Consider the following 365,861-nt stretch of genomic DNA (forward strand, 5'->3'; position numbering starts at 1 on the left):
GTTCTTGCCGCCGAGTTCGAGGGCGACCTTCTTCACGCCGAGCGCGGCGGCCTGGGCGACCTTGGTGCCGGAGACGAGGCCGCCGGTGAAGGAGACCAGGTCGACGTCGGGGTGGTCGGAGAGCCGGGCGCCGACGGTGTGGCCGGGGCCGGTGACGATGTTGGCGACACCGGCGGGCAGCCCGGCCTCGACGAGGAGCTCGATGAGCGCGACGGTCGTCAGCGGCGTGATCTCGCTGGGCTTGATGACGAAGGTGTTGCCGGCGGCGAGCGCGGGCGCGATCTTCCAGCTGGCCTGGAGCAGCGGGTAGTTCCAGGGCGTGATCATCGAGCAGACGCCGACGGGCTCGTGCACGACGACGCTGTGGATGTCCTCGGAGCCGGCGTCGACGACCCGGCCGGCGCCCTCGCCGATCACCAGGTCGGCGAAGTACCGGAAGGCGTCGGCGACGCAGTCGACGTCGACGCGGCCCTCCTCGACGGTCTTGCCCGCGTCGCGGCTCTCCAGGAGCCCGATCTCCTCGCGGTCGCGTACGAGGAGGTCGGCGACCCGGCGCAGCAGCGCGGCGCGCTCGGCGACGGGCGTGCCCGGCCAGGAGCCCTCGTCGAAGGCCTTGCGGGCGGCTGCGACGGCGGCGTCCACGTCCTCCGTGGAGCCCTCGGCGATCACGGCGAACGGCTTGGCGTCCGCGGGGTCGAGGATCTCGCGGGTGGCGCCGGAGGCGGCCGCAAGCCACTCTCCGCCCACATGAATGGTCTTTTGTGCGGACACGTCCCGTTTGCCTTCCGTTCCTGTCATATGCCCCCGCCTGTCACTCGCGGTAGCCGGGTGCACCTGCCCTCCGGCGGAGAAACCATGCACATCATGTGGCCGAAAGTGCGCTGTGTCACTGCGTGTGCGGGACGAGGGCGCCGGTCACCGTGCGTCGGCGGCCCCGGCGAACTCGTCGAGGGCCTCGTCCGCCGGCTCGTCCTCGACCGAGAGGCCGGCCACCCACAGCGGCATCAGCCAGTGGATGACGAAGACGGTGAACAGGACGGGGAAGAGGAATCCTTCGACGTCCACACCCTTCACGGTGGCGGCGCCCGCCGCGACGGTGACGGCGAGAAGCAGCCACAGCATCACCCGCTGGGCCGTGGCCGCGACGCGGCTGCGCTCCGCGCGCTGACGCTCGTCCAGCGCGCGCACCCGCAGATCGAGCAGGCCACGGGTCGAGCTGTTGATGACGCCGGTCACGAAGCACCACGGCAACAGCAGCCCCAGCATGGAGAACGTCGCCCAGCGTTCGTCGCCGACGGCCGAGCACAGCCAGAGGGCGACGGCCACTGCGGTCAGCGCCACGTGGACCGTGACCATGGTCCGCCTGCGGGCGGCGGTGGCGTGGAAGGGGGCCGCCTCCCGGCGGTTCATCAACCGGTGCATCCACCGGTCGTATCCGGTCGGCGGACGCTGCTCGTCGGCCCTCATCAGTGCTTCCTCCCGTAGACCTGATCGGTGAGCGGGCGAAAGGGCTCCAGGGAGAACAGGGCCTCGACGGGCAGCCCGAAGAACCGGGCGATCTTCAGGGCCAGGTCGAGGCTCGGGTTGTACTGCCCCCGCTCGATGTAGCCGATGGTCTGGTAGTGCACCCCGACCGCCTCGGCCAGGCTCTGCCGCGACACCTTCCGCTCGGCGCGCACCATCGCCAGCCTGTTGTGCACTTGCTCGCTCATGTATAAGAAGTACTACATTCGTGAGTACGAGAGCAATGACCCCGGCAGCAAGAGCCACGGGGACCACAAGGACGGGGAGCGGAAGACATGTTCGGCACCAAGCGGGAACTGATGGTGATCGCCCTGCGCGACACGGACGCGGTCGCGGAGGAGCTGCGCGAGGCGCTCGCGACAGCCGACGAGAGGGACCGCCCCGGCCTTGAGCGCGCGGCGGCGCTCCTCGCCCGCACGGCCGCCGTCCCGGACTCCGAGATACGCGGCCGCTGGGCCCTGCGCCAGATCACCGCCGCCGGGCACACGGGCCCCGCCGACTCCGTCCACGCGGTCAAGGTCCTGCGCCGGGCCGAGCCGGGCCTGAGCCTGGCGTCGGCGGTACAGCTGTCCAGGGAGGCGGCGGCGCTCCGGGCGGATGAGGACGTCCCTCCTCGGCCATGAACGCCCGGTCCCGGGCTCTCCGGAGCTCGCCCCTCCACGTCGTACGCCAACAAGACCGCCCTCCGGCGGCCTTGACGGCTGCCGGAGGGCGGTCTACCAGTCGTGCGCCTACGCGTCGGCTCAGATGAGGCCGAGACCGCGGACGGCCTCGCGCTCCTCGGTGAGCTCCTGCACGGACGCGTCGATGCGGGTGCGCGAGAACTCGTTGATGTCCAGACCCTGGACGATCTCGTACGCGCCGTCCTTCGTGGTGACCGGGAAGGAGGAGATGAGCCCCTCCGGCACGCCGTACGAACCGTCCGAGGGGATGCCCATGGAGGTCCAGTCGCCCGCGGCGGTGCCGTTGACCCAGGTGTGGACGTGGTCGATGGCGGCGTTGGCGGCCGAGGCGGCCGAGGAGGCGCCACGGGCCTCGATGATCGCGGCGCCGCGCTTGGCGACGGTCGGGATGAACTCGTCGGCCAGCCACGCCTGGTCGCTCACGACGTCGGCGGCGTTCTTGCCGGCGATCTCCGCGTGGAAGATGTCCGGGTACTGGGTGGCCGAGTGGTTGCCCCAGATGGTGAGCCGCTTGATGTCGGCGACGGACGACCCGGTCTTCTTCGCCAGCTGCGACAGCGCGCGGTTGTGGTCGAGCCGGGTCATGGCGGTGAAGCGCTCGGCCGGTACGTCCGGGGCGGCGGCCTGGGCGATCAGCGCGTTGGTGTTGGCGGGGTTGCCGACCACCAAGACCTTGATGTCGTCCGCGGCGTGGTCGTTGATGGCCTTGCCCTGCGGCTTGAAGATGCCGCCGTTGGCCTCCAGGAGGTCACCGCGCTCCATGCCCTTGGTACGGGGGCGGGCGCCGACGAGCAGCGCGACATTGGCGCCGTCGAACGCGACGTTCGGGTCGTCGCTGATCTCGATCGAGTTCAGCAGCGGGAAGGCGCAGTCGTCGAGCTCCATGGCGGTGCCCTCGGCGGCCTTCAGGGCGGGCGTGATCTCGAGCAGTCGCAGATTGACCGGCACGTCCGCGCCGAGCAGGTGGCCCGAGGCGATGCGGAAGAGCAGCGCGTAGCCGATCTGGCCGGCCGCGCCGGTGACGGTGACATTCACGGGAGTGCGGGTCATGGCGATCTCCGTAAGACAGCTGGCGGTGGGGGTCCCTGTCGTCCGTGGATCCCCTGGTTCCTGGATCCCCGCCGACACCGCTCGATCGCCTCTCGATGATCGATCTCTTGGCATCAAGAGAGATCCGCCGCCAGGCTATCGCGCCCCGCCCACCCCTGACCGCCGGGCCACTGTGTCCCGGCCCACAACCGAGAGGGGGGGGCGGCCGCCACGTAGGGGGGGGAGCGTGGCGGCCGCCGGGGGGGTGTGACCACTCCCGTGGGGGTACGGTCCGCCTGCCCGACGATCCCCCACGTATGCACGCCCACAAAAACTTTCTGCCACGACCACCCATACCCGGGACGAAAGGCGACCACCGCCCCACACGCCCAGTCACACCCGTACCGGGGACGAGAAGCGACCACCGGCCTGCACCCGCGTACGAGACGGAAGGGGACGTGGGGGTATGTGCGCACGGAGCACCGAGCACGCTCTAGCAAAACTGTCAGGGAGGCGTGGCGAACAGTGGATGGCGAGTACGCACATACCCCCGCGGCCCCGCACCCACAAACGAACCCAAGGCGCAGACGCCCACGCCCCCGCACCGCTAGGACCCCGTACACCCCGACTGCCCCGACCCCAACACCGCACACGCCTTGGCCACCGCGCCCGAAGACGCCGCCACCATAGGCGTATACGCGTCGAAGTCCGCGTTGACCGTCCCGTCCTGCTTCGCCCCGGCCCCGCTCCCGGACCCCGTGATCGTCACCTTGTCCCCCACCGCGGCCTGAGTGATCCGCGCCCAAGCGGCCCCGCACGCCGCGCTGTACCGCACCTCGATCACCGCCTTGCCGACCGTGGCCCGCGAGGCCGTCGTCGCCAGGTCACCCCCGCACCCCATCTTCTCGGGGTCCTTGCCCGCGCACTCCCCGCCCTCGCAATCACCCCCGGCCGGCACCTTCACGTCACTGCTGGACGGCGTGACCGACGGCTTGGCGTCGTCCTTCTTGTCCTTGTCGTCCCCGCCGAACCCGGTCATGAAGACCGCGGCAGCGATGACGACCAGCGCACCGACGACACCCACGAGAAACATCGTCAACTTCCGCCGCCGCCGCTGCCCGTCGGCCGAGTCCCCACGGACCCCCGCCCCACCCGGACCCGCACCGGCCGAACCGCCCGAACCGGGCGCCCCGAACACACCGGGAGCGGCGACCGGCGACACCCCGGCCGGCCCGGCCACACCCGTGGCGGGCCCGACACCTGAGTCACGACGCGCCCGACGCGCACCCCCCGTACTCCCCGCGCCGCCGCCACCCTCCGTACCGGACTCACCGGACTCACCGGACTCACCCGACCCGCCCGCCTCCCCCAGCGCGGCCCGCGCCTGCGAGATGCGGATGGCCTGCATGGTCATGTCGTGCCGCATCTCGGACCGGCTCCACGCCCGTTCCGCGAGCTCCCACAGCGTGATGAGGTGCACCGGCGGCGTGCCCGTCACCTCGGCCAGCGCGACGATCGCGCCCTTGGGGGCGAGCAGCCGCCCGTTCAGATAGCGCTCCCACGACGTCTTGCTGTAGCCCGTGCGGTCCGAGACCGCCGCGATGCTCAGACCACTGCGGTCGACGAGCCCGCGCAGCTGGCCGGCGAACTCCTTGACCTGCGGGTCGAGCTCATCCGGTAGCGCCTTCCAACGAGGCATTCCGCTCCCCCTGTTCCCCCCGTACGTGCCTGTCCTGCCCCCGCGCCGCCCCGGCGCCGACCTCGCACCGATCCTCGCGTCGACCTCGCGCAGCCCCCGTTCTGGACTACCCAGAGGGATGCGCGGGGCCAGGATGTCAGTTCCCGGAGTGGGGGCGCACGGGAGCGTTCGGTCCACCGGCAAGCGCCACCGCGCTCCCCGCGGTCGGGCAAGTGTCCCATCGCCACCCCACCGGACGATGCGGAACCCCAAGTACCGGTCGGATAAGCCCCGGAATCTCCCGAACGCGGGAATTGCTCGTTGCAGGCTCCGAACACCGTTGCGGAATGGTCACCTCCGTGCCACAGGGACCAGGCATCCCTTGAACGAAGTTGGCGGGTCCATGACTCTGGATCACGAGCGGAACGCTCCGCTTATATCGGGAGGTTCCGAGAGGAACCGCTCCCGAACCGCGGTGTCCGCCCTCTCACGGGGGTGAGGGCGGACACCGCCTCCTTCCCCCGCGTGGGACGTCCCCGAAAGGGCGACTTCGGCCCTGTCCTGCCGCCTCGCGGCCGAGGGCCTCGGCAGGATCACAGAGCAGCAGACGGTCCCGCCCACGCACCCGAAGGAAACCAGCCATGCAGCACGCCACGTACGGCAAGCGTCTCGCCGGCGGCGTCATCGCCGCGTCCGCCCTCCTCGGCACCGCCCTCGCGGCGCCTCCCGCCGCCTCCGCGGCCACCACGCCCGCCGCATCCAGCGTGTCCAGCGCCGCGGAGTTCCGCGGCACGGCCCCGTCCTGCGTCGTGCGGGACGTCATCAAGCACCGCAAGTACGTGAAGGTGACCAACCACTGCGGGCACGCCATGCACCTGAAGGTCGTCATCGACTGGGGGAGCGACTCGCCGTGCCTGACGTACCAGAACAACGAGCAGTGGGAGTGGAACTGGGGCCGCGGCTCCTACGGCAAGGTGGTCACCTGCTGAACCTCGCCGCCTCAGGCCCCCGCCTCAGGGCCCCGTCTCAGGCCCCCGCCTCCCCCGGCGTGACCAGACCGCTCTCGTACGCCACCACCACCGCCTGCGCCCGGCTGTCCAGGTCGAGTTTGCTCATCGTGCGGTTGAGGTGGGTCTTGACGGTGGCCTCGCTGATGTAGAGCCGCTCGGCGATGTCCGCGTTCGTCAGGCCGCGCGCGATCAGCTTCAGCACCTCCACCTCGCGCCCGGTCAACGCCGCCAGATCGGGCGGGGGCGCACACCCCCCGCCCCCGGACCCCACGCCCTCCCCCGCCCGGGAGGCGAACGCCTCGACCAGGCGGCGCGTCACACTGGGCGCGAAGAGCGCGTCACCGCAGCCGACCGCCGCGACCGCGGCGAGCAGCCGCTCGGGCCCGGAGTCCTTGAGCAGGAAGCCGGACGCTCCGGCGCGCAACGCCCCGTACACGTACTCGTCGAGGTCGAACGTGGTCAGCACCAGGACCCGCGGGGCGGGCTCGGCGGCCTGTTCGAGGATCTTCGCCGTGGCGGTGATGCCGTTCATGCCGGGCATCCTGATGTCCATCAAGATGACGTCGGGCCGGGCCCGCGCGGCGAGCGCCACCGCTTCCTCGCCGTCGCCCGCCTCGCCCACGACCTCGATGCCCGGCGCGGCGCGCAGCAGCCCCACCAGCCCCGCGCGGATGAGGAATTGGTCGTCGACGACGAGCACCCTGATGGTTGCCGCCGTCCGGTCGTCCGGCCATCCGGTCATTCCGTAGCGTCGTCCCCCCGCGCCGCGGCCCGCGCCGAGGTCGGCAGGGTGAGACGCACGGCGAATCCCCCCTCGCTCAGCGGGCCGATGCTGATCGCCCCGCCGTAGAGCTTGGCCCGCTCCCGCATCCCAATCAAGCCGTGCCCGCCGCCCGGCCGCACTCTGTCCAAAATCACCCCCTCTCCGTCGTCGGTGACGGCGACCTCGATGTGCCGTCTCCGGTAGGCGAGTTCGACGGTCGCCGAAGCACCGCGGGCGTGCTTCAGCACATTGGTCAGCGCCTCCTGCACCACGCGGTACGCGCAGAGTTCCACGCCCGGCGCCAGCGGCCGCGGGGTTCCCGTGACGCGCAGTTCCACGGGGACGCCCCCGGCGCGCACCCGCTCCACCATCTCGTCGAGGCGGGCGAGGCCCGGCATCGGCGCCGCGGGGGCGTCGTCGCCGGACTCGCCGTCCCCGGCGCGCAGCACCCGCAGCATGCGGCGCAGCTCTTCGAGCGCCTCGCCGCTGGTCCCCGCTATCGTGCCGAGCGCCGCCCGCGCGGTCGCCGGGTCGGAGCCGAAGACGAACGTCGCGAGGCCCGCCTGCACGGAGATCACCGACATGTGGTGGGCGACGACGTCGTGCAGTTCGCGGGCGATGCGGCCGCGCTCCTCGGCGACCTCGCGCCGGGCCCGCTCGTCCTGCTCCCGCTTCAACTGCCGCGCCAGCTCCGTCGACCGGCGCGCCACGTACCCGAACCGCCACAGCACCAGGGAGAAGCCGACGGCCTGTCCGACGACGGACGGCATCGAGGCGTGCGCGCTGATCGCGCCGGCGTAGATCCACAGCGCGGCCATCAGGGCGGTACAGGGGAGGGAGACGCGCGGGGGCCGCAGGGAGGCGACGGTGTAGACGCTGAGCATCGGTCCGAAGGTGCCGACCACGGGCCAGTAGCCGACGGTGACGTAGGCGAACCACGCCGTGTGCACCAGGAGCAGGACGGCGAGCGGCGCCTTGCTGCGGACGGCGACCGGCAGGCAGACCACGCCGACCAGCGCGTATCCCAGAACGTCGAGCCGGGGCCAGCCCTCGGTGGTGGACTCCCGCCCGAGCAGCACGGCCACCGTGGTCAGGGCGACCGCGATGGCCACGTCGACGGCGAGGGGGCGGATCCGCATCGCCGCAGCGTAACCCGCATATGGGCGGTGGAACGTCAACCGGCGGCGGTACAGCGGTAGTTGCAGGAACCGGAGTCCTACGACCCTGGGCGCACCCGCGGTTCAACCCAGCGCCTGACGACGTCGTGGGCCGCCGCCCGTAGTTTGTGGAACCGGTGCCGCGGCCGCCGGGGGAACGAAAGCGGGCGGCCGGTCGACGCGGCGGTGGCCCGTCTCCTCGGGGGAGGACGGGCCACCGGCGCGGGGCGTTCGCTCAGATCATTCGTTCAGGTCGTTCGCTCAGATCGTTCGCTCAGATCGTGTAGTGCAGGGTGTCGTCCAGGAACGGGATCTCCAGGACGGGATTGGGCTGCGCCATCAGCGCGAGGAGCACGATGGCGACGCCGAGCACCCCGTACGTGACCATGTCCGTGAACCGCGAACGCACCGCCAACATGCCCACGTCGGGCAGCGCCCAGCGCAGCACGGCGCCCCCGACGAGGGCGACGCCGACCAGAATCGTGCCGACGCGGAAGACGTCGAACGCGGTGAGCAGCAGCCCGAGTCCGATCAGGCCGGAGACGCTGAGCAGCGGCCACTGACGGGCCGGTGCGGGGGCGTCGCCGGCCGCGGCACGGCCGCCGCCCTCGGGCCGCGCGGTGTCCCGCGTGAACAGCGGGAAGCGGCGCGACACCTTCCGCGGCCGCCCGTCGGGACCCGGCGCGCTGACCGCGCCCTTGGCCCGGGGGACGTCGTCGGCGGCGGACGCCTCGGCTCCGGAAGCGTCCTCCGCGGGGGAAGCGCCCTCTGCCGGGGAAGCGTGCTCCGCGGGGGAGGCGTGGTGCTCCGCCGAGGAGGCGTCCTCCGTCAGCAAAGCGTCGTCCTCGTCCCGCGAAGCGTCCGTGCCGCCCGTGTCAGGTCCTGCGCTCATGGCCTCGCCCCTTTCCCGTTCAGCGCGCGGAGCGTTCCGCGGCCTCGACGACGTTCACCAGGAGCTGGGCGCGGGTCATCGGGCCGACGCCGCCCGGGTTCGGGGAGATCCAGCCCGCGACCTCGGCGACGCCCGGGTGGACGTCCCCGACGATCTTGCCGTTCTCGTCGCGCGAGACGCCGACGTCGAGCACCGCGACGCCCGGCTTCACGTCCTCCGGCTTGATCAGGTGCGGCACACCGGCCGCGGCCACGATGATGTCGGCCCGCTTCAGGTGCGCGGCGAGGTCACGGGTGCCGGTGTGGCACTGGGTGACCGTGGCGTTCTCCGACTTGCGGGTGAGGAGCAGCGGCATCGGGCGCCCGATGGTCACGCCGCGGCCGACCACGACGACCTCGGCGCCCTTGATCTCCACGTCGTGCTCGCGGAGCAGCCGGATGATGCCGTACGGGGTGCAGGGCAGCGGCGCGGGCTCGTTCAGGACGAGACGGCCGAGGTTCATCGGGTGCAGTCCGTCGGCGTCCTTGTCCGGGTCCATGAGCTCCAGGACGCGGTTCTCGTCGATGCCCTTGGGCAGCGGCAGCTGGACGATGTAGCCGGTGCAGGCGGGGTCCTCGTTGAGCTCGCGGACGACCGCCTCGATCTCCTCCTGGGAGGCGGTGGCGGGCAGTTCGCGCTGGATGGAGGCGATGCCGACCTGCGCGCAGTCGCGGTGCTTGCCGGCGACGTACTTCTGGCTGCCCGGGTCGTCGCCGACCAGGACGGTACCGAGTCCGGGCGTGACGCCCTTCTCCTTCAGGGCCGCCACGCGGGCGGTCAGTTCGGACTTGATCGCGGCTGCGGTGGCCTTGCCATCGAGAATCTGGGCGGTCATGACCCCATCTTCGCGGATGGGACCCGCCCGGTACCAATCAGGGCGGCCCTGGGCGCCCCACGGGTCCCGTGGCTGATCAGCGAGGTTGCACTTGCACAACACATACCGAATGCGGCTGGACAAATAAGCCCATGCTAAAGAACGATGAGCGGCACAGTGCCGCGGGCAGTGTCGGGGGGACGGACCGCATCTGTAGAACATTCCTCCGTGATGTGCCGCGTCGTCCCCGCACCACCCGACGGAGGAAGACCGCCATGAGTTACGGCGACCCGAACAACCCATACGGGCAGCCGCCCCAGCAGCCCCCGGCCGCTCCCGGGTACGGCTATCCCCAGCAGGGCCCGCCCGGCGTGCCGCCGCAGGCGCCCTACGGCTACCCGCAGCAGCCCGCCTACCCCGGTTACCCGGGCGGCAACATGATGCAGCAGTCGATGCCGGGGCTCCTGGTCACCGCGCGCGTCTTCCTGTACCTGATATCCGCGGTGCAGATCCTCTTCGCGGTCATCTACCTGTACGTGGCGGCCGTCGCCAACGACGTCTCCGACAGCGCCGACGACTTCGGCCTCGGCGGCGTGGGCGACGGCGGCGACGCCGTGGCCGGGATCGCCGTGATCGCCGCCCTGGTCGCGGCCGCCCTGGCGACGCTCTCCATCACCCTCGGCGTGAAGTTCGGCCGCGGCGGACAGGGCATCCGGATCACCACCGTGGTCTACGGCGCGCTCGGCGGCGTCGTCGGCCTGATCGCCCTGTTCGTCGGCCTCGACTCCGGCCTGGCCACCATGATCATCTTCCCGCTGATCTGGGTCGTCTTCGCCGTCATCATCACCGTGGCGCCGGTCGTCCCCAGCGGCACCGCCTGGTTCAACCGCCCGCGTTACTGAGCGAGTTCTCCGCGCGCACGCAAGGGCCGCACCACTCCCGGCAAGGAGGGTGCGGCCCTTGTACGTACGGGTCAGGTGTACGTACGGCTCAGGCTCAGGCTCAGTGGAAGAAGTGCCGCGTCCCCGTGAAGTACATCGTCACGCCCGCCTTCTTCGCCGCCTCGACCACCAGCTCGTCGCGGACCGAACCGCCCGGCTGCACCACGGCCTTGACGCCCGCGGCGGTCAGGATCTCCAGGCCGTCGGGGAAGGGGAAGAACGCGTCGGACGCGGCGTAGGAGCCGCGCGCCCGCTCCTCGCCCGCGCGCTCGACCGCGAGCTTCGCGGAGTCGACGCGGTTGACCTGGCCCATGCCGACGCCGACCGAGGCGCCGTCCTTGGCGAGCAGGATCGCGTTGGACTTGACCGCGCGCGACGCCTTCCAGGCGAAGGCGAGTTCGGCGAGCTCGCCCGCGTTGAGCGCGTCACCCGTGGCGAGCGTCCAGTTGGCGGAGTTGTCGCCGTCGGCCTGCAGCCGGTCGGTGACCTGGAGCAGCGCGCCGCCGTCGATCTGCTTGACCTCGACCGCGTTGGACGGCGCCCGGTGGGCGCGCAGCACGCGGATGTTCTTCTTCTTGGTGAGGGCCTCCAGCGCGCCGTCCTCGTACTCGGGGGCGACGATGACCTCGGTGAAGATGTCGGCGACCTGCTCCGCCATCTCCTTGGAGACCGGGCGGTTCACCGCGATGACGCCGCCGAACGCGGAGAGCGGGTCGCAGGCGTGCGCCTTGCGGTGCGCCTCGGCGACGTTCGCGCCGATCGCGATGCCGCACGGGTTGGCGTGCTTGATGATCGCGACGCAGGGCTCGTCGTGGTCGTACGCGGCACGGCGCGCGGCGTCCGTGTCCGTGTAGTTGTTGTACGACATCTCCTTGCCGTGCAGCTGCTCGGCCTCGGCGAGGCCGCCCGTGCCGTCGACGTAGAGGGCCGCGCCCTGGTGCGGGTTCTCGCCGTAGCGGAGCACGTTCTTGCGCTCGTACGTGGCGCCGAGGAAGCCGGGGTGACCGGAGTCGTCGGCCGCCGCGTACCCGTCCGCGAACCAGCTCGCCACCGCCACGTCGTACGCGGCGGTGTGCCGGAACGCTTCTCCCGCGAGCCGCTTGCGCGCCGCCAGGTCGAAGCCGCCCGCCGCGACGGCCGCGAGGACGTCCGCGTACCGCTTCGGGTCGGTGACGACGGCGACCGAGGGGTGGTTCTTGGCGGCGGCGCGGACCATCGAGGGGCCACCGATGTCGATCTGCTCGACGCACTCGTCGGGGGTGGCCTCGGAGGCGACGGTCTCCTTGAAGGGGTACAGGTTCACGACGACCAGCTGGAAGGGCTCGACGCCCAGCTCGTCGAGCTGCCGGCGGTGGTCCTCCAGCCGCAGGTCGGCGAGGATGCCGGCGTGCACCTTCGGGTGGAGGGTCTTGACGCGGCCGTCCAGGCACTCGGGGAAGCCGGTGAGCTCCTCGACCTTGGTGACGGGCACCCCGGCGGCGGCGATCCGCGAGGCGGTGGAGCCGGTGGAGACCAGCTCGACGCCCGCCTCGTACAGCCCGCGCGCGAGCTCTTCCAGGCCGGTCTTGTCGTAGACGCTGACGAGTGCGCGCTTGACGGGGCGCTGCGCCTCGGGGGCGTTCGTAGCTTCGGCGGTCACGGGATAAGAACCTTTCGTCCCTCAATGCGGTAGCCGTGCCGGGCCAGACGCCCCACGACATCGACGAGCAGCGTGCGCTCGACTTCCTTGATGCGCTCGTGCAGAGCGCTCTCGTCGTCCTCGTCCCGGACCTCGACCACGCCCTGGGCGATGATCGGTCCGGTGTCGACGCCGTCGTCGACGAAGTGGACGGTGCAGCCGGTGACCTTCACGCCGTACGCGAGCGCGTCGCGCGCACCGTGGGCCCCCGGGAAACTGGGCAGCAGCGCGGGGTGCGTGTTCACGAACCGCCCGCCGAAGCGCGCGAGGAACTCCTTCCCCACGATCTTCATGAACCCGGCGGAGACCACCAGGTCGGGCTCGTGCGCGGCGGTCGCCTCGGCCAGGGCCGCGTCCCACGCGTCGCGCGTCGCGTGGTCCTTCACGCGGCAGACGAAGGTGGGCAGGCCGGCGCGCTCGGCGCGCTCCAGGCCCGCGATGCCGTCCCGGTCGGCGCCGACGGCGACGATCTCGGCCCCGTAGGCGCCGGTGCCCTCGGCCCCGATCGTGTCGATCAGGGCCTGCAGGTTCGTGCCCGACCCGGAGACCAGCACGACGAGTCGCTTGGGAGGCGCGACCACAGCGCTCTCGGCCACAGCGGGGCCCTTTCTCGGAAGGTGCGTCTTTGTACGGTCGTACGAAGGCTTCGAGCCCCGCGATACGGGGAACCCTACGAAGCGGCCGACCGCCAGCAACGATACCGGCACACGGAACCGCCCCTCACGGGACGGGGGCGCGACCGGAAGGTAGCGTCTGTGGGGAAGCGCCTGAATACCGAAGAACGCCGCGTTGTCGAGCCGCGCAACGGCTCCGCCACGGCCCTGTCACGGCCCCGCGAGGGGCCCTACCAAGGGGAAGACGCACACCTGATGCCGGACCGTAGCCGCCCTTCGTCTCCACCGCAGGACCCGGACGCCCAGGGACCGGAGTCCCGGGACGCGGGTGCCCGGGGCTCGGGCTCCCAGGGGAGCTCGGGCTCCCAGGGGACGGGCAAGGACGACGACAATCCCTTCGCGCCGCCGCCGGAGGGGACGCCGGACCGGCCGTGGCAGCCGCGCCGCCCGTCGGGCGACGCCGGACCGGACGGCGAGGGTTCCGGCTCCGGTTCCGGTTCCGGTTCCGGTGACGGCCATGGGTCTCCCTGGGGGAGCCAGTGGAGCGACCGTCAGCCCGGCCGCTCGCAGGGCGGCTTCGGCGACCGGCCCCGACAGCAGAACGGCCCCGGCAAGGAGGACCCCTCGTCGCCCGGCGGCTCCGGCATGCGCTGGGACCCCGCGGACCCGGCCCAGCGCCGCGCGCGCTACGCCCTGCTCTCCGGCATGTGGGGCTTCTTCTTCGCCCTGTTCGGCTGGCGGTACCTGGCGCTGCTGCTGGGTGCGCTCGCGGTGATGTGGGCGGTGCAGGCGCTGCGCGCGAAGACGCGTGCGCGGGGTGCGGGCGATACGGGCGATGCGGCGGCGCGTGCTGCCGCGTCGGCATCGACATCGGCGTCGGCGTCGGCGTCGCCGGCTGCGGCCACTCCGCCCGCGGCGGGCGACCGGGTCCCGGCCGGCCCGTCTTCGAGCACCCGGCCGCAGACGACGGCCGCGATCAGTGGCCTGGTGACGGGCGGGCTCGCGCTGCTCATGGTGGCGGCGACGTTCACGGCGCAGTTGGTGTACCGCGACTACTACACGTGCGTGGACGACGCGCTCACGAACGCGTCGCAGCAGTCCTGCGAGGACCACCTCCCGAAGCCGCTGCGCCCGCTCCTGGGCGAGCAGGACTGAGCGGAGCCGGCCTCTTTGACGGGGCGGGGGGCAGGCGCGGGTAGCTGGGGCCACGGGTGTTGCCGGAACGGGTACGGGCCCCGTGCCGGGACGGGTACGCGCCGGAACAGGTACGGGCACGGGCCCAGGTCCCGGGTTTGCTACTCCCCCCGTTCCCTGCGCTCCCTCTCCTCCCTCGCCTCCTTCAAGGCCCGCCAACGGGCTTCCCGGACGGCGTCCTCGTGCCAGGAGGGTGGGAGCTCCCCGGACTCCGACCGGGGGTACGCGGAGTCGGACGGCTCTGTCGCCGGGGCCGCGTCGCTCTTGGCGCCCGGGGGTTCCGGGTCGGCCAGCCGACCGAACCACGAGAGCCGGGCACGCTTGTCGCTCCCACTCGTAGCGGGTTCGACCCCGCCCGCCGACTCCGACCGACTGTCTCCGGGTACGTCGGCTCCGGTCGCCTCGGCTCGGGGCGCTTCGGCCCCGGTTCGCCGCTCGGACGGCGGGCGCGGGGCGCCGTGGCCCCCGGGCTCACCGGGTGCGGGGCAGGTCGCGTCGGCCGACTCCGGCCGAACGCCTCCGGCAACGTCGGCTCCGGTCACCTCGGCTCGGAGCGCCTCCTCTCCGGTTCGCCGCCCGGACGACGGGCGCGGGTCAGCGTGACCCCCGGGCTCACCGGGCACTAGGCCGGTCCCGTCCCCCGGCACCGACCGAGCAGCTTCGGGAACGTCGGCTCCGGTCACCTCGGCTCGGGGCGCCTCGTCTCCAGTCCGCCGCCCGGACGACGGGCGCGGGTCAGCGTGACCCCCGGGCTCACCGGGTACGGGGCCGGTCGCGCCGGCCAGCTCTGGCCGAACGGCTCCGGCAACGTCGGTTCCGGTCACCTCGGCTCGGAGCGCCTCCTCTCCGGTCCGCCACACGGACGACGGGCGCGGGTCAGCGTGACCCCCGGGGTTACCGGGTACGGGGCCGGTCGCGCCGGCCGACTCCGGCCGAATGTCTCCGGATGCGTCGGGTCCGGTCGCCTCAGCTCGGGGCGCTTCGGCCCCGGTTCGCCGCTCGGACGACGGGCGCGGGGCGCCGTGACCTCCGGGCTCACCGGGCACGAAGCCGGTCCCATCAGCCGACTCCGGCCGAACGCCTCCGGCAACGTCCGCTCGGGACGCCCCGCCTCCAGTCGGCCGCCCGAACCGCGGGCGCGGGTCAGCGTGATCCCCGGCCTCACCGGGTACAGCCGCCGGGTCGTCCTCGGTTTTCCGCCCCGGCCACGGCCACCCCATCCGCCCACCTGCCGCCGCCACGTCATCCTCTCGGCGGACGTCAGCCGCCGGTTCGGTGGCGGTCCCGGCGTTCGTCGCGCCGGCGTCGCCGGGCGTCGAGGCCGTCTCACCGCTCGGTACGGCGTCCCGAGGCTCGGGACTGGTTACGCCGCCCCCAGGGCCATCCACCAGTGAGGCAGCACCCGTTGCGCCGCCCCCAGGGTCACCCTCCGCCATCCGTCGCCGCCCGGGCCACGGCCTCCGTACGCGCTCACCCGTCACCCCCGGACCGCCCTTCGCAGGCTCCCCGGACCCGGCCCCAGTCTCAGCCCCCGTATCCGACCCGCCCGCTCCACCCGAGCGCCCCGGCCACGGCAGCCGTGCGCGGCCCGTTCCCGCCTGGGGGCGGCGCGGGCGCGGGAGGCGGAGTGTGGGGAGTGCCAGGCGGCGCAGGCGTGGCCACCGTTGTCTGTCGGGCGGCACCCTCAGGCGCCACGCCCGCAGGAGCAGGGCCGCAGGGACACCGATCACCGTCGTCCAGGCCAGCGCCGCCGCCCCCGTCAGCCACCACACCGGGCCGAACTCGGACAGGACCGCCACCCCCATCGGGCCGCCCGCCAGCGCCGCAAGCCCCGCCGTCATCACCCCGCACACCACCGCCGCCATGGCCGCCCCCGCCGCCGTCCGGCCCCGCGACCACGCCCCGCCGCGCTCCCCGAGGGCGGGCGCCGCCGCCCGGGCCGTGCAGCACGCCACCGCGAGTCCCGCCCCCACCGGCACCGCCAGGGTCACCCAGTTCAGCGGCGTTGCCTCGCCCGGCGACGGCAGCGCGGCCAGCAGCGGGAAGGGCGGCAGCGACGGCACCGTCCCCGCGGCCAGCGGGTCGACGACCGCCCCCGTACCGAGCGCGAAACCGGGCCCCAGGCCGTACGACGCACCCCACACCGCGGCGTTCGGCACCAGCGCGAGCGCCAGCATCAGCACCGCGAGCCGCCCCGACCACACGTCCGTGATCTGCGTGAACGACGACTGCAAGGGCCCGACGTGCAGAATCAGCGACACCGCGACGAGCAGTGCCCCGCCGCCGACCAGCGCCATCGCGCCCGCCGCCCCGGCCCGTACGACGGCGATCGCCCCGCGCCGTACGACGAACCCGCCCGCCAGCGTCCCGTTCGGCCCCCGGGGAGGGGCGACCGGCCCACCTCGCGGCGACCCGCCCCGTAGCGGGCCGCCCCGCAAGGAGACGTCCCGCAGGGAGATGTCCCGTAGGGAGACATCCCGCAGAGACGCAGGCAGCGGCCCGTGCGGGCGGCCGTGCGCCGTCCAGACCCCGAACCCGGCCGCCACCGCCGTAAGCGCCGGCACGTGCACGATGACGCCGATCCAGTCGGGCCGCAGCTCACCGCCCGTCGCGTACAGCGCCGCGGCCACGGCGACCAGCAGGTAACCGGCCACCACGCCGGCCCACGCCGTCCGCGCCGCCTCCCCCCGCCCGTCGGGGGCCGCCGCCTCCCGCGCCGCCCGGTGCACCAGCAACCCGGGGACCACGGCCAGGAGCAGCGGGGTCACCCCGATCGGCGCGGCCGCCCCGGAGAGCGTGTCCGTGCGGACGAGTTCCGCACCGTGCGCCAGCAGCCACAGCCCCGCGGCGACGTGCAGCGCACCCTGCGGCCCGCTGTCCGGATACGGCGAACTGATCCACAGCACCATCACCAGGACCGCGAACGCACCGAGCCCGAGGCCCGCGGCGACCACCCCGCCGACCATGCAGCCCGCCAGGCCGGGAGAGCGGTCACGGACCCGTTCGCGCAACGGCTCCACGGGCGGCAACGGGGCGTGGGGATCGGTCGTCTGCGTCACCCGGCCATGCTCCCAACGACACGCGCTTTCGTCCCGTAACAGGCGAATGTCCGATGTGTCGCTCAAGATACGTTTATGTACTTATACGTACGGCGGGAGGGTCGTGCCCGGCCACCCGCCGCACGTCGGCCCACGGTGCGGAGAGTCCGACATGCCCCAGAGCCCTGCCACGCCTCTGCCGTCCCCCAAGGAACGCCGCAGGCTGCGCGAGGCGAAGTCGCTGAGCCAGGCCGACCTCGCGGCGAGGATCGGTGTCACCCGCGAAACGGTGCGCTCCTGGGAGACGGGCCGCACCCAGCCGCGGGGCCGCAAGCTCCAGGCCTACGCGAAGCTTCTGAACGCGCTCGCCGAGCCCACGACGTCCGCGACGTCTGCGACGTCCACCACGCCTACCATGTCCACGACGCCCGCTGAGCCGTCGGTGTCCTCGAAGCCGTCGAAGCCCTCAGACACCGTCCCGGACAAGGCTCCGGACCGTACGGCGGACAGCGCGCCGGAGAAGGTCGTCGCGGGCAGCGGCCGCGCCACCCGCGGCGCCGGGACCACCCTGCTCGAACGCGACCGGGAGCCCGCCCCCGCCGCTGCCGCCGCCACCAAGCGCACGGCCAAGGCCCCCGCCCCGACGCCGGTGCCGGCGCCCGTGCCGGTCACCGTCCCCCAGCCCACCGACCCCGCGGACCTCACGCCCGCCCAGGCCTTCGACGCCCTCTGCGCCGACTGCGCCCCCGGCCTCGTACGGCAGGCGTACGCGCTCACCGGGCGGCGGGACCTCGCCCAGGAGTCGGTGGAGCGCGCCTTCCAGCTGGCGTGGCAGCGCTGGCCCGAGGTGGCCGTCGACCGGGACCCGGCGGGCTGGGTGCGCGCGGCGGCGTACGAGTACGCGATGGCCCCCTGGCACCGTCTGCGCCCCGGCCGCCGCTCGGACGCCCCGCCCGCGACACCGGCCGACCGCGCCTTCCTCAAGGTCCTCATGGACCTGCCACCCGTACAGCGCCGCGCCCTGCTGCTGTACGACGGCGTCGGCCTCGACCTGCCGGAGACCGCCGCCGAGACCGAGGCGAGCACGCCCGCCACCGCGCACCGCCTGATGAACGCGCGCGAGACCGTCGGCGAGCGGCTGCCCGACCTGGCCGACCCCGAGACGCTGCACCGGCGCCTCGACGAGATCGGCAGGGGTGAGCGGCTGCGGCTCCCGAAGGCCGAACGCATCCGTACCGGCGGCGAACACCGCACCCGCTTCTGGACCCGTACCGCCATCGCGTTCACGACCCTGATCGTCGGCGCGACGGGGCTGACCCTGCAGCACGCCCCCACCCGGTACGAGGCCCCGCTGGCGCCGGGCCGGGCCATCAGCGGGGTGCCGCCGCGGATGGGGCCCGGCCCGTTCACGCCGGCGGACCAGGCGCTGCGGAACAAGCTCCACACGGAGCTGACGAGCGGCCCCTACCGGCTGACCCCGCGGACGGAGTAGCGAGGTCCACGGCGCGAAAAAAAGCGGGCCCGCACCTCTGTCGAGGTGCGGGCCCGCTCTCAGCCGTTGTGGCAGGTGCCGAGGCCGCCTTTAGGGCAACCGGTGCGGCACACTCAGCCCGCGAGGATCGCGCGCGCCAGCTTCGCCGTCTCGGTCGGCGTCTTGCCGACCTTGACGCCGGCGGCCTCGAGGGCCTCCTTCTTGGCCTGCGCCGTGCCGGAGGAGCCGGAGACGATGGCACCGGCGTGGCCCATGGTCTTGCCCTCGGGCGCGGTGAAACCGGCGACGTAGCCGACGACCGGCTTCGTCACGTTGGCCTTGATGTAGTCCGCCGCGCGCTCCTCGGCGTCGCCGCCGATCTCGCCGATCATGACGATCAGGTCGGTGTCGGGGTCGGCCTCGAACGCCTCCAGGGCGTCGATGTGCGTCGTGCCGATGACCGGGTCGCCACCGATGCCGACGGCCGAGGAGAAGCCGATGTCACGGAGCTCGTACATCATCTGGTACGTCAGCGTGCCGGACTTCGAGACCAGGCCGATGCGGCCCGGCTTCGTGATGTCGCCCGGGATGATGCCGGCGTTCGACTGGCCCGGGGTGATGAGGCCGGGGCAGTTCGGGCCGATGATGCGGGTCTTGTTGCCCTTCGACTTCGCGTACGCCCAGAAGGCGGCGGAGTCGTGGACGGCGATGCCCTCGGTGATGACGACGGCGAGGGGGATCTCGGCGTCGATCGCCTCGACGACGGCGGCCTTGGAGAAGGCCGGCGGCACGAAGAGGACGGACACGTTGGCGCCCGTCGCCTCCATGGCCTCCTTGACCGTGCCGAAGACCGGGACCTCGGTGCCGTCGAAGTCGACGGACGTGCCGGCCTTGCGCGGGTTCACGCCGCCGACGATGTTCGTGCCGTCACCCAGCATGAGCTTGGTGTGCTTCATGCCCGTGGCACCGGTCATGCCCTGGACGATGACCTTGCTGTCCTTGTTGAGGAAGATAGCCATGGTGGTGTCTTAACCTCTTCCCTTACTTCGCAGCCGCGAGCTCGGCGGCCTTGTCGGCCGCGCCGTCCATGGTGTCCACGCGCTGCACGAGCGGGTGGTTGGCGTCGCTCAGGATCTTGCGACCCAGCTCCGCGTTGTTGCCGTCGAGGCGCACGACCAGCGGCTTCTCGACCTTCTCGCCCTTGGAGGCGAGCAGCTCCAGGGCCTGCACGATGCCGTTGGCGACCTCGTCGCACGCGGTGATGCCACCGAAGACGTTGACGAACACGGACTTGACGTCCGGGTCGCCGAGGATGATCTCCAGGCCGTTCGCCATGACCTCGGCCGAGGCGCCGCCGCCGATGTCGAGGAAGTTGGCCGGCTTGACGTTGCCGTGCGCCTCACCGGCGTACGCGACGACGTCGAGGGTGCTCATGACGAGACCCGCGCCGTTGCCGATGATGCCGACCTCGCCGTCCAGCTTGACGTAGTTGAGGTTCTTGGCCTTGGCGGCAGCCTCGAGCGGGTTGGCTGCGGCCTTGTCCTCAAGAGCCTCGTGGTCGGCCTGGCGGAAGTCGGCGTTCTCGTCGAGCGAGACCTTGCCGTCCAGGGCCAGGATGCGGCCGTCCTTGGTCTTCACCAGCGGGTTGACCTCGACGAGGAGCGCGTCCTCGGCGACGAAGGTGTCCCACAGGGTCACCATCGCCTCGGCGACGTCCTCGGCCACCTCGGCCGGGAACTTCGCCTGGGCCACGATCTCGCGGGCCTTCTCGATGGTCACGCCCTCGACGGCGTTGACCGGGACCTTCGCGAGGGCCTCGGGGGTCTTCTCCGCGACCTCCTCGATGTCCATGCCGCCCTGCACCGACGCCATGGCCAGGAAGGTGCGGTTGGTGCGGTCGAGCAGGTACGAGACGTAGTACTCCGCCTCGATCTCCGGCGACAGCTCGGCGATCATCACCTTGTGGACCGTGTGGCCCTTGATGTCCATGCCGAGGATGTCCGTCGCGCGAGCGACGGCCTCGTCCGGGTTCGCCGCCAGCTTCACGCCGCCGGCCTTGCCGCGGCCACCGACCTTCACCTGCGCCTTGACGACCGACTTGCCGCCCAGTCGCTCGGTGGCCTCGCGCGCCGCCTCAGGCGTGTCGATGACTTCACCGGCCAGCACCGGTACACCGTGCTTGGCGAAGAGGTCCCTCGCCTGGTACTCGAACAGGTCCACGCGCGTCCGTCCCTTATCCGTGATCTCGCTGCGATCTCGCTGCTTTGGTGTCAGCTGTCTGCATGGGCGTGCCGCGGAGGGCAACGTGACTGCGCTGTCACAAGGGAGGCGTAGGACGGAGTCCGGTACGCGGCATGTCCGTCTCGCAGGTTATCGCCGCGGGACGTAGGTCCCTAAATCGCAGATCACATTTGGGCGGTGATGACGGTCACAGATGTCAACCGTCGGCACCGGCCCCGCAACGGGTGCGGCCCCCGGGGCGCCGGGATCGGCCCTTTGCTCCGGTTGCTGCGATTGCTCCCGCAACCGGGTGGGGCGGGGGAGCCGACGAGAGGTACGTCACGTACCGGCGCCCTCCTCAGGCACGGTGCCCCGCCGCGGTGTCCGGTATGGGAAGCGGGCGGCGCTCGATCGCCGCGGCCATCACCTCCGGGAAGAGGTCGGGGGTGCAGGCGAAGGCCGGCGCGTCCAGCGCGGCGAGCGCCGCGGCGTGCTCGCGGTCGTACGCCGGTGTTCCCTCGTCGGAGAGCGCGAGCAGCGTCACGAACTGCACCCCGGACGCCTTCATCGCGGCGACCCGCTTCAGCATCTCGTCGCGTATGCCCCCTTCGTAGAGATCGCTGATGAGCACGACGACGGTGTCGGCGGGCCGGGTGATCTGCGCCTGGCAGTACGCGAGCGCCCTGTTGATGTCCGTGCCGCCGCCCAGCTGGGTGCCGAAGAGGACGTCGACGGGGTCGTCGAGCTGGTCGGTCAGGTCGACGACGTTGGTGTCGAACACGACGAGCCGGGTGTCGAGCGAGCGCATGGACCCGAGCACGGCCCCGAACACCGAGGCGTACACGACGGAGGCGGCCATCGACCCCGACTGGTCGATGCAGAGGATGACCTCCTTCTTCACCGACCGGGACGCCCGCCCGTACCCGACGAGCCGCTCGGGGACGATCGTCCGGTACTCCGGCAGATAGTTCTTGAGGTTGACCGCGATGGTGCGGTTCCAGTCGATGTCGTGGTGGCGCGGCCTGCTGACGCGGGCGCTGCGGTCGAGGGCGCCGGTGAGCGTGGCCCGGGTGCGGGTCGCGAGGCGCTTCTCCAAGTCCTCGACGACCTTGCGCACGACGGCCCGCGCGGTCTCCTTGGTCGTCTCCGGCATGGCCTTGTTGAGCGAGAGCAGCGTGCCCACGAGGTGGACGTCCGCCTCGACGGCCTCCAGCATCTCCGGCTCCAGGAGCAGCGCGGAGAGGCCGAGGCGGTCGATGGCGTCGCGCTGCATGACCTGTACGACGGACGAGGGGAAGTAGGTCCGGATGTCCCCGAGCCACCGCGCCACGGACGGCGCGGACGCGCCGAGCCCCGCGGAACGGTCCCGCCCCCGCCCGTCCTTCTCCCCCGCCCCGCCGTACAGCGCGCTCAGCGCCCCGTCCACCGCCACGTCCCGCCCCTGGAGCGCGCACCCGGTCCCGTCACCCCCGCTTCCCCCCAACACAAGCCGCCACCGCCGCAGCCGGGCTTCGCCGGGGAGACGGTCGGGTACGTCGTCCGTGCGGGGCGCTTCGTCTGTGCCGGGCACTTCATCCGTGCGGGGCACGCCGTCTGTGCCGGGCACTTTTTCGGCGCGGGGCACGCCGTCTGTGCCGGGCACTTTTTCGGCGCGGGGCACGCCGTCTGTGCCGGGTACTTTTTCGGCGCGGGGCACGCCGTCTGTGCCGGGTACTTCTTCCGCGCGGGTCACTTCGTCCGCGCCGCCGACACCGTCCGTGCGGGCCCCTCCGTCCGCGCCGGGCACTCCGTCCGCGCCGGGCACTCCGTCCGTGTCGGGCATTTCGTCCGTGTCGGGTATTTCGTCCGTGCCGCCTGCTTGGTCCGCGCCGCCGACTCTGTCTGCGCGGGTCACCCCGTCCGCGCCCGGCACTCCGTCCACGCCGTCGACCCCGTCCGCGCCGGGCACCTTGGGCAGGTGGGTCACACCGGTCACGTTGCTCACCTCGGTCACGTTGGTCGTCCCCCTCGCCCCGGCCGTCGCCGTCATCCCGTCACCTCCATCAGCTCACTGCCGTAGGTCGTTCCATCTGGGGTCCTCGCGCCGACCGGCGTGGCTCCGTACGGCGCCGCTCCGTACGGCGTGGCTCCGTGCGGCGTGGCTCCGTGCGGCGCGGCTCCGTGCGGCGCGGCCGCGTAGGGCTCGCTCGCCCCCGCCCCGGGCGACAGGCCGAGCAGCAGGTGTACGACGGGCACCACCGCGTCCGCGCGCGCCGCGTCGAGTTCCTCCACGGAGCCGGGCGCCCCCGCGCCGCCGCTCGTCCCTGCCCCGGTACGGGCGGGCCCGCGCCGTATCAGCTCACCCAACGTCCGCCGCACTCCCGGCTCGTACGCCGAGAACGTGCGCCGCAGCAACGGCAGTACGTCGGTGAAGGCGTCGTCCGACACCCCGCACAGCCAGTCGTCGACCAGCCCCAGCAGACGCGTGTCGTGCACCAGCAACATCCCTCCGCCGGTGCCGCCCCCGACGAACCCCTCGATCCACGCGGCGCCTTCGGCCGGCGCGCTCCCCCGGGAGAGCGCGAGCCCCATGAGCCGGGCCACCTCCTCGTCCCCCAGGTCCCCGCCGTCCAGCAACAACCGCACGCACCGCCCCCGCACGACCCCGGCCACGCCCTCCCGCTGACCGAGCGCACGCAGCACGGATGCCCACCGCACCCGCACGCCCCGAGCGGCCACGCCCCCGGCGGGGACCGCCCCCGCGAGGGCCGGCTCGGCGGGCGTCAGTTCTCCCAGCAGGCCCACCGCCCGGTGAACCGCGTCGACATGCCCCCGCATCTCCAGCGCCGCGTCCGCGTCCAGCCCCGCGCAGGCCGGCGGCAGCCCGACGAAGATCCGCTCGGCAAGGCCGAGGGCCACCTCACCCAGCGCCTCCGTACCGGTCCCCCGCACGTCCCCGTACCGGAGCGACCGCACCAGCGCGGGCAGCGCCTGCGCGAGGTGACCGACGTCCGTGTCGAGGGCCGCCCGGTCCGCAAGGACCCGCATCACCACGGGGAGCGCGTCCGGCAGCTCCGCGAGCAGACACCGCTCGGCGAGCGCGGTGACGTCGGCGAGGGCCCGCGCCTCGACCGCGTCGGAGGCGGCTTTCCCGGTGGCCGCGCCAAGGACCGTGGTGCCCCACACCCCCGCCTCCGCGACCCGCACGGACAGCTCCGGCTCCCACCGCAGCCGCCAGGTCTCACGGAACGTCCCCGTACTCCCCCGGGACACCGCGGGCTCGCCCCAGCCGATGCCGAGCAGCCGCAGCCGGTGCAGCAGCCTGCTGCGCGCCGCGTCCGTCTCCTTGCGGAGGTCGAGCTCCAACTCCCGCTCCAGCGCCTCCGGTTTGAGGCGCAGTCTGCGCTGCAACCGGGTCAGGTCCCGCTGCAACGGCACCGCGGGCGCCGCCTCCGGCACCTCGCCCAGCACGTCACCGACGACGAGCTTGTCGTGCACCAGAGCGAGCGGCACGTCGGAGCCTTCGCACATCACCGCCCGCACGGCGTCCGTCGTCTCGGTGAGCCCGGCGAGCGGCCGCCCCCGCATGGCGGCCAACGTGTCGGCGAGCCGCACCGCCTCGATGACGTGCGCGGACGAGACGAGCCGGTCCTCGTCGCGGAGCAGCCCCGCGACCTTCGTCATCCAGCGCTCGATGGGCCGGTCGGGCGCGGCGAACAGGTGGCCGTACCACCCGGGCGAGGCGATCCCCGCCCCGTACCCGCTCGCGCGGGAGAGCCGGCGGTGGGTCCACGGCACCCAGGTCATCTCCGCCTTGACCTTGGGCAACCCCTTGAGCAGGGCCCGGTCCGCGGCCACCGTGGCCGTCCGCCGCAGCGCCGGCACGTGCCATGCCCCGCATACGACGGCGACCCGCCCGGCCCCGAACTCCTTCGCCGCCGCCCGCATTTGGAGCCTCATGTACGCCTCACGCACCAGGTCACGACCGTGCCCACCGTCCCCGTAGACCTCGCGCAGGGCCTCCATCGCCTCGCCCAACACCTCGAACGGCGCGAACACGTCCCCACCGACCCCCTGAAACCCCCCACCCGCCCCGTGCTCCTCCCCCCTCACTCTCAAGTGCTCCCCGCCCGTCCCCCGGCGCTCGCCGCTCGCCCCCAGGTGCCTGCAGTCCGACTCCGCCCGGTGCGGCTCGCCGCTCGTCCCCAGGCGCTCACCGCCCGCCCCCAGGTGCTCGCCCCTCGCCCCTAGGTGCTCGCCGTCAGTCCCCCGGTGCTCGTTGCTCGTCCCCAGGTGCTCGTCCCTCGTCCCTCGGCGCTCGCCACCCGTCCCCCGACGCCCGCCGTCCGCCCCGTGCTGCTCGCCACCCGTCCCCCGGCCACCGCCGGCCATCCCCCGCTGCTCGCCGCTCGCGCCCAGGTGCTCGCCCCTCCTCCCCCCGCGCCCGCCGCCCGTCCCCCGGTGCTCCACGACGTCCTCCCACCACCGCTCGGGGTCGTCGTACCCCGCGGTCTCGGCGAGGACGGCGACGGGATCGATCCGCACGTCCCCCTCACCGCGCCGCCCATCGCGTCCCTCACCTCCCCTGCCCTCACCTCCCCTGCCCTCCTCTGCCCTGCCCTCCTCTTCGAGTTCCTCCTCGGCGCGCAGCGCCAGCGAGTGTGCCGCCGGGAGGTCGATGAACCGCACCGGGACGCCCTCCCCCAGGGCCCACCGGATCGCGACCCACTCCGGGGAGAACTCCGCGAGCGGCCAGAACGCTGAGCGGCCCGGCTCGTCCACCACGTGCGCCAGCAGGGCGACGGGTGGCCGCATCCCCTCGTCGGCGGCGAGCCCCACCAGGGCGTCGGCCTCCGGCGGGCCCTCGACGAGCAGGACGTCGGGCCGCGCCACGTCCAGCGCGGCACTGACGGCGCGCGCGGAGCCCGGACCGTGGTGCCGCACCCCGAGCAGCAACGGTTCCCGCGCGTTCGCCCCGCGCGCACCCGTATTCGTCACGTGCTCACCCGCGTTCGTCATGCGCTCACCTCACGGCACGCGCGGTAGAAGTCCTTCCAGCCGTCGCGCTCCCGCACGACCGCCTCCAGGTACTCCTGCCAGATGACGCGGTCCGCCGCCGGATCGCGCACCACGGCTCCGAGGATGCCGGCGGCGACGTCAGCGGGACGCAGTACGCCGTCTCCGAAGTGGGCCGCCAGCGCGAGCCCGTTGGTCACGACGGAGATCGCCTCGGCCGTGGAGAGCGTGCCGCTGGGCGACTTCACCTTCGTACGGCCGTCCGTCGTGACGCCGTCGCGCAGCTCGCGGAAGACGGTGACGACACGGCGTATCTCGTCGATGCCCTCGGGCCCGGCGGGCAGGTCGAGGGAGCGGCCGATCTGGTCGACGCGGCGCGAGACGATGTCGACCTCGGCGTCGGCGCTCGCGGGCAGCGGCAGGACGACGGTGTTGAAGCGGCGGCGCAGGGCGCTCGACAGGTCGTTGACACCCCGGTCGCGGTCGTTCGCGGTGGCGATGAGGTTGAAGCCGCGGACGGCCTGTACCTCCTGCCCCAACTCCGGTATGGGCAGCGTCTTCTCCGACAGGATCGTGATCAGCGTGTCCTGCACGTCGGCCGGGATGCGGGTCAGTTCCTCGACGCGGGCCGTCATGCCCTCGGCCATCGCCCGCATGACGGGGCTGGGCACGAGCGCGTCGCGGCTGGGGCCGTGGGCGAGCAGCTGGGCGTAGTTCCAGCCGTACCGAATGGCTTCCTCCGGGGTGCCCGCGGTGCCCTGCACGAGCAGCGTCGAGTCGCCGCTGACCGCGGCGGCGAGGTGCTCGGACACCCACGTCTTGGCGGTGCCGGGAACGCCGAGCAGCAGCAGGGCACGGTCGGTGGCGAGGGTGGTGACGGCGACCTCGACGATGCGGCGGGGCCCCACGTACTTCGGTGTGATCACCGTGCCGTCCGGCAGCGTGCCGCCGAGCAGGTACGTCGCGACGGCCCACGGCGAGAGTTTCCACCGGCGCGGCCGAGGCCGGTCGTCCTGCGCGGCGAGCGCGGCCAGTTCGGCGGCGAAGGCGTGCTCGGCGTGCGGCCGCAGGGCCTGATCGAGGGGGGTGGGGGCGGGCGCGGCGGCCGCGGCACCCGGCACGGAGTCAAGGGTGGAGCCGCCCGCGGAACCTCCCCTGGAACCGGGCGTGGGCGTGGCCGCGGGCGTGGGCTGATTCGCGGTCGCGGACGTCGTCGAGTCGACGGAAACGGTCATGGAGCGATCCCCCTCCAGCTCGTCCGGACGCATCTGGCCCGGATGTGTCTCCACCGTGCACCACGCCACTGACAATCGCCCCTCGCACACCGCTGACCTGCAACGATGGGCGCCGCACGGTCGATTGTCAGTGGCGGCGCCTACCTTCGAGACATGACTCAGCAGGGGGTGCGCTGGACGGCGGATCAGGTGCTGGCACTGGCTCCTGATGCCCCGTCACGCAAGGCGGGCAGCAAACTCGGCGTCGCCGGCCCATGGTCGGAGGCGGGCAGTTCTGACGAGGGGACGGTGTGGGGGCTGTGCAAGGGCAGTGGCAGCAAGCCGTATCAGACGGTCGTCGACATCGCGGATCTAACGGGTCCGGCGTACAAGTGCAGTTGTCCGAGCCGTAAGTTCCCGTGCAAACACGCGCTGGGGCTGCTGCTGGTGTGGGCGGGGGCGGACGGCACCGTGCCGGAGGGCGGCGATCCGCCGGAGTGGGCCGAGACATGGCTGGCCGCGCGCCGCAGCAAGGCGGACGTCCGGCGGAGTCCGGCCGCGACCCCGGCCGCCTCCGCGGATTCCGACGACGCGGCGCGCAGACGTGCGGACAAGCGGGCCGAGCGGATCACCGCGGGGGCGACGGAGCTGGAGCAGCGCCTCTGCGACCTGCTCCGTAGCGGCACCGCGACGGCCGAGCAGGCGGGGTACGGACTGTGGGAGGAGACGGCGGCCCGCATGGTCGACGCCCAGGCCCCGGGGCTGGCCGCGCGCGTACGGGAGTTGGGGGCCATCCCCTCGTCGGGCCCCGGCTGGCCGTCCCGGCTGCTCGCGGAGTGCGCGCTGCTGCACCTCCTCGACCAGGGCTGGCTCCACCGCGACCGGCTGCCGGACGAGCTGGCCGCCACGGTGCGCTCCCGCGTCGGCCTGCCGGCCAAGGCGGAGGGCCCGCCGGTACGGGACCGCTGGCTGGTCCTCGCGCAGTACGACACGGCGGACAGCAGACTCACCACCCGCCGCATCTGGCTCCACGGCACGGAAACGGATCGCTACGCGCTCCTGCTCTCGTACGGGGCCGCGGGGCGCGCACCCGAACTCGCCCTGTCGGCCGGCCTCGTGCTCGACGCCGAGGTGAGGCGGTACCCCGGCGCGGGGCAGCTCCGCGTGGACCTGGGCGAACAGTTCGCGGCGCCGACACCGGAGCCGCGCGGGCGGCCGCCGGGCATACGGACGGACGAGGCGGCCGGCCGCTACGGGGAGGCGCTGCGCGGCGACCCCTGGCTGGAGTCCTGGCCGGTGACGCTCACCGAAGTGATACCGACCCAGGACGAGGGTTCCTGGCAACTGGCCGACGCGAACGGCGACTCGGCACTGCCGCTGACGCCGTACGCGGCGTCGAGGCCGGGACTGTGGCGCCTGATAGCCCTGTCGGGCGGCGCCCCCTTGAAGGTGTTCGGCGAGTACGGCCACCAGGGCTTCACCCCCCTGGCGACGTGGTCGACCGACGCGGGAGAGCCGGTGACGCTGTGCTGAGGGATGGGGGTGGGGGTGGCGTGGGAGGTGCGGGGGCACGGGCAAGCGGGGGCGGTCCTGGTGCGCTGGCGGACGGGGGTGGGGCGCGGACGCTGACGGGCGGGGGAAGTTCTGGGGCGCGGACGGACGGGGGCGGTTCCGGTGTGTTGGCGGACGGGCGCGGTGCAGAACCGTCGACGAAAGGCGGCCGTGCCGGGGCGCCGACGAACCGGAACGGTGCCGCTGCGGTGCTGAGTCGACGCCAAGCCGCTGAGCCGACGCCTGCGTGCCCAGACGCTACGTCGGCGAATGCCCACCCCAGCGCCACCGCGCTGACGAACGCCCACCAGGCCGCCGCACGTCAGGAGAGGGACATGCCCACCAAGCACTCCACGCAGCCCACACCCGCCACGCAGTCCGCGCAGCCCGCCCCTCCCACAGAGCCCACGCCCCCCACACCCCTCACACCCCATCCCACCTGGGACGACCTCGTCACAGCCGCCCTACTGGGCACCGACCGGCGTCCCCTGCCCCCCGGCATCAACCCACCGGACACGCACAGCACACCCGCCGTGCCCAGCGCCTACGGTGATCCCTCCGCACCCGGCGAGCACCACCCACCCGCCGCACCCGACGCGCACCCCGCACCCCCCATGCCCAACGCACACAGCGCACACAGCGCACACTGCGCGCCCACCACACCCCACGCACCCAGCGCGCCAACCACCCCCCACCCACCCCAAGTCCCCCCCAAAGACCCCCCCGCCGCCCTCCTGGACGCCGCAGCCGTGCAGGCCCTGCGCCGTAGAGCGGGCCTGCGCCCCGTCCCCGCCGCCACCCGGCCCGAGCCCGCCGCGGAGGACTCCAGGCCACCGCTGCCGCCCGAGGCCCGGCGCCGGCTCGCGACACTTCTCACCGACCAGCCCGGCACCCCCGGCGGCGGCCGCAGGGGCGCGGCGCCGGACCTGATGGAGCTCCTCCCCCAGTGGCTTGCCCTCGCCAACTCCCGGGGCTACGGCGCACCGCCCGAACTGCTGCCCGCACTCCTGAACGCGGCACGCGGTCGCACCGATCTGCGCCCCCAGGCCCTCGCCTTCGCGGGCCCCAGAGCCCTCTGGCTCGCCCGTCTCAACCCGGACTGGAAGTTCGCGCTCCGCTCGGCCCCGGGCGGCGGCATGGCGCTCCCCTCCACCGACGACCCGCACCAGGTCAACCAGCTCTGGGAGGAGGGTCTCTTCGCCGAGCGCGTCGCCCTGCTCACGGCCCTGCGCGCACACGACACGCACACCGCCCGCGCCGCCCGCGCACTGCTCACCGCCACCTGGTCGACGGAGCGGGCGGAGGACCGTCTGATGTTCCTCGGCTCGCTGCGCACCGGCCTGTCCGCCGAGGACGAGCCGTTCCTGGAGCAGGCACTCACCGACCGGAGCCGTAACGTCCGGGCCACGGCCGCCGAGCTCCTCTCCGCGCTCCCCGACTCGGCGCTGGCCGGCCGGATGTCGGCCCGCGCGGCGTCCTGCGTGGCCCTCGACCACACCTCGGACACCCCGACGCTCACCGTCGAGGCGCCGCACGAGTGCGACGCGGCCATGGAACGGGACGGCGTCGTCCCGAAACCACCCAACGGGCGCGGCGAACGCTCCTGGTGGCTGGGTCAATTGGTGGAGTCGGCCCCGCTCACCACCTGGCAGTCCCGTCTCGGCAACCGCACCCCGGCCCAGATCGTGGCCCTCCCGGTGGCCGACGACTGGCGGAGCGAGCTGCACGCCGCGTGGTGCCGTGCGGCCGTACGACAGCGGGACGCCCTCTGGTCCAGGGCGCTGCTCGGCACCCCCGCGTCACCCGACGCGGCAGGCCCGGGCGCCGTCTCACTCGCCGAGCGCGCCAAACTCCTCGCCTCGCTGCCCGCCGCCGAGCGGGCGTACTGGGTCGCCGGGTTCATCGCGGCGCACGGCCTGTCCGAAGCGTTCCAGTTGCTCGGCGTCTGCGCGGTGCCCTGGGCCGAGCCACTGGGACGCGCGGTCGTGGACTCGTTGAACATCGCGCGGGACGCGGGCAGTTACCCGTGGAGCTTCAGCGGAGTGATGGGCCTCGCGGAACGCTGCCTGGACCCTGCGGAGGCCGTACGCCTGGAAGCGCTCACCGCGGTGCCCGACGAAACGGAGGACGCGTCGCCCGGCGCGGGCAGTTACTGGTCCGAGGCGTTCCGGCGCCTGGTGACGACACTCCGTCTCCGCGAGGCGATACGCACCGAACTCCCCCCGCCACCCGTCACGAACGGGCCATCCGCAACCCTTCCGGCCACCGTTCACGGGGAGTTGTCCGCGAACTCTCCCGGAATTGTCCGCGATCTGTAACAGACGGATCCCGGAGCAACCATGTCTCGTCCTGCCAGGTGGTCGTACGGCGACCGGGGACCGGCGAGGGACTGGCGAAAAGGGGCGGACATGGCACGGCACAGCAGCGGACGCGGCTGGTACGGCAAGCTGATCGGGGCGGCGCTCGGCGTGACGATGCTCGCCACGGGTGCCTCCGTGTGGACCGCCCAGGCCGGCACCTCGGACGACGCGTCACCGGAGGCGGGCGCCTCCGCGCGGCCGGGCAGTGCGAAGCACGTCTCGACGTCCATCGCGCACGCCTCGGACAAGGGGAAGGGCGGCGTCAACATCACCATCGACGACGGCCCCGACCCCAAGTGGACCCCCCAAGTCCTCGACCTGCTCCGGCAGTACAAGGTGAAGGCCACGTTCTGCATGGTGGGGACGCAGGCGCAGGCCCACCCGGACCTCGTCAAGAAGGTGGTCGCCGCCGGCCACCGTCTGTGCGACCACACGGTGTCCCACAACACCGCCATGGACAAGGACACGCAGGCCTACCAGTCCCAGCAGATACTCGACGCCGAACGCATGATCACCAAGGCGTCCGGCGGCGTCCGGCCGATGTACTACCGGGCGCCCGGCGGCGCCTTCACCCCGTACAGCCGCAAGCTCGCCGCCTCCCGGGGCATGCGTCCGCTGGGCTGGAACGTGGACACCAAGGACTTCGAGCGGCCGGGTACGGACGCGATCGTCGCCACCGTCGAGCGCGAACTGCCCAACGGCCCGACGCTCCTCTTCCACGACGCGGGCGGCGACCGCACCCAGACCGTAGAGGCCCTCCGCCGCATCCTCCCCCGCCTCAAGCAACAGGGCCACACCTTCGGCTTCCCGGTCCGCTGAGGCACTTCGGCGGCACACACCCACCCGTACCCGGGACGAGAGCCGACCACCGTCCGGCACCCGCGTACGAGACGGAAGGGGACGCGGGGGTATGTGCGCACGGAGCACCGAGCACGCTCTAGCAAAACTGTCCGCGAGGCGTGGCGAACAGTGGATGGCGAGTACGCACATACCCCCGCGGCCCCGCACCCACAAACGAACCCAAGGCGCAACGCACGCCCCGCGCAGACGCCCACGCCCCCGCGCAGACGCCCACGCCCCCGCTCAGGCCCCCGCGGCCTGCCGCACATTCCCCCGTACCCACTCCACGATCGACGCGGTCGTGGCCCCCGGCGTAAAGATCGCCGCGACACCCTTCTCCTTGAGCGGCGCGATATCCGCCTCCGGGATGATGCCGCCGCCGAAGACCTTGATGTCCTCCGCGTCCCGTTCCTTCAGAAGCTCCAGAACCCGCGCGAACAACGTGTTGTGCGCACCGGACAGGATGGACAGACCGATCGCGTCGGCGTCCTCCTGGATCGCGGTGTCCACCACCTGCTCGGGCGTCTGGTGCAGCCCGGTGTAGATGACCTCCATACCGGCGTCACGCAGAGCCCGCGCGATCACCTTGGCCCCACGATCGTGCCCGTCGAGCCCCGGCTTGGCGACGACCACGCGGATCGGCCCGGCTGCCACACCCATCACTGCCTCCATGTACCGATATCCATCCCGATCACTGCGGACGACCGACAACAGTCACCCGATCCGCCCGATCCCTACGGGCGACCGACGACAGTCACAGTCTGCGCCGGGCACGGATACCCCGCACCACACCGGCCGGGGAAGTGAACGAACGTTATCTCCAGCATCGCGCAAGCGGCAGTTTCGCGGTGGAGAGGGAGGGGGAAATCACACGAAGGGACACGATCGCCACGCGCCCGTCCGTCACAAAGGGGCCCACGCTCCGCTTCCGGACCCGCGCGAGGGGAGCCACATCGAGATCGCCGGACCACCGCGCCACCACCGGCAGCCGTAGCCGCAGCCAAGCCGCAGCCGCAGCCGCAGCCGCAGCCGCACGGCGCGATGACACCGCGGATCGGCGACGCAACGGCGGCACGGGGGGACAGAGCCGTCTCCCGCGCGCCGATCGGGAGGTCGACGATGCCGGTCACAGGGGCCCGCCCCTTTCGCCCCCTCGGCACGCTGCTGCCGAAACTCCTCAGCCTCACCCGCACCACGCTCCCACCCCTCTCACTCCCCCGCCTCCCCCGCCCACCCTTCACCCCCTCCACCGCCCTCCTGAAGGCGACGGCCCTGGAGCTGACGATCCTCGCGGGCCACGTCGTCCTCTATCCCTCCGGCATCGCGCAGGAACGCCGCGCCACCCCGGTCGAGCCGCCCCCGGACGCCCCCCGCCTCCCGCCGGACGGCAGGCCCCCGGTCCTCCTCCTGCACGGCTTCATCGACAACCGCTCCGTCTTCGTACTGCTCCGCCGCGCGCTGTCACAGCACGGCGGCCGCCGCGTGGAGTCCCTCAACTACTCCCCGCTCACCTGCGACATCCGCGTCGCGGCGGAACTGCTCGGCCGCCATGTGCAAGAGCTCCGCGAGCGCACGGGACACGACCGGATCGACATCGTCGGCCACAGCCTCGGGGGCCTGATCGCCCGCTACTACGCGCAGCGGCTCGGCGGCGACGCCTACGTCCGTACCCTGGTGACGCTCGGCACCCCGCACTCCGGCACCCGCGTCGCGCCGCTCGCCGACGCCCACCCGATCGTCCGTCAGATGCGGCCGGGCTCGTACGTGATCGAGGAGTTGAAGGAGCCGGCGCCGGGCTGCCGCACCCAGTTCGTGAGCTTCTGGAGCGATCTGGACCAGATCATGGTCCCGCTGGAGACGGCGTGCGTGGACCACCCGGACCTCACCGCGCAGAACGTCCGCGTGGCCGGAATCGGCCATCTCGCCCTGCCAGTGCACCCGGCGGTCGCGACCGGCATACGTCAGGCACTCGACCTGGCGAACCCGGGAGCCGACGCACGCAGCGCGGACGGACTCACGGTCGCCTGACGCCAAAACCCCCGCCCCGAACGACGCGGCCCACTCCAACCCCACCACGAAAACGCAGCCCCGAACCGCCCCGCCACACCCAAACAGCGCAGCCCCGAACCGCCCCGCCGCACCCCGAACAACGTCTCCCTGAACCGGATCCAGAACCGGAAACACGCCCTACTGACGCAAAACAACGGCACGTTGACGCGGACCCCGCCCCCACGGCCCCCGCGCAACACCCCACCGCCCCGAGCCCGCACCTTCACCACCCCCGCACCACCACCGCAGCACGCCCTCACCCCCACACACCCCGCCCCCCCACCGGCACAAAGTCACCCCACCGCACCCCGGGTCACGCGCCACCCCAGCCCGTGCACCCCACCCCACCCGTGTCGAACGGGCCTCGAACGCAGGGCCAAGGCTGTGCCCACAGTCCACCGAAAGACGGCCGAATGCCCGTTTCCTGCGAGCACGAAACCTGCCGAAGATTGTCGCGCCCGTATACCGCCGGGTACAGTCGCCGCACTGCTCTGCCCCTGCTGCCGAGGCGAAAGAGAAGTTGGTGAACGACCGTCACCCGTCGGGGAGCTCCGCTCCCCCGCCCTCGGCTCCCGGCGCCGACTACGCGCACTACGCGACGTACGGCCAACAGGGCGCCGAGCACGGTGGCTACGGCTACGACGCGTACTCCACCGCCGGCGCCGGATTCGACACCGGGGGCTACGAGACCGGCGGCTACGACACCGGCACCTTCGCCACCGACCCGCTCTTCGGCGACATGCCGGGCACCGGCCACGACACCGGCCAGTGGGCGACCGCCACGGGCCCCCAACAGACGCTCACCCACGACGCGTACGCCGCGCAGCACTGCGCCGCCACGTACGACACCGGCGGCTACGACACCACCTCGATGTGGTCGACGGGCGGGCACCAGCAGCTCGCCGACATCCCGTCACAGCCGGGCCCCGACACCACGGCCCAGTGGGACGCCGGCGCCTGGAACCCGGCGCCGCAGCCCGGCCAGTGGGACACGCAGGCCTTCGAGACGGGCGCGTACGACGAGACGGGCACGTACGACGCGACGACCTGGAACGTCGCGGGCGACGAGCCGCACGAGTCCCCGGAGCCGGAGACCCGGCGGTACGAGGTCACGGACCCGTACGAGATCTCCCCGGAGTCCGCCTACGGCACGGACACCGACACCTCCACCGCCACCGCGTACGAAAGCAACGGGACCGACGCCCCCTATGACGCCATAGACGGCTCGGCCACCGCGGACCTCGACAGCGACGGCGCCTCACCCGCCACCGCCGGCACCGCCACCGACTCCCCCACCGGCCCCCCGTCCTCCCGCCGCGCCTCCCGCGGCAAGGGCGCCTCCGGTTCAGGGAGTTCGCGGACCCGCCGCCGCAGCCCCGCCAAGCGTTCGGCCCTGCTCACGGTCGCCGTGCCCTCGGTCTGTGTGATGGGTGTGGCCGGCGTGGCCGCCGCCTCCGTGGGCAGCTTCGGCGGGGACGAGGGCAGCAAGGAGACGACGGCGTCGGCCCCGGACCCCACGTCCGTGCAGCCCTCCGCCGCCAACAACAAGCTCGACACCCAGCTGGCGAACCTCTCCGCCGACGCGGGTGACTTCGCGGACCGCGCGAGCCGCACGCAGGAGCGCATCGACCTCAAGGCCCAGAAGGTGGCCGCGCAGAAGAAGGCCGCGGCCGACGCGGCGCGCAAGGAACGGCTGCGCCCCAAGTTCTCCCTGCCGGTGAAGCAGCGCGGGCTGAGCGCGTACTACGGCCAGGCCGGCGTCAACTGGATGTCCGCGCACTCCGGCATCGACTTCCCGGTGTCGTACGGCACCCAGGTGAGCGCCGCGACCGACGGCACCGTCTCCACGAAGTGGAACAGCGCCTACGGGAACATGGCGATCGTGACCGCGAAGGACGGCACGGAGACGTGGTACTGCCACCTCTCCTCGCACAAGATCTCCTCCGGCCCGGTGAAGGCCGGCGAGGTCATCGCCTTCTCCGGCAACTCCGGCAACTCCACCGGCCCGCACCTGCACTTCGAGGTGCGTCCCGGCGGCGGCTCGGCGATCGACCCGCTGCCGTGGCTGCGCAGCCACGACCTCGACCCGACCTGACGCCGGCGCCGCCGCGACGATCCCGCCGCGGCCACACGGCACCTCCGCCACGCGCGCGGGCGCGCGCTACAACTTCTCGACCGGTGCGTACCGCAGCAGCAGCCGCTTCGGCTTGGGCTCGCCGAAGTCGACCGTCGCCTCCGCGTTCGCTCCCGTGCCCTTCACTCCGACGACCGTGCCGAGGCCGAACTGGTCGTGCGTGACCCGGTCACCGACGGCCAGGGCGACCACCGGCTTCTCCGTGGCGCGGCGGGTGGCGAAGCCCTGTGCGCCGCCGGCCCGCGAGCGCGAGGACGACAGCGACGAGGCGATGCCCCCGGCCGGTCCCGATCCGCCGGAACCGGACGACGCCGGGGCGCCGATGGAGCCCGTCCGCTTCCAGTCCAGGTGGGTGTCCGGGATCTCCTCGAGGAAGCGCGACGGCGGGTTGTACGACGGCTGGCCCCAGGCGCTGCGCATCGAGGACCGCGTCAGATAGAGCCGTTCACGCGCGCGCGTGATGCCCACGTACGCGAGCCGGCGCTCCTCCTCCAGCTCCTTGACCTGCCCGAGGGAGCGCATGTGCGGGAACACGCCGTCCTCCATGCCGGTCAGGAAGACCACGGGGAACTCGAGGCCCTTGGCGGTGTGCAGCGTCATCAGGGTGATGACTCCGGAGCCGTCGTCCTCCTCGTCGGGGATCTGGTCGGAGTCGGCGACCAGGGCGACACGCTCCAGGAAGTCGGAGAGCGTCCCGGCCGGAGCGGCGGCGGCCCCCTCGTCACCCTCGGCCTGGTCACCTTCCGCCGGGCCTGCGCCCTGCGCCTGGCCGTCGCCCTGCGCCTGGGCGTCGCCCTGCTGCCCCGCCTGGCTGTTGTCCTGCTCGAACTCCAGGGCCACCGCGGCAAGTTCCTGGAGGTTCTCGATGCGTGTCTCGTCCTGCGGGTCGGTCGAGGCCTGCAACTCGGCGAGGTAGCCGGTGCGTTCGAGGACGGCCTCCAGGACGACGGCCGGTCCCGCGCCGGACTCGACGACCGTCCGCAGCTCCTCCATGAGCGTGTTGAACCGCTTGACGGCGTTGGCCGAGCGGGCCGCCATGCCGTACGCCTCGTCGACGCGGCGCAGCGCCTGCGGGAAGGAGATCTTCTCGCGCTGCGAGAGCGCGTCGATCATCGCCTCGGCGCGGTCGCCGATGCCCCGCTTGGGCACGTTGAGGATGCGGCGCAGCGGGACCGCGTCCTCGGGGTTGGCGAGAACGCGCAGGTAGGCCAGCACATCGCGGACCTCCTTGCGCTCGTAGAAGCGGACGCCGCCGACGACCTTGTAGGGCAGGCCGACGCGGATGAAGATCTCTTCGAAGACACGGGACTGGGCGTTCGTCCGGTAGAAGATCGCCACGTCGCCGGCCTTGGCGTCGCCCGCGTCCGTGAGGCGGTCGATCTCGTCGGCGACGAACTGTGCCTCGTCGTGCTCCGTGTCGGCGACGTATCCGGTGATGCGCGCGCCCGCGCCCTGGTTGGTCCACAGGTTCTTCGGGCGGCGGCTTTCGTTCCGCTCGATGACCGCGTTCGCGGCGGTGAGGATCGTCTGCGTGGAGCGGTAGTTCTGCTCCAGGAGGATCGTCGTCGCGTCGGTGTAGTCCTCCTCGAACTGGAGGATGTTGCGGATCGTGGCGCCGCGGAAGGCGTAGATCGACTGGTCGGCGTCGCCCACCACGCACAGCTCGGCGGGGTCGTCGCCCTCGCCTCCGGAGGGGCCGACCAGCTCGCGCACCAGCGCGTACTGCGCGTGGTTGGTGTCCTGGTACTCGTCGACCATGACGTGCCGGAAGCGGCGGCGGTAGTGCTCGGCAACGTCCGGGAAGGCGCGGAGCAGGTGGACCGTCGTCATGATCAGGTCGTCGAAGTCCAGCGCGTTCGCCTCGCGGAGGCGCGACTGGTACATCGCGTAGGCCTCGGCGAGGGTCTTGTCGAAGCCGTCGGCCGCCCGGCCCGCGAAGTCCTCCTCGTCGATCAGCTCGTTCTTCAGGTTGGAGATCTTGGCGCTGAAGGACTTCGGCGGGAACTTCTTCGGATCGAGATCCAGGTCACGGCAGACCAGGGCCATCAGCCGCTTGGAGTCCGCGGCGTCGTAGATCGAGAAGGAGGAGGTGAAGCCCAGCTTCTTGTACTCGCGGCGCAGGATGCGGACGCAGGCGCTGTGGAAGGTCGACACCCACATCGCGTTCGCCCGCGGGCCCACGAGCTGCTCGACGCGCTCCTTCATCTCGCCCGCGGCCTTGTTCGTGAAGGTGATCGCGAGGATCTGGCCGGGGTGCACACCGCGCTCGGCGAGCAGGTACGCGATGCGGTGGGTCAGCACGCGGGTCTTGCCGGAGCCGGCGCCGGCGACGATGAGCAGCGGCGCGCCGGCGTGCACGACGGCCGCGCGCTGGTTCTCGTTCAGCCCGTCCAGGAGCGACGCCGGGTCGATGACCGGGCGGGGGGCACCGTCGCGGTAGTGCGTCTCCCGGGTCATGGGCGCGTCGAACTTCCCGTCGAACAGGTCGTCCGGAATGGGCTCCGGAGCGCTGTCCTCGGGCGGCGGCGGGGTCGCTTCGTCCGTGGCCCGGGAGGGCTGCAGGTCCGCCAGGAAGCTGTCATCAAAGAGGCTGCTCATCGCCTCCCGAGTCTAGGCGGCCCCACTGACAACCCGCTGCGGGTTCCGGTCACCTCTCGCCCGGCCACCCGGCCGACCGCCCCGCCCGGCTACCCCACGCCCGCGGACGATCACGCTCCGCATTTGCCGGTGCGTACCATTCCGATGTTCGCACCGGGCCTCGCGCAAAGTCACGAAAATGTATCGGGCATAACGAACATCAACCTTCACACGGGCCACACGAGTTGGCTAGCGTGCTCCGCGGGCCTCTCGTCCCCCACCGGCGAACCCCGCCGGGAACGGGTGGCCTCCGCCGAGTCCGACGTGCTCGGAGCCGGGGACCCACCGTAAAACTTGGGGTGAATCAGTCCCGTACGCAGTACGGGACCGTAGGGCAACCTTCCGGACCAGCCGCCCGAACCCGACAGCTAACCCGGTAGGCGGTCTACGGAAGGAGTCGCCTCCCTTGGCGTCGCACCGCAAGCCGCGGACCCGGGCATCCGCACTCCGCACGACCCCCGCCCTCGGCATCACGACGGCGGCCCTCACCTCCGTCGCCCTCCTCTCGCAGAGCGCGCAGGCAGCGCCCTCCACACCGGCGAAGCCCAGCCTCGAAGAGGTCCAGAAGAAGGTCGACGAGCTCTATCAGCAGGCCGGCGTGGCCACCCAGAAGTACAACGCGGCCAAGGAGCGCTCCGACAAGCAGCGCAAGAAGGTCGACCGCCTGCTCGACGACGTGGCCGCGCGCGCCGACAAGCTGAACGACGCGCGTAAGGAACTCGGCTCGTTCGCCGCCGCGCAGTACCGCACCGGTGCCGTCTCCGAGACGGCGACGATGATGCTCGCCAACGACCCGCAGGGCTACTTCGACCAGAACCACCTCACGGACCGGCTGACCACGCGCCAGAAGAAGGCGGTCGACGCGTACGAGGCGGAGCAGGCGTCGGCGACCAAGCAGCGCACGAAGGCCGCGACGAGCCTCAAGACCCTGAGCGACGCGCGGGACGACCTCAAGACCAGCAAGCAGACCGTCCAGCGGAAGCTGGGCCACGCGCGCGAGCTCCTCTCGAACCTCACCGCCCAGGAGAAGGCGCGGCTGGCGGAGATCGAGCGGAAGAAGAAGCAGGAGGCCAAGCGCAAGGCCGAGAAGCTGGCCCGCGAGCAGGCCGCGGAGGCGGAGCGCAAGCGCAAGGCGGAGGAGGCCGCGCAGCGGGAGAAGGAACAGGGGAAGGGCGACTCCGGTTCCGGTTCGGGGTCCGGATCAGGTTCGGGGCCGGGCACCGGCGCGGGCTCAGATGCCGGTACGGGGTCCGGTACGGGATCCGGGAGCACGGACGGCAGCTACGCCACGAAGGCCGCGAAGGTCATCGACTTCGCGGAGGCACAGATCGGCAAGCCGTACGTGTGGGGCGCCACCGGACCCGACTCCTACGACTGCTCCGGCCTCACCCAGGACGCCTGGAAGGCCGCGGGGATCTCCCTGCCGCGCACCACATGGGACCAGGTGAAGGTCGGCACGACCGTGAAGACCGCCGACGCCAAACCCGGTGACCTGGTGTTCTTCTACGACGACATCAGCCACGTCGGGATCTACATCGGCAACGGCAAGATGATCCACGCCCCGAAGCCGGGCGCGAACGTCCGCGTCGAGTCGATCTACTACATGCCGATCCACAGTGTGGTGCGCCCCGCGTAACCGCACCCCCACGCGCGTGTGGCCCGCATCCCGGGGGGATGCGGGCCACACGTACGCGACGGCTGGAGGGCCAGCCCTCAGGTCCAGAGCCTCGCCTCAGGTCCAGAGCACCGCGATGAAGATGTTCGCCACGGTCAGCAGGCCGACCGCACCGAAGAGCGGCTTCTCGATCTTCTCCTCGTCCCGCTTCACGTAGACCAGCGCGAGGATCACGATCAGCAGGGCCAGCTTGATGCCGATCTTGAGGTTGTTGACCGCGTTGTCGTCCGCCTGGTTGAGGCCCACCAGGACCACACCGGTGACGAGCATCACGAGCGCGCCGTGCAGCATCGCGGGGCTGAAACGGGCGGCACCCTGGCCCATCTGCTTCATCTGGGTGAGGAAACCGCCCAGGAGCGAGGCGATGCCGATGATGTGCAGGCCGACGAAGAGATGGATGAGTAGGTCCATGGGGCCGGAGCCTAGCCCGGTCGCCCACGGCTCCCGGCAGCCACCCCCGTACCACCGCTCCCTCACGGCTGCGGCGCAATCGAGCCATCGGTCACAGCCGCGTTCGAAGCAGGCGCCCGCGGCCGGGCGACCCGGTCACAGTCGGTCGTTCAGGCGCCCACTTCCGTCGGTTCCGCACAATCCGTCACCAACCCGTGACGGTCAGGTTTAGCGTCCTCCACCAGGTGACCGGCTCCCCGTCGCCGTCCGGACCGGACGGCTCGTCGGACACCACCGCCGAGAAACCCGGCGGCGGCCCGCTCCCCCTGTGGCGGGCCGCCGCCGGACAGGTAAGGAGCCCTCTTCGTGGCAGCGCACCGCAAGCCCCGCCCGCGCTCGCTCAGCGGCAGCACGTTCCGCACCGCTCTCACCCTCGCCCTCGCGGGAGCCGCGTCGGCGACCGCGTTCGACGGCGTCGGTCACGCCGATCCACCGCTCGGCCCCACCGAGGTGAAGGCCAAGGTCGACGCGCTCTACCGCGAGGCGGAGACGGCCACCGAGAAGTACAACGGTTCGAAGGAGAAGGCCGAGAAGGCCGAAAAGTCGCTCACCGCGCTGCGCGACGAGGCGGCCCGCAGGACGGAGAAGCTCAACTCCGCCCGCGACGCCCTGGGTTCGTACGCCACCGCGCAGTACCGCGCGGGCGGCATCGACCCCGCCGTACAGCTCGCCCTCTCCTCCGACCCCGAACAGTTCCTGGACCGCGCGGCGCGCGCCGACCGGGCCGGCGGGCGGCAGGCCGTGGCCCTGCGGGACGTCCGCAAGCAGCTCCGCGGAGTGGAACAGCTCCGCGACACGGCCGACGACCGGCTCGCCTCCCTCCGGGCCCGCCAGGCCGAGCTGCGCAAGCACAAGAAGACGGTCACCGAGAAGCTCGGCGAGGCCAAACGGCTGCTGTCCCGGCTCACGGCCCACCAGCGCGCGGAACTCGCCGCCCCCACGGTCGAACGCGCCACGCGCACACAGGTCCGCGACGCCTCCCTGCGCACCGCCAAGACCCCCACCACCAAGGCCCCCACCACCCGTGCCGCGTCCGCTGTCTCCTACGCGTACAAGGCGCTCGGCAGCCCGTACGTGTGGGGCGCCACCGGCCCGAACGCCTTCGACTGCTCGGGCCTCACCCAGGCCGCGTACCGCGCGGCGGGCGTCTCCCTGCCCCGCACCACCTACGCCCAGATCAACGCCGGCCAACGGGTCACCCGCTCCGAACTCCGCCCCGGCGACCTGGTGTTCTTCTACTCCGGCATCAGCCACGTCGGCCTCTACGTGGGCCACGGCCAGATGATCCACGCCCCGAACCCGAGCGCCCCCGTACGGCTCGCACCGATCGACCAAATGCCGTTCGCGGGCGCGACCCGCGTGACGTGAGACGGCTCGGGTGAGGCGGCTCGGGTGTGACGGAGCGGGCGAGCCGAGCCGGTGCACCGGCTCAGGCGGGATCACATGCACCGTCACCCGTACTCAGTCGCACCGTCACCCGTGATCCCGTGCGCCGTCACCCATTACTGTCACGTCCATGCCTAGCCGTACGCTGCCGCCGCCTCCACCTCCCGTGTATCTGCGCACCTGGCCGGACCGTCAGACACTCCTCACCGACCGCGGCATGGCCCTGGAAGAGCTGCACAGGCGCCACTTGGGCGTGGGCCGGCTCCTGCTGCTGTGGCTCTACGGCCTCGGCGGCTCCGTCGGCTGGGCACTGCTGGTCCAGCCACTCCAGATGCTCGCGGACAAGGACTCCTCCGGCTTCCTCCTGGGCCCCGTCCTCGGAGCCCTCGGCCTGGCGGTGCTCGCGCCCTCCGTGATCGGTGTCGTGTACGCCGTCCGGTACGACCGACGCATCCGTCACCTGTCAGCCGCCTGGCTCGCCTTGGACCACCACCCGGCGTCCGACGCCCGACTGCGCTCCCCCGCGCTCAGCCTCCTCTGGCTCCTGTCGTCCCTCGCTGTCTGCACGCTCGGCCTGTGGGCCTCCTTCGCCGCCGCCGCGTACGCCGAACCGGGCCGCGACACCTACGCCGACGTCGTCCAGGGCATGGGCGTCGGCCTCATCGTGTGGCTGACCGGCCTCCTCGGCGCCGCGAAGGCCGTCGGCCACTACCGGTGGGCGGTACGGATGCTGGCCCCGGCCCCGGCCCCGACTCCGGCCACACCCTGACCGCGGCGCCCGACCGACCGTCAGACCAGTCGCCGTGCCGTCGCCCACCGCGTCAGCTCGTGACGGTTGGACAGCTGCAACTTCCGCAGGACCGCCGACACATGCGACTCGACCGTCTTCACGGAGATGAAGAGCTGCTTGGCGATCTCCTTGTACGCGTACCCGCGCGCGATGAGCCGCAGCACCTCCCGCTCGCGCTGGGTGAGGCGGTCCAGGTCCTCGTCGACCGGAGGCGCGTCGGTGGAGGCGAAGGCGTCCAGGACGAAGCCGGCCAGGCGCGGCGAGAACACCGCGTCTCCGTCCTGCACGCGGAAGATGGAGTCGACCAGGTCCGTGCCGGTGATCGTCTTGGTGACGTAACCGCGGGCGCCGCCCCGGATGACGCCGATGACGTCCTCGGCGGCGTCGGAGACGGACAGCGCCAGGAAGCGCACCGGGTTCCCTGCGTCGGCCATCAACGGCGCGCAGCGGCGCAGGACTTCCACCCCTCCTCCGCCCGGAAGGTGCACGTCCAGCAGGACGACCTCCGGTCGGGTGGCCGTGATGACCGTGACCGCCTGGTCGACGTCCGCGGCCTCGCCCACCACCTCGACGCCGGTGATGTCGGTCCGGCCGATCTCGGCCTGCACACCGGTGCGGAACATCCGGTGGTCGTCGACCAGGACGACTCGCACACGACGCCCGTCCGCACCGCCGCCCTCGTCCGATCCGGTCGGCTCCGTGGGCCCGTTGACCCCGGTCGCGTCGCTCATGTCGTCGCCGTCCTCTCCATCTCCAGCTCGACTTCCGTACCGCCGCCGGGCACCGCGCGCAGCCGCGCCGTGCCGCCGTTGCGCTGCATGCGGCCGATGATCGATTCTCGTACGCCCATGCGGTCGTCGGGCACGGAGTCCAGGTCGAAGCCGGGGCCGCGGTCCCGGACGGACACGAACACCGTCTCCCCCTCGACTTCGGCGAAGACCTGCACCGCGCCGCCTTCGCCACCGTACTTGGCGGCGTTCACCATCGCTTCCCTCGCGGCCTGCATCTGCGCGGTCAGCCGCTCGTCGAGCGGGCAGTCGCCGACCACGACGACCTCGATGGGGACGCCGTGCTTGTCCTCGACCTCGGCGGCGCTGCGGCGGACCGCCTCGGCGAGCGTGTCGGGTTCCTCGTCCTCGTCCTTGCCGGTGCCCTCCGGTTTGTAGAGCCAGGCCCGCAGGTCGCGCTCCTGGGCGCGGGCGAGGCGGCGCACCTCGCTCGCGCTCTCCGCGTTGCGCTGGATCAGGGTCAGGGTGTGCAGCACGGAGTCGTGCACATGGGCGGCGACCTCGGCTCGCTCCTGGGCGCGGATGCGCATCAGGCGCTCCTCGGAGAGGTCCTGCATCATGCGGACGAGGTAGGGGCCGGCGAGCAGCGCGACGCCGACGAGCACGGCGAGGGAGGCCTGCAGGACGGCGCCCAGGTGGGCGGCGGAGCCCTGGAGCACGAAGATGCCGGAGACGCCGGCGCCGACGAGCAGCACGCCGGCCGCGGATCGGGCGATCGTGAGGGTGCGACGGCGGCGTCCGACGGCCATCCAGCGGGCCCGGCGGGCGTTGTCGGCCTGCCGCCAGACGAGGGCGACACCGGCGGCGACGAGCAGGGTCGGGACGACGTACGCCTTGGTCGAGCCGTCCAGGTCCACGTTGCCCACGAAGACCATGGCGACGACGACCATCGCGAGGAGCGCGACGAGCTGTCCCTTGTCGGGCTTGCGGGCCACGAGTCTGCGGCGGCCGTCCGGCGCCGTCTCGGCGGTGACGGCGGCGGGCGGGCGCTCGGCGTCCACGCCGCCCATGCCGAGCGGGACGAAGAACCAGAACGCGGCGTACAGCAGGGCGCCGAGGCCGTCCGCCGTGAAGAGTCCGACGAAGATCAGCCGGACCCAGACCACGGGCAGTCCGAGGTGTCCCGCCAGACCGCGCGCGACCCCGCCCAGCCACCGTCCGTCGCCGCTGCGGTAGAGCTTGCGCAGCGGTCGGACGTCGTCGAGGGGCGGTGCAGCGGCTTCCGGCATGTCATTGATGTTCACACGGGGGGACGGGGACGGGCATCAGGGTCGATCCCCGAGACTTCCCTGATCTCGGACCCCGTACCGGCCCTGTCAGGGGTGGGCCCCCGGGCGTCTCAGGGGTGATATCAGGGTTCGTCCAGGGTCGTCCCGACTGCCGCGACGGGCCCGCGGCCGTCACCATGGACGCATGACAGATCAGCAGCCCGCCGACACGGCGACCGAGGCCGCCCTCCGCGATGCCGTGCGCGCCGCGCAGGGCAGGCCTGGCGGTCCCGCGGGCAGTCACGCGGCGGCTCCACCGCCGCCGGAGCGGAAGTTCCGTCGCGACCGCCGGCAGAAGAAGATCGGCGGGGTGTGCGCCGGGCTCGGCCGGCTGTGCGACATGGATCCGGTGATCTTCCGCATCGGCCTCGCCGTGCTCGCGATCACGAGCGGTCTCGGTCTGGTCTTCTACGGCTTCGCGTGGCTCTTCGTGCCGTACGAGGACGAGGAGGAGAACGAGGCGCGCAGGCTTCTCTCCGGCCGGGTCGACGGCCAGGCCCTCACCGCCGTGCTCTTCGCGCTCGTCGGCTGCGGCGTCTTCCTCACCCTGTTGAGGAACGGCGGGGCGCTCACCTTCGCCGCCGTCCTCGCCCTGCTCCTCGCGGGCGCGGGGTATTGGTCGCGGCAGCGCGACACCCTCGACACCGACCCGGTGGCGGCGCAGGCCGCGGCGGACGCCCCGCCCGAGGCGCAGGCCCCGCCGATCGCCGGTGGCCCGTCGTGGTGGCGCGACCCGATCGTCAAGGACGGCACGCACGAGGGCATGACGGGCTATTTCTGGGGTCCCCCCGGCATGGAGGGCCTCGACATCGAGTACCAGGTGGTGGGCCACCGCGGCCCGCTCCGCAGAGCCACCAGGACCGCTCCCGCTCCCCCGCCGAAGCCTCGCGGGCCGCGCTGGATCGGCGGCTGGGTGTTTCTCCTCGCCCTGCTCGCGGGTGGTCTGGGCACCGGTCTGACCTGGCAGGAGCAGCCGCTCGGCACCACGCTGGAGACGGGCCTCGCGTGTGCCCTGGCGGTGCTCGGTCTCGGCATCGCGATCAGCGCCTTCCTCGGGCGCACGGGGGCGGGATCGATCGTGCTCGCGGTGCTCGTCGCCGGCCTGCTTGCGGGCGCGGCGGCCCTGCCGAAGAACATCACCACGCACTACGCCCGCACGGACTGGATACCGGTCGCGGCGGCGGACGTCCGGCCCCGGTACGAGGTGGGGCTCGGCACGGGCACGCTCGATCTGCGCAAGGTCGAGATCGGCAAGGGCAAGTCCCTGTCGACCGGTGCCGAGGTGGGCGTGGGCGACCTTCGGGTGATCGTGCCGAAGGACGCCACGGTGCGGCTGAACGCGGAAGTGGGCCTCGGCGACATCGTGTTGCCGCAGGACGAGGGCAAGGACCTGGACATCGCGCCGGGCCGCGAGAAGAACGTGACGCTGGAGCCGCCCGCGGGCGCCAAGGACGGCGGCACGATCGATCTGCACCTCGAAGTGGGCGTCGGACAAGCGAAGGTGACCCGTGCTACGTCATGAATTCCACCCGGGCAAGCTGGTTGCGGGCCTCGTCCTGCTGACGGTCGCCACCGTGTACGCGGGCGACGCGGGCGGTGCCTGGGACGCACCGTGGTTCGTCGCGCTGCCCCTTGTGATGGCGGGCCTGTTCCTCGCGGGCGTGGCGGCGGCGATCCATGGCATACGCCCGAGAGGTGGCCGTCCGGGCGGGCGCCCCCGGGACGCGTCGGCGGCGCCGGACCGGCCCTAGCTAGGGTCCGTTCCGGCGGCGGGCGGCGAGCAGGGCGTCGACGGACCAGACCGCGGCCCCGGCGAGCACCAGAGGCAGCCAGGCCATCAGGTACGCGAGGTCGTTGCCGTAGTAGTAGGGCTCCTCGTGCCAGCTCACGGTCAGCCAGAGGCTGAGCGAGATGAGGGCGCCGCCGAGCGCGGCGAGGCGGGCGAAGAGGCCGATCAGTGTGCCGATGCCGACGGCCAGTTCACCGAGGGCGATGGCGTAGCCGAACCCGACGGGGCTTTTGAGGGACAGGTCGACGAGCGCGGGGACGGCGGAGATGTCGCGCGCGCCCTCCATCTGGGCGCCGATCGAGCCCGCACCGTCGGCCTGCATGAAGGTGCTGTCGGTGAGCTTGTCCAGGCCGGCGTAGATGAAGGTGACGCCGAGGAAGATCCGTAGGGGCAGCAGGGCGTATCGGGAGGCGGACTGCCGCCAGTCGTCGCGCCTGACGTGGCTGGTGTGGTGGGTGGGGTTGTCGGCCCGGATGCCGTGCGTCATGGCACTCCGCCTCTCGCGTGGTCCCGTCTTTCGACCATACGTACGCGGCAGGGCCGCTGCTCATCTACGGGCGGCGGAATCCTCGGCGACGATCCGGAAAGAAGAGCCCGCGCTCGCGTGCGGGCCCAGCAGCTCGGTGATCCCGGGCTTCAGTGGGGGGGGGAGTCAGTCCATGACGTCGATGGTGACGCGGTTCGTCTCGACGCCCGCGGCCGTGACGACCTGGACCTCGACGCGGCCGGGTTCGACGTCGACCGGGACGGGGACGGTCAGGACGGTGTCGCTGGGGTTGGTGAAGCCGCCGGGGACCGGTACGAGAGGCACATGGACGTGCACGGCGCCGATGCGGACGACGGTGCGGGAGAGCCGATCCGCAGCCCCGGCGCCGGGTGGCACGAAACCGGCGCCGCGGATCTCGATGTCGTCGCCCGTGCGGATGGGTGCGTCGAGGTCACCGGCCTCCCGGGCGCGGACGACGGAGAGGATCACGGGGCGTCCGCCCTCGGCGTACTTCCCCGCCAGATACGTCGCGGCCGACACCAGTACGAGCACGGCGAGGCCCCACGGCAGCTCCGGCAGCTGCTCGGGCCGCCGCGCGAGGCGCACCGCGGCGAAGACGGCGGCGACGGCGCCGACCAGGACGTACTGCGCGTCGGCGAAGCTGCCGCGGCCCGCGTCGTCGGTGAGCGGGTCGGCGGCCCGCGGGCGGTCCGCGCGTACCTTCTGCAGGCGTTGGCCGAGCACCCGCAGGCCGACGACCCTGCGCACCAGCACGGCCACCGCGCACACCACGGCGAGGACGGTCACCGTGGCGGCGGCGCGGGCGAGTTCGAGGCCGTCGATCAGCGCGTCGCGCTCCCGGTGGTCGGAGGCGGCGGCCAGTTCGCCGGCGAGGACGAGCACCGCGAAGACGACGAGGAGCACCCAGCCCGCGGCCACGGTGCGCGAGGTGGAGAGCCGGTTGTCCTCGCCGATCACCGGCGCGAGGACCCCGCCGCGCGCCCGGTGGGCGTACGCCGCGGCGCTCAGCAGTCCGCCCACGACCAGGGCGGCCAGCAGCCCGGCCGTGCGCGCCGGCGTCCAGCCCGCGCCGATCGCGGTGAGCGCCTGGACCAGGAGCAGTACACCGCAGCCGCCCCAGACCACGGCGAGCGTGCGGGGCCACAGCCGGCCCAGCCAGGCCTCGCCCTCCGCTCGGCCGCGCTCGGCGACGTCGTGCGCGGACTGCGTCAGCTCGTCCGACACCCACTGCCGTGAGGCGCCCGCCGAGTGGGCGACAGCCGTAGGGAGTCCCTGTCCGGCCGCGAGTTCCTCGCGTTTGGCGAGGAACGCGGCCACGGCGCGCCGGTGCCCCTCGCGCGCCCCGTGCGGACAATCGCCGCACGTGCAGCCGCCCCCGTGCGCGCCCTGCCCCGCCTCCTGCACCGCCACCGCGTACGCCGCCTTCCCCACCCTCGAAGCCCCTGGGGCTTCCCGCGAACTTCCTTGCAGAGGAGGGGAATTGTGCCGTACTGAAAGGCGAACGAACCCCCGGGGTCAGGTCAGCGGGGGTGAAAGGTGCGGCCCGGCCTTGACGGCCGGGCCCGCCGACCGGCCGCTGGGCGCGGAGAAACGCCGGTCAACCGGGTCAGGCGAGCAGATCGGGTTCGCTGCGGCTGATGTCCTGCCACAGCGACTGGTAGTTGATCCACGCGACCAGATCGCTGCCGAGCTGCTCGCGGGTCTGCACCGCCTGCTTGTGACCGATCAGTACGGGCCGGCCGGCGGCGCGCGCGCTCAGCTGGACCTGGCAGGAGCGTTCCATGGAGATGAACCACCAGGCGGCGGCGTCGACGGAGTCCCCGACCGTGAGCAGGCCGTGGTTGCGCAGGACGACCGCCTTGTGGCCGCCGAGCGCGGTGGCGATCCTGCGGCCCTCCTCGGCGTCCACGACGACGCCCGTGTAGCCGTCGTACAGGGCGTGGCTCTCGTAGAAGGCGCAGGCCTCCTGGGTGATGGGGTCCAGGAGTTCGCCGAGTGTGGAGAGCGCGCGGCCGTGCAGGGAGTGGCAGTGCGCGACGGCGACCACGTCGGGCCGCGCCAGGTGGGCCTGGGCGTGGACGGTGAACGCGGCCTGGTTGACGTGGTGCCGGCCCTCGACGACCTGCCCCTCGGCGTTGGCGAGGACGAGGTCGCCGACGGTGACGTGCTTGAACGGCATCCCGAAGGGGTTCACCCAGAAGCAGTCGGTGTACTCCGGGTCGCGTGCGGTGATGTGGCCCGAGACCCCGTCCTCGTAGCCGAGCCTGCCGAAGATCCGCAGCGCGCCGGCCAGCCGCTCCTTGCGGTGCCGTCGCTCGTCCGCCACGGATGCGTGGACGGGCGGCATGGCGAACTGCAACCGCTCGACGGGTATCGGTGTGGGCGCGTGCATGGTTCCTCCATCCCTGGCTGTACGAGGCGGAAGGTACCGGTGGTACGTACAGGAGAACAGGGGGGCGGCTCACGCAAAGGCGACAGGAGGTGTCGGGTATCGGCGCGAGACTCGGCGCATGTCGTACACCTGGGAAGCCTTCACCACGGCGGAGCCGGAGCTCGCGGAGACCGTCGAGCGCCGCTTCGCCGCGTTCACCCACCACGTCCTCGCGACGCTGCGCAAGGACGGCTCGCCCCGCACCACCGGGATCGAAGTCCGTTTCCTGAACGGGGAGTTGTGGCTCGGCATGATGCCTGGCTCGCTCAAGGCGCTCGACCTGCGCCGCGACCCGCGCTTCGCGTTGCAGGCCAATCCGGGCCCGGGCACGGAGATGGCGGGCGGCGACGTCCGGATCGCGGGTCGCGCGGTCGAGGTGCGGGACCGGGAGACCGTCGCGCGCTACACCCAAGAGGTGCAGCCGCCGGACCCGGACTCCTTCCACCTCTTCCGCACCGAGCTGACGGAGGTGGTGCGCACGTACATCGAGGACGGGAAGTACCTCGCGGTGCAGTGGTGGAAGCCGGGCGCCCCGGTCCGCGTCACCCGGCGGAGCTGACCCGCCGGGTACGCGAACGGCGCCGCCCACAGAGCTGTGGACGGCGCCGCCTCAAGCGTGGCCTCGATCGCGCGGGGAGCGCGGTGAGGTCACTCCCACTCGATGGTGCCCGGCGGCTTCGACGTCACGTCGAGGACGACGCGGTTCACGTCGGCGACCTCGTTGGTGATGCGCGTCGAGATCTTCGCGAGGACGTCGTACGGCATGCGGGTCCAGTCGGCCGTCATGGCGTCCTCGGACGAGACGGGGCGCAGGACGATGGGGTGGCCGTAGGTGCGGCCGTCGCCCTGGACGCCGACGCTGCGGACGTCGGCGAGCAGCACGACCGGGCACTGCCAGATCTCCCGGTCGAGACCGGCCGCCGTCAGCTCCTCGCGGGCGATGGCGTCGGCCTCGCGCAGCAGGTCGAGGCGGTCCTTGGTGACCTCGCCGACGATGCGGATGCCGAGGCCGGGGCCGGGGAAGGGCTGCCGCTGGACGATCTCGTCCGGCAGGCCCAGCTCGGCGCCGACCATGCGGACCTCGTCCTTGAACAGCTTGCGCAGCGGCTCGACGAGCTCGAACTCGATGTCGTCGGGCAGGCCGCCCACGTTGTGGTGGGACTTGATGTTGGCGGTGCCGGCGCCGCCGCCGGACTCGACGACGTCGGGGTAGAGGGTGCCCTGCACGAGGAAGGCGACCTCGGGGCCGTCCTCCTGGAGGATCTCCAGCTGCGCCTGCTCGAAGACGCGGATGAACTCGCGCCCGATGATCTTGCGCTTCTCCTCGGGGTCGGAGACCCCGGCCAGCGCGTCGAGGAACCGCTCCTGCGCGTCGACGACCTTCAGGTTCGCGCCGGTCGCGGCGACGAAGTCCTTCTCGACCTGCTCGGTCTCGCCCTTGCGCATCAGGCCGTGGTCCACGTACACGCAGGTGAGCTGCGAGCCGATGGCCTTCTGGACGAGGGCGGCGGCGACGGCCGAGTCCACGCCGCCGGACAGACCGCAGATCGCGCGCTTGGTGCCGACCTGCTCGCGGATCGCGGCGACCTGCTCGTCGATGACGTTGTCGGTCGTCCAGTTCGGCGTGAGGCCGGCGCCTCGGTAGAGGAAGTGCTCCAGGACCTGCTGGCCGTGCGTGGAGTGCATCACCTCGGGGTGGTACTGCACGCCGTACAGCTTCTTCTCGTCGTCCTCGAAGGCGGCGACCGGCACGACGTCCGTGGACGCGGTGACCGTGAAGCCCTCGGGCGCCGCGCTGCACGCGTCGCCGTGCGACATCCACACGGACTGCTCGGTCGGGGTGCCCTCGAAGAGGGTGGAGCCGGCCTTGGAGACGGCCAGCGGCGTCCGCCCGTACTCCCGCGCGCCCGTGTTGTCGACGGTGCCGCCGAGGGTCGTCGCCATCAGCTGGAAGCCGTAGCACATGCCGAAGACGGGGACGCCGGCCTCGAAGAGCTGGCGGTCGACGCTCGGAGCGTGCTCCGCGTACACCGACGAGGGGCCGCCGGAGAGGATGATCGCCGCGGGCTTCTTGGCGAGCATCTCGGAGACCGGCATCGTGCTCGGCACGATCTCGCTGTAGACGCGGGCCTCACGGACGCGACGGGCGATGAGCTGGGCATACTGCGCTCCGAAGTCGACGACCAGAACGGTGTCGGGAGCGGCGGCAGCGGGGGGCGCTGATGGCACGGCGGCGGCCTTCCGGCGTTGAGCGTGAGCGGTGCGTGAGCAGAGGCTCGTGCGTGAGCAGGGGGTCTGTATTTGTCGATTCTACCGGCCCGGGCGCGGCCCCCCTCGTCGTATCCGACGGCTCCGTTCGTCACATCCGATGACACCGTTCGTCACATCCGACGGCGCACCGTCGCGAGCACGGTCCGGCTGGACGGGCCGTCTCAGCATCCGGTCCGTCTCAGCATCCGGGCCGTACGGGAGGCGGATTGACCGGGTGGGTGCGCGTGGGGGCATACTGGCCTCGTGACCAAGCACCTCAGCTTCCTCTTTACCTATGGCGACCGGCCTGCCGGCTGCCATGGTCGAGCTGCTTGATCCACTGACAAGCGACTTACCGGGCGCCCCGGGCCGACAAGGCCCGGGGCGCTCTGTCGTACGCGGGCCTTGCCGCTCCGGGGCACCTCGGACACCACGGAACACAAGGAGCCCTCCATGACCACCATCACCACCGCCCCGGACGTCGCCGCAGCCGCCGCCGACAAGACCGGTGCCCGTACCGCCGAGGCCGCCGGTGTCATCGAGAACGCGCGCGAGCGGATCGACGCGCTCGACGACCGGATCATCGGCCTCGTCCAGGAACGGATGGCCGTCTCGGCCGTCATCCAGGAGGCCCGCATCACCTCCGGCGGCCGCCGCGTGAACCTCTCCCGTGAGATGGAGGTCCTCGCCCACTACAGGGACGCCCTCGGCAAGCCCGGCACCGCCCTCGCGATGACGCTCCTGGAGCTGTGCCGCGGCCGTGTCTGACCCGGTCACCGGGAGTGTGGGCGCCTGCGGAACTGAGTTCGGATCCGTTCTCACCCGTACGGCGCGTGACCGGGTCCGGGCGGGCTTCGTTGGTCCCGGTGTCCGTGTCAGCCAGGTGCGGGCCCGCAAGAACCACGCGTGGCTCCGCTGGAGCGATGAGGCGTTCGGATCGTGTCCGGGCGCCGTGGGACCTCGCTCCAGTGATGTGACCGGACGGCAGGGGACAGCAGCCCGGTCACCCAAGAGAACGGTCGGCTTCGGGGACGCCCGGAGTCGACCGGCCTCCGTCCCAGGTTCCGCTCCCGCTCCCGTCCCTCCCACTCCCGCACTCCCCCCGGCTCCTCCTCCCCCCCACTTCCCTCACCCCGGATCCGGCCGACACCCCCGATGCGGCCGAACCCAGATGTGGTCCAAACGGTTGCGTAGGCAACAACACATCCAGCACGATGCGTAGGAGGGCGGGCACCCAGCCCCCCGTCCACGGCTTCACCGCCAATGGTCGATACCACGTGAGCGCCCCTCGCGCGCCGGGTCGGCCACCGGCGCCCACGACCACAGCGGCGCACTCCCCCCGGCGCCGTCCCGAGGCACCGACACAGCCCTGACGTCGGTGCCGACAGCCAAGGGCCCCGCGGATCCGTCCCGCGGGGCCCTTCGCTCTGCCCTCGGCCATCGAGCACCGGCCTGCCGGTCACCGGCCCACCGTTCGTCGGGCCACCGGTCACCGCCGCACCGCTCGCCTACCGGCTCTTCAGCTTCTCCACCTGCTTCTCGACCAGCTTCGCCGGTACGCCGAACTTCTTCGGCTGCAGCAGGTTGATCGAGTAGAAGGCCGCGAGCGTCGGACCGCTGCGCACCACCGTGAAGCTCATCGGCGTCTTCTGGCCCTCGATCATGCCCACGACCTTGTACGCGACGGCGTCGTCGCCCGCCTTCGGGGCGGGCAGCGCGGCGACCTCGCGGTACTTGGACCCCGCGTGCTCGTACGCCGTGCACTTCTTCGTGGCCGTGCGCAGCTCGTCCATGGTCTTCTCGGCGTCGGCGCGCTCGTGTGCGAGCAGGGCGACGGAGATGACCGTGGCGTCCAGTTCGTCGACGCCGGTCAGGGTCCGGCCGACGCGGGACTTCGCCGCCGGGTCGGTGGTGAACATGAACATGTTGGCGAGCGGCTGGCAGGCGGCCGGGTCCGCGGGGACGGTCTCCGCGGGCATGTCCTCCGCGGACATCTTCTCGACCTTGTACTCCTTGAGGTCGCCGTTGGCCAGCACCGCCTTCTCCAGGTCGGCGGCGGAGAGCGCGGCCGACCTCGATTCCGCCGCGGGCTTCGACTTCGGCTCCGGCTTCGACTCCGCCTTCGACCCGGCGGAGTGCGACGTCTTCTTGCCGTCGCCGCCCTTGTCACCGCCGTCGTCGTTGTCGCTGCCGCACGCTGCGGTCAGGCCCAGCGCGACCGTGACGGACGCGGCCACAACGGCCCGAGACACAGTTGACTTCACGTTTCCCACCTTCAGGTCACACGCCGCGGACGATGGCCCGGGCCGAGGCGCCACGAACGCGCCGAGGCGTTATGAAAGCGGCAACGGCACGGCTCCCACCAGCGTTTTCCGTAACGATCGGGAACCGCCGAAAAGGTTGTACGCGGCGTGTGTGAGGAAGATCGTCGTCTGGGGTCTGCCGTACGTACGGCACGCCGTCGTCCGTACGGCAGACCCTCGCCCGTGCGGCACGCCGTCGTTCAGCGGGCGAGCTTCGCGAGTTGTGCGTCGACGATCCTCGGGGACACCTTCGGGGCCTCGTCCGCCGTGGGCGTTCCCGCGCCCCCCAGCCCGTCCTTCTCGGCCTCCCGGTCGCTCTGGACGCCTTCGGGGTCGTACAGGTTCGACGCGTCGAAGACCGCGAGCGTCGAGCCGCTGCGCACGACCGTGACGCTGCGCCGTGCCACGTAGTCGCCGGTGCGGTGGGCGATCTTGTACGAGACCGCCTCATCGCCCTCGTCCGGCGCGGGCAAGTGCTCGACGCCGAGGTAGCGCCGGGCGCCGATGTGGAAGCTGCCGCACCTCTTCGACTTCGCCGCCGCGCGCAGCTCCGCCATCGCCCGCTTCGCGTCCGCCTCGGTGGAGCCGGACAGGCCGACCTCGGTGGTCGTGACGTCCTTGTCCGAGGTCGCGGTCAGGGCGCGGGACACGCGGGCCTTCACCGGAGCCTTCACCGCCGGGGCTGCGAGCGGGGCGCATTCGGCGGGCGTCGGCGTCCCGGCCGGCGGCTCGCCTCCGGCCTCGGAGCCCTCCGCCCCGCGCGCCCCACCCGACGACCGCGGCTTTTCGACCTCGAAGCCCTTGACGTCACCCGACGTCAGGGCCGCCTTCTCCAGCCGCGCGGCCGCGCCACCGGACGGCGTCGACCGCCTGCCGCCGTCGTCCCCGCCCCCGTCACCGCTGCACGCGGCGCTCGCCCCGAGGGCCGCCACGACCGAGACCGCCACCACCGCACGCGACACAGCTGACTTCACGTTCTGATCCCCCGGTTGCTTTCCGTCCACGTACGCCCCGCGCGCTGCGGAGTCGGGCGATGCGGAATCACTCGCCGGCCCGCGCCGCCACGACGTACGACGGAGGAAGATCACATCTGGTTCCGGCCCCGGCCTCGCCGGTCCCGGCCGCGCGTGCGAACCGTCCTCATCAGCCCCAGATATAGAAGCGGAACGGGCTGAGCAGCACGATCGCGAGTGCCATGCTACCGATGACGATCACCACGCTCCACACCCGGCGGCCGCCTTCGGACCGCCCGCCGCGCGAGGGCCCCGTGGGCGCCGCACGCCACTCGTCCGGGCTCCACCGCGCCGACTCCGCCGCGCGCCGCGCGCGCCTGCGGCGCAACCGCCCCGCCTGTTCGACCTGTTGGCGCGCGGCCTCCTCGTCGAGGCGCCGCAGCCGCTCGGCCACCATGCGGGCCCGCGCGGACGGCTCCTTCGGCGCGGACGAGCGGATCTCCCGCTCGCTGTCGTTCTCGAACCTCTCCCACACCTCGTCGGGTATGGCCACCCTGAACCCCTCCCCTGGGTCGACTGCTCCGGCGCCTGCGGGCCCTGGAGCGGGGGCAGTTCTAGTGCACCTCGCCACGGCGGCACAAGCGGTGTGAGTCACACCACATAAGGGTTCTGTGAAATGAGGACAACCATTCCCAGGGATCACGGGTCATGCATGCGTAACTACGGCCACACCCGCGTCCTTTCGCGGAGGCCTCCAGCTCCGTACTGCCGAAAGGGCAGTGCGCCGGACTTCCTGAGGTCTTCATGAAGCTTCGTCGTGCCATGGCTGCCGCGGCCGCTACGGCCGCCCTGGCCCCGCTCGCGCTGCTGTCGGCCCCGGCCGCCTTCGCGACCGAGGAAGCTCCGACCCCGTCCGCGACGCCGTCGGACTCGTCCACGCCGACCGGCACGCCGAGCCAGTCCGCGACGCCCGCGGCCGAGACGCCCGGTACCCCCGAGACGCCCGCGGCCGGCACCGCGACCCCGCCCTCGGCACCGTCGACGCCCGCCGATCCCGGCAAGGCCAAGAAGGACGTCGACGTCCCGGAGGACCCGGAGGAGGACGAGCCGCTTCCGGCCGCGTGCTCGCCCGACGACGACGAGGACGTCGACTCCGAGCTGGAGCTCGCTCTCGTCGGCCTGCCCAAGAAGGTCGTCGCGGGCAGCGGTTGGCACCAGTTCAAGCTGACCGCGGAGAACCCCACGGACGAGCCGCTCGGCGAGGTCGACTGGACCACGTTCGTGAACAACCTCGGCGACGACAAGGCCAAGAAGGACGGCCTCCGGTACTTCACGGACGTGCAGTTCATGGACCCGGAGACCAAGGAGTGGACCACGGTCGACAGCAAGCTCAACGACGGCCTCGCCTACGGCACCGTCGATCTCGACGCCGAGGCGAAGACCACCGTGAAGCTGCGGTTCCGCGTCGCCGCCAAGGCTCCGGCCGTCGACGGTTACGCGGTGGGCACCGGCAAGTACGTGGACTCCGTACTGGACTGCACGCACGAGTCGTTCGACTACCACCCGCTGAAGGTCGTCAAGGCCGGCGGCCACAAGACGCCTTCCGAGACGTCGACGCCCACCGCGTCCCCGAGCCCGTCCCGGTCGGCGGCGGCCGTGGCGGACCAGCCGCAGGGCGGCGCCCAGGACGCGCCGGTCGCCGACGGCAGCCTCGCCGAGACCGGCTCGAGCTCGATGCTGCCGGTCGTCGGTCTCGCCGGCGGTGTCGCCGTCGTCGCCGGTGCGGGCGCGGTGTACGCCGTGCGGCGTAGGAAGGCCGACTCCGCCGTCTGACCTGCTGACGGCACCTGATCACGCGGAAGGACCTGCGCTCGGAGGGGGGCGCAGGTCCTTACGTGTATCCGGGTACGGGTCGCGGGGTGCTCGGCGGGCTACTTCTTGGGCGGCACGGCGGGCATCCCCAGGAACGGCAGCCGCAGCGCGCCGAAGGCGTCGGCGGGGACCGCGGGTGTCTTCGGTTCGACGGCCGCGAGGCGCACGTACTCCCGGCCCTGCGCCGGACGCGGGTCCTCGCCGCCCTTGTTGGGCCAGAACGACATCGCGCGCTCGGCCTGCGCGGTGATCGTCAGGGACGGGTTCACGCCCAGGTTGGCGGAGACCGCGGCGCCGTCGACGACCGAGATGCCGGGGTGGCCGTAGAGCCGGTGGTAGGGGTCGATGACGCCGGTCTCCGCCGAGTCGCCGATCGGGCAGCCGCCGAGGAAGTGCGCGGTCAGCGGGGTGCCCATGAGCTCGCCGACGTTCGAGCCCGGGAAGCCGTTGATCTCCTGGGAGAGGATCGTCGCCGCGCGGGTGGCCTCGGGGATCTGGTTCGGGTTGGGCGCGCCGTGGCCCTGCCGGGCGGTGAGCAGCCCCTTCCCGATGCCGCTCTCCTTGCGGTACGTGGTCAGGGAGTTGTCGAGCGACTGCATGACCAGGCCGATGATGGTCCGCTCCGACCAGCGCCGGTTGGAGAGCGAGCGCACCGCGAGCAGCGGGTGGCGCGCCATGTTGCCGAGCCATCCCGCGACCCGGCCCTTGCCGCCCTGCACGCTGTACGGGACCTGCAGCAGCGTCAGGCTGCCCATCGCGTTGGACTTCTTGCCGTAGCGGACGGGCTCGATGTGGGTGTTGGCGTCGGGGTGGATCGACGAGGTGATCGCGACGCCCTTGGTGAAGTCGGCCTTCGGGGCGCCGTGCCGCTTGCGGTAGCGGCGGTCGGTGGTCTGGGCGCCCACCAGGGCCTCGGAGTTGGTGCGGGTGAGCGCGCCGAGCCGCCGGGAGATGTGCGGCAGCAGGCCGGTGTCCTTCATGCGGTGCAGCAGCGTCTGGGTGCCGTACGTGCCGGCGGCGACGACGACCTTGCGGGCCCGGAACGTGCGGCCCGCGCCCTTGCGCTTGTTGTCGGTGGGCAGCGTCACGACGGCGTAACCGCCCCGGGAGTCCTCGGTGACGGCGACGACGGACGTCATCGGGTGGATGACCGCGCCGGCCTTCTCCGCGAGGTGCAGGTAGTTCTCGTTGAGGGTGTTCTTGGCGCCGTGCCGGCAGCCCGTCATGCACTCGCCGCACTCGGTGCAGGCCCTGCGGGAGGGGCCCGCGCCGCCGAAGTAGGGGTCGGGCACCTCGGCGCCGGGCCTGGCCTTCGCCCGGCCGTCCGCGTCCTTCTCGTCGCCGAAGAACACGCCGACGGGCGCCATGTGGAAGGTGTCGCCCACGCCCAACTCCTGTGCGGCGGCCTTCAGATGGACGTCCGAGGGCGTCTCCGTCGGGTTGAGCCGCACCCCGAGCATCCGCTGGGCCTGCTCGTAGTAGGGCCGCAGTTCGTCCTGCCAGTCCGTGATGTCCTTCCACTGCGGGTCCTGGAAGAACGGCGTCGGCGGTACGTAGAGGGTGTTGGCGTAGTTCAGCGAACCGCCGCCGACCCCGGCGCCCGCGAGCACCATCACGTTGCCGAGCAGGTGGATGCGCTGGATGCCGTAGAGGCCGAGCGCGGGCGCCCAGAGGTAGTTCTTCACGTCCCAGGAGTTCTTGGGCAGTGTCGCGCGCGTGAAGCGGCGCCCGGCCTCCAGGACGCCGACGCGGTATCCCTTCTCCGTCAGGCGCAGCGCGGACACGGCGCCGCCGAAGCCGCTGCCGATGACGACGACGTCGTAGTCGTACGCGGCGTCGTCGCCCGCCTGGTTCTGGGCAGAGCTCTCCTGTGACATTGACTCTCCTCGTGAAAACGGGTGCGCGGCCGCGCGGGGCCACGGCTAGCGCAGGCGGAACGCCTTCATGACCTTCAGGCTGGTGCTCATGAACGCCGCGTACTTCTCGTCGTCCAGGCCGAAGGACGGCGCGAGCGGCATGACCCGCTGGGTGGCGACGGTCTGCGCCTCCGTGAACTTGAGGATGCCCTCGGAGCCGTGCCGGCGGCCGAGCCCGGAGTCCTTCATGCCGCCCATCGGGGACTGCACGCTGCCGTAGGCGGGCGCGAAGCCCTCGTTGACGTTGACGGTGCCGGTGCGCAGCCGGGCGGCGACCTTGCGGCCGCGGCCGGTGTCCTTCGTCCAGACCGAGGAGTTCAGGCCGTACGGCGTGGCGTTGGCGAGGTCGACCGCCTCGTTCTCGTCGGTGAAGCGGTAGAGGGAGACGACCGGGCCGAAGGTCTCCTCGGTGCAGAGGGCCATCGGGGCCTCGACGCCGTCCAGGATGGTCGGCTCGTAGAAGTAGGGGCCGATGTCGGGGCGCGCGACGCCGCCCGCGACGAGCGTGGCGCCCTTGGCGACGGCCTCCTCGACGTGCCGCGTGACGGTCTCCAGCTGCCGTTCGCCGACGAGGGAGCCCATGTCGGCGCCGTACGCGAGGGACGTGCCGAGCCGCATCGCCCTGGTGCGCTCGGCGAAGCGCTCCACGAACCGGTCGGCGATGGACTCGTGGACGTACAGCCGCTCGATGGAGATGCACAGCTGGCCCGCGGAGGAGAAGCAGGCGCGCACGGCGCCCGCGGCGGCCTTGTCGACGTCGGCGTCGTGCAGCACCAGCATGGCGTTCTTGCCGCCGAGTTCGAGCGAGACGCCGACGAGGCGGGCCGCGGCGCCCTGGGCGACCTCGCGGCCGGTGCGGGTGGAGCCGGTGAAGGAGACGTAGTCGGCGTGCTTGACGAGCTCCGGGCCGACGACCGGGCCCTCGCCGATGACGACCTGGAAGACCTCGGACGGCAGGCCCGCCTCGATGATCAGGTCACGGGCCCACAGGGCGGTGAGGCAGGTCTCCGTGTCGGGCTTCATCACCAGCGCGTTGCCGGCGACGAGGGCGGGCAGCGCGTCGCCGATGGACAGCTCGAACGGGTAGTTCCAGGGCGCTATCTGCCCGACGACGCCGCGCGGCTGGCGGTTCTCGGTGACCTTGGTGAGGACGGGGACGACGCCGGTGTGCCGCTTGGGGCTCAGATACGCGGGGGCCTTGCGGCCGTAGTGCCGGGCGGCGACCGCGACGGCCTGGATCTCCTCGTGGGCGTGCAGGCGGGCCTTGCCGGTCTCCAGCTGGATCAGGTCGAGGACCTCGGCCTGCCGCTGGAGCACCAGGTCGTGGAAGCGCAGCAGGACGGCGGCGCGCTGCTTGACCGGGGTCCTGGCCCAGGCGGTCTGCGCGGTGCGGGCCCGCTCGAAGGCGGTGGCCACGTCCTCGGGGGTGGACTCCGGCAGGTCGGCCAGCTTCTCGCCGGTGAGCGGCGTGTGGTTGGCCGTGCGCCCGGAGCCGATGACGTCACGGGTGAGCTGGGCGATCAGCTCGGGCGTGACCACGTCGGCGGCGGTGCGGGCGCCGTCGGGGGCCGGGGCGGTCGGGTTCGTTCCGAGGGGCGCTGCGGTGGCCTGCGTGTCCGTCATGCTGGTGAGAGTAGGCGCACGTCCGGGTTTTGGGTACCCATCGGTAACGGGCTTCCCGGCTCTCTCGTACGACGCCAGTGATTGCTGGCGACAAAGCCGCTGATCAGGGCGTTGTTACGTCCGTCAGGGCTCGGGACCGCCCCTTTCAGAGCTTGTCGGGTTCCAGGTCGGCGATCGCCTTCTCGGCGACCTCGCGGCCGCGGGCGGTGAAGTCGCCCTTGCCGGGATAGCTCACGATCAGCTTGTACATGTCGCCGCTCTTCGTCCGGTAGTAGAGCGCCTTGAGCTCGCGGGGGCGGGGGTTCTGACTGTCCGTCGAGGTGTACACGACCGTGTTCTGCGCGGCCTTCTCCCCGTGGAAGGTGGTCTCCTGCGGCTGTGTCCTCGGCGCGGGGTCGGCGGCCATGCCCAGGTTGTAGTCGCCGGACTCCTTGTAGTCCGCGTCGTCGTCGTACATCTCGGCGGCCGCCGTTCCTGCGATGCTGCCGTCGTCCTCCGCCTTCTTGTCGAGGCTGAGGCTGACCGAAACGCTGCCGCTCGGGTCCGTGTACTGCACCCAGTGGACCTTCGCGGTCGCGTTGTCGTCCGCGGACTTCGTGTAGCCCTCGGGCGCGGCGACGGTCGCCGCCAACTCCCGCACGTGGTGCTTCTCCCAGCCCCCCGCGTCCGAGCCGCCGAACGGGTTCACGGCCACCAGCACGCCCGCCGCCACCGCCGCGACGACCACGCCCGCGACGACGGCGAGCGTCGTGCGGCTCAGGAAGATCCCCTTGCCCCGGCGGCCTTCGCCGCCGTCCGCGACCGTGACGACCTGGGTCGGCGCCGGCTGCGGAGGCCGCGCCGCCTCCGTCAGGAGCGCCCGGACCTGCGCCGCGTCGGGGCGCCGCGCCGGGTCCTTGACCAGCAGCCGGTTGATCGCCTCGGCGAGCGGCCCGGACGCGGAGGCGGGCGCCGCCGGTGTCGCGTTCAGGACCGACTGGAGCGTGGCGGGGGTGTTGCTGCGGCGGAACGGCGAGACGCCCTCGGTCGCCGCGTACAGGACGACGCCCAGCGACCAGAGGTCGCAGGCCGGACCGGGCCTTTGGCCCAACACCCGCTCGGGGGCGATGAATTCGGGCGATCCGACGAAGCCGCCGGTGTCCGTCAGATTGGTCTCGCCCTCGATCTGCGCGATGCCGAAGTCGGTGAGGACGACGCGGTCGTGCCGGCCGAGCAGGACGTTGTCCGGTTTCACGTCACGGTGCAGGATGCCCGCGCGGTGCGCGGCGTCGAGGGCGTCCAGGACGTCGAGGCCGATCCGCGCGGCCTCCTGGGCGCTCAGCGTGCCCTCTTGGAGCGTGGCGCCCAGGGACCGGCCCTGGACGAGCTCCATCACGATCCACGGCCGGCCGTCCTCCACCGCCACGTCGTGCACGGTGACCACGGCCGGGTGGTCGAGGCGGGCCGCGGCGCGCGCCTCGCGGCGCATCCGCTCGTGGACGTTGGCCCGTTCGCGCTCCGGCAGGTGGTCGGGGACGCGCGGCTCCTTCACCGCGACCTCGCGGTCCACCGTCTCGTCCTTGGCACGCCATACGGTGCCCATGCCGCCGTGGCCCAGCTTGTCGAGCAGCCGGTAGCGTCCCGCGATCAGCCGCCCCGCGCCCGGCTCGGGCCCGGCGGCCGGGTCCGGCACGGCCTGGGTTTGCGGGGTGGGCGCGGTGTGCGGGGCGGTCGCGGTGTGCGGGACGGTCGGCGGGGCGGGCTCGTGCGGCTGTGCGTACGGATTGTCGGGGTGCGCGCCGCCGGACTGGCCCGGTACACCCGGCCGTTGCGGTGGCCGAATCTCAAAGCTGGTGGGCTCGTACGGCCCGTAGGAGGCTCCCCCGTCATTGCTCATGCCCCATCCCTACCCCGCCGGGCACCCCGGTTTCCAGCCACGTCTCCCACTTGTGACCGGGGTGATGCACGGGCCGGCTCACCGCCGGGGGCCGCGGTACTCACCGCAGTACTCACCGCCGTACTCACCGCCGTACGAACGTGTCGACCGCCGCGTCGAAGTACCGCCGTGCCTGCGCCGCGTCCCCGACCGGCGCCGAGACCCACACGTCCACCATCCGGCCGCCCTCCTGCCAGCACAGGTCGAAGGTGTGCCGGTCGCCCTCCCCCGCGGCGGAGCCGTCCCGGGTGAACTCCCGCAGGGCGGCGGGGCGGCCGTTGCGCGTGGTCTCCGTGACCCGGCCGTCGCGGTAGCCGGGGTTCTCGCGCGGGCCCGCGGCGTCGGCGCGGCGCTGCACCGCGAGGGGGCCGCCCCGCCCGGCGGCCGCCTCCTCGATACCCAGCCGGTACGTGCCGCCGGACGACACGTACAGGACCCGGGACCCCGCCACCTCGCGGCGGAACCCCTCGGGGACGGCGAGCGCGAACCCGGCGGGGTCCCGGGCGATGCGGTAGCCCTGGGGCGCCTGCGGCGACGAGGGCCGCGGGGTACGGGTCGTCACGGTGACCGTGGGCGTCGGCGAGGCCTGCGGCGCGGAGGAGGCGGCCGGCGGTGCGCCGCCCCCGTCGTCGTCCCTGCTCAGCAGGAGCGCCGCGGAGACGCCCGCGCCCGTGATGGCGGCCGCGAGGGCGGCGGCGACGAGGACGACCCGCCCGTGCCTGCCGTAGGGGCTCTGTCTGCCGTAGGGGCTTGCGGGGGCCGTCCCGTAGGGGCTTGTGGGGGCCGTCCCGTAGGGGCTTGTGGGGGCCGCCCCGGAGGGGACTGCGGGGAGCTCCCACGCGGCGGGGCGCCGACCGCCCCGGCGCCGTCCTCCCCGCCGTCGGCCGCCGTCGCGGGCGCCGGGCCGCCCCGCGAGCCCCGGCCGCCCCAGGGCGCCGGTCCGCCGCGGGAGCCCGGCCGGGCCCGGTACCCCGCGGGTCCCCGGCTGCCGGTGCAGTCGGGGTAGCCGGGTCAGCCCGGGCAGCCCGGGCAACCCGGCCCGGGGTCTCTCCGACGTCACCGTCGGCATCCGCCCCGTCTCGACGTACGCCTGGAGCAGCCTCTCCGCCTCGGCGGCGTCGAGCCGGCGTGCCGGGTCGCGGTCGAGGAGGCCGAGCACGACCGGCAGGAGCGGCGCGGCGGCCGGGGGCGGGCGGATCTCGTCGTAGACGACGGCGTGCAGGACCCCGCCGATCGAGTCGCGCCGGAACGGCGACGCACCGGCCAGCGCCGTGACGAGGAGCGCGCCGAGCGACCACAGGTCGGACTCGGGCCCGGTCCGCTCCCCCGCCATCCGCTCCGGCGCGGTGTACTCGGGCGAGCCGACGAACGACCCGACCTCGGTGAGCGTGGTCGCCCCGCTGAGCTGCGCGATCCCGAAGTCGGTGAGCACGACACGGCCGGAGGTGCGCTCCAGGAGTACGTTGGCGGGCTTGAGGTCGCGGTGCAGAATGCCGGCCTCGTGCGCGGTGCTCAGGGCGCCGAGCAGGTCGATGCCCATCCGCGCGACGGCGTACGCGTCCAGCGGCCCGCCGCGCGCGATCCGCCCCGCCAGCGAACCGCCCTCGATCAACTCCATGACGATGTACGGCTGTTCGTCCTGCACGACCACGTCGTGGACGACGATGACGTGCGGGTGCCGCAACTGCGCCACCGCCCGCGCCTCGCGCAGGGTGCGCTCGCGCTGCTGTTCGGCCTCGGCGTCGGAGAGTGTCTCGTCGCGGGCCAGTTCCTTGACGGCGACCTGCCGCTCGAGGAGCAGATCGCTGGCGCGCCACACGAGCCCCATGCCGCCCCGCCCGAGCCGCGCCTCCAGGCGGTAACGCCCTGCGATCACACGGGCGTTGCCCCCACCGGCACCGACACCACCGCCCCCGCCGACACCCGCCCCGCCGGCGCGGCCTCCCAGGCTCCCCATGCGGCCATCATTCCCCAGACGTGCGCGAACGAAATGGACCCTGCCACGCGGCGGACGGGTTCCGGCCGTTGCGGGGGCGGCCGGGGGCGGGTGGAGTTACTTGCCGCGCTTCGGCGGTCGCCCGCCCTTGGGGCAGGTCAGGGCGCACTCCTTGGGCGAGGGCGAGGGAGCGGCCTAGTTGAGGACATCAAGACCCTATGAGCCCATCGCGCCTTGCACGAATCGCCAAAGGTGCGCACGCACAGCATTCGGCTGCTCCAACCAGGGCTCGTGCCCAGCGTCTTCGACGCGCGTCAACGGAAGATCGAGCCTGAGCGCGAGTGATTCAAGAGCCGACACGGGGCGAGGATCGTCGGCCCCACCGAGAAGCTCCGCCCGCGCGGGCAGACATGCGCGCAGCTCGGCAAGATGCTCATCGAGCGGGTCCGCCCGCCCTGCCTTGCCGAGCTCGCTGTTCATGGCCCAGTTGACGGGGCGACGCCGCCGGGCACCCTGCGCGGCCCAGTGCCACCCCCGTTCGGGATCGGCGTGGTCGGTGAACCAGGCCAGTGTGAGCAGCTCGACTTCCTGCTCCTCCGTCCGGTGCGGCAACTCCTCCAATGACTGGAGCCGCTCCAACTGCGCTGCGGACATGCGGCGGCCTCGCTCCGCTCGGTCCCCGGTACGCCAGTCACCGACGAACGGCCCACATATCAGAAGCATCGCGGCAACCCGGTCAGGATGCGTCAAGCAGAACCGGCTCGCCAGGTCAGTGCCGTAGGAGTGCCCGATCAGCACAGCTCTGGGCACGCCCCATGCGTCCAGCAACGCGCGGAGATCGTCGACATGCCGGGCGAAGGAATGGCGCCCCCGCCAGAGGGATTGCCCCGTGCCCCGCTGGTCGTACCGGTACACCGGCGCCAGGTCCGCGACCATGGGGGCGACATCGCCCAGATAATCCGGCAGACCCGGACCGCCATGGAGCATGACCACGGCCGGCCGCCGAGTCATGTCCCCCAGCGCCGTCCAACGTATCCGCGCCTCATCGGACATCGACGTGACGCCCTGCGTCTCCATCAAGGTCACCACGGAGCACCTACCGGCGTCATTGAGGCTCCCCGTGGCGCCCGCGCACCGGCTGTGGCGCAGCCGCGCTGCTGATCACCGCAACGTGACCGACCAGCGCACGAGGCAGTTCACCACGATCAGGCCAGGGCCTGGCAGCTGGAAGGTACCGCGGAAGGGGCCACTGCTGCGATGGAGTTCCGTCTCGACCTCGCCGCCTGGTGATCGGTGCTTGATGTAGACGTACCCATCGCCCACGTCCAGCTTCGCGGTGCCGCGCCCGCCCGTGTATTGCAGGACGTCTGGGTGGCGGCCTTCGGCATTCTTCTTCAACGTCGACAGCGAGTCGGACGAACGAAATCCGAGTCTCCAACGAGGGAACGAGCCAACCTTCGACTTGTCGACAGCGAGGTGGGTGTACTCCCTGGGCACGAGGGCCCGTGCACGGTGTCTGCTGCCGGTGTTGTGCGTCAGCAGCATGTCTCCCTTCTCGAGTTGCTCGGGCGTATCGATCACTCCGTATACATAGAGGCTCGAGAGGACCCCGCTCTTCATCTCCACCACCGTGGCCAAGCCACTCGGGGCATGACTGACAGGAATCTTGCCGTTCCCCAGCCCCCAGTGAGGCAGCCGTATCTTCTCCATGCCGAGCAGTTTGCCAGCTCCGATCTCCGTTGGTGCGATCTTCTTGGGCTGCGGTGAAGGCGGGAATTTGTTCAACTGCCGTCGGCAATACGTCATGTGACGCATTGCCTTACCCCTGCCGGCCGAGGCGCGGCCCCGTGACCGTGTAAGGGGGGAACTCCAGCTCGCCAGGTACTCGCAAGACGTGCGACTACAACGTCAAGCGGGGCAAGAAAGTGGAATTCCGGGTCCATTCGGTGAAGGGCAGAAAACCGCGCAAGCTCAGCGAATTCACGGTGCAGGCTCGCTGATGTGTCCCGGCTCAGACTCGGCGACCAGTCGAGCGACGTCAGCCGCTATGGGAGGGACGGCGCCTCGGCGTCGAGTTTCGCTGTGGTGCAAGGCCAAGGAACAAGCTCAGTGCTCCCGCCACCCCTGGAGCATCGCGTCGAACTGCTCGCGTGTGGCCGGCCAGTTGGCGGCCGGTGCCGACAAGTAGATCGCGTACTCGACACCGTCACGGCTGCGATACGTCTGCTCGATGGCGCGGCGCGGCCCCGCCGTCGTGTCGTTCGCGCCCGCCTTCCAGCTGAACTCCCACAGGGAACCCTGCTGGTCACGGAACGTGTTGGAGTTCATCTGCAGCCTTCGGTACCCGGGCAGCTTGACCCGCAGGCCCTTCTCCAGGGACAGCTGATGGGTGTAGGAGCTCTCGAACTGCGGGTTCCTGTCGACGGCGACGCGCAGGAAGCGGCGGCCGCCGTCCGGCGTGTAGTCGACCTGGTTGCCGTCGACCTCACGCTTCCACGACTTGGGCAGCATGAGGCTGAAGCCCTCGGGGTCCTTCACCCGCTCCCAGTCCTGCGGGATGCCGCCGACCGCCCGGCCGGGCCCGCCGTCGTCCGCCGCGCTCGTGTCGCCGCCGGCGAACTGCAGATAGCCGAAGACACCGCCGCCGCCGAGCAGCGCGGCCACGACGACGGCGACGGCCGCGGGCCAGCGGCGGCGCCGGTGGCCTGCCGTGTCGCCGCCGATGACCGTGACCGAGTCACGCTCCGCGTGGCCTCCCGGTACGGGGGTGTCGGTGCCGCCGAGGGGCGAGGGCGATGCGGTCGTGGAGTGGCCTGTGTGGTTTGGGGGGCCTGGGTGGCCTGTGTGGCCTGAGGCGCCTGTGTGGCCTGCGTGGCCTGACAGGTTGTCCGGCAAGTTGCCCAGCGCGGGAGTGTCGGGGTGCGTGGCGGACGCCCGGTGCGGGGCGGCCGGATGCACCTGCGTGGGCACATACGCCTGCGCCCGCTGCGAGCGCCTGCCCTCGGCCGCCTCGGCCAGCATCTGCTCGGCCTCGTCGGCCGTCGGCCGGGCCTCCGGGTCCTTGCGCAGCAGCGCGCTGATCACCGGACCGAGGACGCCCGCGTGTTCGAGCGCCGCCGGCTCCTCCGTGACCACGGCCTGCATCGTGCCGAGCGGCGAGGTCCGCCGGAACGGCGAGAACCCCTCCACTGCCGTGTACAGCGTGGCGCCGAGCGCCCACAGGTCGGAGGCGGGCCCCGGATTGCCGCCGCTGACCCGCTCGGGCGCCAGATAGTCGACGGAGCCGACGACCTCACCGGTCCGGGTGATCGTGGAGTCGCCCTCGATCGCGGCGATGCCGAAGTCGGTGAGCAGGATGCGCCGGTCGACGGAGAGGAGGACGTTGCCGGGCTTCACGTCGCGGTGCAGGACCCCCGCGGCGTGCGCGGCGCGCAGGGCCCGCAGGGTCCACAGGCCGATGCGGGCGGCCTCCACGGGCTCGACACGGTGGTCGTCCTTGACGGCGTCCGCCAGCGAGCGGCCCTCGACCAGCTCCATCACGATCCAGGGCCGCTCGTCGTACTCGAGGACGTCGTGGACCGTGACGACGGCAGGGTGGTTGATGCGGGCGGCGGCGCGCGCCTCCGTCTGGGTCCGCGCGAACAGGACGGCCCGGTCGGCCTCCTGCACGAACTGGGCAGCCGTCAGTTCCTTCACGGCGACGGCACGGTGCAGCACCTCGTCCTGCGCGCGCCACACCCGTCCCATGCCACCGCGGCCGATGGACTCAGCGAGTCGGTAGCGGCCCGCGAGGAGCAGGCCCTGCATCTGATTCACGTTCCCCCGCAATGGTCTGGACAGGCCCAGGTTAAGGAGCGCGGGGCGGACAGGGAACCACAGGGGGTCCACGGAGACCGCACTGTGACGCATGCCAGGCATGTCCCGAGTGCCGGAATCGGCTCAATCGGTGGCCTGATACGTGGCCGAAGCCTGCTCGTACAGGCGTGTGACCTCATCCCTCTCCGCCTCGGGTCCGCGCACCTGGACCACGTGGTACTTGCCCGCGACGACCATCGCGAGATTGCGTACGAAGACCTCGTGGCCCGCGTCGTCCTGCCAGGTGAACTGGCCCTCCGCCATGGCCCGTCCGCCCACGTCGATGCGGCGCATCCCGCTGGAGGTCGCCCAGGTGGAGTCGCGGAACGGCTGGAGCTCGCGCTCGTGTTCGCGCTGGTACTTCATCGGGTCGCCGCCGTAGCCGTCCGTGGTGTCGCGGCCCGGGACGAGGAGCAGTTCGAAGTCGCCGTGCGTGTAACGGACCTGGTCCCGGCCGTTCTTGGGCTGCCGGTCCCAGCCGCTCGCGACGGCGACGCGGAAGCCGGCGGGGTCCTTGCGGACGGTGAATCCGCGCGGCACTTCGGGTCCGCCGGTCTGCGGTTCCTGGGAGCTGGGGCTCTTGCCGGGCTTGTCTTTGTCTTTGTCTTTGTTCTCGTCCTTGTCGCTATCGTCGCTGTCGTCGCTGCCGCTCGGGGAGTTGCTCCGGTCGGGCTTCCCGCTCGGTGCCGAACTGACCTCGCCCGCCGCGCCGGCGCGATCACCCGACGCACCGTCATCGTTCTTCGGCATGAACACCATCGCGTACACGAAGGCGGCGGCGAGCCCGATCAGGATGGCGATCAGCAGCAGCCGCCCGAGCGAACGGGGGCGGCCGGGGTTGCGGGTGGGGTTGCGTGCGGCCTTGGGCGTACGGGACCCACGAGGCTCGCGGGACCCATGAGGATCGCGGGACTCCCGGGACTCGTGGGGCAGTTCCGACTCATGGGAAAGGCGGGGCTCGCGTAACGGCCGTGGCTCGTGCGGGGGCCGCGCCGACGCGGCCAGAGGCATCTCCCTGCCCTCGCGGCCGTGTCCGCCCTTGTCCTTACCCTTGCCCCTGCCGCGCTTGTGGCGCCCGTGCCCGAACCCCGTACCACCGCCCGAGACGCCGCCGCGCCGCCTGCGTACGACCTCGCCACGCCTGCGTACGACCGGCAGCCGCCCGGCGTCGTACGCGGGCACCGGCACGACGTGCGCCCCCGCCTCCGGCTCCGGCGCGGACCGCACCAACGAGCGCAGCCAGCCGCTCAGCTCCTCGAAGTCGATCCGCTCCGTGGGGTCCTGACGCAGCAACGACTCAACGACGGGACGCAGCGCCCCGCATTCCTCGGCGAAGGCGGGCGGCTCGGCGCACACGAGCTGGACGAGCTCGGCCGTGCTGTCCTCGGGGTACGGGGCGTGTCCCTGCACGGCGCGGAAGAGCAGCGCGCCGAGGGCCCACAGGTCGGTGGCGGGGCCGATCGGCGCGGCGAGCCGCCAGTTCTCGTGCACGGGGCCCGCCTGCTCGGGCGCCCACCGCTCGGTGACGGGGCCGACGACGACCATGCGCGCGTGCCGGGCCCGCTCGGCTGCGAGGGCGGTGGTGGGGCCACGGGAGGCGGCGCCGTCCCCGGGGCCGTCGTCCCACCCACCACGGGCGTCACGGGGCGTGTGAGGGCTCTCGTGACCGCTTTCGGGACCGCTTCCGACCTCGCTCTCGCGACCGCTTCCGGGACCGCCCCCGAACCCGCCCTCGCGACCGCTCCCGGGACCGCCCCCGAACCCGCCCTCGCGACCGCTTCCGGGACTGCTTCCGAAGCCGCCCTCGTGACCGCTCCCGAACCCGCCCTCGTGACCGCGCCCGTCCCCTTGCCCGTGCTCGGCCCCGCCCGCGCTGTCACCCCGAGGCGCATCCGCCCGCCGTGCCGCCGGAACCCGGCCCCGCGGCACCGCGCCGTGCCACGGCTTGGTGACCGCCACGCCGTACGGGTCCGAGATCCGCCCGGCCACCCCGGACGCCCCCTCGCCGGACCCACCGTCATCGGAACCCGAGCTGCCGGTTCCATGAGCGCCGAGCACCTCGGCATCGGATCCACGGGCGCCGATCCCTCCGGCGTCGGATCCACGGGAGCCCGCCTCGCGCCGCCCCCGCTCGTACACCCCTGAAGCCTCACTCACCCGCGCGGCGGCCCGCGCCCCCGCGTGGTACGCCGCGATGGCGCCACCCGCACGCCCGCCCTTCGGATCCCGCCCCGCGGACTCCGGTGCGGGTTCGAGCGCCATGCTCCCGGAGTCGTACCGGGCGCCCTCCAAGGCCGAGGCCCCCGCACGGGCTACCCCACCAACCCCGCCCACCTCACGCGCCCCACGCGGCTCACCCGCCCCGGCAGCCTCCCCGTACCCCGCCACGTTCCCGACCGACCCCGCCGAACCGGCCGCCTCTCCGGCCTCCACCGGCCGGGGGTCATACCCGCAGAGCGCCTCCTCGGCCGCGCCGGCCGCGAGGCCCGTCAGCATCACGCGGCCGTCGTCGCAGATCAGCACGGTCCGCGCGGTGATGTTCCGGTGCACCCAGCCGTACGCGTGCAGCACCCGCAGCGCCGCAAGGACGTCCGCCGCGACCTCAGCCGCGCGGTACGGACTCAGCGGCCGGTCCGCGAGGAGCGCCGCCAGCGGCCGGGCCGCCACCAACTCGCTGACTATCCACAGCGAGCCGCCCTCCGCGAACACGTCGAAGACCTGGTCCAGGCGCGGGTGGTCCGGTATCTGCGCGGCGGTCTGGGCCGCCTCGATCGCACGCCGCACCGCCGGATCCGTGGGCCTGCGCGTCGTGCGCGACGCGGCCCGCCGGATCCCGGCACCGCCGGACCTGGCCCGCGGCACGAAACCGGCGGGCAGGTCGTCGACATCGAGCTCGGCGTCGTACGGCCCCGCGAGCCCCGCGGGCCCCGCGCCCCGCGGCTCGCCCTCGCCGACCACCTCGGCCTCGACGATCTCGGGCAACGGCACCTGCCGGACCAGGACTTCCTGCCCGCTGTACGTGTCGAAGGCACGGGACTCGGCCAGCTCGTACTCGTCCGACGGCGGCAGCGGCAGGCGGTAGCGGTCGGCGAGCACCCGTCCCGCGTAGTCGTCCACGTCGCCTCCCCCGTCCGCCGGGTGGTCAAATCCGTATCTTTAGCGGTCCGTTGCGGCTGCTTACGGTCCGCAACAACTCACGATACGTGCCGGAGGTGAACCACCATGAGGGGATACGAGATCTCGGGGCTCAGGACTTCGGCTCGAACGTCTTGGTGAGCGTCCGCCAGGTGGCGCGCCGCTGCTCGCCGCCCCAGTCGTCGGCCTTGGCCGTGTACATCATCCCGTAGCCCAGGCCGTCGTTGACGACGAAGCCACGGTCTATGGAGCGGTACTTGGTCCCGCCGTCGACATAGGTGAACTCCCAGTCGGCCGTGTTCCAGCCCCGGTAGCCGACCTTCTCTATGCGGATCTTGTGGTACTGCGACCGGACCATGTAGCGCTCCTGGTTCTTCCAGTCGCGCACCGGGTCGTCCTTGGGCGAGGTCGTCCAGCCGACCAGCAGCTTCTGGCCGTCGGGGCCGGTGAACCGCGCGCCCGCCTGGCTCGTCGACCCGTACTTCCAGCCCTTCGGCAGCCCGATCTTGAAGCCCTGGCCGTGCTTGTACGTCGACTCCGCGCCGTCGCCGGGCTTCTTCCCGGCGTCGTCCTTGCCGTTGCCCTTGTCGTCCTGGTCCTTGTCGCCCTGGCCCTTGTCCTCGCCCGAGCCGGAACTCGCGCCCTCGGACGGGTCCTTGGTCTGGTCGCCCCCGGTGCCGGTGCCCTTGTCGGCGTCCTTGCCGCTGCCCTTCCCGGAGTCACCGGCGCTCGACCCGCTGGTCGCGGCCTTGTCGCCGCCCTTGTTGTCCTCGGCGCCGGAACCGTCGCCCCCGAGCGCGAGGGCGAGGACCGTGCCGAGCACCGCGAGGACGACCACCACGGAGAGGATGACCAGCGTCCGGCGCGGCACCACATCGGTGAGCGACGCCTTGACCGGCGGCCGGGGCCGGCCGCCGCCCGGCCCTGACGGTGAGCCGGCGGGCGTCGAGGCCGACGCTCCGGTGCCGCGCCCGGCGGCCGCCTTGCGCACGGACTGCAGCGCGCCCTTGAAACGATCGGCGGCCGCTTCAGCCGTACGCCCGGCGGCGGCACCGACGGCCGACCCCGCTCCGGCACCACCGGCGCCACCAGCGCCTCCGGAGCCCTGAGCCGCACCCGCGGCCCCGGCAGCCCCACCGGCCACACCCGCGGCCTTGGCGGGCTTCGTCAGCCTGGTCGTCTTCGCGGGCCGGGCCGGCTTCTGGGCCCTCGGTGTCTTCGGTGTCCTGGGAGCCTTCGAGGGGGCGGGCGGGACCGGCGGCAGCGGGACGACCTTGGTCGCCTCCACCGGCTCCGGCTCCGCCTTGATCTCCGGGGAGTGGATGACGTCCATGAGGAGCGCCCGCGCCCCGGCGTCGTCGAGCCGCTGCTCGGGGTCCTTGGCGAGCAGGCCGTAGATGACCTTCTCCAACGGACCGGCGTTCTCGGGCTGTTCGACGTCCTCGGTCATCACCGCGGTCAGGGTCGCTATGGCCGACCCCTTGTCGTACGGGGGCACGCCCTCCACGGACGCGTACAGCAGACCGCCCAGCGACCACAGGTCGGCGGCGGGCCCGGGCTTGTGGCCGCGGGCGCGCTCCGGGGAGATGTACGACGGCGCGCCGACGAGCATGCCGGTGGAGGTGATCGACGGGTCGCCCTCGACCTGCGCGATGCCGAAGTCCGTGAGCACGACCCGGCCGTCCTCGGCGATCAGCACGTTCGACGGCTTCACGTCGCGGTGCAGGATCCCCTCGCGGTGCGCGGAGCGCAGCACGTCGAGCACGGCGAGGCCCACCTCGGCCGCGCGCCGCGGCGTGAGCACGCCGTCCTCACGGATCACCTCCGCGAGCGACTTGCCCTCGACCAGCTCCATCACGATCCACGGGCGGTCGTCCTCGTCGACCACGTCGTAGACGGTCACGGCGCTGGTGTTGCGGATCCGCGCGATCGCCTTCGCCTCGCGCAGCGTCCGCGTGATGAGCCGCCGCTTCTCCTCGTCGTCGATGCTTGAGGGGAACCGCAGCTCCTTCACCGCGACCGTACGGCCAAGTGTCTCGTCCTTGGCGCGCCAGACCGTGCCCATGCCACCGCGGCCGAGCACCTCTCCCAGCCGGTACCGGCCGGCGAGGAGACGTTCGCTCTTGTCCCGACGGGCCTCACCCGTCTGCTCCGCGTCCGACATGCGTCCCCTCTGCTGCTACCGCTGCTACCCGAGCAACCCGCCCTGACAGAGCCTTCATTGTCCCTTACTCGGGGACCGGCCGATGCCCAGGGTCCAGGGTCCCTCTTCCCGTCCCTCATGACGGACCGCGTCACAGGAGGGACCACCGCGCCAACACCGCGTCCCCTGACGGCGATCCCCCTCGGGGCGACCTCCGTCAGCCTGGCGATGGGCCGGCCACAACCCGTGGCACCGGCCACGGACGCCACTCTTCCGCTGCTCACCGGCCGAGGCAAGCCCCGGCCCCGGCACCCCTGAGCAGCACCGCACCCCAGGGGCACCGATCGTCCCGGTACGCCCCATCGGGCACCCCCCGCCGGGGCCGACGGATCGTCATTTTCCGTGCCGCCACGGACAAGTCGGCCGAAGGGGGACAGGGGCCGGAGCCGGGCGCCCGAGCCGGATGCCCGGAGCGGCGGGTCAGTTGAGCGGCACGATGTCCGGCGCCCCGAGGCGCGCCGCGTCCGCCGTCAGGTCGTCCGGCTGGCGCTGCGACTCCCGCTCGGCCTCCACCCGCTTCTCGTAGTGCTGCACCTCACGCTCGATCTGGTCCTTGTCCCAGCCGAGGACGGGCGCCATCAGCTCGGCGCACTCCCGGGCGCTGCGGGTGCCCCGGTCGAACGTCTCGATGGAGATGCGGGTGCGCCGGGTCAGCACGTCGTCGAGGTGGCGGGCGCCCTCGTGCGACGCGGCGTAGACGATCTCGGCCTTGAGGTAGTCGTCGGCGCCCGGCAGCGGTTCGCCCAGCTTCGGGTCCGCGGTGATGAGTTCGAGCACCTCTTCTGCCAGCGATCCGAACCGGTTCAACAGGTGCTCGACGCGCACCACATGAAGGCCCGTCCGGGCGGCGATCCTCGCGCGGGCGTTCCACAGCGCCTTGTACCCCTCGGCGCCGACGAGCGGGATGTCCTCCGTGACGCACTCGGCGACCCGCTGGTCGAGGCCGTGCACCGCCTCGTCGACGGCGTCCTTGGCCATCACGCGGTACGTCGTGTACTTGCCGCCGGCGACGACCACCAGGCCGGGCGCCGGGTGGGCGACCGTGTGCTCCCGCGACAGCTTGCTGGTGGCGTCCGACTCGCCGGCGAGCAGCGGGCGCAGGCCCGCGTACACCCCCTGGACGTCGTCCCGGGAGAGCGGGACGGCGAGCACGGAGTTCACGTGCTCCAACAGGTAGTCGATGTCGGCGCTGGAGGCGGCCGGGTGGGCCTTGTCGAGGTCCCAGTCCGTGTCGGTCGTGCCCACGATCCAGTGCCGGCCCCAGGGGATGACGAAGAGGACGCTCTTCTCGGTCCGCAGGATCAGTCCGGTGCTCGCGTTGATCCGGTCCTTCGGTACGACCAGATGGATGCCCTTGGACGCCCTGACGTGGAACTGGCCGCGCTCGCCGACCATCGCCTGGGTGTCGTCCGTCCAGACGCCGGTGGCGTTGACGATCTGCTTGGCGCGGACCTCGTACTCCCCGCCGCCCTCCACGTCCTGCACCCGGGCGCCGACGACGCGCTCGCCCTCGCGCAGGAAGCCGGTGACCTTCGCGCGGTTGGCGACCTTCGCGCCGTACGCCGAAGCGGTGCGGACCAAGGTGGCCACGTAGCGCGCGTCGTCCATCTGGGCGTCGTAGTACTGCATGGCGCCGACCAGGGCGTCCTTCTTCAGGCACGGGGCCACGCGCAGGGCGTGGCGGCGCGTCAGATGACGGTGCATGGGCAGGCCGCGGCCGTGCCCGCGGGACATCGACATCGCGTCGTAGAGGGCGACGCCCGAGCCCGCGTACAACCTCTCCCAGCCCTTGTGCTGCAAGGGGTAGAGGAACGGCACCGGCTTCACGAGATGCGGGGCGAGCCGCTCCAGGAGCAGGCCGCGCTCCTTCAGCGCCTCCCGGACGAGCGCGAAGTCGAGCATCTCCAGATAGCGCAGGCCGCCGTGGATCAGCTTGCTGGACCGGCTGGAGGTGCCCGAGGCCCAGTCCCGCGCCTCGACCAGACCGGTGGACAGACCTCGGGTCACCGCGTCCAGGGCGGTGCCCGCGCCGACCACGCCCGCGCCCACCACCAGGACGTCCAGCTCCCGCTCGGCCATTGCCGCAAGTGACCCGGCGCGCTCCGCCGGCCCCAGTGTCGCTGTCCTCACCGCTGCCTCCCGCATGGATCGGGTGTGGTCGGACTCACATCATGCCCAGATTTCCCCGCCGCCTGCTGATCGCGGCCGCCGCCTGTGGACAACACTCCGGAACCCCACGCCGCGCAATACCGCAAATCGGTCATATTTACTCCTAGTCTGACATTGCGCTGGTCCGCCTTGTCCACAGGACTTGCGCACTCGTCTCACTCCGGCTATTGGGAGGACGGCCCACCGCCATGCCCGCAGATCTCGCCGTCATCGGTCTCGGCCACCTCGGCCTGCCCCTCGCCCAGGCCGCCGTCGCACGCGGCATCGCCACCATCGGCTACGACCCCGTCCGCGCCGCCGACCTGGCCGGCGGCCGGCTGCCCTGCGACGGCGCCGAATCCACCCTCACCGCCGCCGACGTCCGCCGGATGCTCTCGGGGGGCTTCCGGCCGACCGTCAACCCGGCCGAGCTCGGCCGGGTCCGTACCGCCGTCATCTGCGCCCCCACCCCGGCGGCCGCCGACCGCTCGCTCGACCTGAGCCAGGTCGCCGAGGCCGCCCGGGCACTGGCCGCGCGGCTCCGCCCGCACACCACCGTGATCCTGGAGTCACCCGCGTACCCGGGCACCACGGAGGAATTCCTCCGCCCCCTCCTCGAATCGGGCTCCGGCCTGCGCGCGGGGCGCGACTTCCACCTCGCGTACTCCCCCGGCCGCCTCGACCCGGGCAACCGCGCCCACGGCTACGCCGGCACCCCCAAGGTCATCGGCGGCCTCACCCCGGCCTGCACCGAGTCGGCCGCCGCCTTCTACGGCCGCCTCACCGACAAGGTCGTCCGCGCCCGCGGCCCCCGCGAGGCCGAGACCGTGCACCTCCTGGAGACCAACTACCGGCACGTCAACATGGCCCTGGTCAACGAGATGGCGGTGCTCTGCCACGACATGGGCATCGACCTGTGGGACGTCATCCGCTGCGCCGAGACCAAGCCGTTCGGCTTCCAGGCCTTCCGCCCGGGGCCCGGCGTCGGCGGCCACGGCGTCCCCCTGGACATCCCGGGACCGGCCCGCGGCGCCCGCCCCCTGCGCATGGTCGAACTGGCCCAGCAGGTCAACGACCGCATGCCGCAGTACGTCATCCAGCGCTCGGCGACCCTCCTCAACGAGCACGGCAAGTCCGCCCGCGGCGCCCGCGTCCTGCTCCTCGGCGTCACCTACAAGCCCGACCTCGCCGACCAACAGGGCGCCCCCGCACAGGAAGTGGCGACCCGTCTCATGGAGCTCGGCGCGGCCGTCAGCTACCACGACCCCTATGTGCCCACCTGGAGCGTGCTCGGCCGCCCCGTCCCGCGCGCGGACTCGCTCTACGAGGCGGCGGCCGACGCCGACCTGACGATCCTGCTCCAGCACCACCGCACGTACGACCTGCAAGGCCTGGCCGTGAAGGCCCAACTGCTCCTCGACACCCGGGGCGCGACCCCGGCGGGCGCCGCCCACCGCCTGTGACGACGAAAAGGGCCCCGGTACGAAGTACCGGGGCCCTTCTTCAGACGTCATACGTGCAGCGCGAGCGTCACCGCTTGTGCTGCGAGTCCGCGACCGTCACCTCGACGCGCTGGAACTCCTTGAGCTCGCTGTAGCCCGTCGTCGCCATCGCGCGGCGCAGCGCCCCGAAGAAGTTCATCGAGCCGTCCGGGATGTGCGAGGGGCCGGCGAGGATCTCCTCGGTCGTGCCGACCGTGCCCAGGTCGACCTTCTTGCCGCGCGGCACGTCCTCGTGGACGGCCTCCATGCCCCAGTGGTGGCCCTTGCCGGGCGCGTCCGTGGCGCGGGCCAGCGGGGAGCCCATCATCACGGAGTCCGCGCCGCACGCGATGGCCTTGGGCAGGTCGCCGGACCAGCCCACGCCGCCGTCGGCGATGACGTGCACGTACCGGCCGCCGGACTCGTCCATGTAGTCACGGCGGGCGGCCGCGACGTCGGCGACGGCGGTGGCCATCGGCACCTGGATGCCCAGGACGTTGCGCGTGGTGTGCGCGGCGCCACCGCCGAAGCCGACCAGGACGCCCGCGGCGCCGGTGCGCATCAGGTGCAGGGCCGCGGTGTACGTGGCGCAGCCGCCGACGATGACCGGGACGTCCAGCTCGTAGATGAACTGCTTCAGGTTCAGCGGCTCGGCGGCGCCGGAGACGTGCTCGGCGGAGACCGTGGTGCCGCGGATCACGAAGATGTCCACGCCGGCGTCCACGACGGCCTTGGAGAACTCGGCGGTGCGCTGCGGGGAGAGCGCGGCGGCGGTGACGACGCCCGCGTCGCGCACCTCCTTGATGCGCTGCCCGATCAGGTCGGCCTTGATGGGGGCCGCGTAGATCTCCTGGAGGCGCCGGGTCGCGGTCTCCGCGTCCAGCTCGGCGATCTCGTCGAGCAGCGGCTGCGGGTCCTCGTACCGCGTCCAGAGGCCCTCGAGGTTCAGGACGCCGAGGCCGCCCAGCTCACCGATGCGGATGGCGGTCTGCGGGGAGACCACCGAGTCCATGGGGGCCGCCAGGAAGGGCAGCTCGAAGCGGTAGGCGTCGATCTGCCACGCGATCGAGACCTCCTTCGGGTCGCGGGTGCGCCGGCTCGGTACGACGGCGATGTCGTCGAAGGCGTACGCGCGGCGGCCGCGCTTGCCGCGCCCGATCTCGATCTCAGTCACGTTGTGGGGCCTTTCCCTCTTGGTCTGCCCGTCCAGTATCCCCGACGCACACGGAAGGGGCGGTCCCGGTTGATCCGGGGCCGCCCCTGTCAGGCGCGCGTGAGCCGGGAGACTACTTGGTCCGGCTGTAGTTCGGCGCTTCGACCGTCATCTGGATGTCGTGCGGGTGGCTCTCCTTGAGACCCGCGGACGTGATGCGGACGAAACGGCCCTTGCTCTCCATCTGGTCGATGCTCGCCGCGCCGACATAGCCCATCGTCTGGCGCAGTCCGCCGACGAGCTGGTGGAGCACGTTGGCCAGCGGGCCGCGGTAGGGCACCTGGCCCTCGATGCCCTCGGGCACGAGCTTGTCGTCGGAGGAGACCTCGGCCTGGAAGTACCGGTCCTTGGAGTACGACCTGCCCTGGCCACGGGACTGCATGGCGCCGAGCGAGCCCATGCCGCGGTACGACTTGAACTGCTTGCCGTTGATGAACATCAGCTCACCCGGCGACTCCTCGCAGCCCGCGAGGAGCGAGCCGAGCATCACGGTGTCGGCGCCGGCGGCGAGCGCCTTGCCGATGTCGCCGGAGTACTGGAGGCCGCCGTCGCCGATGACCGGCACGCCGGCCGCGCGGGCCGCGACCGCTGCCTCGTAGATCGCGGTGACCTGCGGAACGCCGATGCCCGCGACCACGCGGGTGGTGCAGATCGAGCCCGGCCCGACGCCCACCTTGACGCCGTCGACGCCGGCGTCGATCAGGGCCTGCGCGCCGTCGCGGGTGGCGACGTTGCCGCCGATCACGTCGACGCCCACGCTCGACTTGATCTTCGACATCCAGCTCAGGGCGTTGCTGTTGTGGCCGTGGGAGGTGTCGACGATCAGGAAGTCGACCCCGGCTCCGGCCAGCGCCTGGGCGCGCTCGAGCGCCTCGGGGCTGGCGCCGACGGCGGCACCGACGAGCAGCCTGCCCTCGGCGTCCTTGGCCGCGTTCGGGTACTGCTCGGCCTTCTTGAAGTCCTTGACGGTGATGAGGCCCTTGAGCCGCCCCGCGTCGTCGACCAGCGGCAGCTTCTCGATCTTGTGCCGGCGCAGCAGCTCCATGGCGTCCACGCCGGAGATGCCGACCTTGCCCGTGACCAGCGGCATGGGCGTCATGACCTCGCGGACCTGACGGCTGCGGTCGTTCTCGAAGGCCATGTCGCGGTTGGTGACGATGCCGAGCAGCTTGCCCGCCGCGTCGGTCACCGGGACACCGCTGATGCGGAACTTCGCACAGAGGGCGTCGGCCTCGGCGAGCGTCGCGTCGGGGTGCACCGTGATCGGGTCGGTGACCATGCCGGACTCGGACCGCTTCACGAGGTCGACCTGGTTGACCTGGTCCTCGATGGAGAGGTTGCGGTGCAGCACGCCGACACCGCCCTGGCGGGCCATGGCGATGGCCATGCGGGCCTCGGTGACCTTGTCCATCGCCGCGGAGAGCAGCGGGATGTTCACCCGGACGTTCCTGGAGATGCGGGACGAGGTGTCGACCGCGTTGGGAAGCACTTCCGACGCGCCCGGCAGCAGCAGCACGTCGTCGTAGGTCAGCCCGAGTGTCGCGAATTTTTCGGGCACCTCAGTCGAAGAACCGCCGTTTGCAGTCATGACACCTTCCCCAAATGGCCTTGATCGGTGCGGATGTCCATGCTAACGGCCAGCGCGGGTGTCTCATTCCACGAGCAAGATCATCGGAAAGCTTTGTACGTTCACACGGACGCACCCCACGCGCGCGGCCGGACCCCCGCCGCTGCCGGGCCGGACCGTTTCTACTGCTCGGCGAGCGCCCGCAGCCGGCTCAGCGCCCGGTGCTGCGCGACCCGCACCGCGCCGGGTGACATGCCCAACATCTGGCCCGTCTCCTCGGCCGTGAGCCCGACCGCGATCCGCAGGAGCAGCAGCTCGCGCTGGTTGTCCGGGAGGTTGGCGAGGAGCTTCTTGGCCCACTCCGCGTCGCTGCTGAGCAGCGCGCGCTCCTCCGGGCCGAGCGAGTCGTCGGGCCGCTCGGGCATCTCGTCGGAGGGCACGGCGGTGGAGCCGGGATGGCGCATCGCCGCGCGCTGCAGGTCGGCCACCTTGTGCGCCGCGATCGCGAAGACGAAGGCCTCGAAGGGGCGGCCGGTGTCCTTGTAGCGCGGCAGCGCGAGGAGTACGGCGACGCAGACCTCCTGCGCGAGGTCCTCCACGAAGTGCCGTGCGTCACCCGGCAGTCGGGACAGCCGGGTGCGGCAGTAGCGCAGGGCCAGGGGGTGCACATGGGCGAGAAGGTCGTGCGTGGCCTGCTCGTCGCCTTCGACGGCGCGAAGGACGAGGGCACCGATCACCGTCGTCCTGTCATCGCGCATCGGTCCATGGTGCCTTGGCGGCGACTGGTCCGCGGCACCGCGTCCGTAGTTGTGCACTGAAGCGTTATGAGCAGGTGCGCCGGAACTCATCTCCTGCGCCCTCCCCTCCCGCTCGATCGACTCGTCCCCGAGGAACTCCACATCTCAAGGATGCGGCATCGGCGGCGAAACAAGCAGCGGCGGGCGTCGGTCGCCCCGCCCACCACACGGCGGGCGGGGATCGCGGGCCCCCCGCGGCGGCACATTCAGCGGACCAGACCCCAGCGGAAACCGAGCGCCACCGCGTGGGCGCGGTCCGAGGCGCCGAGCTTCTTGAACAGCCGCCTGGCGTGCGTCTTCACGGTGTCCTCGGAGAGGAAGAGCTCGCGCCCGATCTCCGCGTTCGAACGGCCGTGGCTCATGCCTTCGAGCACCTGGATCTCACGCGCGGTGAGGGTGGGCGCGGCGCCCATCTCGGCCGAGCGCAGTCTGCGCGGGGCGAGCCGCCACGTCGGGTCGGCGAGCGCCTGCGTGACGGTCGCGCGCAGCTCGGCGCGCGAGGCGTCCTTGTGCAGATAGCCGCGGGCGCCGGCGGCGACCGCGAGCGCGACCCCGTCCAGGTCCTCGGCGACGGTGAGCATGATGATGCGCGCACCGGGGTCGGCGGACAGCAGCCGCCGGACCGTCTCGACGCCGCCCAGGCCGGGCATGCGTACGTCCATCAGAATCAGGTCGGAGCGGTCGGCGCCCCAGCGGCGGAGGACTTCCTCGCCGTTGGCCGCTGTCGTCACGCGCTCCACACCGGGCACGGTCGCGACCGCGCGGCGGAGCGCCTCTCGGGCGAGCGGGGAGTCGTCGCAGACGAGGACCGATGTCATGACTGTCCTCCGCGGCTCTCACAGCTGCTGCGCGTCACCTTGAGCCTCCAGGCTGGTACATATTCGTCACCTGTGCGGTTGACGCTCTCGGACACCTGCCCGAGCGCTTCTTCTTTCAACCGCCTCGCACTCTCAACGACGGTCACCCGAAAGAGTTACGGGGCAGTCAGCCACCTTCGGCACTCTACGTGAGGGCGCGGACACAGAGCAGAGCGCGCGGGAGACCCTCAACCTTTCATCACAAGCTATGCCCCATTTAGCGGCTTTTCTTCCCTTTTCCTGGTGTCTGTGGCTAGATTCGCAATGAGTCATATTTTCATCTCCTTAGACAGTAGATGTACGGTCATGGGCACCGTATCCGCGTCAGAACGGCACCAAGGGGACCAGCAATGGCAGATTTCTCCCGCCTTCCCGGACCGAACGCAGATCTGTGGGACTGGCAGCTCCTCGCGGCCTGCCGCGGGGTCGACAGCTCGCTCTTCTTCCACCCGGAGGGCGAGCGGGGAGCGGCGCGCAGTGCTCGTGAGAACTCCGCCAAGGAGGTCTGCATGCGGTGCCCGGTGCGCGCGGAGTGCGCCGCTCACGCGCTCGCGGTGCGCGAGCCGTACGGCGTGTGGGGCGGGCTGACCGAGGACGAGCGCGAGGAGCTCATGGGGCGTGCGCGCAACCGCCTGGTCACGACCTCGCCGGCCACGGCGGGCGGCGGCGTCTCGCACAACGCCGTGTCCCACAACTCCGTGTCCCATCACGCTGTTTCGCACGGCGCCGTTTCGCAGGGCGCCGTTTCGCAGGGTGCCGTGTCCCACAGCGCCGTGTCCCACAGCTGAAGGAACGTTTCTTCGAACGCATGCCCGCGCGGGTCCGCGCAGGGCGTCGATCAGCGGGCGGCGGCCCGCGCGAGATGGTCCAGCGTGGCGGCGACGGCCGGCACCTGTGCCAGATCCGGCAGCGTGAGCGCGACGATCTCCCGCCGCACGGCGGGTTCCACCGTCACAGTGCGGGCGCCCATGGGGCGCACCGACTCGATCGCGAGCTCGGGCAGCACCGCCACTCCCAGGCCGGCGCCGACCAGGCCGATCACCGCCGGATAGTCGTCGGTCGCGAAGTCGATCCGGGGCACGAAGCCCGCGCTCTCGCAGACCTCCACCAGTTGCCTGCGGCAGCGGGGGCAGCCCGCGATCCACGATTCGTCGGCGAACTCCCCGATGGTGACCGACTCCGCGCCGGCGAGCCGGTGCCCCTCGGGCACGAGTCCGACGAGCCGGTCCGCGAGCAGCGGCCGTACGACGAGGTCGCTCCACTCCTCCGGCCCTGCCGCCCCCTCGTACCGGAAGGCGAGCGCGACGTCGCAGTCGCCCTCGCGCAGCATCTCGACGGAGCGCGGCGGCTCGGCCTCCACGAGGGAGACGCGGGTGCCGGGGTGGGCGGCGCGCAGCGCGGCGAGGGCGCAGGGGACGAGGGTGGAACTGCCGCTGGGGAAGGAGACGAGCCGGACCCGGCCGGCGCGCAGGCCGGCGATCGCGGCGACCTCCTCCTCCGCGGCGGTGAGCCCGGCGAGGATGCCCGAGGCGTGCCGGACCAGGGCCTCGCCGGCCTGGGTCAGCCGCATCTCGCGGCCGGTGCGGATCAGCAGCGGCGTGCCGGTGGAGGATTCGAGGGCCTTCATCTGCTGGCTGACGGCGGGCTGGGTGCAGCCGAGCTCGCGGGCGGCGGCGGAGAAGGAGCCGGTGGTGCTCACGGCGCGCAGCACACGGAGATGTCGGGCCTCGATCATGTTTCGAGCATAAGCGAGGCTTGGGCGCAGTGCGAAATGCCGCCGGACAACTTTGAGGGGGGCGGCCACGAAAAGCTCTAGCCTGCTTGCCATGGAGCTTCTTTCGGTAAACGTGGGCCGCCGCACGGCCGTCGACTACACCTCGTCCCCCACCGGCCGCACCGCCATCGACAAGCGGCCGGTGCGCGGCCCCGTCCTGGTGACCGCGCCGGGCGCGAAGGGCGTCGGCGGCAGCGGTATGGCCGGCGACGAGATCGGGGACCTGCGCCACCACGGCGGCACCGACCAGGCGGTGTACGCGTACGCCCGCGAGGATCTCGACGCCTGGGAGCGGACCCTCGGACGGCCGCTGCCCGACGGCACGTTCGGCGAGAACCTCACGACGTCCGGGGTCGACGTGAACGGCGCGCGGATCGGCGAGCGCTGGCGGATCGGCTCCGACCTGGTCCTCGAGGTGACGAGCGGGCGCATTCCGTGCCGTACGTTCCAGGGCCATCTCGGTGAGACGGGGTGGGTGAAGCGGTTCACCGGGGAGCGGGCTCCCGGCGCGTATCTGCGGGTGATCGAGCCGGGTGAGATACGGGCCGGGGACGCGATCGCGATCGTGCACCGGCCGGAGCACGAGGTCACCGTCGCCCTCCAGTTCCGCGCCATCACGACCGAGACGTCGCTGCTGCCGCGGCTGCTCGCTGCGGGTGACGCCCTGCACCCCGAGACGGCCGAGCGTGCCCGCGCGTATGTGGCGCGGCAGGCCGCCCAGGATCTCGTGGGCTGACGCCGCCGCCCGGCGCCACCGGTCCCTGGTCGGTGGGCGCGGCGCGCGTCACTAGCCTTGGGCCATGACTACGGCTCTGATTACGGGATCAACCGCCGGCATCGGCGCCGCCTTCGCGCGGCGCCTCGCCGGTGACGGCCACAACCTCGTCCTGGTGGCGCGCGACACCAAGCGGCTGCGGGAGCAGGCGACCGAGCTGCACGACCGGCACGGCATCGAGGCGGAGGTGCTGACCGCCGACCTCGCGACGGACGCCGGCATCGAGGCGGTCGAGAAGCGCCTCGCGCACCGCAGGGACCCGGTCGACCTGCTGATCAACAACGCCGGGTTCGGCAACAAGGGCCGCTATCTCGAGGTCTCGATGGCCGACGAGCTGACCATGCTCAAGGTGCACTGCGAGGCGGTGCTGCGGCTGACGTCGGCGGCGGCGGAGTCGATGCGGGAGCGCGGCAGGGGCGGGGTGGTGAACGTCGCGTCGGTGGCGGCGTTCGTGCCGCGCGGGACGTACGGCGCCTCGAAGGCGTGGGTCGTGCAGTTCACCCAGGGCGCGGCGAAGGACCTGGCGGGTTCCGGGGTACGGCTGATGGCGCTCTGCCCCGGTTTCGTACGGACCGAGTTCCACGAGCGCGCCGGGATGGGCACGTCCAACATCCCGGGCTGGATGTGGCTCGACGCGGACAAGCTGGTCGCCGCGGCGCTGGCCGACTTGGCGCGGGGCCGGACCGTGTCCATTCCCGACCCGCGCTACAAGGCGCTGATGGGGGTGGTGAAGGTGACGCCGCGGGCGCTGCTGGGTGGGGTGACGTCGCGTACGGGTCGTAAGTACGGGCCCCGGTAGGCGGGGGGCTTGGGGCGGTCCCGGGGCGCGTCTGCCGGGTTCCTCGCCGTCGCCGGGTGCGGGTCGCCTTCGGCTGGTCGCGCAGTTCCCCGCGCCCCTGAGACGACTTCGGTGAGCGCCCCGTAAGGGGCGCGGGGAACTGCGCGAGGACGGACCACGACCCGCACCCGGCAAGGGAGAGCAACCCGGCACACGCACCCCCGAAAAGGCCCGAGGCCCGGCTCCCCGCACAGGGAACCGGGCCTCGGGCAACTCAGGTCAGTGCGAGTGACCGTGGCCGTGGCCGTGACCGGCCTCCGCCTCTTCCTCGGCCGGCTTCTCGACGACCAGGGTCTCGGTCGTGAGGAGCAGCGACGCGATGGACGCGGCGTTCTCGAGCGCGGAGCGGGTGACCTTGACCGGGTCGATGACGCCGGCCTTGACCAGGTCGCCGTACTCGCCGGTCGCGGCGTTGAAGCCGAAGCCCTTGTCGAGCTCGGCGACCTTCGAGGTGATGACGTAGCCCTCGAGGCCGGCGTTCTCGGCGATCCAGCGCAGCGGCTCGACGGCGGCGCGGCGGACGACGGCGACACCGGTGGCCTCGTCGCCCTCCTTGCCGAGCGAGTCGCCGAGCACCTTGGCGGCGTGCACCAGGGCGGAGCCACCACCGGAGACGATGCCCTCCTCGACCGCGGCGCGGGTCGCGGAGATGGCGTCCTCCAGACGGTGCTTCTTCTCCTTCAGCTCCACCTCGGTGGCGGCGCCGACCTTGATGACGCACACGCCGCCGGCCAGCTTCGCGAGGCGCTCCTGGAGCTTCTCGCGGTCCCAGTCGGAGTCCGTGGCGTCGATCTCGGCCTTGATCTGGGCGACGCGGCCCTCGACCTCGGCCTTGTTGCCGCCACCGTCGACGATCGTGGTGTCGTCCTTGGTGATGGTGACGCGGCGGGCGGTGCCGAGCACGTCGAGACCGACCTGGTCGATCTTGAGGCCGACCTCTTCGGCGATGACGGTGCCGCCGGTGAGGGTGGCGATGTCACCGAGCATGGCCTTGCGGCGGTCGCCGAAGCCGGGGGCCTTCACCGCGACGGCGTTGAAGGTGCCGCGGATCTTGTTCACGACCAGGGTCGACAGGGCCTCGCCCTCGACGTCCTCGGCGATGATCAGGAGCGGCTTCGAGGCGTTGGCCTGGATGACCTTCTCGAGCAGCGGCAGGAGGTCCTGGATGGAGGAGATCTTGCCCTGGTGGATCAGAATGTACGGGTCGTCGAGGACGGCCTCCATACGCTCCTGGTCGGACACCATGTACGGCGACAGGTAGCCCTTGTCGAAGGCCATGCCCTCGGTGAAGTCGAGCTCCAGGCCGAAGGTGTTGGACTCCTCGACGGTGATGACACCGTCCTTGCCGACCTTGTCCATCGCCTCGGCGATGAGCTCGCCGACCTGCGGGTCCTGGGCCGACAGACCGGCGACGGCCGCGATGTCGGCCTTGTCGTCGATCGGGCGGGCGGTGGCGAGCAGCTCCTGGGAGACGGCCGCGACGGCGGCGTCGATGCCCTTCTTCAGGGCGGCCGGGGAGGCGCCGGCGGCGACGTTGCGCAGGCCTTCCTTGACCAGGGCCTGGGCGAGCACGGTGGCGGTGGTGGTGCCGTCACCCGCGATGTCGTTGGTCTTGGTCGCCACCTCCTTCACCAGCTGGGCGCCGAGGTTCTCGTACGGGTCGTCGACCTCGACCTCACGGGCGATGGTGACGCCGTCGTTGGTGATGGTCGGGGCGCCGAACTTCTTGTCGATGACGACGTTGCGGCCGCGGGGGCCGATCGTCACCTTGACGGTGTCGGCAAGCTTGTTGACGCCGCGCTCAAGGGCGCGACGGGCGTCCTCGTCGAACTTCAGGATCTTCGCCATGGGAGCGGTTCAGCCCTCTCGAAAACTCAGGGGGGTCCGGGGGGAGCCCCCGGAATGTTCAGCAACGAACTGCGCCCCTCGCCGCCCGGCAGAGAGCGGGGTGACCAGGGGCGCAGCTCGGAAAAGCAATGCTGGGTGAATTACTTCTCGACGATCGCGAGCACGTCGCGAGCCGAGAGGACGAGGTACTCGTCGCCGTTGTACTTCACCTCGGTGCCGCCGTACTTGCTGTACAGCACGACGTCGCCGACCTTCACGTCGAGCGGCAGGCGCTCGCCGTTCTCGAAACGCCCCGGGCCCACGGCGAGGACAGCGCCCTCCTGGGGCTTCTCCTTCGCGGTGTCCGGAATGACCAGGCCGGAGGCCGTGGTCTGCTCGGCGTCGAGCGGCTGGACCACAATGCGGTCCTCGAGCGGCTTGATGGCAACCTTGGAGCTGGCGGTCGTCACGATCCGGTCTCCCCCTTCGGAGATCTCACGGGGTCAAGAGTCTGAGTGTGGCGACCAGGTGGATCCGTCGTCGCGGGTGCCGGACCTGCCCGTCGCTGTTGGCACTCTCCAGTGGGGAGTGCCAGAAGTGAGACTAGGACGGGGATTAGCACTCGGTCAAGCGGAGTGCCAGTCGACTGCGTCTGGCTTTAGCGGGTGTTCGTTGCCCTGGGCCGGGCGGGCGGCGCTTTTTCCCCTTCGGGGCAACGGTTCTCTGCGGCTTCAGGTTCCCCATGTGCGATTCGTGGGGGCCCTGGTTCCTGTGGCCCTGCACCGGGGGCTGTGCCCACCCGTTCCGCCCAGCGGAACGCCTGCCCACAGCGGGGAGCGGCCGGCTCCGGCGTGGGGTGGGCGGGGGTGGCTGGGGCCCACGGCGGGTGGGGGGTTGGGGCCGGGCCCGGGAGCAGGTGGGGTGTCGTCGGTCTGTGGGGGAGTTTTTGGGTTGCTTTTCTGGTCAGGCGTTCGATCGGGTCCACTGATTCCGCGCAGCCCGAGAGGAGTGCGGGCGCGAGCAGGCCGCACAGGAGGGCTCCGGCGAGGAGACGGCGGCGGCGCGCTCGCGCCCGGGGGGTCACAGGTAGTCCTCCAGGCGGGCCACCGCGTAGCCCCGGTCCGTGACCGTCTTCATGACCCGGCGGACCATGTCGGGCATCGTGCCCTTCCAGTCCTCACGCCCCCGGAAGTGCGTGAGGATGATGTCGCCGGGGTGCAGGTCCTTGTCCCACTCGCGCCACTCCATGTGGTCGGTGAAGGCCTCCGACGCCCACAGCGGCACCGCCTTGACGCCGCAGGACTTGGCGGCGCGCAGCGTGTCCCGGTTGTAGTTGCCGTACGGCGGACGGAAGAGCTCGGGCCGCTTGCCGTAGTGCTTCTGGATGATGTTCTGCATGTCGCAGATCTCGTGGCGCTGGTCCTCGTACGAGAGTCCGGGCAGGTAGCGGTGGTGCAGGGTGTGGTTGTTCAGGGTGACGCCGCGGTCCTGCATCTTCTTGAAGTAGCCGTAGTCCTCCTTGACCAGGTAGTCGCTGAGGAAGGCGGTGTACGGCAGGTGCAGCTCGCCCATCATCTTGAGCAGCTTCGGGTCCTTCTCGGCACCGTCGTCGATGGTCAGGAAGACGACCTTGTCCTTGGTGGGGATCGTCGTGAAGACCGGCGGCAGGCTCGCCTGGCCCTTGACCTCGAAACCCTTGCGGGTGGTGAGTCTCGGCTTGGTGCGGGGCGGCGGGGGCGCGGGGAGCGGGACCTTCGCCAGGCCCCAGCGCTTGGTCGCCGCGACGCGGGCGGCCTGGATCGCGCCGAGCTTCTGGGCGTAGGAGTCGAGGGCGCGGGCGGGCGGGGCCTTCAGCGGCTGCTGGCCGGGGGCGCCGCGCGCACCCTCGGAGTCACCGCCGGCGCAGCCCGACGCGATCGCCGACGCGGCCAGGACGGCCACCGCGGCCCGTACCTGGTTCTTCCGTCTTCTGGCGTATTTTCCTTTTTGTCGTACTAGTTGCATGGCGCCGGATCCTCGCAGCTCACGGTCGTCCGAGGGGTCCGACACCGCCGTCGGCCGCGCACCATCCACCGACTGGCCCACAATGGGGCGGGTGAACGACCCGAACACGCCGAGCGGCCACCCGACCGACCTCGGCGACCCCCTCGCCGCCTTCGCCGCCCTGCGCACCGCCGAGGGCCTGGCCCTGCTCGACGAGGTGCGGGACGTCGAGCCCGCGCAGGAGCTCGCCGCCGCCACCCGGCTGCGCCGCACGCACTCCGCGCCCCTGGTCTCGGCCGCCCTCGGGCAGGCGCGGCTGCGGCGGCGGGCCGCGGCGAAGTTCGGCGCCGAGGACGCGGCCCGGATGTTCTTCACGCCGAACGGCGTCGAGCAGTCCACCCGCTCCTCCGTCGCCGCACACCGCGCCGCGCGCTTCCAGGCCCTCGGGGTCCGCTCGCTCGCCGATCTGTGCTGCGGCATCGGCGGCGACGCGCTCGCCCTCGCGCGGGCCGGGATCTCCGTCCTTGCCGTCGACCGTGACCCGCTGACCTGCGCCGTCGCCCGCGCCAACGCGGAGGCGCTGGGGCTCGACGGGCTGATCGAGGTGCGCGAGGCCGACGTCACCGAGGTGGACACCTCCGCGTACGACGCGGTGTTCGTGGACCCGGCACGGCGCTCGTCGGGGCGCGGCCGCATCTTCGACCCGGAGTCCTATTCGCCGCCCCTGTCCTGGGCGGTCGAGACGGCGCTCAAGGCCCCGCGCGCCGCCCTGAAGATCGCCCCCGGCATCCCGCACGAGGCGATCCCCGCCGCGGCCGGCGCCGAGTGGATCTCGGACGGCGGCGACGTGAAGGAGGCCGTGCTGTGGTTCGGCACCGGCGCCGCGGCCTCGCACCGGGCGACGCTCCTGCCCGGCGGCGCCACCCTGTGGTCCCCGCTCGACACGATGCTGCCCGACCCCGGGGTGCGTCCGGTCGGGCGCTATCTGTACGAGCCGGACGGCGCCGTCATCCGCGCCCATCTGGTCGCCGAGGTCGCGGCCCGGGTCGACGGCGGACTGATCGACGAGACCATCGCGTACGTCACCTCCGACGCCCGGCACGACACCCCGTACGCCACCGCCTACGAGATCACCGACCAACTGCCCTTCGGCGTGAAGAAGCTGAAGGCGCTGCTGCGCGAGCGCGAGGTCGGGATCCTCACCGTGAAGAAGCGCGGGTCCGCCGTCGAGCCGGAGGAGCTGCGGCGCAAGGTGAAGCCGCAGGGGAAGAACGCCGCGACGGTCTTCCTGACGCGGGTGGCGGGCGCCCCGACGATGCTGATCGGCCACCCTGCCCCCTAAGGCCCAGCCCTAAGGCCCAGGCCTGGGGGCCCGAAGGCGCCGCCCCGGGCTGACGGCTGCCCACCTGCGACCCGCTGGCCGTGCCGGGGCCGGTCAGAGGCGGCAGGACGCGGCCCGTGCGAGCAGCAGCTCCCGTTCCCGCTCGGTGCCCGCCAGCGCCGCCGCCCGCTCGAACTCCGCGCAGGCCTCGGCCGCCCTGCCGAGCCGTTCGAGCAGGTCGCCGCGGACGCTGGGCAGCAGGTGGTGGTCGCGCAGGGCCGCTTCCGCGGTGAGCGCGTCGACCAGGCAGAGGCCCGGCTCCGGGCCCTGGGCCATCGAGACGGCGACCGCGCGGTTCAGCTCGACGACCGGGGACGGGCTGCGGGCGGCGAGCAGGCCGTACAGGACGGCGATCTGCTGCCAGTCGGTCTCCTCGTACGTGTGCGCCCGCGCGTGGCAGGCGGCGATGGCGGCCTGCAGCGCGTACGGGCCGAGCGCCCTGGACGAGTCGGCCGTGCCGCGGGCCCGCGCGAGGGCCGCGTATCCGCGGTCGATCAGCGTCCGGTTCCAGCGGGCCCGGCTCTGCTCCTGGAGCAGCACCGCCTCGCCGGACGGCCCGGTGCGCGCCGCCGCGCGCGAGGCCCGCAGTTCGAGGAGGGCGGCCAGGCCGTGCGCCTCGGACTCCTCGGGCATCAGGCCGGTGAGCACCCGGGCTAGGCGCAAGCCCTCCTCGCACAGGGAGGGGCGCAGCCAGTCGTCGCCCGCCGTGGCGGCGCACCCCTCGTTGAAGATCAGGTGGACGACTTCGAGGACCGAGGCGAGGCGGGCGGTGCGCTCCGGGCCGCGGGGGACCTCGAAGGGGATGTCCTTGGCGGCGAGGATGCGTTTGGCGCGCACGATGCGCTGGGCCACGGTCGGCTCGGCGGCGAGCACCGCGCGGGCGATCTCCGCGGTGGTCAGCCCGCCGAGCAGGCGCAGGGTGAGCGCCACGCGGGCCGCGGCGGAGAGCAGCGGGTGGCAGGCGGTGAAGACGAGGCGGAGCAGGTCGTCGTCGACGGCGTCGGGGTCGGGGTCGGCCCGCTCGTCCGAGTGGGTCTGCACGGTCTCCGGGTCGCGGCCGGCCTCTGCCAGCTTCTGCGCGTACTGCTCGCGGCGGCGCACCAGGTCGACGGCGCGGTGCTTGGCGGTGGCCATGAGCCAGGCGCCCGGGTTCTCCGGGACGCCCTGTTCGGGCCAGCGCGCGAGGGCCGCCACGAGGGCGTCCTGCGCGAGTTCCTCGGCGATGCCGACGTCTCGTACGATCCGGGTCACCCCGGCGATGATGCGGGGCGACTCCATGCGGAAAACGGTCTCGCAGGCGTGGCGGGGCTGGCGGGGCCGCCGCTCCGGGGACGGATGACGGGGGTGCTCCGGCGGATGGCTCACGGCCACCCATCAGAACACCCCCGCGCACCGGCCGCAAAGGCTGGGAGCCGCCCCCCGACCGGTTCCGGCGGCCGCCGCGGGCCTGCCCTCAGGCCCGGCGGACCGCCCTCGGGGGCGTTGTCCCCCGTCGACGCGGATCATCGGCGGGCAGGGCGGCACGGCGGTCTCCCGGCGCGTGGCGGCGGGGCCTCCGCCCGCGGACTTTCCTCCGGACCGGCACCTCGGCTCATCCACCCGTGCCAGGCTCGCCCGCATGCCCTTCGACCACAACGACCACTACCACCGGCTCCTGCTGCGGAGCCTGCCGCCGGGGGGCCGCACCGCCCTCGACATCGGCTGCGGCACCGGCCGGTTCGCCCGCAGGCTCGTGCGGCGCGGCTATCGGGTCGACGCGCTCGACCCGTCGGGGGAGGTCATCGCCGAGGCCGAGGCGGCCGGCGGCGGGCCCCGGTTCCGCCGGGCCGACGTGACCGCCGAGGAGCTGCCCGCCGGCCACTACGACGCCGTCACCTGTCTGGCGAGCCTGCACCACATGCCCTTCGGCACCGTCACCCGGCTGCGCGACGCCCTCGCCCCCGGCGGCACGCTGCTCGTGCTCGGCTGCCACGCCGGGACGACGGGGTGGGACGTGGTGGCCTCGCCCGTCAACGCGGTGGCCCGGGTCGCGGTCTTCGCGGGCGAGCGCCTGCGCGGTGCGCACCCGCCCCCGCTCAAGGCGCCCGTGCGGCAGCCGGACATGACGCTGCGGCAGATCCGGACCGAGGCGGCCCGTCTCCTGCCCGGCAGCCGCGTGCGCCAACTGCTGTTCTGGCGCTACCTGTTGACGTACCGCAAGCCGGTGGAGCGGACCTAGACCCGCTCGACCGACTCGAAGCGCCACCGGTGCACCGCGCGCGTCACCAACTCCGCCGCGGGCTCCGGGATTTCGGGGAGCCCGGCGTCGAGTTCCGCGTCCCACCAGGTGATGACGAGCACCCGGTCCTGCGGCGCCTGGAAGGTCTCGCGGCGGACGGGGGCACCGTCGAGCCGCTGGGACCGGGCCCAGGCGAGCAGTTCGTCGCCGCGCCCGTCCACCGCCCGGGCCTCCCACATCAGCGCGACCGTCATGAGTAGAGGTTCTCCTTGCTGACCTCGTGCACGTGGTCGTGGTCATGACCGTGGCCGTGCGTGTGCCCCGGCACGTGCGGCTCCGTCACCGGCAGCGAGGAGTCCGCCGACAGGTCCCAGGACGAGGCCGACCGGTTGCGGGCCACCATCTCGGCGCCGAGGGCCGCGACCATCGCGCCGTTGTCCGTGCAGAGCTTGGGGCGCGGCACGCGCAGCCGGATGCCCGCCTTCTCGCACCGCTCCTGGGCGAGGGCGCGAAGGCGCGAGTTGGCGGCCACGCCACCGCCGATCATGAGGTGGTCGACGCCCTCGTCCTTGCAGGCCCGTACGGCCTTGCGGGTCAGCACGTCGACGACCGCCTCCTGGAAGGACGCCGACACGTCCCGTACCGGCACCTCCTCGCCCGCGGCACGCTTCGCCTCGATCCAGCGGGCGACGGACGTCTTCAGACCCGAGAAGGAGAAGTCGTACGCCGCGTCGCGCGGTCCGGTGAGCCCGCGCGGGAAGGCGATGGCCGCCGGGTCGCCCTCGCGCGCGTAGCGGTCGATGACCGGGCCGCCCGGGAAGCCGAGGTTCAGCACCCGCGCGATCTTGTCGAAGGCCTCGCCCGCGGCGTCGTCGATGGTCGAGCCGAGCGGCCGCACGTCCGAGGTGATGTCCGAGGAGAGCAGCAGCGAGGAGTGGCCGCCGGAGACGAGCAGCGCCATGGTCGGCTCGGGCAGCGGCCCGTGCTCCAGCTGGTCGACGCAGATGTGCGAGGCGAGGTGGTTGACGCCGTAGAGCGGCTTGCCGAGCGCGTACGCGTACGCCTTGGCGGCCGAGACGCCGACGAGCAGCGCGCCCGCGAGGCCGGGCCCCGCGGTGACCGCGATGCCGTCGAGGTCCTTCGCGCTCACGCCCGCGTCCTTCAGGGCGCGCTGGATGGTCGGCACCATCGCTTCGAGGTGCGCGCGGGAGGCGACCTCGGGCACGACGCCGCCGAAGCGCGCGTGTTCGTCGACGCTGGAGGCGACGGCGTCGGCGAGCAGAGTGGTGCCGCGGACGATGCCGACGCCGGTCTCGTCGCAGGAGGTCTCGATGCCGAGGACGAGGGGTTCGTCGCGCGAGTCAGCCATGAATCTCGGTTCCTTGTACGCCGGATACGGAGGTGGAGGGATCGGTGCGGCGCATGACCAGGGCGTCCACGTTGCCGGGCTGGTAGTAGCCGCGCCGGAAGCCGATGGGCTCGAAGCCGAAGCGCTCGTACAGCTTCTGCGCCCGGGTGTTGTCGACCCGCACTTCCAGCATGACCTCGGCGCACTCGAAGGCGGTCGCGGCCTGCAGCAGGTCGGTGAGGAGCCGGGCGCCGAGCCCGGTGCCCCAGTGGTCGCGGGCGACGGCGATGGTCTGGACGTCGGCGAGGTCGCCGGACGCGGCGAGGCCCGCGTACCCGACGAGGCGGTCGCCGTCGACGGCCACCACGTAGCGCCGGGTGGCGAGCGGGCCGCGCGCGTGGGCCAGCTCCGACCAGAACATCCCGCGTGACCAGGCGTCGTCCGGGAAGAGCTCCTTCTCCAGGGCGAACACCGCCTCGATGTCCCACCAGCGCATCTCACGGAGCACGGCGGCCTCGGTCGCCCGGGTCGGCTGGGTCACTTGGGGGTGACCACCTTGTAGTTCTTGGGCACCTGCGCGTCGGGCCTGCGCAGATAGAGCGGCCGGGGCTCCAGGAGCTCCTCGCCCGCCGCGAGCCTCTCGGCGGCCAGGGACGCGAGCGCGCCCGCCGAGACGTGCTCGGGCGCGCGGGCGTCGGGGAAGGTGTCGGGGTAGAGCAGCGCGCCCGCGCCGACCGCGGGCAGGCCCGCGACGTCGGCGGCGATGTCGGCGGGCCGGTCGACCGCGGCTTCACCCGTACGGGTGCGCACGTCGTCGTAGCGCGCCCAGTACACCTCCTTGCGGCGGGCGTCGGTGGCCACCACGAAGGGGCCCTCCTCGATGCCCGAGGCGTACGCGAGGCCGTCCAGCGTGCACACGCCGTGCACCGGGACGCCGAGGGCGAGGCCGAAGGTGTCGGCGGTCATCAGGCCGACGCGCAGTCCCGTGTAGGGGCCGGGGCCCACCCCGGCGACGACGCCGGTCACGGCGTCGAGGCGGAGGCCCGCGTCGGCGAGCACCCGGTCGACGGCCGGCAGCAGCAGTTCTCCGTGCCGCCGGGCGTCGACCTGACTCGACTCCGCGATGACGGAGGAGCCGTCGTGGAGGGCGACGGTGACGGCGGGCGTTGCGGTATCCAGAGCGAGCAAGAGCACGCGAACAGCCTACGGCTCCGGCGCGCGCCGCACGGCCGGTCGCCGCTGCCGGGGCAAGGGGTGCGGTGGCTGCTAACGTCACTCCGTAGCCGTACGCAGTACGAAAAGGTGGGTGGCGAAGGTGTCAAGGAGCAGCTCGGGATTTGTGGCCGGGCTCACCGCGGCTGCGCTCGCCGCGGTCGGCTTCCTCGCCTACCAGGCGTCGGCCAGTGTGCCGGACGACCTGGGCAAGCACGCCGGCAAGCCCTCCCCCTCGGCCACCGCGCCGCGCTCCCCCAAGGAGAAGGCGAACCCGGCGGCGGTGCCCGCGCAGTCCGGGACGGGCCAGCGGGTCGTGTACTCCGTGAGCGAGGACCGGGTCTGGCTGGTCGAGGAGTCCGGGAAGCTGCAGCTCACGTACAAGGTCATGCCGGGCACGGTCGACCCGGCGCCGGGCACCTACACGGTCGGCTCCCGCAACGGCTCCGTCAAGGGCACGGACGGTGTGGCGATCGAGCACGTCGTGCGGTTCACCTCCGTCGGGGGGACCACGATCGGCTTCAGCGCGGCGGTGGACGGGGCGACCCCGAAGCCGGACCCGTCGAAGCGGACCGGCGGCATCCGCGAGTCGCGGGCGCACGGCAACACGATGTGGGAGTTCGCGACGCTCGGCCGCAAGGTCGTCGTCATCCCCTGACCGGTGGCCGGGACGACCGGGCCGCCCCTCAGCGGTGGAGCCGTCGCTCCCCGGCCGTGGGGTCCTCGCCGGACGGAGCGCCGGACGGAGCGCGGGGCGGCGTGGAGACCGCCGTGGCCGCGGCGCAGGACGCCAGCAGATCGCTCATCGACAGCTGCGACGGCTCCGGTGCGCCCGAGGGCCCCGGCAGCCGGGGCGACCGCGGCGGTACGTCACGTTCTGAAGCCGGCATGGATGCCTCCTGGGCGCTCCGGGGGCAGACGTGGTTAGGTAGACCTAACCAGTGCTGGCATCCATGTGACCACGCGCGACGCGCGCAACGCAACATTTTGCCGACGCGTTGTCGGAACGTTCGGGCGAACGTACGAGGGCGGGCCGCGCACTGCCCGTACGCGGCCCCGCATACCCGTATCTGCGTGTCCCCGTGTCCCGTATCCCGGCCGCAGGCCGCCGGTGACATCCCCGTTCCCGGCCTCAGGCCGCCAGCGACTCCAGGTCCGCGTCCGCCCAGCGCTGCCCGAGCCCGGTGAGGGTCACCTCGCGCACCTCGTCCGTGGTGTCCCCGGTCGCCCGGTCGATGACGACGTGCAGCCGGTCGTCGGAGAGCTCCTCGACCTTGCCGTCGCCCCACTCCACGACGATCACCGACTCCGGCAGGGAGACGTCGAGGTCGAGGTCCTCCATCTCGTCGAGCCCGCCGCCCAGGCGGTACGCGTCGACGTGCACCAGCGCGGGTCCGGCGCCGAGCGGCGGGTGCACGCGGGCGATGACGAAGGTCGGGGAGGTGACGGCGCCGCGCACGCCGAGGCCCTCGCCCAGGCCGCGGGTGAGCGTCGTCTTGCCTGCGCCGAGCTCGCCGGTGAGCATGACGAGGTCGCCGGGGCGCAGGATCTTGGCCAGCCGGCGGCCCAACTCGCCCATGTGTGCGGGGGAGTTGACCGTGATCTTCAGCGCGCCTGCGGGTGCCTGGTGGTGCGGTGCTTCCATGACGACCACGGTAGCGGCTGCGCGCCGCCGCCCGGTCCCCCTGCCGTCAGCCGCCGGCGCCCTTGGAGCCCGTCCTCGAACCCCCGGCGTCCGCGCGAACGGCCGCCGGGACCGCGCCCGCCCGCACCAGCAGGTCCGCGAGGCGGTCCATGACGACCTCCGGGTGCTCCAGCATGACCATGTGCCCGGCGTCCGGTACCAGGACCAGCTCGGCGTCGGGCAGCCGCTGGGCGATCGCCTCGCTGTGCTCGCTCGGCGTGACCAGATCCTCGTTCCCGGCCAGGACGAGCACCGGCAGGTCGGCGAAGTGCTTGAGCGCCTCCGCCTTGTCGTGCTCGGCGAAGGCCGGGTAGAACTCCGCGACCACGTCGATCGGTGTCGCCTCGATCATCCGCTCCGCGAACCGCGCGATGGCCGGGTCCACGTCCCTGCGCGAGAACGAGTACCGCTTGATGACACCGGCGAAGAGGTCCGCGGTGGCCCGCCGGCCCTTCTCCACCAGCTCCGCCTGCGAGCCGAGCGCCCGCAGCACGCCGGGCAGCACCCGCCGCACCGCGTTCATGCCCGCCACCGGCAGCCCGAAGTTCACCTGACCGAGCTGCCCCGACGACGTGCCGACGAGGGCGACGCCGACGACGCGCTCGCGGATCAGCTCCGGGAACTGGTCGGCAAGGGCCATGGTCGTCATGCCGCCCATCGAGTGCCCGACGAGGACCAGCGGCCCCTCGGGCGCCGCCGCGTCGATGACGGCCTTCAGGTCGCGGCCGAGCTGGTCGATGGAGACCGGCGCGCTCCGCTCCAGCTGGTCGACGCCGCGCGCCGAGCGGGCGTGGCTGCGCTGGTCCCAGTAGACCGCGCGCACGACACCGCGCAGGGCCGCCCGCTGGAAGTGCCAGGAGTCCTGGCTCAGGCAGTAGCCGTGGCTGAAGACGACGGTGACCGGCGCGGGCGCCCGGCGGCCGAAGAGACGGCGCCGCCGCGCGGCCTGGTCGCTGTCGGCCTCGACCTCCTCGACCTCGTAGGAGAGCTCCGTGCCGTCGTCCGCGTACGCCGTGCCGGGCATGCCGCGCAGCGAGCCGTACGGCCCCGAGGCGTCCAGCGCGAGCCGGGCCTTCTTGCGCATGCCGCGGCCCACCGTGAGCCGCTCTATGGCGACGCCGGCCGCCGCGCCCGCGGCGAGCACGCCTATCGCGGCGCCCGCCACCCCGGCCCGGCGCCAGCTTCCCGCCGCGGCGGCGACGTCCGTCACCGCTTGTGCCGCGGCAGCCCCCGTGCTGCTCTCGCTCACGTGCCGCTCCTCGTCCGTTCCTGGTCAGTCGTCGGGCCGCCCGGTTCAGTCGTCGGGCCGTCCGGCTCAGTCGTCGGGCCGTCCGGCTCAGTCGTCGGCCGCTCGGTTCAGTCGTCGGGCCGCTCGTTCACATAGACGCGCGGGACGCGCGATCCGATGCGGGTGACGATCTCGTACGCGATGGTGCCCGCCGCCTGCGCCCAGTCCTCGGCGGTCGGCTCGCCGCGGTCGCCGGGGCCGAACAGGACCGCCTCCGCGCCCACTTCGGGCTCGTCCCCGCCGAGGTCCACCACGAACTGGTCCATCGCGACCCGGCCCGCGACCGTCCGCCACTTGCCGGCGACCAGGACCGGGGCGGTGCCGGAGGCGTGCCGCGGGATGCCGTCGCCGTATCCGGCGGGGACGAGCCCGAGCGTCGTCTCACCGGGGGTGACGTAATGGTGGCCGTAGCTCACGCCGTGACCCGCCGGGGCGTGCTTCACATGGGCCAGCGAGGCGGTGAGCGTCATGACGGGGCGCAGCCCGAAGTCCTCGGGGGTGCCGACCTCGGGGCTCGGCGAGATGCCGTACATCGCGATGCCGGGGCGGACCAGGTCGAAGTGGGTCTCGGGGAGCGTGAGCGTCCCCGGGGAGTTGGCGATGTGCCGCACCTCGGGCCGGATGCCGCGGTCCTCGGCGTGCGCCACCATCTCGCGGAAGACCGTGAGCTGGGCGGCGATCGAGGGGTGGCCCGGCTCATCGGCGCAGGCGAAGTGCGACCAGAGCCCGGTGACCGTGACCAGCCCGTCCACCTCGGCGCGCAGCGCCTGCTCGACGAGCTCGGGCCAGTCGGCCGGCATGCAGCCGTTGCGCCCGAGGCCGGTGTCGGCCTTGAGCTGGATACGGGCGGTCCGCCCCGCCGCACGGGCGGCCTCGCACACCTCGCGCAGCGCCCAGAGCGCGCTCACCGACATGTCGAGGTCGGCCTCGACGCCCTCGCGCCAGGGCCCGCCCGGGGTCCACAGCCAACACATGATCCTGCCGGGCACGCCCGCCGCGCGCACGGCGAGGGCCTCCTCCGGGGTGGCGGTACCGATCCAGCCGGCCCCCGCCTGCCGGGCCGCCTTGGCACAGGCCACCATTCCGTGCCCGTACGCGTCCGCCTTCACCACGGCCATGAACGCGGCGTCCGGAGCGTGGGCGCGCAGGGAACGCACGTTGGCGCGGAGGGCACCGAGGTCGATCTCGGCGCGGACACGGAAAGGCGCTGTCTCGTTCATCGCGGACAAGTGTCTCAGAGCCGACGGAGGGGACCCGCCCGCACGGGGCCTGGCCGGCCGGCGGGACGGGGGGCGCCGGCGCCGTGGCCCGCGGCGGGGCTGGGGCGGTCCGGATTGGCGCGGGTGCCTTGATCGGCCGAACCGGGGGGCTGGGGGTGCGGGCAGGGGTCGTGGCCCTGCGGCTCGGCGCCGTGGTGCGGGCGAGGCAGCGGGGTCGGCTGTCGCCGGGCAGCGGGGCGGATTGACGCGCCGGGCCTTGGTCGGCCGAACCGACGGGCTGGGCGCGCACGGGGCGTGCCCCGCGGACGGCCCCGACTGGCCGGCCGCTCGGCACCAGGGTGTACGAAGGCAGTGGCGTCGACTGCCGCTGGTACCGCGGCGATTGACGCACCGGAGCCGACGACGCACCGCGCCTGAGCGGCCCAGTCGCGCACGACACGTGACTCCGCGGACGCCTCGCCGAGCCGGCGCTCGATGGCGGGGTGGACGAGGACGGCAGGTCGGCCTTCGGCGGAGCCGCCGCGGAGAGCGCGCCCTGACGCCCCGTGCCCTGATCCGCCCAGCCGACGGCCTCGGCGCGCACAGGGCGTGGCCCCGCGGGCCGCCTCGACCGGCCGGCGGCTCGGCTGCAAGGCGTACGAAGGCGGCGGCGTCGACCGTCGCCAGGACCGGGGCGGATGGCGTGCCGGAGCCGACGTGCCGCGGCCTGAGCGGCCGGGGTCCGCTGCCTGGTTCGGCCTGATCCAAGCGGATAGTCCTACGGGCGGCTGACGTCCCGCCACACGGTGGGGATCGCGTCGGCCACGTCCTGGGCGGCCGTGGGGGCGCCGGCCGCCGCGTGGCGGCCTGCTAGGCCGTGCAGGTACGCGGCGACGGACCCGGCGTCCCGGGCGCCGAGCCCCGCCGCCAGCAGGGATCCGGCGAGCCCGGACAGGACGTCGCCGCTGCCCGCCGTGGCGAGCCACGGCGTCCCCGTCGGGTTGACGCGTACGGCTCCCTCCGCCGACGCGACCAACGTGGTGGAACCCTTCAGGAGCACCGTCGCCCCGTACCGCCGCGCGAGCTCCCGCACGGCAGCGAGCCGCCCCGCCTCGACCTCCGTACGGGCCACGCCGAGCAGCGCGGCGGCCTCACCGGCGTGCGGGGTGAGCAGGGTGGGCGCGCGCCGCGCCCGTACGTCCCGCTCCCCCGCGAGCCGCAGCCCGTCCGCGTCGATCAGCACGGGCACGTCGGCGGCGACCACGTCCCGCAGCCGTTCCTCGTCGTCGCCGAGCCCGGGCCCCGCGACCCAGGCCTGCACGCGCCCGGCCTTCGACGGCGGCCCCGCGGACACCAGCGTCTCGGGGAAGCGCGCGAGGACGGCGTCCGCGGCGGGCCCCACGTACCGCACGGCGCCCGCGCCGCCGCGCAGCGCGCCCGCCACGCAGAGCACGGCGGCGCCCGGATACCGCGCGGACCCGGCGACGACCCCGACGACTCCGCGCCGGTACTTGTCGCTCTCGCCGCCCGGCACGGGCAGCAGCCGCGCCACGTCCGCGTACTGCGGCGCCTCCACCTCCCGTTCGTCGGCGGCGAGTTCGAGCCCGATGTCGACGAGTCGTACGACTCCCGCGTACTCCCGGGCCGGATCGATCAGCAGCCCCGGCTTGTACGCGCCAAAGGTCACCGTCACATCGGCGCGGACGGCCTCGCCCCGTACCTCGCCGGTGTCGGCGTCGACGCCGCTGGGCAGGTCGACGGCGACGATGTGCGCGTCGTCGCGTACGGCGGCGACGAGTCGCGCGGCGGGCTCCCGCAGTCCGCCGCGGCCACCGATCCCCACGATCCCGTCGACCACGAGCCTGGCGCCGGCGACCACGTCCCGCGCCCGCTCCTCGATAGCCCGCACGATCGTGCCGCCGGCGGCCCGGAGCGCGGCGAGCCCGCCGGGGTGGGCGCGGTCGGGGTCGAGCAGCACGGCGCTGACGCCGGCGCCTCTGCGGGCCAGCCGCGCGCCCGCGTACAGGGCGTCGCCGCCGTTGTCGCCGCTGCCGACCAGGAGGGTGACGCGGGATCCGTACACCTTGCCGAGCAGCTGCGCGCACTCGACGGCGAGGCCGGCGGCGGCGCGCTGCATCAACATGCCGGGCGGGCCCTGGGCCATGAGCCGCTGCTCGGCGGCCCGCACGTTCTCCACGCTGTACGCATTACGCATCCCCCCAGTCTGCCCCGGCCCGCCGGTCCCGGGCCGCCCGAGTGCCCAGGGGGCCGCTGCTACATCCACCGGCGCCCCCAACCAGCCCCGCCGCTCCGCGGCGGATACCTCCCACCCACCCACCCGTTCACCCCGCACCGTCCTGCGGGAGTAGGGCCGGGCGGACGGCTCCACCCGGCGACGCAGGGCGGGGGTATGGGCGGGTGGGCGGGCCCACCCTGAGCCGCGCGTGGAGATGGGGGCGGGCGGGTGGGTGCACGCCGCGACGTGCGCGGAGGTAGGAGGTGGGCGGGTGGGTGCACCCCGTGACGCACGGCGGGACTCCAGGCAGGTGAGCGGGTCCACCCCGCGTACACACGGCGGGACTCGGGACGGGTGGGTGGGCCCACCCCGCGACGCACAGCGGGAATCGAGGCGGGTGGGTCTACTCCGCGGCACGTGCGGAGATAGGGGGTGAGCGGGTGGGTGCACCCCGCGACGTGCATGGAGGTAGGGGTGGGCGGGTGTACCCCGTGGCGTACGACGAGAGTCGAGCGGACGGGTGGGCCCCGCGACGCACCGCTGCAATCGGGACGGGTGGGTCTACCCTGCGGCACTCCGCAGTAGGCGAGGCGGAAGGGTGCACCCCACGGGGCGGGCGGATGGGTCTACCCCGCCACACACCTCGTATCCGGGACGGGCGGGCCCACCCTGCGACGCACCGAGGCAGTCAGGGCCCCGTGACACACCACATCGCAACAAACAGGTGGCCGCCCGACAGGAGCGGGAAGCGGCCCGTGCCCCACCGGGCCGCACCCGCGTACGAGACGGAAGGGGACGTGGGGGTATGTGCGCACGGAGCACCGAGCACGCAATAGCCCCGCCATTAACCAGGCGTGGCGAACAGTGGATAGCGAGTACGCACATACCCCCGCGGCCCCGCACCCACAAACGGACACCAGGCGCAGACCCCAGCCCCCACGCCCCGCACCCAAAACCCGAACCCAAGGCGCAGACGCCCACGCCCCCGCACCCAAGAACCGGACCGAACGCGCAGACGCCACGCAAGGCGCAGACGCCCACCCAAGGCGCAGACGCCACGCAAGGCGCAGACGCCCACCCAAGGCGCAGGCGCCACGCAAGGCGCAGACGCCACCCAAGGCGCAGACGCCACGCAAGGCGCCCCCGCCAGCCCCCTCACCCCTCCGCCACCACCACCGCAGAAGCAACCCCCGCATCATGGCTCAACGACACATGCCACGCCCGCACCCCCAACACCGACGCCCGCTCAGCCACCGTCCCCCGCACCCGCACCCGCGGCTGCCCGCTCTCCTCCACGTACACCTCCGCATCCGTCCACCGCAGCCCCGACGGCGCCCCCAACGCCTTCGCCAGCGCCTCCTTCGCCGCGAACCGCGCGGCCAGCGAGGCGACGCCGCGCCGCTCCCCGCCCGGCAGCAGCAACTCGCTCTCCAGGAACAGCCGCTCCGCCATCCCGGGCGTCCGCTCCAGCGCCGCCCCGAACCGCTCGATCTCGGCCACATCGATGCCAACCCCGATAATCACGAGAGCACCTTACGAGGACCGCCCGAGCCCCGCAGGGTGACGCACCCCACCCACCACCCCACCCCCCATCCCGTTCAACCAGCCGTAACAATGGACTGTGATCTCTTCGGTCTCTGTGCCAGCGACGGCACCGCGGAGCGCCCACCGGCCCAAGCCGGAGGCGACTCCCTACGTCGACCTCACCCGCACCGAGTGGAGCGCGCTTCGCGAGAAGACGCCCCTCCCCCTCACCGCGGAGGAGGTGGAACGACTGCGCGGCCTCGGCGACGTCATCGACCTGGACGAGGTCCGCGACATCTATCTCCCGCTCTCCCGTCTCCTGAACCTCTACGTCGGCGCGACGGACGGCCTGCGCGGCGCCCTCAACACCTTCCTCGGCGAGAAGGGCTCCCAGTCGGGGACGCCCTTCGTCATAGGAGTCGCCGGCTCCGTCGCGGTCGGCAAGTCCACCGTCGCCCGCCTCCTCCAGGCCCTGCTCTCCCGCTGGCCGGAACACCCCCGCGTGGAGCGCGTCACGACCGACGGCTTCCTGCTGCCCACCAAGGAGCTCCAGGCCCGCGGCCTGATGTCCCGCAAGGGCTTCCCCGAGTCGTACGACCGCCGCGCCCTCACCCGTTTCGTCGCCGACATCAAGGCGGGCAAGGACGAGGTCACCGCGCCCGTCTACTCCCACCTGATCTACGACATCGTGCCCGACCGGCGCCTCACGGTCCGCCGCCCCGACATCCTCATCGTGGAGGGGCTGAACGTCCTGCAGCCCGCCCTCCCCGGCAAGGACGGCCGCACCCGCGTGGGCCTCGCCGACTACTTCGACTTCAGCGTGTACGTGGACGCGCGCGCCGACGACATCGAGCGCTGGTACCTGAACCGGTTCAAGAAGCTGCGCCAGACGGCGTTCCAGGACCCGTCCTCGTACTTCCGCAAGTACACCCAGGTGTCCGAGGAGGAGGCCCTCGACTACGCCCGCACCACCTGGCGCACGATCAACAAGCTCAACCTCGTCGAGAACGTCGCCCCCACCCGCAGCCGCGCCACCCTCGTCGTCCGCAAGGGCCCCGACCACAAGGTGCAGCGCCTGAGCCTGCGCAAGCTGTGACCGCACCCCGTACCCGCACGCTCCGACCGACCGTCGCCCCCTCCCCCGCTAACCTGCGCACATGCTGCACCTGCGCCTGATCACCCCACCCGCCGGGACCGACGCCGTGGTCCGTCTGATCGAGACCACGGTCGGCGCCACCCACCTCGCGGTGCTGCCGGGCGCCGCCCGCACCCCGGCGGGCGACGTGGTCATGTGCGACGTGGCCCGCGAGGCCGCCGACGAGCTGATCGCCGGCCTGCGCGCACTCGGCATCGACGAGTCGGGCTCGATCGCGGTGGAGACCATCGACCTGTCGCTGTCCCACCGCGCGGACCAGGCGGAGGACGACGCCCCGGGAGAGGGCGCGGACGCGGTCCTGTGGGAGCACCTCACCGACGCGACGCACGAGGAGTCGACGCTCTCGGTCACCTACGTCGCGTTCCTCACCATCGCCACGATGATCGCCGCCTGCGGCGTCGTGCTCGACAACGCGATCCTGATCGTCGGCGCGATGGCGGTGGGCCCGGAGTTCGGCCCGCTCGCGGGGTTCTGCACGGCGCTGGTGCGGCGCGCGCCCCGGCTCGCGGCGCGCTCGCTGACCGCGCTGCTCGTGGGCTTCGCCGCCGCGATGGTGGTGACCGTCGGGTTCAGCCACGCGATGGACGCGCTGAACCTGTTCAGCGACACCGCCCTGAAGGCGGAGCGCCCGAACACGAACTTCATCTACCGCCCGGACTGGTTCTCGTTCGTGGTGGCGGTCCTCGCGGGCGCCGCGGGCATGCTCTCGCTCACCTCGGCGAAGTCGGGCGCCCTGGTCGGCGTGGCGATCTCCGTGACGACGGTCCCCGCGGCGGCGAACGCCGCGGTCGCCTTCAGCTACGGCGAGTACAAGCAGGCCTGGGGCTCGACGGAACAGCTCCTGCTGAACCTCCTCGGCATCGTCCTCGCCGGTACGGCGACGCTGCTGGCCCAGAAACTCCTCTGGGCCGAGCAGCGCCGCCGGACGGCCAGAACGTCACACGGAGCTCAGGCCGGCCACGGGGCCTAGCCCCAGCACGGCGCTCAGCCCCACCACGAGGCCTAGCCCAGCGCCGACTTCACCACGTCGGCGAGCCGTCCGGCCACGGACCGCGCCTGCTCGATGTCGGCGGCCTCGACCATGACCCGCACCAGCGGCTCCGTACCGGAGGGGCGCAGCAGCACCCGCCCCGTGGAGCCCAGCTCGCGCTCGGCCTCGGTGACGGCGGCCGACAGCTCCGGCGAGGTCTTCACGCGGGACTTGTCGACGTCGGGGACGTTGATGAGGACCTGCGGAAGCCGCTCCATGACGCTCGCCAGCTCCGCGAGCGAACGCCCGGTCTCGGCGACCCGCGCCGCGAGAAGCAGGCCGGTCAGCGTGCCGTCACCCGTGGTCGCGTGGTCCAGGACGATCACGTGCCCGGACTGCTCGCCGCCGAGGGCGTAACCGTGCTCCTTCATGGACTCAAGGACGTACCGGTCGCCGACGGCGGTCTGCACCATGGAGAGCCCCTGGCCCTCCATCGCGAGCTTGAAGCCGAGGTTGGACATGACCGTGGCGACAACGGTGTCGTGGCGCAGCGTGCCGTGCTCCCGCATGGCGAGGGCGAGCACGGCGAGGATCTGGTCGCCGTCGACCTCTTCACCATTGCCGTCCACCGCGAGGCAGCGGTCCGCGTCCCCGTCGTGCGCGACGCCGAAGTCCGCCTTGTGCTCGACGACGGCCGCCTTGAGCAGCTCCAGGTGCGTGGAGCCGCACCCGTCGTTGATGTTCAGGCCGTCCGGCTGGGCGCCGATCGTGATGACCTCGGCGCCGGCGCGCGCGAAGGCCTCCGGCGAGACGCGGGCGGCGGCGCCGTGCGCCTCGTCGAGGACGATCTTCAGCCCATCGAGACGGTTCGGCAGGACGCCGATGAGGTGCGCGACGTACTGGTCGAGCCCCTGGTCGTACGAGGTCACGCGGCCGACGCCGGAACCGGTGGGCCGCTGCCACGGGGCGCCGGTGCGGTGCTCCTCGTAGACGGACTCGATGCGGTCCTCCAGCTCGTCGGCGAGCTTGTGGCCGCCGCGGGCGAAGAACTTGATGCCGTTGTCCGGCATGGCGTTGTGGCTCGCGGAGAGCATCACGCCGAGGTCGGCGCCCAGCGCACCGGTGAGATGGGCCACCGCGGGGGTGGGCAGCACACCGACGCGCAGGACGTCCACGCCCGCGCTCGCGAGGCCCGCGACCACGGCGGCCTCCAGGAACTCCCCGGACGCGCGCGGGTCACGCCCGACCACCGCCACCGCGCGATGGCCTTCAAAGGTGCCCGCCTCGGCCAGTACGTGCGCCGCCGCCACGGAGAGTCCGAGCGCGAGCTCGGCCGTCAGATCCGCGTTGGCGACACCACGCACGCCGTCCGTGCCGAAGAGTCGTCCCACTGCTGTCCTCCGAACGTTCCAAAAACCAATGGACCCCCGGGAAGAGAGTCCCAGAGTCAAGACAGTTCCGGGGCCACGGGGGTTCCTGATAGACGAACGCCCCGGCAGCACGGTGAGTGCCGCCGGGGCGAACGAGAAGTACTGCAGGCAGCGATTAGCGCTTGCTGTACTGCGGGGCCTTACGGGCCTTCTTGAGACCGGCCTTCTTGCGCTCGACCGCACGGTCGTCACGCTTGAGGTAACCGGCCTTCTTCAGGGCGCCGCGGTTGTTCTCGACGTCGGCCTCGTTCAGCGCACGGGCGACACCGAGACGGAGCGCACCGGCCTGACCGGAGACGCCGCCACCCGAGATGCGGGCGATGACGTCGTAGCGGTTGTCGAGCTCGAGCACCTTGAAGGGCTCGTTGACTTCCTGCTGGTGGACCTTGTTCGGGAAGTAGTCCTCGAGCGTGCGCCCGTTGACCTTCCACTTGCCGGTGCCCGGGACGATCCGGACGCGGGCGATGGCGTTCTTGCGACGGCCCAGGCCGGCGGCCGGCTGCGGGTCGCCGAAGCGCGCGGCGTTCGACTCCGAGGTGTACTCGCCCTCGACGGGCGCGTCGGACTCGGTGGTGTACTGCTCGACGTCAACAACCTCGGTCTCTTCGACCGGCTGCTCAACGGTGGTCTCGGCCACGATTCTCCTCAGATTTCTTTTCGTCTTAGGGGGTGGCCGGAACTACTGCGCGACCTGGGTGATCTCGAACGGGACCGGCTGCTGAGCGCCGTGCGGGTGCTGGTCGCCCGCGTAGACCTTCAGCTTCGAGAGCATCTGACGGCCCAGGGTGTTCTTGGGGAGCATGCCCTTGACGGCCTTCTCGACGGCCTTCTCGGGGTTCTTGTCGAGCAGCTCGTCGTAACGGACGGAGCGCAGACCACCCGGGTAACCGGAGTGGCGGTAGGCCATCTTCTGGGTCTTCTTGTTGCCCGAGAGGTGCACCTTGTCGGCGTTGATGATGATGACGAAGTCACCGGTGTCGACGTGGGGGGCGTAGATCGCCTTGTGCTTGCCCCGCAGGAGGGAGGCGGCGGTGGTCGCCAGACGCCCCAGGACGATGTCCTGGGCGTCGATGACGTGCCACTGACGGGTCACATCGCCGGGCTTAGGGCTGTACGTACGCACTTCGTAGCCTTCGCTTCTTCAGTGGATGGGGTCCAGACACACGGCACCCAGGAAGCGATCATGCAGCTGGGGCTCACAATGCCGGGGACGCTGCCCGTATGCGAGCCACTGGTAACTGCTCCAGGGAACCTACGTATGGGCCCTTCGCGTGAGAACGATGACACCAATACGCATAACAGTCTCCGAGAGTACCCGTGCCGCCCTGTACGGGTCAAAACGCGGTCCCGGAGGCCGCACCTCACCCGCTCGGGGCCGTCTCCTCCGCCCCGGTCCGCCGCCCGCCCGGCACCGTGAGGCCGCCCCGCTCCCCCCGCTCACCGGCGCCTGCGCCCGCCACGCACGCCCACCCGGCCGTGCCCGCCAGCACGCACAGCGTCGCCGCGTCCTTGAAGGCGCGCCTGGTCGCCGGCTCCAGCCACGGCCAGGTGAAACCCGGCACCTGCGGCACCAGCGCCACCCAGAACCACGGGCTCCGCGCCGCCGCCCCCGGCGCGAGCGCACCCGCGAGCAGCAGCGGAACCACGACGAGGAGGTAGTGGTCGTACGAGGGACGGGAGACGAGGAAGGCCGAGAGCATCAGCATGGCGGCGCATTCCACCACCCGCGCCGGCCCCTCGTCCCCTCTCCGCCACCGCTGCCGGGCACACCACAGCCCCGCGAGCGCCGCGCACCCGGCGAGCAGCGCGGCACCCGTCTGCGGCACCCCGAGCCGCGCGAGCACCGCGGCGGGCGATGCCTCGTAGAGACGTACGAAGGCGTCGTCGCCCCGGAGCAGGAAGGGCAGGGTCCGGGTGAAGAACCCGGCGGGGTGGGGCATGGCGAGGGCGGCGGCCGCGGAGACCACCGCGGGCACCCCCACCGCGAGGCCCAGCGCCCGCCACCTGCGGGCCAGGACGAAGAGCAGCACGACGGGCGCGAGCAGCGGCTTCACCGCGACGGCGAGCCCGATGACGAGCCCCGCCGCGGCCCACCGGCCCCGGCACGCGAGCAGCAGGGCGAGCGGCAGCGCGACGGCGGAGCCCGCCGTCCAGTTGCCGAGCTCGACGAGGTGCCCGAAGGGAGCGAAGCCGAGCGCAAGCCCGAGCAGACCGTAGAGGGCAAACCGGCTGCCCCATGCCACCCCGTGGATCCGCAGCGCGCACGCCCACCCGGCGACGAGCGCCGCACTCACCCCGGCGGGCACGAGGTAGCGCACCAGGTCCGCGGGGAGCAGCGCCTGCGGCACCGCGGCCAGCACCGCGCCCGGCAGATAGAGGAAGTGGCGGTCGGCGTAGGGAGAGCGGCCGTCGAGCCAGGCCTCTGCGGCCCGCACCACGATCGCGTTGTCCATCCCGCCGCCGGGGGCCCGCAGCCCCACCCGGACCACCGCGGCGACAAGGACCAGCCCGACGATCCACCGGACCTGCCACTCGGCCGGCCGCGACAGCCATCCCGTAACAGCCGTTTTGCCCGTGTTCATGGGGTTCAGGCTAGGCCGGGATCCCCACGCAACCCCCGCACAACATCCCGGAGTGCCCGTCTAAGATGCGCCCCATGAGCTTTGGGCAAGGGGGACCTCAGTGGGGTCCGGGGGGAGCGGGCGGGCCCGGCGGCGGGCCCACGCCCGACTGGGCGGCGCTCGCCGAGGCCTCCGAGGCGCGCACCCGCAAGCGCAAGTGGCTGCTGATCGGCGGCGGGGCGCTCGCCACCGTGGGCATCGCCGCGGCCGTGGCCATCACGGTCGTCTCCGCGAACAGCGACGAGAACACCTCGTCGAACAAGCCCGCGAGCGAGCTGCCGACCGCCGCGGACATCCCCGGCGCGAGCAAGGACTCCGAGCCGTCCTTCGACGCGACGACGCCGCCGCCCCCGCCGGACCCGAAGGACTTCATCTCCAGCGCCAAGAAGGACAAGGCGCCGCTCACCCCCGAGGGCCTCTTCCCCGGCACGTCCCTGCGCTCGGGCGAGCACGTCTACAAGAAGGGCGCGACCGACTCCACCACGAAGTGCACGTCGGTCACCCAGAGCGCCCTCGGCTCGGTCCTCGCCAAGAACGACTGCACCCGGCTGATCCGCGCCAGCTACCTCAGGGACGGCGTCGCGGTCACGGTCGGCGTCGCCGTCTTCGACACCACGGCCGACGCCACCAAGGTCAAGGACCAGGTGAAGAAGGGCCTCGTCGACTCCCTCGCCGGCAAGGGCGTGCCGTCCTTCTGCCGTACGGGCGTGTGCCGCGGCACCTACAACTCCTACGGCCGCTACGCCTACTTCACCACCACGGGCTACACCAGCGGCAAGAACGTGACGACCGGCGACCGCAAGGCCTACGGCGTCGGCGACGACCTCGCCCGCTTCGCCTTCCAGCGGATCAACCAGCGGGGCGAGGCGCAGGCCTCCGCCGCGGCGCAGGCCCCGCAGTAGCCGTATCCCGTACGGGATATGACCCGCACGGGATGGCGGGCCGGGGCCTCAGCAGCACCCGGCCCCGGGCAGCGTCCGCTTGTTGCGCGCCTCCTTGCTGCGCGCGGCGAGCAACTCGTCGGCGGGGTAGCCCACTTCCTCCAGCGTGAGCCCGTGCGGCCGCACCACGTGCACCGCGGAGTCCCGCACGCCCGCCGCGAGCACCTTCGCCGGCCACTCCACCGGCCGGTGCCCGTCCCCCACGAACAGCATCGCGCCGACCAGCGAGCGCACCATGTTGTGGCAGAAGGCGTCCGCTCGCACGGTGGCCTCGTAGATGCCGTCGAGCCGCCGCTCCCAGCGCAGTTCCTGCAGCGTGCGGATGGTCGTGGCGCCCTCGCGCCGCTTGCAGTACGCCGCGAAGTCGTGCTCCCCGATGAGCCCCTGCGCGGCGGCGTTCATCGCGTCGAGGTCCAACTCCCAGTCGTGCCACAGCACATGGCCGCGCAGCAGCGGGTCGACGCCGCCGGGGTGGTCGGTCACGCGATAGGCGTAGCGTCGCCACACGGCCGAGAACCGCGCGTTGAAGCCGGCCGGCGCCTCGGCGACCTTCCACACCCGCACGTCGTGCGGCAGCCGCCCCGCGAGCCGCCGCAGCAGCTTCTCGCGGTGCTCCTCCCACACGCTCTCGGGCAGATCGACATGGGCGACCTGCCCGCGGGCGTGCACCCCGCTGTCGGTGCGGCCCGCGACGGTCAGCTCGTACGTCTGCTGCGACCGCGTCACGGTCCGCAGCGCGGCCTCGATCTCGCCCTGTACGGTCCGCTGCCCCTGGCGCTGTTTGGCCCAGCCGGAGAAGTCCCTGCCGTCGTACGACAGATCCAACCGCACCCGCACGAACCCGGGCTCTGCTTCGTCACTCACTCGTGGTTCCTCTCCGGCAACGAAAAGCGGGCCCACCCCGGCAAGGGGCGGGCCCGCTACGCCCTGAAGGGCAGAACGCCTAGGCGTCCTTCGACTCCTCGGCAGCCTCGTCGGCCTTGGCCGTGTCGACCTTGGCGTCGGCGGCCTCGGCGTCCTTGGCGGAGCGCTTCGTGGCGGCCTCGGCCTCACCGGTGGCCTCCTGGGCCACGGTCAGGGCCTCGACCAGCTCGATGATCGCCATGGGCGCGTTGTCGCCACGACGGTTACCGATCTTGGTGATGCGGGTGTAACCACCGGGGCGGTTCTCGTAGCGCGGGCCGATCTCCGTGAAGAGCGTGTGCACGATGCTCTTGTCGGTGATGACGGACAGCACCTGGCGGCGGTTGTGAAGGTCGCCCTTCTTCGCCTTGGTGACCAGACGCTCCGCGTAGGGACGCAGGCGACGGGCCTTGGCCTCGGTGGTGGTGATGCGGCCGTACTCGAAGAGCTGCTTGGCGAGGTTCGCCAGCAGAAGCTTCTCGTGCGCGGCGCTGCCGCCCAGACGGGCACCCTTGGTGGGCTTCGGCATGGTGTTTCTCCTCAGTGTCTGCCCCGGCCGTACTAGGTACCGAGGTCAGTGTCCGAGCGGGCGGTCGCCCGTCGGAGATCCGGACGTCGCCCCGAAGGGGCGGGTCCGGAAGGGGCGCGGGGAACTGCGCGACAAGCCACAGCGCACCCGCACCCGAGATCCGGCAAAAAGCGCCGAGCTCTTAGTACTGCTCGGTCTCGACGAAGCCCGCGTCCGCGTCGTCGTCCGCGCCAAACGCGTCGGCCGCAGCGGTCGGGTCGAAGCCGGGAGGCGAGTCCTTGAGCGCAAGACCCATGCCGTTGAGCTTCATCTTGACCTCGTCGATCGACTTCGCACCGAAGTTGCGGATGTCGAGCAGGTCCGCCTCGGAGCGGGCCACGAGCTCACCCACGGAGTGGATGCCCTCGCGCTTGAGGCAGTTGTACGACCGAACGGTGAGCTCGAGCTCCTCGATCGGCAGGGCGAGATCGGCGGCGAGCGCGGCGTCCGTCGGGGACGGGCCCATGTCGATGCCCTCGGCGTCGATGTTGAGCTCGCGGGCCAGACCGAACAGCTCGACCAGGGTCTTGCCGGCGGACGCCATGGCGTCACGCGGGCGCATGGCCTGCTTGGTCTCGACGTCGACGATGAGCTTGTCGAAGTCGGTGCGCTGCTCGACTCGGGTCGCCTCGACCTTGTAGGTGACCTTGAGGACCGGCGAGTAGATCGAGTCGACCGGGATACGGCCGATCTCCTGGCCGACCTGCTTGTTCTGCACCGCGGAGACGTAGCCGCGACCGCGCTCGACGGTCAGCTCCATCTCCAGCTTGCCCTTGCCGTTGAGCGTGGCGAGGACGAGGTCGGGGTTGTGCACCTCGACACCGGCCGGGGGCGCGATGTCGGCGGCGGTGACCAGACCCGGGCCCTGCTTGCGCAGGTACATCACGACCGGCTCGTCGTGCTCCGAGGAGACGACCAGCTGCTTGATGTTGAGGATGAGGTCGGTCACGTCCTCCTTGACGCCCGGCACGGTGGTGAACTCGTGCAGGACACCGTCGATGCGGATGCTGGTGACAGCAGCGCCGGGGATCGACGAGAGGAGGGTGCGGCGGAGGGAGTTGCCGAGGGTGTAACCGAAGCCCGGCTCCAGCGGCTCGATCACGAACCGGGAGCGGAATTCGTCGACGACCTCTTCGGTCAACGAGGGACGCTGAGCGATCAGCATGAAGTGAATCCTTCAGTCATGGGCACCCACTATTTGATGCCCTTGAGTGCTACAAGGGTACGGGCGATACGGCTCCGGAGAGCCGTACCGCCCGAAAACCTCAAGTCAAGCGACGTGCGTCAGACGCGGCGACGCTTGGGCGGACGGCAGCCGTTGTGCGGCGTGGGCGTCACGTCCTGGATCGAGCCGACCTCAAGACCGGTCGCCTGCAGCGAACGGATCGCGGTCTCACGGCCGGAGCCGGGACCCTTGACGAAGACGTCGACCTTGCGCATGCCGTGCTCCTGCGCGCGACGGGCAGCCGACTCGGCGGCCATCTGCGCGGCGAACGGCGTGGACTTGCGCGAGCCCTTGAAGCCGACGTGGCCGGCGGAGGCCCACGAGATCACGTTGCCGGTCGGGTCCGTGATGGACACGATCGTGTTGTTGAACGTGCTCTTGATGTGCGCGTGGCCGTGAGCGACGTTCTTCTTTTCCTTGCGGCGCACCTTCTTGGCAGCGCCCTGACGACCCTTGGGGGGCATCTATAACTCCTACGGGAGGTGGTCGGTCCTGCAGCGTCAGCTGTCGATAGACCGCTGAGCGAGGACTACTTCTTGCCCGGCTTCTTCTTACCGGCGATGGCGCGACGCGGGCCCTTGCGGGTGCGGGCGTTCGTGCTGGTGCGCTGACCGCGGACGGGCAGGCCACGACGGTGGCGGATACCCGCGTAGCAGCCGATCTCGACCTTGCGGCGGATGTCGGCCTGGATCTCGCGACGGAGGTCACCCTCGGTCTTGATGTTGGCGTCCACGTACTCGCGGATCTTGACGAGGTCTTCCTCGGTCAGGTCGCGGACGCGGGTGTTGCGGTCCACCTCGATGGCGTCCAGCGTCTGCTGGGCCAGCGTGCGGCCGATGCCGAACACGTAGGTGAGGGCGACCTCGATGCGCTTTTCGCGCGGGAGGTCAACGCCTTCAACGCGTGCCATTCATGGCTCCTGTTGATTCTTCGGAGGTCTTCAGCAGAACCACTCCCGGTCGCCGTCCCCTTCGCAAAGGATCGGTACGGAACGGGTCCCCGGCCTCCGACCGGGGGTGTCGCCCTCCATGACCGGTGACATCACCGGCGGAACTGAAGAGGGACGGGTCCTGCGTATCTACTTACGTGCGTCGCGCGAAAATCTGCGAACTGCAGTGGTGCGTCAGCCCTGGCGCTGCTTGTGGCGCGGGTTGTCGCAAATGATCATGACCCGGCCGTGACGGCGGATCACCCTGCACTTGTCGCAGATCTTCTTGACGCTCGGCTTGACCTTCATTGGGTGAGGTTCTCCGGGTCAGTGCCACCACCCCGCGCGAGCGGGATGCGGGCAAGATCTACTTGTACCGGTAGACGATCCGGCCACGGGTCAGGTCGTACGGAGACAGCTCCACCACGACCCGGTCGTCAGGGAGGATGCGGATGTAGTGCATGCGCATCTTGCCGCTGATGTGTGCCAGGACCTGGTGGCCGTTCTGGAGCTCCACCTTGAACATGGCGTTCGGGAGAGACTCGACGACAGTGCCTTCGATCTCGATGGCACCTTGCTTCTTGGCCACGCTTCGCCCTTCGAATCGACTACCTTGATCGACTGTCGTTCACCGCATGCAGACACACGGATGCACGAGAGCCGACGCGTCAGTCTACGTCAGTGCACTCGGAAAGACGAATCGGGAAAGTCTGCCCCTTGAGCAAGATCCTTAAGCAAGACCCTGCCCAGCACCGACGCGGCGGCTAGCCCAGCGGGTCCGGCGCGGGGGTCACGCCGTACGCGGCGAGACGCTCCTTGCCGCAGTCCGGAGCCGTCAGCACGAGGGGCCCCTCCTCGGTGAGGGCGATCGAGTGCTCCCAGTGCGAGGACCAAGTACCGTCCGTCGTGATGACGGTCCAGTCGTCCTCCAGGACCTCCGTGCGCGGGGTGCCGAGGGAGACCATCGGCTCGATCGCCAGGCAGAAGCCGGGGACCAGCTTCGGGCCCTTGCCGCGGCGGCGCTCGACGTAGTTCAGGAGGTGCGGGTCCATGTGCATCTCGGTGCCGATGCCGTGGCCGCCGTAGTCCTCGACGATCCCGTACTTGCCGCCGCCCGGCTTCGGCTGGCGGCGGATGTACGTCTCGATCGCGCGCGAGATGTCGATGAGCCGGTTGCCCTGCTTCATCGCCGCGATGCCGGCCCACATCGACTCCTCGGTCACCCGGGAGAGCTCGACGAGCTCCGGAGCGTGACCGGTGCCCACGAACGCGGTGTACGCCGCGTCGCCGTGCCAGCCGTCGATGATCGCGCCGGCGTCGATGGAGATGATGTCGCCGTCCTTCAGGACGGTCTTGTCGTCGGGGATGCCGTGCACGACGACCTCGTTGACCGAGGTGCAGATCGTGGCGGGGAAGCCGCCGTACCCGAGGAAGTTCGACTTCGCGCCGTGCTCGGAGATCACCTTGCGGGCGACCTCGTCCAGGTCCTTGGTGGTGGCGCCCGGCACCGCGGCCGCACGCGTCGCGGCGTGGATCGCGGCGACGACAAGGCCCGCCTCACGCATCTTCGCGATCTGCTCGGGGGTCTTGATCTGCACCATGGGGCTTCCGCTCTCCGTCATCCGTCGACAAACCGGCCACGTACCCGAACCGGTACGTGAACAACAGTACGGCCGCGGTCCCCCTGGGGGCACCGCGGCCGTAACACCGTACTGACTACTTGTCGCCCTTCAGGGCGTCCATCGCGCGCGCGGTGACCTCGTCGACCTTGCCGAGCGCCGAGATCGTCACGACCAGACCCTGCGTCCGGTAGTAGTCGATGATCGGCTCGGTCTGCGTGTGGTAGACCTCGAGGCGCTTGCGGACCGTGTCCTCGCTGTCGTCCTCGCGCTGGTAGAGCTCGCCGCCGCAGACGTCGCAGACGCCGTCCTGCTTCGGCTGCGAGTACGTCACGTGGAAGACGTGGCTGGAGTCCTTGCGGCAGATGCGCCGGCCGGCGATCCGCTTGACGACCTCGTCCTCGGGGACCTCCAGGTCCAGGACGGCGTCGAGCTTCACGTCATCGGCCTTCAGCGCGACGTCCAGCGCCTCCGCCTGCGACACGTTGCGCGGGAACCCGTCGAGCAGGAAGCCGTTCACGGCGTCCGGCTGGGCCATGCGGTCCTTCGCCATGCCGATGGTCACCTCGTCCGGGACGAGGTTTCCGGCGTCCATGTACGCCTTCGCCGCCTTGCCGAGTTCCGTGCCCTGGCTGATGTTGGCGCGGAAGAGGTCGCCCGTGGAGATGTGCGGGATCGACAGGTTCTTGGCGAGGAACGCGGCCTGCGTTCCCTTGCCCGCACCGGGCGGCCCGACGAGGACGATTCGCATCAGCGGAGGAACCCTTCGTAATTGCGCTGCTGGAGCTGGCTCTCGATCTGCTTCACGGTTTCCAGACCCACACCCACGATGATGAGGATGCTCGTCCCGCCGAACGGGAAGTTCTGGTTTGCCCCGAAGCCCACCAACGCCATCGTCGGCACAAGAGCGATCAGACCCAGATACAGCGAACCCGGCCACGTGATCCGGTTGAGTACGTAACTCAGATACTCAGCGGTCGGACGGCCAGCCCGGATGCCCGGGATGAAGCCACCATACTTCTTCATGTTGTCGGCGACTTCCTCGGGGTTGAACGAGATCGCGACGTAGAAGAAGGCGAAGAAGACGATCAGGATGAAGTACGTGGCGATGTAAATCGGGTGGTCACCCTTGGTCAGGTTCGCCTCGATCCACGTCTTCCATCCCGAGTTGCCGCCCGCGAACTGGGCGACCAGCGCCGGAATGTAGAGCAGCGACGAGGCGAAGATCACAGGGATGATGCCCGCCTGATTGACCTTCAGCGGAATGTAGGTCGACGTACCGCCGTAGGACCGGCGGCCGATCATGCGCTTCGCGTACTGGACCGGAATGCGGCGCTGCGCCTGCTCGACGAAGACCACCAGACCGACCATGACCAGACCGACCGCGATGACGGTGCCGAACTCGATCCAGCCGCCCGCCAGGTCACCCTGCTGCTTGATGGCCCACAGGGCGCTCGGGAAGGTCGCGGCGATCGAGATGAACATCAGGATCGACATGCCGTTGCCGATGCCGCGGTCAGTGATGAGCTCACCGAGCCACATCACACAGGCCGTACCCGCGGTCATCGTGATGACCATCGTGATGGTCACGAAGATCGACTGGTCGGGGACGATCTCGCTGGCGACCGGGCAGCTCTGGAAGAGGGTGCCGGTGCGGGCGGTGGCCACCAGGCCGGTGCCCTGCAGGATCGCGAGCGCGATGGTCAGATAGCGCGTGTACTGCGTGATCTTCGCTGTGCCGGCCTGGCCCTCCTTCTTGAGGGCCTCGAGTCGCGGGATCACCACGGTCAGCAGCTGCAGAATGATGCTCGCCGTGATGTACGGCATGATGCCGAGCGCGAAGATCGTGATCTGCAGCAGCGCGCCACCGCTGAACATGTTGACGAGACCGAACAGGCCCTGGTTCGCATTGGCGTTGTCAATGCAGGTCTGCACGTTCTTGTAGTCGACACCGGGAATCGGCACATGCGTGCCCACCCGGTAGATCACGATGATGCCGAGCGTGAAGAGCAGCTTCTTGCGCAGGTCGGGCGTCTTGAACGCCCGGGCGAACGCGGTGAGCACGGTGCCTCCTGCGACCCCCGCGCGCGTGCGTCAGAGGTGGTGGTCTGAGGTTCGACGAATACGTATCAGTCAAGAAAACCGTGCGGCCGGGCCGCACGGAGCTTGGACAGTGCACGCCACCTTACCGGCGACCGTGCCCCCCTTGGAACGACCAACCGGGGATGCCCCTTTTGTGGGGCATCCCCGGCTGGGAATCGCTCATGTCATCGACACGTCTGAGGGAATATCAGACGAGCTCGGTGACGGTACCGCCGGCGGCGGTGATCTTCTCCTTGGCGGAACCGGAGACGGCGTCAACCGTCACCTGCAGCGCCACGGTGACCTCACCCTGGCCGAGGACCTTGACGAGGCTGTTCTTGCGAACCGCACCCTTGGCCACGAGGGCCTCGACGGTGACCTCGCCACCCTCGGGGAACAGCGCGCTCAGCTTGTCGAGGTTCACGACCTGGAACTCGGTCTTGAACGGGTTCCGGAAGCCCTTGAGCTTCGGGAGACGCATGTGGAGGGGCATCTGGCCACCCTCGAAGCGCTCCGGAACCTGGTAACGGGCCTTGGTGCCCTTGGTACCACGACCAGCGGTCTTACCCTTGGACGCCTCACCACGACCCACACGGGTCTTGGCGGTCTTGGCGCCCGGGGCGGGCCGGAGGTTGTGGACCTTCAGCGGGTTCTGCTCCGCCATGTCAGTCGACCTCCTCAACCGTCACGAGGTGGCGGACGGTCTGCACCATGCCGCGGAACTCGGGGCGGTCCTCCTTGACGACCTGCGTGTTGATGCCCTTGAGACCAAGGGAGCGCAGGGTGTCGCGGTGGTTCTGCTTGCTGCCGATGTACGACTTCGTCTGCGTGATCTTGAGCTGTGCCATTACGCACCCGCTCCCGCACGCGCACGAAGCAGAGCCGCGGGGGCGACGTCCTCGAGGGGCAGACCACGGCGAGCCGCGATCTCCTCGGGACGCTGCAGGCCCTTGAGGGCCGCCACGGTCGCGTGCACGATGTTGATCGCGTTGTCGGAGCCCAGGGACTTCGACAGGATGTCGTGCACGCCGGCGCACTCGAGCACGGCACGCACCGGGCCACCGGCGATAACACCGGTACCGGGGGAAGCAGGCTTGAGCAGGACGACGCCCGCGGCCTTCTCGCCCTGGATGGGGTGCGGGATGGTGCCCTGGATACGGGGGACCTTGAAGAAGTGCTTCTTGGCCTCCTCAACACCCTTGGCGATGGCGGCCGGCACCTCCTTGGCCTTGCCGTAACCGACACCCACGGTGCCGTCACCGTCGCCCACTACGACGAGCGCAGTGAAGCTGAAGCGACGACCACCCTTCACAACCTTGGCGACACGGTTGATCGCGACAACGCGCTCAACGTATGCGGTCTTCTCGGCGGCAGCGCCACCGTCGCGACCCTTCCGGTCCCGCCGCTCGCCGCCACCGGCACCGCCACCGCGGCGCTGGGGTCCAGCCATTGGAATTACCTCTCTCTGTTTCCGCTAGCTACGCAGTGACACAGGTCCCTGCGCGACGGACGACTCAGAACTTGAGTCCGGCTTCGCGGGCGGCGTCCGCCAGGGCGGCGATGCGCCCGGCGTACTGGTTACCACCACGGTCGAACACGACAGTCTCGACACCGGCAGCCTTGGCGCGCTCGGCGACCAGGGCGCCGACCGACTTGGCGGCCGCGGACTTGTCGCCCTCGGTACCGCGGATCGTGGTGTCCAGGGTCGACGCCGACGCCAGGGTGTGACCCTTGATGTCGTCGATGACCTGGGCCACGATGTGGCGGTTGGAGCGCGTCACGACCAGGCGCGGACGCTCAGCCGTACCCGAGATGTGCTTACGGATGCGGATGTGACGACGCTTGATGGCAGCACGCTTGTAAGCGTCGCCCTTAGCAATCTTGACACCGTATGCCATGGCTTACTTACCCGCCTTTCCGACCTTGCGGCGGATGACTTCGCCTTCGTACTTGACGCCCTTGGCCTTGTACGGGTCGGGCTTGCGCAGCTTGCGGATGTTGGCCGCAACCTCGCCGACCTTCTGCTTGTCGATGCCCTCGACCGAGAAACGGGTCGCGGACTCCACCTTGAAGGTGATGCCCTCGGGGGCCTCGACCAGGATCGGGTGGCTGTAGCCGAGCGAGAACTCCAGGTTGGAGCCCTTCGCCAGGACGCGGTAACCGACACCGCTGATTTCGAGCTTCTTCACGTAACCCTGGGTCACGCCGGTGATCATGTTCGCCACCAGCGTGCGGGACAGGCCGTGCAGGGCCTTGTTCTGACGCTCGTCGTTCGGACGGGTGACGTTCAGAACGCCGTCCTCGTCCTTAGCGATCTCGATCGGCGCGACAACGGTGTGCGCGAGGGAACCCTTGGGGCCCTTCACAGCGACCGTACGGCCGTCGATGGTGACGTCCACGCCGGCGGGAACCGTGATGGGGAGCTTGCCAATACGCGACATTAGCTATTCCTCCGTTCCCGACTACCAGACGTAGGCGAGGACTTCCCCACCTACGCCCTTCTTGCCTGCCTGCTGGCCGGTCAGGAGACCGTGCGACGTGGAGATGATCGCCACGCCGAGGCCGCCGAGGACCTTCGGCAGGTTGGTGGACTTCGCGTAAACCCGGAGACCGGGCTTGGAGATCCGCTTGATGCCCGCAATGGAGCGCTCACGGTTCGGGCCGAACTTCAGCTCGAGAACGAGGTTCTTGCCAACCTCGGCGTCCTCGACCTTCCAGCCCGTGATGAAGCCCTCCTGCTGGAGGATCTCCGCGATGTGAGACTTGATCTTGCTGTGCGGCATCGCCACGGTGTCGTGGTACGCCGAGTTCGCGTTACGCAGACGAGTCAGCATGTCCGCGATCGGATCAGTCATGGTCATGAATTGGCCTTCGGCCTCTCTCGCCGGGGTTTCCTATCTGCGCCATCCCTCTCCCCACTCAGAGGCAGGACGGGTGCGGCGCGGGGACCTACGGCGTAGTAAGTCGGTCAGGGCGGCAGACGCCCAACCCTCCTAGCCTAAGCCATGTGGAGGAGAGCATCTGCCAACCCTTTACTTACCGAGAGATCCAGACAGTCCCAAAACCTTCGAAAAGGTGGGGACTACCAGGAGCTCTTGGTCACGCCCGGCAGCTCGCCACGGTGAGCCATCTCACGAAGGCACACGCGGCAGAGGCCGAACTTGCGGTAGACGGAGTGCGGGCGGCCGCAGCGCTGGCAGCGGGTGTACGCACGCACACCGAACTTGGGCTTACGAGCAGCCTTGGCAATCAGAGCCTTCTTCGCCATCTCGCTTACGCCTCCTTGAAGGGGAAGCCGAGGTGACGGAGAAGGGCGCGGCCCTCAGCGTCGTTGGTCGCCGTGGTGACCACGGTGATGTCCATACCCCGGACGCGGTCGATCTTGTCCTGGTCGATCTCGTGGAACATGACCTGCTCCGTGAGACCGAAGGTGTAGTTGCCACGGCCGTCGAACTGCTTGGGGGACAGACCACGGAAGTCGCGGATGCGCGGCAGCGCGAGCGACAGGGTGCGGTCCAGGAACTCCCACATGCGGTCGCCACGGAGCGTGACGTGGCAGCCGATCGGCTGACCCTCGCGCAGCTTGAACTGCGCGATGGACTTCCGGGCCTTGGTGATGGCCGGCTTCTGACCCGTGATGGTGGTCAGGTCACGGACGGCACCGTCCATGAGCTTCGAGTCACGGGCGGCGTCGCCGACACCCATGTTGACCACGATCTTGACGAGACCGGGGATCTGCATGACGTTCTCGTAGGAGAACTCTTCCTGCAGCTTGCCCGCGATCTCCTCGCGGTACTTCGTCTTGAGACGCGGAGTGGTGGTGGTCGTCATCAGATGTCCTCACCCGTCCGCTTGGCAACGCGGATCTTGTTGCCCTCGTCGTCGAAGCGGTAACCGACGCGCGTGACGACCTTGTTGCCGTCCTTCTCCACGACCAGCTGGACGTTGGAGACGTGGACGGGGGCCTCGGTGGTCACGATGCCGCCGGCCTGCGAGCCGCTGGCGGTCGGGCCGGCCTTCGTGTGCTTCTTGACCCGGTTGACACCCTCGACCAGGACGCGCTCGTCGCGCGGGTAAGCGGCAATGACCTTGCCCTGCTTGCCCTTGTCCTTACCGGTGATGACCTGGACCAGGTCGCCCTTCTTGATCTTCATGCTTACAGCACCTCCGGCGCGAGCGAGATGATCTTCATGAACTTCTTCTCGCGCAGCTCACGGCCGACGGGGCCGAAGATACGGGTGCCGCGAGGGTCGCCGTCGTTCTTCAGAATGACGGCGGCGTTCTCGTCGAAGCGGATGTACGAGCCGTCCGGACGGCGGCGCTCCTTGACGGTGCGAACGATGACCGCCTTGACGACGTCACCCTTCTTCACGTTGCCACCGGGGATCGCGTCCTTCACGGTGGCGACGATGACGTCACCGATGCCCGCGTAGCGGCGACCCGAGCCACCGAGAACACGGATGGTGAGAATTTCCTTCGCACCCGTGTTGTCGGCGACGCGCAGTCGCGACTCCTGCTGGATCACGTCTATCTCCTGTTTGTCTGCCGGTTCCCCCGGGGCAGTTCAGCTGAACTGCCCCGGGAGCCTGGCGGAACGAACTCTGAGGGATGCCTCAGAGAATTACTTGGCCTTCTCGAGGATCTCGACGATGCGCCAGCGCTTGGTCGCCGACAGCGGACGCGTCTCCATCAGGAGGACGCGGTCGCCGACGCCGGCAGCGTTCTGCTCGTCGTGCGCCTTGAGCTTGTTCGTACGGCGGATGACCTTGCCGTACAGCGCGTGGGTCACGCGGTCCTCGACAGCGACGACGACGGTCTTGTCCATCTTGTCGCTGACGACAAGACCCTGACGGGTCTTGCGGAAGCCGCGGGCGGCCTTCGTCTCTTCAGTCACGTTGCTCTCGCTCATCAGGCGCTCTCCACCGTCTCGATGCCCAGCTCGCGCTCACGCATCAGGGTGTAGATCCGCGCGATGTCCTTACGGACGGCCTTGAGCCGACCGTGGTTCTCGAGCTGACCCGTCGCCGCCTGGAAGCGGAGGTTGAACAGCTCTTCCTTGGCTTCGCGAAGCTTGTTGACAAGCTCCTCGTCGCCCAGTTCGCGCAGCTCGGACGCCTTGGTACCGGCCGACATCACGACTCACCTGCCTCGCGCCGGACGATGCGGCACTTCATCGGAAGCTTGTGAGCAGCGCGGGTGAGCGCCTCACGAGCAATCTTCTCGTTCGGGTACGACAGCTCGAACATCACCCGTCCCGGGTGAACGTTCGCGACCCACCACTCCGGAGAACCCTTACCGGAACCCATGCGGGTCTCGGCAGGCTTCTTGGTGAGGGGGCGGTCCGGGTAGATGTTGATCCAGACCTTGCCGCCACGCTTGATGTGGCGGGTCATCGCGATACGAGCCGCCTCGATCTGGCGGTTGGTCACGTACGCCGGCGTGAGGGCCTGAATGCCGTACTCGCCGAATGCGACCGTCGTACCACCCTTGGCCTGACCGCGGCGCTTGGGGTGGTGCTGCTTGCGGTGCTTGACCCTACGGGGGATCAGCATTTCGGTCAGGCCTCCGTTCCGGTGCTCTCAGCCGGAGCGGCAGCGGCGGCGGGAGCGTCGGCCTTGGGGGCCTCGGCAGGCTGCTGCTGACCGCTCTGGGCCCCCTGCTGCTGCGGCTTGCGGCCGCGGCCGCCACGCTCGCCACCGCGGCCACCACGGGCCGGGCGGTCGTTGCCGCCGCCACGGGCCGGGCGGTTACCCGCACGGGCAGCGGCGTTCTCGGCGCGGACCTCGGCGATGTTCTTGACGTCGCCCTTGTAGATCCAGACCTTCACGCCGATGCGGCCGAAGGTCGTCTTGGCCTCGAAGAAGCCGTAGTCGACGTTGGCGCGGAGCGTGTGCAGGGGCACGCGGCCCTCGCGGTAGAACTCCGAGCGCGACATCTCGGCGCCGCCGAGACGGCCACCACACTGGATCTTGATGCCCTTGGCGCCGGCCTTCATCGCCGACTGCATGCTCTTGCGCATGGCACGACGGAAGGAGACGCGGGAGGACAGCTGCTCCGCCACGGCCTGGGCCACGAGCTGAGCGTCGACCTCGGGGTTCTTGACCTCGAGGATGTTCAGCTGGACCTGCTTGCCCGTGAGCTTCTCGAGGTCACCGCGGATGCGGTCGGCCTCGGCGCCACGGCGGCCGATGACGATGCCGGGACGAGCGGTGTGGATGTCCACACGCACGCGGTCACGGGTGCGCTCGATCTCCACCTTCGAGATGCCGGCGCGCTCCATGCCGGACGTCATCATCCGACGGATGGCGACGTCTTCCTTGACGTAGTCCTTGTACAGCTTGTCGGCGTACCAACGCGACTTGAAGTCGGTCGTGACACCGAGCCGGAACCCGTGCGGGTTTACCTTCTGGCCCATTACCGGGTTCCTTCCTTGCTGCTGACGACCACGGTGATGTGGCTGGTCCGCTTACGGATCCGGTAGGCACGGCCCTGAGCACGCGGACGGAACCGCTTCAGGGTCGGGCCCTCATCCACGTACGCCTCGCTGATGACCAGCGAAGAGGCGTCGGTGTGGTCGTAGTTGTGCGCGGCGTTGGCAATGGCGCTGTCCAGCACCTTGCCGACCGGCACGCTCGCGGCCTGCGGGGCGAAACGCAGGACCGCCTGAGCCTCCGTGGCATCCATGCCACGGATGAGGTCCACCACGCGGCGGGCCTTCATGGGCGTGACGCGGATGTACCGCGCCTGGGCCCTGGCTTCCATGGTTGTCCCTTCGGTGTTAGTCATAGTCGTTCCACCCCGCGCTAGCGGCGCTTCGACTTCCGGTCGTCCTTGACGTGGCCGCGGAAGGTGCGAGTCGGCGAGAACTCGCCGAGCTTGTGGCCGACCATCGACTCGGTGACGAACACCGGGATGTGGGTCTTGCCGTTGTGCACCGCGATCGTGTGACCCAGCATGCTGGGAATGATCATCGAGCGACGGGACCAGGTCTTGATGACGTTCTTGGAACCGGCTTCGTTCTGAGCGTCCACCTTCTTTACGAGGTGGTCGTCGACGAAGGGCCCCTTCTTGAGACTGCGCGGCATCTAAACCCGCTCCTAGCGCTTCTTGTTCGACTTGCGGCGACGGACGATGTACTTGTTGCTCGCCTTGTTGCGATCACGAGTACGACCCTCCTTCTTGCCCCACGGCGAGACCGGGTGGCGACCACCGGAGGTCTTGCCTTCGCCACCACCGTGCGGGTGGTCGACCGGGTTCATCACGACACCACGCACGGTCGGGCGGACGCCCTTCCAGCGCATGCGGCCGGCCTTGCCCCAGTTGATGTTCGACTGCTCGGCGTTGCCGACCTCGCCGATGGTGGCGCGGCAGCGGACGTCGACCAGGCGGATCTCACCGGACGGCATGCGAAGGTGCGCCATGGCGCCTTCCTTCGCGAGCAGCTGCACGGAGGCACCCGCGGAGCGGGCGAACTTCGCGCCGCCGCCGGGCCGCAGCTCGATGGCGTGGAGCGTCGTACCCACCGGGATGTTGCGCAGCGCCATGTTGTTGCCGGGCTTGATGTCGGCACCGGGGCCGCTCTCAATCCGGTCACCCTGCTGCGTGCCGCGCGGGGCGAGGATGTAGCGCTTCTCGCCGTCCGCGTAGTGCAGCAGCGCGATGCGCGCGGTGCGGTTGGGGTCGTACTCGATGTGCGCGACCTTGGCCGGCACACCGTCCTTGTCGTGACGACGGAAGTCGATCACGCGGAAGGCGCGCTTGTGTCCGCCACCCTGGTGGCGAACGGTCACACGACCGGAATTGTTACGGCCGCCCTTGCTGTGCAGCGGGCGAACCAGCGACTTCTCCGGCGTGGACCGCGTTACCTCGACGAAGTCGGCGACGCTGGAGCCACGACGGCCCGGCGTAGTCGGCTTGTACTTGCGGATTCCCATTTCTCAGTCCTCGTCCGATATTCGGACCAGGGCGCTCCGTTAGGAGGCCTGGCCGAAGATGTCGATACGGTCGCCCTCAGCAAGGGTCACAATCGCGCGCTTGGTGTCGGCACGCTTGCCGAAACCAGACTTGGTGCGCTTGCGCTTGCCCTGACGGTTGATCGTGTTGACTCCGGTGACCTTGACCGAGAAGACCGACTCGACGGCCTGCTTGATCTGGGTCTTGTTGGAGCCGGGGGCCACGATGAACGTGTACTTGCCCTCGTCGAGCAGCGCGTAGGACTTCTCGGAGACGACCGGCTTGACGAGGACGTCGCGCGGGTCCGAGAAGGACTTGCTCAGCGGGGTGGGCTCAACGGCGATCTTGCCCTCGGTCGCGATGCGCTTCGCCTTGGCGACGCGCGCGGCCTTGGCGGCCTTCGCAGCCTTGGACGCGATGCTCTGGTGACGGATGGCCATCAGGCTTCGCTCCCTTCGGTGTCAGTGGCCTGCGGGCCGGACACGAAGGACTCGAACGCGGCCTTGGTGAAGACCACGTCGTCCGACACGAGCACGTCGTACGTGTTCAGCTGGCCCGGCTCCAGGATGTGCACCTGGGGCAGGTTGCGGGCGGAGAGCAGCGAAGTCTCGTCCGCGCGGTCGATGACCAGGAGCACGTTCTTGCGCTCGCTGACCTTGCCGAGCAGCGTCTTCGCGGCCTTGGTGGAGATGTCGCCCTCGACCACGTTGGTGACAACGTGGATACGAGCGTTGCGGGCCCGGTCGGTGAGGGCGTGGCGCAGGGCCGCGGCCTTCATCTTCTTCGGGGTCCGCTGCGAGTAGTCACGCGGCTGCGGGCCGTGGACGACGCCACCGCCGGCGAACTGCGGCGCACGGGTCGAACCCTGGCGCGCGCGGCCGGTGCCCTTCTGGCGGTACGGCTTCTTGCCGCCACCGCGGACTTCGCCGCGACGCTTGGTCTTGTGCGTGCCCTGACGGGCCGCGGCCAGCTGTGCGACGACGACCTGGTGGATCAGCGGGATGCTGATCTTCTCGACGTCGAAGATCTCCGCGGGGAGCTCGACCGTCCCGGTCTTGTCGCCTGCCGGCGAAAGGATGTCAATGGTGCTCATGGGTTACCTCAGGCCCCCTTGGCCGCGGTACGGACCAGGACGAGGCCGCCGTTCGGACCAGGAACCGCGCCCTTGATCAGGAGCAGGCCCTTCTCCGCGTCAACGGCGTGGACGGTCAGGTTCTGGGTGGTGACCCGCTCGTTGCCCATGCGACCGGCCATGCGCTGGCCCTTGAAGACACGGCCGGGCGTGGCGCAGCCACCGATGGAGCCGGGCTTGCGGTGCACGCGGTGGGCACCGTGGGAGGCCTTGCCACCGGCGAAGTTGTGACGCTTCATCACACCGGCAAAGCCCTTGCCCTTGCTCTTACCGGTGACGTCGACCTTGATACCGGCCTCGAACGTCTCGGCAGTCAGCTCCTGGCCGAGGGTGTACTCGCTGGCACCAGCGGTACGGATCTCGACGAGGTGGCGACGGGGGGTCACGTCGGCCTTGGCGAAGTGGCCCTTGAGGGGCTTGTTCACCTTGCGCGGGTCGATCTCGCCGAAGGCGATCTGGACCGACTCGTAGCCGTCGCTGTCATTCGTACGGACCTGGGTAACGACGCAGGGTCCGGCCTTGACCACGGTCACCGGGACGATGCGGTTGTTCTCGTCCCAGACCTGGGTCATGCCGAGCTTCTCGCCCAGGATGCCCTTGATCTGCTTGGTCATCTTCTCCGCGCCCTTCAGAGCTTGATCTCGATGTCAACGCCGGCCGGAAGGTCCAGGCGCATCAGCGAGTCAACGGTCTTGGGCGTCGGGTCGAGGATGTCGATCAGGCGCTTGTGCGTGCGCATCTCGAAGTGCTCGCGCGAGTCCTTGTACTTGTGCGGCGACTTGATGACGCAGTACACGTTCTTCTCAGTGGGCAGCGGCACCGGGCCCGCGACCGACGCACCAGTACGCGTCACCGTCTCGACGATCTTCTTCGCCGAGGAGTCGATGACCTCGTGGTCGTAGGCCTTGAGCCGGATGCGGATCTTCTGTCCCGCCATGGCTACTTAGTAGTCCTTCGTCTCGAACGCTCTGGCACCTCGGGGGCCCTTTTTTCTACTTCCTCCGACCCACGCGGTCGGGCGTGTCGCAGTCCCGCCCACACGGTTCTCCCGAAGGAGAATCCCTGCACAGGGGCTGCGGCCCAGATGACCGCGGGTCCGGGGGAAGAAACCCACCGGGCGCCTGGTTGAGCGACCGCACCGCACTTCCCGAAAGATTCCCGTACGTCCGCCTCAGCGCTGCCTGCGGATCCTTGCGGACCCTTCGACAGATGGGGCGACGAGTACTGTGGGACTCGCTTCCGGTCCTCCCGGCGGGAGGCGCGCAGCATCGGCACTCAACCGAGCAACCCCGACAGTCTGCCATACGGGGCATGCCGGGTGCCAATCGAGCCGAGGATCGTACCCGGTGGGTGACGGAGATCAAACCCGGGGTGCGGTGGGCGCGCCGCACCTCCGTTGGGGCAGGGTGGGCGGGATGAGTGATGCGACCCCGCACGGCCCGCGCTTCGTCCCACGGAAGCACATCAATCCGCGCTTCGCGGACGACATGGCGTTCTCGCTGGTCAGCGGCCCAGAAGAGTACGCAGGAAGGACCGCGCGCCCCGTCCGGTACGTCGCCGTGGCCGACGAGCGCGGCACGGTCACCACGTACGTGTGGGCCTGCGACGAGGACGACGCGGCCGGATGGATCGTCCGCAGGGACGCGGATCCGCGGGCCGTCAACGACAGCCGCTGGCTGACCCGGCTACGCGAGGGGAAGGCCCGCGGGGTCCCCCCGACGGCGGTCCTCGCCGAGGTGGCGGCCTCCCCCGCCGCGGTGCCCGGCTCGCTCACCACAGCCCCGGACCTGGCGTCCCTGTACGCCCTGGCGGACCAGCCGTTCCGGGCCCCCCGGTGGCGCTCGGCCCGCGGCGCCCTCTTCGGCCTGGCGATCGGCGACGCGATGGGCCGCCCGCTGTCCACGCTGCCCCTGGACGATGTGAGGGCCGTGTACGGCTCCTGGGAGGCGATGGAGCTCCCCCTGTCCGCCGACGGCACGGTCCGCGTCTCCGACCAGACCCAGCTCTCCCTGGCCGTGGGCGAGGCGTTGGCGGGGGCGGCGGTCGCGGCTCCCCTGCCGGAGGCGGAGGCGCGGCGGGCTCTGACGGTACGGGGCGCCCTGCCGGCCCCGCCCTGGCTGACCCCGGCGGCCGTCACGACGGCGCTGCGCACCCACCTGGTGGCCTGGCGCCACTCCCCCGACAACGACCGCGCCCCCGGCCGTACGACGCTGGACGCGTGCGAGGCGCTGGGCAGGCCGGTGCCGTGGCAGCAGGCGACCGCCGCGGGGTCGAAGGGGTGCGCGGCGGTGGCGCGGGCGGCCGTGGTGGGCCTGGCCCCGTATCTGAGCGCCGACCAGCGCTCGGGAATCGCCCAACTACAGGCGGCCCTCACCCACGGCCACCCCACCGCCCTGGCGGCGAGCGACCTGGCGTCCCACGCGGTGGACCTCCTGAGGCACCGCTGCGCGCCCGCCGACCTGCTGACGGAGCTGCGCGTCCACGCGGAGACGTCACGGTACGTCTACCGCGCCGACTGGCTGGGCGACCTGGCCTCCCGTACCGACGCGGCGGCGTTCATCGCGATGGGGTGGGACGAGTGCGTGTCGGCCCTGTCAGCGGTGGAGACGGCGCTGGGCACGGACGACGTCTCCCGCGACCCCGGCAGGGCCGTGGGCTCGGCGTGGACCGCCGACGACGTCCTGGCCGGCGCCCTCTACGCCTTCCTGGCCACGGACACCCACCCCCGCGACACCCTGCGCCGCGCGGCCCACACCTCCGGCGCCTCAGCGGCGACGGCAGCCCTGGCGGGCGCGCTGGCGGGGGCACACCGGGGCGTGTCGGACTGGCCGCCGGAGTGGACGGGGACGGTGGAGTACGGACACCGTCTGACATGGCTCGGCGAGGCGTGGGACCGAGACCGAGCCTGAGCCGGCATCCGAGAGGGGGGAGGGCCAGCTGTCAGAACGCCGAAAGGTACACCCGAGCCCGATCCCCCTTGAGCCCCCGCACGTAGATCTCGATCCACTGAACCTTCTTGCGCCGCGGATCCGACACACACGGGGGGCAGACTCCTGCCCAGCGCGCTCCCTTCAAGGCGTACGGCTTGGCCAGGCGGAGGCGTTCGAGCAGGACGGACCACGGTTTGATCTCGTTCTTCCGTACCGTGAGGGGCTCCTCGGAGTGCAGAGACGCCGCAACCTCCTCGGCAGCCTTCTCGCTGGTCACGAAGGTCAGGATGTACTGATTCTCCTGCGGGTTGACCTGCACGGCGCCCTTGACCCCGGTAGCCCCCTTGGGCACCGCCACCTCCATGAACCCGGCCGCGTCATCCGCCCCCGCCTCCGGATCCCAGTACCAGTCACGCCCCTCAGTGGCCTGCCCGTCCCCCGCGTCCGGGACGGAGCACCCGGCGACGAGCAGTCCGACGACCAGCGCCACGACGGCACCGGCGCCCCACCTGGTCCTCGCTCTGGTCCGCAACGGCCCTCCCCCTCATCCCCACCGGCACCATATCGGCGCCCTCGGACAGCCCCCGCGCACAGCCGCCGCGCACGCGAAAGAGCCCGTACGACCGAAGTCGTACGGGCTCTCTCAGAGCTCGCAGGAGCTACCAGGCATCAAGCCCAGCAAGTAAGCGGACTTACTTGTTGATCTTGGTGACCTGGCCGGCGCCGACGGTCCGGCCACCCTCACGGATGGCGAACTTCAGGCCCTCCTCCATGGCGACGGGCTGGATGAGCTCCACGGACATCTCCGTGTTGTCACCCGGCATGACCATCTCGGTGCCCTCGGGGAGGGTCACGACGCCGGTCACGTCCGTCGTACGGAAGTAGAACTGCGGGCGGTAGTTGTTGAAGAAGGGGGTGTGACGGCCACCCTCGTCCTTCGACAGGATGTAGGCCTGGGCCTCGAACTCGGTGTGCGGCGTGACCGAACCGGGCTTGATGATGACCTGGCCGCGCTCGACGTCCTCGCGCTTGATGCCACGGAGGAGCAGACCGACGTTCTCACCGGCCTGGCCCTCGTCGAGCAGCTTGCGGAACATCTCGATGCCGGTGACCGTGGTGGTGGTCTTCTCGGTCTTGATGCCGATGATGTCGACGGTCTCGTTGACCTTGAGGACACCACGCTCGATGCGACCGGTGACGACGGTGCCACGACCGGTGATCGTGAAGACGTCCTCGATCGGCATCAGGAACGGCTTGTCGACGTCGCGCTCGGGCTCCGGGATGGACTCGTCCACGGCCTTCATGAGCTCGAGGACGGTGTTGCCCCACTCCTTGTCGCCCTCAAGGGCCTTCAGAGCGGAGACCTTGACGACCGGCAGGTCGTCGCCCGGGAACTCGTACTCGGAGAGGAGCTCACGGACCTCGAGCTCGACGAGCTCCAGGATCTCCTCGTCGTCCACCATGTCGGCCTTGTTCAGGGCGACAACGATGTACGGAACGCCGACCTGGCGGGCCAGGAGCACGTGCTCCTTGGTCTGCGGCATCGGGCCGTCGGTGGCGGCGACCACGAGGATGGCGCCGTCCATCTGCGCCGCACCCGTGATCATGTTCTTGATGTAGTCCGCGTGACCGGGGCAGTCGACGTGGGCGTAGTGACGCGCCTCGGTCTGGTACTCGACGTGCGCGATCGAGATCGTGATACCGCGCTGGCGCTCCTCGGGAGCCTTGTCGATCTGGTCGAAGGCCGAGGCCTCGTTCAGGTCGGGGTACGCGTCGTGCAGCACCTTGGTAATGGCGGCCGTGAGGGTCGTCTTACCGTGGTCAATGTGACCGATGGTGCCGATGTTGACGTGCGGCTTAGTCCGCTCGAACTTCGCCTTCGCCACTGGGTCCTCCTGGGAGTGGTTCTGTACGCCTTGCTTCATCGGCGCCAGGTGATCTTTGCTGGGAAGCCAGCCGCCGGGGTTCTTGCCTTTGGGGTCGAACCCCGACGGATGGTGTCAAGCCTAAAGCGTGAACTCGGGTGAGTTACTCGCCCTTGGCCTTCGCGATGATCTCCTCGGCGACGTTCCGCGGAACCTCGGCGTAGGAGTCGAACTGCATTGAGTAGCTTGCGCGACCCGACGTCTTGCTGCGGAGGTCTCCGACGTAGCCGAACATCTCCGAGAGGGGCACGAGGCCCTTCACGACGCGAGCGCCGCTGCGCTCCTCCATGGCCTGGATCTGGCCACGGCGGGAGTTGATGTCACCGATGACATCGCCCATGTAGTCCTCGGGCGTGGTGACCTCGACGGCCATCATCGGCTCGAGCAGCACGGGCTTGGCCTTACGCGCGGCCTCCTTGAAGGCCTGCGAACCGGCGATCTTGAAGGCGAGCTCGGAGGAGTCGACCTCGTGGTAGGCGCCGTCGAGAAGCGTGATGCGAACACCAGTCATCTCGTAGCCCGCCAGGATGCCGAACTGCATGGCCTCCTGCGCACCGGCGTCCACCGACGGGATGTACTCCCGCGGGATACGGCCACCGGTGACCTTGTTCACGAACTCGTACGACGCCTCGCCGCCCTCGATGGGCTCGATCGCGATCTGCACCTTGGCGAACTGACCGGTACCACCGGTCTGCTTCTTGTGGGTGTAGTCCACGCGCTCGACGGCCTGACGGATCGTCTCGCGGTACGCGACCTGGGGCTTGCCGACGTTCGCCTCGACGCGGAACTCGCGCTTCATGCGGTCGACGAGCACCTCGAGGTGAAGCTCGCCCATACCACCGATGATGGTCTGGCCGGTCTCCTCGTCCGAGTGAACCTGGAAGGAGGGGTCCTCCTCCGAGAGCCGCTGGATGGCTACACCCAGCTTCTCCTGGTCGCCCTTGGACTTCGGCTCGATGGCGACCTGAATGACCGGCGCCGGGAAGTCCATGGACTCCAGGATGACCGGCTTCTTGTCGTCACACAGCGTCTCACCGGTGGTGGTCTGCTTCAGGCCCATGACGGCGACGATGTCACCGGCGCCCACCGACTCGATCTCCTCACGCTTGTTCGCGTGCATACGGTAGATCTTGCCGATGCGCTCCTTCTTGCCCTTGACGGAGTTCAGCACCGCGGTGCCGGAGTCCAGGCGACCGGAGTAGATCCGGACGAAGGTGAGCTTGCCGAGGTGCGGGTCACTCGCGATCTTGAACGCGAGAGCCGAAAGGGGCTCCTCGTCGGACGGCTTGCGCGTGACGACCGTCTCCGGGTCCTTGACGTCGTGGCCCTCGATGGCCTCGACGTCCAGGGGGGACGGCAGGTAGCGCACGACGGCGTCGAGCAGGGGCTGAACGCCCTTGTTCTTGAACGCCGTACCGCAGAAGACGGGGGTGACGGTGGTGTCGCCGCCCTTGCCGGAGGCGATGGTGACGCGACGGATCGCCGCGTACAGCTGCTCCTCGGTGGGCTCCTGGCCCTCGAGGTACAGCTCCATCATCTGCTCGTCGTTCTCCGCGACAGCCTCGAGCAGCTTGCCGCGGTACTCCTCGGCAGCCTCGGTGTGCGTGTCGGGGATGTCGACGATGTCGTAGGCCTCGCCCATCTTGGTCTCTGCGGACCAGACGAAGGCCTTCATCGTGACGAGGTCGACGACGCCCTTGAAGTCAGCCTCTGCGCCGATGGGCAGCTGCATGACGATCGGGGTCGCACCGAGGCGGTCGACGATCATGTCGACACAGCGGTGGAACTCGGCACCGGTGCGGTCGAGCTTGTTGACGAAGCAGATGCGCGGGACGCCGTAGCGGTCCGCCTGACGCCACACGGTCTCGGACTGGGGCTCAACGCCGGCGACGCCGTCGAACACCGTCACGGCACCGTCGAGCACGCGGAGCGAACGCTCCACCTCGACGGTGAAGTCGACGTGGCCCGGGGTGTCGATGATGTTGATGGTGTGATCGACGTCGTTCAGCGGCCAGTGACAGGTGGTGGCAGCAGAGGTGATCGTGATGCCACGCTCCTGCTCCTGCTCCATCCAGTCCATCGTGGCGGCGCCGTCGTGGACCTCACCGATCTTGTACGAGACACCGGTGTAGAACAGGATCCGCTCGGTGGTCGTCGTCTTGCCCGCGTCGATGTGGGCCATGATGCCGATGTTGCGCACCTTGGCCAGGTCAAGTGAAGTGGTAGCCATGTCGGCTCAGTCTTCTCTCGGTCTCGATGTGGGTAGCGACTACCAGCGGTAGTGCGCGAAGGCCTTGTTGGACTCGGCCATCTTGTGGGTGTCCTCGCGCTTCTTCACAGCGGCACCGAGGCCGTTGGAGGCGTCGAGGAGCTCGTTGAGCAGACGCTCGGTCATGGTCTTCTCGCGACGGGCGCGGGAGTAACCGACCAGCCAGCGCAGGGCGAGCGTGTTCGCACGGCCCGGCTTGACCTCGATCGGGACCTGGTAGGTCGCGCCACCGACACGGCGGGACTTGACCTCGAGGGTCGGCTTGATGTTCTCGAGCGCGCGCTTGAGGGTGATGACCGGGTCGTTGCCGGTCTTCTCCTTCAGGCCCTCCATGGCGCCGTACACGATGCGCTCGGCGGTGGAGCGCTTGCCGTTCAGCAGCACCTTGTTGATGAGGGAGGTCACCAGAGGAGAACCGTAGACCGGGTCGATGATGACCGGGCGCTTCGGGGCGGGGCCCTTACGAGGCATTCTTACTTCTCCTTCTTGGCGCCGTAGCGGCTGCGGGCCTGCTTGCGGTTCTTGACACCCTGGGTGTCGAGGGAACCGCGGATGATCTTGTAGCGAACACCAGGCAGGTCCTTCACACGGCCACCACGCACGAGCACGATGGAGTGCTCCTGCAGGTTGTGTCCCTCACCCGGAATGTAGGCCGTGACCTCGATCCCAGAGGTCAGACGCACACGCGCGACCTTACGGAGGGCCGAGTTCGGCTTCTTCGGGGTGGTCGTGAACACACGCGTGCAGACGCCACGGCGCTGGGGCGAACCCTCGAGTGCGGGCGTCTTGTTCTTCTCGACCTTGTCCTGCCGGCCCTTGCGGACCAGCTGCTGGATCGTAGGCACTACTTCTCCGGTTTCTGTGTGCCGAATAGTAAAGCTAACCCGGAACATCGCCGACCCACGCGGTCGGGTGTGTCGAATGCTGCAGACTCCCGCCGCAAGGCGGAAAGGGGCGCAGATTACGGTGGCCGTTGACGGACTCGCGATGCGGTTGAAGACACGCGCACGAGCCCAGGCACACCCCAGGCACAAGGTCTGAGCGTACCTACCTCATCGAGTCTGGTCAAAACAAATGCGATGGGGGGCGACACGCCGGGCATCTGGCCGGATCACGGACGACCGCCCCATAGCCCGTGAGCGGCCGGCACAGGCGCAGCGGCCCTCCGGGGTCGGCGGATGCCCGTACGGCCGTGTACGGGCCGTGCCGTCCCGTACGGCGCACTCCACCCGGCGCCGCACCGCGCCGCAACCGAGGCGAACGCCGAAGGGCGGCCACCCCGTACGAAACGGGGTGACCGCCCTTCAACAGACGTAGGCCTTACTGGTTGTACGGCCCGTAGTCGTAGTCCTCCAGCGGAACGGCCTGGCCGGAGCCCGTGCCGAACGGGGAGTAGTCGATGTCGTCGTAGCCGACGGCCGAGTACATCGCGGCCTTGGCCTCTTCGGTGGGCTCGACCCGGATGTTGCGGTAGCGGGAGAGACCCGTACCGGCCGGGATGAGCTTACCGATGATGACGTTCTCCTTGAGGCCGATGAGGCTGTCGGACTTGGCGTTGATCGCCGCATCCGTCAGGACTCGGGTCGTCTCCTGGAAGGAGGCGGCCGACAGCCAGGATTCCGTCGCCAGCGAGGCCTTGGTGATACCCATCAGCTGCGGACGGCCGGAGGCCGGGTGGCCGCCTTCCGTGACCACACGACGGTTCTCGGTCTCGAACTTCGAGCGCTCGACGAGCTCGCCCGGCAGCAGCTCCGCGTCGCCGGACTCGATGATCGTCACGCGGCGCAGCATCTGCCGGATGATGATCTCGATGTGCTTGTCGTGGATCGACACGCCCTGGCTGTTGTAGACCTTCTGGACTTCGCCGACCAGGTGGACCTGGACCGCGCGCTGACCGAGGATCCGCAGCACGTCGTGCGGGTTGGTGGCACCGAAGGTGAGCTTCTGGCCCACCTCGACGTGGTCACCCTCACGCACGAGGACCTTGGCGCGCTTCGAGATCGGGAAGGGAGTCTCGTCGCTGCCGTCGTCCGGCGTGACGACGATCTTCTTGGTCTTCTCGGTCTCCTCGATACGGATGCGGCCTGCCGCCTCCGAGATCGGGGCGACACCCTTGGGCGTACGAGCCTCGAAGAGCTCGACGACACGGGGCAGACCCTGGGTGATGTCGTCACCGGCCACACCACCGGTGTGGAAGGTACGCATCGTCAGCTGGGTACCGGGCTCACCGATGGACTGGGCGGCGATGATGCCGACCGCCTCACCGATGTCGACCAGCTTGCCGGTGGCGAGCGAGCGGCCGTAGCAGAAGGCACAGGTGCCGACCGCGGACTCACAGGTCAGGACCGAGCGGGTCTTGACCTCCTCGACGCCGTTGGCGACCAGGGCGTCGATGAGGACGTCACCGAGGTCGACGTTGGCCGGCGCGATGACCTTGCCGTCGATGACGACGTCCTCGGCCAGCATGCGGGCGTACACCGAGGTCTCGACGTTCTCCGTCTTGCGGAGGACACCGTCCTCGCCCTTGACCGCGATCTTCAGCTTCAGACCGCGCTCGGTGCCACAGTCCTCCTCGCGAATGATGACGTCCTGCGAGACGTCGACCAGACGACGGGTGAGGTAACCGGAGTCGGCGGTACGCAGAGCCGTGTCCGCCAGACCCTTACGGGCACCGTGGGTGGAGATGAAGTACTCGAGAACGGTCAGGCCCTCACGGAACGAGGCCTTGATCGGACGCGGGATGGTCTCGTTCTTCGCGTTCGACACCAGACCACGCATACCCGCGATCTGACGCATCTGCATCATGTTTCCTCGGGCACCCGAGTCAACCATCATGAAGATGGGGTTCGTCTTCGGGAAGTTCGCGTTCATCGCCTCGGCAACCTCGTTGGTCGCCTTGGTCCAGATCGCGATGAGCTCCTGCGTGCGCTCGTCCTTGGTGATCAGACCGCGCTCGTACTGCTTCTGGACCTTCTCGTCCTGGGCCTCGTAGCCCGCGACGATCTCCTTCTTGGCCTCGGGGACCACGACGTCGGAGATGGCCACGGTGACGCCGGAACGGGTCGCCCAGTAGAAGCCCGCCGCCTTCAGGTTGTCGAGCGTCGCCGCCACGATGACCTTGGGGTAGCGCTCGGCGAGGTCGTTGACGATCTCGGAGAGCTGCTTCTTGCCGACCGAGTAGTCGACGAAGGGGTAGTCCTCGGGCAGCAGCTCGTTGAAGAGCGCGCGGCCCAGGGACGTCCGCAGCCGGAAGCTGTCGCCCTGCTGGTACGGCCGCTCCTCGACGCCCTCGTCGCCCTCCTCGGAGACCGGCGGGGTCCAGCCGCGCGGCGGGATGGTGCCCACCGGGAAGCGGATGTCGACGGTCGACTGGAGCGCGAGTTCGCCGGCGTCGAACGCCATGATCGCCTCGGCCGTGGAGCCGAACGCGCGGCCCTCGCCCTTGGTGTCACGGAGCTCACCGTCGGTGGTCAGGAAGAACAGACCGAGGACCATGTCCTGGGTCGGCATCGTGACCGGACGGCCGTCGGCCGGCTTGAGGATGTTGTTCGAGGACAGCATCAGGATGCGGGCCTCGGCCTGCGCCTCCGCGGAGAGCGGCAGGTGCACGGCCATCTGGTCACCGTCGAAGTCCGCGTTGAACGCGGTGCAGACGAGCGGGTGGATCTGGATGGCCTTGCCCTCGACCAGCTGCGGCTCGAAGGCCTGGATGCCGAGGCGGTGCAGCGTGGGCGCACGGTTCAGCAGAACCGGGTGCTCCGCGATGACCTCTTCGAGGACGTCGTACACGACCGTGCGGCCGCGCTCGACCATCCGCTTGGCGCTCTTGATGTTCTGCGCGTGGTTCAGGTCGACCAGGCGCTTCATCACGAACGGCTTGAAGAGCTCAAGCGCCATGGCCTTCGGCAGACCGCACTGGTGCAGCTTCAGCTGCGGACCGACGACGATCACGGAACGCGCGGAGTAGTCCACACGCTTGCCGAGGAGGTTCTGACGGAAACGACCCTGCTTGCCCTTGAGCATGTCGCTCAGGGACTTCAGCGGGCGGTTGCCGGGACCGGTGACCGGGCGACCACGACGACCGTTGTCGAAGAGGGCGTCCACGGCCTCCTGGAGCATGCGCTTCTCGTTGTTCACGATGATCTCGGGCGCACCGAGGTCGAGAAGGCGCTTCAGGCGGTTGTTGCGGTTGATCACGCGGCGGTACAGGTCGTTCAGGTCGGAGGTCGCGAAGCGGCCACCGTCCAGCTGCACCATCGGACGCAGGTCCGGCGGGATGACCGGCACGCAGTCCAGAACCATGCCCTTGGGGCTGTTGCTGGTCTGCAGGAACGCGGAGACGACCTTGAGGCGCTTGAGCGCACGGGTCTTCTTCTGGCCCTTGCCGGTACGGATGATCTCGCGGAGGCGCTCGGCCTCCTCGTCGAGGTCGAAGGACTCCAGGCGCTTCTGCAGCGCGGCGGCGCCCATCGAGCCGTCGAAGTACGTGCCGAAGCGGTCACGCAGCTCGCGGTAGAGCAGCTCGTCGCCCTCGAGGTCCTGGACCTTGAGGTTCTTGAAGCGGTTCCACACCTCGTCGAGACGGTCGATCTCGCGCTGCGCACGGTCGCGCAGCTGCTTCATCTCGCGCTCGGCACCTTCGCGCACCTTGCGGCGCACGTCGGCCTTGGCGCCCTCGGCCTCGAGCTCGGCCAGGTCGGTCTCGAGCTTCTTGGCGCGGGCCTCCAGGTCGGAGTCGCGACGGTTCTCGATCTGCTGGCGCTCCACGGAGACGTGCGCCTCCAGGGAGGGCAGGTCGCGGGTGCGGCGCTCCTCGTCCACGAACGTGATCATGTACGCCGCGAAGTAGATGACCTTCTCGAGGTCCTTCGGGGCGAGATCGAGGAGGTAGCCGAGGCGCGACGGGACGCCCTTGAAGTACCAGATGTGGGTGACGGGGGCGGCCAGTTCGATGTGGCCCATCCGCTCACGGCGCACCTTGGCGCGCGTGACCTCGACGCCACAGCGCTCACAGATGATGCCCTTGAAGCGGACACGCTTGTACTTGCCGCAGTAGCACTCCCAGTCCCGGGTCGGACCGAAGATCTTCTCGCAGAAGAGTCCGTCCTTTTCGGGCTTCAGGGTGCGGTAGTTGATGGTCTCCGGCTTCTTGACCTCGCCGTGCGACCACTGTCGGATGTCGTCCGCGGTGGCAAGGCCGATCCGCAGCTCGTCGAAGAAGTTGACGTCGAGCACTTTGTCGTCAATCCCTCTTTCGGGGTTGTGCCCCTCGCGTTAGCGAGTAATAAGGCGCTTCATCATGGTCTGTACGGGTCCGGGGCAGGGCCGGGACCTCACGAGGAGGTCCCGGCCAGACCCGTCAGACCTCTTCGACGCTGCTCGGCTCGCGCCGGGACAGGTCGATACCGAGCTCCTCCGCCGCACGGAAGACGTCCTCGTCGGTGTCGCGCATCTCGATGGACATGCCGTCCGAGGACAGCACCTCCACGTTGAGGCAGAGCGACTGCATTTCCTTGATGAGGACCTTGAAGGACTCGGGAATGCCGGGCTCGGGGATGTTCTCGCCCTTGACGATGGCCTCGTAGACCTTCACGCGGCCGGTCACGTCGTCGGACTTGATCGTCAGGAGCTCCTGGAGTGCGTACGCGGCGCCATACGCCTCGAGCGCCCACACCTCCATCTCACCGAAGCGCTGACCACCGAACTGGGCCTTACCACCCAGCGGCTGCTGGGTGATCATGGAGTACGGACCGGTCGACCGCGCGTGCAGCTTGTCGTCGACCAGGTGGTGCAGCTTGAGGATGTACATGTACCCGACCGAGATCGGGTCCGGGAACGGCTCACCGGAGCGGCCGTCGAACAGCTGCGCCTTGCCGGACGGAAGCACCATGCGCTCGCCGTCGCGGTTCGGGATGGTGTGCTGGAGCAGACCGGCGAGCTCGTCCTCACGCGCACCGTCGAAGACGGGGGTGGCGACGTTCGTGCCGGGGTCGACCTGGTCGGCGCCGATGGCCTGCAGGCGCTGGGCCCACTCGTCACCGAGGCCGGAGACGTCCCAGCCGCGGCTGGCGAGCCAGCCGAGGTGGATCTCCAGGACCTGTCCCGGGTTCATTCGGGACGGCACACCCAGCGGGTTGAGGATGATGTCGACCGGAGTTCCGTCCTCGAGGAACGGCATGTCCTCGATGGGCAGGATCTTCGAGATGACGCCCTTGTTGCCGTGCCGGCCGGCCAGCTTGTCGCCGTCCGTGATCTTGCGCTTCTGCGCCACGTAGACACGAACCAGCTGGTTCACGCCCGGCGGCAGCTCGTCGCCCTCTTCACGGTCGAAGACGCGTACGCCGATGACCTTGCCGATCTCACCGTGCGGCACCTTCAGGGAGGTGTCGCGCACCTCGCGCGCCTTCTCACCGAAGATCGCGCGGAGCAGGCGCTCCTCCGGCGTCAGCTCGGTCTCACCCTTGGGCGTGACCTTGCCGACGAGGATGTCGCCGGCGACGACCTCGGCACCGATACGGATGATGCCGCGCTCGTCGAGGTCGGCGAGGACCTCCTCGGAGACGTTCGGGATGTCCCGGGTGATCTCCTCCGGGCCCAGCTTGGTGTCACGGGCGTCGACCTCGTGCTCCTCGATGTGGATCGAGGAGAGGACGTCGTCCTGCACGAGGCGCTGCGACAGGATGATCGCGTCCTCGTAGTTGTGACCCTCCCAGGGCATGAACGCCACGAGCAGGTTCTTGCCGAGGGCCATCTCGCCCTCTTCGGTCGCGGGACCGTCGGCCAGGACCTGGCCCTCGATCACGCGGGCGCCCTCGTCGACGACAACCTTCTGGTTGACGGAGGTGCCCTGGTTCGACCGGGAGAACTTGGCGATGCGGTACGTGGTGTACGTGCCGTCGTCGTTGGTGACGGTGACGTAGTCCGCGGAGACCTCCTGGACCACACCCGCCTTCTCGGCCTTGATCACGTCACCGGCGTCGACCGCGCAGCGGTACTCCATGCCGGTGCCGACGAGGGGGGCCTCGGCGGTGATCAGCGGCACGGCCTGACGCATCATGTTCGCGCCCATGAGGGCACGGTTGGCGTCGTCGTGCTCGAGGAACGGGATCATGGCGGTCGCGACCGACACCATCTGGCGCGGCGAGACGTCCATGTAGTCGACGTCCGTGCCGGGCACGTAGTCGATCTCGCCGCCACGGCGGCGGATCAGGACGCGGGCCTCGGCGAAGTGGAGGTCCTCCGTCAGCGGCGCGTTGGCCTGCGCGATGACGAAGCGGTCCTCCTCGTCGGCCGTCAGGTAGTCGACGTCGTCGGTGACCTGGCCCTCGACGACCTTGCGGTACGGCGTCTCGACGAAGCCGAACGCGTTGACGCGGCCGTACGAGGCGAGCGAACCGATCAGACCGATGTTCGGGCCTTCGGGGGTCTCAATCGGGCACATGCGGCCGTAGTGAGACGGGTGCACGTCACGGACCTCGAAGCCGGCCCGCTCACGGGAGAGACCACCCGGGCCAAGCGCCGACAGACGGCGCTTGTGGGTGAGACCCGACAGCGGGTTGTTCTGGTCCATGAACTGCGACAGCTGCGAGGTGCCGAAGAATTCCTTGATCGACGCCACCACGGGGCGGATGTTGATCAGGGTCTGCGGCGTGATCGCCTCGACGTCCTGGGTCGTCATGCGCTCGCGGACGACGCGCTCCATACGAGCCAGACCCGTGCGGACCTGGTTCTGGATGAGCTCGCCGACGTTGCGCAGACGACGGTTGCCGAAGTGGTCGATGTCGTCGGTCTCGACGACGATCGACGTGCCGCTGTCACCGACGGTCTCGACCTCACCGGCGTGCAGCTTCACCAGGTACTTGATCGAGGCGATGATGTCCTCGACCGTGAGGATGCCCGCGTCGAGCGGAGCGTCCGCACCCAGCTTCTTGTTGACCTTGTAGCGGCCGACCTTCGCGAGGTCGTAGCGCTTGGGGTTGAAGTAGAGGTTCTCGAGCAGCGTCTGAGCGGCCTCACGGGTCGGCGGCTCGCCCGGACGGAGCTTGCGGTAGATGTCGAGCAGCGCGTCGTCCTGGCCCTGGGTGTGGTCCTTCTCCAGGGTGGCGCGCATGGACTCGTACTCGCCGAACTCCTCGAGGATCTGCTCGGTCGTCCAACCGAGAGCCTTGAGCAGAACGGTGACCGACTGCTTGCGCTTGCGGTCGATGCGGACACCGACCATGTCGCGCTTGTCGATCTCCATCTCCAGCCAGGCACCCCGGGACGGGATGATCTTGGCGGAGAAGATGTCCTTGTCGGACGTCTTGTCGATCGAGGAATCGAAGTAGACGCCGGGGGAACGGACCAGCTGCGACACGACGACACGCTCGGTGCCGTTGATGACGAAGGTGCCCTTGTTGGTCATGAGCGGGAAGTCGCCCATGAAGACCGTCTGAGACTTGATCTCACCGGTCTCGTTGTTGGTGAACTCGGCGGTGACGAAGAGCGGGGCGGCGAACGTGAAGTCGCGCTCCTTGCACTCGTCGATCGAGTTCTTCGGAGGCTCGAAACGGTGGTCGCGGAACGTCAGGGACATCGACCCGGAGAAGTCCTCGATCGGGGAGATCTCCTCGAAGATCTCCTCCAGACCGGACTTGGTGGGGACGTCCTGTCCGCTGTCCAGAGCCGCCTCGACACGAGCCTTCCACGCGTCATTGCCGAGCAGCCAGTCAAAGCTTTCGGTCTGCAGCGCAAGAAGGTTCGGAACCTCGAGGGGCTCCTTGATCTTTGCAAAGGAGATGCGCAGCGGGGCGGTGCTTGCGCCGTTGTTCGTATTCGCGGTCGAGGCAGTGCGCGAGGCGGCCAAGAGGGGGTCCTTCCGAGGGCTCGGACTCACTACGCGCGTACCGGTCCCAAGATGGACACGGGGACAGGCTCTCCTGATTTGGCTGAATGGCCAGGTCAGGGAAGTTCCGGTCCGCAGTGCTCAAGCATGGGCATGCCCCTGGTGACGGGCAGGAGGCAGCTAACAGGCAGCGCAAAGGGTCAGTGTAGCCAAACGGCCCACTGATGTCCAGTGCGGGTTCTGGGAGACCCTCGTTGTTCTCAACCCCTGCTGCAAGCCACGTCCTCAACGCACATCGATACTGCCCTCTTCGCCGCCGATCCATGCCTCGGATCCGGATCGGTTGTGACGACGCGTCCTGAGAATTGCGCGCTGCGTGCGGTTCGTCAAGGCCCCCCTGCCCCGACTCGACCCTTGGAACATCATCGTCACGGGCCGTTCCCAGGCACAACGAAGATCACCATACTCGCCGCGAACGACATCGCAAGGCAGCCCTCACGGGTGGCCCAGGAACGCCGAAAGGCGACCACCCACATGGGTGATCGCCCTTGGCGGCCCGTGCGTTACAGCGTTTCCGCCGAAGCACGGGAAAGAGAGTCAGACGACTCGTGAAGTCACTTGACCTCGACGGAGGCGCCGGCGCCCTTGAGGGACTCGGCGGCCTTCTCGGCGGCCTCCTTGGTGACCTTCTCGAGGACCGGCTTCGGGGTGCCGTCGACGAGGTCCTTGGCCTCCTTCAGGCCCAGCGAGGTCAGCTCACGCACGACCTTGATGACCTGGATCTTCTTCTCGCCGGCACCCGTGAGGATGACGTCGAACTCGTCCTGCTCCTCGGCAACCTCGGCGGCGGCGGCCGGGCCGGCCGGGGCAGCGGCGACGGCCGCGGCGGCGGTGACGTCGAACTTCTCCTCGAAGGCCTTCACGAACTCGGAGAGCTCGATGAGGGTCATCTCTTCGAACTGCGCGAGCAGGTCGTCCTGGGACAGCTTCGCCATGGTGGCGTCCTTCCACTAATTCGGCTGGTGCCGTGTGTACATGGAGGCGGGCGTACGTTGGGCCCGCTGTGACCGTCGCCTCAGGCGGCGGTCAATGTGCGAGCCGAATTACTCGGCACCGCCCTGCTCGGCCTGCTTGGCACGAAGCGCTTCCGCGGTGCGGACGAACTTCGACGGCAGAGCCTGGAAGAGCTGCGCAGTCTGCGTCTGCTTGCCCTTCATGGCACCGGCCAGCTTGGCGAGCAGAACCTCGCGGGACTCGAGGTCCGCGAGCTTCTTGAACTCGTCGGCGGACAGCGCCTTGCCGTCAAGGACACCGCCCTTGATGACGAGGTTCGGGTTGTCCTTGGCGAAGTCACGAAGACCCTTCGCCGACTCCACCGGGTCACCGGTGACGAAGGCAACCGCCGTCGGACCCGTGAACAGGTCGTCCAGCGTGTTGATCCCGGCCTCGTTGGCCGCGATCTTGGTCAGCGTGTTCTTCACCACGGCGTACTCGGAGTTTTCACCGAGGGAACGGCGCAGCTGCTTGAGCTGGGCCACGGTGAGACCCCGGTACTCGGTCAGCACGGCGGCGTTCGAGCTGCGGAACTTGTCCGTGAGCTCGGCTACCGCGGCAGCCTTGTCGGGCGTCGGCATAGGGCGTCGGCCTCCTTCCGGGTGATGAGGACCGCTCAGAAGGGGCCGACAAAACAAAACGCCCCGGCGCAGGCGCCGGGGCATGAGCTCGACCAAACGGAATCCCGTCCGGGAGCACTTCCACAGTCACCTGCGCGGGTCGTCCGCAGTTTCAGCGGATCCTTCGGCCGCTGCACTCCTTGCGGGAGCACAGCAACGACCAGCGGTCTTTGGCTTCTGTGGAAGCGTACGCGAACGGGTGCGCGCGGGGCAAATCCGGGCGGACGTCAGCCCTGGGGGCCGCCCAGCTCCTTGCCGAGGTCCATGACCTCGCCCTTCGGCGGAGCCTCGACGTGCACCGGCTTGTTGTAGTCCACGAAGGTGATCGTCAGGTCCAGGGCGCCCTTGTCGCCCTTGCCGCGGGCGCGGAACTGCTTGGTGTGGTCCTCACCGTCGACCCACATGTCCATGGTGAGCTTCTGCAGCCCCATGTCCTCGTACTGCTTTATGCCCTTCTCGCGGCGCTTGCGGGTGGCCGCGTCCTCTTTCTCGGTCAGCTTGCGCATCTGAGCGAGCGAGACGGTGCCGGTGTAGCGGGTGGTCTCGACGCCCTCGACGGTCTCGCTGCCGACCTTCTTGAGGTCCTTGGAGCCGGTCATGAGCGAGGACTGGTCGGCCGGGTTGTTGTCGGCCTGCGCGGAGACGGAGCTCCCGGCGCCCTTGCCGGCCTGCTTCTCCATGGCCTTGGCGTCGAACTTGAGCCAGCTCTTGCCGTCCATCTCCTTGGCGGCCGCCTCGCCGCCGCCGAGGTACATCGCGCCGTCGACGTAACGGATCTCCATCTTGTCCGGGCCCTGGTCGGGCGCGGACATCTTCATCTGCATCGCGAGCGGCTTGGTGCTCATCGACGCGTCGGCCCTGACCTTCCCGCTCTCGGGGACGCTGCCGCGCATCCGGAACGTGAACGACGTGAGGTCCTCGGTCTTCTTCGCGGCCTTCTTCACGGCCGCCACGGGCGACATGTCGTCCCCGGCCTTGTCGGACTTCTCCGACCCACAGCCGACGGCGCCGCCCGCGAGCAGCAGGGCCGCCATCGCGACGGCCGCGGTTCTCCTGCGTCCCCTGCGTACGGAAATACTCATGACCCCACCCCTAGGAACATTTGATCTATATATTGCGGTGCGCCGAGATTACCCGAAGGAAAGCCGCGCCTTCCTCCGGGTTCTTCGGCGGTGGGGTCCGCGGCCGTGCCTAGGCGGCCGGCTGCTGCTGCTTCAGCAGGTCCTTGAAGCTCATGGTGTCCGAGGCCGGGGGCTTCTCCACGGAGAGCGGGGTGCCGTAGTCGCTGTAGTAGGCGGTCTGCGAGAAGGGACCGTTCTTCGTCTCGGCCTTCTCGACCTTCTTGACCAGCAGGTCGTCACCGTTGACCCAGATGTCGATCTTCTCGGTGTCCATGCCGAGCTGATCGAACTGCTTCTTCAGCTCGGACTTCTGGTCCGCGTCCAGGTCCGAGCTCTTGGCGGTGAAGTCCGCCATGTCGACCTTGCCCGAGTAGTGGGTCGCCTTCGTCCCCCGGACGTTCTCCTGGCCGACGCGCTTCACGTCGCCGGAGGCCAGCAGCATCTTCACCGACTGGTTCGGCGTGGTGTTCTGCATCTGGTCCTGGAAGGCCTCGCCCGCGGCGCCGCTCATCTCGGCCAGGGTGTCGTAGTCGTACTCGAGCCAGTGCTTGCCGCCGCCCGCCTCGGCCGCGAACCGGTCGCCCATGTTCGCGTAGAAGCCGTTCTTCAGGTAGCGGTAGTCGAGCTGCGGCTGGCCGAGCTGCTTCATCTGCTGGGCCTGGGTGCCGCCGGTGAAGGTCACCGTGACGTTGCCGGTGATGCCGTCCGACCAGCCCATCACGCCCTTCATGTCCATGGAAGAGAGCGAGCCCATGGTGGTCGAGCCGTCGATCTTGGCGGTGTCCGCCTTGTCGGTGGACTTCTCGACGGTGCGCAGGGCGGCTATCGGACTCATGTTGATGCCGCCCTTGTCCTTGCGCTTGTCCGCCGTGTCCGAAGAGCCGTCCGAGCCGCAGGCCGCGAGCCCCGTCAGCGCGGCCACCACCGCGATCGAGAGACCGGCACGGCGCGTCGTAATGCTGTTCATGTATCCCACCCCTTGGCCTTCATGGAGCCTGCACGCTAACGCAGACCACTGACATGCGTATCCGAAAGGTCCGTACACAAACAGGACGGGCCCCGCACCTCGAAAGGTTGCGGGGCCCGTCCACAGAACGCGTACGCGACGCGGCTGCCGTCAGTTTCAGACGGCGGCCGGGTCCTCCTCGGTGAGGAGGTTGCGGGTGCGGTTCGAGTCCAGCGGGATGCCGGGGCCCATCGTGGTGGTGAGGGCGGCCTTCTTGATGTAGCGACCCTTGGCGGCCGACGGCTTCAGACGGAGGATCTCCTCCAGGGCCGCGGCGTAGTTCTCCACCAGCTTGGTGTCGTCGAAGGACACCTTGCCGATGATGAAGTGCAGGTTCGAGTGCTTGTCGACGCGGAACTCGATCTTGCCGCCCTTGATGTCGTTGACGGCCTTCACGACATCGGGGGTCACGGTGCCGGTCTTCGGGTTCGGCATCAGACCACGCGGACCGAGCACGCGGCCGAGGCGGCCGACCTTGCCCATGAGGTCCGGGGTGGCGACGACGGCGTCGAAGTCCAGGCGGCCCTTCGCGACCTCGTCGATGAGCTCGTCGGCGCCGACGATGTCGGCTCCAGCGGCTTCCGCGGCCGCAGCACGGTCACCGGTCGCGAAGACCAGGACCCGGGCGGTCTTGCCGGTGCCGTGCGGGAGGTTCACGGTGCCGCGGACCATCTGGTCGGCCTTGCGCGGGTCGACACCCAGACGCATGGCGACCTCGACGGTGCCGTCGAACTTGGTCGAGGAGGTCTCCTTGGCGAGACGGACGGCCTCGAGCGGGGCGTACAGCTTCTCCCGGTCGATCTTGGCGTCCGCAGCGCGGAGAGTCTTGCTGCGCTTCACTACTGCTCCTGTGCGGTTACATCGCGCGGCTCGGCCGCGTGACAGGTATGGAGTTGTGGTTCGGACCAGCGCTTGGTCCTACCACGGAGAAAGGTCGGACGGAGAGGAAGCTCAGCCCTCGACCGTGATGCCCATGGAACGGGCGGTGCCGGCGATGATCTTCGACGCGGCGTCCAGGTCGTTGGCGTTGAGGTCTTCCATCTTGGTCGTGGCGATCTCGCGGACCTGCGCCTCGGTGATCTTGGCGACCTTGGTCTTGTGGGGCTCGCCGGAGCCCTTCTCGACACCAGCGGCCTTGAGGATCATCTTGGCGGCCGGCGGCGTCTTGGTGATGAAGGTGAAGGAGCGGTCTTCGTAGACCGTGATCTCCACCGGGATCACCCAGCCACGCTGCGACTCGGTCGCGGCGTTGTAGGCCTTGCAGAACTCCATGATGTTGACGCCGTGCTGGCCCAGCGCGGGGCCGACCGGCGGGGCCGGGTTGGCTGCGCCGGCCTGGATCTGGAGCTTGATGAGCCCCGTGACCTTCTTCTTCTTGGGAGGCATTGCTCTCTCCGGGTCCTAGTGAGAGTTTTCAGCCGGCCATCCGGTCATCCGGATGGAGGCATACCGCACAACGATAACGGGTATAGACGTGCGGCTAAAAACCGAGCAGGTCAGACCGGCTTTCGCAGCCTGTCTGACCTGGTCGGAGGCGTGTGTTCCAGAGGGCGCCCGGGAGGGCTAGTTCTTCTGGATCTGGTCGAAGCTGAGCTCGACCGGGGTCTCGCGGCCGAAGATCTCGACGAGGCCCTTGACCTTCTTCGAGTCGGCGTTGATCTCGTTGATGGTCGCCTGCAGCGTCGCGAACGGGCCGTCGGTGACGGTGACCGAGTCGCCGACCTCGAAGTCCAGGACCTGGACCTCGACCTTGCGCTGCGGAGCGGGCTTGCCCTCGGCCTCGGCGGCCTCACGGGCGGCCTTCTCCTCGGCCTCCGGCGCGAGCATCTTGACGATCTCGTCCAGGGTCAGCGGGTACGGGTCGTAGGCGTTGCCCACGAAGCCGGTGACGCCGGGGGTGTTGCGGACGACGCCCCAGGACTCGTTCGTCAGGTCCATGCGCACCAGCACGTAGCCGGGGAGCTTGTTCTGGCGGATCGTCTTGCGCTCGCCGTTCTTGATCTGGGCGACCTCTTCCTGCGGCACCTCGGCCTGGAAGATGAAGTCCTCGACGTTCAGCGAGACGGCGCGCTGCTCGAGGTTGGTCTTCACGCGGTTCTCGTAACCGGCGTAGGTGTGGATGACGTACCACTCGCCGGGGAGGGTGCGGAGCTCCTCGCGCAGGGCCACGATCGGGTCGACCGGCTCGGCCTCCTCCTCGGGCTCCTCCGCGACGTCGGCAGCGCCCTCGGTGTCCTCGGCGTCCTCGGCGGACTCAAGGGTCTCCTCGTCGGAGAGGTCCTCGTCGGAGGGCTCCTCGTCGGCGACCTCGGCGACGGCGGCCTCGTCCTCGGCGGACTCGGCGACGGCCTCGGCATCGCCCTCCAGGTGGATGGCGGCCTCTTCGGCGGGCTCGCCCGCGGCGGCGTCGGCAGCCTCGGCCTGATCCGGCTCCTCGGCGTCCGCCGCCTCGACGATGTCGAGCTCGTCCTCAACGGACTCGACCGACTCGATGGCGTCGTTCAGGTTCGGGTCAGACACGGTGGCTGCTTCTTCCTGGATGCATGGGGTGGAACACGCGAATAGGGGCGCCGGGTACGGCGCCCTTCGCTCTCGGCTCAGCCGAAGATGTACTTGACAGCGTGGCTGAAGCCATAGTCAATCACGGTCACGAGACCGATCATGATGACGACGAAGACGATCACCACGGTGGTGTAGGTCGTGAGCTGACTGCGCGTCGGCCAGACGACCTTGCGGAGCTCCGCGATGATCTGGCGGTAGAAGAGCGCGAGACGGCCGAAGGGGCCCTTCTTGCCGCGCTTGCCGCCCTTGCGGGCCTTCTTGGACTCCGGCGCCTCGGCATCAGGCTTGTCGATGGAGCCCACGGCGTCCGTCACTCGTCCTCACCTGATTCCGGGTCGTGGCCGTGCCGCGCCCGGTTGAGCCGCACGGCGGTGCAATGCAGTACGTACATGCGCACACATCCTGGCGAAGGAGTGTGTAGCAGGGCCGGAGGGACTTGAACCCCCAACCGCTGGTTTTGGAGACCAGTGCTCTACCAATTGAGCTACGACCCTTTGATTTCCCCCAACCTACCGCATCCGCCCATGTGCACGGAGTGCCTGGAGAGGGTGCGGCCGGTGAGGGCCAACGAGCAGTGAGTGTACGTGCTCCGCGGCCCTCCGTCGAACAGAAAGGGATCCGGCAGTCCCCCCGAGGGCCGGGAAACCCCTGCGCGGGGGCCTTTCCGGGTCTGGAACGATGGGGCCATGAGCGCTGAAACTTCTCCGACCGAGCGCCGGGTGTCCGCGCGCATCGGCGCGATCTCCGAGTCCGCGACCCTCGCTGTCGACGCCAAGGCCAAGGCCCTCAAGGCCGCGGGCCGTCCCGTGATCGGCTTCGGCGCGGGCGAGCCCGACTTCCCCACTCCGGACTACATCGTCGAGGCGGCCGTCGAGGCCTGCAAGAACCCGAAGTTCCACCGCTACACGCCGGCCGGGGGCCTGCCCGAGCTCAAGGCCGCGATCGCCGCGAAGACCCTGCGCGACTCCGGGTACGAGGTCGACGCCTCGCAGATCCTGGTGACCAACGGCGGCAAGCAGGCCATCTACGAGGCGTTCGCCGCGATCCTCGACCCGGGCGACGAGGTCATCGTCCCGGCGCCCTACTGGACGACGTACCCGGAGTCGATCCGTCTGGCCGGCGGCGTCCCGGTCCCGGTCGTCGCCGACGAGACCACGGGCTACCGCGTCTCCGTCGAGCAGTTGGAGGCCGCGCGCACGGAGCGTACGAAGGTCGTGCTCTTCGTGTCGCCCTCCAACCCCACGGGCGCCGTCTACAGCGAGGCCGACGCCGAGGCGATCGGCCGCTGGGCCGTCGGACACGGCCTGTGGGTCATGACCGACGAGATCTACGAACACCTCGTCTACGGAGACGCGGCCTTCACCTCGCTGCCGGCGATCCTGCCCGAGCTGCGCGACAAGTGCGTCGTGGTCAACGGCGTCGCCAAGACGTACGCGATGACCGGCTGGCGGGTGGGCTGGATCATCGGCCCGAAGGACGTCGTGAAGGCCGCGACGAACCTGCAGTCGCACGCCACGTCCAACGTCTCCAACGTCGCCCAGGCCGCAGCGCTCGCGGCCGTCTCCGGCGACCTGGCGGCCGTCGACACGATGCGTGAGGCCTTCGACCGGCGCCGCAGGACCATCGTGCGGATGCTCAACGACATCCAGGGCGTCGTCTGCCCCGAGCCCGAGGGCGCCTTCTACGCGTACCCGTCGGTGAAGGGCCTCATCGGCAAGGAGATCCGCGGCAAGCGCCCGCAGGACTCCGTCGAGCTGGCCGCGCTGATCCTGGAGGAGGCGGAGGTCGCGGTGGTGCCGGGCGAGGCCTTCGGGACGCCGGGCTACCTGCGCCTCTCGTACGCGCTCGGGGACGAGGACCTCGTCGAGGGTGTCTCGCGGATTCAGAAGCTGCTCGCCGAGGCCCGCGACTGAGACCCGGGCCACGGCACCGGGATCGCGGAAACAGCGCTCCACGCGCGCGTGCGGGCCGTCTCTCCTTCGGGAGGGGCGGCCCGTTTCTTCGTTCGGGGAAGGGCCCGAAGGTGGAAAGCGGCTACCGGGACGACAGGTGCGTGCGGCAAGATCCTCCAATGGAGCGCGTACGAGACGTAAGAGAGCTGCCCAAGGCCCATCTGCACCTGCACTTCACCGGGTCGATGCGGCCCGCCACCCTTCTCGAACTCGCCGACAAGTACGGAGTGCGGCTCCCGGAGGCGCTGACCGGCGCCGAGCCGCCGAAGCTGCGGGCCACGGACGAACGCGGATGGTTCCGCTTCCAGCGGCTCTACGACGCCGCGCGCTCCTGTCTGCGTGAGCCGGAGGACATCCAGCGCCTGGTGCGCGAGGCCGCGGAGGAGGATCTGCGGGACGGGTCGGGGTGGCTGGAGATCCAGGTCGACCCGACCTCGTACGCGCCGCGCCTCGGCGGTCTCATCCCCGCCCTGGAAGTCATCCTGGACGCCGTCGGGAGCGCCTCGCGCGAGACCGGCCTCGGGATGCGCGTCCTGGTCGCCGCCAACCGCATGAAGCACCCGCTGGACGCCCGCACGCTGGCCCGCCTCGCGGTGCGGTACGCGGACCGCGGGATCGTCGGCTTCGGGCTCTCCAACGACGAACGGCGCGGCATGGCGCGGGACTTCGACCGGGCCTTCGCCATCGCCCGCGAGGGCGGCCTGCTCGCGGCGCCGCACGGCGGTGAGCTCACCGGCCCGGCGTCGGTGCGGGACTGCCTGGACGACCTGGACGCGGTGCGCATCGGGCACGGGGTGCGGGCCGCCGAGGACCCGCGCCTGCTGAAGCGGCTCGCGGACCGGGGCGTGACGTGCGAGGTGTGCCCGGCGTCCAACGTGGCCCTGGGGGTCTACGAGAAGCCCCAGGACGTGCCGCTGCGGACGCTCTTCGAGGCCGGGGTGCCGATAGCGCTAGGCGCGGACGACCCGCTGCTCTTCGGGTCGCGGCTCGCCGCCCAGTACGAGATCGCGCGCAGGGACCACGCCTTCACCGACGCCGAGCTGGCCGAGCTGGCCCGGCAGTCGATCCGCGGCTCGGCCGCGCCCGTGGACGTGCGCGACAAGCTGCTGGCCGGGGTGGACGAGTGGCTGGCCGGCTGAGGGGCGGGTCGGCCGAGGGTCTTCAGGGCCGTTGCCGGGCGCCGGGCGCTACAGGCTGACGCCCACCGTCACCGGTTCGTTGACGAGGGTCACCCCGAAGGCGTCCCGCACTCCGGCGACGACCTCGCGGGCCAGCTCCAGAAGGTCCTCGGTGCTCGCGCCGCCGCGGTTGGTGAGCGCGAGCGTGTGCTTGGTGGAGATGCGGGCCCGGCCCTCTCCGTAGCCCTTGGTGAAGCCCGCCCGGTCGATGAGCCAGGCGGCGGAGGTCTTCACGCGGCCGTCGCCCGTGGGGAAGGCCGGCGGCGCGACGTCGGGGCCGAGGCGGTCCGTCACGCGCGCGTGGAAGGCGGTGAACTCCTCCTCGGTGAGGATGGGGTTGGTGAAGAAGGACCCGGCCGACCAGCTGTCGTGGTCCTCGGGATCGAGCACCATGCCCTTGCCCGCGCGCAGCTTCAGGACGGTCTCGCGGGCGACCGCGGCGGGGACCCGGTCGCCGGCCTCGACGCCGAGCGTGCGGGCCGTCTCGGGGTACTTGAGGGGGGCGCTCATCCCCTGCGCGTCCTCCAGCTCGAAGCGGACGCGCAGCACCACGAACCGGTCGGGGTCGGCCTTGAAGCGGCTGTGCCGGTACGAGAAGTCGCACTCGGCGTTCGTCAGGGTGACCGTCTCGCGCGTCGTCCGGTCGTACGCGATCACCTCGGTGATCGTCGACGAGACCTCCTGGCCGTACGCCCCCACGTTCTGGATCGGCGTCGCGCCCGCGGAGCCGGGGATTCCGGCGAGGCACTCGATGCCCGCGAGACCGGCGTCGACGGTCCGCGCCACGGCGTCGGTCCAAGTCTCGCCCGCGGCCAGCTCCAGCCGCGTGCCGTCCAGGTCGAAGCCCTGGGTGGCGATGCGCAGGGCGGTGCCGTCGAAGCCCTTGTCGCCGATGACCAGGTTGGAGCCGCCGCCGATGATCAGCAGAGGCGTTCCGGAGTCGTCGGCCGCACGGACGGCGGCGATCACCTCGGCGTCGGTCGTCGCGGTGATCAGACGGGTCGCGGGGCCGCCGAGCCGAAAGGTGGTCAGCGGGGCGAGCGGGGCATCGTGGAGTTCCAGCACGTGCTCAAGAGTACGAGAACGGCCCAGCCGGTCAGGGCGGGGCCGTTCTCGGGTGTGTGCGGGAAGGGCCGGGGCGCTCAGACGGCGGCCAGCTCCTCCTCGGACTTCGCGGCGGGCTCGGCGGGTCCCGCGGCCGGCGCCCGGCGGCCCGGGATGCACAGCGCCGCCACCGCGGCGAGGGCGACCGTCGCGGCGCCCACCCACAGCGCGGGCCGCAGACCGTCCACGAAGTTCTGTCCGGACGCGTAGCCGCCCTGCGCCGAGAAGATCGACGACATCACGGCGATGCCGAGGGCGCCGCCCACCTCGCGCAGCGCGTTGTTGGCGCCGGAGGCGATGCCCTGCTCGTGCGGCAGGACACTGGACATGACCAGGTTGGAGGCGGGCGCGAAGTACAGGGCCATGCCGACGCCGCTGACGATCAGGGCGGGCAGCTGCGCGGTGTACGTGGCGTCGGGCGCCACCACGACGGCGTACCAGGCCAGACCCACGGCCTGCAGGAAGAGCCCGGCGGCGACGACCGGGCGACCGCCGATCCGGTCGGACAGGTAACCCGCGAGGGGCGAGACGAGCATGGGCATGCCGGTCCAGGGGAGCATGCGCAGCCCGGCCTCGGTGGGCGAGTAGCCGAGGACGCCCTGCATGTACTGGCTGAGCAGGAAGATCGAGCCGAACATGCCGAGGAACATCAGCAGGCTCGCGGCGTTGATGCCGGAGAAGGCACGGCTGCGGAAGAGACGCATCGGCAACATGGGCGCCTTGGTGCGGATGCCGTGGCGGACGAATCCGGCGAGCAGCGCGGCGCCGGCGATCAGGCTGGTCAGCACGGCCGCGCTGGCCCATCCGTCGATCGGCCCGCGGATCAGGCCGTACACGATGCCGAAGAGCCCACCGCTGGCGAGCAGGGTGCCCGCGACGTCCAGGCGCGCCCCGGAGCCGTACGACTCGGTGAGGCGGAGGCGGGCCAGCGGCAGCAGGGCCAGGCCGAGCGGGACGTTCAGCCAGAAGATCCACTGCCAGGAGACGTGCTCGGTGAGGCTGCCGCCGATCAGCGGACCGCTGGCGACCGCGAGGCCGTTGACGGCGCCCCATATCCCGTACGCCATACCGCGCTTGGCCGCGGGGACGGCCGCCGTGAGCAGGGTCAGCGTGAGCGGCATCATGATGGCGGCGCCGACACCCTGCACTGCGCGGGCGGCGACGAGTGCTTCGAGGTTCGACGCGAGGGCCGCGCCGGCGGAGGCTCCGGTGAAGACCGTGAGGCCGACGAGGAAGAGCCGCCGGCGGCCGAACCGGTCCCCCAGGGCCGCGCCGAACATCAGCAGCACGGCGAAGGTGAGGGTGTAGGCGCTCACCGTCCACTCGAGGTCGTGCAGCGCACCGCCGAAGTCCTCGCGGATGGAGGGCAGGGCCGTGGTGACGACGAGGTTGTCGAGGGCCGCCATGAATCCGGCGACGCTGGTGATGACGAGGGCCCAGACCATTCCCCCGCGCGGTGCTGTCCGCTGTGACATCGGCCGTGCCAACTGCTGTGACATCGCTTCCCCTGAGGTTAGTTATTGATGACTAACTTTCGTGGGCGCAAAAAAACGCACCCCCCGTGACGGACAGAACCCTGCGCGCACCCCCGTGACACGCAGGACCACCGCCTCATTGCTTGGGCTGAGCCGGCTCGTAGAACCCGGTCCACACCCGGTGGTCGGGCTGGAACCCCAACGACACCAGGACGTTGATCAGCATTCCGTACGCCAGGAACGCGGTCGTCTCGTCGACCCCGGCCCCCCGCGCGAGATGCACCGTGTCGTACATCTCCATCCAGGCGGCCCGCAGCGTCGCGCTGAACTCCGGATCACCGGCCGCCTCCGCGGCGGACGCGGCGACGTACATCTGCATCTGCATGAGCAGCTTGTCCGGGTCGTCCGCGATGAGCGCCTGGTAGGCCCGCCCCATGGCGTGCTCGGCCTCCTCCGCCTCCAGCCCTTCGGCCGCGGCCCGGAAGACCTCCGTGGTCTCCTGGCAACACCGCTCGGCGGCGGCGAGGAAGATGGCCCGCTTGTCCGGGAAGAGCCGGAAGAGATACGGCTGCGAGACACCCACCCGCTTGGCGATCGCCTCGGTGGAGGTGCCCTTGTAGCCGCTGCGGGCGAACTCGACCATCGCCGCGCGGATGACGCTCTCGCGCCGCTCCTCTGCGCTCATCCTGACCATGCGAGTAAGTTAGTGGCCAATCACTAAGTAGTCAAGAGTCGCGAGCCCGACTCGTCCATACGTAAGGGGCGCCCCGCAATAGAGGGCGCCCCTTACGTTAGAACCGGTGGTTCAGGCCAGCTGCACGACCGCGCGCGACATGCCCAGGACCTTCTGTTCCGCGCTCTTCGCGAGGAGGTCGACCCGGACGCGGCCGTCGTCCAGCTTGGCCGCGACCTTGGCGCTGACCTCGATCGTGGCGCCCTTGTCGTCGTTGGGGACGACGACGGGCCGGGTGAAGCGCACGCCGTACTCGACGACCGCTCCGGGGTCGCCCAGCCAGTCGGTCACGACGCGGATCGCCTCGGCCATGGTGAACATGCCGTGCGCGATGACGTCGGGCAGACCGACCTCGACCGCGAACTTCTCGTTCCAGTGGATCGGGTTGAAGTCACCGGAAGCGCCCGCGTACCGCACGAGCGTGTCGCGCGTCACGGGGAAGGACTGGGCCGGCAGCTCGGTGCCGACCTCGACGTCGTCGTAGGAAATCTTCGCCGTCATCGCCTCAGGCCTCCTTCGCCGCGGGCTCCGCCGCACGCGCGACGAGCTTGGTCCAGGCGGTCACGACGTGCTCGCCGGCCTCGTCGTGGACCTCGCCGCGGATGTCCAGGATGTCGTTGCCCGCGAGCGACTTGATGGACTCGATCGTCGAGCTGACGGTGAGCCGGTCACCGGCGCGCACCGGGCGGACGTAGGCGAACTTCTGGTCGCCGTGCACCACCCGGCTGTAGTCGAGACCGAGCTGGGGGTCCTCGATGACCTGACCGGCCGCCTTGAACGTGATCGCGAACACAAAAGTCGGCGGCGCGATCACGTCCGGGTGACCGAGCGTCCTGGCGGCCTCCGGGTCGGTGTACGCGGGATTGGCGTCCCCCACCGCCTCGGCGAACTCGCGGATCTTCTCCCGGCCGACCTCATAAGGATCAGTGGGGGGATAGGACCGCCCCACGAAGGACTGGTCGAGCGCCATGGGCCCGGTACCTCCTGCGGTTGGTTTCGTAACGACATAACGACACGAGGCCGCCCCCAGAAAAAGGGGACGGCCTCGTGTACGAGCCTGTGTTTAGCGCGTTTCGCGGTGCGCAGTGTGCGCGTTGCAGCGCGGGCAGTGCTTCTTCATCTCAAGACGGTCCGGGTCGTTACGCCGGTTCTTCTTGGTGATGTAGTTCCGCTCCTTGCACTCCACGCAGGCCAGCGTGATCTTCGGGCGGACGTCGGTGGCAGCCACGTGAGTGCTCCTTGGACGGACGGATGGACGGATGAACGCATAAAAGAGTAGCCGATCGAAGGACCGACCCCACAATCGGCTACCGTTAGTAGCGGTGACCGGACTTGAACCGGTGACACAGCGATTATGAGCCGCTTGCTCTACCGACTGAGCTACACCGCTGCGATGCCGGATCACCCCGCCCGAAGGCGAGGATCACGCAACATCAGAGCCCCAATGCGGAATCGAACCGCAGACCTTCTCCTTACCATGGAGACGCTCTACCGACTGAGCTATTGGGGCGAGCGATGAAGACATTACACGGTTGCCCGCCGATCGCCCAAATCCGTTTCGCCGGGGCCGTCCGAGGGCATCGGCGGGCCCGTCCCAGGGGTCTCTGAACGCCTCATCCGCGTACGCGGATCGCACCCGCACCACACCGGTACGACTATTCCGCTCCTCCTCGAAGCGGGCCTTTCGCCGTCCTAGGCTCGGCACACGCTGCGTGATCTTGACGCCTCCCCCGACTGCAGCCGCCCCCGAACCCCAGGAGCGCGATGCCCGACAGCCAGCCGCAGCAGCCCCACTCCTCAGGCGCGTCCGGCCCCTCCGATTCCGGCCCCGCGGACGACTCCGGGGCCCTGCTGCTCTGTGGCGCCCGGCTCACCGACGGCCGGACCGTGGACGTCCGTCTGGGTGGCGGGCGCATCGAGGCGGTCGGCACGGCCGGCAGCCTGAGCACACACGCCGCGCGTGTGGACCTCAGCGGCTATCTGCTGCTGCCCGCGGCGGCGGAACCGCACGGACACGGCGACACGGCGCTGTCGGCGGACTCGCCGGGCCCGGTCTCGTACGACGTCCCTGACGTGCAGCGCAGGGCCACGGAGGCCGCGCTGCTGCAGCTCGGGCACGGCGCGACGGCGCTGCGGTCGCACGTGCGGATCGGCGACGTCCACGGGCTCGGCCCGATGGAGGCGGTGCTGCAGGCGCGGCGTTCGCTGCGGGGCCTGGTGGATCTGACGGCCGTCGCCGTGCCGCGGCTGCTGACCGGTGTCGCCGGGGCCGACGGGCTCGCGATGCTGCGGGACGCGGTGAAGATGGGCGCCTCCGTAGTGGGCGGTTGTCCTGATCTCGACCCCGATCCGACGGGGTACGCGGAGGCGGTCCTGGAGATCGCGGCGGAGCACGGCTGCCCGGTGGACCTGCACACGGACGGTGACGATCCGGCGCGGCTCGGGCGCCTCGCGGCGATGGCCGGCGGGATGCGTGCGGGCGTGACGATCGGCCCGTGCGCCGGCCTCGGGCGGCTCCCCTCGGACGTGGCGGCGCGCACCGCCGAGCAGTTGGCCGCGGCCGCGGTGACGGTGGTCTGCCTGCCCCAGGGCGGCTGCGGGGGCGCGGAGCGGCACGGGGTGGCCCCGGTGCGGCTGTTGCGGGCGGCGGGGGTGCGGGTCGCCGCGGGCAGCGGGGCGATGCGGGACGTGTCGAATCCGGTGGGGCGCGGGGATCCGCTGGAGGCCGCGTACCTGCTGGCCTCGCGGTGCAGGCTGCGGCCCGAGGAGGCGTACGGCGCGGTGAGCGGCGCGGCGCGGGCGGCCATGGGGCTGCCGGAGGTGCGGGTGGAGGCGGGCTTCCCGGCCGAGTTGCTGGCCGTGCGCGGCGACCGGCTCTCGGGCGCGCTGTCCCTGGCGTACAGCCGGATCGTGGTGCATCGGGGGCGCGTCGTGGCGCGGACCAGCGCGGTGCGCGAGTACTGCGACTCCGCTGCCGCGGTGGCGCTGGACCTGCCTCGGCAGGGGCGGTCGGCGGGGGCCCCGCCCGGGCGGGGCAAGGGGGAGGAACCGTCGGCGTGACGCCGGCGGCTGCACCCGCGCGCGGGTGGGGTCCGTGGCGGTGGGATGCGTTCGTGCGGGGTTCGTTCCTGCGAGGGGCGGTGGGCCCGGATGGCCCTTCACGCGCGCGTGCGTTGCGGTGGTTTTCCTGGTGCTCACGCGCGTGTTGAGCGCTCCCGTCCGCCCTGTCGTACGGTCGGCAGTATGCGCATTGTCATCGCTGGTGGTCATGGTCAGATCGCGCTGCGGCTCGAGCGTCTGCTCGCCGCGCGTGGTGACGAGGTCGCGGGGCTGATCCGCAACTCCGGGCAGGAGGACGATCTGCGCGAGGCGGGTGCCGAACCGCTGCTGTGCGACCTGGAGTCGGCGTCCGTCGACGAGGTCGCCGGGCACCTGCGCGGCGCCGACGCAGCCGTCTTCGCGGCGGGCGCGGGGCCGGGCAGCGGCGTCGACCGCAAGAGCACCGTGGACCGGGACGCGGCCGTGCTGTTCGCGGATGCGGCGGAGCGGGCCGGGGTGCGGCGCTACGTCGTCGTGTCGTCGATGGGCGCCGATCCGCGGCACCAGGGCGACGAGATCTTCGATGCCTATCTGCGGGCCAAGGGCGAGGCCGACGCGTCCGTACGCGCGCGTACCGCCCTGGACTGGACGATCCTGCGTCCCGGGATGCTGACGGACGACGCGGGCACCGGCCTCGTACGCCTGGAGGCGTCCACCGGCCGCGGCCCGATCCCGCGGGACGACGTCGCCGCGGTGCTCGCGGAGCTCGTGGAGACGTCGGCGACGGCCGGGCTGACGCTGGAACTGGTCAGCGGGTCCGTGCCGGTGTCGGTGGCGGTCAAGTCGGTCGCGGGGAACTGAGGGCGGCGCGGGGGCGCCAGAGGGGCGCCTGAGGGTTCCTGAGGGGCGGTCAGGGCGGCCTGAGGGGCCCTCAGGGGCTCTCCGGAGGGGTGGAGGGCCCCGGGGTGCCCTGGGGCGCCGCCTTGAGCCCTGCGGGGGCCTTGGGCTTCGCTCAGAACAAGGGGAGCTGGCCGGGGAGGTCCGGGACGACGTAGCCGTCCAGGGCGGGCTGTGCCGCGCCCAGTTGGGCATGCGTGCGGGAGCCCGGGCAGGAGACGAGGTCGCCGGTGCCGCGCGGGCCCGGCGGGTCGTGACGGGCGAACCGGCCGCCGACGACAGCGATCTCGCGGCGGCACACCGGACAGTTTCTGCGACGGGACGTCATGCACCCATTTTGCGCGCAGAGGCCCCGAGGTGGCGCTCGCCGACTCTCGCGACGCGCGGTCCCGCAGGGCGACCCCCGCAGCCCACTCCCGCCGCACGTTTCGCTGATCACGTCTTCGCTGAACGGAGCCGGATCCTCCGGCACGATCCGATTCCGTCGCCGTGTGAATGCTCAACTACGTTGCCGTCAGGCGGACTACGGCCTGAATTCCGGGGCACTTGAAGGTGCGTCACGCAATACTGGAATTCGATCTCCAAGGAGTGTGGCCATGTCGGTTTACGGTGGCCGTTCAGCAGCTTCTCCCGGCGCCCGGACAAACGGCCTCGCGGTGGCCGGACTCGTCTGCGGCATCCTCGGCCTGTTCTTCCTGTCCTTCGTCCTCGGGCCGCTCGCGATCATCTTCGGTGCGATCGCCTTGCGCCAGAAGACGGGCAGCCTGGGCATGGCGAAGGCGGGCCTGATCCTGGGCATCGTCGATGTGGTGCTGTTCATCGTGATGCTTGCCCTCGTCGCGTCCGGCGGGTTCAGCTGGTACGTCGGCGGTTGATCGGCGGTCGATCAGAAACGGTGACGGCGGGGCGGACGGCGTGTACGTGAGGACCTGTCAGCGAGACAGGAATCCCCGGGGAACGCCTTCCGCCTCGACCGCTTTCCGTCGAATACCGCGAATCCCATGAACCCGCGAAATCTGCGGAGCCCGCGAACCTGCGGAGTCCACGAAACCGCGGAGTCCACGAAACCTGCGAGATCGTTAATCCGCCGCCGAAGAGGGAACGGAGAGGCGGAGAAACAGCGAGCAGGAAGCCCCTTACTCATTACCGAGAGTAAGTGCGACAGGGCACGGGCCGCCGCTCTCATCCGGCCCTCAGAGGCCGAGGCCCGCCCCGCCGTCCGCGAGCGCGCCCGCACCGGAAGGTGCCGGGGCCCCCAAACCACAAACGAAGAAACCCCCTCCGGTCTGCGTTTCCGCAGATCGGAGGGGGTTTACCTTCATGTGGCGGCGCCAGGATTCGAACCTGGGAAGGCTGAGCCGGCAGATTTACAGTCTGCTCCCTTTGGCCGCTCGGGCACACCGCCGGGTTTGCTGCCTGGCCCCGCTTGCGCGGCGCTCCGTGGCAACGACGTAAACGATACCTGATGCCGGGGGGTGCTTCGCCACCCGATTGATCGGCACCCCGCGCGGAGGCGGTGGCTAGGCTTTGCGGATGCGGCCAGCGTCAGTCGGCCGTGTAACCGCTGAGTACGCATACCCCGATACAAGGAGCCACAGGACATGGCCGACTCCAGTTTCGACATCGTCTCGAAGGTCGAGCGGCAGGAGGTCGACAACGCCCTCAACCAGGCCGCCAAGGAGATCTCCCAGCGCTACGACTTCAAGGGCACGGGCGCCTCGATCTCGTGGTCCGGCGAGAAGATCCTGATGGAGGCGAGCGGCGAGGAGCGGGTCAAGGCGATCCTCGACGTCTTCCAGTCCAAGCTGGTCAAGCGCGGCATCTCGCTGAAGGTGCTGGACGCGGGCGAGCCGCAGCTGTCCGGCAAGGAGTACAAGATCTTCGCCTCGATCGAGGAGGGCATCTCCCAGGAGAACGCGAAGAAGGTCGCCAAGATCATCCGCGACGAGGGCCCCAAGGGCGTCAAGGCGCAGGTCCAGGGCGAGGAGCTGCGGGTCAGCTCGAAGAGCCGTGACGACCTGCAGGCCGTGCAGACGCTGCTCAAGGGGCAGGACTTCGACTTCGCGCTGCAGTTCGTGAACTACCGGTAGCCCGGTAGCCAAATGGGCCGATGAGCCGGTGCGCGGTGGTCCGGTAGTCCGGTGGTTCACCGGCGGCCGGTCCTCACCGTCGTACGACTACGGAGGGCGGGCACCCCACAGGGGGTGCCCGCCTTCTCTGTCGGCGGCGGTCCTGAGCCGCGGCGTCTCAGCGGCGCGAGTGGCCGAACAGGATGCGGTAGGCCACCAGGAGGACGAGTGAGCCGCCGATGGCCGCGGCCCAGGTGGCGCCGTCGTAGAAGTGGTTGGGTATCGGGCGGTCCAGGTAGCGGGCGGAGATCCAGCCGCCGATGAAGGCGCCCGCGATGCCGATGACCGTCGTGCCGATGAAGCCGCCCGGGTCGCGGCCGGGCAGCAGCAGTTTGGCGGCGGCCCCGGCGAGGAGCCCCAGAACGATCCAGCCGATGATGCCCATGCGGTGACCTGCCCTTCTCGCGCGGTGAGCTTGGTGCGCTGTTGCCCTGAAGGACGTCACCTCGTGGGGGCGCGGTTGCGGTGACCGCCAGGGTGCGGCGCAGACCACACGGGGCGTCGGGGACGGGCGGACAAGGGTTACGCGCGCGTGTGGGCGTCCTGCCACTCCGGAAGGTCCGGGTCGTCGTTGTCCTCCCCGTACCACCCCGTGCCGTCGAGCCAGGCCGTGAGCCACGTCGTGAGGTCCGGGGAGTCGACGAACCAGGCGTGGCTCGGGTCGCCGCCGTTCGGCTCGAAGAGGAGGACCTGGGCCTCCTCGGTGCGGCAGTCCACGCACGCGTACATCGCGCAGCCCCAGTGGGATATCGGCACCACGCCCTCGGGCCAGCCCCAGGCTGAGCCGCGCATCGCGTGGTACTCCTCGACGACGGCCGGCTCACCGCCGGAGGACTTCCCTTCGAGGAGCGGCAACAGGCCGTACTCCGGCCCGAACCCGCCGTCGCCCACGCGGGTGTAGAGCGCGGCGAGCAGGGGCGGCAGGCGGAAGCCCAGGGAGACCTCGGCCCGGGCCAGGGTGCCCGCGTCCACGGGGGCGGGCAGGGAGTCCCAGCCCCAGGGACGGGTGGTGCGCGCCGCCGCGGCGACGCGGTCCAGCAACTGCTCGGTCTCGGCCATGAGTTCATGGTGGACCACGGCACTGACAATCCCGGTCGCGAGCCGGCGAAGGGGAGGTGAGCGGGCGTCAGGCCCGGCTCACGCCCGTACTAGTAGCGCGCGGCGAACGGCTGGTCCGTGCGGACGATCTCGCGGCCGAGCGGCAGCAGGGAGACCGGGATCAGCTTGAAGTTGGCGATGCCCAGGGGGATGCCGATGATCGTGACGCAGAGCAGGAAGCCCGTCACGATGTGGCCGATCGCCAGCCACCAGCCGGCGAGGACCAGCCACAGAACGTTGCCGATGCAGGACGGGGCGCCGGAGTCGCGGCGCTCGACCGTCGTGTAGCCGAAGGGCCACAGGGCATAGCGGCCGATGCGGAAGCTGGCGAGGCCGAACGGTATGCCGATGATCGTGACGCACAGCAGCACGCCCGCCAGGAGGTAGGCCAGGAACATCCAGAAGCCGCAGAGGACGAGCCATATGACGTTGAGGATTGTCTTCACTGGTGGCGACCTGCCATCTGCTCGAGTCGGGCAATGCGCTCCGCCATCGGCGGGTGCGTGGAGAACATCTTGGACATCCCCTGCCCCGGACGGAACGGATTAGCGATCATCATGTGGCTCGCGGTCTCGAGCCGGGGCTCGGGGGGCAGCGGCAACTGCTTCGTACCCGCTTCGAGTTTGCGCAACGCACTCGCCAGGGCCAAGGGGTCGCCGGTGAGTTGGGCGCCGGACGCGTCCGCCTCGTACTCCCTGGAGCGGCTGATCGCGAGCTGGATGATGGAGGCCGCGAGCGGGCCGAGCAGCATGATGAGGAGCATCCCGAAGATGCCGGGGCCGTCGTTGTCGTTCGACCTGCCGACCGGGATCAGCCAGGCGAAGTTGACCAGGAACATGATCACGGAGGCCAGGGCACCCGCGACCGAGGAGATCAGGATGTCGCGGTTGTAGACGTGGCTCAGCTCGTGGCCGATGACGCCGCGCAGCTCGCGCTCGTCGAGGAGGCGCAGGATGCCGTCGGTGCAGCACACCGCGGCGTTGCGCGGATTGCGGCCCGTCGCGAAGGCGTTCGGCGCCTCGGTGGGCGAGATGTACAGGCGCGGCATGGGCTGGCGGGCCTGGGTGGAGAGCTCGCGGACCATGCGGTACAGCTCGGGGGCCTCGAATTCGCTCACCGGGCGGGCCCGCATGGCGCGCAGGGCGAGCTTATCGCTGTTCCAGTACGCGTACGCATTGGTGCCGAGCGCCACGAAGAGCGCGACGATCAGGCCCGTACGCCCGAAGAAACTGCCGATGACGAGGATGAGCGCGGACAGTCCCCCGAGGAGTACGGCGGTCTTCAACCCGTTGTGCCGGCGGTGCACGGTACGCCCTCCTGGTGGTGCGTGGGGGAACCCTCTGCTGACTGGTGCTTCCACTGTTCAGTGGACCCTCCCGTACTGGTCAACGCCAGGCGGGGAGCACTAGTTCCCTTGTGCACGTACGAGCGATGTAGGCCGCGCGGGTGAGGGCGGTCCGGTGCCGCTCCGGAACGGACTGGTTCAGAACGGGCCGGTTCGGAGCAGGCCGGTTCAGAACAGGCTGGTGTCCGAGAAGCGCAGGATCAGCTGGGGCGCTCCGGAGAGTGCGACGCCGAGGACCGCCGTCAGGGCGATGGCCGCGGTGAGGGGGGCCGGCGCGCGGTGCTCGACCGGCTCGCCCTCGGGGGCGCGGAACAGGAGCGCGGTCCACTGGAGGTAGTAGTAGAGCGCGATCACGACGTTCGCGGCCATCACCACGGCGAGCCAGCCGAGGCCCGCGTCGACCGCCGCAGAGAAGACCGTGACCTTCGCGAAGAGGCCGACGATGCCGGGCGGCAGGCCCGCGAGGCAGAGCAGGAAGAAGCCCAGGACCAGCGCGGCCAGCGGGCTGCGGGCGTAGAGGCCCCGGTAGTCGCTGACGCGGTTCAGGCGCCGGGTGCGACCGACGAGGGCTGCGACGGCGAACGCTCCGAGGTTCACGGCGGCGTACATCAGGGCGTACGCGACGGTGGCACCGACGGCCTCCTCCGCGGCGGCCTCGTTGTCGGCGTAGCCGGCGGCGGCGATCGGCACCAGGAGGTAGCCGGCCTGTCCCACGGAGGACCAGGCCAGGAGGCGGACCGCGCTGTACGCGCGCGTGGTGACCTGGCGCAGCGCAGCGACGTTGCCCGCGGTCATGGTGAGCGCGGCGAGGACGGCGAGCGCCGGGCCCCAGACGTCCGCGTACGAGGGGAAGGCGACGACGGTGACGAGGATGAGGCCGGAGAAGCCGACGGCCTTCCCGACGACGGAGAGGTACGCGGCGACGGGCAGCGGTGCGCCCACATAGGTGTCGGGCACCCAGAAGTGGAAGGGGACGGCGGCCACCTTGAAGGCGAAGCCGACCAGGGTGAGGGCGACGCCGGTCTGAGCGAGGGTGTGCAGCTGTCCGTCGAGGACCTCGGAGCTCTGCAGCTTGGTGGCGATCTCCGTGAGGTGCAGGGTGCCGGTCGCCGCGTACACGAAGCTGACGCCCATGAGGGTCACCGCGGTCGCGGTGACCGAGGACAGGAAGAACTTCAGGGCCGCTTCGGAGGAGCGCTTGTCGCCCCGCTTGAGGCCGACCAGTGCGAACGCCGGCAGGGAGGCGACCTCCAGGGCGACGACGAGCGTCGCGAGGTCGCGCGATGCGGGCAGCAGGGCGGCGCCGGCCGCCGAGGAGAGCAGCAGGAACCAGTACTCCCCCGCGGGCAGTTCGTCCCCGGAGTCCTTGAGGGTGCTCATCGAGAGCAGGGCGGCGAGCAGCGCGCCGCCGAGGACGAGGAGCTGGATGACGAGGGTGAAGCGGTCGGCGGTGTAGCTGCACGCGTGCGTGCCGCCGCCGGTCAGGCAGAAGGTGGAGCGGTCGTCGTCCAGGAGGGGCAGCAGGCTGAGCGCGGCCGCGGCCAGGCCCGCCACGGAGACCCAGCCGAGCAGCTCCTTCTTGTCGGCTCCCACGAAGAGGTCGGCGACGAGCACGACGAGGGCGACGACCGCCGCGATGGTCGGCGGCGCGATCGCGAGCCAGTCGACGGACTGGACCAGGTTTGCCGCGCTCTCGGCGCTTGCGGCGGCCACGGTCACGACTTGCCTCCAGTGAGGAGCTTCTGCACGGCCGGGTCGGTCAGGCCGAGGAGAGCCGCGGGCCAGAGTCCGGCGAGGACGGTGAGGGCGACGAGCGGGGTCCAGGCGGCGAACTCGTATCCGTGGACGTCGGCGAGCACCCCGCGCGCGGGGGCGTCGGCGGTGGACACCTGGCCGTCGGCGGCGGGCGCCTGGGCTTCGTCGGCGGGTGCCGGGACGGCGGGGGGCGTCGCGGGTGCCGGCTCGTCGGAGAGCGCCGCGGGGGCCGGCTGGTCGGGGGCGGCCGCCGGACGCGCCGTCGGGCCCATGCAGACCCGGCGTACGACGATGAGCATGTACGCGGCGGTGAGCAGGGTGCCGAAGGCGGCGAACGCCATGAAGGTGAGGAACGCGGGGCGGCTCAGGTCGTCGGCGGGCTCGAACGCGCCGAACAGCGCGAGCATTTCGCCCCAGAACCCGGCGAGGCCCGGCAGCCCGAGCGAGGCGACGGCGGCGAAGGCGAGGAGGCCGCCGAGGCGCGGGGCCCTGCCGTAGAGCGCCGCGCCCGATTCCCGCGCGAGGGTGTCGAGGTCGGTCGTGCCGGTGCGGTCCTTGACCCCGCCGACCAGGAAGAACAGCAGGCCGGTGATGAGGCCGTGGGCGATGTTGGCGAACAGTGCGCCGTTCACGCCGGTCGGGCTCATCGTCGAGATGCCGAGGAGCACGAAGCCCATGTGGCCGACCGAGGAGTACGCGATGAGGCGCTTGAGGTCGCCTTTCGCGCCCCGCCTGGCGAGCGCGAGGCAGGCGAGGGAACCGTAGATGATGCCGACGACCGCGAAGGCGGCGAGGTACGGCGCGAACTCCCGCATCCCGTCGGGCGCGATGGGCAGGACGATCCGGACGAACCCATACGTACCCATCTTCAGCATCACGCCGGCCAGCAGGACCGAGCCGACCGTCGGCGCGGCGGTGTGGGCGTCCGGCAGCCAGCTGTGCAGCGGCCACATCGGCGTCTTGACCGCGAGCCCGATCCCGATCGCCAGAACGGCGATGACCTGCACGGATGTGGTCACGCCCCGGCCGTTGTCAGTGGCGAGTGCCACCATGTCGAATGTGCCTGAATCGAGCCCGATGACGAGGAGGCCCAGCAGCATCACGACGGATCCGAGCAGCGTGTAGAGGATGAACTTCCAGGCGGCCCGGGTGCGTTGCTCACCGCCCCAGCGGGCGATGAGGAAGTACATCGGGATGAGCACCATCTCGAACGCCAGGAAGAACAGCAGCAGATCGAGGACGGCGAAGGTCGCGAGGGTGCCGGACTCGAGCACGAGGATCAGTGCCACGAATGCCTTGGGGGACGGGCCCGACGGCATTTTGAAGTAGCTGTGGAGCGCGCAGAGGAAGGTCAGCAGCGCGGTCAGGACCAGAAGGGGGAGCGAGATGCCGTCGATGCCGAGGTGGATGCGCACGTCGAGTGCGGGGATCCAGCTGATATCGGTCGTGGCCTGCATCTTCGACGGCTGGTCGTGGTCGAAGCCGAGCGCGAGGACGATCGCGGCGAGCAGGATCGTGCCGGTCACGACCACGCCGTGGCGCAGCACGGCCTGGTCGGGTGACGTCCCCTTCAGTCCGGGCGGGGCCGGCAGCAGGGCGGCCACGGCGCCGATGAGCGGCCCGACGACGATCAACGCCAGAAGAAACTGCATCACGGACTCACTGATACCGATCACGGCTGCTCACGCTCCGGCGGTGGCGACGAGGACCGCGGCGACGGCCAGGACGACCGTGCCGGCGAGCAGCGCGCTCAGATAGGTCTGGACATTGCCGGTCTGCGCGCGGCGGACGGCCGCGCCGAGCCAGCGGGGAACCGCGCCCGCGCCGCGTACATACGTGTCGACGACCTCGCGGTCGAGGAAGCGGACGAGCGTGGCGGCGGCCCGGACGGGGCGTACGAACAGGGCGGCGTAGACGGCGTCGAGGTGGAAGCCGACGGCGGCGTGCCGGTGCAGCGGGCCGAGCAGCAGCCGGCTCGGGTCCGCCGGGTCGGGGGCCGACGCGACGTCTCCGTACGCGGGGGTGTGGGTGGCGATGGCCTCCGCCTCGACCAGGCCCGCGTCGGTTCCGGTGTCCGCGGCGACCGCGCCCATCGGGACCCGGTCGGCGAGCGCGGTGGTGTGCCGCCAGGCGCCGTAGGTGACCAGGGCGCCGACGAGTGCGAGGCCGGTGCCCAGGACGGAGGTGGTCAGGGTCGGGGTGAGGGCGTGGCCGTCGAACCAGTCCGGCAGGACACCGACGGCGAGACCGAAGGCGAGGGAGGGGACGGCGAGCACCCACAGCACGGCGGTCATCGTGACGGGCTGCCTGCCGTGGTCGGGGGCGTCGGCGCCCCTGCCGTTGAAGACGAGCAGCCACAGACGCGTCGCGTAGGCGGCGGTGAGGAGGGCGGTGAGCAGACCGGCGACGAGGACGATCCAGCCCGCGGCGGCGGGCGCGGACTCGGCGTGGCCCGTGGCCGTGTGCTCGGCGGCGCCGAGCACGGCCTCCTTGGAGAAGAAGCCGCTGAACGGTGGGATCGCGGCGAGCGCGAGGAGCGCCACGGTCATCGTCCAGAACGCGTCGGGGACGCGGTCGCGCAGGCCCTTCATGCGGGACATGGCGGCGAGCGAGTTGGTGCCGACGGCGTGGATGATCACCCCCGCCGCGAGGAACAGGAGCGCCTTGAAGGCGCCGTGGGAGAGGAGGTGGAAGACGGCGGCGCCGCGGTCGCCGACAGCGAGGGCGCCGGTCAGGTAGCCGAGCTGACCGATCGTCGAGTACGCGAGGACGCGCTTGATGTCGTCCTGGGCGAGCGCGGCGAGGGCCGAGCCGGTCATCGTGACGGCGGCCATGACGGCGAGGACGACCAGGGCCGCGGCGGAGGCGGCGAAGACGGGAAGGAGCCGGGCCACGAAGTAGACACCGGCGGCGACCATCGTCGCGGCGTGGATCAGCGCGGAGACGGGCGTGGGGCCGGCCATCGCGTCGGGCAGCCAGGTGTGCAGCGGGAACTGCGCGGACTTGCCCGCCACCCCCGCGAGCAGCAGCAGGGCGATCAGCGTCGGGTGGTCGAGGCCGCCGTCCGCGACCTTCGCGAGGATCGTCGTGATGCGGAAGGAGCCGGTGTCGCCGGCGAGCGCGAACAGGCCGATGAGGAAGGGGACGTCGCCGAGCTTGGTGACCAGGAAGGCCTTCAGGGAGGCGGCGCGCGCCTCGGGCGTCTCCCAGTAGTGGCCGACGAGGAAGTACGAGCAGATGCCCATGACCTCCCAGCCGACCAGGAGCACCATCAGGTCGCCGGAGTAGACGACGAGCAGCATCGCGGAGGTGAAGAGGGAGACGAGCGCGGCGTACGAGGGGTAGCGCGGGTCCTCGCGGAGGTAGCCCGTCGAGTAGATCTGCACGCAGGAGGCGACGACGCCGACCAAGACGGCGACGAGGGCGGCGAAGCCGTCGATGTGCAGGGCGAGTTCGATGGGGACCGAGCCGGTCGGGGTGAGCTCGGTGGCGGCGTCGAGGGACGCCTGCCCGCCACCGGTGCCGCCGCCCTGCCGGACGGCCACGAGCACGGCGAGCACGAGGGCCGTCAGCGTGGGCAGCACCGCGAGGGGGCGGACGAGACCCGGCACGCGGCGGCCGAGGAGCAGGCCCGCGGCCGCGCCGAGGAACGGCAGGAGGGGGACGAGGACGGCGAGGGTGGTCGTGGTCACGGGGTGGCCTCAGCCTTCTGCGCCGCCGTGGCCGAGGGGGCGGTGGCGGTGGCGGTGGCGCCGTCATCGTCGTCGGGGTCGTCGGGCTCGTCCGGGCTCTCGGCGGTGTCGCGGAGGTCGTCGACCGCGGAGCTGCCGCGGTTGCGGTAGACGGCCAGGACGATGGCGAGGCCGATGCCGATCTCGGCGGCGGCGATGGCGATGGTGAAGAGGGTCAGGGCCTGGCCGGCGTGGAGGGAGTCGCGGAGCCAGACGTCGAAGGCGACGAGGTTGAGGTTGACGGCGTTGAGCATCAGCTCGACGGACATCAGGACCAGGATCGCGTTGCGCCGGGCGAGCACGCCGTACAGGCCGACGCAGAAGAGGAGGACGGCGAGGACGGCGGGATAGGCGAGGTGGAGGTGCATCAGCGGTTCTCCTCCCGGTCCTGGGCTGCGTTCTTGTCCCGGACCTGGGCGGTGTTGCTGGCCCGGTCCGTGGCGCGGGCGTCCGATGCGGGCGCGGCGTTCTTGCGGGACAGGGCGATCGCGCCGACGAGGGCGGCGAGGAGGAGGACGGAGAGCGCCTCGAAGGGGAGCACCCAGTGCCGGAAGAGGATCGATCCGGTCACGTCGGTGGAGCCCTGGGCGGCGCCGTCCAGGTCGATCACCGTGGTGCGGAACGCGTCCACGACGACCCAGACCAGGGCGACGGCGGCGACGAGGGCCACCGCGAACGCGACTGGCCGGTTGCCCGAGTCGGCGTCCGGGGAGCGGCCGATGGGCGCCCTGGTGAGCATCAGTCCGAAGAGGAGGAGGACGACGACGGAGCCGACGTAGATGAGGACCTGGACCCAGGCGATGAACTCGGCGGTCAGCAGCAGGTACTCGACGGCGAGTCCGCCGAGCGCCACGACCAGCCACAGAGCGGCGTGCACGAGCTGCTTGGTCGTGACCGTGATGACCGCCGCGCCGAGCGTGAGGAGTCCGACGAGGAGGAAGGCGATCTCGACGCCGGTCGGGGACAGAAAGCCGGTCGTTCCGGCAGCGGTGGTCACGACTCCCCGCCCTCCTTGCCGGAACCGGTGGCCGGCGGCGGCTCGGGGGCAGGCCCGGGTGCCGGTGCCGGTGCCGGTGCCGGTGCGGATGCGGATGCGGATGCCAGCTTCTCCGCCGTCTTGCGGGCGGCGGCGAGTTCCTTGGGGTCCTCGGCGCCGGGTTCCAGGGCGGGCGGGGCCGGGACGGTCCACATCCACTCGCGGAGCTTGTCGCGCTCGTGGGTGAGTTCGTGGATGTCGGTCTCGGCGTACTCGAACTCCGGGGACCAGAAGAGCGCGTCGAAGGGGCAGACCTCGATGCAGATGCCGCAGTACATGCAGAGGGCGAAGTCGATGGCGAAGCGGTCGAGGACGTTGCGGCTGCGCTCGCGGCCGCCGGGCGCGGCGGGCGGGACCGTCTCCTTGTGGGAGTCGATGTAGATGCACCAGTCGGGGCACTCGCGGGCGCACAGCATGCAGACCGTGCAGTTCTCCTCGAAGAGGCCGATGACGCCGCGGGTGCGGGGCGGCAGTTCGGGCTGGTGCTCCGGGTACTGCTCGGTGACGGTTTTCTTCGTCATCGTGCGGAGGGTGACGGCGAGGCCCTTGGCGAGGCCGCTGCCTGGGATCGGGGGCATCAGTTGATCGCCACCTTCACGATGCCGGTGAGCGCGATCTGCGCGAGAGCGAGCGGGACGAGGAGGGTCCAGGCGAGTTTCTGGAGCTGGTCCTCGCGGAGACGGGGGTAGGACACGCGCAGCCAGATGACGACGAAGGCCAGGACGGCGGTCTTGAGCAGGGTCCACACCCAGCCGAGCCCGTCGGCGCCCCACGGGCCGTGCCAGCCGCCCAGGAAGAGGACGGTGGTCAGACCGCACAGGACGACGATTCCGGCGTACTCGGCGAGGAGGAAGAGGGCGAAGCGCAGGCCCGTGTACTCGGTGTACGCGCCGAAGATGATCTCGGAGTCGGCGACCGGCATGTCGAAGGGCGGGCGCTGGAGTTCGGCGAGCCCGGCGACGAAGAAGACCACGGCGCCGACGATCTGCCAGGGCAGCCACCACCACGCGAAGGCGTCGAGGATGCCGGGCAGCGAGACCGTGCCGGCCGCCATCGCGACGGAGGCGGCGGCGAGCAGCATCGGGAGTTCGTACGCGAGGAGCTGGGCGGCGGTGCGGAGGCCGCCGAGGAGGGAGAACTTGTTGGCGCTGGCCCAGCCCGCCATGAGCGAGCCGAGCACGCCGATGCCCATGACCGCGAGGACGAAGAAGACGCCCGCGTCGACGACCTCGCCGACCGCGCCCTCGCCGGGGCCGATCGGGACGGCGATGAGGACGAGGAGGTAGGGCAGGAGGGCGACGGCGGGGGCCAGTTGGAAGACGCGGCGGTCGGCGGCGGCCGGGACGACGTCTTCCTTCTGGGCGAACTTCACGCCGTCGGCGACGAGTTGGGCCCAGCCGTGGAAGCCGCCCGCGTGCATGGGGCCGAGGCGGCCCTGCATGTGGGCCATCACCTTGTGCTCGGTCTGGCCGATCACCAGGGGCAGGACCAGGAACACCGCGAAGACGATGACGAGGCGCAGGGCGACGTCGAGGGCGTCGTTCACTCGGTGCCTCCTTGGCGTTCGCCGTCTTCGGGGTTGGGGTTCTGGGTGGTGCCGGTGGCTCGGGGGGCCTCGCCGTCTTCGGGGGTTTCGGTGGGGGTGGCCTGCGGCTTGCCGGGGTGTTCGGGTTTCGGCTGGGGGTCCGTGGCGGGCTGCGGCGCCGACTCCGGCTCCGGCTCCGTCGGCTTTTCCGTGGCCTCTGTGGTCTCGGTAGCCTCCGTGGCCTCCCCGGCCTCCCCGGCCTCCCCGGCCTCCGTGGTCTCGTCGAACGCCGGGCGGGCGTGGTGCCACGGGGCGTCGGAGCTGCGCGGTGCCGCCGGCTTCGGCTCGGCCTCCGGCGTCGGCTCCGGGGCAACCGGAGTCTTCGGTTCCGACACCGGCCCTGGCCCCGGCCCCGCCTCCGGCGACGCCTCCCGTTGCGACGCCGAGCCCTGGCTCACGCTGCGCGAGCGCCTCGGGGGACGCGCCGGTGCCTCGGGCTGCCCCACCTCAGCCGCCCCCGCCGCCGCGGGACTCGCCGCCGCCTGGCTCGCCGAGCCCTGACCGGCCGTACGGGTACGCCGGGGCGGACGTTCACCGGGCGCCGACGCAGACGCAGGCCCAGAGGCCGACGCCGCCGCGCGGCCCGCCCCCCGCGCCGGGCGGGCCGGGCGCGCCGGGGCCGCCGGGAGCTGGCCCTTGAGCGGGCCCCACTCGTTCGGGTCGGGCACGCCCGGCGGCAGCATCTGGCGGCGCTTGGGGCCGCCGTGCTCCGACTCCCCCGGCTCCTTCGCGCCGGGCCACGCCTTCGCGACGCGGGCCGCCAGCACGAAGTCCTTGCGCAGCGGGTGGCCCTCGAAGCTCTCGGGCAGGAGCAGCGGCGTCAGTCCGGGGTGGCCCTCGAACGTCACGCCGAACATCTCGTGCGTCTCGCGCTCGTGCCAGGCGGCGCCCGCGTAGACGTCGACGGCGGAGGCCAGTACGGGGGCCTCGTGCGCGACCGTCGTACGGAGCAGGAGTCGGCGTACCGGAGCGAGCGCCACGACGTGGGCGCAGATCCGGAAGCCCGTGCCCGGCTCGTCGACCGCGCTCAGCCAGTCGAAGTAGGTGCAGGCGAGGGCCGTGCGGGCGGTGTCGAGGGCCGTGAGCCACGCGGTGGGCGGGACGTCGACGGTGAGGACGTCGTACGACTCGTCGGCCGTCGCCTCCGCGCCGAAGAGCTCCTCGACGGGGCTCGGCAGCCAGCCGGTCACCGGTCCCCCTCCTTCTCGGCCGTCGCGCCCGGAACCGGGGCGGGCGCCGAGGCGGGCGGCTGCACCAACCCACTCCGCAGCACGGCAGTCGACGGCCGCGCCCCGTTCCCGTACCGCTCGCCCAGCGACTCGCGGGCGATCTTCTCCTGGAGCTTGAGGATGCCCTGGAGCAGCGCTTCGGGGCGGGGCGGGCAGCCGGGGACGTACACGTCGACGGGGATGATCTGGTCGACGCCCTTGGTCACCGAGTACGAGTCCCAGTACGGGCCGCCGCAGTTGGAGCAGGCGCCGAAGGAGATGACGTACTTCGGCTCGGGCATCTGCTCGTACAGCCGCTTCACGGCGGGCGCCATCTTGTCCGTGACCGTGCCGGAGACGACCATCAGGTCGGCCTGGCGCGGTCCTGGCGCGAACGGGATGACGCCGAGCCGGATGAAGTCGTGGCGCGCCATGGACGCGGCGATGAACTCGATGGCGCAGCAGGCGAGACCGAAGTTGAAGACCCAGAGGGAGTACCGGCGGCCCCAGTTGAGGACCACCTTCATCGGCTCGGGGGCGAGGCGGGCGAGCGCGCCGAGCCGCTTCGGCTCGGGGAGCGGCACGGCCCGTCCTTCGGAGTGCGCGGTGTCCGGGGTCACGTCCACGTCAGGACGCCCTTCTTGTATGCGTACAGCAGGCCCACGGCGAGGAAGCCGAGGAAGATGAACATCTCCACGAGCGTCGTCGCGCCGTAGCCGGGCGCGGCGAAGACCGTCGCCCAGGGGAAGAGGAAGATCGAGTCGACGGCGAAGACGACGTACAGGAACGCGTAGACGTAGTAGCGGACCTGGGTGTGGGCCCAGCCCTCGCCGACCGGGTCGACGCCGCACTCGTACGTCAGGAGTTTCTCGGGGGTCGGCACCACGGGGCGCAGCAGCCGCCCGGCGCCGAAGGCCACGGCGACGAACAGCACGCCCACGACGGCGAGCAGTCCGACGACGGAGTACGACTGGTAGTAGCTTGCCGCGACGCTCGTCACGTGCACGTCAGCCCCTCACTCCCCGACAGTCCTTGAGCTGGCCGTTCTCGACCTGACCGCCTCGGCCGGGCCGTCCTCGGCCGGACCGTTCGACGATCTGTACGCACGGGAGTCTAGGGCCTGCTAAAGGTTCGGTAAGCAGAGCGTCACGCATCGGTCTAAGCAGAGCGTCACGCATCGGTCAGGGCACGGCGTCGTGTCCCGGCCGGGCCGTGGTCCGCCGCTTCCGCGCCGGTGAGGTGGGGTTATCCCCCGGACACGAGGCCGGTCGCCCTCATGGCGCCGCGGCGCCGGGCCGGGCACCCTGGCGCATATGACCGCACGCACCTCGCCCTCGCACGACGACGACCGGTTGTCGCCCGCGCCCCCGCACGACGACCGGTTGCCGCCCGCGCGCTTCGCGTACGACCGGCGCACCTGGAAGGAGATCGCCCACCTCCTGGTGAATCTGCCGGTGGGGATCGTCGGCTTCGTCTACGCCGTGTTCGTGCTGTCCGTGGGCATCGGCCTGACGGTCACCGTGATCGGCCTGCCGGTCCTCGCGGTGGGGCTGCTCGGCGCGCGTTTCCTCGGCCGGTGCGAGCGGGCGCGGGCCCGCAGGCTGCTGGGCCTGCACGTCGACGAGCCGAGCCCGATGCCGGACCACGGCGGGCAGGGGTTCCTCGGCCGGGTGTGGTGGAGCCTGAAGGATCCGGTGGGCTGGCGCACCATGCTGTACGCGTTCATCCGGCTGCCCTGGGGCGTGTTGTCGTTCGCCGTGACGACGGTCGGGCTCGTCGTGCTCTGGCCGGTGCTGCCGTTCGTCGCCCGCGGCCTCACCCATGTCGACCGGGCGCTGGTGCGGGGACTCCTGTCGCCCTCCGACGAGTTGGAGCGGCGCATCGCCGAACTGGAGTCGGACCGCGGGGTGGTCGTGGACACCGCCGCCGCGGATCTGCGCCGCATCGAACGCGATCTGCACGACGGCGCGCAGGCCCGGCTCGTCGCCCTCGCCATGGGGCTCGGCCTCGCCAAGGAGAAGCTCCTGGAGGACCCCGACGCCGCGGCCGAGATGGTCGACGAGGCGCACGGCGAGGTGAAGCTGGCCCTCCAGGAGCTGCGCGACCTGGCCCGCGGCATCCACCCCGCCGTGCTCACCGACCGCGGCCTCAACGCCGCGCTCTCCTCGGTCGCCTCGCGCTGCACGGTCCCGGTGAAGGTCACCGCCGACCTGCCCGCGCGCCCGGCGGCGGCCATCGAGGGCATCGCGTACTTCACGGTCTCCGAACTCCTGCAGAACATCAGCAAGCACAGCGGCGCGAGGTCCGCGAGCGTCGAGGTCTGGCGGTCGGACGAGCGGCTGCTCATCCAGGTGTGGGACGACGGGCGCGGCGGCGCGCGGCTCGACGGCGGTACGGGCATGGCGGGGCTCGCCGACCGGCTCGGCGCGGTGGACGGGCTCTTCGTGATCGACTCGCCGGAGGGCGGGCCCACCCGGATCACGGCGGAGCTGCCGTGGCGGGACCGTTCGGCGGACGGCGCACCCGGCACGCGGCGCGCCGAAACCCGCACCGAGGCCCGTGGCGGGACCCGGAGCTGAGCCGTCCCGGCAGGTCGACAGGTAGGGAAAACCCCCGGTCGAAGAGGCCGACGTACTCCATGGTCCGCGGCCGCCACGACGGCGAAGCTGGGATCACCCGGCGGGAGAGCGGCTCGGGCGGCGGCGGCACCCGGCCACCGGCACAGACGCAGAGCACACGCAGGGCACACACAGAGCAGACCTAGCGCAGACGCAGCGCAGACGCAGACGCATACGTAGAAACGGACGGCAGCGATGGCCACGGAGTACGGACAGGGGTACGCGCACATGGACCGGCCGGACGTCCGGGGATCGGGATCGGGATCGGTTTCCGGTTCGGGAGCGGGACCGGACGTCGAGGAGCGGCGGCACCGGCTCCCCGCCGGGCTGCGCGCGCCCCTGGAGGCCCGCACCTGGCGGGAGTTCGGCTACACGATGCTGAGCCTGCCCATCGGCATCGCGGCCTTCGTCTTCGCCGTCGTCTCGCTCTCGCTCGGCGCGGGCCTGCTGATCACCTTCATCGGCGTCCCGGTGCTCGCGGCGGGCCTGGCCGGCTGCCGCGGCATCGGCGCCCTGGAGCGGACGCGGGCGCGCGGCCTGCTCGGCCTCGACGTCGCGCCGCCGGAGCCGCTGCGTCCCAAGAACGGCGGCGTGATGGCGCTCATGGGCGCCGTCCTCAAGAGCGGCGCGTCCTGGCGGCACCTGCTGTACTCGCTGCTGATGATGCCGTGGGCGATCTTCTCGTTCACGGTGTCGATCGTCTTCTGGTCGTACGGCTGGACGATGCTCACGTATCCGCTGTGGTTCTGGCTCTTCCGGGTGTACGGCGAGCAGGGCGGCATCCAGCTCTACGGCGACAACAACCACCACATCTATCTCGACAACCCCTTCGAGATCGCTGTCGTCGCCGGCACCGGCCTCCTCGTGACGCTGGCGACGCCGTGGATCCTGCGGGCCCTGACTACGGTGGACCGGGTCATGGTGGCCGGGCTGCTCGGCCCGTCGCGGCTCGCGACCCGCGTCGTCGAGCTGGAGTCGGACCGCGGCGTCGTCGTGGACACCGCCGCCGCCGACCTGCGCCGCATCGAACGCGACCTGCACGACGGCGCGCAGGCCCGCCTGGTCGCCCTCGCCATGGATCTGGGCCTGGCCAAGGAGAAGCTCACCGAGGACCCCCAGGCCGCGGCGCGCATGGTGGACGAGGCGCACGGCGAGGTGAAGGTGGCCCTGCAGGAACTGCGCGACCTGGCCCGCGGCATCCACCCGGCCGTCCTGACCGACCGGGGCCTGGACGCGGCGCTCTCCTCGCTGGCCGCCCGCTGCACGGTGCGGGTCCAGGTGGAGGTGGACCTCGACAGCCGTCCGGCGGCGGCCATCGAGGGCATCGCGTACTTCACCGTCTCCGAACTCCTGCAGAACATCAGCAAGCACAGCGGCGCGAAGTCCGCGAGCGTAGACGTCTGGCGGGCCGAGGACCGGCTGATGCTCCAGGTGTCCGACGACGGCGTCGGCGGCGCCGACATCTCGGCGGGCTCCGGCCTCGCGGGCCTCGCGGAGCGGCTCGACGCGGTCGACGGAATCCTGGTGCTCGACTCGCCCGCGGGCGGTCCGACGACGGTCACCGCGGAGCTGCCGTGGCGCAAGGGCTGACCGGTCCCGGCCGGCCCGATCGGGGCTGACCTGCGCCGTTGCCGTCGCGCCGCCCCCGGTTCGTACGCCGAGCCGGGGCGGCGCGCTGTGTGCCGCCCGAGGGGCGCGGGGGGCGAGGGCGGACGCATCCGGTAAGCGGTCCGGACGATTCCGGTGAGGAGGTCGGACGATTCCGGTGAGCGGACCCGTGGGCCGCCGCGGATCGCGCGATACTGAGGTGCCGGACGCGCGGCCGACACGGCCGCCGCCCGACCGGGCGGGCCGGCGCGTCGGGGGAAGAAAAAGTGCCGGGGGGCCAAAAAGTGGAGGACAGAGTGCGGGTCGTCATCGCCGAGGATTCAGTGCTGCTCAGGGAGGGCCTGACCCGGTTGCTGACCGACCGCGGGCACGACGTGGTGGCCGGTGTGGGGGACGCCGACGCGCTGATCAAGACGATCACCGACCTCGCCGGGCAGGACGCCCTGCCGGACGTGGTCGTCGCCGACGTGCGGATGCCGCCGACCCACACCGACGAGGGCGTGCGCGCCGCGGTGTTCCTGCGTCAGCAGCACCCCGGGCTCGGGGTCCTGGTCCTTTCGCAGTACGTCGAGGAGCAGTACGCCACCGAGCTGCTCGCCGGGTCGAGCCGGGGCGTGGGCTATCTGCTCAAGGACCGGGTCGCGGAGGTGCGGGAGTTCGTCGACGCGGTGGTGCGGGTCGCGGAGGGCGGCACGGCGCTCGACCCGGAGGTCGTGGCGCAGCTGCTGGGCCGCAGCCGCAAGCAGGACGTGCTGGCGGGGCTGACCCCGCGCGAGCGCGAGGTGCTCGGCCTGATGGCGGAGGGGCGGACGAACTCGGCGGTCGCCCGGCAGCTCGTGGTGAGCGACGGCGCCGTCGAGAAGCACGTGAGCAACATCTTCCTGAAGCTCGGCCTGTCCCAGAGTGACGGGGATCACCGTCGCGTGCTCGCGGTCCTCACCTACCTCAACTCGTAATCGACTGACACTCTGTCAGGTGACCTGCGGGCCACCGCGCACTCCAACATGAGCAGGCACGACCACGGAGCGTCACGGACTTCCGTGGTCGGCCGGAGCGGGTCCTAGAACCAAAGGATGAGCGGGGAGCGTCATCCAGGGAGGGTCGGGGGGCGGGGCGAACCATGACAAACCGGTGCGACACGGTGTCTCAGAAGTACATCCACCATGTGATCAAGCCCAGGAAGGCACCCCTCACGGACGTAGGGTGGACCTTGGGAGCGCCGGCCGTCCCGGCGATTCCGCTCAGTCGCCTCGAGGAGGTCCAGTTCAGTGACCAGCCAGGTCAGTAGCCAAGCCGAGCAGGCCGACGGAGCAGTCGTCGGGGAGCAGCGCAAGCCTGCGGGTGACAAAGACGTACGCCGTCTGGACCGGGTGATCATCCGTTTCGCGGGTGACTCCGGTGACGGGATGCAGCTCACGGGTGACCGCTTCACCTCGGAGACGGCGTCCTTCGGCAACGACCTGTCGACGCTGCCGAACTTCCCCGCCGAGATCCGCGCGCCCGCCGGGACGCTCCCGGGCGTGTCCTCCTTTCAGCTGCACTTCGCCGACCACGACATCCTGACGCCGGGCGACGCGCCGAACGTCCTGGTGGCGATGAACCCGGCGGCGCTGAAGGCGAACATCGGCGACGTGCCGCGCGGCGCGGAGGTCATCGTCAACACCGACGAGTTCTCCAAGCGCGCGATGCAGAAGGTCGGTTACGCGACCTCGCCCCTCGATGACGGCTCCCTGGACGGCTACAGCGTGCACCCGGTGCCGCTGACCACGCTGACGGTGGAGGCGCTGAAGGACTTCGACCTCTCGCGCAAGGACGCGGGGCGCTCGAAGAACATGTTCGCGCTCGGCCTGCTCTCCTGGATGTACCACCGGCCGACCGAGGGCACCGAGAGGTTCCTGCGGACCAAGTTCGCCAAGCGCCCGGAGATCGCCGAGGCGAACATCGCGGCGTTCCACGCGGGCTGGAACTTCGGCGAGACCACCGAGGACTTCGCGGTCTCCTACGAAGTGGCCCCGGCCTCCGAGGCGTTCGCGACCGGCACCTACCGCAACATCTCCGGCAACCTCGCCCTGTCGTACGGGCTCATCGCGGCGGGCCGGCAGGCGGATCTGCCGCTGTACCTGGGCAGTTACCCGATCACGCCGGCCTCGGACATCCTGCACGAGCTGTCCCGGCACAAGAACTTCGGCGTGCGCACCTTCCAGGCCGAGGACGAGATCGCGGGCATCGGCGCGGCGCTCGGCGCCGCGTTCGGCGGCTCTCTCGCGGTGACGACGACCTCGGGGCCCGGCGTGGCGCTCAAGTCGGAGACCATCGGCCTGGCCGTCAGCCTCGAACTGCCGCTGCTGGTCGTGGACATCCAGCGCGGCGGCCCGAGCACCGGCCTGCCGACCAAGACCGAGCAGGCCGACCTGCTCCAGGCGATGTACGGACGCAACGGCGAGGCGCCGGTGCCGATCGTGGCGCCGCGGACGCCCGCGGACTGTTTCGACGCGGCGCTGGAGGCGGCCCGCATCGCGGTGACCTACCGGACGCCGGTGTTCCTGCTCTCCGACGGCTACCTGGCCAACGGCTCGGAGCCCTGGCGCATCCCCGAGGTCGACGAACTGCCGGACCTGCGCGTGCAGTTCGCCTCCGGGCCCAACCACACCGAGGCCGACGGCTCCGAGACCTTCTGGCCCTACAAGCGCGATCCGCAGACGCTGGCCCGCCCGTGGGCGATCCCGGGCACGCCGGGCCTCGAACACCGCATCGGCGGCATCGAGAAGCAGGACGGCACGGGCAACATCTCCTACGACCCGGCCAACCACGACTTCATGGTCCGCACCCGGCAGGCCAAGATCGACGGCATCGAGGTGCCCGACCTGGAGGTCGACGACGTGGGCGGGGACGCCGACACCCTGGTGCTCGGCTGGGGTTCGACGTACGGGCCGATCACCGCGGCGGTCCGCCGGCTGCGCACCGCGGGCGAGTCGATCGCGCAGGCCCATCTGCGCCACCTCAACCCGTTCCCGCGGAATCTCGGCGAGGTCCTCGCGCGTTACGACAAGGTGGTGATCCCCGAGATGAACCTCGGTCAGCTCGCCACGCTGATCCGTGCGAAGTACCTGGTGGACGCCGTCTCGTACAACCAGGTCAACGGCATGCCGTTCAAGGCCGAGCAGCTCGCCACGGCTCTCAAGGAGACCATCGATGGCTGACACGAAAACGGCTGGGCCACAAGGGGCCGGGAGCACGATCGAGGCGCTCTCCCTGGTGCCCAAGGCCGAGGCCCAGCAGTCCATGAAGGACTTCAAGTCCGACCAGGAGGTGCGCTGGTGCCCCGGCTGCGGTGACTACGCCGTGCTGGCCGCCGTGCAGGGCTTCATGCCCGAACTGGGCCTGGCGAAGGAGAACATCGTCTTCGTCTCGGGCATCGGGTGCTCCTCCCGCTTCCCGTACTACATGAACACCTACGGGATGCACTCCATCCACGGCCGCGCCCCGGCCATCGCCACCGGCCTCGCCTCCTCGCGCCGCGACCTGAGCGTGTGGGTGGTGACCGGCGACGGCGACGCGCTGTCCATCGGCGGCAACCACCTCATCCACGCCCTGCGCCGCAACGTGAACCTTAAGATCCTGCTGTTCAACAACCGGATCTACGGCCTCACCAAGGGCCAGTACAGCCCCACGTCGGAAGTCGGCAAGATCACCAAGTCGACGCCGATGGGCTCGCTGGACGCGCCCTTCAACCCGGTGTCGCTGGCCATCGGCGCGGAGGCGTCGTTCGTGGCACGAACCGTGGACTCCGACCGCAAGCACCTCACGTCGGTGCTGCGCGCGGCGGCCGAGCACCCCGGCACCGCCCTGGTGGAGATCTACCAGAACTGCAACATCTTCAACGACGGCGCCTTCGAGGTCCTCAAGGACAAGCAGCAGGCCGAGGAAGCGGTGATCCGCCTGGAGCACGGGCAGCCGATCCGCTTCGGCACCGAGGGCTCGAAGGGTGTCGTACGCGACGCGCTGACCGGCGACCTGAAGGTCGTCGCCGTCACCCCGGAGAACGAGGCGGACATCCTGGTCCACGACGCGCACTCCACGTCGCCGACCACGGCCTTCGCGCTCTCCCGGCTCGCCGACCCCGACACCCTGCACCACACCCCGATCGGCGTCCTGCGCGACGTCGAGCGCCCGGTGTACGACACGCTCATGGCCGACCAGCTCGACAGCGCCATCGAACGGGACGGCAAGGGCGACCTCGGCGCGCTGCTCGCGGGCAAGGACACCTGGACGGTCGTCGGCTAGTCCCGGCCACGCCCTTGCGAAGCCCGGTCCCGACGTCTCAGGACCGGGCTTCGTCGTACGCCGTGCGCGCCCGCTCGACGTCGGCCATACGCCGCTGCGTCCACGTCGCGAGGGTCCTGACCTGCTCGGCGGCCTCACGGCCCAGCTCCGTGAGGGAGTAGTCGACGCGGGGCGGGATGACCGGCTTGGCGTCGCGGTGCACCAGGCCGTCGCGCTCCAGGGTCTGCAGGGTCTGGGTGAGCGACTTCTCGCTGACGCGGCCGATGTGGCGGCGCAGCTCGCTGAAGCGGTACGAGCGCTCCTCCAGGGCGATCAGGACGAGGACGCCCCACCGGCTCGTGACGTGCTCCAGGACGAGGCGGTGCGGGCACATCTCCTCGCGCGTGCTCCAGTCACTTACGTCCATGCCCGTACCTTACTTCAAAGTGGGTACTTACGAAAAGTTAGCGCACTCCGTACGGTGGCGTACGTACCGCATTCCGCCCCCACCAGCAGGAGCACCCAGCCATGAGCATCGTCGTCACCGGAGCCACCGGACACCTCGGCCGTCTCGTCATCGAGGGGCTGCTCGCGGCCCACGTCCCGGCCGGTCGGATCGCGGCCGTCGTCCGCGACAAGGAGAAGGCCGCGGACCTCGCCGAGCGCGGCGTCGAGCTGCGGATCGCCGACTACGACGCGCCCGAGACGCTGCGCGGTGTCTTCGCCGCGGGCGACCGCGTCCTGCTGATCTCCGGCAGCGAGGTCGGGCGGCGCGTGCCGCAGCACCGCGCGGTCGTCGACGCGGCGCGCGAGGCGGGCGTCGCGCTCCTCGCGTACACCGGCGTCCTCGGCGGGCCCGACGCCGACTTCGACCTCGCGGCCGAGCACAAGGTGACCGAGCAGCTGATCCTCGACTCCGGTCTGCCGTACACCTTCCTGCGCAACGGCTGGTACCACGAGAACTACACCGAGCACCTCGCCCCGGTCCTGGAGCACGGCGCCGTCGTCGCCTCCGCGGGCGAGGGCCGGGTCGCCTCCGCCGCGCGCGCCGACTACGCCGCGGCCGCCGTCGCCGTGCTGACCGGCGAGGGCCACGAGGGCAAGGTCTACGAACTGAGCGGCGACGTCGCGTGGAGCTTCGCCGAGTACGCGGCGGTGGTGGCGGCGCAGAGCGGCAAGGAGATCTCGTACGCGAACGTCCCGGCCGAGCAGCACCTGGCGGTGCTGACCGGCGCCGGGCTGCCGGAGGCGCTGGCGGCGGTGCTCGTCGACGTCGACGCGGCGATCGCGCGGGGGCGCCTCGCGGGGACGAACGGGGAGCTGGCGCGGCTGATCGGGCGGCCCACGACGCCCATCACGGAGGCGATCATGGCGGCCCTGGAGGGGTGACCCCGGCGGGCGCCGGACGTCATGAGCGTCTCCGTGGAACAGGCATGACAGGCGGCCGTTTCCGGCGCTACCTTCTGGGGAGCAGCATGGGGCTGCCGTGCACCTTGGAGGGGCCGTGGAGAGCTCAGCAGCCGAGAAGTCGGGGAACGAGCAGCGCGTCGGACTGCTGAACGGCTTCGCCGCCTACGGGCTGTGGGGCCTCGTCCCCCTCTTCTGGCCGCTCCTCAAGCCGGCCGGCGCCGTCGAGATCCTCGCGCACCGGATGGTCTGGTCCCTCGTCGTGGTCGGCGTCGCGCTGCTGTTCGTACGGCGCTGGGACTGGGCCCGCGCACTGCTGCGCCAGCCGCGCCGGCTCGGCCTGGTCGCGGTCGCCGCGGCGGTCATCACCGTCAACTGGGGCGTCTACATCTGGTCCGTGAACTCCGGGCACGTCGTCGAGGCCTCCCTCGGCTACTTCATCAACCCGCTGGTCACCATCGCCATGGGCGTCCTGCTCCTCGGCGAGCGGCTGCGCCCCGTGCAGTGGGCGGCGGTCGCCATCGGGGCCGCGGCCGTCCTCGTGCTCGCCTTCGGCTACGGCAGGCCGCCGTGGATCTCGCTCACCCTCGCCTTCTCCTTCGCCACGTACGGCCTGGTCAAGAAGAAGGTCAACCTCGGCGGTCTGGAGTCGCTCGCCGCGGAGACCGCCGTGCAGTTCCTGCCCGCCCTCGGCTATCTGGTGTGGCTCGCCACGCAGGGCGACATCGTCTTCGGCACCCGGGGCACCGGCCACGCGGCGCTGCTCGCGGCCACGGGCGTGGTGACCGCCGCTCCCCTGGTCTGCTTCGGGGCCGCGGCGATCCGGGTGCCGCTGTCCACGCTGGGCCTGCTCCAATACCTCGCGCCGGTCTTCCAGTTCGCGCTCGGCATCCTCTACTTCCATGAGGCGATGCCGCCCGAGCGGTGGGCGGGCTTCGGCCTGGTGTGGCTGGCGCTCACGCTGCTGACCTGGGACGCGCTGCGCACGGCGCGACGGAACGCGGCGCGGCTCGCGGCGGCGCGGGAGGCGGCGGCGGTGTCGCCCGCGGGGTCGCCCGCGACGACGAGGGCCGGGGAGGCGCCGGAGCCGGCGGTCTGAGCCGTCGGGCGGCGGGGCCTAGTGACGAAGTGGTACCGGATTACTGGGTGAGTCGAGCCACACGCGCTCGCCGTCGTTGTCCACAGTGAGTCCGAAGCGGGCGAAACCGGGACGGTCTTGCTGGTGCCACCAGCGCCAGGCGGATTCCAGCTCGTCCCATAGCTTGCGAGGGCCGGACTGGACCACGGGATATGCGCTGCGTCCCTTCGAGTAGTCCGCCGTTGCCCAAGACGTGATGTTCGTGTCCAGCAGCCATAGCCGGTACGCGCCGTCCTGGCCCCAGGCGACTCGGCAGAACAGGTCGGGGGCCTGCACGCCGATGGCGAACATATGGATCCAGTCACCCACGTCGTCCGGTGAAAGCGCGGTCTCGGACCGCACGCCTGCGCCGGGCCACTCGTGCCTCTTCAGAAAAGCCTGTGTGGGCGGCAGTTGCTTACGCTGCACGCTCAGCCGCATGAACGCCGATGATCCGACGAAGGGGCCACTCGCCGAGCCGTCCTCGGCAACCGTGAGGCGGACGACCGCCTCCCCGCCGTACGTCGGCCCCCACGGAGTCACGATGACACCGCCACTCACGGTCTGCTCACGCCACGAAGCGGGCACACTGCCCACGGAACAGGTGGCGATCAGCCGGTCATACGGAGCACGGTTCGCGTAGCCGTGGGCGCCGTTGCCGACATGCACGAGCGGGTGCAGTCCGGCGAGGCTCAGCCGGTTGCGTGCTTCCTCGGCCGTCTGGAGGTCCACCTCCACCGACACCACATGATCGGCACCGACGCGATGCGAGAGCAGAGCGGCATTCCAGCCCGTACCGGTACCGATCTCCAAGACCTCGTGTCCGTCATGCACGTCCAAGGCGGCGAGCATCGTGAACACCATGGTGGGCATCGAGTTGGAACTGGTCGGAGTACGCCCCTTGTTGGGGCCTGTATACGCGCCGCTGTCCCACTGCGTAGTGATCGGCGCGTCCCGGTAGACGGCTTCCCACCACAAGTCCGGCTGCTCGTCCAGCGTGATCCGGTCATCCTGTCGGTTCATGCCCGCGCGACCCGGCCAGATGACGCCCGGCACGAACTGATGCCGCGGGACTGCCTCATAGACGGGGAGCCAATCCGTGGTGAGTGCGCCCGACTCCATGAGCGCGGAGGCGAGCCGTTCGGGGCCCGCCCCCTTCAGTTCATGCTCGGTCACTTGCCATCCGCCGGTTCTTGCCCGTCGTTCGTGTTGCCACCCTCATCGGAGCCCCCTCCGCCGTGTTTGTTCCCGCTGTCGCTGTCGTCCTGGGGGTTGCCGCCGGTCGCCACGGTGAGCCACAACTCACGCATGTTCGGTACCTCCGTCGTGTTGATGGTGCTCGCAACGCTAGGGAGAGCGGGCCCCCAACTCACAGTCGATTGCGTGAGGTTGCACGTGGGTCAGCCGAGAGCTTCCACTGCCGATGTGATCAGTGCGCGAGCCTTGACGCCGTACACAGCGAGATCCGCCAGTTCCGCGAACGTCCGGGCGTACATCGCTACTTCGCTGGGCTGCGTGATCGTGAGGTAGCCCGAGATCAACTCGACGTTGACCTGTGCCGTGTCATAGACCCAAAAACCCTCAGCCGGCCAACGCTCCCGGTCCGGCGTCATGGGCACGACTCCGAAGCTGACGTTGGGGAGTGAGGCAACCGAGATCAGATGGCCGAGCTGCCCGGACATGACCTCGGCGCCGCCGACCCCGGCCCGTAGCACCGACTCTTCCACCAGGAACGCGAACTGCCTGCCACCCTCGGACAGCACTCTCTGACGTTCCATGCGGGCAGTCACCGCGTCGGCCACGTCGTCCACCAGCCCGCGCCTGCGCTGAATCGCTCGCAGGACGGCCGTCGTGTACGGCTGCGTCTGGATCATTCCGGGTACGAGCCACGACGAGTACGAGCGGAAACGGTGCGTTCGCTGGTACAGGGGAAGACGTGCCTCTTGTGCCTGGCGCAGCCCGGCCCGCTCCATACGTCGCCAGTCGACCCACATGCCCTCGGCTGTCCGCAGCGAGGCGATCAAGTCCTCGGTCTGGTCCTGGGCACCGCACGCCCGGCACCAGGCCCGGATGTCGTCAGCGGATGGCGGAGTCTTCGCGTTCATGATCCGGGACGACTTGGACCGGCTCCACCCGCACAGCTCGGCGAGTTCGAGACCGGTGAGCCCGGCATCCCGGCAGAGACCTTCAAGACGTTTCGCGAGAGCCTGCCGGGCATGCTGGGCGCTGGAGGACGCGGAGACTGCCATGCCGTGCGATCAGCTCGGCCGATACTCCGCGTGGGGAATCGCCCGCTTCCACGCTGCCTCGTACGCGCTGACGTACTGCTCGGCCAATGCCGGGTCGTGCGCGACTTCCATGCGCGGGCCGGTCCACTGACCGTCACCGCTGAAGTGGTGCAGGATCACGGTTTCCTCATCCATGACCCAACCGTCCAGTGCGGGGAGCAAAAGATCACGGGCCCGTGATCGCGGCAGCCAACGCACGTCCTCACCCGCTGCGACGTTCGTGAACGCGCCGTCGTACTCGTACCGCACGTAGTCGCTCAGCGGCTCGGAGACCACCCGCAGCCGACGCATGATCACGCCGCGGCCGGTCGTCTCGGCCACCACGTCCAGCCACGAACGCCACCAGGAATCCCGATCGTCGGGGTCGTACCGGTGCCCTTCCTGCCAGCGGATGAACTCCGGATCGTCGCGCATGTAGCTGTCCCGCATCTCAAGGTGTCGCGCTGAGCGCTGTGCCTTCGCGAGGCATTCACGTACCGCTGTTGCCACCGTTGTCCTCACCGTCCGGGCGGGGGATGAACTGGATCATGTTTGCAGGGAGTCGAATCACGCTTTCGTGGTCCGGTACGTCGGACGAGTGGCCCGGCACGGAACCGACCTCCTGTGCCAGGCGAACGGTCTCCGCGTCCGCCGTCCATGACTGGATGATCAAGTCACCGGTCGTGTCGTCAAGCCAGATCGTGGGCGAACCGTCGTCGGGGGTGTTGGGCCAGATTCCCAAGAACGTCAGGGCCATTGGTCACTCCTCTACCGAAGCTCGTGCCCAGGCGTGCACGAGCTTCGCCCCTGGGCCTCATCAGTACAAGAGGGCGAGTGAGCCACGTAGGAGGGGTGGCGTACGCCGGAGCCGGTGGTCTGAGCCGTCGAGTTGCCGCTCCGCCTGAATCCGCGCCTCCGCGCCGGGTAGCCGCTATACCTGGTCACCATGACCACCCTGCACTGGAAGCTCGTCGTCGACGCCGCCGATCCGCATGCCCAAGCCGCCTTCTGGGCCGAGACGTTGGGGTACGAGGTCGAGGACAACAGCATGCTGATCGAGCGTCTCCTGGACGTCGGCGCGGCGCCGGAGGGCGCGACCGTCGAGTTCCGCGGGCGCCGCGCCTGGCGCGACCTCATCGCGGTCCGGCACCCCGACGACCCGTACGACGAGCAGAGCGGCACGGGGCTCGGCCGCCGGATCCTCTTCCAGCGCGTGCCGGAACCCAAGACCGGCAAGAACCGGCTCCACCTCGACGTGCACAGCGAGCCGGGCCGGCGCGCGGACGAGGTGGTCAGGATCGGCGCGCTGGGCGCGGCCGTGCAGCGGCACGTCAAGGAGCCAGGCGGTGAGTGGGCCATCATGACGGACCCTGAGGGGAACGAGTTCTGCGTCCACTGAGGCCTGGGCGCGGGCCGGCTTCAGTCGCCGCCGATGGCCGCTTGCCACCTGCCCCGAGAGAGCCGGACGATTCCGTCCGGCTCGATGTGTACGCGCGCGCCGAGCAGAGGCAGAGCCCCTTCGGCATTGAGCCGGTTCCGGAGGCGTTCCAGAGCCGACCAAAGCCGTTGCGATCCGCCCTGGTGGACTTCCGGCGGGTCGGTCCATTCGGCCTCGGCGCGGGCCCATGACCCGTCGGGGTGCACCAGTAAGGCGGTACGAGTCCGCCCGCTGGTCTCGTATCCGAGTTCCACACCCGGTGTCGTGACTTCCAGCATGGAACGCAACTCCCACGCTTCGGCCACGTTCAACACGGGATAACGGCCCGTACTGCGCTCGTCCCCTTCCTCGTTCCGGGCGAGGGCGAACAGCTCGGCGAGGGCGGGCGGGTAGTCGTCTCCGGAACGGGTGAGCATGAACCCCGCCATGTCCCGTTCCACCTGCCCGTACACGTCCCCATCCCCGTGCTTCCAACCTGTGATGATCAGACAGGTTCGCCCGATGGTGGTGGCGATTCTTCCGCCGGGTTCCAGTGCGGCGAGGACTGGACGGAGCCCCGGGCCTGCGGGGAGCCCCACCGTGGACACAACGCGCTCGTACGTGCCGGGGACGTGCTCGGTCGCATCCGCGGTAACGAACCGAGGGTGGTAGCCCATGGACGCGAGCCGCTCCCCTGCCGCACTGGTCAAGTACACGTCCACGTCCAAGCTCGTCACGTTCGCGGCTCCGAACCGGTTGGACGCGTACGCGGTGAGCCCGCCGGCTCCCGTGCCCAGGTCGAGCAACGGCAACCCCGGCCCGAGCCGTGCATGTCGCAGCATCCGCACCACCAGACTCGGCAGCGTGGCGGACGAGGTGGGCAGCCCCTCGGGGCGGTCATCGGGCTTCGCGTGGTCGGCGTGCAGCCCACCAACCTTGGTGATCAACGACCGGTCCGCATAGGCGGCTTCGGCCCACGCTGCTGGATCGCTTGCCCCGTCGCGGAGCACCCACGTACCCGAGCTGTCCATGTCCCACCAGCGCGGGACCAGCTCGTGACGGGGCACCCGTGCGACAGGGGCGAGCCACCGGGAATCCGGGTCGGTCACCTTGCCCGCAAGGGTGCTTGCCTTGCTCTGCCAGTCCATGCTGCCGAGCCTTTCAGTCATCAGTACGCGGGGTCACACGCTTCGGTGCTCGCGGGGTCACAGTCGCCCGAGTCGTTCGGGGTGCACGCGGCACGCGGGGCGAGGATGCTCGCGGAGAGTTCGGCCCACTGCGGGCCCCCGAGCAGATCGGCGAGCCGGGTGTTCCGAACGTTGCCCGCCGGGAAGTTCCGCGAGAGCACGCAGCCGGCGAGATCACCGTTCGGCAGGATGGCAGCTCGTCCGCGCGTGCACCGCCCGCACATCTCGGCGAGGGAGGGTGACTGCCCCGGCAGTGCCGCACGTCCCACGGCTCGCGCCCGGTCGGTATTGATGTGCTTCACGCCCATGGATTGCAGCTCGGCGCGGGCTTCGGCGACGCGTTGCCCCGGCAGCACGTCCACGATTCCGGCCCGGATCGTGATCCCTCGGCTCACGGCTTCGCGGATGTTGCACCGGGTGCGTACGTAGCTTCCGGTCTTGCCCGTGATCCGGTCGTGTTCCTCGGGGTCGTCGCTGTAATAGCTCGTCCCGAGGGTGAGCCCGTCCCGCTGGAACAGCTCCCACCACGCGGGCTTGACCGTGAACAGGTTGGAGTACACCTCTACGTGCAGCCCGAGCGAGAGCCCGAGTTCGGCGAACTCTCGCCACTGCGGGTGAACGGTCGGCTCGCCCCCGATGAGCTGGACGGTACGGATGCCGAGCCCGGCAGCGTCCACGATGACCCCCCGCCAATCTTCGGGCGACATGATGCCGTGGGACGCTTGCGGGCTGGACTCGGACAGGCAGTGCGTGCACGTGAGTTGACACTTTCCGGTGATCTCCAGTTCAAGGGACTGGATCCCGGCGACCGGTTCACGGGTGGGGGACTCGATGAGCGTCGTCATGTGGTGTTTCCTCCCGGGGCTTCGACGCGTCGGTCAGGTCCGCTCACCCGGAACCACGATCCAGGGGCGTTCGATGATCTCGGCGAAGCTGGTGTGTGCGGGGTTGTCGCGGACGTGCTCGAACACCCACGTCTGCGGATCGGTGGCGTCTTCGCTGCGGCTCGACTCGGCGCCGCACTCGGTGTCGTCCTCTGTGAGGGTCAGGCAGCGAAGCCCGTAGGTGGTCGGGGGCGCGTCGTCGTCCAGATCGGGCCGGAACGTCTTGGTGACGAACCCGAAGCGGCGTACCGCGGCGCTCATAGGCACTCACCCCGACTCCGGGCGTTGGCATGCGCGGTACCAGCGGCAAGTCGTTGTTGCTGACTCGTCGGCCGCACGTCGGTGGGGTCGGTTCGCCACTCCCTGCCCCCGTGCACCGGGCGCAGGAACCAATACCCGGCCCACTCCCCGCAGAACACCCCGAGCCTGTCCAACCTGGTATCCAGCACGAGTGCGTACAGGGCCGGCTGTTCGGGCGGGGCGGGCGGGGGCGGGGGCGGGGCTTCTTGCCGCTCCGCTGAAGCATCACTGCCGGACACGGCCGCTCCTCTCCGTAGCACTTTCACTACCTTGCGTTCAGCGTGGCCACCGAAGGGGAACCCTTCAACTTGTCAGGCGCGAACGAAAGGTCGGTGAACCAGCTGTGAACCGCAAGGAGCTGGACCCGGACAGCTCACCGCAGGCCGCCTTCGGCGCGCGTCTGCGCAGCTCACGGGAGGAGCGAGAGTGGACGCAGGACGAGCTTGCCGACCGGATGGGGTACTCCAGTACGCACATTTCCGCGGTTGAAACTGGTCGCAAACTTCCAACTCTGCGCCTCGCGCGAAGTGCGGACAACGCGTTCGGCGGGGGCGACCGATTCGAACGCGCCTTCCGAAAGGTGCGGCACGCGGGCCTTCTTGAAGGTTTCCCACAGTTCGTCGAGCATGAGGCGCAGGCCGCCGAGATCCGGCTCTATGAGGTGGGCGTGATCCCTGGCCTGCTGCAGACACCGGAGTACGCCGCGGTACTCGCGCAGAGTGCGGTCAAGCGGAGAGCCATCACGGACGAACAGGCGGAGGAGCGCGTCACGCTGATCGCCGAGCGCCAAGCGACGCTAGACCGCACGCCCTCACCCCTGGTGTTCGTGGTGCTCGACGAAAGCTGCCTCAGGCGCCCGATCGGCGAACCCGCCGTGATGAACGCCCAGTTGGACAGGCTGGCGGAGTTCGCCGAGCTTCCCAACACCGTGCTCCAGGTCGCCCCGTTCGACATGGGCGCCCGGCGCCCGTTCGACCTGCCCGTCACCGTCCTCACGCTGCCCGATCGCTCCCTGATGTCCTACGCGGAGTCGGCGCAGCGGGGTCATCTGGAACGGGAAAGTACGTTCGTACTGCCCATACTGACGGCCTACCATCAGCTACAGGCAGAGTCCCGCTCCCAGGCGGAGACGGTGGCCATGATCAGCACGTTACGAAAGGGCACCCAGTGACGACCGAACGCCCGCAGTGGTTCACGTCCTCGTACAGCAACAACGGCGGCCAGTGCATCGAGGTCGCCACGAACCTTGCCGCGTCGCGCGGTGTGGTCCCCGTCCGTGACTCCAAGAACCCGACCGGTCCGGTCCTGGACCTCCCCGCCGACTCGTTCGCCTCCTTCGTGGCAAGCGTCAAGGTCGGGGAGCTCGGGGCCGTCTGACACGTCGGACCGCCTCACCCGTTCAAGACCATTCAAGACTGCCCCACCGTGCCCGGCGCGGTGGGGCAGTTGCGGTGTGGGCCACCCTGGACGCGAGTCAATGCATGTGCATATAGTGCACGCGCAAGCACTTGTCGTACGCAGGCGCTCACGTCTGCGCACGTCCCCGCACGCCCGCGTTCCCAGGGGGGACCCCATGACCCGCTCGTTCCTCTTCGTCCTCGGCAGTGCCCGGCCTGAGGGCAACACCGAGATCCTGGCCCGCAAGGCCGCCGAGCAGCTGCCCCCGGACGTGGAGCAGCGCTGGCTGGACCTCGCCGATCTGTCGCTGCCCGACTTCGAGGACCGGCGGCACGGCGGCGAGGGGCCGCGGGAGCGGACGCGGCCCGTCGGCACCGATGAGGCGGTCCTCCTGGACGCCACGCTCGGCGCGACGGACATCGTCATCGCGTCGCCGCTGTACTGGTACTCGCTCTCGGCCACCGTCAAGCGCTACCTCGATTACTGGGACGCCTGGCTGGAGACGCCGGAGATCTCCTTCAAGGAGACGCTCGCGGGACGCACCCTGTGGGGTGTCACCGCGCTCGCGCACCGCGAGGAGGTGGTGGCGGAGCCGCTCATCGGCACGCTGCGCAACACGGCCGCGTTCTTCCCGATGCGCTTCGGCGGCGTCCTGCTCGGCAACGGCACCCGGCCCGGCCAGGTCCTTGAGGACACCGAGGCCATGGCGCGCGCCAAGACGTTCTTCGCGCGGGAGGCGCCGATCGCCCGCTTCCCGTACGACGAGGCGTAGTTCCCGTACGAGGGGTGGTGGGCCCGTACGGCGAGGCGCAGGCCCGGCCCCGCCCGGCCCGGCGGCTACGCCATGATGTCCTTCGCCCCGAAACGCGCCCACGCCGCCGAGCCGAACACCGCCGCGTACAACCCCTGCATCTGCAGGTTCTTGACGATGTCGGTCCAGTAGACCGGCTCGCGCATCAGGTCGGCGAAGGACAGCCAGTAGTGCGAGAAGAAGTACGGGTGCAGGCCGTGCAACTGCGGGATCTGGTCGAGGATCTGCACCGTGATCAGCAGGCCGACCGTCGTCGCCATCGCCGCGATGCCGCTGCTGGTGAGCGTCGAGACGAACAGGCCGAGCGCCGCAACGCCGGTCAGTGACACGGCGACGACCAGCGCGATCAGCAGGGCCCGCACCAGCCCTTCGCCGAAGCCCATCCGGGTGCCCGAGATCGTGGTGACCTCGCCCAACGGGAAGAGCAGCGCGCCGGTCGCGAGCGCGGAGACGGCCACGACCAGGGTCGCGACCAGGCAGAACGTCAGCGTGGTCGCGTACTTGACGAGGAGCAGCCGGGTCCGTCCCGCGGGCGCGACCAGGAGATAGCGCAGGGTGCCCGCGCTCGCCTCGCCCGCGACCGCGTCCCCGGCGACGACGCCGATCGCCATCGGCAGGAAGAACGGCAGCGTCGCGGCGAGCGCGGTGAAGACCAGGAACAGGCCGTTGTTGGTGATCTGCGCGATGAAGGCGGGCCCGCCCCCGTCACCGCCCCCGCCGATCGTGGAACCGTCGCTGGTCTCGATCTTGACGGCGATGCCGACGAGGACCGGCACGGCGGCGAGCACCGCGAGCAGCGCGAGGGTCCGCCAGCGGCGGAAGGTGATCGTGAGCTCGCTGCGGAAGAGGCCGAGGGTCCAGATCGCCCGTGGCCCCCGCACGCCGCCCTGCCCGGCCGCTTCCCCCACGTCCGCCGCTTCCCCCACGTCAGCCGCTTCCGCCACTTCCGCCATGTCAGCCCGCGACATCGAAGCCCTCCCCCGTCAGCGCCACGAACGCGTCCTCCAGCGAGGCCCGTTCGAGCCCGAAGCCGCGGACGCGGACGCCCGCCCCGACCAGCGCGGCGTTCAGGTCGGCGAGGTCCACGTCCGGACCGCCCGCATCCCCCGCGTCCCGGCCCGGCGGTTCGCCCGTCACCCGGTCCTCCGTCACCACGAGATCCGTCACGCCCTGCTCCTTGAGGACCCGGGCGGCGTCGCCCGGGTCCGGTGTCGTCACGACGAGCCGGCCGCGCGCGCCCGCCGCGAGATCGGCGACCGGGCCCTGGGTGATCAGCCGGCCCCGGGTCATCACGGCCACGTGCGTGCAGACCTGCTCGATCTCGTCGAGCAGGTGCGAGGAGAGGAAGACCGTCGTGCCCTCAGACGCCAACTCCCGTACCAGGGTGCGGATCTCGCGCATGCCCTGCGGGTCGAGGCCGTTCGTCGGCTCGTCGAGGACGAGGAGCCTGCGCGGCTGGAGCAGCGCCGCGGCGAGGCCGAGCCGCTGCTTCATGCCGAGGGAGTACGCCTTCGCCTTCTTGCCGGCGGCCGCGGTGAGCCCGACCCGGTCGAGGGCCGCCTCGGCCCGCGCCCGCCGGGTGCGCGGGTCGGCGTCCGGGTCCGCGGAGTCGTACCGGAGCAGGTTGTCGCGGCCGGAGAGGAAGCCGTACAGGGCGGGGCCCTCGATCAGCGCGCCCACCTGCGGGAGCACGGTGCGGGTGGCGCGCGGCATGGGGTGACCGAGGACGCGCGCGTGGCCGGAGGTCGGCGCGATGAGGCCCATCAGCATGCGGATCGTGGTCGTCTTGCCCGAGCCGTTCGGCCCGAGGAAGCCGAAGACGCTGCCCTGCGGGACGGCGAGGTCGAGCCGGTCGACGGCCAGGTGCTTTCCGTAGCGCTTGGTGAGCGCGTGCGTCTCGATGACGTTCACCGCCGTCGAACCGCCGCTGCTGCCCGGCACGTTGCCCGCCCTTCGTCGTCCCACGAGTCGTCTCACGCGTCGCCCCACGAGTCGCCCCACGCCTCGTCCCACGCCTCGTCCCACGCAACGGATGGAAGGTGCCGCGCCGGCACCTTCCATCCGCCGTACCCCTGAGTCGTCCGGTGAGTCGTCCGGCGCCCGCTAGTGCGCCGCGTCGGCCGCCTTCACCAGCGCGTCCTTGGTGACCGCGCCGACGTAGACCGTGCCGTCGTCGGTGATCAGGGCGTTGACCAGGCGGGTCGAGAAGACCGTGCCCGAGCCGAAGCGGCCCTCGACCTGGTCGCCCAGCGAGTCGAGCAGCTTCTGCGCGTCCTGCGGGACGTCGCCCGAACCGGCCTTCGGCAGGCCCTTGCCGCCCGGCAGCTTCAGCTCCGCGATGGAGCCCCAGCCCTTGCCGATGACGTTCACGCCGTTGAGGTCGCCCTCGCCGAACTCCTTGCCGCCCGGGCCCAATTCCTTGCCGCCCGCGCTGCCCTTGCCGGCCTTCTCCTTGAAGTCGCGGCCCTTCGCGGCGTGTTCGTCGGCCTCGGTGACCTTCGCGCCCTTGGGCGGAGTGAAGTCGAACGTGGACGCGGACGGCTTGCCGAAGTCGACCTTCGTGAAGCCCGCGTCGACGACGGCCGCGCCGCCGGAGGCCGGGGTGAGGGTGAACTTGAGCGGCGTGCCGGTCTTCTCGTCCACCGCGACGGTGATCCTGCCGACCGTCGAACCGGACTGCTTCGGCTTGATCACCAGGCGGTACGCGTCACGGCCCGCGACCTGCGCGGTGCCGTCGACCGTCACGGACGTGGTGTCGTCGACCGCCTTCAGGGCCTGCTCGGCGAACTCCTTCGGGGTGGCCGGCATCCCCTTGGGGACCTCCCGGTCGCCCTTGCCGTGCCGCTCGGCGGCGCCGCCCTTGCCCGCGTCCTTCGCGTGGTACGCCTCGTTCGACGCACTGTCGTACGCCCACATGTCGTCGCCGTTGTGGATCACGCTGTACTCGGCGGCGTCCTCCAGGACCGACACCTTCTGCCGGTCGGGGCCGTCGGCCGCGACGCGCAGCGTGTGGGTGCCGGACGCCAGCTCCATGAGCTTGCCCTTGGGGTCGGCCGCGGAGCCCTTGCCCTCGCCGTCCTCACCCCGGTCCGCCCCGCCGCCGCCACCGCCGAAGCCGCCGGTCATGCCGCCGATCGACGGCAGGCCGAGGTCGGTGCTGATCTTGACGTTGCCGGAGAGCTGCTGTGTGTCCGACGCGGCGATCTTCTCGATGAGTTCCTGTGCGGTGACCTTCGGCAGGTCCGGGTCGCCCGAGGTGGCCAGGGCCGGTACGAGCCCGATCGTCGCCGCGGCCACCCCCGCCACAGCGATCGGGACCGCGTAGCGGGCCGCCTTGCGGCGGCCGACGCGCAGGTCAGCGGCCTCGCTGGTGTCCTTCTCCGGTTCGTACGGTGCCATTGTCTGCCTTACCTCCGTGGTCGGCGGCGGCCTTCCCTGTACGTGCCTACGTCCACCCCGTGCCGCCATTCTCACCCGAACAGGTCAGGAGTGGGGGTTCTCTGTGGACTCCATCCGACCAAATCGGGCGCCGAGAAGCGTCAGACCCCGGGAGCAACTCCACGTACTGCTCTGGGATGAGACGGGGCGGCGTTCTCACCCCCGTCCCGTAGGGGACCGAGGGGGAAGGCGGGAGGAGACACAAAAGAAGACGGCCATGTGACACGAGTCACATGGCCGCGGCGTCCGCACTGCGGGACGGATCAGCCCGCCCGGTGCACCACCAGGTCGCAGAGCTCGATCAGGGACGCCTTCGCGTCACCCTCCGGCAGCGGACCCAGCGCGGCCCGCGCGCTCTCCGCGTAGGAGACGGTGTCCCGGCGGGCGTGCTCCAGGGCGGGGTGCTCGCGCAACCGGGAGAGCGCCTCGGCGTGCCGGGCGTCGTCCGTGAGATCGGTGTCGAGCAGCTCGCACAGGGCGACGTCCTCGGCGAGCCCGAGCCGCGCCGCCCGCTCGCGCAGCCGCAGCACGGGCAGCGTGGGGATGCCCTCGCGCAGGTCGGTTCCCGGCGTCTTGCCCGACTCGTGCGAGTCGGAGGCGATGTCCAGGACGTCGTCGGCGAGCTGGAAGGCGACACCGAGCCGCTCGCCGTACTGCGTCAGGACGTTGACCGCCGACTCGTCGGCGCCCGACATCATCGCGCCGAACCGGCAGGCCACGGCGACCAGCGAGCCGGTCTTGCCGCGCAGCACGTCGAGGTAGTGGTCGACCGGGTCGCGCCCCTCGGCGGGCCCCGCGGTCTCCAGGATCTGGCCGGTGACCAGCCGCTCGAAGGCCTCGGCCTGGATCCGGACGGCCTCCGGGCCGAGGTCGGCCAGGATGTAGGAGGCGCGGGCGAAGAGGAAGTCGCCGGTCAGCACGGCGACGGAGTTGCCCCAGCGCTGGTTGGCGCTCTCGACCCCGCGGCGCACCTCGGCGTCGTCCATCACGTCGTCGTGGTACAGCGTCGCGAGGTGCGTCAGCTCGACGACCACCGCGGAGGGGACGATGCCCGGCGCGTCCGGGTCGCCGAACTGGGCGGCGAGCATCACGAGCAGCGGACGGAAACGCTTGCCCCCGGCACGGACGAGGTGCTGGGCGGCCTCGGTGATGAAGGGGACCTCGCTCTTGGTGGCCTCGAGCAGTCCCTCCTCGACAGCCGCCAACCCGACCTGGACATCGGCTTCGAGAGCCTGGTCCCGCACGCTCAGCCCGAAAGGCCCGACGACGGTCACGAGAGGTTCTCCTGTCTGCTGACGATCACATGGCCAACTCGGTCGATCATTGGATCTCCGTCGATGACACGGGTTTGTCGATGTGTCGCTGCCATCACTCAAGTCAGCGTATCCGGTCGACTTTCGATCACGGCGAGCACCTGCCCGCCCGTCGCTCGCCACCGCCCTGGTCGGCGCGGCGCGCGAGCCCGCCGGAGCGCTCCGGTACACCAGGCCGCGCGGTGCACGGGGCTCACCGGTATGTTCGGGATCAGCCCATAGGACCGGGAAGACCGCTCTGCTCCTATAACAACCGTAACGACCTGGAGAAGCCCCTTTGTCCCGCACCACGGCCGCGTACGAGCCGCCCGCCGAGCCGGAAGGCGAGCCACCGCCGGGCGACGACCATGCCTTCCTCGGGCAGCCCCGCGGCCTGCTCACCCTGTCGGGCCTGGAGGTCTGGGAGCGCTTCTCGTTCCTCGGCATGCAGGCCATCCTGGTCCTCTACTTCGCCGACTCCGTCGCCCACGACGGGATGGGGATGGACGCCGGGACGGCCGCGTCGGTCTCGGCCGCCTACGGCACGCTGGTCTATCTGGTCTCCGTGGCCGGCGGCTGGCTCGCCGACCGTATCCTCGGCTCCTACCGCGCGGTCCTGTGGGGCGGCATCCTCATCGCCTGCGGCCACTACTCGATGGCCGTGCCGACGGCGACGATGACCTGGGTGGGCCTCGGCCTGATCAGCGCCGGCACCGGCCTGCTCAAGCCGAACGTCGCCTCGATGGTCGGCAAGCTCTACCGCACCGACGACGACCGCCGTGACGCCGGCTTCGCGCTCTACTACATGGGCATCAACATCGGCGCCTTCGCGGGCCCGCTGATCACCGGCTGGCTCGGCGACCACAAGGGCTGGCACTGGGGCTTCTCGGCCGCCGCGATCGGCATGACGTTCGGCCTGATCCAGTACGTGCTCGGCCGCCGTCACCTCGCCGGGCGCAAGGCCTCCGCCGAGTTCGCGCTGCCGAGGGAGGCGATGCGCCGCGCGGTCGCCCTGATCGTCGTCGGCCTCGTCGTGTTCGCCGCCCTCGCGGGGCTACTCGCCGGGGTCGGCTGGCTGACCATGGACCGCTTCGTGGACCTGCTCACCCTCGTCTCGGTGATCGCCCCGGTCGTCTACTTCGCGGTGATGTTCCGCAGCCCGCGCGTGAGCACCGAGGAGCGCGGGCGCCTGAAGCCGTACGTGGTGCTCTTCCTGACCTCGGTCGTCTTCAACTTCATCCTCTTCCAGGCCTACTCGACAATGATCCTGCTGGCCTCGACCAACGCCGAGACCTCGATCTTCGGCTACCACTTCCCGGCCAGCTGGTACGCCTCCGCGCTCGGCGCCTTCGAGGTCGCCCTCGCGCCCGTCGTCGCCGCCGTCTGGGCCCGGATGGGCCACCGCCAGCCGCACGCCTCCAACAAGATCGCGTCCGGCGTGATCCTGGGCGGCCTGTCGTTCCTGCTGATGGTCCTGCCCACCTCGGGGCACGGCGACGACACGTACAAGATGGCGGTCTGGTGGATCGTCGGCTCGTACCTGCTCCTCGGCCTCGGCGACATCCTCGTGGAGACCTCCGGCATGTCGGCGACGACCAAGCTCGCCCCGAAGGCCTTCGCCAGCCAGACCATGGCTCTCTGGTTCCTCTCCCTCGCGCTGGCCAACGGCGTCCAGGCGCAGGTCGTGAAGGTGTACGGAGAGGTCTCCAACCCGGCGTACTTCGGCGTGAACGGCGGCATCGCCGTGCTCGCGGGCATCGCCGTGATCACCCTGGCGCCCTGGCTGCGCCGCACCATGCATCCCGTCCACTGAGACCACCCGACCGACCACCGGACACCCCCGTCCACCGAGGTTCCACTCATGCAGATCCGAGACTCCTTCCCGTACGAGACGACCCGCGAGGACATCCACGTGCCCCTCGCCGACGGGACCAGGCTCTACGCGCGCGTGTGGCGCCCGGTCACCGACGAACCCGTCCCCGTGCTCCTCGAATACCTGCCCTACCGCCTCAGCGACTGGACGGCGCCGCGCGACTGGCAGCGCCACCCCTGGTACGCGGGCCACGGCTACGCCTCCGTCCGCGTCGACGTGCGCGGGCACGGCAACAGCGAGGGCCTGCCCACCGACGAGTACTCGGCGCAGGAGCTCGCCGACGGCGTCGAGGTGGTGAACTGGCTGGCCGCGCAGGAGTGGTCGAGCGGCAAGGTCGGCATGTTCGGCATCTCCTGGGGCGGCTTCAACTCCCTGCAGCTCGCGGCGCTCGCCCCCGAGCCGCTCAAGGCCGTCGTCACGGTCTGCTCGGCCGACGACCGCTACGACAACGACGTGCACTACATGGGCGGCTCCGTGCTCGCCGTCGACATGCACGCGTGGGCGGCGACCATGCTGGCGTTCGTCTCGCGGCCGCCCGACCCGTACTTCGTCGGCGACGCGTGGCGCGCCATGTGGCTGACCCGCCTTGAGGCCGTCGAGCCCTTCATCCACACCTGGCTCGACCACCAGACCCGCGACGACTACTGGCGGCACGGCAGCGTCTGCGAGGACTACTCCGCGATCGGCGCCGCGGTCCTCGCGGTGGGCGGCTGGCACGACCCGTACCGCGACACGGTGCTGCGCCTGGTGGAGCATCTCCCGGGCGACGTACGGGGGTTGATCGGCCCGTGGTCGCACCAGTACCCGGACCGCGGCCTGCCGCCCGGGCCCGCGATCGGCTTCCTCCAGGAGACCCTGCGCTGGTGGGACCAGCACCTCAAGGGCGTCGACACCGGGGTGATGGCCGAGCCGAAGCTGCGCTCCTGGATCAGCGACTCGCATCCGCCGGCCACGGTCTACCCGGAGCTGAGCGGCGGCTGGGTGGGCGACCCGTCCTGGCCCTCCCCGAACGTCACCCCCGTCGCGTACGCCCTCCAGGGCACCCCGGTCGTCGTCGACTCCCCGCACCACACCGGCCTGGACGCGGGCCGGTACTTCCCCTTCGGCAACGACGCGGACCTGCCGCCCGACCAGCGGGACGAGGACGCGAAGTCGGCGTGCTTCGAGTTCGAGGTCCCCGCGCAGGTACGGGTCCTCGGGCGCCCCAAGGTGACGCTGCGGCTGCGCATGGACGTGCCGTACGGGCAGGCGATCGCCCGCGTCTGCGACGTCGCGCCGGACGGCTCATCCACCCTCGTCACCCGGGGCGTGCTCAACCTCTCGGCCCGGAACGGCAGGGACCGCGCCGACGCCTGGCCGCTCGGCGCCACCGAGGACGTGACCTTCGAGCTCAACGGCATCGGCCACACCTTCCCGCCGGGCCACCGCATCCGGCTCGCGGTCTCCTCCGCGTACTGGCCGTGGATCTGGCCGCAGGCCGACTCGGTGGGCTTCACGCTCGACCCGGTGGGCAGCACCCTCGAACTGCCGGTGCGCGAGGGCGATCTGGACCCGACGATCACCTTCGAGCCGGCCGAGCAGTCGGCGCCGCTCGGCGTGGTGTACCCGGCCACCCTGGACGAGCAGCGGCCCGAACGCCTGGTGGTACGGGACGTCGCCAAGGGCGAGTGGCGCCTGGAGGTCGACCCGCGCTACGGCGGCACGCGCGTGTACCCGGACGGCCTGGAGTTCACCGAGGACGCCGTGGAGACGTACACGATCCAGGAGGACGACCCGCTCAGCGCCCGCACCCGCTCGGACTGGCGGATCCGGCTGCACCGGCCCGAACTGGGCTGGGACGTCACGGTCGAGACCCGCTCCGAGATCACCTGCGACGCGGCGGACTTCATCACCGCGAACGAGGTGGTGTGCCGGGACGGCGGCGAGGTCGTCTTCCACCGGACCTGGGAGAAGCGGATCCGGCGGACGGCGGGCTAGGGCGGGTTAGGGCCCGCCCTAGGTCTGGCCCAGGAGGCGTTCGAGGACGACGGCCACGCCGTCGTCCTCGTTCGAGAGGGCCAACTCGTCGGACACCGCCTTCAGTTCGCCGTGGGCGTTGGCCATGGCCACCCCGTGCGCCGCCCACAGGAACATGGGGATGTCGTTCGGCATGTCCCCGAAGGCGAGGGTGTCCTCGGCCGTCAGACCGAGCCGTTCGGCGGCCAGGGCGAGGCCGGTCGCCTTGGTCACCCCGCACGGCTGGAGCTCCACCGTGCCGGGCCCCGACATCGTCACCGAGGCGAGCGGGCCGACCGCGTCCCGCGCCACGGCCGCCAACTCGTCGTCCGCCAGCGTCGGATGCCGCAGCAGCACCTTGCTGATGGGCTCCTCCCACAGCACGTCGCGACGGGGCACCCGCACCGCGGGCAGGGTGGGATGCGGCATCTCGTACCCCGGCTCGATGAGCGTGAGGCCGTCCACGCCGTCCTGGTCGACGGCCGCGTAGACCTCCCCGACCTCGGCCTCGATCTTCCCGAGCGCGGTCTCGCCGAGTTCGCGGTCGAGCGTCACCGACCACACCATCCGGTCCGCCCCGGCGTCGTACAGCTGCGCCCCCTGACCGCACACGGCCAGGCCGTCGTAGCCGAGCGCGTCGAAGAGGGGCCGCACCCGCGGCGCGGGCCTGCCGGTCACCACGAGGTGCCGGGCGCCCTGCTCCCCCACGGCGGCCAGCGCCCGCCGCGACCGGTCCGAGACCGTGTCGTCGCCGCGCAGCAGCGTCCCGTCCAGGTCAGTGGCGATGAGTGCATATGCGAGGGGAGCCGACATGATCCAGAGAATACGGATCCTGGGCCCGGCGGGAAGCTGCTTGGCAAGGTGCGTATACGGGCGGGTGAGACCGGACGGGACAGCGGGCCCGCTGGTTCACCGGAAAGTGGAAGATTAGATTCCGGCATGCCTCATTCCGACTATGCGGTACGCGCCGCCGTGATGGGGCGTGCGAATGAGCCGCCGCAGCACGCCCATTCGGACATTGCACACCCTTTGGACACTGCCGCAACGGGGGCCCGTCCACGTAACGTGTGGCACACCCCTATGGAAAGCGAGGCAGGTACGCATGTCCGAGCAGACCCCGCTCGACCCGGCCGCCGGTGACTCCACCGACCTCCCCCGAGGCGGCTCCACCGGTCATCCCGAGGGCGATCCCTTCGGCCTGCCCGAGGGCGACCCCTTCGGTCCGCACAACCTTCCCTACGGCGTGTTCTCCCTGGCCGGCGAGGCGGACAACCGGCGCAGGGTCGGGGTACGGCTCGGCAGTCACGTCCTGGACGCCGGTGCCGCGGCCGCCGCGCTCGGCTCCCCCTACGTCTCGCTGCTCGCCCGGCCCACGCTCAACCCGCTGCTCTCCGCGGGCCGCCGCGCCTGGTCCGACGTACGGCGCGCGCTCACCGCGTGGCTGACGGTGCCCGCCCACCGCGAGGCCGTCCGCCCCCTGCTGCACCACCTCTCCGAGGTGACCCTGCACCTGCCCTTCGAGGTCGCGGACTACGTCGACTTCTACGCCTCCGAGCACCACGCCACCCACCTGGGCCAGATCTTCCGGCCGGACGCACCGTCTCCGCTGACGCCCAACTGGAAGCATCTGCCCATCGGTTACCACGGGCGCTCCGGCACGGTCGTGGTCTCCGGGACCGACGTCGTCCGCCCGTCCGGCCAGCGCAAGGCGCCCGCCGACACGGCCCCCGTCTTCGGCCCCTCGACCCGGCTCGACATCGAGGCGGAGGTCGGCTTCGTGGTCGGCGCCCCCTCGGCGCACGGAACCCCCGTCCCCCTCGCGGACTTCCGCGAGCACGTCTTCGGGCTCACCCTCCTCAACGACTGGTCGGCGCGCGACATCCAGGCCTGGGAGTACGTGCCGCTCGGCCCGTTCCTCGGCAAGTCCTTCGCCACCTCGGTCTCCGCGTGGATCACCCCCCTCGACGCGCTGGACACGGCGCGGATCGCCCCTCCGGAGCGCACCCACCCGCTCCTGCCCTACCTGGACGACTCCGCGGAGTCCGCGGCCGACGAGCCCGGCGGCTACGACCTGCGCATCACGGTGACCCTCAACGGCAAGGTCATCTCCGAGCCGCCGTTCTCCACCGTGTACTGGACGGCCGCGCAGCAGCTCGCCCACATGACGGTCAACGGCGCCTCCCTGCGCACGGGCGACCTCTACGGCTCGGGCACGGTCAGCGGTCCCGAGGCCGGCCAGTACGGCTCCCTGATCGAGATCACCTGGAACGGCCGCGACCCCCTCGAACTCCCCGACGGCAAGCGGACGTTCCTCGAGGACGGCGACGAGGTCACCCTCTCGGCCTGGGCCCCCGGCCCGCACGGCACGAGGGTGGGCCTCGGCGAGGTGACGGGACGGGTCGTGGCGGCCCGATAGCGGGAGGGGGCGGCGGCGCGGCGGGTGACCGAGCAACTGCCCCTGCGGCGCTCACCAGTCCGGCTCCTCCATGTCCCAGTCCAGTCCGCCGTCGTCATGGGCGGCGGACTGGACTGGGGCTGAGGTTGGGGCTGGGGCTGGGGCTGGGGCTGAGGTTGGGGCGGGGGCCGGCTTGGCGGCGGGTGCCGGGGCCGGGGCCGTCGCGGCGGCTCCGGACGCCTCGTCCTGTTCGGCCCCCGCGCCGCCCCGCTCCGCCACGACGCCGACCACGCCCTCGCCGTACGTCGCCCGCTTCTTCTCGCCCACGCCGCTGATGCCGGCCAGGTCCGCCACGGACGTGGGCCGCAGCGTCGCGATCTCGCGCAGCGTCGCGTCGTGGAAGATCACGTACGCCGGGACGCCCTGCTCCTTCGCCTGCGCCGCGCGCCAGGCCCGCAGCGCCTCGAAGAGCGGCACCGCCTCCTGGGGCAGCTCGGCGACCGCCGCCGCCGACTTCGCCTTGCGCTCCCCCTTCGAGGCACGCGCCGCCGGAGCCGGCTTCGGCTCCTTGCGCAGCCGCACCTCCCGCTCCCGCGCCAGGACGGAACCGCTCTCCTCGGTGAGCACCAGCGTGCCGTACTCCCCCTCGACCGCGAGCAGGCCCTGGGCCAGCAACTGCCGCACCACGCCCCGCCATTCGCCCTCCGCCAGCTCCTCGCCGATGCCGAAGACCGAGAGCTGGTCGTGGTCGAACTGGATGACCTTCGCGGTCTTCTTGCCGAGCAGGATGTCGATGATCTGGCCCGTGCCGAACTTCTGGCCGCGCTCGCGCTGCAGGCGCACGACCGCGGACAGCACCTTCTGCGCCGCCACCGTGCCGTCCCACGTCTCGGGCGGGGTAAGGCAGGTGTCGCAGTTCCCGCAGGCATCCGGCGCCGTCGTCTCCTGGCCGAAGTAGGTCAGGAGCTGGGCGCGGCGGCACCGCGCGGTCTCGCACAGCGCCAGCATCGAGTCCAGGTGGGCGGCGGCCCTGCGGCGGAACGCCTCGTCCCCCTCGCCGCCCTGGATCAGCTTGCGCTGCTGGACGACGTCCTGCAGGCCGTACGCCATCCAGGCCGTCGAGGGCAGGCCGTCGCGGCCCGCGCGGCCCGTCTCCTGGTAGTACCCCTCGACGGACTTGGGCAGGTCGAGGTGGGCGACGAAACGGACGTCCGGCTTGTCGATGCCCATGCCGAAGGCGATCGTCGCGCAGACCACGAGGCCTTCCTCGCGCAGGAAGCGGGACTGGTGGGTCGCTCGGGTGCCGGCGTCCAGGCCCGCGTGGTACGGGACCGCCTCGATGCCGTTCTTGCAGAGGAACTCGGCGGTCTTCTCCACCGAATTGCGCGACAGGCAGTAGACGATGCCCGCGTCGCCCGCGTGCTCCTCCTTCAGGAAGGCGAGGAGCTGCTTCTTCGGCTCGGCCTTCGGCACAATGCGGTACTGGATGTTGGGCCGGTCGAAACTCGCCACGAAGTGCTTGGCGTCCGGCATGCCGAGCCGCTCGGTGATCTCCCGGTGCGTGGCGTGGGTGGCCGTGGCCGTCAGGGCGATCCGCGGCACGTCAGGCCAGCGCTCGCCGAGGAGGGAGAGGGCCAGGTAGTCGGGGCGGAAGTCGTGGCCCCACTGGGCGACGCAGTGCGCCTCGTCGATGGCGAAGACGGAGATCTTGGCCCGCGAGAGGAGGTCCAGGGTGGTGTCCAGGCGCAGCCGCTCCGGCGCGAGATAGAGCACGTCGAGCTCGCCCGCGAGGAACTCCGCCTCCATCACGCGCCGCTCGTCGAAGTCCTGCGTGGAGTTGATGAACCCGGCCCGCACACCGAGTGCCCGCAACGCGTCCACCTGGTCCTGCATGAGCGCGATGAGCGGCGAGACCACGACGCCCGTGCCCGGCCTGACCAGGGCGGGGATCTGGTAGCAGAGGGACTTGCCGCCGCCGGTCGGCATCAGGACGACGGCGTCCCCGCCGCCCACCACATGGTCGATGACGGCTTCCTGCTCACCGCGGAACGCGTCGTACCCGAAGACGCGGTGGAGCGTGCGCAGCGCGTCGCTCTCCGTCACGGCGCCGGTCGGCCCACCGCTCGCACCGCCGGTCGCGCCACCTGCCGCACCACCGGTCGTGCCGTCGGCCGCCACGTCCGACGCCGATACCGGCGCCGTCACCTCACTCATGCCTCTGGTCCCATCCATCGCCCTGTCCCCCGCCGTACGCGCCGCCTCAGCCACTGCCTCGACCACTGCCTCCACGATAGGGCTCCGCACCGACACCCCGGACAGTTATCCACAGGCCGCCGCCCGGCACCCCTGCTGGGGATGCCGGGCGGCAACACATGTACGAAAAGGAACCGGGCTACCGGACGAAGACCCCCGCCTGGTTCGCGAGGTCCAGGAAGTACTGCGGGGCCACGCCCAGGACCAGCGTCACCGCGACGCCCACGCCGATCGCCGTCATCGTCAGCGGCGAGGGCACGGCGACCGTGGGGCCGTCCGCCTTCGGCTCGCTGAAGAACATCAGGACGATCACGCGGATGTAGAAGAACGCGGCGACCGCCGACGACAGCACACCGACCACGACGAGGCCGCCCGCGCCGCCCTCCGCCGCCGCCTTGAAGACCGCGAACTTCCCGGCGAAACCGGAGGTCAGCGGGATGCCGGCGAAGGCGAGCAGGAAGACCGCGAAGACCGCCGCGACCAGCGGGGAGCGCCGGCCGAGCCCCGCCCACTTGGACAGGTGCGTGGCCTCGCCGCCCGCGTCCCGCACCAGCGTGACGACGGCGAAGGCGCCGATGGTCACGAAGGAGTAGGCGGCCAGGTAGAAGAGGACGGAGGAGATGCCGTCCGGAGTGGTCGCGATCACACCGGCGAGGATGAAGCCGGCGTGCGCGACGGACGAGTACGCCAGGAGCCGCTTGATGTCGGTCTGGGTGATCGCGATGATCGCGCCGCCCAGCATCGTGATGACCGCGACGCCCCACATCACCGGCCGCCAGTCCCAGCGCAGGCCCGGCAGGACCACGTAGAGGAGGCGCAGGAGCGCGCCGAAGGCGGCCACCTTCGTCGCCGCCGCCATGAAGCCGGTGACCGGCGTCGGGGCGCCCTGGTACACGTCCGGGGTCCACATGTGGAAGGGCACCGCGCCCACCTTGAAGAGCAGCCCCATCACCACCATCGCCACGCCGATCAGGAGCAGCGCGTCGTTGCCCATGGTGTCGGCGAGCGCCGGGTCCACGGTCTTGACGTTGCCCTCGACGACGTCCGCGACCGTCGCGTACGACACCGAGCCCGCGTACCCGTACAGGAGCGCGATGCCGAAGAGCGTGAACGCCGAGGCGAAGGCGCCGAGCAGGAAGTACTTGACGGCGGCTTCCTGCGACATCAGGCGCTTGCGGCGGGCGAGCGCGCAGAGCAGGTACAGCGGCAGGGAGAAGACCTCAAGGGCGATGAAGAGCGTCAGGAGGTCGTTGGCCGCCGGGAAGACGAGCATGCCGCCGATGGCGAAGAGCGCCAGCGGGAACACCTCGGTGGTGGCGAACCCGGCCTTGGTGGCGGCCTGTTCGCTCTCGCTGCCCGGCACCGAGCCGGCCTGCGCGACGAAGGAGTCGACGCGGTTGCCGTGCGCCACCGGGTCGAGGCGGCGCTCCGCGAAGGTGAAGATCACGACGATGCCGGTGAGCAGGATCGTGCCCTGCAGGAAGAGCGCGGGACCGTCGACCGCGATGGCGCCCATCGCGGCGACCTGCGCCTTGGTGGTGCCGAAGCCGCGGGCCGCGAGCCCGACGACCGCGGCGAACGCGGCCGCGAGCGCGACCACGGAGACGAACAGCTGGGCGTAGTAACGGGACTTGCGCGGGATGAAGGCCTCGATGAGCACTCCGATGACGGCCGCGCCGATGACGATCAACGTCGGCGACAGCTGTCCGTACTCGATGTTGGGTGCGTCGATCTTGTCGATGGGATCGGCCGCGGTTGTCCACAGGCTGTGGACGGCTGATGCGCTCACTTGGCCGCCTCCACCTCGGGCTTGGGGTCCTTCTTCTGGACGTCGGACATCGTGTGCTTGACCGCCGGGTTCACCAGGTCGGTCAGCGGCTTCGGGTAGACGCCGAGGCCGATCAGGAGCGCGATCAGCGGGGCGACGACGACCAGTTCACGCACCCGCAGGTCGGGCATGGCCGACACCTCGGCCTTGACCGGGCCCGTCATCGTCCGCTGGTACAGGACCAGCGTGTACAGCGCGGCGAGCACGATGCCCACGGTCGCGATGATCCCGACCACCGGGTAGCGCGCGAACGCGCCGACGAGGACCAGGAACTCGCTCACGAACGGCGCCAGGCCGGGCAGCGACAGGGTGGCGAGGCCGCCGATCAGGAAGGTGCCGGCGAGCACCGGGGCGACCTTCTGCACCCCGCCGTAGTCGGCGATGAGCCGCGAGCCGCGCCGCGAGATCAGGAAGCCGGCCACCAGCATCAGCGCGGCGGTCGAGATGCCGTGGTTGACCATGTAGAGAGTCGCGCCGGACTGGCCCTGCGAGGTCATCGCGAAGATGCCGAGGACGATGAAGCCGAAGTGCGAGATCGACGCGTACGCCACCAGGCGCTTGATGTCGCGCTGGCCGACCGCGAGCAGCGCTCCGTAGATGATGCTGATCAGGGCGAGGACCAGGATGACCGGCGTCGCCCACTTGCTCGCCTCGGGGAAGAGGCCGAGGCAGAACCGCAGCATCGCGAACGTGCCGACCTTGTCGACGACGGCCGTGATCAGTACGGCGACCGGTGCGGTGGACTCACCCATCGCGTTCGGCAGCCAGGTGTGCAGCGGCCACAGCGGCGCCTTCACCGCGAAGGCGAAGAAGAAGCCGAGGAAGAGCCACCGCTCGGTGCTGGTCGCCATGGTCAGCGTCCCGTTGGCGCGGGCCTCGGTGATCTCCTGCAGCGAGAAGTTCCCGGCCACCACGTAGAGCCCGATCACCGCGGCCAGCATGATGAGTCCGCCGACGAGGTTGTAGAGGAGGAACTTCACGGCCGCGTACGAGCGTTGGGCCGAGGCGTTCTCGTCGGTGCCCGCGTGGGCGCGGTCCCCGAAGCCGCCGATGAGGAAGTACATCGGGATGAGCATGGCTTCGAAGAAGATGTAGAAGAGGAAGACGTCGGTGGCCTCGAAGGAGATGATCACCATCGCCTCGACGCCCAGGATCAGGGCGAAGAAGCCCTGAGTGGGCCGCCAGCGCGACGACTTCGTCTCCAGGGGATCGGCGTCGTGCCAGCCCGCCAGGATGATGAAGGGGATCAGGAGCGCGGTGAGCGCGACGAGCGCGACGCCGATGCCGTCGACCCCGAGCTCGTACCGCACCCCGAAGTCCTTGATCCAGGAGTGCGATTCGGTCAGTTGATAGCGGTCGCCGTCCGGGTCGAACCGGACGAGCACGGCGACCGCGAGGCCGAGCGTGGCGAGCGAGACGAGCAGGGCGAGCCACTTGGCGGCGGACCGCCGGGCGGCCGGGACGGCTGCCGTGGCGATCGCGCCGACCGCGGGCAGGACCGCCGTCGCTGTCAGCAGGGGAAAGGACATCGGTATCAGACCGCCCTCATCAGCAGGGTCGCGGCGATGAGTACCGCAGCGCCGCCGAACATCGAGACCGCGTAGGAGCGGGCGTAGCCGTTCTGCAGTTTGCGCAGCCGGCCGGAGAGGCCGCCGACCGAGGCCGCCGTGCCGTTGACGACCCCGTCGACCAGGGTGTGGTCGACGTAGACCAGGGACCGCGTCAGGTGCTCGCCGCCGCGGACCAGGACGACGTGGTTGAAGTCGTCCTGGAGCAGGTCGCGGCGGGCGGCACGGGTGAGCAGCGAGCCGCGCGGGGCGGTGACCGGGACGGGCCGGCGTCCGTACTGGACGTAGGCGAGGGCGACGCCGATGACGAGGACCACCATGGTGGCGCCCGTGACCGTGGCCGCGCTCAGCGGCGAGTCACCGTGGTCGTGCCCGGTGACCGGCTCCAGCCAGTGCAGGAAGCGGTCGCCGATGCTGAAGAACCCGCCCGCGAACACCGAGCCGAAGGCGAGCACGATCATCGGGATGGTCATGGACTTCGGGGACTCGTGCGGGTGCGGCTCCTCGTGCGCACCGCGGTGCTCCGCGGCGGGCTCGACGTCCGGCTGGTCCGGGGAGGCCGTCGCGCGGTTGCGCCACCGCTCCTCGCCGAAGAAGGTCAGGATCATCACGCGCGTCATGTAGTACGCGGTGACGGCCGCGCCCAGGAGCGCCGCGGAGCCGAGGATCCAGCCCTCCGTGCCGCCCTTGGCGAACGCGGCCTCAATGATCTTGTCCTTGGAGAAGAAGCCGGACAGACCGGGGAAGCCGATGATCGCGAGGTAGCCGAGGCCGAACGTCACGAAGGTGACCGGCATGTACTTCCTGAGGCCGCCGTACTTCCGCATGTCGACCTCGTCGTTCATGCCGTGCATGACCGAGCCGGCGCCGAGGAAGAGCCCGGCCTTGAAGAAGCCGTGCGTCACCAGGTGCATGATCGCGAAGACGTAGCCGACGGGGCCGAGGCCCGCGGCCAGGATCATGTAGCCGATCTGCGACATCGTCGACCCGGCGAGGGCCTTCTTGATGTCGTCCTTCGCGCAACCGACGATCGCACCGAAGAGGAGCGTGACCGCTCCGACGACGGTGACGACGAGCTGGGCGTCCGGCGCCGCGTTGAAGATCGCGCCGGAGCGGACGATCAGGTAGACACCGGCGGTCACCATCGTGGCCGCGTGGATCAGGGCCGAGACCGGGGTCGGGCCCTCCATCGCGTCACCGAGCCAGGACTGCAGCGGCACCTGCGCGGACTTGCCGCACGCGGCGAGCAGCAGCATCAGGCCGATGGCGGTGAGCTTGCCCTCGCTGGTGTCACCGGTGGCCTCCAGGACGGGCCCGAAGGCGAAGGTCCCGAAGGTGGTGAACATCAGCATGATGGCGATCGACAGGCCCACGTCGCCGACCCGGTTGACCAGGAAGGCCTTCTTGGCCGCGGTGGCCGCGCTGGGCTTGTGCTGCCAGAAGCCGATCAGGAGGTACGAGGCGAGGCCGACGCCCTCCCACCCGACGTACAGGAGCAGGTAGTTGTCGGCGAGGACCAGCAGGAGCATCGCCGCGAGGAACAGGTTCAGATAGCCGAAGAAGCGGCGGCGCCGCTCGTCGTGCTCCATGTACCCGATGGAGTAGACGTGGATCAGCGTGCCCACTCCGGAGATCAGCAGGACGAACGTCATCGACAGCTGGTCGAGCTGGAAGGCGACGTCCGCCTGGAACCCCTCGACGGGGACCCAGCTGAAGAGGTGCTGGGACAGCGAGCGCTCCTCGGCGCCCTTGCCCAGCATGTCGGTGAACAGCACGGCGGCGACGACGAAGGAGGCGGCGGCGAGGAGCGTGCCGAGCCAGTGGCCCACGCGGTCCAACGCCCGGCCGCCGCACAGCAGTACGGCCGCTCCGAGCAGTGGCGCCGCGACGAGCAGCGCAATCAGGTTCTCCACTTTCAGCCCCTTACAGCTTCATCAGGCTGGCGTCGTCGACCGAGGCCGAGTGGCGGGAACGGAACAGCGACACGATGATCGCGAGCCCGACCACGACCTCCGCGGCGGCGACGACCATCGTGAAGAACGCGATGATCTGGCCGTCGAGATTGCCGTGCAGCCGGGAGAAGGCGACGAACGCGAGGTTGCAGGCGTTGAGCATGAGCTCGATGCACATGAACACCACGATCGCGTTCCGCCTGATGAGCACGCCGGTCGCACCGATCGTGAACAACAGGGCGGCGAGATAGAGGTAGTTGACGGGATTCACTTCGACGCCTCCTCGGTCCGCCCGGCCTCGGGACGCCCGGCGTCGGACCGTCGCAGGTCGGGCCGCTCAAGCCGGTCGGTGGAGCGCTGTTCGAGCGCCCGCAGGTCGTCCAGCGCCTCGTTCGACACATCGCGGATCTGGCCGCGCTCGCGCAGCGTCTTGTTGACGGTGAGCTCCGACGGGGTGCCGTCGGGGAGCAGGCCCGCGATGTCCACGGCGTTGTGCCGTGCGTACACACCCGGGGCGGGCAGCGGCGGCAGGTGCTTGCCCGCGCGCACGCGCTCCTCGGACCGCTCGCGCTGGGTCTTGGCGCGCTCCGTGCGCTCGCGGTGGGTGAGCACCATCGCGCCGACCGTCGCCGTGATGAGCAGGGCGCCGGTGATCTCGAAGGCGAAGACGTACTTGGTGAAGATGAGCTGGGCGAGACCCTCCACGTTGCCACCGGAGTTCGCCTTGCCAAGGCCGTTGAACTCCTTCATCGAGGCGTTGCCGATGCCCGCGAAGAGCAGCACCGCGAAGCCGAGGCCGCAGAGCAGGGCCAGCCAGCGCTGGCCCTTGATGGTCTCGGTGAGGGAGTCCGCCGCGCTGACGCCGACGAGCATGACCACGAAGAGGAAGAGCATCATGATCGCGCCGGTGTAGACGACGATCTGCACGATGCCCAGGAAGTACGCGCCGTTGGCCAGGTAGAACACCGCGAGGATGATCATGGTCCCGGCCAGGCAGAGCGCGCTGTGCACGGCCTTCTTCATGAGGATGGTGCACAGGGCGCCGATCACCGCGACCGTGCCGAGCACCCAGAACTGGAAGGCCTCGCCGGTGGAGGTGGAGTAGGCGGCGAGCTGTGTCATCGACCGATCACCTGCTCCGACGCCGGCTCGCCGTCACCGAAGTCCGAGGCGGCCTCCTGCGGCGTCTCCCCCTTGGAGCGGGCGACCTGGGGCACCGTGCCCGGCGCCGCCTCGGTCACCAGGCCGCGGTAGTAGTCCTGCTCGTCCGTGCCCGGGAAGATCGAGTGCGGGCTGTCGACCATGCCCTCCTCCAGGCCGGCGAGCAGCTGCTCCTTCGTATAGATGAGGTTCGCGCGGCTGGTGTCGGCCAGCTCGAACTCGTTCGTCATCGTCAACGCGCGCGTGGGGCACGCCTCGATGCACAGACCGCACAGGATGCAGCGGGCGTAGTTGATCTGGTAGACGCGGCCGTACCGCTCGCCGGGCGAGTAGCGCTCCTCGTCCGTGTTGTCCGCGCCCTCCACATAGATGGCGTCCGCGGGACAGGCCCAGGCGCAGAGCTCACAGCCGACGCACTTCTCCAGGCCGTCCGGATGGCGGTTCAGCTGGTGCCTGCCGTGGAAGCGGGGAGCGGTGGTCTTCGGCTGCTCCGGATACTGCTCGGTCAGCCGCTTCTTGAACATGGCCTTGAAGGTCACGCCGAAGCCCGCGACAGGGTTCTGGAACCCCTGGTTCGATTGGTTCGACTCGTGGGACTCCTGGTTCGACTCAGCCATCGGACGCCTCCTTTCCCTCACTTCGGGTTCCGTCACTTTGAGTATCCGGCCCACCACTGACAATCAACTCCCGCTCCTGGCGCGAGCGCCGGCGCGGCACGGGTGGCAGGCTCTGGCCGGGCATCGGCGGCACGGGGAATCCGCCGGCCATCGGGTCGAAGGCGGCCGGCTGGTCCTCTTCGGCGGCGGCTTCCTTCTCGCGCTTGTCGCGGAAGATGTCCACGACCACGGAGAGCAGCAGGAGCGCGATGACGCCGCCGCCCCCATAGAGCGCGATCGAGGTGAACTCGTAGTCCTCGTTCCGCATCGCCCTGATGGTGGCCACGAGCATCAGCCAGACGACCGAGGCCGGGATCAGGACCTTCCAGCCGAGCTTCATCAGCTGGTCGTAGCGGACGCGGGGCAGCGAGCCGCGCAGCCAGATGAAGAAGAACAGCAGCAGCTGGACCTTGACGATGAACCAGAGCATCGGCCACCAGCCGTGGTTCGCGCCCTCCCAGAAGGTGCTGACCGGGTACGGGGCCCGCCAGCCGCCGAGGAAGAGCGTGGCCGAGACCGCCGAGACGGTGACCATGTTGACGTACTCGGCGAGCATGAACATCGCGAACTTGATGGAGGAGTACTCGGTGTTGAAGCCACCGACGAGGTCGCCCTCGGACTCCGGCATGTCGAACGGCGCGCGGTTGGTCTCGCCGACCATCGTGATGATGTAGATGATGAACGAGACGGGCAGCAGCAGGATGTACCAGCGGTCCGCCTGCGCCTCCACGATCGCCGACGTCGACATCGACCCGGAGTAGAGGAAGACCGAGGCGAAGGCCGCGCCCATCGCGATCTCGTACGAGATCATCTGCGCGCAGGAGCGCAGGCCGCCCAGGAGCGGGTACGTCGACCCGGAGCTCCAGCCGGCGAGCACGATGCCGTAGATGCCGACGGAGGCGACCGCGAGGATGTAGAGCATCGCGATCGGCAGGTCGGTGAGCTGCATCGTGGTGCGGTGACCGAAGATCGACACCTCGTTGCCCGCGGGCCCGAAGGGGATCACGGCGATCGCCATGAAGGCCGGGATCGCGGCGACGACCGGCGCGAGGACGTAGACCACCTTGTCCGCGCGCTTGACGATCACGTCTTCCTTGAGCATCAGCTTGACGCCGTCCGCGAGGGACTGCAGCAGACCCCAGGGGCCGTTCCTGTTGGGGCCGATGCGCAACTGCATCCAGGCCACGACCTTGCGCTCCCAGACGATGGCGAGCAGGACCGTCACCATCAGGAAGGCGAAGCAGAAGACCGCCTTGACGACGACCAGCCACCAGGGGTCGCGGCCGAACATGGACAGGTCCTCCGCCGCAAGCGGTACCAGCGTGTGCGTCACGACGTCACCTCCGGGGCCTCGATGGGCTCCGGCAGGACCGCCGGGCCGATGCGGACGAGATCGCCGGGGCGCGCGCCGGTGTCCGACGTGACGCCTCCCCCGGTCGAGTTCAGCGGCAGCCAGACCACGCGGTCGGGCATCTCAGTGATCCGGAGCGGGAGTTCACTCGCCCCGGCCGGGCCGGTGACGGCGAGCAGGTCGCCGTCCTGCACGCCCGCCTCGGCCGCGGTGGCCGCCGACACGCGCGCGAGGGCCGCGTGCCGCGTACCGGCAAGGGCCTCGTCGCCGTCCTGGAGGCGGCCCTGGTCGAGCAGCATGCGGTGCCCCGCGAGGACGGCCTCGCCCGCGGCGGGCCGCGGCGGCTGGACCGACGTCTCCAGGGGCTCGCTCGCGTACGGGCCGTCCCAGCCGCCGAGCCGCTCCACCTCGCGGCGCAGGGTGACCAGGTCGGGCAGGCCGAGGTGGATGTCGCCCGCGTCGGCCAGCATGTGCAGGACCCGCGCGTCGGTGGGCGCCAGCCTGCGCGTCATCTGGTCCGGCTTGAGCGCGGCGTCGAACATCCGCACCCGGCCCTCCCAGTTGAGGAAGGTGCCCGGCTTCTCGGCGACCGCGGCGACGGGCAGCACCACGTCGGCCCGCTCCGTCACCTCACTGGGCCGCAGCTCCAGGGAGACCAGGAACCCGACCTCGTCGAGCGCCGCACGCGCGCGCGTGGGGTCCGGCAGGTCGGCCAGCTCCACGCCCGCGACCAGGAGCGCGCCGAGCTCGCCGGTCGCGGCGGCCTCGACGATCTGGCCGGTGTCGCGGCCGTAGCGGTGCGGGAGTTCGGCGACGCCCCAGGCGGCCGCGACCTCGTCCCGCGCGCGCGGGTCGGTGGCCGGACGTCCGCCGGGCAGCAGCGACGGCAGGGCGCCCGCCTCGACGGCGGCTCGCTCGCCCGCCCGGCGCGGGATCCACACCAGCCGGGCGCCGGTCGCCGCGGCGGCCCGTACGGCGGCGGTGAGCCCGCCGGGCACGGCCGCGAGCCGCTCACCGACGACGATGACCGAGCCCTCGGCGCGCAGCGCGTCGGACGCCTCGGTGCCCGGCGCCTGAAGACCCACGCCCGCGGCGAGCGCGTCCAGCCACTCGGTCTCGGTGCCCGGCGCCGCGGGCAGCAGCGTGCCGCCCGCCTTCTCCAGGCCGCGGGTCATGTACGTCGCGAGGGAGAAGGTGCGCTGGCCGTGCTTGCGCCAGGCCTTGCGCAGCCGCAGGAAGACGCCGGGCGCCTCCTCCTCGGACTCGAACCCGGCGAGCAGGACCGCGGGCGCCTTCTCCAGGAGGGCGTACGTGACGCCGCTGCCGTCGAGGTCCCGGCCCCGCCCGGCCACCCGGGCCGCCAGGAAGTCGGCCTCCTCGCTGCTGTGCACGCGCGCGCGGAAGTCGATGTCGTTGGTGTCGAGCGCCACGCGCGCGTACTTGCTGTACGCGTAGGCGTCCTCCACGGTGAGCCGGCCGCCGGTGAGGACACCGGCCCGGCCGCGCGCCGCCGCCAGACCGCGGGCGGCGACGTCCAGGGCCTCGGGCCAGCTGGCGGGCTCCAGTTCACCCGTGGACGCGTTACGCACCAGAGGGGTGGTCAGCCGGTCGGGACGCTGCGCGTACCGGAAGCCGAAGCGCCCCTTGTCGCACAGCCACTCCTCGTTGACCTCGGGGTCGTCCGCCGCGAGCCGCCGCATGACCTTGCCGCGCCGGTGGTCGGTGCGGGTCGCGCAGCCGCCCGCGCAGTGCTCGCACACCGAGGGCGACGACACCAGGTCGAAGGGGCGGGAGCGGAAGCGGTACGCCGCCGAGGTCAGCGCGCCCACCGGGCAGATCTGGATGGTGTTCCCGGAGAAGTACGACTCGAAGGGGTCGCCCTCACCGGTGCCCACCTGCTGGAGCGCGCCGCGCTCGATGAGCTCGATCATCGGGTCGCCGGCGATCTGGTTGGAGAACCGGGTGCAGCGCGCGCAGAGCACGCACCGCTCACGGTCGAGCAGCACCTGGGTGGAGATCGGCACCGGCTTCTCGTACGTCCGCTTCTTGCCCTCGAAGCGGGTGTCCACGTCGCCGACCTGCATCGCCTGGTTCTGCAGCGGGCACTCGCCGCCCTTGTCGCAGACCGGGCAGTCCAGCGGGTGGTTGATGAGCAGCAGCTCCATCACGCCGCGCTGCGCCTTCTCCGCGACGGGCGAGGTCAGCTGCGACTTCACCACCATGCCGTCGGTGCACGTGATGGTGCAGGACGCCATCGGCTTGCGCTGGCCCTCCACCTCGACGATGCACTGGCGGCAGGCGCCGGCCGGGTCGAGCAGCGGGTGGTCGCAGAAGCGCGGGATCTCGATGCCGAGCAGTTCGGCGGCGCGGATCACGAGCGTCCCCTTGGGGACGCTGATCTCGATGCCGTCGATGGTCAGCGAGACCAGGTCCTCCGGCGGGACCGCCGCCTCCCCGCCCCCGGAGGGAGCGCTGTTCGTGGTCACTGTCATGCGTTCACCTGCGCGCTTTCCGCGGGCCTGTCGGCCCAGAGAGTCGACTTGGCCGGGTCGAAGGGGCAGCCCTTGCCGGTGATGTGCTGCTCGTACTCCTCGCGGAAGTACTTCAGTGAGGAGAAGATCGGCGAGGCCGCGCCGTCGCCGAGGGCGCAGAAGGACTTGCCGTTGATGTTGTCGGCAATGTCGTTCAGCTTGTCCAGGTCGGCCATGACGCCCTTGCCGGCCTCGATGTCCCGGAGCAACTGCACCAGCCAGTACGTCCCTTCGCGGCACGGCGTGCACTTGCCGCAGGACTCGTGGGCGTAGAACTCCGTCCAGCGGGTCACCGCCCGCACGACGCACGTCGTCTCGTCGAAGCACTGCAGCGCCTTGGTGCCGAGCATCGATCCGGCGGCGCCGACGCCCTCGTAGTCGAGGGGGACGTCGAGGTGCTCGTCGGTGAACATCGGGGTCGAGGAGCCGCCCGGCGTCCAGAACTTGAGCCGGTGTCCGGCGCGCATCCCGCCGCTCATGTCGAGCAGCTGGCGCAGCGTGATGCCGAGCGGCGCCTCGTACTGGCCGGGGCTGGTGACGTGGCCGCTGAGCGAGTAGAGCGTGAAGCCGGGCGACTTCTCGCTGCCCATCGACTTGAACCAGTCTTTTCCGCGCTGGAGGATCGCGGGAACGGATGCGATGGACTCGACGTTGTTCACCACAGTGGGGCACGCGTAGAGGCCCGCGACCGCAGGGAAGGGGGGACGCAGTCGCGGCTGACCACGGCGGCCCTCGAGCGAGTCGAGCAGCGCGGTCTCCTCACCGCAGATGTACGCGCCCGCGCCCGCGTGCACGGTGAGTTCCAGATCGAGCCCGCTGCCCAGCACGTTCTTGCCGAGGTAGCCCGCCGCGTAGGCCTCGCGGACGGCCTCGTGCAACCGCCGCAGTACGGGGACGACTTCACCCCGCAGATAGATGAAGGCATGCGACGAACGGATCGCGTAGCACGCGATCACGATCCCCTCGATGAGGGAATGCGGGTTCGCGAAGAGGAGCGGGATGTCCTTGCAGGTCCCGGGCTCCGACTCGTCGGCGTTGACAACTAGATAGTGCGGCTTGCCGTCTCCCTGCGGGATGAACTGCCACTTCATCCCGGTGGGGAACCCCGCGCCGCCCCGGCCCCGGAGCCCCGAGTCCTTCACGTACGCGATGAGGTCGTCGGGGTCCATGGCGAGCGCCTTGCGCAGGCCCTCGTACCCCTCGTGCCGCCGGTAGGTCTCCAGCGTCCAGGACTTCTCCTCGTCCCAGAAGGCCGAAAGGACCGGTGCGAGCAGCTTCTCCGGGCTGGTCTCGTTGTTGATCTCGGCTGCCAAGGTCATCACTCCCCCTCCTCGGCGGTGGGTCCTGCCGGGTGCGCCGGGTCGGATGCCGAGGTCTGCTGCGGTGCGTCGTGCGAGCTGAGGTGCTCGGGGGGCGTCTCGTCCTGCGGGCCTCCCGTGCGCGGGTGGACCACGCGCGGCTGGGCGGTCTCGCCCTTGGCCAGGCGCAGGCCGATCAGGGAGGCCGGGCCCGCGCCGCCGGTCGCCTCGACGGCCCCGGGCCGCTCGTCGGGGAAGCCCGCGAGGATCCGGGCGGTCTCCTTGTACGTGCAGATCGGCGCCCCGCGCGTGGGCGCGACCGGGGCTCCCGAGCGCAGGTCGTCCACGAGCCGCTTGGCGGACTCGGGGGTCTGGTTGTCGAAGAACTCCCAGTTGACCATCACCACGGGGGCGAAGTCGCAGGCGGCGTTGCACTCGATGTGCTCAAGGGTGATCTTGCCGTCCGCAGTCGTCATATCGGCCCCGTCGTCTCCGACGCCGAGGTGTTCCTTGAGCTCGTCGAAGATCGCGTCGCCGCCCATGACCGCGCAGAGCGTGTTGGTGCAGACCCCGACCTGGTAGTCGCCGGAGGGCTTGCGCCGGTACATGGTGTAGAAGGTCGCGACGGCCGTGACCTCGGCGGTGGTCAGGCCCAGCATGTCGGCGCAGAACTGCATGCCGGTGCGCGTGACATGGCCCTCCTCGGACTGCACGAGGTGCAGCAGCGGGAGGAGCGCGGAGCGGGAGTCGGGGTAGCGGGCGATGACCTCCTTGGCGTCCGTCTCCAGCCTGGCCCGTACGTCGGCCGGGTAGTCGGGGGCGGGCAGTTGGGGCATGCCCAGGCTGACGCCCGTGCCCTGCTCGGAAGAGGGGGTGCTGGTCACCGGTCGACGCCTCCCATCACGGGGTCGATGGACGCGACGGCGACGATGACGTCGGCGACCTGGCCGCCTTCGCACATCGCCGCCATGGCCTGCAGGTTGGTGAAGGACGGGTCGCGGAAGTGGACCCGGTAGGGGCGGGTGCCGCCGTCGGAGACGACGTGCACGCCGAGCTCGCCCTTGGGCGACTCGACCGCGGTGTACGTCTGGCCCGGCGGGACCCGGAAGCCCTCGGTCACCAGCTTGAAGTGGTGGATGAGGGACTCCATGGAGGTGCCCATGATCTTCTTGATGTGGTCGAGCGAGTTGCCGAGACCGTCGGGGCCGAGGGCCAGTTGGGCGGGCCAGGCGATCTTCTTGTCCTCGACCATGACCGGGCCGGGGGCGAGCCGGTCGATGCACTGCTCGACGATGCGCAGCGACTGCCGCATCTCCTCGACGCGGATCAGGAAGCGCCCGTAGGAGTCGCAGGTGTCTGCGGTCGGGACGTCGAACTCGTAGTTCTCGTAACCGCAGTAGGGCTGCGTCTTGCGCAGGTCGTGCGGGAGTCCCGCGGAGCGCAGGACCGGGCCTGTGGCGCCGAGCGCCATGCATCCCGCGAGGTCGAGGTAGCCGACGTCCTGCATGCGGGCCTTGAAGATGGGGTTCCCGGTGGCGAGCTTGTCGTACTCGGGGATGTTCTTCTTCATCTTCTTCACGAACTCGCGCAGCTGGTCCACCGTGCCGGGCGGCAGGTCCTGGGCGAGCCCGCCGGGGCGGACGTACGCGTGGTTCATGCGCAGGCCGGTGATGAGTTCGAAGAGGTCGAGAACGAGTTCACGATCGCGGAATCCGTAGATCATGATCGTCGTCGCGCCGAGCTCCATGCCGCCGGTGGCGATGCACACCAGGTGCGAGGAGAGGCGGTTGAGCTCCATGAGGAGCACGCGGATGACCGAGGCGCGGTCCGGGATCTGGTCCTCGATGCCGAGGAGCTTCTCGACCCCGAGGCAGTACGCCGTCTCGTTGAAGAACGGCGTCAGGTAGTCCATGCGCGTGACGAACGTCGTGCCCTGCGTCCACGTGCGGTATTCGAGGTTCTTCTCGATCCCGGTGTGCAGATAGCCGATGCCGCAGCGGGCCTCGGAGACGGTCTCGCCCTCGATCTCCAGGATGAGCCGGAGCACGCCGTGCGTGGACGGGTGCTGCGGGCCCATGTTGACGATGATGCGCTCGTCGTCGGCCTTGGCGGCGGAGCGGACGACCTCGTCCCAGTCGCCGCCGGTGACCGTGTAGACGGTCCCTTCGGTCGTCTCGCGAGGCGAAGCGGGGGAAGTCCCCTGTGGAGTGGACATCAGGTGTACGACCTCCGCTGGTCCGGAGCCGGGATCTGGGCGCCCTTGTATTCGACGGGAATGCCGCCGAGGGGGTAGTCCTTGCGCTGCGGGAATCCCTGCCAGTCGTCCGGCATCATGATCCGCGTGAGCGCCGGGTGGCCGTCGAAGACCAGGCCGAAGAAGTCGTACGCCTCGCGCTCGTGCCAGTCGTTGGTCGGGTAGACCTTCACCAGCGAGGGCACGTGCGGATCGGCCTCGGGGGCGGTGACTTCGAGCCGGATCAGCCGGTTGTGGGTGATCGAGCGCAGGTGGTAGACGGCGTGCAGCTCGCGGCCCTTGTCGCCGGGGAGGTGCACCCCGCTGACGCCCGTGCAGAGCTCGAAGCGCAGGGCCGGGTCGTCGCGCAGGGTCTGGGCGACGCGGACGAGGTGCTCGCGCGCGATGTGGAAGGTGATCTCGTCCCGGTCGACGACGGTCTTTTCGATCGCGTTCTCCGGGACGAGGCCCTGCTCCTCCAGGGCGCCCTCCAGTTCGTCCGCGGTCTCGTCGAACCAGCCGCCGTAGGGGCGCGAGGTCGCGCCGGGCAGCGTGATGGTCCGTACGAGTCCGCCGTAGCCGGAGGTGTCGCCGCCGTTGCCGGCACCGAACATGCCCCTGCGGACGCCGATGACCTCGCCGGTCTCGTCGCGCGGGGCCGGTACGCCGTTGCCGTTCGGGTGCTCGTCGTGCGCGTCGCTCACCGCAGCAGCCCCTTCATCTCGATGGTGGGGAGCGCCTTGAGGGCCGCCTCCTCCGCCTCACGGGCCGCTTCTTCCGCGTTCACGCCGAGCTTGGTGTTCTGGATCTTCTCGTGGAGCTTGAGAATCGCGTCCAACAACATCTCGGGGCGCGGCGGGCAGCCCGGCAAATAGATGTCAACCGGGACGACATGGTCCACACCCTGCACAATTGCGTAATTGTTGAACATCCCGCCCGATGATGCGCAAACCCCCATGGAAATCACCCACTTGGGATTGGGCATCTGGTCGTAGACCTGCCGCAGCACCGGCGCCATCTTCTGGCTCACCCGGCCCGCCACGATCATCAGGTCGGCCTGGCGCGGTGAGCCGCGGAAGACCTCCATGCCGAAGCGCGCCATGTCGTACCGTCCCGCGCCGGTCGTCATCATCTCGATGGCGCAGCAGGCGAGGCCGAACGTGGCGGGGAAGACGGAGGACTTCCGCATCCAGCCCGCGGCCTGCTCGACGGTGGTCAGCAGAAATCCGCTCGGCAGTTTCTCTTCGAGTCCCATGCTCTTTGACCCCTCAGACCCTTAGTCCCATTCCAGGCCGCCGCGCCGCCATACGTACGCGTAGGCAACGAAGACGGTGAGCACGAAGAGCAGCATCTCCACGAGCCCGAACATCCCGAGGGCGTCAAAGGTGACGGCCCAGGGATAGAGGAAGACGATCTCGATGTCGAAGACGATGAAGAGCATCGCCGTCAGGTAGTACTTGATGGGGAATCGCCCGCCGCCTGCCGGCGTCGGCGTCGGCTCGATGCCGCACTCATAGGCCTCTAGCTTCGCGCGGTTGTACCGCTTTGGACCGATAAGCGTGGCCATGACCACGGAGAAGATCGCAAAGCCTGCCCCGAGGGCTCCCAGCACGAGGATGGGCGCATAGGCGTTCACGCTCCTCGCTCCTCTCAGTCGGCACTGACTGTTGGCGGTTGCGTCGGACCGAGCCCTGCGTCCCATCGAAGATCGCTTACATGTGAAGCAGGTCACAAGCCCAACTGCCCCGCATCTTATGCCCGCCGGTCTGTGATCTGCGACACGGGGTGCGACAACGGCTTTGTGATCTCCACCACCTGACGAAGGATCATGAAGTCGGATGAGCGGTGATCTTCGTACGCGAAGCGCCTGAGTGATCACCAGTGGTGACATCTCGGCGCGTCACCGCTGGTGAAAGGGGTGTTGCACTATCAAGGGGTGGCGGCTACAGGAAAATTGGCGCTGGACTCGCTCCCTTGATAGGGGAGCCGCGTTCACACTTTGGCGGCACGGGTGGGGACGGATGTGGACGCGTGCGCCGATTCACGAGCGCGTCCGCGTCTCGCGGCCGGGGAACCTCGACCGCGGCGATGACCGCCGGCTCACGCGACCCCCACGACACACACATCTCCGGCACCGGGCCACCGCACCCCGGGCACCCGGCCTCCGCCGAAGGGCGCCGAAAACTGCGGGAGATCTCAGGGATGTCTCAGCGAGATCTCAGGGAGATCCCCAAGAGCACCCCCATGTGACCTGTGCCACACGGGCAACTTCCTCGAATATGCCGGGCTTGGCCAACCGGCTCAACGGGTGGTAGACCATGGGCAATTCGGACGTATCACAGAAAACCCATGATCACAGGCGTGATCAGCGCTGTCCGCATTGCCCGTTACGGCGTCAATAAGAAGCGACACGCCCGGGATTCACGTCCTGAATTCACAACTGTGGCGCAGCACACGTTTCTTGAAGGGAACCGTGTGTCCCTGATAGCGGTTGTTCTCATGTCCCACACCGCTCACATACCCAGCCACCGGAAGCCCCGTCGCAGCGCGTCGAAGATCGCCCTGCGCGCCGGAGTTGCCGGTGGCGTCCTCAGCACCCTGGCAGTGGCCGCGGCGGCCGGTACGGCGAACGCGGCCGAGCCGGTGTCCGAGACCATCGAAATGCCCACCCTGCCCGCCGATCTGTCCGCCCAGATCGCGCAGTCGGCAGACGCCACCCAGCAGGCCGCCGACTCCTACGAGTCGCGCGCCGAGCAGGACGCCGCCGCCGTCAAGGCCGCCAAGCAGGCCAAGGAAGACCAGGCCAAGGCCGAGAAGAAGGCCGCCGCCGAGCGCAAGGCCAAGGCCGCCGCGGCGAAGAAGGCGGAGGAGGAGCGTGCCTCGCGTTCCTCCGAGCGCACGACGCTCTCGACGCAGTCCACGTCCGCCGCCTCGGACACCTCGGACGCGCCCGCTCCGGCCAGCGGCAGCGTCGGCACGGTCATCAGCTTCCTCAAGTCGCAGCTCGGCGACGCCTACGTGATGGGCGCCTCGGGCCCGAACGCCTGGGACTGCTCCAGCCTCGTGCAGGCCGCGTTCAAGCAGGCGGGCGTGGACCTCCCGCGCGTCTCGCAGGACCAGTCGACGATGGGCACCGAGGTCGGCACCTCGAACCTCCAGGTCGGCGACATCCTGTACTGGGGCGGCAAGGGTTCCGCGTACCACGTCGGCGTCTACATCGGTGGCGGCCAGTACCTGGACGCCGCCAACCCCGGCAAGGGCGTTGTCATCCAGGACCTGTCGGGCTACCCGGCCTCGGGCGCCGTGCGCGTCCTCTGACGGCCTCTTAGAGCCACGACCGAGGGCCGGAACTCCCCGTGGGGGGTTCCGGCCCTCGGCATGTCCTGAGAAGGCCGCTCAGGCGTTCTTCGGCGACAGCTCCGCCATCGCGGACCAACCGTCGCCCTCGATCTCGGTGTTCACGATCTGCGGCACGGAGGCGATCAGCTCGCCCATCGTCTCCAGGCCGGCCTTGAAATGCCCGGAATTGACGTGCGCGGCGCCCGCGTCCCCGTCGGCGAAGGCCTCCAGGAGCACGAACTGGTTCGGGTCCTCCACCGACCGGGACCACTCGAAGAAGACGTTGCCCGGCTCCGCGCGCGTGGCGGCGGTGAACTCGGCGGTCCGCGCGATCCAGCTGTCGGTGTGCTCGGGGCGGACGGTGAACTTGACGGCGATGAAAATCATGCGGCCAGCGTGCCCCCGCGTCCGGCGGCGGAGCAAATCGGCTATGACGGCTATGTCCTGAAGGGAGGAATTCCCCTTGGAGGGCCGCGCAGCTCACGGTCTCCGGCTCTAGACTCTGGATCAGGAGGTCCTCATGACCGTCAGTGACGTAACGCCCCCCATCGAGGACATGCCCTCGTGGATGGTCCCGCCCCGCCTCAGCGGCTGGGAGGTGGATGATCTGGACCAGCTGCCCGAGGACGTGCGCAGGCACGTGGAACTACTGGACGGAGCCTTGATCGTGATGCTGGCCCAGCGGTCCTGGCACGATCGCGTCATCCGTCGGCTCGCGGACGCGCTGGAGCGGATCGTTCTCGATGCCTCCTGGACGGTGGAGACCCAGATGTCCGTCGAGCTCGACAGCAAGAGTGCCCCCGAGCCCGATGTCGTCGTCGCTTCGGTCCCTTACGCGCCGGACCGCACGCGGTTCGCTCCCTGCGAGGTCGTCCTCGCCGTGGAAGTCGTGTCGGACGAATCGCAGAAGCGTGACCGCGAGTACAAGCCCTTCAAGTACGCGCGCGCCCGCATCCCCCACTTCTGGCGGGTAGAGGACCAGAACGGTCTGCCCGTGGTGCACACCTATGAGCTCGACGAGACGACCCTGCAGTACGTCGCCACTGGTATCCACGACGGCTCGCTGAGCGTGGCCAGGCCCCTGGACATCCGGATCGACCTGGCCACGCTGGTCCGCTGACGGACTCACAGCAGCATGGCGCTCACGACTTCGGGGCCACCTTGCTCAACCCGTTGATGATCCGGTCCATCGCGTCGCCGCCCGTCGGGTCCGTCAGGTTGGCCAGCATTTTCAGGGTGAACTTCATCAGGATCGGGTGGGTCAGGCCGCGCTGGGTGGCGATCTTCATGACCTTCGGGTTGCCGATGAGCTTCACGAAGGCGCGGCCCAGCGTGTAGTAGCCGCCGTAGACCTCCTTGAGGGTCTTCGGGTAGTTCTGCAGGACCAGTTCGCGCTGGGCGGGCGTCGCACGCGCGTGTGCCTGCACGATGACGTCCGCGGCGATCTGGCCGGACTCCATGGCGTACGCGATGCCCTCGCCGTTGAAGGGGTTCACCAGGCCGCCCGCGTCGCCGACGAGCATCAGGCCCTTGGTGTAGTGCGGCTGACGGTTGAACGCCATCGGCAGGGCGGCCCCGCGGATCGGCATCGTCATGTTCTCCGGGGTGTAGCCCCAGTCCTCCGGCATCGAGGCGCACCACGCCTTGAGGACCTCGCGCCAGTCGAGCTCGCGGAAGGCCTTCGAGGAGTTGAGGATGCCGAGGCCGACGTTGGACGTGCCGTCGCCCATGCCGAAGATCCAGCCGTAGCCGGGCAGCAACCGGTCCTCGCCGGGGCCGCGGCGGTCCCACAGCTCCAGCCACGACTCCAGGTAGTCGTCGTCGTGGCGGGGCGAGGTGAAGTACGTGCGCACCGCCACACCCATCGGGCGGTCCTCGCGGCGGTGCAGGCCCATGGCCAGCGAGATCCGCGAGGAGTTGCCGTCGGCGGCGACGACGAGCGGGGCGTGGAAGGTGACCGGGGTCTTCTCCTCGCCCATCTTGGCGTGCACACCGGTGATGCGGCCGGTCCGGTCGTCGATGATCGGCTCACCGACGTTGCAGCGCTCGTACAGGCGGGCGCCCGCCTTCTGCGCCTGCCGGGCCAGCTGCTCGTCGAAGTCGTCGCGCTTGCGCACGAGGCCGTAGTCGGGGAAGGAGGCGAGTTCCGGCCAGTCCAGCTGGAGCCGTACGCCGCCGCCGATGATGCGCAGGCCCTTGTTCCGCAGCCAGCCCGCCTCTTCGGAGATGTCGATCCCCATCGACACCAGCTGCTTGGTGGCGCGAGGGGTGAGCCCGTCACCGCAGACCTTCTCCCGTGGGAACGCGGTCTTCTCAAGAAGGAGTACGTCCAGTCCGGCCTTCGCCAGGTAGTACGCCGTCGTCGAACCGGCGGGGCCGGCGCCGACGACGATCACGTCCGCGGAATGTTCGGAGAGGGGCTCGGTCACGGCGGGTTCTCCCCAAGGCTCGAAATCTGTGTGCCGACCGGCACGGGATATGGGCAGTCTATGAGGCGGTACTGATCAGCCAGCCGAAGGGCCACACGTGACCGAGCAGACCGATACCCTGCCCGCGCCGCTCCTCCCCGCCGTGGAGCTGCGCGTGCCCACCCACGAGGACGCCTTCGTCTGGCACCGGCTCTTCGACGACCCCGAGGTGATGGAGTTCTTCGGCGGCTCCTCCGCCGAGCTCTCGATGTACGAGGAGCTGACCGCCCGCCAGCGCAGACACGACGCCGAACGGGGCTACTGCCTGTGGACCGTGCTCGACGAGGGCGGCGCGCCCATCGGTTTCGCGGGCGCCCAGCCCTGGCCCCGGGACTGGGGCCCGACCGGCGAGATCGAGATCGGCTGGCGGTTCGCCCGCGCGGCCTGGGGCAAGGGGTACGCGTCGGCGGCCGCGCGGGCCACCGTCGAACGGCTGCGTGCGGCGGGCGTGCCGAGCGTGGTGGCGATGGTCGACGCCGGCAACGAACGCTCCATCGCGGTGACCCGGCGGCTCGGCATGGAGCGCGCCGAGACATTCACCACTCCGCCGCGCATCCCGGGGGACGACGGGTCGCGACGTGTGGCCCACTGCTTCCGGCTGGTGCTGCGGTGAGGCGGTAGCAAGGCCCCTCCCCTACGGGTGCGCCGGACGCCGGATCATGGCTCCGGCGTCCGGCGCGCCCGCGCTCGGTCCGCGTGCTCACCCCGCGCGCTCAGTCCGTGAGCTGCCAGGTGTCGAGCGCGGTTGTATGCGTCTTGGCGCCCTCGCCCGCGGGCCAGAAGTCCTCGCGCCACGACAGCTGGATCGCGTACTCCGTGCCGTTCTCCGCGATGTAACTCTGGTTGCGGGCGTGGATCGTACGGCCCGACGCGTCGGTGTACGTGTACTCCCAGAATGCCCCGTTCTGCCCCTCGAAGGTGTTCTTCTCCAGACTGATCCGCTGATAGTCGGACTTGTCCGGGGCGGACTTGGTGTGCTTCTCGATGTTCTTGAAGTTCTCGTACGAGGTGTAGGGCGCGTCCGTGACGACGCCGACGAGGAACTCCTCCCGCCCGGTCGACCCCGCATAGGTGATCTGTCCGGGTCGCTCGGGGTTGACGGACTGACGGCTCCATCCCTCCGGCACGGCGAAGGAGAAGCCCTCGGGGTCGGTCACCCGCTCGGTTCCCGCGGGGACCGCCGCGTCCCCGCTCGTGTCGGTACCGGTGTCGGTGCTGGCGCTCGGGCTCGCGCTCGGCGCGCCGCTCGGCTCGTCGGTCCGGCTGACCGAGGGTCGGCCGTCCTTGCCCGCGTTGTCCGACGAGTCGTCCTCGGCGTTCTGCCAGAGCAGGATCCCGGCGGTCGCGCCGCCACCGACGACGACCGCCACGGCGATCGTGGCCACCCAGACGCTCGTCCGCCCACGGGACGCGCCGCCGGCCGGCTGCTGTCCGATCTGGACGGTGTGCGGGGTTCCGGGGCTCTGGGGGCTGTACGCGGGGACGGCGCCCTGGGAGTGCGGGTGGGGGTAGGCGTACGCCGGGGTGGGTGAGACGGGGGTGCTGGGCGCGCTGGGCGTGCCGGGTGCGCCGGGCGTACCAGGGGGATTGGGGGCGCTCGGGGTGCTGGTCATGGTGGGCGTGCCCGGGAGGCTCTGGGCCGTCTGCGTGGGGGCGTACGCGACCGGGGTGGCGTCGACCGGAGTGGCCTCGGCGGAGTCCGCGTTCACCTCGCCGTCGGCGTCCGCGTTCGCGGAGTCTGTGGGGGCGGAGTCCGTGTCGGCCGGGGTCGCCTCGGTGCTCTCAACTTCCGCCACGCCGCCGGGTGCGGTCCCCGTACCCGTACCCGTAACAGGCGGCGCGTACAGCGGCGCTGCGGGAACTGCGGGAGCGATCGGACCCGCACCCCGCTGCCCCGCCATCTGCAGCAGGAACGGCCCCACCAGCGCCGCCGGGACGATCCACAGCAGCCCGAACAGCAGCACCTCGGGGACGCTGATCCCCAGGTCCAGGCCGCCCTTGCCACCGGTGCCCGACCCGCCGAACGCCGAACCCCCGCCCAGCGCCTGGCCGGACAGGTCGACCCCGATCCCGCTGAACCCGGCGAGCAGCAGCACCAGAACGAAGAAGACACCGGCCGCGAGCAGCGCCTCGCCCCGGCCCACGCAGCGCCGGGCCGCGTACACGCCGAGAGTCAGCGCGCAGACCAGGCCGAGGGCCAACGCCCCCACGATCGCCCAGTCGTTGGTGACGTCACCCAGTTCGGAGAGGCCGAAGGACCGGCTCTCGTGCGCGCTTCCGTACATCGAGCTGCTGCCGCTCACCGAGGCCTCCGCGCCTGCGCCCCAGCCGATGCCGAGCGCCGTGACGGCGAGGTTCGGCAGGATGAGCAGCGCGACCAGGAGCGGTGAGATGTCGGAGTCGTCGAGGTCGGTGAGTTCGGCCAGGTCGTCGATCTGGGTGAGGCTGATGAAGGCGGCGACCGAGCAGAGCGCGAGGACGACGGCGAGGGCGCGTACCGCGGCGCCGGCAGCGCGCAGGAAGGACTGCACGCCGGGGCGCGCCGCCACCCAGTGTGACCGGTCGGGGCGGTGCAACACCCCGGCGGAGACGGCGAGTCCGAGCAGCAGCGCGCCGAGCGCGGCGAGCACCGGGGACGAGGAGAGCTCGATGCCCTCGATCTCGGGCTGCGCGAACAGCGCGAGGGCGAGGACGCCCGCGGTCACCAGGAGCGAGGTGCGCACGGCCGCTTCGAGTCCGACGGTGCGGCCCTCGTGTCCGCCGGCCCGCGTCACGAGCCGGGTGCGCTGTACGCGGACGCCGATGTAGAGCGCGAGGACCCACAGCACGGTCACCGTGAGCGGGGCGAAGTGCAGGGCGAACGAGCCTTCGAGCGAGGAGTCCGAGGCTCCGGGGAGGCCCGATGAGTCCGCCGCCCCCGGGATGCCCGAGGAGTCCGAGCCCCCCGTACCGAGGCTCAGGCCGTCGGAGCCGCCGAAGCCCGGCCGCTCCTCCCGGCCCGACAACTCGAAGCCGCCGCCGACGGATTGGAGCAGCAGCGCGAGGGCGATCCGCATCCGGGTGCCGAAGCCGACGACCGGGTCGTCGCCCTGCCCATACCCCGGGATCGCCAGCGCGACGGCCCCGATCAGCAGCAGCGCGACCGGCCACAGCGCGGCCTGCGCGGATCCGGCCCAGCCGGTACGGAACGTACGCCCGAAGAAGGCGCCGACGGGTGAGGGCCCCGCGGGGGCGGCCGGGACCGGCGGGAGCGCCGGCGTGTGGGCGGGCGTGTGCGCGGGCGCGGGTGGTGCGGCGGGCGCCGCGGGAACCGCCGCCGCGGGCGCCCCCGTCGGGGTGGGCGGCGCCTGCGGCGGAGCCGTCGGCTCCGGCAGGCGTTCCTTGCCGCACTTCATGCAGAAGCGGGCCTCATCGGGAGCGGGAGCCCCGCAGTGTGGGCAGTACGACGCCATCGAATCGCTCCGTCAGTCCAGGAGTTCACAGTTCACCAGCAACAGAACCGACCCGTAAGAGACGCATAAGGATGTGCTCGGGTCGTTACAACGGACATATCTTGCCCGGCTGCCGGTTCCCGTCGGAGCGGGATCCCTGTTCTCAACTGAAGCGTTACGTGGCGGGGCGCGCGGCGCCGTCCGGTCAGGCCTGCTTGAACCCCCGGTGCAGCGCGACGACGCCGCCCGTGAGGTTGCGCCAGGCCACCTTCGACCAGCCCGCGTCCGTCAGCCGTGCGGCGAGCGCGGGCTGGTCGGGCCAGCTGCGGATCGACTCGGCGAGATAGACGTACGCGTCCGGGTTGGAGGAGACCGCACGGGCCACCGGGGGCAGCGCGCGCATCAGGTACTCCTCGTAGACCGTGCGGAAGGGGCCCCACGTCGCGTGCGAGAACTCGCAGATCACGACGCGGCCGCCGGGCTTCGTCACGCGGTACAGCTCGCTCAGCGCGGCGTCCGTGTCCTGGATGTTGCGCAGCCCGAAGGAGATGGTGACGGCGTCGAAGGTGTCGTCCTTGAACGGCAGCTTCGTGCCGTCGCCGGCCGTGAACGGCATCCAGGGGTGGCGCTGTTTGCCGACGCGGAGCATGCCGAGGGAGAAGTCGCAGGGCACGACGTAGGCGCCGGCCCGCGCGAACGGCTGCGAGGACGTGGCGGTGCCGGCGGCGAGGTCGAGGACCTTCTGCGCGGGGCGCGCGTCGACCGCCTTCGCGACCTCCTTGCGCCAGAGGCGGGCCTGGCCGAGGGAGAGCACGTCGTTGGTGAGGTCGTAGCGTTCCGCCACGTCGTCGAACATGGTGGCGACTTCGTGCGGCTGCTTTTCCAGGGTGGCTCGGGTCACCCCGCCATTGTGGCAGGTGGGTCCTCTCCCTTGGCGGCGGCCTGCCTCGCCCTGGCCCGACAGCGGGTGCGGGTCGTCGTGGCCGTTCGCGCAGTTCCCCGCGCCCCTTGATACGGCCGTCTCTCGTCTGCGGGTATGTCGGGGTTGCTCGCGCAGTTCCCCGCGCCCCTTACGGGGCACCCCTCAGCGGGCCCTGTACACCATGCGGCCCGTGATCACCGTTGCCACGCAGGTGCTCGCGCCCCTGCGGACCAGGTCTGCCCGGTCGGTCACGTCGAAGATCGCGAAGCGGGCCGGGCCGCCCTCCGCCGGCGGGGGCAGGAGGACCAGGGGGGTCGGCGACAGGGAGACGGGGCCCCGCAGCCGGTCCGGGCGTCGGCCGATCGCCAGGCCCGCCCTGCGGACGGTGTCGAGCACGGGGCGGGCGCGGAGTTCACCCGCGATCGCCACCGTGCCGTGCGCGAACAGGCGCTGCACGCCGCGGCGGGCGCTCGCCCCCAGCCGGGACGGGTCCGCGCGGAAGAGCGCCGCCGCCCGTTCCCCGCCGATCGGCTCCGTGCCGAGGCGGTCCGCCTCGCGCGGGTCGGGGTGGTACGTGGCCTCCAGGAGCTCGGGCCCGTACGGGTTGAGCAGGCCCGGCGTGAGGATGCCGGGCCAGTGACGGACGCGGGCCGCGGGGTGAGCCGCGGCCAGCTCGTCGTACGGACCGACCGCGGCGACGGTGGCCCCCTCGACCAGGACCGCCGCCTCCTGCGTGTGCTCGGCGACGTGAAGTGTCAGCAACGGGGCCTCAGTTGGCGGCGAGGAGCTTCAGCTCCGGGTGGGCCGTGCCGCCCTCGATCGCCGTGGAGGAGATGTGCGAGGCGACGCGGTCGTCGACCGGGTCGTTCGCCGGGTCGTCGTGCACCACGAGGTGCTCGTACGTGGTGGCGCGCTGGGCCGGGACCCGGTCCGCCGTACGGATCATCTCGATCATCTCGCGGAGGTTGTTGCGGTGCTTGGCGCCCGCCGACGAGACGACGTTCTCCTCCAGCATCACCGAGCCGAGGTCGTCCGCGCCGTAGTGCAGGGTGAGCTGGCCGGCCTCCTTGCCGGTGGTCAGCCAGGAACCCTGGATGTGCGCGACGTTGTCGAGGAAGATCCGGGCGATCGCGATCATGCGGATGTACTCGAAGATCGTCGCCTGGGTGCGGCCCTTGAGGTGGTTGTTCTCGGGCTGGTACGTGTACGGGATGAAGGCCCGGAAGCCTCCCGTCCGGTCCTGCACGTCGCGGATCATGCGCAGGTGCTCGATGCGCTCGGCGTTGGTCTCGCCGGTGCCCATGAGCATCGTGGACGTCGACTCGACGCCCAGGCCGTGCGCGATCTCCATGATCTCCAGCCAGCGCTCGCCGCTCTCCTTGAGCGGGGCGATGGCCTTGCGGGGGCGGGCCGGGAGCAGCTCGGCGCCGGCGCCGGCGAAGGAGTCGAGCCCGGCGGCGTGGATGCGCTGGATCGCCTCCTCGGCGGACACCTTCGAGATGCGGGCCATGTGCTCGATCTCGGAGGCGCCGAGGGAGTGGATGACGAGCTGCGGGAAGTTCTTCTTGATCGCGGCGAAGTGCTCCTCGTAGTACTCGACGCCGTAGTCCGGGTGGTGGCCGCCCTGGAACATCACCTGGGTGCCGCCCAGTTCGACGGTCTCCGCGCAGCGGCGCAGGATGTCGTCGAGGTCGCGGCTCCAGCCCTTCTTGGTGTCCTTCGGGGCGGCGTAGAAGGCGCAGAACTTGCAGGCCGTCACGCAGACGTTCGTGTAGTTGATGTTGCGCTCGATGATGTACGTCGCGATGTGCTCCGTACCCGCGTAGCGACGGCGGCGGATGGCGTCGGCGGCGGCGCCGAGCGCGTGCAGCGGGGCGTCGCGGTAGAGGTCGAGCGCCTCTTCTTCGCTGATCCGCCCACCTGCGGCGGCACGGTCGAGGACGGACTGGAGGTCGGCCTTCTCGGTCACCGGGGCGTCCCTTTCGTAAGGGTTGTCATTCAGCAGGCGCGTAGCGCTTCGAAACAAGGGTGGGGGTGGGAGACGGGTGGGCGGACCAAGCCAGCGTACGCCAGCACGATCCGCCGCCCGACGTGGGCTCAGGCGGCGTAGCCGCCGAGGAGCAGCCCCACGAACGCGCCCGCGATCAGGAACGGCCCGAACGGGATCGCCGTCTTGCGGCCCGCCCGGCGGGCGATCACGAGCCCCGCCCCGTACAGCGCGGCCAGCAGGAACCCGGCGAAGGTCCCGAGCAGCAGCACGCCCCACCCGTACCAGCCGAGCACGGCGCCGAGGGCGAGGGCCAGCTTCACGTCGCCGAAGCCCATGCCGCCCGGGTTGATGAGGAAGAGCACGAAGTACGCGCCCGCCAGCGCGAGCGCCCCGTAGAGCGCCCCTGACCACGAGCCGCCCTGCTCGGGCACCAGCGTGACCGCTCCGAGCAGCGCGAGCGCGGCGCCGGCGAGCGGCAGCGTGAGCACGTCGGGGAGCCGGTGCACGGTGAAGTCCACGACGGCGAGCAACACCCCGAAGGGCGCGAGCAGCAGCCAGGCGCCGAGCTCGGGCCGGGTCCCGGTGGTGGCGGCGACGGCGGCGCAGACGAGGGCGGTGACGGTCACGACGCCCCAGGTACTCGGCCCGTACCAGCCGCCCCGCGGGCAGCGCGCGAGCCCGGCCCAGGAGCCGATGGGGTCTCCCTCGGGGCTCTCGGCACGCCAGTCCTCGCCGGGCGCGACGGACAGCCGGTAGGCCGCGCGCGGCACGAGGAGACCGGTGAGCGCGCCCCAGAGGGCGGCACCGAGAACGAGGAGCGGCAACAAGGGTCGGGGCTTCCCTTAGGGGACGGATGGGTGGGTACCAGGGGGGAGACCCCGGCCGACCGTGTCACGGACCGGTCGGCCGGGTGCGTCGTCGGCCGGGTGCGTCGTCAGCCGGGTGCGTCGTCAGCCGGGTGCGTCGTCAGCCCGTTGCGTCGTCAGCCCGTTGCGTCGTCGGCCGGGTGCGTCGTCAGCCCGTCGCGCCGGCGCCCGCGCCGCCGCGCCACGTCGGCAGCAGCTCGTCGAGGAGCGCCTCCGTGCGGGGCGGCAGTCCGCGGGCGCCGCTGCGGGCGACCAGGTCGGCCGCGACCTGCCGCAGCCGGGCCGGGTCCGCCGTGGCGTGGGTGGCGCGGAGCAGCTCGTTCCAGAGGCGCTCGTCGGCGGGCGCCGAGCCCAGCGCCGCGTTGAGCGCCTCGATCGCCTTCTCCGCGCGCCCCTTCTCCAGGTGGAACTCGGAGAGCGCCAGGCCGATGTCGGCCACGAGCAGCGGCAGTTGGGCGTCGATGATCTCGTGGGTGAGCCACCCGTACCGCCCCTGCGGGCGGTCGGCGAGCAGCGGCCCCCGTACGAGCACCAGCGCGTCGGTGAGCATCCGCCCGCGCACCGCGCGGTTGCCCGCGCCGCGCCCCTGCGTGGCCTCGTGGTAGAGCGAGCGCAGCACGTCCAGGTCGGAGACGACGGACTTGGCGAGCGTGAGCCGCCCGGTCGCGTCGGCGCGCAGCCGGGGCGCGCCGTCGGGGTCGGTGCCGAGCCACTCGCGGAGCCGGTCCACCAGCGCGTCGCGCACGTCCTCGGTGACGCCGCGCGGCCACAGCGCGGAGGCGAGCACCCGGGGGTGCACCCCTTCGCGGTGCAGGAGCAGCAGGGCGAGCGCCTCGTGCATCAGCGGGCTGCGCTCACCGTCCGGGGTCTCCAGGCCGATGATCTCGTACGTGCCGACGAGGCGGGCGTAGACCGCGGGCCGCCCCTGCTCGGTGACGTCGACGAGGAACGGCGGGGCCGCGCCGGTGGGTCCGTCGCCGGGCCCGGACGGCGTGCCGGAGCCCTCCGGGTCGGCGTCCGTGAACAGCTGGACGACGGCCCGCTGCTGGGCCTCGGGCAGCGCCTGGGCGGCGAGTTCCAGGCCGAGCAGCGGCGCGAGCAGCTTGCCCTCCCGGGTGACCTCCATCTCCCAGGCGGCGCCGGGCAGGTCCCCGGACTCCGTGCCGACGAGGTAGCCGATGCCCAACCGGCTTGCGTCGGCGGCGAGTTCGGCGAGCTTGACGGCGTCCTCGGCGCTCGGCTCGGCGGCGAGCAGCACCAGGTGCGGGGCCCAACGGGTGTGCTGGGCGGGCCCGGTGCGGCCGGTGAGCACGGAGTCGTGCCCGGCGGCGCCGAGCGCGCCGCGCCGCTGCCGCGTCTCGGCCTCCATCGTCTCGATGAGCGCCTCGACGTCCTCCAGGTGGCGCAGGCGGTTGGGCGCGAGCGGGGTGAGGTCCTGGCCGAAGCCGACGACGGTGATGGTCATCCGGTCCGACCAGCCGTTGGTGGCGAGCTCGGCGGCGACCGAGGCGAAGACCGCGGCACGGTCGGCCGCGCTGCCGCTCAGCGAGACGATGCCGGGCACGGACTCCAGGTTGAGCAGCAGCCGCGAGTCGTCCATGGTGCCCAGGCTGACGAGGCCGGGGTAGGGCGCGGCGGTGTCCACGTCCTCGTACCGCTCGGCGTCGGCGCGCGAGAGCATCCAGAACGTCTGGTCCTGGCCCAACTGCCAGGGCGCGGGCGGCCGTCCGGCGGGCTGGGCGAGCTGCAGGTGCAGATCGCCGTTGCTCAGCCAGGCCGCGTACACGGTCGGCAGGGCCCGGTTCTCCTCGGCGAGCGAGGCGGCGAGCCCGCGCAGCGACAGGTCGAGCAGGCGTACGCCTTCGGGGTCGGCGCCCACGAGCAGCGCGTCCTGAACGTCGGCGGCGTCCCCGGTGGGCGTCGGCGGCTGCATGCCGCCACGCCCGCCGACCGCGCCCATGGCCGACTGCCACAGGGCGTGCCGGCGCCGCCGGCCGAGCGCGCCGAGCAGTCCGGCGGCGAGGAGGGGCGCGCCGAGCAGGGCCTGCGGCAGCCCGAAGTCGGAGTTCGTGATGCCGTCCAGTACGCCGCCGTCGGTGGCGGTCGGAGTCTCGGCGGTGGGGGCGTCCGGGGCGGGGGTGGCCGGTGCCTGCGGCATGGCGGGGGTCTCGGGTGAGCCGGGGCGCTGCTCGGGCAGGACGATGTGGGCGGTGTCGCGGTCGACGGAGCTGCCGGAGTTGCCGGCACCTTGGGCGCCGTCCTGCCCCTGCTCTTGCCGGTGATCCCCGGTCTGGCCCCCGGCCTGTCCCCCGGTCCTGGAGTAGTCGGAGATCTGCTCCTTGACGTCCTCGGAGACCTTGGGCGCCTCGTCGGGCATCTCGACGAGCTCGCCGCCGTGCGCGTCCGCGGGCATCTCCATGATCCAGCCGGGCCGGATGAGGCTGGCCTCGGAGAGCTTCGAACCGTCGGGCTGCTCACGGTCCTTGTTGAGCTGGTAGATCTCCTTGTACCGGCGGCCGTCGCCCAGGTGCCGCTCCGCGACCTCCCAGAGGGAGTCGTGGTGGCGCCCCTCGGGGGGCTGGATCCGGTAGTACTTCGTGTCCCCGGCCTGGTGCCCCGCACCGCCGGCGTGCGCGGCGGCCTGGTCGGCCTGGGCGGCGAGCGCGTCGGCGGCCAGGGAGGTCTGCTCCTGCTGCTGCCCGAAGAGGCCGGGGGTCTGCTGCGCGGACGCGGCGGACGCGGGCCGCTGGTTCCCCTCCAACGACTGCCCGAACTGTGAGAGCCCCGGCGCGAAGCTGGCGGCGGTGGCGCCGACGAGCAGTACGGCGGCGACGAGCTGCCGCGCGAGCATCTGGCTGCCGCCGGCGCCCGGCACCCGGTTCGGGATCCCCACCCCGGAGAGCGCGGCCTTTATCTCCACCAGCACGCAGGCGGTGAACTGCGCCCAGGCGAACCACACGACGACGGTCAGCACGTTGATGAACGTGCCGACCGTGATCTCCTGCTGCAGCCACTCCAGCGAGGGCGTGCCACCCGGCAGCGGCCACCCCACGAAGACGACGAGCGCGGCGGGCACGGCGACGAGCAGCGCGGCCAGCGCGACGAACGCGAGGAAGGCCTTGACGAAGTCCCCGAAACTCCGCCGCCGCCGCGGCAACGGCTGCGGCGTACGGTTCCGCGGACTCCCCGGAGACTGCGGATTCGGCTGGTTCCGCCGGTTCGGCTGATTCGGCGGGCTCGTCGAGCGTGAGGTGGTGCGCGCCATGGCGGGTGTCCTGGTGTCCTGTGGGGAGGAGTGGGTGGGTGGGTGAAGGTGGAAGGCGGCCGGGATATGGGTCGGGTGAGCGTACTGGGTGATGGTACGTAAGGGGCCGGAGGTCAGACAGGGGCGGACGCGGGGTGGGCGGTCCGGTTACGACCGGGCTGTCCGATAGGCCCGATTGCGAGTGGCGCGGACTCCGGGTGGTTTGCCGGGGGTGGGGGCTCTGAGTGCGGGGGTTGGCGGGGGCGGGGACAGGCTGGGGGTCCCGTCACAGTTCCGGTACGGATCGGATGCGGTCATGCGGCACCTACGCAACTTCGCTTCTGCGATACACAGGGGGCCCGAGATCGGACCACGAGGTGGCACGGGACCAACGTTTGGTCGACCGCCCACCACGCCTTGGTGGAACGTAACTGTTGTGTGGAAGGGGACGAGCGGTGGCGTCATATCGGCCCACGGACTGGCACGTGCTGGATCTTGAGAAGGATCCGACGCCGGGTGATCCGCACCGGGTGCGATCGCTGGCCAAGAATCTCCATGACTTCTCCGAGGATGTCGGCCGGGTGCTGCGCGACATCAAGGGGATGGCGGGCGAGGACGCGATCCTCAAGTGGGCGGGCAAGACGGCGGACGCGTTCACGGAGAAGTTCGAGGACGCCCCGGACAAGCTGAAGAAGCTCAAGAAGAGCTACGAGATGGCGGGCGACGCGCTGGCCGCGTACTGGCCGGAGCTGGAGCGCGCCCAGTCCCTCGCGGACAAGGCGCTGGCCAAGGGCCGTGAGGCGCAGGCGGACCTGAGCAGCGCCAAGTCCCGCCTCTCCTCGGCCGATTCGTGGATGGAGCGGGCCGGCAAGGAAGCCGACAAGTACAAGGACGACAAGGATTCCGGCGGCGGCAAGGACGTGCCCAAGCCCGACCCGGACAAGGTCAAGGCCGCCACCCGCAACGCGAACTCGGCGGAGAAGGCGCAGAAGTCCGCCCAGGGTGATGTGGACTCCGCCAAGAGTGCGCTGGACGCGGCGAAGAAGATGGCCGAGGACGCGCGCAAGATGCGCGAGGAGGCGGCAGGGACCGCGAAGAAGAAGATCGGCGAGGCCTCCGACGCGGGCATCCGCAACCGGCACTGGTGGGAGGAGGTCGGCGACTGGGTCACCGACAACTGGGACACCATCGTCGCCGTCTGCAAGGTCGTCGTCGCGGTCGTGGGCGTCATCGCGATGATCGTGGGCGGGCCCATCCTGGCGGCCATCGTCATCGTCGCCGGTGCGATCGTCCTGGCCGACACCTTGAGCAAATACGCGAAAGGCCAGGCCACCTTGATGGACGTGGCATTCGCGGCCATGGACTGCATCCCCGGCGGCAAGGGCCTCACCACCGCCGCCAAACTCGGCAAAGGCCTGAAGGGTCTCAAGGGCGGTCTGAAGGGCTTCAAGTCCGCCCGCACTGCGCTCAAGGATGGTGCCAAGGGTGCGTACAACCGCGTCAAGAGCAAGATCAAGGGCTGCGGCGACCCCGTCGATGTCGCCACCGGCCAGATGTTCCTGGAGGAGACCGAGGTCTCGCTGCCAGGCGTCCTCCCTCTGGACTTCACCCGTCGCGTCGCCTCGGGATACCGCAGCGGCGGCTGGTTCGGCCCAACCTGGACCTCCACACTCGACCAGCGCCTCGAAGCCGACGAGGACGGCCTCGTGTTCGTCACCGAGGACGGGATGCTCCTCACCTACCCTCACCCGCAGAACCCGGGCTCCCCGGTATTGCCGGAGTCTGGGCCACGACAGCCGTTGGAGCGCCTGGACGATGGCGGCTACAGGCTCACCGATCCGCTGACCGGCCACACCCGCCGCTTCGCCCCGCCGACCGGCGATGACGGGGTTGCGCCACTGACTCGGATCTCGGACCGCAACCACAACACCATCGACTTCGACTACGACAGCGACGGCGCCCCGCGCGCGATTCGGCACAGTGGTGGCTACCACCTCACCATGACTGTCCAGGACGAGCGCGTCACGACCCTGTGCCTGGCTGGCGCGGCCGAGGACGGCTCGGGCCTCGTCCTCAAGCAGTACGGCTACTCCGACGGCAACCTCACCACTGTCACCGGCTCTTGCGGGCTCCCAATGAAGTTCACGTACGACGAGCGGCTGCGCCTCACCTCGTGGCAGGACACCAACAACAGCCGTTACGAGTACACCTACGACGACCAGGACCGCTGCGTCGGCCAACGGGGCATCGCAGGTCACCTGGCGCACACCTTCACCTACGATCTCACCCACCCCGCGTGGCCGGGATGCCGTATGACGGAAGTCCGCACGGCAGACGGTGCGATATCCCGGGTGGTCGTCGACGACCGCTCCTTGATCATCGCCGAGATCGACGCATTGGGCGGCACGGTCACCACCGAGTACGACCGCCTGCAGCACGTCGCCCGGACGACCGACGAGCTCGGCCGCGTCACCCGGCTGGTCAACAACGACCACGGGCAGCCCACCTCGGTGACCCGGCCCGACCACGCCGTCATCCACATCTCCTACAACGAGTTGAACCTCAAAACGGCCATCGATCTGCCCGACGGCACATCGTGGCAGTACAAGTACGACGAGCGCGGCAACTGCACCTCTGTCACCGAACCTTCCGGGGTATCGGTGCGCCATAACTTCACGGCAGCAGGCCACCCGCGGTCGGTGACCGACGAAGCCGGCGGGACCACCTCGGTGCAGTGTGACGCCGCGGGTCTGCCCATCGAGGCCGTGGGCCCGACAGGTGCGGTCACGCGGTGGAGGCGTGACGCACTGGGACGTCCCACCGCCGTCACCGACCCGCTGGGGCACACGACCCGGTTCGCGTGGTCGACAGAAGGCAGGCTCATCCAACACGCGACGCCCGACGACGCGGTCGAGAGCTGGACCTATGACGGCGAGGGCAACTGCCTCAGCCACACCGACCGGGCGGGGCGGACCTCCCGCTTCGAGTACACGCACTTCGACCTGCTCACCTCCCGCGTCGACGCCGACGGCACTCGCCACCGTTTTACCCACGACGCCTCTCTGCAGCTGACCCGGGTCGTCGACCCCGAGGGTTCGTCGTGGGCCTACGAACACGACGCCGCCGGACGGCTGACCGCAGAGACGGACTTCGACGGGCGCCGCTTGACGTACACGTATGACGCCGCCGGACGCCTCGTATCCCGTACGAACGTCGCCGGTGAGTCGACTGTGTTCGCCTACGACGAGCTGGACCGGGTCGTCCGCAAGGAGACCCCGGACGCGGTGACCACCTACGCCTACGACCTGTTCGGCAATCTCGTCGAAGCGGAGAACCCCGACAGTCGACTCGTCCTGGAACGATCCCGTTCGGGGCGTCTGCTGTCCGAGACGGTCGACGGCCGTTCCCTCACCTACTCCTATGACGAGGCGGGTCGCCGGACAGGCCGCATCACTCCCACCGGGGCGAGAAGTACGTGGACCTTCGACGCTGCAGGCAACCGAACGCAGCTCAACGCCTCCGGCCGTCTCCTGCACTTCACGCGGGACGCGGCCGGCCAGGAGGTGAGCCGGCGCATCGGTCGGGGCATCAGCGTGCGGCACGCCTTCGATGTGATGGGACGCCGCACCACGCAGACGGTCAATACGGCGAACGGCCGCATGGTCCAGAATCGCGGGTATGACTACGGTGCCGACGGGAACCTCGTGAGCATCAACGATCCTTCTTCCGGTGACCGTCGATTCGATCTGGACTCCCAGGGTCGTGTGACAGCCGTGCATGCCCCGAACTGGTCGGAGACCTACGCCTACGACTCCGCGGGCAACCAGACCATGGCCTCTTGGCCAAGCGTGCACCCTGGCCACGACTCCACAGGAGCGCGCGCGTATGAGGGAACACAGCTCACCCGCGCCGGCCGTACCCGCTACGAGCACGACTCTCTCGGCCGCGTCGTGCTGCGCCAGAAGACGAGGCTGTCGCGGAAGCCGGACACATGGCGGTACACGTGGGACTCCGAAGACCACCTCACCGCAGTCACGACGCCGGACGGCACGCGCTGGCGCTACACGTACGACCCCCTCGGACGACGTGTCTCAAAGTCCCGTCTCGGGGACGACAGTGACACCGTGGTTGAGTGCACGGTCTTCACCTGGGACGGCATGGCCCTCTGCGAACAGACGACGGCGGGCGAGGCGCTGGCACACCCGGTCAGTCTCACCTGGGACCACGAGGGTTCCCACCCTGTCGCCCAGACCGAACGCAGGCTCCCGGCAGAGCCGACCGAGCGGCTCCAGCGGCCCGACCGACCCGAGCTGAGCCAGCACCGCGAGCTGCCTGAGCTGCCCGACAAGGAGGTCGACTCCCGCTTCTTCGCGATCGTCACCGACCTCGTCGGGACGCCCACGGAGCTCATAGACGAAGCTGGAGAGGTCGGGTGGCGTGCTCGCGGCACGCTCTGGGGCGCGACGGCGTGGAGTGCCGACGGCTCGACCTACACGCCGTTGCGCTTTCCGGGACAGTACTTCGACCCCGAATCCGGACTGCATCACAATTTCTTCCGCTACTACGACCCCGAGACCGCCCGATACCTGACATCCGACCCTCTGGGCCTCGAAGCGGGCCCCAACCCTGCGGCCTACGTCCACAACCCGCACACCTGGACGGACCCGCTGGGCCTTGCCCCCAAGTCCTGCACAACAGATGCTCTCCCGTCGCAGAACCAGGCACGGCGTGACGCTATGCGGAAGGCGGGGATCCCCACCAGCCAGCAACCGGTTAAATCCATCAAGACCGATTCCGGATATCAGTACGTTTACGAGGTGCCGGCACCTGGCGGCGGCAAACGCACGATGCTGGTGACCGACAACACGCTCGACGACGTGGCCGATCACGGACCGCATTGGGAAGCAGGGCCCGCGAAGGAGCCTCTCCGGATGGACAACCACGGTCGTTATCGTGTCGTGAACCAGAAAGTGAAGATCGATTACAAGTAGTTGTCGACGTACGAACAGCTGTCGGCGGGCGTCACCGTTTGCCGTGGTCGCGGAATCGAGGAGGAGCCGGTTTGAGTACTGCGGATGCCTTGCGCCGTAAGTTGCGGGAACGGGACGGGAAAGCAGCCCGTCAGGATCTGCTGCAACGCTTCGGTGCGTTGGGCGGGAATGCCCAGGCCGTCTCCTGGGTCTCCCTCGACGAGTCGGACTCCCTCGTGCGGAGGTGGGGATCCGTGCTCGGCGTGCCGGCCGGAGAGCAGCTCACCTTCCGCCCGCCGGCCTCCGGTCAAAGGACTTGGACCTGTGCCTGGACCGTGCGGGCCGAAGAACGGCCCTCGGCTCCCCCGGCCTACCCCGCCCAATCCGTCCCTCTGCCGACCTCGAACGCCTCTCTCTTCCTCCTGTTCGGCGACTACCGGTCCATGGGCATCGCCCGCTCGTCCCCCCACCTGCTGACCGACTTCTTGGAAGAGCTCGCCTTGGCGGACGGCGATGGCTTCATGGCTGTCACGGAATCCCTCGACTACGTCCTCCAGGTGGACGTGGAAGAGAACGAGGGCACAACGGAACTCGAGCTGGCGGTATGGGGCGATGGGTAGTCACCATTTCAGGACGCCCGGAGGATCCGGTGAGCACCACGACTTCGGCCGTCAGGATGGGGGACAGTTGCGAGGTGGTCGAGCTCGGCCACCCATACGGCACTGAGCGTCGAAACACACGAGTATCGGCGTATGAACAGGCGAACGCCGCAGGAGGGACACGAACGTGGGCAGCAAGGGCAAGAGCGACCTCACCATCCCGCTCACCGACCTGGAGGACTACGGCAGCCGCCTGCGCTCCATCAAGACCCGCATGAACCGCACGAAGAAGACCTTCGAGTCCTACAAGGACGACATCGGCGACGGCGGCGTCTACGACTCCCTGGAGGACTTCGAGTCCAACTGGGAGGACGGCCGCGAGGACATAGGCCAGCAACTGGACCAGCTGGCGGACCTGTCCGACGCGGTCGTACGCGAGTTCAAGAAACTGGACGACGACCTCACCAAGAAGATCAACGACGCGGTGAAGACGGACGGGAAGGGCGGCAAGGGGAAGGACGGGGGTGGCGGGAAGGGCGACAGGGGGGACGGGAAGTAGCCGCGGCCCACTAACGAAGTTGGGCTCCACTGCCCCGACGGACCCTGGTGGCAGGCAAGCCTCGCAGGCTCCTCAGCCCAGCGGATCGTCGAAGCTGACCAGGCCCACGCAGTCTCGCAGGATGCGGCGATAGTCATCTCGACGGTGCAGGGCCCGTGTGCTCAAGGTCAGCACGGCGAGACGCTGTCCGTCCGGATGCGGCAAGTTGGCGTGAATCTGGAGCAACGGCTGGGTACCGAGTCCGCCGACCGCAAGAGGGGTCCTAAGTGACTCGCTGAGACTGGCTGGTCCACAGGCCGCGTCCTCGACGTACTCAATACCGGTGTGAACGTCGCCCTGATTCGCCGTCACGGCGCGCGCTGCTGTGACGGGACACGGAGCCATGGCGATGGCACGCCATGAAAGCGTCAGGAAGGACAGCAGAGGTTGACCACTGCCTCCTGGCCCGGCGACGCCAACTCGTTCACCGGACCTCTTACTGTCGTCGTCCAGAGAGCCGTCGTCTTCGGTTCCAACGTCATCGTGATGCAGACCGATTGCGCTGTAAACCGTGCCGACTTCGCAGAGAGCAACAAACAACTGCCCTAGAGAGCCAAGCTGTGCCCGAAAGATCCGCCGGGTCAGCTCGTCAGGCGCAGTGTCCAGCAATGAACTCAAAACGGCGCTGAACGCAAGTTCCCCTGACGGCTCCACCGCATTCAGCAGCATCTCCTGCGGAAGGGTGACGAATCCTGCGGGCACCGTGAACCAAATGTCGGCCTCGGGGTCACGGGCAGAGTCATCGATGACGAAAAACGACGAGTCGCTGGGCATGGGATGCAGCACCACCTGTGCGAGCAAGAGGACGGCGGGCGGGCTGACGCTGCCCGCCCGATGAGCTCGCCCACACTCGAAGTGGGGGCTCATTTCAGTGCGGTCACACGGGCGGACCTGCCGCTTCGCGGACCCGGGCACCAGCCCGGCGGGCCCGCTCCACCGCCGCGGAACTGACCTTCTGTCCTTCTGAGACGGCCCGCCCGCCCAAGGCCCCTGCCTGATACAGAAGATGCAGCCGACGGGGCGCCGATCCATCGCGACTCGAAACGGCGACTACAGCCAGAAACCGTGGGTCGCCGGCAAACCACAGCGGCTCGATCTGCGCCCGACGCTCCGGCTTCGCACCAGGCGCACCAATCCGCCTGAACCACCAGTGGCTTCGAAAAGCCGCCACGAAGGTCAAGGGCACCCGCTCCGCGGGGTTCTCCGGATTGGCGAATTCGAACCACATACGCTTGTCCGAAGCCGCAGGGTGCGGACAAATACCTTTGGGAACATCGTCGATGATCTGCCATCCATATTCGCCCATCACCCGCCGCATACGGATGAGACTGACCACGAAGGACGCCTCCACCAGAACGCGAAACGGCGCGTAGAGGAGAAATGGAAAGAGAACCCAACCGATGGAGGCCGGAAGGCCAGAAATCGCAAAAAGGCTTCCGAGAGCCACGCACAGCCAGCCCAGAGCTCTGAGGAAACTGCCGATCATGCTCCTCGCCCAAGACTGTCGGCTGGGCTTGTGGCCCCACGCCACCCGGTGTTCATTCGGCTTCATCGAAGTCGGCTCCTCACAGTAAACAGCTTCACCTGAAGACATGTCGGGCTACATCGACAACTCCACTGCCGTCGACGCCAAGGCGTGTTCCATCGATTCCAGCCACGGCTCCACCCTTGATTCCGTCGTCATCCGCGTCCACCACTTTCATGGCCAGTCCGAATCCCGCAGTACCCACCCCCAACGACGTCGAGGTCATTTGGACCGCGTTGACGACCGAGTCGGCCCTCGCGCCCCGAACGGTCGCGGTCAGGAGCGAGTTACCAAGTCCTGTGAGTGCCTTCGCCTCGTCCACCGTGCGGGATCCGAGCCGAGCGATCCGGTGCCCCAACGGCAGCATTTCTCCCGCATCTCCGGCAGCCTGCATGGCCGTTCGCGTCCCTTTCCACACCGCCCCCACTCCCGGCGCCGCCCCCAGCACGTCGCCTCCCACCGTCACCAGATTGCTCCAGAAGTCCTGGTCCAGCTCGCCTTTGGTGACGCCATCCCACAGCGAGGCCCGTAGCTCCGGGTCAGCGAACACCCGCAATGCGAGTGCCCCCGCACTCAGCCCCGCCCCCACCAACAAAAGCACCGCAGCCGCCGTCCCGCCCGAGACCACGAACAGCGCCACCAACCCCACAACTGCCGCGACCGTGCTGAGGATGTCCGGGAGGTTTTCTTTGATCCACTCCATCGTGTCCTCGAACCAACCCGGTTCGTGCGGAGCGAGTTTCGCCGTGGCGGTGCGGATCTTCGATGCCCGTCGGCCGGCTTTCTCCTCGTGCTCGTAGGCCAGTCTCCTGGCCCTGCCAAGGATGCGCTCGAGTTCCGCCTCGGCTTCCTCCACGCGGGCGTCGGCTCGGCCGAGTGCCTTCTTCGCGTCGTCGTGGCCCGCGGCCTTCCCGGCCTTCAGGCCCGGGGCCTCGGCCGCCGCGTCCGCGCCGCCTCTCGCTCTGCGCAGAGCATCGCGCGCGTCCTTCGCCTCAGCGTTCAACCGCTTCGCGCGCGCCTGGAAATCCTCCAGTTCACCGTGCCAACGGTCGAGCTGGCGGGCCGCCTTGCCGATCGAGTTCGCGGCGTTCCGGAGATTCTTCGCCAGCGGGCCGTCCTGCAATTGCTCGCGCCAGGCGACCGCCGCGTCGCCCGCCCAGTAGCTGCCGTCCATCAGCTTGGTCACGGTTGCGTGCGTGTCGTCCAGGACCTTCGCGCAGCTGACCAGTTTCCTGTGCAGCGAGCTGACCGTGTCGCAGTTGCCGGGCACCGGGTTGAAGCCGAGTGCCGGGTAGTGGGGGTTCTCGATGTCCTTGCCCGGGTCGGGCACCGCCGAAGGGGACTTCAGGCCCTCGGGCAGGTCGGTATTTCGTGCCGCGGGAGAGTGCGCGTACGGGTCGGATTCCAGGCCGGGCGTGATCGTCATTCCGCTCCTCCACCGTTCTTCCGCTCCTCCTTTTCCCGGGATTTCCTCATGGCCTCTTCCAGAGCCCTGTCCACCTCGAAGTAGCTCTCCTTGTTGTCGCCGATGATTTTCGCGAGATCCTCGGCCTGCTCGCCGATCTGCTCGGTGCCGTACTTCCAGTCCTCCTGGAACTCCTCGCACGCACTGTCCAGATCATCCGTGCCCAGCCCCGAGACGGTGGCGCCGGAGAGCGCCTTGTGCAGGCCCTTGAGTGCGTCGTTCGACCTCTTCAGTTGCCTGCAGAACTTGTCGAGTTCCGTGCCGTCGACTCTCAGCCTTTCGGCCATGCGGCCAGGACCTCCCCGTAACTCGAGCTGGGCATGCCGTCATCACCTGTTGACCGACTGGATCTCCTGGACGTGCACGTCCTGGGTGCTCTCGAACGTGCCGTTCGGCAGGTCGCCCGTCGCCCCGCCCGTCCCCTTCCAGGAGATGGCCCACGTGACGGAAGCCGTCAGCGGGTAGGGACGGCCACCCGTAGCGCGGAGGTACTCGACACCGCAGGGCGGGTCGCCGGTGGCGGCCGCCTCCCTGCTGTACGGCGTGCCGATGCTGCCGTCCTCGCCGATCTCACAGTCCCCGGAGGCGGGGTACGTCCTCGCCTCGTCCGTGCCCGGCTGAAGGTGGAGGGCGACGGGCTTGGCCGTGGTCACCGCGTACAACCCGGTGCCGGGCAGATCGGCACGGACTCCGACGGCCTTGAACGTTCCCTTGTCGAGCCACATCCAGGTGGGCAGGTTCACGGTCGAGCCCTGCGTGGGCTTCAGCTCGACCCTGGTGTCCGGGACCCGGATCTTGTCGTACGCGAAGGCGGCGAGGGTCTCGGGGGTCGGGGCGTACGCGTCCTCGGGGATCGCGCCGGCGGGCTGCCAGAACATGATGCGGCCGCAGTCCCACGCCTTCGAGTCCTGGTACATCCCCTTGCGGACCGTGCTGCGCCAGAACATGCCCTTCTTGCCGAGGTTGTAGTTCTTGTAGCCATCGGCGTCGGGGCTCCGGGGGAGGTGCAGGCCGGCGGTGCGGGCCGGCTTCCCCTTCCCGTAGTGGTCCACCCAGAGACGGTTGCTCCACCACACATGGGCATTGACCAGGCCGCCTTCGCCCGTCGCGACGGCGGCCTTGAGCTGCTCCGGGGAGAAGACCGGCTCATACCAGCACGTCGGGGGCCGCCAGTTGGGGTCCACGGATCTGAGCTCACCCATGGACGCCTGCGCCGTCCGCCCACCGGGTCGCGTGAGTTCGATCCTGGAGTGGGAGACCGACGCCATCAGGTCCCTGCCCGAGGCATCGCCGCCGACGCCCTGCGAGGGCGCACTCGACTGTCTGTCCACATCCTCACCCCACGCATGGGCCCTGACCGGCACAGAGGCCAGTACGAGTAACGACACGACCAGCAGGCCGGGGGCCCTGCGGAGGCTGCGCTCCCCCATCAGCACGCGCCCCGCTCCGTCTCCACCGTCGTCGTTCTCCATACGCCCTGCTCGGACTTGTCGAGACGCGTTCGGTACTGGAGTCGTGGGTCAGTACCCTTCGGAGTGCCCTTTTTCTCCCCGGTCTTCCGATTCTTCGTGTACCCCTTGCTCTCGTCGACGCAGTAGAAGAGGACTCCGAAGCCCTCGTTGCTCAGATGCACCTGAGGGGCGAATACCCGGCCTTCGCCGACCAGAGTGTGATCGTCGTCCACGAAGCCCTGCACCCACTTGCGTGCGGACTTCAGGGACGCACCCGTGTTGTAGAAGGCGAGCGCCTCGGAGCGTGGGTCGGCCTCGATGATGGCGGCGTACTCGGCCCGGAGCTCTTCCTTCCCGTCATCCAGGATGGCCTGCAGCTGCGGGTCGCTGTTCGTCCAGTTCTCGAACTCCACTCGGAAGGACGACGGCAGCGCGACTGTCGGGCGACCGGTGCGGGGCGCGGGCCGTGACGGGGAGGCGGTGGGGTCCGTGCCGGCCGCCCCGGCGGTCTCCGCCCCGGCGATCCGGTCGTCGTCCCCGCCCTCGTCCGCCGGGCCTCCTCCGCACGCGGTCAGTATCAGGGCCGCGGACACGGTGAATGCGGCGGTCACGAGGTGGGGGCGGTAGGGCACTTGGGGGCTCCCGGAGGCGTGGGTTCGCTGAAGCGACGGTCACGCTAGTGGGGTGGCCCGGGGGTGGGTGGGAGGGGGGAGGCTGGCACTCGGACGCGTGGGTGGGGTGTTCCGTCCGGGGCGGGTCGGGGGCGGTGGGTGGGAAGTGCCTGGCGCGGACCGGGTTTCGTCCTGCCGGTCGGCAGCTCCTCGCTCGGCCTCCCCACCGCAATCGCCCCCGGCATACGCCGAAACGCATCATCAATACGTGTGATGAGCCGAGCGGAAGCGCGCCGTCCCCCTCGCGGGATTCGGCGCACGGAAGCCGAAAGCCGCCTCCCCCTACCCCCGGCCCCCGGGCCCCGTCGGCGACCCTCAGCCGACCTCGTTCTCCGCCACCGCGCTGCCCCGCACCGTGACGTCGCCGCCGTAGAACATGCCTGTGAACACGGGGCTGTAGGTCAGCTGGACCTCGACCTCCACCCGTTGGGCGCTCGCGTTCACGCAGTGGGTCGCCGCTGTGTCGCGGGCGTTGAGGCCCGCCTCCGCCGCGAAGGCCTGGGCTCGGGCGCCGCAGTTCTCGTAGTTGATGGGGGCGCCCTTGACGCCCTCGTATATGCCTTCTCTGTCTATGTCCTGCGCGGCGTACCGCGCCGCCTGCTCCGCGATGTCCGCGGCGCGTTCCCGCTTGGAGATCGACAGGCCGCCGTCGATCACGAACGCGGAGAGCGAGAGGAACACGATCGCGAAGATGATCACCGCGCCCGCGCCCGAGCCCCGGTCGTCCAGGGCCTCGCGGCGCGCCCGCACCCAGGCCCGTACCGGCCGCCTGATCGCTGACAAGGTCACGGTCACGGTCACGCCGTCCTCCGGAGCGGGTCCAGCGGTGAGCTGAACGTGGCGTCCAGCGTCGTCTTGATGTCCAGGCCCAGCATGGCCAGGCCCCGCACCTGGCAGCTGACCTCCACCGTGAAGAACGGGTCCACGTCGGAGTCGAAGCCCCGGCTCTTCTGGACGACGTTCACCGGGCCCGAGCAGACGTCCGCCAGGTCGGCCGACGCCGCCTTTCTCGCCTCCGCCATCGCCGTCCCGTAGTCCTTCTGGATCGACCCGGCGCGCGCGGCGTCGCGGGCCGCGCCGTCGATCGCGCCCCTGCCGTCGACGAGCTGGCCGAAGGCCACCAGGACCAGGATGAAGAGGATCATCACGGGGGCGAGGATCACCACCTCGACCGTGGAGAGCCCGCGGTCGCCTTCGCGCGCGTAATGGCCTCCGCGTGCGCACCCGAGCGCCCGCAACCGGCGCCCCGCGCCGGCCACACGCGCCACGCCGACCACACGCGCCGCGCCGACCACACCCGCCGCGCCCGCCCGCACCGCCCCCCTCACTCGTCCTCCTCGACGAACCGCTCCACCGGCCCGGACGACCGCGCGTGCACCGTGAAGTCGAGGCCGGGGAAGACCATGGGCACCTTCGCCGTGATCTCCACGCCGACCGTGTTCTGTTCGGGCTGGACGGTCTTCACGTCCGGGTCGATCACCAGCTGGGGGCCGAGTTGGCGGATGTAGGCGTCCGCCACGTCGTTCGCCTCGCCGCGCCAGCCGCCGGGGTTCTCGTCGGCCGTGGCGCGGGCCTTGCGCGCGCCCGCCTGCGCGGCCGCCTGGGCGACGTGGTCCGCGAAGAAGTACAGCGCGAACTGCACCGTCGCGAAGATCATGAAGAACAGCACCGGGGTGAGCAGCACGAACTCGATCGCGGTCATGCCGGACTCGCCGCGGGTGGAGGCGGCCTCCACCCTGCGGCGTACGAATCCACCGAATCCGCGCGAGCTGCCCGCTCGCTCCTCGGATTCGCGCGAGCTGCCCGCCCGGTCGGATCCGCGCGAGCTGCCCGCTCGCTCCTCGGATTCGCACGAGCTGCCCGCCCGCTCCACGGATCCGCGCGAACTCCGCGCTCGACCCTCGTGATTCCTCATGGCATCAGATACCGGTGTCGGTCGGTCCGTCGGCTCAGCAGGTCTTGCCCGCGTCGGCGCCCTCGATGCAGTCCCCGACCTTGGACGCGCCGCCCTTCAGCGCCGCGTTGATGATCGCGGCGACCACGCCGACGATCGCCACGACGACCGCCGAGATGATGACCCACTCCACCGCGGACGCGCCGCGGTCGAGCTCGCCGGAGCGGGCGCGCTGGACGCGGCCCTTCAAGAAGGTCACGAGAAAGTCGACAGCCGGGTGGCTGAAGTTCCGTCCGTTCATGGTGAGTTGTCCTCTCAGGAGTGGTGGGGGGAGGGTGCCGGGCCCCGTTGTCGCCGGCACCGTCGTCGTCACGTCGCTAGACCTGGAACACGCGCATCGCCGCCGGAAAGATGAGGAAGACCAGGAAGCCCGCGCACAGCAGCAGCTGCGCGACCAGCATCGACTGGGACTTCTCGCCCGCGCTTCCCTCGATCTCGGCCAGCTCGCGGTGGCGCATCGTCTCCGCGCGGGAGGCGAGCGACTCGCGCACCTTCGCGCCGTCGTCCGCCACGAGCGCCAGGGACGCCGACAGGTCCTTCAGCTCCTCCACGCCCAGTTCCTCGCCGAGCGAGCCGAGAGCCTGCCACTGGCTGACGCCGGTGATGCGGGCGTCGGCCAGCGCGCTCCGGATGCGTTGCGTCGCCCAGCCGTCGGAGACCTCGGCCGCCGCCATGAGCGCCTCGGGCAGACCACGGCCGCCCGCCAGGCTCATCGACACCAGGTCCAGATAGGCGCCGATGACGCGGCGCAGGTCGCGCCGCTTGTCCGTCGCGTCCCTGCGTACCTCCAGGTCCGGCAGGAAGAAGAAGAGCGCGCCGAACATCAGCGCCAGCCACACCGGGATGACGGGACTGCGGGCGAACCCGATCACGGCGACGATCACGAAGAGGAACGGCCCGAAGAACAAGCCCGCCGCGGCCAGCAGCACCTTCGTCGCCAGGAACTTCTCCCAGCTGCGGTCGAGCACCGCGAGATCCGCCCGCAACGACCGCTGTTCCCAGCCCTGTTGCAGATAGAACTCCGAGACCCGCGCGCCCACCCGGGTCCGCAGCGAGCCGAGGCGTCCCGGCCGCTCCACGTCCGAGGTGGCGCGGTGCGACTCGTACGCCGCGCCGCGCGCCCGCATCGCGTCGATACGGGCGACCGTCGCGACGGCACTGCGCTTGGACGGCATCAGGGCGCGGACCAGGGCGAAGACGCCGAGTCCCAGGATGGCGCCGATCAGTACCGGCATCGTCAGGCTCATCGGCGTGCCCCCTCGGACGGGTTGGTGTAGCCCGGCACGACCTGCTGGGCCGCGCCCGGCCTGCCGAACTGCGGCGCCTGACCCGGGTCACCGGCCGTCGGCACGCCACCGGGGCCACCGGCGCCCCCGGGGCCACCAGGACCAGCCGGACCACCGGGACCGGAACCGGAACCGGGACCCGGACCCCGCGGACGTACGAACTGCACGCCCGGCTCGTCCTTGACCAGGAAGCGGTCCGGCGTCTCCACCGTCGACAGCTTCCGCAGCCACCAGAAGCCCAGCGCGAACAGGGCGCAGACCAGGGCGAGCATGGCCTGCCCGAGCGGTGTGCCGTACGGCTCGACGAACTCGCGGTTGAAGATGGACAGGCCGAGCACGAAGGCGATCGAGACGGCCACCACGATCTGCACCGAGCGACGGGTCGAGGCGCGCTGCGCCATGACGCGCTGGCGCATGTCGACCTCCTCGCGCGCCGACTTGGCGAGCGCGCCGAGCACCTGGCGCAGACCGGGGCCGCGCAGCTTGGCGTTGAGGATGAGGGCCGCGACGATGATGTCCGCCGAGGCGTCGTCGATCTCGTCGGCCAGGATCTGCAGGGCCTCGGGGAGCGGCGTACGGGCCCGCAGCCGGTCCACCAGGGCGTCCAGGTGCGGACGCAGGACGGGCGCCGAGGCGCGGGCCGACGCGGGGATCGCCTGTTCCAGGCCGACCGCGCCCGCGATCGTGTCGCGCAGCGACTCCGTCCAGGCGGCGAGCGCCTCGACACGCTTCATCTGCGCGCGCTCCTCGGCGGCGCCGCCGAACAGCTTGTCCCAGAAGAAGACGAGGATGCCGGAGGCCAGGCCCGCCACCGCCCAGCGGGTGAGGAGCAGCACGACCAGGCCGACGCCGATCGCCGCCGAGCCGCGCCGGCCGACGAAGCGGACCAGTTCGCTGGCGCGCTCGCTCGCCCGGTGTTTCTCGTGGGCGGGCTTGGCCGGCAGGCCGCGGATGGCCACGGCGAGCAGCGCGAGGCCGCCGCCGGCGGCGATGCCGCAGCCGAGTGCGTACAGGACGGTCAGCGAGAAGAGGCCGCCCATGGCGTCGAGCGAGCCGCCCGCGGCGAGCGGGTCACCCGCGGCGAGCGGACCACTCGCGGTGAAGGAACTCACGCCCGCACCCGCTGCGTTCAGCGATTCCGTTGTGTTCATGTCGTGCTCACCCCCACTGCCCGGCGGGGCGGTAGCCGTACGCGGCCAGCTCTTCCATGCACGCGATCGGCGCGTGTGCGACGACGCGGCCGTCCGGCGCCTGTGCGAAGACCTCGCTGGACAGGACGCGGCCGTCGACGCCGTTGACCTCGCGGACCGAGGTCACCATGCGCTGCAGCTTGCCGCCGGACTGGTAGTCGTTGCGCCGCTGGATGAAGACGACGAAGTTGACGGCTCCCGCGACGAGCATCTGGCTCGCCTCGATGGGGAGACGTTCGGAGGCCTGCAGCGCGTACGTGGAAATACGGTTGAAGACCTCGCTGGAGCTGTTGGCGTGGATCGTGGAGAGCGAGCCGTCGTTGCCCTGCGACATCGCGTTCAGCATCGTCACGATCTCGTCGCCGAGGACCTCGCCGACGATGACGCGGGAGGGGTTCATGCGCAGCGAACGGCGTACGAGCTCCGCCATCGAGATCTCGCCCTGGCCCTCGGAGTTGGGCAGCCGCTCCTCGAACGCGACGACGTTCGGGTGCAGGTCGGCGAACTGGTCGAGACCGAGCTCAAGGGCGCGCTCGACGGTCACCAGGCGCTCGTGCGGCGGGATCTCGTTGGCGAGGGCGCGCAGGAGCGTGGTCTTTCCGGCGTTGGTCGCGCCCGCGATCATGATGTTCTTGCGGGCGCGGACGGCGCAGGCGAGGAAGTGGCCGATCTCGGGCGTCAGGGTGCCGTTCCCCACCAGGTCCGACATGAAGACCTTGCCCATGCGGGCGCGGCGGATGGAGAGCGCGGGGCGGCGCGTGACGTCCATGACGGCGGACAGACGCGAGCCGTCGGGCAGCCGCAGGTCGAGCTGCGGGTTGGCGGAGTCGAAGGGACGCGACGACAGACCCGAGTACGCGCCGAGGACCTGGATGAGCTCGACGAGCTCCTCGTCGGTCTCGGCGACCGGGTCGGCCTTGGTCTCGCGGCCGTCGGCGTATCCGACGAAGACCTGGTCGCAGCCGTTGATGTCGATGTTCTCGACCTCGGGGTCGTCGAGCAGCGGCTGCAGCCGTCCGACGCCGAAGAGCGCGGCGTGCACGGCGGCCGCGTACTGCTCCTCGGTCTCCGCGTCGAGGGGGGTGCGCCCGGCGTTGATCTCCGCGCGTGCGTACTCCTCCAGGATCTGCGCGATGACGGCGCGGGCGTAGTGCCGCTCGTCCTCGCCCGACATCGGGGTGACGCCGGAGACCTGGTCGAGACGGCGCTGCTCGGCGATGCGGTCACCGGCGTCCTGCCGGAACCGCTTGACGAGCTGGTGATCGACGGGTGTGGTCATCGGGCCTGCCCCGGGTGGTGCGCGACGGGGTTGGTCCAGGCGGCGCCGTACTGCTGGTAGAGGTCGACGGTCACCTTGCGCGCGGAGCGGATGAGCAGCGACTTGTCGAGCCGGCCGCGCCGGCGCCCGGCCAACTGGTCGGAGCCCGCCGGGTCGTCGGCGAGCGTGCCCACGACGCGGGCGCCGGTCTGCGCGGCCATCAGCATGTCGTTGACCTGGTGGACGAGCTTGGCGGAGGTCGAGGGGTCCGCGATCAGCAGGACGCCGATGAGGGGCTGGGCCAGCGAGGCGGCGCCGCGCGAGCCGCCGTGCAGCTTGGCGGCGAGGGCCGCCGCCCGGTCGCGTACGCGCGCGATGGCCTCCGGCTCGGTGCGCGAGACGAGGAGCACGAGCGCCGCGTGCGGGAAGAGTTCGACGGCCGGTCCGTCGCCGCTGATCCGGCCGCAGTCCGCTATCACGTCGGCGGGTGCGTGCGGCGAGTCGGCGAGCTGGGCGAACGCGCGGCCCAGGGTGGGCCAGATCCCGGCGAGTCCGGCGGCCTGCTCGGCGATCCCGAGCCCGACGAGAACTTCGAGGCCGCCACTCAACGGCTGGGTGTGGTCCCAGAGTTGGTCGGGTACGAGGCCGCGGCGCGCGGTGGCCGCGATGGAGAGCATGCCGGTGTTGGGGTTGAGCGGACCGCCGTGCGCGGCGGCGCTGCGGTAGACCAGGTCGCCGCCGGCGGGGTCGGTCTCCGCCACCAGGACGCGGCGCGGCCAGACGGCCGCGAGCGCGACGGCGGCGGTGGTGACGCCGGGGGATCCCTTGTCGGCGGCGAGTGCGATGAGCGCCATGTCTCTTGTACTCGCCTCTAGTTGGCGTCGGACGGGATGCGGACGAGGACGACCTTGCCCTCGGATGCGGCACTGGCGAGCGGCCCGACCTCGTCCTGCGGGACGAGCAGCGTGACGTTCTGGTTGCCGGTGCTCACGGTGGCGTCGCTCTTGGCGATGACGGAGCTCACCTTGGCGGCGGCGACCAGCGGCGTGCCGCTCGTGGAACCGCCCGCGGAGCCCTTGCCGGTGGAGGTGCCGGCGGTGACCGGGTACGCGGCGACGGTGTCCCCGCCCTTCAGGTCGGCCGGGTACTGCCCCTCCTTCAGGGAGAGGCCGACGGAGGCCTTGCCGGCGGGCAGCGACGCCTTGGCGCCGAACATCTCGCCGACGACGACGGTGCCGGGGTAGATGGTGGCCTTGGCCTTCAGCTTCTTGAGCTGGTCGAGCTGGGACTTCTTGATGAAGTGCGCCGAGCTGTCGTCGTTGACCATCACCGTGGTGTAGCTGCCGTCGGTGATGCCCTCACCGGCCGGAATCTCCTTGTTCACCTTCACGACCTCGATCCGGTCGCCCGCGCGCAGCACCAGCACGGTGGCGCCGAGGGCGCCGACGAGGATGAGGAGGACGGCCAGTGCGGCGAGTGCCGGTTTGCGCTCGCGAGGCGGCGCGGGAAGGCGCTCACCGACCGCTTGCCGAGCCGGCGCGGCGGAACGGCTGTTGCCCGCCCCCATACGCTCCTGGATCTTCACGCAACTGCTCCCCGCACACCCAAGAAGATTCGGTCAATTTCGTTCATTCGCGACACTCTCGGCTCATCCGCCTGTCTCAGGCGAACTATTCAGCCTCAGACTCAGTGTCAAGTCATCGCACCGTATCAGCAGCACATAAGCCCCTCAAGGCGCGTTAAAGATCGCGAACCTCACACCGGGCATCGTTATCCACGCGCAATCCACACCCCTTGGTTCCGATGTCATCCTTGGTTCCTGCGTGCGGTCAATCGTGTGCGTACGCGAATCCACAGTCTTTGCACAACGGCCGCCGGGGCAGGGCCCGATGGTCCCTTCACACGGTTCCCACATGCGTCATCCCGGTGCCGGGCCCCCGGCCCCGGGTCCCGAACCGGCCATGCCATGATCCGTCAGCCTCATGGGTGACGCGGGTGGGGGGGGTGGGGCGGTTCCCGCGGCACACCGGACCGCACCACATGCGTCGACCCCACCACCCCCCGCCGTTCACGAAGGGACTTGGCTCCACGATGAGCACCCCCACCGACCGACCTCAGCTCCTCCCCGTGACCCGCGCGGCCCTGGCCTCGGCCCCCGGACTCCTCGTGGCGGTACGGGAGATCGGCGTCCGGCGCGGCTTCGACTACACGGACGACGCGGCGACGGCCACCCTGCTCAAGGAGCGCCGGAAGGCCGTGGGCCGGGTGAGCACCAGCGCACCGGTCTGGCTCGGCTGCCTGGCCGTCGTCGCGGCCGCCGTCTGGCCGTTCGTCTCCCCCGGGGTCCCCGCCCTCGCCGGAAAACCGCCCGCCGTGCTCTACGGCCCGGCCCTCCCGCTGCTGCTCGTGGGCGGCGGGCTCTGGGTGCTCGTATGGCGCCGCTGGAAGCGGGAGTTGCTGCACCCGCACCTGGTGGGCTACCGCGAGGTGATCGGGCTCGCGCAGGCGTACGGGGTGCCGGTGACGCACATACCGGACTGGCTGGTGGGCCGGACGGACAACGCGAGCGGGAAGGGGGCGGCGCCGATTCCTTCGTACGACGAGGTGAAGCGGATGCCGTCCGGCGGGACGCATCAGCCGCCGGCGCCCGAGGACCGGGCCCAGGGCCAGGCCCGAGACCAGGCCCAGCCCGAGGACCAGGCCCGGGTGCGCGACGCGGCGCACGCCCCGTACACCCCCGCCCTCCCCGCCCTCCCCGCCAAGCCGTTCGCGGTCTCCACCTACGAGGCGACGGCGGAGGACGGAGGCTGGCACGGCGAGGGCGGCTGTCTGCTGTTCATCGCGGGGGTGATCGGCGCGGGCTACGGCGCGACGGAGGACGTACCGGGCGCTCTGCTCGCGGGGATCCTCATCCCCGTGGCGATCATGGTCTGGGTGGTGGGTGCGCGCCGGAGCGGGGAGAGGGAGGCGCTGCGCGAGGAGGCGGTGGCCTACGTACGGGCGCTGGCGGCGGCGCAGGCGGCGGGCGTGCGCATACCGGAACTGTCGCCGGTATTGCGGAAGTTGCTGGCGGAGGAAACGGATCGCGCGGCGGAGTGAACCCGTGCGGGGCGATTCGGCTCTCTCTTTTCAGCGCGGAATTCCGCTGACCGGAATGGTTCGACGGCCTACCAAATGACGTACCGGTAACCGCCGTTGACGCACTATGGTCCGGACCTTTCGCGCGCAGAGTGAGTCACTTTCTGCCGTACGAGAGAGAAACAACCCCCCATGAACTCCAAGAGAATCGGCACCTCAATGTCCGCGCGGCCCGCGCGCGGGCGGAAGACCCCCGCGGCCGTCGCCCTCGCCGCGACGACCGCCGCCCTCGCCCTGGTCGCCACCTCCGCGCCCGCCGCGCACGCGATCATCGGCGGCACCGAAGTACCCAATGACGCCTACCCGTTCATGACGGCGGTCCTGGAGAAGGGCCCGGGCAGCGTGCGCGACCGTCAGTTCTGCGGCGCGAGCCTGGTCACCCCGGACACGGTCGTGACGGCGGCGCACTGCATGGTCGACGACGCGGGCAAGCCGGTGAAGCCGAAGTCCCTCCAGGTCGCGGTGGGCCGCACGGTCCTCTCCGCCAAACAGGGCCGGATACGTGACATCGCCAAGGGCGGCGTGGTCGTGCACCCGCGCTACCTCAAGGGCAAGGAGGCGTACGACGTCGCCTTCCTGAAGCTGGCGAAGCCGGTACGCGGCATCTCCGCGGTGCCGCTGCCCACCCAGGGCACCGACGCGCTGATCCGCCCCGGCCAGAAGGCGACGGTCGCGGGCTGGGGCAACACGGACACGGAGCTGGACCACAGCCCCGACCGCCTGCGCCAGGTCAAGGTCCCGATCCTCTCCCACGCGGAGTGCCGCACGAGCTACAAGGAGTACGACGCGAAGGTCAACTTCTGCGCCGGCGTGGAGACGAAGGACTCCTGCCAGGGCGACAGCGGCGGCCCCATCTTCCGCAAGGTCCCCGGCCGCGAGACCCCGATCCTGATCGGCGTCGTCTCGTACGGCGACGGCTGCGGGGCGCAGGGCGCACCCGGCGTCTACACGTCACTGAGCTCGGCGAAGCTGTGGAAGACGCTGGATGAGTCGGCGTCCGGGAAGCGGGTGAAGCGGGCGCTGAACCGGCGCTGACGTTTGAGTGATCGACGGCCCGGGGCGTCACCCATATGAGGGGACGCCCCGAGTCACGATGTCCCAGCCCCGCGCCACCGTCAGTCGAGGTCAGACGTCACGGCCACGGTGGCGGGCGCGCGTCCGGCCACGGTGTCGAGCAGCGACTCCCAGGGCAGCGAGCGCCACCAGGACTCGAAGTCGCCCTCCTGCCCCCCGCGAAACCACCACTCCGCACAGTCGCCGAGCGCTTCCAGGTCCTCCGTAACCCGGTAGCGCACTTCGCACGCGACCTGCGTGTAGCTCTCGTGCTCTCCGTCTGGATCGAGGGCCTCGAACTGACGGGTCAGGTTGACGACGAAAAGCGGCTCCCCGCTCAAGGAGTTGACCCCGTACTCAAACAGGCACCCGTCGACATCGGGGCCGTTCGGCACGGGGAACTCGATACGGGCGAACTTGGCGAAGGAGCGCCGGGCAGCAGAGAGCGGATCCTGCTCCCCTGCGGACTCAGCAGCGTAGAGCGCCTGTAGCCAGAACATGCGCATGCGGCCCCTCCGGGGGTGGGTAGGGACCGCGCCCGTTGCGGATCACCCGGCGTCGGATCCTTCTCCAGGTCCAAGACGTGCCAGTCCAACGGCCGATGGCCCCCCATGCGACTTCCCCTACCTCGCTACGCCGACAGAAACCGTACGCACGAGCGAAGCTACTAGCCGTTATCTGCTGATGGGAAGCGGAGGATGAAAGGCCGATGGGCAGTCGGATCCTCGCGACAAGCTTTGCCGGCCGCTACTCCGCGAAGCGGAACGTGGAGGTCACCGCGTCGAAGATGTCGAAGAACGAGTCCGCGAGGTCGAGGATCTGGCTGCTGCCCGAGACGAGGGCGACCTTGCCCTCCTGGCCCGGCACCGGGATGAACGTCTGCATCAGGACGACCCGCATCGTGCGCTCGTCGCCGTCCACGGAGACGTCCTCGATGCCGTGCGTGCGGGCCGCGAGGCCGACGCCCGGGATGTCGACGGTCGTCACCTTCCGCCACGCGTCCCCCTCCCGCTTCGCCTCGCGCACGCCGAGCTGGGCGACGATGCGCTCGGGGTCGGTCGGCAGGACGTCGCCGTTCGGGGTGCGGGCGCCGACCAGGGAGACGGTGACGGAGCCGGTGACCGGCGTATCGCCGCCAAAGCTCTCCGCCATGCAGCCGCAGTACAGCGCGCCGGACTGCCAGGCGTCCTTCGCCGCCTTGCGCAGGAACCCCTCGAAGGTCTCCCGGTGCGGGGCCAGCTCGGGGCGCGCGCGGACGCGGTCGTTGATCATCTGCCGGATGGCGGCGTCGCGCGACTCGGGCCGCACGTCGAACTCCCACCACGTCTCCGGCACCTTGATGCTGAATCCGCCGCGCGCGATGGTCTGCGGTGGTGTGTAGCGGGCCATGCAGGCACTCTCCCCGTTGCCGGTGCTTCTCCGGTCTCCCGGTCCGCCGGTACGACTGTCCGTTCGACCGCCACCCTACGGGCCCTAGGGGCCACGGACCCTCGACCTCCCTTACGGGACCTGCTCCCCTAGGGGACCTACTCCCCCGTGGCTCCGTCGATCCGCTCCCTGAGCAGGTCGGCGTGGCCGTTGTGGCGCGCGTACTCCTCGATCATGTGCGTGAGGATGTAGCGCAGCGAGTACGTCTCGTCGCGGAAGTCGACGGTGGCGTCCAGGGAGTCCACCGCGTCCACGATGGCGCGGGAGCGCCCGCACTCCGTGTGCCAGACCTCGAACGCCTCGTCGGGGTCGGCGTCCGCCACGTCGAAGTCGGCGTACTCGCCCGGGACGCGCCCCTGCCAGTTGGCCTTGGCGGCCTCGCGGTTCAGCACGTTGCGGAACCAGCTGCGCTCGACCTCCGCGAGATGCCGGACGAGCCCGAGCAGCGACATGTCGGAGGGCGGCACGGCCCGCTCCTTGAGCTGCTCCGCCGTGAGCCCCGCGCACTTCATCGCGAGGGTCTCGCGCTGGTACTGCAGAAACGCGGTGAGCGAGGCACGCTCGCCGGCACCGGAGGTGGGGGGTTCGCTTCGGCGGGCGGGGACGGAGGCGGGGGCGGTGGGCGGCTCTATGGGCATCGGGCCATCTTGGCCGCAGTGGCGCGACGGCGCACGGGATTTCGTCCGGAGGGAGTCCAGGGCCGCGTCGGCCGTCGGCCGTCGGGACGGAGAGGGAAGGGCAAACACCGTGCAACCCCACACGCACTGTTTGGCCGAAGCCACCGTTCTTGTACGGAATTTGCCCACTGTCCACATGAGCAAAATCGCTCTGGCGAAGGCCGCGGCCGCTTCAGTACGGTCGGATCGCTCGCCGAACTGTCGCCCCACCGGGAGTCACACGTGAACCGCAGTCGCACCCTTCCCGTCACCGCCGTTTCCCTGGCGGCCGCCGTCGCCCTGCTCCTGAGCGGATGCGGGGGTGACGGCGGTGACGACTCGGGGAAGGACAAGATCGCTGGGGCGGATGGCGGAGGGGCGAAAAAGAGTCCCTCCCCGGGCGCCTCGGCCGGCGAGACGGCCCACATCGACCGACCCGAGATGAAGTTCCCTTCGGACGTGGAGCTCGCCTTCGACAAGACCAGTCTGTCGGACCACGACGAGGCCGCCGCGCTGAACGACGCCCAGGAATTCGCGCGGGCCATCGAACACGGAATCGTGGAGCAGGACGCTGGTGACGCCGCGTACAAGTTCTACTCCGATTACGGCAGCCCGGCGTACACGTATGCCAAAGACCAGATCAAGAAGCACGTCGACGCCGGCTACACCGTCACCGGCGTACGCCGCTACACGCGGCAGAAGGTCGAGACCGTCGCCAAGAAGAAGACGATCGCCGTCACCTTCTGCACCAACGACAACAAGCTCTTCGGCAAGGAGACCAAGAGTGGGAAGGTCCTGCGCACCAAGCCGAGCATCAAGGACTACTCGCTCTGGCAGATCTCGATGAAGCCTTCGAAGAACACCAAGGGTCTGTGGCGGGCCGACCTCATCAAGGTGGAGAGCGAAGCCCAGCAGTGCCAGGGCTGACCAACCCCTCCAGCACGCTGACCCTGTCAACCACGATGTCCCGCACAGCTATCCACCGCCATTTACGGGGACGAATATGCGCAAGGAACTCATCACCTCAGCCCTCTGTGGCTCACTGCTCCTGCTGGCAGGGGCTCCGGCGATGGCCGCGGACCCCATCGCGACCGACAGCCACGGCACGAAGGGCCCCGAACGCACCGTCGGGGCCGTGGCCAAGATCAGCTATACGTCATCCGGCTCGTCGTCGGGTGGCGGCCCCGTCACGGCCGTGGACCCCAACTGGACGCCGCCTCCCTGCTGGTACGCGCCGGAGTGGAAGGCGAGCAAGTTCCGCGAGTTCCGTGACCGGCTGTACTTCGGTGCCCGGCACGACCCCGAGGCCCCGCGCGACGCCCTGAACGACATGTCCGACGAGAACCAGGCGTACGCCAAGGACAACTACAACATCGACAAGGAGAAGGAGGGCATGTGGTGGGGCGCCCAGTTCAGCCCCGACGCCACCGTGGCCGAGCAGGCGGAATGCAACAAGCCCCCCTTCTGGGTCAAGAACGGCGACACCCCCGACGTCCCGAACGTCATCAGCCCGGAGATCCTCGCGGGCCTCGCCTACGACCAGATCAAGGTTCCCGGCACCAAGGTCTCACTCGCCCCCGGCAATGCCTCCAAGGTCAACCTCCCCACGTGGGCCTGGCTCGACAAGGGTGAGTTCAAGCCCGTCTCCGTGACCGCCTCACTCGACGCGCCCGGGCTGCACATCGAGGCCACCACCACCGCGAAGCCCGTCTCGCTCACCTTGAAGCCGGGCACCGACGACGCGAAGGTGCTGCCCGGCTCGGGGGCGTGCGAACTCAACGACGACGGTTCCATCGGCGAGCCGTACGCGAAGGGCAAGGCCGAGCAGACCCCGCCGTGCGGTGTCGTCTACCAGCGCTCTTCAGGCCAGGGCACGTACGACCTTCAGGCCACGGCCACCTGGGAGATCACCTGGAAGGGCACGAACAGCCCCGGAGGAACGCTGCCCAACGGCGAGTACGGGAACGACCAGGCGGTCAAGGTCGAGGAGATCCAGTCCGTCAACCGGTGACCGACCGGAAAGAGCCACCCTGCCCCGTGGACTCACAGGTCTCACGAATATCGTGAACATCGTTGGTCACGGCACGCATCGTGACCGCGACCGTCCGGGCGGTGCGCCGACCACCGCCCCCACCCCACGAGGAACGGAAGCACGACTCATGAGCGACCTTCGGCTCGACGGCACGGTCTTCGAGGACCTCAAGAGAACGTTCTCGGGAGTCAGTGACCGCATGGACGCCGCGCGCCGCACCCTGAAGGGCACCGACGGCTCGGTCGTCGGGGCCAAGGAGCTCATCGAGGACGTACACGAGTTCGCCGACGAGTGGGGCTACGGCATCAAGCAGCTGGGGAAGCACACGCAGGGCGCCGTCAAGATGATCAACAAGATCGACACGGAGTTCGGCAAGCTGGACCAGGCCCTCGCCGAGTCGCTCAAGTCGACCCACAAGTCGGCCGACAAGTCGGCTCACAAGAAGGGGAAGTGACGTGACGGGCAAGCGTCCGGCCTTTCCCCACATCGGCTGGGACCCGACGCCGGGCAACGTGGAGGACACCCGCGGCCTCGCCAAGAAACTCGGCGGCCTCGCGTCCGAGCTGGGCACCGCCGTCCGCGATCTGGAGCGAATAGAGCGCGGTGCCTGGAAAGGTAAAGCGGCCGTAGCTTTCACCGAGTACATAGAGGAAGACGTAACTCCGCTCATCCGCAAGAGCCACGAATCCTTCGACAAGGCATCGCGCGCGCTCCACCGGTGGGCGCGGGAGCTGCACGAGTTCCAGGAGGAGGCGAACCGGCTGGAGAAGCGGGCCGGGGAGAAGCTGGAGGCCCGGTCGGAGGCGAAGCTCGGCACCAAGGAAATGGGCAAGGCGTCGGGTGAGGTGACCACGGTCATCGCCGACGTCCACGACCTGGAGGACCGCTACAGCAAGGCCGCCGGGGCGATCAGCAAGGAGCTCGACAAGGCGGGTGACATCGCGCCGGACGAGCCGGGGTTCTGGGACAAGCTCACGAAGGGGGTCGCCGACGCGTGGGACGCGGCCGGCAAGTGGCTCCAGGACCACGCCGACCTGATCAAACTGATCGGTGACCTGTTGAGTGACCTGACAGCGGTCTTGGGCCTCCTGGCCATCGTCACGCTGCCGTTCCCGCCTCTCGCCGCGGTCTTCGGTACGGCCGCCCTCATCACCAGCGGGCTCGCGCTGGGCGCGCACGGGCTCGCCAAAATGGGCGGCGCCGACGTGAGTTGGACGACTATGGGGTTCGACGCGGTGGGACTCATGCCGGGGATCGGGATGTTCAGCAAGGGGACCAAGGTCGTCGGGGAGGCCCGGGCCATCAAGGCAGTCGCCAATCTCGGCAAAGGATTCGAATACAGCAGGGTCGGGGATGCGAATATCCTCATGACTTTCGGCAAGACCTCGCGAGAGGTCACAGGCGGCTTGGGACTGGGTGGCCTCGTGAAGATTGGCGGCAATTCCAAAGAGGTTTACGAGGTGGCGCACACCACCAGTGCGCTGAAGTCCCGTATGGGCGGCCTTGCCGCAGCGGGATACCACGAGGGCCAATGGCTTGGCTCCAAGGGGCTGAACATGATCCCTGGGGTGAACGTCAACCCCGTGGGCTTCGGCGTCGCCATGGACTCGGTGGCCAAGATCTTCCCCAAGGTCTCAGACATCCACCAGCATACGAGCCAAGCACTCTTCCCCGGAGATCAATTCGCGCAGTCGGCATCAGGGGGGTAGGGACATATGACCCCATATGACAGGAGCGAGCGTCGGGCGACGAAGTCCTGCGTCACCGATGAGGGAGAGTCGTACAGGCATGAACATCTGGCAACCTGAACCGGGCGAGGCCCTCCTGGCACGCGGAGACGTCACCTTCGCCACAGGTGAAGCCATGCGCGTCAAGGGCATGCGCTGGTTCCGCGACACCGAGCGCAAGGACATCCAGAACGAACTGCCCGGCTGGCCCGAAGGCCCCGTCTACACCAACCGATCGGACGGCTCCTCGGTTGCGCGAACGGTCGGCAAGGGCGGGCTGATGGCCGTGGGCGGGATCTTCATGGCCGTACTCAGTGCCGCCGGAGGCAACCTCAGCGGCGGCGCCTTCGGCGACTCCGGTTCCGACACCCCGGACGACCGCGCGGACGAAGTCGATGACTTCCCCGTCATGTGGGCCGCGCCAGGCACCCTCGCCCGCACCCTGCCCTGGCAACTCGACCCCGGCCGGACGGACGACAAGCACTACCGTACGCACGCCATCGTCACCGATCGGCGCCTGGTCATCGTCGGCCTCCCGTACTACAAGAAGGACTCTTCCCGCATCGAAGACGAAGTCCTTTGGGAAACCCCCCGGTCAAACATCAGCAAGGTCGATCCGCGCGATTTCAAGGACGGTCGGGATTTCCAGCTGACGTTCATCGACGGCTCATGGTGCCGGATGAGGTCCATTTCTCGCGCGAAGGTAATTCGTCACCTCGACCCTTCGCTTGAACTGATTCCCGTGGAATCCCTGTCGCAGGCACAGAAGGACGCCGTCGCCCAATTCCTCGCCACCGCCCGTGCGCCGGACCTCGCAGAACCCTTCATCACCCGTCGGCCGTGTGGGCACTACCGGGCCGAGGCTCTGGTGCCCAGCGAACTTGACGCGTTCTTCGGCGCCAACTTTCGCGACCTGAAGATGAATGCCGACGGAAGCAAGGTCGAGTACACCGACTACCACCCCGAAGACCTCTAATCCCGCCTCCAAACGCTTCCCGGGACGTTTCTCACCTCATGACCGCTCCGACCGGCCCCACGGACACGCTTCCGCCCACCCCCACCGACCAACTCGACCCCCCACCCATCTGGTTCCACGTTCCCGACGGGTTCTACGCCCTCCCCCTCGCGGCCACGCCGGAAGAGCGGACCGAACGTGCCGAGGAGTTCGTACGCGGGCTCTACTCCCGCGGAGACGAGCGCATTTGGGAGCCCGCAGCCCCGTACTACGCGGGCCTTGCCCAGCTCATGGCGGCGACCGGTGTCTCCTACTCGGCGGTGGGACTCTTCTCCATGGCGGAGGAGACAGAGGAGGCGAACGAGACCGGTGCCGGGCACGAACCCTCCGCCGGTGTCGTCCAGTGTGCGTTCACCGTGGCCGCCGTCCCCACCGACCAGGCGACGGGCGACACGGAGACCGTCGCCCAGGGCATCCTCGCCGTCCTCTCCGGCGACGCGCACAACGACGCGCGCTGGCTCGACCTGCCGTGCGGGCCGGCCGTCTCGTGCGTCACGCTGACCGAGTACAAGCTGAACCCGGAGATCACGGCGACCGGCGAGGCGACAGATCTCCTCACAGGACAGATACAGGTCCATGTCCCGTTCCCCACGGGCCCGTTCACCGCGGTCTTCACGCTGCACACCGCGTCCACGGACTACTGGGTCGAATTCTGCAACATCATGACGGCCATTCTTCAGACCGTGTCGTTCGAGGAACCGGAGATCGAGTTCGTCGAAGCGGCGAGCTGACGGCGTACTGATGGCGAGCTGATGGACTGGCTGGCCGCCAGCCCGTCCCTGCGGCTGAGCGCGGGATCAGGGCGGAACACTGACTCACGGGCCGACGAGGGCGGCGCGGCGTGCTCCGCAACGGAGACGCCTGAGGCCGTCGCCGCCCATATATGACCTAGCCGTGCCGCACGGCTAGGTCCCTGTCGTGCCAGCACGGCCCCGTTCCCCATGGCCCCCCAACCCGTCGCGACAGTAAAGTGCGCCCCATGACCGAGGGGGCCGAAGTGCGCATGGCGGCGGGGGGCGCGGCACACGTCCGTGGCGGCAGGGTTCGCCGGGGCAACCGGGCCGTGAGCCTCGGGCAGTGGGGCAACCGGGCGCTGGGCCTCGGGCAGCGGGGCAACCGGGCCGTGCGCCCCCGGTACCAGGGCAACGGAGCCGCGAGCCCCCCGACCGGCAGGAGCGAATCCGCCCGGCGCCGGGCCCTCCTCCGCACGCTCCTGTTCGCCTGCGCCCTCCTCCCCCTCCTGGCCACCGTCACCACCGCCGCCGCCTCCCCCCTCAACACCCCGCCCGCGACCCAAGCCGCCACCCTCGCCGCCCACCTCCGCGCCGCCCCCGTCTACGTCACCGACCAGCTCCCCCGTGCCGTCCCCCGCTCCACCGCCCCCGAGTTCGTGCGGCTCGCCAAGCGGACCGGGGTGCCCACGTACGTTCTCGTCCTGCCGGGGGGCGGGAGCAGCAGTGACAGTCAGGCGCTGCTCGGGGCCGTGCACGATCGGCTCGGGCGGGACGGGTTGTTCGTGCTCGTGGACGAGAGTTCCGTCGTGGCGGCCGGCGGGTTCGGGGTGCGGGTGCCCGCCGACGACGCGCTGACGGTGCAGGCCTATGAACTCCCGTACGACGCAGGCCCGTTGGTCGGCTTCGAACGGTTCGTCGACGTCATCGCCCAGGGGCGCGCAGAAGCGGCGAAGCGTGCCGAGGCCGCGCGCGAGGAGTACGGCGGGCACGGGCCGTACGGCGAGGGCTACAAGGAGCCCGCGAAGATGCACGTCGGTCCCACCGACCGGCGGAACCAGTCCTTCCTGACCGGCATCGTCCTCGGGGCCCTGCCGCTGCTCGTCCTGCTGGTCGTTCCGTACGTACGGCGGTGGCGGTGGCGGTGGCGTCGCCCGCCCACCGGCACCCGCACCAGTAACGGCACCCGCACCAGATCCAGCACCGGCACCCGCACCGGCACCGGCACCGGCACCGGCACCGGCACCGACCGCAGTGACGCCAACTCCCGCTGGTTCAGCCCACGCCGACTCCGACTCCGCCGCCACTGGATCGAAGCCACCGTCGCCGCCGCCCTCGCCGCCCTCGTCGCCGTCACCGCCTCCGCCGTCTTCCACCAGTCCACGTCGAACGCCGCTCCCCCGCCCACCTCCGCCGACATGACCGCCCGCGTCCAACGCGTCGCCGACGGACTGCGGCGCGACCCCGTCTACACCGACCCGGACAGCCCGCGGCCGCTCACCGCCCGGCAGATCTCCGAACTCCGGTCGCAGGTCGGCGAGTTCCGGCGCGGACCCGTGTACGTCGCCGTCGTGCCACAGCTCAGCGAGGACGAGTCCGCCGGCGTTCCGCAGACCTTCGCCGACGCGCTGCACGCGCGGCTCGGCAAGCCCGGCGTCTACGTCGTCGCCGATCCGTACGTCGGAGGCATCGACGTCGTCACGTACGACGTACGCATCGACGCGAACCTCGCCGCCTTCGACGTACCGGACGCGATCAGTTACGCCGGCTCCGACGACCGTTCCGAGGACCATCGGCTCGGCGAGCGGCTCGACAAGCTGCTCGCGTTCCTGGACAAGGCGCCCCGCACGGACGCGCCCGAGACCTCCTCCTACGGCGAGCCCGCCCCCGATCCCGTCGAGGAGAGCACGCTGCCGCGGCTGTTCAGCGGGGATTTCTGGCCGGGGCTGATGCTCGGCGCGATGGGGGCCGGCGTGGTGTTCGCGCTCGTCGCCGCGGGGCTCGGCGTTCCGGGGGTGGTCCGGCGCGTTCGGCGCGTTCGGCGCGTCGGGCGCATGCGGCGCTCCGGCCGGTTGGTGGGGGTGGCGGCCGGCTCGTCAGCTTGGGTGCCGACCCGGCCGGGGTCTTCCTTCGAGGCTCCGGTCGCGCCCTCCCTTAGGTACCTGCGCGACACGGCCACCGAGGAACTCGCCGCGCTCGCCGACGAGTTCGACCCGAACGCCGAGCTCCCATCCGCCCTGCGCACCCGCGTATGGGACTGCCTCGACACCGCCACGCTTCTCGCCGACCGGGAGGGGGGCGGGGCCGCATCCGCGGGTGGATCCGACGGAGGCGGGGCCTTCACGGCCGGATCCGACGGAGGCGGGGCCTTCACGGCCGGGTCCAACGGGGGCCGGCCCTACCCGGGCAGCCCCGACGGACGCGTGCACGACGACGTACGACCCGCCGACCTCGCCGCCGCCATCACCCTCGCCCGCATCGGCCGCGCCGCACTCGCGACCGGCGACACCAGCAAGCCCTGCTGCGCGCTCAACCCCCTGCACGGCCCGGCGACCGGCTGGCGCGAGGCCCAGTACGCGCCCGAGGACAGCCGGCGCCGCACCCTCCCCGTCTGCGCCTCCTGCCGCGTCTTCGTGACGGAGGAACCCGGCCGCGCCTACTCCCTCCGCCTCACGCTGCCGGACCCGGCGGGCGGGCGGGGCGCGGCCCGCGTCCCGTACGACGAGACGCCGGGACCGCTGCGTGCTGCGGCACGCAAGGGTGTGCCCCAACTCATCCGCCAGGTACGGGAGTACGTCGGTGTCCAGTGACCTGAAACGCCGCACCGCGGCCCGCCCGTACGCGACCCTCGCCCTCATCGCCCTCACCCTGGGCCTGTCGGGCGGGGCACCTGTCCCGGCTTCCGCCACCCCCGGAGCCGGCCCCGCAACCGCCCCCGCACCCGGCCCCTCCAGCCCCGGCGAGAAGATCGCCGACGCGCTGCGCACCTCGCCGGTGTACGTCGACCCGTCGTACGCGACGTCCGCCGTGCCGCCCGCCCGCCAGAAGGAACTCGTCGCCCAGATCCGGAAGGCGGGCCTGCCGATCAAGGTCATCCTCGTCCCGCTCGCCACGGGCGATTCCTTCGGCGGCGACCCCGACACGCTGGCGACGGTCGTACGGGACCGCCTGGCGGACGAGGAGCAGGCGGGACGGGATGCCGACCCAACGGGCCCGGGCACGGACCCGGGCACGGACCCGGACCCGGGCACGGACCCGGACGCGGACCGCGACCTCATCCTCCTCACCTCCGAGAAGGACCGGAACGACGACGTCCACGGCTTCGAATGGCCCGAGGACACGCACCAGGCGGACGACGCGGCGGCCGCGGTCGGCATCATGGACGAGTTCGACGACGCCGGCCTCGCCGAACGGACCGCGGGTGCGATCGACCTGATCGCGCGGCGCGAGGGCACGAAGGCGTACGCGAAGGCGTCGAAGGAACTGGACGAGAGCCTGGCCGACCACGTGGGCGCCGGGCCCGACGACGGCGCCGGGTCCGGCGCCTCCGACAAACCCGGATGGCCCGTACTGGTGGGGGCGATCGCAGGTCTGACGTGCGCGGCTCTGCTCGTACGTTCCGTAAGCCGGCGTAGGGGTCAGGGTTGGGGCCGGGGCCGGGGCCGGGGTCGACGCTCCCCGCGGGGCGCCCACGCCACGGCCCCCTTCGCCTTCCCTCAGGCGGTCTTCGCCGCGGCGCGCACGGCGGACGAGAGCGAGTTGCGCCGCCGCGCGGAGGCGGAGGTACTCGCCCTGGGCGATGCCGCGCAGGCCGCGGACGCGGAGACGACGCCCGGGCTGCGGCGGGCCCTGGACGCGTACGCCGCCGCGGGCACCGTCCTCGACGCCGCGCGCGGACTGCCCGACCTCGCCGGTGTCCTGGCCCTGGTCACGGAGGGCCGCGACGCCCTGGACGGCACCCCGGACCCGCTCCCCCTCTGCTTCTTCAACCCCCTGCACGGCCGCGCGGCCCGCCGCATCACCTGGCGCCCCGTGGGCCGCCGCGACCAACTCCGGGTCGGCGCCTGCACGGTCTGCGCCCAAGCGGTACGAGACCGCCGCGCACCCGAGGTGCTCACCGAGATCACCACGCAGCCGGACGCCCCCGGCGAACGGCTGCTCCCCTACTTCGAGGCCGACGCGACAAAAAGCCTCTGGGCCGCCACGGGCTACGGCTCCCTCCTCGACACCACCACCCCGGAGAACGGGCTGGCGCGGCGGGTGGGGCGGGGGGAGTTCTCGCGGGGGCGGCAGTGACCCTCGTCGGAGGGCGACGGAGACGAGGGCGGCCCCGTCGGGGCGGCTTGGTCCTAGTGACGGCGACCCCGGGAGCGAATTCGCCGAGAGCGACTTCACCGAGATCCTCGTCGAACTCTTCGACGCCGTCATGACCACGTTCCGCTGGAGGACCGAGTGAACGTCACCTTCTCCCTCGACACGGACAGCGACGCCACGGTCTGGCCCGCCATGCCGATCCTCGGCGACGGGTGGCGGGCGGCCCGCGAGCGCAAGAAGTGGGCGCGGCGCACCTCGGAGCTGCTCTGGCGGCTCGTCGACGACGAGCCGGTCGACGACAAACAAGTCAAGATGCTGGCCTTCGAGCTCGACTCGGCGGCCGAGCTGATCCCCAAGACCGTGCCGGCGCACCAGATCTTCCTCTACGTCCCCGACCCGCGACGCGAGTTCCTGACCTTCCTCGTGCACGCGGGGCCGAGCGAAGGCGACGTCGAGGCGACGTTGGACGAGCTCGTCCAGAAGAACGAGCCGGGCGCCGTCCAGGACCCCGAGGTCATCGACTTCGACACCGAACGCCTGGGCCGCGGCAAGCGATCGATCCGCTGCTTCGTGGCGGCGAAGGCCGAAGCGATGTGCTGCTCGGTCAATTACGCGTGGCGCCTGGAGTCCCTGGGCATCGACGTCATCGTACGGACGCTCAGCGAGGACACCGGGTGGGTCACATCGAACATCGCCGAGTTCGACGACTTCGCCCGGAGTCTGTTCGTCAATGTGGAGCAGTGAGCCGTCGGTCGCCGGGTCGTCTCGGCCGACTTCGCCTACCCCTCCCAGCAGCCGAAGCTTCCCGACGGCCTGTCGACGCTCCACCAAGACGTCACCGCCCCGGAGAGCGTTCTGCCCTGCGAGGTAGCGTCGGTCACACCCTCACCTCCCCCTCGCGTCACAGGAGAGTCCACCGTGAACCGCCCCACCCTGCCCGTGGCCACCGCTCTGGCCGCGGCCGCCGCCCTCTTCCTGACGGCCTGCGGAGGCGATTCGGAGCCGGACGGCACGGCCAAGGGAGCCGGTCAGGAAAAGTCCGGCGCTTCGGCGCGCCCGCAGGCCGACTCGACCGCTCCGACGGAGACAGCCGACTTCGGTCTTCCCCAGGACATCAAGGTCGAGATCGAGTCCGACACCACCGGCGACAAGGCGAAGGACCGGATCCTCAAAAAGCAGGCGGAGAACCTCATGGCTCGGCAGCGGATCTTTGTCGACCTGGACCCCAAGTCCCCGTTCCTCACGACGTACTTCACCGGCAAGGCCAAGTCGTTCTACACGCAGCAGCTGCAGCAGGCGAGAAAGCGCGGGAAGACCATCTCCGGGACGTACCGCTACTACGACCGCAAGGTCACCCAGCACACGTCGGACCTGGCATACGTCTCCTACTGCGAGGACCAGACGAAGGCGTTTCCCAAGGACATCAAGACCAAGAAGGTCGAGTCCACGACACCGACCCCGAACGACTACACGCGCTACGACACGATCCTCCGGAAGGCGCCCGGCGGCGTATGGCAGCTCCAGGAGCTCAGCGGCCGGTCCGATGCCAAGGAGTGCCAGTGACGTGGGCGCTGAACGTCTGCGCTCCGCCTCCTGCGTGAGCCTCGGCACCCACGTGAAGTTCGAAGCGTCCCCGGAACCGGTCCCGTCGCGACGTCCGTCGGCCTCCGCGTGGGCGCAGCCACCGATCCGCAGACCTGCGACTACCCGAACCGTCCCGCGCCCTCGCATCACGACACGGTGACAGTCCATCGAAATCGGGCGGCTCGTCCCGCTATCTCCCCTGGCGGAACCCACAACCCCGCGGTTAACGTCGGCAGGCTGGAGACACCCCTCGCCCCACCGGGAGCCGACCGTGAATCGCCGCACCACGCCCGTCGTCGCCGCGCTCGCCGCGACCGCAGCCCTGCTCCTCACGGGTTGCGGCAGCGGGGACGACGGAGACTCGAAGGACAAGGACGCGATCGCTGGGGCCGATAAGGCCTCGAAGGCGCCGGAGAAGAGCGGGAACCCCTCGGGGGCTCCGGCCGAGGACAAGCCCGACGGCGTGGACGTGTCGCTGCCGAAGAGCATGAACCTCGTCTTCGACTGGAACAAGCCGAAGGACAAGGACGAGGCGGCGGCGATGAACGACGCGGCGAACTTCCTGCGGGCCATCTACCGGGGCGTGGACAAGCGCACCACCAAGGATGCGGCCCTGTCGGCGTACGCGACCGGGGGCGCGCTGCACTACGGGAAGGTGCAGATCAACGAGTGGATCAAGGGTGGCTGGACCGGTAACGGCACCCGCCGCCATTACCAGTCCACCACGCGATCCGGCCCGGGCGGCAACTCCGTCGAAGTCGCCTTCTGTGCCGACACCGGAAAGTTCTACGGCCAGGACGTCAAGACCGGCAAGATCCTGAAGACCAAGCCCAGCCCCAAGGACTTCTCCTACTACAAGGTCATCATGGTGAAGCACCCCACAGGCAAGGGGCTTTGGCAGGCATCGAAGGTGTTCGTCGAGACGAAGGCGGAGAAATGCCAGTGAGCAGCTCGCGACACACAGTCCGCGCCGGCACCGCGATAGCACTGGCCGTAGGCGCCCTCGTCGTCGCGGCACCTCATGCCGTGGCCGAGCCGGTGGACACCGGCAAAGGCCGCGAGAGCGGCAGCGCTGAGCAGAAGGGCGGCGGCGACGGCAAGAACGGCATCTACGCCGCCGCCAAGGTCCAGTACTCCGGATCCGTCGCCAAGAGCGGAGGCAGCGGCAACCTCGCTGCCGCAGACGTCAGTTGGACGCCACCACCCTGCTGGTACGCCCCGATGTACGGCGCCAAGGAATTCAAGAAGAAGATGTCCAAGGAGCTCAAGGAAGCCGCGAGCGCACCTGGGATGGCGGGGCACGCGGGCGCGGCCATCAATCAGATGCAGCGGCACTACGAGGACGACTACGGCTGGACCGACACCCCCGGGTACAAGGACTACAACGTCGACAAGGACGGCGACGGGATGTTCTGGGCCGCCGTCGAGAACCCCGACGAGCCGGACGTCCTCAAGCGCAGCTCGTGCAGCGACATCCCGTTCTGGGTCGAGAACGGCGAGCCCCCGCCCGCGCAGTACGAGGAGGCCATCAAGCCGGAGATGCTCGCGGCCCTCGCCTACCAGCACATGCGGCTGCCCGACACCAAGGTCTCCCTCGCGCCCGACGGCACCACCAAGGTGAATCTGCCGACCTGGGCCTGGCTGGACAAGGCCGCCTTCGACGACGTACGGGCGACCGCGGCGATCAACGTCCCCGGGTTCGACATCCGCGCGACGACCACCGCCAAGCCCAAGGCGCTGACCCTCGAACCGGGCACCGGCGACGCGAAGTTGATCCCCGCCTCCGGTGAATGCCCCATCGTCGACGGCAAGATCGGTGAGCCCTACGCGAAGGGCAGGTCGAAGGAGACCCCGCCCTGCGGCATCGTCTACGGCCGCTCGTCCGCCGGCGCCACGTTCCCCCTCAAGGCATCCCTCACCTGGGAGATCAGCTGGACGGGAACCGGGCAGGACACCCCGGTGGGCATGCCCGACGGCACCGTCGAGGCAGTACAGGACGTCACCGTGGAGGAAGTCCAGTCCGTCAACCGGTGACGCCCGAACGCGATACGGCAACCTTCATCGAAGGAGCGCAGCCCCCATGCAGCACAAGTCCGTCGAACGCGCTCCTTGATCGTGCCGAGCAGTCGGGCGCGAAGAACAGCGCACGCCTCCGAGGGTCTAGAGCTGCGAACCCCCGGACGACGACAGCCGAGACCCGCTCCCTGAAGACTCAGTCGTGCGGGACTTCCTCGACCACTGTCTCGCCGAAGCGCCATGCACCCCGATTGCCTGCCGCCTCCGCCCGCAGCCCCATCTCCCAGGCGATCCGCGCGGCCCGGTGCTGAGAGACATCCGGGTATTGCTCCGGGTGCACCTTGATGTAGCCGCGCCGGTCTACGGGGTATGTACGCAGAGCCTCGCGCAGTTTCTCCTCCTGCTCGTCCTGCGAGGAGTGGTTGCGGGTGACGGACTTGTACGCCTTGCGAGCCGCGGCGGACGGCTTCCCGTCATCCCGCCGCTTCGCGGTCGTCGAACCTCGCCAGGTCATCCAGCCGACGGATCCGAGTGCGGCCAGAGCGAACGCGCCCGCGCCGAGCAGTTCGCCGGTGGCGTCGGCCTGGCCCGGTGTCCGGGGACCGAGTGCGCCCTCGGGGTCCTCGATGACCGTGACGACCTGGCCCACGTCATAGAGGTCGGAAGGCGTCTTCATCTCGGGGCCCGGAACGCGAGTACCGTCCTGGCGCTTCAGCGTGTAGTGGTGGTCACGGGCTTTACGTCCCTGGGGAGGATCACGCCGTTCCTTCGTCACCGTTGCGGTGACCTCTTTGCCTCGCTGCTGAAGCGTGAGGTCATCGCGGGCCATGCCGGCGACGCCCGCGGACATCACGGAGGCACCCACGATGAACAAGGCAGCGTACGTACTGGCTTCACCACCCACCCCCAGGCGCCGGATCAGCACGATGAGCAGCACCCCGTGCACGATCCACAGAGGCACTTGGAGACCGAGGCCGAAGTCGGCCGCGACGAGGTACATCCCCACAATCGCGGCCAGCACGTAGCATCCGATACCGGTCACCATGGGGACGCGGTACCGCGCGCGTCGCTCCCGGTCCGTGCTCTCCGTACCGGCGCTCATGCTTGGCCCTTCGTTCATCAACCCGACCTCTCAGGCAGCCGGTTCGCCGGTCGCCGAGGGGCTCTCACCGGTCGGCTCGTCCGTCGAGATCGACTTCATGATGCCGCTGAGGACATCTAGGTACTCGGTCCAGTGCTCCCTGTCCTCGGTCATGAAGAGGAAGAGCGCCGAACCCGGACCGGTGCTCAAAGGAACACAGAGCTGAACCTGCCGGATGGTCGTGGGGATGGGATCATCAAGGCCGAAGAGTACGCCAGGCAGCTCCAGCTCCTGGTCGCGGATACAGAGGGCGGACGGGCCGTAGGGCAGCATGATCAGGGCGACCTCGGCGTCCGGATGCTGTTCGCGCCACTGGACGGCTGTGCGCCGTGCCGCCCCCCGCCTGTCCTGGTCCTGCGGGCCGGCCTCCGGCCTCTCGATGAGTACGGACAGCGTCCCCTGGGACAGCTCACCGTCCGGCATGCGCAGCAGACAGGCGGACACGTGTTCGGCGCCCGCCGCGATCATCGTCTGCAGTGCGTACTCGCCGGAGATGACCAGGCTGAACTTCTGCAGGGGCGAGGCACCGGCGAACATCGGGTCGACCGCCTCGGCCATCCGCAGCATGCGCTCCTCGGGTTCTTCTGCCAGGTCGAACTCCGTGAAGCCGGGGGGAAGCTCGAACCAGAGATCCGGAACCTCGGCATAGGGCGGACCGGACGGAGAGGGAAACGCAGGGGTCGGTCGTTCGGCAGGAACCGGATCGGAGAGCCGCAGCGACTCGGTGGGTGCCATCAGTCCGTCAGCTCCCAGGCGCCGAGGCCGATGGCACTGCCGATGGCGACGGCCCCGCCGAACTTGCCGCCGCCCGACCCGGTGGCGATGTTGGCCACGCCGGTGCCCCAGGTCGCGGCGTCGTACTTGCCGGTGCTCGTCTCGTAGGCGTTGATGGCGGTCGGTGCGGTCCAGGCGAGCTGGGAAGCGGCCTGCACGCCTTCCGTGGCGGTCAGTGCGGCACCTCTGGAGACACCCAGCTTGCTGGCCGCCGCCATGATGGGCTTGTCGATCACCTTGGCAACCGGGTCCGCCGCCTTCATGACGTTCTTCGCGGTCGTACCCGCCGTCTTGATGCCGACCTTGGCACCCGCGACGACGCCGCCGGCCCCCCGGCCCGCCTTGAAGCCGGCCATGACCCCGGCCTTCGCCGCGCCGACGCCGGGCACCATGCCCAGCGCGTCGCCGCCGAGCGTGAGCCAGTTGCCGATCCTCTCTCCCGTCGGCGGAAAGAGGCCGTCGATGCCGTACGCCGACGCGTGTGCCAGCAGCGCCACGGCGCTCAGCCCGATCGCCAACGGCGCGAGTACCGGGCAGAAGATGGCGACGACACCGATGACCGAGGCCGCCACGGTGATCCAGTCCGCGTGGCTCTTGATCCACTCGCCGACCTCGGCGAGGACGTCCCCGAGCTTGCCCGGCAGATCCGCCAAGGCCTTCCCGAGGTTTTCCAGCGCGTCCCCGAGCTTGTCCCACATGCCGGGCTCGTTCGGTGCGATGTCCATGGCGGCCTTCAGCCGCTCGGCTATCTCCTTGCCGTACTCCTGGTAGTTCTTCTTCATCCGGCGGCCCTTGCGGCGCAGCTCCTCAAGTTCGAGGTCCTGTGTGTTCACCGCCCGGTTGGCATCCTTGACCTTTTCCTCGTGGTCTTTGGAGTCCCTCTTCTTGTCGTCCTTTTTGTCGTCCGCTTCCTTGAGCTTGTCGACCTTGTCGTACGCGTCCTTCAGAGCCTCGTTGACCAGCGCCGCCTCCGCCTCGAGCTTCACGGCGGCCTTTTGCTTGCGCTCCATGTAGTCGGCCCAGTCGGTCAAGGCGGAGGCTGCATCGCGGAACGAGTCGCGCGCCTCATCCATCTTGGGGCGGAACTCGTCGTCGAACTTCTCCCGGAAGCCCTCCGCGGCCTTGCCCTTCCAGTCGCCGACGCCGGTGCCGTGCAGCACCTGGCAGATCTCGACGAGTGCCTTCGCCGTCTTGCCGACCTTCTTGGCGACGTCGTCCGCCACCGTGTGGTCACCAGGGCAGGGAACGAACCCCAGGGCCGGAAAGTTCTCAAGCAGTGCTTCAGCCATGACTACTTACCGCTCTCCTTGCCTTTCCCCTTGCCTTTCTCGCCCATTTTGGCAAGCTCGTCGTCCAGCTTCTCGAAGGACTCCTTGATCTTCAGGAGCGCTTCCGAGGCCTTCCCCGAGAACTTCGTCAGCTGCTTGATCCCGTACGACCACTCATCACCGAAGTCGTCCATGCGCTTGGCGAGTTCGGGGACACCCATGGCTTCGCCGCTGACCTTCTCCATGTCCCGGCCCGGCTGCTTCATCATGTGGGCGATGTGGTCGAGGTTGTGCCTCACCCGGTTCAACACGGCATAGTCGACCGACAAGTCACTCATTGCGCTCCCCCGTTTACAGATGCATCAAATCGCCCATGCCTGCCGGCCGCGGCGTGACCACGGGCAGCCGACAAGGCTGGGACCAATGGCCGACAGCGTGGGCAGGGACCCACCCCTCTCCCGGACGAGGCCGGGCCGGGGCCACCCGGTGCGTTCGCTGCCGGTTGCCACACCGGGCGTGCCCCGCGGTGCGCGCCTACTTGCGCGCAGCCTTCCCCAGCTCGTCGTCGATCTGCTCGAACTTGTCCGCGGCGTTGGTCAGGTAGTCGCCCATGCCGTCCAGGCCCTCGAGCGTCTTCTTCGCGCCCTCGACGAACTCGTCGAAGTTCTCGTCGAACGCCTTCGACGCGCTCTTCGTGACGAAGCCGGTCTCGACCAGGTTCTTGATGTACTTCTTCAGGCCGTCCAGCTTCTCGTTGAGCTTGTCCTTCTCCTTGACCACGTGCTTGGCCGCGTCACGCATCTCCTGATATGTGACATCAAGGTCCTTGTTGCCAGCCATGAGGCTTCTCCCAATCAACTCGCCGCAGGGCCAACCCCCGTGGCACCCGTAACGCGGATGGTGTGATCTTCCGCTCTTGCGCCAAGCAGCTTACGGGTGGGGCCGGTGGGATCCCAGTCGGGTTCAGTCACAGCTCTGTCATGAGCGAGTGCGAAGCCGTGACCTCCAGCAGGTGTGCCGTCCCGTGACGCGGGCGGAGATGGCCGCGGGACGGGGGCGGCCCCCGGCCGTTGCCTGTGGGAAGGGGGGAGCAGATATCGTCAGGCCCATTGTTCAGCTCCGGGGAGGACGATCGTGCGCCTGACTCTGACCGTCGTCGATCCGTTCGGCGGGGGCTCCGCCGACGTGGTTCTCGACGCCGATCCCGAGTCCACCGTCCAGGACATCGCGGTGGAACTGGCCCGGCAGGTCGGCCACAGCGGGGCGCAGATCATCCCCATCGGCCACCGGCAGCAGGCGCAGCCGCATCAGGTGCCGGGCGGTGGGGCGCCCCTGGTCTACGTCGACGGGTACGCCGTCGATCCCGCCGCCACCGTCGTCACCTCGCCGCTGCGCGACGGCGCCGTCGTCAGCCTCGACGACCCGGCCGGCTGTCTGCCCGGTGAGCCCTCCGGCCTCGTCGAGCTGCGCGTCGCGAGCGGCGCCGCCGCGGGCGCCGTGCACCGGCTCGGCATCGGGCGGTACGACATCGGCAGCGGGCCCGCCGCGTACCTGCGCGTCGACGATCCGGAGATGCCCGCCCGCGCCCTGACGTTGTCGGTCGCCACCGACGGGACGTGTCAGGCCACCCTGCACGGCGAGGAGAAGGACAAGGAGGGCGTGACCCTCGACGGGGAGCCCTTCGGCGTGGAGAAGGAGGAGCCCGAGCCGGCCTCCGCGCCGGCGCCCGAGGGCGAGTCCAAGAAGGACCGCAAGGCCCGCGAGAAGCGCGAGAAGCAGGAGAAGCGGGAGTGGAAGGAGGCGCGGGCCAGGGCTCGCGCCGCGCAGGGCCGGCGCGACACCGTCCCGTGGCCGCTCGGCGCGCAGATCGCCCTCGGCAACACCCTGCTCGAACTCGTCCGCTACACGCCGCCGAACGCCGCCCTGAAGTGGTCCGAGGACGGGGCCGGTCTGGACTACAACCGGCCCCCGCGGCTGCGTCCGCCCGAGCGGCAGACCCACTTCAAGCTGCCCAGCCCGCCCCGGGAGTACGAGGCGCGGCCGCTGCCGTGGCTGATGGCGCTCTTCCCGCTGGTCGGCGCGGTCGTCGCGGCGATGATCTTCAATCGCTGGTACTACCTGATCATGGCGGGGCTCAGCCCCATCATGCTGTTCGGCAACTACTTCATGGACAAGAAGCACGGGCGCACGTCCCATGCGAAGCAGGTCAAGGAGTACAAGGAGCACAAGGCGCGGATCGAGAAGGACGCCCAGGACGCGCTGGTCGCCGAGCGGCTCGACCGGCGCAGCGCCGTCCCCGACCCGGCGGCCGTCCTCGCGCTCGGCACCGGGCCCCGCACGCGGCTGTGGGAGCGGCGGCGGACCGACGCCGACCATCTGCTGATCCGGTTCGGCACCGGGCGGCTGCCCTCCGAGGTCGTCCTCGACGACCCGGAGAAGGACGAGCACCGGCGCCAGGTGACCTGGCACATCGAGGACGCCCCGGTCGCGCTGCCGCTGAAGGGGCTCGGGGTGATCGGCATAGCCGGGCCCGGCGACTCCGCGACCGCGCTGGGGCGCTGGGCCGTGGCCCAGGCGGCGACGCTGCACAGCCCGATGGACGTGCAGTTCTATGTGCTGACCGAGAACACCTCGCGGGAGAGCTGGGACTGGATGCGGTGGCTGCCGCACGCCAAGCCCTCCGGCGGCCAGGACATCAACCTGCTGATCGGCACCGACGCCGAGACCGTCGGCGCCCGCATCGGTGAGCTGACGCAGATCCTCGACGCGCGCGTGAAGGCCGCCGAGCAGAACAAGAGCCAGGGCGCCAACTTCTCCGACCCCGACATCGTCGTGGTGTGGGACGGCTCGCGGCGGCTGCGGTCCCTGCCGGGTGTCGTACGGCTGCTGCGCGAGGGCCCCGCCGTGCACATGTACGCGCTCTGCCTGGACACCGAGGAGCGGTTCCTGCCCGGCGAGTGCCTGGCGTTCGTGGTCGCCGAACCGAAGCCCGACCCGCACGCCCACGCCCTCGCCCACGCGGGCGGCCCGGCCCAGCAGGGCCTCCCCCACGCGCCCGTACCGCCCCAGCAGGCCCCCGGCGGCTTCCCCTCCTTCCAGGCCTGGCACACCAGCGCGCCCGAGGCCCGGCAGACCACCGCCGCCCAGGAGCTGCGGCTGCGCGTGGAGATGTCGGGGGCGGAGCGGCTGACCGACGTGCGGCCCGACTTCGTGACCCCCGCCTGGTGTCTGCGTCTGGCCCGCGCCATCTCGCCGCTGCGCGACATCAGCGGCGAGACCGAGGACTCCGCGCTGCCCGGGTCGAGCCGGCTCTTGGACGTGTTGCAGCTGGAGCCGCCGACGGCCGGCGCGATCACCGCGCGCTGGCAGGCGGGCGGGCAGTCGACGATGGCCGTCATCGGTGAGTCGTACGACGGGCCGTTCGGCATCGACATGCGCAAGGACGGGCCGCACGGCCTGATCGCGGGTACGACCGGTTCCGGTAAGTCGGAGCTGCTGCAGACGATCGTGGCGGCGCTCGCGGTGGCCAACACCCCGGAGAACATGACGTTCGTCCTCGTCGACTACAAGGGCGGATCCGCGTTCAAGGACTGTGTGAAGCTGCCGCACACCGTCGGCATGGTCACCGACCTCGACGCGCACCTCGTCGAGCGCGCCCTGGAGTCGCTCGGCGCCGAGCTGAAGCGGCGCGAGCACATCCTCGCCGACGCCGACGCGAAGGACATCGAGGACTACCAGGACCTGGTGCGGCGCGATCCGTCGCACCCGCCGGTGCCCCGACTCCTCATCGTCATCGACGAGTTCGCCTCCATGGTGCGCGACCTGCCCGACTTCGTGACCGGTCTGGTGAACATCGCGCAGCGGGGCCGTTCGCTCGGCATCCACCTGCTGCTCGCCACCCAGCGGCCGAGCGGTGTGGTCTCCCCGGAGATCCGCGCCAACACCAACCTGCGCATCGCGCTGCGCGTGACGGACGGCGGCGAGTCCACCGACGTCATCGACTCCCCCGAGGCCGGGCACATCTCCAAGAACACCCCCGGACGCGCGTACGTGCGGCTCGGGCACGCCTCCCTCGTGCCGTTCCAGTCGGGGCGCGTCGGTGGCCGCAGGCCCGGCGCCGCCGACCCGGCCGTGCTCGCCCCCTGGGTCGACGCCCTGGACTGGTCCGCGCTCGGCCGCGCCTCGCTGGTGAAGCCGAAGGCCGAGGCCCGCCAGGAGGAGGAGATCACCGACCTGAAGGTCCTGGTCGACGAGGTCATCGAGGCCAACCGGACGCTCGGCATCCCCGCCCAGCACAGCCCGTGGCTGCCCGCGCTCGGCGAGACCGTGCTGCTCGACGAGATCCCGGTGCCCGCGCCGCGCACGGCCCCCGGGGCGCTCACGCCCGCCGCGTACGGCGTCGAGGACCTGCCCGCCGACCAGGCGCGCCGCCCGGTCGTCGTGGACTTCGCGAGCTTCGGCCACCTGATGATCGGCGGCGCCCCGCGCTCCGGCCGCTCGCAGGTGCTGCGGACCATCGCGGGCTCGCTCGCGCGCACGCACTCCTGCGCCGACGTCCACATGTACGGCATCGACTGCGGCAACGGCGCGCTGAACGCGCTGACCCGGCTGCCGCACTGCGGTGCCGTCGTCGGCCGCAACCAGACCGAGCGCGTGGTGCGGCTCATCAACCGTCTCAAGGCCGAACTCACGCGCCGCCAGGACCTGTTGGCGGACAAGGGGTACGCGGACATCGGCGAGCAGCGGACCGATGCGCCCGAGGACGAGCGGCTGCCGCACCTCGTCGTGCTCCTCGACCGCTGGGAGGGCTGGCTGCCCACGCTCGGCGAGGTCGACCACGGTTCGCTGACGGACGAGGTCACCACGATCATGCGGGAGGGCGCGAGCGTCGGCATCCACATGATCCTCACCGGCGACCGGCAGCTCCTGGTGGGCCGGATCTCCTCCCTCACCGAGGACAAGTACGGCCTGCGGCTCGCGGACCGCTCCGACTTCTCGATGCTCGGCATCCCGACGCGCAAGGTGCCCGAGGAGATCGCGCCGGGCCGCGCGTTCCGCAACGAGTCCGGCACCGAGACGCAGTTCGCGCTGCTCTCGGAGGACTCCACGGGCCAGGGACAGGCCGCCGCGATCGCCGCGATCGGGGAGCGGGCCGCGGCGCGCGACGCCGAAGTGCCGCGCCACCTGCGCCCGTTCCGCGTCGACACGCTGCCGAGCCGCATCGGCTTCGAGGAGGCGTGGGAGCTGCGCGACCCGGAGGCCTCGCGCTCCAGGCTGTGGGCGCTGGTCGGCATCGGCGGCGACGAGGTCATGGGCCACGGCCCCGACCTGGCACAGGGCGTGCCGGCGTTCGTCATCGCGGGCCCGGCCAAGTCGGGCCGCTCGACGGTCCTGATGAACATGGCGCGCTCGTTCCGCACACAGGGCGTACGTCTGGTGGTCGCCGCCCCGCGCCTGTCGCCGCTGCGTGAACTGGAGGGCACCGAGGGCGTGTTGAAGGTGTTCACCGGCGACGACATCGACGAGGACGAGTTCGAGGAGCTCATCGAGGAGGCGGACGCGTCCCGCGAGGACCCGGTCGTCGTGCTCATCGACGACGCGGAGATGCTGGAGGACGCGGACGCGGCGAGCCACTTCAAGCGGATCATCCAGCGCGGCGCCGAACAGGGCCTCGCGCTGGTCCTCGCCGGTGACGAGGAGGACGTCTGCAGCGGCTTCTCGGGCTGGCAGGTCGACGCGAAGAAGGGCCGCCGCGGCATCCTGCTCTCGCCGCAGGACAGCTCCAGCGGCGACCTGATCGGCCTGCGGATCTCCCGCAGCCTGATCGGCGGCCCGATCGCCCCGGGCAAGGGCATGCTGCACCTGGGCAACGGCGAACTCGCCACGGTCACCACTCCGTTGTAGGGCTGACCACTTCATGGGCGGATCGGCGAAGAAGACCCGGCGCCGCGCGGCGGAGCCGGCGCTGCGGTACGCGCACGTACCGGGGGCGCGGACGTCGGGCGGGCGGCCGGGCAGGCGGCCGGCGAAGGACGACGAGGAGAGCAACTGGCTCTTCGGCACCCCTGCTGTTCCTCACCGTGCTCGTCGTCGCGGTCCTGTTCGCCCTGGCGGACATGGCCTGGGGGGCGACGCTGTGGGGTGACGTGTCCCCCGCCTGGCCGGGCGGCGGATACGGCTTCGCGATCACCGTCGGGCTGCTCGTCCCGCCCGCGGTCGCGGGGATCGTCGCCCCGCTCAGCCGGGCGAACTGGAAGAAGGAGCCCCTCCGCTCCACCGGCTGGGCCGCGGCGGCGCTGCCGGGAACGGCACTGACCTGCCTGCTGCTCCTGCTCAACTTCGCGGCGGTCCGCCCCAAGCGCCGCCGCCGGGGACCGGAGTGCTTCGCGCACGGCGAGCCCTGCTGGGTCCACGAGCAGTATCCCTACCTGTGGGCGCCGGGGATCGCGGCGGCCGTGCTCTGCGCGGGGATCGGCGGATGGCTCGTGCTCGTGTACGTGCGGAAGCGGCGCGCCCGCCTCGCCCGAGCGCAGCCCGCCTCCCCGGGGCCTGCTCCTGCGGAGCCGGCTCCGCAGGACCTCACTTGACCGGAGAGAGCCGCGCCGCGGGGTTGTCCGCACCGGGGTCATTGGACGTGTAGCCCAGGGTTTTGCCGGACGGGGTCAGGTAGACCGTGTGCGGTGTCTGCGAGCACTGGCTGCCGTTGTCCTTCGCGCCCTTGGCCCTCGCCACGAGGACCCGCTTCGACGCCGACTTCAGGGTGAGCACGTCCGTGCAGGTGTTGTCGATCGGGTCGCGCTGCACGACTGTGCCGACCCGCTGCCCGGGCTTCGCCTGGCGCAGGGTGACGGTGAACGTGCCCAGCGGGATCGTGCCGCCGCTCGCGTCGGCCTTGCCGCGCCATGTGCCGAGGTAGGCCGCGGGGACCCCGGCGTCCGGGGTCGGGTCGGTGGTGCCGGGCGGGGCCGTGGCCGCCGGGGGCTGGTCGTTGTCCTGGCCGCCGGCCGCTTTGTCGCCGTCGTCCGGCAGCAGACCGAAGACGAACACCGAGCCGACGGTGACCGCGGCCATGGCGCCCGCCACGGCGAGCGCGACCGTACAACTCACCCTGCGCCCGCGCCCGTTCTCGCCGCCCGGCCCGGAGGTCGCGGCGACGGAGACGGAGAACTTGCCGGGCGGCCGGGTCTCCGCGTCCGCCGGCGCCTCGGAGCGGGGGCCCGGCACGGGCGGCGTCAGCGGAGCCGGTGCCGGTGAAGCCGGTGCGTGCGCGGGCGGTGCCTGCGCGGGCGGTGCGGAGTCCGCGAACCCCGTCGCCGGCGCGGCGTACGACGGGTCCGGCGGCCCGAACGATCCCGATACGGACGGGGAGTTGAAGGCCACCGGCCCGGACACCGCGTCGAACACCCCCGCCCCGGCCCCCGCACCGAACCCCGCACCAGCGCCCACGCCCGGCCCCACACCCGAACCCGAACTCGATCCCGAGCCGAACCCTGACCCCGAACCCGCCCCCGACCCCGCCCCCGTATCCAGATCCAGCAACCGCACCGCCCCCCGGCTCACCCGCTCCACCACCGGCCCCGGCAGCCACCCGGCCGTCACGAGGCGGGCCGCGCCCTGTGGGGCGAGGCGGCGGGCGAGTTCACCGGGAGCGGGGCGCGCGGCCGCATCCTTGGCGAGGCAGGCGGCCGCGATCTCCCGCAAGTCGCCGCCCAGCGCGCCCAGTTCGGGCTCCTCGTGGACGACCTTGTAGAGCAGCGCGGCCGACGAGTCACCGGGGAAGGGTGACTCCCCCGTCGCCCCGTACACCAGGACCGCGCCCAGCGAGAAGACGTCCGCCGCTCCCGTGACGCCCCGGCCGAGGATCTGCTCGGGCGCCATGTAGCCCGGCGAGCCGATGGAGGCGCCGGTCGCGGTGAGCGAGGCCGTGCCGTCGGTGGCCCGCGCGATGCCGAAGTCGATGAGGCGCGGGCCGTCCAGCGTGAGCAGGACGTTCGACGGCTTCACGTCGCGGTGGACGAGCCCGAGACCGTGCACGTGCGCCAGCGCCTCGGCGAGGCCCGCCCCGAGGACCCGTACGGAGTGCTCGGGCAGCGGCCCGACCTGCCGTACCGCCTCCGTGAGCGAGGGCCCCGCCGCGTACCCCGTGGCGACCCACGGCACGGCCGCATCCGGGTCCGCGTCGAGGACCGGCGCCGTCCAGTCGCCGCCCACCCGGCGCGCGGCGTCGACCTCGCGGCGGAAGCGGGCGCGGAACTCCTCGTCGAGCGCGAAGTGCGGGTGCACGATCTTGACCGCGACGGTGCGGCCGCCCTCGCTGCGCCCCAGATAGACCCGGCCCATGCCGCCCGAGCCCAGCCGGCCGAGGAGCCGGTAGGGCCCGATCACGGTGGGTTCGCCGGCTTCGAGCGGATGCATGACCTTGGCCTCCCCCGGCCGGTGGCGCCGGACACCCCGCGCGCCCCGGCACCGGGGGTCAGCGTAGTGCGCGCGCCGCCGCGGGAACGTCCCCGCCCGCATTCCCCTCTACATGTGCGCAATGACCGTATTGGTCACCTACGTCCCCCGCTCCGAGGTCCCCATGAACCGCCGCCGCCCGTCCCCCACCGCTCTCGCCGCGACCGCCGCGGCCCTCGCCTCGGCGCTGCTCCTGTCGGCCTGCGCATCCGACAAGGGCGAGCCGGTGCGGTTCGACGGACCCGAGCCGTCGGGCGCCACCCGGCAGGCGAAGGGCGCGGCGGCCGACAAGACGCTGCTGCCCACGGGACCGCGCGCGCAGTTCACGACCGCGAACACCCTGGAGGACGGCACGAAGATCGGTGTGACGACCCTGAAGGGCAAGAAGTCCGGATTCACCGGCAAGGTATGGGTCTGGGCGCCGAAGCAGTACTTCGACCCGAAGTACGCGCACAGCGGCTTCCCGGTCCTGATAGCCCTGCCCGGCGGCAACGGCTATCCCACCAATTACTGGATGGGGACCGACCTGAAGCTGGAGAGCAGCATCGCCGAGTGGTCCCGGGAGGGGAAGAGCCTGCCGTTCATCGTGGTGATGCCCGTACTCAATCCGGACGCGGAGCACTATTACGACGGCAGTGATATTCCGGGGCAACCGCGAATGGGCACGTGGATGACGGACGACGTGCCCGCTTTTGTGAAGGCGAATTTCCGCACCTTCCGGTCCCGCGACGGCTGGGCCTTCATGGGCTCCTCCTCCGGCGGCTTCGTCGGTCTGAAGTCCGTCCTGAAACACCCGGAGAAGTTCCGCGCCGTGATCGCGAGCGGCCCCGACACCGTCCCCGACTCCCCGCTCTGGGCCGGCCACGAGAAGGAGCGTCGGGCCGACGACCCCGGGCGGCTGGCCCGGCGGCTGGCCGAGCGCGGCGGCCCCGAGGTCGACCTCGCCCTCCAGATCGGCACGGAGGAGTCCGGCCGGGCCAGGCTGCGGTCCTTCATGAAGGAGTACGGGAAGGGCCCGGTGAAGACGCGGCTCAACGTCATCCAGGGCGGCGGCCACAACGCGCGCTCGTACGTGCCCGCCATGGCCGACGGCCCCGTCCAGTGGATCAGCGAGCACATGCAGGCGCCGATCCCGGCGAGCTGACCCGCCCTTTCCCGGCAGCCCTAGGGCTCCAGGAGCTCCACCCGTACGTCCGCGGGGAAGCCCGTGGTCGGCCCGACCCGGCGGGCGAACTCGGTGACGCCCTCCAGCTGCGCGCCGCCGAAGCGGAAGTCGAGCGTCGTGAAGTACTCCTCCAGGACGCCGGCGTCGAAGGACTCCCAGCGCGCGGCCTGCTCGGCGACCTTCGTGACCTCGTCGAGGGAGAGGTCGCGGGAGGAGAGGAACGCCTGGTGGACCTCGCGCACCACCTCCGGCTCGCGGGCCGCGTAGTCGCGCCGGGCGGCCCAGACGGCGAAGACGAACGGCAGGCCCGTCCACTCCTTCCACATCCGCCCGAGGTCGTAGACGTCCAGGCCGAGCCGCGGCCCGTCGATCAGGTTGGCGCGCAGCGCGGCGTCGCCGATGAGGACCGCGGCGTCCGCCTCCTGCATCATCAGGCCCAGGTCGGGCGGGCAGGTGTAGTACTCGGGCCGCACGCCGTGCCGCTCGGCGAGCAGCAGCTGGGCCAGGCGCACGGAGGTGCGCGAGGTCGAGCCGAGCGCGACCCGGGCGCCGTCCAGCTGGTCGAGCGGCACCTGCGAGACGATCACGCAGGACATGACGGGGCCGTCGCAGCCGACCGCGAGGTCGGGGAAGGCGACGAGGTCGCCGGCGTTCTTGAGGAACTCGACGAGCGTGACCGGCGCGATGTCGAGCTCGCCGTTGACCAACTGCTCGCTGAGCTTCTCCGGGGTGTCCTTGGTCAGCTCGAAGTCGAGGAGCGTCCCGGTCCGCGCGAGCCCCCAGTACAGGGGCAGGCAGTTCAGGAACTGGATGTGACCGACGCGCGGCCGGGGGATGCGGCGGGAGCCGTGTCGCTGTTCGGCGCCCGCCCCCGCGGAGGCGTCCAGGGGAGAATTGTCCACATCGGGGAGGCTAGCCCCCATGCGGTACGGTCCGGGCGCCGGGCCCCCGACGCGCCCGCCGTCAACCCCGCCGGAGCCCTCGTCAAACCTCCGGGTGACGTGATCTTGCCCCCTATTGCATTCCCGTGCCTGCGTGCTAAGCTCGCCGCAAGTTGCAGTTTGGTTTCCCTTGCAGTACAGAGCCTGCGGAGCATGTAACTCCGTGGGCTCTCGTCGTTTTCAGACTTATGCAGTTGTTTAAACAATCGCTGGTTCTGGAGCAGGGCAACCCTTTGGCCCAAGGAGGGCTTATGGCTACCGGAACCGTGAAGTGGTTCAACGCTGAAAAGGGCTTTGGCTTTATTGCCCAGGAAGGCGGCGGCCCGGACGTCTTCGTCCACTACTCCGCGATCAACGCGAACGGCTTCCGCTCCCTTGAGGAGAACCAGGCCGTTTCCTTCGACGTGACGCAGGGTCCGAAGGGCCCGCAGGCGGAGAACGTCACCCCGATGTAATCGGGCGCCTCACGTGAGTGGGGCGTGTGGTTGCTCCGGTGACAGATCCGGAGATGGATAGCAGTACCCAAGGAGCCCTGCTCCTCCGCCTTGGCGGGGGAGGCGGGGCTCCTGCCTTTTCTGGCCCCTGGGCCTTGGGTGGGGGGTGGGTGCGGGGTTGGTTCGGGGGGCTTTGGGTGGTTCTGCCGGGTGCATGCCTGTGGGGGCTGAGCGCGCAGTTCCCCGCGCCCCTGAGAGCGCCCCTTCGGGGCGGCTCTCCCCTCGTAGGCGGCTCTCCCCTCATGGGTGGCTCTACACGTGTTGCATGATCATGACGAAGGTTGTTTCTGGGGTCAGGGCCTCGTACGAGTGGTGGACGTCGCCTCGGTACGACATGTAGTCGCCTGCGCCCAGTTCCACCTCTTCGCCCCTCGGGCCTGCCAGGAGGCGGCCCGTGCTGATGATCAGGTGTTCGACCGAGCCGGGGATGTGGGGGTCCGACGCGCGCGGGGCGCCCGGCTGCAGGGCTCCGTGGTAGATGTCGCGCCGTACGCCGGTCGGGCCCGCGGAGAGCAGCGTTCCCGCGTACGAGGAGTTCTCCGCCAGCATCGTCGGGCCCTCGCCCGCCCTGATCACCGTCACCGCGGGGGTCGGTGACTCCACGAGGACGCTGAACGGCACGCCGAGCGCCACCGCGATCGCCCACAGCGTCTCGATGCCGGGGTTGCCGGTGGCCGCCTCCAGCTGGGACAGCGTGGACTTCGCGATGCCGGCCCGTTTGGCCAGCTCCGAGAGGGAAAGTCCGGCCCTGGTGCGCTCGCGGCGCAGGGCCGCGGCGACCCATTCGCGCGGCATGCGGGACCCGTCGTCGGTCATCAGTCGTCTCTCCTCGGGCTCTCCCCGTTGCGTTCGGTGTGGCGGGTCGATCGTTCGGCTTGACGAACGGTGCCTGCCGTGTCCATCCTACGACGTATGCGTTCGCCCTACCGAACAGATGACCCGGCCCACCGAACGGGACGAGAGTCCGGGGGTCTCGTCCGTCTCTCCGATCTGCCGCCCGGCGTGCTCCGCGACATCGCCCTCGTCTGGCTCGCCGACGCCGTCGTCGGCCTCTCCTTCGGCGCCATCGCCGTCGGCGGCGGGCTCCCGGTGTGGGTGCCGGTGGTCATGTCGCTGCTCGTGTACGCGGGCTCCGCCCAGTTCAGTGCCGTCGGCATCCTCACCGCGGGCGGCGGGCCGGTGGCGGCGGCCGCCACCGGGCTGCTGCTCAACTCCCGCACGGCGGCGTTCAGTCTGGCGCTCGCCGACGACCTCGGCCGGTCCTGGACGGCCCGGCTGATCGGCGCGCACCTCGTCACGGACGAGACCGCGGCGTTCGTCCTCGCCCAGCGGGGCCGGGCGCAGCGCAAGGCGGCGTTCTGGATATCCGGGGCCGGCCTCTTCGTCGCGTGGAACCTGAGCGTGCTCGGGGGCGCCCTTGCCGGGTCCGCGCTCGGGGACACCGACCGGTTCGGGCTCGACGCCGCGTTCCCCGCGGTGCTCCTCGCGCTGGTGCTGCCCGCGCTGCGCGGTGACAGCGCGGCGCGGCGGGCCTCGGCGGCCGGTGCCGTCATCGCGGTCGTCGCCGCGCCGCTGCTGCCCGCCGGGGTGCCGGTGCTGCTCGCCCTGCTGGGGCTGCTCGCGGCGCGGCGCGGGCCCCGCCGTCCCCGCCGCCCCCGTACCGCCTCGTCGAGGAGCGCCTCATGAACGCCACACTCGCCTGCGTCCTCGTCCTCGCCGCGGGAACCTACGCCTTCCGGCTCGCCGGGCCGCTCCTGCACGGGCGCGTCGAACTGCCGGGCCGGGTGCAGGAGTTGCTGACCGTCGGCGCCACGGTGCTGCTCGTCGGGCTGCTCGCGACCGGTGCGCTCACCGAGGGGCAGGAGTTCGCCGGGTGGGCCAGGCCCGCGGGGGTGTTGGCCGGCGGGGTGCTCACCTGGCGCAGGGCGCCGTTCGCCGTCGTCGTGGTGGGCGCCGCGGCGGTCACGGCGCTGCTGCGCCTCGCGGGGGTTCGCTAGCGTCCGTTCCGGTCGGCGGCTCCGGGGCGGTCCCGCGCTCGTACAGCTCCTCCACGACCTCCGCGTACCGTTCCGTCACCGCCTGTCTGCGGACCTTCAGGCTCGGCGTGAGCAGGCCGCCCTCGATGGTGAAGTCCTCGTCCAGGACGGCGAATGCGCGGATGCGGGCGGGGCGTGCGGCCGCGGCGTTGGCGGTGGCGACGGCCTCCTGGACCAGGGCCCGCACCCGTGGGTCGCGGGAGATGGGGGCGGTAAGCGTCAGCCCTTCCCTGGCCGCCCAGGCCGCCACCTCCTCCGTGTCGAGCGTGACGAGCGCGACCGGGTAGGGGCGGCGGTCGCCGACCATCACGGCGCGGGAGACGAACCGCGAGTTCTGGACGGCCAGTTCGCTCAGCGAGGGCGTGAGGTTCTTGCCGCCGGACGTGATGATGAGGTCCTTCTTGCGGCCCGTGATCGTGAGGTACCCGTCCGCGTCCAGCGCGCCCAGGTCGCCGGTGTGCAGCCAGCCGTCCTCGTCGAGGGCGTCCCGGGTGGCCTCGGGGTTGCCGTGGTAGCCGGGGAAGACCATCGCGCCCCGGGCCAGCACCTCCCCGTCGTCGGCGATGCGCAGCTCGACGCCGGCCACCGCCCGGCCGACGGTGCCGTACCGCACCGCGCCCGGGTGGTTGAGGGTGAGGACGCCCGCCGACTCCGTCATCCCGTACCCCTCGTAGACCTCGACGCCGCAGGCCCGCAGGAAGTCGACGGTGTCCGGCGCGATGGGCGCGCCGCCGGTCAGCGCCCACCGGACGCGGCCGCCGAGCGCCTGCCTGACCAGGGAGTAGAGGGCCTTGTCGGCCTCCTCGTACGCGTCCCGCAGCTCGTCCGGCAGGTCGCCGTCGGCGGCGAGGACCCCGATGCGGACGGCCTCGTCGAACCGCTCACGCCCGCCCTCCCGCGCCTCGGCGAGCGAGAAAACCACCGACCGCACCTTCTCGAACAGCCGTGGTACGGACGGCAGATGGGTGGGCCGCGCCTCGGCGAGCTCGGCGACGACGTCCTCGACGCGCCCGCCGAAGAAGGTGAGTGTGCCGCCCTCGATCAGCGTCGTGAACTCGATGAGCTGGGCGAGGAGATGGGCGAGCGGAAGGTAGAGGTAGGTCGAGTCGCCGGGGCCGCCGTCGACCAGCGGGACCGTGGCCGCCTGCACGGCCAGCAGATTGCCGTGCGTGAGCAGACAGCCCTTGGGCGGTCCTGTGGTGCCCGAGGTGTAGATGATGGTGGCCAGGTCCCCGCCCCCGCGCGCCTCCGCACGCTCCAACAGGGCCTCCAATGGGCCCGGTTCGGGCGGCTCGTCCGTCATGAGCGTCACGTGCCGCAGCCCCGGCAGCAGCCCCTGCCCCCGCAGCCGCCCGACCTTCGCCGCCTGCGCCGCGTCCTCGCAGATCACCACGGACGCGCCGGAGTCCGACAGCACCCAGGCGACCTCCTCGTCGCCCGCCGTCGGATACACCGGCACCACCACCGCGCCCGCCGCCAGGACACCGAAGTGCGCGAACGTCCACTCCGGGCGGGTCTCGGCGAGGACCCCCACACGGTCGTCCGCGCGGACCCCGAGCGCCAGCAGCCCCCGGCCCACCCGGCGCACGGCGTCCCTGAGTCCGTCGTACGACAGCTCGGCCCACTCCCCCTCGCGCCGGAACCGCAGGGCGGGCAGAGCGCCGTGCCGCCGCGCCGCCCACTCCGTCAAGAGGGCCAGTGTGGCGGGGAGTTCGGGCGGCGCGGGCGGTTCCTTCCGGGTCTGCTGCATGGGTACGACGCTAGGGAGCGCGCCCGGCGCCGGGGATGACGGGAAACGTCAGCCCCGCTGACCGGGACGCTCACGCGGTGTTCTGGCGCGGCGCCACCGGCGCTAACGTCGTGACATGGCCAGGCGGACGATCACCGTGCACCATGTGCGGGCCGTGCTGCGCGGCGCCGAGCGCCGCGGCGTGGACACCGTGCCGCTGCTGCGCGGCGCGCAGATCCCTCCGCTGCTCCTCGGCGACGACCTGGCCCGGGTCACCGCGCCCCAGTTCGCCCGGCTCTTCCGGGAGTTGTACCGCGTCACCCAGGACGAGTTCCTCGGTCTCGGCGCCGCCGTCAGCAGGCCCGGCACCTTCGCGATGATGTGCCAGGCCTCGCTCGGCTGCCGCGACCTGGGCGCCGCCGTGCACCGCGGCACCACCTTCTACGGCCTCTTCCCCGGCGGCCCCGACCTCGTCCTGGAACGCCGCGCCGACGAGGCGGTGTTCGGCGTCCGCAACGACCTCGAACAGGACTACTTCCTCGCCGAGTGCCTCGTCATCATCTGGCACCGCCTGTGCAGCTGGCTGATCGGCCGCCGCATCCCGCTGCGCTGGGCCGAGTTCGGCCACCCGCCGCCCCCGCACAAGGACGAGTACGAGCTGCTCTTCGGCTGCCCGGTGCGGTTCGGCGCCGAGCGCACCGGCGCGGGCTTCGACCCGCACTGGCTGGACGCCCCGCTGATCAGGGACGAGGACGCGCTGGACGAGATGCTGCGCCGGGCGCCCTTCGAGCTGCTCACCCGGCGCGAGTACGGCACGACCGTCGCCGAGCAGGTGCGCCGCGCCCTCGCCCGCGCGCTGCGCTCCTCGCCCCGGCTGCCCTCGCTCGGCGAGATCGCGGCGCGGCTCGCGGTGAGCCCGGCGACGCTGCGCCGCCGGCTCGCCCAGGAGTCCACCTCGTACCAGCAGCTGAAGGACGCGGTGCGGCGCGACGCGGCCATCGCCGGCCTGGTGGAGGGGAGCGAGCCGATCGCGGAGCTCGCCGCGCGGCTCGGGTTCTCCGAGGACACGGCCTTCCACCGGGCGTTCCGGCGGTGGACGGGGACGACCCCGGGGGCGTACCGGACGGAGACGGAACGGCCGCCGGGCGCGCCCCCCGAGCCCGACGAGGGCTACGGCTCCTCGCCGTCGGGCGGCGGTGCGTCCGCGGCGGCCCCGGGGCCCGCGGCCGGCGGGAAGGCCGGCGAGAGCTGATCCGTTGCCCCGTCGTACGCCGCGCCGCCTGCGGGGTCCGCGCCGCTCGCGGGGTCCGGGTCGCCCGCGGGGGCCGGGCCCCGCGCCGGTCGGGTGGTGGTCGGCCGCTCCGGCATGGCGGCCCTCCGTCCCGGGCGGCGGGATGGCACGCTGCTCGGGTCCGCTCGCGTCGGCGTCCGTCCCGCCGGCCGGCTCGCGCCGCCGCCGCGCCCGGAACCCGCGCTCCCCCTCGGCGAACGGGACGCCGGGCGGCGCCCCGAACAAGATGGGCGTCCCGGGTCAACGAAGGTGAGCGTCCCGGTCAGCCCCGAACTTACTCGCAGGTCAGTACGGTCGTTGCCGTACCGCCCCACCCCCTGAGAACAGTTGGGAGTGCCGCATGCACACACGCACCAGCGCCAGAGCGTGGGCCGTGGTGGCCGCGCTCGGACTGACGGCCGTCACCCCGCTCACCGCGGCGCACGCCGACGACCGGGGCGCCGCCGGTTCCCCCGGCGACGTCGTGACCTCCGCGCCGAGCAGCTTCCACCCCCTGCCGGGCCAGCCGACCAATACCAAGGCCTGGAAGATCGCGTACCGCTCGACCACGGCCACCGGCGCGCCGAACACCGTCACGGGCACGGTCATCGTGCCGCAGGACGGCAGGAAGGGCCCGCGCCCGCTGATCACCTACGCCGTCGGCACCGTCGGCGTCGCCGACCGCTGCGCGCCCAGCGCCGGCTTCCCCACCGGCACCACCGTGGAGGCCAACCTCATCCAGCAGCTCACCCTGCGCGGCTGGGCGGTGGCCGTCACCGACTACGAGGGCCTCGGCACCCCCGGCGACCACACGTACACGGTGGGCCGCGCCGAGGGCCAGGCCATGCTGGACGCCGCCCGCGCCGCGATCCGGCTGCCGGAGGCGGGCCTCGACAAGGACACGCCGGTCGGCATCATGGGGTACTCCCAGGGCGGCCAGGCCTCGTCGTGGGCGGCCGAACTGCACGGCTCGTACGCACCCGACCTCGACGTCAAGGGGACGGCGACCGGCGGCGTCCCCGGCGACCTGCTGAAGGTGGCGAAGTTCAACGACGGCTCGTACGGCTCGGGCCTGATCTTCATGGCGGCGATCGGCCAGAACGCGGCGTTCCCGGAACTGAAGCTGGACTCCTACCTCAACCCGTTGGGCCGCACGCTCGTCGGCGCGATGAAGAACAGCTGCGTCGCGGACGGGGCGGTGCTCGGCTCCTTCAAGACGATCGCGTCGATGACCACGAAGAACCCCCTCGACCAGCCCGACTGGCAGCGGCGTCTGAACGAGTCCAAGGTCGGCACGGTCAAGCCGGACGCGCCGGTGTACCAGTACCACGCGCTCGGCGACGAGCTCATCCCGTACGGCGTGGGCAGGCAGGTGCGCCAGGACTGGTGCGCGCGCGGCGCGAACGTGGAGTGGCACACCGTGCCGGTCGGCGAGCACGTCAGCGGAGTGATCACGCAGAGCCCGTTCGCGGCGCAGTGGCTGGCGGACCGGTTCGCGGGGAAGGCGGCGCGCGGCAACTGCTGAGCGTCCGCCACGCCGCGGAAAACGAGTGGGCAGCGTCCCGCCGTCCCCCTAGGATCTTGAAGTTCGCGGGAATCGTTCTCAGGGATTCCCGCAGTGCTTCGAGAACCGGGGGGACTTCTCGTCATGCTGATCATGCCCACGGCCCTGGCCATGCTGGCCCTGTTCGTCCTGGCGATGAAGGCGACCGACACGGTGCCGCCGCGCGGGGCGGCGGAGCCGGACATCGAACCCAAGGGGCCCGTACAGGGAGCCACCCGATGACCGCACCGTCTTCGCGCCCAGGATCCGCCGCGCCGCTGACGCCCCCGCCCGGCGACCCGTCGCTGGCCGACCCCGCGCCCGGCCCCGACTTCGTCACCCCGGTGGACAACGTCTTCGTCCGCACCCACCTGGGGCTGCCGGACCTCGACGTCGCCGAGTGGACCCTGACCGTGGAGGGCCTGGTCGAGCGCCCCCTGCGCCTGGACCTCGCGGCGCTCCTCGCGCTCCCCGCCGAGCAACTCACCGCCGTGCACGAGTGCTTCGGCAGCCCGTTCCGCCCCGACGTGCCGACGCGTGCGGTGACGAACGTGCAGTGGACGGGGCTGCGGCTGGCCACGCTTCTCGACCGCGCGCGCCCGCTGCCGACGGCCCGGCACGTCGTCCTGGAGGGCGCGGACACCGGCTCGTTCGGGGACGAGGACGACCTCTCCTACGTGAAGGACCTGCCCCTGGAGACGGCGCACCGTCAGGTGTTCCTGGCCCACGGCATGAACGGCGAGCCGCTGCGCGCCCCGCACGGCCGGCCGCTGCGGGCGGTGGTCCCCCGCATGTTCGGCACGAACTCGGTGAAGTGGCTGACCAGGATCGTCCTGACGGAGGAACGGCCCCGGCACATGTTCACGACGACGTACTACACCCGGACCCTGCCGGGCGACGACACACCGCGTCCGGTGCGCGAGGTCGACGTCAACAGCAAGATCCTCTCGCCCGCGCCGGGCGCTGAACTGGCCCCCGGCACGGTGACGTTCAGGGGCCGTACGTGGTCCACGACCGAGGTCGTCGGCCTCGACCTCTCCGTCGACGGCGGCCCGTGGGAGCCGGCGGTCCTCGACACCCTGGGCTCCGAGCCGACCTGGCAGGGCTTCTCCCTGCGGCGCACGCTCGCGCGGGGCGCACACACGGTCCGCTCGCGGGCGCGGGACACGAGGGGCCGGGTGCAGCCGCCGCCGGGGGCGCGGAACTCGGTGCATGAGGTGGCGTTCACGGTGCGGTAGCCCTTACGGGCGGGGCGGGGCACGCTACTTCAGGAGGAGGTGGCGAAGGCCAACTCCGAGCCCGACTTCGGGGCCGGCTCCGGGGTCGACTTCGGGGCGGGCTTCGGGGCCGCCATGGAGGAGCCCTCCGAGGACGCCCTCAGGTCCAGCTTGGACGCGGCTTCTGTACGCGGCAGCAGCCACGCGGCCAGCACGGTCGTCACGCACAGGGTGACGCCCACGACGACGAGCCCGGTGTGCATCCCGGCGAGCGAGAACCCGGCGGCGCCTTCGCCCTCGCCGCCGCCACCCGCGAGCAGCGCGCCGAAGAGGGCCACGGACATCGCGCCGCCCGTCTGGCGCAGGGAGTTGAGCAGACCGGACGCGGTGCCGGCGCGCTCGCCGGGGACGCTGTCCATCAGCTGGGCGGTGAGCGCGGGGACGGCGAAGGCGCCGCCGAGGCCGGTCGGTACGAGCAGGACGAGGACGAGCCACAGCGGCGTACCGGCGTTCAGCGGGACCAGGACGAACATGGCGAGGGCGAGGACCGCCTGCCCGATGACGATGACCCGGCGCCGGCCGAACCGCTCGGCGGCGCGCGGCGAGATGAGGTTGGTGGCGGTGATGAACACGGCGAGCGGCACGAACATCAGCCCCGCCTCGACGCCCGACATGCCGCGCAACTGCTGGTAGTAGAGGCCGAGGAGGAAGGTCACGCCGTAGAACCCGGCGTTGACCGCGAAGCCGACGGCGAGGGCGACGGAGACCGTGCGGCGGCGCAGCAGAGCGAGCGGGACCATCGGCGCGGGGTGCCGCTTCTCGGCGGCGTGGAAGCCGATGCCGGAGGCGAGCGCCACGGCGAAGGCGCCGAGCACGGGGGCGCTGGTCCACCCCAGGTGCCCGCCCTCGATGACCGCGAACGCGAGCCCGGCGAGCGTGAGGACGGCGGTCACCTGACCGGCGAGGTCGAGCGGCGCGGGCCGGCGCGGCGAGGGCGCGGTGCGGGCCAGCAGGGCGAGGATCACCGCGCCGACGGGCAGGTTGAGCAGGAAGACCGAGCGCCATCCCGCGCTCTCGGTGAGGATGCCGCCGAGCACGGGGCCGACCGCGACGGCCACGGATCCGCCCACCGTCCACAGCGCGATGGCGCGGGCGCGGCGGCGGGCATCGTCGTAGGCCTGCCGGATCAGCGCGAGGGACGCGGGCATCACGATGGCGGCGCCGGCGCCCTGGGCGACGCGTGCGGCGATCAGCGCGCCGATGCCGGGGGCGAGGGCGCAGGCCAGCGAGGCCGCGGTGAAGAGCCCGACGCCCCAGGCGTAGGCCCGCCGCGCCCCCGCCCGGTCGGCGAGCGCACCGGCGGACAGCATCAGCGCGGCGAACATGAGGGTGTAGGCGTCCACGACCCACTGCAGCCCCGCCATGCCTCCGTGCAGGGTGGACCGGATGTCGGGCAGTGCGATGTTCACGGCGGTGACGTCGATGGTGATGACGGTGAAGCCGAGGAGCGAGGCGACGAGGGCGAGCGAGGAGGACCGGGCCTTGACGGGCGGACTCGGGGGCGGGGCGAGGGACATGGGGCTGGCTCCTACGGTGACGTGTGATCGACTCCGCGACGGTGCGGAGGCTCGCCGCGGAGCGGCGAAGCGATTGGTCCCGCACAGGTGCGGGATGACGGGTGGGCGGGTGGGAAACCCGCCGCGAAGCGGCGAAGCAATCACCCCCGCACAGGTGCGGAGCAACGGGTGGGCGGTGGGAAACCCGCCGCGAAGCGGCGAAGCAATCACCCCGCGACGGTGCGGGGCAACGAGTAAGCGGACGGACACGGGTTCCGCCGCGGAGCGGCGGGGTGTGCGCTCACAACGGGTGCGGCGCAACGGCCCCGCCGCGGAGCGGCGAAGAGAACCGCCGGACAGCAACGGTCACCGAGGCCGCGGCCGGCGAGACCGCCACCTGGGCCCCGGACCACCGTGCCGTCCGGACACCCCCTACTCTGCGCCGATCCCGCCCGCCGTGGCAGGCCGCACCTCACCGGGGCCCCCCGTTCCAGGCCCTGACACAGCCCCCCAAGCCGGCCCACGCCAGGGACAATGGGCGCATGACGGAAAGCACAGCAGGACCGGCCACCCCAGCGCCCCCAGCGGCCCCCGCGGCCCCCACCGCCCAAGCCGTCGGCACCGGCACCGGCACGGAACTGGGCCGCTACCTCCGCGCCCGCCGCGCCCGCGTGACCCCCGCCGAGGCGGGCCTCCCGGCCGGCACCGGCCTGCGCCGCACCCCGGGCCTGCGCCGCGAGGAGCTCGCCACCCTGGCGGGCGTGAGCGTCGACTACTACACGCGCCTGGAGCGCGGCCGCGAGACGAACCCCTCGCCCCCCGTCATCGACGCCCTCGCGCGCGCCCTGCGCCTGACGGGCGACGCCCACGACCGCCTGCGCGACCTGGCCGAACTGGCCTCCGGCCGCCTCACGGAGCCGCACCCCACGGCCGACCACACGGTGCGCGACTCCGCCCTGCGCATGCTGGACGCGGTGGCCCCGCTCCCCGCGTACGTGGTGAGCAGGCACAGCTACATGCTGGCCGCCAACGCCCCCGGCAAGGCCCTGCTCCCCGGCCTCTGGGACTGGCCCGACGAGCAGCGCAACGTCCTCCGTTACCTCTTCCTGCACCCCGTGGGCCGCGTCCTGTACCAGCCGTGGGAGGAGACCGTCGCCAAGTCGGTGTCCCACCTGCGCGCGATCGGCGGCACCGACACGGACTCGCCCGAACTGCAGAATCTGGTCGGCGAACTCCTGCTGAAGTCCACCGAGTTCGCCCGCATATGGGAGCGGTACGACGTGTGCGAGCGCGGCGGCGGCACCAAGTCGTTCGAGCACCCGGACGTCGGCGCGATGACCCTCACGTACGAGGTGATGACGCTGGCGCGTACGGGCGGCCAGCGCCTGGTGGTCTACCAGGCCCCGCCCGGCACCCCGGACGAGAAGGCGATGCTGAACCTGACCTGACACCGAACCACCCCCACCCCCCTCTCATTCGGCCGCGCAAGAACTCCCGTTCTTCGGCATCTCCCCGTACAGCAGGAACCCGTCGACCTTCTCCTGCACGCACTTGGAGCCGAGGTAACCGGTGTGCCCGTCACCCTTGTTGTCCAGGACGACGGCCTGCGGCCCGAGCCGGCGCGCGGTCTCCTCCGTCCACCGGTACGGCGTGGCCGGGTCGCCCCGCGTGCCGACGAGCAGCAGCTTCGGCGTCTTCACGTCCCGTACGTCGTCCCGGATGTAGCGGGTCCCGGCAGGCCGGCCGAAGCACAGCAGGACCGGCATCATCATCGACTTGCCGAAGACCGGCGACGCCTCGTCGAACTCCTTCTGGAGCCTTCCGATCTCCTTCTCGATGTGGGCGGCGTCGGGCCGGTCGGGGTCGTCGGCGCAGTTCACGCCCATGAGGGCGGCGGTCAGGTTGTCCGCGGGCACCTCGTCGCCGGACAGGTCGCCCGCGGCACCGCCGGGCAGCACCCCGCCCGGCAGCCCGCCGCTCATCCGGATCAGCGCCCGCGGGTCCCCGTCGGCGAGCAGCGCGCCCAGCGCCTGCGACAGCGCGGGCCAGGCCTGCCTGCTGTACAGCGCCTGGCTGAGGACGCCGACGACGTCCTGACCGGTGAACTCCTGGCCGTCCATGGACTGGAGCGGCATCTCGTCCATCTGCTCGACGATCTTGACCATGCTGTCCCGCGCGGAGCGGGAGTCGGTGCCGAAGACGCATCCGGCGTTCCCGGTGCACCAGGCGATGAAGTTGTCGAGGGCGGTCTGCCGGCCCTCGGCGGTGGCGAGCGACTGCGCGGCGATGGGCTCGGTCAGCGTGTCCACGCCGTCCAGCGTCATCCGCCCGACCTTCTTCGGGAACTGGGCGGCGTAGACGGCGCCGAGCCGCGTCCCGTACGAGAACCCCAGGTAGTTGAGCTTCTTGTCGCCGAGGGCCTGCCGCATCACGTCCATGTCGCGCGAGACGTTGACGGTCCCCATGTGCTCCAGGACGGGCCCGGACCGCTTCTCGCACTCCTGGGCGACCTTGCGCAGCTCCTTCAGGAGGGCGGCCGGATCGTCCGGGTCCCCCGCGGCCGGGTCGGCGCCCTGTTCGGCGTCGCCGCAGCTGACGGGATCGCTCAGGCCGACTCCGCGCGGGTCGAAGGAGACGATGTCGTACTCCTTGCTCAGGAAGTCGAACTCCTTCTGCGCGCCGGCGAGCGCGGAGACACCGGGCCCGCCGGGGCCGCCGAAGTTCAGGAGCAGCGACCCGCGGGGCTTGCCGCTCGCGCTGGACTTCAGCCGGATCATCGCGACGTCGACGCTTCCGCTGGCGGGCTTCGCGTAGTCGAGCGGTACGGAGACGTGCCCGCATTGGAAGTCTTTGGCCCCGCCCGTGGCCTCCGCCATGGCCTCGGTGCCGCCCTTGCACGCGGCCCATTTGATCTTCTGCGTGTAGTAGCGCGACAGGTCGGGCCGTCCGCTGCCGCCACCGTCGGCGGCCGCGGCGGCCGAGGCCAGGCCCGGCACTCCCGCTCCCACGACGGCCAGCACGGTGACTCGGGCTATGGCACCAGCTCCACGCACGGCAACCTCCCTGGGTATGCCCCTCGCTCACCCTAAGGGCGCCCCGTGCCCCTCGCCCGTTCAGCGCAGGGTGACCGTACGCGCACCCCCACTACTCTCCGTAAAAATCCGTGGCCCCCTCAGTCCCGCTCCAGGATCGCCGTGACCCCCTGCCCGCCCGCCGCGCAGATGGAGATCAGCCCACGCCCCGGCCGCCCGCGCTCGGCGAGCAGCTTGGCGAGGGTGGCGACGATCCGGGCGCCGGTCGCCGCGAACGGGTGACCGGTGGCGAGCGACGACCCGGCGACGTTCAGGCGCGCCCGGTCCACCGCGCCGAGCCCCCGCTCCTCCCAGGCGGCGAGCGTGGCGAGCACCTGCGAGGCGAAGGCCTCGTGCACCTCCACGAAGTCGAAGTCGCCGAGTCCGAGCCCGGCGCGCTCCAGCATCCGGGGCACCGCGTACGCGGGTGCCATCAGCAGCCCGTCACCGTCCCCGGCGACATCCCCGTGGACGAAGTCCACCGCCGCGCTCTCGCAGGCGACGAGGTACGCGAGCGGTTCGAGCCCCCGCGCCGCGGCCCACTCCTCGCTGCCGAGCAGGGCGACGGCGGCGCCGTCCGTCAGCGGGGTGGAGTTGCCCGCGGTCATGGTCGCGTCCGGCGCACCGGTGCCGAACACGGGCTTCAGCCGGGCGAGCGCGTCCACGGTCGACCCGGGCCGCAGGTTCTGGTCCCGCGCGAGCCCGCGGAACGGTACGACGAGGTCGTCCATGAACCCCCGCTCGTACGCCGCCGCGAGCCGCTGGTGACTGGCGGCCGCGAGCTCGTCCTGCGCCGCGCGCGGGATGCCCCACGCGCGGGCGGTCACCGCGGCGTGCTCGCCCATGGAGAGACCGGTGCGGGGTTCGGCGTTGCGCGGCATGTCGGGTACGAGATGGCGGGGGCGCACCCGCCCCACGGCCCGCAGCCGCCCCCCGAACGTCCTGGCCCGGCGGGCGGCCAGCAGGATCCTCCGCAGCTCGTCGTTGACCCCGAGGGGCGCGTCGCTCGCCGTGTCCGCCCCGCCGGCGACGCCCGATGCGAGCTGCCCGAGCATGACCTTGTTGGCGACGGCGACGACGGCCTGGAGCCCGGTGCCGCAGGCCTGTTGCAGGTCGAAGGCGGGGGTACGGGAGTCGAGGGCCGAGCCGAGGACGACCTCGCGGGCGAGGTTGAAGTCCCGGCTGTGCTTGAGCACGGCGCCGACGACGAACTCCCCCACGTCGCCGCGGCCTTGGAGCCCGTACCGCGCCACGAGGGCGTCGACGGCGGCGGTCAGCATCTCCTGGTTCGAGGCGGTGGCGTACGGCCCGTCGGACCGCGCGAACGGTATGCGGCTGCCGCCCACCACGGCGACCCGGCGCACAGAGGGAAGACTCATGTCTCGACCAGCTCCTGACCCTTGAGTAACCTTACTCGGAAGTAAATTTACGACCGAGCCGGGAGTTGGACAATGGCCGACCGCTACCTGACCTTCACCGCCACGGCACCCGGCCGCTTCCTCACCCGCCGCCTGGGCCTCCCCCAGCCGACACGGCTGCGCCGCTGGAGCCCCGAACACCCTTCGTTGGGCGGCGAGTTGCTGCTCCTGAGGACAGCCGATTCCCCATACGCCAAGGACCTCCCGACCCTCCTGAGGTCAACGGGCCACCAACCCACCTCAACCACGGCTGCTCCCACGGCAGTTGTGCTCGACGCAACAGCGATACGGGACACACGAGCGCTGGCCGAGGTCCATGAGGCCCTGCACCCGGTGGTGCGCAAGGTGGCGGACAACGGCCGTGTCGTCCTGCTCGGCTCCCCACCGGACGGTTCCGACCACCACCAGGCAGCGGCACAACAGGCGTTGGAGGGGTTCACGCGCTCGCTGGCCAAGGAGCTCGGCCGGGGCCGCACCGCCTCGCTCGTCCGTGTCTCCGGCCCGATAGCGACCGCCGAGTCGACCCTGCGCTTCCTGCTCTCCCCCAAGTCGGCCTACGTGACCGGCCAGGTGATCGAGACCGGCCCCGCCGAGACGGTGGCGGCGCCCGCCGACTGGGACCGCCCGCTGGCGGGCCGCACCGCCCTGGTGACGGGCGCGGCGCGCGGCATCGGCGAGGCGGTCGCGGAGGTCCTGACGCGGGACGGCGCCACGGTCGTACTCCTCGACGTCCCCTCGGCCGGGCAGGACCTGGCCCGCGTCGCGGACCGCCTCGGCGGCTCGGCCCTGCCCCTCGACATCACGGCACCGGACGCGGGCGAACGGATCGTCGCGGCGCTGCCGGACGGCTGCGTCGACATCCTCGTCCACAACGCGGGCATCACGCGGGACCGCAAGCTGGCGAACATGGCGCGGGACCGCTGGGAGCAGGTCATCGACGTGAACCTCGGGGCGGTGCTCACGACGACGGACGCGCTGCTCAAGGCGGACGCGTTCCGGCCCGGGGGCCGGATCGTCGCCACGGCCTCGATCGCCGGAATCGCGGGCAACGCGGGCCAGACGAACTACGCCGCCGGCAAGGCGGGCGTGATCGGCTTCGTCCGCTCGCTGGGGCCGCGGGCGCTGGCGGAGTACGGGGTGACGGTGAACGCGGTGGCCCCCGGCTTCATCGAGACGAAGATGACGGCGGCGGTGCCGGTGCTCATCCGCGAGGCGGGCCGCCGCATGAATTCCCTGGCGCAGGGCGGCCGCCCCGTGGACGTGGCGGAGACGACGTCCTGGCTGGCCCAGGGCGGCGTGAACGGCCAGACGGTACGGGTATGCGGCCAGAGCCTGCTCGGCGCGTAGCGCGGCGCGGCTGGAACGGTGCGGGTTGCCCTGCGGGGCTCGAGCGGCACGGGTTGCCCGGCGCCACCCTGCGGGGCTGGGCGGGTGGGTGGGTTCCTCCCCCCTCTCCCCCTGCGGGTCCGAACAGCCCCGCCGCTCCGCGGCGGATGTATCCCACCCACCCGTTCACCCCGCGACGCCTCGCGGGAGTAGGGGCGGGCGGGTGCGTCCACCCCGCGACGTGCGGCTCGGGGGGCGGGTGGGTAGGCCCACCCCGCGCCCCGCAGCGGCGGTTGGGGTGGGCTACCGGCACTGCACACCGCGGGAGTTGGCGCGAGGGGGGCGCCTCGCTACGTGCCGTCGGAGGTTGGCGGGGTGGTGATCATCCCGTACCGCCCTGTCGGGAGTCGGCGCAGGCGCCCCACCGCCCGGCACCCGCGTACGAGACGGGAGGGGACGTGGGGGTATGTCCGTACGCAGCAGCGAGCGGTCAATAGCAATGTTGTCCGCGAGGCGTGACGCAGGGATGGCAAGTACGGACATACCCCCGCGGCCCCGCACCCAACGACGAAGCGAAGGCGCGGACACCCGCCCCCATGCCCCCGCGCCCAAAAACCGAACCGTCACTCACGGAAAGTTGCCCCCATGCCCGTCCCTCTCCCCCTCATCCTCCTCCGCGCCGCCGTCCTCTCGCCCCTCAAACGGCCCCGCCCCGACGCCGCTCCGCCCTCCACCCGTCTCACCCTCACCACCACCCCCGACCCGGACCACCTCGCCGCCTACGAGGAGATCTGCGGCTTCGAGGCCGGAGACGCGCTCCCCCTCACCTACCCCCACGTCCTCGCGTTCCCCCTGGCCATGCGCCTGATGGCCGCCCGCGACTTCCCGCTCCCCCTCCTCGGCCTGGTCCACACCTCCATCGAGATCACCCAGTACCACCCCCTCCCCCGTCCGACCTCAGGCTCCGAGCAGCTCCAACTCACCGTTCACACCGAGACCTTGACCCCCCACCACCGCGGCACCGAAGCCACCCTCACCACCGAAGCCAGCCTCCACGGCGAACTCCTCTGGCACTCCCGCAGCACCTACCTCGCCCGCCACAGGACCAACACCCCGAAACCCGACACCCCCAGCACCACCCCCGGCGCCCCCGCCAGGAACTGGCCCCTCCCCGCCGACCTCGGCCGCCGCTACGCCGCCATCAGCGGCGACCGCAACCCCATCCACCTGCACCCCCTCACCGCCCGCCCCTTCGGCTTCCCGCGCCCCATCGCCCACGGCATGTGGACGATCGCCCGCTGCGCAGCGGAGCACGGCACCGGAGAGGGAGTCGGCGGCGAGGGAGCCGCCTACCTCAAGGCGGAGTTCAAGGCCCCCGTCCCCCTCCCGTCCACGGTCACGTACACCGCACACGGCCCCTCCGCCTTCGAACTCCGCTCCTCCACAGGCAGACCCCACCTCACCGGCACGGTCACGCGGGAACCCAGCGCCGCCCCTCCATCAGGCCCCCCAGCCCCGCCCACGCAAAGTTCATGAGCGTCGCCGCCGCCTCCCGCGCCGAGACCGAACCGTCCGTGTTGGCCCACCCCGCCAACGACTCCGCCGCCCCCACCAACGCCTGCGCGAGACCCGCGACCTCGCGATCCCGCAACGAGGGATCACCGTGCGCGGAGCGCGCCGCGTCCGCGATCAGCGACGTCACGAACGTGACGATCTCCTCCCGCATCGCGGCGACCTCCGCGGCGAACGGCTCCCCCTGCGTCCGCGCCTGACTGTGCAGCACGGCCCACCCGTCGGGCCGTTCCGCGGTGTGCGTGAAGAACGCCCGCAGCCCGTCCCACAGTTGCCGGTCCGCCGGCTCCCCCGCCGCGGCGACCCCGCTCGCCCCCTCCCGCACCGCCGCGACGAGCGCGTCCGCCTCCCGCCGGATGCAGGCGCTGAAGAGCTCTTCCTTGGAGTTCAGGTACAGATACACGAGCGGCTTGGAGACCCCGGCGAGCTCCGCGATCTCGTCCATGGAGGCGGCCCGGTACCCCCGTTGCCCGAACGTCCGCACCGCCGCGTCCAGCATCTGCTGCTCCCGGACGGCCCGCGGCATCCTCTTCTGCCGCCGCTTCACACCCGCCTCACCCACCCCGGCCCCCGCCTCTCCACGCTGTCCGTATCCCCGTCAGCGTACGGTCATCGAGAGCCGAGGCACGATTACCGGAAACCCGCACCCCCGCAAACAACCCACGCACCCGGAAACAACCCGCGCCCCCCGGCAACGACGAAGCCCCGCCCCGGAGTCAGTCGCCCGGGACGGGGCTTCGGCACGCAGAACCGTCAGGCGGCCGCAGGCACCGCCCGCGGCGAGGACACCGCGTCGTCACCCGCGTCGAACTCGTCCAGCGAAGCCGCCGACGCGTTCTCGTACGCCTCGCGGTCCAGGATCTTCTCGCGGGCTGCGACGATCACCGGCACCAGCGCCTGGCCGGCGACGTTCGTCGCCGTGCGCATCATGTCCAGGACCGGGTCGATGGCCAGGAGCAGGCCCACGCCCTCCATCGGCAGGCCGAGCGTGGAGAGGGTCAGCGTCAGCATGACCGTCGCACCCGTCAGGCCCGCCGTCGCGGCCGAGCCGACGACCGAGACGAACGCGATGAGCAGGTACTCCTTGACGCCCATGTGGACGTCGAAGATCTGCGCGACGAAGATCGCGGCGATGGCCGGGTAGATGGCGGCGCAGCCGTCCATCTTCGTCGTGGCGCCGAAGGGCACCGCGAAGGACGTGTACTCCTTCGGGACGCCGAGCCGCTCGGTGACCTTCTGGGTGATCGGCATGGTGCCGACCGAGGAGCGGGAGACGAAGGCCAGCTGGATCGCGGGCCAGGCGCCCTTGAAGAACTGCAGCGGGTTGACCTTGGCGACGGTGGCGAGCAGCAGCGGGTAGACGCCGAAGAGGACCAGCGCGCAGCCGATGTAGATGTCCGCGGTGAACGTCGCGTACTTGCTGATGAGGTTCCAGCCGTAGTCCGCGATGGCGAAGCCGATGAGGCCGATGGTGCCGATCGGGGAGAGCTTGATGACCCACCACAGGGCCTTCTGCAGCAGCGCGAGGACCGACTCGCTCAGCTCCAGGATCGGCTTCGCCTTGTCGCCGATCTTCAGGACGGCGATGCCGGCGACGGCGGCCATGAAGACGATCTGCAGGACGTTCAGCTCGGTGAACGGCGTGACGACGTCCGTCGGGATGATCCCGGTCAGGAAGTCGATCCAGGAGCCCGCGTGGTCGGGCGCCTTGCCGTCCTTCGGGGTGAGGCCGGTGCCGGAGCCGGGGTTGGTGAGCAGGCCGATGGCGAGACCGATGGCCACCGCGATCAGCGACGTGATCATGAACCACAGCAGCGTGCGGGTGGCGAGCCGCGCGGCGTTGTTGACCTTACGCAGGTTGGTGATCGACACCAGGATCGCGAAGAAGACGAGCGGGGCGACCGCGAGCTTCAGCAGGCCGATGAAGGTGTCGCCGACCTTGGAGAGCGTGGTGACGAGCCAGTCGACGTCCTGGTCGCGGGCGATCCAGCCGAGCAGGACGCCGAGCACAAGGCCGCCGAGGATCTGCGCCCAGAAGGGGATCTTGAGGAACTTGGGTATCCGGAAGCCGGACTGGGGCTTCTCGGTCTGGCCGGCCTTGTCGGCGGGCGTCGCGGAATTCGCGGACACGGACACACTCCGGTGAGGAAAGTCAGGGGGAGGGGGACGTACGGGAGCGGCGACCGCGAAGGGTCAGCAGGGCCGCTGCGGCGGGGGTCACGTTCAGATGTGACAGGCCGCGGACATGCAGCGGCAGAGGTCGACATGCAGGCGCGCCACGAGCGGGATGCTCATGGCGTGGTGGTGCGCTGCTGCTGTCTTCATGTCGAACACGTTAACACTTGTACTTTGAGAACATCAAAGGTCTTGTTTGAGGCAGGCGGAAGGGTTGGCCCAGGGCTGCCGCCGCGTCGGTGGCGACGAGCGCGCCCACAACTCCCCCACGACGCACGGAACCCCGGCCCCGGAGCGGTGCGCTCCGGAACCGGGGTCCCGAGAAGTGTGTGACGAACCTTACGAGGCGCGCAGCCCCTCGCTTACGAGGCGCGCGCCGCGTCGTCCGCCTCGTCCTCCTGGGTGCGGTTCGCCTCCAGGTTCGCCTTGGCGCGGTCCACGCGGGCGACGACGTCCGCCGAGGCGCGGTCGCGCTCCTTGCGCAGCACCACAAAACTGATGGGCGCGGAGACGACCAGCGAGAGCAGCAGCACCCACAGCAGGTTCGAGTCGCCGAGGCCGCGCGGCAGGATCTCGGAGTAGACCAGGCCCCAGACGACCAAGAAGCAACCCACGAAGACCACGAGGCGCATCAGCGTGTAGCGGAGCATGTCAATCCACTCTTCCGTTCCGAAAGGGCCCGAGTAGGACGAGCCCCTCCAGTGAAGCATGGGAGGGGCCGCGTCCGGCAAGGGGGTGGGAGCCCCTCGCGCACGCCCCCTCAGCCGAGCGGCAGCAGCATCGTGATGTCGTCGCGGTCGTCGCCGGGCGCGACCCGGATGGCGCCCGGCACCCGCCCGACCTCCTTGTATCCGCAGGAGGCGTAGAAGCGGTCCACACCCGTGCCGCCGCGGCAGGTGAGCCGGATCGCCTCGATGCCCGCCATGCCGCGTGCGGCGTCCGCGGCGGCGGCCATCAGGTCGCGGCCGTACCCCTTGCCCTGGTGGCGCGAGTGGACCATCACCACGTAGAGCCAGATCCAGTGCTTCATCAGGCGGTGCTGGTTGTACGTGAGGAACGCCGTCGCGGCGACCGCGCCCTCCTCGTCGTACCCCACGAGCAGCCGGGTGCGCCCCTCGCTCAGTTCGGTGAGGCGCTTGACCCACTCGGGGCGGATGTCGTCGACGGTCACGGGCGGGACGAATCCGACGGCTCCCCCGGCGTTGGACACGTCGGCCCAGAGGGCGAGGACACCGTCACGGAGAGCCGGGTCTATCGCCGGGTCCAGCTTGAAGGTAAGTGCCATAGGTGGAGATTAACTATTACCGATCGCGCGCCTCAACCGCATTCCGCATGCCGGACAACGCGAGGAGCCCCGGACAACAACGCGAGGAGCCCCGGCCGAAGGGGCCGGGGCTCGTGCGTCGTGCACAGTCGTGCACAGCGGGGCGGGTCAGACCCGCATCGCCTGCGGCGTCTCCCGCAGCAGGCGGTCGGGGCCCTCGTACTCCCGGATCGCCTCGTAGCGCGTGTTCCGCTCGACCGGGCGGAAGCCCGCCTCGCGGATCAGGTCGAGCAGGTCCTCGCGGGTCAGCTTGTTCGGCGTGCCGAAGTTGTCCGCGTCGTGCGTGATCTTGTACTCGACGACCGAGCCGTCCATGTCGTCCGCGCCGTGCTGCAGCGCGAGCTGCGTCGTCTGCAGGCCGTGCATGACCCAGAAGACCTTGACGTGCGGGACGTTGTCGAAGAGCAGGCGCGAGACCGCGAAGGTCTTCAGGGCCTCGGCGCCCGACGCCATGGTCGTACGCGCCTGGAGGCGGTTCCTGACCTTGCCGTCCTTCATGTCCACGAAGTCGTGCTGGTAGCGCAGCGGGATGAAGACCTGGAACCCGCCGGTCTCGTCCTGGAGTTCGCGCAGCCGCAGGACGTGGTCGACCCGGTGCCGGGGCTCCTCGATGTGGCCGTACAGCATCGTGCAGGGGGTCTTGAGACCCTTCTCGTGCGCGAGGCGATGGATGCGCGACCAGTCCTCCCAGTGGGTGCGGTGGTCGACGATGTGCTGGCGCACCTCCCAGTCGAAGATCTCCGCGCCGCCGCCGGTCAGCGACTCCAGGCCGGCCTCGATCAGCTCGTCCAGGATGTCGGAGGCCGACATGCCGGAGATCGTCTCGAAGTGGTGGATCTCGGTGGCGGTGAAGGCCTTCAGGGAGACGTCGGGGAGCGCCTTCTTGAGCTCGCTGAGCGAGCGCGGGTAGTAGCGCCACGGCAGGTTGGGGTGCAGGCCGTTGACGATGTGCAGCTCGGTGAGGTTCTCGCCCTCCATCGCCTTGGCGAGGCGGACGGCCTCCTCGATGCGCATCGTGTACGCGTCCTTCTCGCCCGGCTTGCGCTGGAACGAGCAGTACGCGCAGGACGCGGTGCACACGTTCGTCATGTTGAGGTGGCGGTTGACGTTGAAGTGCACGACGTCGCCGTTCTTGCGCGTGCGCACCTCGTGGGCGAGGCCGCCGAGCCAGGCCAGGTCGTCCGACTCGTAGAGCGCGATGCCGTCCTCGCGGGACAGCCGCTCCCCGTCCCGGACCTTCTGCTCGAGCTCGCGCTTGAGACCTGCGTCCATGCCTGGTCCTTACCTCTCCCTACGACCTACGACAAACTCCGCCAACCGTACGCCCCCGCCCGAGCCGGACGGGGACCACCTCCCGCGCCTACGAGGCCTCTTCCTCCTCGGGGAGTTCGCCGACCCGGTTCTCCCACTTGGTGGAGAGCACGATCGTGGTGCGCGTGCGCGAGACGCCGCGGGTGCCGCTGAGCCTGCGGATCGTCTTCTCCAGGCCGTCCACGTCGGTGGCCCTGACCTTGAGCATGTACGAGTCGTCGCCCGCGATGAACCAGCAGTCCTCGATCTCGTGCAGGTCCTTCAGGCGGCGCGCCACGTCCTCGTGGTCGGCGGCGTCGGAGAGCGAGATGCCGATGAGGGCGATGACGCCGAGGCCGAGCGAGGCGGAGTCGACGGTCGCGCGGTACCCCGTGATGACACCGGCCGCTTCGAGGCGGTTGATCCGGTCCGTGACGCTGGGCCCGGAGAGGCCCACGAGCCGCCCGAGTTCGGCGTACGAGGCGCGGCCGTTCTCCCGCAGGGCCTGGATGAGCTGCCTGTCCACGGCGTCCATAGGTGCGATGCCTTTCATTATTCAGCGATACCGCGAGTCTATGTGTAGAATCTAAGGCGTAACAGGGTCTAGCCCCTGTGAATCTTTCTCAATCTCAGCCGATCAACGACGATCCTTCAGGAGTGAGTCACCCGTGTACTCGATCGAGATGGCCTACGCCCGTATGCGCGAGCTTCAGGACCTGGCCAACCGCTCGCGTGCGAATGTTGCGGCGCCGCGTAAGGCCACCAAGAAGGTGCGGGGCGCCAAGAAGCGGTAGCCCCCGCCGCGGGTAGCGGGGTTCGTTGCGCCACTTCCGGTCCACCGTGGTCGCTCGCGCAGTTCCCCGCGCCCCTTTCGGGGCGCTCAGGCACCACTGGACGCGCCCCCCAGTTCCCCTTCCCAGCGGCGGTACAAGCTGTGCGGCACGCGTGCCGCGTCCAGCGTCCGCCCGGCGACGAAGTCCACCAGATCCTGGATGTGCGTCGCCCCCGCGTAGAACGCCGGTGAGGCGGGCAGCACGATCGCGCCCGCCTCGTCCAGGCTCACCAGGTGCTTCAGCGTCTGACCGTTCAGCGGCGTCTCCCGTACGCAGACCACGAGCCGCCGGCCCTCCTTCAGGGTCACGCTCGCCGACCGCTGCAGCAGATCCTTCGAGAGCCCCAGCGCCACCCCGGCCACACACGCCGTGGACGCCGGCACGATCAGCATCCCCTTCGTCGCGTACGACCCCGACGACGGTCCCGCCGCCAGATCGCCGGCGGCCCAGTAGCGCACGTCGGACACGTCGGCGTCGAACACCCCCGGCTTGCCGTCGGCGCCGCGCGCCAGCCACTGCCGCAGGTCGTCCCGCCAGTGCGCGTCACGGAAGGCGATGCCCGTCTCGTCCAGCAGGGTCAGCCGCGAGGCGCGCGACACGACGAGGTCCACGCTCTCGCCCGCCGCGAGCAGCGCGCGCAGCACGGCCGCGGCGTACGGCGTCCCGGAGGCGCCCGACACCCCCACGATCCAAGGCCTACGCTGCGTATCTCCTGGGTTCACGCTGTGAAGCCTATCCGTCGGCGTTTCAGACCGTGAGTCCGCGTACGAGCAGGTCGAGCAGCGCGCACGCGAACAGGGCGATCCCGATGAACCCGTTCACCTGGAAGAAGGCGCGGTTCAGCCGGGAGAGGTCGTGCGGCTTCACGATGGAGTGCTCGTAGACGAAGGCGCCCGCGACGATCGCGAGGCCGAGCCAGAAGAAGGCGCCCGCGTCGGTGGCCGCGGCGTACCAGACGAGCAGCGCCGTGGTCACGAAGTGGCAGGCGCGCGCGCCCCGGATGGCGGCCGGGATGCCGAACCGCGCGGGCACCGACTTCACGCCGACCTCGCGGTCCGTCTCCACGTCCTGGCAGGCGTAGATCAGGTCGAAGCCGCCGATCCAGATGCCGACCGCGAGGCCGAGGATGACGGCCCGGCCCGACCACTCGCCGGTGACCGCGATCCAGGCGCCGACGGGTCCCATCGCCTGGGCGATGCCGAGGATGGCCTGCGGGAAGTTCGTGAACCGCTTGCCGTACGGGTAGACCACCATCGGGATCACCGCGACCGGCGCGAGCGCCAGGCAGAGCGGGCCCAGCAGGGCCGCCGAGCCGAGGAAGACCACCAGCGCGATCAGCGCGCCGGTCCACGCGGACTTCACCGACACCGCGCCGGTGACCAGTTCGCGGTGGGCGGTACGCGGATTGCGGGCGTCGATCTCGCGGTCGATGATCCGGTTGGCGGCCATCGCGAAGGTGCGCAGGCCCACCATGCAGACGGTGACCAGGAGCAGCCGCCCCCAGTGGATGTTGCCGTCGAGGCGGAACATCGCGGTGAGCGCGGCGATGTAGGCGAACGGCAGCGCGAACACCGAGTGCTCGATCATGACGAGCCGCAGGAAGGCCTTGGTGCGTCCGGGCTGCGGCAGCGCGGCTGATGCTGAACTCACGAGAGTCCGTACTCCTTCCAGCGGCGGTCGACCTTCGCCGCCGTCTCCGGGTCGGACTCGACCATCTCCGGCCAGCCGCCGTCCCGGGTGTAGCCCTCCTCGGGCAGCTTCTTCGTGGCGTCGATGCCCGCCTTGCCGCCCCAGAACTGCTGGTAGGAGGCGTGGTCGAGGTGGTCGACGGGGCCCTCGACGACGGTGAGGTCGCGGGCGTAGTCGGTGTTGCCGAGCGCGCGCCAGGACACCTCGTGCAGATCGTGCACGTCGCAGTCCTTGTCCACCACGACGATCAGCTTCGTCAACGACATCATGTGCGCGCCCCAGATGGCGTGCATGACCTTCTGCGCGTGCTTGGGGTACTTCTTGTCGATCGAGACGATCGCGCAGTTGTGGAAGCCGCCGGACTCCGGCAGGTGGTAGTCCACGATGTCCGGGACGATCACCTTGAGGAGCGGGAGGAAGAACCTCTCCGTCGCGCGGCCCAGCGGGCCGTCCTCCGTCGGCGGGCGGCCGACCACGATGGACTGGAGCAGCGGGCGCTTGCGCATCGTCACGCAGTCGATCTTCAGGGCGGGGAACGGTTCCTGCGGCGTGTAGAAGCCGGTGTGGTCGCCGAAGGGGCCCTCGGGGAGCATCTCGCCCGGCTCGAGCCAGCCCTCGATGACGACCTCGGCGTGCGCGGGCACCTGGAGCGGGACCGTCTTGCAGTCGACCATCTCCACCCGCTTGCCCTGGATGAACCCGGCCAGCATGTACTCGTCCATGTCGCCGGGCAGCGGCGCCGTGGAGGCGTACGTGACGGCGGGCGGGCAGCCGAAGGCGATGGCGACGGGCAGCTTCTCGCCGCGGCGTGCGGCCACCTGGTAGTGGTTGCGGCTGTCCTTGTGGATCTGCCAGTGCATGCCGATGGTGCGCTTGTCGTGACGCTGCAACCGGTAGAGGCCGAGGTTGCGCACCCCGGTGTCGGGGTCCTTGGTGTGGGTCAGGCCCAGGTTGAAGAAGGAGCCGCCGTCCTCGGGCCAGGTGAAGAGCGCGGGCAGCTGCTCCAGGTCCACGTCGTCGCCGGTGAGGACGACCTCCTGGACGGGCGCGTTGTCGGACTTCACCTTCTTCGGCGGTACGTGCGTCATCGCGCCGAGCTTGCCGAACGCCTCGCGCACCCCGACGAAGCCGTGCGGCAGCTCCGGCTTGAGCAGACCGCCGATCTTCTCGCTGATCTCGCCGTACGACTTCAGACCGAGCGCCTTGAGCAGCCGGCGGTCCGTCCCGTACACGTTCATGGCCAGGGGCATCGCGGAGCCCTTGACGTTCTCGAAGAGGAGCGCGGGGCCGCCGGCCTTCTGGACGCGGTCGGTGATCTCGCCGACCTCCAGATACGGGTCGACCTCGGCCTTGATGCGCTTGAGATCGCCCTCGCGGTCCAGTGCCCGGAGCAGGGAGCGAAGATCGTCGTAAGCCATGCGTTCCAGTATCCGGCACCGGCTACCCTGGCCCCGTCACCGGGGGCACGCACGCCACCCGCCGCCACCGCTTGGGGGATCGCGCCACCATGCTCAGGTATCTGCCGTTCCTGCTGGTCCTGGCGGTGTGGATCTATGCCTTCATCGATGTACTGAACACTCCGGAGAAGGAGGTCAGGCATCTGCCCAAGGTGGTGTGGGTCATCATCGTGCTGCTCTTCGGCGAGGTGCTGCTCGGCCCGGTCGCCTGGCTCGTCACCGGCAAGGTGCGCCACGCACCCGGCGCGGGCGGCGGTATCGGCGGGCGGGGCCGCGGCGGCAGCACCCGGTGGGTGGCGCCGGACGACAACCCGGAGTTCCTGAAGTCCCTGCGCGACGAGGACCCGGACCCGGACGACGACCGGCGCGACCGGCGTGACAAGGGCGAGGGCTGACGGGCCGTGGAACTGCGGCTGCTCGTGACCTTCGAGAAGGTCGCCGCCGTCCTCAGCTTCACCCGCGCCGCCGCCGAGCTCAAGTACGCCCAGTCCAGCGTCACCAGCCAGATCCGCGCCCTGGAGACCTCGCTCGGCGCGGAGCTCTTCGACCGGCTCGGCAGCCGCATCCGCCTCACCGACGCGGGCGAGCGGCTGCTCCCCTACGCCCGGCAGATCATCGAACTCGCCGACGAGGCACGGGCCGCGGTCGCCGGCGCCGATGAGCCGTCCGGCACGATCGCGGTCGGCACCATGGAGTCGCTGACCTCCTACCGGCTGCCGCCGCTCCTCGAACTCTTCCACCACCGCTACCCGAAGGTGCGGCTCTCGCTGCGCCCCACGCTGGGCGACGAGACCCGGCGGGCGCTGCGGCAGGGCACGTACGACGTGGGCTTCCTCATGGAGCCGGCCACCGCGCACCCGGGCCTGGAGACCGAGGTCCTCGCCGAGGAGCCGCTGGTCCTGGTCTGCGCGCCGACCGATCCGCTGGCCGCGCGCGGCGCGGGGCCGCTCGGCACCGGCGATCTGTCGGCGGTGCAGCTGGTCGGCACCGAGCCGGGCTGCCCGTACCGGGACCTCTTCGAGGACGAGCTGCACGCGCACACCGGGCAAGCGCCGCCGTTCATGGAGTTCGGCACCATCGAGGCGACGAAGCAGGGCGTGGCGGGCGGCCTCGGCGTGGCGCTGCTCCCGGCCGTGGCGGTGGCGCGGGAGCTGGCGGACGGCACCCTGGTACGGCTGCCGTGGGAGCCGCCGTTCACCTTGTGGACGCAGCTCGCGTGGCGGTCGGGGAAGCGTCTCGCGCCGCAGGTGCGGCTGTTCGTGGAGCAGGCCGTGCGGCTCGTACGGGAGCAGGGCGGCTCGCCCGCGCCAGGGTGACCTTGAGGCTCGCGAGGACGATCAGCGGGACGCCGAGCGCCTGGACGAGTCCGATGTGGTGGCCGTAGACCGCCCAGTCGGCGACCATCGCGACGGCCGGGTAGGTGAAGGCGAGCACGGCGATCTTGGCGGTGGTCAGCTTGGCGTACGCCGCGTACATCAGGACGTACATCAGGCCGGTGTGGATCACGCCGAGTCCGGCGAGCCAGGCCCATCCGGTGCCGGTGCCGCCCATCGCGCCGAAGTCGGTGAAGGGCAGCAGCAGCGGGATGCCGACGAGGACCTGGACGAGGGCGATCAAGTGCGGGCGAACGCCGGTGACGCGCTTGGTGACGAGGGTGGACAGCGCGTAGAGAACGGCGGCGAGCAGCGCCAGGCCGATGCCGGCGAGCGAGCCCGCGTCGCCCGGCCGCACCCCCGAGACCAGCACGAGCCCGGCGAACGCGGCCGCCAGCCAGCCCAGTTGGGAGCGGGTCAGCCGCTCGCGCAGCACGACGGCGCTGAGCAGCACCAGGAAGAACGGCTGCGTGTGGTAGACGACGGTGGCCAGGGAGATCGAGGTGGCCTCGTACGCCGAGAAGAGGAACACCCAGTTGAAGACGATGAACACCCCGCCCAGCGCGGCGAGTCCGAGCTTCTTGAGGGTGAGGCCGTGGTCGCGGAAGTAGCCGCGGGCGGCGGCGTACGTACCGAGGGCGAGGGCGCCGAACAGGACACGGAAGAACACCACGTTGAAGGCGGATGCGCCGGACTCCACGACGAAGATCCCGAGGGTGCCGGAGAGCACCATCGCGGCGGTGAGCTGGGCGGTGCCCGTGCGCTCGGATGACTTGTGCGCTGCGGTCGTTGTCATGCCGACGAAGCTACGAGCGGGCGTACGCGCCGGTCCACGCGCTGCCGGGGCGTCCTCCCGATGGCTCCATCGGCGCCGTCGATGAGGCCTGACGGGCGGCGTGCGTGGGCACCATGGCCGGCATGAGCGCCGACACGAGCAACGCATCCCGCATCCCGACGGTCGACCTGCGGCCGTGGCTGTCCGGCGACGCCGAGGCCCGCGCCCGGACGGCACGCACGGTCGACGAGGCCCTGCGGAGCGCCGGGTTCCTCCTCGTCACCGGACACGGGGTCGACCCGGCCCTGCGCGCGACGATCAGGGAGTCGGCCCGCGGCTTCTTCCGGCTGCCGGCCGAGGCGAAGCGGCGGTACGCGGTGCGGGTGGGCGACCGCGGCTGGCTCGGCCCCGGCGCCGAGGCCAACAGTTACGCCGAGGGCACGGCCGCGCCCCCGGACCTGAAGGAGTCGCTGTCGTTCGCGGCGGACGAGCCGACGGGGGATCCGGCGGTGGACGCCGAGTGGTTCGCGCCCAACACCTGGCCGGCCGAGGCGCCCGGACTGCGGGAGCCCGTCGAGGAGTATCTGCGGCAGATGCGCGCGCTCTGCGACCGCCTCCTGGAGCTCCTCGGCGTCGCGCTCGGCGCGGGCGAGGACTTCTTCACCCGGCACACCGGCCACCCCACCTGGGGCTTCAACATCAACTGGTACCCGGGGCGGGAGCGGGTGGGCGCGCCCGAGCCGGGCCAGTTCCGCATCGGCCCGCACACCGACTTCGGCACGGTGACGGTGCTCGACCGGGAGGCGGGGCGGGGCGGGCTCCAGGTGTTCACGGACGACGGCGGCTGGCAGGACGCGCCGTTCGACCCGGCGGCCCTCACGGTCAACATCGGTGACCTGATGGCGCGTTGGACGGACGGCCGCTGGCAGTCGGGCCGCCACCGGGTGCTGCCGCCGCCCGCCGAGCTGCCCGCAGAGGAGCTGATGTCGCTCGTGTACTTCTACGAGTGCGACCCGGGCACGGACGTCCGGGGCATCGATTCGCACGTCTATCTGCGGGGGCAGCTGGACGCGATCACGGTGGCGGGCGACTGAGGCGGGACGGAGGGTGGCCCCGCCCCGGCAGGCCTCACTCTTCGGCAGGCCTCACTCCTCGCGCAGCACCAGCGCGAGGAGCCCCGGGAAGCGGTCGTCGAACTCCGCGTGGCGCAGGCGGTTGACGCGCCGGGCGCCCTCGTCGCGCTGCTCCACCAGGCCCGCCGCGCGCAGGGTCGCGAAGTGGTGGCTCAGGGCGGCCTTGCCGACGGTCACGTCGAAGCTGCCGCAGGCCCGCGTCCAGTCGGCCGAGGACGCCAACTCCCGTACCAAGTACAGGCGTACGGGATCGGCGAGCGCGGCGAGCGCGCTCTGCACGGAGACGTCGGCGGGGTCCACGTGCACCGGCGCCGCGCGGTGACTCACCATGTCCGCCCGCCCCTCTTGTCGAGTGTTCGATGAAAACCATACACTCCCGAGTGTTCGCTTTCCGTTGAACACTTCCCGGCGAGGGGTACTCCGTCATGCGCACCGTTCATTTCCGGCAGACCGGCGGACCCGAGGTCCTGGAGCCGGCCTACGCCGAGGTCCCCGAGCCCGGCCCCGGCCAGGTCACCGTCGACGTCGCCTACGCCGGCGTGAATTTCGCCGACCTCAAGGCACGCTCCGACGGCTACCGGGTGCCCGCCCTGCCCTTCGTGCCCGGCCTGGAGGTCTCCGGCCGGATCCGCGCGGTCGGCGCGGGCGTCACCGCGCTGCGCCCCGGCCAACAGGTCGCGGCCCTCACCGCGGGCGGCGCCTACGCCGAGGTGGCCCTCGCCGACGCGGCCACCGTCTTCGCCCTCCCCGAGGGCGTCGACCCGCGCACCGCCGCCGCCCTGCCGACGGTGGTGCCGACCGCGCACGCGCTGCTGCACGAGGTGGGCCGCGTCCGGGCGGGCGAGAGCGTGCTCGTGCAGGGCGCCGCCGGCGGTGTCGGCACCGTCGCCGGGCAGCTGGCGAAGGCGGCCGGGGCCACGGTGCTCGGGGTCGTCTCGGGTGCCGCCAAGGCGCAGTACGCGCTGAAGTACGGCTACGACGAGGTGTTCGTGGACGACGGCACCGGACCCGGCTTCGCCCACGAGGCGCGCCGGGCCACCGGGGGCCGCGGCGTCGACCTCGCGCTCGACCCGGTCGGCGGCGACACCTTCCGGCGCTCGCTCGACGCCCTCGCCCCCTTCGGCCGCCTCGTCTCCTTCGGCAACGCGGGCGGGGCCGAGCCGTGGGCGGTGGGCCAGCCCGACCTCTTCCCCGGGGCGCACACGGTCTCGGCGTTCTCCATCCTGACGCTGGCGCAGAGCGCCCCGCAGGCCCTGCGCGCGGTCGCCGAGCGCGCGTTCCGGCTGGTCGCCGACGGCACGGTCACGCTGCCGGTGACCGCCGAGTTCCCCCTGGCGGAGGCCGCCGACGCGCACCGGCTGATGGGCGGCAGGACGTCGACGGGCAAGCTGCTGCTGCGGGTCGGCGGGTAACGGCCGTACGGCCCCCCGAGGGGATCAGCCCGTGGCGGCCGCGTACGCCTCCCGCAGCCGGCGCCACCGGTCCTGGCGCCACGTCGACCAGTCCATGGGCCGCCCGTCGAGCGCGTCCACCAGGCACCCGAAGTGGTCGTGCCACCCGGCGAGGCAGTCGAGCCGCAGCGCGTCGTCGCCCTCGAACTCGTTGCTGAAGCGCAGCGTGGTCGCGTCCCCCTCGCCGACCCCCACCACGGGCCCCTCCACCGGTTCGAGGTGGAAGCGGCACCGGCCGTGCAGGTCGACGGTGTACTCGGCGATCACCTCCGGGTCCCAGGCGGTGACGTGCCCGGAGTGGACGGCGTCCGGTTCGCCGTTGAGCCAGCGCAGGGTGACGGCGCCGCCGAGCCGGGGCTCGAACACGTCGGCGGCGGCCAGCCACCCCGGCAGTCCCTCCGGGGTGGCCACCGCCGCCCACACGCTGTCCACAGGGTGGGGAAGGTGCAGCTCGTAATGCAGGTGCTGGGTACTGCCCTCGGTATGGCTGGTGCCCTGCCCGATCATCGCGGTCATGGCACCAGCCTGGCCCGGCGGGACGGGTTCCGCATCCCTGACACGGCGTCCTCACGGGGCGCCCGCCCGGGTCAGACCCCGGCGTACGAGTGCTTGCCGGTGACGAAGATGTTCACGCCGTAGTAGTTGAACAGCCAGCAGGCGAAGGCGATCAGGGCCAGGTAGGCGGCCTTGCGGCCCTTCCAGCCGGCGGTGGCGCGGGCGTGCAGGTAGCAGGCGTACGCGACCCAGGTGATGAAGGACCAGACCTCCTTGGGGTCCCAGCCCCAGTAGCGGCCCCAGGCGTCGCCCGCCCAGATCGCGCCCGCGATGATCGTGAACGTCCACAGCGGGAAGATCGCGGCGTTCAGGCGGTACGAGAACTTGTCGAGGGAGGCCGCCGAGGGCAGCCGCTCCAGGACGGAGGTGGCGAACTTGCCCGGCTGCCCGCCGTTCAGGAGCTTGTTCTCGTAGCTGTCCCGGAAGAGGTAGAGCAGCGTGCCCACCCCGCCGACGTAGAAGACGGCGCCGCAGAAGATCGCGGTGGAGACGTGGATCCACAGCCAGTACGAGTGCAGGGCCGGCACCAGCTGGTCGCTGGAGGTGTACAGGACGGTGACGGCGAGACCGAGGTCGAGCAGGACCGTGGTGACCAGCGGGAGGCCGAGCCAGGCGATGTTCTTCTTCAGCGCGAGCAGCACCAGGTACACCGCGACGGCCACGGTGGAGAAGGTGATGCTGAACTCGTACATGTTGCCCCACGGCGCCCGCTGCACCGACAGGGCGCGGGTGAGCACACCGCCGAACTCCAGCAGGAACGCGAGGACGGTGAGGGAGACCGCGATACGGCCGTACAGGTCGCCCTTCTCGTCACCGGCGGAGGCGCCGGGCCCGTCCGGCACGTCGCGGGTGCCCGCGACGGACCGGGTGACGACCTTGGGCCGCTCCAGGGTGGCGGTGCCGCCGCCCTGGGCCTGGACGGTGACGGCGGGCGCGGCGGCCGCGCCCGTCCTGCTCGGGGTGAGCGCGGCGGCGGTGCGGGCGACCTTGCTGCGGCTGCCGAAGAGCCACTCCGCCATGTGCGCGAAGAACGCGAGCAGATAGACGGCCATCGCGGAGTAGATCAGCACATTGCTGATGTGCGCGAGGTTCTCGTTGGGCTCGGCGGCCAGGGTGGCGGCGAGATTCACTTCTCAGCCCCTTCGGCAGGTGCGGCATCGAGGTCGGAGGCGGGGAGGGCTTCCTCGTCCGGGTCTTGCGGGGACGCCGAAGGCGCCTTCTCGTGGAGTTCGGCGGCGAGCTGGGAGAGCTCCTCGGGGACCTTGGCGGACTCGCTGCGGCCGAGGCCCGCCATCTCGACGACGGTGACGCCGTCGGGGCCCTTGACCGCCCGCACCCAGACGCGGCGGCGCTGGATGAACAGCGATCCGGCGAGGCCGAGGACGGCGGCGATCGCGCCGCCCAGCGCCCAGCCGGTGCCGGGCTGCTGGGAGATCTGGAAGGTCGCCCACTCCTTGAGGTTCTTGTCGAACGTGATCGACCCGGCGCCGTTCGGCAGCTTCATGGTCTCGCCGGGGCGCAGCCGCTGCTTGAACAGCTGCCCGTCGGCGCCCTTGAACTGCTTCATCTTGCGGGTGTCCAGCTGGTACACGTTCTGCGGCACGCCGGCGTCGACGCCGAGGCTGCCGTGGTACGCGGAGAGCGCGAGCACCGGGTACTCGGCGGCGGGGAACTGGGAGAACATCTGCCCCTTGCCCACGCCCGCGAAGGTCGGCACGAAGAAAGCGTTGAAGCCGAGCTGGTCCGGCCTGCCGTTCTTGTCGCGGTAGCCGTCCATGACCTTGATGGCGCCGGTCGCGGTGCCGTTCTGGTCGATGGGCAGGACCGGCACGGAGGCCTTGTAGACGACCTTGCCCTTGGCGTCGCGGACGGTGACGGCGGGGGCGAAGCCGTGGCCGATGAGGTAGACCTTCGAGCCGTCGACCTCCAGCGGCTTGTTGACCTCGATCGACTTCTTCTTCTCGGCGCCGTCGGGGCCCTCGGAGTAGGTGACGTCGGCCCGGTAGGTGCGGGGCGTGCCGCGGTTGGGGCCCGACTTCTGGTACGTGCCGACGAAGTTGTCGAGCTTGAAGCTGAACGGCGCCAGCTCGTCGGTGTCGAAGAGGCTGCCGGACTTGAAGTCGTCGTACTGGATGAGGGTGTTGGAGAACCCGTCGCCCTCCATGACCAGCTTGCCGCCCTCGGACTTGAGGAGCTGTCCGGCGGCGAACGCGATCAGCATCACGATCAGCGCGACGTGGAACATCAGGTTCCCGGCCTCGCGCAGATAGCCCTTCTCGGCGGCGACGGAGCTGCCAGCGCCGGACCCCGCGGTGTGCGCGCGGAAGCGGCGCTTCTTGAGCATCGCGAGCGCGGTCGCGTGCACCTGCTCGGGCTCGGCGTCGGTGCGCCAGGTGGTGTACGCGGGCAGCCGGGTCAGCTTCCTGGGGGCGCCCGGCGGGCGGCCGCGCAGCTGGCCGACGAACTGCCAGGTGCGGGGCACGATGCAGCCGATGAGGGAGACGAACAGGAGGATGTAGATCGCGGAGAACCACACCGAGCTGTAGACGTCGAAGAGCTGCAGCTTGTCGTAGACCGGCCCGAGCGTGGTGTGCCGGTCCATGAAGTCCTGGACCTTGAGCTCGTCGACGTTGTTCTGCGGGATCAGCGAGCCCGGGATGGCGCCGAGGGAGAGCAGCAGGAGCAGGATCAGGGCGACCCTCATGGAGGTCAGCTGCCGCCAGAACCAGCGGAACCAGCCGATGACCCCCAGCGAGGGGAGGCTGGGGCCGTCCTCCTTGGGGGCGGTGGACAGCTGCGCGCCCGCGGCACCCAGGTCGTTCTCCTCGCGGGCCACGGGGGCGCCTTCAGGAGCTTCGGTCTTGCTCATGGATCAGATCCCCACCGTGTAGCCATTGGACCAGACCTGCATCTGCTGGATGACGCTGTCCCACACGCCGGTCACCAGCAGCAGGCCGGTCGCGATCATCATGACGCCGCCGATGCGCATCACCCATGCATAGTGCCGCTTGATCCAGCCGAAGGCGCCGAGCGCCTTGCGGAAGGCGACGGCCGCGAGGATGAACGGGATGCCGAGCCCGAGGGAGTAGGCGACGCCGAGTATGGCGCCTCGCTGCGGATTGGCCCCGTCGGCGGAGAGCGTCAGGACGGAGGCGAGGGTCGGGCCGATGCACGGCGTCCAGCCGACCGCGAAGAGGGCGCCCACGATCGGGGCGCCCGCGAGCCCCACCGCGGGCCGCTTGTGGAAGCGGTACTCGCGCTGGGTGAGCCAGGGCATGAGCCCCATGAAGAAGAGACCGAGCACGATCATCACCACGCCCAGCACCATGTTGACGGTGCTCTGGTGCTCCCTGAGCGTGCGCCCCAGCGCCCCGAAGAAGACGGTGGCGGAGACGAAGATGACGGTGAAGCCGGCCACGAACAGCGCCGCGCCCGCGGCCATCCGGCCCCGCCGGGCCTCACCGAGGTCCTGGCCGCTGACCCCGGTGACGTACGAGAGGTAGCCGGGGACGAGCGGCAGGACGCACGGCGAGAAGAACGAGACGAGCCCGCCGAGCACCGCGACCGGGATCGCGAGAAGCAGGGCGCCACCCATGACGGTCTGGTTCGGGTCACTGATCGCGGCCGCGAGGGTCGGCATCACTTCTCCGCGAGCACAGGGTCGATCATCTTCCGCAGCTTCTCTTCGTTCAGCGGCTGCTGCGAGCGCGCCGCGATCTTCCCGTCCCGGTCGACGACGAGCGTGGAGGGAATGAAGTTCGGGTTGAGCGAGCCCTTGGGGAAGCGCAGCATCAGCTTGCCCATCGGGTCGTGCAGGCTCGGATAGGGAATCTCGTGCTGCTTCTCGAACTGGATCGCCGGACCCCGCTCGGGGTCACGCGTGTTGATCCCGACGAACTCGACGCCCTTGGCCTTGGTCTCCTTGGCGACCTTCGCGAAGTTCGGCGCCTCGGCCCGGCACGGGGCGCACCAGGAGCCCCAGACGTTCAGGACCACGATCTTGCCCTTGTAGTCCTTGCCGATGTCGAGGTGCTTTCCGTCGAGCGTCTCTCCGTCGAGGTCCGGGCTCGCCTTGCGGTTGCCCTTCTTGACGGTCGCGATGCCGTCGGAACCGGCGACGAAGTTGGTGTTTCCGGAACCGCCCGAGGTGCCGCCGGAACTGCAGGCGGACAGTGCCAGCGCGACGACCGCGAGTCCTGCGGTGAGCAGGGCAGCGCGGCTGCGGCGTCGACTGCTGCTATCGATGCGGTGTGGGGCACGGCAGGCAACACTCATGTGAAAAGTTTCGCATGTCCGAATCCGCGATCTTCCGCGCCCCCTCCGCAGCGGAGAACGCCCTAGCGAAGGCTCTTCCAGCCCCCGGCCGGCTGCTGGCCGACCTCCAGGCCCTGGAGCTTCTGGAGCACCTTGGGGTCCTGCACGTCGAGCCAGTCGACGAACTGCCGGAAGGAGACGAGACGTACGTCCTTCTTGCCGGCGATGTGCTTCAGGGCCTCCTCGACGGCATCCATGTAGATGCCGCCGTTCCACTCCTCGAAGTGGTTGCCGATGAAGAACGGCGCACGGTTGGACTCGTAGGCGCGCTTGAAGCCGGCTATGTAGGCCTCGGCGGCCTGCTTGCGCCAGCCCGGGTAGTTGGCCGGCGGCGCCTTCGTGGAGTTCTGCGACTGGTTGGCGAGGATGTTGTAGTCCATCGAGAGGACCTCGAAGCTGTGCCCGGGGAAGGGCATGGCCTGCAGCGGCAGGTCCCAGACGCCCATCTTCTTCTGCGGCCACTTCTGGCGGCCGCCGGGCGAGGACGCGTCGTAGCGCCAGCCGAGCTTCTTCGCCGTCGGCAGCAGGTTGTTCTGCCCGAGCAGACAGGGCGTGCGGCCGCCGACGAGTTCCTTGTCGTAGTCGAAGGGCAGCGACGGCAGATCGGTCCAGCCGGTGTTGGTGCGCCACTTCTTCACAAAGGACTTGGCCTGGTCGATCTCGTCCTGCCATTGCGCGGACGTCCAGTTGGCCACGGAACCCGAGCCGGCGCAGAAGTGCCCGTTGAAGTGCGTGCCGATTTCATGGCCTTCGAGCCATGCCTGACGCACGTACTTGAGCGTGTCCTTGATGTGACCGTCGGTGAGATAACCGATGTCGGAGGCACCGACGGCGTTGTTCGGCGGACGGTACAGACGCTTCTTCGATTCCGGCAGCAGATAAAGGCCGGAGAGGAAGAACGTCATGTGCGCGTCGTGTTCCTCGGCGAGCTTCAAAAAGCGCGGGAACAGACCGTTGCCGACCTCGCCGGCGCCGTCCCAGGAGAAGATCACGAACTGCGGGGGCGTCTCGCCCGGCTGCAGCGGAACGGGCTTGCCCGGCTGGTGGGGCTGGGTTCCGGTGTACGCGGTCGAACCGTCGCCGATCGGCTTCGACGGGCGCTTCTGCGCGCCGCCCTTGCCGTCCCCGGCCTTACCGGCGGGCCCTGACGAATCACCGTCGCCGCCCGAGCCGCACGCCGCGAGCCCGAAAGCGGCGGCCGTGCCGGCTCCGAGTCCGAGCATTCCCCTGCGGCTGATGTCGCGCATTCCATCCCCATTCGTCGCGCCCCTGGGTCCGTTCCTGCTCTATGTGCCGAGCAAGAGGGACAACCGGTTAGAGGGCGCGACGAACAACGGGGTTCCTGCGCAACGGAATTATTTGCGCGATTCCCGGAAAAGGGACATACAGTTGCCGCACGATTACACGCGGTGGATCACCGGCGGCCTTTATCAGGCGCCGAATGCCTTGCTCTTGCCCGGCGCCGGCTTGGCGCCGGCGAGGAGATGAGCGGGCACCAGATCCCGGGCGGGCTCGCTGTACCCCACCGAGACGATCTTGTCGCCGCGGTAGGTGAACGACGTGAGCGACGCCAGCGTGCACTGCCGCTTGCGCGGGTCGTGCCACAGCCGCCGCTTCTCCACGAAGCTGCGCACGATCCAGATCGGCAGCTGGTGGCTGACGCACACCGCCTCGTGCCCGCGGGCCGCGTCCTTGGCCGCGTCCAGGGCGCCCATCATCCGTACGACCTGCTCCACGTACGGCTCGCCCCAGGACGGCTTGAAGGGGTTGACGAGGTGCTTCCAGTTGTCCGGGTTCTTCAGGGCGCCGTCGCCCACCCCGAAGGTCTTGCCCTCGAAGACGTTGGCCGCCTCGATGAGGCGCCCGTCGGTGGCGAGGTCGAGGCCGTGCGCCTTGGCGATCGGCGTGGCCGTCTCCTGGGCGCGGTCCAGCGGCGAGGCGACGACATGCGTCACGTCGCGCCGGGCGAGGTGCTCGGCGACGCGGTCGGCCATCTGCCGGCCGAGCTCGGAGAGGTGGTAGTCGGGCAGCCGCCCGTAGAGGATCCCGTCGGGGTTGTGCACCTCGCCGTGGCGCATCAGGTGGACGACGGTCAGCTCGTCGCCCGCAGCGGCGTCGCTCATGCGGTGGCCTCCGTCGCTTCCGCGGCGGCGCGCGCGGCGGCCGGCAGGGCCGCGGCGACACGCTCGATCGCCTGCTCGTCGTGGGCGGTGGACACGAACCAGGACTCGAAGGACGACGGCGGCAGATAGACGCCCTGCGACAGCATCGAGTGGAAGAACGCGGTGAAGCGGAAGGACTCCTGCGCCTTCGCGTCCTCGTAGTTGCGCACCTCGCGGTCGGTGAAGAACACGGTGAACATGTTCGACGCGTTCTGCACCCGGTGGGCGACGCCCTCCTTGGCGAGCGCCTCGGTCACCAGGGCGCGCAGCCGCGCGGAGACGTCGTCGACCTTCTCGTACGCCGCGTCGTCGAGGAGGCGCAGCTGGGCGAGGCCCGCGGCCGTGGCGACCGGGTTACCGGAGAGCGTGCCCGCCTGGTAGACGGGGCCCGCAGGGGCGAGGTGCGCCATGACGTCGGCGCGGCCGCCGAAGGCCGCGGCCGGGAAGCCGCCGCCCATGACCTTGCCGAAGGTCATCAGGTCGGGCGTCACGCCGTCGACGCCGAACCAGCCGGCCTTCGACGTACGGAAGCCGGTCATCACCTCGTCGGAGATGTACAGCGCGCCGTTCTTGGCGCAGGCCGCCTTGAGGCCGGCGTTGAAGCCGGGCTGCGGCGGTACGACGCCCATGTTGCCCGGCGCCGCCTCGGTGATGACGCAGGCGATCTCGCCGGGGTGCTTGTGGAACGCCTCGTGCACCGCTTCGAGGTCGTTGTACGGCACGACGATGGTGTCGCCCGCCTGGGCGCCGGTGACCCCGGGGGTGTCCGGAAGGCCGAGCGTCGCCACGCCCGAACCCGCCGACGCGAGCAACGCGTCCACGTGCCCGTGGTAGCACCCGGCGAACTTGATGACCTTGGCGCGGCCGGTGAAGCCGCGCGCGAGACGGATGGCGGACATGGTCGCCTCGGTGCCGCTGGAGACCAGCCGGACCTGCTCCACGGGGTCGATCCGGCCGACGATCTCCTCGGCGAGGGCGACCTCGCCCTCGCCGGGCGTGCCGAAGGAGGTGCCGCGCGCGACGGCCTCCTGCACGGCGGCGATCACCTCGGGGTGGGAGTGCCCGAGGATCATCGGGCCCCACGAACACACGAGGTCGACGTACTCGCGGCCGTCGGCGTCAGTCAGGTACGGACCGGTGCCGGACACCATGAAACGGGGCGTACCACCCACAGCGCGGAACGCGCGCACGGGAGAGTTCACACCGCCGGGCGTCACGGCCGCCGCACGGTCGAAGAGAGTCTGCGAAACTGGGGCGCTATACGGGAAGCTCACACGAGCCATGGTGTCAGAGGGTCCGGACATCCTGCGGACAGGTGTTTCACTCCACGTTTTAGCGGGTGACCGTGGGGGAGGTCACTGACACGATGATCGGGTTGCGTGGCGGGGGCCGCGAGGCCTAGAAAAGACAGGGCCGTGCCGCCCTGGCAAAGCAGTCGGGTGGAGATATGCATCGCGGTGGCGGACTGGGCGAGGGGACCGACGGCCTGGGCCCCCGGCGTGCCCGGCGGGGCAAGCACCGGCGCGAGGTGGCAGCGGAACCGGCGGCGCAGGCGCCCGACCAGGCGCTCGGCGGATCCGGCGAGTCCCGGAGGGACCGGGTGACCAGCAGGAGTGGCGGGGTCGGGGTGACGTACAAGTACTTCGGTGCCCCGGACGGCGCGACCGCCGCCCGTGTGCCGATCTCGATGCGCCCCGAGGAGCTCGGCGGCGACGAGCTCGGCATGGGCGGGATGTTCACGAAGATCAAGCCGGAGACGATGGCCGCGATGGTCCTGACCGGCATCGAGGGCATACCCCTGCACAAGGTCCCCCCGCTCGAACTGGTCGTCCTGCACCCCGACTACGCCGTGGTGAAGCTCCCCATGACGGTCGTCGACCCGCTGCGCGGCGTCGGTGAGGAGTCGGTGGGCGCCGCGGCGTTCATATGGTCCACGGTCCCGGACCGCGGCGGCCCGCGCGACGCGTTCAACGTCTACCAACTCCTCCACGAATGGCAGGACTTCAGCCACCGCCTGCACGACGCGGGGCATCAGGCGTACTGCTTGGTGTGGCCCTGAGCCGGTCCTGAGCCGCCCGCGCAAGCCCTCTAGCGGCTCCAGCGCGGGTCGCGGCCCGTCTCCGCGAGCAGCAGTTCGAGGTCGGATGCCCCGTCCGGCGCGGTCACCGGCTCGCCGAAGACGCCCATCTTCCGTGCGGTGGGCCCCAGTCCGTCGACGGCCGTCCGCAGCCGCGCGACCACCACGGCGTCGGTGGCGTCCTGCCGGTACTCCTGGCCGGTGGCCCGCGCCAGGTCCCAGGCGTGCACGGTCAGGTCGAGCAGCGCCATGAGGCCGACGGTCTCGGCCGGCATGTCCATCGCCCCGGTGGTGCCCTCGTCGGCGCCGGGCTCGCCCCAGGCGCGGACGAGCTTGCCCGCCTCCGTGACGAGGTCCTCCCGCCAGTCGGCGCTCTCCCCCACGTGGTCCGGGGTGGCGGAGAAGTCCGAGTTCCGTTTGGCGGCCAGCTCCTGGAACTGGACGACCACCTGGAAGAGGTGGTTGACCAGCGCGCGCACGTCGTAGTCGGCGCAGGGCGTGGGATCGCCGAGGCGGTCGTCGGGCAGGGCCCGGACGACGGGGACGGCCCGGTCGACGGCCAGGGCGAGCAGTTCGCTGATGCGGGGGCCCGGGGTGCCCGGGTCGCCCGCCGACTGTGGGGTGCGTGAAGTGTCCATGGCTCGACGGTACGGAGGCGGGGCGGTCCGCGGCTTGAAGAAACGCGACACGCGGCGGGGCCGCGACGGCTGGCCGTAAAGGCGCCGCGCCGACCGCCCGCGCCGAGCTGCCGACGCCCGCTCCCGGCCCTACGATCCCCCCATGCCGGACGCAGCCGCGGACTCCCCCCGACGCGACACCCGGGGCATCGTCGACGCGGCCGGGCTCCTCGCCAGGGTCCGCTTCCGCCGCCGCACGCCCGCCGAGGCGCTGCGCCCGTACCTGGAGCACTACTGGCTGATCGACTGGGACCTGGCCGAGCCCTACGCCTCGCACGTGGTGCCGCACCCCTCGGTGAACGTCGTCTTCCAGTCGTACGGGCCCCTCGCCCCCGGCGGCCCGGGCCGGCGCTTCGGCGAGGTCGCGGGCATCGGGCTCGGCCTCTTCGGCACGAAGCTGGAGGGGCGCGGGCGGGTGTGCGGGGTGCAGTTCCGGCCCGGCGCCTTCCGCCCGTTCGCGCCGGATCACGCGGTGTCGGACCTGACGGGGCGCAGGCTCCCGCTGCACGAGGTCTTCCCGTACACCCCCGACGACGCGGCGGCCGCGGCGGCGGCCGTCCTCGCCCCCGACGACGAGCACGCGCGCGTGGCGGCGCTCGACGCCTTCTTGCTGGGCCTCGCGCCGGTGCCGGATCCGCAGGCCGACCTCGCCGCTGAACTCGTCGAGCGCATCCGCGCGGACCGCTCGATCCGGCGCGTGGACGCCTTCGCGCGTGCGCAGGGCCTGTCCGTGCGGTCCCTGCAGCGGCTCTTCGCCGGGTACGTGGGCGTCGGGCCGAAGTGGATCATCCTGCGGTACCGCATCCACGAGGCTCTGGAGCGGGCCGAGTCGGAGCACGACGTGGACTGGGCGGACCTGGCGGCCACCCTCGGCTACGCCGACCAGGCCCATCTCGTACGGGACTTCACGGCGACGGTGGGCGTGCCGCCGACGGCGTACGGGGTGCGGTGAGGCCTGAACGGGGGCTGTACGAGGGGCCGTTGTCGGACCCTGCGCCTACGGTGACGTCATGGAGCGATCACAGGCACCGCGGATGCGACTCGAACCCTGGTCGGACGAGGGCGGACTCGCGCTGCTCCTGCGTCTCAACACCCCCGGGATGACGGCGCACTTGGGCGGCCCGGAGACCCACGAGAAGGTGCGGGACCGCCACCGGCGTTACCTGGAACTCGACGACAAGGGCCGGATGTTCCGCATCACGCTGGACGGCGAGACGGCCGGCTCGATCGGGTTCTGGGAGACGACCTGGCAGGGCGAGACCGTCTGGGAGACGGGGTGGGGCGTGCTCCCCGAGTTCCAGGGCAGGGGCGTCGCGGCGGACGCGGCGCGGCTGGTGGCCGACGAGGCGCGGGCGGCGGGCCGCCACGCCCACCTGCACGCGTTCCCCGCGACGGATCACGCCGCGTCCAACGCGGTCTGCCGCAAGGCGGGCTTCACGCTGCGCGGCGAGGCGACGATCGAGTACCCCAAGGGCAACTGGCACCCCTGCAACGACTGGCGCCTCACCGTGGGCTGAGGCCCGGGGGCCCGGCCCGTAAACCGCCTTGACAGCTCCCTGGCCTCTCCTTCACATTTACCTGCGTCACGCAGATGATGCGTGCCGCAATCATAGCTGCGCGAAGGACGCCTCCCCATGCCCACCGACACCACCCCGGCACCACCGAAGACCCAAGACCTGCCCCTGTCCGCCCGAAAACGCTGGGCCGTCCTCGCCGTCGTCCTCGCCGCCGACGTCCTCGACCTCGTCGACGCCACCATCACCAACGTCGCCGCCCCCTCCATCGCCGAGGACCTCGACGGCGGCCCCGCCCTGATCCAGTGGCTCGGCGCCTCCTACGCGCTCGCCCTCGGCGTCCTGCTCGTCGTCGGCGGCCGGCTCGGCGACAAGTACGGGCGGCGCCGCCTCTTCCTGCTCGGCCTCGCCGGCTTCACCCTCGCCTCGCTGGCCTGCGGCCTCGCCCCCACCCCCGAGACGCTCGTCGTCGCCCGGCTCACCCAGGGCGCGTTCGGCGCCCTCGTCATCCCGCAGGGCTTCGGCATCCTCGGCGCCACCTGGCCGCGCGAGCAGATCGGCAAGGCCTTCAGCCTCTTCGGTCCCGTCATGGGACTCTCCGCCGTCGGCGGGCCCGTCCTCGCCGGGTTCCTCGTCGACGCCGACCTCGGCGGCCTCGGCTGGCGCCCCATGTTCCTGATCAACCTCGTCCTCGGCGGCGGCGCGCTCCTCGCCGCCGTCCGCCTCCTGCCGAAGGACGGCGGCGAGGCCACCACCTCCGTCGACGGCCTCGGCTCCGCGCTCCTCGGCGCCACCATGCTCGGGCTGCTCGCCGGCCTCATCGAGGGCTCCACCAACGGCTGGTCCCGCCCCGCCCCGGCCCTGCTCCTCATCGGCGGACTCGTCGCCCTCGCCCTCTTCTGCCGGCGCCAGACCACCGCCCCGAGCCCGCTGATCCAGCCCTCGCTGCTGCGCAACCGCGGCTTCACCTCGGGCCTGGCCCTCGGCATCGTCTTCTTCGCCGCCGTCTCCGGACTGCTCTACGTCATCTCGCTCTTCCTCCAGCAAGGCCTCGGCCGCTCACCCACCGGCACCGCGCTCGGCCTGCTCCCGCTCTCCGTCGGCATCGTCGTCGCCTCGATCGCCTGCTACCGGCTCATCGGCAGGTTCGGCCGCGGCCTCGTCCTCGCGGGTCTGCTGATCACGCTCGCCGGGACCGGCTGGCTGCTCGCCCTGACGGCCGTCTCCGGCACGGAGGCCGGCACGTGGGCCCTCGTCCCGCCGCTGCTCGTCGTCGGCGTCGGCATGGGCACCTGCTTCGGGACCGTCTACGACGTCACGATCGGCGACATCGCCCCCGCGGAGGCGGGCAGCGCGAGCGGTTCGCTGAGCGCGGTGCAGCAGCTCGCCAACGCCGTCGGAGCGGCCACGGTCACCACCGTGTTCTTCAAGACCGTGGACGACGGCGCGGCGCACGCCATGACGGTCAGCCTCGTCGTGGTCGCGGGCGTCACGCTGCTGTGCCTCCCCCTCGTACGACTGCTGCCGCGCAGGGCCCAGGAGGACCCGCACCACTGACGCACGCGGCCAGCAGCCCCGGCCTGCGGTCAGCCGTCCAGCTCGCCGCCGCGGATCCGCTCCACCTGCGCGCCGCTGAACTCCACCGTGCGCTTCATGTGGCCGATGAGCAGCGCGAGTTCGTCGTCGTCGAGCCCCTCGAAGAGCTCGAACCAGCCGCCGCTCAGCCTGCCCCACATCCGCCCGAACTCGGCGACCTTCTCCGGCACCGTCGCCACGAGCACCCGCCGCCGGTCGCCGGCGTCCCGCTCCCGTACGACGTAACCCGCCCTCTCCAGGCGGTCGACGAGCCGCGTGGCCGACCCCGTCGTCAGGCCGGTCAGCTCCGCGACGCGCCCGGTGGTGACCGGACCGCTCTCCAGGCTGAGCAGGTTCAGGCACTGCACGTCGGTGGGGTGCAGCTTCAGGTGGTCGGCGACGGCCTGGTTGAAGAGGGCGTACGAGGCCATGTAGCGGCGCGACTCGACGGACAGCTCGCCCATCAGCAGCCCGCGCCGGCCCTTCTCGTCCTTCGGCATGACGGGAACGCCCCTCCAGGAGACCGATATCTGCGCCGGACAACAATCGTACGACGCAGGAGGCGCCCTCGCAGACCCCGGCGGGACCGCGCGCCCCGCGCGGCATGCCACCCTGTCGACCATGCTCGCCGCACGCTCCGCCGCCCTCTTCGTCCTCGCCGCCCTCTTCGAGATCGGCGGGGCCTGGCTCGTCTGGCAGGGCGTGCGCGAGCACCGCGGCTGGGCCTGGATCGGCGCGGGCGTCATCGCGCTCGGCGTCTACGGTTTCGTGGCGACGCTCCAGCCCGACGCCGAGTTCGGCCGCATCCTCGCCGCGTACGGCGGGGTCTTCGTCGCCGGCTCGCTCGCCTGGGGCATGGTCGCCGACGGCTACCGGCCCGACCGGTGGGACGTGGTCGGCGCGCTGGTCTGCCTCGCCGGCATGGCCGTGATCATGTACGCCCCGCGGGGCGACTGAACCGCACGCATATCCTGACCGGACGGCCCGGCGGAGACCCGCCGCGGGCCGCCGCCGACCCCTGCCGAGGAGCGCCCATGACCGCCGCCGCCACCCGCATCGCGATCGTCACCGGCGCCAGCAGCGGCATCGGCGCCGCGACCGCCCGCGGCCTCGCCGCCGCCGGCTACCGCGTCGTCCTCACCGCGCGCCGCAAGGACCGCATCGAGGCGCTCGCCGCCGAGCTGACGGACGCCGGGCACGACGCCGTCGCGTACGCGCTGGACGTCACCGACCGCGCCGCGGTGGACACCTTCGCCACGGCCTTCCAGAAGATCGCCGTCCTGGTGAACAACGCGGGCGGCGCGCTCGGCGCGGACCCCATCGCCACCGGCGACCCGGCCGACTGGCGCCAGATGTACGAGACGAACGTCATCGGCACCCTGAACGTCACGCAGGCCCTGCTGCCCGCGCTCACCGCGAGCGGCGACGGCACGGTCGTCGTCCTCTCCTCCACGGCCGGCCACGGGACGTACGAGGGAGGCGGCGGTTACGTGGCCGCCAAGACCGCCGAGCACGCCCTCGCCGAGACCCTCCGCCTGGAGATCGTCGGCACCCCGGTCCGCGTCATCGAGGTCGCGCCCGGCATGGTCAAGACGGACGAGTTCGCGCTGACCCGGTTCGGCGGCGACACGGAGAAGGCCGCGAAGGTCTACGCGGGCGTCGCCGAACCGCTCACCGCCGACGACGTGGCGGACACCATCACCTGGGCGGTCACCCGCCCGCCGCACGTCAACATCGACCTCCTGGTGGTCCGCCCGCGCGCCCAGGCCTCCAACACCAAGGTCCACCGGGAGTCGTGACGATGACACTCCCGGGCGACGACCCCGGCGCCCCCGCGTACTCCGCGGACTCCCCCGACCCCCTGGAACGCCTCACCCACGAACACGAGACGCGCCGCCTGGCGGAGGAGAAGAAGAACGAACGCCTGGTGTGGTGGTACCTGGCGTACTTCCTCTTCGGCATCCACATCGTCGCGTTCATCATGATCTACGCGGTGAAACACGCGAAGTAGGCGCCCGCGCGGGGCGGGCCACTCGGCCGGGGAGACGTTCAGCCCTTCACACAGACGACCTGCTTCAGCTTCGCCACGACCTCCACGAGGTCGCGCTGGTGCTCCATCACCTGCTCGATCGGCTTGTAGGCCGCCGGGATCTCGTCCACCACGCCGGCGTCCTTGCGGCACTCGACGCCCCGCGTCTGGTCCGCCAGGTCCTTCGCCGAGAAGCGCCGCTTGGCCGCGCCCCGGCTCATGCGGCGGCCGGCGCCGTGCGAGGCGGAGTTGAAGGCCTTTTCGTTGCCGAGGCCCTTCACGATGTACGAACCGGCGCCCATCGAGCCGGGGATGATGCCGTGCTCACCGCGGCCGGCGCGGATCGCACCCTTGCGGGTGACCAGCAGGTCCATCCCGTCGTACCGCTCCTCGCTGACGTAGTTGTGGTGGCAGGAGATCTCCCGCTCGAACGTCGGCCTGGCCTTCTTGAACTCCTTGCGGATGACGTCCTGGAGGAGCCCCATCATGATCGCGCGGTTGTTCTTCGCGTACTCCTGAGCCCAGAACAGGTCGTTCCGGTACGCCGCCATCTGCGGGGTGTCCGCGACGAAGACCGCCAAGTCCCGGTCGACCAGGCCCTGGTTGTGCGGAAGCGACTGGGCGATGCCGATGTGGTGCTCGGCCAGTTCCTTGCCGATGTTCCGGGATCCGGAGTGCAGCATGAGCCACACCGAATCGGACATATCTAGACATATCTCCACGAAGTGGTTGCCCCCTCCCAACGTCCCCATCTGCTTCGCCGCCCGCCCCTCCCGGAACCTGACCGCCGCCGCGACCCCCTCGAACCGTCCCCAGAAGTCGTCCCACCCCGCCGTCGCCATGCCGTGGAAGCGCCCCGGCCCGACGGGGTCCTCGTGCAGGGCGCGCCCCACCGGGATCGCCGCCTCGATCCGCGACCGCAGCCGCGCGAGGTCACCCGGAAGGTCGTTCGCGGTCAGCGACGTCTTGACCGCCGACATGCCGCAGCCGATGTCGACGCCGACCGCCGCCGGGCACACCGCGCCCCGCATGGCGATCACCGAACCGACCGTCGCGCCCTTGCCGTAGTGGACGTCCGGCATGACGGCCAGGCCCTTGATCCAGGGCAGCGTCGCCACGTTCTGCAGCTGGCGCAGCGCGCCCTCCTCGACCGACGCGGGGTCCGTCCACATCCGGATCGGCACCCTCGCCCCGGGAACCTCCACATACGACATTTCGCCCTCAACCCCCCGTAATCCACTACAAGCCCGGAAACGCAAATACCGGAGCCAAGGTCAACGAATAGGGTGACGGACCGGCGTCCACGGCAGCGCGTGCGATACACATTGTCTCCACCGGCCGCCCACCAGCGGCAACCCAATATCCAGGCAGAGCCCGGCGAGAGGAGCCCTCACGGTGCAGCGAAAGGCCAAGGCCCGTGTATCCGGTGTCGCCGCACTCCTCGCGGTGGTCCTGACCGGCTGCACCGGCGGGTCCGGCCTCGGCGACGAGAGCGACGACTCCAAGCCGGGCGGCGGCGGCAGCTCCACCGCGGCGGCGCAGCCGGGCAAGTACCGCACGCTCCCCGAGCCCTGCGGCGAGGTGGACCGCGACACCCTCGACGCGATGCTCCCCGGCATCACGGAGATCGAGGACCCCGAGCAGCGGGAGAAGGCGTACGAGGGCACGCCCGCGGCGACGTACGACACCGACCGGCGCGTGGGGTGCAACTGGAAGATCGAGTCGTCCGACGCCACCCACCACCTCCTCGTCGACTTCGAGCGCGTCGTCTCGTACGACGGGACGGTCAGCGACGACGCCCGCGCCGCGGAGGTCTACGCCGGCAAGCTGCGCGAGGCGGGCCTCCAGGCGCCCCCCGGAACCTCCTCCGAGAGTGAGGACGAGGGCGGGGGCACGGGCGGGGACGAGAGCGGCGACGCGGGCGAGGACGGCGGCGGCGACAAGGCCCAGGGCGGCAAGAAGGGCAAGGCCGACGACGACAACGGCAGGAAAAAGGGCACGAAGGACGGCGCCGAGGACGACGCGAAGGGCGGCGCGGACGGCGCCGCCACCGAGCCCACCACTCCGCCCCCCGGCCTCGAACCGCGCCCCCTCACCGACCTCGGCGACGAGGCCTTCCTCGACGACGCCCTCACCACCGCCGCCTCCGCCTCCCGTCACCGCACCGTGACTGTGGTGTTCCGCACGTCGAACGTCATCGTCACCGTCGAGTACGACGAGCAGCCCGGCCGGCGCACGGACGTCCCCGACAGCAAGGAAATGCAGGACAAGGCGCAGGAACTGGCCGACTCGCTGGCCGGCGAGTTCGACGAGTAGCGGCCGTTTCGCGGGGGTACGGAGGGGCGTCCGCCTGCGCCGAAGCGGAGCCGTCCGTCGTCCCATGCGCGTACCGTGGCCCCTCGGACCCGACGACGTCACGAGACGAACTGGACGTCACGAGACGAACAGAGTGAAGGAACCATGCACCGACCTGCACAGCGAAAGCGACAGCTCCGCAGCCGCCTCCTCGTCTGCGCGGCCGCCGTACCGGTGATCCTCGTCGCCGGCTGCTCCTCGGACTCCGACTCCGGCTCGGGCTCCGACGGGGCGAAGAAGGACGCGAGCTCGAAGTCCTCGGCCCCGGCCAAGGGCGACGACAAGGCCGCGAGCGTCGAGAAGGCCGCGTACGCGAAGCTTCCCGAGCCCTGCGACGTCCTGTCGAAGAAGACGCTCGGCGACCTGGTGCCCAAGGCGAAGGACAAGTCGGGCAAGGCGGGCACGTCCAGCGACACCGCGCTGCGCGGCAGCTGCTCCTGGGACAGCCTCGACAACAACGGCGTCGACGGCTCCCAGTTCCGCTGGCTGCGCGTCTCGCAGCTGCGCTTCGAGTCCGACGCCTCGCTCGGCAGCGGCGCCCAGCGCGCCCAGGACAACTTCGCCAAGCAGGTCGAGGACGCCAAGGCGACCAAGGACGCCAAGAGCGTCAAGACGGAAGCCGTGCAGGGCATCGGCGAGCAGGCGACGCTCGTGCGGTACGACCTGAAGAAGGACAAGGACACCTTCAAGCAGCAGACGGTCGTGGCGCGCGTGGAGAACGTGGTCGTCACCGTCGACTTCAACGGCGCGGGCCTCGCGGGCGACAAGTCCCCCGACGCCGGCAAGCTGTCGAAGGACGCGGAGAAGGCGGCGAAGGAGACCGTCGGCGCGGTCGCGTCGGCCAACGGGGGCGGCGGCAAGGCGTCCTCGGGCGCGAGCGAGAAGCCGAAGGGCGACGACGCGAAGTCCGACGACGCCAAGAAGGACGACTCCAAGAAGGACGAGCCGAAGAAGGACGACGCCAAGTCCAAGGACAAGGACAGCGGCAAGTCCTGACACGGCGTCGCATCCACGGCGGCGGCCAACTGTCGCCCCGTACAGGCATGTTGACGGAGCCCGGCCCCCGGTGGGCCGGGCTCCCGGCGTACCGGGGCACGGCTGCCCGCACACGTGTGCCAGGCTGTCGCTCGCAACAAGCCGACACAGGCCTGGAAACAGGGACTTGTACAGGGAGGGGTTCGCGGGTGGCCGCGATGCAGCTGACACGCACGCACCGGATACTCATCGGAGTGGTCGTCGCCGGAGCGGTCGTCATCGCCGGGATCGGCTTCGCGGGGTCGTACGCGGCCGTGCGCGAACTGGCCGAGGAGAAGGGCTTCGGGAGCTTCTCCGCGGTCTTTCCCGTCGGCGTCGACGCGGGCATCTGCGTACTGCTCGCCCTCGACCTCCTGCTGACCTGGCTGCGCATCCCCTTCCCGCTGCTGCGCCAGACGGCGTGGCTGCTCACGGCGGCGACGATCGCGTTCAACGCGGCGTCCAGCTGGGGCGACCCGCTCGGCGTCGCGATGCACGCGGTGATCCCGGTGCTCTTCGTGGTCGCGGTGGAGGCGGCCCGGCACGCGGTGGGCCGGATCGCCGACATCACCGCCGACAAGCACATGGAGGGCGTGCGCCTCACCCGCTGGCTGCTCTCCCCCGTACCGACGTTCAAGCTGTGGCGCCGCATGAAGCTGTGGGAGCTGCGCAGTTACGAGCAGGTCATCAAGCTCGAACAGGAGCGCCTCGTCTACCAGGCGCGCCTGCAGGCCCGGTTCGGCCGCGCGTGGCGCCGCAAGGCGCCGGTGGAGTCGCTGATGCCGCTGCGCCTTGCGCGCTTCGGCGTGCCGCTCGCGGAGACCGCGCCGGCCGGGCTCGCCGCGGCGGGCATCGAGCCGGTCCTGCTGCCGCCCGCCCCGACGACAGTGCCGGTGCCGGTGCCTGCGCAGCGGAGCGCCGAGGAGCGCCAGCAGCTGACGGCGGCGCCCACCGCCGAAACCCCCGCCGCCGCCCCGGAGTCGGCCCCCGAGGCCGCCCAGGAGCCGGAGCCGGAACCGGAACCGGAGACCGCGCAGGAGACGCTCCCGGTCGCCAACCACGCGAGCCCGTGGTTCGCGGCGCACAACGCCTCGTACGAGCCGGTGGCCCCCTACGACGAGTGGTACGCGGAACAGGAACGCCGGCAGGGCTCCGACCAGCCGCACGAGCAGGCACACGACCAGCCGCACGAGCAGGCCCACGACCAGCCGCACGAGCAGGCGTACGACCAGCCGCACGAGCAGGCGTACGAGCAGCCGCAGCAGGGCCACGAGCAGCCGCAGGCCGGACCGGAGTTCCCCGTGCCCGCCCCGAGCGACGAGGACCTGTACCAGGTGTTCCGGCAGTCGATAGAGGGCGAGGGCATGCCGACGCCGGGCGCGTTCGCGGCGAACGCGGAGGCCGCCTTCGGCCTGCGCCTGCAGTCCCGCGAACTGAACAACTACATGGACCGCTTCACGGCCCGCCTGGAGAGCGAGTTCGTGGAAGACCACATCGCGTAGCCAAATCAGGCGCGCGCCCTCTGCCGCCGCTTCGCGTCCTCCGCGTAGAACGCGAGCCCCGTGCCCGCCAGGAACAGCACAACGTACAGCGGTGTGGGCACGTCCCACCAGTTGTGCAGCATGCCCCAGGGCTCGTCGCCGACGACGCGTCCGGCCACGCCGAGCGCGCCCTGGATTCCGGTGACCCACCCGACGATGGCGATGATCTCTCTCATGCGTCCATCGTCGGCGCCGGATCCCGGCCGCGCGTCGTGCCTGCGGCCGAGACCCGGGTAGTCCGAAGGGCGCAGTCGGCATCCCTGCCGGGCCCGTCCTACGAGCCGAGCAGCTTGCGCACCCGGTCCGCGCCCACGGCGAGCAGCAGCGTGGGCAGGCGCGGGCCGGTCTCCCGGGTGACCAGGAGGCGGTAGAGCAGCGCGAAGAAGGAGCGCTGCGCGCCCTTGATCTCGGCCGGCAGCTCCTTCGCCGTCGCGTCCGCCGAGAAGCCCGCCTGGACCTTCGGCACGCCGTAGACGAGGTGGGTGAGGCCGTCCAGGGACCAGTGCGAGTCCAGGCCCTCCAGGAGGAGGCGGAGCGACTCGCGGCCGGCCTCGTCGAGCGAGGAGAGGAGCTCCTCGTCCGGCTCGGAGCGGACGATGGTGCGGGCCTCGGCCGGGACCTGGGTGGTGATCCAGTTCTCGGCGCGGTCCAGGCGCGGCCGCGTCTCGTCCAGGGACGTGATCGGGTCGGACGGGTCGAGGTCGCGCAGGATCCGCAGGGTCTGGTCCTCGGCGCCCGCGGTGATGTCGGCGACGGAGGCCAGCGTCCGGTACGGCAGCGGGCGCGGGGTGCGCGGCAGCTCACCGGCGGCCGTGCGGACCGCGCGGGAGTGCGCGGCGGCGTCGGCGGGCAGCACCGAACCTCCCCCAGGGCCGGAAGCCTGGGAGGTGCCCCCAGCCACCTTGGACTCCAGCTTGTCCCACTCGTCGTAGAGCCGCTGGATCTCCTGGTCGAAGGCGATCTTGAAGGACTGGTTGGGCCTGCGGCGCGCGTACAGCCAGCGCAGCAGCGGCGCCTCCATGATCTTCAGGGCGTCGGCCGGGGTGGGCACGCCGCCCTTGGAGGACGACATCTTCGCCATGCCGGAGATGCCCACGAAGGCGTACATGGGGCCGATCGGCTGCACGCCGCCGAAGATCTGCCGCACGATCTGGCCGCCGACGACGAAGGAGGAGCCCGGCGAGGAGTGGTCGACGCCGGACGGCTCGAAGACGACGCCCTCGTACGCCCAGCGCATCGGCCAGTCGACCTTCCAGACCAGCTTGCCGCGGTTGAACTCGCTGAGGCGGACCGTCTCGCCGAAGCCGCAGCCCTCGGCGGTGCAGGTGTAGACGAGCTCGGTGGTCTCGTCGTCGTACGAGACGACGGTGGTCAGGTCCTTCTCGCACCGCCCGCAGTACGGCTTGTACGGGTAGTACCCGCCCGTGCCGCCGCTGCCGTCGTCCTCGGAGGCCGCGCCCGAACCCTCGGCCGCCTCCAGCTCCGCCTCGTCGACGGGCTTCTGCTGCTGCTTGCCCTTCCCTGCCTTGGCCGGGTCCTTCTTCGTGCGGTACTGGTCGAGGATCGCGTCGATGTCGCCGCGGTGCCTCATCGCGTGCAGGATCTGCTCGCGGTAGGTGCCCGCGGTGTACTGCTCGGTCTGGCTGATCCCGTCGTACTCGACGCCGAGCTCGGTGAGCGCCTCGGCCATCGCGGCCTTGAAGTGCTCGGCCCAGTTCGGGTACGCCGAGCCGGCCGGGGCCGGCACGGAGGTCAGCGGCTTGCCGATGTGCTCGGCCCAGGACTCGTCGACCCCCGCGACGCCCGCCGGGACCTTGCGGTACCGGTCGTAGTCGTCCCAGGAGATCAGGTGGCGGACCTCGTACCCGCGCCGACGGATCTCGTCGGCGACCAGGTGCGGGGTCATGACCTCGCGGAGGTTGCCCAGGTGGATCGGGCCCGAGGGGGAGAGTCCGGAGGCGACGACGATGGTCCGCGCCCCCGCGCCGTCTTCTTTCCCGCCCGAAGCACGACGCTCCGACTCGGCGATGACCTCGTCCGCGTAACGGGAGACCCAGTCGGTGGTATCGGTGCTCTGAGCCACGATCGGCACGCCCTTCTTCTCATACGTGAGTACCGCTTGACGCAGCCATTCTCCCAGGTCGTCGCCGCACCACGAAAACCGCTTTTCACCGCGTGGGATACTCGGTTTCTGCAGTCGCAGCAACGCCCGGCACCCGAGCAGAACGGCACCCATCCATGGCCTCGGTCACGTCCCTCACCGCCTCCGTCCACCAGCGCCTCGCGGACGCCCTGACGGCAGCCCTGCCGGAAGCAGGCGCCGCGGACCCGCTGCTGCGACGCAGCGACCGGGCCGACTTCCAGGCCAACGGAATCCTGGCGCTCGCGAAGAAGGCCAAGGCGAACCCCCGCGACCTTGCCGCCCAGGTCGTCGAGCGGATCACCCGCGGCGAGCTGCTCGCCGACGTCGAGGTGTCCGGTCCCGGGTTCCTGAACGTCACGGTCACCGATCAGGCGATCACGCGGACGCTCGCCGCCCGCGCCGCCGACGGCGACCGGCTCGGCGTCCCGCTGAACCCGGCCGCGGGCACCACCGTGATCGACTACGCCCAGCCGAACGTGGCGAAGGAGATGCACGTCGGCCACCTGCGCTCCGCCGTCATCGGCGACGCCCTGCGGCACATGCTGGACTTCACCGGCGAGAAGACGATCGGCCGCCACCACATCGGCGACTGGGGCACGCAGTTCGGCATGCTCATCCAGTACCTGATCGAGAACCCCGACCAGCTGGCCCCGGCCGAGGACGTCGACGGCGAGCAGGCCATCAGCAATCTGAACCGCGTCTACAAGGCGTCGCGCGCGGTCTTCGACGCGGACGAGGAGTTCAAGGAGCGGGCCCGCAAGCGGGTCGTCGCCCTGCAGTCCGGCGACAAGGAGACCCTCGGCCTCTGGCAGCGCTTCGTCGACGAGTCGAAGGTCTACTTCTACTCGGTCTTCGAGAAGCTGGACATGGAGGTCCGCGACGACGAGATCGTCGGCGAGTCCGCGTACAACGACCTGATGCCGGAGACCGCCCGCCTCCTGGAGGAGTCGGGCGTGGCCGTCCGCTCCGAGGGCGCGCTCGTCGTGTTCTTCGACGAGATCCGCGGCAAGGACGACAAGCCGGTCCCGCTGATCGTGCAGAAGGCCGACGGCGGCTTCGGGTACGCGGCGTCGGACCTCTCCGCGATCCGCGACCGTGTCGTCGACCTGGCCGCGACGACGCTGCTGTACGTGGTGGACGTGCGCCAGTCGCTGCACTTCAAGATGGTCTTCGAGGCGGCCCGCCGGATGGGCTGGCTGAACGACGAGGTCACCGCCCACAACATGGGCTACGGCACGGTGCTCGGCGCGGACGGCAAGCCGTTCAAGACGCGTGAGGGCACGACGGTCCGCCTGGAGGACCTCCTCGACGAGGCGGTCGAGCGGGCCACGGCCGTAGTGCGGGAGAAGGCCGAGAAGATCGGCCTGACCGAGGAGGAGATCGTCGAGAACGGCCGGTACGTGGGCATCGGCGCCGTGAAGTACGCGGACCTGTCGACGTCGGCGAACCGCGACTACAAGTTCGACCTCGACCAGATGGTGTCCCTGAACGGCGACACGTCCGTCTACCTCCAGTACGCGTACGCCCGCATCAGGTCGATCCTGCGCAAGTCCGAGGGCGACACCGCCGCCGCCCACCCGGAGCTGGCGCTGGCCCCGGCCGAGCGGGCCCTCGGCCTGCACCTCGACGCGTTCGGCGACCTCGTCCACGAGGCGTCGGCCGAGTACGCCCCGCACAAGCTGGCCGCGTATCTGTACCAGCTCGCGTCGCTGTTCACGACGTTCTACGACCAGTGCCCGGTGATCAAGCCGCGCCCCGCGCAGGACGTGGTGGAGAACCGCCTGTTCCTGTGCGACATCACGGCAAGGACGCTCCACCAGGGCATGGCCCTGCTGGGCATCCGCACGCCCGAGCGCCTCTGACCCTCAGCTCACCTCTCACCGAGTCCCCGGCCGAGCCGCCGCAGTCCCTCCGCGATCTCGGCCGGTGACTGGGTCACGAAGCACATGCGCAGGGTGGCCCGGTCCGGTTCGCCGGCGAAGAACGGCGCGCCGGGCACGTACGCCACGTCGTGCGCGATGACCGTCCGCAGCAGCTCCGTCGTGTCGTACCCGTCGGGCAGCCTGGCCCACACGAACATGCCGCCCTCGGGGCGGATCCACGTGGACCCCGCCGGCAGCGCGTCGCCGAGCCCCGCGAGCATCGCGTCGCGGCGCTCGCGGTAGACGCCCGCGACCCGGGCGATGTGCGCGTCCAGGTCCCGGTCGGCGAGGTAGCGCGCCGCGGCGAGCTGGTTGACGGTCGGCGTGTGCAGGTCGGCGGCCTGCTTGGCGACGGCGCAGGCCCGCAGCAGCGCCGCGGGCGCGCGCAGCCAGCCCAGGCGCAGCCCGGGCGCCATGACCTTGGAGAAGCTGCCGAACAGCACCGTGCGGTCCGCCGCCCCGGGGTACGTGGCGATCCACGGCGCGCGCTCGCCCTCGAAGCGCAGCTCCCCGTACGGGTCGTCCTCGACGATCCAGACCCCGCGCCGCGCGGCGACCTCGGCGACGGCCGCGCGCCGGTCGGCGGGCAGGGTGCGGCCGGTCGGGTTCTGGAAGGTGGGGACGGTGTAGAGGAACTTGGGGCGGTGCAGGGCGACGAGTGCGTCGAGGGCGGCCGGGTCGATGCCGACGGCGTCGCAGGGCACGGGCACCACGCGCGCGCCCGCGAAGGCGAAGGCCTGAAGTGCCGCCAGATAACAGGGGGTTTCGACGAGGACGGTGTCGCCGGGTTCGAGCAGCGCGGTCGCGAGCAGCGAGAGCGCCTGCTGCGAGCCGGTGGTGACGAGGACGTCGTCGGCGTCGGTCGGCAGGCCCCGGGCGGCCGCGCGGGCGGCTATGGCGGCGCGCAGCGCGGGCTCGCCCTCGGTCGTGGAGTACTGCAGGGCCCGCTCGGGCGTCTCTTCGAGGACCGCGCGGAAGGCGGCCGCGATGCCGTCGCCGTCGAAGAGGCCGGGCGCGGGCAGCCCGCCCGCGAAGTTGATGACCTCGGGGCGCGCGGTGACCGCGAGGATGTCCCGTACGGGCGAGCCCCCGACGGCGGCGGCGCGGGCCGCGAGCGCGGGGAGCGGGGCGGGGGCCTGGGCGGGGGCCGGGACGGGGGCCTTGGCGGGGAGGTCGGTGGCGGTCATCTGCGGCTCCTTTGCGTTTCGGGCAGGGTAAGGAGCCGTGTGCCGCCTACACGCACCATTCCGGGATGCGGACGGACCCGCTGTTAGGCGGGCGGGTCCGGCACGTCGTCGTCGTTGCGGTGCGTCGGCGTCCACTTCTTGCTGTTGAGCGAATACGCGTACACGGGACGGCTCTTGTCGCCGCTGGTGGCGAACGGCTTGCCCGAGTCGTCGATGCGCACCGTGCCGTGCCGGTCGCCGCTCGACCACTCCAGCTCCAAGTACCAGCGTACGTAGCGGGTGTTGGCGGTCGCGTTGACGTAGAACGCCTCGGGGTCGCTCGCGCTCACCTTGTACGGGAAGGTGTCCTTGGGGTCGTCGGGGCTCGGCCGGGGCACCGACGCGTCCAGGTTGACGGCGAAGGTGTGCCGGGGGATTCCGCTGCCGCAACCGACGCCGAGGTAGCCCATCTTGAAGTTGTTCCAGGAGAGCGGCGCGTCGGTGCCGGCGACCCGGACGTGCAGGGCCTCCAGGACGACGGTGTCCTTGCCGGTGCCCTGGACGGTCAGCTTCACGGACTGGTCCCGGGCGGAGACCGCGCCGTTCGCGGAGACCCAGCCGGCCGCGTCCTGCTCGTTGGGGGGCGGCGAGAGGGTGCCGGGTGCCTTGTCGACGAGGTAGGGGTGGCCGCAGGGCTGGTCCCAGTATTGGGCCTGGGTGGAGACGGTGACCGGGGCGCCGCTGAGGGCGGCGCCGCTGCTGCCGGTGCCGCTCTCGCCGGTGACGGGCGTGCGCCTGCGCTCTCCGTCACCCTTCGCGCCGCCCTTGCCCTTCGCCGTGCCGGAGTCCTTCTCCCCCTCGCCCTTCTCGCCCTTCCCGCCCTTCTCGCCCTTGCCGTCCGCCTTGCCGGAGGGCGACGCGGACCTGACGCCGGGGTTGCGGTCCGACTCGCCGCCCTCAGCGGTCGGTGAGCTGGTGGAGACCCGGTCGCGGTCACCGCCGCCGGAGGCGGCCTGGACGGCGACGGCGGTGGCGCCGAGGGCGGCGACGACACCGGCGGCGACGAGCACGCGGGCGCGCGGCAGCCGTTCCCGCAGGCGCCGGCCCGCGGCGGGGGCGGGGGCGGGGGCGGGGGCGGGGGCGGGGGCGGGGGCGGGGGCGGGGGTCCGGCTGATCACGATGCCGGGGGTGCCGTCGTCGGGGTCGGTCGCGGGGTCGGAGGGGGTGGGGGCGTCGGAGGTGGGGGTGTCGGAGGTGGGGGTGGGGGCGCCGGATTCCGGTTCCTTGGGGGCCGGTTCCTCGGGGGCCAACCCCTTGGGCGCCGAGTCGCCCTCCCTCCGGTCCCCCCTCGTCGCGTCGGCCAGGATCCACCGCCGGTGGACCTCGACCATCTCCTCCCGGGTGGCCCCGCACACCCGGGCGAGCCGCTCCAGCGGAGCGAACTCCATGGGCACGGCCGAACCGTTGACGTACCGGTGCAGCGTCGACGTCGACACATGCAACCGCTTGGCCAGCGCCCCGTAACTGAGCCCCGACCGTTCCTTCAGCTCCCGCAGCAACTCCGCGAGATCGCCCGCCCCCACGCTCTCTCCCATCCCATCCATCCGTTCCAAGGAACGGAGTTGTCGCAGATCAGGGCCGTACGGGTGTCCCAACGTCCCCAACTGCCGTCCCACGCTGGCTGCCGGGACGAAACCCCGCACAAGCTGTGGCCATACAAGCACGCCGCATCCGGGAGCCCCTCGGCGCGGCTCGCGTCTGCCACATCACACCGAAAGAGACCAGCCATGCGACTCACCATCAAGGCCGCCGCCGCTGCCGCCGCGATCGCCGCCACCGTCTCGCTCACGGCGCTCGGGGGCGCCGCGTCCGCCGCGGCCCCGTCCGTGCAGGCGGCGCCGGTCACCTGCACCTCCGCCAACACCGAGGTCACCGTCCAGGAGGTCAGCCGGCCCATCAACCACCTGCTCCTGAAGGCCAAGAACACGGGGACGAAGACGTGTTACGCGTACGGCGCGCCGTACCTCCGCTTCGACAACGGGCAGGCCGCCACTCCGTGGGTGGAGGACAGCCGGCCGCAGGCGGTCGTGACGCTGAAGCCGGGCCAGTCGGCGTACGCGGGCATCGGCACGTCGTCGCCGGAAGGCACGGACGGCTACCAGGCGCACGACCTGGGCGTCTACTTCGCCAACCGCGCCATGAACGGCAACGCGGGCGGCCCGGCGGCGGCCGAACTCCCGCAGGACGGCGTGTACGTGGACAGCTCCGCGTTCGTCACGTACTGGCAGACCTCGGCGTCGACCGCCCTGCAGTGGTGAGCGGCGCGCCGCCCGCCTCCCGCTGACGCGGAAAGCCCCGGCCTCACGCGCACAGCGCGCCGAGACCGGGGCAACGGGAGCAGCCGAAGGAAGAGCGGGGAGCCGGAGTCAGACGACCTTCTCGACGGGATGGACCTTCACGACGCCGCCCGACCCACCCGCGGCGGGAAGCCTGCGGGCCCCCGGCCAGTCGAGGCTGACGGACTCGCTCTCGCCCGGCGGCGTGACGACGAGCCGCACCACACGAACCCCGGACCCACCGCCCGACTCCCCCAGTGCGTACGTGACCGGCACCTCGGCCACTTCTCCGTCCTCCAGAACACCCCAGGACCCCCGAGGCCCCTTGGCCCCCTTCGGTATCGGTCCCCCGCTCCGCCGGGCGGCGAGGGTTCCCGCGCTGGTCCTCAGGACGACGCCCGCGTACCCGGAGATCGCGCAGACCCGGCCGCCCCCGTTCCGCAGCCGCACCGTCACCATGCCCTCGGGGTCACCGTCGACGGTCGTGTCGGACGCGGTGATCTCCAGCTCGTCGGTGCGGCACCGGTCGGCCTCCCCGTCACCCGGCGGCTGGACGGCCACCGAGGTCGCCGAGTCCCGCACGCCCATGCCGTCGTCGCTGTCGCACGCGGTGAGGGTGAGCGCGCCGACCACGAGGACCCCGGTGAGGAGCGGACGGGTCGTGGTGCGCGTGAACGTCATGGGGAGCCCCCGTGGTCAGGAAGGTCGCGGTGCGAAGGGCGTGCCGGTGACGGCACGCCCCGAGCGAAACAGCGCCGCCCCGACCGGCACAAGGAACCCCGGACCATCTGACACGCTGGAACGATTTCACCCACGTGACCACGGGAAACCCCCCGCCCTGGAACGCCCACCTGGAACGCCCCCCGGGATACCCCCGCCCCCGGAACGCGGTCCGGCTACGGCACCAGCACCACCTTCCCCGTCGTCTCCCGGCGTTCGAGCGCGGCGTGTGCCTGCGCCGCACGGGACAGCGGGAAGGCCTGCACCGCGGGCACCCACCTGCCCTCCGCCGCGGCCGCCAGGGCCTCGCGCTCACGCGCCGGGCCGTCCTCGGGGGCCGCGAGCAGCCGGTGCAGCGCGTTGGTGAAGGTGATGCGGCGCTCCGTGAGCAGCCCCGGTTCCGGCTCGAAGGCGCGCTGGGACGACCAGCCGATGACCACGTACCGGCCGCCGTCCGCGAGCAACTCGAAGGCAGCCGCGCCCTTTTCGCCGCTCACGCCGTCCAGCACCGCGGTGACCCGCCGCCCGCCGAGCCGTGCGGCGACCTCGCGCTCCCAGCCGGGCACGTCGTAGTCGACGGCGATGTCCGCGCCGAGTTCCCGTACCGCGTCGGCCTTCGCGCGGCCGCCCGCCGCGCCGATCACCGTGGCGCCCAGGGAGCGCGCGTACTGGACCACGAGCCGCCCCACGCCACCGGCCGCCGAGGTCACCAACACCACGTCGTCCGGGCGGAGTCGGGCCTCGCCGAGCAGCCCCATGGTGGTGGCCCCGGTCATCACCATGGTCACCGCAGCCTCGAAGCCGAGCCCGTCGGGGATCACGTGCAGGTTCCCGGCGTCGGCGACCGTCAGCTCCGCGTACCCGCCGGGCGTCGAGCGCGACACCACCACGGAACGCCCGAGCCACTCGGCCCCGACCTCCGGGCCGACGGACTCCACCGTCCCGGCGACCTCGCCGCCGAGGACCGCAGGCAGCTCGGGCGGCGGCGGCGCCATGGCGGAGGCCGCGCCCCGGCGCATGACGGTCTCGACGAAGTGAACTCCCGCCGCCCGTACGGCGATCCGCACCTGTCCGGGTCCCGGCACGGGGTCGGGAAGGGTCTCGGTCCGCAGGTTCTCGGCGGGCCCGAACTCGTGCAGGACGACAGCGCGCATGGTGTGCTCCTCGGGAGGCGTGGGCCGAATGCCGGCACACACCACCCTGCGACCTCAAGCGCGGTTGAGGTCAAGGGCCGCCCGCGGACGGCCCGGAGCCCGGCATCAGAGCCGGCGCGCGACCTCGGTCGCCCAGTACGTCAGGATCATGTTGGCGCCCGCGCGCTTGATCCCCGTCAGGGACTCCATGATCGCCTGGTCCCGGTCGATCCAGCCCCGCTGGGCGGCGGCCTCGATCATCGCGTACTCGCCGCTGATCTGGTACGCGGCCACCGGCACGTCCACCGCGTCGGAGACCCGCGCGAGGATGTCGAGGTAGGGGCCCGCAGGCTTCACCATCACCATGTCGGCGCCCTCTTCGAGGTCGAGCGCCAGCTCGCGCATCGACTCCCGGGTGTTCGCCGGGTCCTGCTGATACGTCTTGCGATCCCCCTTGAGGGACGAGCCGACGGCCTCGCGGAAGGGCCCGAAGAAGGCCGAGGAGTACTTCACGGTGTACGCGAGGATCGACACGTCCTCGTGCCCGACCTGGTCCAACGCGTCCCGGATGACGCCGATCTGACCGTCCATCATGCCGCTCGGGCCCACCACATGGGCGCCCGCGTCGGCCTGCACCTGCGCCATCTCCGCGTACCGCTCCAGGGTCGCGTCGTTGTCGACCCGGCCCGCGGAGTCCAGGACGCCGCAGTGCCCGTGGTCGGTGGTCTCGTCCAGGCACAGGTCCGACATGACGATGAGCTCGTCGCCGACCTCGGCCCGCACATCGCGGAGCGCCACCTGCAGGATGCCGTCCGGGTCGGTGCCCGCGGTGCCCACGGCGTCCTTCTTGGACTCCTCCGGGACCCCGAACAGCATGATCCCGGCGACCCCGGCCTCCAGCGCCTCGACGGCCGCCTTCTTCAGGCTGTCGCGGGTGTGCTGGAAGACGCCGGGCATGGCCCCGATCTCCACCGGGTCACCGATCCCCTCGCGCACGAACGCGGGCAGGATCAGGTCGGCGGGGTGCAGCCGCGTCTCGGCCACCATCCGCCGCATGGCGGGAGTGGTGCGAAGCCGCCGGGGCCGTGCGCCGGGAAACGATCCGTACTTGGTCACTGTCTCTCTCACCTCACGAAAGGTTCTGGTCCCGGCCGAAGGTTCTCAGCCGGGACCAGGGAAATTCAGCCCGTCCGGCGTTTGAGGACGAACTCGGCGAAGCCGGTGATCGGCGGTGCGGGACCGCTCAGGGTGCCGTACGCCTGCGACGCGAACCGGGTCGACGTTCACTGGGCCGGGTGACGGGGTCCCCCGCCTCCAGCGCCGCCGTACGACGAGCCGTACCGAACTCCGCCAACGCCTGCGCGAGCTTGTGCACCGACGGCTCCGGAGCCATCACGTCCACCCGCAGCCCGTGCTCCTCCGCGGTCTTCGCGGTGGCGGGACCGATACACGCGATCACCGTGACGTTGTGCGGCTTCCCGGCGATCCCGACGAGGTTGCGCACCGTGGAGGACGACGTGAAGAGAACGGCGTCGAAGCCACCCCCCTTGATCGCCTCACGCGTGTCCGCCGGCGGCGGCGACGCGCGCACGGTCCGGTAGGCCGTGACGTCGTCGACCTCCCAGCCCAGGTCGATGAGCCCGGCGACCAGCGTCTCCGTGGCGATGTCGGCCCGCGGCAGGAACACCCGGTCGATCGGGTCGAAGACCGGGTCGTACGGCGGCCAGTCCTCCAGGAGCCCCGCGGCCGACTGCTCACCGCTCGGCACCAGGTCCGGCTTCACGCCGAAGGCGATCAGCGCGGCGGCGGTCTGCTCGCCGACGGCCGCGACCTTGATCCCGGCGAAGGCCCGCGCGTCGAGCCCGTACTCCTCGAACTTCTCCCGCACCGCCTTGACGGCGTTGACGGAGGTGAACGCGATCCACTCGTAGCGGCCGGTCACCAGGCCCTTGACCGCGCGCTCCATCTGCTGGGGCGTGCGCGGCGGCTCGACCGCGATGGTCGGGACCTCGTGCGGCACGGCGCCGTAGGAGCGCAGCTGGTCGGAGAGCGAGGCCGCCTGCTCCTTCGTGCGCGGCACGAGCACCCGCCACCCGAAGAGCGGCTTCGACTCGAACCACGACAGCTGGTCGCGCTGGGCGGCGGAGGAACGCTCGCCGACCACGGCTATGACGGGCTGCCCGCCGTCCGGCGACGGCAGCACCTTGGCCTGCTTGAGGACCTGCGCGATGGTGCCGAGCGTCGCCGTCCAGGTGCGCTGGCGCGTCGTCGTACCGGCGACCGTCACGGTCATCGGGGTGTCCGGCTTGCGGCCCGCGGCCACCAGCTCACCGGCCGCGGCCGCCACGGAGTCCAGCGCCGTGGAGACGACGACGGTCCCGTCGGAGACGCCGACCTCGCTCCAGCAGCGGTCCGAGGCGGTCCGGGCGTCGACGAAGCGGACGTCCGTGCCCTGCGCGTCCCGCAGCGGCACACCCGCGTAGGCGGGCACACCGACGGCGGCCGCGATGCCGGGCACGACCTCGAAGGGGATGCCCTGGGCGGCGCAGGCGAGCATCTCCTCGGCCGCGTACGTGTCGAGGCCGGGGTCGCCGCTCACCGCACGCACGACCCGCCTGCCGCCCTTGGCGGCCTCCATGACAAGATTGGCGGCAGCTCGGAACGGCGTCGCGTCGGCGGTCATTGACGTGTCGTCAGCTGTCGGCTGGGGTGTGTCCACACCTCCCTTGGCATGCACGCGGACGACGTCGAGCACATCCGGCTCGGCGATCAGCACATCCGCTCGGGCCAGCGCCTCGACGGCGCGCAGGGTCAGCAGTCCCGGATCGCCGGGTCCGGCACCGAGAAAGGTGACGTGCCCGTGTGCGGGAAGGCCGGGAAGGTTCGAGGTGGGGCTCAAAGTGCTCGCTCCCCCATCAGACCGGCCGCGCCCTTGGCGAGCATCTCGGCAGCGAGTTCGCGGCCCAGCGCCATGGCCTGGGTCTCCGTCTCGGGCACGGGACCGGTGGTGGACAGCTGCACCAGCGACGAGCCGTCGGTCGTACCGACGACGCCGCGCAGGCGCATTTCCTTGACAATCTGCCCGTCGGCCATTGGGGTCTCCCCTGCTCGAGCGAAGTCGAGAGCTTGGGGAAGGTCGGCCAGCGCGCCCACGGGCGCGCTGCAGCCGGCTTCCAGGGCGGCGAGCAGGGACCGCTCGGCGGTCACGGCGGCCCGGGTGTACGGGTCGTCGAGCTCGGCGAGCGCGGCGGCGAGTGACGCGTTGTGCGCGGCACACTCGATCGCCAGTGCCCCCTGGCCGGGGGCGGGCAGAACGGTGTCGACCGACAGGAGCTCGGTCACCTCGTCGGACCTGCCGACGCGGTTGAGTCCGGCGGCGGCGAGCACGACGGCGTCGAGCTCCCCCTTGTGCACGTATCCGATGCGGGTGTCGACGTTCCCGCGGATCGGCACGGTCTGGACGGACATGCCGTGGCTGCGCGCGTAGGCGTTCAGCTGCGCCATGCGGCGCGGCGAGCCGGTGCCGATGCGGGGAACCCCCGTCGGCGAGTCGGCTGCCAGCTCCGCGAAGGTCAGGCCGTCGCGCGCCACCAGCGCGTCACGCGGGTCCTCGCGCAGCGGCACCGCCGCGAGGGTGAGCTCGGCGGGCTGCGCGGTGGGCAGGTCCTTGAGCGAGTGGACGGCGAAGTCCACCTCGTCACGGGCCAGGGCCTCGCGCAGCGCGGCGACGAAGACGCCGGTGCCACCGATCTGCGCGAGGTGCTCGCGCGAGGTGTCGCCGTACGTGGTGATCTCCACGAGCTCGACGGGTCGCCCCGTCAACTCCCTGACTGCCTCGGCCACTTGCCCGGACTGGGCCATGGCCAGCCTGCTGCGCCTGGTCCCGAGCCTGAGGGCCTTCTCGGTCATGCCCGGCCTCGATTCGGGTCGTCGTTCTCGTTGTTCAAGTGGTCAGCTCTGCTGACCGCCGCGACCGTCTGCGGGTCGAGGTCGAAGAGCGTGCGCAGCGCGTCCGCGTACCCGGCGCCGCCGGGCTCGCTCGCCAGCTGCTTGACCCGCACCGTCGGCGCGTGCAGCAGCTTGTCCACGACACGGCGCACGGTCTGGGTGATCTCCGCGCGCTGCTTGTCCGCGAGGCCGGGCAGCCGGCCTTCGAGGCGCGCCATCTCACCGGCCACCACGTCGGCGGCCATGGTGCGCAGGGCGACCACGGTCGGCGTGATGTGCGCGGCGCGCTGCGCGGCGCCGAAGGCGGCGACCTCGTCGGAGACGATGGAGCGCACCAGCTCGACGTCGCCCGCCATCGGCGCGTCCGCGGACGCCTCCGCCAGCGACTCGATGTCGACCAGGCGCACCCCGGGGATGCGGTGCGCGGCGGCGTCGATGTCGCGGGGCATGGCCAGGTCGAGCAGGGCGAGCACGGCCGGGCGGGCCGCTCCCGCCGACGCCGACGGCGCGGGTACGCGCCGCTCGGGGAGCCGGCCGGTGACGCGCGCGGCGGCCGCGAGCGCGGCGATCGCCTCGGCCTCGGCCCGCGGGTCGGCGGCCTGGTCCTCGCGCCGCTCGGCCGGGGCGTTGTCCACCCAGGCCGCGTGCTGTTCCAGGGCCGCCGCGTCCATCCCGGCGACGGCCTCCTCACCGGCGACGGAGAAGCCGCGCGGCGCGGACAGGTCGACCGGGCAGCCCTCGTCGGCGACGGTGGCCGTCCGCGCGCCCTGGCCCGCCGAGCCGTTCCTGGCCTGCGCGGGCACCTCGCCGAGCTGGTCGTCGGCGGGCACCCGGCCCGCGACGGCGTCGGCGACGGAGTCCGCGGTCAGCACCAGACCGGTCGCGCCGGTGCAGGAGACGGCGACGTCGGCACGTGTCAGTTCGTCCGCCACGTCGTCCATGGGGACGGCACGGGCGCGTACGCCGGTCTCACCGCTCTCGCCGAGGATTTCCGCGAGGCGCTCCGCGCGCTCCAGCGTGCGGTTGGCGACCACGATCTCCGCCACACCGGCGCGCGCGAGCGTCGCGGCGGCCAGCGAGGACATGGAGCCCGCGCCGATGACCACGGCACGCTTGCCCGCGGCCCAGGCGTCGACCGGCTCGCGCGCGGCGAGCTGTTCGAGCCCGAAGGTCACGAGCGACTGTCCGGCCCGGTCGATGCCGGTCTCGGAGTGCGCGCGCTTGCCGACCCTGAGGGCCTGCTGGAAGAGGTCGTTGAGGAGCTTGCCCGCGGTGTGCAGCTCCTGCGAGCGCGCCAGGGCGTCCTTGATCTGTCCGAGGATCTGCCCCTCGCCGACCACCATCGAGTCGAGCCCGCACGCCACCGAGAACAGGTGGTGGACGGCGCGGTCCTCGTAGTGGACGTACAGATAGGGGGTGAGCTCCTCCAGGCCGACGCCGCTGTGCTGCGCGAGCAGCGTGGACAGCTCGGCGACGCCCGCGTGGAACTTGTCCACGTCGGCGTAGAGCTCGATGCGGTTGCAGGTGGCGAGCACGGCCGCCTCGGCGGCGGGCTCGGCGGCGAGGGTGTCCTGCAGCAGCTTGGCCTGCGCGTCGGCGGACAGCGCGGCCCGCTCCAGGACGCTCACCGGGGCGCTGCGGTGACTCAGCCCCACGACCAGGAGACTCATGCCGGCATCACGGCGGGGACGTCCCCGTCGGGTCCCTTCCGCTGCTGCTTGGCCGACACGGGCGGGACGGGTCCCTCGTGTGCGGCGTCCTCGCCGGCCTTGCGCTGCTCGTGGAAGGCGAGGATCTGCAGCTCGATGGAGAGATCGACCTTGCGTACGTCGACACCGTCCGGCACGGACAGGACGGTCGGCGCGAAGTTCAGGATGGAGGTCACACCGGCGGCGACGAGCCGCTCGCAGACCTGCTGGGCGGCGCCGGCCGGGGTCGAGATGACGCCGATGGAGACGCCGTTCTCCTCGATGATCTTCTCGAGCTCGTCGGTGTGCTGCACCGGCATGCCGGCGACGGGCGTGCCCGCCATCGCCGGGTCGGCGTCGATCAGCGCGGCGACCCGGAACCCGCGGGAGGCGAACCCGCCGTAATTGGCGAGCGCGGCGCCGAGGTTGCCGATGCCGACGATGACGACAGGCCAGTCCTGGGTCAGCCCGAGCTCGCGGGAGATCTGGTAGACGAGGTACTCGACGTCGTAACCGACACCGCGGGTCCCGTAGGAACCGAGGTACGAGAAGTCCTTGCGCAGCTTCGCGGAGTTGACCCCCGCGGCGGCCGCGAGCTCCTCGGAGGAGACCGTGGGCACCGAGCGCTCCGACAGTGCGGTGAGGGCTCGGAGGTACAGCGGAAGCCTGGCGACGGTGGCCTCGGGAATTCCTCGGCTGCGGGTCGCCGGTCGGTGAGTTCGGCCAGTTGCCACGGTGCTCCTGCGGGTAGAGCGGGGCTGCAGGCGGTCACTCGTCCCCAGACCGCCCCGTCGAATGCAGGCTATGTCTTTGTGAACGCGTGCACAAAGATGGTGTCCGATTTGCCCGGCCAACGTGACCGGGGTCACGCGCCCCCGGCGCACGTTCACGGAACCGGCGCGCGGGAGGATTCGTCGCTCATTTGTGGGGGGCAAAACCGCACACACTCCTCACGATCATCGCCCCCGAGACCAAAACCGCCCCAAAGCGTAATCGACTTCGCGGGCACTTTGGACTGGCCGGTCAGTGCCGGACCACCCCGCCGCGCCCTACCCCTCCAGCTCGCGCCGCAGCCGCGCCTCGTCCACGCGCCAGAACGTGTGCTGCTCCCCGTCCACGAGCACCACGGGGATCTGCTCCCAGTAGGCCCGGTGGAGCTCCTCGTCCTGCGTGATGTCCTTCTTCTCCCACGGAGTGCCGAGCTCCCCGCAGACCTTCTCGATCACCGACTGTGCGTCATCACACAGATGACACCCCGGCTTCCCGATGAGGGTGACCGACCGCTCCTGGGGTTTTCTCTTCGTACGACGAAAAATCGGGCTCATGCCGCCATTCTCGCCCGCCCTCCCATGGAGCGGACACAGAGAGTTCACAGGCCCGATTCCTCCCGACTCCGGTACCACCGAACAGACTGGCTATGCTCACGACATGGCCGCTCTCGGATGGCTCACCCCCCGTAGGCGCTCCGCCACGGCGCGGAGCGTGTTGGCAGGCGAGGCCTCGGCCGAGGCAGCGCGCAAGTCCTCCCAGGAGCTGGAGGAGCTCGAAGGCCTGGCGGCGCGGACCGCGGCCGACGAGGAGCCGAAGGAACCGGAGTTCCCCGTCGTCGGCGACGTGAAGGCCGCCGCCTTCTTCGACCTCGACAACACCGTGATGCAGGGCGCCGCGATCTTCCACTTCGGCCGCGGCCTGTACAAGCGGAAGTTCTTCGAGCGCCAGGAACTGTTCCGGTTCGCCTGGCAGCAGGCGTGGTTCAGGCTGGCCGGCGTCGAGGACCCCGAGCACATGCAGGACGCCCGCGACAGCGCCCTCTCCATCGTCAAGGGCCACCGCGTCGCCGAGCTGATGTCCATCGGCGAGGAGATCTACGACGAGTACATGGCCGAGCGCATCTGGCCCGGCACCCGCGCCCTGGCCCAGGCCCACCTCGACGCGGGCCAGAAGGTCTGGCTGGTCACCGCGGCCCCGGTGGAGATCGCCACGGTCATCGCCCGCCGCCTCGGCCTGACCGGCGCCCTCGGCACCGTCGCCGAGTCCGTCGGCGGCGTCTACACCGGCAAGCTCGTCGGCGAGCCCCTGCATGGCCCCGCGAAGGCCGAGGCCGTCCGCGCACTGGCCGCCGCCGAGGGCCTGGACCTCGGCCGCTGCGCCGCGTACAGCGACTCGCACAACGACATCCCGATGCTCTCGCTCGTCGGGCACCCCTACGCGATCAACCCCGACGCCAAACTGCGCAAGCACGCACGCGAACGGGACTGGCGGCTGCGCGACTACCGCACGGGCCGCAAGGCCGCCAAGGTCGGCATCCCGGCCGCCGCCGGCGTCGGCGCGCTCGCGGGCGGCGCCGCCGCGGCCATCGCCCTGCATCGCCGCCGCCACTGACGCCCCGCCACCGAGACTCCGCCCCGCCTCGCCCTGCCCTGCCCCGCGTCGAACGGCCCGGACATTCCGTCGGCTCTACCCCGCCCCGACTCCCGCCAGTCACGCCGGTAGCACTCGGCCACAACACGCCTCACGCCGACACGGAATGTGAACCCAATCGATCAACATTCGGTCACTCTGCGGCACTTGACCAGGCGTCAATCGGTTACAGAAGCGACGTAATCGATGATTTGAGCAACTGGGTGTAGCGCTGCCTGTACGAAGCGTTATTCTCCTCAGACGCATAAAGGACCCCACACGTCGCTACGACGGGTGAACGGTCCCGCACTGCACGTGATGGAAGCTCTGCCTCTGGGAGTCCCGTGTACCCACACGTCGGGGTTGACGCCTCGGGCCTGGCTACGCTGCGCGCAACGGTCATCGACCGCTTGCGCGGCTTCGTCCCCACCGCGTACGCCGTCCCGGCCGTCCCCGCCCTTGCCGTCCCCGCACCCGCCGGGCCGTGCTATGCCCTGGCGAACGGCGGTGCGGCAGTCAGCAGACGGGCCCGTTCCGGCGCCGCCGCCGCCACCTCTGCCCCCACCCCCCGCCGTCCCGCCGCGGACAGCGACAGCGCGCGCATGATGGACCTCGTCGAACGCGCCCAGGCCGGCGAGTCCGACGCCTTCGGCCGCCTCTACGACCAGTACAGCGACACGGTCTACCGCTACATCTACTACCGCGTGGGCGGCAAGGCGACCGCCGAGGACCTCACCAGTGAGACCTTTCTGCGCGCGCTGCGCCGTATCGGCACCTTCACCTGGCAGGGCCGCGACTTCGGCGCCTGGCTGGTCACGATCGCCCGCAACCTGGTCGCCGACCACTTCAAATCAAGCCGTTTCCGCCTCGAAGTGACCACCGGCGAAATGCTCGACGCCAACGAGGTCGAGCGCAGCCCCGAGGACTCCGTCCTGGAGTCCCTCTCGAACGCGGCACTCCTCGAAGCCGTCCGCCGCCTCAACCCCCAGCAGCAGGAATGCGTGACCCTGCGCTTCCTCCAGGGCCTCTCCGTCGCCGAGACCGCGCGGGTCATGGGCAAGAACGAGGGCGCGATCAAGACCCTCCAGTACCGGGCGGTGCGCACCCTCGCGCGCCTCCTGCCCGACGACGTCCGCTGAACCCGCCCCCGCCCACCTCGCCCGCACCGCCGGCGCCCGAGCCCCGAAGACAGCCCTCGTCATGCTCCGTGATCCCCAACTCACCTTCCGTGGCGGCCAGATGGTCGCCACGGAATTGTCGCGGTCCGATCATCTGTCGTCCGTAACCCAAGTGCCGCGACGCTCGTTGTGCGGGATGCAGGCTCCCTGTGGTCGCTACCTGGCTGGCTCCGCTCACTCGATCGTGTGGAATTGGTCAGTACATGCAACCCTCAGGACCCCCTGGGGAGTCGACCGTCTTGACGAGAGGAGGTGCCGCCAGTGATCGCGAACGTATCGGCCCACCGGCGGGCGAACGCCTTCGCCCAGGCCCTGGAGGAGCATTCCGACCAGGGCCCGGCGGCCGAGAAGTCCGAGGACTCCGCGCCCACAACCGCGACCGCGGCCGCACCTGTGGAGTCCGCCGAAACCACCGCGGCCCGTTCCGCACCGACCGAACAGGGCCGCATGCTGGCCCTGACGGACGGTCTCGACGCGCTGCCCAAGCCCGCCCTCGACCCCGAGGTCAAGGTCGTCCAACGCGCCCAGCTCGTGGCCGCGATGGAAGCCATGATTCTGGAGGGCACCCGTCCATCGGTCCCCGAGCAGCGATCCCGCAAGGGTGCCCACCGAGCGGGCACCCTCGGGAAGTTGCGGCCGCGCTCCCGTCTGTCCAAGGGCATCGCGGCGGGCGGCCTCACCGTCGGAGTCGCCGCGGGCGCCTTCGGCGGGGTCGCGGCGGCCAGCGGCGACGCCCTCCCGGGCGACTCGCTGTACGGCCTCAAACGCGGCATGGAGGACTTCAAGCTGGGCCTGGCCGACGACGACACCGACCGCGGTCGGATCTACCTCGACCACGCATCGACCCGGCTGAACGAGGCCCGCAGGCTCATGGAGCGGGGCCGCTCCGGCGCCCTGGACCACGAGTCGCTCGGCGAGGTCAGGCGCGCCCTCTCCGGCATGCGGCACGACGCCACGGAGGGCCACCGCCTGCTCCTGGAGGCGTACGAACGCGACGGCTCCCTCGGTCCCATCCAGGCGCTCTCCGCGTTCTCCCGGTCGCACCGGGAGGCGTGGAGCGACCTCCAGGGCCGCCTCCCCGTCCAGCTGGGCGACGTGGGCGCGCAGGTGAACGACGTCTTCGACGCCATAGACGAAGAGGTCGACCCGCTGCGCTCCCTGCTGCCCCGCACCCCGGAGAAGGGCGGCGAGACCGGCCGGGCCCCGCAGCACCCCAGCGGCACGGAGAGATCCGAGGGACGCACCTCCCACCCCTCGGGCGGCGGCAGTTCGCACGGCAGCGGCCCGAGCGACGACAGCAAGCCCCGGCCGAGCACCTCGCACAGCAAGGACGACGGTCTCCTCGGCGGGACCACGGGCGGCCTGCTCGACCCGCCCTCCGAGAAGAAGACGCCACCGGCCCCGGCGGACGGCAAGAGCAAACCCGGTCAGGACGACTCCCCGGCCAAGCCGGACGTCACCCTGCCCCCGCTCCTGCCCGACCTGCTCCCGGAGCTGGGCGTGGACAGCGAGGACATGCCGTAGCCCTCGTGCGTACGGGATCGGGGCGCCCTCCTGGCGGGGAGGGCGCCCCGATCGCGTATGCCGGGAACGAACGACGCGTATCCCGGGAAGACCTAGAAGAAGACCGACCGCCGCTGCACGAGCAGCTTGTACAGGGAGTGCTGGATCTGCTCCCGCACCTGGTCCGTCAGGTTGAACATCAGCATCGGGTCCTCCGCCGCCTCCGGCGGGTAGCCGTCCGTCGGGATCGGCTCGCCGAACTGGATCGTCCACTTCGTCGGCAGCGGCACCGCGCCCAGCGGCCCCAGCCACGGGAACGTCGGCGTGATCGGGAAGTACGGGATGCCGAGCACCCGCGCCACCGTCTTGGCGTTGCCGATCATCGGGTAGATCTCCTCCGCCCCGACGATCGAGCACGGCACGATCGGCGAGCCGGTCCGCAGCGCCGTCGAGACGAAACCGCCACGGCCGAACCGCTGCAGCTTGTAGCGGTCGCTGAACGGCTTGCCGATGCCCTTGAACCCCTCCGGCATCACCCCGACGAGCTCGCCACGCTCCAGGAGCCGCTCGGCGTCCTCGGCGCAGGCCAGGGTGTGCCCGGCCTTGCGGGCCAGCTCGTTGATCACCGGCAGCATGAAGACCAGGTCGGCGGCGAGGAGGCGCAGATGCCGGCCCTGCGGATGGTTGTCGTGCACCGCGACCTGCATCATCAGGCCGTCCAGCGGCAGCGTCCCGGAGTGGTTGGCGACGATCAGCGCCCCGCCGTCGGCGGGAATGTTCTCGATGCCCTTCACCTCCACCCGGAAGTACTTCTCGTAGAAGGGGCGGAGCAGCGACATCAGGACCTGGTCGGTGAGCTCCTCGTCGTAACCGAAGTCGTCGACCTCGTACTCACCGGTCAGCCGGCGCCGCAGGAAGGCCAGGCCGCCCGCGATCCGCCGGTCCCAGCCGCCGCCGCGCCGCTCCGGGCCCCGTCCGGCCCCCGCCTCCCCGGCACGCGGTCCCTCCGGCTGCCGTCCGTCCTGCTGCCCGTCCGGCTGTCCGTCCTGTTGCCCGTCCTGTTGTCCGGGCAGCGCCGCGACCCCGGCCACCGGGTCGCCCGGGCGCCGTGGCGCGGTCCTGCGGCGCGCCGCGCGCTGCGCGCTCCCGCGCGAACGGTCGTCGTCGAACGGAATGACCTTGGCGTCCGCCATCGTTGACGCTCTCCTCAGTTGGCGCTCGGGTGGCCGCCCGCGAGGGGCAGCGCGGCGATCCGGTCGACTGCCCCCGCGAGGGCACTGGGCGGCAGCAGCCCGGGGCCCCGGCTGCGTACGAAGTCCGCGAAGGCCTCCGCCGTCGTGTACTTCGGCCTGAACCCCAGTGTCTCGCGCATCTGCCGGGTCGCCACGACCCGGCCGTGGGTGAGCAGCCGGATCTGCTCGGGCGAGAAGTCCGTCATGCCGACCGTGCGCAGCGCCGAGCCGACCCAGGTGACGGCCGGAAGCAGTACGGGGACGGTGGGGCGGCCGAGCCGGCGCGAGCACTGCGAGAGCAGCAGCTGTCCGTCGCCGGCGATGTTGAACGTGCCGCTGTTGAGGGTGCCGCGGGCCGGTTCGTGCGCGGCGAGGCGCAGCACCTCGACCGCGTCGTCCTCGTGGACGAACTGCAGGCGGGGGTCGTAGCCGAACACGGTCGGCAGGACCGGCAGCCCGAAGTACTCGGCGAGCGGGGAGTCCGCGGCGGGCCCCAGGATGTTCGCGAACCGCAGCACGCACACCGCGACGTCGGGGCGGCGCCGCGCGAAGCCGCGCACATAGCCCTCGACCTCGACGGCGTCCTTGGCGAAGCCGCCGCTGGGCAGCGACTTGGGCGGAGTGGTCTCGGTGAACACCGCGGGGTCCTTGGGCGCGGAGCCGTACACGCCGGTGCTCGACTTCACCACGAGCCGCTGCACCGTCGGCGACTTCTGGCAGGCGCCGAGGAGCTGCATGGTGCCGATGACGTTGGTCTCCTTGACCGAGCCCCGGCTACCCCGGCCGTCGCGGCCGAGGGCGGTGGCCGTGACGTCCATGTGGACGACCGTGTCCACGGCGTGCTCGGCGAGCACCCGGGCGATCGTGGGCTGGCGGATGTCGGCCTGCACGAAGGAGGCGCCGCCGAGATGGTGTTCGGGCGGGCTCGCGTCGACGGCGATCACCCGGTCGACGTCGGGGTCACGCTGGACGCGCCGGACGAACCGTCCGCCCAGCTGCCGGGCCACTCCGGTCACGAGCACGACCTTGCCCAAGATCAGCGCCTGCCTTTCCCCAACCCTCGCCGCGCCACCGTCGGCTGTGTTCCGGCCCACGCTAGCGGGTGCACGTCACGCTGTGATGTCCGTGCGTCCGCAGACGGCCCGAAAACGCCGAAGCCCTCCCGCCGGATGACGGGAGGGCTTCGGTACACGCTGGTACAGCGGCGCTTACTTCTTGTTGCGACGCTGAACGCGAGTGCGCTTCAGCAGCTTGCGGTGCTTCTTCTTGGCCATCCGCTTACGCCGCTTCTTGATAACAGAGCCCACGACTACCCTCGCTCACTTCTCTTCACTCGGTGCGGGGCAGCAGACTGGGCCCACACGACCTACGTCGGCCTAGCCTACCCGCCCCGGCGTGAGGGACGTAATCGAGGGGCCACGGCCCCTGCGCGACGGGCCCGAAGGCCCCTCGCTCAACCTGCTTCGACCCCCACATAGGACTCGCGGAGGTACTCGTGAACCGCCTGTTCCGGAACCCGGAAGGACCTTCCGACCCGGATGGCGGGCAGATGACCGCTGTGCACCAGCCGGTACACGGTCATCTTGGACACTCGCATCACCGAGGCGACTTCCGCCACGGTCAGAAACTGAACCTCGTTCAGCGGCCTCTGGTTCTCAGCCATGACACCCCACCTGAACCTTCCGCACATGACGGGCACCGGCTTCCCCTTCCGGTGACTCTTCGTCGCTATGCGCTCACTCCCCAGACTAGGGGCGGATGATGCGAGTGGGGAAGAGGAGCAGCCATCGGCCGCCTACTGTGACAGACACGCTCGATTGAGTACATAGCGAGTAAGCGGTCGGTAGTAATCAGACCGCACAGCGTCATCAAGCGGAACGACGACGGACACCTGCCCCTCGGCCTCTCCGACGAACAGCGCGGGATCATCCGTATCCGCCAGACCGATGGCCTCGAACCCCAGCTGACCTGCTCCGCAGACCCATCCGTGGTCCCCGACGACCAACCCGGGAAGCGGTCCGCCGGCCTCCGCCGCGGCATCCAGAGCGGCCCGAACCGGCAGCGGTGAGTGGGTGTGTGCGCCGGGCTCACGCCCGGTGGGACGCACGCCGGGTTCGCGCACCAGCGCGACTCCCTGTACGTAGTCAAGGTTGTACGTGCGTAGGCCGAACCGGGTCGTTATGTCGACACTGCCGCCCTGCGCTGGGGTGAGGACAGTGCATCCGGCCGCCGACAGGGCGTCCGCCAATGTGGCGTAGAACCCCAGCAGCCGGTGCGGATGACCGGTCCCGAGGAGTACCGGCAGCTTACGCCGCGCCGCCGCCGCGAGTCGTTCCGCGAACGCGTCGAGCGCCGTCAGCGTGCGTTCCGGATCGATGACGTCGGCCCCCGTGGTGAGCCGGGGATCGGCGGACACCCCGCATCTGTCCGCCATCAGGCGCAGCAGGTCGCCGGCGCCCCAGCTCCGCTCGGGGTCGAGTCCGAGGGTGAGTCGCGGGTCCCGGGCCGCGAAGAGCCGGTAACTCCGCAGGCTCTGCTCCCGGGAGGTGGCCACGGGCCCGGCCAGCCGGGCCGCCAACAGATGCGCACGCAGGGCGCCGGTGCTCAACACGCAGCCGATGCTGGCGCATCGAGGGCTGGCCGTCCCCAAAAGCACGGAAACCACCCACAGTTGGGCTAACGCGCTCATAATCCGGCGGTACGGTCCGGGGGTTCGGCCGGTCCAGGGGTACGGTCCGGGGGTTCGGCCGGTCCAGGGGTACGGTCCCGGGGCTCGGCCCTTTCATCCGCGCCGCCGCCCCACGAGTCCTCGCCGCCGCCCCACGGGCCCCGCCGCCGCCCTACGGCAACAGCCCCCGCAGCGGGAACGCCGCGCGCCGGGACGCCCGTACGGCCTGGTCGAGCCGGTCGGCGGGGTCGTACCCCGACTCCCAGCCCCGCCACTCCACCGGCCACCGCCCGTCCGTCATGCGGCCGGGCGCCAACTGCCGGGTCCGGGCGAAGACTTCCTGCCGCCAGGCCTCCGGCACCGCCGCCGTGGGCTCGACGGGGCGCCCCGCGGCGATCCCCACGAGATGCGTCCACGACCGGGGCACCACGTCCACCACCGCGTATCCCCCGCCGCCCAACGCCACCCACCGCCCGTCGGCGTGCTCGTGGGCCAGCTCGTGGCAGGCGACCTGCACGGCGCGCTGCGCGTCCAGCGAGACGGCGAGGTGCGCGAGGGGGTCCTCGAAGTGCGTGTCGGCACCGTGCTGCGTCACCAGGACCTGCGGCCGGAACTCGGCGAGCAGCTCGGGCACCACGGCGTGGAAGGCCCGCACCCACCCGGCGTCACCGGTGCCGGCCGGCAGCGCGATGTTCACCGCGGACCCCTCGGCCGCGCCGTCCGCCCCCGTCTCCTCGGGCCACCCGGTCTGCGGGAAGAGCGTGCGCGGATGTTCGTGGAGCGAGATCGTCAGGACCCGGGGGTCCTCCCAGAACGCGGCCTGCACCCCGTCCCCGTGGTGCACGTCCACGTCCACGTACGCGACCCGCTCGGCGCCCAGTTCGAGGAGGCGCGCGACGGCCAGCGCCGCGTCGTTGTAGATGCAGAACCCGGAGGCGGAGCCGGGCATGGCGTGGTGCAGCCCGCCCGCGAAGTTCACCGCGTGCAGCGCGTCCCCGCGCCACACCGCCTCGGCCGCGCCGACGGACTGCCCGGCGATCAGCGCCGACACGTCGTGCATCCCGGCGAAGGCCGGGTCGTCCTCCGTGCCGAGTCCGTACTCCCCGCGGGCGGACTCCGGGTCGGCGGAGGCGGCCTTGACCGCGTCCACGTAGTCCCCGCGGTGCACGAGGCGCAGCGTCGAGTCACCGGCACGCTTGGCCGCGACCACGTCGAGCTCCTTGTCGAGCCCGAAGGCGCCGACAAGACTTCGGGTCAGCCCGAGCCGGACCGGGTCCATCGGGTGACCCGGGCCGAAGTCATAGCCCGTTACTGCCTCGTCCCACATCAGCTGTGCGCGGCCACTCATGCCCGTCACCGTACCCGTCCGCTCCCGGGGCGAAGGAACGGGCGTACAGCAAGGTCAGCAGGACCAACACCAGAGGAACGACCATCGCGCCCCGGTAGTTCCAGACGTCCCCGAGCCCGCCCACCAACGGCGAACCGATCAGAAAGCCCACGTAGTTGAAGACATTCAGTCGCGCGACGGCCGCGTCCGAAGCCCCGGGGAACAGCCTTCCCGCCGCGGCGAACATCTGCGGGACGATCACGCACAAACCGAGACCGAGCACCGTGAATCCCGCGATTCCCACCCACGCCCCGGGCGCCACCGCCACCACCGCGAACCCCAGCGCCGCCACCACCGACCCGGCCCGCACCACCGCCGCGGCCCCGAACCGCCGCACCCCCAGATCCCCGAGCCCGCGCCCCACCAACGTCATCACCATGTAGACGTTGTACGGAACGGTCGAGACCTCCTCGGAGCTCCCCAGCACGTCCTGAAGGTACTTGGCACTCCAGTTGGAGACGGTCGAGTCACCGATGTACGCGAACGTCATCACCAGGCAGAGCGGCAACAACACCTTGAAGACGACGCCCCCGCCACCCACGGCGTCCCCGGCTTCGTCCCGCTTCGCCTCCCCCGCGTCGACGTACCACCGGCTGCCGAGCAGCGCGGCCGGCAGGAGTACCACCACGACCGGCAGATACGAGACGAAGAGCGAGAGGTCCCAGTGCGCCCCGGCCCAGGCCAGTGAGGCCCCCACGATCCCGCCGAGGCTGTACGCGGCGTGAAAGCCGAGCATGATGCTGCGCCCGTACGCCCGTTGCAGGCTCACCCCGAGCATGTTCATGGACGCGTCGAGCGCCCCCACCGCGAGCCCGAACATCCCGAGCGCGACGGCGGCCTGCCACAGCGCGTCCCCCGCGCCCACGCCCAGGAGCGCCAGCAGCACCACCGGCTGGGACCACCGCAGCACCGCACTCGGCGGCACCCGCTTCACCAGGTGCTCGGTGCCCACACTCCCGACACCGGCCAGGATCGGCACCGCCGCGAGGAAGACGGGCAGCAGCCCGTCGGATATCCCGTAGCGATCCTGGATCGCCGGTATCCGCGTCACCAACAGGGCGAAGGTCACGCCCTGCACCAGGAAGGCGAACGCCAGCAGGGCCCTGCCGCGCCGCAGCTCATCGGTCATGGCTGCAGAGCGTAGGGCCCCGGCCTACCCATGGGTAGGTGGATCACTCAACCAATTCACCGCCCGGCGACGGCTTCCTCGACCAGCTTCTCCATGGGCACGACGACCAGGCGGCCACCGGCGACGGCCGTCAGCGTGATCACCCCGGCCGCGATCGCCCCGCCCAGCCACACCATGGTGTCGACGGGCAGCGTGTAGGCCCCCACGACCCGCAGCAGCGCCTCTCCGAAGAGGGCCACTCCCCACACCACGGAGAACGTCCGCTCCAGCCGTGCGAACGGCCCCCGCTGAGCGGTCAGCCGCTCCCAGGCCGCACTGCGCGCCGCATCCCCCTTGGTCACCCAGGGCTTGAGGGCGGCGGTCATCAGCGGCCGCCCAGCCACCACCGACAGCAGCACGGCGATGCCCACGGTGGCGGTGATCCCGCTGTCCTTGGCGAGCATCAGCCGCGGATCGCCGGCGATCAGGCTCATCAGCAGCCCGACGACGTTCGCGGTCAGGATCAGCGCCGCGAGCCCGTTGACCCGCCGCTCCTTGACCAGCCCCCACGCGGTCCGCCCGGCCGGCACCACGCTGCTCCAGCCGAGCGCGGCCAGCGTGCCCATCCCGAACCCCTTGCTGAGCAGGTAGTACGAGGCGGTCGGCACCAGCGCGTCGAGCACCAGCGGCTTCAGCGACTCGATACGTGCCTTGCGAGCGTCGTCACCGGCACCGGCGCCTGCGCCTGCGCCTGCGCCGGAAGGGCTGACGGCAGAGGGCTTGATCTCGGTGCGGACCTCGGTGCGGACCGCGGGGCCGGCCTGGGTGCTGACCTCGGTGGCGAGCTGGCTCATGATCGGGTTCCTCCGTCGGGCTGGGCGTGCGTCCGGTTCCTTCGCGACAACCTCAGCTTCGCCTCCGGCACCCACCCACCGACAGAAACGATCGTCCGCACCTGGCAGTGACAAATGTCAGCGCCCCGACCGGGTCACCGTCATACGAGCAGGTCAGCCAACTCCCCCATGTCCCCGAAGAGTTCGGTGGCCCCTGCGAGACGCTCCGCGGGCGTCATACCGGTGAACCCATAGACGTCCATCCCCGCGGCGATCGCGGCCTGCACGCCCAGCGGGCTGTCCTCCACGACGACGCACTTCTCGGGCGCGACCCCCATGCTCGCGGCGGCGTGGAGAAAGAGATCGGGCGCCGGCTTTCCCCGCCCCACATCCTCGGAGCTGAAGATCCACTCCTCCTCGAACCACTGGTCGAGCCCGGCCTTCCGATGCCCGACACGGATCCGCTCATGGCTCCCGGAGGAGGCGAGGCAGTAGGCCACGCCCTCCTTGGTCAGCCTCTCCAGCACATCCACGGCCCCGCGCACGGGCTGCAGCTCCCGCTCGAAGGCGGCGAACACCCGCCCGTGCAGCACGTCGTCGAAGTCCGCGGGCAACTGCTGTCCACTCCGCTCGAGAACGAGATCGTGTACGCGGTGGACGGCGGCCCCCATGTAATCGCGCAGGGACTCCTCGTACGTGGTGGGGTGCCCCAGCTCGGTCAGATAGCCGGCGAGGATGGTGTTGGAGAGCGGCTCACTGTCCACCAGGACGCCGTCATTGTCGAAGATGACCAGGTCGTATCGCATATACCGACCCTAAACGGTCGCCGGATACCCTCGGAACGCAGAAAACCCCCGCACCATAAGGTGCGGGGGTTTCCCGTTCAAAATTAGTTCGGCGGCGTCCTACTCTCCCACAGGGTCCCCCCTGCAGTACCATCGGCGCTGTGAGGCTTAGCTTCCGGGTTCGGAATGTAACCGGGCGTTTCCCTCACGCTATGACCACCGAAACACTATGAAACTGTCAACCGCACCGTAGTCGTGGCCCGACATACGGGGTTGTTCGTGGTTTCAGAACCAACACAGTGGACGCGAGCAACTGAGGACAAGCCCTCGGCCTATTAGTACCAGTCACCTCCACCCGTTACCGGGCTTCCAGATCT

340 protein-coding genes, 4 tRNA genes, 1 rRNA gene, 1 pseudogene and 1 riboswitch (1 of these 347 cut by a window edge) are annotated in these 365,861 nt (G+C 70.9%); of the genes and pseudogenes, 103 read left to right on the top strand and 243 right to left on the bottom strand.

The features are described from left to right. The 3 genes from ACFYO9_RS04660 to ACFYO9_RS04670 form a co-directional block, all read right to left on the bottom strand. On the bottom strand, window positions 1-798 hold the 5' portion of the coding sequence (locus ACFYO9_RS04660) for an aldehyde dehydrogenase family protein (RefSeq protein ID WP_358776755.1). Its footprint begins 732 nt before the window's first position; the window shows 798 of its 1,530 coding nt (coding positions 1-798); the start codon lies at window positions 796-798; its stop codon lies beyond the left edge, outside the window. 117 nt (window positions 799-915) lie between these two features. Then, the gene (locus ACFYO9_RS04665) at window positions 916-1,467 is read right to left on the bottom strand and encodes a hypothetical protein (RefSeq protein WP_358776756.1); all 552 of its coding nucleotides are present in this window, start codon (window positions 1,465-1,467) and stop codon (window positions 916-918) included. Next, the gene (locus ACFYO9_RS04670; RefSeq protein WP_358776757.1) at window positions 1,467-1,712 is read right to left on the bottom strand and encodes a helix-turn-helix transcriptional regulator; all 246 of its coding nucleotides are present in this window, start codon (window positions 1,710-1,712) and stop codon (window positions 1,467-1,469) included. The genes ACFYO9_RS04665 and ACFYO9_RS04670 overlap by 1 nt, the downstream gene beginning before the upstream one ends. Before the next feature lie 87 nt (window positions 1,713-1,799). Between ACFYO9_RS04670 and ACFYO9_RS04675 the strand changes: the two genes are divergently transcribed. Beyond that, complete coding sequence (locus ACFYO9_RS04675) at window positions 1,800-2,147, top strand: hypothetical protein (RefSeq protein ID WP_358776758.1); 348 nt, start codon at window positions 1,800-1,802, stop codon at window positions 2,145-2,147. A gap of 120 nt (window positions 2,148-2,267) precedes the next feature. On the opposite strand, the gene ACFYO9_RS04680 is transcribed toward ACFYO9_RS04675, so the two are convergent. Beyond that, the gene (locus ACFYO9_RS04680) at window positions 2,268-3,257 is read right to left on the bottom strand and encodes a malate dehydrogenase (protein ID WP_358776759.1); all 990 of its coding nucleotides are present in this window, start codon (window positions 3,255-3,257) and stop codon (window positions 2,268-2,270) included. Window positions 3,258-3,843: 586 nt separating this feature from the next. Beyond that, on the bottom strand, window positions 3,844-4,935 hold the full coding sequence (locus tag ACFYO9_RS04685; protein ID WP_358776760.1) for an XRE family transcriptional regulator: 1,092 nt from the start codon (window positions 4,933-4,935) through the stop codon (window positions 3,844-3,846). A gap of 620 nt (window positions 4,936-5,555) precedes the next feature. Between ACFYO9_RS04685 and ACFYO9_RS04690 the strand changes: the two genes are divergently transcribed. Next, window positions 5,556-5,903, top strand: a complete 348-nt coding sequence (locus ACFYO9_RS04690; protein WP_358776761.1) for a hypothetical protein — start codon at window positions 5,556-5,558, stop codon at window positions 5,901-5,903. Window positions 5,904-5,940: 37 nt separating this feature from the next. On the opposite strand, the gene ACFYO9_RS04695 is transcribed toward ACFYO9_RS04690, so the two are convergent. The 4 genes from ACFYO9_RS04695 to ACFYO9_RS04710 all read right to left on the bottom strand — a co-directional run bounded on the left by ACFYO9_RS04695 (window position 5,941) and on the right by ACFYO9_RS04710 (window position 9,610). Beyond that, entirely contained in the window at window positions 5,941-6,666 is a 726-nt protein-coding gene (locus tag ACFYO9_RS04695) for a response regulator transcription factor (RefSeq protein ID WP_358776762.1), read from the bottom strand. Next, window positions 6,663-7,826 carry a sensor histidine kinase gene (locus ACFYO9_RS04700; protein WP_355803683.1) on the bottom strand — a complete coding sequence of 388 codons (1,164 nt, stop codon included), beginning with the start codon at window positions 7,824-7,826 and terminating at the stop codon, window positions 6,663-6,665. Before ACFYO9_RS04700 ends, ACFYO9_RS04695 begins: the two co-directional genes overlap by 4 nt. A gap of 292 nt (window positions 7,827-8,118) precedes the next feature. Next, on the bottom strand, window positions 8,119-8,736 hold the full coding sequence (locus ACFYO9_RS04705; protein WP_358776763.1) for a DUF3017 domain-containing protein: 618 nt from the start codon (window positions 8,734-8,736) through the stop codon (window positions 8,119-8,121). A 19-nt stretch (window positions 8,737-8,755) separates the two neighbouring features. Next, window positions 8,756-9,610: a bifunctional methylenetetrahydrofolate dehydrogenase/methenyltetrahydrofolate cyclohydrolase gene (locus ACFYO9_RS04710; protein ID WP_355803687.1), complete on the bottom strand. Its 855-nt coding sequence runs from the start codon at window positions 9,608-9,610 to the stop codon at window positions 8,756-8,758. Between the two features lie 254 nt (window positions 9,611-9,864). Here ACFYO9_RS04710 and ACFYO9_RS04715 point away from each other — a divergent pair, with 254 nt between their 5' ends. Next, window positions 9,865-10,491 carry a hypothetical protein gene (locus ACFYO9_RS04715; protein WP_358776764.1) on the top strand — a complete coding sequence of 209 codons (627 nt, stop codon included), beginning with the start codon at window positions 9,865-9,867 and terminating at the stop codon, window positions 10,489-10,491. Window positions 10,492-10,591: 100 nt separating this feature from the next. On the opposite strand, the gene purH is transcribed toward ACFYO9_RS04715, so the two are convergent. Further along, window positions 10,592-12,169, bottom strand: coding sequence for a bifunctional phosphoribosylaminoimidazolecarboxamide formyltransferase/IMP cyclohydrolase (purH, locus tag ACFYO9_RS04720; protein ID WP_358776765.1), 1,578 nt, complete (start codon window positions 12,167-12,169; stop codon window positions 10,592-10,594). After that, complete coding sequence (gene purN, locus ACFYO9_RS04725; protein ID WP_358710408.1) at window positions 12,166-12,804, bottom strand: phosphoribosylglycinamide formyltransferase; 639 nt, start codon at window positions 12,802-12,804, stop codon at window positions 12,166-12,168. The genes purH and purN overlap by 4 nt, the downstream gene beginning before the upstream one ends. Before the next feature lie 273 nt (window positions 12,805-13,077). Here purN and ACFYO9_RS04730 point away from each other — a divergent pair, with 273 nt between their 5' ends. After that, on the top strand, window positions 13,078-13,977 hold the full coding sequence (locus tag ACFYO9_RS04730; RefSeq protein ID WP_358776766.1) for a hypothetical protein: 900 nt from the start codon (window positions 13,078-13,080) through the stop codon (window positions 13,975-13,977). Between the two features lie 140 nt (window positions 13,978-14,117). Here the strand turns inward: ACFYO9_RS04730 and ACFYO9_RS04735 are convergent, their stop codons facing one another. Continuing rightward, window positions 14,118-17,075: a DUF6350 family protein gene (locus ACFYO9_RS04735; protein WP_388665956.1), complete on the bottom strand. Its 2,958-nt coding sequence runs from the start codon at window positions 17,073-17,075 to the stop codon at window positions 14,118-14,120. Window positions 17,076-17,226: 151 nt separating this feature from the next. On the opposite strand from ACFYO9_RS04735, the gene ACFYO9_RS04740 reads away from it, so the two are divergent. Further along, a complete protein-coding gene (locus ACFYO9_RS04740) occupies window positions 17,227-18,546 on the top strand; it encodes a helix-turn-helix domain-containing protein (RefSeq protein ID WP_358776767.1) in 1,320 nt (439 codons plus the stop codon). A gap of 113 nt (window positions 18,547-18,659) precedes the next feature. Here ACFYO9_RS04740 and sucD read toward each other — a convergent pair whose 3' ends face one another. The 5 genes from sucD to ACFYO9_RS04765 form a co-directional block, all read right to left on the bottom strand. Next, entirely contained in the window at window positions 18,660-19,544 is an 885-nt protein-coding gene (sucD, locus tag ACFYO9_RS04745) for a succinate--CoA ligase subunit alpha (RefSeq protein ID WP_358776768.1), read from the bottom strand. A 22-nt stretch (window positions 19,545-19,566) separates the two neighbouring features. After that, a complete protein-coding gene (gene sucC, locus ACFYO9_RS04750; RefSeq protein WP_358776769.1) occupies window positions 19,567-20,745 on the bottom strand; it encodes an ADP-forming succinate--CoA ligase subunit beta in 1,179 nt (392 codons plus the stop codon). A gap of 358 nt (window positions 20,746-21,103) precedes the next feature. Then, window positions 21,104-22,315, bottom strand: a complete 1,212-nt coding sequence (locus tag ACFYO9_RS04755; RefSeq protein ID WP_388666026.1) for a VWA domain-containing protein — start codon at window positions 22,313-22,315, stop codon at window positions 21,104-21,106. Window positions 22,316-22,770: 455 nt separating this feature from the next. Further along, window positions 22,771-25,743: a DUF5682 family protein gene (locus tag ACFYO9_RS04760; RefSeq protein ID WP_358776770.1), complete on the bottom strand. Its 2,973-nt coding sequence runs from the start codon at window positions 25,741-25,743 to the stop codon at window positions 22,771-22,773. After that, window positions 25,740-26,975, bottom strand: a complete 1,236-nt coding sequence (locus ACFYO9_RS04765) for an AAA family ATPase (RefSeq protein WP_358776771.1) — start codon at window positions 26,973-26,975, stop codon at window positions 25,740-25,742. The genes ACFYO9_RS04760 and ACFYO9_RS04765 overlap by 4 nt, the downstream gene beginning before the upstream one ends. Before the next feature lie 153 nt (window positions 26,976-27,128). Between ACFYO9_RS04765 and ACFYO9_RS04770 the strand changes: the two genes are divergently transcribed. From ACFYO9_RS04770 to ACFYO9_RS04780, 3 genes are all read left to right on the top strand, one after another. Continuing rightward, entirely contained in the window at window positions 27,129-28,487 is a 1,359-nt protein-coding gene (locus ACFYO9_RS04770) for an SWIM zinc finger family protein (protein WP_358776772.1), read from the top strand. A 353-nt stretch (window positions 28,488-28,840) separates the two neighbouring features. Then, entirely contained in the window at window positions 28,841-30,823 is a 1,983-nt protein-coding gene (locus tag ACFYO9_RS04775) for a DUF5691 domain-containing protein (RefSeq protein ID WP_358776773.1), read from the top strand. 90 nt (window positions 30,824-30,913) lie between these two features. After that, a complete protein-coding gene (locus ACFYO9_RS04780) occupies window positions 30,914-31,684 on the top strand; it encodes a polysaccharide deacetylase family protein (RefSeq protein WP_355803708.1) in 771 nt (256 codons plus the stop codon). A gap of 264 nt (window positions 31,685-31,948) precedes the next feature. Here the strand turns inward: ACFYO9_RS04780 and ACFYO9_RS04785 are convergent, their stop codons facing one another. Next, a complete protein-coding gene (locus ACFYO9_RS04785; RefSeq protein ID WP_355804221.1) occupies window positions 31,949-32,365 on the bottom strand; it encodes a cobalamin B12-binding domain-containing protein in 417 nt (138 codons plus the stop codon). A gap of 459 nt (window positions 32,366-32,824) precedes the next feature. On the opposite strand from ACFYO9_RS04785, the gene ACFYO9_RS04790 reads away from it, so the two are divergent. Both ACFYO9_RS04790 and ACFYO9_RS04795 read left to right on the top strand, forming a co-directional pair. Further along, the gene (locus tag ACFYO9_RS04790; RefSeq protein WP_358776774.1) at window positions 32,825-33,733 is read left to right on the top strand and encodes an alpha/beta fold hydrolase; all 909 of its coding nucleotides are present in this window, start codon (window positions 32,825-32,827) and stop codon (window positions 33,731-33,733) included. A gap of 544 nt (window positions 33,734-34,277) precedes the next feature. After that, window positions 34,278-35,849, top strand: a complete 1,572-nt coding sequence (locus ACFYO9_RS04795; RefSeq protein ID WP_358776775.1) for a peptidoglycan DD-metalloendopeptidase family protein — start codon at window positions 34,278-34,280, stop codon at window positions 35,847-35,849. Window positions 35,850-35,915: 66 nt separating this feature from the next. On the opposite strand, the gene ACFYO9_RS04800 is transcribed toward ACFYO9_RS04795, so the two are convergent. After that, on the bottom strand, window positions 35,916-38,486 hold the full coding sequence (locus ACFYO9_RS04800) for an ATP-dependent DNA helicase (RefSeq protein ID WP_358776776.1): 2,571 nt from the start codon (window positions 38,484-38,486) through the stop codon (window positions 35,916-35,918). 280 nt (window positions 38,487-38,766) lie between these two features. Further along, window positions 38,767-38,924: riboswitch (cyclic di-AMP (ydaO/yuaA leader) on the top strand. Window positions 38,925-38,931: 7 nt separating this feature from the next. Here ACFYO9_RS04800 and ACFYO9_RS04805 point away from each other — a divergent pair. Next, complete coding sequence (locus tag ACFYO9_RS04805) at window positions 38,932-40,161, top strand: NlpC/P60 family protein (protein ID WP_358776777.1); 1,230 nt, start codon at window positions 38,932-38,934, stop codon at window positions 40,159-40,161. A gap of 96 nt (window positions 40,162-40,257) precedes the next feature. On the opposite strand, the gene ACFYO9_RS04810 is transcribed toward ACFYO9_RS04805, so the two are convergent. Then, the gene (locus ACFYO9_RS04810) at window positions 40,258-40,611 is read right to left on the bottom strand and encodes a hypothetical protein (RefSeq protein ID WP_355803718.1); all 354 of its coding nucleotides are present in this window, start codon (window positions 40,609-40,611) and stop codon (window positions 40,258-40,260) included. Window positions 40,612-40,956: 345 nt separating this feature from the next. Here ACFYO9_RS04810 and ACFYO9_RS04815 point away from each other — a divergent pair, with 345 nt between their 5' ends. Next, window positions 40,957-42,018, top strand: a complete 1,062-nt coding sequence (locus tag ACFYO9_RS04815) for an NlpC/P60 family protein (protein WP_358776778.1) — start codon at window positions 40,957-40,959, stop codon at window positions 42,016-42,018. Between the two features lie 148 nt (window positions 42,019-42,166). Then, a complete protein-coding gene (locus ACFYO9_RS04820; RefSeq protein ID WP_358776779.1) occupies window positions 42,167-42,805 on the top strand; it encodes a hypothetical protein in 639 nt (212 codons plus the stop codon). Window positions 42,806-42,825: 20 nt separating this feature from the next. Here the strand turns inward: ACFYO9_RS04820 and ACFYO9_RS04825 are convergent, their stop codons facing one another. Further along, on the bottom strand, window positions 42,826-43,557 hold the full coding sequence (locus ACFYO9_RS04825) for a response regulator transcription factor (protein WP_358776780.1): 732 nt from the start codon (window positions 43,555-43,557) through the stop codon (window positions 42,826-42,828). After that, on the bottom strand, window positions 43,554-44,843 hold the full coding sequence (locus ACFYO9_RS04830; RefSeq protein ID WP_358776781.1) for a PspC domain-containing protein: 1,290 nt from the start codon (window positions 44,841-44,843) through the stop codon (window positions 43,554-43,556). Before ACFYO9_RS04830 ends, ACFYO9_RS04825 begins: the two co-directional genes overlap by 4 nt. Before the next feature lie 184 nt (window positions 44,844-45,027). Here ACFYO9_RS04830 and ACFYO9_RS04835 point away from each other — a divergent pair, with 184 nt between their 5' ends. Then, the gene (locus tag ACFYO9_RS04835) at window positions 45,028-46,404 is read left to right on the top strand and encodes a PspC domain-containing protein (RefSeq protein WP_358776782.1); all 1,377 of its coding nucleotides are present in this window, start codon (window positions 45,028-45,030) and stop codon (window positions 46,402-46,404) included. Further along, complete coding sequence (locus ACFYO9_RS04840) at window positions 46,391-46,633, top strand: hypothetical protein (protein WP_358776783.1); 243 nt, start codon at window positions 46,391-46,393, stop codon at window positions 46,631-46,633. Before ACFYO9_RS04835 ends, ACFYO9_RS04840 begins: the two co-directional genes overlap by 14 nt. On the opposite strand, the gene ACFYO9_RS04845 is transcribed toward ACFYO9_RS04840, so the two are convergent. The 3 genes from ACFYO9_RS04845 to ACFYO9_RS04855 all read right to left on the bottom strand — a co-directional run bounded on the left by ACFYO9_RS04845 (window position 46,634) and on the right by ACFYO9_RS04855 (window position 49,571). Continuing rightward, a complete protein-coding gene (locus tag ACFYO9_RS04845) occupies window positions 46,634-47,158 on the bottom strand; it encodes a DoxX family protein (protein WP_358776784.1) in 525 nt (174 codons plus the stop codon). A gap of 165 nt (window positions 47,159-47,323) precedes the next feature. Continuing rightward, window positions 47,324-48,589 (bottom strand): hypothetical protein, encoded by a 1,266-nt coding sequence (locus ACFYO9_RS04850; RefSeq protein WP_358776806.1) that lies wholly within the window; start codon window positions 48,587-48,589, stop codon window positions 47,324-47,326. A gap of 196 nt (window positions 48,590-48,785) precedes the next feature. Beyond that, window positions 48,786-49,571: a class II aldolase/adducin family protein gene (locus tag ACFYO9_RS04855; RefSeq protein ID WP_355803734.1), complete on the bottom strand. Its 786-nt coding sequence runs from the start codon at window positions 49,569-49,571 to the stop codon at window positions 48,786-48,788. A gap of 118 nt (window positions 49,572-49,689) precedes the next feature. Between ACFYO9_RS04855 and ACFYO9_RS04860 the strand changes: the two genes are divergently transcribed. Then, window positions 49,690-50,169, top strand: a complete 480-nt coding sequence (locus ACFYO9_RS04860; RefSeq protein WP_358776785.1) for a pyridoxamine 5'-phosphate oxidase family protein — start codon at window positions 49,690-49,692, stop codon at window positions 50,167-50,169. Window positions 50,170-50,258: 89 nt separating this feature from the next. Here ACFYO9_RS04860 and guaA read toward each other — a convergent pair whose 3' ends face one another. Beyond that, window positions 50,259-51,839: a glutamine-hydrolyzing GMP synthase gene (gene guaA, locus ACFYO9_RS04865; RefSeq protein WP_355803738.1), complete on the bottom strand. Its 1,581-nt coding sequence runs from the start codon at window positions 51,837-51,839 to the stop codon at window positions 50,259-50,261. Between the two features lie 474 nt (window positions 51,840-52,313). On the opposite strand from guaA, the gene ACFYO9_RS04870 reads away from it, so the two are divergent. Further along, window positions 52,314-52,628: a chorismate mutase gene (locus ACFYO9_RS04870; protein WP_358776786.1), complete on the top strand. Its 315-nt coding sequence runs from the start codon at window positions 52,314-52,316 to the stop codon at window positions 52,626-52,628. Window positions 52,629-53,368: 740 nt separating this feature from the next. On the opposite strand, the gene ACFYO9_RS04875 is transcribed toward ACFYO9_RS04870, so the two are convergent. The 3 genes from ACFYO9_RS04875 to ACFYO9_RS04885 form a co-directional block, all read right to left on the bottom strand. Continuing rightward, on the bottom strand, window positions 53,369-54,124 hold the full coding sequence (locus ACFYO9_RS04875) for a hypothetical protein (protein WP_358776787.1): 756 nt from the start codon (window positions 54,122-54,124) through the stop codon (window positions 53,369-53,371). A gap of 239 nt (window positions 54,125-54,363) precedes the next feature. Next, a complete protein-coding gene (locus ACFYO9_RS04880; RefSeq protein WP_358776788.1) occupies window positions 54,364-55,137 on the bottom strand; it encodes a hypothetical protein in 774 nt (257 codons plus the stop codon). Window positions 55,138-55,306: 169 nt separating this feature from the next. Further along, the gene (locus ACFYO9_RS04885; RefSeq protein ID WP_358776789.1) at window positions 55,307-55,669 is read right to left on the bottom strand and encodes a hypothetical protein; all 363 of its coding nucleotides are present in this window, start codon (window positions 55,667-55,669) and stop codon (window positions 55,307-55,309) included. A 251-nt stretch (window positions 55,670-55,920) separates the two neighbouring features. Between ACFYO9_RS04885 and ACFYO9_RS04890 the strand changes: the two genes are divergently transcribed. Further along, entirely contained in the window at window positions 55,921-56,949 is a 1,029-nt protein-coding gene (locus ACFYO9_RS04890) for an LPXTG cell wall anchor domain-containing protein (protein ID WP_358776790.1), read from the top strand. Between the two features lie 98 nt (window positions 56,950-57,047). Here the strand turns inward: ACFYO9_RS04890 and ACFYO9_RS04895 are convergent, their stop codons facing one another. From ACFYO9_RS04895 to ACFYO9_RS04940, 10 genes are all read right to left on the bottom strand, one after another. Next, the gene (locus ACFYO9_RS04895) at window positions 57,048-58,865 is read right to left on the bottom strand and encodes a GMC family oxidoreductase (RefSeq protein ID WP_358776791.1); all 1,818 of its coding nucleotides are present in this window, start codon (window positions 58,863-58,865) and stop codon (window positions 57,048-57,050) included. A gap of 45 nt (window positions 58,866-58,910) precedes the next feature. After that, a complete protein-coding gene (locus tag ACFYO9_RS04900; protein ID WP_355803752.1) occupies window positions 58,911-60,527 on the bottom strand; it encodes a succinic semialdehyde dehydrogenase in 1,617 nt (538 codons plus the stop codon). Between the two features lie 145 nt (window positions 60,528-60,672). Further along, the gene (locus tag ACFYO9_RS04905; RefSeq protein ID WP_358776792.1) at window positions 60,673-62,403 is read right to left on the bottom strand and encodes a protein kinase; all 1,731 of its coding nucleotides are present in this window, start codon (window positions 62,401-62,403) and stop codon (window positions 60,673-60,675) included. Between the two features lie 124 nt (window positions 62,404-62,527). Beyond that, window positions 62,528-64,399 (bottom strand): serine/threonine-protein kinase, encoded by a 1,872-nt coding sequence (locus tag ACFYO9_RS04910; RefSeq protein WP_358776793.1) that lies wholly within the window; start codon window positions 64,397-64,399, stop codon window positions 62,528-62,530. 195 nt (window positions 64,400-64,594) lie between these two features. Beyond that, window positions 64,595-65,455: an alpha/beta hydrolase gene (locus ACFYO9_RS04915; protein ID WP_358776807.1), complete on the bottom strand. Its 861-nt coding sequence runs from the start codon at window positions 65,453-65,455 to the stop codon at window positions 64,595-64,597. An 84-nt stretch (window positions 65,456-65,539) separates the two neighbouring features. Continuing rightward, complete coding sequence (locus ACFYO9_RS04920) at window positions 65,540-66,088, bottom strand: hypothetical protein (protein ID WP_358776794.1); 549 nt, start codon at window positions 66,086-66,088, stop codon at window positions 65,540-65,542. 396 nt (window positions 66,089-66,484) lie between these two features. After that, window positions 66,485-68,185 carry a serine/threonine-protein kinase gene (locus ACFYO9_RS04925; protein ID WP_358776795.1) on the bottom strand — a complete coding sequence of 567 codons (1,701 nt, stop codon included), beginning with the start codon at window positions 68,183-68,185 and terminating at the stop codon, window positions 66,485-66,487. Window positions 68,186-68,317: 132 nt separating this feature from the next. Next, window positions 68,318-71,350, bottom strand: coding sequence for a protein kinase (locus tag ACFYO9_RS04930; protein ID WP_358776796.1), 3,033 nt, complete (start codon window positions 71,348-71,350; stop codon window positions 68,318-68,320). Between the two features lie 130 nt (window positions 71,351-71,480). After that, window positions 71,481-73,532, bottom strand: coding sequence for a protein kinase (locus ACFYO9_RS04935; RefSeq protein ID WP_358776797.1), 2,052 nt, complete (start codon window positions 73,530-73,532; stop codon window positions 71,481-71,483). A 459-nt stretch (window positions 73,533-73,991) separates the two neighbouring features. Continuing rightward, window positions 73,992-75,701 (bottom strand): glycerol-3-phosphate dehydrogenase/oxidase, encoded by a 1,710-nt coding sequence (locus ACFYO9_RS04940; protein WP_355803762.1) that lies wholly within the window; start codon window positions 75,699-75,701, stop codon window positions 73,992-73,994. A 227-nt stretch (window positions 75,702-75,928) separates the two neighbouring features. On the opposite strand from ACFYO9_RS04940, the gene ACFYO9_RS04945 reads away from it, so the two are divergent. Then, window positions 75,929-77,182: a nucleotide sugar dehydrogenase gene (locus ACFYO9_RS04945; RefSeq protein ID WP_358776798.1), complete on the top strand. Its 1,254-nt coding sequence runs from the start codon at window positions 75,929-75,931 to the stop codon at window positions 77,180-77,182. A 67-nt stretch (window positions 77,183-77,249) separates the two neighbouring features. On the opposite strand, the gene ACFYO9_RS04950 is transcribed toward ACFYO9_RS04945, so the two are convergent. The 4 genes from ACFYO9_RS04950 to ACFYO9_RS04965 all read right to left on the bottom strand — a co-directional run bounded on the left by ACFYO9_RS04950 (window position 77,250) and on the right by ACFYO9_RS04965 (window position 81,595). Beyond that, window positions 77,250-78,374 carry a GuaB3 family IMP dehydrogenase-related protein gene (locus tag ACFYO9_RS04950; RefSeq protein WP_355803766.1) on the bottom strand — a complete coding sequence of 375 codons (1,125 nt, stop codon included), beginning with the start codon at window positions 78,372-78,374 and terminating at the stop codon, window positions 77,250-77,252. A gap of 112 nt (window positions 78,375-78,486) precedes the next feature. Further along, window positions 78,487-80,001, bottom strand: a complete 1,515-nt coding sequence (gene guaB / locus ACFYO9_RS04955; protein ID WP_355803768.1) for an IMP dehydrogenase — start codon at window positions 79,999-80,001, stop codon at window positions 78,487-78,489. Between the two features lie 161 nt (window positions 80,002-80,162). Further along, entirely contained in the window at window positions 80,163-80,738 is a 576-nt protein-coding gene (locus ACFYO9_RS04960; protein WP_355803770.1) for a sigma-70 family RNA polymerase sigma factor, read from the bottom strand. Window positions 80,739-80,983: 245 nt separating this feature from the next. Beyond that, on the bottom strand, window positions 80,984-81,595 hold the full coding sequence (locus ACFYO9_RS04965) for a response regulator transcription factor (RefSeq protein WP_003948568.1): 612 nt from the start codon (window positions 81,593-81,595) through the stop codon (window positions 80,984-80,986). A 389-nt stretch (window positions 81,596-81,984) separates the two neighbouring features. Between ACFYO9_RS04965 and ACFYO9_RS04970 the strand changes: the two genes are divergently transcribed. Then, window positions 81,985-82,422, top strand: a complete 438-nt coding sequence (locus ACFYO9_RS04970) for a WhiB family transcriptional regulator (protein ID WP_355803772.1) — start codon at window positions 81,985-81,987, stop codon at window positions 82,420-82,422. A 50-nt stretch (window positions 82,423-82,472) separates the two neighbouring features. Here ACFYO9_RS04970 and ACFYO9_RS04975 read toward each other — a convergent pair whose 3' ends face one another. Further along, a complete protein-coding gene (locus tag ACFYO9_RS04975; protein WP_355803774.1) occupies window positions 82,473-83,369 on the bottom strand; it encodes a LysR family transcriptional regulator in 897 nt (298 codons plus the stop codon). A gap of 91 nt (window positions 83,370-83,460) precedes the next feature. Here ACFYO9_RS04975 and ACFYO9_RS04980 point away from each other — a divergent pair, with 91 nt between their 5' ends. Beyond that, window positions 83,461-84,144 (top strand): MOSC domain-containing protein, encoded by a 684-nt coding sequence (locus tag ACFYO9_RS04980; protein WP_355803776.1) that lies wholly within the window; start codon window positions 83,461-83,463, stop codon window positions 84,142-84,144. Window positions 84,145-84,208: 64 nt separating this feature from the next. After that, a complete protein-coding gene (locus ACFYO9_RS04985) occupies window positions 84,209-84,982 on the top strand; it encodes an SDR family oxidoreductase (RefSeq protein ID WP_358776799.1) in 774 nt (257 codons plus the stop codon). 258 nt (window positions 84,983-85,240) lie between these two features. Here ACFYO9_RS04985 and groL read toward each other — a convergent pair whose 3' ends face one another. The 3 genes from groL to ACFYO9_RS05000 form a co-directional block, all read right to left on the bottom strand. Beyond that, window positions 85,241-86,869, bottom strand: a complete 1,629-nt coding sequence (groL, locus tag ACFYO9_RS04990; protein ID WP_355803780.1) for a chaperonin GroEL — start codon at window positions 86,867-86,869, stop codon at window positions 85,241-85,243. A 140-nt stretch (window positions 86,870-87,009) separates the two neighbouring features. Continuing rightward, on the bottom strand, window positions 87,010-87,318 hold the full coding sequence (gene groES / locus ACFYO9_RS04995; protein ID WP_006347174.1) for a co-chaperone GroES: 309 nt from the start codon (window positions 87,316-87,318) through the stop codon (window positions 87,010-87,012). Window positions 87,319-87,928: 610 nt separating this feature from the next. Further along, on the bottom strand, window positions 87,929-88,852 hold the full coding sequence (locus tag ACFYO9_RS05000; RefSeq protein WP_355803783.1) for a polysaccharide deacetylase family protein: 924 nt from the start codon (window positions 88,850-88,852) through the stop codon (window positions 87,929-87,931). A gap of 82 nt (window positions 88,853-88,934) precedes the next feature. Here ACFYO9_RS05000 and ACFYO9_RS05005 point away from each other — a divergent pair, with 82 nt between their 5' ends. Then, window positions 88,935-90,173 (top strand): methyltransferase domain-containing protein, encoded by a 1,239-nt coding sequence (locus tag ACFYO9_RS05005; RefSeq protein WP_358774788.1) that lies wholly within the window; start codon window positions 88,935-88,937, stop codon window positions 90,171-90,173. 93 nt (window positions 90,174-90,266) lie between these two features. Here the strand turns inward: ACFYO9_RS05005 and ACFYO9_RS05010 are convergent, their stop codons facing one another. Further along, a complete protein-coding gene (locus ACFYO9_RS05010) occupies window positions 90,267-91,577 on the bottom strand; it encodes an RNA polymerase sigma factor (protein WP_388665959.1) in 1,311 nt (436 codons plus the stop codon). A gap of 253 nt (window positions 91,578-91,830) precedes the next feature. On the opposite strand from ACFYO9_RS05010, the gene ACFYO9_RS05015 reads away from it, so the two are divergent. Beyond that, window positions 91,831-92,430, top strand: coding sequence for a class I SAM-dependent methyltransferase (locus ACFYO9_RS05015; RefSeq protein ID WP_358774771.1), 600 nt, complete (start codon window positions 91,831-91,833; stop codon window positions 92,428-92,430). Here the strand turns inward: ACFYO9_RS05015 and ACFYO9_RS05020 are convergent. Genes ACFYO9_RS05020 through tsaB form a run of 4 tightly spaced genes read right to left on the bottom strand, consistent with a single transcriptional unit; the run spans window position 92,427 to window position 94,972 of the window. Beyond that, a complete protein-coding gene (locus tag ACFYO9_RS05020) occupies window positions 92,427-92,684 on the bottom strand; it encodes a hypothetical protein (protein ID WP_358774769.1) in 258 nt (85 codons plus the stop codon). The two genes, ACFYO9_RS05015 and ACFYO9_RS05020, sit on opposite strands and share 4 nt — an antisense overlap. Then, window positions 92,681-93,799, bottom strand: coding sequence for a tRNA (adenosine(37)-N6)-threonylcarbamoyltransferase complex transferase subunit TsaD (tsaD, locus tag ACFYO9_RS05025; RefSeq protein WP_358712063.1), 1,119 nt, complete (start codon window positions 93,797-93,799; stop codon window positions 92,681-92,683). Before tsaD ends, ACFYO9_RS05020 begins: the two co-directional genes overlap by 4 nt. Then, window positions 93,792-94,274: a ribosomal protein S18-alanine N-acetyltransferase gene (gene rimI / locus ACFYO9_RS05030; RefSeq protein ID WP_355804231.1), complete on the bottom strand. Its 483-nt coding sequence runs from the start codon at window positions 94,272-94,274 to the stop codon at window positions 93,792-93,794. Before rimI ends, tsaD begins: the two co-directional genes overlap by 8 nt. A gap of 41 nt (window positions 94,275-94,315) precedes the next feature. Then, on the bottom strand, window positions 94,316-94,972 hold the full coding sequence (tsaB, locus tag ACFYO9_RS05035) for a tRNA (adenosine(37)-N6)-threonylcarbamoyltransferase complex dimerization subunit type 1 TsaB (protein WP_355803794.1): 657 nt from the start codon (window positions 94,970-94,972) through the stop codon (window positions 94,316-94,318). 121 nt (window positions 94,973-95,093) lie between these two features. On the opposite strand from tsaB, the gene ACFYO9_RS05040 reads away from it, so the two are divergent. Then, complete coding sequence (locus ACFYO9_RS05040) at window positions 95,094-95,648, top strand: hypothetical protein (RefSeq protein ID WP_358774768.1); 555 nt, start codon at window positions 95,094-95,096, stop codon at window positions 95,646-95,648. Between the two features lie 28 nt (window positions 95,649-95,676). Here the strand turns inward: ACFYO9_RS05040 and ACFYO9_RS05045 are convergent, their stop codons facing one another. From ACFYO9_RS05045 to ACFYO9_RS05070, 6 genes are all read right to left on the bottom strand, one after another. After that, window positions 95,677-95,880: a hypothetical protein gene (locus ACFYO9_RS05045; RefSeq protein WP_358774767.1), complete on the bottom strand. Its 204-nt coding sequence runs from the start codon at window positions 95,878-95,880 to the stop codon at window positions 95,677-95,679. A 242-nt stretch (window positions 95,881-96,122) separates the two neighbouring features. Further along, window positions 96,123-96,635 carry a tRNA (adenosine(37)-N6)-threonylcarbamoyltransferase complex ATPase subunit type 1 TsaE gene (gene tsaE / locus ACFYO9_RS05050; RefSeq protein WP_355803799.1) on the bottom strand — a complete coding sequence of 171 codons (513 nt, stop codon included), beginning with the start codon at window positions 96,633-96,635 and terminating at the stop codon, window positions 96,123-96,125. A 46-nt stretch (window positions 96,636-96,681) separates the two neighbouring features. Beyond that, complete coding sequence (locus tag ACFYO9_RS05055; RefSeq protein ID WP_355803802.1) at window positions 96,682-97,923, bottom strand: alpha/beta hydrolase; 1,242 nt, start codon at window positions 97,921-97,923, stop codon at window positions 96,682-96,684. A 107-nt stretch (window positions 97,924-98,030) separates the two neighbouring features. Then, complete coding sequence (alr, locus tag ACFYO9_RS05060) at window positions 98,031-99,182, bottom strand: alanine racemase (protein ID WP_355803803.1); 1,152 nt, start codon at window positions 99,180-99,182, stop codon at window positions 98,031-98,033. A 757-nt stretch (window positions 99,183-99,939) separates the two neighbouring features. Beyond that, window positions 99,940-101,376 (bottom strand): NAD(P)H-hydrate dehydratase, encoded by a 1,437-nt coding sequence (locus tag ACFYO9_RS05065; RefSeq protein WP_358774765.1) that lies wholly within the window; start codon window positions 101,374-101,376, stop codon window positions 99,940-99,942. Window positions 101,377-102,552: 1,176 nt separating this feature from the next. After that, window positions 102,553-102,921 carry a holo-ACP synthase gene (locus tag ACFYO9_RS05070; RefSeq protein WP_355803807.1) on the bottom strand — a complete coding sequence of 123 codons (369 nt, stop codon included), beginning with the start codon at window positions 102,919-102,921 and terminating at the stop codon, window positions 102,553-102,555. Between the two features lie 115 nt (window positions 102,922-103,036). On the opposite strand from ACFYO9_RS05070, the gene coaA reads away from it, so the two are divergent. Then, entirely contained in the window at window positions 103,037-104,017 is a 981-nt protein-coding gene (gene coaA / locus ACFYO9_RS05075; protein ID WP_355803809.1) for a type I pantothenate kinase, read from the top strand. A gap of 61 nt (window positions 104,018-104,078) precedes the next feature. After that, entirely contained in the window at window positions 104,079-105,047 is a 969-nt protein-coding gene (locus ACFYO9_RS05080; protein WP_358774763.1) for a DUF389 domain-containing protein, read from the top strand. A gap of 32 nt (window positions 105,048-105,079) precedes the next feature. Here the strand turns inward: ACFYO9_RS05080 and glmM are convergent, their stop codons facing one another. From glmM to ACFYO9_RS05100, 4 genes are all read right to left on the bottom strand, one after another. Beyond that, window positions 105,080-106,438, bottom strand: a complete 1,359-nt coding sequence (gene glmM, locus ACFYO9_RS05085; protein ID WP_355803813.1) for a phosphoglucosamine mutase — start codon at window positions 106,436-106,438, stop codon at window positions 105,080-105,082. 154 nt (window positions 106,439-106,592) lie between these two features. Then, window positions 106,593-107,114, bottom strand: coding sequence for a 30S ribosomal protein S9 (gene rpsI, locus ACFYO9_RS05090; protein ID WP_355803815.1), 522 nt, complete (start codon window positions 107,112-107,114; stop codon window positions 106,593-106,595). A 42-nt stretch (window positions 107,115-107,156) separates the two neighbouring features. Beyond that, the gene (rplM, locus tag ACFYO9_RS05095) at window positions 107,157-107,600 is read right to left on the bottom strand and encodes a 50S ribosomal protein L13 (RefSeq protein WP_358774761.1); all 444 of its coding nucleotides are present in this window, start codon (window positions 107,598-107,600) and stop codon (window positions 107,157-107,159) included. A 238-nt stretch (window positions 107,601-107,838) separates the two neighbouring features. Next, window positions 107,839-109,059 (bottom strand): glycosyltransferase family 87 protein, encoded by a 1,221-nt coding sequence (locus ACFYO9_RS05100; RefSeq protein WP_358774759.1) that lies wholly within the window; start codon window positions 109,057-109,059, stop codon window positions 107,839-107,841. A gap of 74 nt (window positions 109,060-109,133) precedes the next feature. Here ACFYO9_RS05100 and ACFYO9_RS05105 point away from each other — a divergent pair, with 74 nt between their 5' ends. Next, a complete protein-coding gene (locus tag ACFYO9_RS05105) occupies window positions 109,134-110,000 on the top strand; it encodes a hypothetical protein (RefSeq protein ID WP_355803821.1) in 867 nt (288 codons plus the stop codon). A 48-nt stretch (window positions 110,001-110,048) separates the two neighbouring features. Here ACFYO9_RS05105 and truA read toward each other — a convergent pair whose 3' ends face one another. The 31 genes from truA to rpsJ all read right to left on the bottom strand — a co-directional run bounded on the left by truA (window position 110,049) and on the right by rpsJ (window position 127,386). Beyond that, window positions 110,049-110,903: a tRNA pseudouridine(38-40) synthase TruA gene (gene truA, locus ACFYO9_RS05110; RefSeq protein WP_358774757.1), complete on the bottom strand. Its 855-nt coding sequence runs from the start codon at window positions 110,901-110,903 to the stop codon at window positions 110,049-110,051. A gap of 79 nt (window positions 110,904-110,982) precedes the next feature. Then, a complete protein-coding gene (rplQ, locus tag ACFYO9_RS05115) occupies window positions 110,983-111,471 on the bottom strand; it encodes a 50S ribosomal protein L17 (RefSeq protein ID WP_355803825.1) in 489 nt (162 codons plus the stop codon). A 181-nt stretch (window positions 111,472-111,652) separates the two neighbouring features. Beyond that, window positions 111,653-112,675, bottom strand: coding sequence for a DNA-directed RNA polymerase subunit alpha (locus tag ACFYO9_RS05120; protein ID WP_016645160.1), 1,023 nt, complete (start codon window positions 112,673-112,675; stop codon window positions 111,653-111,655). A gap of 119 nt (window positions 112,676-112,794) precedes the next feature. Next, window positions 112,795-113,199: a 30S ribosomal protein S11 gene (gene rpsK / locus ACFYO9_RS05125; RefSeq protein ID WP_003948617.1), complete on the bottom strand. Its 405-nt coding sequence runs from the start codon at window positions 113,197-113,199 to the stop codon at window positions 112,795-112,797. A 65-nt stretch (window positions 113,200-113,264) separates the two neighbouring features. Next, window positions 113,265-113,645 (bottom strand): 30S ribosomal protein S13, encoded by a 381-nt coding sequence (gene rpsM / locus ACFYO9_RS05130; RefSeq protein ID WP_355803828.1) that lies wholly within the window; start codon window positions 113,643-113,645, stop codon window positions 113,265-113,267. Between the two features lie 213 nt (window positions 113,646-113,858). Continuing rightward, complete coding sequence (rpmJ, locus tag ACFYO9_RS05135; protein WP_003948619.1) at window positions 113,859-113,972, bottom strand: 50S ribosomal protein L36; 114 nt, start codon at window positions 113,970-113,972, stop codon at window positions 113,859-113,861. A 58-nt stretch (window positions 113,973-114,030) separates the two neighbouring features. Beyond that, the gene (infA, locus tag ACFYO9_RS05140; protein WP_003948620.1) at window positions 114,031-114,252 is read right to left on the bottom strand and encodes a translation initiation factor IF-1; all 222 of its coding nucleotides are present in this window, start codon (window positions 114,250-114,252) and stop codon (window positions 114,031-114,033) included. A 175-nt stretch (window positions 114,253-114,427) separates the two neighbouring features. Beyond that, window positions 114,428-115,264: a type I methionyl aminopeptidase gene (gene map / locus ACFYO9_RS05145; RefSeq protein WP_358774755.1), complete on the bottom strand. Its 837-nt coding sequence runs from the start codon at window positions 115,262-115,264 to the stop codon at window positions 114,428-114,430. Between the two features lie 115 nt (window positions 115,265-115,379). Then, window positions 115,380-116,033, bottom strand: a complete 654-nt coding sequence (locus ACFYO9_RS05150; protein ID WP_355803833.1) for an adenylate kinase — start codon at window positions 116,031-116,033, stop codon at window positions 115,380-115,382. Then, window positions 116,033-117,346 carry a preprotein translocase subunit SecY gene (secY, locus tag ACFYO9_RS05155; RefSeq protein ID WP_355803835.1) on the bottom strand — a complete coding sequence of 438 codons (1,314 nt, stop codon included), beginning with the start codon at window positions 117,344-117,346 and terminating at the stop codon, window positions 116,033-116,035. The genes ACFYO9_RS05150 and secY overlap by 1 nt, the downstream gene beginning before the upstream one ends. A gap of 226 nt (window positions 117,347-117,572) precedes the next feature. Beyond that, window positions 117,573-118,028, bottom strand: coding sequence for a 50S ribosomal protein L15 (gene rplO, locus ACFYO9_RS05160; protein ID WP_055553516.1), 456 nt, complete (start codon window positions 118,026-118,028; stop codon window positions 117,573-117,575). Window position 118,029: 1 nt separating this feature from the next. Then, complete coding sequence (gene rpmD, locus ACFYO9_RS05165) at window positions 118,030-118,212, bottom strand: 50S ribosomal protein L30 (RefSeq protein ID WP_030567278.1); 183 nt, start codon at window positions 118,210-118,212, stop codon at window positions 118,030-118,032. Beyond that, on the bottom strand, window positions 118,212-118,814 hold the full coding sequence (gene rpsE / locus ACFYO9_RS05170; protein WP_055553512.1) for a 30S ribosomal protein S5: 603 nt from the start codon (window positions 118,812-118,814) through the stop codon (window positions 118,212-118,214). Before rpsE ends, rpmD begins: the two co-directional genes overlap by 1 nt. Before the next feature lie 64 nt (window positions 118,815-118,878). Beyond that, complete coding sequence (rplR, locus tag ACFYO9_RS05175) at window positions 118,879-119,262, bottom strand: 50S ribosomal protein L18 (protein ID WP_355803838.1); 384 nt, start codon at window positions 119,260-119,262, stop codon at window positions 118,879-118,881. 3 nt (window positions 119,263-119,265) lie between these two features. After that, a complete protein-coding gene (gene rplF / locus ACFYO9_RS05180; protein WP_355803840.1) occupies window positions 119,266-119,805 on the bottom strand; it encodes a 50S ribosomal protein L6 in 540 nt (179 codons plus the stop codon). 21 nt (window positions 119,806-119,826) lie between these two features. Beyond that, window positions 119,827-120,225, bottom strand: coding sequence for a 30S ribosomal protein S8 (rpsH, locus tag ACFYO9_RS05185; RefSeq protein WP_018528360.1), 399 nt, complete (start codon window positions 120,223-120,225; stop codon window positions 119,827-119,829). Window positions 120,226-120,446: 221 nt separating this feature from the next. Further along, complete coding sequence (locus ACFYO9_RS05190; RefSeq protein ID WP_003956452.1) at window positions 120,447-120,632, bottom strand: type Z 30S ribosomal protein S14; 186 nt, start codon at window positions 120,630-120,632, stop codon at window positions 120,447-120,449. A gap of 5 nt (window positions 120,633-120,637) precedes the next feature. After that, on the bottom strand, window positions 120,638-121,195 hold the full coding sequence (gene rplE, locus ACFYO9_RS05195; RefSeq protein WP_355803841.1) for a 50S ribosomal protein L5: 558 nt from the start codon (window positions 121,193-121,195) through the stop codon (window positions 120,638-120,640). Next, window positions 121,195-121,518, bottom strand: a complete 324-nt coding sequence (rplX, locus tag ACFYO9_RS05200) for a 50S ribosomal protein L24 (RefSeq protein ID WP_016645174.1) — start codon at window positions 121,516-121,518, stop codon at window positions 121,195-121,197. Before rplX ends, rplE begins: the two co-directional genes overlap by 1 nt. Window positions 121,519-121,520: 2 nt before the next feature. Next, a complete protein-coding gene (gene rplN, locus ACFYO9_RS05205) occupies window positions 121,521-121,889 on the bottom strand; it encodes a 50S ribosomal protein L14 (RefSeq protein WP_003974257.1) in 369 nt (122 codons plus the stop codon). A gap of 96 nt (window positions 121,890-121,985) precedes the next feature. Beyond that, window positions 121,986-122,273: a 30S ribosomal protein S17 gene (rpsQ, locus tag ACFYO9_RS05210; RefSeq protein ID WP_150171090.1), complete on the bottom strand. Its 288-nt coding sequence runs from the start codon at window positions 122,271-122,273 to the stop codon at window positions 121,986-121,988. After that, window positions 122,273-122,497, bottom strand: a complete 225-nt coding sequence (gene rpmC, locus ACFYO9_RS05215; RefSeq protein ID WP_127912615.1) for a 50S ribosomal protein L29 — start codon at window positions 122,495-122,497, stop codon at window positions 122,273-122,275. Before rpmC ends, rpsQ begins: the two co-directional genes overlap by 1 nt. Then, on the bottom strand, window positions 122,497-122,916 hold the full coding sequence (gene rplP / locus ACFYO9_RS05220; protein WP_030782563.1) for a 50S ribosomal protein L16: 420 nt from the start codon (window positions 122,914-122,916) through the stop codon (window positions 122,497-122,499). The genes rpmC and rplP overlap by 1 nt, the downstream gene beginning before the upstream one ends. A 5-nt stretch (window positions 122,917-122,921) precedes the next feature. After that, on the bottom strand, window positions 122,922-123,779 hold the full coding sequence (gene rpsC / locus ACFYO9_RS05225) for a 30S ribosomal protein S3 (RefSeq protein ID WP_355803844.1): 858 nt from the start codon (window positions 123,777-123,779) through the stop codon (window positions 122,922-122,924). After that, window positions 123,779-124,126 (bottom strand): 50S ribosomal protein L22, encoded by a 348-nt coding sequence (rplV, locus tag ACFYO9_RS05230; RefSeq protein WP_004571827.1) that lies wholly within the window; start codon window positions 124,124-124,126, stop codon window positions 123,779-123,781. Before rplV ends, rpsC begins: the two co-directional genes overlap by 1 nt. Before the next feature lie 41 nt (window positions 124,127-124,167). Then, window positions 124,168-124,449, bottom strand: coding sequence for a 30S ribosomal protein S19 (gene rpsS, locus ACFYO9_RS05235; protein ID WP_069770399.1), 282 nt, complete (start codon window positions 124,447-124,449; stop codon window positions 124,168-124,170). A 12-nt stretch (window positions 124,450-124,461) separates the two neighbouring features. Further along, complete coding sequence (gene rplB / locus ACFYO9_RS05240; protein ID WP_355803847.1) at window positions 124,462-125,298, bottom strand: 50S ribosomal protein L2; 837 nt, start codon at window positions 125,296-125,298, stop codon at window positions 124,462-124,464. 39 nt (window positions 125,299-125,337) lie between these two features. Next, window positions 125,338-125,757, bottom strand: a complete 420-nt coding sequence (rplW, locus tag ACFYO9_RS05245; protein WP_223776220.1) for a 50S ribosomal protein L23 — start codon at window positions 125,755-125,757, stop codon at window positions 125,338-125,340. Beyond that, window positions 125,757-126,410, bottom strand: a complete 654-nt coding sequence (gene rplD / locus ACFYO9_RS05250) for a 50S ribosomal protein L4 (protein ID WP_355803850.1) — start codon at window positions 126,408-126,410, stop codon at window positions 125,757-125,759. The genes rplW and rplD overlap by 1 nt, the downstream gene beginning before the upstream one ends. 8 nt (window positions 126,411-126,418) lie before the next feature. Then, on the bottom strand, window positions 126,419-127,063 hold the full coding sequence (gene rplC, locus ACFYO9_RS05255; protein WP_055553489.1) for a 50S ribosomal protein L3: 645 nt from the start codon (window positions 127,061-127,063) through the stop codon (window positions 126,419-126,421). 14 nt (window positions 127,064-127,077) lie between these two features. Beyond that, on the bottom strand, window positions 127,078-127,386 hold the full coding sequence (rpsJ, locus tag ACFYO9_RS05260; protein ID WP_003948644.1) for a 30S ribosomal protein S10: 309 nt from the start codon (window positions 127,384-127,386) through the stop codon (window positions 127,078-127,080). Between the two features lie 478 nt (window positions 127,387-127,864). Here rpsJ and ACFYO9_RS05265 point away from each other — a divergent pair, with 478 nt between their 5' ends. Further along, on the top strand, window positions 127,865-129,358 hold the full coding sequence (locus tag ACFYO9_RS05265) for an ADP-ribosylglycohydrolase family protein (RefSeq protein ID WP_358774752.1): 1,494 nt from the start codon (window positions 127,865-127,867) through the stop codon (window positions 129,356-129,358). Between the two features lie 31 nt (window positions 129,359-129,389). Here the strand turns inward: ACFYO9_RS05265 and ACFYO9_RS05270 are convergent, their stop codons facing one another. The 16 genes from ACFYO9_RS05270 to ACFYO9_RS05345 form a co-directional block, all read right to left on the bottom strand. Continuing rightward, entirely contained in the window at window positions 129,390-129,911 is a 522-nt protein-coding gene (locus ACFYO9_RS05270) for a hypothetical protein (protein WP_358774751.1), read from the bottom strand. 160 nt (window positions 129,912-130,071) lie between these two features. Beyond that, complete coding sequence (gene tuf / locus ACFYO9_RS05275) at window positions 130,072-131,265, bottom strand: elongation factor Tu (protein WP_150171078.1); 1,194 nt, start codon at window positions 131,263-131,265, stop codon at window positions 130,072-130,074. 142 nt (window positions 131,266-131,407) lie between these two features. Next, window positions 131,408-133,534 carry an elongation factor G gene (gene fusA, locus ACFYO9_RS05280; protein ID WP_355803856.1) on the bottom strand — a complete coding sequence of 709 codons (2,127 nt, stop codon included), beginning with the start codon at window positions 133,532-133,534 and terminating at the stop codon, window positions 131,408-131,410. Between the two features lie 39 nt (window positions 133,535-133,573). Further along, window positions 133,574-134,044: a 30S ribosomal protein S7 gene (gene rpsG, locus ACFYO9_RS05285; RefSeq protein WP_055553483.1), complete on the bottom strand. Its 471-nt coding sequence runs from the start codon at window positions 134,042-134,044 to the stop codon at window positions 133,574-133,576. Between the two features lie 2 nt (window positions 134,045-134,046). Then, on the bottom strand, window positions 134,047-134,418 hold the full coding sequence (gene rpsL, locus ACFYO9_RS05290) for a 30S ribosomal protein S12 (protein WP_003948652.1): 372 nt from the start codon (window positions 134,416-134,418) through the stop codon (window positions 134,047-134,049). Between the two features lie 475 nt (window positions 134,419-134,893). After that, window positions 134,894-138,808, bottom strand: coding sequence for a DNA-directed RNA polymerase subunit beta' (locus tag ACFYO9_RS05295; RefSeq protein WP_355803859.1), 3,915 nt, complete (start codon window positions 138,806-138,808; stop codon window positions 134,894-134,896). 124 nt (window positions 138,809-138,932) lie between these two features. After that, on the bottom strand, window positions 138,933-142,418 hold the full coding sequence (rpoB, locus tag ACFYO9_RS05300; RefSeq protein WP_355803861.1) for a DNA-directed RNA polymerase subunit beta: 3,486 nt from the start codon (window positions 142,416-142,418) through the stop codon (window positions 138,933-138,935). A 593-nt stretch (window positions 142,419-143,011) separates the two neighbouring features. Then, the gene (gene rplL / locus ACFYO9_RS05305) at window positions 143,012-143,392 is read right to left on the bottom strand and encodes a 50S ribosomal protein L7/L12 (RefSeq protein ID WP_355803863.1); all 381 of its coding nucleotides are present in this window, start codon (window positions 143,390-143,392) and stop codon (window positions 143,012-143,014) included. 108 nt (window positions 143,393-143,500) lie between these two features. Next, window positions 143,501-144,031 carry a 50S ribosomal protein L10 gene (rplJ, locus tag ACFYO9_RS05310; protein WP_355803864.1) on the bottom strand — a complete coding sequence of 177 codons (531 nt, stop codon included), beginning with the start codon at window positions 144,029-144,031 and terminating at the stop codon, window positions 143,501-143,503. Between the two features lie 266 nt (window positions 144,032-144,297). Continuing rightward, entirely contained in the window at window positions 144,298-145,152 is an 855-nt protein-coding gene (locus tag ACFYO9_RS05315) for an LppX_LprAFG lipoprotein (RefSeq protein ID WP_358774748.1), read from the bottom strand. 109 nt (window positions 145,153-145,261) lie between these two features. Next, entirely contained in the window at window positions 145,262-146,158 is an 897-nt protein-coding gene (locus tag ACFYO9_RS05320) for a hypothetical protein (RefSeq protein ID WP_358774747.1), read from the bottom strand. A 156-nt stretch (window positions 146,159-146,314) separates the two neighbouring features. Beyond that, window positions 146,315-147,037 (bottom strand): 50S ribosomal protein L1, encoded by a 723-nt coding sequence (gene rplA / locus ACFYO9_RS05325; RefSeq protein WP_150216780.1) that lies wholly within the window; start codon window positions 147,035-147,037, stop codon window positions 146,315-146,317. Window positions 147,038-147,148: 111 nt separating this feature from the next. Further along, window positions 147,149-147,583, bottom strand: a complete 435-nt coding sequence (rplK, locus tag ACFYO9_RS05330) for a 50S ribosomal protein L11 (protein WP_355803871.1) — start codon at window positions 147,581-147,583, stop codon at window positions 147,149-147,151. 177 nt (window positions 147,584-147,760) lie between these two features. Next, window positions 147,761-148,717, bottom strand: coding sequence for a transcription termination/antitermination protein NusG (nusG, locus tag ACFYO9_RS05335; protein ID WP_358774745.1), 957 nt, complete (start codon window positions 148,715-148,717; stop codon window positions 147,761-147,763). A 77-nt stretch (window positions 148,718-148,794) separates the two neighbouring features. Beyond that, window positions 148,795-149,073 (bottom strand): preprotein translocase subunit SecE, encoded by a 279-nt coding sequence (gene secE, locus ACFYO9_RS05340; protein WP_355803875.1) that lies wholly within the window; start codon window positions 149,071-149,073, stop codon window positions 148,795-148,797. Window positions 149,074-149,180: 107 nt separating this feature from the next. Continuing rightward, window positions 149,181-149,253 (bottom strand) — tRNA-Trp (locus ACFYO9_RS05345). Between the two features lie 192 nt (window positions 149,254-149,445). Here ACFYO9_RS05345 and ACFYO9_RS05350 point away from each other — a divergent pair. Both ACFYO9_RS05350 and ACFYO9_RS05355 read left to right on the top strand, forming a co-directional pair. Next, window positions 149,446-150,672 (top strand): pyridoxal phosphate-dependent aminotransferase, encoded by a 1,227-nt coding sequence (locus ACFYO9_RS05350; protein ID WP_355803877.1) that lies wholly within the window; start codon window positions 149,446-149,448, stop codon window positions 150,670-150,672. 158 nt (window positions 150,673-150,830) lie between these two features. Next, complete coding sequence (locus ACFYO9_RS05355; RefSeq protein ID WP_355803879.1) at window positions 150,831-151,850, top strand: adenosine deaminase; 1,020 nt, start codon at window positions 150,831-150,833, stop codon at window positions 151,848-151,850. A 48-nt stretch (window positions 151,851-151,898) separates the two neighbouring features. Here the strand turns inward: ACFYO9_RS05355 and ACFYO9_RS05360 are convergent, their stop codons facing one another. The 8 genes from ACFYO9_RS05360 to ACFYO9_RS05395 all read right to left on the bottom strand — a co-directional run bounded on the left by ACFYO9_RS05360 (window position 151,899) and on the right by ACFYO9_RS05395 (window position 156,711). Then, window positions 151,899-152,981 carry a UDP-N-acetylmuramate dehydrogenase gene (locus ACFYO9_RS05360; RefSeq protein ID WP_358774786.1) on the bottom strand — a complete coding sequence of 361 codons (1,083 nt, stop codon included), beginning with the start codon at window positions 152,979-152,981 and terminating at the stop codon, window positions 151,899-151,901. Between the two features lie 50 nt (window positions 152,982-153,031). After that, entirely contained in the window at window positions 153,032-154,468 is a 1,437-nt protein-coding gene (locus ACFYO9_RS05365; protein ID WP_358774785.1) for a DHA2 family efflux MFS transporter permease subunit, read from the bottom strand. A 136-nt stretch (window positions 154,469-154,604) separates the two neighbouring features. Continuing rightward, a complete protein-coding gene (locus tag ACFYO9_RS05370) occupies window positions 154,605-155,153 on the bottom strand; it encodes a helix-turn-helix domain-containing protein (RefSeq protein ID WP_358774784.1) in 549 nt (182 codons plus the stop codon). Window positions 155,154-155,273: 120 nt separating this feature from the next. Continuing rightward, window positions 155,274-155,702: a MaoC family dehydratase gene (locus ACFYO9_RS05375; protein WP_358712108.1), complete on the bottom strand. Its 429-nt coding sequence runs from the start codon at window positions 155,700-155,702 to the stop codon at window positions 155,274-155,276. 4 nt (window positions 155,703-155,706) lie between these two features. Then, window positions 155,707-156,171 carry a MaoC family dehydratase N-terminal domain-containing protein gene (locus ACFYO9_RS05380; RefSeq protein ID WP_355803885.1) on the bottom strand — a complete coding sequence of 155 codons (465 nt, stop codon included), beginning with the start codon at window positions 156,169-156,171 and terminating at the stop codon, window positions 155,707-155,709. A 93-nt stretch (window positions 156,172-156,264) separates the two neighbouring features. Next, entirely contained in the window at window positions 156,265-156,429 is a 165-nt protein-coding gene (rpmG, locus tag ACFYO9_RS05385; protein ID WP_004571794.1) for a 50S ribosomal protein L33, read from the bottom strand. Window positions 156,430-156,518: 89 nt separating this feature from the next. Next, a tRNA-Met gene (locus ACFYO9_RS05390) sits at window positions 156,519-156,591 on the bottom strand. 47 nt (window positions 156,592-156,638) lie between these two features. Next, window positions 156,639-156,711, bottom strand: a tRNA-Thr gene (locus ACFYO9_RS05395). Window positions 156,712-156,965: 254 nt separating this feature from the next. Between ACFYO9_RS05395 and ACFYO9_RS05400 the strand changes: the two genes are divergently transcribed. Together ACFYO9_RS05400 and ACFYO9_RS05405 are read left to right on the top strand one after the other, a co-directional pair. After that, complete coding sequence (locus ACFYO9_RS05400) at window positions 156,966-158,261, top strand: amidohydrolase family protein (RefSeq protein ID WP_358774742.1); 1,296 nt, start codon at window positions 156,966-156,968, stop codon at window positions 158,259-158,261. A gap of 183 nt (window positions 158,262-158,444) precedes the next feature. Beyond that, on the top strand, window positions 158,445-159,101 hold the full coding sequence (locus ACFYO9_RS05405) for an SDR family oxidoreductase (protein ID WP_355803890.1): 657 nt from the start codon (window positions 158,445-158,447) through the stop codon (window positions 159,099-159,101). Window positions 159,102-159,252: 151 nt separating this feature from the next. Here ACFYO9_RS05405 and ACFYO9_RS05410 read toward each other — a convergent pair whose 3' ends face one another. Next, the gene (locus ACFYO9_RS05410) at window positions 159,253-159,465 is read right to left on the bottom strand and encodes a hypothetical protein (protein ID WP_358774740.1); all 213 of its coding nucleotides are present in this window, start codon (window positions 159,463-159,465) and stop codon (window positions 159,253-159,255) included. Between the two features lie 268 nt (window positions 159,466-159,733). Here ACFYO9_RS05410 and ACFYO9_RS05415 point away from each other — a divergent pair, with 268 nt between their 5' ends. Beyond that, window positions 159,734-160,012, top strand: a complete 279-nt coding sequence (locus ACFYO9_RS05415) for a DUF4190 domain-containing protein (RefSeq protein ID WP_355803894.1) — start codon at window positions 159,734-159,736, stop codon at window positions 160,010-160,012. A gap of 448 nt (window positions 160,013-160,460) precedes the next feature. Here ACFYO9_RS05415 and ACFYO9_RS05420 read toward each other — a convergent pair. Beyond that, a tRNA-Tyr gene (locus ACFYO9_RS05420) sits at window positions 160,461-160,542 on the bottom strand. Window positions 160,543-160,738: 196 nt separating this feature from the next. On the opposite strand from ACFYO9_RS05420, the gene ACFYO9_RS05425 reads away from it, so the two are divergent. Further along, the gene (locus ACFYO9_RS05425; RefSeq protein WP_355803896.1) at window positions 160,739-161,227 is read left to right on the top strand and encodes a YajQ family cyclic di-GMP-binding protein; all 489 of its coding nucleotides are present in this window, start codon (window positions 160,739-160,741) and stop codon (window positions 161,225-161,227) included. A gap of 157 nt (window positions 161,228-161,384) precedes the next feature. Here the strand turns inward: ACFYO9_RS05425 and ACFYO9_RS05430 are convergent, their stop codons facing one another. From ACFYO9_RS05430 to ACFYO9_RS05495, 14 genes are all read right to left on the bottom strand, one after another. After that, entirely contained in the window at window positions 161,385-161,651 is a 267-nt protein-coding gene (locus ACFYO9_RS05430) for a GlsB/YeaQ/YmgE family stress response membrane protein (protein WP_358774738.1), read from the bottom strand. Between the two features lie 137 nt (window positions 161,652-161,788). Then, window positions 161,789-162,325 (bottom strand): SMI1/KNR4 family protein, encoded by a 537-nt coding sequence (locus ACFYO9_RS05435; protein WP_355803900.1) that lies wholly within the window; start codon window positions 162,323-162,325, stop codon window positions 161,789-161,791. Window positions 162,326-162,414: 89 nt separating this feature from the next. Next, window positions 162,415-162,810 (bottom strand): YccF domain-containing protein, encoded by a 396-nt coding sequence (locus tag ACFYO9_RS05440; protein WP_358712118.1) that lies wholly within the window; start codon window positions 162,808-162,810, stop codon window positions 162,415-162,417. Then, window positions 162,807-163,670, bottom strand: a complete 864-nt coding sequence (htpX, locus tag ACFYO9_RS05445) for a zinc metalloprotease HtpX (RefSeq protein ID WP_355803904.1) — start codon at window positions 163,668-163,670, stop codon at window positions 162,807-162,809. The genes ACFYO9_RS05440 and htpX overlap by 4 nt, the downstream gene beginning before the upstream one ends. A gap of 207 nt (window positions 163,671-163,877) precedes the next feature. Continuing rightward, window positions 163,878-165,422 carry an NADH-quinone oxidoreductase subunit N gene (locus tag ACFYO9_RS05450; RefSeq protein WP_358774783.1) on the bottom strand — a complete coding sequence of 515 codons (1,545 nt, stop codon included), beginning with the start codon at window positions 165,420-165,422 and terminating at the stop codon, window positions 163,878-163,880. A gap of 2 nt (window positions 165,423-165,424) precedes the next feature. Continuing rightward, on the bottom strand, window positions 165,425-167,140 hold the full coding sequence (locus ACFYO9_RS05455; protein ID WP_358774736.1) for an NADH-quinone oxidoreductase subunit M: 1,716 nt from the start codon (window positions 167,138-167,140) through the stop codon (window positions 165,425-165,427). A 6-nt stretch (window positions 167,141-167,146) separates the two neighbouring features. After that, window positions 167,147-169,156 (bottom strand): NADH-quinone oxidoreductase subunit L, encoded by a 2,010-nt coding sequence (locus ACFYO9_RS05460; RefSeq protein ID WP_358774734.1) that lies wholly within the window; start codon window positions 169,154-169,156, stop codon window positions 167,147-167,149. Beyond that, the gene (gene nuoK, locus ACFYO9_RS05465) at window positions 169,153-169,563 is read right to left on the bottom strand and encodes an NADH-quinone oxidoreductase subunit NuoK (protein WP_358774732.1); all 411 of its coding nucleotides are present in this window, start codon (window positions 169,561-169,563) and stop codon (window positions 169,153-169,155) included. Before nuoK (ACFYO9_RS05465) ends, ACFYO9_RS05460 begins: the two co-directional genes overlap by 4 nt. Further along, window positions 169,563-170,192, bottom strand: a complete 630-nt coding sequence (locus tag ACFYO9_RS05470; RefSeq protein WP_355803913.1) for an NADH-quinone oxidoreductase subunit J — start codon at window positions 170,190-170,192, stop codon at window positions 169,563-169,565. Before ACFYO9_RS05470 ends, nuoK (ACFYO9_RS05465) begins: the two co-directional genes overlap by 1 nt. After that, on the bottom strand, window positions 170,189-170,809 hold the full coding sequence (locus tag ACFYO9_RS05475; protein WP_358774730.1) for an NADH-quinone oxidoreductase subunit I: 621 nt from the start codon (window positions 170,807-170,809) through the stop codon (window positions 170,189-170,191). Before ACFYO9_RS05475 ends, ACFYO9_RS05470 begins: the two co-directional genes overlap by 4 nt. Then, window positions 170,809-171,777: a complex I subunit 1 family protein gene (locus ACFYO9_RS05480; RefSeq protein ID WP_355803917.1), complete on the bottom strand. Its 969-nt coding sequence runs from the start codon at window positions 171,775-171,777 to the stop codon at window positions 170,809-170,811. Before ACFYO9_RS05480 ends, ACFYO9_RS05475 begins: the two co-directional genes overlap by 1 nt. Beyond that, a complete protein-coding gene (locus tag ACFYO9_RS05485) occupies window positions 171,774-173,006 on the bottom strand; it encodes an NADH-quinone oxidoreductase subunit C (protein WP_358774728.1) in 1,233 nt (410 codons plus the stop codon). The genes ACFYO9_RS05480 and ACFYO9_RS05485 overlap by 4 nt, the downstream gene beginning before the upstream one ends. Continuing rightward, window positions 173,003-173,650: an NADH-quinone oxidoreductase subunit B gene (locus ACFYO9_RS05490; protein WP_388665962.1), complete on the bottom strand. Its 648-nt coding sequence runs from the start codon at window positions 173,648-173,650 to the stop codon at window positions 173,003-173,005. Before ACFYO9_RS05490 ends, ACFYO9_RS05485 begins: the two co-directional genes overlap by 4 nt. Beyond that, entirely contained in the window at window positions 173,641-174,030 is a 390-nt protein-coding gene (locus ACFYO9_RS05495; protein WP_358712133.1) for an NADH-quinone oxidoreductase subunit A, read from the bottom strand. Before ACFYO9_RS05495 ends, ACFYO9_RS05490 begins: the two co-directional genes overlap by 10 nt. A 307-nt stretch (window positions 174,031-174,337) precedes the next feature. On the opposite strand from ACFYO9_RS05495, the gene ACFYO9_RS05500 reads away from it, so the two are divergent. The 5 genes from ACFYO9_RS05500 to ACFYO9_RS05520 all read left to right on the top strand — a co-directional run bounded on the left by ACFYO9_RS05500 (window position 174,338) and on the right by ACFYO9_RS05520 (window position 181,534). Next, window positions 174,338-175,603, top strand: coding sequence for a sensor domain-containing protein (locus ACFYO9_RS05500; RefSeq protein WP_358774726.1), 1,266 nt, complete (start codon window positions 174,338-174,340; stop codon window positions 175,601-175,603). Window positions 175,604-175,837: 234 nt separating this feature from the next. Beyond that, window positions 175,838-177,232, top strand: coding sequence for a sensor domain-containing protein (locus ACFYO9_RS05505; RefSeq protein WP_358774724.1), 1,395 nt, complete (start codon window positions 175,838-175,840; stop codon window positions 177,230-177,232). Between the two features lie 314 nt (window positions 177,233-177,546). After that, the gene (locus tag ACFYO9_RS05510; protein WP_355804240.1) at window positions 177,547-178,206 is read left to right on the top strand and encodes a response regulator transcription factor; all 660 of its coding nucleotides are present in this window, start codon (window positions 177,547-177,549) and stop codon (window positions 178,204-178,206) included. Between the two features lie 312 nt (window positions 178,207-178,518). Next, complete coding sequence (locus ACFYO9_RS05515) at window positions 178,519-180,450, top strand: 2-oxoacid:acceptor oxidoreductase subunit alpha (RefSeq protein WP_355803927.1); 1,932 nt, start codon at window positions 178,519-178,521, stop codon at window positions 180,448-180,450. Further along, the gene (locus tag ACFYO9_RS05520) at window positions 180,443-181,534 is read left to right on the top strand and encodes a 2-oxoacid:ferredoxin oxidoreductase subunit beta (protein ID WP_355803929.1); all 1,092 of its coding nucleotides are present in this window, start codon (window positions 180,443-180,445) and stop codon (window positions 181,532-181,534) included. Before ACFYO9_RS05515 ends, ACFYO9_RS05520 begins: the two co-directional genes overlap by 8 nt. Before the next feature lie 37 nt (window positions 181,535-181,571). On the opposite strand, the gene ACFYO9_RS05525 is transcribed toward ACFYO9_RS05520, so the two are convergent. After that, window positions 181,572-181,940: a helix-turn-helix domain-containing protein gene (locus ACFYO9_RS05525; RefSeq protein ID WP_358774721.1), complete on the bottom strand. Its 369-nt coding sequence runs from the start codon at window positions 181,938-181,940 to the stop codon at window positions 181,572-181,574. A gap of 101 nt (window positions 181,941-182,041) precedes the next feature. Here ACFYO9_RS05525 and ACFYO9_RS05530 point away from each other — a divergent pair, with 101 nt between their 5' ends. Both ACFYO9_RS05530 and rarD read left to right on the top strand, forming a co-directional pair. After that, the gene (locus ACFYO9_RS05530) at window positions 182,042-182,902 is read left to right on the top strand and encodes an SDR family oxidoreductase (protein ID WP_358774719.1); all 861 of its coding nucleotides are present in this window, start codon (window positions 182,042-182,044) and stop codon (window positions 182,900-182,902) included. Between the two features lie 115 nt (window positions 182,903-183,017). Next, window positions 183,018-184,019, top strand: coding sequence for an EamA family transporter RarD (gene rarD / locus ACFYO9_RS05535; protein WP_358774718.1), 1,002 nt, complete (start codon window positions 183,018-183,020; stop codon window positions 184,017-184,019). A gap of 18 nt (window positions 184,020-184,037) precedes the next feature. On the opposite strand, the gene ACFYO9_RS05540 is transcribed toward rarD, so the two are convergent. The 4 genes from ACFYO9_RS05540 to ACFYO9_RS05555 form a co-directional block, all read right to left on the bottom strand. Further along, the gene (locus ACFYO9_RS05540) at window positions 184,038-185,213 is read right to left on the bottom strand and encodes a protein-L-isoaspartate(D-aspartate) O-methyltransferase (RefSeq protein WP_355803937.1); all 1,176 of its coding nucleotides are present in this window, start codon (window positions 185,211-185,213) and stop codon (window positions 184,038-184,040) included. A gap of 224 nt (window positions 185,214-185,437) precedes the next feature. Then, on the bottom strand, window positions 185,438-186,286 hold the full coding sequence (locus ACFYO9_RS05545) for a helix-turn-helix transcriptional regulator (protein WP_355803939.1): 849 nt from the start codon (window positions 186,284-186,286) through the stop codon (window positions 185,438-185,440). 9 nt (window positions 186,287-186,295) lie between these two features. Beyond that, window positions 186,296-186,814, bottom strand: a complete 519-nt coding sequence (locus tag ACFYO9_RS05550; RefSeq protein WP_358774716.1) for a DUF6879 family protein — start codon at window positions 186,812-186,814, stop codon at window positions 186,296-186,298. Then, a complete protein-coding gene (locus ACFYO9_RS05555; protein WP_355803943.1) occupies window positions 186,795-187,061 on the bottom strand; it encodes a hypothetical protein in 267 nt (88 codons plus the stop codon). The genes ACFYO9_RS05550 and ACFYO9_RS05555 overlap by 20 nt, the downstream gene beginning before the upstream one ends. A gap of 189 nt (window positions 187,062-187,250) precedes the next feature. On the opposite strand from ACFYO9_RS05555, the gene ACFYO9_RS05560 reads away from it, so the two are divergent. Continuing rightward, entirely contained in the window at window positions 187,251-187,703 is a 453-nt protein-coding gene (locus tag ACFYO9_RS05560) for a VOC family protein (RefSeq protein WP_355803945.1), read from the top strand. Between the two features lie 20 nt (window positions 187,704-187,723). On the opposite strand, the gene ACFYO9_RS05565 is transcribed toward ACFYO9_RS05560, so the two are convergent. Genes ACFYO9_RS05565 through ACFYO9_RS05575 form a run of 3 tightly spaced genes read right to left on the bottom strand, consistent with a single transcriptional unit; the run spans window position 187,724 to window position 190,053 of the window. After that, window positions 187,724-188,869, bottom strand: a complete 1,146-nt coding sequence (locus tag ACFYO9_RS05565) for a methyltransferase domain-containing protein (protein WP_358774714.1) — start codon at window positions 188,867-188,869, stop codon at window positions 187,724-187,726. A 20-nt stretch (window positions 188,870-188,889) separates the two neighbouring features. After that, the gene (locus ACFYO9_RS05570; RefSeq protein ID WP_355803949.1) at window positions 188,890-189,753 is read right to left on the bottom strand and encodes a radical SAM protein; all 864 of its coding nucleotides are present in this window, start codon (window positions 189,751-189,753) and stop codon (window positions 188,890-188,892) included. 33 nt (window positions 189,754-189,786) lie between these two features. Continuing rightward, entirely contained in the window at window positions 189,787-190,053 is a 267-nt protein-coding gene (locus ACFYO9_RS05575) for a hypothetical protein (RefSeq protein WP_355803950.1), read from the bottom strand. A 382-nt stretch (window positions 190,054-190,435) separates the two neighbouring features. Between ACFYO9_RS05575 and ACFYO9_RS05580 the strand changes: the two genes are divergently transcribed. The 3 genes from ACFYO9_RS05580 (at window position 190,436) to ACFYO9_RS05590 (ending at window position 192,262) form a co-directional block, all read left to right on the top strand. Further along, complete coding sequence (locus tag ACFYO9_RS05580) at window positions 190,436-191,263, top strand: helix-turn-helix transcriptional regulator (RefSeq protein WP_355803952.1); 828 nt, start codon at window positions 190,436-190,438, stop codon at window positions 191,261-191,263. After that, entirely contained in the window at window positions 191,260-191,469 is a 210-nt protein-coding gene (locus ACFYO9_RS05585) for a DUF397 domain-containing protein (protein ID WP_355803954.1), read from the top strand. Before ACFYO9_RS05580 ends, ACFYO9_RS05585 begins: the two co-directional genes overlap by 4 nt. Before the next feature lie 196 nt (window positions 191,470-191,665). After that, window positions 191,666-192,262, top strand: a complete 597-nt coding sequence (locus ACFYO9_RS05590) for an NAD(P)H-dependent oxidoreductase (RefSeq protein WP_358774711.1) — start codon at window positions 191,666-191,668, stop codon at window positions 192,260-192,262. A 65-nt stretch (window positions 192,263-192,327) separates the two neighbouring features. Here the strand turns inward: ACFYO9_RS05590 and ACFYO9_RS05595 are convergent, their stop codons facing one another. From ACFYO9_RS05595 to ACFYO9_RS05610, 4 genes are all read right to left on the bottom strand, one after another. Next, window positions 192,328-193,269, bottom strand: a complete 942-nt coding sequence (locus tag ACFYO9_RS05595; RefSeq protein ID WP_358774709.1) for an ABC transporter permease — start codon at window positions 193,267-193,269, stop codon at window positions 192,328-192,330. After that, window positions 193,256-194,266: an ABC transporter ATP-binding protein gene (locus ACFYO9_RS05600; protein ID WP_388665964.1), complete on the bottom strand. Its 1,011-nt coding sequence runs from the start codon at window positions 194,264-194,266 to the stop codon at window positions 193,256-193,258. Before ACFYO9_RS05600 ends, ACFYO9_RS05595 begins: the two co-directional genes overlap by 14 nt. A gap of 138 nt (window positions 194,267-194,404) precedes the next feature. Then, window positions 194,405-195,700 (bottom strand): DUF2092 domain-containing protein, encoded by a 1,296-nt coding sequence (locus ACFYO9_RS05605; protein ID WP_358774707.1) that lies wholly within the window; start codon window positions 195,698-195,700, stop codon window positions 194,405-194,407. Window positions 195,701-196,002: 302 nt separating this feature from the next. Further along, entirely contained in the window at window positions 196,003-197,013 is a 1,011-nt protein-coding gene (locus tag ACFYO9_RS05610) for a polyprenyl synthetase family protein (protein WP_358774706.1), read from the bottom strand. Between the two features lie 316 nt (window positions 197,014-197,329). Between ACFYO9_RS05610 and ACFYO9_RS05615 the strand changes: the two genes are divergently transcribed. Both ACFYO9_RS05615 and ACFYO9_RS05620 read left to right on the top strand, forming a co-directional pair. Then, window positions 197,330-198,844 carry a peptide MFS transporter gene (locus ACFYO9_RS05615; protein ID WP_358774704.1) on the top strand — a complete coding sequence of 505 codons (1,515 nt, stop codon included), beginning with the start codon at window positions 197,330-197,332 and terminating at the stop codon, window positions 198,842-198,844. Between the two features lie 48 nt (window positions 198,845-198,892). Then, on the top strand, window positions 198,893-200,881 hold the full coding sequence (locus ACFYO9_RS05620; RefSeq protein WP_358774702.1) for a CocE/NonD family hydrolase: 1,989 nt from the start codon (window positions 198,893-198,895) through the stop codon (window positions 200,879-200,881). An 18-nt stretch (window positions 200,882-200,899) separates the two neighbouring features. On the opposite strand, the gene ACFYO9_RS05625 is transcribed toward ACFYO9_RS05620, so the two are convergent. Then, complete coding sequence (locus ACFYO9_RS05625) at window positions 200,900-201,712, bottom strand: HAD family hydrolase (protein ID WP_355803968.1); 813 nt, start codon at window positions 201,710-201,712, stop codon at window positions 200,900-200,902. A gap of 289 nt (window positions 201,713-202,001) precedes the next feature. On the opposite strand from ACFYO9_RS05625, the gene fahA reads away from it, so the two are divergent. Then, window positions 202,002-203,315 (top strand): fumarylacetoacetase, encoded by a 1,314-nt coding sequence (gene fahA / locus ACFYO9_RS05630; protein ID WP_355803970.1) that lies wholly within the window; start codon window positions 202,002-202,004, stop codon window positions 203,313-203,315. A 51-nt stretch (window positions 203,316-203,366) separates the two neighbouring features. Here the strand turns inward: fahA and recQ are convergent, their stop codons facing one another. The 15 genes from recQ to ACFYO9_RS05705 all read right to left on the bottom strand — a co-directional run bounded on the left by recQ (window position 203,367) and on the right by ACFYO9_RS05705 (window position 221,761). Next, on the bottom strand, window positions 203,367-205,508 hold the full coding sequence (gene recQ / locus ACFYO9_RS05635; RefSeq protein WP_358774700.1) for a DNA helicase RecQ: 2,142 nt from the start codon (window positions 205,506-205,508) through the stop codon (window positions 203,367-203,369). A 178-nt stretch (window positions 205,509-205,686) separates the two neighbouring features. Further along, entirely contained in the window at window positions 205,687-207,336 is a 1,650-nt protein-coding gene (gene nuoN, locus ACFYO9_RS05640; protein WP_358712174.1) for an NADH-quinone oxidoreductase subunit NuoN, read from the bottom strand. After that, the gene (locus ACFYO9_RS05645) at window positions 207,333-208,904 is read right to left on the bottom strand and encodes an NADH-quinone oxidoreductase subunit M (RefSeq protein ID WP_355803976.1); all 1,572 of its coding nucleotides are present in this window, start codon (window positions 208,902-208,904) and stop codon (window positions 207,333-207,335) included. The genes nuoN and ACFYO9_RS05645 overlap by 4 nt, the downstream gene beginning before the upstream one ends. Before the next feature lie 5 nt (window positions 208,905-208,909). Next, window positions 208,910-210,856: an NADH-quinone oxidoreductase subunit L gene (gene nuoL, locus ACFYO9_RS05650; RefSeq protein ID WP_358774699.1), complete on the bottom strand. Its 1,947-nt coding sequence runs from the start codon at window positions 210,854-210,856 to the stop codon at window positions 208,910-208,912. Between the two features lie 10 nt (window positions 210,857-210,866). Beyond that, window positions 210,867-211,166, bottom strand: coding sequence for an NADH-quinone oxidoreductase subunit NuoK (nuoK, locus tag ACFYO9_RS05655; protein ID WP_121405432.1), 300 nt, complete (start codon window positions 211,164-211,166; stop codon window positions 210,867-210,869). Then, complete coding sequence (locus ACFYO9_RS05660) at window positions 211,163-212,017, bottom strand: NADH-quinone oxidoreductase subunit J (RefSeq protein WP_355803981.1); 855 nt, start codon at window positions 212,015-212,017, stop codon at window positions 211,163-211,165. Before ACFYO9_RS05660 ends, nuoK (ACFYO9_RS05655) begins: the two co-directional genes overlap by 4 nt. Further along, window positions 212,014-212,673, bottom strand: coding sequence for an NADH-quinone oxidoreductase subunit NuoI (gene nuoI, locus ACFYO9_RS05665; RefSeq protein ID WP_358774697.1), 660 nt, complete (start codon window positions 212,671-212,673; stop codon window positions 212,014-212,016). Before nuoI ends, ACFYO9_RS05660 begins: the two co-directional genes overlap by 4 nt. Continuing rightward, on the bottom strand, window positions 212,666-214,003 hold the full coding sequence (nuoH, locus tag ACFYO9_RS05670; protein WP_355804243.1) for an NADH-quinone oxidoreductase subunit NuoH: 1,338 nt from the start codon (window positions 214,001-214,003) through the stop codon (window positions 212,666-212,668). The genes nuoI and nuoH overlap by 8 nt, the downstream gene beginning before the upstream one ends. Window positions 214,004-214,041: 38 nt before the next feature. Next, a complete protein-coding gene (locus ACFYO9_RS05675; protein WP_358774695.1) occupies window positions 214,042-216,555 on the bottom strand; it encodes an NADH-quinone oxidoreductase subunit G in 2,514 nt (837 codons plus the stop codon). Further along, window positions 216,552-217,913 carry an NADH-quinone oxidoreductase subunit NuoF gene (nuoF, locus tag ACFYO9_RS05680; RefSeq protein ID WP_355803987.1) on the bottom strand — a complete coding sequence of 454 codons (1,362 nt, stop codon included), beginning with the start codon at window positions 217,911-217,913 and terminating at the stop codon, window positions 216,552-216,554. Before nuoF ends, ACFYO9_RS05675 begins: the two co-directional genes overlap by 4 nt. Continuing rightward, the gene (gene nuoE / locus ACFYO9_RS05685; RefSeq protein ID WP_355804245.1) at window positions 217,913-218,728 is read right to left on the bottom strand and encodes an NADH-quinone oxidoreductase subunit NuoE; all 816 of its coding nucleotides are present in this window, start codon (window positions 218,726-218,728) and stop codon (window positions 217,913-217,915) included. The genes nuoF and nuoE overlap by 1 nt, the downstream gene beginning before the upstream one ends. A gap of 44 nt (window positions 218,729-218,772) precedes the next feature. Continuing rightward, complete coding sequence (locus ACFYO9_RS05690) at window positions 218,773-220,107, bottom strand: NADH-quinone oxidoreductase subunit D (RefSeq protein ID WP_355803989.1); 1,335 nt, start codon at window positions 220,105-220,107, stop codon at window positions 218,773-218,775. Then, window positions 220,107-220,829 carry an NADH-quinone oxidoreductase subunit C gene (locus ACFYO9_RS05695; protein ID WP_355803991.1) on the bottom strand — a complete coding sequence of 241 codons (723 nt, stop codon included), beginning with the start codon at window positions 220,827-220,829 and terminating at the stop codon, window positions 220,107-220,109. Before ACFYO9_RS05695 ends, ACFYO9_RS05690 begins: the two co-directional genes overlap by 1 nt. Beyond that, window positions 220,826-221,380 (bottom strand): NADH-quinone oxidoreductase subunit B family protein, encoded by a 555-nt coding sequence (locus ACFYO9_RS05700; RefSeq protein WP_355803993.1) that lies wholly within the window; start codon window positions 221,378-221,380, stop codon window positions 220,826-220,828. The genes ACFYO9_RS05695 and ACFYO9_RS05700 overlap by 4 nt, the downstream gene beginning before the upstream one ends. 21 nt (window positions 221,381-221,401) lie before the next feature. Continuing rightward, a complete protein-coding gene (locus ACFYO9_RS05705; RefSeq protein WP_266705409.1) occupies window positions 221,402-221,761 on the bottom strand; it encodes an NADH-quinone oxidoreductase subunit A in 360 nt (119 codons plus the stop codon). Between the two features lie 863 nt (window positions 221,762-222,624). On the opposite strand from ACFYO9_RS05705, the gene ACFYO9_RS05710 reads away from it, so the two are divergent. Continuing rightward, window positions 222,625-223,443 carry a C40 family peptidase gene (locus ACFYO9_RS05710; protein ID WP_358774693.1) on the top strand — a complete coding sequence of 273 codons (819 nt, stop codon included), beginning with the start codon at window positions 222,625-222,627 and terminating at the stop codon, window positions 223,441-223,443. 78 nt (window positions 223,444-223,521) lie between these two features. Here the strand turns inward: ACFYO9_RS05710 and ACFYO9_RS05715 are convergent, their stop codons facing one another. Beyond that, window positions 223,522-223,851, bottom strand: a complete 330-nt coding sequence (locus ACFYO9_RS05715) for a putative quinol monooxygenase (RefSeq protein ID WP_358774691.1) — start codon at window positions 223,849-223,851, stop codon at window positions 223,522-223,524. 133 nt (window positions 223,852-223,984) lie between these two features. Between ACFYO9_RS05715 and ACFYO9_RS05720 the strand changes: the two genes are divergently transcribed. Beyond that, entirely contained in the window at window positions 223,985-224,584 is a 600-nt protein-coding gene (locus tag ACFYO9_RS05720; RefSeq protein ID WP_358774689.1) for a Uma2 family endonuclease, read from the top strand. 22 nt (window positions 224,585-224,606) lie between these two features. Here ACFYO9_RS05720 and ACFYO9_RS05725 read toward each other — a convergent pair whose 3' ends face one another. Further along, window positions 224,607-225,893 carry a geranylgeranyl reductase family protein gene (locus ACFYO9_RS05725; protein WP_355804002.1) on the bottom strand — a complete coding sequence of 429 codons (1,287 nt, stop codon included), beginning with the start codon at window positions 225,891-225,893 and terminating at the stop codon, window positions 224,607-224,609. Window positions 225,894-225,990: 97 nt separating this feature from the next. Between ACFYO9_RS05725 and ACFYO9_RS05730 the strand changes: the two genes are divergently transcribed. Next, window positions 225,991-226,545 carry a GNAT family N-acetyltransferase gene (locus ACFYO9_RS05730; RefSeq protein ID WP_358712189.1) on the top strand — a complete coding sequence of 185 codons (555 nt, stop codon included), beginning with the start codon at window positions 225,991-225,993 and terminating at the stop codon, window positions 226,543-226,545. A 100-nt stretch (window positions 226,546-226,645) separates the two neighbouring features. Here ACFYO9_RS05730 and ACFYO9_RS05735 read toward each other — a convergent pair whose 3' ends face one another. From ACFYO9_RS05735 to ACFYO9_RS05760, 6 genes are all read right to left on the bottom strand, one after another. Then, a complete protein-coding gene (locus ACFYO9_RS05735; protein WP_358774687.1) occupies window positions 226,646-229,384 on the bottom strand; it encodes a zinc-ribbon domain-containing protein in 2,739 nt (912 codons plus the stop codon). A 184-nt stretch (window positions 229,385-229,568) separates the two neighbouring features. Next, window positions 229,569-230,264 (bottom strand): demethylmenaquinone methyltransferase, encoded by a 696-nt coding sequence (locus ACFYO9_RS05740; RefSeq protein WP_355804008.1) that lies wholly within the window; start codon window positions 230,262-230,264, stop codon window positions 229,569-229,571. 183 nt (window positions 230,265-230,447) lie between these two features. Continuing rightward, window positions 230,448-231,047 carry a hypothetical protein gene (locus ACFYO9_RS05745; protein WP_358774685.1) on the bottom strand — a complete coding sequence of 200 codons (600 nt, stop codon included), beginning with the start codon at window positions 231,045-231,047 and terminating at the stop codon, window positions 230,448-230,450. Between the two features lie 7 nt (window positions 231,048-231,054). Then, window positions 231,055-232,254, bottom strand: coding sequence for a cyclic dehypoxanthinyl futalosine synthase (gene mqnC, locus ACFYO9_RS05750; RefSeq protein WP_355804012.1), 1,200 nt, complete (start codon window positions 232,252-232,254; stop codon window positions 231,055-231,057). Window positions 232,255-232,382: 128 nt separating this feature from the next. Next, the gene (locus tag ACFYO9_RS05755) at window positions 232,383-233,102 is read right to left on the bottom strand and encodes an A24 family peptidase (protein WP_358774684.1); all 720 of its coding nucleotides are present in this window, start codon (window positions 233,100-233,102) and stop codon (window positions 232,383-232,385) included. A gap of 187 nt (window positions 233,103-233,289) precedes the next feature. Then, entirely contained in the window at window positions 233,290-236,406 is a 3,117-nt protein-coding gene (locus ACFYO9_RS05760; protein WP_388665967.1) for a BTAD domain-containing putative transcriptional regulator, read from the bottom strand. Window positions 236,407-236,870: 464 nt separating this feature from the next. Here ACFYO9_RS05760 and ACFYO9_RS05765 point away from each other — a divergent pair, with 464 nt between their 5' ends. The 3 genes from ACFYO9_RS05765 (at window position 236,871) to ACFYO9_RS05775 (ending at window position 242,513) form a co-directional block, all read left to right on the top strand. Next, a complete protein-coding gene (locus ACFYO9_RS05765; protein ID WP_355804018.1) occupies window positions 236,871-241,376 on the top strand; it encodes a DUF6531 domain-containing protein in 4,506 nt (1,501 codons plus the stop codon). A 71-nt stretch (window positions 241,377-241,447) separates the two neighbouring features. Next, window positions 241,448-241,975 carry a hypothetical protein gene (locus ACFYO9_RS05770; RefSeq protein ID WP_358712204.1) on the top strand — a complete coding sequence of 176 codons (528 nt, stop codon included), beginning with the start codon at window positions 241,448-241,450 and terminating at the stop codon, window positions 241,973-241,975. A 166-nt stretch (window positions 241,976-242,141) separates the two neighbouring features. After that, on the top strand, window positions 242,142-242,513 hold the full coding sequence (locus ACFYO9_RS05775) for a hypothetical protein (protein ID WP_355804021.1): 372 nt from the start codon (window positions 242,142-242,144) through the stop codon (window positions 242,511-242,513). A 72-nt stretch (window positions 242,514-242,585) separates the two neighbouring features. On the opposite strand, the gene ACFYO9_RS05780 is transcribed toward ACFYO9_RS05775, so the two are convergent. The 9 genes from ACFYO9_RS05780 to ACFYO9_RS05820 form a co-directional block, all read right to left on the bottom strand. Next, window positions 242,586-243,326, bottom strand: coding sequence for a hypothetical protein (locus ACFYO9_RS05780; protein WP_355804023.1), 741 nt, complete (start codon window positions 243,324-243,326; stop codon window positions 242,586-242,588). A gap of 103 nt (window positions 243,327-243,429) precedes the next feature. Beyond that, window positions 243,430-244,038, bottom strand: coding sequence for a hypothetical protein (locus ACFYO9_RS05785; protein WP_355804025.1), 609 nt, complete (start codon window positions 244,036-244,038; stop codon window positions 243,430-243,432). A 94-nt stretch (window positions 244,039-244,132) separates the two neighbouring features. Then, window positions 244,133-245,503 carry a hypothetical protein gene (locus ACFYO9_RS05790; protein WP_358774679.1) on the bottom strand — a complete coding sequence of 457 codons (1,371 nt, stop codon included), beginning with the start codon at window positions 245,501-245,503 and terminating at the stop codon, window positions 244,133-244,135. Then, on the bottom strand, window positions 245,500-245,829 hold the full coding sequence (locus tag ACFYO9_RS05795; RefSeq protein ID WP_358774677.1) for a hypothetical protein: 330 nt from the start codon (window positions 245,827-245,829) through the stop codon (window positions 245,500-245,502). The genes ACFYO9_RS05790 and ACFYO9_RS05795 overlap by 4 nt, the downstream gene beginning before the upstream one ends. A 42-nt stretch (window positions 245,830-245,871) precedes the next feature. Then, window positions 245,872-246,744 carry a hypothetical protein gene (locus tag ACFYO9_RS05800; protein WP_358774676.1) on the bottom strand — a complete coding sequence of 291 codons (873 nt, stop codon included), beginning with the start codon at window positions 246,742-246,744 and terminating at the stop codon, window positions 245,872-245,874. A gap of 227 nt (window positions 246,745-246,971) precedes the next feature. Continuing rightward, window positions 246,972-247,604 carry a hypothetical protein gene (locus tag ACFYO9_RS05805; RefSeq protein ID WP_358774674.1) on the bottom strand — a complete coding sequence of 211 codons (633 nt, stop codon included), beginning with the start codon at window positions 247,602-247,604 and terminating at the stop codon, window positions 246,972-246,974. A gap of 375 nt (window positions 247,605-247,979) precedes the next feature. After that, window positions 247,980-248,438, bottom strand: coding sequence for a pilus assembly protein TadG-related protein (locus tag ACFYO9_RS05810; protein WP_358712247.1), 459 nt, complete (start codon window positions 248,436-248,438; stop codon window positions 247,980-247,982). 23 nt (window positions 248,439-248,461) lie between these two features. Further along, window positions 248,462-248,902, bottom strand: a complete 441-nt coding sequence (locus ACFYO9_RS05815) for a TadE/TadG family type IV pilus assembly protein (protein WP_355804249.1) — start codon at window positions 248,900-248,902, stop codon at window positions 248,462-248,464. A gap of 86 nt (window positions 248,903-248,988) precedes the next feature. Next, complete coding sequence (locus ACFYO9_RS05820) at window positions 248,989-249,366, bottom strand: TadE family protein (RefSeq protein ID WP_355804035.1); 378 nt, start codon at window positions 249,364-249,366, stop codon at window positions 248,989-248,991. On the opposite strand from ACFYO9_RS05820, the gene ACFYO9_RS05825 reads away from it, so the two are divergent. Then, window positions 249,365-249,571, top strand: coding sequence for a hypothetical protein (locus ACFYO9_RS05825; RefSeq protein WP_388665970.1), 207 nt, complete (start codon window positions 249,365-249,367; stop codon window positions 249,569-249,571). The genes ACFYO9_RS05820 and ACFYO9_RS05825 overlap by 2 nt on opposite strands. A 42-nt stretch (window positions 249,572-249,613) precedes the next feature. Here ACFYO9_RS05825 and ACFYO9_RS05830 read toward each other — a convergent pair whose 3' ends face one another. The 6 genes from ACFYO9_RS05830 to ACFYO9_RS05855 form a co-directional block, all read right to left on the bottom strand. Continuing rightward, complete coding sequence (locus ACFYO9_RS05830) at window positions 249,614-249,859, bottom strand: hypothetical protein (protein ID WP_355804039.1); 246 nt, start codon at window positions 249,857-249,859, stop codon at window positions 249,614-249,616. A 76-nt stretch (window positions 249,860-249,935) separates the two neighbouring features. Then, a complete protein-coding gene (locus ACFYO9_RS05835; protein WP_358712220.1) occupies window positions 249,936-250,865 on the bottom strand; it encodes a type II secretion system F family protein in 930 nt (309 codons plus the stop codon). Beyond that, window positions 250,862-251,944: a type II secretion system F family protein gene (locus tag ACFYO9_RS05840; RefSeq protein ID WP_358774777.1), complete on the bottom strand. Its 1,083-nt coding sequence runs from the start codon at window positions 251,942-251,944 to the stop codon at window positions 250,862-250,864. Before ACFYO9_RS05840 ends, ACFYO9_RS05835 begins: the two co-directional genes overlap by 4 nt. Before the next feature lie 118 nt (window positions 251,945-252,062). Further along, complete coding sequence (locus ACFYO9_RS05845) at window positions 252,063-253,373, bottom strand: ATPase, T2SS/T4P/T4SS family (RefSeq protein ID WP_358712222.1); 1,311 nt, start codon at window positions 253,371-253,373, stop codon at window positions 252,063-252,065. Beyond that, window positions 253,370-254,206 (bottom strand): hypothetical protein, encoded by an 837-nt coding sequence (locus ACFYO9_RS05850; RefSeq protein WP_358712224.1) that lies wholly within the window; start codon window positions 254,204-254,206, stop codon window positions 253,370-253,372. The genes ACFYO9_RS05845 and ACFYO9_RS05850 overlap by 4 nt, the downstream gene beginning before the upstream one ends. Window positions 254,207-254,223: 17 nt before the next feature. After that, entirely contained in the window at window positions 254,224-254,937 is a 714-nt protein-coding gene (locus tag ACFYO9_RS05855) for a hypothetical protein (protein WP_358774672.1), read from the bottom strand. A 506-nt stretch (window positions 254,938-255,443) separates the two neighbouring features. Between ACFYO9_RS05855 and ACFYO9_RS05860 the strand changes: the two genes are divergently transcribed. Together ACFYO9_RS05860 and ACFYO9_RS05865 are read left to right on the top strand one after the other, a co-directional pair. After that, a complete protein-coding gene (locus ACFYO9_RS05860; RefSeq protein ID WP_358774670.1) occupies window positions 255,444-256,451 on the top strand; it encodes a hypothetical protein in 1,008 nt (335 codons plus the stop codon). Window positions 256,452-256,622: 171 nt separating this feature from the next. Continuing rightward, window positions 256,623-257,525 (top strand): serine protease, encoded by a 903-nt coding sequence (locus ACFYO9_RS05865; RefSeq protein ID WP_358774668.1) that lies wholly within the window; start codon window positions 256,623-256,625, stop codon window positions 257,523-257,525. An 80-nt stretch (window positions 257,526-257,605) separates the two neighbouring features. On the opposite strand, the gene ACFYO9_RS05870 is transcribed toward ACFYO9_RS05865, so the two are convergent. From ACFYO9_RS05870 to ACFYO9_RS05880, 3 genes are all read right to left on the bottom strand, one after another. After that, complete coding sequence (locus ACFYO9_RS05870; RefSeq protein WP_358774666.1) at window positions 257,606-258,049, bottom strand: hypothetical protein; 444 nt, start codon at window positions 258,047-258,049, stop codon at window positions 257,606-257,608. Window positions 258,050-258,290: 241 nt separating this feature from the next. Next, entirely contained in the window at window positions 258,291-258,932 is a 642-nt protein-coding gene (locus ACFYO9_RS05875) for a hypothetical protein (protein ID WP_355804053.1), read from the bottom strand. 137 nt (window positions 258,933-259,069) lie between these two features. Beyond that, entirely contained in the window at window positions 259,070-259,609 is a 540-nt protein-coding gene (locus tag ACFYO9_RS05880) for a DinB family protein (protein WP_358774664.1), read from the bottom strand. Between the two features lie 261 nt (window positions 259,610-259,870). On the opposite strand from ACFYO9_RS05880, the gene ACFYO9_RS05885 reads away from it, so the two are divergent. The 12 genes from ACFYO9_RS05885 (at window position 259,871) to ACFYO9_RS05940 (ending at window position 273,064) form a co-directional block, all read left to right on the top strand. After that, entirely contained in the window at window positions 259,871-260,554 is a 684-nt protein-coding gene (locus ACFYO9_RS05885) for a hypothetical protein (RefSeq protein WP_358774663.1), read from the top strand. Between the two features lie 76 nt (window positions 260,555-260,630). Continuing rightward, window positions 260,631-261,638: a hypothetical protein gene (locus ACFYO9_RS05890; protein ID WP_358774661.1), complete on the top strand. Its 1,008-nt coding sequence runs from the start codon at window positions 260,631-260,633 to the stop codon at window positions 261,636-261,638. Between the two features lie 148 nt (window positions 261,639-261,786). After that, complete coding sequence (locus ACFYO9_RS05895; protein ID WP_355804057.1) at window positions 261,787-262,113, top strand: hypothetical protein; 327 nt, start codon at window positions 261,787-261,789, stop codon at window positions 262,111-262,113. Window position 262,114: 1 nt separating this feature from the next. Next, on the top strand, window positions 262,115-263,368 hold the full coding sequence (locus ACFYO9_RS05900) for a WXG100 family type VII secretion target (RefSeq protein WP_358774659.1): 1,254 nt from the start codon (window positions 262,115-262,117) through the stop codon (window positions 263,366-263,368). A 79-nt stretch (window positions 263,369-263,447) separates the two neighbouring features. Then, a complete protein-coding gene (locus ACFYO9_RS05905; protein ID WP_358774657.1) occupies window positions 263,448-264,362 on the top strand; it encodes a hypothetical protein in 915 nt (304 codons plus the stop codon). A 38-nt stretch (window positions 264,363-264,400) separates the two neighbouring features. Then, entirely contained in the window at window positions 264,401-265,132 is a 732-nt protein-coding gene (locus tag ACFYO9_RS05910) for a hypothetical protein (protein WP_358774655.1), read from the top strand. A 248-nt stretch (window positions 265,133-265,380) separates the two neighbouring features. Next, complete coding sequence (locus tag ACFYO9_RS05915) at window positions 265,381-267,942, top strand: hypothetical protein (RefSeq protein ID WP_358774654.1); 2,562 nt, start codon at window positions 265,381-265,383, stop codon at window positions 267,940-267,942. Beyond that, window positions 267,932-269,428, top strand: a complete 1,497-nt coding sequence (locus ACFYO9_RS05920; protein WP_355804071.1) for a hypothetical protein — start codon at window positions 267,932-267,934, stop codon at window positions 269,426-269,428. Before ACFYO9_RS05915 ends, ACFYO9_RS05920 begins: the two co-directional genes overlap by 11 nt. A 156-nt stretch (window positions 269,429-269,584) precedes the next feature. Beyond that, window positions 269,585-270,190: a hypothetical protein gene (locus ACFYO9_RS05925; protein WP_355804073.1), complete on the top strand. Its 606-nt coding sequence runs from the start codon at window positions 269,585-269,587 to the stop codon at window positions 270,188-270,190. Window positions 270,191-270,364: 174 nt separating this feature from the next. Further along, window positions 270,365-271,009, top strand: coding sequence for a hypothetical protein (locus ACFYO9_RS05930; RefSeq protein ID WP_355804075.1), 645 nt, complete (start codon window positions 270,365-270,367; stop codon window positions 271,007-271,009). 292 nt (window positions 271,010-271,301) lie between these two features. Beyond that, a complete protein-coding gene (locus ACFYO9_RS05935) occupies window positions 271,302-271,976 on the top strand; it encodes a hypothetical protein (protein WP_358774651.1) in 675 nt (224 codons plus the stop codon). Continuing rightward, complete coding sequence (locus ACFYO9_RS05940; protein WP_358774649.1) at window positions 271,967-273,064, top strand: hypothetical protein; 1,098 nt, start codon at window positions 271,967-271,969, stop codon at window positions 273,062-273,064. The genes ACFYO9_RS05935 and ACFYO9_RS05940 overlap by 10 nt, the downstream gene beginning before the upstream one ends. Before the next feature lie 178 nt (window positions 273,065-273,242). Here the strand turns inward: ACFYO9_RS05940 and ACFYO9_RS05945 are convergent, their stop codons facing one another. From ACFYO9_RS05945 to ACFYO9_RS05965, 5 genes are all read right to left on the bottom strand, one after another. Further along, window positions 273,243-274,091 (bottom strand): hypothetical protein, encoded by an 849-nt coding sequence (locus tag ACFYO9_RS05945; protein ID WP_355804079.1) that lies wholly within the window; start codon window positions 274,089-274,091, stop codon window positions 273,243-273,245. Window positions 274,092-274,178: 87 nt separating this feature from the next. Continuing rightward, window positions 274,179-274,922 carry a hypothetical protein gene (locus tag ACFYO9_RS05950; protein ID WP_355804081.1) on the bottom strand — a complete coding sequence of 248 codons (744 nt, stop codon included), beginning with the start codon at window positions 274,920-274,922 and terminating at the stop codon, window positions 274,179-274,181. After that, entirely contained in the window at window positions 274,922-276,250 is a 1,329-nt protein-coding gene (locus ACFYO9_RS05955) for a WXG100 family type VII secretion target (RefSeq protein WP_355804083.1), read from the bottom strand. The genes ACFYO9_RS05950 and ACFYO9_RS05955 overlap by 1 nt, the downstream gene beginning before the upstream one ends. A gap of 2 nt (window positions 276,251-276,252) precedes the next feature. After that, window positions 276,253-276,540: a hypothetical protein gene (locus ACFYO9_RS05960; RefSeq protein ID WP_355804255.1), complete on the bottom strand. Its 288-nt coding sequence runs from the start codon at window positions 276,538-276,540 to the stop codon at window positions 276,253-276,255. A gap of 223 nt (window positions 276,541-276,763) precedes the next feature. Then, complete coding sequence (locus ACFYO9_RS05965; protein ID WP_355804085.1) at window positions 276,764-277,069, bottom strand: WXG100 family type VII secretion target; 306 nt, start codon at window positions 277,067-277,069, stop codon at window positions 276,764-276,766. Window positions 277,070-277,363: 294 nt separating this feature from the next. Between ACFYO9_RS05965 and ACFYO9_RS05970 the strand changes: the two genes are divergently transcribed. Both ACFYO9_RS05970 and ACFYO9_RS05975 read left to right on the top strand, forming a co-directional pair. Then, window positions 277,364-282,133, top strand: a complete 4,770-nt coding sequence (locus tag ACFYO9_RS05970) for an FtsK/SpoIIIE domain-containing protein (RefSeq protein WP_358774646.1) — start codon at window positions 277,364-277,366, stop codon at window positions 282,131-282,133. Between the two features lie 176 nt (window positions 282,134-282,309). Then, window positions 282,310-282,816, top strand: coding sequence for a hypothetical protein (locus ACFYO9_RS05975; protein WP_358774644.1), 507 nt, complete (start codon window positions 282,310-282,312; stop codon window positions 282,814-282,816). Here ACFYO9_RS05975 and ACFYO9_RS05980 read toward each other — a convergent pair. Beyond that, complete coding sequence (locus ACFYO9_RS05980; protein ID WP_358774642.1) at window positions 282,809-284,644, bottom strand: serine/threonine-protein kinase; 1,836 nt, start codon at window positions 284,642-284,644, stop codon at window positions 282,809-282,811. The genes ACFYO9_RS05975 and ACFYO9_RS05980 overlap by 8 nt on opposite strands. 163 nt (window positions 284,645-284,807) lie before the next feature. Here ACFYO9_RS05980 and ACFYO9_RS05985 point away from each other — a divergent pair, with 163 nt between their 5' ends. Further along, window positions 284,808-285,827, top strand: a complete 1,020-nt coding sequence (locus tag ACFYO9_RS05985) for an alpha/beta hydrolase (protein WP_388666028.1) — start codon at window positions 284,808-284,810, stop codon at window positions 285,825-285,827. A gap of 20 nt (window positions 285,828-285,847) precedes the next feature. On the opposite strand, the gene ACFYO9_RS05990 is transcribed toward ACFYO9_RS05985, so the two are convergent. Then, window positions 285,848-286,735 (bottom strand): menaquinone biosynthetic enzyme MqnA/MqnD family protein, encoded by an 888-nt coding sequence (locus ACFYO9_RS05990; protein WP_388666031.1) that lies wholly within the window; start codon window positions 286,733-286,735, stop codon window positions 285,848-285,850. Window positions 286,736-287,040: 305 nt separating this feature from the next. Here ACFYO9_RS05990 and ACFYO9_RS05995 point away from each other — a divergent pair, with 305 nt between their 5' ends. Further along, window positions 287,041-287,244: a cold-shock protein gene (locus tag ACFYO9_RS05995; RefSeq protein WP_006138897.1), complete on the top strand. Its 204-nt coding sequence runs from the start codon at window positions 287,041-287,043 to the stop codon at window positions 287,242-287,244. A 291-nt stretch (window positions 287,245-287,535) separates the two neighbouring features. Here ACFYO9_RS05995 and ACFYO9_RS06000 read toward each other — a convergent pair whose 3' ends face one another. Continuing rightward, complete coding sequence (locus ACFYO9_RS06000; protein ID WP_355804096.1) at window positions 287,536-288,099, bottom strand: XRE family transcriptional regulator; 564 nt, start codon at window positions 288,097-288,099, stop codon at window positions 287,536-287,538. 96 nt (window positions 288,100-288,195) lie between these two features. Between ACFYO9_RS06000 and ACFYO9_RS06005 the strand changes: the two genes are divergently transcribed. Beyond that, window positions 288,196-288,969 carry an AzlC family ABC transporter permease gene (locus ACFYO9_RS06005; protein WP_355804098.1) on the top strand — a complete coding sequence of 258 codons (774 nt, stop codon included), beginning with the start codon at window positions 288,196-288,198 and terminating at the stop codon, window positions 288,967-288,969. Beyond that, complete coding sequence (locus ACFYO9_RS06010; RefSeq protein WP_358774636.1) at window positions 288,966-289,280, top strand: AzlD domain-containing protein; 315 nt, start codon at window positions 288,966-288,968, stop codon at window positions 289,278-289,280. Before ACFYO9_RS06005 ends, ACFYO9_RS06010 begins: the two co-directional genes overlap by 4 nt. Here ACFYO9_RS06010 and ACFYO9_RS06015 read toward each other — a convergent pair. Then, entirely contained in the window at window positions 289,246-291,069 is a 1,824-nt protein-coding gene (locus ACFYO9_RS06015) for a long-chain fatty acid--CoA ligase (protein WP_358774634.1), read from the bottom strand. The genes ACFYO9_RS06010 and ACFYO9_RS06015 overlap by 35 nt on opposite strands. 115 nt (window positions 291,070-291,184) lie before the next feature. On the opposite strand from ACFYO9_RS06015, the gene ACFYO9_RS06020 reads away from it, so the two are divergent. The 4 genes from ACFYO9_RS06020 to ACFYO9_RS06035 all read left to right on the top strand — a co-directional run bounded on the left by ACFYO9_RS06020 (window position 291,185) and on the right by ACFYO9_RS06035 (window position 295,099). Beyond that, complete coding sequence (locus ACFYO9_RS06020) at window positions 291,185-292,300, top strand: AraC family transcriptional regulator (RefSeq protein ID WP_355804104.1); 1,116 nt, start codon at window positions 291,185-291,187, stop codon at window positions 292,298-292,300. Between the two features lie 379 nt (window positions 292,301-292,679). Continuing rightward, the gene (locus tag ACFYO9_RS06025) at window positions 292,680-293,843 is read left to right on the top strand and encodes a lipase family protein (RefSeq protein WP_358774633.1); all 1,164 of its coding nucleotides are present in this window, start codon (window positions 292,680-292,682) and stop codon (window positions 293,841-293,843) included. 123 nt (window positions 293,844-293,966) lie between these two features. Continuing rightward, window positions 293,967-294,104 carry a hypothetical protein gene (locus ACFYO9_RS06030; RefSeq protein WP_358774631.1) on the top strand — a complete coding sequence of 46 codons (138 nt, stop codon included), beginning with the start codon at window positions 293,967-293,969 and terminating at the stop codon, window positions 294,102-294,104. After that, window positions 294,101-295,099 (top strand): molybdopterin-dependent oxidoreductase, encoded by a 999-nt coding sequence (locus ACFYO9_RS06035; protein ID WP_358774629.1) that lies wholly within the window; start codon window positions 294,101-294,103, stop codon window positions 295,097-295,099. Before ACFYO9_RS06030 ends, ACFYO9_RS06035 begins: the two co-directional genes overlap by 4 nt. Before the next feature lie 29 nt (window positions 295,100-295,128). On the opposite strand, the gene ACFYO9_RS06040 is transcribed toward ACFYO9_RS06035, so the two are convergent. Continuing rightward, entirely contained in the window at window positions 295,129-296,655 is a 1,527-nt protein-coding gene (locus tag ACFYO9_RS06040; protein ID WP_358774628.1) for an MFS transporter, read from the bottom strand. A gap of 521 nt (window positions 296,656-297,176) precedes the next feature. Between ACFYO9_RS06040 and ACFYO9_RS06045 the strand changes: the two genes are divergently transcribed. Beyond that, the gene (locus ACFYO9_RS06045) at window positions 297,177-298,082 is read left to right on the top strand and encodes a helix-turn-helix transcriptional regulator (protein WP_358774626.1); all 906 of its coding nucleotides are present in this window, start codon (window positions 297,177-297,179) and stop codon (window positions 298,080-298,082) included. Between the two features lie 24 nt (window positions 298,083-298,106). Here the strand turns inward: ACFYO9_RS06045 and ACFYO9_RS06050 are convergent, their stop codons facing one another. After that, entirely contained in the window at window positions 298,107-299,687 is a 1,581-nt protein-coding gene (locus ACFYO9_RS06050) for an alpha/beta hydrolase (protein WP_358774624.1), read from the bottom strand. 119 nt (window positions 299,688-299,806) lie between these two features. Further along, window positions 299,807-301,084, bottom strand: a complete 1,278-nt coding sequence (locus tag ACFYO9_RS06055; RefSeq protein WP_358774622.1) for an acetyl-CoA C-acetyltransferase — start codon at window positions 301,082-301,084, stop codon at window positions 299,807-299,809. 72 nt (window positions 301,085-301,156) lie between these two features. Here ACFYO9_RS06055 and ACFYO9_RS06060 point away from each other — a divergent pair, with 72 nt between their 5' ends. After that, a complete protein-coding gene (locus ACFYO9_RS06060; protein ID WP_358774620.1) occupies window positions 301,157-302,470 on the top strand; it encodes a 3-oxoacyl-ACP reductase in 1,314 nt (437 codons plus the stop codon). Window positions 302,471-303,094: 624 nt separating this feature from the next. Further along, window positions 303,095-303,985, top strand: coding sequence for a MaoC/PaaZ C-terminal domain-containing protein (locus tag ACFYO9_RS06065; protein ID WP_358774618.1), 891 nt, complete (start codon window positions 303,095-303,097; stop codon window positions 303,983-303,985). Here ACFYO9_RS06065 and ACFYO9_RS06070 read toward each other — a convergent pair. The 6 genes from ACFYO9_RS06070 to ACFYO9_RS06095 all read right to left on the bottom strand — a co-directional run bounded on the left by ACFYO9_RS06070 (window position 303,921) and on the right by ACFYO9_RS06095 (window position 309,345). Then, a complete protein-coding gene (locus ACFYO9_RS06070) occupies window positions 303,921-304,547 on the bottom strand; it encodes a TetR/AcrR family transcriptional regulator (protein WP_358774616.1) in 627 nt (208 codons plus the stop codon). The two genes, ACFYO9_RS06065 and ACFYO9_RS06070, sit on opposite strands and share 65 nt — an antisense overlap. A 227-nt stretch (window positions 304,548-304,774) precedes the next feature. Continuing rightward, the gene (locus ACFYO9_RS06075) at window positions 304,775-306,151 is read right to left on the bottom strand and encodes a dicarboxylate/amino acid:cation symporter (RefSeq protein ID WP_358774615.1); all 1,377 of its coding nucleotides are present in this window, start codon (window positions 306,149-306,151) and stop codon (window positions 304,775-304,777) included. A 407-nt stretch (window positions 306,152-306,558) separates the two neighbouring features. After that, window positions 306,559-306,846 (bottom strand): DUF4229 domain-containing protein, encoded by a 288-nt coding sequence (locus ACFYO9_RS06080; protein ID WP_355820157.1) that lies wholly within the window; start codon window positions 306,844-306,846, stop codon window positions 306,559-306,561. A 110-nt stretch (window positions 306,847-306,956) separates the two neighbouring features. Continuing rightward, on the bottom strand, window positions 306,957-307,481 hold the full coding sequence (locus ACFYO9_RS06085) for a GNAT family N-acetyltransferase (protein ID WP_358774613.1): 525 nt from the start codon (window positions 307,479-307,481) through the stop codon (window positions 306,957-306,959). Between the two features lie 147 nt (window positions 307,482-307,628). After that, a complete protein-coding gene (gene mqnE, locus ACFYO9_RS06090) occupies window positions 307,629-308,792 on the bottom strand; it encodes an aminofutalosine synthase MqnE (protein WP_355820153.1) in 1,164 nt (387 codons plus the stop codon). 88 nt (window positions 308,793-308,880) lie between these two features. Further along, window positions 308,881-309,345, bottom strand: coding sequence for an Lrp/AsnC family transcriptional regulator (locus ACFYO9_RS06095; RefSeq protein WP_355820152.1), 465 nt, complete (start codon window positions 309,343-309,345; stop codon window positions 308,881-308,883). A gap of 133 nt (window positions 309,346-309,478) precedes the next feature. Here ACFYO9_RS06095 and ACFYO9_RS06100 point away from each other — a divergent pair, with 133 nt between their 5' ends. Then, on the top strand, window positions 309,479-309,604 hold the full coding sequence (locus tag ACFYO9_RS06100) for a hypothetical protein (RefSeq protein WP_358712982.1): 126 nt from the start codon (window positions 309,479-309,481) through the stop codon (window positions 309,602-309,604). A gap of 86 nt (window positions 309,605-309,690) precedes the next feature. Here the strand turns inward: ACFYO9_RS06100 and ACFYO9_RS06105 are convergent, their stop codons facing one another. Genes ACFYO9_RS06105 through ACFYO9_RS06115 form a run of 3 tightly spaced genes read right to left on the bottom strand, consistent with a single transcriptional unit; the run spans window position 309,691 to window position 312,750 of the window. Next, a complete protein-coding gene (locus ACFYO9_RS06105) occupies window positions 309,691-310,365 on the bottom strand; it encodes a UbiX family flavin prenyltransferase (RefSeq protein ID WP_355820151.1) in 675 nt (224 codons plus the stop codon). A gap of 25 nt (window positions 310,366-310,390) precedes the next feature. Further along, window positions 310,391-311,293 carry a menaquinone biosynthesis prenyltransferase MqnP gene (gene mqnP / locus ACFYO9_RS06110; RefSeq protein ID WP_358774611.1) on the bottom strand — a complete coding sequence of 301 codons (903 nt, stop codon included), beginning with the start codon at window positions 311,291-311,293 and terminating at the stop codon, window positions 310,391-310,393. Continuing rightward, window positions 311,290-312,750 carry a menaquinone biosynthesis decarboxylase gene (locus ACFYO9_RS06115; RefSeq protein WP_355820148.1) on the bottom strand — a complete coding sequence of 487 codons (1,461 nt, stop codon included), beginning with the start codon at window positions 312,748-312,750 and terminating at the stop codon, window positions 311,290-311,292. Before ACFYO9_RS06115 ends, mqnP begins: the two co-directional genes overlap by 4 nt. Before the next feature lie 89 nt (window positions 312,751-312,839). Here ACFYO9_RS06115 and ACFYO9_RS06120 point away from each other — a divergent pair, with 89 nt between their 5' ends. Both ACFYO9_RS06120 and ACFYO9_RS06125 read left to right on the top strand, forming a co-directional pair. Continuing rightward, window positions 312,840-313,184, top strand: a complete 345-nt coding sequence (locus ACFYO9_RS06120) for a PLDc N-terminal domain-containing protein (protein WP_358774609.1) — start codon at window positions 312,840-312,842, stop codon at window positions 313,182-313,184. 6 nt (window positions 313,185-313,190) lie between these two features. Beyond that, window positions 313,191-314,087, top strand: a pseudogene (locus ACFYO9_RS06125) (LysR family transcriptional regulator); the annotation flags it as partial. Here ACFYO9_RS06125 and ACFYO9_RS06130 read toward each other — a convergent pair. Further along, window positions 313,984-314,958 carry a DMT family transporter gene (locus ACFYO9_RS06130; protein WP_358774607.1) on the bottom strand — a complete coding sequence of 325 codons (975 nt, stop codon included), beginning with the start codon at window positions 314,956-314,958 and terminating at the stop codon, window positions 313,984-313,986. The pseudogene ACFYO9_RS06125 and the gene ACFYO9_RS06130 overlap by 104 nt on opposite strands. A 122-nt stretch (window positions 314,959-315,080) precedes the next feature. Here ACFYO9_RS06130 and ACFYO9_RS06135 point away from each other — a divergent pair, with 122 nt between their 5' ends. Beyond that, entirely contained in the window at window positions 315,081-316,031 is a 951-nt protein-coding gene (locus tag ACFYO9_RS06135; RefSeq protein ID WP_388665973.1) for an isopenicillin N synthase family dioxygenase, read from the top strand. 51 nt (window positions 316,032-316,082) lie between these two features. On the opposite strand, the gene ACFYO9_RS06140 is transcribed toward ACFYO9_RS06135, so the two are convergent. Beyond that, the gene (locus ACFYO9_RS06140) at window positions 316,083-316,400 is read right to left on the bottom strand and encodes a transcriptional regulator (protein ID WP_355820141.1); all 318 of its coding nucleotides are present in this window, start codon (window positions 316,398-316,400) and stop codon (window positions 316,083-316,085) included. 95 nt (window positions 316,401-316,495) lie between these two features. Here ACFYO9_RS06140 and ACFYO9_RS06145 point away from each other — a divergent pair, with 95 nt between their 5' ends. Further along, window positions 316,496-317,482 (top strand): zinc-binding dehydrogenase, encoded by a 987-nt coding sequence (locus tag ACFYO9_RS06145; protein WP_358774605.1) that lies wholly within the window; start codon window positions 316,496-316,498, stop codon window positions 317,480-317,482. Between the two features lie 24 nt (window positions 317,483-317,506). Here the strand turns inward: ACFYO9_RS06145 and ACFYO9_RS06150 are convergent, their stop codons facing one another. The 8 genes from ACFYO9_RS06150 to hemL all read right to left on the bottom strand — a co-directional run bounded on the left by ACFYO9_RS06150 (window position 317,507) and on the right by hemL (window position 325,835). Next, on the bottom strand, window positions 317,507-318,037 hold the full coding sequence (locus ACFYO9_RS06150) for a hypothetical protein (RefSeq protein WP_355820138.1): 531 nt from the start codon (window positions 318,035-318,037) through the stop codon (window positions 317,507-317,509). 71 nt (window positions 318,038-318,108) lie between these two features. Further along, entirely contained in the window at window positions 318,109-319,206 is a 1,098-nt protein-coding gene (gene ccsB / locus ACFYO9_RS06155) for a c-type cytochrome biogenesis protein CcsB (RefSeq protein ID WP_358774604.1), read from the bottom strand. Further along, complete coding sequence (locus tag ACFYO9_RS06160) at window positions 319,203-320,945, bottom strand: cytochrome c biogenesis protein ResB (protein ID WP_358774602.1); 1,743 nt, start codon at window positions 320,943-320,945, stop codon at window positions 319,203-319,205. The genes ccsB and ACFYO9_RS06160 overlap by 4 nt, the downstream gene beginning before the upstream one ends. A gap of 3 nt (window positions 320,946-320,948) precedes the next feature. Beyond that, window positions 320,949-321,716 (bottom strand): cytochrome c biogenesis protein CcdA, encoded by a 768-nt coding sequence (locus ACFYO9_RS06165; protein WP_355820132.1) that lies wholly within the window; start codon window positions 321,714-321,716, stop codon window positions 320,949-320,951. Then, window positions 321,716-322,351 (bottom strand): TlpA disulfide reductase family protein, encoded by a 636-nt coding sequence (locus tag ACFYO9_RS06170; protein WP_358774600.1) that lies wholly within the window; start codon window positions 322,349-322,351, stop codon window positions 321,716-321,718. The genes ACFYO9_RS06165 and ACFYO9_RS06170 overlap by 1 nt, the downstream gene beginning before the upstream one ends. A 62-nt stretch (window positions 322,352-322,413) precedes the next feature. Further along, window positions 322,414-323,637, bottom strand: coding sequence for a hypothetical protein (locus ACFYO9_RS06175; RefSeq protein WP_355820129.1), 1,224 nt, complete (start codon window positions 323,635-323,637; stop codon window positions 322,414-322,416). 183 nt (window positions 323,638-323,820) lie between these two features. Further along, the gene (locus ACFYO9_RS06180) at window positions 323,821-324,513 is read right to left on the bottom strand and encodes a histidine phosphatase family protein (RefSeq protein WP_358774598.1); all 693 of its coding nucleotides are present in this window, start codon (window positions 324,511-324,513) and stop codon (window positions 323,821-323,823) included. Continuing rightward, the gene (gene hemL / locus ACFYO9_RS06185) at window positions 324,510-325,835 is read right to left on the bottom strand and encodes a glutamate-1-semialdehyde 2,1-aminomutase (RefSeq protein ID WP_355820125.1); all 1,326 of its coding nucleotides are present in this window, start codon (window positions 325,833-325,835) and stop codon (window positions 324,510-324,512) included. The genes ACFYO9_RS06180 and hemL overlap by 4 nt, the downstream gene beginning before the upstream one ends. A gap of 317 nt (window positions 325,836-326,152) precedes the next feature. Here hemL and ACFYO9_RS06190 point away from each other — a divergent pair, with 317 nt between their 5' ends. Further along, window positions 326,153-326,611 (top strand): hypothetical protein, encoded by a 459-nt coding sequence (locus ACFYO9_RS06190; RefSeq protein ID WP_355820168.1) that lies wholly within the window; start codon window positions 326,153-326,155, stop codon window positions 326,609-326,611. Between the two features lie 29 nt (window positions 326,612-326,640). Here the strand turns inward: ACFYO9_RS06190 and ACFYO9_RS06195 are convergent, their stop codons facing one another. Further along, the gene (locus ACFYO9_RS06195) at window positions 326,641-327,267 is read right to left on the bottom strand and encodes a TIGR03086 family metal-binding protein (RefSeq protein WP_358774596.1); all 627 of its coding nucleotides are present in this window, start codon (window positions 327,265-327,267) and stop codon (window positions 326,641-326,643) included. Window positions 327,268-327,409: 142 nt separating this feature from the next. On the opposite strand from ACFYO9_RS06195, the gene ACFYO9_RS06200 reads away from it, so the two are divergent. The 3 genes from ACFYO9_RS06200 (at window position 327,410) to ACFYO9_RS06210 (ending at window position 330,377) form a co-directional block, all read left to right on the top strand. After that, complete coding sequence (locus ACFYO9_RS06200) at window positions 327,410-328,258, top strand: AraC family transcriptional regulator (protein WP_358774594.1); 849 nt, start codon at window positions 327,410-327,412, stop codon at window positions 328,256-328,258. A gap of 58 nt (window positions 328,259-328,316) precedes the next feature. After that, entirely contained in the window at window positions 328,317-328,823 is a 507-nt protein-coding gene (locus ACFYO9_RS06205; RefSeq protein WP_358774592.1) for a GNAT family N-acetyltransferase, read from the top strand. Window positions 328,824-328,940: 117 nt separating this feature from the next. Continuing rightward, entirely contained in the window at window positions 328,941-330,377 is a 1,437-nt protein-coding gene (locus ACFYO9_RS06210) for an MFS transporter (RefSeq protein ID WP_358774590.1), read from the top strand. A gap of 29 nt (window positions 330,378-330,406) precedes the next feature. On the opposite strand, the gene ACFYO9_RS06215 is transcribed toward ACFYO9_RS06210, so the two are convergent. Beyond that, window positions 330,407-330,895, bottom strand: a complete 489-nt coding sequence (locus tag ACFYO9_RS06215) for a MarR family winged helix-turn-helix transcriptional regulator (RefSeq protein WP_355820115.1) — start codon at window positions 330,893-330,895, stop codon at window positions 330,407-330,409. Window positions 330,896-331,016: 121 nt separating this feature from the next. On the opposite strand from ACFYO9_RS06215, the gene ACFYO9_RS06220 reads away from it, so the two are divergent. The 3 genes from ACFYO9_RS06220 (at window position 331,017) to ACFYO9_RS06230 (ending at window position 332,406) form a co-directional block, all read left to right on the top strand. Continuing rightward, window positions 331,017-331,352, top strand: a complete 336-nt coding sequence (locus tag ACFYO9_RS06220; protein WP_358712977.1) for a YnfA family protein — start codon at window positions 331,017-331,019, stop codon at window positions 331,350-331,352. A 77-nt stretch (window positions 331,353-331,429) separates the two neighbouring features. Further along, window positions 331,430-332,194 (top strand): SDR family NAD(P)-dependent oxidoreductase, encoded by a 765-nt coding sequence (locus ACFYO9_RS06225; protein WP_358712873.1) that lies wholly within the window; start codon window positions 331,430-331,432, stop codon window positions 332,192-332,194. A gap of 2 nt (window positions 332,195-332,196) precedes the next feature. After that, window positions 332,197-332,406 carry a hypothetical protein gene (locus ACFYO9_RS06230; RefSeq protein WP_355820166.1) on the top strand — a complete coding sequence of 70 codons (210 nt, stop codon included), beginning with the start codon at window positions 332,197-332,199 and terminating at the stop codon, window positions 332,404-332,406. A gap of 38 nt (window positions 332,407-332,444) precedes the next feature. Here ACFYO9_RS06230 and ACFYO9_RS06235 read toward each other — a convergent pair whose 3' ends face one another. Next, on the bottom strand, window positions 332,445-333,638 hold the full coding sequence (locus tag ACFYO9_RS06235; protein WP_358774589.1) for an RtcB family protein: 1,194 nt from the start codon (window positions 333,636-333,638) through the stop codon (window positions 332,445-332,447). Between the two features lie 181 nt (window positions 333,639-333,819). Between ACFYO9_RS06235 and ACFYO9_RS06240 the strand changes: the two genes are divergently transcribed. The 3 genes from ACFYO9_RS06240 (at window position 333,820) to ACFYO9_RS06250 (ending at window position 337,295) form a co-directional block, all read left to right on the top strand. Next, on the top strand, window positions 333,820-334,740 hold the full coding sequence (locus tag ACFYO9_RS06240) for a DUF3558 domain-containing protein (protein ID WP_358774587.1): 921 nt from the start codon (window positions 333,820-333,822) through the stop codon (window positions 334,738-334,740). A gap of 144 nt (window positions 334,741-334,884) precedes the next feature. Next, complete coding sequence (locus ACFYO9_RS06245) at window positions 334,885-335,775, top strand: DUF3558 family protein (protein ID WP_358774585.1); 891 nt, start codon at window positions 334,885-334,887, stop codon at window positions 335,773-335,775. A gap of 197 nt (window positions 335,776-335,972) precedes the next feature. Further along, complete coding sequence (locus tag ACFYO9_RS06250) at window positions 335,973-337,295, top strand: DUF2637 domain-containing protein (protein WP_358774584.1); 1,323 nt, start codon at window positions 335,973-335,975, stop codon at window positions 337,293-337,295. A gap of 5 nt (window positions 337,296-337,300) precedes the next feature. Here the strand turns inward: ACFYO9_RS06250 and ACFYO9_RS06255 are convergent, their stop codons facing one another. Together ACFYO9_RS06255 and lysS are read right to left on the bottom strand one after the other, a co-directional pair. After that, the gene (locus ACFYO9_RS06255; protein ID WP_355820101.1) at window positions 337,301-337,510 is read right to left on the bottom strand and encodes a hypothetical protein; all 210 of its coding nucleotides are present in this window, start codon (window positions 337,508-337,510) and stop codon (window positions 337,301-337,303) included. Window positions 337,511-337,608: 98 nt separating this feature from the next. Next, window positions 337,609-339,426: a lysine--tRNA ligase gene (lysS, locus tag ACFYO9_RS06260; protein ID WP_355820099.1), complete on the bottom strand. Its 1,818-nt coding sequence runs from the start codon at window positions 339,424-339,426 to the stop codon at window positions 337,609-337,611. Between the two features lie 146 nt (window positions 339,427-339,572). Here lysS and argS point away from each other — a divergent pair, with 146 nt between their 5' ends. Beyond that, a complete protein-coding gene (gene argS / locus ACFYO9_RS06265) occupies window positions 339,573-341,339 on the top strand; it encodes an arginine--tRNA ligase (protein ID WP_358774582.1) in 1,767 nt (588 codons plus the stop codon). Window positions 341,340-341,347: 8 nt separating this feature from the next. Here argS and ACFYO9_RS06270 read toward each other — a convergent pair whose 3' ends face one another. Both ACFYO9_RS06270 and ACFYO9_RS06275 read right to left on the bottom strand, forming a co-directional pair. Then, the gene (locus tag ACFYO9_RS06270; RefSeq protein WP_358774580.1) at window positions 341,348-342,586 is read right to left on the bottom strand and encodes a PLP-dependent aminotransferase family protein; all 1,239 of its coding nucleotides are present in this window, start codon (window positions 342,584-342,586) and stop codon (window positions 341,348-341,350) included. Window positions 342,587-342,669: 83 nt separating this feature from the next. After that, window positions 342,670-344,160 carry a helix-turn-helix transcriptional regulator gene (locus ACFYO9_RS06275; protein WP_358774578.1) on the bottom strand — a complete coding sequence of 497 codons (1,491 nt, stop codon included), beginning with the start codon at window positions 344,158-344,160 and terminating at the stop codon, window positions 342,670-342,672. A gap of 192 nt (window positions 344,161-344,352) precedes the next feature. Here ACFYO9_RS06275 and ACFYO9_RS06280 point away from each other — a divergent pair, with 192 nt between their 5' ends. After that, entirely contained in the window at window positions 344,353-344,883 is a 531-nt protein-coding gene (locus tag ACFYO9_RS06280) for a DUF4232 domain-containing protein (protein WP_358774576.1), read from the top strand. 108 nt (window positions 344,884-344,991) lie between these two features. Here the strand turns inward: ACFYO9_RS06280 and ACFYO9_RS06285 are convergent, their stop codons facing one another. From ACFYO9_RS06285 to ACFYO9_RS06320, 8 genes are all read right to left on the bottom strand, one after another. Continuing rightward, the gene (locus tag ACFYO9_RS06285; protein WP_358712852.1) at window positions 344,992-345,582 is read right to left on the bottom strand and encodes a DUF4232 domain-containing protein; all 591 of its coding nucleotides are present in this window, start codon (window positions 345,580-345,582) and stop codon (window positions 344,992-344,994) included. Between the two features lie 215 nt (window positions 345,583-345,797). Beyond that, on the bottom strand, window positions 345,798-346,775 hold the full coding sequence (locus ACFYO9_RS06290; RefSeq protein WP_358774574.1) for a zinc-binding dehydrogenase: 978 nt from the start codon (window positions 346,773-346,775) through the stop codon (window positions 345,798-345,800). 105 nt (window positions 346,776-346,880) lie between these two features. Beyond that, entirely contained in the window at window positions 346,881-347,870 is a 990-nt protein-coding gene (hemB, locus tag ACFYO9_RS06295; RefSeq protein ID WP_358774775.1) for a porphobilinogen synthase, read from the bottom strand. Between the two features lie 127 nt (window positions 347,871-347,997). Next, window positions 347,998-349,653, bottom strand: coding sequence for a uroporphyrinogen-III synthase (locus ACFYO9_RS06300; protein WP_355820085.1), 1,656 nt, complete (start codon window positions 349,651-349,653; stop codon window positions 347,998-348,000). Beyond that, entirely contained in the window at window positions 349,650-350,663 is a 1,014-nt protein-coding gene (gene hemC, locus ACFYO9_RS06305; RefSeq protein ID WP_358774572.1) for a hydroxymethylbilane synthase, read from the bottom strand. Before hemC ends, ACFYO9_RS06300 begins: the two co-directional genes overlap by 4 nt. Beyond that, on the bottom strand, window positions 350,660-352,372 hold the full coding sequence (locus ACFYO9_RS06310) for a glutamyl-tRNA reductase (RefSeq protein WP_358774570.1): 1,713 nt from the start codon (window positions 352,370-352,372) through the stop codon (window positions 350,660-350,662). Before ACFYO9_RS06310 ends, hemC begins: the two co-directional genes overlap by 4 nt. Beyond that, entirely contained in the window at window positions 352,369-353,124 is a 756-nt protein-coding gene (locus ACFYO9_RS06315) for a redox-sensing transcriptional repressor Rex (RefSeq protein WP_355820079.1), read from the bottom strand. Before ACFYO9_RS06315 ends, ACFYO9_RS06310 begins: the two co-directional genes overlap by 4 nt. 315 nt (window positions 353,125-353,439) lie before the next feature. Next, window positions 353,440-353,715 (bottom strand): glutaredoxin family protein, encoded by a 276-nt coding sequence (locus ACFYO9_RS06320; RefSeq protein ID WP_355820077.1) that lies wholly within the window; start codon window positions 353,713-353,715, stop codon window positions 353,440-353,442. A gap of 103 nt (window positions 353,716-353,818) precedes the next feature. Here ACFYO9_RS06320 and ACFYO9_RS06325 point away from each other — a divergent pair, with 103 nt between their 5' ends. The 3 genes from ACFYO9_RS06325 (at window position 353,819) to ACFYO9_RS06335 (ending at window position 357,492) form a co-directional block, all read left to right on the top strand. Then, on the top strand, window positions 353,819-354,772 hold the full coding sequence (locus tag ACFYO9_RS06325; protein ID WP_358774568.1) for an HAD-IB family hydrolase: 954 nt from the start codon (window positions 353,819-353,821) through the stop codon (window positions 354,770-354,772). Between the two features lie 362 nt (window positions 354,773-355,134). After that, window positions 355,135-355,929 carry an ECF subfamily RNA polymerase sigma factor, BldN family gene (locus tag ACFYO9_RS06330; RefSeq protein WP_355820073.1) on the top strand — a complete coding sequence of 265 codons (795 nt, stop codon included), beginning with the start codon at window positions 355,135-355,137 and terminating at the stop codon, window positions 355,927-355,929. A gap of 300 nt (window positions 355,930-356,229) precedes the next feature. Next, window positions 356,230-357,492: a DUF5667 domain-containing protein gene (locus ACFYO9_RS06335; RefSeq protein ID WP_358774566.1), complete on the top strand. Its 1,263-nt coding sequence runs from the start codon at window positions 356,230-356,232 to the stop codon at window positions 357,490-357,492. A gap of 92 nt (window positions 357,493-357,584) precedes the next feature. Here ACFYO9_RS06335 and ACFYO9_RS06340 read toward each other — a convergent pair whose 3' ends face one another. The 10 genes from ACFYO9_RS06340 to rrf form a co-directional block, all read right to left on the bottom strand. Next, on the bottom strand, window positions 357,585-358,664 hold the full coding sequence (locus tag ACFYO9_RS06340; RefSeq protein WP_358774564.1) for a lysophospholipid acyltransferase family protein: 1,080 nt from the start codon (window positions 358,662-358,664) through the stop codon (window positions 357,585-357,587). Window positions 358,665-358,678: 14 nt separating this feature from the next. Continuing rightward, complete coding sequence (locus ACFYO9_RS06345; RefSeq protein WP_358774563.1) at window positions 358,679-359,737, bottom strand: NAD-dependent epimerase/dehydratase family protein; 1,059 nt, start codon at window positions 359,735-359,737, stop codon at window positions 358,679-358,681. 174 nt (window positions 359,738-359,911) lie between these two features. Continuing rightward, window positions 359,912-360,010, bottom strand: a complete 99-nt coding sequence (locus ACFYO9_RS06350; protein ID WP_003948845.1) for a 30S ribosomal protein bS22 — start codon at window positions 360,008-360,010, stop codon at window positions 359,912-359,914. 146 nt (window positions 360,011-360,156) lie between these two features. Beyond that, the gene (locus ACFYO9_RS06355) at window positions 360,157-360,366 is read right to left on the bottom strand and encodes a helix-turn-helix domain-containing protein (protein ID WP_062770509.1); all 210 of its coding nucleotides are present in this window, start codon (window positions 360,364-360,366) and stop codon (window positions 360,157-360,159) included. Window positions 360,367-360,498: 132 nt separating this feature from the next. Further along, on the bottom strand, window positions 360,499-361,314 hold the full coding sequence (locus ACFYO9_RS06360; RefSeq protein ID WP_358774561.1) for a phosphatase: 816 nt from the start codon (window positions 361,312-361,314) through the stop codon (window positions 360,499-360,501). A 229-nt stretch (window positions 361,315-361,543) separates the two neighbouring features. Then, window positions 361,544-362,719 (bottom strand): acetoin utilization protein AcuC, encoded by a 1,176-nt coding sequence (locus ACFYO9_RS06365; RefSeq protein WP_355820063.1) that lies wholly within the window; start codon window positions 362,717-362,719, stop codon window positions 361,544-361,546. Further along, complete coding sequence (locus ACFYO9_RS06370; RefSeq protein ID WP_358774559.1) at window positions 362,670-363,887, bottom strand: MFS transporter; 1,218 nt, start codon at window positions 363,885-363,887, stop codon at window positions 362,670-362,672. The genes ACFYO9_RS06365 and ACFYO9_RS06370 overlap by 50 nt, the downstream gene beginning before the upstream one ends. 56 nt (window positions 363,888-363,943) lie before the next feature. Next, window positions 363,944-364,720 carry a VC0807 family protein gene (locus ACFYO9_RS06375; protein WP_358774557.1) on the bottom strand — a complete coding sequence of 259 codons (777 nt, stop codon included), beginning with the start codon at window positions 364,718-364,720 and terminating at the stop codon, window positions 363,944-363,946. A 140-nt stretch (window positions 364,721-364,860) separates the two neighbouring features. Next, entirely contained in the window at window positions 364,861-365,505 is a 645-nt protein-coding gene (locus tag ACFYO9_RS06380; protein ID WP_358712828.1) for an HAD family hydrolase, read from the bottom strand. An 86-nt stretch (window positions 365,506-365,591) separates the two neighbouring features. Next, window positions 365,592-365,708 (bottom strand): 5S ribosomal RNA (gene rrf, locus ACFYO9_RS06385). Between the last annotated feature and the right edge of the window lie 153 nt (window positions 365,709-365,861).

Origin of the sequence: Streptomyces sp. NPDC005863 (genome assembly GCF_042871345.1) — a bacterium.
Lineage (GTDB): Bacteria > Actinomycetota > Actinomycetes > Streptomycetales > Streptomycetaceae > Streptomyces.

What these genes read in the sequence shown, in the direction of transcription:
- ACFYO9_RS04665 (WP_358776756.1), bottom strand. Translation starts at nt 1,467, where the DNA reads ATGAGGGCCGACGAGCAGCGTCCGCCGACCGGATACGACCGGTGGATG.
- ACFYO9_RS04670 (WP_358776757.1), bottom strand. Translation starts at nt 1,712, where the DNA reads ATGAGCGAGCAAGTGCACAACAGGCTGGCGATGGTGCGCGCCGAGCGG.
- ACFYO9_RS04675 (WP_358776758.1), top strand. Translation starts at nt 1,800, where the DNA reads ATGTTCGGCACCAAGCGGGAACTGATGGTGATCGCCCTGCGCGACACG.
- ACFYO9_RS04680 (WP_358776759.1), bottom strand. Translation starts at nt 3,257, where the DNA reads ATGACCCGCACTCCCGTGAATGTCACCGTCACCGGCGCGGCCGGCCAG.
- ACFYO9_RS04685 (WP_358776760.1), bottom strand. Translation starts at nt 4,935, where the DNA reads ATGCCTCGTTGGAAGGCGCTACCGGATGAGCTCGACCCGCAGGTCAAG.
- ACFYO9_RS04690 (WP_358776761.1), top strand. Translation starts at nt 5,556, where the DNA reads ATGCAGCACGCCACGTACGGCAAGCGTCTCGCCGGCGGCGTCATCGCC.
- ACFYO9_RS04695 (WP_358776762.1), bottom strand. Translation starts at nt 6,666, where the DNA reads ATGACCGGATGGCCGGACGACCGGACGGCGGCAACCATCAGGGTGCTC.
- ACFYO9_RS04700 (WP_355803683.1), bottom strand. Translation starts at nt 7,826, where the DNA reads ATGCGGATCCGCCCCCTCGCCGTCGACGTGGCCATCGCGGTCGCCCTG.
- ACFYO9_RS04705 (WP_358776763.1), bottom strand. Translation starts at nt 8,736, where the DNA reads ATGAGCGCAGGACCTGACACGGGCGGCACGGACGCTTCGCGGGACGAG.
- ACFYO9_RS04710 (WP_355803687.1), bottom strand. Translation starts at nt 9,610, where the DNA reads ATGACCGCCCAGATTCTCGATGGCAAGGCCACCGCAGCCGCGATCAAG.
- ACFYO9_RS04715 (WP_358776764.1), top strand. Translation starts at nt 9,865, where the DNA reads ATGAGTTACGGCGACCCGAACAACCCATACGGGCAGCCGCCCCAGCAG.
- ACFYO9_RS04730 (WP_358776766.1), top strand. Translation starts at nt 13,078, where the DNA reads ATGCCGGACCGTAGCCGCCCTTCGTCTCCACCGCAGGACCCGGACGCC.
- ACFYO9_RS04740 (WP_358776767.1), top strand. Translation starts at nt 17,227, where the DNA reads ATGCCCCAGAGCCCTGCCACGCCTCTGCCGTCCCCCAAGGAACGCCGC.
- sucD (WP_358776768.1), bottom strand. Translation starts at nt 19,544, where the DNA reads ATGGCTATCTTCCTCAACAAGGACAGCAAGGTCATCGTCCAGGGCATG.
- ACFYO9_RS04760 (WP_358776770.1), bottom strand. Translation starts at nt 25,743, where the DNA reads ATGACGAACGCGGGTGAGCACGTGACGAATACGGGTGCGCGCGGGGCG.
- ACFYO9_RS04765 (WP_358776771.1), bottom strand. Translation starts at nt 26,975, where the DNA reads ATGACCGTTTCCGTCGACTCGACGACGTCCGCGACCGCGAATCAGCCC.
- ACFYO9_RS04770 (WP_358776772.1), top strand. Translation starts at nt 27,129, where the DNA reads ATGACTCAGCAGGGGGTGCGCTGGACGGCGGATCAGGTGCTGGCACTG.
- ACFYO9_RS04775 (WP_358776773.1), top strand. Translation starts at nt 28,841, where the DNA reads ATGCCCACCAAGCACTCCACGCAGCCCACACCCGCCACGCAGTCCGCG.
- ACFYO9_RS04780 (WP_355803708.1), top strand. Translation starts at nt 30,914, where the DNA reads ATGGCACGGCACAGCAGCGGACGCGGCTGGTACGGCAAGCTGATCGGG.
- ACFYO9_RS04785 (WP_355804221.1), bottom strand. Translation starts at nt 32,365, where the DNA reads ATGGGTGTGGCAGCCGGGCCGATCCGCGTGGTCGTCGCCAAGCCGGGG.
- ACFYO9_RS04790 (WP_358776774.1), top strand. Translation starts at nt 32,825, where the DNA reads ATGCCGGTCACAGGGGCCCGCCCCTTTCGCCCCCTCGGCACGCTGCTG.
- ACFYO9_RS04800 (WP_358776776.1), bottom strand. Translation starts at nt 38,486, where the DNA reads ATGAGCAGCCTCTTTGATGACAGCTTCCTGGCGGACCTGCAGCCCTCC.
- ACFYO9_RS04810 (WP_355803718.1), bottom strand. Translation starts at nt 40,611, where the DNA reads ATGGACCTACTCATCCATCTCTTCGTCGGCCTGCACATCATCGGCATC.
- ACFYO9_RS04820 (WP_358776779.1), top strand. Translation starts at nt 42,167, where the DNA reads ATGCCTAGCCGTACGCTGCCGCCGCCTCCACCTCCCGTGTATCTGCGC.
- ACFYO9_RS04825 (WP_358776780.1), bottom strand. Translation starts at nt 43,557, where the DNA reads ATGAGCGACGCGACCGGGGTCAACGGGCCCACGGAGCCGACCGGATCG.
- ACFYO9_RS04830 (WP_358776781.1), bottom strand. Translation starts at nt 44,843, where the DNA reads ATGCCGGAAGCCGCTGCACCGCCCCTCGACGACGTCCGACCGCTGCGC.
- ACFYO9_RS04835 (WP_358776782.1), top strand. Translation starts at nt 45,028, where the DNA reads ATGACAGATCAGCAGCCCGCCGACACGGCGACCGAGGCCGCCCTCCGC.
- ACFYO9_RS04845 (WP_358776784.1), bottom strand. Translation starts at nt 47,158, where the DNA reads ATGACGCACGGCATCCGGGCCGACAACCCCACCCACCACACCAGCCAC.
- ACFYO9_RS04855 (WP_355803734.1), bottom strand. Translation starts at nt 49,571, where the DNA reads ATGCACGCGCCCACACCGATACCCGTCGAGCGGTTGCAGTTCGCCATG.
- ACFYO9_RS04860 (WP_358776785.1), top strand. Translation starts at nt 49,690, where the DNA reads ATGTCGTACACCTGGGAAGCCTTCACCACGGCGGAGCCGGAGCTCGCG.
- ACFYO9_RS04870 (WP_358776786.1), top strand. Translation starts at nt 52,314, where the DNA reads ATGACCACCATCACCACCGCCCCGGACGTCGCCGCAGCCGCCGCCGAC.
- ACFYO9_RS04890 (WP_358776790.1), top strand. Translation starts at nt 55,921, where the DNA reads ATGAAGCTTCGTCGTGCCATGGCTGCCGCGGCCGCTACGGCCGCCCTG.
- ACFYO9_RS04895 (WP_358776791.1), bottom strand. Translation starts at nt 58,865, where the DNA reads ATGTCACAGGAGAGCTCTGCCCAGAACCAGGCGGGCGACGACGCCGCG.
- ACFYO9_RS04900 (WP_355803752.1), bottom strand. Translation starts at nt 60,527, where the DNA reads ATGACGGACACGCAGGCCACCGCAGCGCCCCTCGGAACGAACCCGACC.
- ACFYO9_RS04905 (WP_358776792.1), bottom strand. Translation starts at nt 62,403, where the DNA reads ATGAGCAATGACGGGGGAGCCTCCTACGGGCCGTACGAGCCCACCAGC.
- ACFYO9_RS04910 (WP_358776793.1), bottom strand. Translation starts at nt 64,399, where the DNA reads ATGGGGAGCCTGGGAGGCCGCGCCGGCGGGGCGGGTGTCGGCGGGGGC.
- ACFYO9_RS04915 (WP_358776807.1), bottom strand. Translation starts at nt 65,455, where the DNA reads ATGGAGACGCAGGGCGTCACGTCGATGTCCGATGAGGCGCGGATACGT.
- ACFYO9_RS04920 (WP_358776794.1), bottom strand. Translation starts at nt 66,088, where the DNA reads ATGGAGAAGATACGGCTGCCTCACTGGGGGCTGGGGAACGGCAAGATT.
- ACFYO9_RS04925 (WP_358776795.1), bottom strand. Translation starts at nt 68,185, where the DNA reads ATGCAGGGCCTGCTCCTCGCGGGCCGCTACCGACTCGCTGAGTCCATC.
- ACFYO9_RS04935 (WP_358776797.1), bottom strand. Translation starts at nt 73,532, where the DNA reads ATGTCGGACGCGGAGCAGACGGGTGAGGCCCGTCGGGACAAGAGCGAA.
- ACFYO9_RS04945 (WP_358776798.1), top strand. Translation starts at nt 75,929, where the DNA reads ATGCCCGCAGATCTCGCCGTCATCGGTCTCGGCCACCTCGGCCTGCCC.
- guaB (WP_355803768.1), bottom strand. Translation starts at nt 80,001, where the DNA reads ATGACTGCAAACGGCGGTTCTTCGACTGAGGTGCCCGAAAAATTCGCG.
- ACFYO9_RS04960 (WP_355803770.1), bottom strand. Translation starts at nt 80,738, where the DNA reads ATGCGCGATGACAGGACGACGGTGATCGGTGCCCTCGTCCTTCGCGCC.
- ACFYO9_RS04965 (WP_003948568.1), bottom strand. Translation starts at nt 81,595, where the DNA reads ATGACATCGGTCCTCGTCTGCGACGACTCCCCGCTCGCCCGAGAGGCG.
- ACFYO9_RS04970 (WP_355803772.1), top strand. Translation starts at nt 81,985, where the DNA reads ATGGCAGATTTCTCCCGCCTTCCCGGACCGAACGCAGATCTGTGGGAC.
- ACFYO9_RS04975 (WP_355803774.1), bottom strand. Translation starts at nt 83,369, where the DNA reads ATGATCGAGGCCCGACATCTCCGTGTGCTGCGCGCCGTGAGCACCACC.
- ACFYO9_RS04980 (WP_355803776.1), top strand. Translation starts at nt 83,461, where the DNA reads ATGGAGCTTCTTTCGGTAAACGTGGGCCGCCGCACGGCCGTCGACTAC.
- ACFYO9_RS04985 (WP_358776799.1), top strand. Translation starts at nt 84,209, where the DNA reads ATGACTACGGCTCTGATTACGGGATCAACCGCCGGCATCGGCGCCGCC.
- groL (WP_355803780.1), bottom strand. Translation starts at nt 86,869, where the DNA reads ATGGCGAAGATCCTGAAGTTCGACGAGGACGCCCGTCGCGCCCTTGAG.
- ACFYO9_RS05000 (WP_355803783.1), bottom strand. Translation starts at nt 88,852, where the DNA reads ATGCAACTAGTACGACAAAAAGGAAAATACGCCAGAAGACGGAAGAAC.
- ACFYO9_RS05005 (WP_358774788.1), top strand. Translation starts at nt 88,935, where the DNA reads ATGGGGCGGGTGAACGACCCGAACACGCCGAGCGGCCACCCGACCGAC.
- ACFYO9_RS05015 (WP_358774771.1), top strand. Translation starts at nt 91,831, where the DNA reads ATGCCCTTCGACCACAACGACCACTACCACCGGCTCCTGCTGCGGAGC.
- ACFYO9_RS05020 (WP_358774769.1), bottom strand. Translation starts at nt 92,684, where the DNA reads ATGACGGTCGCGCTGATGTGGGAGGCCCGGGCGGTGGACGGGCGCGGC.
- tsaD (WP_358712063.1), bottom strand. Translation starts at nt 93,799, where the DNA reads ATGGCTGACTCGCGCGACGAACCCCTCGTCCTCGGCATCGAGACCTCC.
- rimI (WP_355804231.1), bottom strand. Translation starts at nt 94,274, where the DNA reads ATGCGCTGGTGGGACATCGAGGCGGTGTTCGCCCTGGAGAAGGAGCTC.
- ACFYO9_RS05045 (WP_358774767.1), bottom strand. Translation starts at nt 95,880, where the DNA reads ATGCCGGCTTCAGAACGTGACGTACCGCCGCGGTCGCCCCGGCTGCCG.
- tsaE (WP_355803799.1), bottom strand. Translation starts at nt 96,635, where the DNA reads ATGGAAGCACCGCACCACCAGGCACCCGCAGGCGCGCTGAAGATCACG.
- alr (WP_355803803.1), bottom strand. Translation starts at nt 99,182, where the DNA reads ATGAACGAGACAGCGCCTTTCCGTGTCCGCGCCGAGATCGACCTCGGT.
- ACFYO9_RS05065 (WP_358774765.1), bottom strand. Translation starts at nt 101,376, where the DNA reads ATGCGTAATGCGTACAGCGTGGAGAACGTGCGGGCCGCCGAGCAGCGG.
- ACFYO9_RS05080 (WP_358774763.1), top strand. Translation starts at nt 104,079, where the DNA reads ATGCTGCACCTGCGCCTGATCACCCCACCCGCCGGGACCGACGCCGTG.
- ACFYO9_RS05100 (WP_358774759.1), bottom strand. Translation starts at nt 109,059, where the DNA reads ATGAACACGGGCAAAACGGCTGTTACGGGATGGCTGTCGCGGCCGGCC.
- ACFYO9_RS05105 (WP_355803821.1), top strand. Translation starts at nt 109,134, where the DNA reads ATGAGCTTTGGGCAAGGGGGACCTCAGTGGGGTCCGGGGGGAGCGGGC.
- rplQ (WP_355803825.1), bottom strand. Translation starts at nt 111,471, where the DNA reads ATGCCGAAGCCCACCAAGGGTGCCCGTCTGGGCGGCAGCGCCGCGCAC.
- ACFYO9_RS05120 (WP_016645160.1), bottom strand. Translation starts at nt 112,675, where the DNA reads ATGCTGATCGCTCAGCGTCCCTCGTTGACCGAAGAGGTCGTCGACGAA.
- rpsK (WP_003948617.1), bottom strand. Translation starts at nt 113,199, where the DNA reads ATGCCCCCCAAGGGTCGTCAGGGCGCTGCCAAGAAGGTGCGCCGCAAG.
- rpsM (WP_355803828.1), bottom strand. Translation starts at nt 113,645, where the DNA reads ATGGCACGCGTTGAAGGCGTTGACCTCCCGCGCGAAAAGCGCATCGAG.
- rpmJ (WP_003948619.1), bottom strand. Translation starts at nt 113,972, where the DNA reads ATGAAGGTCAAGCCGAGCGTCAAGAAGATCTGCGACAAGTGCAGGGTG.
- map (WP_358774755.1), bottom strand. Translation starts at nt 115,264, where the DNA reads ATGGTGCAGATCAAGACCCCCGAGCAGATCGCGAAGATGCGTGAGGCG.
- ACFYO9_RS05150 (WP_355803833.1), bottom strand. Translation starts at nt 116,033, where the DNA reads ATGCGAATCGTCCTCGTCGGGCCGCCCGGTGCGGGCAAGGGAACGCAG.
- rplO (WP_055553516.1), bottom strand. Translation starts at nt 118,028, where the DNA reads ATGGCGGAGCAGAACCCGCTGAAGGTCCACAACCTCCGGCCCGCCCCG.
- rpmD (WP_030567278.1), bottom strand. Translation starts at nt 118,212, where the DNA reads ATGGCACAGCTCAAGATCACGCAGACGAAGTCGTACATCGGCAGCAAG.
- rpsE (WP_055553512.1), bottom strand. Translation starts at nt 118,814, where the DNA reads ATGGCTGGACCCCAGCGCCGCGGTGGCGGTGCCGGTGGCGGCGAGCGG.
- rplR (WP_355803838.1), bottom strand. Translation starts at nt 119,262, where the DNA reads ATGGCATACGGTGTCAAGATTGCTAAGGGCGACGCTTACAAGCGTGCT.
- rplF (WP_355803840.1), bottom strand. Translation starts at nt 119,805, where the DNA reads ATGTCGCGTATTGGCAAGCTCCCCATCACGGTTCCCGCCGGCGTGGAC.
- rpsH (WP_018528360.1), bottom strand. Translation starts at nt 120,225, where the DNA reads ATGACCATGACTGATCCGATCGCGGACATGCTGACTCGTCTGCGTAAC.
- ACFYO9_RS05190 (WP_003956452.1), bottom strand. Translation starts at nt 120,632, where the DNA reads ATGGCGAAGAAGGCTCTGATTGCCAAGGCTGCTCGTAAGCCCAAGTTC.
- rplE (WP_355803841.1), bottom strand. Translation starts at nt 121,195, where the DNA reads ATGACGACCACCACCACTCCGCGTCTCAAGACGAAGTACCGCGAGGAG.
- rplX (WP_016645174.1), bottom strand. Translation starts at nt 121,518, where the DNA reads ATGAAGATCAAGAAGGGCGACCTGGTCCAGGTCATCACCGGTAAGGAC.
- rpsQ (WP_150171090.1), bottom strand. Translation starts at nt 122,273, where the DNA reads ATGAGCGAGAGCAACGTGACTGAAGAGACGAAGGCCGCCCGCGGCTTC.
- rpmC (WP_127912615.1), bottom strand. Translation starts at nt 122,497, where the DNA reads ATGTCGGCCGGTACCAAGGCGTCCGAGCTGCGCGAACTGGGCGACGAG.
- rplP (WP_030782563.1), bottom strand. Translation starts at nt 122,916, where the DNA reads ATGCTGATCCCCCGTAGGGTCAAGCACCGCAAGCAGCACCACCCCAAG.
- rpsC (WP_355803844.1), bottom strand. Translation starts at nt 123,779, where the DNA reads ATGGGCCAGAAGGTAAACCCGCACGGGTTCCGGCTCGGTGTCACGACC.
- rplV (WP_004571827.1), bottom strand. Translation starts at nt 124,126, where the DNA reads ATGGAAGCCAGGGCCCAGGCGCGGTACATCCGCGTCACGCCCATGAAG.
- rpsS (WP_069770399.1), bottom strand. Translation starts at nt 124,449, where the DNA reads ATGCCGCGCAGTCTCAAGAAGGGGCCCTTCGTCGACGACCACCTCGTA.
- rplB (WP_355803847.1), bottom strand. Translation starts at nt 125,298, where the DNA reads ATGGGAATCCGCAAGTACAAGCCGACTACGCCGGGCCGTCGTGGCTCC.
- rplW (WP_223776220.1), bottom strand. Translation starts at nt 125,757, where the DNA reads ATGGCCATCCGTCACCAGAGCATCGCGTCCAAGGCTGCGAAGGCCGCC.
- rplD (WP_355803850.1), bottom strand. Translation starts at nt 126,410, where the DNA reads ATGAGCACCATTGACATCCTTTCGCCGGCAGGCGACAAGACCGGGACG.
- rplC (WP_055553489.1), bottom strand. Translation starts at nt 127,063, where the DNA reads ATGACCAAGCAGATCAAGGGCATCCTGGGCGAGAAGCTCGGCATGACC.
- rpsJ (WP_003948644.1), bottom strand. Translation starts at nt 127,386, where the DNA reads ATGGCGGGACAGAAGATCCGCATCCGGCTCAAGGCCTACGACCACGAG.
- ACFYO9_RS05265 (WP_358774752.1), top strand. Translation starts at nt 127,865, where the DNA reads ATGAGTGATGCGACCCCGCACGGCCCGCGCTTCGTCCCACGGAAGCAC.
- fusA (WP_355803856.1), bottom strand. Translation starts at nt 133,534, where the DNA reads ATGGCTACCACTTCACTTGACCTGGCCAAGGTGCGCAACATCGGCATC.
- rpsG (WP_055553483.1), bottom strand. Translation starts at nt 134,044, where the DNA reads ATGCCTCGTAAGGGCCCCGCCCCGAAGCGCCCGGTCATCATCGACCCG.
- rplL (WP_355803863.1), bottom strand. Translation starts at nt 143,392, where the DNA reads ATGGCGAAGCTGTCCCAGGACGACCTGCTCGCGCAGTTCGAAGAGATG.
- rplJ (WP_355803864.1), bottom strand. Translation starts at nt 144,031, where the DNA reads ATGCCGACGCCCGACAAGGCTGCCGCGGTAGCCGAGCTCACGGACAAG.
- ACFYO9_RS05315 (WP_358774748.1), bottom strand. Translation starts at nt 145,152, where the DNA reads ATGAGTATTTCCGTACGCAGGGGACGCAGGAGAACCGCGGCCGTCGCG.
- ACFYO9_RS05320 (WP_358774747.1), bottom strand. Translation starts at nt 146,158, where the DNA reads ATGAACAGCATTACGACGCGCCGTGCCGGTCTCTCGATCGCGGTGGTG.
- rplK (WP_355803871.1), bottom strand. Translation starts at nt 147,583, where the DNA reads ATGCCTCCCAAGAAGAAGAAGGTCACGGGGCTCATCAAGCTCCAGATC.
- ACFYO9_RS05350 (WP_355803877.1), top strand. Translation starts at nt 149,446, where the DNA reads ATGAGCGCTGAAACTTCTCCGACCGAGCGCCGGGTGTCCGCGCGCATC.
- ACFYO9_RS05355 (WP_355803879.1), top strand. Translation starts at nt 150,831, where the DNA reads ATGGAGCGCGTACGAGACGTAAGAGAGCTGCCCAAGGCCCATCTGCAC.
- ACFYO9_RS05365 (WP_358774785.1), bottom strand. Translation starts at nt 154,468, where the DNA reads ATGTCACAGCGGACAGCACCGCGCGGGGGAATGGTCTGGGCCCTCGTC.
- ACFYO9_RS05370 (WP_358774784.1), bottom strand. Translation starts at nt 155,153, where the DNA reads ATGAGCGCAGAGGAGCGGCGCGAGAGCGTCATCCGCGCGGCGATGGTC.
- ACFYO9_RS05375 (WP_358712108.1), bottom strand. Translation starts at nt 155,702, where the DNA reads ATGACGGCGAAGATTTCCTACGACGACGTCGAGGTCGGCACCGAGCTG.
- ACFYO9_RS05380 (WP_355803885.1), bottom strand. Translation starts at nt 156,171, where the DNA reads ATGGCGCTCGACCAGTCCTTCGTGGGGCGGTCCTATCCCCCCACTGAT.
- ACFYO9_RS05400 (WP_358774742.1), top strand. Translation starts at nt 156,966, where the DNA reads ATGCCCGACAGCCAGCCGCAGCAGCCCCACTCCTCAGGCGCGTCCGGC.
- ACFYO9_RS05405 (WP_355803890.1), top strand. Translation starts at nt 158,445, where the DNA reads ATGCGCATTGTCATCGCTGGTGGTCATGGTCAGATCGCGCTGCGGCTC.
- ACFYO9_RS05410 (WP_358774740.1), bottom strand. Translation starts at nt 159,465, where the DNA reads ATGACGTCCCGTCGCAGAAACTGTCCGGTGTGCCGCCGCGAGATCGCT.
- ACFYO9_RS05415 (WP_355803894.1), top strand. Translation starts at nt 159,734, where the DNA reads ATGTCGGTTTACGGTGGCCGTTCAGCAGCTTCTCCCGGCGCCCGGACA.
- ACFYO9_RS05425 (WP_355803896.1), top strand. Translation starts at nt 160,739, where the DNA reads ATGGCCGACTCCAGTTTCGACATCGTCTCGAAGGTCGAGCGGCAGGAG.
- ACFYO9_RS05430 (WP_358774738.1), bottom strand. Translation starts at nt 161,651, where the DNA reads ATGGGCATCATCGGCTGGATCGTTCTGGGGCTCCTCGCCGGGGCCGCC.
- ACFYO9_RS05435 (WP_355803900.1), bottom strand. Translation starts at nt 162,325, where the DNA reads ATGGCCGAGACCGAGCAGTTGCTGGACCGCGTCGCCGCGGCGGCGCGC.
- nuoK (WP_358774732.1), bottom strand. Translation starts at nt 169,563, where the DNA reads ATGCACCTCCACCTCGCCTATCCCGCCGTCCTCGCCGTCCTCCTCTTC.
- ACFYO9_RS05475 (WP_358774730.1), bottom strand. Translation starts at nt 170,809, where the DNA reads ATGCCCCCGATCCCAGGCAGCGGCCTCGCCAAGGGCCTCGCCGTCACC.
- ACFYO9_RS05500 (WP_358774726.1), top strand. Translation starts at nt 174,338, where the DNA reads ATGACCGCACGCACCTCGCCCTCGCACGACGACGACCGGTTGTCGCCC.
- ACFYO9_RS05505 (WP_358774724.1), top strand. Translation starts at nt 175,838, where the DNA reads ATGGCCACGGAGTACGGACAGGGGTACGCGCACATGGACCGGCCGGAC.
- ACFYO9_RS05520 (WP_355803929.1), top strand. Translation starts at nt 180,443, where the DNA reads ATGGCTGACACGAAAACGGCTGGGCCACAAGGGGCCGGGAGCACGATC.
- ACFYO9_RS05525 (WP_358774721.1), bottom strand. Translation starts at nt 181,940, where the DNA reads ATGGACGTAAGTGACTGGAGCACGCGCGAGGAGATGTGCCCGCACCGC.
- ACFYO9_RS05530 (WP_358774719.1), top strand. Translation starts at nt 182,042, where the DNA reads ATGAGCATCGTCGTCACCGGAGCCACCGGACACCTCGGCCGTCTCGTC.
- ACFYO9_RS05545 (WP_355803939.1), bottom strand. Translation starts at nt 186,286, where the DNA reads ATGGCAGTCTCCGCGTCCTCCAGCGCCCAGCATGCCCGGCAGGCTCTC.
- ACFYO9_RS05555 (WP_355803943.1), bottom strand. Translation starts at nt 187,061, where the DNA reads ATGGCCCTGACGTTCTTGGGAATCTGGCCCAACACCCCCGACGACGGT.
- ACFYO9_RS05560 (WP_355803945.1), top strand. Translation starts at nt 187,251, where the DNA reads ATGACCACCCTGCACTGGAAGCTCGTCGTCGACGCCGCCGATCCGCAT.
- ACFYO9_RS05565 (WP_358774714.1), bottom strand. Translation starts at nt 188,869, where the DNA reads ATGGACTGGCAGAGCAAGGCAAGCACCCTTGCGGGCAAGGTGACCGAC.
- ACFYO9_RS05570 (WP_355803949.1), bottom strand. Translation starts at nt 189,753, where the DNA reads ATGACGACGCTCATCGAGTCCCCCACCCGTGAACCGGTCGCCGGGATC.
- ACFYO9_RS05575 (WP_355803950.1), bottom strand. Translation starts at nt 190,053, where the DNA reads ATGAGCGCCGCGGTACGCCGCTTCGGGTTCGTCACCAAGACGTTCCGG.
- ACFYO9_RS05590 (WP_358774711.1), top strand. Translation starts at nt 191,666, where the DNA reads ATGACCCGCTCGTTCCTCTTCGTCCTCGGCAGTGCCCGGCCTGAGGGC.
- ACFYO9_RS05595 (WP_358774709.1), bottom strand. Translation starts at nt 193,269, where the DNA reads ATGTCGCGGGCTGACATGGCGGAAGTGGCGGAAGCGGCTGACGTGGGG.
- ACFYO9_RS05605 (WP_358774707.1), bottom strand. Translation starts at nt 195,700, where the DNA reads ATGGCACCGTACGAACCGGAGAAGGACACCAGCGAGGCCGCTGACCTG.
- ACFYO9_RS05620 (WP_358774702.1), top strand. Translation starts at nt 198,893, where the DNA reads ATGCAGATCCGAGACTCCTTCCCGTACGAGACGACCCGCGAGGACATC.
- ACFYO9_RS05625 (WP_355803968.1), bottom strand. Translation starts at nt 201,712, where the DNA reads ATGTCGGCTCCCCTCGCATATGCACTCATCGCCACTGACCTGGACGGG.
- fahA (WP_355803970.1), top strand. Translation starts at nt 202,002, where the DNA reads ATGTCCGAGCAGACCCCGCTCGACCCGGCCGCCGGTGACTCCACCGAC.
- recQ (WP_358774700.1), bottom strand. Translation starts at nt 205,508, where the DNA reads ATGAGTGAGGTGACGGCGCCGGTATCGGCGTCGGACGTGGCGGCCGAC.
- ACFYO9_RS05645 (WP_355803976.1), bottom strand. Translation starts at nt 208,904, where the DNA reads ATGTCCTTTCCCCTGCTGACAGCGACGGCGGTCCTGCCCGCGGTCGGC.
- ACFYO9_RS05660 (WP_355803981.1), bottom strand. Translation starts at nt 212,017, where the DNA reads ATGACACAGCTCGCCGCCTACTCCACCTCCACCGGCGAGGCCTTCCAG.
- nuoI (WP_358774697.1), bottom strand. Translation starts at nt 212,673, where the DNA reads ATGGCTGAGTCGAACCAGGAGTCCCACGAGTCGAACCAATCGAACCAG.
- nuoH (WP_355804243.1), bottom strand. Translation starts at nt 214,003, where the DNA reads ATGTTCGGCCGCGACCCCTGGTGGCTGGTCGTCGTCAAGGCGGTCTTC.
- ACFYO9_RS05675 (WP_358774695.1), bottom strand. Translation starts at nt 216,555, where the DNA reads ATGACAGTGACCACGAACAGCGCTCCCTCCGGGGGCGGGGAGGCGGCG.
- nuoF (WP_355803987.1), bottom strand. Translation starts at nt 217,913, where the DNA reads ATGACCTTGGCAGCCGAGATCAACAACGAGACCAGCCCGGAGAAGCTG.
- nuoE (WP_355804245.1), bottom strand. Translation starts at nt 218,728, where the DNA reads ATGCCCCAACTGCCCGCCCCCGACTACCCGGCCGACGTACGGGCCAGG.
- ACFYO9_RS05690 (WP_355803989.1), bottom strand. Translation starts at nt 220,107, where the DNA reads ATGTCCACTCCACAGGGGACTTCCCCCGCTTCGCCTCGCGAGACGACC.
- ACFYO9_RS05700 (WP_355803993.1), bottom strand. Translation starts at nt 221,380, where the DNA reads ATGGGACTCGAAGAGAAACTGCCGAGCGGATTTCTGCTGACCACCGTC.
- ACFYO9_RS05710 (WP_358774693.1), top strand. Translation starts at nt 222,625, where the DNA reads ATGTCCCACACCGCTCACATACCCAGCCACCGGAAGCCCCGTCGCAGC.
- ACFYO9_RS05715 (WP_358774691.1), bottom strand. Translation starts at nt 223,851, where the DNA reads ATGATTTTCATCGCCGTCAAGTTCACCGTCCGCCCCGAGCACACCGAC.
- ACFYO9_RS05720 (WP_358774689.1), top strand. Translation starts at nt 223,985, where the DNA reads ATGACCGTCAGTGACGTAACGCCCCCCATCGAGGACATGCCCTCGTGG.
- ACFYO9_RS05735 (WP_358774687.1), bottom strand. Translation starts at nt 229,384, where the DNA reads ATGGCGTCGTACTGCCCACACTGCGGGGCTCCCGCTCCCGATGAGGCC.
- ACFYO9_RS05760 (WP_388665967.1), bottom strand. Translation starts at nt 236,406, where the DNA reads ATGGCGCGCACCACCTCACGCTCGACGAGCCCGCCGAATCAGCCGAAC.
- ACFYO9_RS05780 (WP_355804023.1), bottom strand. Translation starts at nt 243,326, where the DNA reads ATGCCCAGCGACTCGTCGTTTTTCGTCATCGATGACTCTGCCCGTGAC.
- ACFYO9_RS05785 (WP_355804025.1), bottom strand. Translation starts at nt 244,038, where the DNA reads ATGATCGGCAGTTTCCTCAGAGCTCTGGGCTGGCTGTGCGTGGCTCTC.
- ACFYO9_RS05790 (WP_358774679.1), bottom strand. Translation starts at nt 245,503, where the DNA reads ATGACGATCACGCCCGGCCTGGAATCCGACCCGTACGCGCACTCTCCC.
- ACFYO9_RS05795 (WP_358774677.1), bottom strand. Translation starts at nt 245,829, where the DNA reads ATGGCCGAAAGGCTGAGAGTCGACGGCACGGAACTCGACAAGTTCTGC.
- ACFYO9_RS05800 (WP_358774676.1), bottom strand. Translation starts at nt 246,744, where the DNA reads ATGGGTGAGCTCAGATCCGTGGACCCCAACTGGCGGCCCCCGACGTGC.
- ACFYO9_RS05825 (WP_388665970.1), top strand. Translation starts at nt 249,365, where the DNA reads ATGCCGGACTCGCCGCGGGTGGAGGCGGCCTCCACCCTGCGGCGTACG.
- ACFYO9_RS05820 (WP_355804035.1), bottom strand. Translation starts at nt 249,366, where the DNA reads ATGACCGCGATCGAGTTCGTGCTGCTCACCCCGGTGCTGTTCTTCATG.
- ACFYO9_RS05830 (WP_355804039.1), bottom strand. Translation starts at nt 249,859, where the DNA reads ATGAACGGACGGAACTTCAGCCACCCGGCTGTCGACTTTCTCGTGACC.
- ACFYO9_RS05835 (WP_358712220.1), bottom strand. Translation starts at nt 250,865, where the DNA reads ATGAGCCTGACGATGCCGGTACTGATCGGCGCCATCCTGGGACTCGGC.
- ACFYO9_RS05840 (WP_358774777.1), bottom strand. Translation starts at nt 251,944, where the DNA reads ATGGGCGGCCTCTTCTCGCTGACCGTCCTGTACGCACTCGGCTGCGGC.
- ACFYO9_RS05845 (WP_358712222.1), bottom strand. Translation starts at nt 253,373, where the DNA reads ATGACCACACCCGTCGATCACCAGCTCGTCAAGCGGTTCCGGCAGGAC.
- ACFYO9_RS05850 (WP_358712224.1), bottom strand. Translation starts at nt 254,206, where the DNA reads ATGGCGCTCATCGCACTCGCCGCCGACAAGGGATCCCCCGGCGTCACC.
- ACFYO9_RS05860 (WP_358774670.1), top strand. Translation starts at nt 255,444, where the DNA reads ATGAGCACCCCCACCGACCGACCTCAGCTCCTCCCCGTGACCCGCGCG.
- ACFYO9_RS05865 (WP_358774668.1), top strand. Translation starts at nt 256,623, where the DNA reads ATGAACTCCAAGAGAATCGGCACCTCAATGTCCGCGCGGCCCGCGCGC.
- ACFYO9_RS05870 (WP_358774666.1), bottom strand. Translation starts at nt 258,049, where the DNA reads ATGCGCATGTTCTGGCTACAGGCGCTCTACGCTGCTGAGTCCGCAGGG.
- ACFYO9_RS05875 (WP_355804053.1), bottom strand. Translation starts at nt 258,932, where the DNA reads ATGGCCCGCTACACACCACCGCAGACCATCGCGCGCGGCGGATTCAGC.
- ACFYO9_RS05880 (WP_358774664.1), bottom strand. Translation starts at nt 259,609, where the DNA reads ATGCCCATAGAGCCGCCCACCGCCCCCGCCTCCGTCCCCGCCCGCCGA.
- ACFYO9_RS05890 (WP_358774661.1), top strand. Translation starts at nt 260,631, where the DNA reads ATGCGCAAGGAACTCATCACCTCAGCCCTCTGTGGCTCACTGCTCCTG.
- ACFYO9_RS05895 (WP_355804057.1), top strand. Translation starts at nt 261,787, where the DNA reads ATGAGCGACCTTCGGCTCGACGGCACGGTCTTCGAGGACCTCAAGAGA.
- ACFYO9_RS05905 (WP_358774657.1), top strand. Translation starts at nt 263,448, where the DNA reads ATGAACATCTGGCAACCTGAACCGGGCGAGGCCCTCCTGGCACGCGGA.
- ACFYO9_RS05910 (WP_358774655.1), top strand. Translation starts at nt 264,401, where the DNA reads ATGACCGCTCCGACCGGCCCCACGGACACGCTTCCGCCCACCCCCACC.
- ACFYO9_RS05915 (WP_358774654.1), top strand. Translation starts at nt 265,381, where the DNA reads ATGACCGAGGGGGCCGAAGTGCGCATGGCGGCGGGGGGCGCGGCACAC.
- ACFYO9_RS05940 (WP_358774649.1), top strand. Translation starts at nt 271,967, where the DNA reads ATGCCAGTGAGCAGCTCGCGACACACAGTCCGCGCCGGCACCGCGATA.
- ACFYO9_RS05945 (WP_355804079.1), bottom strand. Translation starts at nt 274,091, where the DNA reads ATGGTGACCGGTATCGGATGCTACGTGCTGGCCGCGATTGTGGGGATG.
- ACFYO9_RS05950 (WP_355804081.1), bottom strand. Translation starts at nt 274,922, where the DNA reads ATGGCACCCACCGAGTCGCTGCGGCTCTCCGATCCGGTTCCTGCCGAA.
- ACFYO9_RS05955 (WP_355804083.1), bottom strand. Translation starts at nt 276,250, where the DNA reads ATGGCTGAAGCACTGCTTGAGAACTTTCCGGCCCTGGGGTTCGTTCCC.
- ACFYO9_RS05965 (WP_355804085.1), bottom strand. Translation starts at nt 277,069, where the DNA reads ATGGCTGGCAACAAGGACCTTGATGTCACATATCAGGAGATGCGTGAC.
- ACFYO9_RS05980 (WP_358774642.1), bottom strand. Translation starts at nt 284,644, where the DNA reads ATGCATCCGCTCGAAGCCGGCGAACCCACCGTGATCGGGCCCTACCGG.
- ACFYO9_RS05985 (WP_388666028.1), top strand. Translation starts at nt 284,808, where the DNA reads ATGAACCGCCGCCGCCCGTCCCCCACCGCTCTCGCCGCGACCGCCGCG.
- ACFYO9_RS05995 (WP_006138897.1), top strand. Translation starts at nt 287,041, where the DNA reads ATGGCTACCGGAACCGTGAAGTGGTTCAACGCTGAAAAGGGCTTTGGC.
- ACFYO9_RS06000 (WP_355804096.1), bottom strand. Translation starts at nt 288,099, where the DNA reads ATGACCGACGACGGGTCCCGCATGCCGCGCGAATGGGTCGCCGCGGCC.
- ACFYO9_RS06005 (WP_355804098.1), top strand. Translation starts at nt 288,196, where the DNA reads ATGCGTTCGCCCTACCGAACAGATGACCCGGCCCACCGAACGGGACGA.
- ACFYO9_RS06010 (WP_358774636.1), top strand. Translation starts at nt 288,966, where the DNA reads ATGAACGCCACACTCGCCTGCGTCCTCGTCCTCGCCGCGGGAACCTAC.
- ACFYO9_RS06015 (WP_358774634.1), bottom strand. Translation starts at nt 291,069, where the DNA reads ATGCAGCAGACCCGGAAGGAACCGCCCGCGCCGCCCGAACTCCCCGCC.
- ACFYO9_RS06020 (WP_355804104.1), top strand. Translation starts at nt 291,185, where the DNA reads ATGGCCAGGCGGACGATCACCGTGCACCATGTGCGGGCCGTGCTGCGC.
- ACFYO9_RS06025 (WP_358774633.1), top strand. Translation starts at nt 292,680, where the DNA reads ATGCACACACGCACCAGCGCCAGAGCGTGGGCCGTGGTGGCCGCGCTC.
- ACFYO9_RS06030 (WP_358774631.1), top strand. Translation starts at nt 293,967, where the DNA reads ATGCTGATCATGCCCACGGCCCTGGCCATGCTGGCCCTGTTCGTCCTG.
- ACFYO9_RS06035 (WP_358774629.1), top strand. Translation starts at nt 294,101, where the DNA reads ATGACCGCACCGTCTTCGCGCCCAGGATCCGCCGCGCCGCTGACGCCC.
- ACFYO9_RS06040 (WP_358774628.1), bottom strand. Translation starts at nt 296,655, where the DNA reads ATGTCCCTCGCCCCGCCCCCGAGTCCGCCCGTCAAGGCCCGGTCCTCC.
- ACFYO9_RS06045 (WP_358774626.1), top strand. Translation starts at nt 297,177, where the DNA reads ATGACGGAAAGCACAGCAGGACCGGCCACCCCAGCGCCCCCAGCGGCC.
- ACFYO9_RS06055 (WP_358774622.1), bottom strand. Translation starts at nt 301,084, where the DNA reads ATGAGTCTTCCCTCTGTGCGCCGGGTCGCCGTGGTGGGCGGCAGCCGC.
- ACFYO9_RS06060 (WP_358774620.1), top strand. Translation starts at nt 301,157, where the DNA reads ATGGCCGACCGCTACCTGACCTTCACCGCCACGGCACCCGGCCGCTTC.
- ACFYO9_RS06065 (WP_358774618.1), top strand. Translation starts at nt 303,095, where the DNA reads ATGCCCGTCCCTCTCCCCCTCATCCTCCTCCGCGCCGCCGTCCTCTCG.
- ACFYO9_RS06070 (WP_358774616.1), bottom strand. Translation starts at nt 304,547, where the DNA reads ATGCCGCGGGCCGTCCGGGAGCAGCAGATGCTGGACGCGGCGGTGCGG.
- ACFYO9_RS06080 (WP_355820157.1), bottom strand. Translation starts at nt 306,846, where the DNA reads ATGCTCCGCTACACGCTGATGCGCCTCGTGGTCTTCGTGGGTTGCTTC.
- ACFYO9_RS06085 (WP_358774613.1), bottom strand. Translation starts at nt 307,481, where the DNA reads ATGGCACTTACCTTCAAGCTGGACCCGGCGATAGACCCGGCTCTCCGT.
- mqnE (WP_355820153.1), bottom strand. Translation starts at nt 308,792, where the DNA reads ATGGACGCAGGTCTCAAGCGCGAGCTCGAGCAGAAGGTCCGGGACGGG.
- ACFYO9_RS06095 (WP_355820152.1), bottom strand. Translation starts at nt 309,345, where the DNA reads ATGGACGCCGTGGACAGGCAGCTCATCCAGGCCCTGCGGGAGAACGGC.
- ACFYO9_RS06115 (WP_355820148.1), bottom strand. Translation starts at nt 312,750, where the DNA reads ATGGCTTACGACGATCTTCGCTCCCTGCTCCGGGCACTGGACCGCGAG.
- ACFYO9_RS06120 (WP_358774609.1), top strand. Translation starts at nt 312,840, where the DNA reads ATGCTCAGGTATCTGCCGTTCCTGCTGGTCCTGGCGGTGTGGATCTAT.
- ACFYO9_RS06130 (WP_358774607.1), bottom strand. Translation starts at nt 314,958, where the DNA reads ATGACAACGACCGCAGCGCACAAGTCATCCGAGCGCACGGGCACCGCC.
- ACFYO9_RS06135 (WP_388665973.1), top strand. Translation starts at nt 315,081, where the DNA reads ATGAGCGCCGACACGAGCAACGCATCCCGCATCCCGACGGTCGACCTG.
- ACFYO9_RS06140 (WP_355820141.1), bottom strand. Translation starts at nt 316,400, where the DNA reads ATGGTGAGTCACCGCGCGGCGCCGGTGCACGTGGACCCCGCCGACGTC.
- ACFYO9_RS06145 (WP_358774605.1), top strand. Translation starts at nt 316,496, where the DNA reads ATGCGCACCGTTCATTTCCGGCAGACCGGCGGACCCGAGGTCCTGGAG.
- ACFYO9_RS06150 (WP_355820138.1), bottom strand. Translation starts at nt 318,037, where the DNA reads ATGACCGCGATGATCGGGCAGGGCACCAGCCATACCGAGGGCAGTACC.
- ACFYO9_RS06160 (WP_358774602.1), bottom strand. Translation starts at nt 320,945, where the DNA reads ATGAGCAAGACCGAAGCTCCTGAAGGCGCCCCCGTGGCCCGCGAGGAG.
- ACFYO9_RS06165 (WP_355820132.1), bottom strand. Translation starts at nt 321,716, where the DNA reads ATGCCGACCCTCGCGGCCGCGATCAGTGACCCGAACCAGACCGTCATG.
- ACFYO9_RS06170 (WP_358774600.1), bottom strand. Translation starts at nt 322,351, where the DNA reads ATGAGTGTTGCCTGCCGTGCCCCACACCGCATCGATAGCAGCAGTCGA.
- ACFYO9_RS06175 (WP_355820129.1), bottom strand. Translation starts at nt 323,637, where the DNA reads ATGCGCGACATCAGCCGCAGGGGAATGCTCGGACTCGGAGCCGGCACG.
- ACFYO9_RS06180 (WP_358774598.1), bottom strand. Translation starts at nt 324,513, where the DNA reads ATGAGCGACGCCGCTGCGGGCGACGAGCTGACCGTCGTCCACCTGATG.
- hemL (WP_355820125.1), bottom strand. Translation starts at nt 325,835, where the DNA reads ATGGCTCGTGTGAGCTTCCCGTATAGCGCCCCAGTTTCGCAGACTCTC.
- ACFYO9_RS06195 (WP_358774596.1), bottom strand. Translation starts at nt 327,267, where the DNA reads ATGGACACTTCACGCACCCCACAGTCGGCGGGCGACCCGGGCACCCCG.
- ACFYO9_RS06200 (WP_358774594.1), top strand. Translation starts at nt 327,410, where the DNA reads ATGCCGGACGCAGCCGCGGACTCCCCCCGACGCGACACCCGGGGCATC.
- ACFYO9_RS06205 (WP_358774592.1), top strand. Translation starts at nt 328,317, where the DNA reads ATGGAGCGATCACAGGCACCGCGGATGCGACTCGAACCCTGGTCGGAC.
- ACFYO9_RS06210 (WP_358774590.1), top strand. Translation starts at nt 328,941, where the DNA reads ATGCCCACCGACACCACCCCGGCACCACCGAAGACCCAAGACCTGCCC.
- ACFYO9_RS06215 (WP_355820115.1), bottom strand. Translation starts at nt 330,895, where the DNA reads ATGCCGAAGGACGAGAAGGGCCGGCGCGGGCTGCTGATGGGCGAGCTG.
- ACFYO9_RS06220 (WP_358712977.1), top strand. Translation starts at nt 331,017, where the DNA reads ATGCTCGCCGCACGCTCCGCCGCCCTCTTCGTCCTCGCCGCCCTCTTC.
- ACFYO9_RS06225 (WP_358712873.1), top strand. Translation starts at nt 331,430, where the DNA reads ATGACCGCCGCCGCCACCCGCATCGCGATCGTCACCGGCGCCAGCAGC.
- ACFYO9_RS06230 (WP_355820166.1), top strand. Translation starts at nt 332,197, where the DNA reads ATGACACTCCCGGGCGACGACCCCGGCGCCCCCGCGTACTCCGCGGAC.
- ACFYO9_RS06235 (WP_358774589.1), bottom strand. Translation starts at nt 333,638, where the DNA reads ATGTCGTATGTGGAGGTTCCCGGGGCGAGGGTGCCGATCCGGATGTGG.
- ACFYO9_RS06245 (WP_358774585.1), top strand. Translation starts at nt 334,885, where the DNA reads ATGCACCGACCTGCACAGCGAAAGCGACAGCTCCGCAGCCGCCTCCTC.
- ACFYO9_RS06250 (WP_358774584.1), top strand. Translation starts at nt 335,973, where the DNA reads ATGCAGCTGACACGCACGCACCGGATACTCATCGGAGTGGTCGTCGCC.
- ACFYO9_RS06255 (WP_355820101.1), bottom strand. Translation starts at nt 337,510, where the DNA reads ATGAGAGAGATCATCGCCATCGTCGGGTGGGTCACCGGAATCCAGGGC.
- argS (WP_358774582.1), top strand. Translation starts at nt 339,573, where the DNA reads ATGGCCTCGGTCACGTCCCTCACCGCCTCCGTCCACCAGCGCCTCGCG.
- ACFYO9_RS06270 (WP_358774580.1), bottom strand. Translation starts at nt 342,586, where the DNA reads ATGACCGCCACCGACCTCCCCGCCAAGGCCCCCGTCCCGGCCCCCGCC.
- ACFYO9_RS06275 (WP_358774578.1), bottom strand. Translation starts at nt 344,160, where the DNA reads ATGGGAGAGAGCGTGGGGGCGGGCGATCTCGCGGAGTTGCTGCGGGAG.
- ACFYO9_RS06280 (WP_358774576.1), top strand. Translation starts at nt 344,353, where the DNA reads ATGCGACTCACCATCAAGGCCGCCGCCGCTGCCGCCGCGATCGCCGCC.
- ACFYO9_RS06285 (WP_358712852.1), bottom strand. Translation starts at nt 345,582, where the DNA reads ATGACGTTCACGCGCACCACGACCCGTCCGCTCCTCACCGGGGTCCTC.
- ACFYO9_RS06290 (WP_358774574.1), bottom strand. Translation starts at nt 346,775, where the DNA reads ATGCGCGCTGTCGTCCTGCACGAGTTCGGGCCCGCCGAGAACCTGCGG.
- hemC (WP_358774572.1), bottom strand. Translation starts at nt 350,663, where the DNA reads ATGACCGAGAAGGCCCTCAGGCTCGGGACCAGGCGCAGCAGGCTGGCC.
- ACFYO9_RS06310 (WP_358774570.1), bottom strand. Translation starts at nt 352,372, where the DNA reads ATGAGTCTCCTGGTCGTGGGGCTGAGTCACCGCAGCGCCCCGGTGAGC.
- ACFYO9_RS06320 (WP_355820077.1), bottom strand. Translation starts at nt 353,715, where the DNA reads ATGAGCCCGATTTTTCGTCGTACGAAGAGAAAACCCCAGGAGCGGTCG.
- ACFYO9_RS06325 (WP_358774568.1), top strand. Translation starts at nt 353,819, where the DNA reads ATGGCCGCTCTCGGATGGCTCACCCCCCGTAGGCGCTCCGCCACGGCG.
- ACFYO9_RS06340 (WP_358774564.1), bottom strand. Translation starts at nt 358,664, where the DNA reads ATGGCGGACGCCAAGGTCATTCCGTTCGACGACGACCGTTCGCGCGGG.
- ACFYO9_RS06355 (WP_062770509.1), bottom strand. Translation starts at nt 360,366, where the DNA reads ATGGCTGAGAACCAGAGGCCGCTGAACGAGGTTCAGTTTCTGACCGTG.
- ACFYO9_RS06365 (WP_355820063.1), bottom strand. Translation starts at nt 362,719, where the DNA reads ATGAGTGGCCGCGCACAGCTGATGTGGGACGAGGCAGTAACGGGCTAT.
- ACFYO9_RS06370 (WP_358774559.1), bottom strand. Translation starts at nt 363,887, where the DNA reads ATGACCGATGAGCTGCGGCGCGGCAGGGCCCTGCTGGCGTTCGCCTTC.
- ACFYO9_RS06375 (WP_358774557.1), bottom strand. Translation starts at nt 364,720, where the DNA reads ATGAGCCAGCTCGCCACCGAGGTCAGCACCCAGGCCGGCCCCGCGGTC.
- ACFYO9_RS06380 (WP_358712828.1), bottom strand. Translation starts at nt 365,505, where the DNA reads ATGCGATACGACCTGGTCATCTTCGACAATGACGGCGTCCTGGTGGAC.